Below are 380421 nucleotides of genomic sequence, written 5' to 3'. Positions count from 1 at the left end.
TTGTACTCACCCTCGCGGGCTTTCCTCCGGACGTTTTCGTTCGGTGTTTCTGTTGTTCTTGCGTTTCCGACTCTATCAGACCGTTTCCGTTCCGATTCCCAGTCGAACTTGGGTTGTCTTTCCGGCTGTTCGGCCGTTCCGACGAGTGAGACATTAGCGGATTCCTGCGCCCCGAACCAAATCGGGGTTTCGGCTTCCTCATTCACAAAAAGCGCACGCAAAAAGGAAAGCGACAGAGGCCGCTCGCCGATCTTGTGTCTTGATGCTGAATGGTCGTCCTGGGCCAGTCGTAACCGGTGCTCACATCGGACAACCCGAAGAACTATACACACCCCCACGGCCAAGGTCAACCCCCCTCCGGGCGCTCCCCATGGATGTATTAATTTTGCACGGTCTGCATCTTTGCGTAGTCTGCAAGATGTGAAGAACAGAGAGGGCGTTCCCGGGCTCCGTGAGCGCAAGAAGCAGGCCACCCGGGCCGCACTGGCGGACGCCGCGGTGCGGCTGGCCGCCGAGCACGGGGCGGAGAACGTCACCGTGGAGGCCATCAGCAGTGCGGCGGGCGTCTCGCCTCGTACGTTCTTCAATTACTTCGACAGTCACGACGACGCCTTCCTCATGATCGACGCGGAGGTCGGCAAGCGCGTTCGGCGTGCGGTGCGCGAGGCACCCGCCACGCTCTCCGTGCTCGACGTACTGCGCGAGGCGTTCTCGGCAGAGCTGGTCGACGTGGCGGAGCGCCACGAGATCTGGAGCCTGCGGGCCAAGGTCTTCCAGCGCTCCCCGCATCTCCTCGTCCGCGGCCTGGGGGCCCACATGGCCGAGGAGCTGGAGCTCGCGGAGGCGGTCGCGGAACGGTTGGGGGGTGCTGCGGGCGAGCCTGTCGGGCTCTACCCGCGGCTGGTCGCCGCCGTCGCCACGACCGCCATACGTGTCTCGATCGAGGACTGGTGCGGGCAGGCGCAGGGCGTCGCCTTCACCGACGTGTTCCGGCGCGCCTTCGACCATCTGGCCGCCGGACTGGCCGCCCCCGACACGGCCCCCGGGCCGCCTCGCACCTGAGTTTTCCTGCCCGATCCCCGGATCGACTTCTAAGAAGGACACCTTGACCGCAATCGAGGCGCCCGACCAGGCGCCCACCTCCATGAATCACAAGCAGATACTCCAGGCCATGTCCGGGCTGATGGCCGGTATGTTCGTCGCCATCCTGGCCGGCACGGTCGTGGCCAACGCCCTCCCCCGGATCATCGCCGACCTCGGCGCGAGCCAGTCGTCGTACACCTGGGTCGTCACCTCCGAGCTGCTCGCCATGACGGCGACCGTCCCGCTGTGGGGCAAGCTCTCGGACCTCTACAACAAGAAGCTGCTGCTGCAGCTGTCCCTCGGGATGTTCGTGGTCGGCTCGCTGCTGGCCGGGTTCTCGCACGAAGTCGGGCTGCTGATCTTCAGCCGTGTCGTGCAGGGCATCGGCGCCGGTGGTCTCACCGCGCTCGCGCAGGTCGTGATGGCCGCCATCATCCCGCCGCGTCAGCTCGGCAAGTACGCCGGTATCTTCGGCGCCGTCTTCGCGGTCGGCACGGTGGCCGGGCCGCTCATCGGCGGTGTGCTGGTGGACACCTCGTGGCTGGGCTGGCGCTGGTGCTTCTTCATCGGTGTGCCGTTCGCCCTGCTCGGGATCGTGCTGCTGCAGCGCACGCTGAAGCTGCCGACCGTACGCCGTGATGTGAAGATCGACTTCCTGGGTGCGTTCCTGATCGTGGCGGGCGTCTGCTCCCTGCTGATCTGGACGTCGCTGGCGGGCCACCAGTTCGACTGGGCCTCGTGGCAGACGGCCGCGCTGACCGGTGGCGGTGTGCTGCTGCTCGTCGCTGCGGTGTTCGTCGAGGCGCGGGTGCCGGAGCCGATCATTCCGCTGACCATCTTCCGCAACCGCACGGTCACCCTGACCACGGTCGCGAGCCTGTTCGTCGGTGTGGCCATGTTCGGCGGCACCGTGTTCCTGTCGCAGTACTTCCAGATCGCGCTCGGCAAGTCGCCGACGGTGGCGGGGCTGATGAGCCTCCCGATGATCCTGGGTCTGCTGGTGTCGTCGACCATCGCAGGCCAGATCATCAGCAAGACCGGCAAGTGGAAGGCGTACCTGGTCGCGGGCGGGGTCATCATGACCGCCGGGCTGGGGCTGCTGGCGACGATCAACGCGGACACGCACTTCGGGCTGCTCAGCCTCTACATGGCCATCCTCGGCATCGGCGTCGGAATGCTGATGCAGAACCTGGTGCTGGCCGCGCAGAACGACGTCCCCGCCACCGAGCTGGGCGCCGCCACCTCCGTGCTGTCCTTCTTCCGCAGCATGGGCGGCACGATCGGCACCAGCGCGCTGGGCGCGGTCCTGGCCAGCCGGGTCGCGACCGAGATGACCAACGGCATGAAGGCGGCCGGTATGCCGGTTCCGCCGGGCGACGGCGGCGAGGCTTCCGTGCCCGACATGGCCAAGCTGCCCGCGCCGCTCCGCGACATCGTGGAGAACGCGTACGGTTTGGCGACCGCCGACCTCTTCCTGCTGGCGGCACCGTTCGCGGCGCTGGCGCTGGTGGCAGTGATCTTCATCAAGGAGAAGCCGCTGAAGACCACGAGCGGTATGGAGCGGCTGGCCGAGGAGAGCGCGGCTCAGCAGGACGGCGACGGAGGCGGCAGCGCCAAGGCCGCTGCGCCGACGTCCGTCGGGTGAGTGCGTGAGCCGGTGAGCAGGTAGCCGGGTGAACGGCCCCGGTTGTCCCGCGAGGGGTGGCCAGGGCCGTTCGCATGTCCGCTGCGGGGCTACGGAGTGCCGTGCGGCGGGCGGACCTCGACGAACCAGCGGCGGCGCGGGCCCCGGTAGAGCAGTGCGTCCCAGCCGAGCGCGGTCAGCACTTCGGCGCAGCGGGCGAGCCTGTCGCGTTCCTCGGCCGCGGCTCCGCTGCCGGGCGGACCGAGCCAGTCGACGGCCGCGGTGTGCGGTTCCTCGCCGGGGCGCACCCGGTAGCCGGTGGCCGTGCGGTGGCCTTCGGGGTCGGTCGCCGAAGGGGTGAGGGGCGCGGCCTCCAGAGGGAGGGCGACCGCGTTGACGAGTTGGCGGAGTTCCCAGGGGGCGGGCGCTGTGTCGGAGCCCCGGGTGATGCGGCGGATCTGCAGCAGGCCGTCGAAGGCGGTGCGGACCGCGGCGGCACGATGTTCCGCAGGCTCCCCGGGCAGGAGGCCGTCGCCGGTCGCGGGCGCGAAGGGTTCCTGCGAGGGCGAGGACGAGTGGGCGGCCATGGAGCGAGTCTCCCGTTCTCCTGTCACGGGGTCTTCCCGTTCACGCGAACTCGCCCGGCGAGACGAGCCCCGTCTCGTACGCGAGGACGACGGCCTGGGCCCGGTCGCGCAGGGACAGCTTCGCGAAGATCCGGGCCACGTGTGTCTTCACCGTCGCCTCGCTCAGGGTCAGCTCGCGTGCCAGTTCCGCGTTCGAGAACCCCCGGCCCATCAGGGCGAGGACCTCGCGCTCGCGCGGGGTGAGAGTGGCCAGATCCCGGTGGGGTGCGGGTTTCGGGTCGGTGGTGACGGGCTCGGGCCGGTCGGCGAAGCGTTCCACCAGTCGCCGGGTGATCGACGGTGCGAGCAGTGCGTCGCCGGTGCCGACCAGGCGGACCGCGGCCGCCAGGTGCGCGGCGGTGACGTCCTTGAGGAGGAAGCCGCTGGCACCGGCGGCGAGGGCCGCGTAGACGTAGTGGTCGAGGTCGAAGGTGGTCAGCATGATCACCCGGCAGACCGGGGTCTCCGGGTTCGAGGTTCCGGAGTTGAGCGTTCCGGAGGTCAAGGTCCCGGAGGCCGGGGTTCCGGAGGTAGGGGTTCCGGAGGTGGGGGTTCCGGAGGTGGGGGTTCCGGAGGTGGGGGCTTTGGAGGCTGGGGTGTCGGCGAGGATCTGTCGGGCGGCTTCCAGGCCGTCCGTTCCGGGCATTCGGATGTCCATCAGGACGACGTCCGGGCGCAGTTCACGGGCCTTCGTCACCGCTTCGGCGCCGTCCGCCGCCTCTCCCACCACGTCGATGCCGCGGGCGGTGAGGATCATCCGGAAGCCGGTGCGGACCAGTTCCTGGTCATCGGCGATGAGGACGCGGGGCGCGGGTTCGGCGGCCGGTGCGGGCGCGGCAGGGGGCAGGGGCATCGGGGTCTCCGGTGTCGTCATGACGGGTCTCCCGCGGGCCTGCCCAGCGGGATGCGGGCGCGGACCCGGTAGCCGCCGCCGAGCCGTCGGCGGGCGTCGAGATCGCCGCCGTACACCGCGACGCGTTCCCGCAGTCCGAGCAGTCCTCGTCCGGTGCCGTCCGCCCGGGCGGACGGGCCCTGGGGCCGTTGCGGCTGCTGGGTGCCCGCGAGCACGCTGGGGCCGCTGTTGAGCACCTCCACCCGTACGTACCGGTCGGCGTACCGCACCGTCACCTCGGCCCCGGACCCCGGTCCGTGCTTGAGCGCGTTGGTCAGGGCCTCCTGGATGATCCGGTACGCGGTGACGTCGATCCCGGCGGGCAGCGGGCGCGGCTCGCCGGAGATCCGTACCTCCACGGGCAGTCCGGCGAAGGCGATCCGGTCGATCAGCGGGCTCAGTCTGCTCAGGCTGGGCTGCGGGGCCAGTTCCGGGGCGTCGGCCGCGGGGTCGTCACCGTTCGGGGAAGGTGCCAGCAGACCCAGCAGGTGGCGGAGTTCGGTCATCGCGTGCCGGCCGGCCGTCTCGACGGCTGCCATCGCGACAGCGGCCTCGGCGGGCATCGTGGCGATCACCTCGCGTGCGGCGGTGGCCTGGACGACCATCAGGCTCACGTTGTGGCTGACGATGTCGTGCAACTCGCCCGCGATCCTTGCCCGTTCGGCGTCGACCGCGGCCCCGGCCGCGCTCTCCCGCTCGCGTTCGAGGAGCCAGCCGCGTTCCTCGACATGGCGTCGGTGCGCCCTGCGCGCCCGTACGAGCGCCACCGCCAGCACACCGACGGCGCCGCACGCCACGGCCAGCGCGGCCCCCCACCAACCCACCCCTGAACTCCACACACCGTGATCATCGCAGCTGGTGCGGTGGCCCCGCGTCGCCCCGGGGATGCAGCTCCGTACATCCGTGGGACGACGGGGCGGGGCGGATACGTCCGGGGTGGGATGCCGGGCCCGTGGCCCCGCTTCTAGGTTCGTGCCATGACTCAGGATCACACCGATGGGCGGCAGGTCGTCGTGCACCTCGACGACCTGCACAAGGAGTACGGCGACTCGAAGGCCCTGGACGGGCTGTCGCTTGAGGTACGGGCCGGGGACGCGGTCGCCGTGATGGGACCTTCCGGCTGCGGGAAGTCGACGCTGCTCAACATGATCGCCGGTCTTGACCGCCCGACGTCGGGCGGGGTGCGGGTGCAGGGGCAGGACCTGTCGGCGCTCAGCGAGACGGGGCTCGCGCTGTTCCGGCGGCGGCACATCGGGATGATCTTCCAGTTCTTCAATCTGATCGACGACCTGCCCGCGCTGGACAACGTGGCGCTGGCCGCCCAGTTGACGGGGACGTCGGCGAAGCAGGCGCGGCGGCGGGCGCTGGAGCTCCTCGAAGAGCTCGGCATCGCGGACCGGCGGAACATCTACCCGGCCGCGCTCAGCGGCGGTGAGCGTCAACGGGTCGCGGTGGCAAGGGCGTTGATGAACCGTCCGGCGCTGCTGCTGGCGGACGAGCCGACCGGGGCGCTGGACAGCAGGGCGGGCGAGCAGGTGATGGATCTGCTCATCGATCTCCATCAGATCGGGCAGACGCTGGTGATCGTGACGCACGACCCGGAGCTGGCGACCCGGTGCGCGAGCCGACTGGTGGAGGTCGCGGACGGACGGGTTTCCCGTACGAGCGCGCTGGAGGCGGGCGTATGAGCGCCGTGTGGCGGGCTTCGCGCGCGGCCGTGAAGCGGCGCAGGCTGCAGACGGTCGTGATCGGGCTCGTGGTGTTCTGCTCCACCGTGACGGTGATGCTGGCGCTGGGGCTGCTGCTCGCCGCCGAGGGCCCCTTCGAGAAGTCCTTCGAGGAGCAGCGGGGCGCGCACGCGGTGACCACGCTCGACCGGTCGAAGGTGACGGACGCGCAGGCTTCCGCTTCGGCCCGGCGGTCGGGCGTGGCAGCTGCGGCCGGGCCGTTCGGGCTGGCCGTCCTGGATGTGCCGACGGACCTGGCGGGCAGCCCTCCCGGGCCGCTGGCGGTGGTGGGCCGGGCCGATCCGGCGGGTCCTGTGGACCGGGTCGAGCTGCTCGGCGGGCGCTGGGCGACCGGGCCCGGCGAGATCGTCCTCGGTTCCGTGCACGGCGGCTACGACTCCGGCACGCTCGGGCTCAAGGTCCGGGCGCGCGGGGCGCCGCCGCTCACCGTCGTCGGTTTCGCCACCAGCATGAGCAAGTCGGCCGCCGCCTGGGTGACGCCGGCGCAGCTGGCGGCGCTGCACCCGAAGGCCGTGCAGATGCTGTACCGGTTCGACGCGGCCGACACCCAGGAGGACGTCGCCTCGTCGCTGGCCGGGGCCACGGCGGAGCTGCCCCGGGGCGCCGTGGCGTCGTCCCAGTCGTACCTCACCCTCAAGCGGGCCTTCTCGTCGCTGGCCGACGCCTATCTCCCGTTCATGACGGTCTTCGGGGTGCTGGGGCTGCTGGTGTCGGTGCTGATCGTGGGGAACGTGGTGAGCGGGGCGGTCGTCTCCGGGTACCGCCACATCGGGGTGCTCAAGGCGCTGGGCTTCACACCGAACCAGGTGGTCGCGGTCTATCTGGTGATGGTCTCCGTGCCCGCGGTGGCGGGCTGCGCGCTCGGCACGCTGGCCGGCGGGCTGCTGACGGAGCCGGTGCTGAAGGTCGCTTTCGGCGGGATCCAGACGGGCACCGCCGCCATCGGTCTCAGCCCCTGGGTGGTGGTGGTCTGTCTGCTGGGCATGCCCGCCCTGGTCGCCGTCACCGCACTGGTTCCGGCACTGCGGGCGCATCGGCTGTCGGCCGCACGGGCGATCACCGCGGGCAGCGTCCCGCGGACCGGGCGGGGGCTGCGCGTCCAGCGGGCGCTCGCCGGGACCCGGCTGCCGAGGGCGGTGAGCATGGGGCTCGGACAGCCGTTCGCCAGGCCGGGCAGGGCGGGGCTGACGATGGCGGCGATCGTCCTCGGCGTCGTCACGGTGACCGTCACGGTCGGGTTGAGCAGCACGATGATCGCGTTCGGCAACGCGGGGAAGGGCGACGGGCGGGCCCGGATCGACGTGCAGGTGGGGCGTGCGTCGCAGCAGCAGACCGTGCCGAAGCTGGACGACGCGGCGATCGAGAAGCTGCTGCGCACGCTGCCGGGGGCGGCCGAGGTCACGGCTCGCGGGCTGCTCCAGGTGCGCCTGGTCGGGTACGCGCAGAACCGGTTCGCGAACTTCTACCGGGGGGACCCCGCGCTCCCTGCCGCGTTGCTGGTGGCGGGGCGGCTGCCGAAGGGTCCCGGCGAGGTTCTGGCGTCGCCGGAGTTCCTGGCGCAGCACGGTCTCGTGGTCGGTGACCGGATCACCTTGGAGGCCGAGGGGCGCGAGGTCGCCGGGGTGGTCGTGGGCAGGACCATGGAGGGCAACCCTCTTGCCCTGGACACCACTTGGGAGACCCTGGAGCGGCTCTCGCCCGGCACGAAGGCCATCGAGTACGGGGTCCGGCTGACCCCCGGCGCGGATGCGCAGGGTTACGTCGACGCGGTCCGGGCGGCAGATCCCGGCCTGCACGCGTCGGTGGGCAGCTCGGGCAACAGCGCCACCACGACGGTGGTCGGCTTCTCTTCGGTGTTCACGGTGCTGCTGAGCACGGTTGCGGCGCTGGGCGTCTTCAACACCGTGCTGCTGAACGTCCGGGAGCGGCGCCGGGACCTGGGAATGCTCAAGTCGATCGGAATGACGCCGCGTCAGGTCGTGGTGATGACGGTGACGTCCGTGGCCGGACTCGGCTTCGTCGGGGGTCTGTTGGGCATTCCGCTGGGGGTGGCGGGGCACCGGTGGATCGTCGAGCGGGTGGGGATCGTCGAGTTCCCCGCGTCGATGAAGGAGGTGTGGGACGCACCGCAGCTCTTGGGCCTTGGGCTGGCGGGTGTGGCGATCGCGGCGCTGGGGGCGGCGGTTCCCGCCCGGTCGGCGGGACGGCTGAGGATCGCGAAGGTGCTGCACAACGAGTAGCGAGCAACGCGTGGCGCGTACGGGGCGGGGATGCGGGAGGGACGCGGGAGGGATGCGGGAGGGGCGTGCACCGAGGCGTGCCCCTCCCGTACCCCCGTACCCCTCAGGCTCCGCCGAGCCTGCGCACCGGGGCACCGTCGAGGTAGGCGCGGATGTCCTCCACCGCGTGGCCGTAGTACGTCGCGTAGTTGGCCCGCGACACGTAGCCGAGGTGCGGGGTGGCGAGGAGGCGCGGGGCGGTGCGCATCGGGTGGTCGGCGGGGAGGGGTTCGGTCTCGAAGACGTCGACGGCCGCTCCTGCGATGGTGCCCGCGTGCAGGGCGGCGAGGAGTGCGTCCTGGTCGACGATCGCGGCGCGGGAGGTGTTCACCAGGTGGGCGGTGCGCCGCATGAGGGCGAGTTCGGGGGCGCCGAGCAGGCCGCGCGTACGGTCGGACAGGGCGAGGTGGATCGAGACGAAGTCGCTGGTGCTCAGCAACTCCTCCTTCGAGGAGGCCAGTTGGACGCCCACTTCGGCGACGCGCTCCTTGGTGAGGTTCTGGCTCCAGGCACTCACCTCCATGCCGAAGGCGAGGCCGACCGCCGCGACCCGGCTGCCGATCTTGCCGAGGCCGAGCAGTCCGAGCCGGCGGCCGTGCAGGTCGACGCCGACCGTGGACTGCCAAGGGCCGCCAGCGCGCAGGGAGTTGGCCTCGGTGACCAGGCCGCGGGCGAGGCCGAGGAGCAGCGCCCAGGTGAGTTCGACGGGCGGGGTGGAGGAGCTGGCGGTGCCGCAGACGGTGACTCCGTGCCGTTCGGCGGCGGCGTAGTCGATGACCGAGTTGCGCATTCCGGAGGCGATCAGGAGCCGCAGCCGGGGCAGCCTGGCGAGCAGGGTGCCGGGGAAGGGGACGCGTTCGCGGAGGGTGACGACGAGGTCGAAGTCGGCGAGGGCGGCGGCCAGTTCGTCCTCGGTGGCGAAGTGCTCCGGGAAGGAGACCACTTCGACCTCGTCGGCGACGGGTGTCCAGTCGGCGGCGGCGGTCGCGGCGGACTGGAAGTCGTCGAGCACGGCACAGCGGAGCTTCATCTCGCGGTTCTCTCCCTGGTTCCCGAAGGGTGCGGCAACATCACCCTCACCCTAGAACGGGGCACCTTGAGGGCCGCTTGCCCCTCCCCCTCCGGCCCGCCCCACCGGTCCGGTGTACCCAGCGACACCCTCCTTCCCGGGGCGTACGCCCACTGTGCGGGCGCGACCCCGCCTCTAGCGTCATCAACGTGGCGCAGACGGTGTCCACACGGGAGGGTGATCACAATGTTCGACAAGCATCGGGGCCCCGACAGCGAGCGGCAGCAGCGTCGGGCCCGGTCCGCCGAAGCCCTGCGACTGGTGTCGGTCAGCAAGGTGTACGGCTCCGGGGACAGCGCGGTCACCGCCCTCGACCGGGTGACGTTGAGCCTGCCCGCGGGGACGTTCACCGCGGTGATGGGCCCTTCCGGGTCCGGCAAGTCGACGCTGCTCCAGTGCGCGGCCGGGCTCGACCGGCCCGACTCGGGGCAGGTCCTGATCGACGGATCCGAGCTGACGGGCAGCGGCGAGGCCGCGCTGACCCGGTTCCGCCGGACGCGGATCGGCTTTGTCTTCCAGCAGTACAACCTGTTGCCGACGCTGACCGTCGAGGAGAACACCACGCTCCCGCTGCGGCTGGCCGGCCGGCGCGTCGACCGGGAGCACGCCCGGCAGATCCTGACCAGGGTGGGTCTCGGCGAGCGCCTGCGGCACCGTCCCGACGAGCTGTCCGGCGGTCAGCGGCAGCGGGTCGCCATCGCCCGCGCCCTGGTCACCGAGCCGGGCGTGATCTTCGCCGACGAGCCGACCGGCGCCCTGGACACCCGCAGCGCCCGGGACGTACTGGTACTGCTCCAGCAGTCGGTGCGGACGCACGGCAGCACCGTCGTCCTGGTCACCCACGACCCGATGGCCGCCTCGTACGCCGATTCGGTGCTGTTCCTGGCCGACGGACGGCTGGCCGGGCAGCTGCACGCGCCGACCGCGGAGGCCGTCGCCGAGCGGATGGCACACCTCGGCGACCTGGCCCAACAGCCGCTGCACACCGACCCGTTGCTGGGGGTGTGAGCCATGGCCGCTCCCCTCGTCGCGACCCTGGCGCTGCGGTCGGTGCGGCAGCGCCCCGGCCGGTTCGCCGCCACGCTGCTCTCGGCCTTCCTGGGCGCCACCGTCGTCATGACCTTCGGCTCGCTGTTCGACACCGCTGCCGCGCCGGGGGTCGACGCGGTCAGCTCCGAGACGATGACCATCGCGGCGTCGGTGGTCGGCGGCTACGGCTCGCTGCTCGTGTTCTTCGCCATCGCCTCCACCCTCACCGTCAACGTCCGTCAACGCGCCCCCGAAATCCATCTGTTGCGCTGCACGGGCGCGACCCCCGCTCAGCTCACCCGCATGGTGGTGGGCGAAGCGGCCGTCGTCGGCCTGGCGGGCGTGCTGCTCGCGGTGGGTCCTGCGGTGCTGGGCGGGCGGGCCCTGCTCGGCCTGTTCCGGGACAGCGGGCAGGTCGCCGGGCACGTCGCGTACGCCTTCGGGCCCGTCGCGCTGTCGGTCGGCGCTTCGGTGACGCTGCTGGCCTCGGCGGGTGCCGCCCTCCTCGCGGTACGGCGTGGCACGCGGGCCGCCTCCGGGGCGTCCGGCAAGTCTCGTCACAGAGGCCGCACTTGGGCGGGTGTCGGGGCACTGGCGGCGGGAACGGGGAGTCTCGCCACCACCTTCGTCGTGGACAGTGCCAGCCCTGCGCTGATGGCGTTCCCGGCATACGGGGCGATCCTGGTCTCCGTCGGCCTCGCCGTCCTCGCACCGGCCCTGCTCGGCAGGCTGCTGGGGCTGGTGCAGGGGCCGTTGGACGCCTTCGCGGGGGCGGGCGGTCATCTCACCGTCCGGAATCTGCGCAGGCGCACCTCTGAGCTGGCCGGGGTGCTCATGCCGATGATCGTCTTCACCGGCATGGCGACCGCCACGCTGTCCATCCAGGCGGTCGAGACCGACCGCGTCACGGCGACCGGTCTCGCCAAGTCGGTCGGCGACAAGAACATGGAGACGCTCAACCTGGTCGTGGTCGGCATCATCGTCGTCTTCTCCTGCATCATGCTCGTCAACAGCCTGTACGCGGCGACGTCGTACCGCGGCCGCGAGTTCGGGCAGCAGCGCCTCGCCGGAGCAACTCCCGGGCAGGTCCTGTCGGTTGTGGGAGCCGAGGCCCTGGTCCTCACCCTCACCGGGCTCCTCCTGGGCGGCGTCGCCGCGCTCGCCGGGATCGTGCCCTTCACGGTGGTCCGCACCGAGCAGTGGCTGCCCGAGCAGACGATGGGCATCTGGCTGCCCGTCGCCGCCGTCGCGGCGGTGGCGACCCTGGCCACCACGCTCGGCACCGCGCGCCGCACGCTGCGCACCCCGGCGATCGTGGCGGTGCAGGTGGCCGCCTGAGCCCCCTGCCCGAGCCTCCACCTGCCCCCCGCCCGAGCCCGGCCCTTCCGGTGTGTGCCACCCTCGACTCTTCGCCGACCGAGGGGGCACACACGCATGCTGCTGACACTGACGGGCGGTTCGGGGGCGGGGAAGACCACCCTGGCCGCCGCACTGGCGGACGGAGCACCCGGGTCTCCCGTGCGGGTTCTGCACGGCGACGACTACTACTTCGATTCCCCGGAACACGGAGTGTGGGCGCCCGACGAGTCGGGGACGCCCCGCCTGGACGTGGGCGATCCCCGGTCCGTGGACCTCGGTCGCCTCACCCGGGACGCGGAGGAAGCGCTGGTCTCGTCGGCGGCCGTCGTCGTCGACGGCCTGTTCGCGCGACGGGTCGCACCGGCGGGCTCGTACCCCCGCTTCGACGTCTTCGTCGACCTGCCGGCCGATCTCCGGCTGGCCCGCAAGATCCGGCGCAAGTGCCTGCGCGACGGGTTTCCCCTCGACGTACTGCTGCGCAACTACCTGCTGCACCGGCGCGACGCCCACGAACGGCACGTCGAACCGGTGCGGCACGACTGCGATCTGGTCGTCGACGGGGATACGGACCCGAACGTGCTGGCCGGGCAGGTGTGGGCGGCGGCCGCCGGGCGGGCGGTCACCGCCGGTTCGTGACGGCACCGGGTCGGCGGCGGGGCAGGTCAGCGGCGGGCACGGCTGCGTCGTACCAGGTCGGCAGCCGCGTCCGGCCACTGGGCGTGGTCGAAGGCGAAGCCCGCGTCGAGCAGTCGGCCGGGGACGACGCGACGGCTCTTGAGGAGCAGTTCGGTGTCCGTGCGAAGGGCGAGGGCACCGAGCTCGGCCATCCACTTGGTGGCGGGCAGCCCGACCGGGACTCCCGCCGCGGTGCGCAGTTCCCGCATGAAGTCGCGGTGCGGGAGCGGCCCGGGGGCGGCCAGGTTGACCGGGCCCTCGATGTCGTCGCGGGCGATCAGGAACTCCACCGCGCGGACGAAGTCCTCGTCGTGGATCCAGGACAGGTACTGGGCACCGCCCGCGACCGGTCCGCCGAGGCCGAGCCTGACCATCCGCAGCAGGACGTCGAAGACACCGCCCCGGTCGGGGCTCATCACCATGGCGGCTCGCAGGGCGACCTTGCGGGTGTGCGGGGTGGCCGCGTCGTGCTGGGCGCGCTCCCAGTTCCTGGCGATCCGAACGCTGTACTCCCAGTAGTCCGGAACATCGGGTTCCGTACCGCCGACCACACCGGTTGCCTCGTTGTGGGGCGCGTCGAAGCGGTGTGCGTAGATCGTTGCGGTGCTCATCTGGAGCCAGAGGGCGGGGGGCTTCGCGGCGGCGGCGACCGCTTCACCGACGGCCTCGGCGGAGTGGACCCGGGAGTCCATCATGGCGCGCAGGTTGGCGTCGGTGTAGCGGCAGCTCACGCTGCGCCCGGCAAGGTTGACCACGACGTCGCTGCCGTCGATCTCGGCAGCCCAGGGGCCCTGCGTCCGTGCGTCCCAGGCGACCTGGCGTTCGCGCACCGCGTTGCGCGTCAGGACGACGACGTCGTGCCCGGCGGCGGTCATCGCACGGTCCAGGACGACGCCGACCTGCCCGGTGCCTCCTGCCAACACAATCTTCATCGGGGCTCTCCCTGCTCGATGGGGGTGAGCCTAGACCTGTCCCCACCTGGGGAACCGCCCGGGGACCCGCCCGGGGACCCGCGGGTGCGCCACCCGACAGGGACGATCGCCACCGCCGTGCGGCCGGGCCGTGCGGGTCGGGGCCGTGCGGGTTCCGGGGTGGCGCGGAATCTAGGGTGGCGCCCCATGGGAATCGACATCGACGGAGCGATAGAGACGTGCGAAGCGGACGGAGTGTGGGACGTCGAGTTCGACCTGCTCGACTTCGCGCTGGGGCGCTACCGGGAGCCTTGGGACGTCCTCTTCGGCTACTGGGGCAACCCTGATGTGAAGCGCCCGCTCTTCGCCGAGCGCGGACTCCCCGACAACGCGTCGGAGTCGGTGCGGGAAACCGGCAACGAGGACTACCAGCGCAACCACACGTACGTCACCTGGGCCGAGATCGCCGCCGTCGACTGGGACGCGCCGATCTCCGACGGGCTCGCCTGGAACTGGGTGGGTGAGTGGCGGCCGGACGCGACCGGCCGGCTCGTCCTGCACGACGTGTGCGGGGCGTCCCCCGTCGCCTACCAGGGGGAAGGGGAGTTCGAGGGGCACGGGATGCTCGCGCCCAGAGAATGGCCGCCGGGTGCGGAGGTGCGTCACGGCGGTTCGGTGTACCGGCCGGTGGTGCTCACCCCGCGGATGGTGATGCCGGACGACGGCCGGTGGGACCGGGTCTGGGACGCGATGCGTGAACTCGCCGTCCGGTACGGGGCGGAGAACGTGCGTCTGGTCTGCTGGTTCGGCTGAGCCGACGCTGTCTCAGATGCCGTGTGGCCAGGGGTCCGAGTGGACGTTCCTGCGGTAATTGTCGTAATGGTTCTGGGCCGGTGCTCACACGTCTCGTTCCGTGGCTAGCATGACCACGGTCGGGGTGAGCGGAAGGGGACACTCAACTTCCGCACCTTGGCCAACCTTTCGTCCGGCGCGGGACGGGTTCCAGCCCTTTCCCGACACCGCACACACGCCTGAGGATCCGCGCTATGACATCGTCTGCCACCGCCCGTCCGCGCCCCGGACCGAGGAGGCGCCCGCCCTGGGTGGTACCTGTGGTCGGCCTGGTCGTCGTCGCGGCGGCCGGGGGCGGCGCGGTCGCCGCGGCCCCCGCGGCCGCCCGCACGTGGGTGCTGGCGACGGTCGCCGTCGCGGCGGCGGCCGTACTGGTGACCGTCGTCGTGGCCGGAGTACTGACCCGCAGGCACGCGCACGCCGCCGAACGGGTGCGCAGCGAGAACGAACTGCTCCGGCAGGAGGCCGCCCGGCGCGCGGGCGACACCGCGCACCTGCTCAACGTGTCACTGCCCGAGGTCGCCAAGCGGCTGCACGACGGCATGGGTGCGGACGGTGCGCTGCGCAGCGTGCAGCGGCCCGCGGAGCCGCAGTTGGCGCAGCTGCTGCACGCCGTGACCACCCGTCTGGAGGACCTCCGGGCGCGGACGGCCGAAGCGGAAGCGGGGCGGGTGCGGGCCGAACGCACGGTCGGTGACGTGGAGCGGCTCGCCGCCGGTGTGCTGCCGGACGCGGTCGGCCGACTGCGCGACGGCTCGTCGGCCGACACCGTACTGGCCGGACTGGAGCTGCCCGCCGACCCCCGGCTGCGGGCTCTGCTGGAGCGGACGGTACGGGACTTCGCGGAGAGCGAGCGGCGTGCGGTCGCCGCCCGCGCGGCCAGCGCCACGGGCCTGGGCCGGGTGCAGGCCAAGACCCTGCGGATACTCGCCGACCTGCGCGGCATGCAGGACAAGTACGGCGGCGACGTCTTCGGTGATCTGCTCCAACTCGACCACACCACCTCGCAGTTGGGTCTTCTGACGGACCGTCTGGCGCTGCTGATGGGCGGCCGGTCCAGCCGGGCGTGGAACAAGCCGATCGTGATGGAGTCCATCCTGCGCGGCGCCGTGGGCCGGATCAGCGACTACCGGCGGGTGCGGCTGCACTCCACGTCCACCGCCGCGATCGCCGGTTTCGCCGCCGAGGGCGTGATGCACCTGCTGGCCGAGCTGATGGACAACGCGACGAACTTCTCGCCGCCCGTCAACGAGGTCCATGTGTACGTGGAGGAGGGCACCTCGGGGCTCGTGGTGACGGTCGAGGACAGCGGGCTCTGCATGGCCCCGGCCGCGATGCGCCGTGCGGTGGCCTCGGTGTCCGGGCAGTCGACGGACCTGGCGTCCCTGCAGGGGACGCGGCTCGGGCTGGCCGTGGTGGGTGTGCTGGCGGCCAAGTACGGGATCTCGGTGAACTACCGGCCGTCCTCGCGCGGCGGCACCGGCGTCGTCGTACTGCTGCCGCCGCAGCTGCTGGCCCAGCAGCGGAACGCGACCACGGTGGCGCCCGAGGCGTGGGTCGCACCGGGGGACCACGCACCGGCCGCGCCCGTCGCTTCGGCCGCGCCCGTCGCACCTGCCGCACCTGCCGTGTCCGCCGTGCCTGCCGCCCCCGGCGACGGGCCGCGGGTCCCGGAGGCGCGGGCCTCGGAGGCGTGGGCCGCCGGTCCTCCCGCGCCCGCCGGCCACACCTCCGTCGGCGACGCCTCCGGTGTCTCGACCCCCAACGGCCTACCGGTACGCCCCCGGGGCCGCACCATGGAGGCCGCCGACCAGAAACGGTTCGCCACCGAGGACGCCCCGGCGCCGGAACCGGCAGGACCCGCACCGGCCCCCCGGAGTCCGGACCTTCCCGACCGTCCGGACCGTCCCGACCGCCCCGACGCCGGAGCCCGCTTCGGCGCCTTCCACCGGTCCCAGCAGCGACGCCAGGACCGCATCGGCCGGGACGACACCGACACCCCTTCTGCCTGAAGCCCGTCCGATGTCCGTCTGATGCCCGTCTGATGTTCGCCCCGATTCCCCCCGTTATCCCCTGATCTCGTCCGCCCCCCCCTCGCGCACTCCCCCGTGCGCACCCCTCCCCCGCAACTCTTTGATCCCCGGATTGGAGGCACGGGCCCCCTCCGGCGCGGCAGCGCCGCGCCGGACGGCCCCTGACCACCGTGCAGACCACTGACAACAGCCTCACCTGGCTCCTGGACAACCTCCTGGAGCGCACCCCCGGTTCCCGGCACGCCCTCGTGCTCTCCCGCGACGGCCTGAAGCTCTGCCGCAGCAGCCACCTCACCCTCGACCAGGCGGACCAGCTCTCGGCCATCGCGTCCGGCATGCAGTCCCTCGCGCACGGCGCCTCGGTCGAGTTCGGCGACGGCAGCGGCGGCGTGATGCACCTGATGACGGAGTTCCCCGGCGGACTGCTGCTGATCGTCGAGGCGGGGCAGGGCGCCCATCTCGCGGTGGTGGCGGCGGCCGGTGCGGACCCCGGCATGATCGGGCACCACATGAGCGAACTGGTCGAGCAGATCGGCGACCATCTGCGGGCCGACCCGCGCTCCTCGTCCCCTGACGGCAGCCTGTCATGACCCGCCGGCCCGTCGACACGGGCTCCCCGGACCGCCTCTACACCGTGACGGGCGGCCGTTCGGAGGCCGACAGCCTGGTCTTCGACCTGGTCACCCTCGTGGTCAGTGAGCGCGAGCCGGCGCCCGGCATGCCGTCGGAGCACGTCCGCATCCTCGAACTCTGCCGTCACCCCGCCGCCGTCGTCGAGATCGCCGCCCATTTAGGGCTGCCGATCACCGTCGTACGCATCCTGCTGGAGGATCTCCTGTCCGCCGGGTCGATCACCGCCCGCCGCCCTCGCGCGGCCGCCGCTGTTGCCGAACTGCCCGAGTCCGAGCTGCTGTTGGGGGTGCTCCATGGACTCCGTAACCTCTGAGGACGCGGAAGCCTCCGAAGACGCGGAACCCTCCGCGGACGCGGAGGCCCCGTCCGGGCGCACCCCGCTCGGTGACGCCGCCGACACCGGACTGAAGATCGTCGTCGTCGGCGGGTTCGGCGTCGGCAAGACCACCCTGGTCAAGGCGGTCAGCGAGATCCGGCCGCTGAACACCGAGGAGCACATGACGCAGGCGGGGGTCGGCGTCGACGACCTCTCGCGCAACGCGGACAAGACGACCACCACGGTCGCCTTCGACTTCGGCCGGATCACCCTCAACGAGCAGATGGTGCTGTACCTGTTCGGGGCGCCGGGACAGGAGCGGTTCTGGTTCCTGTGGGACCGGCTGTTCTCCGGCACGCTGGGTGCGGTCGTGCTGGTGGACACCCGGCGGATGGCGGACTCCTGGTACGCCATCGACCGCCTCGAACACCATCGGACGCCGTTCATCGTGGCGGTGAACCGGTTCGACGACGGCGTGCACTTCTCCCTCGACGAAATAAGGCAGGCGCTCGCCCTGAACGAGAACGTGCCGATGATCTCCTGCGACGCACGGGTGCGGTCCTCGGGCAAGGCCGTGCTGACCACCCTCGTCGACCATCTCTACCGCCTCGCCCTGGCACGGGAGCTGACCTGATGAGCATCGACCACCCCTCCGCTGCGGACCTGGCCTCGGCGCACACGGACGTTGCGGGCACGACCGCCGCGGGCACCGACGCGCCGCCGCCCGGCTGTCCGGCGCACGCCAGGGGCGTACGGCTGAGCGGTCTTGAGTACCAGCAGACCCCGGCCGAGATGTACCGGGGGCTGCGCAGGGAGCACGGGGCGGTGGCTCCGGTACTCCTGGACGGGGACGTACCCGCGTGGCTGGTCCTCGGCTATCCGGAGGTCGGTTACGTCACCAGCCACGACGAGCTGTTCGCCCGGGACTCCCGGCGGTGGAACCAGTGGGCGAACATCCCCGCGGACTGGCCGCTGCTGCCGTACGTGGGCTATCAGCCTTCGGTGCTGTTCACCGAGGGCGCCGAGCACCAGCGGCGGGCCGGAGTGATCAGCGAGGCGCTGGAGGCGGTGGACCAGTTCGAGCTGGGGCACGAGTGCCGGCGGCTCGCGGACGAGCTGATCGACGGCTTCGAGGGCAGCGGGCAGGCCGAGCTGATGTCGGCGTACGCGCACGCGCTGCCGATGCGGGCGGCGGTCCAGATGTGCGGCATGCCGGCCGGCGGGGCCGACACGGAGGATCTCGTACACGATCTGCGGGTGTCCCTGGACGCGGCGGAGGGCGACGACCCGGTGGCCGCGTACGTACGGGTGCAGGAGCGCATCCAGCAACTGGTGAAGGACAAACGGGCGGTCCCGGGGCCCGACGTGACGTCGCGGATGCTGCACCATCCGGCGGGGCTCGCGGACGAGGAGATCGTGCAGGACCTGATCTCGATCATCGCGGCGGCGCAGCAGCCGACGGCGAACTGGATCTGCAACACGCTGCGGCTGCTGCTCACCGACGACCGGTTCGCGCTGAACGTGTCGGGCGGCCGGCTGAGCGTCGGCGAGGCGCTGACGGAGATCCTGTGGCGGGACACCCCGACGCAGAACTTCATCGGCCGGTGGGCGGTGCGCGACACCCAGCTCGGCGGGCGGCACATCCGGGCGGGCGACTGTCTGGTGCTCGGGCTCGCCGCCGCCAACTCCGACCCGCAGATCTGGCCGCAGGGGCATGTGGGTGCCGAGGGCAACTCGGCGCACCTGTCCTTCAGCAACGGCGAGCACCGGTGTCCCTATCCGGCGCCGCAGTTGGCGGACGTGATGGCGCGCACCGCGATCGAGACGCTGCTGGAGCGGCTGCCGGACGTGATGCTGTCGGTGCCGGTCGCCTCGCTGACCTGGCGTCCGTCGATCTGGATGCGGGGGCTGACGGCGCTGCCGGTGTCGTTCACACCGGTGGCGAGGTAGGTCGTACGCGGCCGGGGACGTGCGCTGCCCCGGCCGCCGCCGCACCGCCGGCTCCTACCGTACGGGCGTGAAGACCACCGGTACCGAGTCCGGGCCGCGGGTGAACACGCCCTGCTCGCCGACGGTCACGCCGTCCTTGAGGCGGACGTCGGGCATCGCGTCCAGGAGCTGGTTGACACCGATCTGGACCTCGGCGCGGGCCAGCAGCGCGCCCACGCAGAAGTGCCGGCCGAGCGCGAAGGCCAGGTGGTCGGCTGCGGCGGAGAACGCGTTGGTGGTGGTGAGGTCCTCGCGGAAGATGTTGAAGGTGTCGGGGTCGGCGTAGCGCTGCTCGTCGCGGTTGGCGGAGCCGATCAGGCAGGTGACGGTGGCACCGGCCGGGATGGTGCCACCGCTGACCGTCACGTCGACCGCCGTCTGACGCATGATCATGTGCACCGGCGGGGTGTACCGGAGGGTCTCGGCGAACGCCCGGTCGATGAGGGTGCGGTCCTTCTGCACGGCCGCCAGCTGCTCGGGGTGGGCGAGGAGGTTGGCGAACAGGGCGGCTATGGCCTTGTCGGTGGTCTCGCCGCCCGCCGCGAGGAGCAGGCTGCAGAACGCCTTGATGTCCTCGTCGCTCATCCGCACGCCGTCGACCTCTGCCGCGCACAGCGAGGACAGCAGGTCGTCGCCGGGGGCCCGGCGGCGCTCCTGGATGACCGGGATCATGTACTCGGCGAATTCGACCCGGGTGCGCTCACCGGCCGCGGCCACCTCGGGGTCGCCCGCCAGGTTGCCGAGGAAGGCGATGACGGTGGTGTACCAGGCGTGGAACTTGGCGTGGTCGCCCCTGTCGAGGCCCAGCATGTCGGCGATGACGTTGACGGGGAAGCGGGTCGCGAAGGCGTCCACCAGGTCGACCTCCCCCGTTCCCCGGAAGGTGTCGATCAGTTCACGCGCATTGCGTTCGATGACCGGGACAAAAGTCTCCTGGAGCTCCTTGCCGCGGAAGGCAGGGGCGACCAGGGCGCGGCGCACCGAGTGCTCACGACCGCTGAGCTGGAGGATCGTCTTTCCGTGAACGGGCTCGATCTGCCAGTCGTAGTTGTCGGTGGTGAACTGCGACTCCTTGTCCTTGAAGACGCGCTCGACGTCCTCGTACCGGGAGATGATCCAGCTCTGCGTGGCCTCGTGCCGGATCAGTGGCGCGGACTCGCGCATCACCCGGTAGGCGGGGTAGGGGTCGGCGGCGAACTCGGGCGAGAGGATGTCGGGGACCTCGTCGACAGCGGGCATGGTGACGCTCCTTCGGCAACTGGGGCAGCGGGGCCGTTCGGCTTTCCACAACGGGCGACCGGGCCAAGGTTATTGATGATCCAACAAACCCGGAACCCCTCATTCATCAGCCCCTTGACCCGCTCTTCACCCTTTCCCCTTCCCTTTTCCTGATCACTCTTGCAACATTCCGTTTGATTCTGTTCCCCCACCAGCAGAGGTCGTCCACCCATGCCTGAAGAGCCCTCCTCCCCCGCGGTCAACCGCCGCCGCTTCCTTCAGATAGCCGGTGCCACCGCCGGATTCGCCGCACTGTCGGGATCCATCGAACGGGCCGCCGCGATCCCCGCCGACCGGCGGACCGGCAGCATGAAGGACATCGAGCACATCGTCGTGCTGATGCAGGAGAACCGGTCGTTCGACCACTACTTCGGCGCGATGAAGGGGGTACGGGGCTTCGGCGACCCGCGGCCCGTGGTGCCGCACGGGCTGAAGTCCGTGTTCCACCAGCCGGACGGCGGCAAGGAGGTGCTGCCGTACCACCCGGACGCGGACGACCTCGGCATGCAGTTCATCGCGGGCCTCAACCACGACTGGGCGGGCGGCCACCGGGCCTTCAACAACGGGTCGTACGACCAGTGGATCCCCGCGAAGTCGGCCGGCACGATGGCCCATCTCACGCGGAACGACATCCCGTTCCACTACGCGCTCGCCGACGCGTTCACCGTGTGCGACGCGTACCACTGCTCGTTCATCGGGGCCACCGACCCCAACCGCTACTACATGTTCTCGGGGCACACGGGCAACGACGGCAAGGGCGGCGGCCCGGTCCTCGGCAACGAGGAGGCGGGCTACGACTGGACGACGTACCCCGAGCGCCTGGAGAAGGCCGGGGTGTCCTGGAAGGTCTACCAGGACGTCGGCGACGGCCTGGACGCCAACGGTCACTGGGGCTGGATCGACGACGCCTACCGGGGCAACTACGGCGACAATTCGCTGCTGTACTTCAACGCCTACCGCAATGCCAAGCCCGGCGACCCGCTCTACGAGAAGGCGCGCACCGGCACCGACGCCAAGAACGGCGACGGCTTCTTCGACCTCCTCACCGCCGACGTGAAGTCAGGGAAACTCCCGCAGATTTCCTGGATAGCGGCTCCGGAGGCATTCTCCGAGCACCCCAACTGGCCCGCGAATTACGGCGCTTGGTACATATCGAAGGTGCTCGACGCGCTCACCTCCAACCCCGAGGTGTGGGCGAAGACCGCACTGTTCATCACGTACGACGAGAACGACGGCTACTTCGACCACGTCGTACCGCCCTACCCGCCGGCCTCCGCCGCACAGGGCAGGTCCACCGTGGACGTCGCCCTGGACAACTTCGGCGGCAACCTGAAGTACGGGGCGGGTGCATACGGGCTCGGGCAGCGGGTGCCGATGCTCGTGGTGTCGCCGTGGAGCACCGGCGGCTACGTCTGCTCCGAGACCTTCGACCACACCTCGATCATCCGGTTCATGGAGCGCCGCTTCGGGGTGTCCGAGCCGAACATCTCGCCCTGGCGCCGGACCGTGTGCGGCGACCTGACCTCGGCGTTCGACTTCCGGCTGCACGACACCGACCCGGCGTCGCTGCCGGACACCGACGGGTACGAGCCGCCGGACAAGGAGCGGCACGACAGCTACGTGCCGAAGCCGCCGGCCGCGGGCGCGCTGCCCAAGCAGGAGCGCGGCTCCCGCCCCTCACGGCCGCTGCGCTACGCACCGTACGCGGACGGGACGCTCGTGCCGTCCACGGGGAAGCTCACGCTCGCGATGAGCGGGGGCCCGACGGCCGGGGCGGGCTTCCAGGTGACGTCGGCGAACCGTACGGACGGGCCGTGGACGTACACCGCCGAGGCGGCCAAGGAGGTCTCGGACACCTGGAACTCCTCGTACTCGAAGGGGAGTTACGACCTGACGGTGTACGGGCCCAACGGCTTCCTGCGCACCTTCAAGGGCACCGCGGCCACCGCGGGCCCCGAGGTGAAGGTGCGCCACTCCACCGGCAACGGCGGACAGCTCGTCCTCACCGCGACCAACGCGGGCACGGCCGCCTGCCGCCTCACCGTCGTCAACGGCTACGGGAACACCCGGAGTTCGTTCACGGTGCCCGCCGGCGGGAAGGTCGAACGGACCGTGGACGTACGGGGCGGGAAGCACTGGTACGACCTGACGGTGACGTCGGGGACGGACAGCGCCTTCCTGCGGCAGTTCGCCGGTCACGTGGAGACGGGCGGGGCGGGCGTGAGCGACCCGGCGATCGCCACCGCTTAACCGCTAACTGCCCTTCGGGACACTGTAGTTGTACGGAGTCGTGATGCTGAGCTGGGCGAAGCCGAGGCGCTGGAGGATCGGCCGGCTGGTGTCCAGCACGGCGTCCGTCTGGAGATAGCGGTAGCCGCGTGCGGCGGCGGTGCGGGCCCGGTGGGCGATCAGGGCGCGGTAGATGCCCCTGCCCCGCCATTCGGGCGCCGTGCCGCCGCCCCACAGACTGGCGAACCGGGTGCCGGGCGGGAACTCGGCGCGGGCCGCGCTCACCGGCTGGTCACCGGCCAGGGCGACGACCACCGAGAGCGTCTCCGGGGCCTGGGCGAGCTGGGCGAGCACCCTCTGGCCGATCACCTTCGAATCCTCGTCGAAGGCCAGTTCGTGGGCCCGGACCATCAGGTCGACGCCGGCCTCGTCGGTGACCTCCACGAGCCGGACGCCGTCGGGCAGTTCGGGTTCCGCCGCGAACTCCGCCGTCTCCCCGACCATCACCGCTTCCGGCCCTTCGGGCACGAAGCCCGCAGCGAGCAGCCGCTGCGCCAGGTCCTCGGGGCGGTCGTGGGAGTAGTGCTTCCACTCGAAGGACAGGCCGAGGGCGCCGTAGTGGCGGACCTGCTCGGCGATCGCCGCGTCGGCGTCCGCCGCGGTGAGGCCGGACCACAGGACGCCGTTCCAGTCGCCCTCGCCACCCGTCTGCCGGAGGACGTCCCCGACGCGCGCCAGCTCCATGCCGGGGCGTTCCGGCGGGGCCTCCCGGCGCATCTCGGTGTCGAAGAGTTCCCGTACCGCTGCAAGATCCATGCGGTCACTGGACCACGCGCCCGGCCGCCGCGCCAGTGATTTCCCGTACGGCTCGTACGGCCGGGTATTCATGCACACGCCACGTATACGTTGCCCGCCGCGCCCCGGCGACTTGATCCTCAGCCCTACTGTCGCCGCTGTTGCACACGGACGACAGTCAAGGGACCCGCCATGAGATACGCCCCGCTCGTGATCGCCACGGCCTCGGCCGCACTCCTCGCACCGGCCGCACCCGCGCCCGCGCCCGTGCCTGCGCCCGCGCCTGCGCCCGCGCCTGCGCCCGCGCCCACGGCAGCCGCCGGGACGCTCGCGCCGCCGACCGTCAGCAGGCCCGGTGGCCGGTACGAGCGGAGCGTCGCGCTCACCTTCCGGGCGGAGCGCGGCGCGGTCGTGCGGTACACGCTGGACGGGACGACGCCGACCCGCAGCAGCCGCGCCCACCTCCCCGGGCGGCCGGTGCGGATCACCAAGGACACCAACGTCACCGCCGTCGCCTTCCGGGGCGCGCGGGCCAGCATCCCGGTGTCCTTCGGCTATCTGGTCAAGAGCGGCGAGAAGCCCGTCGCCCGCCTCGTCGTCATGTCGGACGTGCACATCGGCAGCCACGAGAAGAGCGACAGGAAGTACGAGAGCTTCTTCGACACCATCGGCTCCATCTTCCCGAAGCCGGACGCGATCCTCTCCAACGGCGACATGATCAACGACAACGGGGACGGCAAGGGCCCCGACCACGCAATCGTCGCCGACGTCTTCCAGGCGAACCTGAAGCGCAAGGGCATGACCGGCACCCAACTGCTGCTCTCCACCGGCAACCACGACGACTCCCTCGCCCAGATCCGCGCACACTACCCGCGCGCCTGGTTCCCCGACTCCGGCGGCGGCTTCTACGAGTCCGAGATCAATGGCCTGCACCTGCTCACCCTCAACACCGAGACCTACAACTCCAGTGCACAGCAGCAGAGTTGGCTGAAGAAGCGGCTCGCCGAACTCACCGCGAAGAGCCCGAACACGCCCGTCCTGGTGCAGGGCCACCGACCCGCCCCCGACACCGTGATGGACGGCCAGCAGACCTCCAACCCCAAGCTGACCGAGGACCTGAGGCCCTTCCCGCAGGCCGTCCTCTTCTCCGGCCACTCCCACCTCAACCTCAACGACGACCGGTCCGTCCACCAGAAGGACTTCACCGCGGTCAACGACGGCTCGATGTCGTACGTGGAGGTGGATCACGGGTACCAGGCGGTCACCGCGACGGGGCTCGCGGACCGGTTCGAGTCGCCGACCGCGCAGGCGCTGTTCGTCGAGGTCTACCGGGACCGCACCGAGATCGCCCGGGTCAACATGGCCGCCGACAAGCACGACATCTACACCGGCGGCCAGTGGTCGGCCGACTGGCAGCCGCCCTACGCGAGCGCCGGCACGCTGAGCGGCCGGACCTGGACGGTGCGGCTGAAGGGGCGGACGCCGCAGGAGATCAAGGACGGCTTCACGTACACGAGCGCCCACCGCAACAAGGTCGCCCCGGTCTTCACCGGCCGCCGCCCCCTGTCGGCCGTACGGGACGCGAAGGGCAACACCGTACTGCGCGTCGCGCAGGCGCACGACGACCAGATGGTGCACCACTACCGGGTCGAGGTCACGGACCGGGCGACCGGCGCGAAGGCCGTCTCGTCGAAGGTGCTCGCGGAGTACTACTACGCGCCGCGTCCGAACGCCCTGGACATTCCCGTCCCGGCGGCCCCGGCCGGCACCTCGTACCTCGCGAAGGTCGTCGCGGTCGACGCGTACGGCAACGCGTCGCAGGAGGTCTCGCTGAAGTTCCGCCGACAGTAGGCGGGTTGGGGCGGGACGGGCGGGTCCGTGGAACAGCCCCCGACTGCCAAGGCCGCTGTGCCACAAGGTAGTTATGGGGGTTGATCGACTCCGCTCCACTTCCGAAGGACCTCTGTGAAGACCTCTGCACGGCTGCCCCGTTCCCCCTCCGGCTGGACCATGGCGGTCTTCGGCCTGCTCGCCGCGGCGCTCGGCGTGGTGGGGCTGGTCGCCCCGGACGCCCAGCTCGCGCTGATGGGGTTCGATCCGGTGCCGAGCGGTGCGCGGGCGGACGGCGACCACACCCTGATGTTCCTGACGGCCTCCTCGATGGCGGCGGTCAACATGGGCGTGTACTACGTGCTGGCCGCGCTCGCCGACTGGAAGGCGTTCTTCCGCTGGACCGTTCCGTTCCGGGTGCTCACCTGCACGGTCTTCACCCTCGCCGTGATCACCGGCCGCGCTCCGGCCGGATTCCTCGGTGTGGGAATCTGGGAGGGTGCCGGCGCGCTGGCCACCGCGATCGCGCTGCGCGCGGAGTCGCGGCGCGGGGCGTCGGGGCCCGGGGAGTCGGGGCACGGGGCGTCGACGGCCGGTTCCGGGGCATCCGATGAGGACATGGAGGCTGCGCCCCGGATGCGCTGAGGTTGGCGGACCAAGGCGTGGGAGCCACTGCGGCGTGGGGGCCACCAAGGCGTCGGGGCCACCGCGCCGAAACGTTTCCCTCATGTGATGCACGTACCGCACCACATGGGGAGGAACCACCACACCAAGGTGAGAAGGTAGGCGCAGCCGACACCCGCCCCCGCCACGGAAGAACGCACCATGCCGAGTGAGCCCACCGCACCGCCGGCCGACCGGAGCGGTCCGCCGCCCGCTCCCGGCAGGGCGGCCCGCTACCGCACCGCCCTGCGGCGCACCCCCGTCTCGGTGTGGAACGACGACGTGTCCGACTGGGCGGCGGCGCTCACCTACTACGCGATCCTGGCCCTGGTGCCGGCGCTGCTCGTGACGGTCACCCTGATCGGGCTCGCGAACCCGGACGCGACCCAGTCGCTGATCCGGGACATCGCGTCGGTGGCTCCCGCCGAGTCGGGCACCGCGCTGCGGGAAGCGCTGGAGAAGGCGGTGCAGGGCACGTCCGCGGTGTGGCTCCTGCTGGCCACGGGGACGGTGAGCTCGCTGTGGTCGGCGTCGAGTTATCTGGCGGTGTTCCGGCGGGCGATGCACGCCATGCACGGGGTGCGGGACTCCCGGCCCGCGCTGCGCAAGGCGCACGTCATCGTGGTGACCGCCGCCTGTCTGCTGCTCCTGCTGCTGACGAGCGCGACGGCGCTGGTGATCACCGGACCGATGGCGCGCGGTCTCGCCGACCGGCTGTCGATGGGAGAGGTGGGCGAGGCGGTGTGGTCGGGGCTGAAGTGGCCGGTGCTGGGCTGTCTGGTCGCGCTGCTGATCATGATCCTGTTCCACACCGGTCCTGCCGTCGCCAAGGGGGTGCGGCGCGCGCTGCCCGGCGGGGTGCTCGCGGCGTTCCTGTGGCTTGCGGCGTCGGCCGGATTCGCCTTCTACGCGACGAACATCGCCAGCTACAGCAGGCTGTACGGGTCGCTCGCCGGGATCATCGTGTTCCTCGTCTGGGTGTGGTTCGCGAACCTGTCGCTGCTGGCGGGGGCGCAGTTCAACGTGGAGCTGCGGAGGCTGGAGGGGCGGGGCCCCGGCCAGCGGCACCCGCGCGCGGCGCGCGGGCCCCTGCCGGGCTGAGCTGCCGGGAGGCGTGGGGCCCGGCGGGCGGGCCCGCGTCCGGATCAGCGGAGGTGGTCGGCGCCGATGACGCCGTCCGCGGGGTCGGCGTCCGGAGGCATCCGAAGTGCCGCCTCCACCGCCGGCGGCAGCGGTGCGAATCCCAGCAGTCCCGCGGTGACCGTCGCGGTGAGCGCGTGCCAGGTCCTGGCCCGGCGCAGCATCGCGTGGTCGCCGCCTTCGACGTTCACCACGCAGGTACGGGCGCCGGCCGGGCGGGCGCGGGCGGCCAGGTCACGGGTGGCTCGCGGGCTGGTCGTACGGTCGCGGTCGCCGTGCAGCAGGACGACGTCGCGGTCCGCGAGCTGTGCGACCGGCTCGTCGGGCGGGCACCACGGGGCAAGTCCGACGACGGCCAGGACCTGCGGGTGTCCTGCGATCCGCAGCGCTGCGCGGCCGCCCATCGAGTGCCCGAGCAGGACCACCGGGACGGGGCCGAGTTCGGCGGTCAGTCCGTCCAGGGCGCGCAGGGCGTCGGGCACCGGGTCGGCGCGGGCGCCGTTCCAGCCCCGGTGGCGGTAGACGGCGGTGCGCACGGCGAGACGGCTGCCGCCGGCCGTGCGGGAGAGGGCGCGGGCGAAGGGGATCAGGCGGCGGCCGGGAAGGTTCAGCGGGGGCGGGGGTTCCAGGGCTTCGGCCCGGCCGCCGTGGAGGAGGAGGACGGCGGCTTCTGGTCGGGTGGGGGTGAGTGGGGTCGGGGCTCTCTCGACGCGGGGTCGCATCTTTGCCTCCAGGTTCTGGATGTACCGCCGCCCTGTGGGCAGCTGGGCCGCCCAGGGGGCGCGGGGGTCCCCCTGCTCCTCAAGAGCTTGGGGAGGGTGGGCACAGGGCGGGCCCCCGCGGGAGCCGCACCCCTCCGGCCCCGCACACGCTAGCGCCCCGGAGCACCGGGAGTTCCCAGCAGCGGAGGACCGGACGGCCCCGTTCCCTGCGCCGCCCCCGCATGGCATCGTGCAATGGTCCGGACCACTGCCGTACGCAGGACAGAGGAGAGCGGACCCGATGGAAACCGTGGAGAGCGCCGTCCCGCTGCACCGGCTCCAGGTGCCCGCACCCCAGCAACTCCCCTTCGCCATCGGCTCGTTCGATGCCGTGGGTCCGATGTCCAGGGCCTCGTTCCCGCACCGGCACACGTTCTACGAGATCGTCTTCGTGACGGGCGGCCGGGGCGCGCACATCATCGACCTCTCCCGGTGGGAGCTGCATCCGCCGCACCTGTGCTTCGTGGTCCCCGGCCAGGTGCACTACTGGGAGAACGCCACCGATCTGCACGGTCGCGTCATCCTGTTCACCGAGGACTTCCTGCTGGACCATCCCGGCGACCGCGCCCTGCTGCGTGCGCTCGGCGAGCGGCCGTGGTTCAGCCCCGGCCCTCAGGACGCCCCCGCCTTCGCGCACCTGATCGCCGACATGGAGCGCGAGTACCGGGCCGGGCTGGCCGATTTCGCCTCGGTGCTGCGGGCCTGTCTGCACGTGCTGATCGTGCGTGCCTCCCGGCTCACCGGTCCGCTGCCCGCCAGACCCGGACCGGTGGGCAGGCCGGGTGCGGTGACGCAGGAGTTCGTCACCCTGCTGTCGCGCACGGCGGGGGGCGAGATCTCGGTGGGTGCCTGCGCCCGGCAGCTCGGTGTGACCGTCGGCTATCTCAACGAAGCGGTCAAGCAGAGCACCGGCCGCACCCCGGGCCAGCTGGTGCGCCAGGTCCGCACCCACGAGGCCAAACGGCTCCTCGCCCGCACCGATTTGACGGTACGTCAAGTGGCGTCGGCGGTCGGGTTCGCGGACCCCGCCTACTTCTGCCGCTTCTTCCGCAGGGAGACCGGCATCAGCCCCGGCGAGTTCCGGCGCGGCAGCGGTGCAATGCACCACGACCACCGCATCCCGTCCCTCGCGCACCCCTCGGACCCCGGCCTAGTTTCGGAGGGGAGCCCGGCCGCCCACCCGGACACCTCAACTCCCCCTCGTACAGCCTGACTTGGAGGCGTCCCCACGATGGACCAGCCCGACCGTACGGAGCAGACCCCCACTCCTTTCCCTCCCGCCGCCCCCCGCTCGCCGTCCCGCAAGACCGTACTGAAGGCCGCTCTCGCGGTCGGTGTGGCACTGCCGTCCGCCCTCGTGGGCGTACCGGCGCTGGCCAGGACCACGCGGGGCGGCGGGGCCCCGCCGGAGCTCACGCCGACGTGCGACGACGGGGACGACCCGACCCCGCAGCAGACCGAGGGGCCGTACTTCAAGCCGAACTCTCCGCTGCGCACCTCGCTGCTCGACGGGAACCCGCCCGGCACCCGGCTGACCGTCACCGGGTACGTCTTCGGGCTCGCCTGCCGGCCGATCGCCAACGCCCTGCTCGACTTCTGGCAGGCGGACGTCAACGGGGCGTACGACAACACCGGCTTCCGCTTCCGGGGTCATCAATTCACCAACGCCCAGGGCGCGTTCACCCTGTCGACGATCGTCCCTGGCCTCTACCCGGGCCGCACCCGGCACATCCATGTGAAGGTGCAGGCGCCCGGCCGCCCGGTGCTGACCACCCAGCTGTACTTCCCGAACGAGCCGCGCAACAACACCGACAGCATCTTCGACGCCCGGCTGCTGATGACGATGCGCGACAACGGACCGGTGCGGGAGGGGAGTTACGACTTCGTCCTGAACGTGCCGCAGACTCCGGGGCCCACCGACCCGCCGACCACCCCGCCGCCGTCGGGCAGCTGGCGGACGGGCGCGTCCTACCGGGCGGGCGACCGGGTGACGTACGGCGGCCGCTCCTACACCTGCCTCCAGGCTCACACGGCGGGGCCCGGCTGGGAGCCGCCGAACGTACCGGCGCTCTGGCGCGCCGCGTAGCGCGCGGCCCCCTCCGCCCAGCTGCTCCGCGCTCGGTTGCGTCACTCGCCGCCGGGGCGCGGAGGCGGCTGCGGGGCCCCGGCGGGCGGGGCGATCCGGGCGTACGTTCCGGTGGGCGCCGCGCCGTCGTCCGGGGCGGTGTCCGTGGCCCTGGCGTGTACGCCGAGCGCGGCGTCGCGCTTGGCGCCCGGGTCCCAGCCCGTCTCCACGACCCGCTTCTGCATCACGATCGCACCGGCCAGCAGGACCGCCCCGACCAGCAGCATCAGCACGATCGCACCCCCGCCGCCGACCTTGGCGACGTTGCCGACGATCGAGCCGAACCAGCCGAAGTCCGCGTCGCCGAAGGTGGTGTTCTCCTTGCCGAAGGCGCCCAGCACCTTGAGCAGCAGCGCGGGCAGGAAGGTGATCAGGACGCCGTTGAGGAACGCGCCGACGACCGCACCGCGCCGCCCGCCCGTCGCGTTGCCGTAGACCCCGGCCGCGCCGCCGGTGAAGAAGTGCGGGACCAGACCCGGCAGGACGAGGGCGAGGCCGAAGGCCGGGTTGAAGACCCAGGTGAGCAGTCCGAGGCTGATCAGCCCGCCGATGAAGCTGGAGATGAAGCCGATCAGCACGGCGTTCTGGGCGTACGGGAAGACGATCGGCGCGTCCAGCGAGGGGACGGCGCCGGGGACCAGCTTGTTGGCGATGCCCTGGAAGGCGGGGACGAGCTCGCCCAGGATCGTACGGACGCCGAAGAGGATGACGGCGACGGCGATGCCGAACTGGAGGCCCTGCATCACGGACTTCATCAGGTAGTTGCCGAGGTCGGCGGCCGCGGCGCCGTCGCCGAAGGCCTTGAAGGCGACGTCCTCGCCGACCTTCACCAGGAAGACGATGGCCATGATCATGTAGATGAGGACCATGGACAGCGCGGTGGCGACCATCGAGTCGCGCAGGAAGCGCAGGCCCTCGGGGAGGTTCATCTCCTCGGTGCTGCGGCTGCGCCTGCCGACGAGCTGTCCCGCCGCGCCCGCCGTGATGTATCCGGCGGTGCCGAAGTGGCCGATGGCAACGCTGTTGTTGCCGGTGACGCGTTTGGTCCAGGGGTGCGCGAAGGCAGGCATCGCAACCAGCAGGATGCCGAGCAGCACACCTCCGACGATCACCACGGCGACCGAGCCCTGTCCCGCGGTGGCGAGGACCATGGTCAACAGGGTTGCCATGAACAGCATGTGATGCCCGGTCAGGAACACGTACCGCAGCGGGGTGAAGCGCGCGAGCAGCAGACTGACCGCGAAGCCCACGATCATCAGCCAGGCGACCCTGGCCCCGAACTGGGCCTGCGCGATGCCGACGATGGCCTCGTTGGTCGGGATGACGCCGTGCGCGCCGGTCGATCCCTGGATCATCTCGCCCAGCGGGGCGAGGGAGTTGACGACGAGACCGGCTCCGGCCCCGATCAGCAGGAAGCCCAGCGTCGCCTTGATGGCGCCGCCCACGACTTGCCCCGCGGACTTGCGCAGGGCGATCAGGCCGACGGCGGTGATGATGCCGATGAGGTAGGCGGGTTGGCTGAGGATCTCGTTGACGAGGAACTTCGCGAAGGAAACGAGCCAGTCCATGTGCGGGGCCTCCGGGCGGGGGACGAGCGGGCGGTACGTGATCCGACGACGGGGCGGATCGGGCGTCGTGGCGGATCAGACGTCGTGGCGGATCACACGTCGTGGCGGATCAGACGTCGTAGGTGTCGCGGAGCACGGCGTCGACCTCGGTGGTGGAGGTGAAGTCCTCCACCACCCGCACCGGCACGCCCACGTCGCCGAGCGTCCGGGCGATCTCGCGCGAGGTGAGGATGGCGACCGCCTCGGACGCTTTGCCCTTCGCTGAGATGGTGTCGGTCGCCTCGACGGTGACGTACTTCGACCACTTCCAGCGGTCCAGGACCTGTTCCAGGGTGTTCTTGAGGAAGAGACTGGTGCCGACGCCGTTGCCGCAGACCGTGAGGATCTTGTGCACGGCGGGCCCCGCGGGGGCCTGCTTCGCCGGGGTGCGTACGTCCTGCGGTCCGGCGAGCACGGCGTGCAGTGCCCGGGGCGTCGGCGCTTCCCGCAGGGCCCGTGCGGTCCCGGGGTCGGACAGCAGCCGGGCCAGGGAGGCCATCGCGGCGGTGTGTGCGGCGGCGTCCTCGGCTGCCAGTGCGACCACCAGGTTCACCGGGTCGTTGCTCTCGTGCCCGAACTCCACCGGCTCGGCGAGCCGCAGCCAGGACATTCCGGTGCGCAGCACGGCGGGCGAAGGGCGGGCGTGCGCGAGGGCGAACCCGGGCGCGATCACGATGTACGGACCGTTCTCCTCCACGTTCCGGACCATCTCCGCGGTGTAGTCCGCGGTGGTGACTCCGGTGGCGACGAGGAGTTCGCCCGCGTCCCGGACGGCTTCCTTCCAGTCCGCCGCGAGAACGTCGAGTCGTACCGCTTCCGACGGAAGTAGATCACTCAGTGCCGACATGGGTCCGATATTTGCACAGTCGTGAACGTGCGGCGCGGCCAGAGCACGTGGGTAGAGAAAGAAGGCACTCGCTCCGCCACCACGAAGATCACCGAGCCCGAGGAGGGCCACCCGTGCGAAGTGTGGGAGTGGAAGAAGAACTTCTGCTGGTCGACAGCGAAGGGACCCCGAGGGCGGTGTCCGGGGTCGTCCTGGCCGCCCTGCCGGACGGATCCACGCTGGAGAAGGAGCTGCACCGGGAACAGCTGGAGATCGCCACCCGGCCGAGGACCACCATCGAGGGGCTGGCCGCCGAGGTGCGCCGCTGGCGCGGGGAGGCCGCTGCCGGGGCGCGGCGGGCGGGCGCCGAACTCGCGGCCCTGGCCACGTCCCCGCTGCCGGTCGACCCGTCCATCAACTCGGGCGACCGCTACCGCAGGCTGGAGGAGGAATTCGGGCTGACCGCGCTGGAGCAGCTGACCTGCGGCTGCCACGTGCACGTCTCGGTGGACTCCGACGACGAGGGCGTGGCCGTGCTCGACCGGATACAGCCGTGGCTCCCCGCGCTGCTCGCCCTGAGCGCCAACTCGCCGTTCTGGCAGGGCAGGGACACCCGGTACGGCTCGTACCGCAGCCGGGTGTGGGGGCGGTGGCCGTCCACCGGGGCCACCGAACAGTTCGGGTCCGCCGAGAACTACCACCGGCAGGTGCAGGGCATGCTCGCGACCGGGACCCTGCTCGACGAGGGGATGATCTACTTCGACGCCCGGCTGTCGCGCCACTACCCCACCGTCGAGGTCCGGGTGCCGGACGTGTGCCTGGAGGCGGACGACACGGTACTGATCGCGGCGCTGGTCCGTGCCCTGGTAGAGACGGCCGCCCGGGACTGGGCCACGGGCGGCACGCCCGACCGCACGGGAGTGGGCTTGTTACGGCTGGCCTCCTGGCGCGCCGCCCGCTCCGGCCTGTGCGGCGAGCTGGTCGACCCGCGCACCCTGACGCCGGCCCCGGCCGAGACCGTCGTACGGGCGCTGCTCGCGCACGTGGCGGAGGCGCTGCGGGACAGCGGGGACATGGACCTCGCCAAGGAACACCTGGAGGTGCTGCTGGCCCGGGGCAACGGGGCGCACGTGCAGCGGGAACTGCTGAGGAGGACGGGGGACCTGCGGGCGGTGGTGGAGGAGTGCGCGCGCAGGACGGTGGGATGAGGGACGCTCACCGCGGGGACGGGCCGAGGACCGGCCGGTGGGACGGGCCGAGGACCGGCCGGTGGGGCGGGTGCGACCGAGGCGCGGAGGGTGGCCGGGACATGGGGAGTGGCCGAGGCGCGGGAAGTGGCTGAAGCGTGGGAAGTGGCCGGTGCGTGGAAAGTGGCCGGTGCCGCGGGCGCAGCCACCGGCCCGCGGCGGGTGACCGGCCCATCGCGGGTGGACGGCCCGTCGCGCGTGGGTGGCCCGTCGCCCCCCGTGTGCCACCGCCTGACCTGGTGCTCTTCGGCACGCCCGGGGCTCGTAGAGTGCGGGGATGCCCAGCAGCACCAGCAACACCCGCACCAGCGCCCCCGCCGCCACCCTCACCCGCACCGGCGTCCGCGCCCGCCTCGTCCACGCTCCCTGGACCGTGGTCGTCGTCTGGGTGCTGACCCGGCTGTGGCTGGTGCCCGCCGCGCTCAAGCTCCCGCCGCTCGACGGCGACGGCTCGCTCGATCCCTCGGTGGACAAGGTGTACCGGGGCTGGTTCGACGTCCTCTCCTCGGGCACGTTCCCCGCGCACGACGTGAGCTGGCAGTATCCGCCGGGCGCCGCCCTGCCGATCCTGGCGCCCGGGGCGCTGCCCTCGCTGGACTACGGGGCCGCGTTCATCGTGACGGCCGCGCTGGCCGACGCCCTGGTGATGGCGGGGCTGCTGTGGCTGGCCGTGCGGCGCGGGCGTTCCCTCGCCGGGGCGTGGCTGTGGACCGTGGCGCTGGCGGTGCTGTCGACGATGCCGTGGAACCGGTTCGACCTCCAGGTGACGGCGGTGGCGATGGCCGCGCTGGCCGTCGCCGCGTCGCAGCGGGCCTGGGCGGACCGGGTGTTCGGCGCCCTGGTGGCGCTCGGCGCCCTGATCAAGGTGTGGCCCGTGCTGCTCCTCGTGGGCACCGAGCGGGGCCGCCGCACCCGTACGGCCTGGCTGTCGGCGGCCGTCGCCGCGGTCGTGCTCCTCGGGGTCTTCGCGCTGGCGATGCCGCACGCGCTCTCCTTCCTCACCGCGCAGAAGTCGCGCGGCATCCAGATCGAGTCGGTGGGTGCGCTGCCGTTCCACGTGGCCCGGCACCTCGGCTGGAGCGGGACGTGGAAGGCGAAGGACGGGTCGCACGAGTTCGTCGGCCCCGGAGTGGAGACCGTGTCGCTGGTGATGCAGTGCCTGACCGTGCTGGCGCTCGGCTGGCTGCTGTACTGGCGGCTGAGGTCGCGGCGCAGCGCGCCGTGGCTGCTTCCGGACGCAGCACTGACCGCCGTACTGCTGTTCGTGGTGACCAGCAGGGTGATCAGCCCGCAGTACCTGGTGTGGCTGGTGGGGCTGGCAGCCGTCTGTCTGCTGCGGCGGGAGACCTCGCAGCGGCCGGTGGCGGTACTGATCCTCGCGGCCTGCCTCTTCACCACTCTCGGATTCCCTTTGCTGTACCGGGAGTTGAGGGACGACTCCGACCCGCTGGCGATCGCCAACCTCTTCGTGCGGGATCTGCTGCTCATCGCGGCGGCAGCCCTGTCCGCCGTACGGCTGTGGCGTGCGGGACGGGTGGAGCAGGTGGGGCAGTAGCCTCCGCACCGTCCCGCGCCGGTCCCGCACCGTCCCACGAGGGCCTTCGGCATATGCCAGGGTCACCACCGGATCGAGTGTTGCCAAACGCCTTACGGGCCCCCTCTCCCTGTGCCAGAGTCTTAACGGTCGACTTCCACCGTCCGTGCAATTGCACCGCACCCAGCAGTACGCACCACGGACCACCGGACCCGCCGCACCGAAGACCGACAGACCGTCCCGGCCGCGCCTGTAAACGGAGTACGCCATGCCGTCCCCCCTGTTCGCGGACCGCTCCGCGCCGCAGCCTCCCGAGCGGGGCATGGTCGACGCACTGATCACGCAGACCCGCCGGCTGCGCGGCGACGTGGACGCCGTCCGGCGGGACGCGCCGCTCGACGAGACCGACGACGCCCAAGTGCGCTGGGAGCGCGCCCTGTGCGATCTGGCGGTCCATCAACTCGACGATCTGGGCGCCCACTTGGGGCAGCTCAAGGACGGACTGCCGTCCACCCCCGTCGAGCCGGCAGCCGCCCTGCCCGCCCCCGCCGCTTTCCCCGGCAGCGGACGGGGCTCGCTACTCACCCGGGTCGGCAGCGCGGAGTGGAACCTGCTCACCGACGAGGTCAGCTGGTCCGACGAGCTGTACGAGATCTTCGGACGGGCCCCCGGCAGCGGCCCGCTCTCGCTGGACGAGCTGCCGTCCATGCTGCTCGCCGAGGACCAGTACCTGCTCACCGCGATGGTGACCGACTGCCTGGTCGACGGGAAGCCCATCGACGGCGAGTTCCGGATCGCGCGGGCCGGTGACGGCGCGGTGCGCACCCTGCACATGATGGGCGAGCCCGTCCTCGACCCCGACGGCTGCACCGCCTCGATGTGGGCCGTGCTGCGCGACGTCAGCGCACTGCGCCGCACCCAGCGCGCCGTCCGGGAGAACCGGGACACGCTGGAGCTGCACCGCCACCTCGTCCGCGCCGAGCGCAAGGTGGCGGTGCAGCTCCAGGAGGCCGTCCTGCCGTCGTGGCGCGGCGCGGCCCCCCTTCCGGCCGGCGGCGCGCTCGACCTCGCCGCGTACTACCTGCCCTCCGCCAGCGGCGAACTGGTCGGCGGGGACTGGTACGACGCGATGGAACTGGCCGACGGCCAGTCACTGCTGACCGTCGGCGGACTGACCGGTCACGGTGTGAGCGCCACCTCCTCCATGGCGATGCTGCTCGGCGCGCTGCGCGGCATGGCCCTCGCCGGGGTGCGCCCCGGCGCGCTGATGGGCCATCTCAACCAGCTGCTCGGCACGTCCTCCGCGCAGCCCTCGCTGGGCAGCGCGGTCTGCTGCCAGTACGACCCGGAAACCCGCCTCCTCACCTGGGCACAGGCCGGACACCCGGCCCCGCTGCTGTTCCGCGACGGCAGGGGCCGCCCGCTGACCCCGCCGCGGGGCGTACTGCTCGGCGCGACCACGGGCACGGCGTACGAGCAGGCAGAAGTGACCCTGCGCGAGGGCGACCTGCTGCTCCTGCACACCGAAGGGCTGTCGCGGCGCAGTGCCACGGACGAGGAGAGCCGGAGCAGGCTGCTGTCCCTCGCCCCCCGGTTCGCCGACGCCCTCAGCGCGCGCGAATGCGTACGGCTGGTGCTGGAGGAGTTCGGCGAGACGGAGCGCGAGGACGACGCCTGCGTACTGATCGCCGGAATCGGCGAGCGCCCCGCCCGCTAGACCGCCGCCCCCCTGGCTCCGCCCGCCTTCTTCGGCATCACCCGCTCCAGGTCCCGGCGCAGGTCCTCGATCATCGGGTAGTTCGCGTACTGCGCCGTGAGCCGGTACATGCTGCGCAGCCGGTCCCAGGTGCGGTGCGAGGAGGTCTCCCCCATGGAGCTGAGGGCCAGCCGGGCGTACCTGGCGGCCTGGTCGGGGTCGTTACCGATGAAGCAGGCCGAGGCCATCGAGATGTGGTCGAAGAGCTTGGAACGCTGACGCCCCTCGGGCCGCAGCTGCAGGGCGAGCCTGGCGTGCCGCTGGGCGGTCACCGCCGCGGCCGGCTCGTGCTCGGCGAGCGTACGGAACGCGAGGGCCTGCATGCCGTGCAGATCCGCCTCGTCGAACATCTGCATCCAACTCGGCGGCGGTACGTCGCCGTTGTCGGAGACGAACAGCTCCTCGGCCTCGCCGAGGGTGCGCCGCATCGCCTGTCCCTGGCCCATGGAGGCCTGCGCCCAGGCCTCGATGGTGTGGAGCATGGCACGGGTGCGCGGCAGGGTCTGTTCGCCGGATCCCGACTTGGCGAGCTTCATCAGGTCGAGTGCGTCGTCGGGCTTGCCGAGGTGCACCATCTGCCGGGCCGCCCGGGAGAGCGCTTCGCCGGCGCGCGGCCGGTCGCCGCCCTCACGGGCCGCGTGGGCGGCGATGACGAAGTACTTCTGGGCGGTGGGTTCCAGGCCGACGTCGTGCGACATCCAGCCGGCCAGCACCGCCAGGTTGGCGGCGACCCCCCACAACCGCCGTTGCAGATGGGCGGGTTGACGGTAGGAGAGCATGCCGCCCACCTCGTTGAGCTGGCCGACGACCGCCTTGCGCTGGAGGCCGCCGCCGCGTGAGGCGTCCCAGGCGCGGAAGACGTCGACCGAGCGCTCAAGTGCGTCGATCTCCTGCGACCCGACGGGGGCCGCTTCGTAGAGGTCGTACCCGGCGCGTTCCACGTGCAGGGGTTCGTTGACGCGCGGCCCGTCGGCCGCGAGAGTCGGATCGGAGTGCAGCCAGTCGTGCATGGCGCTGGTCAGTGCGGAGCCGGCGGCGAGCGCGGCGCCCGCGCCCACCAGGCCGCGTCGGTTGAGCATGAGGTCCATTCCCGTGAATTCGGAGAGGATCTCGGCCAGTTGCTCGGACGTCCACGGCACGCCGTCGGGGTGGTCGGTCTTTCCCGTGGCCCGGCGTCGTCCCGTGCGGCCAGTGCGAGTGAACCCGAGGTCCTCGATGGTCACGACACGGCCGAGCCGCTCGGTGAACAGAGCCTCCAGCACCTTGGGCACCGGATCGCGGGGGGACTCCCCCATGTCGATCCAGCGTCGTACCCGCGAAGTGTCGGTGGCCAGTTGCGGATGGCCCATGGCCGCCGCCTTCCGGTTCACCATTCTCGCGAGTTCGCCCTTGGACCACCCGGTCAGGCCGAACAGGTCGTTCAGGCGGGTGTTGGGTTCTCCGGTCACGTCAAGCCCCCAGGTTCTCGGCTGACTTGACACTAACCCCGCCGCGATATGCGTCGCGACTATTCGCCAGGGTTCGCCAGGGTGCGCCAGATGGTGTGCCACCCGCAGCCGGGTCTTAGGTAAGAGAGCGCCACCCCGGCCCGGCAGCCGGCACGTACTCCCCAGGGTGCGGACCGTCCGCCGGGGCGGGCGGCGCACGCAACTCGTCGGCGCACGAAGGGACCTGTACCGCCCATGTACACAGCATCTTCCTCCGTGTCCGCCCCGCCCCGGCCGCACCGCCCGCTGGTGACGGGCAGCGGACCCTATCTCGACCCGCACCACGCCGCAGCGGCGGGCACCGGTCGGGCACGGCGTGCGGCAGGGCCCGGAACCCAACCGCTCAGCGGGAGACTCGACTTGTCCGGCCCCCAGGGCGCGCAGCTGCGGTCCGCTCTCGCATCGGTGCACCGGATCTGCCCGGAGTTCAACCCGGTGCAGGTGCTGCGCCGCAGCGGACGCTCCGTGCTACTCGTCGGCACAGTCGGCCGTACGACCGCGGTCGCGAAGTGTTTACTCGACCACTCCGACCAGTGGACCGAGCGGTTCAGGCACGAGATAGCTGCCTATCGCGCCTTCGTCCGGCACCGCCCACCGGTGCGGGTCCCGCGGCTGATCGCCGCGGATCCCGACAACTGCACACTGGTGATCGAGCGGATGCCGGGCCGGGTGGCGGCCCTGACGCGGCACCCGGCAGAGGCTCCCCCCCGTGCCGACGTCAGGGCCGCCCTCGGCGCGATCGACAAGCTGAACCACTGGCGGCCGCCGGCCGAGATGTTCGGCCAGCCCCTCAACTACGGCAAGCGGCTCACCGACTTCCACGCACTGGGCCTGTTCACCGACCGTGACCTGGGCGACCTGCAGAAGCTGCTGCACGGCATCTCCCGGTCCTCGCTCCCCTGGCAGTTCTGTCACGGCGACGCCCTGCTCTCCAACGTTCTCCTGTCGCCGGCCGGTCCAGTGCTGGTCGACTGGGAACACGCGGGCTGGTATCTGCCGGGGTACGACCTGGCAACCCTGTGGATGATCCTCGGCGACGCCTCTCCGGTGGCCCGCCGGCAGATCAGCCAGCTCGCCCAGGCGGCGGGCACCGCGGCCCGCGATGCCTTCCTGGTCAACCTGATGCTCGTCACGACGCGCGAAGTGAGGTCGTACGAGTCGAAGGTGCAGCGCACCATGCGGGAGTCCCCGCCTGGCGGCACCCTGGGCAGCTCCGGGATCTCTCCCGGCGAGGAGCAGCGGCTGCTGCTGCGGCGGCTGCACGACGACTGCGCGCTGGCCCGCCGGGCGGTGCGTGCGGCGGTGGGCACCCGCTGAGGCGGCGTGCGGGCCGCGGGCACGGTGGTGGAGGGGAAGGGCGAAGGGCAGTGCCTGGGCGCGGGCACTGCCCTTCGCCCTGTCGCCCGAACAGGTGGCGCACTACCGGCAGCTGCCGTCTCCCCCGGGTGACCCCAACTCACCTGCGGGAGACGGCAGTTCTGTGGTTCAGGGGGCCTCTTTCGTACTACGCCACGCGACGCGTCCGGTCCGGACCTGCGCCGTCCGAGCGGTCCGGGTGGGCATCATGAGCGGTTCTGCCGACCCGGCCCCGTTCGCTCCCGGAGGACGCCTTGCACCTTCCCGCGTGCCTTTCCGCCACCAGGACGGGGGGCGTCGCGGCGTCCGCCACGCTCCTGCTGTCGTCGCTCGTTCCGCTCGCCACGTCGGCCCATGCCGCCCGCACTCCGGCCGCCGGCCTCCAGGAGCCGCCGCCCGGTGCGCTGCAGCAGGACTTCGCCGCGGCGGCCGCCCGGTACCGGGTGCCGCCGAGCGTGCTGCTGGGGGTCTCCTACCTCCAGTCCCGGTGGGACGCGCACGGCGGCGCGCCCAGCGTGACCGGTGGGTACGGCCCGATGCACCTCACCGACGGGGCCGCGGACGCCTCCGAACTCCCTTACGGAACAGGGACATTGACGCGGGCCGCCACCCTCACCGGGCTGCCCGCCGAGCAGCTGCGCAACGATCCGGCGGCCAACGTACGGGGCGGCGCCGCCCTGCTCGCCGCCGCCCAGCAGGAGCTGGGCCGGGCTCCGGGCGCGGACCCGGCCGACTGGTACGGGGCGGTGCAGCGGTACTCCGGCGCGGACGACCCGGCAGCCGCGCGGGCGTACGCCGACGAGGTGTACGCGGTGATCAGGGCGGGCCAGCAGCGCACGACGGACAGCGGCCAGTGGGTCACCCTGCCCGCCGTGCCCGACGCGACCCCTGTACCCGCTGCACCCGCTGTACCCGCCGTACCCGCGTCCGAGCCCGCCGCCGCACCCACCAGCACTCCCGCGCCCACCGCCACTCCGGCGCCCGCCGCCTCTGCCCCGGCCGCCGTTCCCGCCCCGGCCCGTACCACTGCGCACCCCGACTCCGTCGAGTGTCCCGTCACCGTGTCCTGCGAGTGGATTCCCGCCCCGTACAAGAAACTTGAGGGCGCCGATGACGACGACTACGGCAACCACGACCTGGCCGACCGCGGCAGCGACAGCAGCATCGACTACATCGTCGTCCACGACACCGAGGGCTCCTGGAAGACCAGCGTCGGCCTCGTCCAGAAGCCGGACTACGTGTCCTGGCAGTACACGCTGCGCTCGTCGGACGGGCACATCGCGCAGCACGTACCGCTGAAGGACGTGGCCTGGCACGCGGGCAACTGGTACACCAACGCCAAGTCGATCGGCCTGGAGCACGAGGGCTTCCTCACCGCGCCGGACGCCTGGTACACGGAGGCGATGTACCGGGCGTCGGCCCGTCTCGTACGTCATCTCGCCGCGAAGTACGGCATCCCGCTGGACCGGCTGCACGTCATCGGCCACGACAACGTGCCCGGCGCGGTCCCGGACGCGGTGCGCGGCATGCACACCGACCCCGGTCCTTACTGGGACTGGGCGCACTACTTCGAGCTGCTGGGCAGCCCGATCGTGCCGACGGCCGGACCCCGCAGCGCGGCGGTCACCGTACGCCCGGACTACGAGGCGCACCGGCCGCCGTACACCGGCTGCGGGAAGAAGCCCGCCGAGCCGTGCCCCGCGCACGCGTCGGGCGCGGTCCGCCTGCACACCGCTCCCGACCCGGCCGCTCCGCTGGTCAAGGACATCGGCCGGCGCCCCGGCGGCGAGGACTCGACGACCGGCGTCAACGACACGGGGGCGCGGGCTTCGACCGGCCAGAGCTATGCGGTGGCGGAGCGGCGCGGGGACTGGACGGCGATCTGGTACCTCGGTCAGAAGGCCTGGTTCCAGAATCCGGCCGGGGAACCGACGGCCGTGAACGTACGGGCCCGGCTGCTCACCCCGCGCGCGGGCCTGCGCGAGGTCCCGGTCTACGGCAGGGCCTACCCGGAGGCGTCCGCGTACCCGGCGGGGGTGCCCGTCCAGCCGGTCGTCCCGCTGGCGTACCGGATTCCGGCGGGCCAGCGGTACGTCGTCGGACAGCGGACGGCGGGCGAGTACTTCTACGCGAAGGAGTACGGGAAGCCGGGACGCGTGGTCCGGGGCAAGGAGATCTACTACGAGATCCAGTACGGCCACCGGATCGGATACGTGAAGGCGTCCGACGTGACCCTGGTGGGGACGTGACCCTGGTGGAACGGGCCGCCGACAGCAGGGTCAGCCCTGGAACATCTCCGCGGGGAGCGGCTTCAGCAGCGCGTACAGGTCGTCGGTGATAGGCCGGTCCCAACTGGCGATCGTGACGAGGACGTTGTCGCTGCGGTCGAACTGCACACAGGAGATCCGGCTCTCGGAGAGCTTGAGGCGGCGCACGATCAGCAGGTTGTCGCCCTGCATGACGGGGACGTCCTCGGTGCTGACGACCTCGACCTCTTCGTCGTTCTCCAGCCCGAGGAGCAACTGGGCCACCTCGAAGGGAACCTGGCCCTCGACGAGCTCACGGGCCGGGGACCCTTCGGGCAGGTTGCCGATGATCATCGCGGGGCCGCGCCCGCCGAACAGGTCGTACCGGAGGAAGACGCCCTGGCAGCTGCCGTCGGGGGCGGGCAGCAGCCCGGCCCCGAGATTGCCCGGCCAGTCGCCCGGGTCCATGGCGAGGACGTCGAATTCCGGGCCCGCGGGCGTGGCGGAGGGGCGGCGGCGGAGAAAGGACATGCGGACATGGTACGTGGCCGGAACCAGCGGTGGAAAAGCGGCCGGACCCTTGCCCTCGCCTTTGCCGACCCCTTGCCCGGCCCTTGCCCGCGCCCTACCGCCGTGGCGGTCCCGGCTGGATCCGGTGCCCCTCACCGGCCACCGCGCGGACGAGCAGGTCGGCCAGCTCGGCCGGGCACGAGAGCATCGGATAGTGGCCGGTGTCGAGGTCGAAGAAGGTGACGTCGGGACCGGCCAGCTCCTGGAAGCGGGGTTCGCCGGTGGCGACGAGCGCTTCGACGGCGGCGATCGACACCTGGCCCGTCCGGGTGCAGAGGATGCCGGTGACGGGAGGGCGCGGACCGTCGGCCGACAGCCGGATCGGCTTGGTGAGGGTGGCGTACGGCTGGGGTGCGGCGAGCTGTTCCAGGCGCTTGCGGGCGTCTTCGGGGACTCCGTCGAGCGAGCCCCACAGGAGGGTTTCCGACAGGGGCGGCGGCGGGAGCCGCCAGCCGTCGTGGTCCGCCGCCCGGCGGGCCACGGCCTCGCGCCAGGCGGGGTCGGGGACCCCGTCGAGGACGGATTCGCCCTCGACGGGGAGCGGGGCGTCGACGCAGACGACCCGCGCGACCTGCCCGGACCGCCGGACGGCGGCGCCGACGGTGGGGTGGACGCCGTAGCTGTGGCCGACGAGGACGAGGGGACCGCCGGTGTCGTCGAGGTGGTCGAGGTGGTCGATGGCCTGGACGACGTCCTCGATGTGGGTGTCCAAGTCCGTTGCGGGGGTGGCGAGATGGCGGCGGTCGCCGAGTCCGGTGAGGGTGAGCGGGTGGGCCTCGTGCCCCAGGCGGCGGAGGACGGCGACGGTTTCATGCCAGAGCCAGCCGCCGGTGTAACCGCCGTGGACGAGGAGGAAACGGGCCATGGTGGGCTCCTTCGCGAGGTGACCGCGGATGTGCACCGGGATCGGCCCGGTCATGGCCTCCATTCTCGCGCGCACGCCGCCAACTGACGGGGTGCGTGCGGGTTCCTGGGGCCGCAAGGTCTTAGGCGACCGTGAGCACGATCTTGCCCTGGATGTGGCCTCGGGCGGCGCGTTCGTGCGCGGCTCGGGCATCCGCGAGCGCGAACGTGCTGTCGATCGCGACGCGGACGGTGCCGGCGTCGAGCAGGCGTCCCAGCTCGGCGAGCTGCGCACCGTTCGAGCGGACCTGTGCGGTCGAGACCGTGATGCCCAGCTTCTCGGTCTCCCCTTCGATGAATTGGCCGGGGAACACCGGGAAGAGGGCGCCGCCGCGCTTGAGCGTACGCAGCAGGCGGCTGCTGCCGGGGCCGCCGACGGTGTCGAGAACGAGGTCGACGTCGCGCACGAGTTCCTCGGGACGGCTCTTGGTGTAGTCGATGAACCGGTCGGCGCCGAGCTCGCGCAGGAACGATGCGTGCGCGCCCGATGCCACCGCGACGACGCGCGCCCCCTGCCATTTCGCCAGCTGCAGCGCGAAGTGCCCCACGCCGCCCGCGGCGCCGTTGACGAGCACCGTCGTGTCGGCGTCGAGTGCCGTCGGGCGATGCCGGGTCTCCTGGAAGGGCGAGGGGCGATCGTGTCCGAGCTCGATCAGGAACTGCCAGGCGGTGAGAGCGGCCATGGGCGCCCCTGCGGCGTGCACATGGTCGATGCCGGCCGGCTTGCGTGCGAGGTCCGAAGCGGGCGCGGCCACGTACTCGGCGTAGGCGCTGCCGTCGAAGCTGGGAAAACGCAGCAGCCCGAAGACCTCGTCGCCCACGGCGAAGCCGTCCACGTCCGCACCGACGGCCTCGACGACGCCCGACACGTCCGTCCCTGGAATCACCGGCAGGCTCACCGTCGACTCCGGCTCCCCAGGCACCCTGGTCAGTCCGCCGCGCAGGTACCAGTCCGGAGGATTGACACCGGCCGCGTGCACGCGGACGAGCACCTCGCCCGGCCCCGGCTCGGGAATCGGCACCTTGTCCTCACGCAGCACTTCGGGGCCGCCGTACTCGTGGAGCCGGACTGCCCTCATCGTGTGTGTCGGCATCGATTTCCCCTGTCCTCACTGCGGGATAGACTTATCCGGATCGGCGATCCAGATAAACGGACCACTGATCCGAATATATGGACCACTGATCCGGACAGTCAAGAGGGACAGATGCGGGCCGACGCCAGGAAGAACCGCGACCACCTGCTCGCCGTAGCGGGCACCGCCATCACCGAGCAGGGCGTCGACGTGTCCCTGCGCGACATCGCGCGCAGGGCCGAGGTCGGGCTCGCGACGCTGCTGCGGCACTTCCCGACGCGCGAGGCACTGCTCGAAGCCCTGCTCCGCACGAGTTTCGACGAACTGACGGCGAGGGCGGGCGAGTTCGAGGCATCGAGCTCACCCGCGGACGCTCTCGTCTCATGGCTGCGCGACTGCGTCGCGTGGACCACCGAGTACCGAGGCGTGACCGCACTGATGGCCGCCGCCATCGAGGACACCGAATCCGCACTCCACGCTTCGTGCGTCACCCTGCGCGCAGCCGGTGCGCGACTCCTCGCCCGCGCCCAGGCATCAGGCGCGGCACGGAGCGACATCGACGGCGCCGACCTGTTCGCGCTGGTGGCCATGCTCGCCTGGCTCGGCGATCAGCCCTCGCTCGCACCACGCGCCGATCGTCTCTTCGAGGTCGTCGCGAGCGCGGTTCTGACGAGCGCGGGGAGCGGCCGCGCCGAGGGGGAACACGCCCCGGGGGCCCGCAGCTGAATCGGCCGGACGCCGCACGCACGGGTCGACAGCCTTCACTTTTTCCTCACATGATCGCTGCCGTCGCACCGCGCGAACCACATCTGTCCAGCCATCTCCACGACGGGGGACGAACCTCCTTTTCCGCCCCGCCCCGGTCCGCCCCAGGAGGGGCATCGACGGCCACCGGGCGACCGGGCGGGAGGCTGCCACGGGTGAGGAACATTCGGGGCGATCCCACCTCTCCAGGACCACCGCCGGATCCCGCAGGTCCGCTTAACTTTCACCGACTGTCCGGATTGCCCGCCTTCTCGGTCCGGCGCCCCACCCCGATCCACGCCTTCCCCGCGCACAGTTCCGGCCATTAGCGCGGAGCCCTCCCGGGGCGACCCGGCGGCACGGCATGACCCGAAGCGATCACGCGCCCACGCTCCGTACAGCAGCATGGCCTGCACGCCACCCCGGACGGCGGCGTTCCGGGGGACGGAAGGATCCAGCCGCACGGGCCGGGCCCCGGAAGGACGGGGGAAGACGGCGGGCCCGACCCCCTTCTAGTCTCCGGCCCCATGCGCATCACAGAACTGAGACGTCTCGGTCTCGCGACAGTCCTCGCACTCGCACTCGCCCTGCTCGGCCTGGGGCAGCCCGCCAGTGCCGACACCCCCGATCTGACGTTCAGCTCCGACCAGGCCTCAGTGGCCCCTGGCTCCACCGTCAACCTGACGATGACCCTCACCAACAACCAGGCCACCGACATCTGGTTCGTCTACCAGACGGTCCAGCCGACCTGGCCCACCACCCAGCGCACCGACCTCAAGTACGCCTTCACCTCGTGCACTTCGGAGGGCGTCAGCTGCACCGGAACCGGCACCGGCAACCTCGGCGTGAACTACGCGATCCCGCTCGCCCCCGGCGCCTCCCGCACCGTGACGCTCGCCGTCCAGATAGCCGCCGACTCCGGCTGCAACGGCAAGATCGGCTTCTACTCGTACCTCTACTACGAGTACAACAACGGCCAGACCGTGAAGGACGGCATCTTCAACACCCCCGAGACCACGATCGCCTGCGCCACCCCCGCACAGAGCTGACCCGCCCTGCCGCTCCACCCGATCCACCCGCTCCGCCCGTTCCACCCCGTCCGCCCGTCCGGCCCGCCCGTCGGCCGGAGGGCATTCCCCTGACGACCGGTCGACCTCCCTCCCCCGAGGTCGGCCGGTCTTGCGCGTGGCCGGAAGAAGCGCATTGGATCAACCGAACATTGGACTACTCCAATGGATGTTTACGAAGCGTGCGTAGTGGATCACTGAAAGCGTCTGCCGCCCTTTCCCGCCTGCCCGGATGACCCCTTCGAGCCTCCCGAAGGGGTCATCGGCCGTGGCCCCCCACGGTCCTCCCGGACCCCTTTCCCTCCGCCTCGACGCTTCGGATGGCACCTGCATTTTTTCGTCATCTTTCACATCAGCCACACAAGTTGAGCACTCAGGCAGGAACATGTGTCGCATCAGAGCACGGCGGTGCCACCCTCGTCCCAGGGGCGTCACCGCCGCGTGAGGGGTGGGGGGCCGCCCGGCGACAGTGCCGCGCGGTCCCGTTCGGGAGGGAAGCACACCGCATGAAGCGGATCAGACGTCATCGCGCACTCGGCGCCGGCGTGCTCGTACTGGCGCTCGGCTTACCCGCGGCGCCCGCGTTCGGACTACCGGCGGCGGCCGGTCCACCCACGCCCGCGGCGGCCGAGCAGGCGCCGCGCATCGATCTGCGCGTCCTGGTGGTCAGCGACGGCGGTCCCGCGACCGCCGCCATCGCAGCCGAACTCCGCGCCGCGGGAACGCCGTTCACCCTCGTCGACCTCACCCGGGCGGGGCGTCCGGTGATCGACGCCGCCTTCCTCGCCGACACCGTGGACGGACGGCCCCGGGCCAAGTACCAGGCGGTCGTACTGCCGAACGACAACCCGTTCCCGGCGGGTTCGGGCGAGCTCGCCGCGCTCGTCAGGTACGAGAAGCTCTACGCGGTGCCCCAGGTCAACGCGTACACCTACGCCCGCCCCCAGGTGGGTCTCCGGACACCCGCCTACAGCGGTTCCCTGGACGGCGTACGGGCCCAGGTGACGGCCGCCGGGCGCGGCGGGCCCTTCGGCTACCTCGAAGGGGCGGTCCCGTTCGAGGACAACTCCCCCACGGTGGGCGAGAGTTACGCGTTCCTCGCCGAGCCGGCCCCCGGGGCCGACTTCACCCCCTACGTCGAGGCGCCGGTCCCCGGCTCCACCGGCACGGGCAGCCTCGTCGGCGAGTACCGGCACGACGGCCGCCGCGAGCTGGTCGTCACCTTCGCGTACAACCAGTACCAGCAGCAGTTCCGGCTGCTGGCCCGCGGCATCGTCGACTGGATGACGCAGAACGTCCGCCTCGGTGCGGCCCGCAACTACTTCGCCGTGCACATCGACGACGTCTTCGCCGCCGACGACCGCTGGGACTCGAAGCTCAACTGCACCCCGGGCGACGTGGACTGCCCGCCGGGGCAGGGGGAGTCCAACCCGATCCGGATGACCCCGGACGACGTCCAGCACGCCGCCGACTGGTCAAAGTCCCGCGGCTTCACCCTGGACCTCGCCTACAACGGCGGCGGCAGCGTCGAGCACCGTGAGAACAACAGCGGTGCGGACCCCCTCGCCGACTCCTTCGGCGCGAAGCGCGACGAGTTCCGCTGGATCAACCACACCTACGACCACCCCTACCTCGGGTGCGAGCAGGACGTCTCCAGCGTCCCGTGGAAGTGCGCGAAGAACCCGGACGGCTCGATCCGGTACGTCGGCCAGGCCGAGATATCCCGCCAGATAGCCGACAACCGGCAGTGGGCGGCGACCCAGCAACTCCCCGTATCCAACGACGAGTTGGTGACCGGCGAGCACTCCGGTCTGAAGCTCTCGCCGCAGCAGCCCGAGGACAACCCGAACCTCGTCCCGGCCCTCGCCGCGAACGGCATCGGCTGGCTCGGCTCGGACAGTTCCCGCGAACCGCAGCAGCGCACGGTGGGCCCGGCCCGTACGGTCTCCCGCCACCCGATCAACATCTTCTACAACGCGGGCCGGGTCGCCGAGCAGGTCGACGAGTACAACTGGATCTACACCAGCCGCGCCCAGGGCGGCAGCGGCCTCTGCGAGGACCTCCCCTCGACCACTTGCCTGCCAGGGCCGCTCGACGCGGCCACCGGGTACGCGCAGCACATCGTGCCGCAGGAGATCAGCACCGCGATGAGCCACGTGCTGGGCAACGATCCGCGCCCGCACTTCATCCACCAGTCCAACCTCGCCGAGGACCGCATCGCCTACCCCGTCCTGGACGGCACGATCCAGGGGTACGACGCCCTGCACACGGCGTCCGCGCCCCTGGTGAACCTGCGGATGCGCGACATCGGCGCGGAGCTGCGCGACCGGGCCGCCTGGGCAGCCGCCCTGGACGCCGGACAGGTCACCGCGTACCGCATCGGCAGCGCCGTGACGGTGCGGTCCCCGGCCGGTGTGCGGGCCACCGCCACCATGCCCGCCGGCACCCGCCGGGTCCTCGCCTCCGGCACCGACGCCTTCGGGCAGCCGTACGCCGGGACGGTCTCCGGATGGGTGGCTCCGGACGGCGGGCAGAGCGACGTGACGTTGTCGCTGGCCGCGCCGGAGGTCCCCGCAGCCGTCGCCCCGAAGGGGAGCACCGCCCCCGCACCGCAGCAGACCGCACCGCAGGAGAGCACACCGCAGCAGACCGCACCGCGCACCCCGGTTCCGCCGGGCGTCGCACGGCCGGTGCCGTACCGCAGTCAGCGCTGATCCCGGCCACGCACCACCGAGGGGCACGAGGGGCCGGCCGCGACGCGGCGGCCGGCACGCTCCCCCCTTCTCTTCCGCACCCTTCTTGCCGTGGAGCGCATCAATGCTCGATCCACACCGCGCACCGCACCCCGGTGCTGTGCGGGTCACCCTCCTCACCGAAGGCACCTATCCGCACAGTCACGGCGGAGTGAGTGTCTGGTGCGACCAGCTGGTCACCGGAATGCCGGACCTCGCGTTCGACGTCATCGCGGTCACCGGCACCGGCCGCGAACCCCTCGCCTGGGAGCTTCCCGCGCACGTCCGGGAGCCCGTCTCGGTACCCATGTGGGGCCCCGCGCCCGGCGGTTCGGCGCCGCGCGGCCGTCGGCTGCGACGGCTCCTGGCGGCGTACGAACAGTTCCTCACCGCACTGCTCGACCCGGGTTCCGAGGACGGTTTCGGGCCCGCCCTGTACGAACTGGCGCACGCGGCCCGGGACGGGGCGCTCAGCCCCGCACTGCGCGGCGACGCCGCGATCCGGGTGCTCACCGACGTGTGGAACCGGCCGGGGCTGCCGGTCCGGGAGGCCGGGCCCACCGTGCACGACGCGGTGACCGCCACCGGGCTCCTGGAGCACGCGCTCAGACCCCTGGCCGCCCGGCCGCCCGAGTCGGGCGTCTCGCACGCGGTGAGCGGCGGGGTCGCGGTGCTGCCGGGGCTCGCCGGGCTCCAACTGCACGGCGTACCCCTGCTGTTGACCGAGCACGGGGTGTATCTGCGCGAGCGCTACCTCGGCTACCGGACGGCGCCGTACCGGTGGCCGGTGAAGGCGGTGCTGCTCGGCTTCTTCCGGCTGCTCGCGGAGGAGACGTACCGGCGGGCCGCCCTGATCACCCCGGGCAACAGGTACAACCGGCTCTGGGAGGAACAGGGCGGCGCCGCACCGGAGTTGATCCGCACCGTCTACAACGGCGTCGACCCGGCGGCCTTCCCGCACGCAGGCCCCGAACCCGCCGGGCCGACGCTCAGCTGGGCGGGCCGGGTCGACCCGATCAAGGACCTGGAGACGCTGATCCGGGCGTTCGCCGAGGTGCGCGCCCAGCTCCCGGCGGCGAAACTCCGGCTGTTCGGCGGTACGCCGCGCGGCGGCGAGGCGTACCGGGAGCGCTGCGAGGAGCTGGCGGCGTCCCTCGGACAGGGCGACGCGGTCACCTTCGAGGGCCGTGTGGAGGACATCAAGGACGCCTACGCGGCGGGCAACGTGGTGATGCTGTCCAGCATCAGCGAGGGTTTTCCGTTCACCCTGATCGAGGCCATGTCGTGCGGGCGGGCCACGGTCTCCACCGATGTGGGCGGGGTGCGCGAGGCGGTCGGCGACGCCGGGCTCGTGGTGCCGCCGCGCGACCCGTCCGCGATGGCCGCCGCGGCGCTGGAGCTGCTGCGCGATCCGCAGCGGCGGGCGGGCATGGGCGAGGCGGCGCGGCTGCGGGTGATCGAGCAGTTCACGCTGCGGCAGACCGTGGAGACCTTCCGGGCGATCTACGTCGATCTGGCGTCGTCCGGCGCGACCACCGCCCCACGTACGACCGGACAGTTCGCAGCAGTGGTCAACGACCCTGCGCAGACTGTGCAGTTGAGGCAGGTGGCCGGATGAGCGGCCCGATCTCCCTGGAGCCAGGACGGGGCAAGGAGGACACCCTCACGCTGCGGCTGGCCTCCTCGGTGACGATGGCGCTGCGGCTGCCGCGCATCGGTGCCGGGCGGCGGGTGCGCGGCGACGACGCGGTGGACTCTCTCGCGGCGCAGCTCGCCGACCGGATCGGGCCCGCCGTGCACGCGTACGAGGTGGCCGCCCTGCTGGAGTCCGAGGGCCTCACAGCGGACGCGATCAAGGAGAAGTACGGGCACCGGAACCTGTTCTCGCTGGCCGAGGACCTGTACACCCGGGTGCCGCGCAGCTTCCCCGAGCCGCCGTCCGCCGCCGACCCGTGGGCGCCCGACCATGTGCGGTGCGCGCTGCGCGGGGCGCTGTTCGGGCTGCCCGGACTCGCCTACCCGCTGACCTCCGGGCTCTGGTACGCGGACGGGGCGGTGCTCGCGCTGGTCGTGGCGGGCCTGCTGTCCTGGGCGTGGAGCCAGGGGCTCGCCCACCGGGCGTACCTGCGGCTCGCTTCGGGACGGTACGAGGCCGGGCGGACCCTGCTGTACGGGGCTCCGGCGGGCGCGCTGCTGGCGGCGGGGGCGGGCACGGCACTCGTGGGTCCCGGGCCCGCCGCCCTGTTCACGGTGTGGCAGTCGGTCTATCTCGCGGCGGCGAGCGTGCTCCTCGTGTTCGCCCGTGAGCGGCTGCTGCTCGGCACGCTGGTGCCGCTGGTCGTGGGGGCCGCGCTGTTGCCGTGGACGGATCCCGGACCGTGGCTGCGGGCCGGACTGCCGTTGCTGACAGGGCTGTTGGTGGTGGCCGCCGCCTGGTACGCGATCCGTACGGCGCTCAAGGAGGCTCCTGTGGCGGGCGCGGTCCGGCCCGGTGTGCGGGCCTCGCTTCCGTACGGGCTGTTCGGCCTGAGTGCGGGGGTGCTGGTGATGTTCGCCGGGCTGCGGCATCCGTACGCCGTCGTGGCGCTCACCCTCAGCATGGGCCCCGCCGAGTGGCTGCTCTACCGCTACCGGGGGCGCTGCGTGGCGGCGCTGCGGGGGACGGCGACGCCTGCCGGGTTCCGGCTGCGGTCATCGGCGGTGCTGGGCGGGTGTCTGCTCGGCTATCTGCTGCCGCTGGTTCCGGCGGCGCTGCTGACCGGGGCGGAGGTCGCGCCGCTGCTCGCTCTGGGGGCGGTGCTGTGGACGGCGCTGCTGCTGCAGGCGTTCGGCATCGCCTGGCTGCCCGCGGCGATCTGCGCCACGGCTGCGGCCGGGGTCGCGGGGGCGGGCGTGGTCACGCACCTCCTGGCGGGCACGGCCGGAATCGCGGGCAGGGCCGCGGTCACGAGCGCGACGCTGCCGGTCCCGCCACCGGGTCCGCTCGTACCCCTGCTGTGCTGCGGCGCCGCCGCCGTGGCCCTGCTGGTCTGTTGCGTCACTCTGCTCGGCCGGCCGACGGCGCACGCCTGAGGCGGCGCGTTCCCCGGTCCCTCCGCCGACTCCCGTTCCCGCGCCCCCGGCCCCCGGGCGCTCCCACCGGGCGGCGTACGTCCGCCCGCCTCACCGACAACTTCCGCAAAGGACACCCACGTTGACCACCTCACCGCTCGCCGCAGTCACAGGTGCCGAGGGCTTCATCGGCTCCCATCTGACCGAGGCCCTGGTCGCCGCCGGTTTCCGGGTGCGCGCCATGGCGCAGTACAACTCCTTCTCCTCGTACGGCTGGCTGGAGACGCTGTCCGCCGACGTCCTCGACCAGGTGGAGATCGTCCTCGGAGACGTCCGCGACCCGGGTTCGGTCCGGGCGCTGGCCGAGGGCGCGGACGCCGTGTACCACCTGGCGGCGCTCATCGCGATCCCGTACTCCTACCAGGCGCCGCACAGTTACGTGGACACCAACGTCACCGGCACCCTCAACGTGCTGGAGGCGGTGCGTGCGCTCGGCACCCCGCGCCTGGTGCACACCTCGACCAGCGAGACGTACGGCACCGCTCAGACCGTGCCGATCACCGAGGACCACCCGATCAACACCCAGTCCCCGTACGCCGCTTCGAAGGCGGGCGGCGACCGGCTGGCCGACAGCTACTACGCGAGCTTCGCCACCCCGGTGGTCACCCTGCGCCCGTTCAACACCTTCGGCCCCCGGCAGTCGATGCGGGCGGTCATCCCGACCGTGATCGGACAGGTAGCGGCGGGCTCGCGCACGATCACGCTCGGCGATCTGCGTCCGACCCGCGACTTCACCTTCGTACGGGACACCGCGCAGGCGTTCCTCGCGGTCGGCACCGCGCCCGCCGACGACGTCGTGGGCCGCACCTTCAACGCCGGTACGGGCGGGGAGATCTCGGTCGGCGACCTGGTGCGGCTCATCGGCAAGGTGATGGCGGCCGACCTGGAGGTCCGCGAGGACGAGCAGCGCATCCGGCCGGCCAACTCCGAGGTGATGCGGCTGGTCGCGGACGCGTCCCGGCTGACCGCCGCCACCGGCTGGACCCCGGCCCACGACCTGGAACAGGGGCTGGCCGCGACCGTCGACTTCTTCCGCGACCCGGCCAACCTGGCCCGCTACAAGACCGACATCTACAACATCTGACTCCCCGTCCGGCATCTCGTCCGGCATCTCGTCCGACGCTCCGTCGGACCTGACCGGAATCCCCCACGCACCGCCCTCAACTCCCCCACGCACAGCACGACTCACCTCACCCGTCGCACCAAGGGAGGCCCCCATGCACGCTGTGATACTCGCCGGAGGCAAGGGCGTCCGGCTCCGGCCGTACACCACCGCACTTCCCAAGCCGCTCGTACCGATCGGCGACCAGCACGCCATTCTGGAGATCGTGCTCCGGCAGCTGTCGGCGGCCGGATTCACCAGCTGCACGCTGGCGATCGGTCATCTCGGCCAGATCATCCGGGCCTACGTCGGCGACGGCGAACGCTGGGGCCTGAAGGTCGACTACGCCATCGAGGAGAGCCCGCTGGGCACCATCGGGCCGCTGCTCACCCTGCGCGACCGGCTGCCGGAGACGTTCCTCGTGATGAACGGCGACGTCCTCACCGACCTCGACTACGCCGACGTACTGAAGCAGCACCGCGCCTCCAACGCCCCGCTGACCATTGCCACTTACGCCCGTCAGGTGCGCATCGACTTCGGGGTGCTGACCACCGACGCCAGCAAGGTCGTCGCGTTCACCGAGAAGCCGAGCATGGACTACCGGGTGTCGATGGGGGTGTACGGGCTGTCCCGCGCCACCCTGGACGGCTACACGGCGGGCCTCCCGCTGGGCTTCGACGAGCTGGTGCTTGACCTGCTGGGGACCCACAACCCGCCGCACGCGTACGCGTTCGACGGCTACTGGCTCGACATCGGGCGGCCCGACGACTACGACCGGGCGAACGCGGAGTTCACCACGCACCGCTCGCTGCTGCTCAAGGGAGCCTGAGCGACGATGCGCATTCTCGTCCTGGGTTCCACCGGCTACCTGGGTGCTCACGCCGCCGGGCAGTTGGGCGCCCTCGCGGGCGTCCGGCTGCTCGGCGGCGGCCGGGGCCCCGGCGCCGGACTGCACGTGGATCTCGCCACCACCACGCCTCGTGAACTCGCCGACGCGCTGCGGGAGTTCGACCCCGAGGTGGTGGTCAACTGTGCCGGGGCGGTCGGCGGCGACCCGGTCGCCCTCGCCGAGGTCAACGCCCGCGGCCCGGCCGTCCTGGCCGCCGCCCTGCACCGGTCCGCGCCCCGGGCCAGGCTGGTGCACCTGGGTTCGGCGGCCGAGTACGGGACGACCCCGCACGGCGTGCGGGTCACCGAGTCCGCCGCGACCCGCCCCGCAGGACCGTACGGCGCCACCAAACTCGCCGGGACCCTGACCGTCACCGCGTCCGGCCTCGACGCGGTGGTCCTGCGGGTCGGCAATCCGGTGGGTCCTGGCGCCCCGGCGGCCGGACTGCCGGGGCGCCTCGCCCGGGAGCTGTACGAGGCGGGCGACGACCCGGAGGCGGTGGTCCGCCTCGGCGACCTGTCCGCCTTCCGGGACTTCGTGGACGCCCGGGACGTGGCGCGCGCCGTCGTCCTGGCGACGACGGCGACGGGCCCGCTGCCACCGGTGCTGAACGTGTCCGGCGGCCGAGCAGTCCCGGTCCGTGACCTGGTGGAGGCCCTGATCCGGGTGTCGGGCTTCCGGGGCCGCGTCGAGGAGAGCACGAAGGAGGGGTCGACGCGGTCGGCCGCCGTCTCCTGGCAGTGCTCCGACATCGAGGCGGCGGGCAGCGCACTGGGCTGGCGCCCGGAGTACGCGCTGGAGGACTCGGTACGTGCCCTGTGGGAGGCGGCCCGGGAGGCGGGGCGCGCGCACGGCCCCGTGCCGCGACAGCGGACACCCGGTCCCGCTCCCTCTCCCGTACGGCGGAAACGGTCGTCCGGTCCCCCGCCGGCACCTCCGCAGCGCGCGACGGACGTCGCGCGGTGAGCGTACTGCTGCCGCTCTATGCGCACCCCGATGTGGACCCGGACTCCTGGCGGCTGGCCGCCGAGGCCGCGGGCCGGGTCCACGGCGTCGTGCTGAACGCCGCCGACGGCCCGGGCGAACAGCCGGACCCCGGCTTCGCCCGCGCCTCAAGTGCTCTTCGTTCGGCGGGAGTTCCGGTGCTCGGCTATGTCGATCTGGACTACGGGGAGCGGCCGGACGCGGAGGTGGCGGTCGATCTGGAGCGGCACCGTGCCTGGTTCGCCGTGGACGGGTGGTTCTTCGACCGGGCCCCGGCCGAGCGGTCCGCGCTGCCGCACTGCCGCAGGACCGTCCGGTCCGCGCGCCGGACCGGCGCGCGGACCGTGGTCCTCAACCCGGGCGTCCACCCGGCGCCCGGCTACGCCCGCGTCGCCGACCTGATCGTCACGTTCGAGGGCCACTGGACGAGTTACGTCACCGCCTTCGACCGGCCCCGCTGGACCGCCCGGCATCCCCCGGAACGCTTCTGCCACCTAGTGTACGGCGTCCCGCGCGCGATGTCGGGCGTCGCCGTGCGGACCGCCCGCAGCCGGGGCGCGGCGGTGTGCTGCGCGGTCGGCGGCGAACTCCCCAACCCCTGGTCGGCCCTGCCGCCCGAACTCCTGGAGCCCGCCCCGTGACCGCCGCCCCACGCCCGCTGCTGCCGACGGCTGCCCCGGCAGCGCTGCTCCTGTTCCTCCTGCTGCTCCTGCTCGCGGGCTGTTCGTCGCCGGATCCCGCACCGCGCGCAGGGTCCACCCCGGGGCAGGGATCCGGCCCGGCCACGGCCGCACCCCGGCCCGCCCCGACGGCCGACCCGTCCCCAACGCCCGGTTCCACCCCACCGTCCGCCCCACCGTCCACTCCAGCCACCACGGTTCCGCCCCGAGCACCGGCCGCCACCCGTACGCCGTCACCGGTGCGGCGCATCTGGCAGCCGCGCCCCGGCACCGCCTGGCAGTGGCAGCTCAACGGCCGGGTGGATCCCCGTACCGATGTGCCGGTGTACGACATCGACGGCTTCGAGAACACCGCGGCCGACGTGACCCGCCTCCACGCGGCCGGCCGCAAGGTGATCTGCTACGTCAACGCGGGCGCCTGGGAGAACTTCCGCCCGGACCGCGGCGACTTCCCCGCAGCACTCCTGGGCGGACCGAACGGCTGGGACGGCGAACGCTGGCTGGACATCCGCAAGCTCGACGTCCTGCGCCCGTTGATGGAACGGCGCTTCGAGATGTGCAGGAGCAAGGGCTTCGACGCGGTCGAACCCGACCTGATGGACGCCTACCTCAACGAAACCGGCTTCCCGCTCACGGCCGCCCACCAGCTCGCGTACAACAAGATGCTGTCCTCGCTCGCCCACTCGAAGGGTCTGGCCGTGGGCCTCAAGAACGACCTTCCCCAAATCCCGGAACTGGTCCGGCACTTCGACTTCGCGGTCAACGAGCAGTGCGCGGAGTTCGACGAGTGCACGGCGCTGCGGCCGTTCGTCGCCGCGGGCAAGGCGGTCTTCCACGTGGAGTACGACCTGCCCAACGGCGAGTTCTGCAGCCAGACCCGGCGCCTCGGCCTCTCCTCCATGCGCAAGAACCTGAAGCTCGACCCGTGGCGCAAACCGTGCTGAGGCAGGGCCGGGCTCAGCCCGCCCCCTCGCTCCCTCGCAGCGATCCCCGTACGAAAGCGGCCTGGCCCGCGTGCTGGAGGTCGTCGGCGAGGACGCTGATCAGCCGTACGCCCAAGGTCACCGGCGGGTCCCACCCCTTGTCGACCACCCGGTCGAGGTCGTCCTCGCCGATCGTCGCCAGGTAGCCCAGGCTCCGCCCGTGCACGGCGTCGTAATAACCGAGGAGATCACCGGCGGACGCCACCCGCACGGAAGCCATCTGCTCCGCCGTGTGGCCGTACCCGGTGTCCGCGATGTCCAGGGACAGGCCGAACCGCTCGGCCCAGCCATCCTCGACCCAGGCCTGCTCCCGCCCTGCGAGCTCACTGACGTGGTCGTCCTGCACCCGGGTGAGGTGCCAGACCAGCCAGCCGACGGTATTGGCCCCTTCCGGCACCTGCCGGGACAGCTCCTGGGCCGACAGCCCGTCGACGGCCTCGTGGACCACTTCCTTGATCCGTCCGAATCCCTCGACGAGTACGTCACTGATGCGCATGGTTCGCCTCCGGCGGTACGAGCGGCTTCCCTCCCCCTCCATCCCCCATCATCGGCCGAACCCGGCCCCAGGACACCTCAGGTCAGATCGAAGGCCCCGGCCCTGGCATTGATCACGAAGGCACGCCACTCCGCCGGATTGAAGATCAGCGACGGACTGCCGGGCGCGGCCCCATTGCGCATCGCGATGAACCCCTCCACGAAGGCGATCTGTACGTCGCCCGCCCCCTTGCTGCCGGACTGCCAGTCGGCCCCGCTCAGATCGAGCTCCGGCCTGGCCGAGCCCACCGGCCCCTGCTGCGTGCTTGTCGCCACGTCGCGCTCCTCCCGGTTCGTCGTCGTCCGTGAGCCACAGTAGCGATCGCACCGGGTGACCGACAGGCCACGGAAGGGGTCATCCGGTCGGCGCTTGCGCCCCCACCACCCACATCGCGAAGAACTGTGCTCCGCCGCCGTAGGCGTGGCCGAGGGCGGTGCGGGCTCCTTCGATCTGGTGCTCGCCGGCCTGGCCCCGTACCTGGAGGGCGGCTTCGGCGAAGCGGATCATGCCGGAGGCGCCGATGGGGTTGGTGGAGAGGACGCCGCCGGAGGGGTTGACGGGGAGGTCGCCGTCGAGTTCGGTGACGCCGGACTCGGTGAGTTTCCAGCCCTCGCCCTCGGCGGCGAAGCCCAGGTTTTCGAGCCACATGGGTTCGTACCAGGAGAAGGGGACGTACATCTCGGCCACGTCGATCTCGCGGCGCGGGTCGGTGATGCCGGCCTGGTGGTAGACGTCGGCGGCGCAGTCCTTGCCGGCCTGCGGGGAGACGAAGTCCTTGCCCGCGAAGAGGGTGGGTTCGCTGCGCATGGCTCCGCCGTGCACCCAGGCGGGCGGCCGGGGTGCGCGGGACGCGCCCGTACGGTCGGTGAGGATCATCGCGCAGGCGCCGTCGGAGGACGGGCAGGTCTCGGAGTAGCGGACGGGGTCCCACAGCATGGGGGCCGACTGGACCTTTTCGAGGGTGAGGGCGGGGTCCTTGAGGTGGGCGTAGGGGTTCTTGAGGGCGTTGCGGCGGTCCTTGTACGCGACGAGGGAGCCGATGGTGTCGGGGGCGCCGGTGCGGCGCATGTACGCGCGGATGTGCGGGGCGAAGAAGCCGCCCGCCCCGGCGAGGAGGGGCTGCTGGAAGGGGACGGGGAGCGAGAGGCCCCACATGGCGTTGGACTCGGACTGCTTCTCGAAGGCGAGGGTGAGGACGGTGCTGTGGACGCGGGCGGCGATCAGGTTGGTGGCGACGAGGGCGGTGGAGCCGCCGACGGAGCCCGCGGTGTGGACGCGGAGCATCGGTTTGCCGACGGCTCCGAGCGCGTCAGCGAGGTAGAGCTCCGGCATCATGACGCCCTCGAAGAAGTCGGGGGCCTTGCCGATGACGACGGCGTCGATGTCCTGCCAGGTCAACTGTGCGTCGGCAAGGGCACGTTGGGCTGCTTCGCGGACCAGTCCTGCGATCGAGACGTCGTGGCGGGCGGAGACGTGGTGCGTCTGGCCGATGCCGACGACGGCCACGGGCTCCTTGCCGGTTGCGTTGCTACTCACTCTGCTCCCCCTCCAGGACCGCTACGAGGTTCTGCTGCAGGCACGGGCCGGAAGTGGCGTGCGCCAGTGCCCGGTCCGACTCGCCCCGGTGGATGCGGGCGGCCGCCTCACCGATCCTGATCAGCCCGGCGGCCATCACCGGGTTGGCGGCGAGCGCGCCGCCCGACGGGTTGACCGTGACCTCGTCGCCGAGTCGTAGCGCCTTGCGCAGCACGACCTCCTGGGAGGTGAAGGGGGCGTGCAACTCCGCCGTGTCGAGGGGGAGTTCGTACGCTCCGGCCCGTTCGGCCGCCAGTCGGGCGGACGGGGAGTCGGTGAGGTCGCGCACGCCCAGCGAGTGCGCCTCGATGCGGTGGTCCATGCCCCGGATCCAGGCGGGCCGCGCGCACAGTTCGCGGGCCCGGTCCCCGGCGGCGAGGATCACCGCGGCGGCGCCGTCACCGATCGGCGGGCAGTCGCCGGTACGCAGGGGCCGCACCAGGTAATCGCCCGAGGGGACGTCACCGTGCAGTTGGGCGTGGGGATTTGAGCTGGCGGCGGTGCGGCTGCGGGCCGCGACTCCGGCGAGTGCGGGCTCGTCCGTGTCGCCCGCGTCGATGAGCGCCTGCGCCTGGAGCGCGGCCAGGGAGACCGAGTCGGGCCAGAGCGGGGCGACGTAGTACGGGTCGAGCTGGCGGGTCATGACGTCGCGGATCTCGCCGGGCGAGGACTTTCCGTACGCGTAGACGAGCGCGGTGTCCGCCTCCCCGGTGAGGATCTTCACCCAAGCCTCGTACAGCGCCCAGGCCCCGTCCATCTCGACGTGCGACTCGGAGATCGGCGGCCAGGCGCCGACGCCGTCCAGGGCCATGGTGAAGGAGAAGGCGCGGCCCGCGAGGTAGTCGCTTGAGCCGGAACAGGTGAAGCCGATGTCGCTGGTCCGCAGCCCGGTCTCGGCCAGCACCCGGTGCAGGACCGGCATCAGCATCTCGACCTCGGACACCTCGTCGGTGCGGCGCCGGTGGTCGGTCTGCGCGAAGGCGACGACGGCGACGTCGCGGATGGGCCGCGGCGCGGGTGTGGACGCGGAAGTGGGCGCGGGTGCGGGCGCGGGTGTGGACGCCGGTGTGGACGCCGGTGTGGACGCCGGTGTGGGCGCCATGTCAGATCAGCTCCTTGTACACGTCGTAGTCGGCGTCCGGCTCGCCGGTGGGCCGGTAGTGGTCGGGGTAGCGGGCGCCTTCGGTCCACACGGGTTCGACCCGCAGTCCCATCCGGACCTGGTCGTACGGGATGCCGGCGATGCGGCCGTGCAGGGCGAGGTCGGCGCCGTCGAGGGCGATGTGCGCGTAGACGTACGGCACTTCGATGTCCAGGTTCTTCGCCTTGATGTTGACGATGCAGAAGGTGGTCACGGTGCCGCGCGGCCCGACCTCGACCTGTTCGGCGGTGGCGACGCCGCAGGTGGGGCAGGCGCCGCGGGGCGGCACGTACACCTTGCGGCAGGACGGGCAGCGCTCGCCGACGATGCGGTGACCGGCGAGCGCGGTGAGGTAGTCGGTGGGGGCGCGGCCGGGGGTGTAGGTGTAGTCGAGGCGCGCGGGGGCGGTGAGGGTGGTGACCATGTCGGTGAACCGGCCGGTGTGGGCGGCGGGTTGATGCCCGTCGTTGCTTTCGTGCGGCTCGAAGCAGGCGATGTCGGTGATGGCGCCGGTACGTTCCTCGGCCCAGCGGACCCGGACGCGCATACCCGTGCGGACGTGGTCGGGGCCGGGGGCGTCGAGGGCGTGCAGGAGGGCGGTGTCGGCGCCGCCGAGCCGGACGAGGACCCAGGCGAAGGGGGTGTCCAGGGGCTGGAAGGGGCGGGGAGAAGGGTTCCAGGCCCAGGTGGTCACCGTGCCGGTGGGGGCGACTTCGACGAGGTCGCGGATCTCTTCGGCGGTGAGGGGGTCGTACTCCGTGGGCGGCACGAGGACCTTGCGGTCGGAGGTACGGACACCGAGGAGCGTGCGGTGCCGGAGTCCGGTCAGGAAGGCGGACTGGACGGGGCCGAGGGAACGGGTGAAGGGGAACTCTACGGTGAGGGGGGCGCGGAGGGTTTCGGGGGAGGGGGGTGAGGTACGCATGGGCGGGGCTCCCTTTCTGGGGTGGGGGTGAGGTGCGCGGTGGCGAGGGCGTGCGGTCGTGGAGGGGCGTGCCGCGGTGGGGGCCGCCCCCTTGCCCACCCGTCCCGCCCCCGGGGGGCGGCCCCGCTGCCCAAGGAGGCTAGGGGGCGGCGGCGTCAGCCGCCCAAGGGGCTAGGGGGCAGGCGTTTAGGGGCGCGGGGAACTGCGCGACCAGCCACGACGCACCCGCAGGTGACCACCCGCCGCCCCGCGCCCAAGCGGCCCGCGTCGGCACACGGCGGTGGCCGCCCGATGGCCTACTCCCGCCGATAGACCGGCGGCCTCTTCTCCGCGAAGGCCCTCGCCCCCTCCCTCGCGTCCTCCGTGTCGAAGATCGGCCAGCCGCGCTTCAGTTCCGCCGCCAACCCGTCCTCCTCCGGCATCCCCAACGTCTCGTAGACGGACGCCTTCACCGCCTCCACCGCCAACGGCCCGCACGCATTGACCTGTTCGGCGATGGACAGGGCCTTCTCCAGCGCCGTCCCGTCCGGCACGACATGCCCGATCAGCCCGATCCGCGCCGCCTCCTCCGCCCCGTACGCCCGCCCCGTCAGCAGCATTTCCAGCGCATGCGTGCGCGCGATCTGCCGCGGCAGCCGTACCGTCGAGCCGCCGATCGGGAAGAGGCCCCGCCGCACCTCGAAGAGACCGAAGGTCGCCGAAGCGCCGGCCACCCGGATGTCGGTCCCCTGCAGGATCTCCGTGCCGCCCGCCACGCAGGGTCCCTCGACCGCCGCGATCACCGGCTTGCGCGGCCTGTGGTGGCGCAGCATCGCCTTCCAGTGCAGATCGGGGTCGGCCTTCATGCGGTCCCGGTAGTTGTCCCCCGCACCGCCCATCTCCCGTGTACCGGCGAGGGCCTTGAGGTCCATCCCTGCACAGAAGGAGCCGCCCGCCCCGGTCAGTACGACCGAGCGGACGGAATCGTCCGCGTCGGCCGCCAGCCAGCCGTCGTACAGCCCGACCAGCATCGAAAGCGACAGGGCGTTCTTCGCCTCGGGCCTGTTCAGGGTGAGCACCAGCGTGGCGCCCTCGCGCCGCACGGCGAGGTGCTCCGTGCCCGGTTCCGTGCCCGGTTCCGTCCCCAATTCCGTGCCCGGTTCCGTACCACCGTCCATCTCCGTACCACCGTCCATGACCGTCCTCCCGCCGTCGGACCCTCGTCAGACCTGGAACAGGTTGCAGGAGAGCCCTCACCACTTCAAGAGTTTTCTGACAGTCAGTCAGATTTCTTCGGCGCACTCCCTTCCCACTTGACGCCACCTTTGCTGTGATGACCGACACATCAACTGGGGCCCCCGCACCCGAGGTTCAGGAGGAACGGTGGAGTACAACCTTGCCGACCTGTTCGAGTCGGTAGTCGACGCGGTCCCGGACCGCGAGGCGCTCGTGTACATCGACCATCCCGGCACGGGCGCCGAGCGCCGCCTCACCTACTCCGCACTCGACGCTGCCGCCAACCGCATCGCCCACCACCTGATCGACGCGGGGCTGAAGCCCGGCGAGCACCTGGGTCTGCACCTCTACAACGGCATCGAGTACCTCCAGACCGTGCTGGCCTGCCTGAAGGCACGCCTCGTCCCGGTCAATGTGAACTACCGCTACGTGGAAGAGGAGTTGGTCTACCTCTACCGTGACGCGGACCTCGCGGGGCTCGTCTTCGACGCCGAGTTCACCGAGCGGGTGTCCGCCGCGCTGCCGCGCACCGACAAGCTGCGGCACCTGGTGCGGGTGGGCACGCCCCCCGACTCGGCACCCGCCCTCGACTGCGTGGAGTTCGCCGACGCCGAGGCCGCCGCCCCGGCCGTGCGGGGCTTCGCCGCCCGGTCCGCCGACGACCTGTTCATCATCTACACCGGCGGCACGACCGGCATGCCCAAGGGTGTGATGTGGCGTCAGGAAGACTTGTTCTTCGCGGGGTTGTTCGGCGGCGACCCGGCCGGTGAGCCGATCCGGCGGCCCGAGGAGCTGGCCGTGCGCGTCGCGGCGGGCGGCGAAGGGCTCACCTTCTTCCCCACTCCCCCACTGATGCACGGCACTTCGACGCTGACCTCGTTCATCGCGTTCAACTACGGCCAGCGGGTGGTGATCCACCGCAAGTACGCGCCGGAGGAGGTGCTGCGGACGATCGAGAAGGAGAAGGTGTCCAGTGTGTCCCTGGTCGGCGACGCGATGCTCCGGCCGCTGGTCGACGCGCTGCACGGGCCGCTGAAGGGTACCGACCTCTCCTCCCTGTTCAGCGTCTCCTCGTCGGGCGCGATCATGTCGGAAACGGTGCGCGCCCAGTTCCAGGAGCTGGTGCCGAACGTGCTGCTGCTGAACAACTTCGGCTCCTCCGAGTCCGGTTCGAACGGCAAGGCCACCGACGACTCGGGCCCCGAGAAGGGGTTCCGTCTTGAGGTCAACGAGCGCACCCGGGTGGTCGACCCGGCGACGTACGCCCCGGTGGCGGTCGGCGAGATCGGCCGGCTCGCCCAGTGCGGTCACGTACCGCTCGGCTACTACAACGACCCGAAGAAGTCCGCCGAGACCTTCTTCCAGCGCGACGGCCAGCGCTGGGTGCTGCTCGGCGACATGGCAACGGTCGACGAGACGGGCATCGTCACCGTCCTCGGCCGCGGTTCGCAGTGCATCAACACCGGGGGCGAGAAGGTCTATCCGGAGGAGGTCGAGCAGGCGCTGAAGTCCCACCCCGAGGTGTACGACGCACTGGTCGCCGGGGTGCCCGACGCCAAGTGGGGCAACCGGGTCGCGGCGGTGGTCCAGGTTCGCGAGGGCGGCACCGCACCCGACCTGGCCGCCGTTCAGGAGCACTGCCGGACCCGCCTCGCGGGCTACAAGATCCCCCGGAAACTGGTCATCACCGACCGGATCCGGCGCTCGCCCAGCGGCAAGGCGGACTACCGGTGGGCGAAGGCGACAGCCGCTCAGGAGGAGTGAGACGGGCACCGCCCGTCGGAGCAGGGGCCGCCCGTCAGGGCGGGGCCTGCCCGTCAAGGCGGGGCCTGCCCGTCAAGGCGGGGCCTGCCCGTCAGCCGCAGACCGCCAGCCGCGGAACGTCAGTCGCAGACCGTCCGCAGCGACCGCGCCAGCGCCCTCGTGTGCAGCGCGTCGAGGTGCCGCGCGTGCGCGACCCGGGCCGCCGACAGCAGGGTTACGGGCGTGCAGTACGCCGCGCCGCGCGCCTGCGCCGAGTCCCTGATGCCCTGCACGAGCCCGGTGTTGATGCGGTTGATCTCCTTGCGCACCTCACCCAGGTCGGGGCGCCCGGCCGGTGCCTCGGCGGGGTGCGCGTCCCAGCGCCGGTGCAGGGCGCGCTGCACCACCTTGTTGGCCTCGATCTGGTCGCGGAAGATCCGTACCGTCGCCACGGGGTCGGCACCGGACTCCTTCGCCTGCTGCTCCACCGTCTCCAGGACGACCTTCTCGCGGGCCGGATCGTCGATGGGACTGTCGGTGCCGTACTTGGCCGCGGCGACCAGGTCCGCGGTGGCCAGACGCTGCGCGGACCAGTCGGCGAGCGGCCCGAGCCGACCGAGCGGGCCCGACGCGTGGGCCGCCGAGACCGACGCGTGGGCCTCTGAGACCGGCGCGGCGACCGCCGTCCCGGCCCCGACGCTCAGTACGGCTGCTGCGGCCGCCACAGCCGCGAACAGCCGGCGGCGGGTGGGAGAACTCTGCTGCACAGTGACTCCTTCGATGGGTGGTCGTCCGATCACAAGCTTCAACCCCTCTTCGGTTCCCTCAGCAACGCGCGCATCGCCCGTCCGAAGACCAGCCGTCCCGCAGCGGCCAGCACCGGGTCGCACACCCGGGGCAGCCCGCGCAGCCGCAGGTCCTCCGTCCACACCACGCGCGCCCCACCCCCGTCGCCGGGCTCTTCCCGTACTTCGATCTCCGCCCAGCCCGTCACCACCCGGCCGTGCTTCTCCAGCCTGCAGCGGTACGGCGGCTGCCACGCGGTCACCTCCATCGGGTCGTCGAAACCGAGCCGTCCGAGCCCGGTGCGGGCCACGAACCGGGTGCCCTCCCGGGTCGGCGGCGCGGTGGTGACGGTGATGCGGGTGAAGGGGACCTGAGCGGCGTGCCGCTCCCAGGCGGTGAGCCTGCGCCAGGCCTCGGCGGGCGCGAGCGGCGTACGGTCTGCGATACGGAAGAGGGCCACGGGGCGACTGTACGAAACCCCGGCCCACCTGCCACACCTGCTGAGGCCCGCGCCACATGAAGTCCTGCACCCGCTGAAGCCCGCACCACATGAAGTGCCGTACCGCCCCATGCGTTGCAGGATGGAACGCATGCTCCTTGACGCCCTCGCCCGCGTGTCCCGGGACGTCGCCGCGACCTCCGCGCGCTCGAAGAAGACGGCCCTGCTGGCGGAGCTGTTCCGGGCCGCCGCCCCGGAGGACGTGCCGATCGTCGTCCCGTACCTCTCCGGACGCCTCCCGCAGGGCCGGATCGGCATCGGCTGGAACCTGCTGCGCGACCCCATGCCGCCCGCCGCCGAGCCGACGCTCACCGTGGCGGGGGTCGACGCCGCGCTCACCGCGTTCGCCGCGGTCGCCGGGCCCGGTGCGCAGACCGAGCGGGCCGGGCTCGTACGGGAACTGATGGCCGCCGCCACCGAGGACGAGCAGCGCTTCCTCAGGGGCCTGCTCACCGGCGAGGTCCGCCAGGGGGCGCTGGACGCCCTGGCCGCCGAAGGGCTCGCCGTGGCGGCGGGCGCCGCGCCCGCGGACGTACGGCGGGCGGTGATGCTCGGGGGTTCGCTAACCGCGGTGGGCCGGGCGCTGCTGGCCGAGGGGCCCGGGGCGCTCGGGCGGTTCGCACTGCGGGTGGGGCGGGCGGTGCCGCCGATGCTCGCGAGCCCGGGCAAGTCGCTCGACGAGGCCCTGGCCAAGCTGGGGCCGTGTGCGGTGGAGGAGAAGCTGGACGGCATCCGGGTGCAGGTGCACCGGGACGGGGACGAGGTGCGGGTGTTCACCAGGACGCTGGAGGACATCACCGACCGGATTCCCGAACTCGTCGAGATGGCAGGTGGGTTGAAGGGTGACCGGTTCGTTCTGGACGGTGAGGTGATCGCCTTGGGGGCGGACGGCCGGCCGCTGCCGTTCCAGGACGTGGCGGGCCGGGTGGGCTCCCGGCTGGACGTCGCGGCGGCCAGGGAGGCGCTGCCGCTGTCCCCGGTGTTCTTCGACGTGCTGGCCGCCGACGGCGAGTCCGTTCTCGATCTTCCGTATCGGGAGCGGCGGCTGCGGCTGGAGCGGCTCGTTCCGGGGCCCCAGTGCGTACGCCGGGCGGAGGAGGGCACGGAGCCAGCGGCGGACTTCCTGGCGCGGACCCTGGAGCGGGGCCACGAGGGAGTCGTGCTGAAGGCGCTGGACTCCCCCTACCAGACGGGCCGGCGCGGTGCCTCCTGGCTGAAGGTGAAGCCGGTGCACACCCTGGACCTGGTGGTGCTCGCCGCCGAGTGGGGGCACGGGCGGCGCACCGGAAAGCTGTCGAACCTGCATCTGGGGGCGCTCAGGCCCGACGGCTCGTTCGCGATGCTCGGCAAGACCTTCAAGGGGCTCACCGACGCGATGCTGGAGTGGCAGACGGAGCGGCTGGGGGCACTCAAGGTGTCCGAGGAGGGGTACGTGGTGCGTGTGCGGCCGGAGCTGGTCGTGGAGGTCGCCTTCGACGGGCTCCAGCGGTCCACCCGTTACCCGGAGGGTGTGACGCTGCGGTTCGCGCGGGTGGTGCGCCACCGAACGGACAAGCGCGCGTCGGACGCCAACACGGTCGCCGACGTACTCGCGTCCGGGCCGCTGCGGGCGGACGATTGACCGTATGCACACGCACCAGCGCCTCTCCGCCGCGGCCGGCGTCGCCGCCGCGCTCCTGCTCGCCGCCTCGACCACCGCCGCCGCCTGTGTCCAGCCCGTGCCCGGCGGCAGCCCGCTGCCGCGCTGCGCGGAACGGAACCTGTCCGTCGAGGTGACCGCCGCACCGACCCCGGACGTCCTCAAGCTCCGCTTCACCAACAACGCCCGGCACGCCTGCGCCGTGGACCGCGTCCCCACGGTCACCTTCGGCGACCTGGACGGCGCGGCCCGCCCGGAGCCCCCGGTGGGGAGCGCTCCCTACCGGGTGGCGGCGGGCGCCACCGCGTACGCCACGGTCCGTACGGTCCTCGCACCGCCCACCCCCGGCGACGTACGGACCGTGCGGGACATCGTGGTGGCGGCGCACCCCGCGCACCACGGGCTGCGGATCACGGCCGCCGAGCTGGGGCTGCCGAGGGGGGTCAGGGTGTACGACCCGGTCACCTCCCTCTGGAAGCCCAAGGCTCCCTGAGCCCACCGGCCGGTCTGCTCGACGACGGCCAACTTGCCGACGTCCTATTCGCCGCCCGTCAACTTCCGCTCCTGCACACGGAGTTGAAGGGCGGCGACGTCGAGCAGCGGAGTGCCGACCCCCAGCGTGCGGGCCCGGTCGGTCAGGTCGCCGAAGAGGTGCTCGGCCTCCGAGGGGAGTCCCGCCACCACGTCCCGGTAGAGGGAGGTGGTGAGCGGCGACCCCGCCCCGGTGGCGGTCTCCGTGGCGAAGGCGCGCAGGTCGTCCGGCAGCGGGTGACCGGCCGCCTTCGCCACGGCGGCTGCCTCGGCCAGTACGGCGGGGCCCAGTACGGCGCCGCCGGGTGCGGCGACGACCTCGCCGACGGTGCCGCGCCCGAGGAGGTTCACGGCGCTCACCGTCACGATGAACGCCCACTTGGCCCACATCGCGCCGAGGATGTCCGGCGTCACGTCCGCGTCGATGCCCGGCACCCCGTCGAGGAGCGCGCCGATCGCGGCGGCGCGGGGCGAGGTGCCGCCGCCGGTCTCGCCGAGGGTCAGGGCGGCGGGCGGGGCCAGCCGGACGATGTCGCCCTCGTCGTCCAGGGCCGTGACGACCTTGGCGACGCCGCCCCACACCCGGTCCTTGCCGAAGTGCCCGGCGAGGGTGTCCAGGTGGGCGAGGCCGTTCAGGACGGGAACGATCACGGTGTCCGGGCCGACTGCGGGGGCGAAGTCGTGGACGGCCGGCGCGAGCGCGGTGGCCTTCACGGTGAGCAGGATCAGGTCGTACGGGGCCGGGGCGGGAGCCGCGGCGGAGGCCAGTTCGGCGGCGGTGACCAGGTGCGGGGTCAGCTCCAGTTCCTCGCCGAGGCCGGTGAGGCGCAGCCCCCTGCGGCGCAGGGTGTCGGCCCGCTGCGGCCGGACCAGGAAGGTGACGTCCTGTCCCGCCAGGGCGAGGCGGGCACCGAAGTAGCCGCCGGTCGCTCCGGCGCCGACTACCAGGATTCTCATGACGGATGGGCCTTTCGACGGACGGTCCTGAAGGATTGACGCACGGTCAGCGGCCCGCGTCGCGCGCCACCTTCGCCGCCCACAGCACCAGCGGGACCTGGAGCGGGATGCGTGCGTACGCCCCGGCGCGCAGGGCGGTCGGCTTGTCCCGCCAGTCGCGCGCCATCTTGAGGTGCGCCGGGAGGATGCCGGCGAAGAACCCGGCCGCCGCCAGCCCGCCCGCCTTCCTGGTCTGCGGTACGGCGATGGCGGCGGCCAGCAGCAGTTCGGCGACGCCGCTCGCGTGCGTCCAGGTGCGCTGCTTGCCCGGCAGGAATTCCGGCACCAGGCCGTCGAAGAGCTTCGGCGCCACGACGTGGGCGGCACCGGCTCCTGCGAGCAGGCCGACGAGAAGGCGGGCGGGGCGGTCGTTCGCGGTCAACTCGGGCCTCCGGTGGAAGGAGTTACTAGAAACAGAGACTTGCTGGAAACAGTGTCAACAGCCGTGCCGTCAGTACATCCCGAAGCCCTTGAGTTCCGCCAGGAAACCGTCCGGGTCGCTCCGGTGGATCAGGTGTCCCACGGGAATCGTCACCGCACGGCCGCCGGGGATCAGCTCCGCGAGCCGCCGCAGGTTCGCCTCGGGCAGGAAGCTCGCGGGACCGCCCGAGAGCACCAGCGTCGGCGCGGTGATCGCTCCGAGCCGCGCGGTCCACGCCGGGTCGGGGCGGTTGGCGCCCTCGTCGGTCGCCGGGATCACCTCCCAGTCGTAGTCGAGCGCACGCACCTCCTCCGGTGCGGGGCGCGGCGCCGGCGGGCGCGGCGGATCCACGGGGAACGGCGGCAGCGGGTCCTCCAGGAGCAGTCTGGCCACCCGGCCCGGTTCCGCCGCCGCGACCTGGAGCGCGACCGACCCGCCCATCGAGTGGCCCACCAGGTCGACCCGGTCGAGCCCGAGCGCGTCGAGGAACTCCCGTACCTCCTCGATCAGTTGACCGTACGCGTAGCCGCCGGGCCAGTCGCTCAGCCCGTGCCCCCTGAAGTCCGGGGCGTACACCCGGCGGGTGGCGGACAGGGCCTCGGCGACGTCCGTCCAGTCGGCGCTGTCCTCGGTACGTCCGTGCAGCAGGACGACGGGCGGGGCGGCCGGGTCACCCCAGGTGCGGTAGGCGATCCGGTTGCCGCCCGGCAGGCGCACGCCGTGCACCGAGGGGGCGAGGAAGGCCGCGACCGTACGGACGAAGCCGCCGGGGTCGTCGAGCCAGGGGAAGTGTCCGCCGCCGCGCTGGACGGCGACCTCGCCGTGCGGGAAGAGGGCGGCGATCTCGGCGGCCTTCGCCGGGGCGGGCACGCCGTCGAGTTCCCCGGCGAGCACCAGCACGGGGGCGTCGAGTGCGGCCAGGGCGGTGCGGACGGCGGGTGCGTCCACCCGGGCGGGGTCGATGTAGCGGGCGGCCGCGACCGCGTTGGCCTGTTCGGCGTCCAACGCGGCGTGCGCGCGGGCCGTGTCGTCCCAGCGGCCGTAGAAGAAGGGCGCGATGGAGGCCTCGGGCTCCCGGCCTGCGAGCAGCGCCTCGTAGGCGGCGTACGCCTCGTCGAACCAGGGCTCGCCCTTGCGCAGCCCGGCCGCGGCGAGCCGGTCGGCCGGCTCGATCGGGACGCCCGCCTCCCAGGCGGTCGGGGTGATCAGCGCGAGGCTGCGGATCCGCTCCGGGTGGGCGGCGGCGTACAGGATGCCCAGGTTGCCGCCCGCCGAGTGCGCGAGTACGTCGATCCGGTCCAGGCCGAGGTGGGCGCGGAGCGCCTCGACGTCGGCGACCTGGCGGGCGCAGTGGTAGGAGTCCTCGTCGTCCGGGACGGCGGACCCGCCGGTGCCGCGCAGGTCGAGCAGGACGAGCTGCCGGTGGGCGGTCAGCCCGCCGAGGTCCCCGAGGTACGCACTGGCGCGCATCGCGCCGCCGGGAAGGCAGATCAGCGGTTCGCCCTCCCCGACCCGGCGGTAGGCGAGTCGGGTTCCGTCGGGCGCGGTGAAGATCGGCATGAGGGTCATCCAAACAGGTGAACGACCCTCATGCACCCCTGATTCCGCGGCCTTCTGCGCGCCGGGGGTCGGCCAGGGTCCCTCCGGCGGATCAGACCGCACGGGAGTGACCTCCTCTTCCTGCTGCTGAGCGGGGTCTGGTGCGTGCAGCTGCAAGGCGGAGGATGGAGGCGACGCGGAGCGGGTGGGGCCTCCCCTGCTCGAACGAAGTGGAGAGCTCGGGGAAGATTGACGACAACGCCGAGGCGGTCCCCTGGTCCTCAAGACCTTGGGGGCGTGCGTGCCAGGGCACGCGACCGCGGCAGGATCCGCCGGACAGGCCCTAGAGCTCCGGGCCGCCGTTGTTGGCCGCCTCCACCGCCGCCTCACCGGCCGGGGTCCAGCCGCCGCCCGGTGCGATGTACCCCTTGCCCAGCCATCTGTCGAACTGCTGGAGGGCTGTCACCGGATCGTCCGCGTACTCGATCTTGTTGGGGTTCCACCAGCCCGTCTTCTGCAGCCGCTGCAGTTCCTTGCCCGCCGCGTCCGGGTCCCCGGTCAGTACGACGTCGGGCTTGCCCGCCGCCTGCTCCGTCGGGGTCGGGGGCGGGGCAGGGGTCGCTGCCAGGGTCGGGGTCGCCGTCACGGTGACGGTCGGGGCGGGCGCGGTCACTGTGGTGGTGACGGCGGGCGCGGGTTTGTCGCCGTTGCACGCGACCAGCACCGCCGAGCCGGTCACCGTCAGCAACACGGCCAGTGCTCTCCTGCGGATTCCATGCTGCATGCTGAGGTACTCGCCCTTCGATCCAGTACTTCCTCGATCAACCGATACCCAGTATTTTGGGGTGTTTTGCAGCGTCAGGGCTGCCGGGACACCCGGGAGTACACCATTGCGCACCGTCCACCCCCTTGTCAGAAGCCCGTCCGTGCTGAATTACTGGCCCGGGGGCACCACGACCGAATGATCGGTCGTCCGCTTTGGGGTGCGTGAACACCGTCTGTGAACACCGTGCACGCGTGCTGTGCGCGAGGAACGGGAGAGTGATCCATGAAGGCTCTGCTCGACGCGGCGGAGCGGCTCGGCCGCGCGGAGCTCCAGGTCCTGCAACTGGAGCGATTGCGGAGCAGCCTGCGGCACGCCTACACGAACGTGCCGCACTACCGGGCCGCCTTCGACGCGGCCGGCCTGACCCCCGAGGACTGCCGTTCGCTCGACGACCTCGCCCGCTTTCCCTTCACCACCAAGGCCGACCTGCGCGACAACTACCCCTTCGGGATGTTCGCCGTCCCCCGGGACGACGTCCGCCGCATCCACGCCTCCAGCGGCACGACGGGCCGTCCGACGGTCGTCGGCTACACCGAGAACGACCTCTCGATGTGGGCCGACATGGTGGCCCGCTCGATCCGGGCCGCCGGGGGGCGGCCCGGACACAGGGTCCATGTGGCCTACGGCTACGGCCTGTTCACCGGCGGGCTCGGCGCGCACTACGGCGCCGAGCGGCTCGGCTGCACGGTCATCCCGGCGTCCGGCGGGATGACCGTGCGCCAGGTCCAGCTGATCCAGGACTTCGAGCCCGAGATCATCATGGTGACCCCGTCCTACATGCTCACCCTGCTCGACGAGTTCGAGCGGCAGGGCGTCGATCCGCGCTCCACCTCCCTCAAGGTCGGCATCTTCGGCGCGGAGCCGTGGACGCAGGAGATGCGCCGCGAGATCGAGGAGCGGTTCGCGATCGACGCCGTCGACATATACGGGTTGTCGGAGGTGATCGGCCCCGGCGTTGCGCAGGAGTGCGTGGAGACCAAGGACGGGCTGCACATCTGGGAGGACCACTTCTTCCCCGAGGTCGTCGACCCGCTGACCGGCGAGGTGCTGCCGGACGGCGAGAAGGGCGAGCTGGTCTTCACCTCCCTCACCAAGGAGGCGATGCCCGTGATCCGTTACCGGACCCGGGACCTGACCCGCCTGCTGCCCGGTACGGCGCGGAACTTCCGCCGCATGGAGAAGGTCACCGGCCGCAGCGACGACCTCGTCATCGTGCGCGGCGTGAACCTCTTCCCCACGCAGGTGGAGGAGATCGTCCTGCGCACCCCCGCCCTGGCCCCGCACTTCCAGCTGCTGCTGACCCGCGAAGGCCGGATGGACTGTCTGACGGTACGGGCCGAGGCGCGCGCGGACGCGACGCCGCAGGCGCGCACGGCCGCCGCGCAGGCGGTGGCGGCGGCAGTGAAGGACGGCATCGGGGTGTCGGTCCGCGTGGACGTGGTGGACCCGGAGACGCTGGAGCGGTCGATGGGCAAGTTGAAGCGGATCGTGGACCGGCGGCCCGGGTGACCCGTGGGCGCCCTACACCGAGAACCGGTCCCGCAGCTCCCGCTTGAGGATCTTCCCGCTCGCGTTGCGCGGCAGCTCGGCCACGAACAGGACCCGCTTGGGCGCCTTGAAGTGGGCGAGCTTCTCCCGTGCGTACGCCAGGAGTTGATCCTCCGTCAGCTCCTTGTCGCGCGGTACGACGACGGCCGTGACCGCCTCGATCCACCGTTCGTCCGGCAGTCCGACCACGGCGGCCTCGGCGACGCCGGGGTGGCTGTAGAGGGCGTCCTCGACCTGCCGGGAGGCGACCAGCACTCCCCCGGAGTTGATGACGTCCTTCACCCGGTCGACGATGGTGAAGTACCCCTCTCCGTCGCGCACCGCCAGGTCGCCGGAGCGGAACCAGCCGTCCTGGAAGACACCCTCCCCGGGCATCCCCCAGTAGCCGAGGCACAGTTGCGGCGACCGGTAGGCGATCTCACCCGCCGTGCCGTCCGGGACCTCGCGGCCCTCCTCGTCGACGACCCGCGCCTCGACGTGCCGCACCGGCCGCCCGCACGAATCCATCCGCCCCTCGTGCTCCTCGGGGCGCAGCACGGTGGCGAGCGGGCCGATCTCGCTCTGCCCGAAACAGTTGTAGAAGGCCAGGTCCGGGAGGCGGGCGCGGAGCCGCTCCAGCACCGGTACGGGCATGACCGACGCACCGTAGAACGCCTTGCGCAGAGCGCCCAGGTCGCGGGTCTCGAACCCGGGGTGGTTGGCGAGCGAGATCCACACGGTCGGCGGCGCGAAGAAGCTGTCCGCGCGGCCCGCCTCCACCAGGTCGAAGAGCGCGTCCGCGGCCGGCCCGTCGAGGAGGGTGCTCTCCGCGCCGACCGCCAGGTAGGGCAGCAGGAAGACGTGCATCTGCGCGGAGTGGTAGAGCGGCAGCGCGTGCACGGGCCGGTCGGTCCCGGCGAGGTCCAGTGCTTCGACGGCGCTGGCGTACTCGTGCACCAGGGCGCGGTGCGTCATGATCGCGCCCTTCGGGTCGGCGGTGGTGCCCGAGGTGTAGAGGAGCTGCACGGGCTCGTCCGGGTCGCGCTGCGCCTCGTACGGGACCGGCGTGTCCAGGACCTCCAGGAGCGAGCCGGGCGCGTCGCGCAGCGGGAGCACGTCGAAGCCCTTCGGCACGCGGTCCGCGAGGTCCGGGTCCGCCAGCACCAGGGACGTACCGGACTGTTCGAGGATGTACGCCAGGTCGTCGCCTGTGAGGTTCTGGTTGACCGGAACGTGGATCAGGCCGGCGCGGGCACAGGCCAGATAGGCGATGAGGTACGTGTCGGAGTTGTGGCCGTACGTGGCGACCCGGTCGCCGTCCTCCAGGCCCCGGAAGTGGCGCAGGTGCCCGGCGGCCGTGCTGACCGCCTCGTCCAGCCGTGCGTACGTCCAGCTGCGGTCGCGGTAGTGCAGGGCGGTGCGGCCGGGAACGCGCAGCGCGGTGCGGCGCAGGACGCCGTCGACGGTGGAGCCCACGAGGGCGTCGAGGAGGGCGGAAGTCCCTGGTGTCGTCATGGCGCGATCCTGCGGCCCGGTGCGCGGCAAATCAAGACAGGCGCATACCGCGCGGGATGTTGACAGATACCGGGCGGTAATGACTGAGTGGCACGTGGCATCACGTTGCACGCCACAACTACCTTGTGATTACGCACAGTTGGGAGGCACGTTGTCCCTCCGGACCCGTACGAGAGCCCTCGCCGTCACCGGAATCGCCCTGCTCACCGCCGCCGGAACCCTCGCACCGACCGCTGCCGCCGACCGCCGGGGAGCGGAGCAGCACCCCTCGGGCGGCGGCCTGTCGGCCGTCATCAGGTACACCGAGTACGGCATCCCGCACATCCTGGCCAAGGACTACGCCGACCTCGGCTTCGGCAACGGCTGGGCACAGGCCAACGACCAGGCGTGCGTCCTGGCCGACGGCTTCGCGACCGTGCGCGCCGAGCGCTCGCGGTACTTCGGCGCGGACGGGAAGCCGGACGGCTCCCTGTCGTCCGCCTCCACCAACCTGGCCAGCGACCTCTACTTCCAGGGGGTGCGCGACAGCGGGACCGTCGCGAAGCTGGTGGCAAGGCCCGCCCCGGCGGGACCGAGCAGGCAGGTCAAGGACCTGATGCGCGGCTGGGCCGCCGGGTACAACGCGTGGCTGAGGAAGAACAGGGTCACCGACCCGACCTGCAAGGGCGCGGACTGGGTGCGCCCGGTGTCCGTCGAGGACGTGCACACCCTGAACTACGCGTTCTCGGTGCTCGGCGGGCAGGGGCGCGGCGTGGACGGCATCACGGCCGCGCAGCCGCCGGCCGCGACGGCGGCCCCGCGTGCCGCCGCGAAGTCCGTCGATCCGGGCGAGGCCGCGCGGGAGTTCTTCGACACCTCGGACGCGGCGATGGGCTCCAACGCCGTCGCGTTCAGCGGGCGTTCGACGGCGGACAGGCGCGGGCTGCTGCTCGGCAATCCGCACTACCCGTGGTCGGGCGGGCGGCGCTTCTGGCAGTCCCAGCAGACCGTCCCGGGCGAGCTGAACGTGATGGGCGGCTCCCTGCTCGGCTCGGCGACGATGTCGATCGGGCACACGTCGCGGATCGCCTGGAGCCACACCGTCGCCACCGGCACCACCATGAACCTGCACCAGCTCACCCTCGCCCCTGACGACCCGACGGCGTACGTCGTGGACGGCAGGCGGGAGCGGATGACGAAGCGGACCGTCACCGTGCCCGTCAAGGGCGGCGGGCCGGTGACCCGTACCCAGTGGTGGACCCGGTACGGACCGGTCGTCACGGGCCTCGGGGCGCAGCTCCCGCTGCCCTGGACCGCCACGACGGCGTACGCGCTCAACGACCCCAACGCGACGAACCTGCGCGCCGCCGACACCGCGCTCGGCTTCAGCAGGGCGCGCGACGTCGCCGGCATCCAGGACTCGCTGCGCCGCACCCAGGGCCTGCCGTGGGTGAACACGGTCGCCGCGGACTCCTCGGGCGGGTCCCTGTTCACCCAGTCGCAGGTGCTGCCGCGCATCACCGACGACCTGGCACGGCGCTGCTCGACCGCGCTCGGCAAGGTCACGTACCCGTCGGCGGGCCTGGCCGTCCTGGACGGCTCGCGCGGCGACTGCGCGCTGGGCCGGGACAAGGACGCGGTGGAGCCGGGGATCTTCGGTCCTTCGAGGATGCCGACGCTGCGGGACGCCCCGTACGCGGAGAACTCCAACGACAGCGCCTGGCTGGCCAACGCGGACCGGCCGATCACCGGGTACGAGCGGGTCTTCGGCACCGTCGGCACACAGCGTTCGATGCGCACCCGGGGTGCGGTGGAGGACGTGGCGGCGATGGCGGAGAAGGGGCGGCTCACCGTTGCCGACCTCCAGAAGCAGCAGTTCGCGAACCGGGTTCCGGCGGCCGACCGGGCGCTGCCGGAGCTCCTGAAGGCGTGCACCGGTGCCGAACTCGCTGACGCCTGCGCCGTGTTGAAGAAGTGGGACCGGAAGATGGACACCGGGAGCCGGGGCGCGCTGCTCTTCGACCGGTTCTGGCGCAAGCTCGTGGTGGCCGTCCCTGCGGCGCAGCTGTGGAAGGTTCCGTTCGACCCGGCCGATCCGGTGCGCACGCCGCACACCCTCAACACCGCCGCCCCCGGCCTCACTTCGGCACTGACCGGTGCGGTCGCGGAGCTGAAGGCGGCCGGGATCGCGCTCGACGCGCCCCTGGGCGAGAACCAGTTCGTCGTGCGCGGCGGGAAGCGCATCCCGGTCCACGGCGGCACCGAGTCCCTCGGCGTGTGGAACAAGGTCGAGCCGGTGTGGAACGCGGCGGCCGGGGGCTACTCGGAGGTGACGACGGGCTCCAGCTACATCCAGGCGGTGGGCTGGGACGGCGGGCGCTGCCCGGTGGCGAAGACCCTGCTGACGTACAGTCAGTCGTCGAATCCCTCCTCCCCTTACTACAGCGACCAGACCGAGCTGTACTCGGGCGAGAAGTGGGTGAACTCCCGGTTCTGCGAGCGGGACATCCTCACTTCGCCGAAGCTGAAGGTGGTGTGGGCGCGGGAGCGCTGAGCCGCCCGCTCACACTCGGCAGGTCTCTGAACCACGTACAAGATCGTTAACCGGCCCCGGGCGAAGATTCACCACTTCGGTGGTGATCGTCCGGGGCCGCGGCAGGTTCCGCGGCCGTGTGCCTAGCGTGAAGCGGTTGCACACTGTCGATCAGGGAAGGCGATCTCCTCCACCATGCCCCAACCTTTCAGGCTGCCCGAGTTCTACATGCCGCATCCTGCCCGGCTCAATCCCCATCTGGAGCACGCGCGGGAGCACTCCAAGGCGTGGGCCCGCGAGATGGTCATGATCGAGGGCTCGAACATCTGGGACGAGCACGACTTCGACAGCCACGACTACGCGCTGCTGTGCGCGTACACCCATCCCGACTGCACGGCCGAGCAGTTGGCGCTGATCACCGACTGGTACGTGTGGGTGTTCTTCTTCGACGACCACTTCGTGGAGCTGTACAAGCGCAGCCCCGACATGGTGGGCGCGAAGGCGTATCTCGACCGGCTGCCCGCGTACATGCCGGTGGCGGCCGGCGCGCCGATGCCCGCGCCGACGAACGCGGTCGAGGCGGGTCTCGCCGACCTGTGGAGCCGCACCTGCCCCGCCATGTCCGAGGACTGGCGGCGGCGGTTCGCGGTCTCCACCGAGCATCTCCTCGAAGAGTCGATGTGGGAGCTGATGAACATCAGCGAGGGCCGCGTCTCCAACCCCATCGAGTACATCGAGATGCGCCGCAAGGTGGGTGGCGCCCCGTGGTCGGCCGGGCTCGTCGAGTACGCGGCCGGGGCCGAGGTCCCGGCGCGGATCGCGGCTTCCCGGCCGATGTGCGTACTGCGGGACTCCTTCTCTGACGGTGTGCACCTGCGCAACGACCTCTTCAGCTACGAGCGCGAGATCCTCGACGAGGGCGAACTCTCCAACGGCGTCCTGGTGATGGAGACCTTCCTGGACTGCCCGACGCAGGAGGCGGCCGAGACCGTCAACGACCTGCTGACGTCGCGGCTCCAGCAGTTCGAGACGACGTTCTTCACCGAACTGGAGCCGCTCTTCGCTGAGTTCGGCGTGGGGCCGCAGGAGCGGCTCGACGTCCTCGCGTACGCGAAGGGATTACAGGACTGGCAGGCGGGCGGCCACGAGTGGCACATGCGCTCCAGCCGCTACATGAACGGCGCGGGTGCCGACGCCCACGACCCGGCGTCGTACGCGCTGGCCGGGCCGAACGGCCTCGGCACCGCAGCCTCCCAGCTGCTCTCCTCCCTGGCCATCGGCGTCCCGACCCGGCTGAAGAACGTGGCGGTGCACCGCTTCGAGAAGGTCGGCCACCTTCAACTCCCCGACCTGGGCATGCCGTTCAGGACCCGGCTGAGCCCGCACCTGGACGCCTCCAGGGAGAACGTGGTGACGTGGTCGCGGGAGATGGGCCTCCTGGACGAGGCACCAGGACTGCCGGGCTCGGGCATCTGGAACGAGGAGAAGATCCGGGCCTACGACCTGCCGCTGTGCGCCGCCGGAATCCACCCGGACGCCTCGCTCGCCGAGCTGGACATCAGCTCGGGCTGGCTGGCCTGGGGAACGTACGGCGACGATCTCTTCCCGGTGCTGTACGGGCGCACGCTGGACCTGGCCGGGGCGAAAGCCGCCAACGACCGGCTGTCGCTCTTCATGCCGGTCGAGGGCGAGCCGGCCCCGGCGCCGCTCACCCCGCTGGAGCGGGGCCTGGACGACCTGTGGCGGCGGACCGCGGGCCCGATGGCGGTGCCCGCCCGGCAGCAGTTCCGCAAGGCCGTCGAGGACATGACGGCGAGCTGGCTGTGGGAGCTCGCCAACCAGGCGCAGGACCGGGTGCCGGACCCGGTCGACTACTTCGAGATGCGCCGCTTCACCTTCGGCTCCGACCTGACGATGAGCCTCTCCCGGCTCTCCCGGGGGAACACGCTGCCGCCGGAGATCTACCGGTCGCGGCCGTTCCTCTCCATGGAACGCTCCGCGATGGACTACGCGGCCCTGATGAACGACCTCTTCTCGTACCAGAAGGAGGTCGAGTTCGAGGGCGAGATGCACAACGGAGTGGTGGTGGTACAGCACTTCCTCCAGTGCGGCGTGGAGCAGGCACGGGACGTCGTGGTCGATCTGATGGCCTCCCGGATGGCCGAGTTCCAGCATGTGCTCAGCAGTGAACTTCCTGATCTGTGCGAGGAGTTCAAGCTGGGCTCCGAGGCAAGGGAGGCGCTGATGGACTACGCGGAGGAGCTGAAGAACTGGCTGTCCGGCATCTACACCTGGCACGAGGAGTGCGACCGCTACAAGGAGTCGGACCTGTTGCGGCACAACGCGCCGCCGGCCCCGGACGTCCCGGCGGCGCCCGACTGGCTGGGCCCGACCGGTATCGGTACGTCGGCGGCGCGCATCGTCGAGCTGTGGTCGCAGCGGGCCGGTGCGACGGCGACCGTGGGGTAGTGCGGTGAAATAGCGGTGCGGGGTGGCGGGACGGGAAATGGCAGACTGCGGTCATGGAATCCGAGTCCCGCTCCCCCGCCCTGGACCAGCGCATCGAGCGGCTCCGCGAAGCCGCCGGGGCCGAACCACGCCTGGAGGGCGTGCTGTTGTACGGATCGTGGACGCTCGGCGAGGCCGACGCGTACTCCGACATCGAGGCATATCTGTACGTGGACGACGCCCACGCCGAAGCCTTCGACGGGCGGGAGTTCGTCGAGCGGATCGCCCCGCTGAAGCTGGCCTACACGAACATGTACGGCATCCTCGCCGTCGTCTTCGACGATCTGATGCGCGGTGAATTCCATGTGACACCGGCGAGTTCGGGGATCGCGGAAGTCCCGTCATGGACGGGCATGGTGCACCTGCCGAAGCCGGAGGAGGCCGTACTGCTCGACCGCACGGGCCGCCTCACCGAGGCCGCAGGCCGCCTCGCCGCCTTCGTACCACCGCAATCCACGGACACCGCACGGCAGTTGAGCAGCGAGCTGACCAACTGGACGCTGATGCTGGCCCATGTACTGGCGCGCGGCGAGACCGGGCGGGCGCACGCCCTGCTGCATTCGGTCGTCGCACCGCAGCAGCTTCAGCTGTGCCGGCTGCTGCGCGGTTCCACCACGCACTGGCTCACGCCGAGCCGGGCCATGGAGCAGGACCTCCCCGAGGCCGATGTCGTACGGTACGCGACCACCACCGCACCGCTGGACGGTGCCGCGGTGCGGGAGGCGGCACGGCGCAGCTGGGAGTGGAGCCGGGAGCTGGCGGACGAGGCGGCGGGGCGCTGGGGCTTCGCGGTGCCGGGTGAACTGCACGCGGAGATCGCCGAGTTCCTGGCACGGGAGAGTTAGCCGGGAGAGTTGGTCAGAGCGCGCGGTCGCGCCCTTCCCAGTACGGCTCGCGCAGGCGGCGTTTGTAGAGCTTGCCATTGGGGTCGCGGGGCATGGCCGCGGTGAAGTCGAGGGACTTCGGCCGCTTGAATCCGGCGAGTTGGCGCGCGCAGTGGTCAAGTACCTCCGCTGCGAGCACTTCCGACGGTGCGAAACCCTCGGCGGGTTCGACGACGGCCTTGACCTCCTCGCCCCACTCGGAGTGCGGGATGCCGAAGGCCGCCGCGTCGGCGACGGCGGGGTGCGCGAGGAGGACGGCCTCGATCTCGGCGGGGTAGATGTTGACGCCGCCCGAGATAATCATGTCGATCTTGCGGTCGCGGAGGAAGAGGTAGCCGTCCTCGTCGAGGATGCCGAGGTCGCCGACGGTGAAGAAGTCGCCGATGCGGTTCTTGCGGGTCTTGGCCTCGTCCTTGTGGTAGCTGAAACCGCCGGTGCTCATCTTCAGGTAGACCGTGCCCAGTTGGCCGGGCGGGAGCCGGTTTCCCTCGTCGTCGAAGATCGCGAGTTCGCTGATGGGCCAGGCCTTGCCAACGGTGCCGGGCTTCTTGAGCCAGTCCTCGGCGGTGGCGAACGCGCCGCCGCCCTCGCTGGCCGCGTAGTACTCCTCGACGCAGTTCCCCCACCAGTCGATCATCGCCCGCTTGACGTGCTCCGGGCAGGGCGCGGCGCCGTGGATGGCGTGCCGCATGGAGGTCACGTCGTACAGCCGCTTGGTCCCGTCGGGGAGGGCGAGGAGCCGGTGGAACTGGGTGGGGACCATGTGGGTGTGGGTGCAGCGGTGGGTGTCGATGAGCCGGAGCATGCCCTCCGGCGTCCACTTGTCCATCAGGACCAGGGGGTGCCCGATGTGCAGGGCGGCGCCCGCGAACTGGAGCACGGCCGTGTGGTAGAGCGGCGAGCACACGAGGTGGACGTTGTCGGCGAAGGGCCTGATGCCGAAGATGCCGAGGAACCCGCCCAGGTAGGACTCCTCGGGGAGCTTGCCGGAGAGCGGCCGGCGGATGCCGCGGGGGCGCCCCGTCGTGCCGGAGGTGTAGTTCATGACCCAGCCGAGGGTGCGGCCGGTGGGCGCCGACTCGCTCTGCCCTTCGAGGAGTTGGCGGTACGGGCGGAAGCCGGGCACCTCTCCGACGGCGTACCGGTGGGAGGCGGGGAGACCGGCCTCGTCGGCGGCGGCCGTGGCCTGGGCGGCGAACCGTTCGTGGGCGAGCAGGACCTTGGCGGCGGAGTCGGAGACGATCCAGGCGATCTCGGGCCCTGTGAGGTGGTGGTTGACCGGGACCAGGTAGAAGCCGGCCTGGGAGGCGGCGAGGTAGGCGGTGAGGAACTCGACGCCGTTGGGGAGGACGACGGCGAAAGCGTCGCCCCGCTCCAGACCGGCCGCGCGCAGCCCGTGCACCAACTGGTTGGTGGCGGCGTGGAGTTGACCTGCGGTCCACTTCTCGCCCTCGGGGGCGATCAGGACGGTGCGGTCGGGGTCGGCAGTGGCCTGGGCCCAGAACCCGTTGGGCGGTTGCTGCTCGGTCATGCTCCCTCGCCCCTTCCGGCGATGCGGTTGATGCGGGTCACGGCGCGCTCGAAGCCCCGGGTGAGGTCGTCGAAGACGGCCTGGACGCTGCGTTCGGAGTTCATCCGGCCGACGATCTGGCCGACCGGGGTGCCGAGCAGCGGCCCCACTTCGTACTTCTGGATCCGGGAGTTGGCCTCGGCGACCAGCAGACCCTGGAGCGGCATGGGGAGGGTGCCGGGGCCACTGGGGTCGTCCCAGGCGTCGGTCCATTCGGTACGGAGCTGGCGGGCGGGCTTCCCGGTGAGGGCGCGGGAGCGGACGGTGTCGCCGGAACCGGCGGCGAGGAGCTTCGCGGTGAGGGCACGGGAGTGGAGTTCGGCCTCCTGGGTGGTGAGCCAGAGGGAGCCGAGCCAGGCGCCCTGTGCGCCGAGGGCGAGGGCGGCGGCGATCTGCTCGCCACTGCCGATGCCCCCGGCGGCGAGTACAGGCAACTCCCCCACCGCGTCGACGACTTCGGGCACCAGGACCATGGTGGCGATCTCGCCGGTGTGGCCGCCCGCCTCGTACCCCTGGGCGACGACGATGTCGATGCCCGCCTCGGCGTGCCGCCGCGCGTGCTTGGCGCTTCCGGCGAGGGCCGCGACGAGGACGCCGTGGTCGTGGGCGCGGGCGACAACGTCGGCGGGCGGGGAGCCCAGCGCGTTGGCGAGGAGTTTGATCGGGTGGTCGAAGGCGACGTCGAGCTGGTTGCGGGCCACCTGCTCCATCCACCCCGTGATCCGCCAGCCGGACGCCTCGCCGTCGGCGAGTTCGGGCACGCCGTGCTTGGCGAGGATCTCCCGCACGTAATCGCGGTGACCGGCCGGGATCATGGCCTCCACCTCGGCCTCGGTGACGCCCTCGACCTTCTTGGCGGGCATCACCACGTCGAGGCCGTACGGCTTGCCCTCGGTGTGCTCCGTCATCCAGTCGAGGTCGCGGGCGAGGTCGTCGGGGGCGGTGTAGCGGACCGCCCCCAGGACGCCGAATCCGCCCGCCCGGGTGAGCGCCGCCGCCACCGCCGGAAACGGCGTGAAGCCGAAGATGGCGTGCTCGACTCCCAGTTTCTGGCTCAGCTCCGTCTTCATGGGCGGCAGGATGCCGCAGGGCGGCTGCGAGGGGAAGAGCTTTTCTGATGCCGCGTCAGATTCTTCGGCGCCGGTGGGGTGGTTGAGGTGGTTGACACCGGCGGTGCGCTTTGGCCTGCTGGTGCCCATGACTGAGGATGCCGAGCACAGAGGTACTGGGCACAGGGGTACCGGGCACAGAGGTATCGGCCGAAGGCACTTCGCGGGCGGGGTCGTGGCACTGGGAGGTGCGTTGGTACTGGGTCCGATTCCCGCGGCAAGGGCGGCGGAGGCGGCCGGATCGGCCGGGGAAGAGGGATCCGGCGGCGGTCGCCGTCGTCCGACCCTCCGGCACGGCTCCGCCGCGCGGGCCGGGCTGCTCCCCGAGCACCTGGACCGCATCGTGACGGAGGCGAAGAGGTTCCTCGGCCCCTCCCCCAAACACCCCTGGTACGCGGGCGCGGTGCTGCTCGCCGGGCGCGGCGGTACGGTCGCGCTGCACGAGCCGATCGGGATGGCCGTGCGCTACGCCGCGTACGACGAGAAGACCGACACGGCGGTGGAGTTCCCGCCGGAGCAGCAGATCGCGACGGCCAGGGACACGGTCTTCGACCTGGCCTCGGTGTCGAAGCTGTTCACGTCGCTGCTCGCGGTGCAGCAGATCGAGCGGGGTGCGCTGGAGCTGGAGGCGAAGGTCGCCTCCTACCTGCCGGAGTTCGGCGCCGCGGGCAAGGCGGACATCACGGTGCGTCAGCTGCTGACGCACACCTCCGGCTTCCGGGCCTGGATTCCGCTGTACTCGCAGCCGACCCGGGAGGGGAAGCTGAAGATGCTGTGGAACGAGTCACCGGCCAGCCCGCCCGGCACGGCGTACCTCTACTCGGACCTGAACCTGATCTCCCTGCAGCTCGTCCTGGAGAAGATCACCGCTCGCACTCTGGACGCCCTGCTCCACGACGAGATCACTGCTCCGCTCGGGATGCACCGCACTCGTTTCAACCCGCCCGCCTCCTGGAAGCCGAAGGTCGCCGCCACCGAGGACGCCCGCAAGCCGTGGTCGGGCATCGACCGCGGCCTGGTCTGGGGCGAGGTGCACGACGAGAACGCGTTCAGCTTCGACGGCGTCGCAGGGCACGCCGGGGTCTTCTCCACCGCATGGGACCTCGCGGTCCTGGCCCGCACGCTGCTCAACGGCGGTGTGTACGGGCGCGCCCGCATCCTGGCACCGGAGTCGGTGGAGCTGCTGTTCACGGACTTCAACACCGGCTTCCCCGGCGACGAGCACGGCCTCGGCTTCGAGCTCTACCAGCACTGGTACATGGGCGCGATGGCCACGCCGAGCAGTGCGGGCCACACCGGCTTCACCGGCACCAGCCTGGTGATCGACCCGTCGACCGACTCGTTCCTGATCGTGCTCGGCAACTCCGTCCACCCGGTGCGCAGTTGGCGTTCGGGCTCGGCGCCGCGCGTGGCGACGGCGGACGCCATGGCGCGGGCGGTCGCGGTGCGCCCTTCCCGGGGCCGTACCGCGTGGTTCTCCGGCATGGTCTCGGCGACGACGGCGACGCTCGCCCTGCCCGCGCTGCCGCTCTCGTCCGACCGGGGGCTGTTCCGCTGCGACCTGTGGTGGGACGTCGAACCGGCGGCGGACACGCTGACGCTGGAGGTGTCGGCGGACGCGGGGGCGACCTGGCAGCCGGTGCCGTTCACGACCGTGCGCAAGGGTGCGGAGCCCGAGCCCCACCCGGGCGGGACGGTCACCGGGTGGTCAGGGCGGGTCTGGCACCGCGCGGGCGCCGACCTCGCACCGTACAGGGGCAGGAGCGTCGTCCTGCGGTGGCGGTACGCGACCGACGTGCGCTACGTCGGCCGCGGGGTGTACGTCGACGGGCTCCGGGTCACGGAAGGACACCGGACGGTCTTCGACGAGGACCGGCCGGGGGACGCGGCCCGCGTCGAGGCGCGGGGCTGGGCACCCTCCGCGGACTGAGAGTAGGGCTGAGGGGGGCGGAGGGGGGCTGAGGGGGGCTGAGGCGCCGGTCCGGCCGGGAACCGGTCAGCGGCGGCGGTGCAGGAGCAGGGCGGCGGCCCCGACCACCGCCGCCGCACCGACCGCCCCGCCGCCCACCGTCCAGTGCCCGCCCCGAGACTGGACGGCGAGCACTGCTCGGTGCGACTGCACGGACAGCAGCGAGCCGGTGCTCTGGTACGAGCCGACGGACAGGCAGGACAGGGCCGAGCCGATCGACCCGAACGACAGCGCGCTGCCGACCGAGCCGATGGACAGTACGGACCCGACGGACCCGATCGACAGCAGCGAGCCCTCGGATCCGATCGACAGCAGCGAGTCCTTGGACCACAGGGAGAGCGTCGAGGACCGCGACGCCTTGCACCACTTCGACGGTTTCGGCATGGGGTCATCCTGCCCCGGAAGCCCGGCTACCGCCCCAGGACGGCCATCGCCGCACTGTGCCCGCCGATCCCGCTGACCCCGCCGCCGCGCACCGATCCCGCCCCGCAGAGCAGGACGTTGGGGTGTGCGGTCGCGACTCCCCAACGCCCGCGCGGGCCCTCCTCGTCCTGGTACGGAAAGGTCTCGTCCTGGTACGGAAAGGTGAGGTCGCCGTGGAAGATGTGGCCGCCGGGCAGTCGCAGTTCGCGTTCCAGGTCGAGCGGGGTCTTGGCCTCGATGCAGGGCCGGCCGTCCGCGTCGAGGGCGAGGCATTCGGTGATCGGCTCGGCGAGGTCGGCGTCCAGGCGGGCGAGGGTGGTGCGCAGGAGTTCGGCACGCGCGGCGTCGTTGTCGGCGGTGAAGAGCCTGGCCGGGGTGTGCAGGCCGAAGAGGGTGAGGGTGTGGTGGCCGCGTGCGGTGAGGTCGGCGCCGAGGATCGAGGGGTCGGTCAGCGAGTGGCAGTAGATCTCCGAGGGCGGCACGCCCGGCAGCCGCCCGGCCGCGGCATCACGGTGGGCGGTCGCCAGCTCCTCGTACCCCTCGGCCACGTGGAAGGTTCCGGCGAACGCCTGTTGCGGGGTGACGGCGCTGTCGCGCAGTCGCGGCAGGCGGCGCAGCAGCATGTTGACCTTGAACTGGGCGCCCTCGGGGGCGGGCGCGGGCGGCTCGTCGCCGAGGAGGGCGGCGAGTGCGTGCGGGGAGGCGTTGACGAGGACGTGGCGGGCCGATACGGCCCGCTCGCCGCCCGTCTCCGTACGGTACGAGACGTCGGCGCGGGCTCCGTCGGTGTCGACGCGGGTGACCTCGTGGCCGGTGGCGAGGTGTGCGCCCGCCGTGCGGGCGGCGTGCGCGAGGGCGTCGGTGAGGGCGCCCATGCCGCCGACGGGGACGTCCCAGTCGCCGGTGCCACCGCCGATGACGTGGTAGAGGAAACAGCGGTTCTGGAGCAGTGACGGGTCGTGGGCGTCCGCGAACGTGCCGATCAGGGCGTCCGTGAGGACCACGCCCCGGACGAGGTCGTGGGTGAAGGTGTCCTCTATCGCGACGCCGATCGGCTCCTCGAAGAGCATCCGCCAGGCCACCTCGTCGTCGATGCGGCGGCGGAGGGCGTCCCGGGTGGGGAGGGGCTCGGTGAGCGTGGGAAAGACGCGTTCCGCGACCTGCCGCAGCGTTCCGTAGAAGCGTTCCCAGGCCCGGAACTCCTTCTCGCCGCCGGTCAGTTCGGCGAACGAGGCCGCGGTGCCCGGACCTCCGACGAGCAGACCGCCGGTCCCGTTGGGGGTGTACGAGGAGATTGTCCGCTTCCGTACGGCGAAGGACAGGCCGAGGTCACGGACAATGGTTCCGGGGAGGAGCGACACGAGATACGAGTAGCGCGAAAGCCTGGCGTCGACACCGGCGAAGGGGCGGGTGGAGACCGCGGCCCCGCCGGTGACGGGGAGCCGTTCGAGCAGGAGCACCGAGCGGCCGGCGCGGGCGAGGTAGGCGGCGGCGACCAGCCCGTTGTGACCGCCGCCGACGATGACGACGTCGTACGAGGAACGTATCGGCATGACGGGACCCTATGCGGTGGGTCACATGTCCGACAGGGGGGAGCGCACATGATCGTGGACCGGACGGAGCCGAGACGGGAGTGGGAGCCGGACCGGGAGCCCGGTCGGGGCCCGGGTCCCGAGCCGGGTCGGGACCAGCAGGAGGGGGGCCGCTTTGTGCCACCTCGTCCGGATAGGGAAAATCAGGAGGTGACCTACCCGGAGCCTTCCACCCCGACCCGCGCCGACGGAGACATCGACGGGCATCCCGATGCTCATGTCGACGTCCCCGGCGCGGCGCCGGTCGATGTGCCCGTTGCCTGGCGGCAGCGTGCAAAAACGTTCGCCCTGCCCGCGGCGGCCGTTGCGGTGCTCGTCGTCGTGGCCCTGCTCGGCATGGGCATCGTGTCCCGCGACACGGGTGAGCTGCACATACCCGGGGCCGGGACCACGACGCTGCTGCGTTCGGTGTTCCTGGCCGCACTGTTCCTCCACCTCGGCGAGATCGCCGGCCACCGGCTGGCGCGTTCGGTGCCGGGTGCTCCGGAGGTCAGGCCACCCGTGTGGGGGATCTCGCTGTCGCTGGCCGGGGCGGCGGCCTCGTTCGGCCAGATCGTCCAGATGGCCGATCTGGGCGGCATGACCTTCACCGAGACGTACGCGACGGATCCCGGCGGAATGCTCCTGCTCCAGGCCAACGCGTTTCTCGCCGCAGCCGCGTGCGTGTGGCTGAAGCGGCCGGCGTGGGCGGTGGTGCCGCTGGCGGTCGTGATCATCTCGGAGGCGGTACGGGCGCACCCCGAACTGGACACCCCGGAGATCGGGATCGCGCTGACGACGGTCCATCTGACGGCGTCGGCGCTGTGGACGGGTGGGCTGGTGTACGCGCTGCGGGCGATGCACTTGTGGCGGAAGGGGGCGGGTTCCGGCCCGGGGCCCGGACGCACGCTGCTGGGGAGGTACGCGCGCGTGGCCGCCTTCCTCTATGTGGCACTGGCCGTCACCGGCACGTTCAGCACGCTGCGGCGGCTGCCGCTCGACGACATCTTCACCACGGCGTACGGGCGGACGCTGCTGGTGAAGCTCGCCCTCTTCGTGGTGGTGAGCGTGCTGGCGCTGGTGGCACGGGCACGGCTGCGCCGGAAGCAGTCGGGGCACCGCAAGGTGGACCAGGACGCGGCGGCACGGGCTGCTCGGGCGGAGGTCGTGATGCTGGTGGGGGTGGTGGCGGTGTCGGCGCTGCTGACGGTCGTGCCGACTCCTACTTGGTAGGAGTGGGGCCGGTGGTCGTCGTGCGGGTGCGTCGTGGCTGGTCGCGCCCACGCGGCGGAGCCGCAGATCCGATACGGCCTCGCACCCCTGAATGCCTACCCCCGCCCCCTCCTGAGTGCCGCCACCCTCCGGTAGATTTCCGCCGCCTCCGCGCCCCGGCCCAGCTGCTCCAGGCACTGCGCCTCGTCGTTGCGGCTGGCGAGGGCGTCCGGGTGGTCGGCGCCCAGGACCTGTTCGCGGGCCAGGGCCACCTGCCGGTAGACCGCGAGGGCGTCCGCCCAGCGGCCCAGCCAGCCGAGGCCGACCGCCACCTCGCGCCGCGAGACCAGCGTGTCGGGGTGGCCGGGGCCCAGTACCCGCTCGCGGATCGCGCACACGTCGCGGGCCTCCGCCAGGGCCTCCTCCCAGCGGGCGAGCCGGCCGAGGTTGACGCCGAGGCCGTGCCGGGCGCGCAGCGTTTCGGCGTCGGCCGGGCCGCCGGTGCGGGTGCGGTCGTCGACCAGGTCCCGGTAGAGCTCCAGGGCCTCCGCGCTGCGGCCGAGGCGGCCCAGGCAGATGCCCACCTCGTACCGGGCGGAGAGGGTGTCGGGGTGGTCGGCGCCGAGTGCCTGCGCGCGGGCCGCCGCGACTTCCCGGTACGTCTGCAGGGCCTCCGTCCAGCGGCCCAGCTGGCCGAGCGCGTACGCCACTTCGTAGCGGGTGACGAGCGTGTCCGGGTGGGTGGTGCCGAGCACCCGGCCCCGGGCCGCCGCCACGTCGCGGGCCATCCGGTAGGAGTCCTCCAGGCGACCCAGTCTGCTCAGGTTGAAGGCGAGGTTGTGGCGGCAGCGGAGGGTGTCGACGTGTTCGGGGCCCATGGTGCGTTCACGGGCCGCGAGGACCGCCGAGTACACCTGGTGGGCGTCGAAGTGCCGGCCGAGCTGGCCCAGTACGTAGGCGGTCTCCTGGCGGGCCGCGAGGGTTTCGGGGTGCTCCGCGCCCATGGTGCGGGAGCGCCCGTCGGCGACCCTGGTGAACTCGCGCAGGGCGTCCGCCGCGCGTCCCGTACGGCTGAGGGTGAAGCCGACCTCGTAGTGGCTGGCGAGGGTGTCGGGGTGGTCGGGGCCCAGCGCGTGCTCCCGTTCGGCGGCGACCGCGCGGTGCACCTCGCCCGCCTCCTCCCAGCGGCCGAGCCTGCCGAGGCTGAGGCCCGCGTTGTGCCGGTTGTCGAGTACGTCGAGGACCTCGGGCGGCGGCGTGGGCCGCTCCGCGTGCACGGGAGCGACACCGGGCGCGGGCGCGCGCAGACCGGCGCCGCTGGTCCACTCGCCGGTGAGCCCGGCGGCCGGGTCGCCGTGCGCCGGGGTGAGCGTGCCGGTGCCGCCCGCCTTGTGCCCCGTGGTCATGCCGCGGGTCCAGGACGGCAGCCGGGGCGCCCGGGACGGCGGCTGCTCGGGCCGCTTGGCGGGCGGCCGGAGCCCGGGTGCGGCGGCCAGCACCGTGGCCGGGTGCCCGGGTACCCCGAGGGAGGTGCCCGCCGGGGTGAGGCGGCCGTCGGTGAGGCGGCGGCCGAGGTCCTTGGCGTCGGTGGGCCGCCCGTCGGGGGTCTTGGCGAGCAGGTCGAGCACTATCCGGTCGAAGAACTCGGGGAGTTCGGCCCGGTGGGTGCGCGGGGGTTCGGGGGTCGTGTCCCGGTGCCCGACGAGGACCGCCCACGCGTCGTCCAGGTCGAAGGGCGGCACCCCGGTGGCGATCTCGTACAGCACGCAGCCCAGTGAGTAGAGGTCGCTGCGGTGGTCGACGTTGACGCCGCTGATCTGCTCGGGCGACATGTAGTGCGGGGTGCCCATGGCGATGCCGGTGCCGGTGAGGCGGGAGGTGAAGCCGATGTCGTGGCCCAGGCGCGCTATGCCGAAGTCGCAGATCTTCACCGTGCCGTCGCTGAGCCGCATGATGTTGGCGGGCTTCAGGTCGCGGTGGACGATGCCCTGTTCGTGGGTGTAGGCGAGCGCCCAGGCGACCTGTTCGGCGATGTCGACGACGTCGTGGACGGGCAGCGGGTGCTGTTTGTTGTCTTCGAGGAGCTGGCTGAGGTTGCGGCCCTCCAGCAGTTCCATGACCAGGTAGAGCACGCCTTCGTACTCGCCGAAGTCGTGCACCACGGTGACGCCCCGGTGCTGGAGGGCGGCCGCCACCCGCGCCTCGCGCCGGAAACGCTCGCGCAGCACTCCGGAGATCGCCTGGTCGTGCTGGGTGCCCATCGGCTTGAGGCACTTCACGGCGACCTGCCGGCCCAGCGACTCGTCGCGGGCACGCCACACCTCGCCCATTCCCCCGCGCCCGATCAGATCGAGCAGCCGGTACCGGCCCTGGATCAGCCTGGTGTCCGCCATCTCGTACTGTCGCCCCCGTCGCTCCGCTGCGCCCTCCCCGGCCCGTCCAGTATGGCCGCCATGCGGTTGAGTTTGTACGGGGCCGGGCGGCTGCCGGGCCCGAGCCGCGCAACTGCTTTCAGAATGTGACCTGGTGGCAACTGCCAGCGGAGCCGCGAGGGAATGCCGCGCAGGATGTTTCCGGTGGCGCGGAGTTGACGGTCCACCGCCTTCGGCGCGGGCGCGGCTCTGCCGTACAGGTCGTGGGCCCAGGTCGGCAGCGAGGCGTACGCGAGGGCGGCCGCACGCCGCCAGAGCAGTTCACGGGCCGGTACGAGGGCGGGGTGCACGGGCGGCCTGCGCAGGAAGGCGTATACGGCGCGGGCGTCGTCCGCCGCCTCCAGGGCGGGCCGCATCCGGGTGAAGTAGTCCGCCAACTCCCCCGTGTCGCACGGCACTTCGGCCGGATCGAGGCCCACCAGGCGGGCGCTCGTGCGGTGTTCGTCGACGTACCGGTCCGCCTGCGCGTCCGTCATGCGCAGACCGGAGCGGCGGGCGACGCTCAGGTACGAGTCGATCTCCGCGCAGTGCACCCAGAGCAGCAGTTCGGGGTCGTCGACACCGAGCAGCCGGTGGATCCTGCGGACCCGGGCACCTGCCTGCTCGGCGGCCTCGGTGGTGCCGTAGGTGGTGGTACCGACGAAACCCGCGGTGCGCATGAGGCGGCCCCAGGCGTCGTCCAGGAACGTGCTGTTGATCATGACGCCGCGGACGGCCCGCGGGTGCAGGGCCTGGAGGTAGAGGGCACGGACCCCGGCGATCCACATCATCGGGTCCCCGTGCACCTGCCAGGTGACGGAGGCGGGCCCGAAGAGGCCGGGGTCGGCGGCGGCTTTCGAGGTCATGGGGAGCATTGTGGCCAGGGCCGCTCCCGGGCGCCAGACGGCCCGGCGCCCCTTCGTGCTTCGGTGGGCCTGCTGGACGACGCAGGCCCGGTCACTCGGCCGTGGGGCCGACCGCGGGCCGATGGACCGTCACGGGGACGGTGGACCGGTGGTGCGTGCGGGGGTGTCGCCCTGCCAGGGGCGCAGCCTCGGCCACCAGCCCGGTACCGCCCGGCGGTACGTTTCGTACTCCGCGCCGAACGTCCGCAGCAGCTTCGGCTCCTCGTACCACTTGGCGAATGCCCACATCACCGTTCCGGCGAGCAGTCCGTAGGTGAGCAGGACGGGTCGGCCGAGGAGCAGTGCCTGGCCGCCGACCGACGCCGTGACCGCGACGTACATGGGGTTGCGCACATGGCGGTACAGCCCGCCCACCACCAGGTGCTCGGTGGGGGCGACCGGCGCCGGAGTCCCCAGCCCCTCCCCCACGAACCGCGCGAAGGCGTGCACCAGAACCACCGCACCCGCCAGCAGGACGCCCGCGCCCAGCAGCCGGACGGGCAGCCACCACTGACCGGTCTGCCACCCCGTCACCCACCAGGGCACGACGCCGGCCACCGTGCCCGGCGCGAGCGCCATGAACACCGAACTCCCCACGGCAGCCGTCGATCTGCGCATGCGGTCAGCATGGCCGCCGCACTCGGTCTCCGGCAACAGTTCCGACCGGCGATCATGCGCCGCGTTAGCGGGCGCAAGAAAAGCGTTAGCGGCCCGGACTACGGTGTGTCCACCGCGACGACTTGGGCTTTCCACAAGCCTCCACGCGGTCCAACTCACGGACGGAAAAGCGCTTTACCCGCGCGGCCGGAGGCGAATCGCGATGAGTACGCACGTCACCTCGTCCCTTGATTCCCATGACTCCCACGACTCCCACGCCCTCCAGTCGCGGAGCGCAGTGCGCTCCCTGGTACTGCCCGTTGTTCGGCAGCGGGTTTCCGCGCTGGAGCCGAACCTGGCCCGGGTCTGCTGCTACCACCTCGGCTTCATGGACGAACACGGCGACCCCAGCGGCGGCGGGGACGGCGGACTGACCCGCGCCGGACTCATGATGGCGGCGGCCGACGGAGTCGGTCTGCGGCCCGAGGACGTGCGGTCCCAGGCGGCGGCGGTGGAGTTGCTGCACCACGCGACCCTGCTCCACGACGACATCGTCGACGCGGCCGAGGTGCGTCGCGGCCGCCCGGCCGCGTGGAAGGTGTTCGGCGCGGGTCTGGCCATACCCGCCGGGAACGCCTTGCAGGCTCTCGGGCTGCAGCTGGTCGTGGACGACCCCGGCCCCGGCAGCAGGGAGATCGCCGGCTCGTTCACCGGGGCCATCGGTCTCGTTCACGCGGGCCGGGCCCGCGGGCTCACCCTCCGGCCGGGTCCCGGCGCCGGCGTCGCGGCGTACGAGCACATCGTGACGGAGAAGGTTTCGGCACTGCTGGAGTGCTCGCTGGGGACGCCCGCGGTGCGGGCGGGCGCACCGGAGCGCGTCCTGTCCGCCCTGCACGCCGCGGGTCGGCACTTGGGCATCGCGTGGCAGATCTCCCATGACGTGGCGGACATCTGGGGCGGTCCCGCGGGGACCGGCAAGCCGGTCCGGGAGGACATCGGGCGGCGCAATCTGACTCTGCCCGTGCTGATCGCCCTGTCCGCCGGCAGCCCGGCCGGCGAGCGACTGAGCCGGTTGTGGCATGCGGACAGCGGCACGGCGGCGCATCTGCAGGTGCTGGCCGACCTCATCGACGAGGCCGGCGGCCGTCATTCGGCCGAGCAGCTGTCCCGCCGCCATCTGGACTCGGCGGTGGAGCACCTCGGACGAGCCCGGCTGTCCCGGTCCGGGACCACCGAACTGACCGCCCTGTTCCACCGCATCGTCCGTTCCGCGGGACGACCGCGACCGGCTAGCGCCGTACGCGCGGCATCCCCAGTCCGATCCACGAGATGATCTCGCGCTGGATCTCGTTGTTGCCGCCGCCGAAGGTGAAGATGACGGCGGAGCGGTAGCCGCGTTCCAGTTCGCCGTGCAGGACGGCGCCCGCCGAGCCCTCTTTGAGGTGGCCGGCCGCGCCGACGACCTCCATGAGCCAGCCGTACGCGTCCCGGCGGGCCTCGGAGCCGTACACCTTGACGGCGGAGGCGTCCTGCGGGGTGAGGGTGCCGTGCTGGACGGCGTTCACCATCTGCCAGTTGAGGAGCTTCATCGCGTCGAGCTTGGTGTGGGTACGGGCGAGCCGGCCGCGCACCCAGCCGAGATCGATGACGCGGCGGCCGTCGGCGAGCTTGGTCTCCATGGCCCAGCGCTGCACGTCGTGCAGGGCGCGTACGGCCATGGTGCCGTGGGCGGCGAGGGTGACGCGTTCGTGGTTGAGCTGGTTGGTGATGAGCCGCCAGCCCTTGTTCTCCTCGCCGACGCGGCGGGAGGCGGGGACGCGGATGTTCTCGTAGTAGCTGGCGGTGGTGTCGTGCGAGGCGAGGGTGTTGATGAGGGTGCAGGAGTAGCCGGGGTCGCTGGTGGGGACCAGGAGCATGGTGATGCCCTTGTGTGGCGGGGCGTCGGGGTCGGTGCGCACGGCGAGCCAGACCCAGTCGGCGGTGTCGCCGTTGGTGGTCCAGATCTTCTGGCCGTTGACCGTGTAGTGGCCGGTGTCCTGGTCGCCGTCGCGTACGGCACGGGTCTTGAGGGCGGCGAGGTCGGTGCCCGCGTCGGGTTCGCTGTAACCGATGGCGAAGTCGAGTTCGCCGGAGAGGATCTTCGGCAGGAAGTACGACTTCTGCTCGTCGGTGCCGTACTGCATGAGCGTCGGCCCGACGGTGTTGAGCGCCATCAGCGGCAGCGGTACGCCCGCCTGGGCAGCCTCGTCGAAGAAGACGTACTGCTCCATGGGGGTCAGCCCGCGCCCGCCATACTCCTCGGGCCAGCCGACACCGAGCCAGCCGTCGGCGCCGAGGCGGCGGACGCATCCGCGGTAGAAGCGCTTCTGGGCGGCCGGGTCCGCGTACCTGGCGTAGGCGTTGTCGGGGACGAGCGTGGCGAAGTAGGCGCGCAGCTCGGTGCGCAACTGCTGCTGCTCGGGCGTGTATTCGAGGTGCACGGGCCCTCCAGGCGTCGGGCGGAGCGTCTTGCGTACGGCAGGTCGCTGCGGCGGCGCACAGAGTAGAACGTGTTGCAGGAATGTGGAAGGGGTGGGTGTGGTCGGCCCCGTGCGAGGGGGAGTTCTTGCGGGACTGGGGCCCGGCGCGGGCGAAGGCCCGGCGCGGGCGAAGGCCCGGCGCGGGCGAAGGCCCGGCGCGGGCGAAAGCCCGGCGCGGGCGAAAGCCCGGCGCGGGCGAAAGCCCGGCGCGGGCGAAAGCCCGGCGCGGGCGAAAGCCCGGCGCGGGCGAAAGCTTTTTCTGGTCGGCCTCGTCGCCGCACTGGCGCGGATGGTCGACCGCGCGGCGCGGGGCGGTCGGCCATGGAGTGGCTCCGTTCCGGTCACCCGTACGACACCATGCGGTCGCCGAGTCGGCGGGGCGCGGACAGCATGACGGTGGCTGCATCCGTCGATTCCGGAGGACCCCATGACCACCGTCCGTGACCTGATGACCCCCGACGTCCGCTCCATCCCGGCGACCGAGACCCTCGACCGGGCCGCCCAGCTGATGCGCGAGCACCACATCGGTGCCCTCCCGGTGACGGGCAGCGACGGCGCCCTGGCCGGCATCGTCACCGACCGCGACATCGTCGTGAAGTGCATCGCCGCCGGTCACGACCCGTCGAGGGCCACCGCCGGCGACCTGGCCGAGGGTGCGCCGGTGTCGGTCGACGTGACCGCCGACTCCGACGAGGCCGTTCGCGTGATGAGCGACGCGCGGATCCGCCGCCTGCTGGTGCTGGACAACGGCGCACCGGTCGGCATGGTCACCGAGGCGGATCTGGCCCGGGCGCTGCCCGCGGACCAGCTGGTGACGTTCGTGAGCGCCGTGTACGCGGGCCGCTGAGCCTGCCGCACGCAGACGGCAGCACATGGGTGTGCCCCGCGCCGGACGCGCGGGGCACACCCATGTGCTGCGTACGGCGCGCGGGGGTCAGGGCAGCGTCGACTCGATCGCCGCGCGCCCTTCCTTCTCCAGCCGCTTGCGCGCCCATTCCAGATTCTCCGGCGTGAGGTCGCGGCCCGAGGCGAGCACCAGGTCCTCGGGGGTCGCGTCGTCGCTGCCGCCGCTGTGCAGCCGACTGTCGGGGGTCACTTCGGACGGATCCGGTCCCTGCACGCTCATGCCGCCTCCTGGGAATCCCGCGGACACATCCAGCGCATGTCCGGCTTGTCACGCATTCTTCTGCCCTCCCGCGCCGTCCGCACCTCCGGGATGCGTACGCCGTCCGAGTGGGGCAGCGTGTGTTCATGAGCGACATGACCGACGACACCGGCGAGCTGCCCGAGGACGACGGCGTTCTGGACGCCCAGGACACGCTGATCAGCGACAACCTCGACTACGACCCCCTCGACGCCGGCATCGACCCACCGGACCACTGGTCGCCCGCCGAGTCCTTCGGGACGACGGCGGAGGAGGCGCGGCGCGGCGAGTCCCTGGACCAGCTGCTCGCCGAGGAGGAACCGGACGCCCCGCAGCCGGCCGGGGACGAGATCGGCGACGAGTACGCGGACGACCTGGATCTGGATCCGTCGGACGGTCTGTGACACCTGTGACGCCCGTGGGCCGCCCCCGGCGGGGAGGGGTGGCCCACGGGCCTGTCAGAGGGCCTGTCAGAGGGCCTGCCAGGGGGCCCGTGAGTGGTCCTGTCAGCGGGCCTGACGGTGAGGTCCCCGACCCGGGGCGCATGGGTGGCGTACGAGCGGCGGTAGGCCTCCGCCGCCAACCGGCCTACCCCCTTGGGGGGAATTCCGGCTCCGTGGGCTCGGCCCGGCCCGCCCCGGGGCACCTGTGCCCCATGGCTGACGCGCCCCGCTCCCACCGGCCGCCGTACCGGCGCCGCGCGCTCGCGGTGCTGCCTGCGTGCGCAGCGGCGACCGCCGCGGTGTTCGTCGTGTGCGCCGTGCTCGCCGCATTGGTCATGTCGGGGCTGCCCGGGGCCGATGCCGCGCCGGACGCGCGTCCGCTGTCCGCCGCCGAGTCCGAGGGCATGTCGGACGGCACGGACACCGAACTGCGGGTGCTCGCCGGGGCCGCCCGCCGGAGCGAGGGCCGCAGTCCGGTGCGGCGGCCCGGCCGTACCGTACGAACCGCCCTCTCCGGACGCCCTGTTGGACGCGTGGAAGCGGTGGAGCGGACCTGGGTGCCCGTCCGGGTTCCGGTGCCGTATCCGGTGCGCTGCGTGGTGCTGCGCTGCTGAGGAGGACCCCGTCCGCCCCGCCCGCCCCGTGCGGGCGGCTCGCAGGTCCCCCCGCGCGAACCACCGGCGCACCCACCGACGCACCCACCGTACGAAAGAAGGCTTTGCTATGCCCATCGACCCGTTCCTCGCCCTCAACGCCATGATCCGCGCCGAAGTGACCCGGGCCGCCGAGCCCACGGCCGAGCACCCGGCCGACCCCGCGGTCAAGCCCGCGGCCCGCTCCGAGGCCGGCCCCCGTACCGGCAGGAAGGACTCCCGCGCCAGCAGGGCCGACTCCCGTACCGACGACGTGAGTTGATCCGCCCGGCCGGGGGCGGCCCGCCCGTCCCCGGCCCCGCTGCGGACCGTGTCACTCCGCGTGCAGCGCGTCCACGACCGCCATCCGCCGCACCCGCCTGGCGGGCAGGACCGCGGCGGCCAGGCCGATCAGGACGGTGACCGCCAGGAGTCCGGCGATCATGAGGCCCGGGGTGTGCTGGAATCCGTACTGCTGGGTCACCGAGCGGCCCGCGAGCCAGCCGTACACCAGACCCAGCACGCTCCCGGCGATCGCGCCGGTGAGCGACAGCAGGACGGCCTCCAGGGTGAGCATGGCGCGCAGCTGGCCGCCGCTGAGGCCGATCGCGCGCAGCATCCCGATCTCGCGGGTGCGTTCGTCGACGCCGAGCATGAGGGTCGCGGCGACGCCCAGTGCGGCGATCGCCATCGTGAAGGCGAGCAGCACCGCGGCGATCATGACCATGCGGTCGAGCATCGTACGGAAGAACTCGGCCTCGGCGCCCGCGTCGTGGACCCGTACCGTCGGCTGGTCGAGCAGCGCCTTGTCGAGGAGATTGCGGGCCTCCTCGTGCGAGAGGCCTTCGGCGGGGCTGATCCAGGCAGTGGTGACCGGAGCTCGGGGTGCGATGCGGTCCATGGTGCGGGGGCTGACGAAGTACGACGCCTCGGGGAGCACCGCGAACGGGTAGCCCGAGGCGCCGGGGACGACGTCCAGACCCGCCGGGTGGGCGGTGCGTGCGCTGCCGAAGGAGGCCAGGGCCTGGCCGTCGCCCAGTTCGCGGGCCTGGTCGGCGCCCTCCATGCCCATGTTGAGGAGGGTGGGGTCGGCGCTCGCGACCGTCGCCTTCCGGTCGCCGCCGCCCTCGGTGCCGCCGGTGCCCGCGTCGATCGTGGCGGTACGGACCGGGACGGTCCGCAGGCCCTTCTCCTTGCCGAGCGCGGCGAGCGCCGCCCCGGGGACCTGGTTCTTCTCGGTGAGCAGCGAGAACGATCCGGGCTGCCGGGAGGTGAGCATGTCGCCGAGCGAGCCGCCGGTGGTGGAGACGACGGTCGAGGCGGCGACCATCACGGTCGCGCCGACCAGCAGTGCGGAGGCGGCGGCTCCGGTACGGCCCGGGTTGCCCCGCAGCTGCTGGGCGGCGAGCTTCCCCGTCGTACCGGAGAAGCGTCGGGTCGGCAGCGCGAGCAGCGAGACGACGGGCGGCAGCAGCCAGCGGGCGAGGCGCAGCACGCCGAAGAAGCTGAGGATCGCACCGGCGGTGACCGCGAGGACGCTGAGCGGGGCCGGGGCGTACGCACCGCCGACCAGCAGCAGCGCGCCCAGGCCGAGCAGCAGTACGGAGAAGACGGTGCGGACCGCCCTGCTGCCGGTGCTGTCGGGGGTCGCGGTGTGCGCACCGCCGAGGGCCGCGACGGGCGGCACCGCGGAAGCGCTCTTGGCCGGTGCGCGCACCGCGAGGACCGTGAGCAGCACACCGAACAGCAGCGCCAGGAGGAAGACGACCCAGCCCGGCATCAGGTCGACCGACACCGGGCCGAGGTCGAGCGTGCCGAGCAGCAGGGTTCCCAGGGCGCTCGCTCCCGCGCCGAGGAGCAGCCCGGTGAGCGAGGCGCCGATGCCGAGCAGGAGGCCCTGGCGGCGGACGTGGGTGCGGATCTCGGAGCGGGTCGCGCCGATGCAGCGCAGCAGGGCGAGCTGGCGGACCTGCTGGGCGAGGACGACGGAGAAGGTGTTGCTGACGACCATGCGGGCCACGGCCATGGCGATCAGGACGAAGGACAGGGCGGCGACGAGCACCAGCACGTACATGTTTCCGCTGTCGCTCTTCGCCGCGTCGACGGACTCCTCGTGGGTACGGACCCGGGCCTGGTCGCCGAGTGCGGTGCGCACCGCGTCGGCGACGGCGCGCTCGTCGCCCGCCCGGACGGCGAGGTCGAGCTGGGTGGTGTGCGGCTCCGCGGCGTACCGGGCGACCTGCCCGTCGGGGGCGCCGAGCACGGGCTGTCCGGCGAAGCTGGGCGCGCCCCGGGTGTCGAGGGTGCCGGTGAGGAGGGCCGTGGTGCGGCCGCCGCCCGTGGTGAGGAGGGCGATCCGGCCGCCGGGGCGTACGCCGATGCGGTCGGCGGTGCCGCTGTCGAGCATGACCTCGTCGGGGGCGACGGCCCACTTCCCGCCGTCGGCGAGCTGCCAGCGCAGGGCGGGGGACCCGGTGAGGGAGGTGACGACGGCGGGCTCGTCGAGGGGGCGTCCGGCCGGGGTGAGGACGGTGCCGCGCCCGGTCTGCCGTGCCACGACGGCGTCGACGCCGGGGACTTCGGCGGCCTTCGCGGCGGCGTCCCCGGCCAGTCCTGGATCCTTCGACGGGCCCGAGTCGCGTGCGCCGGGCGTGACCTGGAGGGCGGCCGGGCCGACCTCGGCGGCGGCCAGCTGGCCGAAGGAGCTGACGAGGGCGCCGCTGCCGCCGACCGCGAGGACGAGGAAGGCGACGCCGACGGCCACTGCCGCCCCGGTGAGCAGCAACTGCCGTGCCTGGCCCCGGAATTCCTTCAGCGTGTACTTCAGCGTGGCCATGTCCCCAACTCACCCTCGGCGGTGCCCGGGTCGTCGCCCGGATCCTCTCCGTATGACGCTAGGGGCGGGACGGGGCCCGGCAGTCAGCTCACCGGAGGGAGTGGTCATCCTCCGTCGGGGCTACGGCGGGGGCGGCCGTACGTCCCAGGTCTGATGCCGGACCCCGAGGGCGGACGGTGCGCTCGGAGCGGGCGGCGGGTGCTCTCGGAGCGGGCGGTGCTCTCGGAGCGGTGAGTGGCCTCAGAGCGGGCGGTGCATGATGTGCAGCCCCACGTACCCCTGCTCCGGGTGGCGGAAGCCCTCCGGGACGGTGCCCACAATGCGGAAACCGAGCCGCTCGTAGAGGCTTACGGCGTGGGTGTTGCTGGCTGCGACCGCGTTGAACTGCATGGACCGGAAGCCCCGGCCGCGTGCCCAGTCGAGGGTGTGCTCGACGAGGGCGCGGCCCACGCCCCGGCCGCCGTGGGCGGGGTCGACCATGTAGCTGGCGCTGGCGACGTGGTCGCCGTTGCCGCGCTGGTTGGCGTTCATCTTGGCGGTGCCGAGGATCTCCCCGGTCTCGTCGACGGCGACGACCGTACGGTTCGGGGCGTCCAGCATCCACCAGCCGCGGCCGGTCTCCCTGTCGAGGTCGACGGGGAAGGTGAAGGTGTCACCGGCAGCGGTGATCTTGTGGAAGAACGGCCAGATCGCGGCCCAGTCGTCGGCGGTGGCTTCTCTGATCAACATCCGGACAGCGTGCGGCTTCCGGCCGTTCACCACCAGCCCTTTTCCGCCGCTCAGCCTTCCTCCGCCCGCCGCCGCACCAGGGCCACGCCCCTCCCCCTCCCCTCTCGACTGGGACATTGATCACCCGTGTGAGACACTGATGTCTCAGTTGAGTCTTACTAGTCTCGGAACGGATGTCTCATGTCCTCCCCCGCCGCCTCCCGGCCCGACGCCGGGCCCGCCGCCCCGCACCTGGACCCCCGGCGCTGGGCCGTCCTCGCGATCCTGTCGGGCAGCCTCCTGCTGATCGCGATGGACACCACGATCCTCAACGTGGCGTTCCCCTCCCTGGTCTCCGACCTCCAGCCGGGCTCGGTCGAGCAGCTGTGGATCATCGACGTCTACGCGCTCATCCTGTCCGGCCTGCTGGTCACGGCGGGTGCGCTGGGCGACAGGCTCGGCCGCAAGAGAATGCTGCTGGCCGGCTTCGTGATCTTCGCGCTCGCCTCGCTGCTCGCGGTCTTCGCCACCGAGGCGTGGCATGTGATCGCGGCCCGTGCGCTGCTCGGCGTCGGCGGTGCGGCGATCATGCCGTCCACGCTGTCGATCCTGCGCAACGTCTTCCTCGACGCCCGTGAGCGGGCCTTCGCGTACGCCGTGTGGGCGGCCGTCTTCGGTGCCGGCATGGCGCTGGGCCCGGTCGTCGGCGGACTCCTCGTCGAGGACTTCGGCTGGCAGTCCGCGTTCCTGCTGAACCTGCCCGTCGCCGCCCTGGTGATCGCGCTGGGCGCCTGGATCCTGCCCGAGTCGCACTCGCCGCGCAGCGGCCGCTGGGACTGGTGGGGCGTGGGTCAGTCGATCGTCGGCATGCTCGCCCTCGCGGGCGGCATCAAGCAGCTCGGCAAGAGCGGCTTCGCGGACCCGCTGCCCTGGGCGCTGCTGGCCCTGGCCGCGGTCGCGCTGACGGTGTTCGTACGCCGCCAGCTCCGGCTGGAGAGCCCGCTGCTCCAGGTGCGTCTGTTCACCAACCGGTCGTTCTCCATCGCCGCCGTGTCGATCTTCCTCGGCATGGTCGGCATGGGCGCGGTCCTCTTCCTGGTGACGCAGTGGTTCCAGTACGGGCAGGGGTACACGCCTCTTGAGGCGGGCGTCCGTCTGCTGCCCGCCTCGCTCGGCCTGGTCCTCACCTCGATGGTGACGCCGTCGCTGATGCAGCGCTTCCAGATCCGGCACGTCCTCGGCTCGGGGCTGGTCGTCATGACGGTGGGTCTCGCCCTGCCGTGGACGGTGCAGCGGTTCGCCGACATCGGCTACCCGGCGGTCGCCGTCGCGCTCGCCGTCCTCGGCATGGGCGTCGGCATCGCCACCACGGTCGCCTCGGTGACGCTGATGGCGGCCACCCCGGCCCACGAGGTCGGCGGCGCCGCGGCCGTCGAGGAGACCTGTTACGAGCTGGGCGCGGCGCTCGGCGTCGCCATCCTCGGCAGCCTGGCCACCGCCCTGTACCGCACGAACCTGCCGGCCCTGGACCTGGACGGTCCGACGGCGCAGTCGGTACGGGACTCGGTGGGCGAGGCCGCGCACGTCGCGCAGAACATCGGCGGCGACGCGGGCCGCACCCTCCTGGACGCGGTCTCGGCGGCGTACACGACGGCCATCACCCCGGCCTTCCTGGTCGGCGCGGTCCTGACACTGGGCGCTGCCGCGGTGGCCTGGGCGTGGGTCCCGCGCGACCTGCGGCCGACGGAGAACGAGCACTGAGCGAGCACTGAAGGACCGGAGGGCCGATCGGCGCCCCGATCCGAAGGAACGGCGGGCCGATCGGCGTCCCGGTTCTCAGGACCGGTGGGCCGATCGGCCCTCCCGGCGCGTCGATTAGCCTGTCGATCATGCGGATCGACGAGGTCACCGACATCCTGCGCGAGGCGGCCGCCGAGGCGATCCTGCCCCGCCACCGGGCCCTCACCGAGGGCGAGATCACGGAGAAGACCCCCGGCGAGGTGGTCACCGTGGCCGACCGGGAGGCGGAGGCGCTGATCACCCGGCGGCTGCGGTGCGTACGGGACGTCCCCGTGGTCGGCGAGGAGGCCACGGCGGCGACTCCCGCCCTGCTGCGGGTGGTCCGGGACGAGCCGGAGGTCTGGCTCGTCGACCCGCTCGACGGCACCCCCAACTTCGTCGCGGGCCGCGCCGACTACGCGGTGATGGCCGCGCTCGTACGGGGCGGGGAGACGGTCGCGGCCTGGATCGTCCAGCCCGCGACGGGCCGCGCGTACACGGCGGAGAAGGGCTCGGGCGCCTGGGGCGACGACGGCGTCCGGCTGCGCCGCGAGCCCGCCCCTGCCGACCCGGCGGCCCTGCGCGGGGCCGCTCTGACCGGGTTCCTCTCCCCCGGGGCGCGCGCCCGCGTCGAGGCGTCGGCGCCTCGTTTCGCACGGCTGTCCTCCGGCACCAAGTGCGCGGGCATCGACTACCCCCGGCTGGCCACCGGAGCCCTGGACTTCCTGCTCTACCACCGCACGCTCCCCTGGGACCACGCCCCGGGCGCCCTCCTCGCCACCGAGGCGGGCTGCACCGTACAGCGGCCGGACGACGCGTCCTGCTACCGGCCGGACGACGACCGCAGCGGCCTGCTGGCCGCGGCCGGCCCCCGGTGCTGGCGGACCGCCCGCCGACTCCTGCTCCCCTCGTCCGACCCGTCCCCGAAGGGCTGATCCATGCACACCGCACACCCGCAGCACGCGGACGACCCCGTCCTCGTACATGTCGAGGGCCGCACGGGTCACCTCGTGCTCAACCGCCCCCGCGCCCTCAACTCCCTCACCCACCCCATGGTCCGCACCCTCGACGCGGCCCTCGCCGCCTGGGAGTCCGATCCGGCCGTCGAGACCGTCGTCATCTCCGGAGCGGGCGCGCGCGGGCTGTGCGCGGGCGGTGACATCCGGGCCATTCACGACGACGCGCGCGACGGTGACGGCCTGGCGACCGAGGCGTTCTGGTGGGACGAGTACCGGCTCAACGCGCGCATCGCCCGCTTCCCCAAGCCGTACGTCGCCGTGATGGACGGCATCGTGATGGGCGGCGGCGTCGGAGTCAGCGCCCACGGCAGCGTCCGCATCGTCACCGAACGCTCCCGCATCGCCATGCCCGAGACCGGCATCGGCTTCGTCCCCGACGTCGGCGGCACCTACCTCCTCGCCCTCGCCCCCGGCGAACTCGGCACCCACCTCGCGCTGACCGGCGCGGCGGTGGGCGCTGCCGACGCCCTGTTGTGCGGACTCGCCGACCACTTCGTACCGTCGGAGCACCTGGACGCGCTGACCGCGGACCTGGCGGCCGTACCGGCGCAGGAGGCGGTACGGCGCCGCGCGACGGAGCCGCCCGGCGGTGAACTCGCGGACGCCCGCGAGTGGATCGACCACTGTTACGCGGCGGCGACCGTCGAGGAGATCCTGGACCGGCTGTCCCACAGCGGGGTGCAGGCGGCGAAGGAGGCCGCAGAGACGATCCTCGCCAAGTCGCCCACCTCGGTGAAGGTGACCCTGGAGGCGGTGCGCCGGGCGCGTGAACTCGGTTCCCTGGAGCGGGTGCTGGTGCAGGAGTACCGGGTGTCGTGCACGGCGCTGCGCCGGAGCGACCTGGTGGAGGGGGTGCGCGCGCAGATCGTCGACAAGGACCGGAACCCGCGGTGGTCCCCCGCGACGCCGGGCGAGGTGTCCGCCGGGACCGTGGCCCGGTTCTTCGCGCCGCGCGGGGACGGCCGCGAGCTGTCGTTCGCACCCGGCTCCGATGCCGCGCCCTCCCCCGACGCCGTGCCCGGCCCCGTGCCCCCGCACGGGCGGGATCACTTGGGCGACTGAGCCGCCAGCCACTCCGGCAGCGCGCGGGCGAGGTGTCGCAGGAAGGCGCGGGCCGCCGATCCCGTCGGACCGTCCGCGCGCCGGGCGAGGGCGATACGGGCGCGCGGGCAGGGTTCTTCGAGGGCCAGTACGCGCAGGTGGGGGCCGGACCGTGGCACCGTCCCGGCAGGCAGCACCGCGACGCCGAGGCCGCGCGAGGCCAGCTGGAGGAGGACCTGCGGGGCCGAGGCCTCGAAGGCCACGGCGGGGCGGAAGCCCGCTTCCGCGCAGCTGCGTTCGAGCACGCCGCGCACTCCGGTGCCTGCCGGAAGGCTGATCAGCGGGCGGTCGCGCAGGGCCGCCAGAGGGATGCCGGTACGTTCCGGCGGCAGGGCCAGGGGGTCGTCGGGGGTCGTGACGGCCCTCAGCGGTTCGTCCAGCAGGATCTGGAAGGCGACGCCCGGCGGGGGCTGCGCGTCGGCGACCGAGGCCAGCACCATGTCGAGTTCGCCCCGGTGCAGGGCGGCGAGCAGCCGCTCGGAGGTGTCCTCGGTGAGGGAGAACTCGACTCCCGGGTGTGCGTCGTGGAAGTCGGCGAGCACTCCCGCCAGGTCGAACACGCCGGCCGGGACGCCCAGCAGCGAACCGACCCTGACCCTGCCGCGCAGGAGCCCGGTGAGTTCGTCGGCGGTGCCGTGCACCGCGTCGGCGGCGGCGAGCACCGCGCGGGCGTGCGGCAGGATCGCCTCCCCCGCTTCGGTGAGGGTGACGGTGCGGCCGGTGCGGTCCAGGAGCGCCTGTCCGAGTTCCCGCTCCAGCCTGCGGATCTGCGCGCTGACGCCGGGCTGGGCGACGTGCAGGCGGGCGGCGGCACGGGTGAAGTTCGCCTCCTCCACCACCGTGACGAGGTACCGGAGCTGTCGGAGTTCCATAACTGATCATGCTAGTGGTGAGACAGAACCCTTCTTGGACTTCTGGTGACCGCCCCAACACCCTTGTGACCATGGGGAATACGAAGCAGGGGACCGCTGTCGGAGAGATCAGGAAAGCGATCGCGGCCGAGCGCCGGGAGCTGGCGGATCTGCTGGACGGGCTGCCCGCCGAGCGGTGGGAGGAACCCACGCTGTGCGCCGGGTGGCGGGTGCGTGAGGTGGCGGCCCACATGTCGTCCGGGTTCCGCCACCCGCTGCCCAAGGTGCTGGCCGAGCTGGTCAGGGCGCGGGGCAGCATGGACCGGATGACCGACCGGGTCGCGCACCGGGACGCGGCGCGGATGTCGGAGCGGGAGATGGCGGCGGCGCTGCGGGAGAACGCGCACCATCCGTGGAAGCCCCCGGTGGGCGGTTTCGCGTCGGCGCTCGGCCACGACCTGGTGCACGGCCTGGACATCACGATCCCTCTCGGCCTGGACCGCCGGGTCCCCGAGGACAGGCTGCGGATCGTCCTGGGGACGGCGAGCCCCATGGGCACCAGGTTCTTCGGGGCGAAGCTGGACGGCGTGCGGCTGCGGGCCGACGATCTGGACTGGTCGTACGGCAGCGGGAGCGTGGTCACGGGGGCCGCGCAGGACCTGGTGGTGGTGCTGTTCGGGCGGAAGGTGCCGGCGGGGCGGCTGAGCGGCGAGGAGAGCGGGCGCTTCACTACCGTGTGAGAGGCGTGGGACCGGCAAGGCGACCGGCCGTGAACCCCGGCCGCCGCGACGGCGTTTCCCCGCCCGCCCGGGGTACGCGCAGAACGTACGGGCAGGGCAGCACCCACGGCCGATCGGCGGAGGCGGGACGGGAACATGACGGTGGAGAAGCGGACGGTGCTGGTACTGGACTGCGCGGAGGCGGACGAGCTGGCGGCGTTCTACGCCAGGCTCTTCGACGCGGAGACCCGCCGGGGCGAGGACATGGACTTCGTGGAGATCGTCGGCCACGACGGCGTCCATCTGGCGATCCGGCGCGACCACGGCTACGCGCCGCCGAGCTGGCCGCGCCCCGACGACTCCCAGCAGGCACATCTGCGGATCCTGGTGGCGGAGGAGGACATGGACGAGGCGGAGCGCGAGGTCATCGGCCTGGGCGCACGCCCCCTGGAGACCCCGAACAACACCGGTCTCAGCCGGGACGTGCGCCGCTACTCGGACCCGGCCGGTCACCCCTTCTCCCTGGTGTCCTCCCCGACGGGCCCCGGCAAGGAACAGCCGGAGGGCGAACTGCGGCTGGCCTGAGGACAGTTCCCCCTCCCCGGAGGCCCGGCCTCCGCGGGCCGGTCCTCAGTGGTGGAAGCCGACCACCCCGGCCCCTTCCTTCGCGCGGGCCTGCCGGAGCCACTCCACGATCGACTCGATCGCCTCCAGCACCTCGGAGTCCAGCGCGGCACGCTGCTCGGGGGTGCTCGCCTCCCACTGGGCGAGCGCGTCGCGGCACTCCTCGGCGCTCCACTCCCCGTACCCGGGCAGGTCGTCCGGCCTGGGCAGCCCCGCGGGCAGCGAACCGTACGAGAACTCCGTGATCTCGACGGCCTCGATGCCCAGTTCCTTCAGGCCCTTGTCGACCTCCTCCAGCCAGTCCCCGCGGTACGGCGAGAAGTTGTTGTTGAAGAGGCTGCGGCCGTAGAACTCGCAGACCAGCTTGTACGCGTAGCCGTACTGGAAGGCGAACTCCTCGTCGAAAGGGCCGCCTTCGACGACCGCGCGCACCGCGTCGGAGCGGGTGGGCGCGCCCCGCTCGATCTCGCTCGCGAACCAGTCGTCGTCGTGCCGGATCTGGGCCTTGAAGCGGCCGCCGATCATGCGGCGCAGTTTGTCGTCCCCGGAGCCGACGGCGCCCCGGACCGTGGTGGGATCGACCAGGTACAGACTCAGTGAGTAGCTCATGATCCAAGACTAGGGGGCGGCACTGACAGTGCTCCGCGCCCCTCAAGCACTGCCGCACGACCCCCGAGCACTGCCGTGCGACCCTCGGGCGATGTCTCCCGCGACCCTCAAGCTACTTTCCGGTAGGGCATTCGGCCGAACGGATCAAGGCAGGTCAGGAGAGGTCAAGGTCACAGCGGTTACCCCTGCTGCACCTTTGGCGGACTGCCCTAGCATCTGAGCATGACGGTCCTGCCTGACGACGGGCTCCCCCTGGCCGCCGAGTTCCCTGATGCGACCCATGAGCAGTGGCAGCGCCTGGTGGAAGGCGTGCTGCGCAAATCGGGTAAAGACGTCACGGGGGCTGCGGCCGAAGAAGCCCTCTCCACTTCCCTCGACGACGGGCTCACGACGCGCCCGCTGTACACCGCCGACGACACCCGCGAAGACGACTCGCCCGGACTGCCCGGCTTCGCCCCGTTCACCCGGGGCTCTTCCGCTGCGGGGACGACGGCGGCCGGCGGGTGGGACGTACGGCAGCGGCACGAGCGGCCCGATCCCGCGCTCGCCAACGAGGCCGTCCTGGCCGACCTGGAGAACGGGGTCTCGTCACTGTGGCTCGCGGTCGGCGACGCCGGGCTGCCGGTGTCCGGGCTCGATCAGGCGCTGGACGGCGTGTATCTCGACCTCGCGCCGGTGGCTCTCGACGCGGGGGCCGAATTCGACGCCGCCGCGCGCGAGTTGCTCCGTATCGTCGAGGCGCGCGGGGTGGCCGCCGATGAGCTGCGCGGCAACCTGGGCGCGGACCCGCTGGGGCTCGCCGCCCGCACCGGAACGTACGAGAGCGCGCTCGCCGGACAGACCGTCGCACTCGCGGAATTGACGTCCCGTCAGTACCCGGGGCTGCGCGCCCTGGTGGTGGACGCCCTGCCGTACCACGAGGCGGGGGCCTCCGCCGCGCAGGAGCTCGGCTGCTCCCTCGCGACCGGCGTCGGCTACCTCCGTACCCTCACCGAGGCCGGCCTCGACGTCGAAGCGGCCTGCGGGCAGCTCGACTTCCGGTACGCGGCCACCGCCGACCAGTTCCTCACCATCGCCAAGTTCCGTGCGGCGCGCCGTCTGTGGGCCCGGGTCGCCGAGGTGTGCGGTGCGGCGGGGGCCGGGGCGCAGCGGCAGCACGCGGTGACGTCGTCGGTGATGATGACGCGCCGCGACCCGTGGGTGAACATGCTGCGCACCACGATCGCCTGCATGGCGGCCGGGGTGGGCGGCGCGGACTCGGTGACGGTGCTCCCGTTCGACCAGGCGATCGGCCTGCCGGACGCGTTCGCGCGCCGTATCGCCCGCAACACCTCCACCATCCTCGTCGAGGAGTCGCACCTGTCGCGGGTCGTCGACCCGGCGGGCGGCTCCTGGTACGTGGAGCAGCTGACGGACGAGCTGGCGGCGGCCGCCTGGGAGTGGTTCCAGGAGATCGAGAAGGCGGGCGGCCAGGAACAGGCGCTGGCCTCGGGCCTGGTGGGCGAGCGGATCGCCGCGACCTGGGAGCGCCGTACGAAGGCGCTTGCCAAGCGGCGCGAACCGATCACCGGCGTCAGCGAGTTCCCGCTGCTCGCCGAGCGCGCGGTCGACCGCGACCCGGCTCCCGCGAAGCCGTCCGGGGGACTTCCCCGGGTCCGCCGCGACGAGGCGTACGAGGCGCTGCGCGCCCGCTCCGACGCCCACCTGGCGGAGACCGGGTCGCGTCCCCGCGTCTTCATCGCCGCGCTGGGACCGGCTGCCGCGCACACCGGCCGGGTCACCTTCGCCGCGAACCTCTTCCAGGCGGGCGGCGTCGAGCCGGTGCACGACCCGGTGACGGTGGACCCGGGCACGGTCGCCGAGGCGTTCGCCGCGAGCGGTGCGGCTGTCGCCTGCATCTGCTCCAGTGACGCCCTGTACGCGGAGCAGGCGGCGGACGTCGCCGCCGCCCTCAGAGAGGCGGGGGCGCGGACGGTGTTCCTCGCGGGCCGTCCCGGGGAAGCCGAAGACACGTACCGGAGTGCCGGCGTCGACGCTTTCGTCTTCGCGGGCTCGGACGCGGTGGCCGTGCTCACCTCCGTCCTCGACCGTATGGAAGTGAAGTAATGGGCAGCATTCCCGACTTCTCGCAGATCTCCCTCGCGTCGGCCGCCGCACCGGCCGCTTCCGAGGAGCAGTGGCGCTCGGCCGTCAAGGAGTCGACCGGGCGCGGTGTCGAGGACCTCGTCTGGAACACGCCCGAGGGCGTCCCGGTGAAGCCGCTGTACACGGCGAAGGACACCGAGGGCCTGGACTTCCTCCAGACGTATCCGGGCGTGGCGCCGTACCTGCGCGGCCCCTACCCGACGATGTACGTCAACCAGCCGTGGACGATCCGCCAGTACGCGGGCTTCTCCACCGCCGAGGAGTCCAACGCCTTCTACCGGCGCAACCTCGCGGCCGGCCAGAAGGGCCTGTCGGTCGCCTTCGACCTGCCGACGCACCGGGGGTACGACAGCGACCACCCGCGCGTGACCGGCGACGTCGGCATGGCGGGCGTGGCGATCGACTCGATCTACGACATGCGCCAGCTCTTCGACGGCATCCCGCTGGACAGGATGTCGGTGTCGATGACGATGAACGGCGCGGTGCTGCCCGTGCTGGCGCTGTACATCGTGGCGGCCGAGGAGCAGGGGGTGGGGCCGGAGAAGCTGGCCGGGACCATCCAGAACGACATCCTCAAAGAGTTCATGGTCCGCAACACCTACATCTATCCGCCGAAGCCCTCGATGCGGATCATCTCCGACATCTTCGCGTTCACCTCGCAGAAGATGCCGCGCTACAACTCCATCTCGATCTCCGGGTACCACATCCAGGAGGCGGGGGCGACGGCCGACCTGGAGCTGGCGTACACCCTCGCGGACGGTGTGGAGTACCTGCGCGCCGGGCTCGAAGTCGGCCTGGATGTGGACGCGTTCGCGCCCCGGCTGTCCTTCTTCTGGGCGATCGGCATGAACTTCTTCATGGAGATCGCGAAGATGCGGGCGGCCCGCCTGCTGTGGGCGAAGCTGGTCAAGCAGTTCGACCCGAAGAACGCCAAGTCCCTTTCGCTGCGCACCCATTCGCAGACCTCGGGCTGGTCGCTGACCGCGCAGGACGTCTTCAACAACGTGCCGCGCACCTGCATCGAGGCGATGGCCGCGACCCAGGGCCACACCCAGTCGCTGCACACCAACGCCCTCGACGAGGCCCTCGCGCTGCCCACCGACTTCTCGGCGCGCATCGCCCGCAACACGCAGCTGCTGCTCCAGCAGGAGTCCGGCACCGGCCGCGTCATCGACCCTTGGGGCGGCAGTGCCTACGTCGAGAAGCTGACGTACGACCTGGCGCGGCGCGCCTGGCAGCACATCGAGGAGGTGGAGGCGGCCGGCGGCATGGCGAAGGCCATCGACGCGGGCATCCCCAAGCTCCGCATCGAGGAGGCGGCGGCGCGCACCCAGGCCCGGATCGACTCGGGCCGCCAGCCGGTGATCGGCGTCAACAAGTACCGGGTGGCGACCGACGAGGAGATCGACGTCCTCAAGGTCGACAACTCGTCGGTCCGGACGCAGCAGATCGCCAAGCTGAAGCGGCTGCGCGAGGAGCGCGACGAGGCGGCCTGCCAGGACGCGCTGCGGGCGCTGACGGCGTCCGCCGAGCGGGGTTCGTCCCAGGGCCTCGACGACAACCTCCTCGCCCTCGCGGTGAACGCCGCCCGTGCGAAGGCGACCGTCGGCGAGATCTCGGACGCGCTGGAGAAGGTCTACGGGCGGCACGCGGGCCAGATCCGTACGATCGCCGGTGTGTACCGCAACGAGGCAGGAGAGTCCCCTTCGGTGGAGCGCACCCGTGCCCTGGTCGACGCCTTCGAGGAGGCGGAGGGCCGCCGTCCGCGCATCCTGGTCGCCAAGATGGGCCAGGACGGGCACGACCGCGGCCAGAAGGTGATCGCCACGGCCTTCGCCGACCTGGGCTTCGACGTGGACGTCGGCCCGCTGTTCCAGACGCCGGCGGAGGTGGCGCGGCAGGCCGTCGAGGCGGACGTGCACATCGTCGGCGTGTCCTCCCTCGCCGCCGGGCACCTCACGCTCGTACCGGCGCTGCGGGAGGAGCTGGCGGCGGAGGGCCGCGAGGACGTGATGATCGTCGTGGGCGGTGTCATTCCGCCGCAGGACATCCCGACGCTGCACGAGGCGGGCGCGGCTGCGGTCTTCCCGCCGGGGACGGTGATCCCGGACGCGGCGTACGACCTGGTGCGGCGGCTGGCCGCGGACCTGGGGCACGAGCTCGCCGCACCGGCGGGCGCCGCTCCGTCCGACGCCACGGAGGGCTGACGGCAGATGCCCCCGAAGATCGACATCGAGGCGTACGCCAAGGGCGTGCTCGACGGGAAGCGGGCCTTCGTGGCCCGGGCGATCACTCTCGTCGAGTCGTCCCGGGCGGATCACCGGGTGCTCGCCCAGCAGCTGCTGACCGAGCTGCTGCCGCATTCGGGTGCGGCGCGCCGGATCGGCATCAGCGGTGTTCCCGGTGTCGGCAAGTCGACCTTCATCGACGCGTTCGGCACGATGCTGACGGGGCTCGGGCACCGGGTCGCGGTGCTGGCCGTCGACCCGTCGTCGAGCCGTACCGGCGGCTCCATCCTGGGTGACAAGACCCGGATGGAGCGGCTGGCCGTCGACCCGGCCGCCTATGTCCGCCCATCCCCCTCGGCGGGGACGCTGGGCGGGGTGGCGCGGGCGACGCGCGAGGCGATGGTGGTGGTGGAGGCCGCCGGGTACGACGTGGTGCTGGTGGAGACGGTGGGCGTCGGCCAGTCCGAGACGGCCGTGGCGAACATGGTCGACTCGTTCCTCCTGCTCACCCTGGCCCGTACGGGCGACCAGCTGCAGGGCATCAAGAAGGGCGTCCTGGAGCTGGCGGACATCGTCGCGGTCAACAAGGCGGACGGCCCGCACGAGCGCGACGCGCGGTCCGCCGCACGGGAGTTGGCGGGCGCCCTGCGTCTGATGCACCCGGCCGACGCCAACTGGACGCCTCCGGTGCTGAGTTGCAGCGCCCGCGAGAACGCAGGGCTCGACGAGGTGTGGGACCGCCTGGAGCAGCACCGTACGCTCCTGGACTCCTCCGGGCGGCTGGCCGCCAAGCGGGCGGGGCAGCAGGTCGACTGGGCGTGGGCGATGGTCCGCGACGAGCTGCTCGGCCGGCTGCACTCGCATCCGGCGGTACGCGGTGCGGCGCCGGGCATCGAACAGGACCTGCGCAAGGGCGAGTTGACACCGACACTGGCGGCGGAGCGGATCCTGCGGGCGTTCGAAGAGTAAGCGTGTTCGAGGGACAGCGGTACGGGGAAGGCCCTCCGGGACGACCGGGGACATCCACTGGACGCGGACACGAGGGGCCCATGCGTACGAGGATCGACACCACCCGACCGCACACCGCCCGCATCTGGAACTACTGGCTCGACGGCACCGACAACTACCCCGTCGACCGCGAGGCCGGCGAGCAGATCCGCAAGCTGCACCCGGGCATCGGCGCGTACGCGCGCGCCGACCGGAAGTTCCTGGGCCGTTCGGTCCGGCACCTGGCGGCCGAGGCGGGCATCCGCCAGTTCCTCGACGTGGGTACCGGCCTGCCCAGTGCGGACAACACGCACGAGGTGGCGCAGCGGGTCGCCCCCGACTCGCGGGTCGTGTACGTCGACAACGACCCCATCGTGCTGACCCACGCCCAGGCCCTCCTCACGAGCACCCCCGAGGGCCGGACGGCGTACGCGGACGCGGACCTGCGGGACGTGGACGGCGTCCTCGAACACGCCGCGCAGACCCTCGACCTGTCCCGGCCGGTGGCCCTGATGCTGCTCGGCGTGGTCATCTTCATCGAGGACGACGCCGAATCGCAGCGCATCGTGCGCCGTCTCATGGACGCGCTCCCGGCCGGCAGCCATCTCGTCCTGTCCCACACCATCACCGGCCCCGCCCTACCGGACGTCGACGCGGCGGTGGCCTTCTGGAACGAGAACGGCACCCCGAAGCTGACCCAGCGCACCCCGGAGCAGGTGGAGCGGTACTTCGACGGCCTGGAGCTGCTGGACCCAGGGGTCGTGTCGTGCTCCCGGTGGCGGCCGGAGGCCGACGGCCCGGGGAGGCTGCCCGCCGAGGTGGCGATGTTCGCGGGCGTGGGCCGCAAGGCGTGAGCGCCGCCCCGCTGGACGTGAACCGCACCGCAAGGCCCGAGCCGCGCGGCGTGAGCGCCGCCCCGCTCTGTCCCCGCAGCGGCGCCCCCACCCGGCGGTCATTCCTTCCCCGGTGTCCTGAGCGTGGTGACGATCCCGGAGAAGTCGCGGTCCTTCCCGGCCTCCTCGGCATACGCGGCGTACAACTCCGCCGCCTTCAGGCCGAGTTGCGCGGGCACTCCGCCGGCCCTCGCCGCGTTCGCCGCCAGAGCGAGGTCCTTGGCCATCAGCGGGGCGGCGAACCCCGGGCGGTAGTCGCGGTTGGCGGGGCTGGCCGGGACGGGGCCCGGCACCGGGCAGTTGACGGAGAGCGCCCAGCACTGGCCGGACGCGGTGGAGGCCACGTCGTACAGGGCCTGGGGGGACAGGCCGAGGCTCTCGCCGAGGACGAACGCCTCGCTCACCGCGATCATCGAGATGCCGAGGATCATGTTGTTGCAGATCTTCGCCGCCTGCCCGGCACCCGGGCCGCCGCAGTGCACGGCCTTCTTGCCCATGGCTTCCAGGAGCGGCCGGGCCTCGGCGAACTCCGCCTCGCCGCCGCCCGCCATGAAGGTGAGCGTGCCGGCCTCGGCGCCGACGACCCCGCCGGACACCGGGGCGTCGAGGGCCCGCATCCCGGCGGCGACGGCGGCGCTGTGGGCATGGCGCGCGTCGGCCACGTCGATGGTCGAGCAGTCGACGAAGAGGGTGCCCGGCCGGGCCGCGGCGAGCAGGCCCTCGTCCCGGTAGAGGCCCAGGACGTGCTTGCCCGCGGGCAGCATGGTGACGACCACGTCGGCCGCCGCCGCGGCCTCGGCCACGGAACCGGCCGGTTCCACGCCCTCTTCGGCGGCCGTGTCCAGCAGTGCGGGCACCAGGTCGTGGCCGAGGACCCGGTGGCCCGCCCCGACGAGGTTGGCTGCCATCGGGCCGCCCATGTGGCCGAGGCCGACGAAGGCGATCGTGCGGGTGCCTCGGCCGGACCCGTTCGTGCTGTTCACCACGGCATCTCCTGTGGGGTGGCGGCCAGGCGGAGGTCGCCGCCCGGCGGAGGTGCGAAGTAGCGCTCGACGTCGGCGCCGGTGACCTCGACCAGAGCGGCCGGTGCCCAGTGCGGGCGGCGGTCCTTGTCGACGACCTGGGCACGGATGCCCTCGGTCAGGTCGTGAGAGGCGAGCGCGGCGCAGGAGATCCGGTACTCCTGCTCCAGGACGCGTTCCAGCGGGCCGAGCCCGCGGGCCCGGCGCAGTGCGGCGAGCGTGACCTTCAGGGCGGTGGGCGACTTGGTGGCCAGGGTGTCGGCCGCCTCGGCCGCGGCACGCGCCCCGTGCGCGCGCAGCCGGGCGAGGATCTCCTCGACGGTGTCCGCGCGGTAGCAGGCGTCGATCCACGGGCGGTGCCCGGCCAGTTCACCGGGCGGGGCCTCGCGCACGTACGGCACGAGAGCCTCGTGGACCGGCCGCACGGCGAGGTCCGCCAGCAGCCGGGGCAGGTTCTCGTACGGTACGAAGTGGTCGGCGAGTCCGCACAGCAGGGCGTCGGCAGCGCCCACCGCCGCGCCGGTCAGCGCGAGGTGGGTGCCGAGTTCGCCGGGGGCGAGTGCGAGGAGGTAGGTGCCGCCGACGTCGGGGACGAAGCCGATGCCGGTCTCGGGCATGGCGATGCGGGAGCGTTCGGTGACGATGCGGACGCTGCCGTGGGCGCTGACTCCGACGCCGCCGCCCATCACGATGCCGTCCATCACGGCGACGTACGGCTTGGGGAAGCGGGCGATGCGCGCGTTGAGCCGGTACTCGTCCCGCCAGAAGGCGGCGGATGCGCTGCCCCCGGTGCGGGCGTCCTCGTGGATGGAGCGGATGTCGCCGCCCGCGCACAGGCCACGCTCGCCGGCCCCCGTGAGGATCACCGTCTTGACGGCCGGGTCACGCTCCCACTCCGTCAGCGCCTCGTCGATGCTCCGCACCATGGCGTGGTTCAGGGCATTGAGGGCACGGGGGCGGTTCAGCCGGAGCGAGGCCGCCCGTCCGGTCCTCCCGCGCAGGACGAGGTCCGCTTCCGCGCTCACCGGAACGCCTCCGTCAGTCCGCGGGCCACGATGACGCGCATGATCTCGTTGGTTCCTTCCAGGATCTGGTGGACCCGCAGGTCGCGGACGATCTTCTCGATGCCGTACTCGGTCAAGTAGCCGTATCCGCCGTGGAGTTGGAGGGCCCGGTCGGCGACGGAGTAGCCGGTGTCGGTGGCGAAGCGCTTGGCCATCGCGCACAGCTGCGGGGCGGCCGGGTCGCGGCGATCCAGGGCCTGGGCTGCCTGGTGGAGCAGGGCGCGGGCGGCGGTGAGTTCGGTCGCCATGTCGGCGAGGCGGAACTGCAGGGCCGCCGAGTCGAGCAGCCGCGCCCCGAACGCCTCGCGGTCGGCGAGGTGGGCCAGGCTCTGGTTGAGGGCGGTGCGGGCGCCGCCGAGCGAGCAGGCGGCGATGCCGAGGCGGCCGCCGTTCAGGCCGCTCATGGCGATCCGGAAGCCGTCGCCCTCGTGGCCGAGGAGTCGGTCGGCGGGGATCCGGACGCCGTCGAGGATCACCTGGCGGGTGGGCTGGGCGTTCCAGCCCATCTTCTTCTCGTTCGCCCCGAAGGAGAGACCGGGGTCGTCCCGGTCGACGAGGAAGGCGGAGATCCCGTCGGTTCCGTCCCCGCCGGTGCGTGCCATGACGACGTACACCTGGGCGGCGCCCGCACCGGAGACGAACTGCTTGACGCCGGTGAGGACGTAGTCGTCGCCGTCCCGGACCGCGCGGGTGCTCAGTGCCCCGGCGTCGGATCCGGCGCCCGGTTCGGTGAGGCAGTAGCTGCCGAGGTCGTCCATGGTGCACAGCCGGGGCAGCAGACGGGTGCGCTGCTCCTCGGTTCCGTACGAATCGACCATCCAGGCGACCATGTTGTGGATGGAGAGGTAGCCGGCGACGGACGGGCAGCCGGAGGCGAGGGCTTCGAAGACCAGGACTCCGTCGGCGCGGCTGAGTCCGCTGCCGCCCGCGTCCTCCCGTACGTACACACCGCCGAGTCCGAGCCCGGCGGCCTTGCGCAGCACGTCGACGGGGAAGTGCTTCTCCTGGTCCCAGCGGACGGCGTGCGGGGCGAGGTGGTCCTGTGCGAAGTCGAGGGTGGTCTCGACGAGGGCCTGCTGGTCCTCGGTGAGCGAAGTGGGCGCGGTGCTGGACATGGTGGTGGGCACGGCGCTCATCCCATCGTCGGGATCGTGAAGCTCGCGCCTTCCCTGGCGCCCGACGGCCAGCGCGAGGTGACGGTCTTCGTGCGGGTGTAGAAGCGGATGGCGTCCGGGCCGTGCTGGTTCAGGTCGCCGAAGCCGGACCGCTTCCAGCCGCCGAAGGTGTGGTAGGCGACGGGGACCGGGATGGGGACGTTGACGCCGACCATGCCGGTGTTGACCCGGCGGGTGAAGTCGCGGGCGGTGTCGCCGTCCCGGGTGAAGATCGCGACGCCGTTTCCGTACGGGTGCTCGCTGGGCAGGCGCAGTGCCTCCTCGTAGTCGGCGGCGCGTACGACGCACAGGACGGGGCCGAAGATCTCCTCGCGGTAGATCCGCATCTGCGGGGAGACCCGGTCGAAGAGGGAGGCTCCGGCGAAGAACCCGTTCTCGTGGCCCGGGAGGGTGAAGTCCCGCCCGTCGACGACGAGTTCGGCTCCTTCGACGACGCCGATGCCCACATAGCGCTGGACCCGGTCGAGTGCGTCCCTGCTGACCAGGGGGCCGAAGTCGGCGTCCGGGTCGTCGGAGCGACCGATGCGCAGCGCCGCGATGCGCTCCTTGAGTGCGGCGACGAGCCGGTCCGCGGTCTCCTCGCCGACGGGCACGGCCACCGAGATCGCCATGCAGCGCTCCCCCGCCGACCCGTATCCGGCACCGATCAGGGCGTCCACCGCCTGGTCGAGGTCGGCGTCCGGCATCACGATCATGTGGTTCTTGGCGCCGCCGAAGCACTGGGCGCGCTTGCCGTGCGCGGCGGCCGTGGCGTAGATGTGCGCGGCGATCGGGGTGGAGCCGACGAAGCCGAGCGCTTCGACGCGGGGGTCCTCCAGGAGGGTGTCGACGGCTTCCTTGCCGCCGTTGACGACGTTGAGCACGCCGGGCGGCAGGCCGGCCTCCAGGAAGAGTTCGGCGAGCCGCAGCGGTACGGACGGGTCGCGCTCGGACGGCTTGAGGATGAATGCGTTTCCGCAGGCGAGAGCGGGTGCGGCCTTCCACAGGGGGATCATCGCGGGGAAGTTGAACGGGGTGATCCCGGCGACGACGCCGATCGGGGAGCGCAGCGAGTGCACATCGATGCCGGTGCCCGCGTTGTCGGTGAACTCGCCCTTGAGGAGGTGCGGGATCCCGGCGGCGAACTCCACCACTTCCAGGCCGCGTTGGAGGTCTCCGTGCGCGTCGGCGACCGTCTTGCCGTGCTCGGCGGACAACATCCGGGCCAGCGGGTCGCGCTCCTCCTCGACGAGCTGGAGGAAGCGAAGCAGGACGCGGGCGCGCCGCTGCGGGTTCCAATCTGCCCATTCCTGCTGGGCGTTGGCAGCGTCGGCAATGGCCGCCTCGGTGTCGGCGCGGCTCGCGAGGGGGACGCGGGCCTGGACGGTGCCGGTGTTGGGGTCGTACACGTCGCCGAAGAGGCCGGAGGTGCCGACGGTGTGCTTGCCGCCGATGAAGTGGCTGAGTTCACGGACCATGGTGTGCCTGCTCTCGTCAGGTGAGATCCGGGGACGGCACGGCGGGCCCCCGGCGGGTGCGCACGGGTGGGTGCGCCGCCGGGTGCGGGCCGTGGGACAGCGGGCCGCGAGACGGTGAAGGGGAGTCTCGAAGTCCTATGAGCGCGGGGTGAGTTGACCGCGCTCCGCCGGATCACCAGGGTCGTGTGTAGAGACCGGTGCCATGCGTGTCTGCTCCATCCTCGTGGAAAACACGGAACGTTCCGCGGCCGGTATCCTGACTCCCGGATCTTCGCGTGCCGCCCGCCTTCCCGGCAGACTTCGCCAGTGGCGTGGGGACGACGGCACACTCCCCGGTCACAGTGGCGGGACCGTGCCGGATTCACACCGGCTTCCCTGCACCGCGGACCTTGTGTCACGAACATATAGTTGGACGTCCTAGTAAGTCCACCCCCTCTCTTGCGCCCGGCCGCTACGGCACTGCTGGCTTTGCCTGCTCAGTCGGCTCCGTCGGCTCAGTCGGCGATGCCGCCGAAGGCCACCACCCGGTCGACCCTGGCGCGCACCAGGTACTCGCCGGGGACGGAGTTCCGCTCCCCGTAGGCGGCCCCGTTCTCCGGGCCCATGTACCGGCTGCCGATGCGGGTGGCCCAGGTGCGGAGTTCGACCGGATCCTCGGTGAACTCCGCCGTGCATTCCAGCATCACGTAGCTGAAGGGCGGTGTCTGGTCGTCGACGCACAGAGAGAAGCGCGGCTCGCGGAGCAGCGACTTGCACTTCAGCGACTCGTGCCAGGTGGTGAAGACGATGCGGGGTGCGTCAGCACGGCCCTCGGCTCCCCCGGCCTCGCAGCCGTCGCCGTCTTCACCGCCCTCGTCGATCAGGAACCACACCGGGGTGACGTGCGGGCGGCCGTCCTTGCGATTGGTCGCCAGCTTGCCCGTGCGGGTGCCGGTGAGGACGAAGGCACGCCACTCTTCCTCGGTCATGGTGTGCATCAGGCGCTCCGATCAGTGGTGGGTACATCGACTCCTTCGAGAGTACGGGTACTGATCAACTGCCGAAGCGCAGCGCGACGGTGTCCCCCACGTGGATCACCGTGTTGCGGGCAGCGCCCGCGAAGGCCGCGCCGTCCAGGCTGACCTTCCAGGTGGCGGCGCCGGAATTGGCTGTTCCGTTGAGGGCGGTGATCGCTCCGGTGCCGGATGCGGGCGTCACCCCGGTGACACAGCCCGCCGGGGTCGCCGCACTCGCCGCGGCGTTCAGGACGTCGCCCAGTGTGGCGGTCGTACCGGTCGGCGTGAGGGCGACCGAGCAGGCCTGGAGGGTGCCGGTCCCGTTGTCGACGGTCAGTGCCAGCTTGGCCGGGGTGCCGGGGGTGAAGGCGGACTCGGCCACCCACTGGGGAGCTCCGGCCGTCACCGGGGTCGGCGGCGCGGTGGTGAAGCCGCCGCCCGAGACCGCGCGCAGCCCGTCGATGGAGGCGTACGGCTGCGGGGAGGTGTCGCCCGGCTGGTACCTGAAGCCGCCGCCCGGGTTGAACTGCTGGGAGATCAGGAAGTCGACCGGGGTCTTGCCGAGGGAGGTGCGGAAGTCACCGGTCTGGGCGTCGATGCCGCAGGCGTTCAGGCCGGAGACCGCCCAGCCGTTGGAGTCGGTGTTGACGCCGAACATGGCGTTGAACGCACCGCTGCTGAGCACCAGCTTGCCCTTCAGGAAGGCCTTGGCCCGGAGGATGTCCGGGTCGGTCTTCGCCACGCCGGACACGCAGAGGGCGGCCATCGAGGCGCCCGTCATGTCGATGTCGCTCGCGGAGTTGAGGGCGTCCGGGTCGCCCTCGGCCTTGCTGAAGTTCCAGCCGCCGTCGTGGTGCTGGTTGGCGCGGATCCGCGTGATCATCGAGTCGAGCAGGGCCTTCGGCACGCGCTGGCCGCCGGCCTGGGTTCTGGCCCCGCCGAGGGCGAGGGCGGCGAAGGCGGTGCCGTTGTAGAGGCCGGACTGGCCGAAGTAGCCCGGCTCGGCGCTCTGCCAGTGGCCGTAGATGTCCGCGACGAGGTTGCGGGATGCGGAGACGCGGGCCGGGTCGATCCCGGCCGCGTACGCGTTGAGGGCGCCGCGCTCGTAGTCGGTGACGACCGGCGCGGCCGACGGCCAGCCGGCGGTGGCGAGGAGGTTGCGGTAGACGGTGCGGGCGTTCTTCGTGGTGTCACCGCCCGGCGCGACGTCGACGGCCGCGGTGCCCGCCGCCGCGAGGGCACTGAACGCCCACTCGTTGGACAGACCGGAGCCCGCGTACGAACCGTCCGCGCCCTGAAGGGACTTGAGGTATCCGACGCCGTTGGTCCTGGACGTGGCGATCTGCGCGGGCGTCGACGTGGCCGCGGCGGGCAGCACGGTGAGCGCGAAGGCCCCGAACGCGGCGACGGGTACGACGAAGGCGGCGCGGCGGGTGGCGGTACGGCGGGGTGCGGTACGGGATCCGGGCGTACGAGGACGGGGCACGGTCTGCTCCTGGAGTGGGGGACGCCGATCGGTCCCGTCCCCACGGCCGGGCGGCGTACGACGCCCCGGGGAACCGCCGACCGCCGTCCGATCGCGTAGTACGGCTGACGAAATGTGCTGTGCCACCTGGGCATTCGGGCTCGGAAACGGCACTCTGCCGTCCCACACCGCTGCGCGTCAGCCCCGGAATCTCACCGGGTTCCCCCTGGGGCGGAGCAGGACGTTACACGAACTCCGCAAGTTCCAGAGAACCTTGACGTTCCCACGCGCCCCGTGCTTCACTCCGGCTGCTATTGCTCAGCTCGCAGGGGAAGCCGGTCGAATTCCGGCGCTGACCCGCAACCGTGGACCCGCCCCCGTGGCGGGTGAGCCGGAATGCCTGCCCGTTGAGTCATGAACGAGAGACGCCGTCGCGGACTACGGCGTGGTTCGACAGGCCTTCACCTCGGCGTTCGACGGCCCCGGCGAAGCCCTTTGGCCACGCATGCGCCCGCTCGGCCGACACGAGGGGCCGCAGTGGGGACCGCAGAGCAGCACCAGCGCCGACTCGCGCGCAGACGTGGCCGGTTGGGCCGAATACCCGGCGCGGGAAGACCGCTGGGAGCGCCGTTCCTGCCGGCCGCCCTGCCCGCAGCCGTGTCGGCCTTCCTGGCGGCGCTGCTGCTCGTCGTCGGCGGCGCGGCCTTCGCCACAGGGACCTCCTCACCCGCGTCCGCCGACCCCGTCGACAAGTGCACGGCGACGACCGGCGCGGTCGTCGCGGTCGACTTCGGCCCGTGGGGCGGCAAGGTCGTACGCGGCTGCGACGCCACCCCGACCACGGGGTACGAGCTGCTGCACGAGGCCGGTTTCCGCACCGAGGGAACCCAGCACGACGGCCCCGCCTTCATCTGCCGCCTCGGCCACGCCTCGTACAACTCCGGCAAGCAGTACCCGACTTCGGAGCAGGAGGACTGCGTCCTCACGCCGCAGGCCACCGCCTACTGGTCGTACTGGCACGCGTCGCAGGGCCAGAACACGTGGACGTACAGCCAGTACGGCGCCATGGACCGCAGGCCGAAGGCGGGCGACGTCGACGTCTGGGTCTTCGGCGGCACCGACATCGGCGGCACCACAGGGAAGCCCACCTTCACCCCGGACCAGGTCCGCGCGGGCGGCGGTGCGGCACCGGACCCCGACCCCACCGGTACGCCGCCGACCGTCCCCCCGGGCAAGGTCGATGTCACGGCCGCCGCGAAGTGGCTGAAGGGCCGACTCACGGACGGCGAACGCGTCGTCGAGGAGGGCGCGGAGGCCCCGAACCACTGGTTCACGGCCGAGATCGCCCTCGCCGTGGCCGCGGCGGACGGGAAGAGCGCGGGTCTCGACAAGGTGGTCGCCTTCCTGGCCGCGCACACCGACGCGTACGCCTATCCGGCGGGCAAGGACGCGGCGGGCAAGTACCGGGCGCCCGACGCGAACGCGGCCGCACGCCTCGCACTGCTGGCCGCGAGCACCGAGGGAGACCCGCGTGACTTCGGCGGCCACGACCTGGCCGGCGACCTGGCCGGGAACATCTGCAGGGGCGGCCCCAACACCGGTGATTCCACACCCGGTTGCACCGCCAAGGGCGACTTCCGGTACGCGGGGTACGCCGACGGCCAGGCGCTCGCCCTGCTCGCGGTGAAGCGCGCGGGGCTGGCTCCGCCCGCCGAAGCGGTCGCCCGGCTCACTCAACTCCAGTGCGAGAACGGCGGGTTCACCAGCATCCTGATCCGACCGGGCGAGAACTGCGACCCCGAGGCGTGGAGCACCGGTCAGGTGGTGCTGGCCCTGCAGGCGGTCGGCGGGCAGGACGCCGCCGTCGCCAAGGCGCGTACGTACCTGAAGAAGTCCCAGCTGGCGGACGGCGGTTTCCCGGCCGCCACGGGCATGACCGAGGGCAGCCCCTTCACCACCGTGTTCGCGGCGCAGGCCCTGCGCGCCCTCGGCGACACCGGCCACGCGGACGCGGCCCTCGCCTGGCTGTCCCGGCAGCAGCTGGCCGACGGCGGCATCGGCTTCGACGGCGCCACCACCTCGGAGATCTACCCGACGGCGCACGCGGTCCTCGCCGGGCGGGGCACCAGCCTGGCGTCACTGACCACGAAGAAGACCGAACCGACGCACCCGCCGACCGACCCCCCGACGGATCCGCCCACGAACCCGCCGACCGACCCGCCCACCGATCCTCCGACCGACCCGCCCACGAACCCCCCGACGAATCCACCGACCGACCCGCCGACCACTCCGCCGACCGGTCCGCCGACCACTCCGCCCGGTGCGGGCCCGGACCTCAAGAAGGGCGTCGCGTACCTCACCAGTGCCGCCACCCTCACGAAGGGCGCGTACTACGACGCGGGCGGCGGCGTCGGCCGGGCCGACTTCGGCCTCACCATCGACGGCGCGTACGCACTCGCAGCGACCGGCCTCGACAACACGCGGCTGCGCGGCATCGTCGACTTCCTCGACAAGGGCGGCAAGGACGGCGCGGGCCGTACCGTCCACAACTGGACCAACGTCGGCACCAAGTACGCCGCGGGCGGTTCGATCGGCAAGACCGCGCTGCTGGCCCAGTCCGTGGGCCGCGACCCGCGGGCCTTCGGCGGCCAGGACCTGATCGCCGCGCTCGGCAGGGCGGTGTGCGGGGCACCGAGCCGGGCGCCGGACCGCAGTTGCGCCGCCAAGGGCAACTACACGTACGCCCCGTCGGTCTTCTCGCAGTCGCTTGCCCTCATGGCGCAGGTACGGGCCGGTGAGAAGGCCGCCGCCCAGGCGCCGGCCACCTACCTGGCGAGCCTTCAGAAGCCGTCGGGCGCCTGGCCGAGCCTGATCCCGGCGACCGGCGACTCGGACGTCGACTCCACGGCGATGGCCGCGATGACGATGGACCTGGTCGGAGGCGCCGGGCCGAAGGCGGCCGTCGCCAAGGCGCTCGCCTGGATCGCGACCAAGCAGCTCCCCGACGGCGGATTCCCGGGCGCCGCGGGCAACTCGGTGAACTCGGCCGCGCTGGCGGTCCAGGGCCTGTCCCTGGACGTGGGCAAGTACGGCGCGCAGATCGCCAAGGCGCGCAAGTTCCTGGCCGGGCAGCAGAACGGCGACGGCGGCTTCAACGTGGCGAAGGAGGGCCAGCGCGGTTCGGACGTACGGGCCTCCACCCAGGCCGTCGGCGGTGCGACCGGCATCTCCTTCGGCAGGATCGACCGCGACCTGAACGGTACGACTCCCCCGCCGGACCCGACGGTCGGCGGCACCTCCAGCGGCACCTCGGCCGGTACCTCTGCCGGCACCACGACGGGCGGCCCCGGCACTGTCACCGGCGGTACGACGGCGGGCTCCGCCTCCGGAAGCAGCGGCGCGGGCAGCACCACCACCGGCGGCACGAACATCGTCACCCCGGGCGAAGCCTCCGGCTCCGGCGACGCATCCGGCACGGGCGGCATCGTCGACACCACCGGCAGCGCGGGCACCGGCACAGCCGGGACAAGCACCGGCGCCACGGGCGGCATCGTCGACACCGGCAGCACCGCCGGAGCTGCCACCGGCGGCGCCACCGCGAACGGCCCCCTCGCCTCCACCGGCGTGCAGGCCGGTGCTCTCGCGGCCGCAGCGGCCCTCCTCGTCCTGGGCGGCTGGCGCATCACCGTGACCGCCCGCAGGCGACGCACCGCAGCGGCAGCGGAGGAGCAGCGATGAACGTCGGCGTCCTCACGCGCGCCTTCGCCCGCGCGGCCACCGCACTGGGTCTGACGGTGGCGGCGTTCGCGGCCACCGCGGGCCCGGCGCACGCCGCCCCGCAGCCGATGAGCCAGTGCACCACCTCCTCCGGAGCCGTCCTCGCGGTGGACTTCAGCCGCTGGGGCGGTCCCGTCTACCGCTCCTGCGGCACGACGCCCACCACCGGCTACGAACTCCTCAACCAGGGCGGCTGGGCCACCACCGGTACCGGCCACGACGGTCCGGCGTTCATCTGCCGCATCGGCTACAGCGGTCACCTGGGCGGCAAGCAGTTCCCGCCGCCGGAACAGGACGACTGCGTACTGACCCCGCCGGCCTCCGCCTACTGGTCGTACTGGCACGCCGATCCGGGTCAGAACACGTGGGAGTACAGCCAGTTGGGCGCCATGCTCTACCAGCCGCGGCCCGGCAGCGTCGATCTGTGGATCTTCGGCGGTACGGACATCGGGGGCACCGAGGGCCGACCCAGGATCACCCCCGACCAGCTGCGCGCCAAGAACGCCCGGCCGACGAACGGCAACAGGCCGGTCCCGAAGGACACCAGGACCGCACCGCCGCTGCCGCCCGGCGTCAACACGGGACCGGCTCCGGCGAACCCTCCGGCGGACTACACGCCGCCGCCCGCCGCGCCGCCGCAAGGGCAGGGGATCCCGCGGCAACCTCCCCCACAGACCCCCAACACCCCTCCCCCGCCTACCAGTTCCCCTCCGACTACGACCCCTCCGGCAACCCCTTCGCCCACGACTCCCACCCCGTCGGCCACCGCCACCGCCGTCCCGAAGCCATCGGCGGCAGCGGCCTCCGGGCCCAAGGTCGTGGACGCCGCCCCGGCCGCCGACGCCGCGCACGACGTGGGCTCGTACCTGCCCGCCGTCGGCACCGGTGCGCTGGTGCTGCTGATCGCGGGCGCCGCCGTGTTCGCGGCCAGGCGCCGCCGTCGGGCGGCGGAGTAAGCACGTGCGAAGTCCTGCTGCTTCCAAGGCAGTTGATGCCGCGAAGGAGCCGCCCGCGCCGGGTCCCGCACCCGACGCGGGCGGCCGTCGGCTGCCCCGTACGCTCCATCCGGTCGCGTGGTGGATATGGGCGCTCGCCCTGGCCACCGCCGTCAGCCGCACCAACAATCCGCTGCTGCTGTTCCTCGTCCTCGCCGTCCTCGGGTACGTGGTCACGGTGCGCCGCACCGAGGCCCCGTGGGCGCGCGGCTTCAAGTACTACCTGTATCTCGCGCTCACGGTCGTGGCGATCCGGGTCGTCTTCCGGGCGGTCTTCGCCACCGGCATCACCCCGCGCGACCACTTCCTCTTCTCCCTGCCTCGCATCCCCACCCCGGACTGGTACGCGGGCATCCAGCTCGGCGGCCCTGTCTCGCTGGAGGCGCTGCTCTCTGCCGCCACGGACGGGCTTCGGCTGGCGTGCATGCTGTGCTGCATCGGTGCGGCGAACACCCTCGCCAACCCGAAGCGGGCACTGCGCGTACTGCCGGGCGCCCTGCACGAGTTGGGCGTCGCCGTCACCGTGTCGCTCAGCGTCGCGCCCCAACTGGTGCACAGCGTCCAGCGGGTGCACCGGGCGCGGCGGCTGCGGGCCGGGCGCACGAAGGGCATGCGCGCGCTGCGGGGCATCGTCGTCCCCGTACTCGAAGACGCACTGGACCGGTCGCTGCGGCTGGCGTCCGCCATGGACTCCCGGGGATACGGGCGGGCCGGGACGGCGACCCGTGGCTCCCGCCGGCTGACCGGCGCGCTCATGCTACTCGGCATGTGCGGGCTGTGCGCGGGGGCGTACGGGCTGCTCGACGCGACCGCGCCGAGACTGCTGGGACTGCCCGCCATGGGGGCGGGTGCGGTGCTGTGCTTCGCGGGGCTGCGGCTCGGCGGGCGCCGGGTGACCCGGACGACGTACCGGCCGGACCCGTGGCGGTTCGCCGAGTGGGCGGTGGCGGGGTGCGGAGTACTGTCCGCTGCGCTGCTGTTCAGCAACGCCGGGTTCAACGCCGCCGAGCTCAACCCGTCCATCTATCCGCTGAGTTGGCCGACGCTGCCGCTCGTCCCCGCGGGGGCGGTCCTGCTCGCGGGGGCCGCCGGATTCCTGGCACCGCCGCCGACGCCGCCCTCCTTCCCCGGCCCCCTCCCCGTACGAGCCCCCGCACAAGCCCCCGTACAGCTCCCCGTACAAGCCCCCGCACAGCGCACCGAGGAATCCACGTGATCACTTTCGACCAGGTCACCGTCCAGTACGAGGACTCGGCGCAGCCGGTGCTCCGGGACGTGAACCTGACCGTGGACGAGGGGGAACTCTGCGTCGTGGTCGGGCACACGGGAGTCGGCAAGTCCACGCTCCTGGGGGCCGTGAACGGACTCGTCCCGCACTTCACCGGCGGCACCCTCTTCGGGCGCGTGACGGTCGACGGCCGCGACACGGCCGACCATCCGCCGCGCGAACTCGCCGACGTGGTCGGAGTGGTGGGCCAGGATCCGATCGACGGCTTCGTCACCGACACCGTCGAGGAGGAACTCGCCTACGCGATGGAGCAGTTGGCCGTGCCACCGGCCACCATGCGCAAGCGCGTCGAGGAGACCCTCGACCTCCTCGGACTCGCCGACCTCCGCCACCGGGCGCTGCACGAGCTCTCCGGCGGGCAGCAACAGCGCGTCGCCATCGGCTCGGTGCTCACCGCACACCCACGCGTGCTCGTGCTCGACGAGCCCACTTCGGCCCTGGACCCGACGGCCGCCGAGGAGGTCCTGGCCGCCGTGACCCGTCTCGTGCACGACCTCGGCGTCACCGTCCTCCTCGCCGAGCACCGCCTGGAGCGCGTCGTGCAGTACGCCGACCGCGTGATCCATCTGCCGGGTGACGGCCGGGTCGTCGCGGGCGCGCCCGCCGAGGTGTTCCGCGACGCGTCGGTCGCACCGCCGATCGTCGAACTCGGGCGCGCCGCCCGGTGGTTGCCGCTGCCGCTGTCCGTACGCGACGCACGCAGGGCCGCCGTACCGTTGCGCGACCGGCTGGCCCGGGCCGCTCCCCCGCCGGCCCGCCCCGCCCCCTCGGCCGACCGGCCCGAACTCCTCACCGCGCACGGGATCACGGTGACGTACCAAGGCGTTCCCGCGGTCCGCGAGGTCGATCTCCGGCTGCGCGGAGGCGACGTCACCGCGCTGATGGGGCGCAACGGCTCCGGCAAGTCCTCCCTGCTGTGGGCGCTTCAGGGGTCGGGGCCGCGCAGGGCCGGTTCGGTGAAGGTGCGTTCGGCCGACGACGGCAGCGGAAAGGGGCGGGATCCGCAGAAGCTCCCCGCGGCCGAGGCACGGCAGCTGGTCGGCCTGGTGCCGCAGACGCCGACGGACCTGCTGTACCTGGAGAGCGTCAAGCAGGAGCTGGACCAGGCCGACGCCGAATCCGCACCGTCGGGGGCGTTCGCACCGCCGCGACCGTTCGCCTCGTCGGGACCGCCCGCGCGCACCTCCGCCCGCGCCCTCCTGGACCGGATCGCCCCCGGCATCCCCGACACCACTCACCCCCGCGACCTCTCCGAGGGGCAGAAGCTGGCCCTGGTGCTGGCGATCCAGCTCGCGGCGGCCCCGCGGGTCCTGCTCCTGGACGAGCCGACCCGGGGCCTCGACTACCGCGCCAAGAGTCAACTGGCCGTCATCGTCGACGGATTGGCGGCCGAGGGACACGCGGTCGTGATCTCCACCCATGACGTGGAGTTCGTGGCACGCGCCGCGGACCGGGTGGTGGTGATGGCCGAGGGCGACATCGTCGCCGACGGGGTGACCGGAGAAGTCGTCCTGGCCTCCCCCGTATTCGCCCCGCAGACCGCCAAGATCCTGGCGCCGCTGCCGTATCTGACGGTCGGCCAGGTCGAGGCCGTACTGTCCGGAGCGCACGCATGACCCTGCCCCCGGCCCTGCCCCCGCCCCTGCCCGGGACTCCGAGCGCCATCCGGCTCTCCCGCCGTGCAGGACTGGTCATCGCCATGGCCGCGTTCCTCGGGATCGTCGCCTTCTTCTGGCCCTTCCTCGTCGCACCGGGGAAGTTCGGCGCGAGCTACACCCCTCCGCTGATCTTCGGCGCGCTGCTCGTGGTCGTGCTGTGCGTGGTGATCTCCGAGATCGCCGAGGGCGGCATCAGCTCCAAGGCCCTCGCCATGCTGGGGGTGCTGTCCGCAGTCAACGCCGCCCTGCGCCCGCTCGGCGCCGGTACCGCGGGCATCGAGACGGTCTTCTTCCTCCTCGTGCTGGCCGGACGCGTCTACGGCCCCGGGTTCGGCTTCACCCTGGGCTGTACGTCGCTGTTCGCGTCCGCGCTGATCACGGGCGGGGTGGGGCCCTGGATGCCGTACCAGATGTTCGGCTGTGCCTTCGTGGGCATGCTCGCGGGGCTCCTCCCGAAGGCCACCGGCCGCCGCGAGGTCCTCATGCTCGCGGTCTACGGCTCCCTGTCGGGCTACCTCTTCGGCTTCCTCCTCAACCTGTCCTTCTGGCCCTTCTCCCTCGATCCGAACAGCTCGATCGCCTATCTGCCGGGGCTGCCCTTCACCGAGCAGTTCCACCGCTATCTCGCCTTCGACCTGGCGACCTCGCTCGGCTGGGACACCGGCCGCGCCGTCACCAACCTCGTCTGTGTCCTGCTCGCGGGCCCGGCCGTACTGACCACGCTCCGGCGCGCCGCCCGCAAGGCCCGCTTCCAGGCCCCGGTCCGCTTCTTCAAGTCCTGAAGCTCTGAAGCGCCCTTGACCGCATCAGCCGCCGGCCTGCGCGAGGAGGCGCCGGAGCCAGCGGGTGCGCGCGTCACGTGCGTCACGGCTGAGGGCGGCCTTCGGTGCCATGCCGTCGAAGCCGTGGTAGGCACCGGGCCACACATGCAGTTCGGCCCGGCCGCCGGCCTGCCAGATCGCCTGCGCGTACGCCGTGTCCTCGTCCCGGAACATCTCGGCCGACCCGACCTCGATGTACGCCGGGGGAAGTCCGGAGAGGTCAGCGGCACGGGAGGGGGCCGCGTAGGGCGGCAGGTCCTCGGCACCGTAACGGTCACCGAGCAGTGCCTTCCAGACGGTCTCGTGGGAGGTGAGGTCCCACACGCCGAGGCCCGACATCTGGCGGCTGGAGAAGGTGCTGCCGCGGTCGTCGAGCATCGGGCACAGCAGCAGCTGCCCCATCACCCCGGGACCGCCGCGGTCGCGGGCCAGCAGGGCGAGGGCGGCGGCGAGCCCGCCACCGGCGCTCTTCCCTCCGATGACGATGCGGTCCGCGTCGATGCCCAGTTCGGCCGCGTGCCCGGCCGCCCAGACGAGTCCTGCGTAGCAGTCCTCCAGCGGCTCCGGGTACCGCACCCGCGGCGCCAGCCGGTACTCGACCGAGAGGACGGCCATTCCCAGCGGGAGGACCCACTCGCGGAGGATCCGCGGCAGCACGGACCACGCGTTGCCCATGACCATCGCGCCGCCATGCATGTAGTACAGCAGCGGCAGCGGACCGTCGAGCCCGGCCGGCCGCGCGCTCACCAGCGTGACGTCCGGTCCGCCCGGCGGCCCCGGCACACAGAGTTCCGCCACCTCGAAGCGGCCGTCGCCACGGAGTTCCCCGGCCGTCGGCCTGGGCCGGGCCGACGCGTCCCGCCGCTGCCTGGCCCCGAGGTTCTCCGGAGTGATCGGCTCCCTCGACTCCTTGTTCAACGCCCTTAGTACGACGTCGAGTTCGGGGTCGAAAGGGGGCGCTGTCCGCGGCGCGGGGAAGTCTCGTCCATGACCCATACGGCGTAGCCAATCACACCGCCGGACACGAGAAGGCGGACACGAGAAGGGTGCCCCGTGCAGGTGCGCGCGCACGAGCTCGGGACACCCTGTCGACCGGGGGGAGGGAGAGTCAGCCGCCCTCGGCCTCGAAGACGCGCAGCAGATCGGCAGCGACGCTCACCGCAATCGTCGCCGGTTCCTTGCCGGTGATGTCCGCCAGTCCGATCGGGGTCTTGATGCGGCTGATGGTGGCCTCGTCGTGACCGCCCTCGGTGGCGAGGCGCTTGCGGAACCGCACCCACTTGGCCGCCGACCCGATCAGTCCGATGGAGCCGAGATGGCTGGTGCGCAGGGCGGCGTCGCACAGGGCGGCGTCCTCGGCGTGGTCATGGGTCATGATCAGGACGTGGGTGCCGCGCGGCAGTTCCTCCAGCACCTCCTCGGGCAGCAGCGGCGTGTGGTGCACATGCACCTGTGCCGCCGCGTCGGCCAGCACGTCGAGCCGTTCCTCGGCGAGGATCTCGGCCCGGGTGTCGATCAGATGGAGGTCGAGGTCCTGACGTGCCAGGATGCGCGCCAGCTCTAGACCGACGTGCCCGACACCGAAGATCGCCACCGCCCTTACCACCGGCAGCGGTTCGAGCAGCACCTGCACCGTGCCGCCGCAGCACTGCACGCCGTGCTGATGGGTCACCTTGTCGTTCAGGGCGAAATCGATCAGCTCCGGATCCGGCTTGTGCGCGGCGATCATCTCCCGGGCCCGGTCGATCGCGACGGCCTCGACATTGCCGCCGCCGATCGAGCCCCACGCCCGGGTCTGCCCCACCACCAGTTTCGCTCCGGCGTCGCGCGGGGCGTGGCCGCGCACGGTCGCGACGGTCACCAGCACCCCGGACTCCCGGCGTGCTCGCAACCGTGCGACCGCGGCGACCCACGTCATGTCAGGCACCGTTCAACGCTTTTGCGTCGGCCAGGACCCTGCCGTCGGCGGTGTCCGCGCCGGCGGCGACCCCGTTTCCGGCGTGGCCGTTGACAGCGGCCCCGTGGTGGACCTGACCGTTCCGGGAGGCACCACCCTGGCGGGCCTCCTCGATCGCCCAGTACACCGCCTCCGGCGTCGCGGGCGAGGCCAGTTCCACGCTGACTCCGCTCGGCCCGAACGCGGCGGCGGCCTGCCGCAGCGCCTCGCGCACCGAGAACGCCAGCATGAGGGGAGGCTCGCCGACCGCCTTGGACCCGAACACCGCGCCTTCCTCGGTGGCGTTCTCCATCAGCGTGACGTGGAACTCCTCGGGCATCTCGGAGAAGCTCGGCAGCTTGTACGTGCTCGCCGCCTGGGTCTGGAGCCGGCCGCGGTGGGGTCCTTCACTGGTGTCCCAGCGCAGGTCCTCCAGCGTCAGCCAGCCCGCGCCCTGCACGAAGCCGCCCTCGACCTGGCCGATGTCGATCAGCGGGGAGAGGCTGTCGCCGACGTCGTGCACGATGTCCACGCGCCGGATCCGGTACGCGCCGGTGAAGCCGTCCACCTCGACCTCGGTCGCGGCGGCGCCGTTGGCGAAGTACTTGAACGGCGTGCCGCGGAAACTCTTCGCGTCCCAGTGCAGTCCCTCGGTCCGGTAGAAACCGGCCGCCGAGAGCTGGACCCGCTGGAAGTAGGCGGTGCGCACCAGGTCGTCCCAGGCCAGCTCCCTGTCGCTGCCCAGGACCCGGGCGACGCCCTCGACGATGCGTACGTCCGAGGCGTTCCCGCCCAGCTGGGAACCGGCCACCTGCTGCAGCCGCTCGCGCAGCTGCTCGCAGGCGTTCTTGATCGCTCCGCCGTTCAGGTCCGCACCCGAACTGGCGGCGGTGGCGGAGGTGTTGGGCACCTTGTCGGTACGCGTGGGAGCGAGGCGCACCTTGTGCAGCGGGATGCCCAGGGTCGTCGCGGCCACCTGCATCATCTTGGTGTGCAGGCCCTGGCCCATCTCGGTGCCGCCGTGGTTGATCAGGACGGAGCCGTCCTTGTAGATCAGCACCAGCGCGCCGCCCTGGTTGAAGGCGGTGAGGTTGAACGAGATGCCGAACTTGATGCCGGTGAGCGCCACTGCCCGCTTGGTGTGCGGGTGTGCGGCGTTGAACGCGGCGATCTCGCGCTTGCGGTCGGCGATGCCGCCGTCCTTCTTCACCTGCTCCCAGACGCCGGAGATCCGGTCGGCCTGCGTGACCAGCTGGCCGTACGGCGTCGTCTGGCCCTGGCCCGGCCGGTAGAAGTTGCGCTCCCGCAGCTCCATCGGGTCCAGGCCGAGCAGCGGCGCGACGCGGCCCAGGATGTCCTCGATCACCAGCATGCCCTGGGGGCCGCCGAAGCCGCGGAACGCCGTGTTGGAGACCGTGTTGGTCTTGGCGATGCGGCCGGCGACCCGCGCGTTCGGGATCCAGTACGTGTTGTCGATGTGGCACAGCGCGCGGGCGAGCACCGGCTCGGACAGGTCCAGGCTCCAGCCGCCGTCGGCGGTCAGCGTGGCGTCCAGGGCCTGGATGCGGCCCTCGGCGTCGAAGCCGATCTTCCACGAGGAGTGGAACCCGTGCCGCTTGCCGGACATGGTGAGGTCCTGGGTCCGGTTGAGCCGGAACCGGACCGGTCGGCCGGTGAGCTTGGCGCCGAGCGCGGCGACGGCCGCGAACCCGTGCGGCTGCATCTCTTTGCCGCCGAAGCCGCCGCCCATCCGCAGGCACTGCACGGTCACCTCGTGCGACGGGACGCCGAGCACGTGCGAGACGATCTCCTGGGTCTCCGACGGGTGCTGGGTGCTGCTCTGGATGAACAGCTGCCCGTTCTCGTCGACCAGGGCCAGCGCCGCGTGCGTCTCCAGGTAGAAGTGCTCCTGCCCGGCGAAGGTGAACTCGCCGGTGAACACGTGCGCGGAGTCGGCGAATCCGGCGTCGGTGTCACCGGTCTCCATCAGCGGACGGGCGCCGTGGAAGCTCTCGGTGTCGATCGCCTCCTGCACGGTGACGATCGCGGGCAGCTCGTCGAGCTCCACCTCGACGGCCGCGGCGCCCAGGCGGGCCGCTTCCAGGGTCTCGCCCAGTACCCAGGCGACCGCGTGGCCGTGGAACATGACCTCGTCGGGGAAGAGCGGCTCGTCGTGCTTCATGCCGGCGTCGTTCACGCCGGGCACGTCGACGCCGGTCAGCACGCGGACCACACCGGGCACGGCGAGCGCGGGCTCGGTGCGCAGCGCGGTGATCCTGCCGTGGGCCTTCATGACCTGGACCGGGTAGGCGTGCAGGACGTCCTTGGTCCGGTGGATCAGGTCGTCCGTGTAGAGCGCGGCACCGGTGACGTGCAGGGTGGCGCTCTCGTGCGGCATCGGGATGCCGACCACGGGCTTCTCGGGGATGTCGGAAAGATGGCTCATGACGACGGCACCGCCTCAGAGGTCTGTGCGTACAGCTTGTGCAGGCTCTGGCCGAGCATCGCGGAACGGTAGAGGGAGCTGGCGCGGTGGTCGCTCATCGGCGTTCCCTCGCCGCGCAGCACGCGGGCCGCGGCCTCGACGGTCTCCTTGGACCAGGGCTTGCCCTCCAGGGCCGCCTCGGTCGCCAGCGAGCGGATCGGGGTGGCGGCGACGCCGCCCAGACCGATGCGCGCCCTGCGGACGATGCCGTCCTCGATGTCGAGCGCGAAGGCGACGGCGACGCTGGAGATGTCGTCGAAGCGCCGCTTGGCGATCTTGTGGAAGGCGGTGACCCGCGACAGCGGCGTCGGGACGCGCACCGCGCGGATCAGCTCGCCGGGGCGGCGCACGCTCTGCCGGTACCCGGTGAAGTAGTCGGCCAGCGGGACGACGCGCTCGCCGTCGGCGTCGGTGAGGACCAGGGACGCCTCCAGCGCGAGCAGCACCGGCGGGCTGTCCCCGATGGGGGAGCCGGTGCCGAGGTTGCCGCCGAGGGTGGCGCCGTTGCGGATCAGCCGGGAGGCGAACTGCGGGAACAGCTCCGCCAGCAGCGGTACGGCGCCGTCGAGCCGGCGCTCGATCTCGGTGAGCGTGAGCGCCGCGCCGATTTCGAGGTACTCGGACTCGACGCGGATCTCCCGCAGCTCCGGGAGGCGGTCGATCGCGACGACGCAGTTGTCGCGGCGCGAGCGGATGTTGACCTCGACGCCGTAGTCGGTGCTCCCGGCGACCAGGACCGCTTCGGGGCGGTCGCGCAGCAGCTGGACGGCCTCGTCGAGGGTGGCGGGGCGCAGGAAGGTGCTGTCGCCCTGGGTGTACGAGGTGGCCACCGGCTCCGGCGGGGCCTGCTCGCGGCGCTGGGCGAGCGGGTCGTCCTCGGCGGGCTCGCCGACGGCGTACGCGGCGTCGCGGATGGGGCGGTAGCCCGTACATCGGCACAGGTTTCCGCTCAGCGCGTGCAGGTCGAAGCCGTTGGGGCCGTGCTCGGCGTCGGCATGCCCGGCGTCGGCATGCTCGGCGTCGGCGTGCCCGGCGTCGGACGCGTCCGTCCCGCCGTGCGCGCAGCGGTCGGGCCGGTAGTACTCCGAGGCCATGCTGCAGATGAATCCCGGCGTGCAGTAGCCGCACTGGGAGCCGCCGCGGACCGCCATCTCCTCCTGCACGGGGTGCAGGGTCGCCGGTGTGCCGGGTTCGCCGACGGTGGCGAGGCCCTCGGAGGTGATGACCTCCTGACCGTCGAGCGCAGCGGCCGGGACCAGGCAGGCGTTGACCGCGACCCAGTCGGTGGGCTTGTTCACCCCGGGGCGGGCCACCAGCACCGAACAGGCGCCGCACTCGCCCTCGGCGCAGCCCTCCTTGGTCCCGGTGAGACCCCGCTCGCGCAGGAGATCCAGCACAGTGGTGTGGGGTGCAACGGGTGAAATCGGTGTTTCTTTCCCGTTGACCGTGATCCGCGCCGCTACCATGACAGGCCTTCGTTTCGGTGCGCGATGTATGGATTCATCATATTCGCCAATTTCAGGCAGCTCTCTGTGCTCGGACGCGCCACGTGAGAAGAACGGGCGCCAAGCGGCACGCGACAGCGGCGTGCCGGGAGATGTGGTGAGGGAAATCCTGGAATGTGCCACAGAGGGGCACATCAGCTACGGCGTACTCAGCAGCCGTGCGCGATCCGGCCCGGAACCCAGGCTGTGCACTGGGCGAGGCGACCGAGGTCAGAGCTGGTGTACATCTGCTGGTCGCCTCCTTCCGGTAAGTGTGGGCCGACGTTTACCGCAAATTAGTGGCTCGGACCACAGGGGTCAAGAGTTTGACCTCGCCCTTTCGGTATCCGGACGGATTCCCGTCCCAGGGGTACGGACGGATTCCCGTCCCGGGGCACGGGCCGGCGGCGGCCCGTCCGCACCACGACAGAGGGTCTCCCCGCGCCGGTCGGCGCGGGGAGACCCTCTGTCCTGTGACGGGTGTGCCTCAGCCGCGCAGGGCCACCAGGACGATGCCGGCCGAGACGGCGCCGAGCGCCACGGCTGCGAGGCCGTAGGAGAGCCGGTGTGCGCGCAGTACGGGCAGGAGCCGGTCGGCCGCGAGCCTGCCGGGCCCGGTCAGTGCCAGGCTCGCGGCCGCGACGAGGAGCAGCAGGTCGTACTCGATGCCGGTGGGGTTGAAGAAGCCGCTGCCCCACTTCACCGCGATGGCGTTGAGCATGATGCCCACGACGCCCGCCCCGGCGAGCGGGGTGAGCAGGCCGATGACCAGGCCAAGGCCGGCCAGGGTCTCGGTGAGTCCGGCGACCAGCGCCATGGTCTGCGGGGCCGCGTAGCCGCTGCCCTCGAAGAATCCGGCGGTGCCGTCGAGGCCGCCGCCGCCGAACCAGCCGAAGAGCTTCTGGGTTCCGTGGGCGGCGATGGTCAGGCCGACCGCCCAGCGCAGCAGCAGGAGCCCGAGGTCCCTGCCGGACTGCGAGGGCGCGGAGAGGGAGGCGGTATCGGTGTGCACGGTGGTGCGTGTGCTGGTGGAAGCGGACATGGTGTCTCTCCTGTACGTGAGGGGTGTGGTGAGCTGCCGGTGGAAGCGCAGCCTGGTGCTGCCGACGGCCCGGTACGGCGCTGTCGGCAGATCGCGGGTGGAGAGACCCGTCTACGTTCTGATGATCTGGATTCTGTACAGGTCGACCGACGTGATGTCCGGGGGCGACGCACCGGGCAGGCCCAGGGAGTCGTCCTGGGGCCCCGGCGGTGCGTGTGTCGCCCTGGGGATGTGCGACGTCGGCTGTTCGGGGCAGGGCGCCACGGCGCCGTGCGAGTCCCCCGGCTGCCCCTCGTGGCAGCCCCGGCCCTCGTCGCGGGAGTCCGCCTGAGTGCTGGGGACGAAGGCGGTCGCGCTGCGCTCGCTCACGGGCCTGGCGGAGACGGAGTCCGCGGGCCCTTCGACGCCGAACAGCGGAACGAGGAAGAGGAAGACGAGGGTGAGCAGGACCGTGCGGACGGTGCCGCCCCGGGGTCGCATCAGCCGCGTCGTCATGTTCCGACCGATGTTAGGGCGGCGCCCGTGCCGGGCGCAGGAGCCGTTTGAGCCACGTCGGCGCACGCTGACGCGGCCGCTGCCCGCAGGGCGGGGAGCGGCGGGGCGACAACCGGCCGGAACGGGCCACTCTGACTCATGCCGGACAGCCTACTTGAATTGAAGTTTCAAGTACATCTGCTCCGGTTCCTGCGGTCGGACCTGTGGTCGCACCGTCGAGACCTGTGGGTGCCCGGCCGCCATACTCGGCCGTTCGATCATCTCGATCACCAAGACCGACGGCACCGATCCAAAGGCTGGCGATGCGACCGAAACTGAAGTCCGACGTGCTGTATGTGCCCACCGAGGACGGCGTCCACGTGTTCGGCGCGGGGGCCGACATCGCCCTCCGGGGCCGCAGCGCCTACCAGTGGCTGGACCGGCTCGCTCCGCACCTCGACGGCACGACCGAACTCGACCGGCTCGTCGGCGCCCTCCCCGAGGACAAGCGGGCCGCGGTGTCCGCCCTGGTGGAACGGCTGCACGGGGCCGGCTGCCTGGTGGACGCCTCCGAGGATCTCCCGCACCGCCTGACGGGCCACGAACTCGCCATGTACGCGCGGGAGATCGCCTTCGTCGAGTACCACCGGAGTTCCCCGGCGCGGCACTTCGAGACCTACCGCGACAGCGCCGTGGTCGTGGTGGGCGCGGGCCCCGTGTTCGTCTCGCTGGTCGCCTCGGCACTGCGTTCGGGGGTGCGTGCGCTGCGCGCCGTAGAGACATCCGAACTCCCCACGGACCGCGCCAGGCTGGCCGAGCTCGCCGCCGAGGCAGCGGTACGGGACCCGGAGCAGACCCTGGACCACGTCGCCCTGCCGTCGCCGGACCCGTCCGGCCGGGACACCGCCCTGCCCGCCCGCGAGGAGGCGCGGATCGCCGCTGCGGACGCGGTACTGCACGTGGCGGAGGGACCGGCCGTGCAGCGCGCGGTACGGCTGGACCGGCTGTGCCGGGACTCGGGGACCCTGCTGGTGCAGGGCCTGGTGCTGGACGACGTCGCCTGGCTGGGGCCGGCCGGGCCGCCCTGGGAATCGGCGTGGTTACGGCTGGGCCTGCGCGGCCCGTTCCGGAAGAACCGGTTCCGCACCGGCCCCGCGGCGGCCGTGGTGGCCGGCCAACTGGGCCTGGCGGCCTTCCGGGTGCTCACCGGTGTCGCGCCTCCCCCGGCCGCCGCGCCCGACGCCCCGCTCGTCCGGATCGACCTGGAGACCCTGCGCACCTCCGCCCACGCGTTCCTGCCGCACCCGTCCGCCCTGCCCGCCGGGCCGGAGCGGGCGGCGGACTTCACCGCGCGCGTCGAGCGGCTCCGCACGGCGGACGCGCCGGACGCCGGTGAGTTCTCCGCGCGGGCGGCCCGCTGCTTCGATCCGTACGTCGGTGTCCTGCGCCGCCTGGACGAACGGGGCTTCACCCAGCTCCCGTTGAACGTCACCGAGGCCGTACCGCACGACGAGGGCGCGCCCCGGGTGTTCGCCGCGGGCCTGGGCTCGGACGCGGCGTCCGGGTTCGCGGTGGCCAGGCGCCGGGCCGCGTTGCGCGGGTTGGCGGTGTACGCGGCGGGCGCCGTCGACCCGCGCAGGCTCGGCCCGGCCGCGACCGTGTGGGGCCGGGACCTGACGGACGGCCGGACGGTCGCGGTCCCGGCGGATCGGGCGTTCGGCACGGGCCCGGGGCTTGCGGCACGCCTCGGCTGGGCGGAAGCGGAGGCGGAGGGGCTGGGGCAGTGGTGCGCCGACCTGGCCCTGACCGACGTACGCACCGGGCGCGCACGGCCGCAGGGTCTCCGGCTCCCGTTCGCCGTCGACGGCTCGGACGCCGGTCGGCTGTACGGGCTGCTGCGCGCGGCCGGGGGCGATGTCCGGGTCGCGGACATCGGGGGTGCGCTCGGTGTTCCGGTGCTCGTCTGGTGGCAGGACGGCCGGCCGATCGCGGCGACCTGCGGCCCGGACGCGCTGACCGAGGGCCTGGAACGGGCCGTGCTCGACCGGCAGGCCGCACTGTCCGGGGACCGGGACTACGCCCCGGAGCCGCTCACCGGAGTGGCCGGTCCGCCGGCGGGCGTGTCCGACGGGCGCATGACGGCCCACGGGGCCGGTACGGCGGAGATGCTGTCCGCGCTCCGCTCCCGGGGGCTGCGGCCGGTTGCGGTACCGCTGGACCACGATCCTGTGGTGCACGAGGTCTTGCCTTCGGTACTGAGGGTCGTGCTGGTCGATGGCTGAGCGCACGGCGGAGGGCACGTCGGAGGCGTCGGACGGCGCGTCGGAGGGCGCGTCGCTCGGTCTCCGGTTCTGGTGGCGCACCTTCGAGGGAGTGCGGGAGCTGTTCGCGGAGGGGCACGGCGAGGAGGGCGGGACGGGCGATCCGCTCCCGGTGAAGACGTACCGGGGCCTGCCGCGCCATGTGCTCCCCGCACCCGCCCGCCGGATCGGGGACGCCCGCTGGTCCTTCCCCGGGTTCCGCCGGGCCCGCCCCGGCGGCGGGCCCCGCTGCGACGTGCTGGACGAGGCCTCGCTGTCGGCGCTGCTGGGGCACGGGTACGGGCTGTCGCGCGTCGAGCTGGGACCGCACGCGGTCTGGCCGTACCACCGGACGGTGGCCTCGGCGCGCTGCTTCCACCCGGTGGAGCTGTACGTCTGGACGGCGGCCCCGGCGGGACCGGTCCCCGCCGGTTGCTACCACTACGACCCCGCGCACCACTCGCTGACCAGACTGCGGGACGGCGGCATTCCCGCCGCGCTGCGGGAGGCCGTCGGCGGTGGTCCGGTGCGGCCGCACGCGCTCGTGGTGGCGGCCGTCGACTTCCGCAAGTCCGCCTTCCGCTACCGCGACTACGCCTACCGGCTGGCCTCCCAGGAGGCCGGGATGACGGTGGGGAACGTGCTGCTGGCGGCGGGGGCGCTGGGGCTGCGCGGGCGGGTGCACCACCGGTTCGACGACGCGGTGGTCAACCGGGCGCTGGGGCTGGACGGAGCGGAGGAAGAGAGCGGGGAGGGCGTCGAGGAGACCGCGTTCGCGGTGCTGGAGCTGTTGCCCGCAGGGGGCCCCGGGGCGCCGCCCGTCCCCGCAGGGCCCGAGGCCCGGGGTGCGCTCGATCGCGTACGGCCGCAGCGTCTCCGGACGCACACCGGTGACGCGTCCTCGTGGGCGGGGCTGACGGCGGTGGACCGGGCGGCGCGGCAGGCGGTGGACCGGGGGCCGGTGGAACCCATGGACTTCCATGCCCCCGAGGACTCGGGAGACGAACTGACATGGGATCACATTCCCTCCGGCGAAACCGAGTTGGCGAGCGCGCTGCGGGTGCGTGACTCCGGGGGCCGGATGTTCCTGCCCGCCGACGCACCGCTGCCGTGCGCGGATCTCGCCGCGCTGCTGCGGCACGCCCTGGAGCCGGTGGAGTCGGACCACACCGGCGGTGCGGGGGCCCCGCTGGTGGACTGTCATGTGCTGGCACTCCGGGTGACCGGGGTCCCCGCGGGGCTGTACCGGCTGAACAATGACGGCGGAGCGTTGACCGCACTGCCGGGGCGGGACTGGCGGCCCGTGGTGGACATGCTCTGCGACCGCACCCCAGCGGTGAATTCCGCGAAGGCGCCCGCGCTGGTGTTCCTCGGCGTGGACCGGTTCGCGGGCGACCGCTGGTTCGGTGACCGGGGGTACCGGATCCTGCACCAGGAGGCGGGGATCGTCGCCCAGCGGATCAGCGTGCTCGCGGCCGCGGCCGGGGTGTCCGCCCGGGTCACCAACGGCTACCACGCGGACCTGGTGCGGGAGTTGACCGGCGGCGGGCCCGGCCGGGTCCCGGTGTTCACGCTCGTACTGGGGCGCCGACGGCCGTCCGCCCAGTACGAACCTCCGCTGACCTGGTGAGGAGCGGCCCTACGGCCCGTGCCTGCGCATCCTGCGGGCCGGCCTGGGGTCACACCGTAAAGACCACGGGGGCCACCGGGGCACAGGATGCGGACCGGGCTCCTCCAAGCCCGTGCCGGTTCCGGCTTCCCGCCGGGGCACCGGCAGCACCACCACCGGCAGCGCCGGTGGTGGACCACCCAGTGATGATCAACAGAGAGGGGAATCCGATGGCATCGGACCTCGCGCTCGACCTCGCCGACCTGAGCGTCGACGAGCTGGACATCCTGCCCACGTCGCCCGGCGCCGGCCTGGAGTCGGTCAACGTCGGCCACGCCATGGTCGAGATCGGCGCGTCCAACTGCACCTCGACCGGCACCCCGGCGAGCTGCTGCTCCTGCTGTTGCTGCTGACGCAGCCGCACTGCCGTGCCCGGCGGACCTCGGTCCGCCGGGCACGGCCTCGCCCACCTCGGCACACCAACTCTCCTGAAGGGCAGTGACGTTGACGGACGTCGCAGTGGCAGCCAACGGCCACCGGGTCACGGTGCGGGTGCACGGCACGGGCGCGCTCGCCGCCGCAGTCGAGGAAGCGGTCGCCCGGACCCCTCTCCCGCTCGCCGCTCCGGACGCCCCCGCCACCTGGGTGGTCAGTGCGGACGACGGCTGGAACACGGCCACCGGACCGCCGGGCAGCGCGCCGCCCGGAGCCGGCTGGCTGCCGGTGCGCGTCGAGCTGGGCCGGGCCGTCGTCGGCCCGTCCGTCGTACCCGGCCGCCCCGGCTGCGCGCGCTGCGCCCGCACCCGCAGGGAACGCGCCCTGGGCCGAGGCAGCACCAGGGCCGAACTGGTGCGCCGGTACGCGAAGGAGCTGGCGGAGCGGCGGACCCCCGTACTGTCCACCTGGGCGTGCGAGACGGTCGGCGCCCTGGTGACAGGTGAACTCGCCCTCGTACCAAGGACGTTGGCAGCACCCTCCCTGCTGATGGTCGACCTGAACACCCTCGCCGTCGACGCCCGCCCCTTCCTCCCCGATCCGCTCTGCCCGCAGTGCGCCACCCTGCCCGACGACCGGCCGCCCTCCCTGATGGGCACCCCCCGGCCCAAGCTCGCCCCCGACACGTACCGGGTCCGCGACCTGCGGGCGGACTGGGACGGACTCGTACGGACGTACGTGGACGGGCACACCGGCCTGGTCCGCCAGCTCGACGTGCGTACCGACTACCGCTATCCGATGGTCTCCGCCCCCGTGCACCTGCCGGGCAGCGAGCAGGAGGCCGGGTTCGGGCGGGTGCTGGACTACGCGGGCTGCGAACGCACCGCGCTGGCCGAGGCGTTGGAGCGGCTGGGCGGGGCGCGGCCCGGTGGGCGGCGGACCGTGGTGCGCGCCGCCCACCGGGAGGTGGCGGACCGGGCGGTGCACCCGGAGACGCTGGGCCTCTACCCTCCCGAGCGGTACGCGCGGCCCGGCTTTCCCTATCCGCCCTTCGACCCGGACCGGGAGCTGAACTGGGTGTGGGGCCACTCCTTCCTGCGGGACGCGCCCGTCCTCGTACCGGAGGACTACGCCTACTACCGCACCCGGCACACCGGCCCGCACGCGCTTCCCCTGGCGTACGAGGTGTCCAACGGGTGTGCGGTGGGCGGCTGCCTTGAGGAGGCGGCGCTGCACGGGCTGCTGGAGCTGGCGGAGCGCGACGACTTCCTGCTGACCTGGTACGCACGGCTGCCCGCGCCCCGGATCGATCTGCGCACGGTGGCCGACCCCCGGGTGGGGATACTGGCCGAGCGCATCCGGCAGGACTCGGGGCACCGGGTGGAGGCGTTCGCCACGACCACCGACCACGGCATCGCGTCGGCCTGGGTGATGGCCGTGCACCCGGCTCCCGGGCACGCCGGCTCACCGGCTGCCGAACCCGCCGCGATCTGCGCCGCTGGAGCCCACTTCGACCCCGAACAGGCCCTGCTGAACGGCCTGTTGGAACTGGCCGCCAACCTCGGCTGGAACCGGGCCGCCTACCGGGAGGAGCCGGACCGGATCACGGCGATGGTCGACGACCCGGAGCTGGTGCGCGAGATGCGCGACCACGCACTGCTGTACTGCCATCCCGGCGCGCTCGACCGGTTCGACTTCCTGCGCGGGGCGGGCGGTGCGGGGCTGTCCGTGCGGGAGGCGTTCGTACGGGCGGACTGCCGTCCGCGCGGGGCGGACCTGCGGGAGGACCTGGCGGCCGTGGTCGCCCGGTTCACCGGGCTCGGCCAGGACGTGATCGTGGTCGACCAGACGGCGGACGAGCACCGGGCGGGTGGGCTGGCCTGCGCGAAGGTGATCGCTCCCGGTCTGCTGCCGATGACGTTCGGGCATCGGATGAGGCGCACGCACGGGCTGCCCAGGCTGTATGGCGTTCCCGCCCGGCTCGGCCACCGGGCGGGCCCGCTGACCGTCGACGACCTCAACCCGCATCCGCATCCGTTCCCGTGACTGGAGTCGGTCTTGACCGAGGAATTCTCAACCCCGGACGTGTTCGGCGTGCGGATCGGCGGGCTGCCGGTGCACATGCTGGACGATCTGCGCGCACCGGAGCTGTGGCAGCAGACCACGGTGGTGCAGGACGCCGAGCGGCGGCTCGACGCGGCGGAGGCGGTGTTGTCCGACACCCTGTTCGCAGTGATCGGGCGCACGGCGGACGGGAAGTCGTCGCTGGTCGCGCTGCGGCGGGCGATCCACAACCGCAAGACGCTTCCGGTGCGCTGCTGGAACGACGGGGTGCGGGCACTGCTGCCGGACGAGGTCGCCGATCAAGTGCGCGCCTGGCAGGGGTTGTTGGGGGATCTGCGACGGAGCCTGGAGCGACTGGCGGAGCTGATCGCCCATCACACCGACACCCGGCACACCCTGTTGCGCAAGGCGGTGACCGATCCGGCGTTCCGGCACGGTCTTGTACTGAGCAGCCCCGCGTTGCACGAGCGGCTGGAGAAGTGGCTGGAGCACCCGCAGGGCACCGCCCCCGACCGGCAGCTCGCGCTGCGGCTGGCGAAGTATCTGGCCCGGATCACGACGAAGACCAGTCCCTTCAGCACGTTCACGATGAGCGGGCTGGGGAGCTGGCGGGACGGGGACGCGGCCGACTCCGCCCCCGGTGACCCGGCCGAGGACGTCGACCCGGCCGGGTGGTTCGCGGTGCGGTCCGTCGCGGAGATCAACGTATGGGTGGTGCAGCAGGTCGTCCGGCAACTGAGCGGGCACCCGGCACTCGCCGCGGGACTGCGGCTGCGCCTCAATCCGAGCGCCCACCTGGCGGACGGCCGCTGGGAGTTCCTCGGCCCGGGAGCCGACGAGCCGCTGCGCGGGCTGCCCGCGTCGGCGGCGGTGGCGGCGTGCGTGGAGGCGGTGGGCGGCTCCGGGGCGGACCCGGCGATCACCGACTCCGTACCGGACCCGGTGGCGGACGGCTCCGGGGCGGCGGTCGGGGGCGGGACGGCCGGGGGCCGGTGGCCCACGCGGGGGGAAGCGGTCGGGCGGGTGGCCGCACGCACCGGGAGCACGCCGGCGGTGGCCGACGCCTTCCTCGGCAAGCTGGTGGAGGTCGGGCTGCTGGAGACCCAACGCCCCTTCGCCGACCAGGCGTTGGACCCGCTGGGCGAGCTGCGCACCTGGGTGGCGGGGGCGAGCCCCGCGCTGGACTCGCTCGGCGACGTACTGACGGAACTCGCGGCACTCCTGGAGGGGTATCCCGCACTCGCCGACCCCGGTGAGCGGCTGCGGTGCGCCCGGGGTGTCGAGGCGGCCCTGCGCAGGGTGCGGGAGCTGTCCGGGCCCGGGGCCCTCGAACTGCCCGCGAAGAACAGCATCATTGAGAACGCGCTGCTCAGCACTCCTCTCCCGGGGCCCGACCGGACCGCCTGGGCCGGAGTCCTGGGCGATCTGAACGTCGTACGACGGCTCTACGGGGTCCTCGATCCCGCGTTGCCCGGTCGGATCGCACTCGCCGAGGCGTTCGCGGAGCGGATCGGCGCGGGGGCGCAAGTGCCGTTCCTGGCCTTCCACCGGGCGGTTCAGGGGTGGCTGCGCGAGGATCAGGAGCTGCCGGGGCTGCTGTCGATCGCCACCCACGGATACGCGGCCCTGGCCGGCCACCGGCTGGACCGGGTGCGGGAGTTGGCGCGGACTCGGGCCGAACTGTGCGCGGAGGTGCTGGCGGGACTGCCCGACCCGGACGGGGTGCTGCGGCTCGACCCGGCACGGCTCTCCGCGCGTGCCGCGGACTGGCCCGGGTGGATGCGGGCGCCGGACTCGGTGGCCTTCTACGGGCAGCCGTACGGCGCCGCGGAGGATCCCCGGTTCGTGGTGAACGCCGTCAACTCCGGTCACGGCAGGGGGCGTGACCGGATCCGACGACTGCTCGTACAGGCCGGGACGGACGTCCCCCTGACGACCGCTCCCCCGCCACCGGGGACGATCCTCGCCGACACCTGCCGGCACTTCGGCAGCAATGTCGGACTGCGGCTGTCCGCGGTGGGCGCCGAGATCGACTACCCGGAGGGCCTGAGCCTGCGCGAGGGCGGAAGCCGTGCCCGTGTCCCGCTCGGAGACCTGGTGGTCCGGCACGATCCGGAACTGGGGCTGCTGACCCTGCGTTCGGCGCGCCTGGACGTCGAAGTACGCCCGGTGCACCCCAACTTGATCGCCGAGCTGTGGCTGCCGCCCGCGATCCGGCTGCTGATGCAGGCCTTCGGCGCGACCTCCAACCTGCTCATTCCGGGCCGGCGCATGTTCGGCGACCCCTCACTGGCGGCGGTGGACGGCATGCTGGCCGAGCCGCGGGTGGTGATCGGGCGCACCACCGTCAGCCGCCGCCAGTGGGTGTTCCCGGTGAGCTCCGTGCCCGTCCGCCGCAGGGGCGAGGGCGACCGGGAGCTGCTGCTGCGGCTGGCGGGGTGGCTGCGCGGGCACGGGATGCCGCAGCGCTGTTTCGTACGGGGCCTGGATCCGGCGTCCGTGGTCGGCGGCAGCGTGTGGCGGATCAAGTCGCGCAAGCCGCTGTACGTGGACTTCGCGAATCTGCTGCTGGTCGGGGTGTTCGAGCGGATGCTCACCGACGACTCGCATGTCCTCTTCCTCCAGGAGGCACTGCCCGGCACGGACGAGCTGCCGCACTACGCGGCCGCCGGAGCCCGGGTGACCGAGTTCCTGCTGGAGATCAACGCCACGTACGCACAAGGGAGTTGACCGCTGTGACGACGAAGGGAAGAGAGCACCATGGTGACCGGTAGCGACCTGCTGGAGCCCACCGCGTCGAAGGGTGCGGACTGGGTGTGCGCGCACGTCTTCTACGACGCCGACCAGGACCGGCTGCTGACCGAGTGCCTGGGCCCGCTGGCCGACGCGCTGCGCGCCGATGGCCTGGTGCAGCGGTTCTTCTTCCTCCGCTACTGGGAGGGCGGCCCCCACGTGCGGTTGCGGCTGCTGCCCGCGCACCGGAGCGACCGGGCGGCGGTCGAGCGGCGTGCGGAGGCGGAGATCCGCGCGTTCCTGCGGCGCGTGCCCGCCCCCGACGTGGTGGACAGGTCGCGGTTCGCGCAGGTGGCCGAGGGGCTGGCGGGGTTGGAGGGGCGCGCGGGGCACGACCAGGAGGTGCACCCCAACAACTCCGTGGCCTTCCCTCCGTACGCGCGCGAGCACGCCGACTACGGGTACGGCAGGGCGGTCGCCGCCGTCGAGCGGCACTTCTTCGAGTCCAGCCGACTCGCACTGACCGTGGTGGACGCGCGGACGAGCGTCGAACAGCGGGCGCTGCTGGCGTTCGACCTGGTGGTGGGCGTGTTCGCGCTGTGCGACGAGATCCGGGGCCAGTGGGTGCGGCACGGCGGGCCGCCGCTTCCGTTCGGCAGCGGGCCCGAGGCGGAGGACGTCGAGCCGCGCTACCGGGCGCAGCGCCCGCAGCTGGAGGCGCGGGCACGGCGCATCTGGGCGCTGGCGGCCGGGCCCACGGGGGACGGGCCGCACGCGTACTGGCTGAAATCGGTGCGCGAGCTGCGCGACGAACTGCACCGGCTGGAGGACGCGGACTCCTTCGCCTCGGAGTGGGCCGCCTCTCCGCTGGCGGAACCGCTCGGACTTGCCGCGACGGCGCACCCGGCGACGAGCCTGGTGCTGCTGCGCTGCGCACACCTGGTCAACAACCGGCTGGGGCTGACGCTGTGGCAGGAGAACCAGCTGAGGTTCCTGGTCGGGCGGGTGCTGGCGGAGCTGCCCGAGGCGTTGGCCGCCTCGTGAGCGCCCGGTCCGGTGACCGCGTGCGGGAGGACGCCCGGGCCGGTGTGCGCTGGCACAGTCTGCACGTGCACCACCACGACGCGGCGGCCGAGCCCGCGCTGATCCTGGACGCGGTGCGTCCCGCCTTCGACGCCGTACGACCGTGGACCAAGGCCGCCTGGTTCGGCAGGCACTGGCTGCGCGGCCCCCATCTGCGCCTCAACTTCCTTGCGGAGACGGGTGATTGGGAGAACCGGGTGCGACCTGGGGTGACCGCGGTGGTGGCGGACCACCTGCGTGCGCACCCGTCGACGGCCCTGCTGGACGAGACGGCGCTCGCACCGGCGCACGCACGGCTGGCGGAGCTGGAGATGGAGACCGGGACCCGGCACCCCTGGGTGGCGGACAACTGCGTACGGGAGCAGCCGTACGACCACCGGCTGCCGGTACTGGGGTCGCTGACGGCGAGCGAGCTGCTCGCCGGTTTCCTGAGCGACACGAACGGGCTGGCGTTCGCGGCGTACGCGCACATGCGCACGGGCGAGGACGCGCTGCCGGTGCTGGCGCTCGACCTGATGTGGGCGACGGTGGCGGCGGCGTCGATCCCCTTCGACGCGGACGGGGACCCGATCGAGCGGGGGTTCCTGTCGCTGCGGTCGCACGCGGACGCGTTCCTGTCCCGGACGTCGGACCCGGGCGGGTACCGGCGTGCCTTCGACACCAGGTTCCTGCGGCAGCGGGAAGCGTTGTCGGAGCGGCTGCGGGCGGTGGAGAGGACGCTGTCCGAGGGCGGCGCCGGGACGGACGGCGACGTACCGTTCGTGGCGGAGTGGGCCCGGACGGTGCGCCGCCACCAGCGGCTGGCGCATCCGCTGATGGCGGCGGGAGAGGTGTCCATGGACGCGGCCAAGGCGGCGCCGAGGATGCCGACGCGGCAGGTCAGCGAGTTCCACGAGCTCTTGCGGAGCGACCACGGGCACACGGGTTTCCTGCGCGAGGACCACTGGTTCGCCTCGTTCCGACTGGTGATGAACTACCTGTACGTCCACCTGGGCCGGCTCGGCCTCACCCCCGTCGACCGGGGTCTGCTGTGCCATCTGGCCTCGCACACCGTCGAGGCGGTGCACGGGGTGGGCGCGGTGGACAGCTTCCGGCGGTATGTGGTGGCCGGGCCCGGTTCCGGTGGCGCGGACGGTGGCGGCGAGGGCGGCGAGGGCGGCGGCGAGGATCGCGACGGCCGACCGGAGTGGGCGCGGCTGGGGACGGAGTGGGCGGACGGGCAGGCGTGAGGTGCGAGCGGACGGACGGGCGTGAAGTGCGACCGGGAGGAAGGGTGTGAGGCGCTGGGGCGTCAGCGCTCGTCGCGGCGGTCCGGGACGGATTCCGGTAACAGGCCGCCGAGTTGGCCCCGGCCGGTGATGCCGAGCTTGCGGTAGGCACCGGAGAGGTGGAACTCGACGGTCCGTACGGTGACGAAGAGCTGTCCGGCGATCGCCCTGTTGGTGTGGCCGTCCCTGGCCAGGCGGAGGATCTTCCGCTCCTGCGGGGTGAGGGCGGTGAGCGTGGGGTGGACGGGATCGTGGGCCTCTGCCGGTCCGGTGGCCCGTGCGGCGCCGGTGACACCGTTGCCCTGCGAGGCGGCCCGGATGCGGCGGACGAGGGGCTGGGCGTCGCAGGAGCGGGCGAGGGAGAGCGCTCCTGCGTAGTGGGTGTGCGCCTCGTCCGCCCGGCCGGCCGCGTACAGGGCGTCCGCCAGGTCGGCGCGGGCGAGGGCCAGCTCGTAGCGGGCCGGGGAGCGGGAGAGGGTGCGGACCGCGGCGCCGAGCGCGTGGATGCGCCGCTCGCCCGTCTCCGCCTTGGCCAGGGCGTGTTCGGCGGCGCCGAGGGTGCGCGGGGTGCCCCAGCGGCGGGCGTCGTCGCGCTCGGCGGCAGCCAGGCGTGCGGCTTCGGTCAGGCGGGCGGCTTCGGCGGCTCCTGCGGTCGGGGCGGGGCTGCCGGTGCCGCCCGCGGGCCGGTTCTGTCCGCCCTGGGCCAGAAGCAGCTGTGCGGCGCGGGAACGCCAGGCCAGTACCGCCGGATTGTGCACCTGGCTGTCGGTGAGGAGACGGCCCGCGGCCCGGCAGTCCTCGATCGCGCGGGGCAGATCGCCGGAGCGCTCCCGCAGTACGGACCTGGCGGCCAGCACCGCGAAGTTCCCCCGGCGGGGCGGCAGTTCACCGTCGAGTCCGGCTGCGGAGAGCAACCCGCAGGCGCCGTGCGCGTCGCCGCGCAGGGCGCGTACCTCGACGAGGGCGGCGATGCCGAGGACGGCGGCGGGAGAGGCGCCGGCGCCGGCCGTCAGCAGCTCGGCGAGCGGGGCCAGCAGTTCTTCCGCACCGGCGAGGTCTCCCCGTACGCGATGGACCGTGGCCCGCAGCAGGTCGGCGACGACGTGGTCCCAGCAGCCGGGGCGGGTGCCGCGGGGCGGGTGGATACGGGTGAGGTGCGCCCACGCCTCGTCGAGCTCGTCGGCCAGGATCAGCGGGCCGCAGCCGTGCCACAGGGAGCGCGTGGAGCCGTCCGGGTCGCCCGCCAGGGACTCCAGCGTCCGGCGGGCGTGCTGGACCGCGTCGGTGCTGTGGTGGCCCGCGCGGACGGCGTGGGCGGCGCGCAGCCCGGCCAGTTCGCGGGCGGCGGCGCGGTGCGGCGGCCGGGCGGCGGCCAGTTGGTCCAGCGGTTCGGCGGCGTCGGCGAGTGTGGGCGGGCCGGCCAGGCAGACGTACGCCTTGTGCAGGCGCAGCCGCCAGACCTCGGCGGCCGCGGGGGCGATCCGGTGCGCGGTGTCGTCCAGGACGGCGACGGCGTCGACGGGCCGTCCGCAGTCGGCGAGCAGACGGGCCAGGGTGACGGCGTAGTCGGCCGCCGCGACGGGGTCCTGTGCTTCCTGCCGGTCGGCGTCCAGGCCGCACACGGTACGGCCGGGGTCCACGAAGGAGTCCAGGGCGGCGAGTTCGCACCGCACGGCGGCGCGGGTGCGGGGCGGCAGCGGTTCGCGCAGGGCGGCACGCAGATGCCGGGCGGCGTCCTCGGCACGCCCCTCGCGGGCGTGCCGGCGGGCGGCCAGGAGCAGCGGGCACACGGTCCAGTTCAGGCCGAGCGGCCCGGCCTCGACCAGGTGACGGGCGACCCTGGTCACGCCGAAGTGGCCGTCGCGCAGGATCTCGGCGGCCCGCAGGTGCAGGGCGGCCAGACTGCCGGCGGGGATGCCGCCGCGGACCAGGGCGGCGAGCACCGGAGGGTGGAAGGCGAGCGGGGTGCGGTTGGCCAGCAGGCGCCGGGCGACCAGCTCGTCGACGGCGGTGAAGGCCTCGGGCAGGGGCAGCCGGGCCAGTTCGGCTGCCTGGGCGACTTCGGCGTCCGGGCCGAGGACGGCGACGGCGCGGGCCAGACCGAGCGCCTGCGCGCCGAGCCCGCCGAGCCAGCGCTCGGTACAGGAGAGGAGGGCGGGGCCAGCGGAAGTGGGGGTGGGAGCGGTCGAGGGGGCCGTGGCAGCTGTGGCGGCGGTGGGCGTGGGACGGTCGGCCAGCAGGGCGAGGAGCAGTGCGGGATTGCCGCCGGTCGACTCCCGGAACGCGGCGGCACTTTCCGGGTCGAGGGCGGTACCGGTACGGGACTCGGCCAGGGAGGCGAGCGCGTCGGCCGACAGGCCGGCGAGGTCGATGTGCTCGGCACGGGCGACGAGCTCGGCCTCGGGAGTGGTGCTCTTGGGACGGGCGCCGGGGCCGTGTCCGGTGCCGGGGCTGTGCCCGGTGCTGGGGCTGTGCCCGGTGCTGGGGCCGTGCCCGCTGACAACGATGAGCAGTGCGGCGGGCAGCGCGGATTCCGACAGCTCCAGCAGCCAGCGCAGCGACCAGGGGTCGGCGTGCGCCGCGCCGTCCAGACAGAGGAGGACGGGAGCGCGGCGGGTGTGGACTCGCAGGGTCTCGGTGAGTTCGTGGAGACGGGCCGTCGAGGGGGCCGGGGTGGGGCCGGGGACAAGGGTGGCCGTGGCGGCGGCTGTGGCGGCGGAGGGAAGGAGCGTCCCGTCGGTGCGCCGGATGGGGAACGGGGTCACGGGCGAAGTCGTACCGACCGAGGCGAGTGGCCTGTCAGGGGCAGGAACATCGGCCCAGGACCCGCGGAAGTCCAGAGCGCCCGTGACGGGAACGTCCGAACAGGAACCGTGGAAAGCCGGAGAGCCGGTGGCGTACTCGTGTGGGTCGGGTGCGCCGAGACCGCTGGGCCGGGGGCGCACGGCTTCGGGGACCCGGTCGTTGGACCGGCCACCGATCGGGCCGGGGGCGCCGAAGGGGTCGGCGTCGGTCCGGTGGGGCCCGGGGGCGCCGGAGCGGGCGCCCTGAGGGGCAGAGCCGGGGGACCGACCGCCATCGGCGCCCGCCGTGCCGGAACCTGAGCGCCCGGGGTGCACGGGGTGCCCGGGGTGCACGGAGGACTCCAAGTGCCCCGAGTGCCCCGAGTGCACGGAGCCGTGCCCCTGCGGGACAGGACCGCGGCCGTCCCCGCCGAGCCGGAGCGCGCGGGAACCCTGGCCCCCGGAACGGCCGTCGCCCTGCCCGGGAGCACCGGCAAAAGACTCCCCACCGTACGGACCGTACGGAGCCGCCCCCTCGGAACCGCCCACTGCGGCCACGGTTCCCGGGTCCGAACCCTCGGGCCCCCCACCGACCCGACCGGACAGATCGGGCTCCTCGGCGCACACATCGGGTGCGACAGGCGCTTCGCCCTCGCTCGTCGCCACCTGGTCGAGCAGCCGGCCGGCGGCGGCGAACGGTTGCTGCGGCAGCCTCCTCGCATCCGCGGCCAGCACCTGGAAGCCCCTCTCGCGGGCGAGGGCGGCCAGCGCGTCCAACAACGCGGACTTGCCCATCCCCGGCTCGCCCCTGACCAGCAGGGTGACCGGATGACCCCCGGACGCCGTTTCGAGGGCGCCCCGCAGCCTTGCGAGTTCACTGTCCCGACCGATCAACCCGCTCAAGGCCATCCGCCCTTCTCGCCGAACTCCGTGCCGCCCCCGCACGGCCCTGCTCCCCGTGACACACCTCAACCAAGCCGGATCAACGGTCTGTTGACGGCTGATCACCGTACGTCGCGACCCGGTCGGCGCTCAACATCCCCCCACCGGATCCGGCGGCGATTGGCCGGTATGCACCACCGGGTATCACCCCGTGCGCCGCCCCGGGCGGCACGGCCGAGCAGCGGGTGCGGCCCGCTCCGCCGTTCCGGACCGGTAGGACCTTGTCAGGTGGTGTCGTGGGGCCGCCGGGACGCTCCCGCGCGCAGACCGTCCATGACGAGATCGAAGAGCCGGGCGGCGCGGGGCTGCCAGTCGCCCCGGGGGTCGATCTGCCAGAGGCCGGCGACCGCGAGGAGGAAGTCGTCCCCGGAGACACCCGTGCGGATCGTGCCGGCTTCCTCGTTGGCACGGAGCAGGAGTTCCGCGGCGTCCGTGACGGGGGCGTGCCCCGGTTTGGCCGGGGCGCCCGGCGCGCTGGTGGCCTGCCGTATCGCCTCGGCGAGGCCTGCCTTGGTCATCGCGAACTGCGCCAGCCGGTCCATCCACTCCCGCAGCGCCTCCTCGGGCGGGCGTTCCGCGAGCAACTCCGCCGCGCAGTCGGCGACCTGACGCATCTCGTGGCGGTAGACCTCCAGGACGAGCGCCTCCCGGTGCGGGAAGTTCCGGTAGAAGGTGCCCTGGCCCACGCACGCCTTCCGCGCGATGGCGCTCAGCGGAGTGTCCGGGGCGCGGGTCAGCTCGGCCAGCGCCACCTCCAGGATGCGCTCGCGATTGCGTTGCGCGTCCGACCGCACGGGCGCGGTCCTCTTCTTCCGCACTCGCCCTCCTCCCGGGCTCACCGAAGCATTCGATTCTGCCATGTGGCTTGTTCCGTTGCTTGTTAAGCGGACAGCTGTCCGGTACGTTTTCCCGAAATGGACAACTGTCCGGTTGAGTTCACTCTAGCCGCGGACACACGTGCTGGACACTCGCGTCCGCACGGCGCCGAATCCTTTCCGGATACGCGAAACCGGATACGCGAAAGAGGACTGCCCATGGCCTTATCCACCTCCGTCTCCGCGGACGCGTCCACCTCCAGCGTCATCGTCCTGAACATCAACGGCGAGAAGCACTCCCTCACCGTCGACCACCGCACCACCCTGCTCGACGCCCTGCGCGAGCGACTGGACCTCACCGGCACCAAGAAGGGCTGCGACCAGGGGCAGTGCGGCTCCTGCACCGTCCTGCTCGACGGCAGGCGGGCCGTTTCCTGCCTCCAACTGGCGGTGGCCGCCGAGGGGCGCGAGATCCGTACCGTCGAAGGGCTCGCGGAGGGCGGGCAGTTGCATCCGGTGCAGCAGGCCTTCCTCGATCTGGACGGGCTCCAGTGCGGCTACTGCACCCCGGGGCAGATCTGCTCCGCCGTCGCCGTCATCGAGGAGCACGCGGCCGGCTGGCCCAGCGCGGCCACTCAGGACGTACGCCCGCAGGACGTACCGCCACCGCTCACCGGTGACGAGATCCGCGAGCGGATGAGCGGCAACCTGTGCCGCTGCGGTGCGTACACGACGATCGTCCAGGCGGTCGCCCGCGCGGCCGGCGTCCCCGAGGGCGCGCCCGCCACCGCCGGGGCCGGGACCAAGGAGGCCGCAGCATGAAGGAGTTCGGCTATCAGCGCGCGCACGACGTACCGGGCGCGCTCGCGCTCCTGGACGCCGACCCGGACGCCCGGTTCCTCGGCGGCGGCACCAACCTCGTCGACCTGATGAAGACCGGTGTGGAGCGGCCTTCCCGGCTGGTGGACCTGCGCGAACTCCCCCTGGACCGGATCGAGTCGGCCCCGGACGGCAGCCTGCGCATCGGCGCCACCGTGACCAACAGCGACCTCGCCGCCCACCCGGACGTCCGCCTGCGCTTCCCGGCGCTGACCCAGGCGGTGCTGGCCGGGGCTTCGGGGCAGCTGCGCAACATGGCCACGGTCGGCGGGAACCTGCTCCAGCGCACCCGCTGCGGCTACTTCACCGATGTCGCCCGGCCCTGCAACAAGCGCTCCCCCGGCACCGGCTGCCCCGCCCTGACCGGCGAACACCACAACGCCGCCATCCTCGGTGCCTCCGAGCACTGTGTGGCAGTGCACCCCTCCGACCTGGGCGTAGCACTGACCGCCTTCGACGCGGTCGTGACGTACGAAACGGCCGACGGTGCGGGTGAGTTGACGCTCGCCGACTTCTACCTGCCGGTGGGAGACACCCCGCACCGGGAGACCGCTCTGCCGCCCGGGGCCCTGATCACCGGTGTCGTCCTGCCGCCCGCCCCGGTGGCCGCCGTGTCCCGCTACCGCAAGGTGCGCGAGCGCGCCTCGTACGCCTTCGCGATCGGCTCGGTCGCCGCCGCCCTCGACGTCGAGGCGGGTGTCGTACGGGACGTGCGCCTCGCACTCGGGGCGGTCGCGTCGCGGCCGTGGCGGGCCCACGCGGCCGAGCGGGTGCTGAGGGGCGCTCCGGCGGACGCCCGCACGTTCCTCGCCGCCGCGGACGCCGAACTCTCCGCAGCGGCACCTCTGCCGCACAACGGCTACAAGGTGGACCTCATCCGCAATCTCGTGGTCGCCGTGCTCACCGAACTCGCCGAAGTCGCCGAAGTCGCCGAACTCACCGAGGAGGCCGCCCGATGACCGGTGTCACCACCCCCCTGAAGGGATCCGTCGGCACCGCGCACTCCCGGGTGGAGGGATACGACAAGGTCACCGGGGCCGCCCGGTACTCGGGCGACATCCCCTTCGGCCAACTCGCCCACGGCTGGCTGGCGTTGTCCACCACGGCACACGGCCGCATCCTCTCGGTGGAGACCGACGCCGTCCTCGCCATGCCCGGCGTCCTCACGGTGCTGCACCACGGGAACGCCCCGCGGGTGGACACCGGCCACGCCCCCTCCATGGGGCTGGCGCCCGACCCCTCGGTCGCGCTGTTCCAGGACGACCGGGTGCCGTACGCGGGCTGGCCCGTGGCGCTGGTCGTCGCCGAGACGCCGGAGCAGGCACGGGAGGCGGCCGAGTCTCTCGTGGTGCGCTGCACCGAGGAACCGCACGACGTGGCGTTCTACGCCGGGAGGCCGGGGGCGGTCACCGCGGCGGACGTACCGCACGCCGCGGCGGTGACCGAGAAGGGCGACCTCGCGGCCGAACTCGCCCGCTCCGCGGTGGTCGTGGACGCCGAGTACAGCACGCCCGAGGAGCACCACAGCTCGATGGAGCCGCACGCGGCGACGGCCCGCTGGGAGGACGGGCGGCTCGAACTGGTCGACTCCAACCAGGGTGCCGGGTGGGTGCGGGGTGACCTCGCCAACCTGTTCTCGCTCGACCCTGCCTCGGTGCACGTCACTTCCGAGCACATCGGCGGCGGCTTCGGGTCCAAGGGCCTGCGTGTGAACCAGGTGGCCGCCGTGATGGCCGCGACGCTTCTCCAGCGGCCGGTCCGGGTGGTACTGACCCGCCGTCAGATGTTCACGCTCACCGGATACCGCAGCCCCACCGCCCAGCGCGTCAGGCTCGGCGCGGACCCCGACGGGCGGCTGCGCGCGCTGGAACACACCGCGCTGAACCTCACCTCCACGCTGTCCGAGTTCCTGGAGCCGAGCGCCACCCCCGGCCGGGTGCTCTACGACGCCCCGGCGCACCGCACCGCCCACCAGGTGGTGCCGCTCCACGTGCCGACCCCGACGTTCATGCGCGCCCCCGGCGAGGCTCCGGGTTCCTTCGCGCTGGAGTGCGCGTTCGACGAGCTGGCCGAGAAGTGCGGGGTCGACCCGATCGCCCTGCGCGCCCGCAACGAACCCGACCGGGGACCCGTGTCCGGGCTGCCCTTCGCCGGGCGGCGGCTGCTCGACTGCTTCCGGGAGGGCGCGGCCAGGTTCGGCTGGGCGGACCGCGATCCGCGTCCCGGGCTGCGCCGCGACGGGCGGTGGCTGCTGGGCACCGGCACGGCGGCGGCCTCCTTCGCCGCGGGCGCCATGCCGTCCACGGCGGCGGTGACGGCCGAACCGGACGGCGGTTTCACCGTACGGATCACGGCGTCGGACATCGGGACGGGCGCCAGGACCGCGCTCACCCTGATCGCCGCCGACGCCCTGGAGACCTCGCCGGACCGGGTCCGCGTCCTGATCGGGGACAGCGACTTCGGTCCTGCGATGGTCGCGGGCGGCTCGGCGGGCACCCGCTCCTGGGCCTGGGCCGTCACCGCCGCGGCCGGGGAACTGCGCGGGCTGCTCACTCCCGGCGGCGACATCCCGCCGGAGGGCCTCACCGTACGGTCGGACACGACGGCGGCGATCGCGGCACTGGCGCAGCGCGAACGGCACTCCTTCGGCGCGCAGTTCGCGGAGGTGGCCGTCGACGTCACCACCGGCGAGGTGCGCGTGCGCCGGATGCTCGGCATCTTCGCGGCGGGCCGGATCGTCAATCCGCTGACCGCCCGCAATCAGCTGGTGGGCGGGATGACCTGGGGCATCTCCATGGCCCTGCACGAGGAGGCGGTACGGGACCTGGCCTCGGGCGCCCTGGTCGGCGCCGACCTTGCCGGGTACCACGTCGCGTCCCACGCCGACGTCCCGCACGTCGAGGCGGACTGGCTGACCGACGACCTGGACGAGGACGACCCCGTCGGGATCAAGGGCATCGGCGAGGTCGGCATCGTGGGCGCGGCCGCGGCGATCGCCAACGCGGTCCGGCACGCGACCGGCGTGCGCCACCGCCACCTGCCGATCCGGCCCGACCGCGTACTGGCGGCGGGCGCGGGGGCCGCGCGTGCGTGACATCGCAGGGGAGTTGGGCCCATGGCTCGCGGAGGGCCGCGAGGTGGCCGTCGCCACCGTGGTCGGCGTGAGCGGCAGCGCACCGCGCGGCCCCGGCGCCGCCCTCGCCGTCGACGGTGCGGGCTCCGCGCTCGGCTCGGTCTCCGGCGGGTGCGTGGAGGGCGTGGTGTACGACCTGTGCAGGCAGGCACTCGCCGACGGCAGACCTGTCGTCGAACGGTTCGGCTACAGCGACGACGACGCCTTCGCCGTCGGCCTGACCTGCGGCGGCACCGTGGAGGTCCTGGTCACGCCGGTGGGGGCGGGCGCACCGGCCCGGCCCGTACTGGCGTCCGCCCTGGCGGCGTTCGCCGAGGGCCGGGCGGCGGCACTGGTACGGATCGTGCACGGCCCTGAGGAACTCCTGGGCGGGGCACTGCTGGTGCACGCCGACGGTTCGCACGAGGGCACTCTCGGCGGGTCGCGGCAGCTGGACCGCCTCGCGCGGGACGAGGCCCTGGCCCGGGTCGCGCTCGGCCGCACCGGCACGGTCGACATCGCGGAGGACGGCTCGCACTGTCCGGGCGGGGTCACCCTGTTCGTGGAATGCCGGGTGCCGCCGCCCCGCATGATCGTCTTCGGTGCGATCGACTTCGCGGCGGCGCTAGTGCGGGCGGGCGCCTTCCTCGGATTCCGCGTGACGGTGTGCGACGCCCGCCCCGTCTTCGCCACCCGGGCCCGGTTCCCCGAGGCGGACGAGGTCGTCGTCGACTGGCCGCACCGCTATCTGCGGCGCACGGAGACCGACGGGCGCACGGTGCTGTGCGTGCTCACGCACGACGCCAAGTTCGACGTACCCCTGCTGACGGAGGCCCTGCGGATGCCCGTCGCGTACGTGGGCGCGATGGGCTCGCGCCGCACGCACACGGACCGTCTGCGGAGACTGCGCGAAGTGGGCCTCGGAGAACGGGAGTTGTCCCGGCTGAGGTCGCCGATCGGCCTCGATCTCGGTGCTCGTACGCCGGAGGAGACGGCGCTGTCGATCGCGGCGGAGATCGTCGCGGCCCGGTACGGCGGCACGGGACTGCCGCTGACGGGCTCGTCGGCGCCGCTGCACCGTACGGAGCACGGGCTTCCGGAGGGGGCTGCGGACCGGCGCGGGCTGGAACCGCTGCGGAGCTCCGGATAGCACACGAATCAGGTCGGCCCCTGCGTGCGGGCCGGTGCCCGGACCTGCGGCCCGTCCGCACCTGCGGCCCGTCCGCGATGTGCGGGCCGCAGGCCCTCCGGAACCGCCTTCTGCCCGTCGCCCGGAAACCCCGGCGCCCACCGCCGCGACCACGCTCCGTGATAGGTTCTCACTAAATTTTGAGAGCGTAAGCCCCATGGGCGTCCGAGGAGGGTTCCGGGCATGACGGAAGCCGGCACGCAGACAACTCCGCGCGAGCGCTACCGCGCCCAAGTGCGCTCAGAGGTCAAGGAACGCGCGTGGAAGCAGATCGCCACGGCGGGAGCGACCGCGCTCTCCCTCAACGCGATCGCCAAGCAGATGGGCATGAGCGGGCCCGCGCTCTACCGCTACTTCGCCAGCCGTGACGACCTGCTCACCGAGCTGATCAGGGACGCGTACCGAAGCCTGGCCGACACCTTCCACGCGACCGCCGAGACCGGCACGACCGCCGAGACCACCGCGAGCGGCGCTACCGGCGCCGCCCCTGCTGCACTGGCACACGCCCTGCGCGGCTGGGCCCTGGCGGACCCGCACCGGTACCTCCTCGTCTACGGCACCCCCGTTCCCGGCTATCACGCACCCGACGACATCACCGCGATCTCCGCCGAGATCCTGGCGACCCTGCTCGACGCCTGCGCCACACTGCCTCCGCGCGGCCCCGCCACGCCCTTCGCCACGCACCTCGCGGACCACCGGCAGTGGGCGGACGGCCACCCCGCCCCGCCCGCCGTCCTGCACCGGGCCCTGACCTTCTGGACCCGGCTGCACGGCGTCCTGTCCCTGGAACTCGCGGGCCACTTCGCGGGGATGGACCTCGACCCCGCCCTGCTGTTCGCAGCCGAACTGGACGACCTGCTGGCACCCTGACGACACCCCGGCCCCGTACCGCATCAGCGATGCAGACGAACGGCATCACCGTGCGGGGCGCCATGGGCATCCCGGCACTCAGCACCCTCGCACTCGCGATACTGACGCGCGGCGCAGCCCGGCGTCCGCTCGTCCGGCACCGGACGCACGCCTCGTGCCCACGGGCCGCTCGCCCTGGATACTTGAGCCGCGACAAGGCCCACCTGCTCGCCCCTGCTGGAGGTACGCATGAGGATGCTGATCAACGTCCCCGAGACCGTCGTGTCGGACGCGCTGCGCGGGATGGCCGCCGCGCATCCCGAACTCGCCGTCGACGTGGAGAACCGGGTCGTGGTGCGGCGGGACGCTCCCGTCGAGGGAAAGGTCGGGCTCGTCTCGGGCGGCGGGAGCGGGCACGAGCCGTTGCACGCGGGGTTCGTGGGGCCGGGGATGCTGTCGGCCGCGTGCCCCGGGGAGGTGTTCACGTCGCCGGTGCCCGATCAGATGGTGCGGGCGGCCGCCGCTGTCGATGCGGGACAGGGGGTTCTGTTCGTCGTCAAGAACTACACGGGGGACGTACTGAACTTCGACATGGCCGCGGAACTGGCGGAGGAGGAGGGCATCCGGGTCGACAAGGTGCTCGTCAACGACGACGTGGCGGTGACCGACAGTCTGTTCACGGCGGGGCGGCGCGGCACCGGGGCGACCCTGTTCGTGGAGAAGATCGCCGGGGCCGCCGCGGAGGAGGGCGCTCCGCTGGAGCGGGTGGCGGAGGTGGCACGGCGGGTGAACGGGTCGGCCCGGAGTTTCGGGGTGGCGCTCAGTGCCTGCTCCACGCCCGCCAAGGGGAGTCCGACCTTCGAACTGCCGTCGGGTCGGCTTGAGTTGGGCATCGGGATCCACGGAGAGCCGGGGCGCGAGCGGCGGGCGATGATGACCTCGCGGGAGATCGCGGACTACGCCGTGGAGGCGGTGCTCGACGATCTGCGGCCGACCGGTCCCGTCCTGGCCCTGGTGAACGGGACGGGCGCCACTCCCCTGCTGGAGCTGTACGGGTTCAACGCCGAGGTGCAGCGGGTCCTTCACGAGCGCGGTATTCCCGTGGCCCGTACCCTCGTCGGGAACTACGTCACGTCCCTCGACATGGCGGGCTGCTCGGTGACGCTGTGTCAGGTCGACGAGGAGCTGCTGCGGTGGTGGGACGCGCCCGTGCAGACCGCCGCTCTGCGCTGGGGCCGCTGAGACGGCCCCGGTCGCGGACGACGAGGCGGACGAACAAGCGGACAGGGAAGGGGAATTGGTGCTGGATTCTTCGTTCTTCCACCGGTGGATGAGCGGCATGGCCGCTGCCGTGGAGAAGGCCGCCGACCGGCTGACGGAGCTGGACTCCGCGATCGGCGACGCGGACCACGGAAGCAATCTGCGGCGCGGTTTCAGGGCCGTCGCCGCCACTCTGGACAAGGAGCCGCCGGACACGCCCGGTGGTGTACTGGCCCTGGCCGGGCGGCAGTTGATCTCGACGGTGGGCGGCGCGTCGGGGCCGCTGTACGGGACGCTGCTGCGGCGTACGGGCAAGGCGCTCGGGGACGCCGGCGAGGTGTCCGTGGCGGATCTCGCGCAGGCGCTGCGGGCCGGTGTCGACGCCGTGGCGCAGCTGGGCGGGGCCGCCGCCGGGGACAAGACGATGCTGGACGCGCTGCTTCCGGGGGTGGCGGCGCTGGAGCGGTGCCGGGCCACGGAACAGACCCGGGGCGTGGAGCGGTCCCCGGCCACGGACCGGTCCCGGGCCGCCGAGGCCTTCGCCGCTGCCCGTGACGCCGCCGAGAGCGGTGCTCTGGCCACCGTGCCGCTCCAGGCGCGCAAGGGGCGGGCCAGCTACCTCGGTGAGCGCAGCATCGGGCACCAGGATCCCGGGGCCGCTTCGGCCGCGCTGCTGCTCCGTACCCTCGCGGAGGTGACCGTATGAGCGCCTCGGAGGACAGCGGCAAGCTGGTCGGGGTGGTGCTCGTGTCGCACAGTGCGGCGGTGGCCGTCGCCGTCGCCGAGCTCGCGCGGGGACTGGCTGGCGGCGGACCGACCGCTCCGGTCGCCGCCGCGGGCGGTGACACGGACGGCGGTCTCGGTACCAGCGCCGAGCTGATCGCCGAGGCCGCCAGGGCGGTGGACCGCGGGGCCGGTGTGGCCGTGCTCGTCGACCTGGGCAGTGCCGTACTGACCGTGAAGGCGATGCTCGCCGACGACGGCGAGGGCGACGACGGGGACGGCGGCGGGGCGGCTGAACTGCCTTCCGGCACCCGCCTGCTGGACGCGCCCTTCGTCGAGGGCGCGGTCGCCGCTGTCGTCACCGCGTCGGCGGGGGCACCGCTGGACGCCGTCGAGTCGGCGGCTTCCGAGGCGTACACCTACCGGAAGGTCTGACGGGCCCCGGTCGGTGCGGGCACGGGCACGGGCCCGCACCGTCGGTGGTCCCGGGTGCCGCCCCGGGAGAAGACCTTCAGAGGCGACCTCCGGAAGCCATCTCCGCAAGCGACCTCCGGAAGTGGTCTCCCGAGGTCGTCAGTGACCCTCGGGCGTGACGCCCACACCCGCGACGCCCGGCATCGAGTCCTCGGCCGACGCGAACCAGGTCGGCTCGTTCGCAAGGGCCTGCTTGATCCGGAAGGTGGCGAACTCCCGCATCTCGGGGAGCGCGTCCACCGGGAACCAGCCGACCTCCACGGACTCCTCGTCATTGACCCGGGCCCGGCCGCCGGTCGCCCGGCAGGCCACCGTGACGTCCATGAACTGGCAGATGTCGCCGTTGTCGTACTGCACAGGCCTGAGGGTCTGGACGAGGACGACGCGCTCCACCTCGCACTCGACCGCGGTCTCCTCGAACACTTCGCGCACCGCCGTCTGCGCCGGCTGCTCGCCCGGGTCGGAGATGCCTCCGATGACCGACCACTCGCCGTTGTCGGAGCGCCGCCCGAGCAGCACCCGGCCCTCGTCGTCGAAGACGACGGCCGTCACGCCGGGGAGGTAGAGCAGCTGGTGACCTGCGGTGGTGCGGATGTTCTTGATGAAGTCGGGAGTAGCCATGACAAGACCCTAATCGAGCTGTCCGGTGCGTCGTGCACGTACGAAACGGGTGACGGACCACGCGAGACCGGCCGCGCCGAGCAGCGCGATGACGATCTCCGGGGCGATGCCGACGCGGGTGGCGGGGGTCAGCGAGGAGCGCAGCGGGACCTCGGCGACGAGTGCGGCCGGGGTGAACAGCTTGGTCTGCTGGACGACCTTGCCGTCGGGCTGGATGACCGCGCTGACGCCGCTGGTGACGGGCACCACGACGGCCCGGCCGTGCTCGGCGGCCCGCACCCGGCTCATGGCGAGTTGCTGGTAGGTCATCTCGCTGCGGCCGAAGGTGGCGTTGTTGCTGGGTACGGCGATGATCTGGCCGCCGTGCACGACGGTGTCCCGTACCGCGTCGTCGAAGGCCGCCTCGTAACAGGTGACCAGGCCGACCTTGGTGCCCGCCATGTCGAAGACGCCGACCTTGGTGCCTGAGCCGAAGTCGCGGCGCACCCGGTCCACGTCGGAGCTGAACATGCGGGCGAAGTCGCGCATCGGCATGTACTCGCCGAAGGGCTGGATGTGCCGCTTGTCGTACGTGTCGACGGGGCCGCGCTTCGGGTCCCACTGGACGATCGTGTTGCGCAGCTTGCCGGTGTCCGGGGCGAGGACGGCGCCGATCGCGACCGGGACGCCGATCTTCTTGACGGCCTGGTCGATGATGCCGCGGGCGTCGTAGTTGCGGAACGGGTCGAGGTCGGAGGAGTTCTCCGGCCAGACGACGAAGTCGGGCTGGGGAACCTTGTGGGCCTTCACGTCCGCGGCGAGCTGCTCGGTGCGGCGGGCGTGGTTGTCGAGGACGGCGCGCCGCTGGTCGTTGAAGTCCAGGCCCAGGCGCGGCACGTTGCCCTGGATGAGGGCGACGGTGGCGGTGCCGTCCTCGGCGGAGTCGTCGAGGAGGGGGCGGGCGGCGAGCGACGCCACGAGGGGGACCAGCACGGCGAGTGCCGCCGCCACGATGCCCGCACGCGGAACGGTCCTCGTCCGGTGGGGGGCGAGGCTGCGGTACGTGACGAACTGGCGCACCCCCTCATAGAGGCCGAAGCCGCACAGGGCGACGGCGAAGCCCACCAGAGGTGTGCCGCCGAGCGCGGCCAGCGGCAGGAACACCCCGTCCGCCTGCCCGAAGGCGATCTTCCCCCAGGAGAAGCCCTCGAAGGGCAGCCGGGCGCGCAGCCCCTCCCCCACGACCCACATTCCGGCCGCCCACACCGGCCAGGCCGGCAGTTTCGACGTCGCGGCGACGCCCATCCCGACGAAGGCGAGGAACAGCGCCTCCAGGACGGCGAGCGCGAGCCACGGCAGGGGGCCGACCTCTTCGCCCGTCCAGGACAGCAGGGGTACGAGGAACGCGAGCCCGGACAGCAGCCCGAGGCCGAACCCGGCGCGCAGCCGCCGCCCGTGCAGGGCCCAGCCGAGCAGGGCGAAGGCGGGCAGTGCCAGCCACCACAGGGGCCTGGGCGGGAAGCTCGCGTAGAGCAGCAGTCCGGACAGGGCGGCTGCGGCGGACCGCACCAGCCAGAGCCCTCGGCGGGGTGCGGCCGGGGCAGGTTCCGGCGGGGCTTCTGCGGGGGTGATAGTGGCGCTCACCCGGCGGAGTCTACGGTGACCCTCCGGGCCTTGAGCAGGGCGGTCCCGTCATGCGGACGGCAACTGCCCCGGCAGTGGACGGTGGTTGCCGCGGCAGCGGGCGGGGTGCCCCGCGACGGTTGCGGTGGGTGTGTGTGACAGGTGCGGTGAGTGCGCGGCGGCGCCTGCCGCGGGCGCGTGGTGACGGCTGTTGTGCCGTAGGCGATGCATCGTTTCTGCACGATGTTGTGAGATACGTCCACAAACCCCCGCCACTCCCGTTACCGTGTGCGCCAGTCCCTGCCGCACGGCCTGTTCCGGCCGGTGCGGGCGGGGCCCGTCACAGGTCGGGGGGCGACGGGGATGAACGTGCTGAGCGGCAGGCCCGCACCGGAGGGCGTGCGGGAGCCCCGGGACCGGAGCGGACTGACCGAGGTGGCCGGCGCCGTCGTGCTGGGCGTGTGCGCCGTCTGGTCGCTGATCTGCGCGGCCGGGCGCGACGCGCGGCCGGAAGGGGTGCTGCTCGCGGTGCTCGCGGTCGCCGCCGGGTACGCCTGCGGCCGGATCTTCGGCACCCTGCTGCCGGTGCTCGCCGCGACCGGCCTCTCGCTCGGCGCCCTCGGTCTTGCGCTGGCGTCGAAGGGGGGCATGCCGGGCGCGATCGCCTCCCCGGCACCGGGGCACACGGGTGCGGCGGCGGCACTGCTGGTGCTGGCGGCGGGTGCGGCGTGCATCGCGGCCGGGGCGGCGCGGGCGCTGTGGGTCTGTGTGCTGCTGCGGCTGACGGCTCTCGCGGTGGCCGCGGTGGCGCTCGCGCTGGGGTCGGTGGCCGGGTTCGTGGCGGCGCTGGGTGTGCTGCTGTGCTCGCTCGCGGCGCTACGGATGCGGCGCAGGCTGCTCGGCCTGGCGGGGCTCGTGGTGGCGACGGTGCTGGTCGTCGGGGCGTCGTGGGCGGTCGCGGAGGACGTACTTCCGGAGGGGCTGACGGTGTCCCTGCAGGGGCAGCTCACCCCGAACCGGGTGGGGCTGTGGCAGGACGCGCTCGGCATGGCCAAGGAGAACCCGCTGCTCGGGGTGGGGCCCGACCGGTTCGGCGCGCTGAGCCAGGTCGCCCGCCAGACCGTCAATGCGGACGGCAAACCGCACTCGGCGCCGCTGCAGCAGGCGGCCGAGCAGGGGGTGGTGGGCGTGGTGCTGCTGGGCGCGGCCTACTGCTGGCTGATGTTCGGCCTGTGGCGCTCGCCCCGGGCCACCCCCGTCGCGCTGACGGCGGGCGCCGCGCTGACGGCCCTGGCCGCCCTGGCGAGCATCGGCAACGCGCTGAGCTTCACGCCGGTGACGGCGGGCGCGGCGCTGCTGGCGGGGCTGGCCACGGCACGGCTCCAGCCGGGCGGCCTGCCGGACACGGCCGCGTGGGAGCGGGCGCGCGGAGAGCCGCTGTAGGCCGGACCGCGCTCGGCGAGCTCGCAGCGCACCGGGTCAGGGTCGGCGCCGCGCGAGGGAGAACAGCCGCAGGCAGGACCGCGTACGTCAGACGCCGGTCGTGTGTACCTCAGACGCCGGTGGCGTCGAGGCGCAGTCGGTCCCGGACGGCTCGGACCGCGCCGGCCGCGTCGTCGACGGTGACGGTGAACGTGCGTCCGTCGCCCAGCCTCAGCACCACGGCCTCGCCGCGGCGGACCACCACCGCCATGCCCTGCTCGGGCCGCCAGCGGTAGCCCCAGCCGCCCCACTGACGAGGGGTGACACGCGGGGCGAACTCGGCGCCGATCACGTGCGAGAGCAGGATGCGGCGGCGCGGCAGCCCGATGTGGCCGCAGCGCACCTCCAGGGCGTGGTCGTCGACCTTCACCGCGACGTGCACGAAGGCGAGCGTCCCGAAGATGATCAGTACGCCGGCGGTGACGCAGCCGACCACCGCCATCAGGAGCGGAATGAAGCCGGAGACCCACGAGGAGTCGACGGCGAGTTCGATGCCGAGCGCCAGGAACGCCGCACCCGCGGCCGAGAGCAGCCACTGCACGCGGTTCGTCGCGCGGCCGGTCCAGGTCTTCGCGGTGGGGGCGGGCTCGCTCGGGAGGCCGTCAGCCCGGGGGATTTCCCTCATGCACAGCAGCGTACTCACGATCGGCGGTCATGGCAGCCAGCAGACGTCCCTCGGCATAGGCGAGGGCCGGGGCCGTGAGGGTGCTCGACAGCCGCCCGCTGAGGAGAACGGTGAGGTGGGAGGAGGGATCCGCGGCCGGGGCCGGCTCGGCACCGGCCCGCCGAAGTGCCTGGGCCGCGACCGCTTCCGCCGACCCCAGAAGTACCAACGGAGTCGCAGCGTCCGGTTGCTCCAGAGCGGCGCGGATACGGTCCTCGACCAGTTCGTAATGGGTGCACCCCAGGACGACGGTCCTTACATCGGACGGCGTGAGGGCGGCTGCGGCGGCCACCGCCCGGTCGATCCCCTCCTCGTCGGCGATCTCCAGGGCGTCCGCGAGGCCCGGGCAGGGCACCTCGGTGACCTCGACGCCGGCCGCGAAGTCGCGGATCAGGCCGCGCTGGTACGGGCTGCCGGTGGTGGCCGGGGTCGCCCAGATCGCGAAGGGACCGCCGCCCGCGGCCGCGGGCTTGATCGCGGGGACGGTGCCGATGACCGGGATCTGCGGCTCCAGCTCGGCGCGGATCGCGTCCAGCGCGTGCACGGTGGCGGTGTTGCAGCCGATGATCAGCGCGTCCGGCTTGTGCGCGACGGCGGCCCTGGCGACGGCGAGGGCGTGCTCCGTGATGTCTGCGGGGGTACGTGGCCCCCAGGGCATCCCGTCCGGGTCGGAGGCGACGACCAGGTCTGCGTCCGGCCGCAGCCGGTGCACCGCCGCCGCCGCCGCGAGCAGTCCGATTCCGGAGTCCATGAGCGCGATCTTCACCCGGTCACTTTAGCCCGACCGCTCGAACACCCCGGCGTCCTCCCACCGGGCCCCCTCCTGCGGCAGACTGCGACAGTGAGCGTCGTCGCGTGGATCGCTGTGGGATCGCTGACCGTCTGGCTCTGGCTGCTTGTCGGCCAGGGCTTCTTCTGGCGCACCGACCAGCGCCTGCCGCGCCGGGCCGAACCGCCCGCGGGGCACTGGCCGTACGTCGCCGTGGTCGTGCCCGCGCGCGACGAGGCCGCGGTCCTGCCGGCGAGCCTGCCGTCGCTGCTGACCCAGGACTATCCGGGCGGCGCCGAGGTGATCCTGGTGGACGACGGGAGCAGCGACGGCACCGGGAAGCTGGCGCGCGCCCTGTCGGGGCGGTACGGCGGGCTGCCGCTGACGGTGGTCTCCCCCGGTGAGCCGGGACCCGGCTGGACGGGAAAGCTGTGGGCGGTGCGGTACGGGATCGAGCTGGCCCGGTCGAGCAGCCCGGAGTACCTGCTGCTGACGGACGCCGACATCGCCCACGAACCGGACAGCCTGCGGGAGTTGGTGGCCGCGGCCCGCGGCGGCGGCTTCGACATGGTGTCGCAGATGGCCCGGCTGCGCGTCGAGAGCTTCTGGGAGCGCCTCGTCGTCCCGGCCTTCGTGTACTTCTTCGCGCAGCTCTATCCGTTCCGGTGGATCAACCGGGAGGGGGCGCGGACGGCCGCCGCGGCGGGCGGGTGCGTACTGCTGCGCACGGAGGCGGCGGAGCGTGCGCGCGTGCCGGAGTCGATCCGGGGCGCGGTGATCGACGACGTGGCGCTGGCCCGGGTCGTACGGCGCGGCGGCGGGCGGATCTGGCTGGGGCTCGCCGAGCGGGTGGACAGCGTGCGCCCCTACCCGGGGCTCGGCGATCTGTGGCGGATGGTGTCGCGCAGCGCGTACGCCCAGCTGCGGCACAATCCGCTGCTGCTGGCCGGGACGGTGGCCGGGCTCGCGCTGGTGTACGTGGCGCCGCCGTACGCACTGGGCACCGGGCTGCTGACCGGGGACGCACCGGCCGGGTGGGCGGGGCTCGCGGCGTGGGCGGTGATGACGGGGACGTACGTCCCGATGCTGCGCTACTACCGGCTCTCCCTCGCGACGGCGCCGCTGCTGCCGTTCACGGCGCTGCTGTACGCGCTGATGACGGTGGACTCGGCGGTGCAGCACCACCGGGGCCGGGGCGCGGCCTGGAAGGGGCGTACCTACGCCCGTCCCGAGGCCGCGCCGGACCGCTGAGGGACCGTCACTTCCGGCCCGGGGTCCAGTTCATGCCCCACCCGTAGGCCTGGTCGACGGTGCGCTGCGGGCTCACCCCGCGCTGCGGCACCAGGTACTGGGCCTCCCTGCGGACCGTGAGGTCGCCGTTCTCGTAGCTGATCAGGGCGAGGGCCGCGACGGTCGAGGGCACGGTGCACTCGTCGAGCGAGAAGTCGATCGGGGCACCGTTGTGCGGGGTGAGGGTCACCGTCGCGTGCAGGTCGGCGAAGGAGCGCGCACCCTCATAGATGGTCACGAAGATGAGCACCCGGCGCAGTTGGGCCTTGTGGTCGAGGTTGACGGTGAGGTTCTCGCCGGAGGAGACCGCCCCGGTGCGGTCGTCGCCGTCGAGCAGGATGAACGGCGGCTGGTTCAGGGAGCCGAACGCGTTGCCCAGCGCCTGCACCACGCCCTTGCGGCCGTCGGAGAGTTCGTACAGGGCGCACAGGTCGAGGTCGAGGTCGGAGTGCTGGGCCATCGCCCGGCCGAGCTTGCTGCCCCAGCCCTTGAACTGCTTGCGGGACTCCCAGTTGAGGTTGACGCGCATCGCGCCGCTGGTGCCGCCCTGCTTGGCGAGGGAGACGGTCGGCGAGGCCTTGGTGAGCGTGACCTTGGTCAGCCGTACGGGAGCGGGGGCCGCCGCCGGGGCGGGCGCGGGAGCCGCGGGAGGCGGCGGCGCGGCGTGGGACGGCGTCGGTGCGGACGGCCAGGAGGTCTGCGGGGCGGCCGGAGCCGACGGCGCCGCGGGCCACACGGGCGCCGCGGGAGCGGGAGCCGGTGCGGGTGCGGGGGCGGGAGCCGGGGCAGGGGCGGGGGCGGGAGCCGGGGCAGCGTACTGCGGCTCGTCGACCGTGATGCCGTAGTCCGTCGCGAGCCCTTCGAGGCCGCTGCTGTAGCCCTGCCCCACCGCCCGGAACTTCCAGGCGCCCTGGCGCCGGTAGAGCTCCCCGAGCACGAACGCCGTCTCGACGGTGGCGTCCTGGCTGTCGAAGCGGGCGATCTCCGCACCGCTCGCCGCGTCCAGCACGCGTACGTACAGGCCGGGCACCTGCCCGAAGCTGCCCTTGTCCGCGGACGCGGCCAGCACCACGGTCTCGACGACGCTCTCCATGCGCGTGAGGTCGACGGAGAGGGTGTCGGTCACCACTCCGTCACCGCCCGGCTGCTTGCCGTCGTACCGGACCGCCCCGGAGGCGTGCGCGGGCTGGTTGTAGAAGACGAAGTCGGCGTCCGAGCGCACCCGGCCGCCGGTGAGCAGCAGCGCCGACGCGTCGACGTCGGGCACTCCGGGCCCCGACCGGCGGCCGACCTCGACCCTCACGGACTGCGCCGGCACCGGCACATTGGTTCCCTTAAGCATGGACATGCTCGCCCCCATCACGAGTCGAAACGGACCGTTCCTTGCACGATCCGAACGCTACAAGACGACCGATTTTCCCAAGTTCGCTCTGATCAGTTCCCCAGGGCCACTCACCACACGTGAAACAACCCTCCTGTCGGGCTCCCCAATGGGAGCACGCGGGGCGTCTGCAGGGAAAGCGGAAGCCGGGGATCAAAGGACGGCGCGCCCGTGGCCTCTGCCACGGGCGCGCCGTCCTGTCGCGCTTCTCCCGGCGCCGGCCCTCGGGCCGGAGCAACCACCGCCGGGCCCGGGAGGAGGCGCGGGCCACGGGCCTGCTCAGGCCCCGACCGCCTGCGGGCTGCGCTCCTGGTCCGAGCCGGGCACCGGCTCGGCCGGGTCCGCGCCCAGGGCGACGATCCGGTTGTCGCCGTCCACGTGGACGACCTTCGGCTTCAGCCTCCGCGCCTCGTCGTCGGCGACCTGGGCGTAGCTGATGATGATCACCAGGTCCCCGGGGTGGACCAGATGGGCGGCGGCCCCGTTGATCCCGATCACTCCGGACCCGCGCTCGCCCTCGATGACGTACGTCTCCAGGCGTGCGCCGTTGGTGATGTCGACGATGTGGACCAGCTCGCCCGGCAGCAGGTCGGCCGCTTCGAGCAGGGCGGCGTCGATGGTCACCGATCCCACGTAGTGCAGGTCGGCCTGGGTCACGGTGGCACGATGGATCTTGGACTTGAACATGGTGCGCATCATCGGACACTCCTGGGTTTCTTGAGTTCCCCTGCCTGAACCGGGGCAGGTCGAAGGCGGTTTGCTTGTCTTGCGGAGATCGTGTTTCCGGACGGCGCTCCCCCGTCTCGGAGGAACGAAGAGACCCACAGACCCAGGGGTGCCGCGCTGGTGGCGGACGGGCTCCGTGACGCTATGCGGTACGTGTGGGCCAGGGGACCGTGGTCTGGCTGGGGACGTCGTAGTCGGTGTCGGAGACGTTCCAGCCGTAGAGCCGGCCGACTTGCCTGCGGAACCAGTCGCTGTCGGCGTGGTCGGTGACGTTGTCGGTGGTGATCCGGTCCCACAGGGCGCGGACCCGGCTCTGGACGGTGGTGTCGAGTTCCCAGCCGTCGAGGCGGATGCGGCCGGTTTCGTCGAGGACGAGGGGCTGTTCGCCGTCGAGCTGGAGCCAGAGGGCGTGCATCTGCCGGGCCGTGGTGTGGAAGCCGGCGTCGCCGAGGACGTGGTGCAGGAGGCTGGTGTAGAGGGCCATGCTGGGGATGGCGGTGGAGGCCTGGGTGACCGCGGCTCCGGCGACGGCGGTGAAGGCACGCCCGCCGCGGTCGGCGAGACGGGTGCCGAGCTGGTGGGCCGTGGCTTCGAGGTGTTCCTTGGCGGCACCGATGGTGCCGTTGCGATAGATGTCGGCAGTCAGGTCGGAGCCGACGTAGGTGAGCGCGGTGGTGGTGAAGCCGTCGGCGAGGAGGCCGGCCTCAGCGAGGGCGTCGATCCAGCGGTGCCAGTCCTCACCGCCCATGACCTTGACCGTGGCCTCGCGTTCGGCGTCGGTGGCGGGCTGCAGAGTGGAGCTGCCGATCGTGGGAACGCCGTCGGTGAACTCCAGGGTCTTGGCGGTGGATTCCTGGCCGACGGGCTGGATGACGGAGTGGTGGACCTGGCCGGTGACGGGGTCGGTGCGGCGCGGGGCGGCGACGCTGTAGATCAGGTGGTCGACCTTTCCGAGGCGCTGCGTCAGTTCCTTGATGACGTCGGCCTTGGCGGTGTCGGCGAAGGCGTCGGTGTTGAGGAAGGTCCAGCCGTCGGTGAGTTCGGCGGTTCGGGCGGCACGGTACCAGCCGGCGGAGGCGGTGCGGCGCGGCGTTTCGGCCGCCTCGTAGGCGACGCCGACGCCGACCGCGCCGCGGCGGGCAGCAGCGAGTGTCGCGGCCAGGCCGTAGCCGGCGCTGAAGCCGACGACCACCACGACCGGGCGCCTGCCCTCGGTGCTTTCCTGCTGCGGGAGTTGTTGCCAGAGCCGGTCAACGGTGGCGGCCGCGCCTCGGGGGTGGGCGTTGACCATGAGGAAGCCACGGCCTCCGGGCGTGAGGTGTCGCTCAGTCATGGGGGTGGAGACACTTCCCTTCGGGGTACGAGTGTGCTGGGCCAGGGCGAAGCGGAGACGTTCGCCCTGGGCACCGTATCTGCGGGAGCGGCGTTCCGACGCATGCCCCAACGCCCCGGTCGGCGCTGCCGGTTCACCACGCCGCTCGGCAGTCGGCCCGGCCGTCCCGCCCCGTGTGCTGCCCGGTCGACGACCGCTCCCGGGCAGCATCACCAGGACCTCCGACGGCAGTGCCCGTGACCTTCAGCTCTTGCTGTAGAGAGTTCCGTCGGCCCACACGTGGTCGGTGCGACCCCACTTCATCGCCGAAGCGGCATCCGGGAAGAAGCTCCTGCCGTTCAGGTTCGCGCTGGTGTTGCAGAGCACCGGGACACCGCTGAGCGCGTGGTAGGCGCGCAGCAGATCGGTGAGCACCGGGTCCTCGTCCGCACTGACGGTCTGCAGACGGGCGGTGCCGTCGAGGTGGATCACGGCGGGCACCCGCTCCACCCAGTCCGGGCGGACGTCGTGGTCGAAGAGCATGTACGGGTCCGGCGTCCCGGGGTCGAAGATCTCCTCGGCATGCTCGACGAGGCAGATCGGTGCCACCGGACGGTAGTACTCCCGGTCCTTGATCTCGTTCAGCACGTCCTTCGACGCCGGGTCGGTGGCCGGAGCGATGATGCTGCGCGCGCCGAGCGCGCGGGGGCCGAGCTCCGCGTTCCCGCGCAGGAAGACCAGCGGCTTGCCGGTCTCGTGCAGGATCTCGGCGACTTCCTCGACGGTGCAGTCGCGCGAGGTCCACCCCGCCGGAACGTCGGGGGTGGCGACCAGAGCCGGCCCGGTACGGGCGTGCCACTGAACGGCGGACACCCCCTTGAGGTGCGCGTACGCGGCGCAGGCGGTGCCGATGGCGGAGCCCGAGTCGTCGGGGAACGGCGGCACCCAGACGTCCTTGAAGAGCGGGTGGGCACGCAACGCGCTGTTCCACTTGATGTTCAGCGCGCAGCCACCGGCGAACGCGAGGTTCCAGGGGCCGTCGCCCTTCCAGCGGCGGATCTTCTCGACGATCCGCTCGACCAGGAGGTCCTCCATGAACTGGTGCATGCTGGCGAGGACGTCCTCGTCGGAGACACCGAGCCTGCCGATGCGCTCGGCGGCGTCGCTGAGGTACTCGTGCACGTACCGGTGCGAGGGCTCGCCGTTGCTGCCGCAGCCGGTAACGGCGCGGCGGTACTCCTCGACGGCCCCGGTGGGCGCCTCGAAGTTCTGGTGGAAGGCGTCGCGGAGGGCTTCCTGGATCGCGTCCTTGGGCTCCCCGAGCGCGATGTACGCCATCAGCTTCCCGGCGACGGACAGGTCGTCCACCACCTTGGAGCGGTCGCCGGACCTGCGCGCCCACGGACCGTAGTACTGGGCGGCCATGGCGTAGGAGTGGCCGATCAGCGGGAAGACCTCCGCGCCGTTCTCGACGGTGCCGCGGGCGGCGTCGACGAAGTACAGGCGGGGGAAGGTGCCACCGTCCCAGACCAGGACGAAGGAGTCCTCACCGCGAGCGGCGAAGGGGCTGGAGCAGTAGGCGGCAGCGAAGTGGCTCGACACGTGGACGAAGCTGTTGTACGACACCGACTTGCCGCCGATGGGTATTTCGCCCGTACAGCCCGGACGGACCAGGCTGGTCACGGTGTCGTTCTCGCGGTAGGGCGCGACGGTCAGGTCGAGCGGACTGCCGTTGTCCAGCACGGAGATCCGGCCGGCCTCGCGCCCGTCCCAGCCGTCGAGCGCCCAGTAGTCGACGTCGGAGACCTTGAAGCCCTGCCCGGCGAGCAGCTCGGGGATCAGGCTGAGGTCGGCGACCGGGCTGTAGCGAGGGTTGTTGGCGAGCTTCTGCACCTCGATGTTGAACAGGAGCTTGTCGTCCTCAAGGAGTGCGAGTCCGCCGCTGTGCGTCAGTTTGAGGCCTGCAGTGATCATGGGGGTTCTCCTACCAGGTGTGAAGACGGGATGGGCCGGCTCGGCGTTGCGGCGGATCCGCTCGGGGTACCGCGCCGGTCCCGCGCCGTTGGGCGTGGCCGGACAGGCGCGCGGGCGGTCACGTCCAGCTGACGACGGTCTGCTCGTCGGCGAATCCCATCAGGAAGGACACGTTCGTCCGGTTTCCCTCGCATGCGTCAACGGCGTGGACGTGGCGCCCGTTGAACACGTAGACGTCCCCGCTGCGGACGTTGAGGTGTACGACGTCGATCCCTTCGAGGGCGTCCGCCGGGTAGGAGAACCCCGTGTGCTCGATTCCCAGGGCTCGTCGGCTGTCGTCGTCGGGGCGAATGTTCCAGACGACCAGGCGGCCCCCTTCCCCCTGCTCGACGCACATGTTGACGGCGCAGATCTCGTGGTCGGCCACTCGCTGGATCTCGAAGCCGGCCTGCCGCGGGTCCTTGCACTGCGCCTCGTCCTCATGGGGTTCGAGGGCGAAGCTCCCTTCCTTGTCCCATGCGCGGATCAGCGCTGCACTGGCCTGCTCGCCCTCGTGCTCGGCAATGCGGATCTCCGCACCGGACCCGGCGAGCTCCTCCGCCATCGCCGACCTGAACGAGTGCCAGGGAGAGCCCGGCACGTCGAGCACGTCGAGCACCGCATCGGCCGTCTTCGCGGCGTCCTCAAGGTATTCGTCGGTCGACTTGTTCCAGTGGTAGGAGCCGATGCAGTACGAGGGCTCCCCGTCGCGGCGCAGCAGTCCGGGGCTGTTCCAGAACCGGGCCACCGACTCCTTCCTCGCGTCCTCGGGTATCACGTCGCGGAAGATCACGCCCAGGCGCCGCCCACGAAGGACGTCCATCACCAGCTCGGGGTCGAATTCACTCCGCTCCTCGAAGCGGAAGAAGTCCGGGTCCATCCGAATGCCGGTGAGTTCAAAGTCTTGCTGCATGATGAAATCGCCTTCTCTGCAGTTTCCGTATCAGACCCGCTGGTTGCGCCGCACAGCGAACGTGTCGCCCACGACGTAACCGTCCAGGCCGTGCTCCTCGCCGTATTCGATCAAGTCGCTGGTCCGGTTGATGAAGCCTCGTCCGGAGTAGTTGAGCGAGGTGTTGCACAGGACGCTGTAGCCGGTGATGCCGCGGAAGGTCTCCAGCAGACGGGCCATCCGGGGATTCTGTTCCGGCGTCACCGTCTGTGCTCGCGCGGTGCCGTCGACATGGGTCACGGCCTTCAGGGAGTCCGACGTCACCTGGCTGAAATAGAGCATGTAGGGATCCGGAATCGAACCGTCGAACCAGTTCGCTGCCTCGTCCTCCAGGCAGATCGGGGCGATCGGCCGGTAGCCCTCGCGCTGCTTGATCCCGTTGAGCCGGGTCATCGTCTCCTCGCTGAACGGCGCAGCCAGGATCGACCGGTTGCCGAGAGCCCGCGGGCCCATCTCCCACCGTCCCTGGGCCCAGCCGATCACGTTGCCGTCCGCCAGGAACTTGGCCACCTCGGCGAAGTCCAGCGGCTTGACGTCGTATGCGTCCGAGTCGAAGGGGGCGTCCTCGACGAACTCCTCACCGGCGTAGACGTCCCAGGACACCGTGGCCGAGCCCGTGTAGTACAGCTGGGCGTCGATCGCCGTACCCAGCGCGGAGCCGCTGTCGTTCGGGCAGGGCGGCACGAACACCTCGGGGAAGAGCCCGCACTCCCGCCAGCGACGGTTCCACTCGCAGTTGAGTGCGCAACCGCCCGAGATCAGCAGCGGGTACCCCTCCGTGAGCTCCGCCTTCGCGTACTGGAAGAAGCGGTCGAAGATCGCGTCCGACATCTTCGCTGCCAGGTTCCGGTACTCCTGCGAATCCACACCGATGTTGTGGAACGGGCTCCAGGTGAGCTCGTCCTTGCCCAGGTTGGTGATGATGTTTTCCTGGTCGAGGAGGAAGTCGATGAGCTTCTTCTCGTCCTTGGTCAGGGGGAGGTCCTGCGCGAAGCCGGTCAGCGCCATCTGCTTCCCGGCGTCCTGGAGCCTGAGCACGCCCTTGTTCGCCTTGAAGTTCGGATCGGCCAGCGCGAAGAGATAGGCGTACTTGTTGCCGGGGTCGGCCAGGACATGGCGGAGGTGGGTCACCTGGCCGTTCTCGTCGATCAGGTAGAACGATCCGATGTTGCCTTCCCAGACCAGGCAGTAGAAGGGCTGTCCGGCCGGGAAGTGCGACATGCCCAGCGCGGTCATGATGTGCGACCGCTCGTGCGTGGAGGAGAAGATCCTCACGTCCTGGCCGAAGAACTTGCCCGCCTCGTCGGAGATCGACCCCGGGCCCACTCCGAAGTAGCCCGTGCGGGTCTGCGGCTCGCTGGAGAACGTGCCCTTCACCCAGCCGCCCACCGCCAGCGCGTCGGGGATCCGCCCCAACTTCTCCGTGGCCCGGAGAAGGACGTCGGCCGTCAGCCGGTCGTAGCGCGGGAACGAATCCTTCTCGGCCTCCAGCGAGAAGAGGAGCCGGCCGTCCTCGATCGCGGCAATGGCGCCGTCATGACCTTCTTTGAAACCCAGAATCAGCATGAGCTACTTCCACCTCCGAGTGGGACCACTGCCTCAGACTTGAGCAGGGCCATGCGATCAACTTTCCCGTTGTGCGTCACGGGGAACGAGTCCAGAATGGAAATCCGGTGCGGCACCATGAAATCGGGCATCTTTTCCGTCGCATAGTCGCGAAGGTCGGACTGTGTGAGTCCACCGCGGTGCTCCGCACGGAAAGTCAGATATGCAATCAGCCGCCGGTTCTCCGGCCTTTCGTCCGTGGCGACGACCACGGCCTTCTTGACTGCGGGATGCTTCTCCAGAACGGATTCGACCTCGGCGAGATCGACGCGAATTCCGCGGATCTTCACCTGTCCGTCCACCCGGCCGATGAATTCCAGAGAACCATCGGCGTGCCGGCGTACGAAGTCGCCGGTACGGTACATACGCCCGCCGGGCACCCCGAACGGATCGGCCACGAACCGCTCGGCGGTCGTCCCGGGTCTGCCGAGGTAACCGTGGGCCACTCCGGTCCCCGAGGCGTACAGCTCGCCCACTTCCCCGTCGGCCACCGGACGCAGTTGTTCATCGAGTACGTGGATGTCCTTGCCGACCAGGTTGCGGCCGATCGGTACCGTCTGCCGCGCCGCGCTCTGGGCGGTGACGCGGTGCGTGGTCACGAAGACCATGCATTCGACGGGTCCGTATCCGTTGACGAAGCGCAGCTCCGGAAAGTCACGAACCACCCGGGCGGCGTGCTCGGGCGAGAGCGCCTCACCGCCGACCAGCAGGTCCGTCAGCCCTTCCAGCGCCTCCGGGTACTCGTCCATGATCACGTGGAAGAGGACGGTCGGGAGGTTCATCGTGGTGATGCCGTGGTCGGCCACGAGGCGTTCCATCAGGAGGGGATTGGGTTTCCCCGGGTGGAACACGCAGGTGCCGCCGGTCAGCAGGGGACCCCAGAGTTCCAGGGCGAAGGCGTCCCAGGAGACGGGCGCGCACTGGAGCCAGACCGTGTCGGGGCCGAACCTCGTGTAGCTCTGCCCCAGGACGGTGCCGACCACCGCCGTGTGCGGGGCGGCGACGCCCTTGGGCCGGCCGGTGGAGCCGGAGGTGAAGATGACACAGGCGATGTCCTCGGGCCTGGTGCCCGCAGCTCCCCTGGGCAGTGGCCGATCGGTGTCCCCGGCCATGCGGACGAAACCCGCCGGGGTGCCCAGCCGCTTCACCTCCGCCTCGCTGTCGGCGATCACGACGGCGGGTGCCACGTCCTCGACCATGTCCCGCAGGCGGTGCACGGGAAACTCGGGGTCCAGCATCGCGTAGCCCGCGCCGGCCTTCAGCGTGGCGAGGATGGCAACGACCATCTGCGTCCCACGCGCCAGGTGGATCCCCACCAGGGATCCCCGCCGCACCCCCGCGTCCACGAGGAGCTGCGCCATCCGGTCCGCACGCGCGTCCAGTTCGCCGTAGGTCAGTTCTTCACCCCCGGAAACCACCGCCAGGGCCTCGGGGGCGGCGGCGGCCCGCTCCTCGAAGGTCTCGTGCAGGCACCGTTTCGTCATGCCTGCCTCCGTTCCACGGGGAAATCAAAACGCTCTTTGTTGTGCAATTTCGCCTTCTCAGGTCTACCGGCTACCGGTAATCATTGGGGAGTTGCAGCTGACTACAGGAATCGTCCGGGTTCATCCGGCGCACAATTCACTCAAGGAGGTGGGGAACCGCGGAATCCGGTCAGCGCGGCACAGCGACTGCGAGATCGGCGGTTCTGTTGGATCGCTCTTCCACCGCGCGCCCCAGCAGCGTATATCCAATTGCCGCGACGGTACCTATCACTCCGCAGATAATCCAGATGACATTGACCCCGAACCGATCGATCACGAATCCGCCAGAAATCGGAGCCACGAGTGCGGCACCGGAGAAGGCGAGCTGATACATCCCCTGGTATCGCCCCCGTGTCGCAGACGACGACAGCTGGGAAACAAGGTTCATGATCACTGGCGCGAAAATTATCTCGCCCAGGGTCCAGATGGCCACTGCCAAGAAGTAGAAGTGCAGCGAATCGGCACCCGCTATGACAGCGAGCCCGTATCCGCAGAGCAGCGCCGAGGCCGCGAGGACCCGCCTCGGCGTCACGGACTTCACCACCCTGGAGAGCAGTACCTGCAGAAGAACGATCATGAACCCGTTCAGACTGATGACCATTCCGTAGTCCGCAGACGAAAAGCCCTTCATGGACATGGTGATCGGCAGTGCGGTCGCAGCCTGTTGGAACAGCAGGGCCATGAGGAAAGTCATTCCCACGATCCCCATGAAGGTCCAGTCCTTGCACACGGCAGCGTATCCGGAAAAGAACCGGGAATCCTGTTCCTGCCCACGGCTTCTCTTCCCGCTTGTTTCCGGGACCCGCAGATGCACGAGGATCGCGCAGACAAACGTGGCCGTGGCCTCGACCATGAAGAGGGGAAGGTATCCGTGCTCGGCCACCATTCCCACGATGGCCGCGGAGGCACCGAATCCCAGATTCGCCGCCCAAAAATTCAGGGAGAAGGCCTTCTGCCGTTCAGGGCCTTCCACCAGGTCCGCGATCGTTGCCCCGATCGCCGGCCGTGCTGCCGCACCCGACACTCCCACCACGAATGCCAGGACTGCGATCACCGCGGCACTGTCGGCAAACCCCAGCAGCAGGGTGGAAATGCTGGTTGTCAGCTGAGCGACCAGGATGGTACGCGTACGCCCGATTCGGTCGGCCAGGAATCCGCCGAGAATCGAGGCGACGACGGCCCCGCCGCCATAGAGTGACCCCACAAAGCCCGTGAAGCTCGCTGAATAACCTAGGCCGTTCGTCAGGTAGAGCGCAAGAAAGATTCCAACGAATCCGCCGAGGCTATTGATGAGCGTGGCAGTCCACAGCCACCAGAACTCTCGCGGGAGACCAGAAAAGGAATCCTTGACGAAGCGCTTCATGGGAAGGCATCACATTTCTCTGAACCATCGCAACATGTACCGGTATGAGGCCCGAGGCAGGCAGGTGCTCTCCGGCGTCCGTGCCTGCCCCGGAGGAGAATTCAGTGTGTCGAACCCACCTACTCGGCCATTGCGCGCACCAGGCTGGCCGGCCGCATGTCGGTCCACGTCTCGCCGATGAAATCGAGGCACTCCGCGCGAGGTGCCGGACCCCGGGCGATCGACCAGCCTTCCGGGACCGGAGCGAACGAAGGCCAGAGCGAGTACTGCCCCTCGTCGTTGACCAGCGCGTAGTACTGGCCGTCCGGGTTTTCAAATGGATTCGTCATGGGTTCTCCTGCGCGTTTGAGGAATGTGGGGAGGAAGGTGGAACGGCCACACGGGAACTGCTCCGTGGCTCGGGTCTGCTAGACGATTCCGAGTTCGGCGAGCACGCGGGAGAGCTCGTCGGCGATGGCTGCCGCAGGGCCGGGTGTCAGTGTTTCCCTGTGCAGGCAGTCGAGTTCGCGAAGGACGGTGTCGGGCGCGGAGCGCTGCCACATCTCCTTCTTCTCGGCCGCGGAGAGGGTGGTCGGGTCGGCGGTGGCCGCGAAGTAGTGGAGCCGGCCCCGGTACTCCGTCGGCTCGTAGGAGACGGACAGGTCGATGCTGTTGACACAGACGTCGACCAGTCGGTTGAGCATCCGCTCGCTCAACCCGTGCAAGGGACCGTCGGCGTCGTACACGGTGGCGACCGTCTCCGCGCGGTCCCGCACCTGAGTGGCCGGGTAAGGCGCATCGGGCAGGCCCTCGCGCAACAGGATGCGCAACGACTCCTGCTCGATGGCCTCGGCCTGCCCGGGGTCCGGTGCGCCGTCGGGTGCGAGCTGCAGCGCGTCGAGCAGGCCGAGGAACGCCACCGATTCGCCCTGCCGCTCCAGCTGCGCCGCCATCTCGTAGGCGACGAGCCCACCGAAGGAGCGGCCCATCAGCAGATAGGGGCCGTGCGGCTGGACCTCTCGGATGCGCCGCACGTGATGCGCCGCAATTGCGGCGACGTTCGGCGCCAGCTCGTCCGCGTCGGTGATCGCGGGGTCCTGCAGGGCGTAGATCGGTCGTCCCGCCAGGTGTGGCAGCAGCGCGGTGAACCCCCAGCTGAGTCCCATCGCCGGTGCGGCGCAGAAGACCGGGGTCAGGTCGCCCTGGGCGCGCAGGCAGAACAGCGAGCCCAGGTAATCGTCGTGCTGCCCCGCCGAAGCCGGCGGGTCCTGCTGCTCTCCTGATCCGATCAGCGCCGCCAGCCCGCTCGCCGTCGGGTACTGGAACAGTTCGCGAATGCCCCACTCGACACCGAGCTCCGAACGGGCCCGGGACATCAGCCGGATGGCCAGCAGCGAGTGGCCACCGAGATCGAAGAAGTCGTCGTCGATTCCGACCGATTCCAGTCCGAGGACTTCTGCGAACAGTCCGCACAGGACCTCCTCCTGCGCGTTCCGCGGCGTGCGACCTGCCGGGTTGGTTTCCTGCGCGGGAAGAGGAAGATCCTCGCGGTCCACCTTCCCGTTCGGCGTGAGCGGGAACCCTTCGAGCACGACGACCGCGGCCGGCACCATGTACTCCGGCACCGCTTGGCCGCAGTACTTGCGCAGCACACGACCGTCCACCGCGTTCGCCCCGGCCGTGGGGGTCACGTAGGCGACGATGCGCTTGTCCCCCGGCTGGTCCTCACGCACGATCACCACCGCGCGTGCGACGGAGTCGTGGCCGGTCAGCACCGCCTCGATCTCACCGAGCTCGATCCGGAAACCACGCACCTTGACCTGGTGGTCGACCCGGCCGGCGTACTCCAGCTCCCCGTCGTGACTCCAGCGCGCCAAGTCTCCGGAGCGGTACATCCGCGAGCCGGCCGGCCCGAAGGGATCCGCGACGAATCGCTGGGCCGTGGCCTGCGAACCGTTCACGTAGCCACGGGCGACCCCGGAACCCGCGATGTACAGCTCGCCCACCGCACCCACCGGCGTCGGCTGCAGGAAACCGTCGAGAACGTAGACCCGCGCGTTCGGAATCGGCCGACCGATCGGTGGCACCCGCGACCCGGCGGACACCTGGCCGACCGTTGTCCAGATGGTCGTCTCGGTCGGCCCGTAGACGTTCAGGACCGACTCGCACCGTTCGCACAGCTGACGACCGAGAAGGTCGGAGAGCGCCTCTCCGCCCACCAGCGCCCGCACGTCCTGCTTCCAGCGGACTCCGCTGTCCACGAGCGACTGCCACCACGGCGGGGTCCCCTGGACGAAGCTGACGTGAGCCCTGTCGATGAGCGACGCCACGGCCTCCGGGTCCTTCGCGTCCTCCCTGGTCGCCATCACCATCGCAGCGCCCTTGAGCAACGGCAGGTACATCTCCAGAGCCGACGTGTCGAACGAGACACTGGAGATCGCGAGGAATCGGTCAGTGGGCCGCAGCCCGAGCCTCTGCTGCATGGAGCGCAGAGAGCTGATGAGGGACCCGTTCGGGGTCAGGACGCCCTTGGGCCTCCCGGTCGAGCCGGAGGTGTATATCGCGTAGACCGGGTTCAGTTGGCAGGCGACGTGCGCATCGTGATCCCGTGGCGGATTTCCTGACGGGAGTTCGTCGAGCAGCGCAGCGAAAGCAGGGGTGTCGATGTCGATCCTGGCGACCCCTGTCGTCGCTTCGGGAACGAAGAAGTCACCGATGCTGTCGCAGCCTATGACCAGTTTCGGCTGTGCGTCACGGAGGATGAAGTCGATGCGATCCGCCGGATAGTCCGTGTCGATCGGAAGATACGCTCCTCCCGCCTTCAGGATGCCCAGGATGGCGACCACCATCTCGACGGACCGGGGAACCGCCATCCCCACCAGCTGCTCGGGCCCGACGCCCTGCTTGACCAAGTAGTGGGCCAACCGGTTCGCGCGCCTGTTCAACTCCGCGTAGCTGACCTCCAGGCCCTCGAACACCACCGCCACGGACTCCGGGGTCCGGGCGGCCTGTTCCTCGAACAGCTCGGCCAGAGACCGTTGCGGAACCTCGCATGCGGAGTCGTTCGGCTCCACCAGGAGCCGCCGCCTCTCCTCGGCCGACAGGATGTCCACCTGCCCCATGGGCAGGTCCGGATCCGCGGCCACCGCTTCGAGGAAGCGCTCAAGTCGCGCCGCGATCGCTTCGGCCGACTGACGGTCGAACAGATCCGTGGCGTAGCTGAGCAGTCCGCTCAGGTCGCCCTCGGCGGTGCTGAAGGAGAAGCTGAGATCGAACTTCTCGGCCCCGAGCCGCACCGGCATCTCAGCCACCTGCACTCCGGGGAGTTTCCAGGCGGCCTGGGAGTTGTTGTCGAATGCCAGCATGACCTGGAACAGCGGGTGTCGCGCCATGGAACGCTTCGGGTTGAGCGCTTCGACGAGCTTCTCGAAGGGGAGCTCCTGGTGCGAGTACGCCGCCAGGTCGACGTCCTTCACCCGCCGCAGGAGCTCACGGAAGCTCGGATTCCGCGAGGTGTCGGTGCGCAGCACCAGCGTGTTGACGAAGAATCCGACCAGGTCGTCGAGGGCTTCATCCGTACGGCCTGCGATGGCCGAGCCGATGGGGATGTCCGTACCCGCCCCGAGTCGTGTCAGCAGACCGGAGAGCGCCGCCTGCACCACCATGAACAGGGTGGACTGGGTTTCACGGGCCAGGTCCACCAGCCTGCCGTGCAGTTCCGGGCCGTACCGGAAGGCCACGGCATCGCCCCGGTGGCTCGCCACGGCCGGACGCGGACGAGCCGTGGGAAGCTCCAGCGTGTCCGGCAGACCGTCGAGTGCCCGGGTCCAGTACGCGAGTTCCCGGAAGCAGACGCTCTCCGGGTCCTCGGCATCCCCCAGGACGTCCTGCTGCCACAGCGTGTAGTCCACGTACTGCGTCGGCAGCGCAGCCCACGAAGGTGCGAGACCGTCGCGCCGTGCCTCGTACGCCGCCAGGAGATCCTCCGCGAGCGGCCCCATGGACCAGCCGTCACACGCTATGTGATGCATCACCAGGACGAGCACGCACTCGTCCGGGCGCACGACGAAGAGGGAGGCGCGGAGCGGAATCTCCGTCCCCAGATCGAAGGTTTCCCGTACTGCCTCTCCTACCCGCTCCTCCAGCTCCGCCTCTGTGACGTGGTGGACGTCGAACCCGACCTCGACGGAGCCGGCATCCAGGATCTGTTGGTACGGCTCCCCCGCCACCTCGGGAAACATGGTCCGCAGTGACTCGTGGCGGGAGACGACATCGCCGAGGGCTTCCCGCAGGGCGACCCTGTCCAATGCGCCCGACAACCGAAATGCTGCCGGAAGGTTGTACGCGGAGTTCGGACCGTTCAGTCGGTCAAGAAGCCACAGGCGGCGCTGCGCGAACGACAAGGGGTGCATATGCTCTCTCACTTCCGGGGCATGCGGCGCAGTGCCGGTCGAGCCTTTTCCGCGACGTTCACCATTGCCGCGATCTCGGACACCCGAGGAGCGTCGAAGACGGCAGCAAGCGGTATCTCCACTCCGAGGGCTGCACGGATGCTGCTGACCAGGCGGGTCGCGAGGAGCGAGTGACCGCCCATCTCGAAGAACCCGTCATCGATCCCCACCTGGTCCAGCCCGAGGACCTCTGCGAACAGGCCGCACAGAGTCTCCTCCAGGGGAGTTCGGGCGGACCGGTGGGAAATCGGCCGACGCGCTTCCGGTGCCGGAAGCGCCGCACGGTCCAGCTTCCCGTTCGACGTCAACGGGAACTCGTCCAGTACCACGACGGCCGACGGGACCATGTACTCGGGCAGGGCATCCTGCACGCGGCGGACCAGGGCCTCGGTGTTCAGGGCGCCCTGCCGAGAAGCGTTCGGCACGTTGAAGAAGCTGTCGGAACCGGATCCGGCAGCCCGCTCGGCACCGGTGCGCGCGACGCCACCGAAGTCGTCGAAGCCTTCAGGGACAAGGGTCGCGTCGAAGGCGTACGGGGATTCCCGCGACCAGTCGAGGGAAGCGCGATATCCATGGCTCCTCGCGATGTCGCAGATCCGCCCCGGATCGACCGCCTCGGTGGCCCACACGTCCCGCACGCTCTCGTTCTTCAGCGCGAGCAGCACGCGGAGATCAGCATCGAGCCTGGCGTTCGGCAGGCCCGTCAAGCGGAAGGCGTCCGGCCGGCCACGCTCAAGGAGGTCGGTCGCCTCCACGAGACTGTGCACGTCCTCTCCCCAGGCGAGCACCCGGACCTCGCGCCGCGCCGGCTCGTGGCCGTCGGCCTTGCGGAGCTCGACGTCGTACCGGTAGAGGGAGAGTTCGTTCTTCGCGTCCAGTTCCTTGAGCAGGACGCGATGCGACGAGATCGCTCCGACTCCTTCGGTGAGCGTGGAGAAGAACTCGGGGTCCACGAGAAGCTCCTGCTCCATTTCCTTGCTGCGCTTCGCTGCCGCGGCGTGCTCGGCGCTTCCCGGGCCCGACTCGATCCCCTTCATGGAAACCGCCGCGTGGAAGCATTCGAGCAGCTGCAGATTCCGCACGTCACCGACGAGCACGGTCCCGCCCGGCGCCAGGTGCTCCACAGCCTTGAGCAGTACCTGCTGCAGGTAGTCGCCGCTCGGGAAGTACTGGATCACCGAGTTGAGGACAATGACGTCGAAGTGCCCTTGGGGAATGTCGTCGAAATCGTCCGCGGGCCGGTTGAGCAAGCGAACTATGCCGTCGAGGCCGGCGTCTTCGGCCACGCGTCGGCCCAGGCTGCCGATGACCTCGGCCGAAAGGTCCGCGCCCCAGTAGGACTCACAGTGCGGAGCCACCTTCGACAGGATGAGGCCGCTGCCGACGCCGATCTCAAGCACCCGCTTCGGGTTGAGCTTCAGGATCCGGCCGACGGTCTCGCCGCGCCACTGCTCCATCTGGTCGATCGGGATTCTCCGGCCGTCGTAGCTGCTCGCCCATCCGGCGAAGTCGTCCTCGGCCGCCTCGTCGCTCCCGTAGTGCTGGTCCTGGATCGCCTTCCAGTCCGCGACCCGCTGGGCGTCGGAGAGCTCGTCCGTGTTTCCGTCGGTGGTCGCGGGGGTCACGTAGGCGACGATGCGCTTGTCCCCCGGCTGGTCCTCGCGCACGGTCACCACCGCACGTGCCACGGAGTCGTGACCGGTCAGCACCGACTCGATCTCACCGAGCTCGATCCGGAAACCACGCACCTTCACCTGCTGATCCGCCCGGCCGACGTACTCCAGCTCCCCGTCGCCCCTCCAGCGCACCAGGTCACCCGACCGGTACATCCGCGAACCGGCCGGCCCGAACGGATCCGCCACGAACCGCTCGGCCGTCGTACCCGGCCGTCCCAGATAGCCGCGCGCCAGCCCCGCACCCGCGATGTACAACTCACCCGCCACACCCGGCGGAACCGGCTGCAACCCCCCGTCCAGCACATAGACCCGCGCATTGGCATTCGGCCGGCCGATGGACGGAACACCACCACCGGCCGTCAACGGCCCGGTCATCGTCACGCAGACCGTGCACTCCGTCGGCCCGTACGCATTGATCATGGTCCGGCCCGGAGACCAGATCCGGATCAGCTCCTCGGAGAGCGCCTCGCCCGCGACCATCAGCGTGCCCACGCCTGACAGGGCGCCGGGCGACAGAACGCTCAGCACCGCGGGCGGAACCTCCAGGTGGGTGATGCGGTGTGCGTCGACGAGCCGCTCCAGTTCGGGGCCCGGCAGAAGCTGATCGGCGGGTGCCATGACGAGTGCCGCGCCCGCTCCCAACGCCATGAGGACGTCCGGGACATGCATGTCGAAGCTGGGTGAGGAGAACTGCAGCACCCGGCTGCCGGCCTCCTCCGTCCCCGCCGCCCGGATGTACTGAACGGCGAGGCTGGCCACTCCGGCATGCGTCACGACCACACCCTTCGGGCGGCCGGTCGAACCGGACGTATAGATCACATACGCCGGATCAGCCAATGACACCGGCCCCAGCTGCTCAGCGTCCGCGACCGCCGAAGCCGAACCCGCAGCAAGCTCCGCCACGATCTGCGGAGCATCCAGCTCCAGACGCTCGACACTCCCGCCGAACGCACCCGCCTCCACACCGCCCACCGTCAACAACAACGCAGGCCGGGCATCCTGAAGCATGAAAGCGATCCGGTCCGCCGGGTACTTCGTATCGATCGGCAGATACGCACCACCCGCCTTCATCACCGCCAGCAGAGCCACCACCCACTCCACCGAACGCGGCAACGCCAGAGCCACCACCCGACCCGGCCCCACACCCCGCCCCACAAGCACACGAGCCAACCGGTCCGCCCGCCCGTCCAACTCCGCATAGCTGACGTCCAGATCCCCGAACACCACCGCCACCGCATCCGGAGTCCGCGCCACCTGCGCCTCGAACAACCCCGGAAACGTCAGACCCAGCACCTCAACCGCTGTGTCATTCCACTCCGACAGCACCCGCCGACGCTCGACCGGCGACAGAACATCAACCATCCCCAGCGGCAGGTCGGGATCCGCGACGACGGCTTCCAAGAGCCGCACCAGACGTGCCGCCATCGATTCCGCCGTCGATCTGTCGAACAGATCGGCCGAATATTCAAGAGTTCCGCTGAAGCCGTTGGAATGTCCGCTGCCGTCAGTTGCGTCACGTATCGAGAACGCCAGGTCGAACTTTGCGATGCCGGACCGAACGGGCTCGTCCCCGATGCTGACGCCTGCGATGTCCCAGGCGGCTTCGACGTTGTTCTGGAACGCCAGCATGACCTGGAACAGCGGATTGCGATCGAGGGAACGGTCCGGGTTCAGGGCCTCCACCAGTCGGTCGAAGGGAAGGTCCTGGTGGTTGTACGCTGCCAGGTCGGTCTTCCGAGCCCTCCTCAGCAGTTCACGGAAGGTCGGGTCTCCTGACGTGTCGGTGCGCAGCACCAGCGTATTGACGAAGAATCCGACGAGGTCATTGAGGGCCTCGTCCGTCCGCCCCGCGATGGGTGACCCGATCGGGATGTCAGTCCCCGCACCGAGGCGTGTCAGCAACGCCGCGACACCTGCCTGCACGGCCATGAAGAGCGTGCACCCGTGTTCCTGTGCCAACTGCTCCAGTCCACGGTGCAGATCAGGACCGCACCGGAACGCCACGACCCCGCCCCGGTGGCTCTGGACCGCCGGTCGAGGCCGGTCCATCGGGAGTTCCAGGACGTCCGGCAGCCCTTCGAGCGCCTGAGCCCAATAGGTGAGCTGACGTGTGTACTCGCTGTCCGGATCGTCGGGTTCACCCTGGAGATCGCGCTGCCAGAGCGTGTAGTCCGCGTACTGCGCCGGCAACGGTGCCCACGTCGGGCTGTCGCCCTTCCGGCGAGCCTGGTACGCCAGCGACAGGTCCTTGGCCAGTGGTGCCATCGACCAGCCGTCGCACGCGATGTGGTGCATCACCAGCAGGAGAACGTGCTCCTGCGGACCCAGCACGAACAGCGAGGCACGGACGGGCAGATCCGCCTGCAGATCGAAGGTCCGGCGTACGGCCTCACTGAGCGCACCGCTCAGCGCGGACTCGGCCGTCTCCCGCACGTCGAGTTCGAGCCGCACCTCGTCCGGCCCCAGAACACGCTGGTACGGCTCGCCGTCCGCCTCCGGGAAGACCGTCCGCAACGCCTCATGACGACCCACCACATCGACGAGAGCCGCTCGCAGGGCGCGGGCGTCCAGGGCGCCCGACAGGCGGAACGCCGAGTACTCGTTGTACGTGGAGTTGGGCCCCTCAAGATGGTCCAGGAACCACAGCCGACGCTGAGCGAAGGACAAGGGAAGCAGACTGGGACGCTGTTGGGCCCAGAGCGGCTTGCGGGACTCGGGCGCATCCCCGAGGGCGTTGCTCAGCTCGGCGGGGGTGGAGGCGTCAAAGAGAGCGCCGATCGTCAGCTCGACGCCCAGCGTCGTGCGAATACGGCTCACGAGCCGCGTCGCCAGGAGTGAGTGACCGCCGAGGTCGAAGAACCCGTCGTCGATGCCGACCCGCTCCAGCCCGAGGACCTCCGCGAACAGACCGCACAGGATCTCCTCCTGCGGTGTCCGGGGCGTCCGCCCGGCCTCATCGAGTGCGTAGCGGGGAGCCGGCAGCAGATTGCGGTCCAGCTTCCCGTTCGGCGTGAGCGGGAACTCGTCCACCTGCACCACCCCGGACGGCACCATGAACTCCGGCAGCGACTGGCCGCAGAAGGTCCGCAGTGTCTGCTCGTCCACTTTCCCTTCGGTGGTTGCGGGGGTCACGTAGGCGACGATCCGTCTGTCTCCCGGCTGGTCCTCGCGCACGGTCACCACCGCACGTGCGACGGAGTCGTGGCCGGTCAGCACCGACTCGATCTCGCCGAGCTCGATCCGGAAACCACGCACCTTCACCTGCTGATCCGCCCGGCCGACGTACTCCAGCTCCCCGTCGCCCCTCCAGCGCACCAGGTCGCCCGACCGGTACATCCGCGAACCGGCCGGCCCGAACGGATCCGCCACGAACCGCTCGGCCGTCGTACCCGGCCGTCCCAGATAGCCGCGCGCCAGCCCCGCACCCGCGATGTACAACTCACCCGCCACACCCGGCGGAACCGGCTGCAACCCCTCGTCGAGCACGTAAACCCGCGCGTTGAAGTTCGGGCGGCCGATCGGTGGAACGCCCACGCCCTCCAACGGCCCGGTCATGGTGACGCAGACCGTGCACTCCGTCGGCCCATACGCATTGATCATGGTCCGGCCCGGAGACCAGATCCGGATCAGCTCCTCGGAGAGCGCCTCACCCCCGGCGATCAGCGTGCCCACACCTGACAGGGCGCCGGGCGACAGGACGCTCAACACCGAAGGCGGCGCCGCCAGGTGGGTAACGCGGTGTGCGCCGACGAGCCGCTCCAGCTCCGGGCCTGGCAGGAGCTCCTCGGCCGGCACCACGACGAGGGCCGCGCCCGCGCCCAGCGCCATGAGCACCTCGGGGACGTGGGCGTCGAAGCTCGGTGAGGAGAACTGCAGCACCCTGCTGCGAGCCCCCGTCCGCGCCGCCCGGATGTACTGGGCGGCGAGGCTGGCCACCCCCGCGTGCGACACGACCACGCCCTTCGGGCGGCCGGTGGAACCGGACGTATAGATCACGTACGCCGGATGCGCCAACGAGACCGGAGCCGGCCGCTGCGCATCCGTCACCGCCGAAGCCGCACACGAGGCAAGCTCTTCCACGGTCTGTTCGTCGTCCAGCATCAGGTGCTCGACACCCGCACCGAGCACGCTCTCCCCGACGCTTCCCACGGTGAGCAGCAGTGCGGGCCGGGCGTCCTGAAGCATGTAGGCGATCCGGTCCGCCGGATACTTCGTATCGATCGGCAGATACGCACCACCGGCCTTCAGCACCGCAAGGAGAGCCACCACCAGCTCCACCGAACGCGGCAACGCCAGAGCCACGATCCGCTCCGGCCCCACACCCCGGGCGACCAGAAGACGGGCCAGCCGGTTCGCCCGCCCGTCCAACTCCGCATAGCTGACTTCCAGATCCCCGAACACCACCGCCACCGCATCCGGAGTCCGCGCCACCTGCGCCTCGAACAACCCCGGAAACGTCAGACCCGGCACCTCAACCGCTGTGTCGTTCCACTCCGACAGCACCCGCCGACGCTCATCCGACGACAGAACATCAACCATCCCCAGCGGATTCTTCAGGTACTGCCAGGATTCGTGTGTAGACACAGTTGCACCTCATATCAATTGAGGAAATGTCGCATGCCCCGTGCCCGAGGCACTTCGTAAAGAACAGGTCAGACTTCAATCAGTGCCCCGGCAACCTCATCCACGCACGATGGACTAACGCGACCGCTTACTGTTCCCAAGGCTCGGCCGAGCCTTCGGCGCCTCATCAAGAAATCCGTAAAGTTCAATCACCGACGGCGCCTCGAAGATCTTGGCGACATCCAATTCGACGCCCAACAGCTTGCGCACGCGGCTGACCAAGCGAATCGCCATCAGTGAATGGCCGCCCAGCTCGAAGAAGCTCTCGTGAAGTCCCACTTCCTCGACCCCGAGAACCTGCGAGAATATGTCGCGCAGGATCTCCAGCCGCGCATCCGCCGGCGTTGCCGATGCCTCGCGTGTGGGACTCCCCTCCCGCACCGACTGCTCGCCGCCCGTCAGGTGCGCCGGAATTTCCGGGATGTCAATTTCATCCAGAGTCAACTGTGGGCTTTCGCACACCTGGTCAATCAGAGCGACGAAGCACTCCGTGATGAAGTTCGCCGCTTCGGAAGTGAACAGATCCTCCGAATAGAGAACGGTTCCTCGCACACCGGCAGGAGCCCCGAGCCCGTCATGCTCTTCTTTGAGTTGAAACGACACATCGAACTGGGCCGCGCGCTCCTGGATCTCTTCAACTCCGACTTCGAGCCCATGAAGCCGGAAGTCGGCTTCAGCATTGTTCTGCATCGTCAGCATGACTTGGAACAGCGGATGCCGGCCCGGCAGTCGCGGCGGGTTCAGAACTTCCACCAGGCGCTCGAACGGCAGATCCTGATGTGCATAGGCTTCGAGGTTCACCGCTCGGACCCGCTTCAGGATCTCAACGAATGCGGGATTTCCCGAAGTGTCGGCACGAAGGACCAGGGTGTTGACGAAGAAGCCGACCAGGTCGTTGAGGGCCTGGTCGGTCCTGCCGGCCATCGCTGTGCCGACGGGTATGTCGTGGCCGGCCCCCAGCTTTGACATCAGCGCGCTCACGGCCGCCTGCATCACCATGAATACGGTGCTGCCGTTCTCGCTCGCCACATCGGACACACGCACATGGGTGGCCTTGGCCAACTCAAAATCAACGGGGATTCCCAGGCGGCTCGCCGTCGCGGGACGCACACCTGCCGTCGGAAGCCTCAGCTCCTCGGGAACGCCCTCCAGCTTGGCCTTCCAGTACTCCAGCTGCCTGGACCCGAGGCTGCCGGGGTCCGACTCGTCGCCCAGCACTTCACGTTGCCAGAGCGTGTAGTCCGCGTACTGAACAGGGAGGTCTTCCCAGCCCACGTTCGCGCCGTTCAAGCGCGCAGCGTAGGCCGAGCTCAGGTCTCGCCACAAGGGGACCAGAGACCATCCGTCACCGGCAATGTGATGGAGGGTCAGCAGCAGAATCCACTCATTGACCCCCTGCTCGAAAAGCTGCACCCGCAGGGGAATGTCATTGGCCAGATCAAATGGCGCCCGGTACGCCCGGAGGAGCATGTCCGATACCACCGCGCCCCTGGCATCTTCCACTTCCAGGGTCGGCTCGACCTCGGCCGGCTCAAGTATGTGCTGGTAGGGCTCGCCGTCATGCTCCCGGAATACAGTGCGCAGGGACTCATGGCGAGCAACCAGGTCCGACAGCGCACCCTGGAGTGCGTCCTTGTCGAGTGCGCCAGTCAGTCGCAGCGCCAATGGAGTGTTGTATACCGCTTTCACTCCCTCTAGTTCATTCAGAAACCAGAGGCGCCGCTGGGCGAACGAAAGGGGTATCACGAACGAGCTCCTGATGTGGGTGTGGATCGCACCGGAGTAAACCGGTCTCACGTAACGCGCCGCATTTTTCGGCAGGAAGCTGCAAGGGTGCGAGGGGCTTCGCAAATATCACTGAATGTCCAAATTGACACCGAACCTGCCGCCCCTCGTGCAGTTTCGAATCAATGCCCGAGGACTGCGCTCGGAACCAATTCATCCGAGACGGAATGATCATCAACCAGGGAATCGATGTCAAGGATGTTGATCTGCACTTGAGCTTGATTTGAGGCTGGTTGTCCACATCTGGACTGGTCGAGTCGGTGACTCTCCTCTCTCGGCGGGACACCCCTTGTCGATCACCCTCGCCGTGGTGCAGACTGACGAACGCCACAGGCCAGCCACTGTGGGACGGCGGCACCGGCCCCGCACCGCACTCGTGGTGGCCCACCCGTTCACCCCAAGCCCGGTCATCCGACTGGTTCTTCGTCATCGGTGGCTGAGCAAACATCGGCGGCTGAGCACACCACGAAGTGGTAACTCGCGACCGCCCATTGGCTCCAGCCAATCGCCGCACAGAAAGTGTCGTCGGCCCTTCCCGGTAATTCGACGAAGGGAATCGGCGCCGTCTGCACACCCCGCGCTTCGCAGCCTTGAGGGCCGCTGTCACCGCCCTGCCCCGGACCGCCGGCCCGGTCCGCGTCGGGACGGCATCCGCATCGACGCAGTGAGCACCGGGCGGGCGGACACGGAACTGTCATGGCGCCCCGCCGAGACGGCCGGAGGCCGGGAGACCGGCGCGCCGAGCACCGCAGGGGCGGTGGTAGGCGACGCCGAAAGACCCGAGTCACCAAACCCAAGACGGCGCCGGCTGCCCGCCCTTCGGGCAACCGGACGGATCAGAAGAGGAGAAGCACGATGGGTGCAGAGAAGGTCACCGTCATCGAGACCTGGAAGCTCAAGGACGAGTTCACCGGGCGGGCACTGGAACTGATGCAGGTGATGGACGACATCGTCGGCCCGAACGCGCACGACAACCCGGGCTGGTGCGAGCACGGCCGTTTCTACCAGCTCCAGGAGCGCGAGGCGGAGATCTGGATGATGTACACCTGGCGCAGCCGCGCCGAGCACGAGGTGTTCATCAAGGAGGAGGAGAAGCTGCTCGGCGAGTTCTACGAGCAGTACTGCGACGGGCCGCGCGGCATCGTCTACTTCACGGAGCTCCCGGTCGACGTCGAAGCCACCGACCCGCACGCCCACGCGGAAAGCTCGCATGTCTGAGCCCACGGGGGACTGGGCGCCGGCCGACTTCGAACGCCACGGCCGTGAGCTGCTCGCGACGCTCCGTCAGCACTTCGAGCACGTCAGGGACGTGCCGGTGGCGCGTCCCTACGACGCCGCTGAACTGATGGGACGGCTCGACACGGATCTGCCGGAGCAGGGCGAGGAGTTCCCGCGCATCCTCACGGACACCTGGGAGAAGGTCGTTCCGGATCTCGTCCACTGGAACCACCCCTCCTTCCACGGCTACTTCACCACCTGCGCGAGTTTCCCCGGAATGCTCGCCGAGACGATGACGTCCGCGCTCAACGTCAACTCGATGCTGTGGAAGACCAGTCCTTCGGCCTCGGCCCTGGAGCACGTGGTACTGCGCTGGATCGCCGAACTGGCGGGCTATCCGGCCGAGTCGGACGGTCTGCTGGTCGGTGGTGCCTCGCTGGCCACGCTCTACGCACTCGGAGCGGCCCGGGACGCGGCGCTCGACCACGACGTCCGGGAGGAGGGGATGGGCGGGCCGCACGCCAAGGTGGCCCGGATCTACACCTCCGACCAGGCCCACAGCTCGGTGGAGAAGGCCGCGATCACCCTCGGAATCGGTCTGCGGAACGTGGTGAAGATCCCGTCCGACGACCAGTACCGGATGCGTACCGACCTGCTGGAGAGCGCCATCGCCCGCGATGTGGCGGCCGGCCTCGCGCCGGTCGCCGTCGTCGCCACGGTCGGTACCACCTCCGTGGCGGCGGCGGACCCGCTGGAGCCGATCAGTGAGATCTGCCGACGGTTCGGGGTCTGGCTGCACGTCGACGCCGCCTTCGGCGGTCTCTTCGCCTCCGCCTCCCGCATGGGCGGCGCGGCGGAGGACGTGTCGGTCGGCGACTCGCTGGTCGTGAACCCGCAGAAGACTCTGTTCGTCCCGTTGGACTCGACCGCGCTCTACTGCAGGCGCCGCGGCGCGCTGGCCAACACGTACCGACTCGTCCCGGAGTACCTGACGTCGGTCCACACGGACGGCACCTTCGACTTCATGGACCTGTCGCCCCAGCTGGGCCGGGGCTTCCGGGCCCTGAAACTCTGGTGGGTGCTGCGGTCGTTCGGCCGCGCGGGGCTGCGGTCCAGGCTGGACCACGCCATGGAGCTGGCGGACCGCCTGCGAGGGCTGGCCGCCGCCGACCCGGACTGGCAGTGCCCGGCCCCGTCGCCCTATCCGCTGGTGTGCCTGCGGTACGCGCCGCAGGACGGAGTGGATCCGGACACCGGGCTGGACGACCTGAACGCCCGCATCGTCAAGGAGCTCAACGACTCCGGCGAGGCCTTCGTGTCGCACTCGGTGATCCGCGACGGCTACGTCATCCGAGTCGCCCTCGCCAACATCCACACCACGGGGGACGACATCGAGCGCTTGTGGACCGTCCTGAACCGCACCGCGGAGAAGTGCCGGTGATCCGGCACATCGTGCTCTTCCGGCTGAAGCCCGGCTTCAGCTGGGAGAGCCCCGAGGTCCGCGAGGCCGAGGCGCTCCAGCAACGGATGGGCGAGGAGATCGAAGAGCTGCGCGAGTGGACCTGCGGTCGCAACGTCTCCGACCGTCCCGTCGCCTACGACTACGCGGTCATCGGCCTGCTGGACGACGAGGCGGCCGTGGCCCGATACCTCGCCCACCCCTTCCACCACGAGACAGCGAGCAGTTGGACGCCGATCAGCGATCGGGTGATCGCCGACATCGAGGAAGACCCTCCCCGGCAGGCAGCCTCCCCGTCCCCGCGACACCCCGAAGGAGAATGACGTGTCCGCACCCACCGAGGTCTTCGCGCTGACCGACGAGGAGCGCGAACTCCTGCCGTCCGACGACGACGTCGCGTTCTACGCCGAGCACGGCTGGTACCTGTCGAAGAAGCTGTTCACCGACGAGGAGACGGCTCTGCTGCGGTCGGCCAGCGAGGAGTTCTACGGGGGACGGCGCGACCGCGCGCTGCCGAAGCGCCCGGCGCGGCTGGCCTACTGGACCCCGGAGAAGGGCGAGGTCCAGCGCCACAACGACTACATCCACTACGAGAGCGACGCGATAGCCAGGGTGTTGCGCAAGCCCTTGCTGGGAGCGGTGGCGGCGCGGCTGGCACAGGCGGAGCAGATCCGGGTGTTCCAGTCGACCCTCATCCGCAAGCCGCCACGGCCCGAGGAGCCCAGCAACGTCGTGCCCTGGCACTTCGACCGGGACTACTGGGCGACGTCGAGCTCGGAGCGGATGCTGACGGCCTTCATCCCGTTCCACCCCTGCGACGAGCAGATGGGCACCATCACCATGGTCGACGGCAGCCACCGCTGGCAGGAGCTGAGCCAGGACGCCGTCACGGCCCGGCACTTCGTACAACTGGGGAGCGACGCCGAGTCGGTCCTCGACCGTACCGCGGAGGCGAACGGCGCGAAGGTCGTCAAGGTGCCGGTGGAGATCCCGGAAGGACACGTGAGCTTCCACCACTGCCGCACCTACCACGGCAGCGGAGCCAACCGGTCGGCCGAGCCGCGCCGCGCCATCTCGCTGCACCTGCAGGACGGCGCCAACGCGTACCGGGAGTTCTCGCTCGCGGACGGCAGCCTGGCCGCCTACAACCACGACGAGCTCGTGCGCAGGACGCCGGACGGGGCCCCGGACTACAGCGACCCCGAGTTCTGCCCGGTCGTCTGGGACGGGCCCGTGCCCCCGGCCGCGTAGCACCACCCGGTCCCGAGCGGGACAGCCGGCCGGCCACCGGGGCCCGCCCGCGCACACCAGCGCCTCCGGGCCGGCCCGGCATCGCGACAACAGACCACTAGCACAGGAAGAACCGGACTGAGCCGTATGACCATCGCAGCAGACTCCGCACGCCACGCACAGCCGCATCCCGCCGCCGGACTCCCCGTCGGCGACCTCCGGCTCGACCACGTGGAGATCTACGTCGAGGACCTCGACCGCGAGGCCGCGGAGTGGACCACGCGATTCGGCTTCACCGCCGCGGGCACCGCCGGCGGTGCCGAGGAGGGCTTCCGCAGCCTCGCCCTGCGCCAGGGCCGGATCCTCCTCGTCCTCACCGAAGGCACGGCCGACGAGCACGAGGCCTCCCTCTACACCGGTCTGCACGGCTCCGGCGTGGCCCGTATCGCCCTGCGCACCGCCGATGTCGCGGCCGCCTTCGCGCACGCGGTGGGCCGCGGTGCCCGGCCGCTGGGCGAGCCGGTCCGGCTGCCCGGCCCCGGCGCGGTGACCACCGCCACCGTCTCCGGCTTCGGGGACGTGGTGCACACCCTGATCGAGGGGGAAGGCCCCGACGGTCTGCCGCCGGGCTTCCGGCCGGTCCCGTCCGACCCCGGCACCCGGACGCCCGCCGCCGCGGACTCCGGCCTGGAGGAGATCGACCACTTCGCCGTGTGCGTGAACGTCGGGGAGCTGGACGAGGTCGTCGAGTACTACCGTGAGGCGCTGGGATTCAAGGAGATATTCGAGGAGCGCATCGCCGTCGGCTCGCAGGCCATGCTGTCGAAGGTGGTCCAGAGCGGGGAGGGCGACATCACCTTCACGATCATCCAGCCGGATCCGGCGGCCGACCCCGGCCAGATCGACGACTTCCTGAAGAGCCACGGCGGCGCGGGGGTACAGCACATCGCCTTCTCCAGCTCCGACGCCGTCGGCTCGGTCCGCGCCCTGACCCGCGACGGCGTGGAGTTCCTCAAGTCTCCCGACACGTACTACCAACTGCTCTCCCAGCGCGTGGAGTTGCTCAGGCACGGCCTGGAGGCGCTGCGCGAGTGGAACCTGCTCGTCGACGAGGACCACGGCGGGCAGCTGTTCCAGATCTTCACCCGGTCGACGCACTCGCGGCGCACCCTCTTCTTCGAGGTGATCGAGCGGCTCGGCGCCGAGACGTTCGGGTCCTCCAACATCAAGGCCCTCTACGAGGCCGTCGAGCTGGAACGGCTGCAGCAGAACGCCTCCGCCCGATGACGGCCGCCGGCGACGCGTTCGCGCCCGACGACTTCTTCGCCCTGGACGACTTCGAACAGGCCGCGGCCGCCGTACTGCCCGCCGCCGTACGGGACTTCGTGGCGGGCGGCAGCGGGGCCGAGCTCACTCTCGCGGACAACCGGGCCGCGTTCGACCGGCTGCGGATCACGCCCAGGGCCCTGCGCGACGTATCGGACTGCAGTTCCGCGACCACCCTGCTGGGCACCCCGGCCGCCATGCCGGTGGCCACCGCACCGGTCGGCTACCAGAAGTTGGTGCACCCCGAGGGGGAACTCGCCGCGGCACGCGCGGCGGCGGAGGTCGGAATCCCCTTCACCGTCGGCACGTTGAGCAGCTGCACGGTGGAGGAGATCGCGGCCGTCGGGGCGACGACCTGGTTCCAGCTCTACTGGCTGCGTGACCGCGAGAAGTCCTTCGACCTGGTACGCCGCGCCGAGGACGCCGGGTGCAGCGCCGTGATGCTCACGGTCGACGTGCCGTGGATGGGCCGGCGCCTGCGTGACCAGCGCAACGGGTTCGCCCTGCCGGACGACGTCGTGGCCGCGCATTTCCCGGTGGGCGCGGAATCGGCGGCGCACCGGGCGGCCTCGGGCGAATCCGCGGTGGCCCGGCACACCGCCTCGGCCTTCGCCCCGTCACTCAGCTGGGCAGACCTGGCGGAGCTTCGGCGGCGCACCGGGCTGCCGCTCCTCGTCAAGGGCATTCTCGATCCGGCGGACGCGGACCGGGCGGCCGAGGAGGGGGCGGACGGCATCGTCGTCTCCAACCACGGCGGAAGACAGCTCGACGGGGCCGTGGCGAGCATCGACGCGTTGGCGGAGGTGTGCGCGGCGGTGCACGGACGCTGCGAGGTGCTGCTCGACAGCGGGGTCCGCAGCGGGGTCGACGTGCTCAAGGCCCTCGCGCTCGGGGCGAGCGGCGTCCTGCTCGGCCGTCCGCTGCTCTGGGGGCTCGCGACGGGCGGCGCCGAAGGAGCGCGCAGGGTCCTCGACCTGCTCTCGGCCGAGTTGCGGGACGCGCTCGGGCTCGCGGGGTGCTCCGGCCCGGGGGCCGCGCGCACCCTGCGAGTGCGACAGGCGCCGATGGCCCCGGACCGTACCGGCACAGCCCGTACCGGCACGGCCCGTGCCCGCACGGCGTACCCGGACAGGACCAGTCACGAAGGGATGATCAACCGGTGACCCAGCGGTATCCAACGGCTCTGTTGCACACGGCGGAGCTGCACGCGTCCCTTGAGGACAAGACGCTCGGCTCGATGAACTTCCTCAACGAGATCGCCCAGCGGTTCCCCGATGCGATCTCCTTCGCTCCCGGGCGGCCCTACGAGGGCTTCTTCGACACCGAACTCGTACACGACTACCTCCGCCGCTTCGAGCGGTACCTGAGGGAGGAGAAGGGCTACGACGAGGCCCAGGTGCGCCGGACCCTGTTCCAGTACGGGCGGACCAAGGGCATCATCCACGAGCTGATCGCCCGCCACCTGGAAGTGGACGAGGGCATCGCCGTGGATCCGGAGTCCGTGGTGGTCACCGTGGGCTGCCAGGAAGCGATGTTCCTGGTGCTTCGCGCCCTGCGCGCCGACGAGCGGGACGTGCTCCTCGCGGTGTCGCCGAGCTACGTGGGACTCAGCGGGGCCGCCCGGCTGGTGGACATGCCGGTGCTCGAAGTGGCCGGCGGGCCGAACGGCGTGGACCTCGACAGCCTCGAACACGTGGTGCGCGAGGCACGCGCGCGCGGTCTGCGCCCCCGCGCCTGCTACCTGGTCGCGGACTTCGCCAACCCCTCGGGCATCAGCCTCGACACGGAAACCCGGCACGCGCTGCTCGACCTCGCGGAGCGGCTCGACCTGCTGCTGCTGGAGGACAACCCGTACGGCTACTTCAACGCGGACGGCGTCCGGCTGCCCACGCTGAAGTCGCTCGACACCCGGGGCAGGGTCGTCTACCTGGGATCGTTCGCGAAGACCGGTCTGCCAGGAGCCCGGATCGGGTACGCGGTGGCCGACCAGCAGGTCCTCGGCGCCGATGGCCGGGAGGGGCTGTTGGCCGACGAACTCTCGAAGATCAAGAGCATGCTCACGGTGAACACCTCGCCGATCGCCCAGGCCGTCGTCGCGGGCAAACTCCTGACCCACGGTCTGGATCTGTACAGCGCCAACGAGCGTGAGATCGCCTTGTACCGTGACAACCTGCGGCGCCTGTTGGCGGGTCTGGAACGGCACTTCCCGTCCGCCGGTGGATCAGGGGTGACCTGGAACGTTCCTCGCGGCGGGTTCTTCCTCGTGCTGACGGTGCCCTTCCCCGCGGACGACGCGCTGCTGGAGATCTCCGCGTGCGAGTACGGCGTGCTGTGGACCCCGATGAGCTACTTCGGTTCCGATCCGCAGAGCGCTCGCCAACTCCGCCTCTCCTACAGTCAGGTCGACGGGGCACAGATCGACGAAGGGCTTGAGCGCCTCGCCGCTCTCCTCTCCGGGCGGCAGGGCTGACCGGGCTGACCGGGCTGACCGGGCTGACCGGGCTGACCGGGCTGACCGGCGAGTTGTCGCCTGCCCGGTACGGCTCACCGACCCGATCACGGCCGCGGCGGCCCACACGTCACCACGTGTGGGCCGCCGCGGCCTTTGTCCTTCCGGCGCGCGAGCGCCGCACGGACTCCACCGGACGGACTGCGCTGTCCCGTCCCGGTGAAGCCCTCGTGCACGGCTCGCCCGCGGCCGTCAGTCGATCGCGTCCAGCAGGGTGCTCGCCCGGGGAAGCTGCGCGAGACCTCCGCTGCCGAGCCGAATCCGGTCCTCGCTGATCATGACCCGCGCCGAGAGCACATCACGTATCTGACGGCTCAGGCTCCACTTGCTCGCGGACGGCTCCCGGTAGGCGTCCACTCCGATGACCTGGAAGGAGTCCAGTACGCTCTCGTTCGCCCTGGCGGCAGCCGTCAGCCGCAGCGCGTTCGAGCGGCGCACCATGGCGTCACTCGCCAGACCCTGCAGTGCCTCGTACTCGGCGGCGATCGAACGCACCTGTTCCGTCAGCTCGTCCATGGTGTCCGAGGCCCGGCCCAGCCGCATCGTCTTGGCCGTGAGGAGATCGGGAGCGGTCCTGCTCTGCTGCCGCCGGAAGGCGTTCTGGGCGGTGACGAAGGCGGATTCGGCGATGCCGAGCCAGCACGCGGCCCAGCCCAGGTTCGACAGCGGCATGATGACCCGGGCCGAGGCCTCGCCGAACGACTCTTCGAGGATCCGGTCGCGGTGCGTACGGGCCCTGACCCGGCCGCCGCCGCTGCCGGTCCCCCGCATGCCCATGGCCTGCCACTCGCGCCACTGCGAGATGGTCAGCTCGTCGCGGTGCACCAGGACCAGGGCCCCCTCGGTGACGGCGTCGTCGGCGGAGCGGCGAGCCACCAGCAGGCCGGCGTCGGCCTGTTGGAGGTAGGACGAGACCGAGACGTTCTTGTCGATGACGAGGGTGCCGCTGCCGTCTCCCTCCTCGCGGCAGTACGCGCGGCTCTCCCTGGGGCTCGCGGCCCCGACCTCCGACATCAGACTCGCCACCAGCGGCTGCGCCTCCCACGCGGTGTCGAGGAACTCCCGCACCGCGTGGTTGATCTTCTGCTGGCGGGCGATCGCCTGCATCTGGCCGTGGTGCATCGCCCAGATCATGCCGGTGGAGGCACAGGCCCGGCCCAGCGTGTGCGCCACCGCCACGAGCTGCGGCGCGGTCCACAGGCCCTGGCCCGGAACGGGTTCCGGGGCCAGCAGCCGGTACCGCTTCAGCGCGGCGACCGCCTCGGCGGGGAAGCGGCCCTCGGCGTCCACCTGCTCGGCGTGCGCCCGCGTCACCTCCGCGGCCGCGGCGACCCGTTCACGCAGCGACAGGTCGTCCCGGGTGTCCTTCAGATCGTCAGTCATGGTGCCTTCCGTACGTACGTCGATGCTGTCGCGGCGGGCGTGGACAGCAGCCCGCCGGAGGGGAGGAAGCCGGGGCCGACCGGCGCGGCCCCGTCGCTGTCAGCCGCCGAACTCCAGGAGCCGGTTCCGCAGCTGCGGTCCGGACTCCGCCAGCCTGTCCGGGTCGAGCATGTGCAGATGCGGGGCGGCGGTCCCCACCGTCTCCACCTCGCCCTTGAACAGGCTCTCCCAGTACCGGCCTTCGACGACCGATGCCCGGTCCGATGCGAGGTAGTGGGTGAGCCCACAGCTCAGCCGAGGGTGCGTGTCCGAGGCCGTGTCCCCGATGCCCGGGAGCTCGCCGAGGTCCAGGTCCGCCGCGTCGAACATCACCACGTGCGCGATCTCGTGGCCGCGGTCCTGGAGCTCAGCGGCGACGCTCGGGGCCAGCGCCGCGCCGACGGACCAGCCGACCAGCACGATCGGCCCCAGTACGTCGACGCTCTCCACGGCAGCGACGAACTCGTCCAGCACGGCGGCCGGATCGGCGGACCGCCCGTCCGTCTCCAGCAGCGGCGACAGGACGCCGTGCACCGGCATGTGCTTGGGGAGGTACGGCAGCAGCTGGACGAAGCTCCACGCCGTGCCGCTGACCGGAGGGAGGCAGACCACCGTGGGTTCGCCGTTGGCCGCACGCAGCGGGACGGTGGGCTCCTGGACGAAGGCCGGGCGGCCGAGCCGCTCGGCGAACGTCCGTGGGGTCGGGGCGCGGAAGACCTCCGCCGTCTCCAGGGTGACCCCGAACATGTCCTGGAACCGCAGCACCATCTGCACGGCGAGCAGGGAATGACCGCCCAGCTCGAAGAAGTTCGAGTCGCGGCCGATGTCGTCGCGGCCCAGCAGGTCGCGGAACACCCCGCGGACCAGATGTTCGTGGGGCGAGCCGCCGTCGAGGTCGGCCGCCGGGGCCGGTCCGGTGGTGCCGCCGAGGTTCCGGCGGTCGAGCTTTCCGCTCGCCGACATGGGCAGACCTGCCAGCTTGGTGTAGAGGCTCGGGATCATGTACTCGGGCAGTGACTCCGCGAGCTTCCCGCGCAGTTCGGCCGCGTCCGGCAGGTCGTCCCCCTCGGGGATGATGCCGGCGATCAACCGGTCGCCGGTCTCCGGGTCGACGCCGACGACCGCGTCGGCGACGCCGGGGCACTCCGCCAGCCGCTTCTCGATCTCCTCCAGCTCGACCCGGAAGCCGCGGACCTTGACCTGGGTGTCGAGGCGCCCCATGAAGCGCAGCCGTCCCTGGGCGTCCCACCGTCCGGCGTCGCCGGTGCGGTAGACGCGGTACCCGTCCGCCGCGATCCGGTCGAGCGGGAAGCGGCTGGCGCTGAGCTCCCACTGGCCGACGTACCCCTGGGCCACCTGGGGACCGGCGAGGAAGATCTCACCGGGGACGTTGACCGGGCAGGGTCGGTAGGAGGCGTCCAGGACGTAGGCGCGGTTGAGGCCGAACGGAGCACCGACGCAGGCGGTCGCGTCGAGTGCGGCAGCGCGGTCCTTCCCCGCTCCGCCGGACTTCTGCACCGTGCAGTAGACAGTGGCCTCGGTCGGTCCGTAGAAGTTCCAGTACTCAAGTCCGCGGGCGTTCAGATGGTCGGCGAACTCCTCGGGCAGCGGCTCACCACCCAGCATCAGCCTGGTGCCGTCGGCGACCTCGACCCCCGCGTCGCGCAGGGACTTCCACACCGTGGGCGTGCCTCCGACGTACGTCACCGGAGGAGCCGCCGCCAACGCCCGGCCGACCGCCGCGGGACTGGTCGCGCCCTCCTCCACCAGCTGGACCGAGGCACCGGCCAGCAACGGGACCAGATACTCCAGCAGGGATATGTCGAACGAGGTGGTGGTCAGGCTGAGCGAGACGTCCTCGGGGGTGATGCCGAGCAGCTCGACGGCGGCCTCGCAGAACGTGGAGAGCGCGCTGCGGGCGACGGACACGCCCTTCGGGTCCCCCGTGGAACCCGAGGTGTACATGATGTACGCGGTCAGGTCGGCCGCAGCCTCGGGACGTCCGGAGGCCTCGGCCGTACTCCCGCGGAGGTCCGCGACCTCCACCGTACGGACGCCCGCCGGGGACTCCGTGTCCGTCACCATGAGGACGGCTTCCGCGTTCTCCAGCATGAACCTGACCCGCTGGTCCGGGTGCGCCGCGTCGATCGGCAGGAAGACCGCGCCCAGCTTCCACACTCCGAGGACGGTCGCGAGGAAGCCGGTGTTGCGCGGCAGCCGGACCGCGACCACGGACCCGCTGCCGACGCCCTCGGCGGCCAGGGCGTCGGCGAACAGGTCCGACTCCCGGTCCAGTTCGCGGAAGGTCAGGGAGGTGTCGCCGCACCGTGCGGCGATCCGGTCGGGCCACGTCCGTACGGCCTGACGGAACCGGGTGAGCACGTCGGGGAGGGGCTGCGCGGCCGCTTCCACGGTGTGCAGTCCCGCGAACTCCCGTACCAGGGCCTTCTCCTGCGGAGAGGCGAGATCCAGGTCAGCCACCCGCACCGACGGCGTCCGTGCCGCCTGGAGGAGGACCTGGCCGATGTGGGACACCAGGGTGCGCATGGTGCCCTCGTCGAACCGGGCCGTGTCGTACTGGAGTCGCAGGCGCAGCCCGCCCCCCTCGGGCACGAACGTGGTCGTCAGGTCGTACCGCGCACCGTCCAGCTCGACCCAGAGGTGCTCGCCCGGCTCCAGACCGTGCAGGTCGAACGGGAGGTCGGGCAGGTTGGAGACGGACAGCGAGGCCTGGAAGATCGGTGAGATGTTGCCGTGCCGCTGCACCGACAGGCCTTGTAGGACCTGGTCGAACGGGAGCTCCTGGTGCTGCATCGCCTTCAGGCTGGAGCTCCGGGCGGACTTGAGGAGATCCAGGAACGACGCGTCGTCGTCGACCGAGACCCGCACCGAGATCAGGTTCAGGAACAGTCCGACGGTGGACTCGAACTGCGGCCTGGTCCGGCCGGCGACCGGAGTGCCCAGCACGACGTCCCGCTGGTCGGAGTATCTGGTGAGCACCACGGAGAGCGTGGCCGCGAGCACCATGTAGAGCGTGCTGCGGGACGTGGAGGCGAGCTTGCGGGCCGCGTCGTACACCTCGTGGGGCAGCATGAGGTTGAGCATCGCGCCGGTCATGTCCCGGTCCTCCGGACGCGGCCGGTCCGCGGGCAGCGCGATCTCCGCGGGAGCGCCGTCCAGGTAGTCCCGCCAGAACTCGACCTCCTCCCGGATCCGGTCCTGGTCGAAGTACTCCCGCTGCCACGCCGCGAACTCGGGGTACTGGACCGTCACTTCGCGGGGTTCCTGGTCCGTCGCACCGACCTCGCGGTTGTAGAAGAGAGCGATCTCCTCGATGACGTTGGTCAGGGACCAGCCGTCCAGGGTGATGTGGTGTCCGATCACCACCAGTGTGTGGACCGTCGGGCTCCAGCGCAGCAGGTGGACGCGCATCGGAAGCTCGGCACCCAGGTCGAACGGACGCCCGGCGGCTTCCCTCACGAAGCTCTCGACGGCGGGTCGGATGGACTCCGTGGAGAGGTCGTCCGCCGACATCTCGATCACTTCGAGCGGGAAGTCGACCTGTGGCGCGACCCACTGCATCGGGTCCCGGCCGCCGGTCGCGGGGACGATCCGGGTGCGGAGGGCGTCATGCCGGTCGACGACGGTCTGGACGGCGGCGGCGAGCGCCTCGACCACGAGCGTCCCGCGCAGGATTTTGACATCGGTGTTGAGGTAGGCGACGTTTCCCGGCGCGACCTGTTCGACGAACCAGATGCGTTGCTGGCCGAAGGAGAGCGGCGTCTCGATGGGGGACATGCGGAAGCTCCAGGGTCAGGGGCGAAGGGTGGTGGGGGTCCGGCCGGGGGCACGGGCGTCGGCCAGATCGAGCCGGACCGCGTCGAGCACGTCGTCCGTCAGGTCGTGCGGGAAGAAGTGGCCGCTGTCGAAGACCCGGGTCGTCACCGATTCGGCGGACCCGGTCCACTGGCTCAGCGTCTCCGGCGCGACGGTCCGGTCGGTGCGGCCCGCGTACACGGCGGTGGGGGTGGCGATGCGCCTGCCGCCCCACGCGAAGTCGCGCAGCGAGGCGAGGTCGGTGAGCAGCATCGCGACGGCCAGTTCCCGCATGCGCGGGTCGTCGAGCACCTCCTGCGGTGTGCCGCCCGCGGTGCGGAGGAAGTCCACCGCCTCGGCCTCGGTCCCGTTCGGCGCGGGAACCGGTCGGCGCAGGTGCGGCGGGCTCGTGGCACAGACCACCAGCAGCGAAGGAACCGCCTGCGGGATGTGCTGTTCCAGGTGGCGGACCGCCTCCGCGGAAATGATCCCGCCCAGGCTGTGGCCCAGCAGTACGTAGGGGTCGCGGAGTTCGGCCAGGGCCTCGGCCAGCTTCCTGGCCCGCGCCCTGACCGTCCAGTCCTGTGCGTCCGCGGCCGGCATCGCCGTGCGGACGCCGAACATCCTCAGCTCCCGGGCCCCGGCGGGCGCCGTCCAGCTGCGGAAGCCGTGCGCGGTTCCGCCGGCGTGCGGTACGGCCACGAGTGCGTGCGTGGCCGGCGGACCGGCCGGCCGGCGGCCGGTGTCGAGCGGGAAGAGTACGGAGCTCATGCCGGAAGCACCTCCTGCCGGAACTCGGGCGCACCCGTTTCCGGTGGGACCGGTGGCGGACCGAGCCGCCTGCGCAGACGGCTGACCGTCTCAGGACCGAGCCGGCGCGATCCGTCGGCCGTCGTGTGCCAGTCGTGGGGCGAGACGGAGACCGGCCGCAGGACGTGGGGGGCGCCCAGGGCCTGCAGTACCGGAACCAGGGAGTAGGCGAGGGCGAGGCCGTGCAGCTCGGTTCCGACCGTGCCCACCGGCAGGACGGTCGCGTCGAGGGTCCCCGCGGGGATGGCGTCGAGGAACAGTTTGGTCGCCCCGGAGTACCCCGCGTTGTAGACGGGGGTGACGACGCACATCAGCTTCGCCCGCTGGCACCGGTGCACCGCGTCCGCGATGCGTCGGGCGGCCTCGCCCTCCCGCCCGGCGCCCCGTGGCTGCTGCCCGCCGAGCGCCAGCAGGTTCAGGTCGAGGTCGCTGAGGATGACGCGCTCCACCTCCGAGCCGGTCGCCCCGCACTCGGCGGTGAGGACGTCGACCACATGGCTGTGCAGGGAATCCGGGCGGTAGTAGGAACCTACGACGACGACGCTCATCGCAGCACCTCCGGGGCCGGGGACGCCGTGGCCGTCGCGGAGCGGTCGCGGCCGAGGAGCTCGCGCAGCTTCGACCGGTCGGTCTTGCCGCTGCCGGTCATCGGGAACCGTTCGACGACGGCGAACTGGGCGGGGACCATGGCGGCCGGCAGGTGGGTCAGGGCGTGGCGGCGCAGTTCCGCCCGGCCGGGCGGGCCGTCAGGACCGACCACGAGACAGCCGACCAGGCGGTCCCCGTCGGGCGTCCCGATCTTCACCACGGCGCTGGCGGTCACCCCGGGGTGCTGATCGAGTACGTGCTCCACCTCCCCCGCCTCGATCCGGATCCCGTGGATCTTGATCTGCTGGTCCATCCGCCCGCGGTAGTCGAGGGCGGGCCTGCCCTCGGCGGTCCGTGCCGTGGAGGACCACCGGACGAGGTCGCCCGTGCGGTACATGCGGTCTCCCGTTCCGTTCGTGAAGGGGTCGGGGACGAACCGCTCGCGGGTGAGGTCCGGAGCGCCCGCGTAGCCCGAAGCGAGACAGACCCCGGCCAGATGGAGCTCACCGACCGCTCCGAAGGGCACGGGTTCCCCGGCGGGCGAGAGGACATGGGCGCCGACGTTGTCGATCGGCGGTCCGATCGGCACCGCGGGCCCCGGTTCGGGGGTGCGGCACTCCCAGGCGGTCACGTCGACCGCCGCCTCCGTCGGCCCGTACAGGTTGTGCACGGTGACCCCCAGCACGGAGGCCGCCCGGTTCGCCAGCGCGGGCGGGAGCACTTCGCCGCTGCAGATCACCCGTTGCAGCCGGGCGCACTCCCCGGCCCTCGGTTCCCGCAGGAACTGTTCCAGCACGCACGGCACGAAGTGGGCGACGGTGACTTCCTCCCGGACGACCGTCTCGGCCATTTCCTCGGGGTCGAGATGGGCCAGGGGCGGGGCGATCGCGAGCCGGGCCCCGGCCAGCAGCGGCCAGAAGAACTCCCACACCGAGACGTCGAAGTCGAACGGCGTCTTCTGCAGCACGACGTCCGAGACGTCGAGACGGAAGTGCTCCTGCATCCACAGCAGACGGTTGACGATGGCCTCGTGCGGCACCACGACGCCCTTGGGGCGCCCCGTCGAGCCCGAGGTGAACAGGACGTAGGCAGGGTCGTCCGGCCGGAACCCGGGCTGATCCTCGGGCCGGTCCTCGGCCGGGCGGCGGACCGGCTCGGCGGCGGATCCCGGGAGCCGTTCGCCGGAGAGCCCGAGCAGCCGCGCGCCGGGCGCGGCCTGCCGCACCTTCCCTTCGGTGCCCTCGGCGCACACCACGATCCGCGCCCGCGCGGTGCCGATCATGTGCGCGAGCCGGGCGGCCGGGACCTCGGGGCCGAGCGGCAGGTACGCCCCGCCTGCCAGCAGGATGCCCAGCAGCACCCCGGGCAGTTCCAGGCTGCGCCAGGCGCTCACCCCGACCACATCGCCCCGGGCGACTCCTTCGGCCCGGAGGCCGTCCGCGAGCGCACGCCCCTGCGCGAGGAGTTCGGCGTAGGTCAGTGACTCGCCCTGGGCCACGACCGCCACCTCCGAGAGGTGGCGCTCGGCGGTCCGCACGATCAGCTCGTGCAGTGGCGCGGCCGGGCGGGTCACCCGCGGCCCGCCGAGGGCCAGGAGCATCCGGCGTTCCGTGTCGCCCGCGACCACCAGGTCCTCAAGGCCCGCTTCGGGGGACGCGGCGAGCCTCTCCCGAACGGTGCCCGTCCGTTCGGGACCCCACCGGTTGAAGGTGTCCCCGCAGTCGTGCGCCACCGTCTGCCGCCCGCCCTCCTGTGCGGGCGACAGCTCCAGGCGGCAGGGCCGGTGGTCGACCGCGCCGTCCCGGCAGCTGTCGCAGTGCACGTCGAGGCGGATCACGCCGTGCGGGCTCCGCCGGTCGATCGCCCCTGCCAGCCGGGCGACGGCCGCCCGGCCGCCCTCCGTCAGGGTCAGGCTCTCCTCGGGGGACAGGCCGTCCCCGATCCGGACGGTGGCCTCCGCGGTGTGGCAGACCCGCGCCGCCACGGCGGCGACGGCCAGCGCGGCCGAGGCCCGGCCCGGTGCCGCCACGTCGAACCGCTGCCCGCTGAACTGTTCCTGCTGCGGCACCGTCAACCCGCCTTTCCGTGCGCTTCTGCGGACAGTTCGTCGATCCGGTCCGCCATGGCGCCGGGCGTCAGGTCGACGCCCAGCAGATCCATCGCCGTGATCTCCAGGCCGTGGCTCCGGGAGAGCCGGGCGGCCAGCCGGACCAGGGTGAAGGAGTCCCCTCCGAGCACGTACAGATCGGCGTCGGGCCCGATGCCGGTGAGACCGAGCGTCTCCTGCCACGCCCGGAGCACGGTGGACAGCGTCCCGGCGGCTTCCGCCTCCGTCGTCGGGGCGGCTGTCTCCTCGCTCCTGACCGCAGACTGCGTCGGGCTGCCGTTCCCCTCGGGCCCCGGAGCTCTCGCCGTGCCGGGGGCCTCGATCCAGTGGCGCTTCCGGTCGAACGGGTAGGTGGGGAGGGGCACTCGGCGGAAGCCGTCGGCCCCGTTGGCCAGTCCCAGGTCCACGCCGACGCCCGCCGACCACAGGCGGCCCAGCTGCGAGAGGAACGCCACCGCACCCGTGTCCGGCGTCGTCGCCACCACGTCCGACAGGCCCGCGTCCCCCACGTACGGACGGAGCAGGGCACTCAGTGACTCCCCTGGTCCGATCTCCACGACCAGTGCACCCGGAACCTTCTCGGAGAGCGTCCGCACGGCCTCCGCGAGCCGTGCGGGCCGTCCCGTCCGCGCGGCCCAGGAGGAGATGTCCCCGCCCGTCGGCGGGTCCACCGCCCGGCCCGTGGACGAGGAGACGAGCAGCCGGGACGGGCGCCGGCACGCGACGCCGTGCGCACCGTCCGCGACGGCCTTCGTCGCCGTGTCCGGCGTACCGTCGCCGGGGCGACCGCCGTCCTCCGGCCGACGTGCCGTCAGTCCTTCGGCGAGGAAACGGGCGCCGTCGACCGCGGTGAACCCGTTCGCGCAGCAGGCCGCCGCGTACTCGCCGCCGCCGTGTCCGAGCACGGCGACGGGCACGACGCCCAGGGACTCCAGGAGCTCCGCGGTGGCCACCTGCGCGAGGTACAGACAGAGTGGCGCGAGGTCGGCCGTCGGCTCTTGGCCCGCCGTCCCGTCCAGCAGGACGGTACGGACCGCTGCGGCGTCCGCCTCCGCGAGGAGCGAGAGGATCCCCTCCACCCGGTCCCGTACCACCGCATGGCGCTGGTAGAGGCCCGCCAGCATGCCCTGCACGGCTGTCTCCTCCCCGTTGAAGGCCAGCACGACGGGCCGGGGCTTCCTCGGTACCTGGAGGGGGGTGTGCCGGAGGGATTCACCGACCGGGCCGTCCGGGGTGAGCACCACGCTCGTCCGGAAGGCGAAGCTGCGCCGTCCCGAGGTCCAGGTGCGGGCGATCTCGCCCACCCGCAGGCCGGGCCGGGCCGTCAGGTGCTCTGTCAGAGCGGTCCGGTAGCGCACCACGCCCTCCGGGGAGGCCGCCGACAGAGGGATCACCGCCGCCGTCAGATCGGTCTCGGGCGTCGGGGGCGAGGACCGGTGCTCCTCGACCACGACGTGGCAGTTGGTTCCGCCCATGCCGTACGAGCTGACCCCGGCCCGCCTCGGGGTACCCGGTGCGGAGGCCCACGGCCTGGCCACGGGATTCAGCAGGAAGCCGTCCGGCAGGTCGTCCGTGGCGAATCCGCCTCCGTCGCCCGGCAGCGGTGGGAGGACCCCGTTCCGGACGGCCAGCACCGTCTTGATCAGTCCGATGATCCCGGCGGCTGCCCCCAGGTTCCCGAAGGTCGCCTTGGCCGACCCGATCGGCAACGGCTGTCCCGACTCGTCCCGGGCGAACACCTCGCTCAGCGCGGCGAGTTCGATGTCGTCGCCGACCTCGGTGCCGCTGCCGTGGCCCTCCAGGTAGCCGATCGTGGAGGGGTCGACACCGGCGTTCCGGTAGGCCGACCTCAGTACGTCGACCTGGCCCCCGTATCCCGGAGAGGTGTAACCGGGCTTGTCGCTCCCGTCGTTGTTCACCGCGGAGCCCCGGATCACGGCCAGGACGGTGTCGTTGTCGGCGATCGCGTCGTCGAGCCGCCGCAGGGCGACGAGGCCGAGACCGTTGCCCGGAACGGAACCGTCCCTGTCGTCCTGGAACGGGCGGCTGCGGCCGCTGGGCGACAGCACGCTGCCCGGAGTGGCCGAGTAGCCCTTCCCCTGCGGCAGTTCGACGTTGACCCCTCCGGCCAGGACGAGGTCGGCGTCCCCGCTCTGGAGCGCCCGGACGCCTTGGTGCACGGCGACCAGCGAGGTCGAGCAGGCGGTCTGGACCGTCATGGCCGGGCCGGTCAGGCCGAGCCGGTAGGCGATCTTGGCCGCGAGGTGGTCCCTGTCGTTCGCCAGGACCAGCGGAAGCAGCCCCTCCGTGTCCTCGATCGAGGGATCGGCCAGGAGGTGGCGCAGCAGGTAGTAGTTCAGTCCCGCTCCGGCGAAGACACCCGTCCGGCCGCTGTCGCCCCTGTGCCCGGACCGCTCCAGCAGCACCCAGGCGGCCTCCAGCATCAACCGGTGCTGGGGGTCCGTCAGTTCGGCCTCGCGCGGCAGCATCCCGAAGGCCTCCGCGTCGAACTGCCCGATGTCCGCGAGGACACCGCTCCGGTGGACGGAGCGGGGCAGTCGCCGGGTGGCCGCGTCGACCCCCGCGTCCGCCAGTTGGGCGTCGGTCAGCGTGGTCACCGCCTCCGTGCCCTCGGCCAGCGTGTGCCAGAAGGCCTCCAGGTCGTCTCCGGAACCGGGGGTCCGAACGTAGGCGCCGATGACGGCGATCGGCTCGTTCTCCACTTCACCCACTGCGCAGGCCCTTCCTGATGTGCGCCGCCAACTTGTTGACCGTCGGGGCACGGTAGATGTCCACAGAAGTGATCTTGATTCCCGGGAAGCGCTCGCGCAGTGCGTTGCGCATCGCGGTCAGCTGGAGGGAGTCGCCGCCCGCGTCGAAGAACGCCTCGTCGTGGTGGAACCCGTCGTCGTCGAGCAGGAGCCTCCAGACATCGGCGACCGCCTCGGCCACGTCCGGCTCGGCGAGGTCGCGCGCGACGGGTGCAGGCTCCGCGGGCGCCCGCTCGGACGGACTCGGGGCCTCAACCACGGCCGCCTCGGGGGCAGTCGCCTCAACAACGGCCGCCCCAAGGACAGTCGGCCCGGCGACGGCCGCCTCCGGGTCGGTCGGCTCGACAACCGCCGTCCCGGGCGCGCCTCGCTCCGGGGCGGCGGCCAGGAACCGCGCGGTCGCCGTCGCCCGTGCCGCCAGCGCGCCGGTGTCCACCTTTCCGTTGCGGCTCAGGGGCAGGGCGGGCACCAGGCACCACAGGTCGGGCTGTGCGTACGACGGGAAGGCGCTCGCCAGCGTCGGTACGAGCTCCTGGAGCGCGGACCGCTCCGGCCCCACGACCGACGCGAGGATGGCCCGGTCGGTGTGGTCCGCGCCCACCGCGCTCACGTCCACGTCGACGACACCGGGCCAGGACCTGATGTGCGCCTCGATCGCGGCCGGCTCGACCCGGTGGCCACGGACCTTGATCTGACGGTCGCGGCGGCCGCGGAACAGCAGCTGTCCCGCATCGTCCCAGCACACGATGTCCCCGGTGGCGTAGGCGCGTTCGCCGGACAGCGCGGGCACGGGGACGAAGGCCGACGCGGTCCGCCCGGGATCACCGGCGTAGCCGTGGGCGAGGCCGAGGCCGGTGGCGTACAGCTCTCCTTCGACCCCCGGCGGGACCGGCCTGCCCGCCCCGTCGACCACGAGAACGCCCGTGCCCGCGACCGGCCGCCCGATCGGAACGGTGTCACCGACGGCTTCCGCCGAGGTCACATGGTGGACGGTGGTGAACGTGGTGTTCTCGGTGGGGCCGTACCCGTTGGTGACCCACAGCCCGGGACAGGCCTCCAGAACGGTCCGGACGTGGTCGGCGGAGACCACGTCCCCGCCGGTCAGGAGCTGACGGAGCACGCCCAGCGAGTCAGGTTCGAACTGGGACACCAGTCGGAAGACGCCCGCGGTGAGCCAGGCGTGGGTGATCCCTTCCGCGCGGAGGAAGCTACGGATGGCCCGGGGTGAAGCGGGCCCCGGAGGAAGGATCGCGACCCGGTCCCCGTTGAGGAGCGGGTGGAAGAGTTCCAGGGTCGAGGCGTCGAAGGCCAGGGGCGCCAGGCGCAGCATCACGCGTCGGCGGCCGGGGTCCTCGTCGTCCGCCGGACGCAGCAGGCCGGGATCGTCCGCCAGTCGGATCACCGCGCGGTCGGGGACCTCGACGCCCTTGGGCGTGCCGGTGGTTCCTGAGGTGAACGAGACGTAGGTGGTGCTGTCCGCGGCCCGGGGGCACGGCTCCGGCTCCGCCTCGGATGTCCGTACCGGTTCCCCCGGCTCCCACGCGGCCACCGGTCGCACCTGCTCGGGCCAGTCGCCGCGGCGGTCGGCCGACGTGACGACGACGGACGCTCCGGTGGCCCTGATGACCTCGTCGCGCCAGGTGCCGGCGATCTCCTGCGGTACGGGGACGAAACCGGCCCCCAGCCGGAGTACCGCCAGCACCGCGACGATCTCCGCGGCCGAACGCTCGACCTGGACCAGCACCCGGCCGCCGGCTCCGGCACCGGCGCGCCGCAGGACGGACGCGTAGTGGACCGCGGCCTGTTCGAGTTGACGGTACGTGAGCGAGTGACCGCCGGCCGGATCGGTGACGGCCACGGCTCCGGGGCGTCGCTCGACCGCTGACACGAAGCGGTCCCAGAGGCCTTCGGATCCCCTTGCCGTGTCTTCGGATCCGCTTGCCGTGTCTTCGGACCCTCCCGCCGTGTCTTCGGATCCGCCTGCCGTGTCAAGGGCGCCAGGTGCGTTCGGCGTCAGCCGGGTCCGCTCGGCGGCCGACAGCCCGGTCAGCCCGTCGACCGGTGCACCGGGCATGCGTGCGAAGTCGAGCAGCGTCGCCAGGAGGGCCCCGGCCAGTGCCGCGGCGGTCTGCGGCCCGACCAGACCGTCCGAGTACTCCAGGGCGAGGGTCGGCTCGCTCCCCCAGCGCCGGAGGTAGAGAATCGCGTCGAACACCGCGCCGCGGCAGTGCCCTTCGGCGACGTCGGCCCGCGTGCCCGCCAGGTCGAGGGTGGCCGGGACCAACTCGTCGTGCGCGGCGAAGGCGAACTGGCTCAGCGCGTTCGAGCCGCGCTGCGGGTGCGCGTCCAGATGGAGCACCACGTCCTGGAACGGAACCTCCGAGTCCCGTACCGCCGCCGCGTAGTCGGCGGCGGTCTCGTGGAGGTATCCCTCCACCGTCGTACCGGGCGCCGGCCGGACCCTGACCGGTGCCACCCTGGTGAGGAGGCCGACGGCGTCGAACTGGTTCGCGCGGAAGCGGCCGCTCGCGGGCATCCCCAGAACGAGGTCGTCGACGCCTGTACGGCGCCCCAGTACGAGTGCCCAGGCAGCCATCAGGACCACCGGGCGCCGTACCCCGGCCCGCTGCGCGACGGTCTCGACCGCGTCCCGGACCTCGGGGGTCAGAACGACGGGCAGCCGGGTGCCCTTCGGGTCGAAGAGCTCTCCGTCCCGCCCGGTCGCCGCGGGCAGCCGGAGGCTGGTCGGCGCACCGGTCAGCCGCTCCGCCACCCGGCGGAGGTCCTCGGCCCACAGACCCGAGTCGACCCTGGTGCGGTATCGGGTCAGCGCGTGGTCGGGCGGCACGACGAGCGGTTCCCCGAACCGGCCCGTGCCGTAGTGCTCCGCGAACTCGCGCAGGAGGACGCCGATGCTCCAGCCGTCCGCGATCGTGTGGTGGAACACCAGACCGAGCACGTCGCCGCCGTCGGGAGACCGACCGACGAAGGCGCACCAGGGCGGCTGCTCGAACGGCCGAAGAAACCTTTCTGCAACCGGAGCCACCAGCGACTCCATCCGCTCGGCGGGACTTCCGCCGCCCGGAGCGAGCTCCAGCTCCCGCAGCGGGACCCGCCACTGCGGCAGCACCCGCCGGCCGAACTCGTCGCCCTCGGCCGTGAACCGCGTCCTCAGCGACTCGTGCCGGGCCGCGAGGGCCTGCAGCGTCGCGTCCACCCGTGGGACGTCGAGGGCCGGAGCCGTCACGGAGAACATCAGCCGGTACGCGGCGTCTCGGCCCGCCAGATGGGCCGAGAGCATCTGCGCCTGCCCGTGGAGCAACGGCCGGTCACCGGTCGGCGCCGCCGGCACGGTCCGGTCGTCCGCCGGCACGGTGCGGGCCAGGACCTCGCCCAGCGGGGCGGCGCTCAGCAGACGCGTCAGGTCCAGCGCCCGGCCGAGCCGCCGCTCGCCGAGCGCCACCAGGTGGTACGCCTGGAGCGAGGATCCGCCGAGTTCGCCGAAGGCGGCACCTGTCCAGCCGTCCGGCAGGCGCGCCGGGGAACCGAGCGACTCGCCGAGCAGCGGCTCCCATGCCCCGAGCGCCGGCTCGGGGTGCGGTGCGTGGGTGTTCACTGAACGTTCTCCCCCTCGATCGCGGCGGACGGCTCGTCCTTGGCGGTGGTCCCCGAAGGCCGGATCGCGGCCTCGATCGCCCGGTCGGACAGGTAGGCACGGATGGGGACGATGGTGAGCAGTGCCAGCGCGGTGGACACGCCGAAGAGCACCCCGGGTTCCACCGCGAGCGCGACGCTGCCGCCGATCGCCGCGCCGACCGGCGTCATCCCGTAGGTCAGCATCCGCGAGGCACCGCTGACACGGCCCAGGTCGGTGCGGCTGACGGTGAGTTGACGTACCGACATCGACTCGACCGACCACATCCCTCCGAGCGCGCTGCCGATCACCGTGACGGTCACCAGCAGGACGCCCTCGGCGAACAGCGGGGCCGCGAACACGAGGGCCCAGCCCACCCGGGTGAGGGTCAGGGTCGTGCATCGGCCCAGCCACCGCTCCACGTGGTGCGTGCTCAGGGCACCGACGGCAGCTCCCACTCCGGTCGCCCCGATGAGGAAGCCGTACTGCGAAGCGGACAGGCCGAGCGGCCCCGGCGCGATCGCGTACACCACGAGCACCGTGTAGAAGATGCTGTTGGCGATCGTCGTCAGTCCGCCCACGCCGACCAGGGTCGCGAGCATCGGCCGCGAGAAGACGATCCGGGTCCCCTCCCAGAAGCCGGTGGAGGCCTCCTTGGGCCGCTGATCGGCCTCCGCGGTCGCCCGGCCGTCCGCGGTGCGCGGCATCTGGGCGACGACCAGCGCGGCGGCCAGACAGGCCGCGCCCGACACCACGCCGGGCAGCACCGGGTCGACGTCGACGAGGACACCCGCCACTGCGGGGCCGAGGAACTGGTAGAACAACCGGGTCGAGACGGCCAGCAGACCGTTCGCCCGCGTACGGCGCGAGTCGTCGACCGAGTTCGCCGTCACCACCTCCGCCGCGGTGTCGACCACGGTCTGGAAGCAGGAGACCAGGAAGACCAGGGCGGGGACGGCGACCGCGAGCGGCACGTCGGCCCAGATCAGCGCCGCCAGAGCGAGCATCGCGACGCAGCGGCCCAGGTTGGCGAGGGTGACGGCCCTGACCGGGTCGATCCGGTCCACCAGGACGCCCGCCGGCACCGCCACGACGAGCCACGGAAGTGTCGCCGCGACCGTGACCGCGGCCACCGCCAGCGCCGAGTGCGCGGTGGCGGCGACCGTCATCGTCGCTGCCACGGCGAAGACACCGTTGGCGGTGTCCGACACCGCGGTGGCGGTCAGGAACCTCCGGAACACGCTCATCGGGCGACTGCGCCGGCGGTTGCCCCCGCCATCTCGTCCCGGACCCGCGCGAGCCGTCCCAGGCTGCCGAGCACCTGGCGCGGGGAGAGCCCGAAGTCGACGAGCGCCCCGATCTCGTTCACCCCGGCCTCCTTCAGGACCTCGCACCGCTGCCGCACCGAGACGGGATCGCCCAGCAGGGCGCGCTCGTTGCGGAACTTCCGGTAGGCACGCCGCAGGACGGCGTCGATGTCCTTGGGGCTGGCCCCCGCGAGGTCGATCTGCTCCTCCGGCAGGGCCGCGGTGAGCGTTCCGACCAGCTGGGTGTGACTGCGCAGGTAGCGGATGAAGGGGTCGTGGCAGATCTCCTCCACCATGTCCTCCGACTCTCCGACGTAGCAGTGCACCATCAGCGTGACGCGACCCGTCTCGGGGTCGTGGCCCGCCTCGTCCCGCGCCTTGCGGTAGATCCGGATCTTGTCGGCGAGTTCGTCGACCTTCAGCTCCAGCAGCGCGGTGAGGAGGTTGGCGCCCAGGGATCCGGCCCTCCGGAAGCTCTCGTCGTTCGAGGTGGCGGTCAGCCAGGTCGGCAGTTCGGGCTGGACGGGCCGCGGGTACAACGGCACCCGGATCCGGCCGCCCGTGCCGTCCACGACCTCCGGCGAGACGCCTTCGGACCACAGGGAACGGAGCCGCGTGACATCGGCCTCGAAGGTGGAACGCCGCTCGGCGAACCGGTCGGGAGCGAGCACGAAGTCGCTCGGGTGGAAGCCGGGGGCGAACGACACTCCGACGCGGCCGTTCGAGAGCTGGTCCACGACGCGCCAGTCCTCGATCAGGCGGAGGGGGTTGTGCAGGGCCGGGATGACGCTGCCCGCCCGGATGTGGATCCGCTCCGTGCTGGCCGCCAGTGCGGCACCCAGCACAGCCGGGTTGGGGTACTGGGCCCCGAACTCGTGGAAGTGGCGTTCCGGCGTCCAGATCGCCTCGTAGCCGAGCGCGTCCGCCTCGCGGGCGGAGGCCAGGATCAGCTCGTAGTCGGGTTCGCGGTCGCCGTTGGCGGAGGAGAAGAAGTAGACGCTGGTGGTCAGTTCACCGGTCGCGGCCGCGACCCGCTCCTCGCGGACCCGCGTCGCCGGTGCCTCCGGGCGGTCCACCGCGGTGCCGATCGCCCCGGGTGCCTGCGTCCTCGGACGTACGGCCGGGTCCGGCAGCCCGAGACGGTCCCGCACGACCTTGGCGAGCCCGCCGAAGGTCGACTCGTCGAAGAACGAGTCCAGGCTGATCTCCAGCTCCAGCGACTCCCGTATCCGGGCGCTGAGACGGAGCGCGGCGAGCGAGTGCCCGCCCTGGTCGAAGAAGTCGTCCTCGGCCCCCACCTCGTCGACACCGAGTACCTCGCACCACAGGGCACTGAGCACCGCATCGGTATCCGTCGGCGTCGCGCTCATGACTGCCACCTCTTCCTTTGTGTCGGACCGTTCGTCCGCATCGGTTCGTACAGGGGTTTCCACCCGCGCAGGGGCATGCCTCCGCTGCGGACCGGCCGCCCCGCGCGGCGCGGGCGCTGGGGCTTCCGGCTTGATCCAGCACCTCTCCCGGGTGAAGGAGTACGTCGGGAGCGACACCCGGCGGGCGCTCTCGTCCGTTGCCCTCCAGTGCTCGCCGAGCCCCCAGCCCCACCACACCCCGACGGCCTCCAGACCCGAGGAGAGGGACCTGCCGCGCCGCGGACGGTCGAACCCCCCGAGCACGGGCCGCTGGTCCCGCAGGATGTCGCTCACCAGCCCCTGGAGCGTGGAACCGGAGCCCGTCTCGAACCAGACGGCGGGCGAGAGCTCGTCCGACGCACTGCGGACCGCCTCGGCGAAGCGCACGGGCAACTGGATCTGCGAGGCCCAGAACCCCGGGTCCATGGCCTCGGCGTCGGTGAGCCTGCGCCCGGTCGCACCCGAGAACAGCGGAGTCCGCGGCGCACGCAGCCCGACTCCCGCCAGCGCCTCGGCGAACTCGGCCGCGGCCGGCGCCATGCTCGGCGTGTGGAACGCGTGTGAGGTACGGAGTCGTACGAGGGACGTCCCCGCCGCCTTGCAGCGGTCGTCGAACGCGGCCATCTGCTCGGCCGTACCGGACACGACGGTCGAGTTCGGCCCGTTGTACGCCGCGACGACCAGACCGTCGGTGAGCAGCTCCACCGCCCGCTCGCCCGGCCCGATGAACGCCGCCATCACCCCCGCGGGTGCGGCGTGCATCAGCCGCGCCCGCTCGACGACCGCGGTGATGCCGTCGTGGAGGGTCAGCACCCCGGCCGCGCACGCCGCGGTCAGCTCGCCCAGGCTGTGTCCGACGAGCGCCCGGGGTTCCAGCCCCCTGGCGGTGAGGCTCCGTGCCGCAGCGATCTGGTCCAGGAACAGACAGGGCTGGGCGAGCAGGGTGCTGACGGAGTCGGCAGTCGTGCTGTCCCCCGGTGCGGCCGCCGGGGTGAGCAACGCGTCGGCCACCGCCCGGCGCAGTGCGGGCTCGATGGCCTCCAGCCCCTCGTCCACGGCGGAACGGTAGACCGGGTCGGCGTCGTAACGTACCCGGCCCATCCCCGGTCGCTGCGCCCCCTGCCCGGGAAACATGAGCACGGCTCCCGAACCGGACGGGGCGCGGACCTGCCCGAGTTCGGCCGTGCGCAGCAGAGCCGGTGCCCGAGCGGTGTCCGGCGCGACGACCGCCGCCCGCCAGGGAAGCCGCGCCCGGCCGACCCTGAGGGTGTGCGCCACGTCCGCAAGCGCCACGTCCGGGTTCGCCTCCAGGTGGTCGGCCAGCCGGTGCACGGCCCGCCCGAGTGCGGCCTCGTCGGCGGCCGAGACCGTCAGGAGCTGGGGTTCCGCGGCGGTGGGCGGCGCAGCGGGCGCAGCGGGCGGTTCCTCCACCACGACATGGGCGTTGGTGCCGCCGATGCCGAAGGAGCTGACCCCCGCGCGCCGGGGCGTGTCCCCCTGCGGCCACGGCAGGGCCGAGGCGGGGAAGCGCAGTGCGGTTCCTGCCTGCGCGAGCCTCTCGGCGGCGCGGGTGAAGTGCGCGATCGGCGGGATCGTCCTGTGCCGCAGCGCGAGCACGGTCTTGATCAGGCCCACCACACCTGCCGCGGCGTCGAGGTGACCGATGTTCGACTTCACCGCGGTCACGTACAGCGGAGCCCCTTCCCCGTCACGGGTACCGGTGCGGAAGGCGTCGCTCAGGGCGGAGACCTCCACCGGATCGCCGAGCCTGGTGGCGGTGCCGTGCGCCTCCACCAGGCCGACCGACTCCGCCTCCACCCCGGCGGCGTCGAGTGCGGCGCTGATGACTCCCGACTGGGCGGCCGGGCCGGGTGCGGTGTAACCGACCTTCCGGGAACCGTCGTTGTTGACCGCCGATCCGAGGATCACGCCGAGCACGGTGTCCCCGTCGGCCAGCGCGTCCTCCAGCCGCTTCAGGACGACCACACCGGCCCCGTCTCCGGGGACGGTGCCCTCCGCGTGCTGGTCGAACGGCCGGCAGAGGCCGTCCGGGGAGAAGATGCCGCCGGGCTCGTGGACATAGCCGTGCTGGGAGGGCGGCGCGACCGACGAGCCGCCCGCGAGTGCCAGGTCGCTCTCGTACGAGAGCAGGCTCTGGACCGCCATGTGGGTGGCGACCAGGGAGGTCGAGCACGCGGTCTGGACCGTGATGCTGGGGCCCTGCAGGTTGAGCTTGTAGGAGATCCGGGTGGCCGCGAAGTCCTTCTCGGCCCCGATGGTCACCTGCAGCGGGCCCGCGCTCTGCAGGAGGCCCGGCTTGGCCAGCACCACTTCCTGGAGGTAGGCGTTGGCCCCCACGCCGGCGAACACGCCGATGCGGTTCTCGCCGGTCCCCGCGGGTGCGTGGCCGGCGTCCTCCAGCGCGCGCCACGCGCACTCCAGCAGGATCCGCTGCTGCGGATCGAGCAGTGACGCTTCCAGCGGCGAGTAGCCGAACAGCTTCCGGTCGAATCCCGGGACGTCGTCGAGGGCGGCGCGCACCGGGACGTATCCGGCGGCGTCGCGGGTGCTCGACGGCACGCCGGCGGCCCGCAGTTCCTCGTCGCCGAAGCGGGCCGCGGCGTGTCCTCCGGAGACCACCATCCGCCAGAACGCGTCCAGGTCCTCCCCGGTCCCGGGCAGCCGTGCCGCCATGCCGACCACGGCGATCCGCCCGTCGGCGGGGCGACGGCGGCCCCTGCGTGCCGGGGGTTCCGCCACCGTCTCGGCCGCGCCGGCCTCGGCAGCGCCGGCCTCGACAGCGCCGTACTTCTCGTGCAGGTGGCGCGCGCAGGTCCCGACGGTCGTGTGCCGGAAGAGTTCCGTGACGCTCAGCTCAAGACCGGCACCGTTCAGTGCCTCGTGGACCCGCAACAGCGCGAAGCTGTGCCCGCCCACGTCGAAGAAGTTGTCGTCCACCCCGATGCCGGACCTGTCGAGCACCGTCTGCCAGACGTCCAGCACGGTCCTGGTGAGGTCCGCCAGGTCCCGTCCGCGGGAGGCCGTGGGAGCGGGTCGGGACGCCGGCCCGCCCGCGACGGCGGCCGCACCGTCGGCGAGCGGTTCCCCGGCCAGCAGTGCCAGCAGCCGGGCGCGGTCCGCCTTCCCGTTCGGTGTCAGCGGGACGGCTTCGACCTGGACGAAGCGGCTCGGTCGCAGGTAGGGCGGCAGCACCGTACGCAGATGGTCGCGCAGCGCACCCTCCGCGAGCGGTCCCTCGGCGGCGACGAAGGCCACCAGGGTGTCGCCGTGGGCCTGGACGGAGCACCCCGACACGCGGTGGCCGGGACTCCGCAGAACGGCCCGTTCGACCTCGGCGGGCTCCACGCGGTGGCCCCGCACCTTCAGCTGATCGTCGCTGCGTCCCAGGTATTCGAGCTCGCCGCCGGTGCGCCAGCGGGCGAGGTCGCCCGTGCGGTACATGACCCCGTCGGTCAGGAAGGGGTCGGGAACGAAGCGTTCCGCGGTCTGGTCGGGGTCGTTCAGGTACCCGCGCGCAACGTGCCCGCCCGCGATGTACAGCTCGCCCGGCACGTCGAGCCCCGCGGGCTCGCCGTGCTCGTCGAGTACGTAGCACCGGGCCTGCGGCAGCGGGACGCCGATCGAGTGCGCCGGCACGGAGCCGAGTTCGCGGACCCGGACCGGGCGCGCGGTGACGTGGACGGTCCCCTCGGTGATCCCGTACATGTTCACCACGGTGGCGTCGAGGCCGCTGTCACCGAGCAGTTGGGCCAGCCGGTCCCAGTGGAGTGCCTCGCCGCCGAGCACGACGTACCGCAGCCGGAGACCGGCGGGTGGGGCGGCGGCCAGTTCCGGGGCGAGCCGGTAGAGCGACCCCGGGGTCTGGCTGAGAATCGTCACCCCGTGGCGGCTCACCAGACCGGCGAGCGCCGACGGGTCGCGCACCTGGTCGCTGCCCGCGACGACACACGTTCCGCCGGTGGTCAGCGCACCCCAGATCTCCCAGACCGAGAAGTCGAAGGCGAACGAGTGCGCGCAGAGCCAGGTGTCCGTACCGTCCGTGTCCAGCCCTGCGGGCCGTTCGGCGAAGAGCTGGGCCAGGCAGGAGTGCGTCACCTCCACGCCCTTGGGCTCCCCGGTCGAGCCCGAGGTGAAGATGACGTACGCGGTCAGCTCGGGGTCGTTCTCCACGAGCGAGGGGGGAACGACGGCCCGCGCGGGGAACTCCGCGCCGGTTGCCGCGGGTTCCGGTGCGCCCACCACGAACGTGGCCGTTCCTGGCAGCCACTCCCCGACCGTCCGCCGGGTCTCCCCGTCGACCATGACCAGGTCGATCCCCGCCCTGCGCACGATCGTCCGGAGTCGCTCGCTCGGGCCTGCCGGGTCGAGCGGGACGAACGTCGCACCTGCCTTCCACGCGGCCAGCATCGCCACCACGGTCCAGGGCGTCCGCTGTCCGCAGACGCCCACCCGGGTGCCGGGCGCCACCCCTGCGCCGCGCAGCTCCGCGCTGACCCGGTCCGCGTGCGCGTCGAGTTCGGCGTAGGTGAGCGTGGTCGTCCCGTCGGTGACCGCCGGGTGTTCCGGGTCGGCGGCGCGGGCACGTCGGAACCGGGAGAGCACGGTCTCGGTCTCGGCCGTCGCCGGGGCCGGGTTCACCTCCAGCGTGAGGTGCCCGGCCTCGGCGGTGTCCACCATCCGCACCGGTTCGTCGGGCGCCGCCACGGCCCGCCGCATCGCCGACTCCAGGTGCCGGACGAAGGTCTCGGCCGTGCGCGGGAGCAGGATGTCGGCGTCGTACTCAAGCCTCAGGGAGGGGTGTTCGCCCGAGAGGTCGATGGTCAGGGCCAGGTCCCACTTCGCCCTGTCGCTGTCCACCTCGACGTTGGTGGCCGTCACGCCGTCGAGCTCCGGCAGCCCGGCGTCGAAGTTCTGCAGGGCCAGTGAACACTGCATCAGCGGGGAGCGTCCCAGGGCACCGCGCAGGGCGAGTTCCCCGACCAGCACGTCGACGGGCACATTCTGCCGGGCCATGGCCGGGACGACGGAGGCGCGCGTCCTGCGCAGCAGGTCCGTGAAGCTCGGGGAGCCCGAGACGTCCAGGCGCAGCGGAACCATGTTCACCTGGCAGCCGACGAGCCCCTGCTCCTCCTCGGAGTTGCGATTGGCCACCGGGCTGCTGACCACCACGTCGTCCTGGCGGGCGTACCGCCCCAGAACGGTCGCGTAGATCGCGGCGAAAGCCATGAAGACGGTGGCTCCCGCTCGCCGCGCGGTGTCGCGCAGGCGAGCCACCAGCTCCTCGTCGAGAGGGATCAGTACGGATCCGCCGTCTCCGCTGGGAAGTGCCGGACGCGGCAGGTCGGTGGGCAGGGACAGGGGGGTCGTCTCCGCGAGGTATCCGCGCCAGAAGTCCAGGTCGGCCGCCGTGGCGTCACTCTCGCTCCACCGCGCGCGCTCCCGCGCCGCCGCGGCGAGCACGCTGGGCGCCTCCCCGTCGAAGACCGCACGGACGTTCGCCCGGCCCGCGCGGTAGGCGGCCTCCAGGTCGCGGAAGATCACGCCGAGGGACCAGCCGTCGCACACGATGTGGTGCGCCACGACGACCAGCCCGTGCTCGGCGGGCCCCCGCCTGATCAGGCCCCACCGGACCAGCGGTCCGGCGGCCAGGTCGAAGGGGGTCCGCCTCAGCCGGTCCACCACATCCCGTACCGCTTGCGGCCGTTCCGCGGTCGGCCCGGAATCGGTGACCGTCCACGCGGGCTCGGCGGAGCGGTCGTGGATCCGCTGCACCAGGGCGCCGTTCTCGAAGACGAAGGTCGCCCTCAGCGACTCGTGGCGGGCCGTCACCTCCCGCACCGCCGAGTGCAGGGCCTCGACATCGAGTTCACCTTCGAGGCGCATCGCCATGATCACCAAGTAGGTGTCGTCGCGCCCTTCCGCCTCGCGCGCCAGGTAAAGGCGTTCCTGCGCAAAGGTCGTCGGCCCCATTTCAGTAAACTCGGCCATGATGTCCCCTTGATGTCTCGTCAGGAGGTCAACAAATCCGAGTAGAAGCGCCACTGCCAATACGTCACGGGCCGTACCGGAAATTCATTGGCACCCCGGGGAGAGGAATTCCTCGGCCCACGCGGGGAACGACTTCAAGATCAGTGACCGTGACGCAACTTGATCATGGTGTTGCATTGCACGTCAATGGTGGACGCCCGAAGAATCCCCAACCAGCCGCTAAACCCGAATACGGCGCACCCGCCCCATTCGCGGGGCATCAACCCGCAAGTCCCCCGGGCGGCACGGCCGAAGGGCCGCAGGTCCCCGACCCTCCGCGACCCTTCCGCCCGCCTGCGGCCACACCGAACCCAAGGTGCACAACTGCACCCTTTGGCAAGGAAACTTGGCGAAACTTCCGACACCGAGTCAATCTGCAATGCAATGCCCCATGTTGTACGCAAGGATTTGCCCCGCCGAAGGACGACTCCTTTCCTCCCCCGAGGCGGGAAGCGCCTCCTGCGGGCGCCTCCCGCGACCCTGACACCGGGCCGCACAGAAGGTCGCGCGGATAAGCGGGGGTGAAACAGAAGTGAAAGGGGACGACATCAGATCCGACGGAGCGGAAATCGACCGGAATTGACGGGACACAAGGGCCGGGTGTGACACTTGACCGGCGGGCGGGCGTGCTGGCGGAGTCGGGCGGGCCTGTTGGCGGAGTGACGAGGACGCCCTCCTGGAAGATCCGATCCCACCGGTCGGCGAGCACAGGCGGCCGGTGGGCGCGGGACGGGCCGTCCGGTGTGGTCGCTGCGCCGGTTCACGGCGGCCGGGGCGAGAATCCGCTGCGCGCCGCGGGCCATGACACCACGGGGCGCGCGCCCCCGGTGCGCGCCCGGCCGCCGACGGGCCGCTGATGTCCGGAGGAGGGGCCGCGCAGGTCACGAGCGCGACGCATTCGTCGCCCTTTGTGAACTCCCCATCACTTCACGTGAAACGGAAGGCCTCGGGAAGCCCTTCACTGCCACCGAGCCTTCATTGACGGCCCATTAGCAGGTCATGCAGGCGAAATTAGCTTAAAACGGATGACCCCAAGATTAGGACTCCCCAACCAGAACATCTTGGGCTTAACTTATGTGCCATGACCTCCCCCCGCGCCACCTATGGCGGCGGCTACTATTCCGCCCCGTCCTTCACGGACACCCCGATCTACGACTCCCTGGTCGCCGAGCGGGGTACGCCCCAGATCGCCCCGATCCGGGTGCCCGCCATGTACGACACCGGCAACAGCTATCTGCCGGCGCTGCCGTCCGCTCTCCCCGCGCTGCCGGCCGCACCCTCGCATCCCCAGCCCGCGTACGGCTACCCCCAGCCCGCGCAGCAGCAGATGCCGCAGTACCAGCAGGCCCCGCACCTCCCGCAGGCTCCCGTTCCGCAGCTCCAGAACGCGCCGGCGCCGTACATTCCGCAGCAGGCGGGCCCGCCCCGCGGGTACCCGGGCGCCCAGCCCCCGCAGATGCAGCGCCCGCAGCCGCAGCGCCCGGTCGCGCCGCAGATGCAGCAGCCGCAGCGTCCCGTCGCGCCCGCCGGGTACGAGGCGATGCGCCCGGTCGCCCCGCGCCCCGCGCCCGCCGCCGCTCCGTACGAGGACCCGTACAACCGCCAGTACCAGCAGGGCGGGGGCTACTAGAAACCGGCCGGGGGCTGCTGGAGGCACAGGCACACCGGAGGCATACCGGAGGCACACAGCAGGCTCGGACAGGTGTCCGAGCCTGCTGGCAGGATGGACCGCATGGCAAATTCTGTTAAGGCGTCGGTGCACTCCCTGCACGTCTACCCGGTGAAGGCGACGCGGGGCTGCGCACCCCGCGAGATGGCGGTCGAGCCCTGGGGGCCGGCGGGGGACCGCAGATGGCTGCTGATTGACGCGTCGGGGAAGGGGATCACGCAGCGCGAGCACCCGCGGCTGGCACTGGCCGCGTCCGAGCCGCTGCCGGGCGGGGCGGTCCGGCTGTCCGCTCCGGGCCTCGACCCGCTGGAGGTGCCCGTCCCGGATCCCGTGCGGACGGTCCCGGTGCTGCTGTTCGGCGAGAAGTACGAGGCGGTGCCCGCCGGTTCGGCGGCCGACGCGTGGTGGAGCGCGTACCTCGGCACCGAGGCGCGGCTGGTCCACATGGACGACCCGGCGCTCCGCCGCCCCGTCGACCCCGACTTCGCGCGCGAGGGCGAGACCGTGAGTTTCGCCGACGGCTATCCGGTGCTCGTCACCACGCTGTCCTCGCTGGACGCCCTCAACTCGCTGATCGCCCAGGGCGACATGCCGGACGAGGGCCCCCTTCCGATGAACCGGTTCCGGCCGAATGTGGTGCTGGACGGGACCGCCCCCTGGGCCGAGGACGGCTGGCGGCGGATCACCGTCGGCGAGGTCTCCTTCCGGGTGGCGAAACCGTCCGGACGCTGCGTCGTCACCACCACGGACCAGTTCACCTCCGAGCGCGGCAAGGAGCCGCTGCGCACGCTCGCGAAGCACCGCAGGTTCGGCAGCCAGTTGGTCTTCGGCCAGAACGTGGTGCCGGAGGGCACCGGTGTGCTGCGGATCGGTGACCCGGTGGTCGTCGAAGGCGCCTAGAGTTCTGTCCCGATTCGGCCGAATGAGCACGCCCCCTTCCGGGAACTCGCTGCTGCGGCGGGTGCGTTGAACGGACGCGGAAGGGGCGTGGGACTGTGCGGGCAGCGGAGGGGCCGCCGTGGGCGGCGCGACGGACGCGGTCCGGCCGGACGCGGCGGACGGCTTCGGGGGTGTGGCGCTGGCGGGGCAGCCCGCTGTGCCGCCCCACCGATCTCGTGGAGGCCTGGGTGGCCCTGGTCGCGCTCCTGCTGATCGCGTTCGCCGCCCCGGCGGCCGGTCTGGCCGTCGGGCTGCGCGCGAACGCCTCCCTCCAGCACGCGGTGCGCGTCCAGCAGCAGGAGCGGCACGCGACGACGGGCGTGGTGGTGCGTCCGCTGCGCGCACCGCGCGCCGACGGCGGGGACGGGACGGGCGCCGGATACGCGGGCCCGGTCGGCGTGCTGGCCCGCTGGACCGCGTACGACGGCAGCAGGCACACCGGGGAGGCGACGACGCTCCGCAGGGCGGCACAGCCCGGGGACACGTTCCCGCTGTGGACCGACGACCGCGGCCGGATCGTCAACCGCCCCGTGGACCCCGCCACGGCCGCCGCCCAGGCCGCGCTCACGGGCTGCGGCACGGCGGCGCTGGTCGGGGGCCTCGCGCACGGTGCCGGGCTGCTGGTCGTACGGCGTCTCGTGCAACGGCGGTACGAGCGGCTCGACCGGGAGTGGGCCGAGGTCGGTCCCGAATGGGGCCGTACGGGCGCGGGCGGCTGACGCCGCCCGGACCGGTCAACTGCCGCTTCCCCCGCGCGCTACGGTGGTGCAGCGAGATCGAAGCGAACAGCGGGACGTACGAGGTGGGGGCACGGCAACGCCATGGCACAGGGCACGGTCCAGGTGACGCACTCCGGCACTTCGAGGTGGCGGCGCCGCACGGGTGAGTACGACTCCCTCGCCGCAGCCCTGGAGGCCGCGGGGGACGGCGACGTCCTCACCATCTCCCCGGGTACGTACCGGGAGAACCTCGTCGTACGGCGTGCGGTGACGCTGCGCGCCCCCGAGGGAGCCACCGGGTCGGTGCGGATCGCCCCGGTGGACGGCGTCGCGCTGACGGTGCGCGCCTCCGCCGTCGTACAGGAACTGTGTCTGGAGGGCCAGGACTCGGCCGCGCCGACCCTGCTGGTCGAGGACGGCACCCCGGAGCTGGAGGGCCTGCGCATCGTGACGCGCTCGGCCGTCGGCATCGAGGTGCGCGGCGGCGCCAGGCCGACGGTGCGGCGCTGCACGATCGACAACCCCGGCGGCGTCGGCATCGGCGTGCTGGAGAACGCGGGCGGCCTCTTCGAGGACTGCGAGGTCGTCGCGGCGGGCCAGGCCGGCGTCTCGGTGAGCGGGGGCGCGCACCCCCGGCTCGAACGGTGCAGGATCCATCACACCTCGGGCTCGGGGCTCGCGGTGACCGGCGAGGGCTCCGCCGTCGAAGCGGTCGGCTGCGAGGTGTACGAGGTGAAGGGCACCGGCGTGCAGGTCACCTCGCGCGGCGCCGGGCACCTCAAGGAGTGCGCGGTGCACCGGACTTCGGCGGACGGCGTCACGCTCGACACGGACGCGGTGCTGACGCTGTCCGACTGCGACATCCACGACATCCCGGAGAACGCGATCGATCTGCGCGGGCGCGCGGTGCTGACGCTGTCGCGCTCGACGGTGCGGCGCTTCGGCCGCAACGGTCTCTCGGTGTGGGACCCGGGGACGCGCGTGGACGCCAACGGCTGCGAGATCCACGACAGCACGGGCGACTACCCGGCGGTGTGGGTCAGTGACGGCGCCACGGTCGTCCTGGACTCCTGCCGCGTCCACGACGTGCCGGACGCCCTCTTCGTCCTGGACCGGGGCTCGCGCGCCGACGTCGTCGACAGCGACCTCTCCCAGGTGCGCAACACCGCCGTGTCGGTGAGCGACGGGGCGATCGCGCAGCTCGACGACTGCCGCATCAAAGAGGCGTCGACGGGCGCCTGGTTCCGCGACCACGGCAGTGGCGGCACTCTCGCGGGCTGCACGATCGACGCCGTGCAGACGGGCGTCATCGTCACCAAGGGCGCCGACCCGCGGATAGAACGGTGTACCGTCACCTCCCCCGCCGAGTCGGGCTTCTACGTCTCCGCCGAGGGGCGCGGCACCTTCCACAACTGCCGGGTGACCGGCAGCAGCGGCTACGGCTTCCACGTGATGGACGGCTGCCGCACGACGCTGACGCGCTGCCGCACCGAGCGGTGTGCGCGCGGCGGTTACGAGTTCGCCGAGGACGGTCCGGTCGTCGAGGACTGCACCAGCGACGAGAGCGGTGCGAAGGCGTCCGCGGCGGCCGCGGCGCCGCCGGTGGTCCTGACCGCCCCCCAGTCCCCCGGGCTGCTGTCGAGCATTCCCTCGCAGCCCGCGACGGCCGCCGCACCCGCGGTCCCTGCGGCGGACCCGGCCCGTGCCTCGCAGGACGTGCTCGGTGAACTCGACGCGCTGGTGGGGCTGGAGAGCGTCAAGCGGGAGGTGCGCGCCCTCACGGACATGATCGAGATCGGGCGCAGGCGGCAGGAGGCCGGCCTCAAGGCGGCTTCGGTGCGCCGGCACCTGGTGTTCACCGGATCCCCCGGCACCGGCAAGACGACGGTGGCCCGGCTGTACGGCGAGATCCTGGCCTCCCTCGGGGTGCTGGAGCGCGGCCATCTCGTCGAGGTGTCCCGGGTCGACCTGGTGGGCGAGCACATCGGGTCGACGGCGATCCGCACCCAGGAGGCGTTCGACCGGGCGCGCGGCGGGGTGCTGTTCATCGACGAGGCGTACGCGCTCTCTCCCGAGGACTCCGGCCGGGACTTCGGCAAGGAGGCCATCGACACCCTGGTGAAGCTGATGGAGGACCACCGGGAGGCGGTGGTGGTGATCGTGGCGGGCTACACGGCGGAGATGGAACGCTTCCTCACCGTCAACCCCGGTGTGGCGTCCCGTTTCTCACGGACCATCACCTTCTCCGACTACGAGCCGGACGAGCTGCTGCGGATCGTCGAGCAGCAGGCCGACGACCACGAGTACCGGCTCGCCGCGGGCACCCCGGAGGCGCTGCTGAAGTACTTCACGGCGCTCCCCAAGGGCCCCGCCTTCGGCAACGGCCGTACCGCCAGGCAGACCTTCGAGTCGATGGTGGAGCGGCACGCGGGCCGGGTCGCCCAGTTCGCCGAGGTGTCGACGGACGACCTGACGCACCTCTACCCGGACGACCTGCCCGAACTGCCCTGATCGACGCCGGAGTTGTCGCCCCGGCCGGCGCCGTCGCCGGTCTGCTGCCGGGGCAGCACCGGTTCCGGCAGCCGCTCCAGGAGCTTGTCGCGCTCGGCCGCGAACACCGGGTCGGCCTGGTAGTCGGAGTGGCCCAGGATCGGTGCGGGCAGCGGGTGTTCACGGGTACGGCCGTACACGAGCGGATCGAGCAGCGCGTCGCGGTCCACCGGGTGGCGGCCCTCGTCGGGCACGACGCGGACCGGACCTCCTATCGGGTCGGTGTGCCGCCAGAGGTTGCGCCAGCAGTCCACCTCGTCGTGCAGCCCGCGCAGGGAGGCGGGCCCGAAGTAGGCCGGGAACCAGCGTCCGTACAGCCGCTCCAGCGGGGCGCCGTGGGTGAGCAGGGCGACCCGGCGGCGGATGTGCCGCGGGAGCTGCCAGACGGCGGCCGCGGCCAGGACGCTGCCCTGTGAGTGGCCGGAGATGACGAGGCGGCCTCGGGTGCGTTCGGTCCAGGTGGCCATCCGCCAGGTGAGGTCGGGGACGGCGCGTTCCGCGTAGCAGGGCGGCGCGAAGGGGTGGGCGGCGCGCGGCCAGAAGGTGCCGACGTCCCACAGGATGCCGATGGTGCGGCGGGCCTTGGGATCGCGGTAGGCGCGCCGCCCCCAGGTGACGAGGAGCAGGAACCCGAGGCCGACCAGCCAGGAGCCGAGGGCCTGCGAGGTGTGCGTGACGGCTTCGACGGGGGTGGGCGTGCCCTTGGCGGCGCGTCCGGGCACCTCGTCGTACAGGTAGGCGCCGAGGAGCGCGACGGCGCCGAGCACCAGCGCCGTGCCGGACACGGCGGCGACCATGCGGGGGGCGTGGTCGGTGAGGGCGGCCGCGGCGCGGGTGAGGGCGATGCGGCCGGTGCGGACCGGGTCGGGGTTCTCGCCTGGGTAGTCGGCCTCGACGCGGGGCCGCAGGGCGCTGCGGGTGCGCCAGGTGCGGGCGCCGTAGTGGACGGCCAGCAGGAGCAGCACGAGCAGCAGCGGCGGTATGACGGAGGCCTGCCAGGTCAGCAGGACGGGCGGGCCGCTCACGGCGTCGGCGGGGCCGGTGGTCATGCCGGGGGTGCCGGGGCCGTCGAGCCAGTCGGCGACCCGCTGGGCGACGCCGCCGGACATGACGCCGCCGAGTGCGCAGGCCAGCATGGCGACGGCGGGTCCGCCGAGTCCGCGCATGACGGTACGCACGACGGGCGCGCGGTGGTGCAGGAGGAGCGCGACGGCGGCGAGCGCCAGGATCAGCACCAGCTGGGCGAGCGCCAGGATGCCGAACGCACGTGGCCCGCCGGTGAGTTGGCCGTACGACTTCCAGTCGGGCCGGGACCAGGTGGCGTACAGCACGGCCAGGACGAGTACGGCGAGTGCGGCGGCGGGCAGCAGGGTGACCAGGGCGCGGTCGAGTACCCGGTCGAAGCGGGACTCGCTGCGGCCGCGCCGGCAGACCACCAGGACCACCAGGACGAAGCCGGCCGCGAGCACGCACTGGAGTGCCCAACCGCACGCGTCGAGGACGGAGTTGTCGGCCGACCGGTCGTAGCGCGCGGTGGCCACGGTGAGGGCGGCGGACACGACGACGAATCCGGCGGCGGTGTGCGCGGCCCGCAGCCGGGCGACGAGCCTGCGCCCGTACCAGAAGCCGGGGCGGCCGAATGCCGGGACGATGCCGCCCTCGGGGTCGACGGGGGCCGCGTCGTCGGATGCGGGCAGCGGCTGCTGGGACTCGTACGCGCTCCAGGTGCGGTGCGAGAGGTACCAGAGCAGTCCGGTGAGGGCGGCGGGCACCAGGGCTGCCAGCGCGATGCGGCGTCCCGGCTGGCTCCACCAGCCGCCGTTCGCGGTGGACAGGAACCCGAGCCAGGACTTCTTCCCCGAGCAGGCGGCCGAGCCCGCGCACTGCCAGGCGGTGAGGTCCATGGCGACTTCGCAGGCGGCGGCGACCAGGAGGAAGGTGAGGGTGAGTGCGACGAGGCGCACCAGGACGCCGTAGATCCTTATGGTGCGGGCGTGGCCGTCGGTGGTGGGGCGCATCCAGTGGGCGAGGTTGACGACCATGAAGGGGAGCAGGAGGAGCCAGAGCGCCCGGGTGCCGTTGCCCGAGGTGAGGTTGGACCAGACGTACGCCTCGGGGATCGGCCTGTCGCCGTACTCGGCGGGACGCTCCTCGGCGTCGACGTCCTCGGTGCGGCGGAAGACCGCGGCGGTGTCGTCGCCTGTGACGCGGACGGTGCGGGGGTCGCCGAGCATGTCCTGCGGGGTGGCACCGCCGACGCCGTGGACGAGGAGTTCGAGCGCGGGCACGGGGCCGTCGGCGGAGGGGCCCTCCGGGGTGCGCGGATCCGGGACGGGGCCGTCCGGGGCAGGATCGTCCGGAGCGTGGGCGTCCGGGGCGAGGGTTTCCGGGGCGGGGCCGTCCGGAGCGGTGGGGACAGGTGGCACTGCGGACTCGCTCTCGTGCGTGTGCGGGTGCGGGCGCGAGGAGGGTGGGGCGGGGTGGAAGTGAGGGGGGGTGGGGAGAGGACGCGGTGGAGGCGGCGCACGGTGGGTCGCCGTGGACCTCCCCGGAGGGCCGGCGGAGCTGCCTGACGGTGGACGTTCAGCATCCCGGACCCGGCCCCCGCTGCCCACCCCCGGCGCACATTCTTCGCGAGTCGCCCGCACGAAATGTGCACGGCACCGCACGGCCCACCGGCAGTGGAGGCGAATTGCCGCCCGTGCGAGGATGAGCAGCCCTTATGGCGACGTGGAAAGGACCGGGGCCCTCAGTGACCGAGAATCAGAACCTGCTCGCCGAACAGCGCCGCGCCCTCATCCTCGACGAGGTGCGGCGACGCGGCGGTGTGCGGGTCAACGAGCTGACCCGGCGCCTGAACGTCTCCGACATGACGGTGCGCCGCGACCTCGACGCGCTCGCCCGGCAGGGCGTCGTGGAGAAGGTGCACGGCGGTGCGGTGCCGGTGGTCGAGGCGAGCACCCACGAGCCCGGGTTCGAGGCGAAGTCGGCGCTGGAGCTGTCCGCGAAGGAGGACATCGCGCGGGCGGCCGCCGCGATGGCGGTGCCGGGCAGTGCCATCGCGCTGTCGGGCGGCACCACGACGTACGCCCTGGCCCGGCATCTGCTGGACGTGCCGGACCTGACGGTGGTGACCAACTCGGTGCGGGTGGCGGACGTGTTCCACACGGCGCGCCAGGCGGGCGGCGACAGTGCGGGGGCCGCGACGGTGGTGCTCACCGGCGGCGTGCGCACCCCTTCGGACTCGCTCGTCGGCCCGGTCGCGGACCAGGCGATCGGCTCGCTCCACTTCGACGTGCTGTTCCTCGGGGTGCACGGGATATCCGTGGAGGCGGGGCTCTCCACGCCGAACCTCGCGGAGGCGGAGACGAACCGGCGGCTGGTGGGCTCGGCGCGTCGCGTGGTGGTGGTCGCGGACCACACCAAGTGGGGGACGGTGGGCCTGAGTTCGTTCGCGACGCTGGACCAGGTGGACGCGTTCGTCACGGACCAGGGGCTGTCGGAGGCGGCGCGCGAGGAGATGGCGGAGCACCTGCCGGGACTGGTCGTGGCCGGCGAGGACACGGCAGCAGCCGACCCCGGCGACAGTTGACGCACCGGTCCGACGACAACCGGCGGACACCCGGCGACAATTGACGATCCGTCAACTACCTTTGCGCGTACACCACTTCCCACTCGCCGGAGGTTCACCCCGCATGGTCCGCCAACTCCGGGACGTCGGCCTCGATTTCGCCGATTCCGCGCCGCTGCGCCTGGTCTTCGCCGCCGAGGTCACCGCACCGCCCGAGGACGTGTACCGGGCGCTGGCGCAGGAGACGTCCCAGTGGCCCCACTGGTTCTCGGCGGTGACGTTCGCCCGGCCGACGGAGGCGGGCCGCGAGGTGCACCTCAGGGGCGGCGCCAAGTTCATGGAGACGGTCCTGGCCGCGGAGCCGTCGAAGCGCTACGCGTACCGGATCGACCGCTCCACCGCCCCCGGTGTGCGGGCCATGCTGGAGGAGTGGCGGATCTGGCCGACGGGCGCGGCGACCAGGGTGCAGTGGACGATGGCGGTGGACGGCCCGGCGCCGCTGCGGTTCGTACTGCGGGCGGCGCGCCCCGGGGTGGGGCGCGCGTTCCGCGACGCGGTCCGCAAGCTGGACGTACGGCTGACCGCGGACAGGGCGAAGTAGCCGTCGGCGTACGGGACTTGGTACCTGCCCTACGGCCAGACGCCGGTCTTCAGGAACTGCTCCAGGGCCGCCGCGTACGGGGCGATGTCGAGCCCCTGCTCGGCCAGCCAGTCGTCCGAGTAGTACTTGTCGAGGTAGCGGTCGCCCGGGTCGCAGATCAGGGTGACCACGCTGCCGGTGCGCCCCTGCGCCAGCATCTCGGCGACGATCTTCAGCGCGCTCCACAGCCCGGTGCCGGTGGAACCGCCCGCCTTGCGGCCGAGCGCCGCGTCCAGGGCACGTACGGCCGCGACGCTCGCCGCGTCGGGGACCTTCATCATCCGGTCGACGGCGCCGGTCACGAACGAAGGCTCCATGCGGGGGCGTCCGATGCCCTCGATGCGCGAGCCGCAGTCGCTCGTGGCGAGCGGGTCGCTCCGCGTCCAGCCGTCGAAGAAGCAGGAGTTCTCCGGGTCGGGGACGCAGATGAAGGTGTCGTACTGCATGTAGTGCACGTAGCGGGCGATGGTCGCCGAAGTGCCGCCGGTGCCGGCGGTGGCGACGATCCAGCTGGGCTCGGGGTAGCGCTCCAGCTTCAGCTGCTGGTAGATCGACTCGGCGATGTTGTTGTTGCCGCGCCAGTCGGTGGCCCGCTCGGCGTAGGTGAACTGGTCCATGTAGTGGCCGCCGGTCTCCGCCGCGAGGCGGGCGGACTCCTCGTACATCTTCCGCGAGTCGTCCACGAAGTGGCACTGGCCGCCGTGGAACTCGATGAGACGGATCTTCTCGGCGCTCGTCGTGCGGGGCATCACCGCGATGAACGGCACGCCGATCAGCTTCGCGAAGTACGCCTCGGAGACGGCGGTGGAACCGCTGGACGCCTCGATGACGGGGCGGCCCGGCCGGATCCAGCCGTTGCACAGGGCGTACAGGAACAGCGAGCGGGCGAGCCGGTGCTTGAGACTGCCGGTCGGATGCGTCGACTCGTCCTTGAGGTACAGGTCGATGCCCCAGTGCTCGGGCAGCGGGAAGCGCAGCAGGTGGGTGTCGGCGGACCGGTTGGCGTCGGCCTGGACCTTGCGCACGGCCTCTTTGAGCCAGGCCCGGTACTCCGGGTCGCTGCGGTCCACGTCGACGGTCGGTACGGCGACGGGTGTGCCGGCCGCCCGGGGGCCGTCGTGCTCTGCCGGGTCGATGGTGCTCATCCGCGCCACTCCTCGTGCTCTTCCGTGCTCTTCCGTGCAGTGCCGTGCGGTTCCGTACGGTTGCGTCGGGATGCTGTGCCTGCGGCATGAGCGCGCGGCACGGCGAGTTCCCACTTGCCACTTTAAGCCGCCTACCTGCACAAACGTTCACTTTGGGCACCCATAGGGCTCCCTTGTGTTACGGATCCGCCGCGCGTGGGCAGACCGGAGCGGGGTGCGGATCCGGGCACGCTGCCGCCGGTGCCCGCTCGCCTCTGGTGCACGCGCTCACCCGCGTGCAGACTGCGCAGCAGTACGGATCGACAGGACACGGGGGCTCACGGGAAGGGGGCGAACACACCGTGGCGGAGCCCGATTTCAGTGCGCAGGGCGTACGGATAGAACGGTGGCCGCGCTCGCTCACCAGGGCGGGGCAGGTCCTCGTCAGGGACGGCACTCTGGCGCTGCTGAGAAGTGACGGCGGCACCATCGACAGCGCACCGCTGGAGTCGGTCACGGCGGGCCGGCCGTGGTTCGCCCCGGAGGGCCGGATGGTGGCCCGGCTGAACGGAATCCGCTACCGCCTGACGATGGCAGAGCCGGACGGGCGCCTCCTCGAAACACTGCGCGGTGCACATCGCTGACGACCCCGCCCGCTGTCGCGGGCGAGGTGGCAGGGCGGCGCGAGTTGCGCGGGGATACGCGCTGGGTCACCCTGGCGGTACCTCACACAGGGTGCCTCGGCGGTGACGCTGTGATCCAGTCCGCCGCTCCGGCCGGACCCCGGCACCCGGATCGTCTTCGACCGTCTTCCGACCTGAATCGGGGAGTCGCAGCCGTGATCAGCAAGCCCAGCAGGCACTGCACGGTGGAGCTCCAAGCCCTGCCGTCGCGGATCGGCCAAGTCCGCAGGATCGTTTCTGCGCAACTGCGCTATTGGCATCTGGACCCGTTGATAGACCAGGCGGCGCTCGGAGTCACCGAGCTGCTGACCAACGTCCACCGGCACGCCCAGCCGGACAAGATCTGCACCGTGGAGATCGAGCTGCTGCTCGGCCGTCTCACGGTGTCCGTCCACGACCACGACCCGACTCTTCCGACGGTCCGCGACGCCGGTCAGTTCGACAGCGGCGGGCGCGGTCTGGCGCTGATCGAGGCGGTCAGCGAGAGCTGGGGCGTACGTCCGCAGGGCGCTTCGGGCAAGACCGTCTGGTTCGCCCTGCCCGCGCCCGTGGCCGCGGTGGCACTGCCGCCGCACCCGGGGCGCGAGCGCAAGAAACGCAGCGCGCAGGCCCGGTCCGCCGCGGTGGGCTGACCGGGCCTGCGACGGTGGGGCCGACCCGGCCTGCTCCGGCCGGCCCCGCCGCCGTCACGTCCTCGTCCCGCCATGACGTGACGAGGGTCCGCTCCGGCGTGACATGGGCCCGCAATGACGTGGCGAGGGCCCGCGGTACGTCACACCGTCGTCCCGCTACGAGGCCGCGATGGCCCGCAGTACGTCCAGCCGGGCCGCCCTGCGGGCCGGTCGCCATCCGGCGAGCGCGCCCGCCGCGACGCCGACCAGCACCACCACCGCGATCTGCACCGGCGGCACGGCGAACACGAAGGCGGTGTCACGCGTGCTCGCGGACGCCTGGACCAGTACCCAGCCCAGGAGCACGCCGAGCGCGAGCCCGCCGGCCGTCCCGAAGGCGGCGACCAGCACGGACTCCCAGCGGACCATGGCGCGCAGCTGTGCGCGGGTCTGGCCGACCGCCCTCAGGAGGCCGAGTTCCCGGGTGCGTTCGTGCAGCGCGAGGGTGAGGGTGTTGGCGATGCCCAGCAGTGCGATCAGCACGGCGAGCGCGAGCAGGGCGTAGACGAGGGTCAGCATCATGTCGATGGCACCCGCCGCCGACTGCGCGTACTCGTCGCGGGTCTGCACCTCCGGGTTTCCGTACGGGGCCGCCGCACGCTCCACGGCCGCCGTGCCCTCCGCGTCGCCGACGCCTTCCTTGAAGGTGACGGAGACGAGCCGGTCGGCATCGCGGGTACGGTGCGGGGCCCAGGCCTCCCGGGTGAGTACGTAGTCGCCCGCGAGGTCCGGCTGCGTGTACAGCGCCCGTACGGTGAAGGTCCGCTGCTGCCCGTCGGTGAAGGCGAGCCGGACGGTGGAGCCGGTGTGCCAGCCCCGCTTGTCGGCCTCGGGGCGCGAGACGGCGATGCCGTCCGTTCCCAGGTCGTTGAACGATCCTTCGACGCTCCCGAGGTCGAAGGCGCGGCTGAGTGCGACCGGGTCGGTGATGGTCAGCTCGCGCCCCGCCCCGTCCGCCTTCGCCACTCCCCCGCCGAGGCCGACGGCTGTCTCCACCTCGGGGAGTGCCGCGAGCGCGGGGGCGAGCCGGGGGCTGACGCCGCTGCCGCCCGCGCCGAAGGACCGGTTGCTGACGGCGACGTCGCCCGCGAAGGAGCGGGACACCGTCTGGTCCATGGTCGCCTTCAGGGACGACCCGAACACGGTGAAGAGCGAGACGACGGCGACGCCGATCATCAGGGCGCTCGCGGTCGCCGCGGTGCGCGCCGGGCTGCGCAGCGCGTTGCGCCGGGCGAGGCCGCCGGTGACCCCGCGCAGCCGGTCGAGGGGCGCGCCCAGGATCCGTACGGCCGACGAGGACGCGACGGGGCCGAGCACGACGAACGCGGCCAGCGCCAGGACGGCGCCCGTGGCGGCGAGCATCAGGGAGGGCATGGCGACCACGCCGAGCAGGGTGGTGCCGATTCCGGCGAGCGCCAGGACCGTACCGACGACGGCGCGGGGGCGGGAGGCGCCGGAGGTGTCCACGGCGGTCTCCCGCAGGGCGGCGAGGGGTGCGGTGCGTCCGGCCCGCACGGCGGGCAGCACCGCGGACCCGAGACAGACGACGACGCCCACCAGCAGCGGCAGCGTCATCGACAGCCCGCTCACCACCAACTCGCCCTCGGGGAAGGGGAATCCGATGACCGGGAAGAGTTCCCGCAGGCCGAGCGCGATGCCGATGCCGGCGAACAGTCCCGCCGCGGAGGCGACCACGGCGACGGCCGCGGCCTCTGTGAGGGTGGCGGCGACCACCTGTCGCCGCTCCGCGCCCAGCGCCCTCAGGAGGGCGTTCTCGCGGGTGCGCTGGGCGACGACGATCGCGAAGGTGTTGTGGATGGAGAACGTCGCGACGAGCAGCACGATGCCGGAGAAGACCAGCAGGAGCGTGGTGAACAGGTCCAGGAAGAGGCCCGAGATCATGTCCTGGCTCTCGGTGACGGACGCCTGTCCCGTGATGGCCTCGACCCCCTTGGGCAGTACGGGTGCCAGTGCGTCCACGAGCTGCTGCTGGCCGGTCCCGGGTCCTGCCCTGACCTGGATGGTGGCGGCCGTGCCCGGCTTCGGCGCGAGGTACTTCTCGGCGTCGGCGCGGGTCATGCCGGTGTAGGTGACCTGGGCCATGCCGTCCGCGCCGCCGAAGGTGGCCAGGCCGACCAGGGTGACGCGGACCGGGTCCGGGGTGCGCAGTGTCGTCGTGTCGCCGATGCGGAGCTTTCCGGCCTCGGCCGCGGCCCTGTTGACGACGACCTCGCCGGTGGCGGCCGGGACCCGGCCCTCGGCGAGCCGGTACGGGTTGAGCTGCGGGTCGTCGATCCAGTTGCCCGCGAGGGTGGGCGGGCCCTGGCCTCCGACGGGTTTGCCGTCGGAGCCGATGAGCTGTCCTGTGCCCTGGATGCCGGGGGCGACGGCGGCGACCTGGGGAACCTTGGCGAGCGTGTCGACGAGGGCGGTGGGCACGGGCTGCCGGGTGCCCTGGCCGCCGTCGGCGCTGATCACCTCGGAGCTCCGGACGACGGCGTCCGTGCCGCTGCCCGCCGTGCCGAACATCGAGTCGAAACCGGCCCGCAGGGTGTCGCCCATGACGAGCGTGCCCGCCAGGAAGGCGACTCCGAGGACGACGGCGGTGAACATTCCGGCGAAGCGCCGCTTGTGGCCGCGCAGGGAGGCGAGGCTGATCCTCAGGGAGGCGTTCATGTCGTACGCCCTCCTCCGGTGTCGAAGGCCTTCAGGCGTTCCAGGACCCGCTCGGCGGTCGGGTCCTGCAGGTGGTCGACGAGGCGGCCGTCCGCGAGGAAGATCACCTCGTCGGCGTGTGCGGCTGCCACCGGGTCGTGGGTGACCATCACGACCGTACGGTCCGTGCGGTGGGCGGCGTCGCCCAGCAACTGCAGGACCTCCTCGCCGGAGCGGGAGTCGAGGTTGCCGGTGGGTTCGTCGGCGAACACGATGTCGGGGCGGCCCGCGAACGCCCTTGCCACGGCGACGCGTTGCTGCTGTCCGCCGGAGAGCTCGCTGGGCCGGTGGTGCAGCCGGTCGTACAGGCCGACCGTGTCGACGAGGGCGGAGATCCAGTCGCGGTCGCCGGGGACGCCCGCGAGGTCGAGGGGCAGGGTGATGTTCTCCGCGACGGTCAGGGTGGGCAGCAGGTTGAACGCCTGGAAGACGAAGCCGACCCGCTCGCGGCGGAGCAGGGTCAGGCTGCGGTCGTCCAGGGCGCTCAGCTCCGTGCCGCCGATGGAGGCCGAGCCGGAGGTGAGGGTGTCGAGTCCGGCGGCGCAGTGCATCAGCGTCGACTTGCCGGACCCCGAGGGGCCCATGACGGCGGTGAACCGCCCGGCCGGGAAGTCGACGCTGATGCCGTCCAGGGCCCGGACCTCCGTGTCGCCCGCGCCGTACACCTTGACGGCGTCGACGACGCGGGCGGCGGATGCCCTGCGGACCGCTGAGGGCGTGGCGGTGGCGGACATCAGACCATGCCGCCCTTGCCCTTGAGCGGGCCCTCGGTGCGGCCGAACTGCTCGTCCAGGACGGACAGCCTGCGCCAGTACTCGTCCTCGTCGATCTCACCGGTGGCGAAGCGCCGGCCGAGGACGGTGATCGGCGACTGCTCGCCGTGGCCGCGCGGACGGCCGCCGCTCCAGGGTCCTCGGCCCCGGCCCCTGTGGCGCCACACGGTACGGCGCAGCAGGGTGACGACGCCGATGACGACGGCCGCCCAGACGAGCGGGAAGAGCAGCATCCAGGGGTGGGGTCCGTCTGCGAACGCAAGGGTGTTCATGGGGTTCAGCTCCTCGGTGGCGGTGCGGCGTTCTTCCTGTCGCTACCGAGAGTGGCCCGAGGAGGGGGTGCGGGTCGTCGTACGTCCAGCGGCCGTGCGCGTACCTCCCGGGGAGTACGGAGGTGCCGCGCGGCTGCTTCCCTTGTACGGCCGCGGTATTCAGCGGGGTTCTCCGTACCAGCGCCACTTGCCGGGGCGGGTGCGGCCCGGGAGGTCGCCCCGGCCGGTGGCCCAGAGGAGGGTGGGCCAGGGCGGGGTGTCGGCGGGTGCGTCGGGGAACAGGCGGTGGAGGGTGCGGGCGCAGAGGTCGGCGGGCGGCTCCCAGCCGTCGATGCCGAGCCCGGTCGCCAGGTCGTGGGTGTGGACGAGGGTTTCGACGATTCCCATCGCGGCGAAGCCCTCGGGGTCGGAGACGCCGAAGACGTGGTGGGCCCTGGCCCCGGGGGGCTTGGTGGCGGTGACGGCGTGGAGCAGTCCCGCCGCGGAGTCGAGCGCGACCAGCAGCCCGTCCACGCCCGCCGCCCGGTCGGCGCGGACGGCGTTGTACGGAGAGCTCGGGGTCTCCTGCGTGTAGCGGAACGGCACGTCGATGTCGGTGCGCTCGGAAGCGAGTTGGACGGCGTACGAGAAGAGGTCGTCGATCAGGTGCTCGGCGGTCTCCCAGCAGTCCCACTCCAGCGCGTCGGCCCGGACGCTCCAGTCGGCGTCGCGGGCACGGCGGAGGGTGCTGGCGGAGAGCGCGGCGGCCAGCCGTATGTCGGCGGGGGTGACAGTCATGGGCGGACGGTAGCAAGACCGGCGGCAGAGTCCGGCACGCCGGACGGAACGGCCGACCCGGTCAGACGGCCGCCCCGGCGCGCAACGCCGCCGAAGGGTCGTCCAGTACCGGCTGCCAGGCCAACTCCGCCGCACCCACCAGGGAGTTGTGGTTCAGCGTGCACGGCAGGATCGGCACGCCGCCGCTGCGGCCCCACAGGCTGCGGTCGGCCACGACGGCGCGCAGCCGGTCGGGTTCGGCCGCGAGGAGTGCCTGGTGCAGGCCGCCCAGGACGATCCGGTCCGGATTGAGGATGTTGACAAGCCCGGCGAGCCCGAGCCCGAGCCGGTCGACGAGGGCCTGGGCCGCGCCCCGTACCGCCGCGTCCCCGTACTCCTCGCGGAGCAGGTCGCGCGACTGCTGGAGCAGGGAGACCTCGGGGCCCGGCGTGCGTCCGGCCGCCGAGAGGAAGGCGAGGGGGTCCGTCTCGACGTCGAGGCAGCCGCGGCTGCCGCAGTAGCAGGGCCGGCCTGCCGGGTTCACCGTGAGGTGGCCGACCTCCAGGGCGAGACCCGAACTCCCGCTGTGCAGACGGCCGTCGACGACGAGTGCGCCGCCGACGCCGCGGTGGCCCGTGGCGACGCACAGGAGGTGCTGGGCGCCCTGCCCGGCGCCGTGCCGGTGCTCGGCCAGAGCGGCGAGGTTGACGTCGTTGCCGGTGAAGGCGGGACCTTCGATGCCTGCCGCGGCGACGCGCTCGGCGAAGATCTCGCGGACGGGAGCCCCCACCGGCCAGGCCAGGTGCAGCGGATTGAGGGCGGTGCCCTCGGGCTCGGCGACCGCCGAGGGGACGGCGAGCCCGGCTCCGGCGCACTTGCGTCCGCTCTCCCGCAGCAGCTGCGCTCCCACGTCCACGACCGAGCCGATGACCTGCGCCGGGTCGGCGTCGATCACCTCGCAGCCGGGCGCCGTCGCGACGATCCGGCCGCCGAGGCCGACCAGCGCGGCACGGTAGCCGTCGGCGTGCACCTGGGCGGCCAGCACGACGGGCCCCGTGTCGTCGACGGTCAGCCGGTGCGAGGGGCGGCCCTGCGATCCGGCCGCGGCGCCGGGCCTGGAGTCGACGCGGATCAGCCCGAGCGCTTCGAGTTCGGCGGCGACCGCTCCGGCGGTGGCCCGGGTGACGCCGAGCTCCGCGGTGAGCACGGCGCGGGTGGGCGCGCGTCCGGTGTGCACGAGTTCCAGCGCGGGGCCGAGCGCTCCGCGACCCCTCTCCAACTTCGTTCTGGTGCTGGTCACCCTGGTCCCCTTGCCGTTCATGGAGTGGAGTCTGCCACGACCCGGGCGCGCCTTGCCCCGTACGGGGGCTCCCCCTATGCTGACTTTGTGCCGAACCTAAACAAAGTCCGGACGGCCGCATCGGAGGAACCCGGCCCCCTCGCCGCCGCACCCTCCCTGTCCCGTCTCCGCACCGCACTGACCTTGTTCTTCGCCCTCGACGGCTTCATCTTCGCCGGTTGGGTGGTGAGGATCCCGGCCATCAAGGAGCAGACCTCCGCCTCGGCCAGTGCGCTCGGACTCGCGCTTCTCGGGGTGTCGGCGGGTGCCGTGATCACGATGACCCTGACGGGGCGGCTGTGCAGCCGTTTCGGGAGCGCACGGGTCACGGTCTTCTGCGGGGGACTGCTCTCGCTCAGCATCGCGCTGCCTCCACTGACGCACTCGCCGCTCGCGCTCGGCCTCGTACTGCTGGTGTTCGGTGCGCTGTACGGCGGCATCAGCGTCGCCATGAACAGCGCGGCCGTCGATCTGGTGACCGCGCTCCGCCGCCCGGTGATGCCGAGTTTCCACGCGGCGTTCAGCCTGGGCGGCATGGTCGGCGCCGGGCTCGGCGGACTGGTCGCGGGCAGCCTCTCCCCCACCGTGCACCTGACGACACTGACCGCGCTGGGCCTGCTGGTCACGGCGGCGGCCGGCCCCACCCTGCTGCGGGAGTCCCGGCAGCTGACGGACCGCACGCCCGCCCCCGTACCGGAACACGCGCCCGCCCCTGCGGCAGGACACACGGCCGCCCCAGGACCGGGACACACACCCGCCCCCGGACCAGGACATTCGCCCACTCCCGGACCAGAACATTCGGACAACCTGCCCCGCCGCACCTCCGGACGCGCCCATCGGCGCACCGTCGTCCTGTTCGGCGTCATCGCCCTGTGCACCGCGTACGGCGAGGGCGCCATCGCCGACTGGGGCCCGCTGCACCTGCAGGAGGACCTGGACGCCCACCCGGGCGTGGCCGCCGCCGGGTACTCGCTCTTCGCGCTGGCCATGACCCTCGGCCGACTGACCGGCACGACCCTCCTGGAACGCCTCGGCCAGACCAGGACCCTGGTGGCGGGCGGTGCGACCGCGTCCGTCGGCATGCTCCTGGGCTCCCTCGCGCCCACACTGGGGCTCGCCCTGCTCGGCCTCGCCGTGACCGGGCTCGGGCTGGCGAACATCTTCCCCGTCGCCGTGTCCCGGGCGGGCGAGCTGGCCGGTCCGAGCGGCGTCGCCACGGCCTCGACACTCGGCTACGGCGGGATGCTCCTCGGCCCGCCCGCCATCGGATTCCTGGCCGACTGGCTCTCGCTGCCGATCGCGCTGACCACGGTGGCGGTGCTGGCCGCGGCCGCTTCCTGCCTCGGCGTGGCCGCCCGCGAGTCCACGTCGAAGGTGGCCGAATAGGTAGCCCCTGGGTAGAAATACTCAGGCGGAACCGCCGGCTCGGGGGCACGATGAAGGCCGGCGATCCATCTGGGGGGACGAGATGAAGGCACACCGCACGCACGGTCTCGCACGGCTCACCTTCCGCAACCCGGCGTCCCTGGCCTATCTGGCCCTGGTCACCGTGGCCGCGCTGTTCGTCACCGTCGACATGCTCTTCGTGACGCACGACGACGCCTCGCTGGCCGGCGTCTGGCTGTTCCTGCTCTCCGCGCCGACCGTCTTCGTGTTCCTCATCGGCGGCAAGCTGCTGGCGAGCGGAGTGGCCGACTCCGCCGCCTTCCTCTACCCGGCGCTCGTCCTGTCCGTACTGATCCAGGCGTACGCGCTCGGGCTCCTGGCGCAGCTGCTGCGCGGGGAACGCCGTACGCCGGCGCGGGGCGTGACAGGATCGGCCGTATGAGAATCGATGCGTACGTCAACTCCCTTGTCGAGGAAGGGGTGTTGCTGGCATCGGCCGCCGAGGCCGCCGGTACCGGCAGCGACGTCCCCACCTGCCCCGGCTGGCAGGTGCGCGGCCTGCTGCGGCACACCGGGACGGTGCACCGCTGGGCCACGCTGCACGTCGCCCACGGCCACCGGGACCCGCAGCCCGACGGCGGCGAGCCCGACCTCGACGGGGCGGAGCTGCTGGCCTGGTTCAGGGAGGGGCACGCCGCGCTGGTGGCGGCCCTGCGCGCCGCCCCGGCGGACCTGGAGTGCTGGACCTTCCTGCCCGCACCGTCCCCGCTCGCGTTCTGGGCGCGGCGCCAGGCGCACGAGACGGCGGTGCACCGGATGGACGCGGAGGCCGCAACGGGCGCCCAACTCAGCGGAGTGAGCCCAGAGTTCGCACTGGACGGGATCGACGAACTGCTGACCGCCTTCCACGGGCGCGCACGCAGCCGGGTCAGGACGGACCGCCCGAGCACCCTGCGGATCCGGGCGACGGACACCGGCACGGCTCCCCCCGGCAGCATCGGGGACAGCACCGGAACCGCCCCGGCCGCCGTCTGGACCCTGTACCTGTCGAAGGACGCCCCGCCCCGGACCGTGCGCGACGACGAAGGACCGGCCGACACCGAGCTGAGCGGGCCGCCCGAACTGCTCTACGCGACCCTGTGGAACCGGCTGCCGACGGAGGCGGTCACGCTCACCGGCGACCCCGAACCGGCCGCCGTGTGGCGGGAGTTGTCCGGCATCACCTGGTAGCACCCGGCCGCACCGCTTCTTCCCTGCGCCCGCCCTTCCCTGCACCCGCTCTTCCCAGTGAACCCTTCCCTGCGCACACCCTTCCCAGCGCCCGCGCGGCTTGCGACACTTCGACGCATGGGGAACAGGACGCAGGCCCAGCGCGACGCCGTCACCATCGAGATCGGGTACGCCCTGTTCAGCGCCTTCGTCCTGGCCCTCGCCACCTTCTCCGCGCTGACCGTCCCGCCCGCCGTCTTCTTCGACCCCTCGGCCACCCTCACGAAGGCTCTGCTCATCGCGGGCGCCGTGCTCGGCGGCCTGGTCTTCGTCGCACGCGTCGTACACGTGCTGTGGGGCTACCGGGGCGCGCCGGGGACTCAGCCCAGCCAGCCGGGCCGCACCAGCCCCGACTCGTAGGCCAGTACCACCAGTTGGGCCCGGTCGCGGGCGCCGAGCTTGACCATGGTGCGGCTGACGTGGGTCTTGGCGGTGAGCGGGCTGACGACGAGGCGGCGGGCGATCTCCTCGTTGGAGAGGCCGATGCCGACCAGGGCCATCACCTCCCGCTCCCGCTCGGTGAGTTCGCGCAGGGCGCCCGCTTCGGCGGGTTCCTTCGAGCGGGCGGCGAACTCGGCGATCAGCCTGCGGGTCACCCCGGGCGAGAGCAGCGCGTCACCGTCCACCACCGCCCGCACCGCGCGCAGGAGTTCTTCGGGTTCGGTGTCCTTGACGAGGAACCCGGAGGCCCCTGATCTGATCGCCTCGAAGACGTACTCGTCGAGCTCGAAGGTAGTGAGCATGACGACCTTGGTGCCGTCGAGGGTGGTGTCCTCGGTGAGGAGCCGGGTGGCGGCCAGTCCGTCGAGCCGCGGCATCCGGATGTCCATCAGGACGACGTCCGGGCGCAGTTCGCGCACCAGCCGCAGGGCCTCCTCCCCGTCGGCGGCCTCGCCCACCACCTCGATGTCGGGCTGGGCGCCCAGCAGAGCCCGGAAGCCGGCCCGCACCAGCGCCTGGTCGTCGGCGAGCAGCACTCTGATCACAGCGTTCCCTCTTCCCCGGTGGTCCTGCCGGTGGACGGGCCGGTGGTCCCGCCGGCGGATTCGCCGCCGGCTCTCCCGGCAGCGGCCAGCGGAATGTCGGCCTCGACCCGGAAACCGCCGTCGGGGCGCGGGCCCGCCTCGATCGTGCCACCCAGGGCCGCCGCCCGCTCCCGCATTCCGGCGAGTCCGTTGCCGCTGCCGCCCACTTCGTCGCCGGTGGCCGGTCCCGCGTCGTCGATACGGAGCCGGAGTCCGCCGGACGTGTGCGTGACGAGGACGTCGGCGGTGCGCGAACCGGAATGCCGGACGATGTTGGTCAGCGCCTCCTGGACGATGCGGAAGGCCGCCAGGTCGGTGCCCGGCGGGATGCGCCCGTGCGCTTCGCCCGCTGATCGCGTACGGACCGCGAGGCCTGCCGCGGCGGCCTGCTCGACCAGTTCGGGGAGCCGGTCGAGGCCGGGGGCGGGGGCCCGGGGCGCGTCGCCGGGGGTGCGCAGGGTGTCGAGGACCTGACGGACCTCGCCGAGCGCCTCCTTGCTGGCGGCCTTGATGGTGGTGAGTGCCGTACGGGCCTGCTCGGGGTCGGTGTCGAGCAGGGCGAGGCCCATGCTCGCCTGGACGTTGATGACGGAAATGCTGTGCGCGAGGACGTCGTGGAGTTCGCGGGCCATCCGCAGGCGTTCCTCGTCGGCGCGGCGCGTCTCGGCGGCGGCCCGTTCGGCACGGGCGTGCGCCCGCTGCTGGCGCTTGACCCGGAGCAGTTCGGAGGCGGCGAGGATCGCGGTCATCCAGGCGGCCATGGCCGCCTCCTCGCCCCACGAGGTGGGCCCGTCGCCCGTCGGCGGCAGCCAGCGGTAGAGCCAGTGGCCGATGAGCAGATGCCCGCCCCACAGCGCCCCGAGCGCACTCCATGCGGCGACGCGGTGACCGTGCACCACCGCGGTGAAGGACGCGAGGGCGACGGTGAGGAAGACCGGACCGTACGGATACCCGGCGGCCAGATAGACCAGCACGGTCGCAGCGGTCACGAACACCACCGGAACCGGAATGCGGTGCCGCCACAGCAGGACGGCGGGACCGAGCAGGAGCAGCAGGCGCCCGAGCGCGTCGAGCGGCTCGCGGGCCGGCTGGCCGCCCGCGGCCAGCCGGGAGCCCACGAGGACGAACGCGGCGAGGACGAGGGTCGAGACCCAGGGCAGCCCCGCGATCCCCGGACGGCGCTCGGCGGGGACGGCGTCCCAGTGCCGGGCCCAGCGGGGCGGGGCGAACGGAGGACCGCAGGTCCGGCCACCCGTCGAGTGCGGATGCGGACGGCCTCGGCGTGTGTGGTCTCGCGGCATGCCTGCCACGCTAGACCGGGACGGCCGGGCGGGCGTCGACCCGACGGGGTGATCACTCGTACTCCCGCTGGAGTACGGGGCGAGTACGGGCGGGGTACGGGACCGGGGCGGCGCGGGCGAGGACGGGCGGGCCACGGAGCCGAGGTGCCGGGCAGGTACCGGGCGGACGCCGGGCGGACGCCGATCGCGCGCGCTCAGGCCCGCGGGAGCACTCCGGCCGTCCGGGCCAGCTCCCCCGCCGCATGGGCGAAGAACGCGTCCCGGTCCTCGACCACCCGGTGGTAGTGCCCGAACACCTCGAAGGAGATCAGCCCGAACAGCTGCGCCCACACCGCGGCGAACGCCACCGCCGCCTCCGGGGGCAGGTCCGGGGCGATGTCCGCGGCGAGCCGCTCCGCCTCGGGGCGCAGTTCCCCGGGGATCCGCCCCAGGGCCAGGCCCCGGGACCGGTGCGCGTCGCGTGCCACCGACATGAGCACCAGGGCCACCCGGGCGGCCGGCTCCACGGTGGTCTGCGGTGCGCTGTAGCCCGGGACGGGCGAACCGTAGAGCAGTGCGTACTCGTGCGGATGGTCGAGCGCCCAGCGCCGCACCGCCGTGCACACCGCGAGCCACCTGGCCGGGTGGTCCGCGTCGTCGGGCGCCGCCGCGAGGGCGGCCTCCGCCGCCGCGCCCGCCCCGTCGTACGCGTCGGTGATGAGGGCGGTCAGGAGGTCGTCGCGGCTGGGGAAGTAGCGGTACAGGGCGGAGGAGACCATGCCCAGTTCACGTGCGACGGCACGCAGAGAGAGCTTCGCGGCGCCTTCGGCGGCGAGCTGTCTGCGCGCCTCTTCCTTGATGGCCGCAGTGACTTCGGTCCTGGCCCGCTCCCTGGCCCCGCGCATGGTGCTCATGGGGAGGAGTGTGCCACCGATGGAGAGCGGTGCACGACGACGAGAGCGCCGAACCGAAATGAGAGCACTGAGCCAACACAAGATCACTGAACCGAAACAAGAGCACTGCAGAGAAACGAGAGCACTGCTCTTGCTTTGGAGCACCGATCCATTGCAGACTGGTGCTCACAATCGAGAGCAGTGCTCTCGCAAGGGCAGATCCAAAGACGATCCAGCGACAGGGGACCCCTCATGAGCACCACCCACTACGTCAGGCCCGGCCGCTTCGACAACATCCTCAACGGCGCCGTCGGCTGGCTCGCCCGGCACGGCATCAGCCTCCTCGGCACCGCCGAGCTGTCCGTCCTCGGCCGCAAGAGCGGCGAGTGGCGCCGCATCCCGGTCAACCCGCTCCCGTACGAGGGCGGCCCCTACCTGGTCTCGGCCCGCGGCCACTCCGAGTGGGTCCGCAACATGCGTGCCGCGGGCGGCGGGAGGCTCCAGACCGGCCGCAGGACACAGCAGTTCACCGCGGTGGAGGTGCCCGACGCCGAGAAGCCCGTGATCCTGCGCACGTACCTCAAGAAGTGGGGCTGGGAGGTGGGCCGCTTCTTCGGCGACATCACCGCGGACTCCACGGACGCGGAGCTGCTCGCCGCAGCCCCCAAGCACCCGGTATTCCGCATCACCGTCACGAAGTGACCCGCGGACGCGGAAAGACCCGCCGGACCGCAGGGGTCCGACGGGTCGGGTACAGCGGCAAAGCCACGGCCGCAGCGCGACAGCGAGGGTTCAGTTCACATCCGTCTTGCCCGCATCCTCCTTGCCCTCGCCCGCTGCCTTGCCCTCGTCCGCCGCCTGGCCCCCGCCGGGCTTGTGCACCGCGTTCAGGACCCGCTGTGCCATCGGGTGCATCCGGACCAGCTCGGCCAGCGTCGTCGATCCGCGCGTGATCCGCGCGAACGCCTTCCAGGCCGGCCGCAGTCCGGTGAGCGCGGTGTGCAGCAGCGCCGGGTGGCGTTCGAACTGCGTGAGCATGCGCTTGCCCACGCCCATCTCCACACCCAGGCCCGCCTTGACGGCGAAGGCGTAGTTCAGCGCCTGCCGCCGGGCGTCGACCGCGTCCTGCGCCTCCGCGATCCGCACCGCCCACTCCCCCGCGAGCCGCCCGGACCGCAGCGCGAAGGAGATTCCCTCCCTGGTCCACGGCTCCAGCAGTCCCGCCGCGTCCCCGCACACCAGCACCCGGCCCCGCGACAGCGGAGAGCCCGCCGCCCGGCAGCGCGTCAAGTGCCCGGAGGAGACGGAGGGTTCGAACCCGGCGAGACCGAGGCGGGCGATGAAGTCCGTCAAGTACTGCTTGGTGGCGGCCCCTTCGCCCTTGGCGGCGATGACACCGACCGTCAGCGTGTCCCCCTTGGGGAACACCCACCCGTAACTGCCCGGGATGGGGCCCCAGTCGATGAGCACCCGGCCCGCCCAGTCCTCGGCGACCGTCTTCGGCACCGGGATCTCCGCCTCCAGGCCGAGGTCGACCTGGTCCATCTCCACTCCGACGTGCGCCCCTATCCGGCTGGCGCTGCCGTCGGCGCCGACGACCGCCCGTGCCAGTACCGTCTCGCCGTCCGCGAGCACGACCGCTGCCGTGCGCCGGTCGGGCACCGCCGCGCCGTGCTGCTCGACGCGGGCGACCGTCGCACCCGTACGGAGGACAGCGCCCGCCTTCGTCGCCGTCTCGACCAGCGCCTGGTCGAACTCGGACCGGTTGACGAGGCCGAAGAGCATCGTCCTCGACTTCCTGGTACGCGTCAGCTTCCCGTCGAGGGAGAAGGTGACCGCGTGGATCCGGTCCCGCAGCGGCAGCACGAAGCCGGGCGGCAGGCTGTCGCGGGAGGGGCCGATGATGCCGCCCCCGCAGGTCTTGTACCGGGGCAGTTCCGCCTTCTCCAGCAGGAGTACGCGTCGCCCGGCGCTGGCCGCCGCGTACGCCGCGGAGGCTCCGGCCGGTCCTGCCCCGACCACCACGACGTCCCAGACGGGCCCGCCGTCCTCGCCCCGCTCGTGTCCGGCGTCTGCTGCGGCGTCTGCGTTCTCGCTGCTCACGATGTGCTTCTGCTCCTGATCCGACCCGTGCCCCATGCTTTCCTGCGGCATCCTACGGCGCGGCACGAGCGCGGTCCGCTGTGGGAGGATCGGTCTTGTCTTCGCCGTACACACAACTGTTCGCGGAGCACCCGCCGCAACCACGCGTCGCGGGCCGGCCGGCCCGTGTCGCGGACGCATCCCGATCCACCGTCGCACCCACAAGGAGCGTGCTCATGACCGCCACCCACCCGATCGCCGCGACCGTCGCCGAGCTGATGCCCCGCGCCAAGTCGGAGCTCGCCGAGCTGGTCGCCTTCCAGTCGGTGGCGGACCCCGCGCAGTTCCCCAAGAGCGAGTGCGAGGCCGCCGCGAACTGGTGCGCCGAAGCCCTGCGCGCCGAGGGCTTCCAGGACGTCGCACTGCTCGACACCCCCGACGGCACGCAGTCGGTGTACGGCTTCCTGCCCGGTCCCGAGGGCGCGCCGACCGTACTGCTGTATGCGCACTACGACGTACAGCCGCCGCTCGGCGTGGACAAGTGGGTGTCCCCGCCGTTCGAACTGACCGAGCGCGACGGCCGCTGGTACGGGCGCGGTGCGGCCGACTGCAAGGGCGGGTTCCTCATGCACCTGCTCGCGCTGCGCGCCCTCAAGGCGAACGGCGGCGTCCCCGTCTCCGTCAAGGTCATCGCCGAGGGTTCCGAGGAGCAGGGCACCGGCGGCCTGGAGCGGTACGCGGAGGCGCACCCCGACCTGCTGGCCGCGGACACGATCGTGATCGGTGACACCGGCAACTTCCGCGTCGGTCTGCCCACCGTGACCGCCACCCTGCGCGGCATGACGATGCTGCGAGTCACCGTCGACACTCTCGAAGGCAACCTGCACTCGGGCCAGTTCGGCGGCGCCGCCCCGGACGCGCTCGCCGCGATGATCCACCTCCTCGCCTCGCTGCGCGACGCGGACGGCTCGACGACCGTCGACGGCCTCGTGGCGGACGGGACCTGGACCGGTCTCCAGTACCCCGAGGGCGAGTTCCGCGGCGACGCGAAGGTCCGGGACGGCGTCGAGCTGATCGGCACCGGCACGATCGCGGACCGCATCTGGGCGCGTCCCGCCGTCACCGTCATCGGCATCGACTGCCCGCCGGTCGTCGGCGCCACCCCGTCCCTCCAGGCCGGCGCACGCGCGCAGATCAGCCTGCGGGTGCCGCCGGGCCAGGACGCCGCCGAGGCGACGAAGCTGCTCACCGCACACCTGCACGCGCACGCCCCGTGGGGCGCGCGCGTCGAGGTCGAACAGATCGGCCAGGGCCAGCCGTTCCAGGCGGACACCTCCAGCCCCGCGTACACCTCGATGGCGGACGCGATGCGCGTCGCGTACCCGGGCGAGGAGATGCAGATCTCCGGCATGGGCGGCTCCATCCCGCTGTGCAACACCCTCGCCGCGCTCTACCCGGAGGCGGAGATCCTCCTCATCGGCCTGAGCGAGCCGGAGGCACAGATCCACGCGGTGAACGAGAGCGTCTCCCCCGAGGAGCTGGAGCGACTGTCGTTCGCCGAGGCCCTCTTCCTCACCCGCTACGCCGAGTCCAAGAAGGCCTGACCGGCCCCGCCGCACCAGCACCAGCACCGGTGCCAGCACCGGCGAAACCACTCATGATCAGCGCTGGGCGAACTATGCGCTGAGCGAAGATCCCTGCGGCGGGCGTACGTCTTCTCGTACGTTCGCCGCATGGACCTCGTAGCAGTACTCCCGCAGCTGCACATGCTCCGCTTCCCCATCGGCCAGGCCTACCTCTGGCGCGACGGCGCCGACCTGACCCTGATCGACGCCGGTCACCGGGACTCCGCGGCCGACATCGAAGAGGCGATACGGAGCGTGGGGGCCGACCCCGGCCGCCTCCGCCGCATCGTCCTCACCCACTGCCACCGCGACCACGTGGGCGCCGCCGAGGAACTGGCGGAGCGGTACGGGGCCGAGGTGCTGGCGCACCGGCTCGACGCCCCGGTGATTCGCGGTACCGCCCCCACCCCGGAGCCTCGACTCCTCGACTGGGAGATCCCGTTGTACCACCACGGGGTGCCCCTGCCCGAGGCGCCGCCCACCCGGGTCGACCGGGAGCTGGAGGACGGCGACCTGCTCGGCTTCGGCGGCGGCGCCCGCGTGGTGCACGCTCCCGGCCACACCGACGGCTCCCTCGCCGTCCATCTCCCGCACCACGGCGTGCTGTTCACCGGTGACAGCATCGCTGCCGTCGACGAGGTGATCCTGGGCGTGTTCAACGTGGACCGCGAGCAGGCCCTCGCCACCATGCGCAGGCTGGCGTCCCTCGCCCCGTCCGTCGCCTGCTTCGGGCACGGCGACCCGCTGACGCAGGACGCCGGGACGACACTCCTCGCCGCGGCGGAGCGGGCGTCGGCGGCCGGGTGAGCCCCGCCGCGCACCCTCCACCACTCGGCCACCACTCCACCACTCGGCCATCAGGCCATCAGGCCATCAGGCCATCAGGCCATCAGCCGACCGGAACCCCGTCCTCCAGGTTGAGCACCGTCCCCCGCTCCCGGGCCCGCAGCGCCCAGCGCAGCCGCGCGTACCGGTCTGGCGGCAGCAGCGCGGCCGCCTCCTCCTCCGTGACGAACCGCCACCCGCGCAACTCGGGCCCCGGCAGCAGCACCCGCTCCGCCTCGCCGTCCTCCAGCCGGCCGCCGTCGAACAGCATCCGGATCCCGCCGAAGCCCGGCGGCCGGGGCGGTTCCCAGTCGACCACCAGCAGCCCCGGCACCTGTCCGAGGCGTATCCCGGTCTCCTCGGCGACCTCCCGCATCCCCGCCCGCGCGGGCGCTTCGCCGCTCTCCACCACTCCGCCGGGGAACTCCCAGCCCGGTTTGTACGTCGGGTCGACGAGCAGCACCCGGCCGTCGGCGTCGAAGAGCAGCACCCCTGCCGCGAGGGTCTCGGCGGTCGGCGGGGGCGTCTGCACGATGTCGCAGGCCGCGGCCGCCCCGGACCGTACCGCCTCCGCGATCCTCTTCGCCGCCTCGTACGGAGTGCTCCGGCCGCCGTCGACGACGTGCGCGTCCCGGGTGATCCAGCCGAGCGCGGCGCGGTAGGGCTCGATGTGGTCGTACGCCCACTGCCGCACCCGTACCTCCGTGTCGGCGGCGGACATGCCCGGCTCCTCGCGGGCCGCGATCCGTGCCCGCAGGATCGTTTCGTCGACCTGGAGCAGCACATGCCGTACGGGGATGCGGCGCGACGCCAGCCCGCCGAAGATCTCGTCCCGGTACTCCTGCCTCAGCAATGTCATCGGCACCACCAGCACCCCGGGCACCTCGGCGAGCAGCGCCGCCGCCGTGTCCACGACCATCCGCCGCCAGATCGGCAGGTCCTGGTAGTCGCTCACCTCGGCGAGCCGCTTGGGCGGCAGCAGGTGGCCGAGTCCGGCGCCGATCACCTCCGGGTCGTAGAAGGTGCTGTTCGGGATCAGATCGATCAGTTCGCGCGCGGTACTGGTCTTGCCCGCTCCGAACGCACCGTTGATCCAGACAATCACGGGTCCCCCTCTGCCGTAGCCCCCAGTGGACTGCCCGCAACACCCTGCCACGGACACCGGGCCCGACGGCATGGTGCCTGGAGCCGTTCCCGCACACAACCGTGGCCGTCCTGTGGCCTGACCCGGGCAACGCTTCGGGCCGTGCAGCGCGTCGATGCAGATACGGGGGCGCACACGGGACGACTGCGTCCGTGACCCGTCGTCACGGAGTCTCGTTGGGCGCACAGAGGTACAGCAGGAGCACGGACGAGAGGGGTGCGGAATGCACCGCACTGTTTTGCGGCGTTTCCCGGCCGGCGGCCCGCGCGGCAGCTGGCCCGCGGAGGAGTTCGCGCACGCCCGCCGCGCCGAGGGGTGTCCGGCGGAGGTCGTGATGGACCTGGACGCGGACGCCTTCCTGGTGGTGGTGGCCCAGGGGGCGCCCGCCGAGGCGGCGGCGCTCTGAACCACCGGCGGGCCGGGGCCACGGCGCCCTGAGCCGCCCGACGGCCGGGCCGGCGCGCCCTGAGCCGCCGGGCGGGCCGGGACCACCGCGTCCCGGCCCGCCCGGCACCGGTCACCAGGTGGGGCGTGCGCTGACCCCGCCGTCCACCACCAGGTTCGTACCGGTGATCCAGCTTGCGGCGCCGGAGGCGAGGAAGACGCAGGCGTTGCCGATGTCCTCGGGCCTGCCCAGCCGGGTCAGGGGGGCCGCATCCGACCAGCGGCGGACGCCGTCGGGCCAGTCGTCGGCCAGGCCGGGGCGCTCGATCAGCCCCGGCGAGACGGTGTTGACGCGGACGGCGTGGCGGCCGTACTCCAGGGCTGCCGAGCGGGCGAACATGATCAGGGCGGCCTTGGACGCGCAGTAGTGCGCGTGCCCCGGGGTCGCCTGACTCCCCTCGATCGAGGCGATGTGGGTGATGCTGCCGCCACCGCGGGCGGCGAGGAGAGGTACGGAGGCACGGGTGCAGGAGAAGGCGCTGGTGGTGTTGGTCTCGTACATCTGCCGCCAGTCGTCGGCGGTCATGTCCGCGAGGTCCTGGACGGGCTGGACGCCGGCGTTGTGGACGAGCGCGTCCAGGCCGCCCCGCCAGTCGGCCGCCACTTCGACGAGCCGCTCGCACTCGGACTCGCGGGTCAGGTCCGCCTGTACGGGGAGTGCCTGCCCTCCGGCGTCGACGATCCGGGCGACGAGCGCCTGGGCCGACTTCTCGTCGCGCCGGAAGTGGGCGACGACCCCGGCGCCCGCGGCCGCGAACCGCTCGGCGATCCCCCCGCCGACGAGTCCACTGGCCCCGGTGACCAGGGCGACGCGTCCGGTGAGGTCGGGCAGGGCCGTATCGCGCGCCGTCGCCACGCGCCCGGACGCCTCACTCATCGCCGTCGCCCCCGGCCATGCTCAGCGGGGCATCGGGGCGGCACAACTCCCGGATGCGTACGGCCTGTCGGGGATGGCGGGCGGCGAGCAGTTCCGGGTCGCCGCCCTCGTAGTCGGCGCTCTGGAACCCGGGGGCCATCGTGGTCCCGAACAGCGACCAGCTGCCGCCGTCCGCGACCCGCGCACCCATCCACGTCCCGGCCGGGACGACGTACTGCACGGGTCCGCCCCGCGCGAAGTCGCCGAGCGGTACGAGGCGGTCGGTGCCGTCCGGGGCGAGGAGCAGCAGGTCCAGCGGGTCGCCCCGGTAGAAGTGCCACACCTCGTCGGCCGGCAGCCGGTGCAGGGCCGAGAAGTCGCCGGGGGCGGAGGTCAGCAGCACCATGATCGCCGAACCGGCCGGGCGGCCGGCCGCGTCGGGCGGCCCCGCCCACGTTCTGCGGAACAGTCCGCCCTCCACGGGCAGGGGCTGGAGCTCGTAGCGCTCCGCGAGGCGGCGGGCCTCGGCGAGCGGGTCCTCGTACGTGGTCATCGGCTGCACCTACCCGCCGCCGCGGACGGTGATGCACGACCCCTGCGTCACACCCTTCTCCTCCAGCACAACCCAACACAACCGCACCAGTACGGCCCTCTTTCCCACAGTGTCGAACACGCTCTACCGTAAGCGCGCATCGATGCATCAGTGACACGCACATGTCATCCCACCCCTCGTCCGTGACCGCCACGAGTACGGAGGAATTCCTCATGCGTCGCACGCCCACCCGCCCCACCGTCCGTCCGGCACCGCCAACCCGCCTGCGCGGCCGAAGAGTCGCGGGCGCCTTCACCGCCGCACTGCTCTGTGCCGCGGGCCTCGCCGCACCGGCCGCCGTCGCCGCGCCCGCGCCCGCACCTGCCCTCGCCCCCGCCCCTTCTCCCACCGCCCCCCGGCTGCCCGACGGCCTCGCTCTCACCCCGCCGATGGGCTTCAACAACTGGAACTCCACCTACTGCCGGGCCGAGTTCAACGAGGCCATGGTCAAGGGGATCGCCGACATCTTCGTCGAGAAGGGGCTCAAGGACGCCGGGTACGAGTACGTCAACCTGGACGACTGCTGGGCAAAGCCGGAGCGCGACGCGGCGGGCAAGCTGGTGCCGGACCCGGTCCGCTTCCCCCACGGCATCAAGGCCGTCGCGGACTACGTCCACTCCAAGGGCCTGAAGTTCGGGCTCTACAGCAGCGCGGGCACGAGGACCTGCGACAGCGTCGGCATGCCGGGCGGGCTGAACCACGAGTCCAGCGACGCGAAGCAGTTCGCCGAGTGGGGTGTCGACTACCTCAAGTACGACAACTGCAACAACGAGGGCGTGGACTTCATGCTCCGGTACACCGCCATGCGCGACGCGCTGAAGGCCGCCTCCGCCGAGACCGGCCGCCCCATCCTCTACAGCCTCTGCGAGTGGGGCTCGTACAAGCCGTGGGAGTGGGGCAAGGACGTCGGCCACATGTGGCGGACCACCGGTGACATCAGGGACACCTGGTCCTCGATGCTGTCGATCATGAAGCAGAACCTGCCGCTCGCCAAGTACGCGGGTCCCGGGCACTGGAACGACCCGGACATGCTGGAGGTCGGCAACGGCGGCATGACCGGCACCGAGTACCGCTCCCACTTCTCCATGTGGTCGATCATGGCGGCCCCGCTGCTCATCGGCTCCGACCTGCGCAAGGCCACCCCGGAGACCTTCGACACCCTGTCCAACAGGGAAGTCATCGCCGTCGACCAGGACAAGCTCGGCAAGCAGGGCACCGTGGTCACCTCCGAGGGCGGCCGGTGGGTCGTCGCCAAGGAGCTGTCGGACGGCAGCCGCGCCGTCGCGCTCTTCAACGAGACCGGCAGCCCGCAGCGGATCGCGACCACCGCGAAGGCCGTCGGCCTGCCCGCCGCCAAGGGCTACCGGGTGCGCGACCTGTGGCGGAAGACGGACGGTCACACCGCGGGCAACCTCGCCGCTACGGTGCCCGCGCACGGCACCGTCCTGCTGCGGGTGTCGGCCGACAAGAAGTGGGCACAGCTGCCGCCGGTGCTCGAACTCGCCACCGAAGGATCCCCGCTGACCGAGGCGGGGCAGCCCACGAAGCTCACCTCCACGGTCACCGACCTGGGCCGGACCCCCGCGCACGATCTCTCCGTGCAGCTGACGGGGCCCGCCGGGTGGAAGATCCGCGCGACCTCGGGCAGCACCGCTCCGACCCTCCCGGCCGGCAAGCAGTTGCGGACCGGCTGGACGGCCGTCGCACCGGCCGGCACCGGGCCGGGGAGTTACGACCTCACGCTCACGGCCTCGTACCGTGCGGTCACCGGGCAGCGGCTGAACACGGCCGCCGCGGCAGGGCTGCGGGTCGTGGTGGCGCCGCCCGGCGGGACCTCGTACGCCAGTGACCTCGGCGCGCTGAGCTCCACCAACGGGTGGGGCCCGATCGAGAAGGACCTCAGCAACGGCGAGACCCGGGCGGGCGACGGCAAGCCGCTCACCGTCGGCGGCCAGGTCTTCGCCAAGGGGCTCGGCGTCCACGCGGCGAGCGAGGCCGAGTACTACACGGGCGGGAAGTGCGACGGCTTCACCGCGCAGGTGGGCCTCGACGACGAGTCGGGCAGCAGGGGCACGGTCGCGTTCGAGGTGTGGGCCGACGGGAAGAAGGCAGCCTCGACCGGCGTACTCGACAACTCCCTTGCTCCGCAGCCGGTCTCGGCCGATGTGAGCGGTGCGCGGACGGTGCGGCTGGTGGTCACCGACGGCGGGGACGGGACCACGTACGACCACGCCGACTGGGCGGACGCCAAGCTGAGCTGCTGAGCTCCCGGTTCAGTACGTACTGAGCCGCTTGGCTCCCGGTTCAGTACGTACGGAGCCGCTTGGTTCCCGGTTCAGCGCGTGCTGAGCTGCTGAGACCTCGCATCAGTGCGTCCGGCGGCCGCCGTCCTCGCTCCGCCCCGTGCCGAGCAGGGCGGCGGCCGCCGCGCCGACCAGGCCCGCGTCGGTGCCCATCTGGGCCGGAACCACCCGCAGTTCCCGTACGAAGGACAGCGCCGCGTAGTCCTTGAGCGCGCGCCGCAGCGGGTCGAAGAGCACGCCGCCCGCTCCCGCCACTCCCCCGCCGATCACCGCGATGTCCACCTCCACCAGAGTCGCGGTGGCCGCGATCCCCGCCGCCAGGGCCTGGCCGGCCCGCTCGAACGAGGCGAGCGCGATCCGGTCCCCGGCCCCGGCCGCCGCCGCCACCGCGGCTGCCGTGGCGTCGCCGTCGGGGCCGGGGCGCCAGCCCTGTTCGGCGGCGCGGCGGGCGATGTTGGGGCCGCTGGCGATGCGCTCGACACAGCCGCGCGAACCGCACGGACAGGGGTCGCCGTCCAACTCGACGCTGATGTGGCCGATGTGGCCCGCGTTGCCGGTGGGGCCGGGGTGGAGCGTGCCGTTCAGGACGAGGCCGCCGCCGACGCCGGTGGAGACGACCAGGCAGAGTGCGTTGTCGTGGCCGCGGGCCGCGCCCTGCCAGTGTTCGGCGGCGGTCATCGCGACGCCGTCCCCGACGAGCTCGACCGGCAGGCCGCCGACTGTCCTGCGCACCCGCTCGACCAGCGGAAAGCCGCGCCAGCCGGGGACGTTGACCGGGCTGACCGTACCGGCCGACGCGTCGACGGGTCCCGCACTGCCGATGCCCACCGCACGCACCTCCGGCCAGAGCGGCGACGGCCTCAGCTCGGCGAGCACCGCGTCCACCGCGCCCATGACCGTCTCCCCGTCCTCGTGCGCGGGCGTCGGCCGCTGGGCCCTGAGCCTGATCCGGCCGGTGTCGTCCACCAGCGCACCCGCGATCTTGGTGCCGCCGATGTCGAGCGCGGCGACGAGGTCGGTGAACTCGGTGTGCATCGGGGTGCATCTCCAGGAGGAATGAGGAAGAGACAAGGATCAAAGGACTGGGCCAGTCTCCATTTAGCTGACAACGTTGTCCAGATATCGGGGCCCTATGCTCGGTGCCGCACCGCCGCATCCCCCACGCCGACGACCGACAGGACAGCGCACCGTGGCCGACACCGCACTTCCTCCTTCCGCCGCAGCGAGGTCCCAGCGCCCCGTGCCGCCCCAGCGCCGCTACGGCAACCGGCCGACCATGAAGGACGTGGCCGCCCGCGCCGGCGTCGGTCTCAAGACGGTCTCGCGGGTGGTCAACGCCGAGGCGGGCGTCACGCCCGACACCGAACGACGTGTCAGGGAAGCCATCGACAGCCTGGGTTTCCGCCGCAACGACAGCGCCCGCGTCCTGCGCAAGGGCCGCACCGCCAGCATCGGCCTGGTGCTCGAAGACCTCGCCGACCCGTTCTACGGCCCGCTGAACCGCGCCGTGGAGGAGGTCGCCCGCTCCCACGGCGCCCTGCTCATCAACGGCTCCAGTGCCGAGGACCCGGACCGCGAGCAGGAGTTGGTGCTCGCGCTGTGCGCGCGCCGGGTGGACGGGCTGATCGTGATTCCGGCCGGGGACGACCACCGCTATCTGGAGCCGGAGATGGCGGCGGGCGTCGCCACGGTGTTCGTGGACCGTCCGCCGGGGCGGATCGACGCCGATGTCGTACGGTCGGACAGCTTCGGCGGCGCCCGCGACGGGGTGGCGCACCTGATCGCGCACGGCCACCGCAGGATCGGGTTCATCGGCGACCAGCCGCGCATCCACACCGCGACCGAGCGGCTGCGCGGCTACCACGCGGCGATGGCGGACGCGGGGCTGCCCGTGGCCGAGGGGTGGGTGGCGCTCGGCTCCACGGATCCCGAGCGCGTGCGGGCCGCTGCCGGGGCGATGCTGGACGCGGCGGACGAGCCGGTGACGGCGGTCTTCACGGGCAACAACCGGGTGACGGTCACGGTCGTGAGGGTCCTGGCGGGGCGCGAACGCCCCGTGGCCCTGGTCGGGTTCGACGACTTCGAGCTGGCCGATCTGCTCGACCCGGGCGTCACGGTCGTCGCCCAGGACGCGGCGACGCTCGGCCGCACCGCCGCCGACCTGCTGTTCAGCCGCCTCGACGGGGCGGCCGGGGCACCGTCCCACGTGGTGCTGGAGACCCGGCTCGTCGCGCGCGGTTCGGGCGAGATCCCGCCGTGGGACGCCCCTGTCCGTGCCTGAGGACGGTCAGCAGACGGGCAGGCCCGGCAGCGCCTTGTCGTTGTCACCGCCCTTGAGGTAGACGACGCTGACGTACACATTGGTGTTGCCGCTGTCGTCGTCGGTCTTGGCCCACCAGACGTTCGTCCAGTTGCCGTAGGTGACGCGGCGGCCCAGATTGGCCTGGCAGTAGAAGTAGTTGGTGCCCGCGTTGAGCCTGCCCGCGCGGTCGCCGTTGGCCCGGATCGAGTCCGAGGAGCGCCAGACCTCGCAGTTGTACTTTCCGGCGCCGATGCCGTGGCAGACCGGAGCCGGAGCCGGGGGCGGGGGCGGGTTGCCACCGCCCCCGTGGGAACCGCCGGAGCCGCCGCCGGTCGGCGACGTACCACCGGAACCGGCCGACCCTCCGCCGGAGTCGGCCCCCGCGGAGCCGCCGCCCGCGGTGCTGCCGCCCTTGCCGCCCGCCGTCTTCCCTCCGGTGGCCGGCGCCCCGGAGTTCCTGCCGGTCGGGGTGGGTGTGGGCTTCTTCTTGCCGTCGCCCTTGTCCTTGCCCTTCCCGTCGGGCGTGGGGGCCTTGGTCTTCATGTCGGCATCGGTGGGCAGCGCACCGGGCGGCAGGGGCTTGTCGGCAGTCGGCGATCCGGCGACGTCGGAGCTGTCGGCGGCAGGACTGCCGGTCACCTGCTCGTCGCCGCCCCGGTTGCCCAGGACGTACGTCACACCGGCGCCGACCAGCAGCACCGCGGCGACGCCCGCCGCGACCACGGCCCTGCGGCGGCCGCCCGACGCCCCGGGGGCATCGGGAACGGCGACGGGCGAGGTCACGGGGGCGGACGGGTGGGACGAGGGGGTCGGGTGGGACGGACCGACGGACGGCGTGGGGCCGGTGCCGTACGCCCCGGGGGTCGGGCCCGTGCCGTAGGGCGTCGGCGTGGGCCCGGTCCCGTGGCCGGGCTGCTGCTGCTGCACGGCAGGCGTCGGAACCGGCCCGTACCCGGTCTGCTGGGCCGGGGGTGTGTGCGGGCCGAAGCCGGGCGAGGGCGGTACGTACGGGGCGGGTGCGGGTGCAGGTGCGGGTGCGGGGCTCGCGGGGCCGAACCCCTGTTGCTGGGGCGGCAGTTGGTCCCGCTCCGTCACCGCACGCGGGGCCCCGGTGGCCTGCGCCGCCGATCCGTCGGCCACTTCCGTCAGCAGTCGCGCCGCTTCGGCCGCGTCGGGCCGCCGCGCGGGATCCTTGTCCATGAGGCGCTGGAGCACCGGCCCCAGCGGCCCGGAGCGCACCGGCTCCGGCAGCGGTTCCACGACGATCGCGGTGAGCGTCGACCAGGTCGACGTACGGCGGAAGGGCGAGCCGCCCTCGACGGCCGCGTACAGCGTGGCGCCGAGCGCCCAGATGTCGGACGCGGGTCCCGGCTCCTGGCCCTGGGCGCGCTCGGGCGCCAGGTAGTCGAGGGAGCCGACCAGTTCGCCGCTGCGGGTGAGGTGGGTGGTGGAGCCGTCGCCCGGGTCCTCCATGGCGGCGATGCCGAAGTCGGTGAGGACGACGCGGCCGCCGCGGTCCAGCAGGATGTTGCCCGGCTTGACGTCCCGGTGCAGTACACCGACCCGGTGCGCGGCGTCGAGCGCCTCCAGCACGCGGGCACCGATCGAGGCGGCCTCGCGCGGGTCGAGGAGCCCGCGCTCGGCCAGCACGTCGTCCAGCGACGGCCCGTCGACGAGTTCCATCACGATGACCGGGCGGCCGTCGTGCTCGGTGACGTCGTGGATGGCGACGACTCCGGAGTGCCGGATCCGGGCGGCGGCGCGGGCCTCGCGCTGCATCCGGACCCGCAGATCGGCCAGTTCGGATCCCGACGAGTCGTTGTACGCGCGCAGTTCCTTGACGGCGACCTCGCGGCCGAGGACCTCGTCGACCGCCCGCCAGACGACGCCCATGCCGCCGCGGCCGAGCTGTTCGATCACCCGGTAGCGGCCGGCCAGCCGCTCGTTCTCCCCCGTAGCCACCACTGCCCCGTTCCGTTACGCCAAATGTGGTTGCGAACAGAGTACGGGGCAGCGGTGACAGCCGTGCCCGGGGTGAGCGGGCGGGGGCGAGCGGGCGGCGGGGGCGGGCGGGAGCGGTGAGCGGGGGCTACGAGGCCTGGGCCGTGAGGTTCCCGCGGCGCGGCGAAGCGAAGCCTTCGAGGTCCGCGCGGGTCAGTCCGCTGAGCCGGGCGACCTCGGCGGTGTCCAGGGCGCCGCACTGGATGCCGCGCAGCAGGTAGGAGGCGAGTGCCTTGGCGGACGCGGGCTCGTCGGCGACGTCGCCGCCGGTGACCTGGTTGGCGTACGCGGCGAGGCGGGCGGCGGCCTGCTCGAAGCCCTCGCGGTAGTAGGTGAAGACGGCCGCGTAGCGGGTCGGCAGGTGGCCCGGGTGCATGTCCCAGCCCTGGTAGTAGGCGCGGGCCAGGGCACGGCGGGTGAGGCCGTAGTGCAGCCGCCAGGCGTCGTGCACCTTCTCGGTGGGGCCGACGGGCAGGACGTTCGTGGAGCCGTCGGAGACGCGGACGCCGGTGCCCGCGGCGGCGACCTGCATGACCGCCTTGGCGTGGTCGGCGGCCGGGTGGTCGCTGGCCTGGTAGGCGGCGCTGACGCCGACGCAGGCGCTGTAGTCGAAGGTGCCGTAGTGCAGTCCGGTGGCGCGGCCCTCGGCGGCGTCGATCATGCGGGCGACGGTGGCGGTGCCGTCGGCGCCGAGGATGGACTGGCTGGTCTCGATCTGGATCTCGAAGCCGATCCGGCCCGTCGGCAGGCCGTGCGCCTTCTCGAAGGCCTCGACGAGGCGCACCATGGCGGTGACCTGCTCGGGGTAGGTCACCTTGGGCAGTGTCAGCACGAGGCCCTCGGGGAGGCCGCCGTGCTCCATGAGGCCGGTGAGGAAGACGTCCAGGGTGCGGATCGCGCGGTCGCGGACGGCGGCCTCGAAGCACTTCATGCGGATGCCGGTGTACGGGGCGGCGGTGCCGTTCTCGTACGACTCGGCCACCAGGCGGGCGGCGCGGGCGACGTACGTGTCCTCGTCGGCGGCCGAGCCGCCGTAGCCGTCCTCGAAGTCGACGCGCAGGTCCTCCACCGGCTCGCGCTCCAGCTTGGCGCGCACCCGGTCGTACACGGCGTCGGCGAGGGACGCGTCGAGGCCGAGCACCTCGGCGAACGCGGCGGCGTTCGGGGCGTGTTCGTCGAGCATCCGCAGGGCCTGGTCCCCCCAGGAGCGGATGGTGCCCGCCTCATAGAGGTTGCCGGGAACGTAGACGGTGTGGACGGGCTGCCGGGTTCCTGGGTCTCCGGGGTAGCGGCGTTCGAGCTCCGCGTCGATCGGTACGAGGGAGGCGCTGATCCCCTCGCTGACCGCGCCGGCGAGGCTCGTTGCCACCTTCTCCTGCTGACCCATTCCAACCCTCCATGTTTCCGCTTCACGGAATCAACAATCCGCATAGTGAAGTTAATGGCTGGCATGATCCGCGTCAATGGTCCCCGGACACGGGCCGGGAAACGGCTCGGGGCCGCGCGGTGAGAACACCGCACGGCCCCGAGTTCGTACCAGAAGTTGCAGGTCAGCCCTTGCGCGACTCGACCTCTTCGGTCAGCTGCGGGACGACGGCGAACAGGTCGCCGACGACGCCGTAGTCGACCAGGTCGAAGATCGGAGCCTCGGCGTCCTTGTTGATGGCGACGATGGTCTTCGAGGTCTGCATGCCGGCGCGGTGCTGGATCGCACCGGAGATGCCGGAGGCGATGTACAGCTGCGGCGAGACGGACTTGCCGGTCTGGCCCACCTGGTTGGTGTGCGGGTACCAGCCGGCGTCGACGGCGGCGCGGGAGGCGCCGACCGCGGCACCGAGGCTGTCGGCGAGCTTCTCGATGATCGAGAAGTTCTCGGCGCCGTTGACGCCGCGGCCGCCGGAGACCACGATCGCGGCCTCGGTCAGCTCGGGGCGGCCGGTGGACTCGCGCGGGGTGCGCGAGACGACCTTGGTGCCGGTGGCGGCCGCGGAGAAGGACACGTTGAGCGCCTCGACGGCGCCGGCGGCCGGGGCGGCCTCGACCGGGGCCGAGTTCGGCTTGACGGTGATGACCGGGGTGCCCTTGGAGACGCGGGACTTGGTGGTGTACGAGGCGGCGAACGCCGCCTGCGTGGCCACCGGGCCCTCGTCGCCGGCCTCCAGGTCGACGGCGTCGGTGATGATGCCGGAGCCGATGCGGACCGCGAGGCGGGCCGCGATCTCCTTGCCCTCGGCGGAGGACGGGACCAGTACGGCGGCCGGGGAGACGGCGTCGTACGCGGCCTGCAGGGCGTCCACCTTCGGGACGACGAGGTAGTCGCCGAACTCCGGGGCGTCCGCGGTCAGTACGCGGGTCGCGCCGTGCTCACCGAGCACGGCTGCGGCGGCGTCGCCACCGGCGCCGAGGAAGACCGCGACGGGCTCGCCGATGCGGCGGGCGAGCGTCAGCAGCTCCAGGGTGGGCTTGCGGACGGCACCGTCCACGTGGTCGACGTAGACGAGAACTTCAGCCATGGGAATGCTCTCCTGCGAGTGCGAAGAAACGGGGGCGTTGATGAGGGGCGCGGGGCCTAGTTGCCGTGCTGGTCCGGGGGATGACCTCCGGACCCCCAGCCGCTAGATGAACTTCTGGCCCGCGAGGAACTCGGCCAGCTGCTTGCCGCCCTCGCCCTCGTCCTTGACGATCGTGCCCGCGGTGCGCTCCGGGCGCTTGTCCGCGGAGTCGACCTTGGTCCAGGAGCCCTCAAGACCGACCTCTTCGGCGTCGAGGTCCAGGTCGTCCAGGTCCAGGGACTCCACCGGCTTCTTCTTGGCGGCCATGATGCCCTTGAAGGACGGGTAGCGGGCCTCGCCCGACTGGTCCGTCACCGACACGAGCGCCGGGAGGGAAGCCTCCAGCTGCTCGGTGGCGGAGTCGCCGTCGCGGCGGCCCTTGACGACGCCGTCCTCGACCTTGACCTCGGAGAGCAGCGTGACCTGCGGGACGCCCAGGCGCTCGGCCAGGATCGCCGGCAGGACACCCATAGTGCCGTCCGTCGACGCCATGCCGGTGATGACCAGGTCGTAACCGGTCTTCTCGACGGCCTTGGCGAGCACCAGCGACGTCGCCATGACGTCACTGCCGTGCAGGTCGTCGTCCTCGACGTGGACGGCCTTGTCGGCGCCCATGGAGAGCGCCTTGCGGAGCGCGTCCTTGGCGTCCTCGGGGCCCACCGTCAGGACGGTGATCTCCGCGTCGTCGGCCTCGTCGGCGATCTGCAGCGCCTGCTCGACGGCGTACTCGTCGAGCTCCGACAGCAGACCGTCGACATCGTCACGGTCGACCGTCAGGTCATCGGCGAAGTGCCGGTCGCCGGTGGCGTCGGGCACGTACTTCACACAGACAACGATCCTCAAGCTCACGCCGGCTCTCCTACTGCATCGTCTATTTTTCGACTGCCTCGTTGCAGGCAGCATAGGCGCCTGAAGGGGCGGTTCCCGGTCGGGGCCGGTTGGGCCCCGACCGGAATATTACTCGTCAGTACACCCAGAGGGTTCCCCGTAAGCAAGCGCTTTGAACTGTGACCTTGCCAACGCTGTGTAATCGCCGACAGAAGGCCTTTCCCGGGAACTCTCAGTCGCGCAGGGCGTTGAAGCGCCCCTGGTGGTAGAGCAGCGGTCGCCCCTCCCCCGACGGGTCCCCCGCGACGGCCTGGGCGAGCACGATGCGGTGGTCCCCGGCGGGCACCCGCGCCACCACACGGCACACCAGCCAGGCCAGTACGCCGTCGAGCACGGGGACTCCCTCGGGCCCGGTGCGCCACCGGGTGGGCGCGCCGAACCGGTCGGCGCCACTGCGTGCGAACGTCGCGGCGAGCGCCTCTTGATGCTCGCCCAGTATGTGTACGCCGATGTGCTCGGCGTCCGCGATGGCGGGCCAGCTGGAGGACCCCGTGCCCACACCGAAGGAGATCAACGGGGGCTCGGCGGCGACGGAGTTGAGGGACGTGGCCGTGAAGCCGACGGGCTGGGACCCGTGGCCGGCCGCGGTGATCACGGCGACCCCGGCGGCATGCTGCCGGAAGACCGAGCGGAACAGTTCGGGGGTGGCCTGCTGGGGCACGGCGAGGGCGGGCTGGAGCGTCATGGAGTTGTCCTTCGGCGGGAACGGGAGGCGCGGTCCTGGGTTCTGTGGTCGCTCAGACACCCGGACAGCGCGCACTCGCGTGACGGACCAGGTCCACATGGACCCGCCCGTAGAGAAGGAGTTCCGACGGCATGACGTCACCCTGACGATTCGGGGTCAACGCCGTCAAGTACGCACGGGGACCCGGGCAGTGGGAGATTGATCACGTTGCGTCACCCGCTGCGCCCTCAAAGAGGCCGTTCGCGGAAGAGAGACGGATCACGGAAGAACGGAAGAGAGGCGGATCACGCCGGCGGTCACGGGAGGGTTCACGCGACCGCGTGTCCCAGCGCGGCGATGACGTCAGCCCGGCGCGGCTGCCCCGTCGCGCGCCGCACGATCCGGCCGTCCGCGTCCAGGACGAGTACGGTCGGCGTCTGCCGGACGTCCAGCTCCCGTACGAGAGCGAGCCGGTCCTCGGCGTCGATCTCGACGTGGGTGACCCCGTCGACCATCGCGGCCACTTCGGCGAGGATCCTGCGGGTGGCCCGGCAGGGCTGGCAGAACGCGCTGGAGAACTGCACGAGGGTGGCCCGCTCCCCCGGTTCGACGCCGAGTTCGGCGGCGCCCAGCCGTTTCCCACCGTCGTGTTCCGGCATATTTCACCCTCCCCTTACGCGCTGCTTGACACAGTGTGCAGCGTGCGGCCCGGTGCTGCGATTCCCGGCCCGTTCTCCGCTTCCGAAGAGCCCGCAGCAGGTCAGGGCATGAGTGGACATCGTCGGACGTGACGAGAATCTCGCGTTCTGAGCATCCGGGGACTGGCTACTCGGCCGTACATGGGGCACGATCTGCCCAACGCCGAAAACCTACGGCAGCGTAACTTTCGTACCGGGAGAGCCCTCCCCGGTCAGAGAAGGGTCCCCCGTCATGGCAGAACTCGTCTATCGGCCGGTCATCGGCGCCGCTCGTACCCTTTTCAAGGCGCTCGACCTCAAGATCGACACTCAGGGTTCTGAGAACATCCCCCGCTCCGGCGGGGCAGTGCTGGTCAGCAACCACATCAGCTACCTCGACTTCATCTTCAACGGCCTCGCCGCCCTGCCGCAGAAGCGCCTGGTGCGCTTCATGGCGAAGGAGTCGGTGTTCCGGCACAAGGTGTCGGGGCCGCTGATGCGCGGCATGAAGCACATCCCGGTGGACCGCAAGCAGGGCGAGAACGCGTACCGGCACGCACTGGACTCGCTGCGCTCCGGCGAGATCATCGGGGTGTTCCCGGAGGCGACGATCTCCGAGTCGTTCACGCTGAAGAGCTTCAAGTCGGGTGCGGCCCGGCTCGCCCAGGAGGCCGGCGTGCCGCTGATCCCGATGGCGGTCTGGGGCACCCAGCGCATCTGGACCAAGGGCAGGCCGCGCAACTTCGGCCGCAACCACATCCCGGTCACCATCCGCGTGGGCAAGCCCGTGGAGGCCCCTGCGGACGAGTACGCGGGCGCCATCACCCGGCGGCTGCGCGAGCGCGTCCAGGAGCTGCTGGAGGCCGCCCAGCGCGCCTACCCGGTGCGCCCGAAGGACGACAAGGACACCTGGTGGGTCCCGGCCCACCTCGGCGGCACCGCCCCGACCCCCGCGCAGCTGCGCGAGGCGGGCTGACACCCACCGGGCCCGCCTCGGCTCACAGGGCGTTCGGCAGGGTGTCCCACAGGCGGAGCCGGTCCGGCGCCTCTTTGAGGACGCGGAGCACGGCCGGGTGGGGTGCGGTGTACAGGACCGGATAGTCCGCTTCGCCGCGCTCCTCCACCGGCACCCAGGCCAGCTGCTCGCCGTCGAGCGAGAACTGCGCGTCGACGCCCTCCTTGTTGCCCCGGCAGTCCTGCCGGTGCCACGCGCCGTGGAACCGCACGGCCACCAGCCCGTGCACACAGTGACCGCTCGCGCCGTCGTGCTCCAGCCGCTGGTAGCAGAGGGCCGTCGGGATGTCCTCCGCCCGCAGCAGCGCCGCCAGGGCATGGGCCTTGGCGTGGCAGATTCCGGTGCCCTGGGCCAGGACGTCCGAGGCGCGCCAGGTGACGCGCGGGTCCCCCGAGTCGGCCGAGTGCGGGAAGGCGTCCCGTACGTACTCGAAGGCCGCGTGGGCGTACGCATAGGAGTCCGCGACCTGCCCGGCGAGGCGTGCGGCCGTCTGCCGTACGAGCGGGTGGTGGTGGTCGACGGCCTCGTCGGCCGCCAGATACGCGGACAGGTTCGGGGTCTCCTGGATCAGCTCCATGGCCCGTGAGCATAGGAATGCGACCGACCGGGAGTCAATACATTTCCGGTTGGCCGCATATCCATGCAGTCCGGTGGGGAGTACTCGGGGTACTCAGCGCGCCATTTCCTCCTTGAGCGCCTGGACGAAGGCGTCCACGTCGTCCTCGGTGGTGTCGAACGCGCACATCCAGCGCACGTCGCCGGCCGCCTCGTCCCAGAAGTAGAAGCGGAAGCGCTTCTGCAGCCGTTCGCTCACCTCGTGCGGCAGCCGGGCGAACACCGCGTTCGCCTGCACCTCATAGAGGATCTCCACACCGTCGACACCACGGACGCCCGCGGCGAGCCGCTGTGCCATCTCGTTGGAGTGCCGGGCGTTGCGCAGCCACAGGTCGCGGGAGAGCAGCGCCTCCAGCTGCACCGAGACGAAGCGCATCTTCGAGGCGAGCTGCATCGACGACTTGCGCAGCCGCTTCATCGCCATCGGCCGGACCGCGTCCGGGTTGAGGACGATCACGGCCTCACCGAAGAGCATGCCGTTCTTGGTGCCGCCGTACGACAGGATGTCGACGCCGACGGCGTTGGTGAAGGCGCGCATCGGGACGTCGAGGGAGGCCGCCGCGTTGGCGATCCGCGCCCCGTCGAGGTGGACCTTCATGCCGTGCTGGTGGGCGTGGTCGCAGATCGCGCGTATCTCGTCCGGCGTGTAGAGCGTGCCGAGCTCGGTGTTCTGGGTGATCGAGACGACCTGCGGCATCGCCCGGTGCTCGTCGTCGAAGCCCCACGCCTGCCGGTCGATCAGCTCGGGGGTGAGCTTGCCGTCCGGGGTCGGCACGGTGAGCAGTTTCAGCCCGCCCATCCGCTCGGGGGCGCCGCCCTCGTCGACGTTGATGTGCGCGGTCTCGGCGGCGATCACCGCACCCCAGCGGTCGGTGAGCGCCTGCAGGGAGACGACGTTGGCGCCGGTGCCGTTGAAGACCGGGAACGCCTCGGCGGACGGGCCGAAGTGGCCGCGGACCACCTGCTGGAGGTGCGCGGTGTAGTCGTCCTCGCCGTACGCGACCTGGTGGCCGCCGTTGGCGAGCGCCAGGGCGGCCAGGATCTCGGGGTGGGCGCCCGCGTAGTTGTCGCTGGCGAAGCCCCGTACGGACGGGTCGTGGTGACGGCGGGCGTCGGTCTTGGGCGGGTTCGCCCCACCGGTCACGGAGGTGGTGGTCGTGGTCGTCGTCACGGTCGTCGTGGTGGTCGATTCCGTCACGGCTTGGGCGTCAGCCACAGGCGCTGTCCATTCACTTCGGCGGCGGGCCGCTCCCAGACCCCGGCGATGGCCTCGGCCAGCTCCGTGACGTCGGTGAAGCCCGCGAACTTCGCATTCGGGCGCTCGGCGCGCATCGCGTCGTGCACCAGAGCCTTGATCACCAGGATGGCAGCAGCGGTACGCGGCCCCTCCTCGCCCCCCGCCTTGCGGAAGGCGTCGCCGAGGGCGAGCGTCCACGCCTCCGCGGCCGCCTTGGACGCGGCGTAGGCGGCGTTCCCCGCGGTCGGCTTGGACGCGCCGGCCGCGCTGATCAGCAGGTAGCGGCCCCGGTCACTGCGCTGGAGGCCCTCCTGGAAGGCGAGCGAGGTGTGCTGCACGGTGCGGATCAGCAGCTTTTCGAGCAGGTCCCAGTCCGCCAGGTCGGTCTCCGCGAAGGTCGCCGAGCCGCGCCAGCCGCCGACGAGGTGGACCATGCCGTCGATCCGGCCGAACTCCTTCTCGGTCTTCTCCGCCCACGCACGGGTGGCGTCGAGGTCGAGCAGGTCGACGGTGTCGCCGGTGACGGTGGCGCCGCCGTGTGCGTACCTGGCGGCGTCCACGGCCTCCGCGAGCCTGGCCGCGTCGGCGTCCGCGCCGACGACCGTGGCACCGGCCTCCGCGAGCCGCAGCAGGGTGGCGCGCCCGGCGGGCCCCGCCGCCCCCGCGACCGCGATGACGGCTCCGTCCAGAGGACCCTCGGGTGCATTGACAGCGTTCATGTCGGTCGCCTCCTGGGCGCGGGGGCTCATGCGGCCACCCGCTCGGCGCCCGCCGCGGTGATCCCCTTGGTGGAGGCGATCACGGACTTCAGTTTCTTGGAAAGCGCCTCATAGAACATGCTCAACGGAAACTCGTCGGGAAGCACGTCGTCGACCAGTTTCCGCGGCGGCAGCGACAGGTCCAGGGCGTCCGGACCCTTCGCCCAGCGCGATCCCGGGTGCGGGGCGAGATAGCCCGCCACCAGGTCGTACGCGGCGAACCAGTGCACCAGCTTCGGGCGGTCGATGCCCGCCCGGTACAGGTCCTCGATCTCGGCGCAGAGCTGGTTGGTGACCTGCGGCGCCCGCTCCCAGTCGATCTTGAGGGTGTTGTCGGTCCAGCGCACCACGTCGTGCTTGTGCAGGTACGCGAAGAGGAGCTGGCCGCCGAGTCCGTCGTAGTTGCGCACCCGCTCGCCGGAGACCGGGAAGCGGAACATCCGGTCGAAGAGCATCGCGTACTGCACGTCGCGGCCCTGCGGGACGCCGTCGGCCTCCAGCTTCACGGCCTCCTTGAAGGCGGTGAGGTCGCAGCGCAGCTCCTCCAGGCCGTACATCCAGAACGGCTGCCGCTGCTTGATCATGAAGGGGTCGAAGGGAAGATCGCCGTGGCTGTGCGTGCGGTCGTGGACCATGTCCCACAGCACGAAGGCCTCCTGGCAGCGGTCCTGGTCGGCGATCATCGCGCGGATGTCGTCGGGCAGGTCGAGGCCGAGGATGTCCACCGCGGCCTCGGTGACGGTGCGGAACCGGGCCGCCTCGCGGTCGCAGAAGATGCCGCCCCAGCTGAATCGTTCCGGTGCCTGGCGCACGGCGATGGTCTCGGGGAAGAGCACGGCGGAGTTGGTGTCGTACCCCGCGGTGAAGTCCTCGAAGGTGATGCCGCAGAACAGCGGGTTGTCGTAGCGGGTGCGCTCCAGCTCCGCGAGCCACTGGGGCCACACCATGCGCAGCACGACCGCTTCGAGGTTGCGGTCCGGGTTGCCGTTCTGGGTGTACATCGGGAAGACGACGAGGTGCTGGAGGCCGTCGGCGCGCGACTGGGCGGGCTGGAAGGCGAGCAGCGAGTCCAGGAAGTCCGGGACGGCGAAGGCGGAGTCCGCCCAGGCCCGGAGGTCGGCGACGAGCGCCCGGTGGTAATCGGCGTCGTGCGGCAGCAGCGGGGAGAGCTCGTCGACCGCGGTGATCACCCGGCCGAGCACCGCCTCCACGCCCGCACGGGACGGGGCGCCTTCGGCGTCGAAGTCGATGGAGCCGTCGGCGGACTGCCAGGGCCGGATCTCCTCGACCGCGCCCTTGAGCACGCCCCAGGCGGGGTGGTCGATCACCCGCGAGGCCTCGGCTATGCCTCCACCAGCAATGTCCTGCACCAGAATTTGCGTCATGTCACTTCCTCCACGGGAGAACCTCGCGTAAAGAAACCGTATCCACGCGTGGTTCTCCCGCACAAGAGGAGCCGGAAGAAATTATCCTGCCGCACCCCCCAGATCACCGGAATTCTTCCTGCCGGAATCGCCGACGGCGGCGATGGCTCCGGTCATGGCGGCCATCGCCGTACGGGAGTCGGCGGGGATTCCGGTGAATCCGAGGAACCCGTGGAACATCGCCGGGAAGTGCTGCTCCCGGACCTCCACCCCTGCTGCCCGCAAAGCGGCGGCGTACTCCCTGCCCTCGTCGCACAGGGGATCGCAGCCCGCCGTCAGGACGTGCGCGGGCGGCAGCCCGGAGAGGTCGGCGGCACGCAGCGGGGAGACGTCCGGGTGGCGCGCCGAGGGGCTCCGGGGGCCCTCTGGGCCGAGGTACTGCTGCCAGAACCAGCGCATGTGAGCCGCCGTCAGGAAGTAGCCGGAGGCGTTGCGGCGGTACGAATCGGTGTCCTGGGCGGCGTCGAGCACCGGGTAGAGCAGCACCTGGAGCGCGATGTCCGGGCCGCCCGTGTCGCGGGCGAGCCGTGCGGTGACCGCGGCGAGCGCACCGCCCGAGCTGTCACCGGCGACGATCAGGGCGCCTGGGTCGCCGCCCACCTCTTTGATGTGCTCGGCGACCCATCGCACGGCGGCGTACGCGTCCTCGACGGCGGCCGGGTACGGCGCCTCGGGGGCGAGCCGGTAGTCCACCGAGACGACCGCCGCGCCCGCGCCCCGGCAGATCCGGCGCACCGTGCCGTCGTGGGAGTCGAGACCGCAGACGCTGAACCCGCCGCCGTGGAAGAAGACGACCGTGGGGTACGGGGCGGGGCGGTCCGGCAGATAGACGCGTACGGGGATCCCTGGCGCCCCCGCGGGTCCCGGGACCGTACGGTCCTCGACGGAGCCCACTCCCGGGGGCTCCGCCTTCGACGCGGGCCGGGCCGCGAGGAGGCGGCGGGCCTCCGCCGCGTCGGTGACGGCGCCGCCGAGGTCGGGGAATCCTGCGCTCAGGAGGTCGACGAGGGGGCGGGCCGCAGGGTCGAGCCGGTCCGGCACGGGCGCGAGGGGGCGGGCCGCGCGATCGAACCGGTCGCGTTCCGGTGCCATGGCCGCTCCTCACGCCTCGCGGAAGTGCGGGATGACCTTCTCGCCCCACTGCCGCAGGGTCTCCAGGCATGCCTCTTGAGGCACCGTGCCCATCTGGATCAGGCACATGATCTCGTCGGCGCCCGCGTCGCGCAGCCGCTCCACGTAGGCGATGGCGTCGTCGGCGGTGCCGTAGGCGTGGTCGGTGTGGAAGGTGGCGGTCGCGGTGGGGGGTACCGGAATGCGCTGCTCGTGCAGCCGGGCGACCACCTGCTCGGCGGCCCTGCGCATCTCGGCGCCCTCGTCGGCGCCCGCCACGACCGCTTCGTCGGGGAGGCCGGCGCCGCCGTACCAGTGGCCGATGGACTGCGCGAAGAAGCGCTGGCCGCGCACCCCGATGCTCCGGGCCCGCTCGCCGTCGTCGAGGACGATCGTCGGGCAGAGCACCGAGAAGTGGTCGTTGACGACGGTGGACACGAAGCGGTCGGCGCCGCGGGCGGTCCGGGCCGCGTCGTACGCCGCCCGCATCTCCGTGATCGAATCGGGCCCCGCGAAGCCCATCACCAGGGCCCCGACGCCGAGTTCGGCGGCCTGGGCGAGCGTCTCGGTGCGGCTGCACGCGAGGAACAGCGGGGGGTGCGGCGTCTGCTGGGGGCGCGGCAGGATCGGGTGCGGATCGATGTCGATGAGCTCGCCGTGGTACTCCAGCTCGTCCTCCTGCCACGCCCTGCCGATGATCCGCAGCGCCTCCTCGACCTCCCGGGTCGTACGGTCCGGGTCCACGCCGCACAGCGAGGTCTCCTGCTTCGTACCGCCGCGGCCGGCTCCGAGGTCGAGCCGTCCGCCGGACAACAGGTCGAGCATGGCGGCGCGTTCGGCCACCCGCGCGGGGTGGTTGAACGCGAACGGCATGCAGACGACGCCGTGCCCGATCCGGATGGTCGAGGTCTTCGCGGCGACGTACGCGAGGAAGACCTCCGGGGCGCTCATGTGCGCGTACCACTTGAGGGAGTGGTGCTCGACGGCCCAGATCCGGTCGAACCCCATCCGCTCGGCCAGGACGGCCTGTTCGACGCTGTCGCGGATCACCCGGTGCTCGCGCTCGGGGGTGGGGTCGGCCAGCTGGGCCTCGAAGATGACTGAGAATTTCACGGCCCCTCCAGGGGGTTGATTTCCGTGCTCCGCCCTTACTTCAATTCGTCATATGACTAGTCGTCAGGTCTCGAAGAAGCAAGACGCACGACGAGGCGGCCCTCCACAACTCCCGCCCACCGCCTGGGCGGTGCTCGGCCTGCTGTCCTTCCCCGGCGAGCGCACCGGGTACGAGCTGAAGAAGTGGGCGGACTCCTCGCTGCGCTTCTTCTACTGGGCGCCGGCGATCAGCCAGATCTACGCGGAGCTGCGCCGGCTGGAGGTGCTGGGTTACGTCACGTCGAGCCGCTCGGGCCCCGAGGAGCCGCGCACCAAACGGCGTTACGCGATCACCGCCGCGGGCCGCGACGCGCTCACCGGGTGGGCGGACGGCACCGAGGAGACAGGGCCCGCCGTGCTCAAGCACCCGCTCGTGCTGCGCGTCTGGCTGGGCCACCTCGCCGACCCGGCCCGGCTCCACGCCCGCGTACGGGAGCATGTCGCTCGCACGGAGCGGGAGTTGGCGGACGTACGGGAAGCGCTGGGCCGGGCCGACGGGGTGGCGGACTGGGCACACCCGCAGGTGGCGCTGCGCTGGGCCGAGCGGCAGCACCTGGCCGAACTGGAGCTGGCGCGGGCGATGCTGGCCGATCTCGCGGAACTCGGACCTCCGGGTGCGGCCGGTCGGCACCTGCCGCACGCGGCCGGTCAACTCCCGCCGCACATCACCGGTCAACTCCCGTCGGGCACGCCCACGGACGGGTGATGTAGCGCCGACCGGGTCACGGGAGGCGGTAGGACGGTCGCACCCTGTCCTTGTCGCGACCGTGCGTCACTCCCCCTGTGCCTGGAGCCGTCCCCATGAGCATGCGTGCCATCCTTCTCGCCGCCCTCGCCACCGGACTCATCCTCGGAATCGCGGGTACCCAGTTCGAAGATTCCACTTCCTCGCGCCAGGCGGGTTCCGTTGCCGAGGCGGGCCGTTAATCTCGCTGTGAGCCGCAGTCGACGGAAGCGAGATCACCTTGTCTTTCCTCACCATCGGTCATCGCGGAGTCATGGGTGTCGAGCCCGAGAACACCCTGAGCTCCTTCCGCCACGCCCAGCAGGCGGGCATGGACGTCATCGAACTCGATCTGCATCTGAGCAAGGACGGCGGGCTCGTCGTCATGCACGACGCCGACGTCGACCGCACCACGGACGGCCACGGCCCCGTCTCCGCCATGTCGCTCGCCGAGCTGCGTGCCCTGGACGCGGGCGGCGGACAGCAGGTCCCCCTCTTCGAGGAGGTGCTGGACGCCGTCTCCGCACCGCTCCAGGCGGAGATCAAGGACGTGGCCGCCGCACGGGCACTCGCCGAGGTGATGCACCGGCGCAGCCTGGCGGAGCGCGTCGAGGTGCTCTCGTTCCACGACGAGGCCCTCGCCCTGATCTCGACCCTGCTGCCCGGGGTGCGGACGGCGCTGGTCGCGCAGTTCTACGGGCCGGAGGTGGTGGACCGCGCGCTGGCCGTGGGCGCAGGCGCCGTCGTGGTCGAACTGCAGCGCCTCACCCTGGAGACGGTGCGGCGCGCGCACGCGGAGAAACTGCGGGTGATCGGCTGGGTGGTGAACACCCCGGAGGAGCTGCGGCTGGCCCACGCGCTGGAACTGGACGGGGTGACCACCGACTTCCCCGAGATCCGCAGGACCGGCCGTTTCATGGCCTGACCCTCGCGGGACCCGCTCAGAGCTCCTTGAGCAGGAGCTCGAACCGGAGGTCGTCGCGCTGCGGGATACCGAAGCGCTCGTCGCCGTACGGGAAGGGCGTCATCCTTCCCGTACGGCGGTAGCCCCGGCGCTCGTACCAGGCGATGAGGTCGTCGCGCACGGAGATCACGGTCATGTGCATCTCGCGCACCTGCCACGTCTCCCGCGCCAGCCGCTCCGCCTCCGCGATGATCACCTTGCCGAGGCCGCCGCCCTGGGCCCGGGGACGTACCGCGAACATCCCGAAGTAGGCGGCGTCCCCCCGGTGTTCGAGCTGGCAGCAGGCGATCAGTTCCCCGTCGCGCTCGACGGCGATCAGGCGGCTGCCGGGGTCGGTGACGACGGCGAGGACGCCCTCGGGGTCGGTGCGCCGGCCTTCGAGCAGGTCGGCCTCGGTGGTCCACCCCGCACGGCTGCTGTCACCGCGGTAGGCCGACTCGATGAGCGCGACGAGTGCCTCTGCGTCGCTCTCGACGGCGTCACGGAAGACGAGTTCCCCTGGGGCCTGGTGCGCAGTGGTGTCCATGGTGGGTCTTTCTCTCGTGCTCGTTCGGTTCGACGGCGGATCCGTTCGGCCTCGCGGCCTGTGCGACCCGGCCGCCGGACAGACCCTAACTCGGCCAGTGCTCCCCCCGTGTGCCGTTGCGCATGCGTGCGCCCCGCTCATTGCGGGCATCGACTCCTCGACCTGTCGACAAGTCGTGGTGGACCCGAACGGGAGGTACGCCGTGCACGGAGCGGCGATGTCCGGCTGGCTGCTGGTGGCGCTGTGCGGGGTGACGAGCGCGTACTGCCTGCTGCGGATGCGCAGCGGGCCGCGGGCGGAGCGCGGGGTCGCCAGGGGCGAGGCGCTGATGGGTCTCGGGATGGCGGTGATGGCGGTGCCCGCCGCCGTGTTCGCCCCGCCGGACTGGAGTTGGACGCTGTACGCGGCGGTGTTCGGAGCGGCGGCGCTGCGGGCCCTGTGGTGGGTCCGCGGCGGGGTCCGCGGCTCCCACCACCTGCACCATCTGATCGGTTCCGCGGCGATGGTGTACATGGCGGTGGCCATGGCTCTCGGCACCGGCGGCGGCCATGCGGGGCACGGGTCCGTGGTGGCGGGCGGGGTGCCGCTGCTGACCGGGGCACTGTTGGCGTACTACGTGGTGTACGTGCTGCGGGCGGGAACGCGGCTGATCCCGCTGCCGGCCGCCGCGACGCCTTCGGGCGGAACCCTCGGCTGGGGCGCCCGCCCCGAACTGGCGCTCGCCTGCCGCCTGTCCATGGCCCTGGGAATGCTCACCATGCTGCTGGCCCTGTGAGGCCCCGCCGGACCCGTCCCGGGGGCCGGTGAGTCGTACGTCACTTCCCCGACCGCTCCCGTACCCGGGGGCGGTGCCGCCCTCATAGGCTGGGCCCATGATGGTCTCCCTGGCGCTGCTGCTGCTCGGCCTGCTGACCGCCGCGACGGCTCCGCGTCTGCTCGCGGCCACCGACTGGCGGGAGCGGGAACCCGTGGTCGCGCTGTGGATGTGGCAGTGCGTGGTGGGTGCGGTGCTGCTGTGCTTCGCGCTCGCCATGACGTTCAGTGCGGCCGCCGCCTGGCACTTGGTAAGGGGACACGTCTTCGCGTCCGCGCCGCGCGGTGTCGTCGAGGCGTACGCCCTCGGTGCGTACGGCCCGTGGTCGGCGGTCCTCGCGGTGGTCCTGGCCGGCTGCGGGCTGTGGACGGGCGCGATGCTGACCCGGGAGGTCCACCGGGCGCGCACCGGGCGCAAGCAGCGCCGCACGGAGCTGCTCGTACGGGCGCCGGTGCTGCCGGGCGAGGAGCAGCGGAGTACGGCGCAGCCGGGCGGGGACCGTCTTGTCGTGCTGGAGGAGGAGCGGCCGGACGCCTGGTGGCTGCCCGGCGCGGAGCCCCGGCTGGTCATCACCACGGCGGCCCTGCGCCGTCTCAAGGGGCGTCAGCTGGACGCGGTGCTGGCCCACGAGCAGGGGCACGCACGCGCCAGGCACGACTGGCTGCTGCACTGCTCGGGCGCGCTGGCGAACGGCTTCCCGCAGATCCCGGTGTTCGCCGCGTTCCGGGACGAGATGCACCGGCTGGTCGAACTGGCCGCCGACGACATGGCGTCCCGGCGGTTCGGCCGGCTGACGACGGCGCTCGCACTGGTCGAACTCAACGAGCACCGTGGGGTGTTCGGCCCCTGCCCGACCCCGGACGGGGGCCTTCCGCAGCGGGTGAACCGGCTGCTGGCCCCGGTCCCCAGGCTCAGTCCGGCCCGTCGGCTGCGGCTGACGGCGGCGTCGGCGCTGGTGCCCGTCGTCCCGCTCGTGGTGGCGTTCGTGCCGGGACTCAGTGCGCTCGGATAGCCCGATCTGGCTCGATCCACCGCAGGTCGGCGAGGATCGCCCCCATGCGCTCCCCCGGTTCCACCCCGTATCCCCGCCCGCCGGTGCTCCTCGCGGGTGCCCTGCTCACCGCCGCGTTCGCGGTGCTGCTGGTCCTCGTGGCCTCCGGATGGGGGCCGCTGCTCACCCTCGACGGCGATCTCGCGAGCGGGCTGCACCGCTGGGCGGTGGACGATCCGGGGACCACCCGGGCCAACCGGATCCTGTCCGACTGGGTGTGGGACCCGTGGACGATGCGGGCGGTGGTGGCGGTGGTCTTCTGCTGGCTGCTGCTGCGCGGCGACCGGGTGCTCGCCCTGTGGATCGCGGTCACGACGGCGGTCAGCGCGCTCGTACAACAGGTGCTCAAGGCCGCTGTCGGGCGCGAACGTCCACAGTGGCCCGACCCGGTCGATTCCGCTCAGTACGCTGCCTTCCCTTCCGGTCATGCGATGACAGCAACGGTCACTTTCGGCCTTCTGCTGTGGCTGCTGTGGTGGTACGGGGCACCGCGCGCGGCGCGGGTGGCGCTGCTGGTGGTGGGGGTGGTGTCGGTCGTCGGCGTCGGGCTCACGCGTCTGTACCTCGGCGTGCACTGGTTCTCCGACGTGCTCGGGGGCTGGCTGCTCGGGGTGGCGGTGGTGCTGTTCTCGGCCACCCTTCACGCGTACCGGACCGCGCCGCGGGGATGATCTCCGCATGACGATCAAAGCCGTGCTCTTCGACTTCTCCGGCACGCTGCTGCGCATCGAGCCGGCCCGCTCCTGGGTGGAGGCCGTGCTCGGCGGCCCCGGCCCGGCCGTGCCGGACGAGGAACTGCGGCGGTACGCGGAGCTGCTGGAGGAGGCCGGAGCGCTGCCCGGCGGGGCGTCGCCGCGTCAAGTGCCGCCCGCGCTGGCCGGATTGTGGGCCACCAGGGACGAGAGCGCGGAGCGGCACCGCGCGGCCTACACCGGCCTCTCCCGGCAGGTGCGGCTCCCCCGCGACGAGCTGCACGACGCGCTGTACGAACGCCATATGCTCCCGGCCGCCTGGCAGCCGTACCCGGACGCCCCCGAGGTCCTGCGGGAGCTGCACGCGCGCGGTGTCGCCGTGGGGGTGGTGAGCAACATCGGCTGGGACCTGCGTCCGGTGTTCCGGGCACACGGCCTGGACCCGTTCGTCGACGCCTACGTCCTGTCGTACGAGCACGGGGTGCAGAAACCCGACCCCCGGCTGTTCCGTACGGCGCTCCGGGCGCTGGGCCGGGATCCGGACCAGGTGCTGATGGTGGGCGACGACCGGACGGCCGACGGCGGGGCCGCCGCGCTGGGCTGCGCGGTCCACTTCGTGGACCACCTGCCCGTGGCGGACCGCCCGGACGGACTGCGGCCGGTGCTGGACCTGCTCGACTGAGCCCGCTCGACACCGCACGATCCGCACGAAGGGCGGGCCCCGGGAGTGTCTCCCGGGGCCCGCCCTGCCGTCTGCCTTGGACGATCCCCCGCGTCGCCCAAAGCAGACAGCGCTCCCGCAGGCCGTCTCGAAGAGGCGGGTGCGAAACGCCCGCTGAGTATACTGGCTCGCAGCCAGTCAACGCAGGAGTTAACAGCATGTCCCCGCGCAGCGCATCGGTCAACGAGGAATTGCGGCGGCGTTCCCGCGAGCGGATCCTGCAGGCGACGGTGGACCTCGTCGGCGAGCGCGGGTACGAGGCGACGACGCTCGGGGACATCGCCGACCGGGCCGGTTCCGCGCGGGGTCTGATCTCGTACTACTTCCCCGGCAAGCGGCAGCTGCTGCAGTCCGCGGTGCACCGGCTGATGCACCGCACGATCCGGGCCGCCGTCGAGCGGGAGCCGGCCACGACGGACGGGCGGGAGGTCCTGGCGCGCGCGGTGGACGCCGTGCTGGGGCTGGCCCTCGCCCACCCGGTGCTGATGCGCACGCACATGGCGGGCATCCTCCAGGCCGAGGGCTTCGTGCAGTGCCCCGAGCAGCAGCAGCTGGCCGAGGTGCTGCGGGGCGCGATGGTCCGGTACGGGACGACGGAGCCCGAGACGGAGTACCGGTTGCTGCGGGCGCTGCTGATGGGCACGGTGTTCGCCCTGCTGCTGCCCGGGGCGCCGATGCCGCTGGCGCGGCTGCGGGCGGAGCTGTTCCAGCGGTACGGCCTCGACTGGGAGCTCGGAGTGCCGCCGGACGGGGATCCGCCCGGCGGCACGGCGACCGGTGCTACCGCTGAACCACCCGGTGGTCAGAGGTAGTCGGGCTGGGTCTGCACGTTGAGCTCGCGCATCCGGACCCGCTTCGCGGGGTCGGTGCGCCGGTCGTTGATCCTCAGGACGTCGAAGCCCTTGACCATGTCGTTCGAGAAGACGTGGCCGTTGTAGTAGTACGCGGACCAGGCTCCGCCTCCGACCAGGGTGTCGGCGCTGATCGGGCCGCGCTCGAAGTAGCCGATCTCCTTGGGCTTCGAGGAGTCGGTGAAGTCCCAGAAGGAGACACCGCCCTGGTACCAGGCCTGGACCATGATGTCGCGGCCGGGGACCGGGACGAGCGAGCCGTTGTGGGCGACACAGTTCTCCGTGTCGGCCTGGTGGCGCGGGATCTTGAAGTAGCTCTTGAAGGCGAGACTGCGCCTGTCGCCGTGGCCCTTGATCTCGTAGATGCCGTTGGCACCGCGCTTGGGACCTGTCTCCGCGTTGCAGGTCGCACCGCCGCCACCGCCCAGCTCGTCGGTGAAGACGACCTTGTCGGCGCGCTCGTTGAAGGTCGCCGAGTGCCAGAACGCGAAGTTGACGTTGTCCTGGACGCGGTCGATGACCTTGGGCTTCTCCGGGTCCTTGATCGAGAAGAGGATGCCGTCGCCCATGCAGGCGCCGGCCGCCAGGTCCTTCGACGGCAGCACGGTGAGGTCGTGGCAGCCGGTGGTCTCGGCCAGGTCCGGGTTCTCCGTGCCGCCGCCGGGGTTGCCGCCGTCGGGGAAGAGCACCGGGAAGTCGATGACCGCGGCCTTCTGCGGGGCCTGCCGCGGCACCTTGATGATCGAGATGCCGTCGTGCGGGGGCTTGCAGTCCGGGTAGGCGGCGCTCGGCGCGTACGAGGAGACGTACACGTACACGTTGCGGCGCTCGGGCACCAGGGTGTGGGTGTGCGAACCGCAGGCGGTCTCGACAGCGGCGACGTACCGGGGCTTCCGGATGTCGCTGATGTCGAAGATCTTCATGCCCTCCCAGGAGGACTTCTCGGTCGCGGGCTGCGTGGTACTGGCGCAGGAGTTGTCGCTGCGCGAGGAGTCGGTCGAGAGGAAGAGCAGGTTCCCGGAGACGGAGATGTCGTTCTGCGATCCGGGACACAGGACCTGGGTGACGGTCCTCGGCTTCCTCGGGTTGCTGATGTCGAAGATCCGGAAGCCGTCGTAGTTGCCCGCGAAGGCGTACTTGCCCTGGAACGCCAGGTCCGAGTTGGTGCCCTTGAGCGCGTCCTTCGGGATGTTGGCCAGGTGCTCGACGTTCTCGCTGTGGACGATCTCGTCCACGCCGGGTATCTCGCCTCCCCGGATGGCCCTGCGGGCCTCCTCCTGCTGCGCCGTGGTGACGGGCTGCCGCGGGGCGGGAGTGTCGCCCGGCTCGGGACTCGCGGCGGCGGGGACCGCCGTGAGGAGCGTCGCGAGCAGGCCGGCCGCGGCCGCCGCCACACCCAGCCGTCTGCGTCTGCGGACGCGGGTTTCGGTCATCGAGGTCACTGCGTTCTCCCTTGATCTGATTCGCAGTTGAACGACTACGGGACCTCGCGAGTATCTTCCTTCGCATGTACATCTCAAAAGACGGCAACGGAGATGTAATGAAGTTTTTCGATCATCTGCGCGCGGAATCGTGCTAGGACGGTCACCAATTTCCCCTTGCATCCCAGGAGTTCACTGTGCACTCCCGTCAACCGAGCGGCCGCTCCCGCACGTTCGCGAGATCGTCCTCGCTCGCCGTCGCCGCGCTGCTCGCCCTGTCCGCCTGCGACGGAGCACCGGAGGAGGACGGGAGGGCCCGGGCCGGCGGCGACGCCGTGGTGGTGGCGCCGGGGAAGCCGGGCGAACCGGGCAGGACCCTGTCCGCCGACGAGGCACGGAGGGCCGCCCCGGTGGACAGGCCCAACTCCGCGGACTTCGACTACGCGGAGATGATGATCGCGCACCACACCCAGGCCCTGGTGATGACCGGTCTCGTACCGTCGCGCGCCGCGTCACAGGGCGTGCGGCAGATCGCGGACCGGATCGCGGCGGCCCAGCGCCCGGAGATCGGCACCATGAGGGGCTGGCAGAAGCGCAACGGTGCGGACGGGCGGCCGAGGACCCCGCACGACCACGGGGCGATGGCGGGCATGGCCACCGAGAAGCAGCTGGCGGACCTCGGGGCGGCCAGGGGCACGGCGTTCGACAGGCTGTTCCTGCAGCTGATGATCACGCACCACAAGGGGGCGCTGACCATGGCGGGCGACGCTCTGTCCGACGGCAACGACCTGACGGTCGAGGAGTGGGCGACGGAGCTGGTCGCCCAGCAGACGACCGAGATCAACCGGATGGCGAGGATGCTGAAGGAGCTGTAGCCCGCCGATGCCGCTCCGGGGGCGGTCGGGGACGGCCGGTGACGACCGCGACGACGTGCGGGGACGACAGCCGCGACGTGCGGAGGGCCGCGGCGACGTGCGGGGACGACCGCCGCGACGTGCGGGGACGACCGCCGTGACGTGCGGGGCTGTTTCAGCGGCGGTTGTGGCGGGGCGCCAGGTAACCCTCGTCCCGGGCGCCCGCGATGACCTTGAGCGACTTGCGGCGGCTGCGCCCGGTCGCGTACATCACCGCCAGCACCGGGTCCCTGCCCTCGTCCTGGGCGGCCCGGTACGCGTCGGCGGCGATCCTGCGTCCGGCGCTGCCGCGCGGCCAGGACGGACGGGCCCGGCGCTTGCCGGGGGGCTCCTCGTCGAACATGGGCCCGCCCTCGCAGAAGCCGCGCGGCCCTGCCGCACCGAGCCGGTGCTGCTCGACGGCCACCCGGCAGACGTCCTCCAGCGGCCCCGCGATCCAGTCGGCGAGCGCGGCGAAGCCGTCCGGCGACAGGGGCGGGTCGGCCCGCATGTCCTCGATGGCGATCCGCCCTCCGGAGACCGCGGTGAGCACGTCGATCCGGGCGCCGTCGGCAAAGGTCAGCCGGATGCCGAACCACGGCGGAAGGATGTCGTTCGGAACGTATCCCCACCCCCTCCAGCCACCGTCACGGCGCGCACGCCCGTCAGCCACAAGGCACTCCGGTGGCGCAGCCCCCTGCCGCTGCCGCGCCACCGGTGCGATCCTGGAAGGACCCTGCGGGAGGGAGCTCCGCCGTGCTTCGCGTCGCAGTCGTCGGGTCGGGCCCCAGCGGGGTCTACACGGCCCAGGCCCTCGTCCAGCAGACCGTCGTGCCCGACGTACGGGTGCACGTCCTGGACCGCCTGCCGTGTCCGTACGGGCTGGTGCGGTACGGGGTCGCACCCGACCACGAGAAGATCAAGTCCCTGCAGGGCACCCTGCGGACCGTCCTGGAACACGAACGGGTCGCCTTCGTCGGCAACATCGAGGCGGGGACGCCCGAACTGCCGCCGCAGCGGCTGCTGGAGCTGTACCACGCGGTGGTCTACTGCGTCGGCGCGGCCACCGACCGCCGGCTCGGCATCCCCGGCGAGGACCTGCCCGGCAGCTTCTCCGCCACCGAGTTCGTCTCCTGGTACAGCGCGCACCCGGACGCCGACCCCGGCGGATTCGCGCTGGGAGTGCGCTCCGCCGTGGTCGTCGGGGTGGGCAACGTGGCGGTGGACGTGGCGCGCGTACTGGCGCGCGGGGCGCGGGAGTTGCTGCCCACGGACGTGCCGCAGAGCGCGCTCGACCTGCTGTCGGGTTCCACCGTGCGCGAGGTGCACATGGTGGGCCGGCGCGGTCCTTCGCAGGCGAAGTTCACCACCAAGGAGCTGCGGGAGCTGGGCTCGCTGCCGGACGCCTCGGTCTCGGTGGACCCCGCCGAGCTGGCCCTGGACCCGGCGTACGGCGATCCGTCGGGGCTGCCCGCGGCGCTGCGCCGCAACGTGGAGGTGCTGCGGGGCTGGGCGGACGCGCCACCTCCCGTACGGGGGCGGGCACTTCGGCTGCGCTTCCATCTCCGCCCGGTGGAACTGCTCGCCGATGCGGGCCGGGTGGCCGCCGTACGGTTCGAGCGCACCGTGCCGGACGGGGCGGGCGGGGTGCGCGGCACGGGTGCGTACGAGGACATCGAGGCACAGTTGGTGCTGCGCTCGGTCGGCTACCGGGGGACGCCGCTGCCCGGCCTGCCGTTCGACCCTTCGCACGCGACGGTGCCGCACACGGCCGGGCGGGTGCTGCGGGACGGGCTCCCGTCCACCGGGGAGTACGTCGCCGGGTGGATCAAGCGGGGACCGACCGGAGTGATCGGGACCAACCGGCCCTGCGCCAAGGAGACGGCGGGCTCGCTGCTCGCCGACGCGGAGGCACTGGCGCGGCGCGAGGTGGCTGACGACCCCCTGGGCGCCCTGCGCGGTTCGGGGCTGCGTCCGGTGGAGTGGCCGGGCTGGCTGGCGATCGAGGCGGCGGAGGCCTCGCTCGGGGAGTCGCTGGGACGGCGGTCGGTGAAGATCGCCGACTGGGCGGGACTGCTGGCTGCGGCCCGGGACGTACGCAGCTGAGCCCCGGCGGCCGGTTTCAGCCGCGACCGCCCGCGAGCCGGCGACCGGGCTCGGCCGCGACCGGCCCGCAGGCCGACAGCCGGTTTCAGCCGCGACCGGCCTGCAGGTCGGCGGCTCCCAGGATCGCTTCGAGCAGCCCGGGGAACAGCGCCTCCAGGTCGTCGCGGCGCAGCCCGCTCATCTTCGCCGTGCCCCGGTAGACCTGCTGGATGACGCCGCTCTCGCGCAGGACGCGGAAGTGGTGGGTGCTCGTGGACTTCGAGACGGGCAGCTCGAAGAAGGAGCAGGCGAGCTCGCGCTCCTCCATGGCCAGGGCGCAGACGATATTCAGCCGCATGGGGTCGGACAGTGCGTGCAGCACGCCTTCGAGGCGGATCTCCGTGCGGTCGGGGTGCGCGAGTTCGCGGCTGTTCGCTGCGGCGGTGGACACGGGGGACTGCTCCTTCTTCCTCGGCGTACGTGATCGGTGGGCGGCGGCCGTGCCGACGGAATGACCCGTACGAAGGACCGTGACCGCCATTGTACGAGACTCCTCGTAGTTTGACAGATGCCGTACTACGATGGTTAACGTACAACCAGCAACCGACGCCTTCCCGAACGGAGTTCGCTGTGACCAGCCTCTTCCAGCCCTTCACCCTGCGTGAGCTGACGGTGCCCAACCGCATCTGGATGGCCCCGATGTGCCAGTACAGCGCGGAGCCGTGCGGGCCGGAGGCCGGCGTTCCGCAGGACTGGCACTTCGCCCACTACGCGGCGCGTGCCACCGGCGGGACGGGCCTGATCCTGGTCGAGGCGACCGCGGTGAGCCCCGAGGGACGCATCAGCCCTGCGGACCTGGGGATCTGGAACGACACCCAGGTGGACGCCTTCCGGCGGATCACCGCCTTCCTGAAGTCGCAGGGCACCGTGGCCGGCATCCAGCTCGCCCACGCGGGTCGCAAGGCCTCCACCGACCGGCCCTGGCGGGGCGGCGAGCCGGTGGGTCCCGAGACGGAAGGCTGGCAGCCGGTGGGGCCGAGCCCGGTGCCGTTCAAGGACGGGCACCCCGTGCCCGACGAACTCTCGGTGGAGCAGATCCGGGAGATCGTCGGACAGTTCGCGGACGCCGCGCGGCGCGCCCTGGCGGCGGGCTTCCAGGTCGCCGAGGTGCACGGCGCACACGGCTATCTGATCGGTGAATTCCTCTCCCCGCACTCCAACCGCCGCACGGACGAGTACGGCGGGTCCTTCGACAACCGCGTCCGCTTCGCGCTCGAAGTCGTCGACGCCATAAGGGCGGTGTGGCCCGAGGAGCTGCCGCTCTTCTTCCGCATCTCGGCGACGGACTGGCTGGAGGAGAACGGCTGGGACGGCGACGACACGGTGCGCTTCGCGACGCTGCTCCAGGAGCACGGGGTGGACCTGCTGGACGTCTCGACCGGCGGCAACGCCTCCGGCGTGCGCATCCCCGTCGGCCCCGGCTACCAGGTGCCCTTCGCGGCGCGGGTGAAGGCGGAGACCTCGCTGCCGGTCGCGGCGGTGGGTCTGATCACCGAGGCCGCGCAGGCGGAGAAGATCCTCGCCAACGGGGAGGCCGACGCGGTGCTGCTGGGGCGGGAGCTGCTGCGCGACCCTTCCTGGGCACGGCGCGCGGCCCGGGAACTCGACGCCGAGGTGGCGACGCCCAACCAGTACTCCTGGGCGATCTGACCCCCTGCCGGGGCTCGGAGCCGGGGGCTCACGACGCCTCGGCACGCCTCACCGCACCGCACTTCACCGCACCTCACCGCACGTCGAAGACCTCCGTCGTGCCGGTGAAGGCCCCCCGGTCCGTGCTGTTGCCGAAGTAGCGGAGACGGTACGGGCCCGGGGCCGTGCCGTCGGGGACGGTCCAGGTCACGGTGGCGGTGGAGGTGGTGCGGCCGGTGCGGGCCCAGCGGAAGGTGGTGGACCAGTCGCCGTCGTCCGCGACGCGGGTCCAGGCACCGCCGTCCCCGCGCTCCACCGCGAGGTAGGTGTCGCCCCTGCGGAGGTCGTTGTTGGGGTGCGCCGCCACGAAGGAAGCCGTGACGTGCCCGCCGATGTGCGCGAAGGAGAGCACGTCGCCGTAGGCGCGGCCCGGGTGCGGTTCGTCGGGCGCCGGGGTGCGGCGGTTCGGCCGGGCCCTGGGCAGCGGTTCGGGGGTGCCGCGGGGGACGGGCCTGCCGTCGCGCAGGGCGGTGGCCAAGGCGGCCGCGGTCTGGCACAGCGCCGGGAGCTGCCAGCGGCCGAAGAGGGTGCTGCCGCCTTCGTACTCCTGGGCGTCGTACTCCTCGGGGGTCGTGACGTAGTGGAAGTAGCCGTTGCTGTAGCCCGCGACGAGCACCTCTTTGAGGTCCGCGCCGACGATCCCCGCGACGGTGCGACGCAGCCGCAGGCCCGCGACGATGGTGACCTCGCCGGGAATGCCGATGAGGTACAGGCGGCCGATGCGCAGGAGTTGGACGGGGACGCGCTCCTGGACCATGGGGCGCAGCCGGTTGAGCGGGCCCGCGGGCAGGACGAGCGCCTTGGGCGAGTGGGCGTCGCGCAGGGCGGGCGAGAGGGCGTAGATCACCCGCTGCGAGAGGGCGTCCCAGACGGGGTTGCGGCCCTCGCGGAAGCCCGCGAACCCCTTGCCGTCGGCCCAGGCGCCCGCGAGGGCCGCCGCGCCGCCCACGGGTGCGCCCGTACGGTGTGCGCGGCCGTCGCCGGTGAACTCGGGGCCCACTTCGGTGCCGGAGAGGTCGAGGTGGGTGATCCGGTGGTCGAGCGGGCCGGTGAGCGGGGTGGCGGCGGCGAGGAGTCCGGTGGCGGACTCCTGCTGGCGGGTGCCCGCGATCCTGGTGTTCTCGTACTCGTCCTCGGTGGGGCCGCTGCCGGGACGGAGGTTGAGGTTCGGGGACATGTCGCCGGCGTTGGTCTGGGCGAACGCGGTGACCGGGGCGGGCCGTCCGGGCGTCAGGTAGTCCGCGCCGTGGTCGAGGCGCTCCCACTTGTAGGCGGCGTAGCCCTTGTTGTCGCTGCTGATGAGGGTGTTCGTGTTGGTCATGCTGGTGTTGTGGACGGGGAACCAGTGGACCGCGCCCGCGAGTTCGCCGTCGCGGGCGATGCGCAGCAGAGTGGTGTGCGGGTCGACGGCCTCGGGGAAGTACGCGCGGTCGTGCTCGGGGTTGCGGTCGAAGGCGCGGCGGGAGCGGTTGGCGCTGGTGCCGTGGAGTTCGCCGTGGGCGAGGGAGAGTTCGGCGGGCGCGAGGTCGGCGAGGGCCGCGAGGGCGGCTTCCGTGATGCCGTCGACGATCGCCGCGTACGTCTTGGGGCGGAAGCCGCCCGTGTTGCTGTTGTAGAGCGAGTGGTGGAAGTAGCCGCCCGGGCCGCAGTGGGTGTGCGTCGCGGTGATCATCACGTTGGACTCGGTCCAGCCGGCGGGCAGCCGCCGTACGGCTTCCTGGACCAGGCCGCCGGAGACCAGCGGGAGGTCGCAGACCACCACCATCAGCCGCCGGTCGGCGTCCGCTGTGCCCTCGGCGAAGGCGAAGGCACGCGCGCGCAGGCGCGTGTGGATGCCCGTGGTCCGCTGTCCGGCCTTGCCGTAGCCGAGCATTCCGCACTCGGCGGCCTCCCCGGTGATGTCGGCGATGCCTCGGCCGGCCAGGTGACTCATGGATGCTCGCTCTCGGATGCGGCAGGTGCGGAAGGTGCGGTGCGGGTGGCGCGGCGCAGGAACAGTCCGGCGACCGCGGCGGCGAAGAACATCAGGGCCCCGTACGTCGCGCCGGGGACGGCCATTTCGGTGTTGTGCAGGATGCCCATGGCGATGGTGATCGCGAGAGTGGTGTTGTGCAGGCCGATCTCCATGCACGAGGCGATGGCCTGGCCGCGTTCGACCTTGGCCAGGCGGGGCACCCAGTATCCGACGCTCAGGCTCAGGACGAGCAGAGCGAGCGCGACGGGGCCGGTGGAGCGGAGGTAGTCAAGCATGTTCCCGCGCTCCTGGAGGGCCGCCCCGGCGATGATCAGCACCAGGATGACCACCGAGGCGATCTTCACCGGGCGGTCCGCGCGCCGCGCGAAGTGCGGGGCGCGCGCCCGGACGTACATCCCGACCGCGACCGGGATCAGGACGATCGCGAACACCTGGAGGGTCTTGGTGAACTGGAGTCCCAGCTCGGTGCCCTCGCCGAGGAAGTACTGCGCCGAGAGGTTGAGGACGATCGGCAGTGTGACGACGGAGAGCACCGAATTGACGGCGGTGAGCGTCACGTTGAGGGCGACGTCACCGCCGTAGAGGTGGCTGAAGAGGTTGGCCGCCGTACCGCCGGGGGACGCGACGACGAGCATCATGCCGACGGCGAGGACCGGCGTCAGACCGAAGGCGAGAACCAGCCCGAAGCAGAGGGCGGGGAGCAGCAGCATCTGGCAGCAGAGGGCGACGACCGTGGCCTTCGGACGGGCGAGCACGCGGCGGAAGTCGGCCGGGGTGAGGCCGAGTCCGAGGCCGAACATGATGACGGCGAGGGCGAGGGGCAGGGTGACGGCGGCGAGATCCACGGCAGCGGCCCGCGCTGCCCGGTCAGCCGAACAGGTCGGGGTCGGAGACGGTGATCTGGTCCAGCAGCGGCTGTGCCTGGAACCAGCCCGCGAAGGACCCGCCGATCTGGGCGCGGGTGTGCAGCGCGGTCTCTCGGTCGATGAGCTTGGGGGTGCCGGCCGCCATGGCGAGGAGCTGGGCCTGGCAGGAACGTTCCATGGTGATGAACCACCAGACGGCCTCGGCGACGCTGCCCCCGACGGTGAGCAGACCGTGGTTCTGCAGGATCACCGCCTTGTACGAGGCGAGGGCCCGGCCTATCCGCTTGCCCTCCTCGGCGTCGCTGACCACTCCCGAGAAGTCGGCGTGGATGCCGTGGTCCTCGAAGAACGCGCAGGCGTCCTGGGTGATCGGGTCGAGCGGGACGCCGAGGCTGGAGAACGCCTTGCCGTGCAGGGAGTGCGAGTGCGCGGCGGCGATCGCGTCGGGGCGGGCCTCGTGGACGGCGGCGTGGATGACGAACGCGGCGCGGTTCACCGGCCGGTTTCCGTGCAGCAGGTTGCCCTCGTGGTCGACCAGGATCAGATCGGAGGCCTTGATCAGGGAGAAGGCCATGCCGAAGGGGTTCACCCAGAAGTGCTCGGGGTGCTCGGGGTCGCGGACGGTGATGTGGCCCGCCACCCCCTCGGAGAAGCCGAACCGGCCGAACAGGCGGAATCCCGCCGCGAGTTGCTCCTTGCGGTACTGCCGCTCCTCCTCGACGGTGTCGAAGGCGGGGGGCGTCGGCATGGACACGCCGGGCGGCATGGGACCCGCTGATGCGGCGATGACCTGCTGCGTGGTGGGGGACGTCATGGCTGGCTCTCCTCGTCGGTCGGGCCGTGCAGGCGTACCGACTGGATGGTTTCCAAGCGGAGGGGGCCTGTCAAGGAATCTGTCCGGAAACGGGCCCGGCGGCCCCCGACGGCCCTGCGGACATTCCCGGCTTACCGCGCTGACCTGGGCGAACGTCTGATCCCGGGGCCATTGTCAGTGGTCGGGTGCAGACTGGCCGATACCTGGAGACAACGACGTCTGGGAGGTGTCGGCCATGTCCGACGTACTGCTCGCTGTAGGCACACGCAAGGGACTCTTCCTCGGCCGCCGTCGCGGTGGCGGGGAGTGGGAGTTCGACGGCCCGCACTTCAACGCGCAGGCCGTGTATTCGGTGGGGATCGACCGGAGCGGGGACTCGCCCCGGCTGCTGGTCGGCGGGGACAGCGCGCACTGGGGTCCTTCGGTGTTCCACTCCGACGACCTGGGGGCGACCTGGACCGAGCCGCAGGCGCCCGCGGTCAAGTTCCCCAAGGACACCGGGACTTCACTGGAGCGGGTGTGGCAGCTCCATCCGGCGGGGCCCGCCGCGCCGGGGGTGGTGTACGCGGGGACGGAGCCCGCGGCGCTGTTCCGCTCGACGGACCGGGGCGAGACCTTCGCGCTCGTACGGCCGCTGTGGGAGCATCCGACCCGCTCGCAGTGGGTGCCGGGCGGCGGCGGTGAGGCCGTGCACACGGTGGTGACGGATCCGCGCGACCCGGATCTGGTCACGGTGGCGGTGTCGACGGCCGGGGTGTTCCGGTCGCGGGACGCCGGGGCGAGCTGGGCGCCGTCCAACAAGGGCGTGTCGGCGGTCTTCCTGCCGGACCCGAACCCGGAGTTCGGCCAGTGCGTGCACAAGATCGCGCAGGACTCGGCCGACGCGGACCGGCTCTATCTGCAGAACCACTGGGGCGTGTTCCGCAGCGACGACGCCGGGGCCAACTGGACGGACATCGGCGAGGGGCTGCCGTCCACCTTCGGCTTCGCGGTGGCCGCCCATCCGCACCTCGGGGACACGGCGTACGTCTTCCCGATCACCGCGGACTCGGACCGGGTGCCGGCGGACCGCAGGTGCCGGGTCTACCGGACCCGGGACGCGGGCAAGAGCTGGGAGCCGCTGACGGCCGGGCTGCCGCAGGAGGAGCACTACGGGACGGTGCTGCGCGACGCGATGTGCACGGACGACAACGCCCCCGCGGCCGGGGTGTACTTCGGCAATCGCAACGGCGAGGTGTTCGCGAGCGCGGACGACGGCGACAGCTGGCAGCAGCTCGCCTCTCACCTGCCGGACGTGCTGTGCGTGCGGGCGGCGGTGATCGGCTGAGCGCATCGGGAGGAACCGACCGGGACGAGCCGACAGGGACGAGCCGACAGGGAGCGGACCCCGCGGGCTGGGCCAGTAGAGTGACGCTGTGGCAGCAAGACCTTTGAAAGAGAGCGTCGAGCCCGGCTGGGCGGACGCGCTGGAACCCGTGGCCGGACAGATCGCCGCGATGGGCGACTTCCTCCGTGCGGAAATCGCCGCGGGACGTACCTACGTACCCGCGGGGGCGAATGTACTGCGCGCGTTCCAGCAGCCGTTCGACGAGGTTCGGGTCCTGATCGTGGGTCAGGACCCGTATCCGACACCGGGACACGCGGTGGGACTGAGCTTCTCGGTCGCGCCCGACGTGCAGCCGGTGCCGCCCAGTCTGGACAACATCTTCTGGGAGATGCACACCGATCTCGGTCATCCCCGGCCCTCCAACGGCGACCTCACCCCGTGGGCGCAGCAGGGGGTGCTGCTGCTCAACAGGGCGCTCACCACCGCACCGCGCAGGACCAACGCCCACCAGGGCAAGGGGTGGGAGCAGGTCACCGAGCAGGCCATCCAGGCGCTGGTGGCACGCGGCAAGCCGCTGGTGGCGGTGTTGTGGGGCAGCAACGCACGCAGCCTGCGACGGCTGCTCGGCGATGTGCCCTGCGTCGAGTCGGTGCATCCTTCGCCGAGGTCGGCGGACCGCGGGTTCTTCGGCTCGCGCCCGTTCAGCCGGACCAATGAACTGCTGGTCCAGCAGGGCGCGGCACCGGTGGACTGGCAGCTTCCGTAGACCATGGCCGAGCACGGTGGGACCGGATGCGCGCCCGGGGCCGGTCACGTCCTCGGGGTCGACTCCGGCGGCTCGGGCGTGCGGTTCGCGCTCGCCCGGGTCGGCAGCCGTACGCCGGCCGGGCCGCCGGTCGTGTCCCGCGAGCCGGTGCGCACCGGGCCCGGCGGGATCGACACCGCACATCTGGCCGCCCAACTGGTCCCGGCCGTCCGGGAGTTGCTGGCCGGGGTCGGCGGAGGCGAGCCACTGGCGGTGTGTGTCGGCGCCGCGGGGATGGCCACGCTCGGCGACGGGCTGCGGGCCGAGCTGCCCGGGTTGCTGGCCAGGGAGTTCGGCGTACGGAGGGTGGCGCTCGCCGCCGACGCGGTCACCGCGTACGCCGGGGCCCTCGGGCAGCGGCCGGGGGCCGTGGTCGCCGCGGGCACCGGCCTGGTCGCACTGGGCACGGACCTGCGCGGGTGGCGGCGGGCCGACGGTTGGGGCCACCTCCTCGGCGACTGCGGCGGCGGGGCGTGGATCGGCCGGGCCGGTCTTGAGGCGGCGATGCGCGCCCACGACGGGCGGCGCGGCGGATCGGCGGCCCTGCTCGGACGTCTGGAGGCCGTGTTCGGACCTGCGGCGGGGCTGCCGGGGCGACTGTATCCGCGTACCGACCGGCCCGCCGTTCTCGCCTCGTTCGCACCGGAGGTGGCCGCGTGCGCGCCGGGAGACCCGGTGGCGGCGGGCATCCTGCGGGAGGCCGCCCGGCACGTCGCGGACACGGCGGCCGCGGTCTGCCCGCGGCCGGGCGATTCGGGAGAGGCTCCCCCGGCCTGCGAGGTGGCGCTCACCGGCGGGCTGCTGAAGCTGGGCGGGCCGCTCCTCGTACCGCTGCACGAAGAGCTCGCGGAGGAACTGCCGCACGCCCGGCTCGTACCCGCGGCCGGGGACCCGCTCGAAGGGGCGCTGGAGATCGCCTCGGCGCTCGCGACCCACACCCTGGCATTTCCGTACGATCCGTACATGTTTCATGTATCGGGACATCAAACCCGTTGATTTGCCGCGCATTCACCGTCATTCACCGTCATGCACCGGATAAAACGGGACAGATACCGCTCGAATGCACCCTCCCCGAACAGCCGCACCCGCAAAGCCAGTAGCATGCGGCGCCATGAGCTCCCCCACTGGGCCCGCTTCCGGCCTGCCTGTACGAATGCCGCGCCCCCGCCAGCCCGGACGCCATCGCCGTCCGGAGCCCGTGGCGGCTCCCGAGGGCGCGCCCGCACTTGTTCTCGCCGTTCCCGGCGAGCCGTCCACCGCCACGCGCAGCCTGGCGGAAGAACTCCTGAGCATCGCCCGTTCCGAGCTGCCGGGCCTCGACGCCCGCATCGGATACCTCGACGGTGACGACCAGGGCGAGTACCCGACGCTGGACGCCGTGCTCGCGCACGCCGCCGCCGAGCGCACCGCCCGCTACGAGCTGGCCGTGGCCGTCGGCCGCGAGGCGTCGGCGCCCGAGGGCCCCGTCGCCGTCGTCGTGCCGCTGCTGGCCGGGCCCGAGGCCGCCACGATGCGCCGCATACGGCAGGCGCTCGTGGACAGCCACGCCGCCGCCGAGCTGACCGACGTCCTCGGCCCGCACCCGCTGCTCGCGGAAGCCCTGCACGTGCGACTGTCGGAGGCCGGTCTGTCGCGTGCGGACCGCGCCCGGCTGTTCACGGTCGCCACGGCGGCCGACGGCATCGTGCTGGCCACGGTCGGCGGCGAGGAGGCCGTTCAGGCGGCCGGGATCACCGGCATGCTGCTGGCCGCGCGCCTCGCCGTGCCGGTGATGGCGGCCGCGCTCGACGAGGAGGGCGCGATCGCATCGACCGCCGAGCAGCTCCGCGCCTCGGGCTCCGCGAACCTGGCGCTGGCGCCGTACCTGATCGGTCCCGAGGTCGCCCCCGACCTGCTGGAGACGGCCGCGAAGGAAGCGGGCTGCGCGTTCGCCGGGCCGCTCGGCGCGTACCCGGCGATCGGCAAGCTGGTGCTCTCGCAGTACGCCTCGGCGCTGGGCATCACGCCGCAGCAGGCGGCGCAGGTCCACTGACGGACCGCGCACCCGCGCACACGAGAAGGGCCCGCACCCGGTCGCAGGGGGTACGGGCCCTTCTCGTACGTGCGCAACCGTGTCTTACGTGCGCAACCGTGTCTACGGAACGTTGTTGCGGCACGACGTGCGTCAGCCGAAGACCACGCAGGACGCCGCCGGTGCCTCGACCGAGCCCGCGCGCCGCGGAACCCCGGTCTCCGTGTCGATGTCGAACCAGGTGACGTCCCCGGAGCGCTCGTTGGCCGCGTACAGGCGCCGGCCGGCCGGGTCCAGGGCCAGGTCGCGCGGCCAGTGGCCGCCGCACGGCACCGTGGTGCGGAGTTCGGCGTGCGCGCCGTCGGCGGAGAGGGCGAACACGGAGATGCTGTCGTGCCCGCGGTTGGCGACCCACAGGAAGCGCCCGTCGGGGGCGACGACGACCTCGGACGCGTAGCTGGGGACCTCGGGCGGGTCCGGCAGCAGGGAGACCTCCGAGAGCGGTGTGAGGGCTCCTGCGGCTGCCTTCCAGCGGCAGACGGTGAGGGTGGGCGTCAGCTCGCCCACGACGTACACGTGCGTGCCCGCGGGGTGGAAGGCCAGGTGGCGGGGGCCGGTGCCGGGCCGCAGGGCGACCTCGGCCCGCACGCTCAGGGTGCCGGTGTCCGCGGCCAGCGCGCAGACCCGCACCGAGTCGGTGCCGAGGTCGACGCTCAGCACCCAGCGGCCGGTCGGGTCCGGCAGCACCTGGTGGGCGTGCGGGCTCTCCTGACGGCCCTCGTCGGGGCCGCTGCCGTGGTGGTGCAGGATGCAGGACGGCCGGTCGGGGGCGCCGTCGGCGCGCAGCGGGAGGACGGTGACGCTACCGGAACCGTAGTTCGCGACGGCCAGGTGGCCGTCGGCGAGAGCGAGGTGGGTCGGTGAGCCGCCGCCGACCTGCACCGGCTCCCCCAGCGGGCGGGGCAGCGCGTCGGCGGTGTCGAACGCGGCGACCGCACCCTGGCCGGTCTCGCTCACCGCGTACAGCAGGTGCCCGCCGGGTGCGAGGGCCAGGTACGAGGGGTCGGCGACGGCCTCGGTCGCGCCGAGCACGGTGAGCGCGCCCGTCTCCGGGTCCACCGCGGCGGTGACGAGACCGCGTCCGCCCGCGGAGGTGAAGGAGCCGATGAAGGCGCGTGCCCGCTCGGGGCCCGCCTGCCCGGAGCGTGCCTGCTCGGGGCCCGCCTGCCCGGAGCGTGCCTGCTCCGGGCCTGCCTTCTGCGGGTGTGCTCCCGATGCTGTGCTGCTGCTCACCGTGCAGCCCCTTTCCGTGAGTTGGTGCGGGTAGGGGCCGACGGTAGCAGGGCGGTCTAGACCACCCCCTGGCGAGACGGCCCCGGTGGGCCGTCGATTCAGACCGCTCCCGCGCCCCGGGCCCGTACGAGCGCGTCCTCATGATGCGTGAACAGCGGCGAGAGTTCGGTGTTGTCGTACGTCCGGTGGAAGACCGGAGTCGCCGCGCTCGACATCGGCGGCACGATCCACGACCAGTCGGCACCCACCTCCCGCCCCTTGGCGTCCTCGCGGTCGAGGTGGGTGAGGAAACGTTCCGACTCGGTGTGGTGGTCGGTGATGGTGATGCCCGCGCGGTCGAAGGAGTGCAGGACGGCCCGGTTGAGTTCGACCAGCGCCCGGTCCTTCCAGAGCGACCGGTCGGTGGTGACGTCGAGCCCGAGGCGCGCCGCGAGCGGCGGCAGCAGGTTGTAGCGGTCGGTGTCGGCGAGGTCGCGGGCGCCTATCTCGGTGCCCATGTACCAGCCGTTGAAGGGCGCGCAGGGGTAGCAGATGCCGCCGATCTCCAGGCACATGTGGGAGATCGCGGGAACCGCGTGCCAGCGCAGCCCCCACTCCTCGGCCCAGGTGTCCTCGGGGTGCTGGAGCGGCACTTCGAGGACGGCGTCGTCGGGCAGCTCGTACAGCTGCGGCTTGTCGTCGCTGCCCTGCACGATCAGCGGCAGTACGTCGAAGGGACTGCCGGGGCCGCCGCGCCACCCGAGCCGCATGGCGAGTTCGGTGAGGCCGGTGTTGCGCGGGTCGCCCACGACGGCGCCACCGGCGGCGGTGTAACCGGCATACCGGACCAGCTGTTCGTTCCAGACGCGGGGGCCGGGACGGGCCGGGGTGTCGGGGGCGAAGACCGTGATCAGGGGGCGGATCCGGCCGCCGTTGCCCGCCTCGCGCAGGTGGTCGGCGCACTCGCGGGCGACGGTGTCGGCGTCGCTGACGTGGCGGCGGTCGCGGACCCGCAGCGAGTTCCAGTAGAGGCGGCCGATGCAGCGGTTGCTGTTGCGCCAGGCGACGCGGGCGCCGAAGGCGAGTTCGCCGGGCGTGTGGCGGTACGTGCCGGTGGCGTCGATCTCCGCGTGCACGGCGGCGAGCCGGGGCCCGGGGTCGCCGTGGGCGGGCATCTCCCGGTGGTGGAGGCGTACGAAGTCCTCGGCGAGGCGGTGCAGGGCGGGGAGTTCGGTGGCGTACGCGCGGTTGTCGGGCTGGCCGGGCGGCGGACCGGGCAGGAGGTCCGGCAGCACCCCGCCGCCGTGGGCGACGGGGCACCGGGCGGCGGATTCGGCGACGGCGGCGGCCCGGTCGTGCTGTTCCGGGGCGGGGGCGGGGGCGGCGCCTGCGGGGGGAATGCCACCTGCGCGGTCGTGCCGGTCGCACGGGTCGGGACGGCCGGGGGCCGAGGCGCCCGGCGCGGCGACGTCCGAGGGGGCGGCCGGGCAGGGGGCGGGCCCGAACCACGCGCTGGGGCCGGCCGAGTCGGACCGGCCCGCTGCGGGGCCGTCACCGGTACCAGGAGCGGGAGGAGGAACAGGGGCGGGAGAATGTGCCCCCCAATTCGGCCTGCCGTCCGTTCCCCGGTCCTGGCCGGGGATCAGCCCGGGTACCGGGCCCGGTGCCGGCCCGGGTATCGGACCCGGTGTCGGTCCTGCGGCTCGCTCAAGGTCATCGCGCATCCTGCTCGCATCCCCAGGCATCGAAGATTCACGCCCCGGAATTCCGTCCCGCCGGGGCGTTCCTCCGCATGATGCCGCCGGGTTTACCCCCGATGTACGCCGATCAGCCGGTTGGGCACCGGCCGACGGGGAGCGCGGAGAAGTGCGCAGGGGCGCGATGATGACAGCGAGCGCCCCTCTTCTCTCCGCCTCTTCTCTTCGCCCGAAGCGCTCGGCCTCTCTTCGCCCGAAGCGCTCGGCGGTTCTCCGCCCGAAGCGCTCGGCGGTTCTCCGCGGAGGACGCTCGGCGGTTCTCCGCGGAGGACGCTCGGCGGTTCTCCGCGGAGGATCAGCAGTTGCCCGCGGAGGAAGGGCGCGCCTGCCCGCTGAGGGGCGCCGCCAGCTGGGCCAGTGCGTGCTCGATGGCGTGCAGGTGTCCGAGCGCCGTCGCACCGGCGGCATGCTCCGCACCGGGAGCGGCCTCCGTCCCCGTGTGCACGTGCTCGGGGTTGACGAGCGATTCGACCGCCCTCTCCACCCGCCAGCAGGCCGCGGTGAGGCGTGCGTCGTGGGACGCCTCCTGGTCGGCGGCGATTTTGGCCAGCGCGCGCACCTCGCGGACGCAGTCGTCGAGCAGTGCGAGCACCTGTCGCGCACGGGCCTTGCGCCCCCGCAACGGGCTCAGCGGGTGTACGAGCGGGGCGAGCGAGAGCCGGACGCGTCCCAGCAGGAGTTCCAGTTCCGCCACGCTCCGGGCGGGGTCCGCGTCCGTCCTTCCCGCGAGCCGGGCCGCGGCTTCGGCCGTGCAGGTGTGCACGCACTGCGCGGCGCGGTGGATCCACGCGTTGGTGGTCGAGTGGGTGGTGACGGGCAGTACGAGCAGCACCGCGAGCACCACCCCGGCCGCCCCCGCGGTCGTCTCGGCGAGGCGCAGGACGAGGAGGCCGTGGTCCAGGACGCCCAGGAGTCCGTAGAGCAGGCCGGCCATCAGGGTCACCGCCAGCATCATCCACGTGTACGAGACGGCGGCGGTGTAGAAGATCCCGAAGACGCAGACCGCCACCAGGATCGCGGTGGGGACGGGAGCGCCGTCCAGTTCCACCGCCACGATCAGGCCGATGGCGATGCCGGTGAGGGTGCCCGCCACCCGGCGGAAGCCGCGCACGAGGGTTTCACCGCGCGAGGCCGTGTTCACGAAGATCCACCAGACGGTGCCGACGGCCCAGTACCAGCGGTCCTCGGACAGGAACTGGCCCATCGCCAGGGCGAACGCGGAAGCCGCCGTCGCCTGGACCGCCTGCCGGGTGGTCACCCTGGACAGGCCCCGCCCGGGTGCCGCGACGGGAAGGACGGGCGGCGGCAGGCGCCGCTCGTAGCACCAGAAGCCGAAACGTACGGTCGAGGAAGCGAGCAGCGCGAGGGCGACGGCGGCGTACAGCTCGGGCAGCTGCGCCGGTACGGCGTGCAGGAACTGCGTCATGAAGAAGGCCATGAACGCGAAGATCCCCAGGGCGTGCCCCCGGGGCCCCCACTTCCTGGCGTACACCCCCGCACCCACCACGGCGAGGAACGCCCCGTCCCGCAGCAGGGAGTGATCGTGCAGCGACGTCGCCAGCGCCAGGACCGGGAACCCGACGACGGGCAGCAGAGCGGTGGTGACCGCCTGCTTGCGGACGGTGGAGTCGGCGACCGTGAAGAGCGCGAGCAGCGCGGCGAGGCCGGCGGTGATCGCCGCGACCAGCGAATGCCCGACCAGTCCGGAGAGGGTGACGGCCAGCCCGATGCCCAGCACGGCCCGGAGCCCGCTGCGCAGCCGCATCCTGCCGGGATCCGGTGCCACGAACACCCTCTTCAACACCGTTGCCACTCCCCGGCCTCCCGCATGCTCTCCCGCACAAAAATGGCGCCGCGAGATCCGCAGCGCCATCGACTCGATCATTTCAACATCCGGACACCCTTTGGCTCAACCTGTCTCGTTCCAGCTGTGCCATTGGTACTGTCGCACGCAAGTGACGACTACCGATTGGGTACCAGCGACCCAGTCCGACGGAATCCGGCGGTGCAACGTGTCAGTGGACGAGCTCGACACCCGCATTCTGCGACTGCTGATCGAGCAGCCGCGCACGAGCGTGCGCGAGTACGCGCGGATCCTGGGCATCGCGCGCGGCACCCTCCAGGCGCGGCTCGACCGGCTGGAGCGGGTGGGGGTGATCACCGGCACGGGTCCGACCCTCTCCCCCGCCGCGCTGGGGCACCCGGTGCTGGCGTTCGTGCACGTCGAGGTCATGCAGGGGCATCTGGACGAGGTCGGGGACGCGCTCGCCGGTGTGCCGGAGATCGTCGAGGCGTTCTCGATCACGGGCGGCGGGGACCTGATGACCCGGGTGGTGGCCCGGGACGCCGGGCACCTGGAGGACGTCATCCAGCGGCTGATCCAGGTGCCGGGGGTGGTGAGGACGCGTACGGAGGTGGCCTTGCGGGAGCGGGTGCCGCACCGGCTGCTGCCGCTGGTGGAGGCGATCGGGAAAGCGGCCGGAGCCCGTTGACGAAGGCGGTCGGCGCACGCTGATCCCGATGCCTCATGCTGGGCCCATGAGCACTCCGCGCCCCCTCTCGGTCATCTTCGATCTCGACGGCACGCTGGTGGACAGCGAACCGAACTACTACGAGGCGGGGCGCAGGCTCCTGGCAGCGCACGGGGTGCCGGAGTTCACCTGGGAGGAGAACGCCCGCTTCGTCGGGATCGGGACGCGCGAGACGCTGGAGATCCTGCGGGAGACGTACGGGATCGAGGCGGACACCGACGGGCTGCTGGCCGAGTACGACCGGCTGTACCTGGAGCTGGCCCGCGCCTCGACCGAGGTCTACCCGGAGATGCGGAAGCTGGTGGAACGGCTGCACGCGGAGGGGGTGCCGATGGCGGTGGCGTCCGGTTCGTCCCGGGCGGCCATCGAGGCGGTGCTGACCGGGACGGGCCTCGACGGGTACCTGGGCGAGGCGGCGGGCGCGGTGGTCGTCTCCGCCGAGGAGGTGGCGCACGGCAAGCCCGCCCCGGACGTCTTCCTGCGGGCCGCCGCCCTGCTGGCGGCCGAGCCCGGCCACTGCGCGGTGTTCGAGGACGCGGCGCCGGGAGTGACGGCGGCGTTCGCGGCGGGGATGCGGTGCGCGGCGATTCCGTACGTACGGGGCAGTGAGAGCGATCCGGCGTTCGGCACGGCCGATCTGCTCTTCCGGGGCGGCCACGACGACTTCACCGCGCAGGCGGCGTACGTCTGGCTGGGGCTCTGAGCCCGCCCTCGCATCTGGGCCGGACGCCCTCGCATCTGGGCCGGACCTCGAAGCGGCTCGTCGCACCCCGGCGGTGGAACGTGGCGAGGAGGTACGAGCGGTTGCGCACCCCGCTGTCCCGGGTGCGGACCTTGGTGCGGGCGGGTGGTGTGCAACTGTCAGGAAACGGAACCCGATTCGACCGACTCGCCCCAGGGAGGTAGTCCCCGGGATGCAGCGGCCCCTCCTCCTACACCCCCGGGCCGATGGCCCTGGCACCTCGGCTTCGTAGTCTTGCCCCATGAGACGACGCACCTTCCTGACCAGCGCCGCAGCGACCGCGACAGCCTTCGCCGGACTCGGCGCCACGCCCGCATCGGCGGACCGCGCACCCGCCCGACCCCCGCTCCCGCGGCTGGAGTTGCCGCGCCCCACCGGCACCGGACCGGTCGGACTGACCACACTCCATCTGACGGACGCGCGCCGCGCCGACCCGTGGGTGCCCACCGGGAAGCGGGAGTTGATGGTTTCGCTCTGGTATCCCGCGCGGCGCCCGTCGGGCACCGCCGCCGCCTACCTGACCGCCGCCGAGTCGACGTCGTACATCAAGGCCAGTGGCTACGACCTGGATCCGGAGCTGCTGAGCACCGTCGTCACGCACGCCACCACCGGCGCCGAGGCGCTGCGCACCCGCACCGGGCATCCCCTGGTGGTGCTGTCGCCGGGCTTCGGCATGCCCCGCGCCACCCTGTCCGGGGTGGCCGAGGAGCTGGCGAGCCGTGGTTACGCCGTCGCGGGCATCGGTCACAACTACGAGGCCAACGGCACCACCTTCCCCGACGGGCACACCACCGACTGCGTGGCGCCGGGCAGCGAGTTCCCGAAGCTCGGTGCCGTGCGCGCGGCGGACGTGTCCTTCGTGCTCGACGAAATCACCGGCAGGAAGGGGACGTTGCGCACCGGTGTCCCCCTCGACGCTTCCCGCATCGCGATGGCCGGGCACTCGGCGGGCGGCTTCAGCACGGTCCCCGCCATGCTGCGGGATCCGCGCATCCGGGCCGGGCTGAACATGGACGGGAACTTCCACTTTCGCAACGACACCCCGCTGAACCGGCCGTACCTGGTGCTCGGCGACGAGGGCCACGTCCCCGGCTCGGAGCCCACCTGGGACGAGACGTGGCCCGAACTCACCGGATGGAAGCGCTGGTTGAGCATGGACGGCATGCAGCACCTCTCGTTCACCGACGTGGCGCCGCTGGCCAAGCAGCTCGGCATCTCCCTCCAGGACCTCGACGGCGACCGTGCGGCCGTGCTGACCCGTGCGTACGTCGCCGCTTTCGCCGACACGCACCTGCGCGGACGGCCCTCACCGCTGCTGGACGGGCCGTCGGCGGACCACCCGGAGGTGCGCTTCCACACACCCGGTGCCCGCTAGGAGCCGTCCGGCTCACGGCTCCACGACGATCTTGCGCCCCTTCCCCGCCCGGAAGCGGTCCATGGCCTGCGCGTACTCCTCCAGCGGCAGCCGGTCGCTGATGAAGACCGCCGGGTCGAGGACGCCTGCCGCGAAGAGCGCGGCGGCCCGCTCGTAGCTGTGCAGGACGGCCATCGAGCCGGTGATGGTGATCTCCTGGTGGTAGATCCGGTACGGCTCGACGGTCGCCCTCGTCGCGTAGTCGGAGACCCCGAACTGGAGGAACGTGCCGCCCTTGGCGACGCGGCCGAGCCCGTCCTGGATCGCGGCGGCGTTCCCGGTGGCGTCGACGACGACGTCCCAGCCCTGCGGCCGGTCCAGCTCGTCGGCGTACGCGGCCGCTCCCCCGACCCCCAACCGCCGGGCGGTGGCCAGCCGTTCGGGGTTGGTGTCGAGGATGTCGACGGATGCGGCACCGGTCCGCTTGGCCAGTTCCAGCATCATCAGGCCCATCGTTCCCGAGCCGTAGATCAGCACCTCCGAGCCCAGGTTCCCCTTCAGCACGTCGTAGCCGCGCACCGCGCACGACAGCGGTTCGACGAGCGCCGCGTCCCGTACGTCGACATGGGCGGGCAGCCGTACGCAGTTGGCGACCGGGGCGCGGGCGAACTCGGCGGCCCCGCCGGGGACGGTCACACCGATGGCCGCCCAGCGGTCGCAGAGGTTGCCGCGCCCCGACCGGCAGTACTTGCACTCGTGGCAGTACAGCGAAGGGTCCACGGCCACCAGGTCGCCGACCGCCAACTCGGTGACCCCGGAGCCGACTTCGACGACCTCGCCCGCGAACTCGTGGCCCGGCACGATCGGCAGCGAGGGCGCGAACTCGCCCTGGAGGATGTGCAGATCGGTTCCGCACAGCCCGCAGGAAGCGACCTTGACGATCACATCGCGGGAGCCCGGCTCCGGATCGGGTACGGAAGTGACCGACACCTTGCCCGGTGCCTCGATGATCGCTGCCCTCATTTGACGGCTCCAAGGGAGAGGCCCTGGACGAGTCTGTCCTGGGCGGCGAATCCGGCGGCGAGCACCGGCAGGGACACCACGACGGACGCGGCGCACAGCTGGGCCAGGAACAGTCCCTGGCTGGTGACGAATCCGGTGAGGAAGACGGGGGCCGTCTGGGCGACCACCCCGGTGAGCACCCGGGCGAAGAGCATCTCGTTCCAGCTGAAGATGAAGCAGATGAGGGAGGTCGCGGCGATCCCGGGACCGGCCAGCGGGGCCACGATCCGGGCCAGGATCGTCGGCAGCCGCGCCCCGTCCACCTGCGCGGCCTCGATGATGGAGACCGGGATGTCGGCGAGGAAGGACTGGAGCATCCACACCGCGATCGGCAGGTTCATCGAGGTGTAGAGGACGACGAGCAGCCAGACGTTGTCGAGCATCCCGACGCTCTTCGCGAAGAGGTACACCGGGAGCAGCCCGGCCACCACGGGGAGCATCTTGGTGGACAGGAAGAAGAACATCACGTCCGTCCACTTGCGGACCGGCCGGATCGACAGTGCGTACGCCGCCGGAAGCGCGAGCAGCAGCACGAGCGCCGTCGAAACGAGGCTCGCCGTCGCCGAGTTGATGAGCGAGGGCCACGGGGTGGCGCCTCCCCCCGCGCCGAAGAACTCCCGGTAGCCGTCGAGGGTCAGCGCCGCGCCGAGCGACGGCGGGTTGGTGGCGGCAGCCGGCTCGGAGTGCAGCGAGGTGAGCAGCATCCACAGCGCGGGCAGGCAGAAGAGGATGCCCGCCGCCCAGGCGAGCAGCCCGAGCCAGGCGGACCGGCGCCTGGCCCTGCGGGCGGCCGGAGGGAGTGCGGCGCGCGCGGGACGTCGTACGACAGCGGTGGTCATGACCGGCCGGCCTCCTCGTGGAAGAGCGACGAGACGACGCGCAGCGCGAAGGTGGCGATGACGAGGGTGCCGATGACCACCAACACCCCTGCCGCGGAAGCGAGTCCGTACTCGTGGGCCTGGTAGAAGGTCTGGTAGATGGTGTACGGGAGGTTGGCCGTGCCGAGTCCGCCCGAGGTGATCGTGAAGACGGCGTCGAAGTTCTGCACGATGTAGATCGAGCCGAGCAGGATGCCGAGTTCGAGGTAGCGGCGCAGATGAGGCAGCGTCAGATAGCGGAACGTCTGCCAGGCGCCCGCCCCGTCGAGACGGGCCGCCTCCATCATGTCGGGGGGCCTGCTCTGCAGTCCGGCGAGCAGGATCAGCATCATGAACGGCGTCCACTGCCAGATCAGCGACGCCTCCACCGCGAGCAGCGGCATGCCGGAGATCCAGTCGGGCTGGGCGGGGCTGTCGTCGCCGAAAAGTCCGGCGACCCAGTTCCACGCCCCGTTGAGGAGTCCGTACTCCGGGTTGTACAGGGCGTGTTTCCACAGCAGCGCGGCGGAGACCGGGACGATCAGGAACGGGGTGATGAGCAGGGTCCGCACCAGTCCCCGCCCGAGGAACACCCGGTCCAGGAGCAGCGCCAGCAGCAGTCCGAGGACGACGCTGGCGATCACCACGGTGGCGGTCAGCAGGGCCGTGGTGAGGACGGAGCCCCGCAGGTCGGCGTCGGTGGCGACGGTCGCGTAGTTCCCGAACCAGGTGAAGGAGCGGGCGTGGGGTGCGAGGGAGTTCCAGTCGAAGAGGGAGATCACCAGGGTTGCCACGAAGGGCAGTTGGGTGACCGCGATCAGGAAGACGAGGGCGGGCAGCAGGGGTGCCCGGGTCGCCCACGCCCGCGCGCCGCCCTTCTTCATCGGCCGTACGGCAGGGACGGGCCCGGCTGCCCTGGGCGGCGCCGCGTGCACAGATCCGGAGGCCGTCATGGGCGGTACTCCTTCCCGACCTTCTCCGCCAGTTCCTGGGACTTGGCGAGGGCCTCGTCGACGCTCTGGCGTCCGGCGACGGCGGCGCTGATCTCCTGCGAGACCTTGGTGCCGAGGTCGGTGAACTCGGGGATGCCGACGAACTGGATGCCGGGGGCGGGGCGCCGCTGGACCCCCGGGTCGTCCGGCTGGGCGCCCGTGATGGCGTCGCGGGTCACGGCGGCGAAGGCGGCCGCCTCCTTGAGGTAGTCGGGGTTGCTGTAGGTCGAAGTGCGCTTGCCCGCCGGGACGTTGGCCCAGCCGATGGACTTCCCGACCAGCGCCTCGTACTCCTTGCCGGACGCCCAGGAGATGAATGTCCAAGCCTTCTCGGTGTTCCTGGACGCCTTCTGCATGCCCCAGGCCCAGGTGTAGAGCCACCCGGAGCTCCTCGTCCGCTCGACGGGTGCCTGTACGTAGCCGATCTTCCCCTTCACCGGGGAGTCCTCGGCCTCCAGGGAGCCCGCGGCGGCCGTGGCGTCGTACCACATGGCGGTCTTGGACTGGGTGAGGTTGTTGAGGCACTCGGCGTAGCCGGACTGGGGTGCGCCCGACTCGCCGTGCTTGCGGACGAGGTCGACGTAGAAGTTCGTCGCCCGTTTGAACTCGGGCGAGCTGAGCCGTGCCCGCCAGTCCTCGGTGAACCAGGTGCCGCCCATGGTGTTGACGACGGTGGTGAGCGGGGCGATGATCTCGCCCCAGCCGGGCAGCCCGCGCAGGCAGATGCCCTTCATGCCGGGCTTCGCCCCGTCGGCCCTGGCGGCGAGGTCGGCGACCTGCCGCCAGGTGGGGCGGGCGGGCATCGTCAGCTTCTTCTCGGCGAAGACGTCCTTGCGGTACATGAGGAAGGACGACTCGCCGTAGAAGGGCTGGGCGTAGAGCTTGCCGTCCTCGGCGGTGAGGGACTTGCGGAGCGGTTCGAGGATGTCCTGCTGGTCGAACGCGGTGTCCTTGGCGACGTACTCGTCGAGGGGGTACAGCCACTCGTTCTTCGCGTAGAAGGGGACCTCGTAGTTGCTGATGGTGGCGATGTCGTACTGGCCGGCCTGGTTGGAGAAGTCCTGGCTGATCTTGTCGCGGACGTCGTTCTCGGGGAGCACCGTGAAGTCGACCTTGATGCCGGTCTCCCTGCTGAAGTGCGCGGCGGTCAGCTTCTGGAGTTCGACCATCTGCGGGTTGTTCACCATCAGGACGCGCAGGGTGTCCCCTCCGGTCGAGCTGCCTCCGGCGCCCGCGCATCCGGCGAGCAGGGCGGCGGCCGCGACGGCGGCTCCCGCGCGGGCACCGGCCCGCGCACCGCGGTCGCGGGGCCTGTCCTGGTCGGGCGTGACGGGCATGACGCCTCCTGCTGCCTGGATGGTTCAACCAGCTGTGTTCCACGGGCCGTTGGCTTCAGTTCTACGGGCGCGGGCCGGGCCTGGGCCAGGCCGCGTGCCGGGTGGATACTGCCCGTTGGTGCCCGTTTCGACATGGCGGTTTCCGCAGGCCGGACGGCGGATCGTGACGCTGGGTAGGGGTCCCCGTGCCCCATGCGGGGGCAACCCGTGCCCGTTCGGGGCCCGTTCGGCCGGGCATGATGGTCCACGGAGGCACGAGGAGAGGGGGCTGGACGGGGTGAGCGGGACAGCTGCCGACGGCCGTCGGCGCACGATCGTCGGGCGCGCCCGGCACGAGGGCGCGGTCGAAGTCACCGCGCTCGCCGCCGAGTTGGCCGTGTCGCCCGAGACGGTACGACGCGATCTGCGCGTCCTGGAGGAGCTGGGCCTGGTCCGGCGGACGTACGGCGGCGCGTACCCGGTGGAGAGCGCGGGCTACGAGACGACGCTCGCGTCCCGCACCGTGCGGCACGTACCGCAGAAGGCCCGGATCGCCGCGGCCTGCGCCGAGCTGATCGGGGAGGCCGAGACGGTCTTCGTCGACGAGGGCTACACCCCGCAGCTCATCGCGGAGGCGCTCCCCCGGGACCGTCCGCTGACCGTCCTCACGGCCTCGCTCGCGGCCGCGTCCGCGCTGGCGGGCCGGGACGGCACGCAGGTGCTGCTGCTCGGCGGCCGGGTGCGCGGCTCCACGCTGGCCACGGTCGACCACTGGGCGACGGACATGCTCGCCGGGTTCGTGATCGACCTGGCGTACGTGGGGGCGAACGGGATCTCCCGCGAGTACGGACTGACGACGCCGGACCCGGCGGTCGGACAGGTGAAGGCGCGGGCCGTGCGCTCGGCGCGGCGGCGGATCTTCGCGGGCATCCACACCAAGTTCGGCGCGGTGAGCTTCTGCCGGTTCGCCGAGGTGACGGACTTCGAGGCGATCGTCACGGACACCGCGCTTCCGGTCGGCGAGGCGCAGCGGTACGCGCTGTTGGGGCCGCAGGTCGTACGGGTCTGAGTTCGGGCCGTACGCGTCCGAGGTCCTGAGCCCCCGGTCACCGCCGGGCCCATAACCCGCGTCGTATGCCCTTCCGGGATGGCCCCATTCGTCATGTCCACGCTCATACTCGCGACGTACGTGTGAAGCCCGTGTGACGCGCGGGTGAGACGACGCGCACAACTACGCGTGTGCCGCCTCCCTGCCCGGCCGCACCTCTGCGCACGTACGGCAACGAACAGCTCTCCCACCCCCACCCACGAACGGAGTGGACGTTGCAACCCATCAGATGGACAGCGGCAGTGGCGGCGCTCGCGCTGACCACGGGGCTCGTGAGCACGCTCGCGAGCCCCGCGGCGGCCGAGGCGAAGCCCCCGCCCGCACCGCAGGCCACGTCCGCGGCGCGTGCGATCGCCGCAGCAGACGCGGCCGTGAAGAGCGGCTTCGACGCCGCGGTCAACGCGGCCTCGGAGACGTACGAAAGACGCCAGGTCACGCCCTGGGTGAAGGACCTGTACTCGGTGGCGTACGAGCGAAGATACCGGGGCCTGCCGGTGGTCGGCGGCGACGCGGTCGTGCTCGCCGACGGCGAGGGGAACGTACGCTCCCTCCAGTCGGCCTCGCAGACCCGCATCGACGTGTCGATCCAGCCCTCGGTCACCGCGAAGCGCGCCGAGACGGTGTCCCGCGGCAAGCAGGCGAAGACCGACAAGGTGACCAGCAGCCGCCTTGTCGTCAAGGTCAAGGACGGCAAGCAAGCACTCGCCTGGGAAACGGTTCTGACGGGCCGTCAGGCAAAGGCGCCGAGCAAGCTGCACGTCTTCGTGGACGCGCGCACCGGCAAGGTCGTCGACAGCTACGACGAGGTCGTCGCGGGCACCGCCAACAGCAAGTGGAACGGCCCGGCCCCGGTCGGCATCGACACCACCAACGCGAACGGCACCTACTCCCTGCGCGACCCCAACCGCCCCGGCCTGAGCTGCGCCGACTACGCCACCGGCCAGGTCTTCACCAAGTCCACCGACTCCTGGGGCAACGGCAACCCCACCTCCAAGGAGACCGGCTGCGCCGACCTGATGTTCGCGGCGCAGAAGCAGTCGGACATGCTCACCCAGTGGCTGGGCCGCAACGGCGTCAACGGGCAGGGCCGCACCTTCCCCGCCAAGGTCGGGCTGAACCAGCTCAACGCGTACTGGGACGGCAGCTCCGTCACCATCGGCCACAACAGCGCCAACGAGTGGATATCCGGCGCCGATGTCGTCGCCCACGAGTACGGGCACGCCATCGACTCCAACACCCCCGGCGGCACCAGCGGCCAGGAGTCCGGGCTCGGCGAGGCCACCGGTGACATCTTCGGTGCGCTCACCGAGGCGTACATGAGCCAGCCGTCTCCGTTCGACGTGCCCGACTACACCGTCGGCGAGATGATCAACCTCCAGGGCCGCGGCCCGATCCGCAACATGTACAACCCGCGCGCGGTCAACAACGACCCGGACTGCTACAGCTCCGCGATCCCCGGCACCGAGACGCACGCCGCCGCGGGCCCGATGAACCACTGGTTCTACCTGCTCGCCGAGGGCACCAACCCGGGCGGCGGCAAGCCGAACTCCAGCACCTGCAACCAGACCACGCTGACCGGCGTCGGCATCCAGAACGCGGGCAAGATCTTCTACGGCGGAATGCTGCTCAAGACCAGCAGCATGTCGTACCGGAAGTACCGTACGGCGACGCTGAATTCGGCCAAGAACCTGGACCTGGCGACCTGCAACCTGTTCAACAAGACGAAGGCCGCCTGGGACGCGATCAGCGTGCCCGCCCAGACCGCCGACCCGACCTGCACGCCGAGCGGTCAGAACAACGACTTCTCGATGGCGCTGAACCCTGCGTCGGGCACCGTCCAGCAGGGCGCATCGGTCACCACGTCGGTGGTCACCAACACCACGACCGGCACCGCCCAGTCGGTGGCGCTGACCGCGAGCGGCCTGCCCGCCGGGGTCTCCGCCTCCTTCAACCCGGCGACCGTGCAGTCGGGCCAGTCCTCGGTGCTGACGCTGAGCGCCACCACGAACGCGGCGCCCGGCGCGTCCACGATCACCGTCAAGGGCCAGGGCACCACGCTCTCCCACACGGTCGACTACGCGCTCAACGTTGGCGGCACCCAGCCGCCCAACGACCCGCCGGACATCAGCGTCGACAACGTCCGCGCGCACCTCGCCCAGTTCGGCACGATCGCCTCGCAGAACGGCGGCAACCGCCGGGCGGGCAGCGCCGGTTACACCCAGTCGCTGGCCTATGTGAAGGGCAAGCTGCAGGCCGCCGGGTACACGGTGACCGAGCAGACCTGCACCACCTGCACATATCCGTCGAACAACCTGATCGCCGACTGGCCCGGCGGTCCCGAGGACCAGACGATCATGTTCGGCGCGCATCTGGACGGCGTCTCGGCGGGCCCCGGCATCAACGACAACGCCTCCGGCTCGGCGACGCTCCTGGAGAACGCGCTCGTCCTCGCGCAGAAGAACCCGACGATGACCAAGCACGTCCGCTTCGCCTGGTGGACCGACGAGGAGCAGGGCCTCAACGGCTCCGAGTTCTACGTGAACCGGCTGACCGCCGCGCAGCGTGCGGCCGTCAAGGGCTACTACAACTTCGACATGGTCGGCTCGACCAACGCCGGCTACTTCATCAACAACGTCAACTCGACCACCGCCGCACCCCTGAAGGCCTACTGGGCCTCGCTGAACCTCGCCCCCGAGGAGAACGTCGAGGGCCAGGGCCGCAGTGACGACGCCTCCTTCCAGGCGGTCGGCATCCCGACGTCCGGATACGCGGCCGGGGCGAACGCCCGCAAGACCGCCGCGCAGGCCCAGAAGTGGGGCGGCACGGCCAACGCCGCGTACGACTCCTGCTACCACAGCGCCTGCGACACCCCGAGCAACATCAACGCCACGGCCTTGGACCGCAGCGCCGACGGTGTCGCCTACGGCGTCTGGAAGACGTCCGTGGGTACCGGCACTCCCACCCAGGACTTCTCCGTCGCAGTCAACCCGGCGGCGGGCAGCGCCAACCCGGGCGGCTCCACCACCGCGACGGTCAACACCCAGACGGTGAGCGGCAGTCCGCAGCAGCTCGCCCTGACGGTCTCCGGCGCACCGGCGGGCACGACCGCCACGCTGAGCCCGACCTCGGTCCAGTCCGGCAGCTCCTCGACGCTGTCCGTGCAGGTCGGCACCGGCACGGCGCCGGGTACGTACTCCCTGACCGTCACCGGCACCGGTACGACCTCCCACAGCACCACGTACACCCTGACCGTCGGCGGCGGCACCGGCTGCACGCCGCGCCAGCTCGTCACCAACAGCGGTTTCGAGAGCGGGAGTTCGGGCTGGACGGCGACCGAGGGCGTCATCACCACCCAGGCGGGCCAGCCGCCGCACGGCGGCACCTACAAGGCATGGCTGAACGGCTGGGGCTCCACGCACACCGACAGCGCCGCCCAGACGCTGACGATCCCGGCGGGCTGCGCCTCGTACAAGCTCTCCTTCTTCCTCCACATCGACACGGACGAGAACGAGAACGTCGTGTACGACCGCTTCACCGTCCAGGTCGGCAACCAGACGCTGGGGAGCTTCTCCAACCTGGACGCCAACTCCGGATACGCGGAGAAGACCTATGACCTCGCTCAGTTCGCGGGCCAGACCGTCTCGCTGAAGTTCAACGGCACGGAGGACCAGTCCCTCCAGACGTCGTACGTGGTGGACGACGTGACGGTGCAGGTCAACTGAGACCGACCGACACCCACCCGAGCGGTTCCTCTCCCGACTGCGAAGTCGGGAGAGGAACCGCTTTTCATACGTCGAAAACCAGCCAACGACCCACTCCCACCTGCGACTTACGGGACGATGTGAGCGGGGCCACACCCCCCACCCGTCTCCACTTAGGCAAGCCTAAGCTAAGTTTACTCCTGTCCGCCTCCCACCCGGAGGCACTTCCGTTCAGGAGATTGACTCGGCATGACCACCATCACCCGCCGCTTCCGTCGTACCGCCGCCACCGCCGTCGCCCTCGCCGCGGGCTCCTCCCTCGCGCTGACCGGCACGGCGACCGCACAGGCCAAGCCCGCCGCCGGTTCGACCGTCACCTCCGCCCAACTCACCGCAGGCCTCTACCAGTCCTCCTACTCCGAGCGGAACCACGTCCTGTGGGCGACCGCCGCCGTGGGCCGCCCGCCGGTCACCAAGTCCTCGCTGCTGAAGGTCGACCCGACCTCGCTGAAGGTGCGGGCCACATACACCCCGCCGGTCACCGACCCGGCCACCGGCGCCGTCGAGGCCGTCTACGGTGTCGCCGTCGACGACGAGCACAACACCGTCTGGACGACCAACACCCGCAACAACTCGGTCTCCGTCTACAGCCAGCGCGACGGCAAGCACCTGGCGAGCCTGCCGGGCGTGAACCACGCCCGCGAGATCGTCGTCGACGAGCGGCGCAACACGGTGTGGGCGAGCGGCTTCGGCGACGGCACGCTGGTCGCTTTCGACAGCCGTACGTATCTGGAGAAGAAGCGCGTCACGGTCGCGGGCACCCAGCCCACCGGTCTCGCCGTGAACGAGCGCACCGGCACCGTCTACGCCGCGGACCTGGGCGGCGACCGGATCGTCGAGGTCTCCCCGTACGCCAAGGAAGCCCGCTTCATCCCGGCCGGCGACGGCCCCATCTCGGTGGCGCTCTCCGCGGACGGCCGCACCGCCTACACGGCCGACCAGGCCGCGGGCACGCTCTCCGTCATCGACGTCCGCAAGGGCGCCGTCACCAAGAGCATCCCGACCGGGGCCGGTGCGCTGTCCGTCGCCACCGACTCGCGCACGGGCCGCGTGCTGGTTGCCAACCGTACGGCCGGCAACATCACGGTCGTCGACCCGCGCCAGGGCGCGGTCGTCGAGACCCTGGCCACCGGCGCCAACCCGAACCACGTCACGACGGCGCGCGGCACCGCGTACGTGGTGGACAAGTCCGCCGTCGGCGCCGAGCGCCAGGACCAGGCGCACCGGATCCGCATCGGCCGCTGAACCTGCTGTACGGGGGCCGGGGCCGCAGCCCCGGCCTCCCCGCTCCGGCTCACGCCCCGGCCCCCGTACGGCACACATGCCACTGGGCCCGACACGCACTCGCGTGTCGGGCCCAGTGGCATTCGCTGCGATTCGGCAGCCCCCATAGGGGCGCGGGCCGTACTTGATCTGCGGCTCCGCCGCGCGGGCGCGACCAGCCACGACGGCGCCGCAGATGAACACCGGCACCCCGCGGCACACCCAGCGGAGCGCCTAGGCTCCGCTGGCTCCCAGCATGTCCTCGCGCTCGACGAGCTTCACGCGGGCACGGCCCTGCGGCTCGCCGAGCGCCTTCTCCGCGGCGTCCAGCTTGTACCAGCCCTCCCAGGTGGTGAAGCGGACGTTCCGCTCGCCGAGGAACGCTTCCACGTCCTCCGGGGCGGGCGAAGCGGGCTCGTGCAGGCGGCCGTTGGCGTAGTCGTCCAGGAGGTTGGCGACCGTCTCGTTGGCATCGCCCTTGGTGTGGCCGATCAGGCCGACCGGGCCGCGCCTGATCCACCCGGTCACGTACGTCGACTGCAGGTGCTCGCCGGACTCCTCGACGACCCGGCCGCCCTCGTCGGGAACGGTGCCCGACTCGACGTCCCAGGGCAGCTTGGGCAGCTCGTCGGAGAGGTAGCCGACGGCGCGGTAGACGGCGCCGAGGTCCCAGTCCTTGAACTCTCCGGTGCCCTTGACGTTGCCGGTTCCGTCGAGGGCGGTGCGCTCGGTGCGCAGGCCGACGACCTCGCCGTTCTCGCCGAGGATCTCCACCGGGGACTCGAAGAAGTGCAGGAACAGCTTGTGCGGGCGGTCGCCGATGTCGCGGATCGCCCAGTTCTCCAGGGTCTTGGCGACCATGTCGGCCTGCTTGTTGCCGCGCCGGGTGGCGATCGAGCCGTCGTCGTAGTCGATGTCCTCGGGGTCGACGATGACCTCGATGTTCGGCGAGTGGTCGAGCTCGCGGAGCTCCATCGGGCTGAACTTCGCCTGCGCGGGGCCGCGACGGCCGAAGACGTGGACCTCCAGGGCCTTGTTGGCCTTGAGTCCCTCGTGGACGTTCGGCGGGATCTCGGTCGGCAGCAGCTCCTCGGCGGTCTTGGCGAGGATGCGCGCGACGTCGAGGGCCACGTTGCCGACGCCGAGGACGGCGACCTTCTCGGCCTCCAGCGGCCAGGTGCGCGGGACGTCCGGGTGACCGTCGTACCAGGAGACGAAGTCCGCCGCGCCGTACGAACCGTCCAGGTCGACACCGGGGATGTCGAGCGCCCGGTCGGCCGTCGCGCCGGTGGAGAAGACGACCGCGTCGTAGAAGGAGCGCAGGTCGTCCAGGCTGATGTCGCCCGGGTAGTCGACGTTGCCGAAGAGGCGGATCTGCGGCTTGTCGAGCACCTGGTGGAGGGCGGTGATGATGCCCTTGATCCGGGGGTGGTCGGGGGCCACGCCGTAACGGATCAGACCGAACGGGGCCGGCATCCGCTCGAAGAGGTCGATGGAGACTCCGGGCTCGGCCGCCACGGCGGATTTCAGCAGTGCGTCGGCTGCGTAGATCCCGGCGGGGCCGGCTCCGACAATTGCTACCCGCAGGGGGCGAGGCATGTTCAGGTTCCCTTCGAGGGGCGGCAAGCGAATCACCGCGAAGCCTAAACTAAGGCAAACCTAAGTCAGTAGCCGGGTCCGATCTATGACCCCATAAGGCTGGCTTATGGGGCCCCAAAGGAAATCGAAACCCTCCCTCCCCTTCTCTCCCCCGACGGCCGAACCCTCTTGACTAGATACCCCCCAGGGGTATGGTGAAGTCCATGGTGCAGCCGCCGCTCCGCAAGCGGCTCATGTCTTCAGGGGAGCGTCCGTCATGAACACAGGGCTCAAGATCACAGCTTTCGCCGGAGCCGTCGCCGCGACGTTCGGCGCGGCCTACGGAGTGGGCACGGCGGTCGGCCCCACCGGGGCGGACCAGCGGCCCGCGGCACAGGCCCCGCACGAACAGGACCCGGCCGGAGGCGGCGGGCACGAGGCCGCGGACGACAGGGCTGCGGGCGAGGGGGCGGCGGGCAAGGGGGCGGCCAGCGAGGGGGCGGCCCCCGCCGCCGGAGGCCTGCAGATCTCCGAGGGCGGCTACACCCTCGCCCTCGACACCCCGCGGGTCGCCGCGGGCGAACGCACCCGGCTCAGCTTCTCCGTCCTCGACGGGAACGGCCGCAAGGTCACCGCGTACCAGCGCGAGCACGAGAAGGAGCTGCACTTCATCGTCGCCTCGCGCGATCTGACCGTCTATCGCCACCTCCACCCGACCCGCGCCGCCGACGGCACCTGGAACACGACCGCCGACCTTCCGGCGGCGGGCGGCTACCGGGCGTTCGCCGACTTCAAGCCCGCGAAGAAGGGCGCCGAGGCACTCACCCTCGGCGCGGACCTGGCCGTCTCCGGCACGTACAACCCCACTGCCCTGCCCGCCCCGGCCCGCACCGCCCAGGTCGACGGTTACGAAGTGACCCTGGCCGGCGGCCTGAAACCGGGCAAGAGCGGCGAGCTGCGGCTGAGCGTCGCCAAGAACGGCAGGCCCGTCACCAACCTCCAGCCCTACCTCGGCGCGTACGGCCACCTCGTCGCCCTGCGCTCCGGCGACCTCGCCTACCTGCACGTCCACCCCCACGGCGAACCCGGCGACGGCGCCACGAAGCCGGGCCCGGAGGTCTCCTTCTCGGCCACCGCCCCAAGCCCCGGCACGTACCGCCTCTTCCTGGACTTCCAGCACGACGGCAAGGTCCGCACGGCCGCCTTCACCGTCCGGGCCGGTCAGGGCGACGCGGCCGGGAGCACGGCCGCGCCCGCCGACCGGCGGGAAGAGGAGAAGGCGCCGGGTCACGGCCACTGACCCGATGCCGCGCGAACGATGAGTTCCCGGCTTGCGGCAGGTCCTACCTCGCAGAGACTGTGATCAAGCGAAGGAGTGGCCGTGAACGACGATGTCTGGTCGATGGTGCACAGGGAGCGTGCCGCGCTGATCGAGGACCTCGCGCACCTCGACGACGAGCGGTGGGACACCCCGTCGCTCTGTGCCGGGTGGACCGTGCACGACGTGGTCGCCCACCTGGTCGACACCGCCCGTACGACGCGCCTCGGTTTCGTGTCCGGCATGGTCAGGGCCCGGTTCGACTTCGACCGTCAGAACGCGCGCGGTGTGGCCCGCGAGCGTGCCGCCTCGCCGCAGGAGACCTTGGAGCGGCTCCGCCGGGTGGCATCGCGCACGTCGACGCCACCGGCCCCGCTCGACAGCCGCCTCGTCGAGGAGGTGGTGCACGGTGAGGACATCCGCCGGCCACTGGGTCTCACCCGCGGCTATCCGCAGGAGGCCGTCGTCCGGGCGCTCCGCCTGCAGACCCGTACCCCGGAGTCCTTCGGCGGAGCCAAGGAACTGATGTCCCGGGTCCGGCTCTCGGCGACGGACACCGACCTGTCGATCGGACAGGGCCCGGAGATCGGCGGAACCGCGCTCGCACTCCTCCTGACCGTCTCCGGGCGGCGGGTCGCACCGGACGAGCTCACCGGACCGGGGGTGGCTGCCTTCGGCCGGTGACCCGCGTCCGGCATCACGCGTCCGGCCTCACGCCTCGTGCTGGTAGGCCGAGTACGTCAGATAGCCCGCGTCGCCGCCCTGGTAGTACGTGGCCTCGTCGACGGGGGCGATCGGGAGTCCGGTGCGCAGCCGCTCGACCAGGTCGGGGTTGGCGATGAAGGCGCGGCCGAAGGCGATGAGGTCGGCGCCCTTCCCGAGCCAGTGGTCGGCAGCGGCCCGATCGGTCTGCTTGGGCCCCATCGGGAGCACCGGATTCATGATGAGGGTGCCCGGCCAGGCGCGGCGGAGGTCGACCAGCACCTCTTCGTCGGTGGTGGCTTCGAGATGGACGTAGGCCAGGCCGAGGCCGGCCAGTTCGGTCAACAGCTCGGTGTAGAGCGCGCGCACCTCGGTCTCCTCGACCCCCCAGAAGGAAGTGCCCGGGGAGAGCCGGATGCCGGTCCTGGAGCCGCCGACGGCCTGCGCGGTCGCGGACACCGCCTCGACGGCGAACCGGATGCGGTTGGTCACCGAGCCTCCGTAGCGATCGGTGCGCAGGTTGGCGTTGGACGACAGGAACTGTGAGATCAAGTAGCCGTTGGCGCCGTGGAGTTCGACGCCGTCGAAACCGGCGTCGACGGCCCGGCGGGCGGCCCGGGCGTACGCATCGGCGTGCTCGGGCACTTCGGCGGTGTCCAGGGCCCGTGGCGTCGGCGTCGGCTGGGGCCCGGTGGGGGTGAAGACCTCACCGACGGCGGGAACGGCGGAGGGACCGACCGGCTGCAGCCCGGTGGTGTCCGGATGGGACACCCGTCCCCCGTGCATGAGCTGGGCGAAGATCCGTCCGCCGTTGGCGTGCACGGCATCGGTCACCGGCCGCCATGCGGCGACCTGTTCGTCGGTGTGAAGTCCCGGCGTACCCGGATTGGACTGGCCGATCAGGCTCGGCTGAACCCCTTCGGACACGATCAGCCCCGCGGTCGCCCGCTGGGCGTAGTGGGTGGCCATCGACGGCGTCGCCAGACCGCCCTCGGCAGCCCTGACCCTGGTCATCGGGGCCATCACCACCCTGTTGGGCAAGGTCAGTTCGCCGAGCCGGTAAGGCTGAAAGAGGTCTGACATCTGCGGGCTCCCCTGCATCAGTGCTCAACAACACCCGTTCTTCGGGCTCGCCAGCTACGCTAAAACCTCACATCAGTGTCAGAGGCAAGCGACTTGGGCCACCGATTCACCACAGGAGAACGACGTGCGCATCGGAGAACTGGCAGCACGCACCGGGGCCAGCATCCGCTCGCTGCGGTACTACGAGGAGCAGGAACTGCTCTCCAGCGAACGCAGCAGCAGCGGACAGCGCCACTACACGGACACCCACATCGAGCGGGTGGCGCTCATCCAAAGCCTGCTCACCGCGGGCCTGTCCAGCCGCACCATCCTCGAACTGCTCCCTTGCGTCGACGCCCCCAGCAGGTCGAACTCCGACGCCGCACTGGCCCGGATGGCCCAGGAACGCGAACGGCTCTCCGACCACATCGCCGACCTCCTGCACACCCGCGACGCACTCGACAAACTGATGGCGGAGAACAGGCGCGTCACGCGGACCGGGGAGCACCGGTAGCGCCCCACGGGCCCGTGCACGACTCGCCCCGGGTACTCAGCCGAGGAAGCTCAGCCTGACCTTGCGGTCCGGGTTGTCGACGTTGGTGTCGACCAGGCAGACCGACTGCCAGGTGCCCAGTTCCAGGTGGCCCGCGATCACCGGCAGCGTGGCGTGCGGCGGGACCAGGGCGGGGAGGACGTGGTCGCGGCCGTGGCCGGGGGTGCCGTGGCGGTGTCGCCAGCGGTCGTCGGCGGGGAGGAGCGTGTGCAGGGCGGCGAGGAGGTCGTCGTCGCTGCCCGAGCCGGTTTCCAGGACGGCGATGCCGGCGGTGGCGTGCGGGACGAAGACATTGAGGAGCCCGTCGCGGCCGGCGGCCGCTTCGGCGAGGAAGTGGGCGCAGTCCGAGGTGAGGTCGGTGACGGTCTCGGTCGGGCCCGTGGTGAGGTGCAGGACGCGGGTGGTAAATGTGTCGGCCATATTTCCATGTTCGCGCACCGGGGCCGAAAGTGGCCGTCAGGTGGGATTCGGCATCCGGATGGTGGGACGACGGTTGACCGTGTCCGGGGGTGGTGGCTACGTTCTGCGCCATGTTGCGTTCGGCTCACCTCACCACGCGCGGTCACATCGACCTGCTGCGGGTGGCTTCCGCTGCCTGTCGCCGCGGCTGCTGACGCTCGTTCTCTCCGGTTCTCCCGCTGATCTGGTCGCGGGGTCTTCCGTTCCGTTCGTTCTCCCTGGCGTGTGCTCCGCCCTGTCGTGATGTCGTCGGTCAACTTCCTTCGGCTGTGCGGGTGTTGAGGCGCGTCCCGGGTTCCGCTCTTCGTGGAGTTGATTCATGACTGTCAGCCATGCGCCGCCGGACATTTCGCCTTTGTCGGGACCGGAGGAGCAGGAGGTGAAGGAGGGGCGGGCACCGTCGAGCGCGGGGCCCGAGCTGGAGCCCGTGCGGCCTCGGGGTTCCAGGAAGGGGTGGCTGCGGGGCGTGCCCCGGTGGGTGCGGCGGGCCGTCGGGCCGTTGCTGCTGCTCGCGCTCTGGCAGGTGTTCAGCGCGACCGGGGTGCTGCATCCCGATGTGCTCGCCTCGCCCGGCACGATCGCCCGGGCGGGTGGTGAGCTGATCGCGGACGGTACGTTGCCCGACGCGATGGTCACCTCGCTCCAACGCGTGGCGGCGGGGCTGGTGCTGGGCGTGGTGGTGGGGGTCGTTCTCGCCCTAGTGTCGGGGCTTTCGCGGCTGGGCGAGGATCTCGTCGACGCGAGCGTGCAGATGCTGCGGACCGTGCCGTGGGTCGGGCTGATCCCGCTGTTCATCATCTGGCTGGGCATCGGCGAGGCGCCGAAGGTGGCCCTCATCGCGCTCGGGGTCGCCTTCCATCTCTATCTGAATGTCTATGCCGGGATCCGGGGCGTTGATGCCCAACTTGTGGAGGCCGGAGAGGCGTTGGGGCTCGGCAGGTGGGGGCTGGTACGGCATGTGGTGCTGCCGGGGGCGCTTCCCGGGGCGATGACCGGGTTGCGGTACTCGCTCGCCACGGCATGGCTGGCGCTGGTCTTCGGCGAGTCGATCAACGCCGACGCCGGTATCGGGTTCCTGATGAACCAGGCGCGGGAGTTCTTCCGTACCGACGTGATCGTGGTCTGCCTGGTCGTGTACGCATTCCTCGGCCTGATCGCCGATGCCGTCGTCCGTCTCCTCGAAAGGCTGCTGCTGCAATGGCGACCGACCTTCACCGGACAGTGAGTCCGGGAACAGTGAGTCCGGGAACAGTGAGTACAGGATCAGTGAGTCCCGGTTCGAGTGCGGCTTCGGCCGATGCCCCTGCGGCCGTACGGGTGGCGGGGCTGACCCGTTCGTTCGACGGGCGGCCGGTGATCGACGATCTCGAACTGACGCTGCGGCCGGGGGAGTTCACCGCACTCCTCGGGCGGAGCGGGTGCGGGAAGTCCACCCTGTTGCGGGTGCTTGCCGGGCTCGACCGGGAGATCGAAGGAACCGTGCTCGTACCCAAGCGGCGGGCCGTTGCGTTTCAGGCGCCACGCCTGATGCCGTGGAAACGGGTGTGGCGCAATGTACTGCTGGGGCTGCCCGGGGATCCCGGGCGCGAGGTGGCCGAGGCCGCACTCAAGGAGGTCGGGCTGGAGCACCGGTCCGCCGCCTGGCCCAAGACACTGTCCGGCGGAGAGGCCCAACGGGCCTCGCTGGCGCGGGCGTTGGTGCGTGAGCCCGATCTGTTGCTGCTCGACGAGCCGTTCGGCGCACTGGACGCGCTGACGCGGATCAAGGCTCAGCGGCTGGTCGCGGAGCTCTGGCAGCGGCGCGGCTGCGCGGTGCTGCTGGTCACCCACGACGTGGACGAGGCGCTGCTGCTCGCGGACCGTGCGCTGGTCATGCGGGACGGCGTCATCGCGTACGAGACCGAGGTCGGACTCGACCGGCCCAGGACCGTCGGAACCCCGGAGTTCGCGGCACTGCGGTCGCAACTGCTGTCGGAGCTCGGCGTGGACGAGACCGGCGGGATCGAGGGAGCCGGTGAAGCTGAGGGAGTCGATGGGACCGGTCGAGCCGGTGGAACCGGGCGGGCTGGTGGGACCGGCACGGCCGGTGGAGCCGGCCGGGTCGGCGAATCCGTACCGCATGCCGTCTGAGCCGCACCCCGCACCCCCGTACCCCCGCACCCCCGCACCCGGACACCGTCCGCCCCATCCGCCCTGTCCGCCCCATCCACCCCGTGTCCCGAGAGAGATCCGATCCGCCATGAAACGGCCACTCTTTTCCGTCGCCCTGCTGCTCCCCCTGACCGCTTCCCTCCTGCTCACCGGCTGCGGCGGTTCCCCGGCCGCCAGCGCCTCCGGCGACACGGACGGATCCGGTTCCCTCACCCTCAACGTCGGTGACCAGAAGGGCGGTTCGGAGGCGATCCTGCGGGCCGCCGGTGAGCTCGACAACCTCACGTACCGGATCAAGTGGTCGACCTTCACGTCCGGTCCACCGCTCCTCGAAGCGATCAACGCCAAAGCCGTGGACGTGGGAGCGGTCGGCAACACTCCGCCCGTCTTCGCAGCGGGCTCCGGCTCGAAGATCTCGGTGGTGGGTGCCTCGCACGGCTCCTCCGCCGGCGAGGCGATCGTCGTGCCGAAGGATTCACCGCTGAAGAAGCCTGCGGATCTGAAGGGCAGGGCGGTCGCCGTCGCCCAGGGCAGTTCGGCGCACTACCAGTTGGTCGCCTCACTGAAGAAGGCCGGGCTCGGCATCGGCGACGTGAAGCTGAAGTACCTCCAGCCGGCGGACGCCCTGGCCGCGTTCAGCCGGGGGAAGGTGGACGCGTGGGCGGTGTGGGATCCGTACACCTCGCAGGTTCTGCACACCTCGGACGCACGGGTCCTGACGACCGGTCAGGGTGTGACCAACGGCCTCTCGTTCCAGGTGGCTTCGCCCGGCGCGCTCAAGGATTCCGCGAAATCGCGGGCCATCGGTGACTACATCGACCGGCTGGAGCGGGCCCAGGCCTGGGTGTTCAAGCACCCGGAGGCATGGGCGAAGGTCTGGTCGAAGGAGACCGGGCTGCCGTACGAGGTGGCGCTCGCCGCGGTGAAGCGGTCCCACGGGACGCGGGTGCCGGTCGCCGTCGACGACGCGGCGATCGCATCGGAGCAGGCCATCGCGGACACCTTCGCCGAACTCAAGCTGATTCCACGGAAGTTCCCCTTCAAGGACTTCGTCGACACGCGGTTCAACAAGTCGCGGCCCGCATCCAGCACCGCTCCCCTCTCGTACGGAAAGGCGTCCTCCTGATGAGCGTTCATCTGCACTGGTTCCTGCCGACCGGCGGCGACGGGCGTACGCTCGTCGATCGGCACGCCTACACCGACGGCGGCATCAGCCGCTCGCGGATCGCTTCGGTGAGCGGGGTGCGGCAGCCCGACATCGAGTACCTCGCCCAAATAGCCAAGGCCGCCGAGCAGTTGGGCTTCGAGGCGGTGCTGACGCCGACCGGGACGTGGTGCGAGGACGCCTGGCTGACGACGGTGGCACTCGCTCAGCACACCGAGCGGCTGAAGTTCCTGGTGGCGTTCCGGCCGGGGGTGATCTCGCCGACGCTGGCCGCGCACATGGCGGCGACGTACCAGCGGATCACCCGGGGGCGGCTGCTGCTGAACGTGGTGACGGGCGGGGACTCCGTCGAGCAGCGGCGGTTCGGCGACCACCTCGACCACGACCGGCGGTACGCCCGTACCTCGGAGTTCCTGAAGGTGGTGCGCGGGGTGTGGGGCGGCAAGCCGTACGACTTCGACGGCGAGCACTATGCGATCGAGGGCGGGCTGACCGCGCTGCCGCCGGACCCGCTGCCGGAGATCTTCTTCGGCGGGTCGTCACCGGCCGCGGGGCCGGTGGCCGCCGATCACGCCGATGTGTATCTGACCTGGGGCGAGCCGCCCGCCCAGGTCAAGCAGAAGATCGACTGGATTCGGGGGCTCGCGGAGGAGCGGGGCCGGAAGGTCCGGTTCGGGATCCGGCTGCACACCCTTTCGCGCGATTCGGCGCGGGAGGCGTGGGCGACGGCGGACCGGCTGCTCGACGATCTGAGCCCGGAGGCGATCGCCACCGCGCAGGAGGCGCTCGGCAAGAGCGAGTCCGTGGGACAGCAGCGGATGCTGGCGCTGCACGGCGGTTCGCGGGAGGGCCTGGAGATCTCGCCGAACCTGTGGGCGGGCGTCGGTCTCGTACGGGGCGGGGCCGGGACCGCGCTGGTGGGCAGCCACGCGGACGTCGCGGACCGGATCGAGGAGTACCACTCGCTCGGCGTCGAGCACTTCGTACTGTCCGGGTATCCGCATCTGGAGGAGGCGTACTGGTTCGGGGAGGGGGTGCGGCCTGAGCTGGTACGGCGGGGGCTGGTGGTGCCGCAGGGGTAGGCGGAGGCCCGGGCAGAGGGGCTCAGGCGGCGGAAGTGCATCCGCCGCGTGTGACGGGAAGATCCACGGCCCCCACCCTGTTAGTAGAAGCATGAACAACATCGGGGTGCGGGACGTGGCCGTCGTCGTCATCGGTGCGGGGCAGGCCGGACTGTCGGCCGCCTACCATCTGCGCAGGTCGGGGCTGGTGCCCGAGCGGGACTTCGTGGTGCTCGACCATGCTCCGGAGGCGGGCGGCGCATGGCAGTTCCGCTGGCCCTCGCTGACGTACGGGAAGGTGCACGGGATGCACTCGCTTCCCGGCCTTGAGCTGACGGGCGCCGACCCCCGGCGCCCGTCGTCCGAGGTCATCCAGGAGTACTTCGCGGAGTACGAGGAGACCTTCGGGCTGCGTGTGCACCGGCCGGTGGACGTGCGCGCCGTCCGGGAGGGGGATGACGGACGGCTGCGGGTCGAGACCTCGGAGGGGGTGTGGTCCGCGCGGGCGCTGATCAGCGCGACGGGGACCTGGGGCCGGCCGTTCTGGCCGCGCTACCCGGGCCAGGACCTCTTCCGTGGACGGCAGCTGCACACCGCGAACTACCCGGGTCCCGAGGAGTTCGCGGGGCAGCGGGTCGTGGTGGTGGGCGGAGGCGCATCCGGTACGCAGCACCTGATGGAACTCGCGCCGCTCGCCGCGGAGACGACCTGGGTGACCCGGCGGCCTCCGGTGTTCCGGGAGGGCGAGTTCACCGAGGAGTGGGGGCGGGCGGCCGTCGCACGGGTCGAGGAGCGGGTACGGCGCGGGCTGCCGCCGGAGAGCGTCGTGTCGGTGACGGCCCTGCCGGTGACCGAGGCGATCCGGGCGGCGCGGGACAGCGGGGTGCTGGAGCGGCTGCCGATGTTCGACCGGATCACGGCGGACGGAGTGGCGTGGGACGACGGCCGTTCCGTGGCGGCCGACGTCATCCTCTGGGCGACGGGATTCCGCGCGGCCGTCGACCACTTGGCACCGCTGCGGCTGCGGGAGACGGGCGGCGGGATACGGATGGAGGGGACGCGGGTCGCCCGGGACGAGCGGATTCACCTGGTGGGGTACGGGCCGTCGGCGAGCACGATCGGGGCCAACAGGGCGGGCCGGCAGGCCGTGCGGGAGGTCCTGCGGGTGGTGGGCGGTGAGGTGGGGCCGGGTGCGGGGGCGGTGGCCGTGGCGGCCGGGTGAGGGGTCGTCCCGCCGGGGGAGGCGGGTGCACGGGGGCGAGACGGGTGCACGGGGCGGGACGGGTGCACGGGGGCGGGACGGGTGCACAGGTGCGGGGCGGTGGGTGGCGCGGGTTGTCTGCGGCGCCGGCCCCTCCCCGCCCCTTCATCGCTGTGACACTCTGCGGCTCCGCCGCGTGGCGCCGGCCGCGGGGCAAAGCCGGTTCACGGACTGCGTCCGCGCGTCCTCAAACTCCCCCAAGGTCTTAAGGACCAGGGGGTACCCCCTCGACGGGCTGGGACACCTAGGGGCGCGGGGAACTGTGCGACCAGCCACGACGCACCCGCGCAGGAGAACCCCGCCCAGCCGGGGGGGGCAGGCCCTGGCCGGGTGCGAGCCTCCCCTCACCCCGTCCCCTTCGCCCCGCGCCGGATCTCGTTGAACTCCTCCACGTTCCGCTTCTGGACCTCGTAGTCGTCCGTGAAGCGGGTGTCGCCCGGCTTCACCGTGACGAAGTACAGCCAGTTCCCCGGTGGCGGCGTCCGGGCGGCGCGCAGTGCCTCAAGACCCGGGTTGCCGATCGGGGTCGGGGGCAGGCCCTTGCGTTCGTACGTGTTGTACGGGCTGTCGATCCGGGTGTCCTCGTGCGTGGTGTCCAGCGTGCTGCGGTTCATCGCGTAGTTGAGGGTGGAGTCCATCTGGAGCGGCATGTCGCGGTCCAGCCGGTTCTGGATGACCCGGGCCACCTTGCCCATGTCGGCGGACGTGTCCGCCTCCGCCTGGACGATGCTGGCGACGACGAGGTCCCGGCGGACCGCGGGGCCGGTGCCGAAGCGTTCGTTCGCCGTCTTGACCATGTAGGTGAGCAGGCTGGACGCCGTCGTCGTGTCCTTGACCGGGTACGTCGCCGGGAACAGATAGCCCTCCGGGTTTCCGTCGGCCGCGGCGGGCAGGGCCAGGTCCGTCGACGCGGCCGCCTTCTTCGCGGTGCCGGGCGCGGCCCCGACGGCCTTGTCCACCGCCGCGTACACCTGCGAGGAGCGCCAGCCCTCCGGAACGGTGAGGGACTTGGCCTGCTCGCCGCCCTCCTCCTTCCACAGCAGGAGGAGCACCGCCCCCGCACCGAGGACGGCGATGACGCACACCAGCAGGGCCAGCCGACCGCGCCGGGACCTGCGGCGCTTCGGCGGGGGCAGGACTTCCGGGGACCCGTGGGACTCGTACTCCATGGCGGAACGCTAACCGCCCGCGGACCCGGTTGCCCGAACCCCCCGCCCACTTTCCGAACCGGAGGGAACACGCGAACAAGGGATCGGGTGTTCGCTGGAACGCGTGATCGTACCGGATCTCCTTGCTCAACTCCCTTGTGGCGCACGATGCTTACGGTGCGCAAGCGACGGGCTGCAGACCGCGATTGCGCAGTCCCACACATGCACAAGTACGCGAGTACGCAGCACAAGGAGAACCCAAGATCATGAACCTCATCACCGACCTTCTCGCCGGCTTCTTCCACTTCCTGGGCTGGCTGGTCTGACCGAGGTCTCGCCGCGGCGCCGTCCTTCCCCCGTCCCAGGGGAGGGGCGGCGCCTCCGCGTGTGCCGGGGAGTCGCAGTCGCGGGGCGGAGCGTCGTAGCTCTGGTGGTCGACGACGGTGTCCGGGGCGCGGTCGTCGACGGGCCGGAATCCGGGGAGAGCGACGTCCGTCGGTGCCCGCACGGCCGGTGATCATGCCGTACGGTCCCGGGCCGCCCGCGCTCAGGGTGCGGCCGGGACAGCCTCGGTGGATTCGGACGGAGTCAGCCGGGCGTCCCTGCGCACCAGGGCGGCATAGCGGCCGTCCCGCCTCAGCAGTTCCTCGTGCGTGCCCCGTTCCGATATCCGGCCCGCGTCCAGGACCACGATCTGGTCGGCGTCGCGGACGGTGGACAGACGGTGGGCGATGGTGATGGTGGTGCGGCCTGCCGAGAGGGAGTCGATGGCCTGCTGCACGGCGTGCTCGGTGCGGGTGTCGAGGGCGCTGGTGGCCTCGTCCAGGATGAGGACGGGCGGGTCGCGCAGGATGGTGCGGGCGATGGCCAGGCGCTGCTTCTCGCCGCCGGAGAAGCGGTATCCGCGCTCACCGACGAGGGTGTCGTACCCGTCGGGCAGGGAGGCGATGTGGTCGTGGATCTGGGCGGCCTCGGCGGCAGCGCGCAGTTCGTCGTCGGTGGCGTCGGGCTTGGCGAAGCGCAGGTTCTCGGCGACGGAGGCGTGGAAGAGGTACGTCTCCTGGGAGACGACGCCGACCGCGCGGGCCAGCGAGTCGAAGTCCAGGTCGCGGACGTCGGTGCCGTCGAGGGTGACCCGGCCGCCGGTGACGTCGTACAGCCGCGGCACGAGGTAGCTCAGGGTGCTCTTGCCGGAGCCGGTCGGGCCGACGACGGCGAGGCTGCCGCCGGCGGGGACCGTGACGTCGATGCCGGTGAGGGTGGGGCCCGACTTCTCGTCGTAAGCGAAGTCGACGCCCTCGAAGCGGACTTCGCCCTTGGGGGCGGGGATGCGGACCGGCTCGTCGGGCTCGGTGATGTCGACCGGGAGGTCGAGGTACTCGAAGATCCGTTGGAAGAGGGCGAGCGAGGTCTGCATCTGGACGCCGGTCGACAGGAGGCTGACGGCGGGGCGGAGCAGGCCCTGCTGGAGGGAGACGAAGGCGACCAGCGTGCCGAGGGAGACGACCGGGGCCCCGGCGTTCATCGTCAGGCCGGCCGCCCAGTAGATGACGGCGGGCATGGCTGCCATCACGATGCCGATGGTCGACATCCGCCAGCGGCCGGCCATGCTGGACCGGATTTCGAGGTCGACGAGGCGCTCGGACTCCTCGGTGAAGTTCTTGGTGAGGGAGTCGGAGCGGCCCATGGTGCGGCCGAGCAGGATGCCGCTGACCGACAGGGACTCGGTGATCGTGGCGGACATGGAGGCCATCTGCTTCTGCCGCTGAGTGGTGATCTTCTTTCGTTCGTGGCCGACCTTGCGGCTGATCCACACGAAGAGCGGGAGCAGCAGCAGCGAGACGACGGTGAGCCGCCAGTCGAGGGCGAGCATCGCGACGACGGTGGCGACCACGGAGGTCAGGTTGGAGACCAGGGACGTCGCGGTGGAGGTGACGGTCGCCTGCATGCCGCCGATGTCGTTGGCGATCCGCGACTGGACCTCGCCCGTGCGGGTCCTGGTGAAGAAGGCCAGCGGCATCCGCTGGAGCTGGGTGTAGACGGCGGTGCGCAGGTCGTGCATGACGCGCTGGCCGACCGTGGTCGAGATCAGGGTCTGCAGGACGCCGAAGACGCTGGTGACGACGGCCGTGACGATCATGCCGACGGCGAGCAGCGTCAGCAGGCCCGTGCGGCCCTGCGGGATGGCGACGTCGAGGATCTCGCGCAGCAGGAACGGCGAGGCGACGCCGACCAGCGACGAGGCGCCGACGAGCAGGCCGACCAGGGCGAGCCGGGCGCGGTAGGGACGGAACAGGCGCAGGATGCGGCGGACCTCGGCCGGCGGCTGCTGCTTGCCCGGCTCGGGATCGGGAGGCGTCCAGGGGTTCGCGTGGCGTTCGGGGTTCATGGGCTCCTTCGGAGGGTGCGTGGAACGGAGATGTCAGAGCGTAGTTCATTGTTACCTATACTCACAATGCACGGGGTCCTGTTATTGTTCCCGGTATGAGCAACACTGCGGAAACCCGTTCGGACAAGCCGGAGAGGCCGGAAGAACCGGAGAGGCCGGGGAAGTCGGAGAGGCCGGAGAAGTCGGAGCGGCCGGACACCCGCGCCGACGACGGCATGCTGGCCGAGCAGCTGCTGCGGCTGACCCGGCGCCTGCACCGCGCGCAGAAGCGCCAGCTGGAGCCGATCGGCATCACGCCCGGCCAGGCCCGGCTGCTGCGCGTCGTGGCACGCTTCTCGCTGCCCGACGGCACCTCCCCGCGGATGACCGACCTCGCCCGCAGCCTGGAGGTCGTGCCGCGCGCCGTGACCACCCTGGTGGACGCCCTGGAGGAGCAGGGCCGGGTGCGCCGGGTACCGGATCCGGCCAATCGCCGGGTGATCCGGATCGAGCTCACGGACACCGGCCGCACCACCCTCGGCGACCTGCGCAGCGCGCGCCGCGACGCGGTGGAGGACATCCTGGCTCCATTGACCACCGTGCAGCGCAAGCAGCTCGGCGGCCTGGTGTCCACCCTGATCGACGGGGGTACGTACCCCTGCTGAGCAGGACCAAGCCCGTGAGAGGACGTCCCTCATGCCGCTCCTGGAGCCGAAGCCGGAGGCCCTGCGCCCGATCGTGCCGCAGGACCCCGCCCCCGACCGGGTGCCCGCCGCGCTGGCCGTGGGCACGCCGGGGCCGCTGCGCAGGGAGCTGACGGCGGTCCTCGGGGCGGAGAAGGTCCTGTGGAAGGTGTCCGACCTGGTGCGGTACGCGGCGGACGCCAGCCCGTACCGCTTCGTGCCGCAGGTCGTGGTGGTGGCCGAGGACATCGACGACATCTCCGCCGTCCTCTCGTACGCGCACGGAAAGGGCCGCGAGGTGGTGTTCCGGGCCGCCGGCACCTCGCTCAACGGCCAGGCCCAGGGCGAGGACATCCTGGTCGACGTGCGCCGCCACTGGTCGGGCGTCGAGGTGCTCGACGGCGGCGCCAGGGCCCGGATCCAGCCGGGTACCACGGTGGTCCGCGCCAATGCCGCACTCGCCCCGTACGGGCGGGTGCTGGGGCCCGATCCGGCGAGCGCCATCGCGTGCACGGTCGGCGGGGTCGTCGCCAACAACGCCTCGGGGATGGCCGCGGGCACCACCCGCAACAGCTACCGCACGCTCGCCTCTCTCACCTTCGTCCTCCCGACCGGAACCGTCGTCGACACCGGCGACCCGCGCGCCGACGACGAGCTCGCCCATGCCGAACCCGCCCTCTGCGCGGGTCTGTTGGCGATCAAGCGGGAGATCGAGGCGGACCCGCTGCTCACCGCTCGGATCCGCGCCAAGCACGAGATCAAGAACACCAACGGCTACCGCCTCGACGCGTTCCTCGACGGTGCGACGCCCGTGCAGATCCTGCGCGGGCTGATGGTCGGCTCCGAGGGCACCTTCGGGTTCATCTCGGAGGTCGTCTTCGACACCCTCCCCCTCGACCGCCGGCTCTCCAGTGCCCTGCTGTTCTTCCCCGCGCTGTCCGCCGCCGCGGCGGCCGTGCCCCTGTTCAACGAGGCGGGCGCGCTCGCCGTCGAGCTGATGGACGGCAACACCCTGCGCGCGTCGGTGAGCGTGGCCGGCGTACCGCAGGACTGGGCGGAGCTGCCGAAGGGGACGACCGCCCTGCTGGTGGAGTTCCGGGCGCCGGACGAGGCCGGGCAGGAGGCGTTCGAGCGGGCGGCGGCCGCGGCCCTGGCGAAGCTGGACCTCGTCGCACCCGTGCCGTCCGTGACCAACGAGTTCACCCGGGACCCGCAGAGGATCGGCGGGTACTGGAAGGCCCGCAAGGCGTTCGTCAGCGCCGTCGGCGGTGCCCGCCCGTCCGGTACGACGCTGATCACCGAGGACTTCGCGGTGCCGCCGTCCCGGCTGGCAGAGGCCTGCGAAGGGCTGCTCGCCCTCCAGGAGGAGCACGGCTTCGACGCCGCCGTCGCCGGGCACGCCGCGCACGGCAATCTGCACTTCCTGCTCGCCTTCGACGCGGGCGACCCCGCCGACGTGCGCCGGTACGCGGCCTTCATGGAGGACTTCTGCCGGATGACGGTCGAGCGGTTCGACGGCTCGCTGAAGGCGGAGCACGCCACGGGCCGCAACATCACCCCGTTCCTGCAGCTGGAGTGGGGGCCGCGGGCCACCGAGCTGATGTGGCGCACCAAGCAGCTCATCGACCCCGACGGGGTGCTCGCCCCGCGCATCGTCCTCAACCGGGACCCCGAGGGGCATCTGCACGGCCTCAAGACGATCCCGCGCGTCGAGGCGGAGGCCGACCCGTGCATCGAGTGCGGCTTCTGCGAACCCACCTGCCCCAGCGGCGACCTGACGACCACTCCGCGCCAACGGATCGCGCTGCGGCGGGAGATGATGCGCCAGCCCGCCGGTTCCCCGGTCGGCGAGAACCTCCTCGACGCGTACGGGTACGACGCCGTGGACACCTGCGCCGGCGACTCCACGTGCAGGATCGCCTGCCCGGTCGGCATCGACACGGGCGCCCTGATGAAGGATTTCCGGCACCGCCGCCACAGCCCGCGCGAGGAGCGCGTCGCGGCCCTGACCGCGAAGAACTTCAAGGCGGTCGAGATCTCGGCGCGGCTCGCCGTGGCCGCCGCCGACAGGATCTCCGACCGGCTGCTCTCCTCCGTGACGGGCCTCGCCCGCAAGGCGGTGCGCCCCGACCTCGTGCCGCGGTGGCTGCCGGAGATCCCGGGCGCGGCGGCCCGTGGACTCCCCCGCACCTCCGTCGTCGGCGCCGTCGCCGTGTACTACCCGGCGTGCGTCAACCGGATCTTCGGCGAGCCCGAGGGGCACCGCGGCCCGTCGTTGCCCGAGGCCGTCGTCGCGCTCTGCGCACGAGCCGGAAAGCCGGTGTGGATCCCGGGCGACGTCACCGGCACCTGCTGCGCCACCATCTGGCACTCCAAGGGCTACGACCTCGGCAACACGGTGATGGCGAACCGCATCGTCGAGGCCGCCTGGCGCTGGACCGCGGGCGGGCGGCTCCCCCTCGTCGTCGACGCGTCGTCCTGCACGCTGGGCATCGCGCACGAGGTGGTGCCCTACCTCACCGACGACAACCAGGAGCTGCACGCCGAGCTGACCGTCGTCGACTCGATCGTCTGGGCGGCCGACGAGCTGCTGCCCGCGCTGACCGTGCACCGGCGGGAGGGCTCGGCCGTCCTGCACCCCACCTGCTCGATGCAGCACCTGGGCGACCGTGCGCAGCTGCGCACGGTCGCCGAGGCGTGCGCGGACGAGGTGGTCGTACCGGACGACCTGCGGTGCTGCGCGTTCGCCGGGGACCGGGGCATGCTGCACCAGGAGCTGACGGAGTCGGCCACCGCCCGCGAGGCCGCCGAGGTCGGACGGCGCGCGTACGACACGTACCTCTCGGCGAACCGGATGTGCGAGGTCGGCATGGAGCATGCGACGGGCCGCCCGTACCACTCCGTACTGCTGGATCTGGAGCGGGCGACCCGGCCCTGACCACGGCCGAGGCGGGCGACCCGATCCTGACCCGCGCATTCGGCGGAGTCCATGATCCCGCACGGGTAAGTCCAACTCCCCGTGCGCACGGGCCTCTTGCGCCGCACTCGAACCTCCGTGACCCTGATCGATCGGTACCCGATCACCTTTCACGGAGGTCCGATGTACGACGACAAGGCGACACCGACCCCTGACGAGAACACTCCCGACGGCTCTCCCGACAGTTCCCCCGACGGTGTCTCCCGCCGTTCCGCACTGCGCGCCGCGGGTGCGGCGGGCGCCGGGATCGGCCTCGGCGCGGTCGGCGCGCTAGGCGCCGCCGGCAGCGCGGGCGCCGCGGAGAGAACCGTGGCCGAGGACGCCGTACCGAAGCGCCAGGGCAAGACCATGGCGGGGGTGCCCTTCGAGCGGCGTTCCACCGTCCGGGTCGGCATGATCGGCCTCGGCAACCGCGGCGACGGCATGATCGACCTCTTCCTCGCCCTCCCGAACGTCAAGGTCGTCGCCGTCTGCGACCCGGTACGGGCGAAGGCCGAGAAGGCGGCCGCGAAGGTCGTCAAGGCCGGGCAGCCCGCCCCCGCGCTCTACACCAAGGACGAGGACGACTACCGCAACCTCTGCAAGCGCAACGACGTCGACCTCGTGTACGTCGCCACTCCGTGGGACTTCCACTACGACATGTGCAAGACCGCCATGCTGAACGGCAAGCACGTCGGCGTGGAGTGTCCGCTCGCCATGCGCATGGACGAGATCTGGGACCTGGTCAACACCTCCGAGCGCACCAGGCGCCACTGCATGCAGCTGGAGAACTGCTGCTACGGCAAGAACGAGATGCGTGTCCTGCGGATGGCGCACGCGGGCCTGTTCGGCGATCTGCTGCACGGTGCGGGCGCGTACAACCACGACCTGCGCGGCCTGATGTTCGACCCCGACTACTACGAGGGCCCGTGGCGCCGTCTGTGGCACACCCGGCTGCGCGGCGACCTCTACCCCAACCACGGTTTCGGCCCGGTCGGCAACTACATGGACGTCAACCGCGGCGACCGCGCGGTGAGCGTCGTCAGCGTCGGCTCCCCGGCACTCGGCCTGGCCGCGTACCGCAAGCTGCACATGCCGCCGGGCGACCCGAGCTGGAAGGAGTCGTACATCGAGAGCGACCGTACGATCAGCCTCGTGCAGACCGCCAAGGGCCGGGTCATCCGCCTGGAGCACGATGTCTCCACCCCGCACCCGTACAGCAGGATCAACAGCCTCGGCGGCACCCTGGGCGTCTTCGAGGACTACCCGGAGCGCATCTACCTGGAGCCCACCAACACCAACGACCAGTGGGACGACTTCAAGAAGTACGCCGAGTGGGACCACTGGCTGTGGAAGGAGCACGCCAACCCGCCGGGCGGCCACGGCGGCATGGACTACCTGATGCTCTTCCGGCTGATGCAGTGCATGCAGCTGGGTCTGGTCCCGGACTTCGACGTGTACGACGCGGCGACGTGGACGGCGCCGGTGCCGCTGAGCCATCTGTCGATCCGGGCGAAGGGCGCGCCGCAGGCGATCCCGGACTTCACCCGCGGCGAGTGGAAGAAGGCCAGGCCGGGCGTCGACTCGCAGAAGCCGACGGCGTGAGCGGGTAGAGGACTCGGGCGGGGTGCGGCTCGGCGGAGCCGCACCCCGCTCACCCGTTGCGGCTCACCCCTTGAGGTACTGCTTGTCGCCCATCACCACGACCGGTCCGCGTGCCGGATCGACGCTCCGCAGCAGGATCTCCATGGCCGCCTTCGGGACGCTCACGCATGCGGAGGTGCCGCTGCCGTGGTCCATGTGCAGCCAGATCCCGCCGCCTGCCCGCTGACCCCGCGGGCGCGTCGGGTCGTTCGGCGGGGTGCCCTTGACGCGGTTGTAGTCGATGGCGATCACGTAGTCGAAGTCGTGCCAGTGGGTCTTCGCCCAGGAGCGCGGGGCTGCGAAGGACGAGGACCGGGTGTACGGCAGTGCGGCGCCCGGGTCGGGGAGCACGCCGCCCGCGTCGGACAGCGTGAACACTCCGGCCGGGCTGCGCTTGTCGTCCTCGCGGTGGTCGGGGGTCCACCCCTTGGCGCCGTTGTGCGCGGGCCAGCTGCCCGCCCGGTCCCAGGTCGTACCCTGCCCGTTGCCCTGCTTGTCATAGAGAACGACCGTGGCGTCCGCCGAGTTCCTGGATTCGCCGTAGACCACGACGACCTGCCGCGAGCCCGCCGGGATCTTCGCGCGGACGCGGTCGCCCACACCGGGGATGCGCTTCAGGCCGTGGTCGGCCGCGGGTGCCTCCCGGGTGGGAGCGGCCGCGGCGGCGGTCGGATCCTCGTCCGTACCGCCGCCGCTTCCACAGCCCGTCAGGAGCAGCAGACCGGCCGCCGCTCCCGCGAGGGTCGAACCACCACGCATGTTCGATATCGGCATGCGCCCCATGCTGCCACCGGTGCCCCGTCGACGAGCGGCACCGGTGCCACCCGTGTCACCTCAGCAGTGCCTCCGGTCCTCCACCAGCGTGCCCTGCACCGAGGTCACGCTCCGGTCGTAGCAGGTGCCGTCGGAGCCGTAGAGCCGGTAGCGCTCGCCCGTGGTGCCGACCGCGTGCCGCTGCTCGCGCGGAGCGTTCGAGTGGTATGCCGCGTCGCCCTTGTAGACGTCGTCGAGCTGGGAGAACGCGGTGCGCCTGCCGCCCACCAGAGTCTCCGAGTCCGACTTGTCGCCGAGCGTGAGCACGGTGCGCAGTCGCGCGTCGGCGTCCGCGCCGATCGTGGTCGTGCCGTCCATCGTGTACGTACGCCGCACCTGCGTGGCGCGCTCGGGTCCGTACCGCCCCTTGACCGTGACCGTCTCCTCGTCCGTCCACTCGCCCTTGAGCGCGTCCAGCTTCTCGCCCTCCGTCCAGCGGTGCACGGAGGTGTTGGTGAGGCTGCGGGCGATGCGGGTGTCGACGCGCCCGCGGGAGGTGGTGACGTATCCGGCCACGGTCAGCCGGTGGCCGCCGCGGGTGTCGAGCCGGTGCTCCGAACCCGGCGCGTACTTGGTGGAGTTGACCGGTGCGCCCTCGGCGTGCCGGGTCAGGCCGCCGGTGACGACGCGGCTGCCGTGGTCCTGCCAGACGAGCACGTTCACCGGGGTGTTCCAGCCGCTCTGCCCGGCCGGGACGCCGACGACGCCGACCTCGACCTTGTGCGGGCGGCCGTCGTTGAGGAGCCCGGCGAAGGGGGTGAGGTCGTACTGGATGGGCTTGATGTCCAGCGCGCGCGGGCCCGGGACGACGTACCAGAGGAAGGGGTTGGACCAGCCGCCGGTCCACACGGTCGGGAACGGCGCGGCGATTCCGGCGAGCTTCCCGTCGACCTTGATCTGCACCTCGCGGTAGGGGCCCTCCTTCGCCTTGCAGGAGTACGGGGTGTTCTCCGGCACCGAGAGGTACCAGTACTCCTCGCAGCCGCCGCCGGATCCGGTGGCGTATACCTCGGCGAGGATGCGCTGCGAATTGCGGGGCGTGGTGAGGGAGTCGGCGTCCGGTCCGCCGAGCGTGAGGACGCGGTCGGGCGTCGCGGCGGGCTTGGCGGCGCCCTCCGCCGCGTAGAAGGTCAGTGTCGCCCTGACGTCGATGACGCCGGTGTACGTCTCGTTGACGACGTTGCCGATGAGCATTTCGACCGGCTGATCGCGGCGGAAGGTGTCGCTGTAGCGGGTGACGTCCTTCTCGACGGACCAGGTGATGCCGTCGACCGAGGGCTCGGGCGTGGAGGTCTTCAACACCTCGACGCCGCCGACGTGCAGGTAGCCGAGACGGTCGTACTGGCGGCCCTTGACCTTCCCGTCGAGGCGCAGCACGACCTTGCTCCAGCGGTCGCCGCACTTCTTCGGCGGGGTGTAACTCCCCTTGTACGGGGTGAAGTCGCGGAACTGGGCCTCGCCCAGGGTGACTTGGCAGGACCGGGTGTGCGGTTTGGCCACGGGCGGCGCGGCGGACAGCGGGTCGTGCCAGTCGTTGCCGAACTCGGCGGGCGGAACAGGGCCGTTGGCGGTCGCCGCACCGGCCGGGGTCGCGCCGAACAGCGCCCCGGCGGCGAGCACCAGTCCGCTCACCAAGCTCATGGTTCGTCGTTGTCTCATGCAACAGAAGTGAAGCGTGGGACGGGCCGGAGTACCAGGGCCTGCCCGGCGGACATTGGCGCGTTCCTGGCGGTCACGGGCATAAATCGATTGCCCCGACGGCTCTTGGAGAGCGAACCTTGCACGGTTTGCGCCACCCGTCCCCGACTCCAGAGCCGTCACACCGAGCCGTAGGGCCTCATGCACATTCGCGATCTTCCGTATTCAGACCCCGGCGAACCCGATGTCCGCTCCGGGGGCCGCTTCCTGCTGTGGCTGGGCCTCGGCCAGCTGGGCGGGCAGCTCAAGGCCATGGGCTGGGGGCTGCTCCACCAAATAGGTGTGGCCGGGCTGCCGCTGGGCGTCGGCCTCGCCGTCCAGGCCGTGGTGGACCGCTCCGGCGGGCGCCTCGCGCTGGCCGCCGGGCTGCTCGCGCTGATGGGCGTGGCCGTCGCGGTCGGCGACACCATGCTGCACCGGACGGCCATCACCAACTGGATCACCGCTGCAGCCCGCGTCCAGCAGCTGCTGGCCCGCCGGACGGCCGAGCTGGGTGCGGCGCTCACCCGCCGGGTCGCGGCGGGCGAGGTGGTGGCCGTGTCGACGGGGGACGTCGAGAAGATCGGCTGGTTCGTCGAGGCGCTGTCGCGGTTCGCGGCGGCCCTGCTCGCGCTGGTGGTCGTCTGTGTCGGTCTGGTGGTCTACCAGCCCGCGCTCGGCGTGGTGGTCGCGATCGGCGTCCCGGCGCTGGCCCTGGCCGTGCTGCCGCTGCTGCCGAAGGCGACCCGGCGTGCCGATGTGCAGCGCGAGAAGGCGGGCCGGGCCACCGAGCTGGCGTCCGACACCGTCGCGGGCCTGCGCGTACTGCGCGGCATCGGCGGCGAGGAGCTGTTCCTGGGCCGCTACCGCGAGGCCTCGCAGGAGGTCAGGAAGGCCGCCGTGCGCAGTGCCCGCATGTGGGCACTGATCGCGGCGGTGCAGGTGCTGCTGCCGGGACTGCTCCTGGTGAGTGTGGTCTGGTACGGGGCGACGCTCGCACGCCAGGGCACGGTGACGGTCGGCGAACTGGTCACGGTCTACAGCGCGGTGACGCTCCTGATGTACCCGCTGCGGCACTTCGAGGAGATCGCGATGGCGTACTCCTTCTCCAAGCCGTCCGCGAAGCGCGCGGCCCGGGTTCTCGCCCTGCGCCGCACCGCGCCGGGCGACGGTCTCGACGCCGCGCAGTCCCCCACCGGCGACCTGTACGACCCGGTGACCGGGCTGCTCGCCCCTTCGGGCATCTTCACGGCCGTCGTGTGCGGCGACCCGGACGTGGCGGGCCGGCTGGCCGACCGCCTCGGCGGGCATCCGGCGGACGAGCCGTCGGCGCCCGACGACGGGACGCGGAAGGTGCGTTCCGTGCAGCTCGGCGGGGTCGACCTGGACGGGCTGCCGCTGGCCGCCGCGCGCGCCTCGGTCCTCGTACAGGACAAGGATCCGGTGCTGCTCTCGGGGACGCTGCGCGAACTGCTCGACGTACCCGCGTCGGGGAACGTGTCCGCCGAGGACGCGCTGGCGGCGGCGCAGTGCACGGACGTGCTCGCGGCGCTCGCCCAGGCCTCGGCCGAGGCCGACGGCGATCCGATGGACACCCGGATCACCGAGCGCGGCCGCTCGCTCTCCGGCGGTCAGCGTCAACGCCTGGCGCTGGCACGGTCGTTGGTGACCGACCCGGAGGTACTGGTACTGGACGAGCCGACGTCGGCCGTCGACTCGCACACCGAAGCCCGGGTGGCAGCGGGTGTCCAACGGCTCAGGTCCGGTCGTACGACCGTGGTCCTGGCCTCTTCCCCGCTGCTGCTCGACCATGCGGAACGCGTCGTGTTCGTCCATGAGGGCGAGGTCGCCGCGGTCGGCGAGCACCGCGCGCTGCTGCACACCGAACCCCGCTACCGCGCGGTCGTCACGCGCGAGACGGACGAAGAGGCGGAGGCGACCGCCGAGGTCCACCGCTTGAAGGCAAGAGAAGAGCGAGAAGAGATCGAGGAACCGGCATGAGCACCACCCGCACCAAGGGCGCACCCGCACCCCGGATCGGGGTGGCGCCTCCGCCGTTCGACCCGGCGGCGCCCGAGTCGGCGACCACGCTGCCCGTCGGCAGTCCGGCGACCGTGCGCTCCTACGTCGGCACGCTGCTGCGCCGGCACCGCACGGCGTTCGTCGCCCTGATCGCCTTCAACACCCTCGCGGTGGTCGCGTCGATGGTGGGCCCCTACCTGCTCGGCGATGTGATCGAGGACCTGACGGCGGGCACGGCGGAGATCCGGCTGGGGCTCACGGCGGGCCTGTTCGCCGCCGCGCTCCTCGTCCAGGCGCTCTTCGTACGGCAGACCAGGCTGCGCGGCGCGATGCTCGGCGAGGAGATGCTCGCCGACCTGCGCGAGGACTTCCTGGTCCGCGCGGTGGGCCTGCCGCCGGGCGTGCTGGAGCGGGCGGGCACCGGCGACCTCCTGTCCCGCATCACCACCGACGTCGACCGCCTCGCCAACGCGATGCGGGAGGCGGTGCCGCAGCTCGCGATCGGCGTGGTGTGGGCGCTGCTGCTGATCGGCGGACTGACGGTGACGGCGCCGCCGCTGGCACTGTCCGTACTGGTGGCGCTGCCGGTGCTGATCGTGGGCTGCCGCTGGTACTTCAAGCGGGCGCCTTCGGCCTACCGGTCGGAGGCGGCGGGGTACGCGGCGGTCGCGGCGATGCTCGCCGAGACGGTCGACGCGGGCCGCACCATCGAGGCACACCGCCTCGGCGCACGTCGGGTGGCGCTCTCCGAGCAGCGGATCAAGGAGTGGACCGCGTGGGAGAACTACACGCTGTGGCTGCGCACCGTGCTCTTCCCCGTCATCAACATCACCCACATCACCATCCTCTGCTCGTCGGTCGTCATCGGCGGCGTCTTCGTGCTGCAGGGCTGGCTCACCGTCGGACAGCTGACGACGGGGGCGCTGCTCGCGCAGATGCTGGTCGACCCGGTGAACCTGATCCTGCGCTGGTACGACGAACTCCAGGTCGCTCAGGTGTCGTTGGCACGGCTGGTGGGCGTACGGGACATCGAGCCGGACGCGGGCGACGAGTCGGTGACGCCGGACGGCCGCCGACTGCGCTCCGACGACGTGCACTTCGGCTACCGCGAGGGGATCGACGTCCTGCACCAGGTGTCGCTCGACGTGGCGCCCGGCACCCGGGTCGCGCTGGTCGGCCCCTCGGGCGCGGGCAAGTCGACGCTGGGCCGTCTGATGGCGGGCATCTACGCCCCGCGCACGGGTGAACTCACCCTGGGCGGCGCCGAGTTGGCACGTATGCAGGCGGAGCGGGTCCGCTCGCACGTGGCGCTGGTCAACCAGGAGCACCATGTCTTCGTGGGCTCGCTCCGGGACAACCTGCGACTCGCCCGCCCCGCCGCCGAGGACGCCGAACTGTGGGCGGCGCTGGGTGCGGTGGACGCGGACGGCTGGGCGCGGGGCCTGTCCGACGGGCTGGACACGGAGGTCGGCTCGGGATCGCTCGCCCTGACCCCGGCACAGGCCCAGCAGATCGCGCTGGCCCGGCTGGTCCTGGCGGACCCGCACACGCTGGTCCTGGACGAGGCGACCTCGCTCCTCGACCCGCGCGCGGCGCGCCATCTGGAACGGTCCCTGGCGCGGGTGCTGGACGGCCGCACCGTGATCGCGATCGCGCACCGGCTGCACACGGCGCACGACGCGGACGTGATCGCGGTCGTCGAGGACGGGCGGATCGCGGAGCTGGGCAGCCACGAGGAGCTGGTGGCTGCCGACGGGGCGTACGCGGCGCTGTGGAGGTCGTGGCACGGATAGCGCGTGCGCGGTGGGCAAGCGGTGCACGACGGCATGGATGGCGCGCGGCGGGCAAGCCATGCACGACGGCACGGATAGCGTGCGCGGCCGGAAGGCAGTGCACGACGGTGGGCCGGGCCGGGACATCCCGGTCCGGCCCACCGCTACCACCACCACCGCCGCCACCGCCATGGCCGCACCGGGCCGTGGCCGACCCCGGTCGCCACTCGTCCCGTCCGCGGCTAGGTCAGGACCCACATCCTCCAGCCAAGACCCACGTATTCGCATCGGAAGTCCTTCCAGGCGCCGCCGAGATAGCCGGTCTGCCCGGCGACCACGCAGTCGTACTCGGTCTGGAAGACACCGGCGGGGTTGAGATGCCAGTCGTCGGCGGAACGGATCTGGGCACTCGCCGGCGCGGCCAGAAGTGTGATGCCGACCGCCAGGGTCGCGAATACGGCGGACAGTCTGCGCTTCATCCTTGTCTCCTTCGTGTGGAACACGTGGTCACCCCGTCGAGCCGAACCGCACACTGCGGGCGGGCAGCGGCGGCGGGTTGGTCTGGTCCCAGGTCGCTCCGACCCCGACGATCGCCAGGCCCTGCTCGGGGGTGCACGCCCCGTCCGCGTAGACGAAGGCCGTGGCGTCCGTGTCGTTCCCGGCGTGCGCCGCGCCGCCGTCCAGCGGAAGGCACACGTCGTTCGGCGGATTGAAGAGTACGGCCGGGGCTCCGTTGTCGCCCCGGATGTACGTGAACTGCCCGCTCGCCGCATGGGCGTTGGCGGGCAGGACGGTCACCAGGGCGAGCGCCCCGGCGAGGACGGGGCCGGTCCAGCGCAGCACCGCACCCCGCCCCGAAGTGTGCGCCCGCGCTGAATTCCCCATCGTCCCCATCGTTTTCCGTGCTGTCGCACGCCTGCACATAGGAACTCCCTCGAAATTGCCCCTGTCCTTTTCCTTTGGACTTTTCGATGGTTCCACGGGCGAATTCCCCCTACAACGGCTCGAAGGGGCGCGCAACGGGCGGCCGGGGGCCGCCGGTGTGCGGCGCCCCGACAGCGCGCTGCGCCATCCGGGCGGATATCGGGGCGGCGGGGATTGAAGGCCGCGGCTACTGCGCGAACCGCTCCAGCGCCTCCGCCAGCGCCTCCCGCATTCCCGCGCCTCCCAGGTGGCCCGAGTCCCCGAAGATGGTCAGTTCCGCGCCCGGCCACGCCCGCGCCAGCTCCCACGCGGTGTGCGGCGGCCCCGCCAGGTCGTGGCGGCCCTGGAGCAGCACCGCCGGGATCCCCGCCAACCGGTGCGCACCGCGCAGCAGTTCGTCCTCCTCCAGCCACGCGCCGTGCGAGAAGTAGTGGGAGGCGATCCGAACCAGCGAGATCCGCCCGTCGGACGGCCGGTCGCCGTACGGATTCGTACCCGGGGCGTCCGCTTCAAGACCCAGCACCGCGTCCTCCCACGCACACCAGTCGGCCACCGCCCGGTCCCGTACCGCCAGGTCGTGACTGGACGCCCGCCGCGCGTAGGCGGCGACCAGGTCGTCCCGCTCCTCCTCCGGCACCCCGGCCCTGAACCTCTCGTACGCCTCCGGGAAGAAGCGCCCGGCTCCCCCGTAGAGCCACGCGGTCTCCGAGCGGCGCGTCATGGTCACCCCCGCCAGGACGATCTCGCTGACCCGCTCCGGGTGCGCCTGCGCGTACGCCAGGATCAGCGTCGAGCCCCACGACCCGCCGAACAGCAACCACCGCTCGATGCCCAGGTGTTGGCGCAGCTTCTCCAGGTCGGCTACCAGGTGGGGCGTGGTGTTGTGCGCAAGGCTCGTCGCCGGGTCCGCGACGTGCGGGGTGCTGCGGCCGCAGCCGCGCTGGTCGAAGAGGACGAGGCGGTAGCGGTCGGGGTCGAAGAGCTTCCGGTTGTGCGCGGAGCTCCCCGTACCGGGGCCGCCGTGCACGACGACCGCGGGCTTGCCCTCGGGGTTGCCGGAGACCTCCCAGTGGATCCGGTTGCCGTCGCCGACGTCGAACAGGCCGTGGTCGTACGGTGCGGTGAGCGGGTACGGGGCGGGCATCGGGCGGCCTCCTGGGGTGCGTCGCGGTGGGCCCGGATGCGGGCCCGGCCCACCGTAACGGCGCACTCACCGGCCGCCGGGGCCGCCTCCGCCCGTCGCGCGCGGTGTCAGCTCCCGCACACGGGACCGCTCTCCCGCCCCGGCAGGAACTGCGCCTTCTCCGCGGCGGTGAAGTCACGGTGCAGGGCGTCGCAGATCCTCCGTACGAGCGCCTCGGGGCGAGGCAGGTCGACCGGGCGGAGCAGCACCGGGCGTTCGGAGCCACCGGTGGCCAGGGTGCGGCCGTCCGGACTGAACGCGACGCCGATCACATCCTCCCCCGGCCCGGTGAGAGTGGTCCGTACCCGTGCGGTGTCCACGTCCCACAGCCGCAGGGTGGGTTCGAGGGAGGCGGTGGCCAGGGTGTGGCCGTCCGGGCTGAAGGCGGCCGAGAAGACGGCTCCGGTGAAGCCGGTGAGACGGTCGCGGGTGGTGCCCGTCGAGACGTCCCACAGGCGCCCGGTCAGATCGAGGGAGAAGCTGGCGAACAACCGTCCGTCGGGGCTGTAGAGCACGCTTTCCACATCGTGGGTGTGCCCGCCGAGCACCTGGCGCACCTTGCCGCTGGAGAGGTCCCACCAGCGGACGCTCCCTCTGTTGTCGCTTCCTCTGACGTGGCCGGTGGCGAGGGTGCGCCCGTCCGGACTGAACGCCACGGAGGCGACCTCGTCGTCGGCGACCGTGCCGTCGGGGGGCGTGGTGGCGGGGGGCGTGGTGACGGGGGGCGTGGTGACGGGCGGTGTGGTGACGGGGAGCGTCAGCGCCCGGCGGAGCGTGCCGGTCGTCACGTCCCACAGCCGGACGGCACGTCCCGAGTAGCCGGTGGCGAGCGTGCGGCCGTCGGGGCTGAACGCCAGCGCCATCGCGGTGTACGTGAACCCGGTGAGCACGTGGGTGCTCCGGCCCGTGGCCACGTCCCACAGCCGCACCGTACGGTCCGCGCCCCCCGAGGCAAGCACCCGGCCGTCCGGGCTGAACGCCACGGCGAACACCTGGCTGCGATGTCCGGTGAACGTCATGAGGAGCCGCCTGGTGACCGGGTCCCAGAGCCGCACTCTCCCGTCCCCTCCCGCGCTGGCCACGCTGCGGCCGTCGGCGCTGTACGCGACCCTGCTCACGCCGTCGGTGTTCCCGAGGAGCTCGCGCGGGGGCCCGTCGCCCATCCGCCACAGCCGCACGGTCCGGGCGTCGTCGCTGCTGGCCAGGGTGCGGCCGTCGGGAGAGAACGTCACGGAGTACACACCGGCCCCGTGGCCGACGAGGGGGGAGCGGGCCGTGCCGTCGGCCGCGTTCCACAGCTGTACAGGTCGGTCCGCGCTGCCGGTGGCGAGAGTCCGGCCGTCGGGGCTGAACGCCACGGACGTGACCTCGAACGGGAGGTGGCTGAGCGTCGCGCGGCTCGCACCGGTGGCGACGTTCCACAGCCGTGCGGTCTGGTCGCCGCTGCCGGTGGCCAGGGTCCGGCCGTCGGGACTGAACGCGAGGCCGACGACCGCGTTCGTGTGCCCGGTGAGGCCCCTGCTGCTGCCGGTGGCCATGTCCCACAGCCGGACGGTTCCGTCCAGACCGCTCGCCGCGAGCGTCCCGCCGTCCGGGCTGAACGCGACCGCGCGGACGCCCGCCGGGTATCCGGTGCCCCGCCTCGTCGCCTTGCCCGTCGCCGCGTCCCACACCTGGTGCGTCCGGTCCGCGCTGCCGGTGACCAGTGAGCGGCCGTCCGGCGAGAACGCGACCGCGTAGACGACGTCCGTGTGCCCGGCGAGTGTGTGCCTGAGCCGTCCGGTGGCGGTGTCCCAGATCCGGGCCGTTCGGTTGTCGCCCGCCGCGGCGAGCTGGGTCCCGTCCGGGCTGAAGGCGACCGAGAACGTCCGGCCGCCGGGGCGCTGGAAGGTGCGCCGGAGCACGCCCGACGTCGTGTCCCACAGGTGTACGGCGCCGTCCGCGCCCGCGGTGGCGAAGGTGCGCCCGTCGGGGGCGAACCGCACCGCGTAGGCGCTGCCCGCGAGGTCGACGCTCCGGCGCAGCGGGAGCGCGTCCGCCGCGTAGAGGCTGGTCGCCGCGTCGTGCGTCGGGGCGGTCCGGTGGGCCTGCACCGCCAGCAGGGCGGCGAGGTCGGGCTGTCCGCTCCGCAACTCGGCGGACTTGGCGGCCAGTTGGCGGGAGAGGATGTCCACCTGCGCCACCAGTGCCCGGTCCCGCGCGACGGTGGCGTCGTGCCGCTGCCACAGCCCCACTCCCGCGGCGATCAGCGCCAGTACGGCGAGGAGGGCGAGCCCGGCCGAGAGACGCCGGGAACGGCGGGCCACCGTCCGCCTCCGGGCGTCGCCGGCGGCCACGAAGGCGGCCAGGTCCGGGGGCAGTCCGCGCTGCCGCGCCCACCCGATGCCCTCGTCGAGGTCGCTTCCGGTGAGCAGGTCGCCCGGTGCGCCGCTGGCGGTGTGCCGGGCCTGGCGTTCGTCCGCCCGGTGCAGCCAGGACTGGAAGTCGTGGTCGGCGCGCACCCACTCCCGCAGGTCCGGCCAGTCCCGCAGGAGCGCGTCGTGGATCAGTTCGGCTGCGGCGGGTCCCGGTGTGCCGTCGGTGCGGTCGGCGGCGTGGACGGTGACGATCCGGTGCCCGGTGAGGACCGCCAGGGCCGCGTCGAAGTCCTCTTCCGTCCTGATTCCGCCGGCCGCCGGATCCACGACCAGGGCGCGCAGATCGGCGAGGGGCAGCCGACGGCGGGTGGCGGGCACGTGGCGGGTCTCGTCCGCCGGGCGCACCAGGCTGACCAGCAGCCGTTCGGCGGCGGGCCGCCCGGCGGGCCCCAGGCGGTCGAGCGCGGTGTCGCACAGGTGGGCGAGGCTGCCGCCCGCGCCGCCGGTCCTGTCGTAGGCGCGGTGGGTGAGGAAGCCGTCGCTGCGGCGCTCCCACAGCTGGCTGAGGGCGAGTTCCAGGGGCGGCAGCAGGGTGACCGGTGCCCGCGCCGACGTGCCCCGGGGTGCGAGTGCCAGCACGTCGGACACGATGCGCTCGGGCAGCCCGTCCTCCAGGCGCAGCCCCACCCGGTGGGCGGGTGCGGTGACGATGGCGTGCAGGTCGGCCTCGGAGAGCGTGTCCGGGACGTTCAGGAGTCCCCCCGACGCGGCGTCCAGCAGACGCGGCGCCCCGGCGGCCAGCCTCGGGTAGAAGTCGTCGCGCATGACGAGCACCACGGTGACCGCGTGCTGTCCGCGGATCAGGTCGACGAGGTCGCTCTCGACGGCGGTGGGGTCCGGCCCGTCGGGGCCGTCCCCGGACTGCAGCGGGGTGAGGAACTCCTCGAACTGGTCGGCCACCAGCACCAGGCGCCCGTCGGCGGGTTCGGCGTCCAGCCTCCGCAGCACCGCCTCCCGCACCCCGTCGGTCGCCGCGCCGGGGAGCCCCGCCCCGGCCCAGGCGGCGGGCAGGTCCCGGCCGGGCCTGGCGAGCACCACGGACCACCGGTCGCTGCCCGGGAGCGCGCCGTCCGCGAGGGCGGGCAGCAGACCGGCCTGGACGAGGGACGACTTGCCCGCCCCCGACGGGCCCAGCAGCAGGAGGACCCTCGGGTGTGCGCGCAGCGCGGCCAGCGTCTGCGCGACGGCCTCGTCCCGCCCGTGGAACAGCTTGGCGTGCGCGGCGGTGAACGGCTCCAGTCCCCGGTACGGGGGCACCGCGTGCTCCGTGAGTCCGGGCAGCACCTCGCGCAGGACCCGGCTCGGGGTGGCGTACGCGATGCCGGTGCCGCGCAGATGCCGGTCGGGCGTGGTGATCTCGGTGATCATCCCGATGACCAGGCCCGTGACCTCGTCGACGACAGGACCGCCGCTGAAGCCCTGCGTGAGGTCGTTGGCCGCCGTCAGCTGGAGCAGCCGGCCGCCGCCGTCCCTGACGGGCAGCAGATCGCCCGCGGTGCCGTAGCCGAAGTGCCCGCCGGGCGGGGCCTGGGCGGGGAAGCCGTACGAAGAGACGCGGTGCCCCCGGCAGCCCTCCGCCGCCCCCAGCCGGACCGGCCGGGCGCCCCGCGGGGTCCGCGTCAGCCGCAGCACCGCGACGTCCTCGGCCTCCGAGTCGCGCCGTGCGCCGGGCAGAGGAGTGCCTTCGGCGGAGGGCACGCCCGGCAGGTGCGGGAAGTCGAGGTGCACGGGAGTTCCGGCAGGATCGGGCCCCTCGGCCTGCTCCAGTACGTGCGCGCACGTCACGACCAGGTCGTCGGCCACGAGGAAGCCGGTCCCGACGGCGTGTCCCTGGGGGCCCAGGATGCGGGCGACGGCCGCTGTGGCCGCGGCCCGGCCGCTTCCTCCGGGGTCCGGTTCCGGCTCGCCCTCACCCCTGCCGCGCACCGCTCCGCGTCCTCACCCCGTGCTCCGGCCCGGCTCGTCCTCGACTTCCTTCCACAGCACGCGGACCTTGAGGTGCACCTTCGACTCGCCCTTGGTGATGACGGCGCCGGCCTGGGCCGACAGGTCGACGCCGAACTCGATCTCGATCTCGTCGGGGCGGGCCCGGCGCATTTGGTCGAGGACGGCGCGCGCCGCGTCGCCGACGGGTTCGAGGGCCTGCTGCAGGGTCTGCGGGAACTCGCGCACCGCGTCACCGAAGCGGCCGGCCTTCACCGGCCCTGCGAGTTCCGGGGCCGCCTCGAAGAGGACCGCTCCGCCACCGTCGAGCGGCACCCTCACCACATGGTGCACAAGCACCCTCCCGTCGGTCCAGACCGCCCGCGCGGCACCGGGGTGCCTCGCGGTGGTGGAAGGCCACGACCGTACCGGCCACCGTCCGCCGGAGCACCGGGTACGACGCGAAACCAGCCCGTCCCCCGACGATGAACCCGTCGCCGGGACCGCACCCGACGCAGCGTTCCTACGCCGGAGCCGGTCCGGAGCTCACCCCCGCACGCCGTCCCACGCCCGCCGCCGCTCCCCCGTCGGGTCGAGCGCCAGTTCCGGCCGGGCCTTGATCAGCATCTGCGCACGTGACTTCTCGTCGTACTCCGGCCACTCGGGCCCCTCCGGGAGGCTCGGCCTGCCCTCGCGCACCAGCGAGAGCACCGCCTCCTGGAGCGCCGCCGAGGCCGCCTTGTCCGCCTCGTCCATGTCCATGAAGCCGTCCGCCTGCCGCCCGCTCAGCGAGGCCAGGTCGAAGGACGGCTCGCGGCTCCACAGGCACGGGATGTCCGCGGCGTGGGTGGGGCCGAGGATGTCGTACGGCGCCATGGGCGGCCGGTGGTCGAACCGGTGCATCCACGCGTGGCCACCGGCGCGCACCTGCGCCTCGGCGACCCGTACCGACGGCATCGCGAACATCGCGTCGCCGAGGAGCGTCCTGCGTGCGGTGCCGCCGGCGGTGGCCCCCTCGGGCTCCAACTCCGCGTAACGGCGCATGAGTTCGGCCCATGCCTGCTCGCCGGTGGCCGCCTCCAGAGACCGGGTGATCGGGTTGTCGTCGCCCATCAGCGTGAAGATCGCCATCTCGTCGCGGCAGTACGCGACGAGCAGCGGTACGTCGGCGACCGCACCGTCCGCGACGGCGGTCAGCGGGACGTCCGGGACGAGGTCGCCGTCGACGACCGGCAGGAACGCGAGGCCCTGCTCGCCGTCGTGACCGCCCGTCGCCGCGAACTCCCCGGCCACGGTGCGCAGTTCGTCCACCGGTACGTCGCGCAGTCGGCCCGCCTCCGTCTCCGGGATGCCGAGGCGCGCCAGGAACGCCCGCGCGGCGGCCGTGCCGGTGGCGGCGTCCTGCTGCTCGGCGGCGCTGCCGCTGAGCAGCGCCGCGCCGTGGAAGAGGCCGCGTACGGCGGGCACGCCGAGCAGGGTGCCGACGCTCATGCCGCCCGCCGACTCGCCGACGAGCGTGACGCGGGAGGGGTCGCCGCCGAAGGCCGCGATGTTGTCGCGCACCCACTCCAGGGCCGCGACCTGGTCGCGTACGCCCACGTTGGTGTCGGCCACCGCCGGGTCGACGCCCGCGAGGTGCAGGAAGCCCCAGGGGCCGAGCCGGTAGTTGAGGGTCACCACGACCACGTCGCCGCGCTCGGCGAGGACCGAGCCGTCGTAGTCCTTGCCGGTGCCGAAGACGTACCCACCGCCGTGGATCCAGACCAGGACCGGGCGGCGGGCGTCGTCGGCTGCCGGGGAGAAGACGTTCAGATAGAGGCAGTCCTCGCTGTCTCCTTCGTACGGCGGCTCCGTCGGGTCGAAGCGGGGCAGCTGTACGGCGGCGGGGCCGTACTCCGTCGCCCCGCGCACGCCCTCCCACGGCAGGGCCGGCCGCGGTGCCCGCCACTTCAGTCCGCCGACCGGCGGCTGTGCGAACGGGACGCCGAGCCAGGCGTGGCTCTCGTGGCGGACGGTGCCGCGCACCGCCCCGGCGGTGGTCCGTACGACGAGTCCTTCAGTGGTGGTCACATCGAATGTTGACACGTGTCACTGCCTCTCCGGAAAGGTGCACTGGCCCGAACGTACACCCGCCCCCGGCATACGGAAGGGGCGGGCCGCACACCTGCGTCCCGCCCCTGCGCCCCGGTCGTCGGCACGGGGTCAGATGAAGTTCAGCGCCGCCGCCCCGCCCACTCCCCCGAGCAGCATGAACACCGGCATCAGCACCTTCATCTCCACCCAGCTCCCGGCCCTGAACCGCATCGCCTTCGGCGGCCCGATCGGGTACCAGCGCTTGCGGCCGATCGGGATGGGCCACAGGATCGGGCAGCCGGAGACGGTCAGCGCGTCCCCGATGTCGTGCACGAGCGCCCCGAGCACGACCGGCAGGCCGAGCCACAGGTACTCCTGCCCGGGGCCGGTGAACAGCCAGTCCGCACCGTTGCCCGGCTTGTCGAGCACCCCGGCCAGGATCCACGCGCTGGTCGCGCCGAGCAGCCACACCAGGACGTCGCTGGAGACCCTGGCGGCCCGCCACAGCAGCCCCTCCACCGCGAGCACGAGATGCACGAAGAGGACGCCGAGCACCGCCCAGCGCCCGCCCCAGACCGCCGCCGCCGAGCAGCCGGCGCCGATCGCCACCGCCCACACCCAGGTGTGGGTGAGGGTGCGGTGGCCGCCGTTCCTGCGCGGGTCGCCCTTGCCCCTGGTCGCCTTGTAGACGGCCGTCGACAGCTTGTCGACGATCTCGCAGAGCAGCCGCGAGACCGGGCCGAAGGCGCGCGAGATGGTCGCGGCCTTGTGGTCGAGGTCGGGGGCGAGTGCCGCGCCCGCGCAGATCAGTGCGCCGACGACGAGCACCGGCCACGGCATCGGGTGCCCCCAGGCGGCGGTCGCCGCGCCGACCCCCAGCCACGCCGCTGCTCCCGACAGAGAGTGCGCCGGTCCCATCATGGTCGTACCCGCCCCATTTGCTTCGGTGCCCCCATCTCTTCCCTGGCGCGGCCGAGTTGAGCTGCGGCCGCCGATGGGCTGACCCGCCACCCTATCCGGGATGATCTTGTACGTACCCTCCGGTTCCCCGATCTGTACCGGCGCCAGGCAAGATGGGGGCGTGACCCTTATCGATCAGCTCCCGCCGAACGCCGACCCCGACACCCTCTTCGAGGCCTTCTCGACCTGGGCCGAGGGGCAGGGCATCGCCCTGTACCCGGCGCAGGAAGAGGCGCTGATGGAGGTGGTCACCGGTGCGAACGTGATTCTTTCCACGCCGACCGGATCCGGGAAGAGCCTGGTCGCGGCCGGTGCGCACTTCACCGCACTGGCCCAGGACAAGGTCACCTTCTACACCGCGCCGATCAAGGCCCTGGTCTCGGAGAAGTTCTTCGACCTGTGCAAGCTGTTCGGCACGGAGAACGTCGGCATGCTGACCGGCGACGCCTCGGTGAACGCGGACGCCCCGGTCATCGCCTGCACCGCAGAGATCCTCGCCTCGATCGCGCTGCGCGACGGCAAGGACGCCGACATCGGCCAGGTCGTGATGGACGAGTTCCACTTCTACGCGGAGGCGGACCGCGGCTGGGCCTGGCAGATCCCGATCCTGGAGCTGCCGCAGGCGCAGTTCATCCTGATGTCGGCGACGCTCGGCGACGTCTCGATGTTCGAGAAGGACCTTAACCGCAGGACCGGGCGCCCCACGGCGGTCGTACGGTCCGCGACGCGGCCGGTCCCGCTGTCGTACGAGTACCGGATGACGCCGATCACCGAGACGCTGACCGAGCTGCTCGACACCCGGCAGTCGCCGGTCTACATCGTGCACTTCACACAGGCGGCGGCCGTCGAGCGGGCGCAGTCGCTGATGAGCATCAACATGTGCACCAAGGAGGAGAAGGAGAAGATCGCCGATCTGATCGGCAGCTTCCGCTTCACCACCAAGTTCGGCCAGAACCTCTCCCGGTACGTGCGGCACGGCATCGGCGTGCACCATGCGGGCATGCTGCCGAAGTACCGCCGCCTGGTCGAGAAGCTTGCCCAGGCCGGTCTGCTGAAGGTCATCTGCGGTACCGACACGCTCGGCGTCGGCGTCAACGTACCGATCAGGACGGTGCTGTTCACCGCGCTCACGAAGTACGACGGGACGCGGGTGCGGACGCTGCGCGCCCGTGAGTTCCACCAGATCGCGGGCCGGGCGGGCCGGGCCGGGTTCGACACGGCCGGTTTCGTCGTCGCGCAGGCGCCCGAGCACGTCGTGGAGAACGAGAAGGCGCTCGCCAAGGCGGGCGACGACCCGAAGAAGCGCCGCAAGGTGGTCCGCAAGAAGGCCCCCGAGGGCTTCATCGCCTGGTCGGAGTCCACCTTCGACAAGCTGATCGGCTCCGACCCCGAACCGCTGACCAGCCGGTTCCGGGTCACGCACACCATGCTGCTGTCGATCATCGCCCGCCCTGGCAATGCCTTCGAGGCGATGCGGCACCTCCTGGAGGACAACCACGAGCCGCGCAAGGCGCAGCTGCGGCACATCCGCCGGGCGATCGCCATCTACCGCTCGCTGCTCGACGGCGGTGTGGTGGAGCAGCTGGAGACGCCGGACGCCGAGGGCCGGATCGTCCGGCTGACGGTCGACCTCCAGCAGGACTTCGCGCTGAACCAGCCGCTGTCGACGTTCGCGCTGGCCGCGTTCGACCTGCTGGACCCCGAGTCGCCTTCGTACGCGCTCGACATGGTGTCCGTCGTGGAGTCCACCCTCGACGATCCCCGGCAGATCCTGGGCGCGCAGCAGAACAAGGCGCGCGGCGAGGCGGTCGGCCAGATGAAGGCGGACGGCATCGAGTACGAGGAGCGGATGGAGCTCCTCCAGGACGTCTCGTACCCCAAGCCGCTGGACGAACTGCTGTGGCACGCGTACGACGTGTACCGCAAGAGCCACCCGTGGGTCGGCGACCACCCGGTGTCGCCGAAGTCGGTCGTCCGTGACATGTACGAACGGGCCATGACCTTCGCCGAGTTCACCTCGCACTACGAGCTGGCGCGCACCGAGGGCATCGTGCTGCGCTATCTCGCGGGCGCGTACAAGGCCCTGGAGCACACCATCCCCGACGACCTCAAGTCGGAGGACCTCCAGGACCTGATCGCCTGGCTCGGCGAGCTGGTGCGCCAGGTCGACTCCTCGCTGCTCGACGAGTGGGAGCAGCTGGCGAACCCGGAGATCGAGACGGCGGAGCAGGCGCAGGAGAAGGCCGACCAGGTCAAGCCGGTCACGTCGAACGCGCGGGCCTTCCGGGTCCTCGTGCGCAACGCCATGTTCCGCCGCGTCGAGCTGGCCGCCCTGGACAACGTCCGCGCGCTCGGCGAGCTGGACGCCGAGTCCGGCTGGGACGAGGACAGGTGGGGCGAGGCGATGGACGACTACTGGGACGAGCACGAGGAGCTCGGCACGGGACCCGACGCGCGCGGCCCCAAGCTGCTGCTCATCGAGGAGGACAAGCCGCACGGGCTGTGGCGGGTCCGGCAGATCTTCGACGACCCGAGCGACGACCACGACTGGGGCATCAGCGCCGAGGTCGACCTGGCGGCCTCGGACGAGGAGGCGCGGGCGGTCGTCCGGGTCACCTCGGTCGGCCAGCTCGGCCAGGTCTAGAGGCACGGAACCAGGCCGCCGAGAGGCACGGAAGAGGAGCAACCGCCATGACGAACCCCGCCGAGAGACTCGTCGATCTGCTCGACCTGGAGCAGATCGAGGTCAACATCTTCCGTGGCCGCAGCCCGCAGGAGCACCTCCAGCGGGTCTTCGGCGGGCAGGTCGCGGGCCAGGCGCTGGTCGCCGCGGGCCGCACCACGGACGGCGATCGCCCGGTGCACTCGCTGCACGCGTACTTCCTGCGTCCCGGCCGCCCGGGGGTGCCGATCGTCTACCAGGTGGAGCGGGTGCGCGACGGGCGTTCCTTCACCACCCGGCGGGTCACGGCCGTCCAGCAGGGCCGCACGATCTTCAACCTGACGGCGTCCTTCCACAAGCCGGAGGAGGGCGGCATCGAGCACCAGTTGCCGCCGCGCCGCGAGGTCCCCGACCCGGAGTCGCTGCCGAGCGTCGCCGACGAGATCCGCGAGCACCTGGGCGCCCTCCCGGACGCCCTGGAGCGCATCGCGCGCCGCCAGCCCTTCGACATCCGTTACGTGGACGGGCTGCGCTGGACGCGCGAGGAGATCGAGGGCGCGGAGCCGCGCAGCGCGGTGTGGATGCGCGCGGTCGGGCCGCTCGGCGACGACCAGCTGGTGCACACCTGCGCGCTGGCGTACGCGAGCGACACGACGCTCCTCGACGCGGTGCGGCTGCCGGTGGAGCCGCTGTGGGGTTCGCGGAACTTCGACATCGCCTCGCTTGACCACGCCATGTGGTTCCACCGGCCGTTCCGGGCGGACGAGTGGTTCCTGTACGACCAGGAGTCGCCGATCGCGACCGGCGGGCGGGGCCTGGCGCGCGGCCGGATCTACGACCGGGACGGGCAGCTGCTCGTGTCGGTGGTGCAGGAGGGGCTTTTTCGTCCGTATGTTGCGGGTCACAATTCTGACGGCATGAGCCCTCACTGACCCTACGGAACAACCCATCCCGGGGTGACCCCACGGTACCCCCGCTTCATCGGCCACACATCCGTTTACTCCCGGCGTGATGAAGTGTGCGCACCTCAGACGGAATTCACCCCGGAGTCGCTATCCCGTATCGATCACCTCGCAGCAAGGACAGACAGGGGTAGTTCCAAGCCACTCGGATTCCACCGGCTGATTCCGAAGCCGCAGAGCGAATGACCAGTTCAGCAAGCACTGGGCCTGGGACTTCCGCGATCTGCCGGCTGATGGCCGGAAGTCTCAGCGCAAAGTCCCAGGCGGCCCAGTCGAACCTGAAGCTCCCGGGCCAATCGACCATGTCGAGAGCGAAGGAAACCCTCGCGAACGGGCTCATCCGGGAAAGTGCCCCATCGGCACGACATCGCATCAAATGCCCCGGACACCCGCATGAGTTGCCTTCGCGTTCAGATGGGGTGAGGAACGAAATCCCATCGCAGTGATGCCTCTCGCCCACGGTCAGTTGCACGGGCCTGTCCGGCGAGAGCAACAACTCCAGCCGCTTCGCGTGCAAATTGATCTGCCACTTCCATTTCTCCGACTTATGAGGCGGAGGCTGGGACAGAGCACAGTTCTGCACGACCTGCTCCATGACGGACGATTCATCCGTCATGAGGGTCCACCCAACCACCTCTGGCCTCCCCGGTATCAAGAGCCTCGGCCTCAGGACTCCGCCGACCGGCGCGGGAAGCCGCTCGCGGCTACCGGGGAGGTCGCCTCCTCTGCCACGCCTACCACTGCGGGTTCGGGGCTGGCACGACCGGCTTGCCCTGTGGGCTTGGGACGGTCTCCTTCTGGGAAAGGTGGAAGCCTCCGGCGTCTTCCCCTCGTTCGAGCCGCTCTCCCCCGACGTCGAAAGGTCACTCATGCTCTGTCCCCCTTGACTCCGCGCTCTGAAAACCTGGGCAGTCCCGTAGCGGAGTGCGTTCACGCAGCAAGGTGCGCACAGCATGGGCAGCCTGCTGAGGGACGACACTGTTGCCGAGGAGATGGAGTTGGGTAGCGCGGGAGAGTCCTTCCTCAGCGGTGGCCCAGCCTTCGGGGAGGCCCATCATCCACTCGACCAGAGACGGAGCGAGACGTCGCGTGCCGGGGATGGTGGGCGGGGGCGCGGGGTGTCCGGTCACGTGTTCCCAGCCTCTGATGGCGGGGAGGTAGGGGCCCCACCAGTGGGCAGGTGAGTAACGGCGGTGCGGAGGTTCATGCCGCCTTTGCGCTTCGGGGTGGTGCCGGCACCACCGTTGCCGTCCGAGGAGGTCGGGGTGGGCAGAAGCATCTTGGGGCCCTGGGGCAACGTGGCCGACGGGGCGAGAGCCCCGGCGGTGGAGGCCAGGGTGGGGCTGCCGTTGCGGTAGCACTGATTCGGTGACCCCTTCGAGCCGTCGCTCGCTCTCGGAGTGGGTAGCAGGTGCACCACCTCGTGGGCGAGGGACGGGCCATGGCCGCCCGCTTTGCGCTTGTCCGGGTGCTGGGAGCCACCGATCCCGCCCAGGTTCGCCGTCGGGGTCGGGGTCGGCTTGGTGCCAGTTGATGTTTCGTACGTCGCCAAGGTTAGGGACGTGAGGCCAGTGTCGCGACAGGACGTGTACTGCATGCTCGTTGTTCTCGGCGTGCCAGGCGAGGCCGCCCCCGAGCGCCGCCATCACGCCGAGATCGAGACCACCCACGCCGGAGAACAGACTGCCGATCGGCCGGTCAGCACCGTCCATCGCGGGCTCCTTCGGCACAGTTGCGGGTACGTGCCATGGTCGCCGGTGCCGGACGTCAAGGCTTGGGCCGAACCTCACGCCCGACACACGGAATTGACGAGGCTGAGCCCCTCGGTTCCCCCCAACCGCCCTTGGGCTCGCCGGAACTCACCGCCCTTCCGGGCTTGGTGAGGACGAGGACGTCTTCGTGCTGGACGACGTGGAGGGGGATGCCGCGGTTGCGGGCGTCGCGGGTGTTGGTCATCTGAAAGAAGGAGGGGCGGGCGATGAGGCGGCTGTCGCGGATTCCGGCGAGGAGGGCGACGTTGCGCTCGGCGGGGATGAGGCCGGCGGCTTCTCCGGCGGCGAGAGCGGCGGTGGGGAGGTCGACGAGTTCGCCGCGTTCGCGCCAGGGGCGGGTGGTGATGACGGCGGTGCCGCCGGGGCGCAGGAGGTGGCGGCATTCGGTGAGGATCTCGGTGAAGGCTTCGAGGAGGCGGTCGAGGCCGACGTGGGCAAGGTTGTGGGGGTCACGGCTGTAGCGGTAGTCCTTCTTCGTCACGCCGCGCTCCCCGGATTCGCGGGTGGAGCGGACCTGGCCGTGGACGGTGTTGCCGTACGGCGGTGAGGTCAGCACCAGGGAGATCCGGCCGTGGTGCTCGGCGGGGACAGTCGGCCTGGACCCGAGAACCCTGCGTAGAGAAACGCTCCCTCCGTCCCCTGACGTTGCCCGCTTGACGTACCACGAAACCGATGGATTCGCGATCTAGCCATCTGGGAATCTACAGCGAGGGGGATGCATGAAAATCCGCACTGTCCGAGAGTACTTACCTCTACTCATAGTCCCAGCAGTCGCAGTAGTGATCAATTTAGGATTGGCGAAATTTGACCAAGAGTGGTCCCTTTCAGACTGGGCCACGAATGTGGTTCTGGGACTCGCAATAACCATTGTCGGTGGCATGCTGGCCAGCCGCCAACAAAAAATACAGGAAGCTTTGGCGGATCTCGAAATGACGGAAAAGATTGCCGTCTTTTCCGGAGAGGCAAGTGCCATAAAAAGGAAAGGGAGGTCGGGTTCCGAGCTGTTCTGTCAAGCTTTCCTGGACGCCCGGGCCGGGCTCAGTCTCCTAGGACTGGCACGTCCCGCAATGCAGCGTGAGTATTTGGTTAGCCTAAAGCGAACCATGGAAACCATGGAGCAGTTTGCAGCGAAAACTCTTAGCGCCTACCAGGCATGGTCGCCAGAGGATTGGCTGGTATTTAAACAGGTAGCCGAAACACTCAAAGAGGATCTCCGACTAAGGAAGCGGCGATGCGCATCAGAGCATCGCCACATAATGGAGGGCCTGGAGTGCATGGTGGAGGAATTCTTGAGCCTGAGCAACCCCCCTAACGTCTCGCCGCAAGCATTTTGCAACAATTACACGTCGGGCGAGAATATAATTCGGGTAAACTTCAACTGGGAATTGTTTCTGAGTCAAGCGAATGAAGGGTCTGCAAGCGTTGAGATATCCACTTTTCGAGTAACGCGAGCAGACGAAATCGAACATTATTTCACACCCTGGTACGTCAGTTCCGAAGAGCATGAAGTTCCATGGGATGATCCGAGTGGGGCGCCACTCTCTGTAGTTCGCGCTGCTGAATTTTCTGGCGGGGTAGGAGAGAATCGGCAGCGTCGAATAGCACAGACTCAGGACTGGCTCGCTTCGCATGGCCAGACTGATGGCACTCATACCACGATTTGCGTCTCTAGCATCGCGCTGCCATCGCATCAGCGACTTCTACTCGATGGAAATCATCGCATGGTAGCTGCAGTGCGACTTCTGGAGAGCGGAACGGAGATCAAGGTGCAGGAGTGCCTTGTCAAGGCCCCGCTTCAGGAGCTCCTTCTGCCGGATCTACGACACTGGGTAACACCCGGGTGAGCAGTTCGCGACTTTGAGGGCCGGTGGCCTCCGTCCCGCGCGTGGGCCGAGGGGCAGGGTCGACAGATCAGATTCCACAGAATGCGGGGCAGCGCCACGAAACCTCTGGCATTGTCACTGCGCTTGATGACGGTGACGGCCAAGTGGAGCACGGCCAGGGCCCAGGGAGCACGCTCCCGTACGACGACCAGGGCTCGAGTACCTTCGGTGAGCGCGAGACGTTCGAGCATCGGGTGATCCAACGGGGCGACCTCGCTCCGGCCGTCGGCGGTGCGGTAGAGGGCGGTGGCGGGGCCCGGGTCCATATGGTGTTCGCGTACGGGGTCAGACGCAGCTTGATCATGTGTGCCTTCCGAAGAGGGCCCGGTGGGTGCGTCGTGGGCGCACCCACCGGGCGAACGGGGCGGATCAGGTGGCGGTGGTGTCGTACGTCTTCGCGCCGTCGGACGACCCGGAGGTCTTCTTGTACTCGTGGCACTCACCGGGGGTCTGAACCCGTCGGTGTGCCTTCGTGGTGAACAGGCGGTCTGCTCGGGTGGTGCGCTTCGCAGGCGGCATGAGGTCGTCCATGGGGTGCCCTTTCTGTTCGTCGTGCTTGCGGTCTCGGCGAGGCTTCGCCCCGGTTCATGGGGTGGGGAGGTGGCGCCGAGCACCTGGCCGGCGCAGGTGCTTCGGGTCACCTGCCGCGGTTCAGTGGTCGGTCAGCTGGGCGAGGAAGTCGGTGTTGGTCTGCACGTCGTGGCCCAGGCTGATGCTGTGGTGTGGCAGTTCGGCCAGGAAGGCGAGCGTGGTGGAGGCGTTGGAGGCCGCCTTGCCGGGGGCGGGCGCGAGGCCGAAGACGTCCGGGTAGCGGTCCTCCGTGGACGCGGTGAACAAGTCGCCCTCGCCGAGGGCCCGGCTGTTGTTGACCAGGGCCGGGGTGGCGGCCTTGTTGACCGTGGGGAACAGGACGCGGGCGGCTCGGCCGTGGGTGGAGAGGGTGAGGCCGAGCCAGGAGGCGAGCTGGTCGGGGAAGAACTGGGGCTTCAGTTCCTTGCCGTCGTCACGGCGGATCGCAGCCCGGCGGCCGTCGTGCAGGGCGGCGGTGACCTTCGGGTCCTGCGTCGGGTGCAGGGACTCCCCGGCCAGGACCCGGTTCCGGACGCCGTCGTAGAGTCCGGCGGCGTCGAGGAAACCGAGGCCGACTGCGGCGGCCAACGGCCACGGGAGAACCTGCACCCCGCCATGGCCGTCAGGCTTCACGAATACCCGGTCGTTCGCCAGCAGCCCCCATCCAGAACGGGCCAGCAGGAGGGCCGTGGTCGTCTTCCCCGCCCCCTTCCCGCCAAGGGTCAGGACGGTTTCACCCTCGCGTGTGACGGCGGAGGCATGGAGGATTGACCAGCCGTCGGCCAGAAGGCTCCCACGCAGGATCTCCCGGGCGAGGCGGGCAGCGGCCAACGCCACCGGGGTCTCCTGTGCCCCGGCGACGCGGAGGTGGCCGGGCTCGTACCGGTAGGCGAGCTGGTCGCGGGGCTGGGTGGCGATGACCACGTCGCCGTCCCGCACGTACCGCAGCAGCGAGTTCGCGTAGACGACCTCCTCCACGGCCGGGCGCGCGGCGATCTGCTCGGTGAGAATCACCATCTGGTCCTCGTCCACGTCGGCGGCCACTACCGGCCCGCCCTCCGGCTCGTCCGCGTCGGTGACGTCGACGGCATTCCACCAGGGGCCGAAGTACCGCAGGGCCCAGTCCGTGACCTCCTTGCTGGTGCTGGTCACGGTGACGTCGTGTGCGGCGGCGGTGATGCGGGTGGCGTGGGTGGTCGTCACTGCTGGGGCTCTCCTTGGCTGAGGGTCGGGACGGTCTTGTACGCGGTGTGGAGTTTGGTCTCGGCGGCAGCGAGGAGCCGCCGTTCGGCATGGTCGAGTTCGGGCACGATGACGGTCGGCTGACCGGCGGTGAACTGCAACGGCATTGCCGACCAGTTCTCGTCGTGACCGACGCACAGTTCCAGCACCCCGTCGGTGAGTCCGAGGGCCGCCCGCAGGGCGGCCATCACGGCCCCTGCAGGGCCGGACCGGGCCCGCCCGAGGCCTGTGTTGATCCGGCGGGGCCGGGCTGACAGCTCGTCGTGCACGGCCCGCAGAGGGACGGCGACAGGCAGCCCGCCGACGCGGGTCGCGGAGGCGCAGACCACGGCGGCGTCGCCGTGCTCGCCGATCACGTGCCCCTCCACGGCCTCCACGGGCACGCACAAGAGGCGGGCGAGGGTGAGCCGGTAGCGGGCGGTGTCGGTGTTGGAGCCGACCCCGAACACCCGCCCGGCTTGAGAGGCTTCGGCGAACAGGCGGGTCATCACGTCAACGGGGTTCGTCACCACGATCACCGTGCCGGTATATCCGCCGAGCTGACGGCCCAGAGCGGTGATGACGGGGGCGTGCGCGGCAAGTCCGGCCATCCGCACGTCGCGGCGGGCGGTGTTGGTGAACTTCGCCCTTGGACACACCACCACGGCGTCGCAGTCGGCCATGTCGGGGACGTCGGCGATCTGTGCCCGTACGGGGGACCCGGTGACCTGCTGCATGTCCTCCAGGTCAGCCACGAGGGCGGCGGCGGAGCGGTCACTGCCGGAGGCGATCCGTACGAGGCCGCACCAGTCGGACGCGGTCAGCAGGGTTGCGACGGTGTGGCCGACCGCCCCGGCTCCGATCACCCCCACCGACATCCGGCCGGTCATCGCCGGGCCGCCGCCGCGTCGGACAGGGCGAGCCGCCAGACGGCACGCGGGTCCGTGCCCGCCGCCAGGGCGGCCGAGGCCCGGTCCAGGAGTGTGCACAGCGGCCCGGCCCGCCGGACGGCGGCCGTGTGGCCCGTTCGGGCAGCGGCAGTCCGGGCGGGGCGGTGAGGTAGGTGGTGAGGATGTTCGTGGTGTCCATCAGCCACAGCACGACCAGGTGCCGCAGCCAGGCCGCCCGTGCCTCCGGGCTCAGGCCGCCGGTCGCGGTGTCGACGAACGCTCCGATCCCAGACAGCGTCGCCGCCGCCTGGGCCACCGTGGGCGGCCGGGGAATGAGCCCGAGGATCATGCGAGAGACGAGCTTCGCGGTGTCCGCACAGGGGTGGGTGAGGGACAGGCCGGGGTCGAGGAACACCGGTCGCCCGCCCGGCCCGTCAGGGAACACGGCGTGCTCAGGTTTCAGGTCGCCGAAGGAGACCTGCCGCCGCTCGGCCGGGGTGAGCCGCAGCCGTCGCAGCCGGGCGACCACCTCCGTGAGCACGGGGGCGTGCTCGGGAGACTGAGCGAGGTAGGTGGTGCCGCTGATGCCGTTGAACTTCCGGCCGAACGTCGCGTCAATCGACCTCTCCCGGATCGCCATTCCCTCGACCCGACCGACGATGTCGGGCCGCTGCAGCAGGGCCAGTTCCCGGCGGACGCCGGTCATCAGCTCGGCAGTCCGGTGCGGCTCGGCGGCCACCAGGTCCCCGAGGGTCGGCCCCTCGACCGGCTCAGTGAACAACACCCCGCCGCCGTACCCGACGACGTGGGCGGCTCGCAGGCCCGCCGACGCCAGCAGGCCGAGTTGGGCGGCCTCCCGTTCCAGGAGAGCCCCAGGAGTGGCCGTGTAAACGGCCTGGGCGGCCCGTACTGCGTCCCAGGTCCCGCAGGCGCCCCGCAGTGCGGAGACCAGGGAGACACCGAGGAACGAGAGCTTCGCGAAGAGGGGCCGTCCGCCGACCTCGACCCGGCGAACGTAGCCGGTGACGCTCGGGACGTGAACGCCGAGCGCCACCGGGGCCCCAGGCAACAGACCGGCCGCCGCCTTCTCCACCAGTTCGTCTGCATGCGCGAGCAGCACACCGGTCTCGGGCGTCGTCGCGGTGATCGTCATGCCGTGTCCCCTGCTGTCTCGTCCGGGGCGGTGTCCGGCGCGGTCAGCGCCGGGCCCGCCAGATCTGTGCCGGTGCGGGAGAGCTCGTCGCCGACGAGAACCCCCAGCCCGACGACGCCGGAAACGGAACCGACCGCCCACATCCACGTCAGAACCGTGCCGACCGGGTCCGCTAACCGGCCCCTCACGGCCGCCCCTGGGCCTTCTCGCGGGCGTCCAGGGCCCGGCCGAGCTGCATGTGCCACCGCTCCATCTCGGCGGGGTCCAGGACCACCAGCGCGGGGACGGTAGTGCCGTTCCGGTAGTGGACCTCGACCGGAAGGGCGGCCTGGGCGGCCCGGTGGTCGTAGCTGATGTCGCGAAGCATCGGAACGACGTGGCTGACGAAGGGAGCCGCAGGCGCCGAGGAGGTCTGGCCAACTTGGCCGGCGACTCTGGCCGGACTCTCCTCCGGCGCGGGGTTCGGCCGGTGGCGGGGATGCGCGGTCATGGGCACTGTCGCCTCGTTTCGTTCGAAGGAAGACGCCAACGGGCATGTCAATCAAGACCGTTGCGTCACGAATACCGCCGGTGAAGATCGGGCAAGCAAGTCCAGTGAACGGCCGTCGACTAACGGCGGTAACCCCAGGAAGGGGCCCCACGATGGGTACATTCCGTGGGGGTACGGCCAACCGAGGGGGCAGGCATGGACTATCCGATGTCACCAGCGGCACTACCGGCATCGCTGCTGGCAGACCGCCGCATGGCGGCGGCTCTCACCCGCCGGGACATCGGTGCCGTCTTCCAACTGGCCCATGACGAGGCGGGCATCAGCTTCAACCGGCTGAGCGAAGCGACCGCGATCAAAGCCGAACGCGTCGGGAAGCTCGCACGCGGCGACGGCACGGTCACCACCCTGCAATCGCTGGAGAAAGTCTGCGACGGACTACGGATTCCGGGCAGCGACTTAGGCTTGGCAGCAAGGCCGTGGGAGTCATCAACTCCCGCGTACCAACGATCAGATGGAGACGGAGACGACCCCATGAAGCGCCGCGACGTACTTCGCGGCGCGCTCGCTGCCGGTCTGGCAGGTTCCGGGCTCGCCGCTTTAACGACCACCCGCCACGACATCGACGCCGCCCTCGCCGCCGACGCCACCACCGCCGATCTCGGCTACTGGGAGAGCACCGCCGAACGGTACGGGTACGGCTACCACGGGCAGGCCCCTGCCGATGTGCTCTCCGACTTGCTCGCAGACGTGGACGGCATGAAGCCTCTCCTCGCCTTGCCGCAGTCGGTCAAGAGCCGTACGCAGATGTGCCACGTCACCGGGCAGATGGCCGGGATGGTCGCTATCGTCCTCCACGACCTCGGGCAGCACCGCGAGGCCCACGGCTGGTTCCACACTGCCGCCCGCGCCGCCGAGGAGTCCGGAGACCGCCTTCTTCACTCGTGGGTCCTCGGACGCGAGGCGATGGTGCCGCTGAACTACGGAGCCCCGCAGGCCGCCGCCAAACTCGCGGAGAAGGCGAGGCACTTGGCGGGCAAGCAGCCGTCCGCCGCCGCCGCGCTGGCCTCCGCCGTCGCGTCCCGGGCCTACGCGATCGGCGGGCACACGGACAAGGCCCTGACCTTCGTTGCTGACGTCGAGACGATGTCCGAGCGGCTGACGCCGCAACAACAGGCCGACACCTGGTTCGGCTACCCGGAGCAGAAACACCACGTCCACCTGAGCCAGGCCCTCACCCTCCTCGGAGAGACCGGCCGGGCGTACGAGACACAGGCCCGAGCACTGGAGCTGTCGCGGGCACCCTCGCTCATGACGCGGGCCCTCATCGCGATCGACGAGGCCACCTGCCGGGCCCACGACGGAGACCGCGAACAAGCCGCCCGCCTCGCCGCCCAGGCATACGGCGAGCTCCCCGACTCCTACCGCACGGGCCTCACCCGCACCCGGGCCCTCGCCCTGTTCCGCACCCTGCCCCGGCAGACCCACGGGATCGACCAACTGGCGGACGCTCTCGCTATGACCGGATAGGTTTGCCCGCACTTGCCCACCTTGCGGGGATACACCGGACCGTCCGGTGCGGGTACACGGGGGCATGTCGGTCAGGCTCCGTACCTCTGGCGGAGCGCTGTGGCGGTTTGACATCGTCGCCTCACCTACAAGGTGACGCTTCAGCGCGATGTAATCTGTTTCGCTGTCATGAACCTTTGCGGCACAGGGTTGTGATCTGCACTCCGAGTGCTCGGTCGATTCGGTTCATTTGGGTGGCCAGGCCCAACTGGACGGCGAGGGTGGGTGCGTACAGGTCGACGGCTGCTTCAGTGAGCAGGGTGAGTGAGGCCACCGACCGGCGGCCTCGTCGATGAGCCGCGATCAGGGTGACCGCCCCTGCCACAGCTGACGGCCACCAAAGAATTCCCACGGCGGTGTAGCAAATGGCCCAGGCTGCGAGGGTCAGGGCGGAATCGAAGGCCATCCGCGACTGGGCAAGTTCTGTGCGCACTCCGTCGGGCAGCACGAGCCACATGCGAGGCCAGACGAACGGCAGATCCAGTCCGTGGTCCACACGTACGCGCGTTTCCACCGCGGCGAGACGGTCGGCCATCCACGTTCCCTTGCAGGGTTCCGCGAGGCCGATGCGTGCGCGCACGGCAGCCTGATGATGCAGTTCCTCCTCGTCCTGCTCGGTGGCGGGCTTGAGCGCTTCGAGGTTGAAATGTCGTGACGCGCTCTGCCACCGGTGCCGTCGCTTGGACAGAGTGAGACTCGCGTCCGACAGAACGCTCGGCCACTGCCCCACCCAGACGCTCTCCACGACCGCGGCCAGGGCCCTTGCCAGTAGGCCGGCGGCTGCGGCCAGCAGCAACAGGCCCACCGCTGCAAGGCCGACTTCGACCGCCGGGCGAGGTGCGGTGCCGACCGCACGCTCAAGGCCTGACCTCAGCTTCCCGATGTCGTGCCAGTGTGTGTGGCCCACAAGTAGCGCCGCCGCCAGTGTGCCGAGGAACATCAGGCCTGGCAGTACGAGCAGGGTGAGCCATTTGTCCGCGAGTTTCTTGCCCAGTTCGGACAGGAACACCGTCACGGGGTCGCTCCTCGTTCGAGCAGCGGGCGATCGTCAAGGTGGCACTCCGGCGTCTGTCGGCCTGGCTCACGCACCCACACGCGTGTGCAGCGGCGGGCAGGACATTGGAAGATCTCCGGCACGGCTTGGCCCCCACCGTCGCCCAGTGTGTCCGAACGGCCGTAGCGGTCAGCTTCACGGTAGGCGATACCGATGCGACGCAGCAGTTCCGTCAACGGTGCGACGTCGGGATCGTCCTCCTCGGCCGCAGGCTCGGGCGCCGGGACGGTGACGAGGACGCCACGGATCGCCGCGCCCAGGTCGTCGCCGCGTCGCGCGGCTTCGCGCGCTGCATCCAGAGCGTTCTGCTGTTCGGGGGTGTCGAGCACCTGGGACAGCAGTGAGTAGTAGCGGCAGAACACTTCAACGCTGTACGGGACCGTTCCATTCATCGAAGACTCCGTCCTGTCCGCAAATTCGCCGAACGCCGAGCCCGTAGGCGCCGCGGAGGGCCATCCTGGAGGTGTGGCGCCGCGACCAGTGAAGCAGGGGGCCTCGATGGATGTAACCGAAGCGTACGAGCGGCTGATGCCACGCGTGACGGGTTTTGGCGAAGACCCTTCTCGCACGGACCTGATGACGCAGGAAGCCACCGATGAACTGGAGACGTTGTGCTACCACATTCAGCTGACTTGGTTTAGGGCGAGCCAAGCCCCCCTTCAATTGTTGCGCGCTGCGGGGTACGCCCACTGGTGCCGGTATCTGCAGCAACTGGCGGCGTCCCGCGCGGCGTTGGAGGACCTGCAGGACGCGCTGCATCTGTTCGAACCCCTCTACACCATCGACCCGAGCGATGTCCCGGAAGAAACCTGGGGTCTCCTGGAACGGCGCACGAGGATGAGCACCTTGCGTGCTTCCCTTGCCGACAGGCCCAACAGGACACCCGATGAAGAAGTGCACATCGTCACCTCGCTGATCGAGCTCCTCCGCGAAGAGTCAGCACGATTCGCCATGGACGGGACGCTTGCCGAACTCGCCCTGCGGTACCAGCATCTGGCGTCGATCACGGGTGAGGGAAGAGCATTTCTGGGACGGGGGCAGACGCTGGTGGCCCGGTTCGAGATGGCCAGCGGAGACATAGAGGTCCTCGATCAGGCGGTGGAATGCCTTCGAGAAGCTGTGGCACGCGTCCCGACAGGGCCGGAGCAGGAGCTGGCCGATGTCGCTCTGCGGCACGCCCTGGGCGTGCGACAGTCCCTCACCCGTGAGATCAGCCTTCCCTCCGTCTTTCACCCACTCTCGGCGGACGGATCCCCTGCGAACGGCAGCATGGATGCCTCGAAGTCCCGCCCGGAAAAACCGTCGGACGCAGGCGGGGCCACAGTGGCACACCACGGGTCCCGCGACGATCCGGCGGAACACGGCCGTCAGCTTCGCTGGGCCTACGAGTACCACGGCGACCCCGCTCTGCTAGATCGGGCCGTCGTCCTGTTGCGTCGAGCTGTCCAGGCACATCCCCACGATGCGCACGCCTTGACCGAACTCGGCATCGCGGTACGTCTCCTGGCCCGGCTCGCCGACACGGACGCACGCCTCGCTGAGGCGGAAGCGCATGGCCGACTGGCCGTGGAACAGTCGAAGACAGTGCCCACCCGTCAATTCTCCCTGGGCGCCCTCGGCACCACGCTCCTGGCGCGGTACGAGTTCCAGAGAGACCCGGCCGTACTGGACGAGGCGATCGCCACGCTGCGCGCCGCCATGGACCTGCTCGACGAGACGTCCGTCAACTGGTCAACCGAGCACACCAATCTGGGGCTCGCCCTCCTGGCCAAGGCGTCGCTGAGCGACGGTGACGTCGTACTGGACGAGGCCATCGGGCAGCTGCGGGCGGCACGCTCCTACACGCCGCCGAACGACCCCTACCTCCCCATCGTCCTGGGAAGCCTGGGCAAAGCACTCTGCGACCGCGCTTCGCGCTCCGGCCTCGACGTGGACTACCTGCGGGAGGCACTGGTGCTTCAAGGACAGGCCGTGGCCCATCCTGCAAACCAGGCCGCCTGGCCCGAACAGGCCCTGAGCTTGGCTGACACCTTGGTCATCTGGTTCCACGTCCGGGGTGGCGTACCAGCCCTGAACAAGGCGGTAGACCTGCTCCGCCGAGTGCGCGCCAAGGACGGTTCGGCCGCCCTCCGGCGCCGAACGGACCTGCGCCTGACCAATACCCTGCTCACCCGCTGGTCGGCGGTCCGCGACCCCTCCGATCTGACCGAGGTCTTCGAGATACTGCAGCCGGAGCAAGTCCCGGGAAAGTTCCAGGTGATGGCGCCCCGGGAACATTTCCAGATCGGCAGCGCATTCCTGCATCGCAGTCAGCTGCACGACGATCCAGCGGATCTGGAACAGGCGATCGCGCATCTCGAAGCAGCGGTAGCCCCGTATCAGGACCAGACTATCCCGTCCGCGTACGCCATATCCCTCGGTCAGGCGCTGAGCTCCCGTCACATACACAAGATCATCAGTGTCGGCGGCCCTGAAAAGTTCTCGGTCAACCGTGTAGAGACTCCCGACGCGCGGCGTGCCATCGAGCTGTTGTCAGCCGCAGCACGCGACACGTCGTGCCTACCTTTCACGCGGATTATGGCAGCCAACCGATGGGTGATCACGGCATTGAATATGAAACGGCCGAAGGAGGCCTTCCCCGCCTACGAGTTGCTGTTCGAACTGCTGGAAACGGTGGGACCAGGCCAACTCCACAGAAGCGACCAGGAACATCAACTGAGCCGTCTGGAGGGCTTGGCTCACGATGCCGCCGAGTGCGCCATCGCAGGCGACGACTTGCCACGAGCTGTGAGCTTCCTGGAAGCCGGACGCGGCGTGCTGATCGCGGAAATGCTGAACCGACGAGCCGGCCCGGATCTCGTACGACGACACGATCACGAGTTGGCCGACGCCCTTGCCCGCATTGACCGGGATCTCAACAGCTACGCGAGGAGCACACACGCGATCGTCGACCAACCCGGTGAAGCGGTTTCCCGTTGGTCGGCCGACCACCAACACCGTCTCGCAGCCGAGCATCGGAAACTGATTCTCCGCATCCGTGAGACGACTCCGCTGAAGCGCTTCCACCTGCCACCGGACGTCGACGAGCTGACCGGACTGTCCGACGCCGGACCGATCGCACTCATCAACCTCGGCGCCGGCAGAAGCGACGCCGTGCTCCTGGTGAACGGCGGCATCGAAGTGCTGCGCCTCGACGATCTCGTGCTGGCGGAGGTCAAAAACCGGGCGATCGCATTTCACTCCGCCGTCACACAGCCCACGGACAGTTCGGTCGAACCAGAAGCACAGTTGGAAGCGGAAGCAACAGTGACTGCGACGCTCGACTGGCTTTGGTCGGCACTGGTGCACCCGGTTCTCCATCACCTGGGGCTCGGCCCGCGCGAGCCGGATGCCTCTTCCGCGTGGCCGCGCCTGTGGTGGTCCCCCACCGGGCCGCTCAACTTCCTGCCTCTCCACGCGGCAGGCACCAGCCGTCGCGGCGAGAACGCGTTGGACTGCGTCGTATCCTCGTACGCCCCCACCCTCAGAATGCTCAGTGAATCCCGACAACCCTCCGCGGCCCCCACCAGCACCACGGTGGAACCGAGAATGCTGCTCGTTGCCCAGTCAAGGTCACGCGCCTTGAAGGAGCTTCTCGGCGCGGAGCGGGAAGCCGCAACACTCGCGCAGTGGTTTCCCGATGCCACCCCCTTGGTTGACGGAGCCGCGACGCGGAAGAGCATCCTGGACCACCTGCCCCAGCACCGTTGGGTTCATATCGCCTGCCACGCACTGACCGACATCGGCCGCCCCTCCGACAGTCACCTCATCGCCTACGACGGCCAGGTGAGCATCCGAGATCTCGCTCGGCTGCACACGGACGACGGTGACCTCGCCTTCCTCGCGGCGTGTGAAACTGCACGAGGCGCTCCAGACCTTGCAGACGAGGCCGTGCACCTGGGCGCAGCGTTCCAGCTCATCGGGTTCCGCCATGTCATCGGCACTCTGTGGAGGGCTGCGGACGACGTGGCCGCACAAGTCGTCGACGGTGTCTACGGAGTGATTCGGGCGAACTTCCCGGACCCGGGCGGCACTCCCTACGCGCTCCACACCACGGTCCGTGTCCTCCGCCGACGCTACCCTCGGGTGCCGTCACTGTGGGCAGGCTATGCGCACTTCGGCCCCTGAGCTATTGGATGAGCCCGGAAGCGCCGTTATCGTCCCGCATCCCGTATCGGGCACCCACCCAGGGTCGGTCTCGCCCCAACGGGGCCGAAATGTGCAAACTCGATGACGCTATCCGGTCTGCCGAGGGCTTGGAACCTTCTGAAGGTGTCGCGGCCGCCCGGCGGCAGGTCCGAGAAAGATACGACGATCTCGGCATGGTCTCCGCTGGTTCGTGTCGGGAGAATTCGTGTAGCTGGATATACCCCTGCCTTGCTGCACGAGGCGGGGCGGCGAGGGGGCGTGGTGGGTAACGCAAGCGGTTCGGATCAGAAGTGGATGGACCTGGCAGACGCGATCGCACTGCTGCGGGACCAAGTCGCCGAGGCGCAGGACCGGATCTCCGCTCCTGAGGGCAACGGCCACCGAGGGGTGCTGTTCACGCTGGGGGAGATCACGCTGGAACTCGGCCTGGAGCTGACCGGTACCAAGGGCGTCGACGGCGGACTGCGGTGGAGCGTGGTCAGCCTGGGCGGGAAGAAGGAAAGCAGCAGCAAGGCCACCCACACGGTGACCGTGACGCTGACCCCACACCGACCCGACGGCGGCGGCCTCGACGTCAGCGACGTGGACCGCCGGAGGCGTGCCGCAAGCAGCGGCGAGTGAGCGGGGGCGGCTGGTGGAGTTCGACCGGCGGGTGCAGATCTGGGTGGACCAGTTGGGGGAGAAGACAGGGTTCGGCTCGGGCTACCTGGTCGCGCCGCGGCTGGTACTGACCGCAGCCCACATCCTGGACCGTAGGGACCCGGATGCCACCAACCCCGTGACGGTGAGCCTGCCGGACACCAGTGAGGGGGAGTTTCCCGCGATCGTACGCTGGCAGCGCTGGGACGACGTCGTGGACGCCGCTCTGATCGAAATCATGGAAGCCCCGGGCTGGCGAGTTCCGCAGTCCCTCGGTGACCTGCTCACCCGACCGCCCCAGCGCTACGGCCTCATCATCGGAAGCCGTCCCCACCCGGTCACCGCGTCCGGCTTCCCTCGCATGCAGAAGGACAACACTGACGGCCGGCGGCTGGACGAGCAGTTCACCGGCCGTATCGCCCCGGGAACCGGCTCCCTGGCAGGCCGCTACGAACTCACCAGCACCGACCCCATCCCCGCCGCCACCTACATCACCGACGGGGGGAGCCGCTGGTCGGGTATGTCGGGCGCTGCCGTCCTCACCAGCGACGGCTACGGCGCAGACCTCTTGTGCGGCGTCCTGCGCCGCGATCGCCGGGCCGACGGCGGCGCCCGTCTGACCGCCACCCCGGCAGCCCGCTTCCTGGCCGACGAGTCCTTCCGCACGCTCATCACCGAGCACACCGGCTGGGAACCCGTTCTGGAACCGGTCGAACCCGCGGCCCTGCTCACCCCCGCCGCCATCGACCGCAACCTGCACTCCCCTGCCGCCCTCCTGCGTGCCGACACCGAAGCCGTTGCCTTCCACGGCCGCGCCAGCGAACTCGCCGACTGGCAGGGGTGGTGTGAGAACGGCCCCCCAGCCATCCAGCTGCGTGTGTTGACCGGGCCCGGAGGGCAGGGCAAGACCCGTCTCGCCCGCCGTCTCACCGACACCCTCGGCTGGCGCGGCTGGGTCACCGGACACCTGAGCTCCGACCTCACCGACAACCCCACCCTGGACGCCGCCCCGCCCGACTTCACCACACTGACCACATCGCTGCCCCTGCTTTTGGTCGTCGACTACGCCGAGACCCGCCCCCGCCTGCTGCGCCGCCTCATCACCTACCTGGACCGCTCCCGCCACCGCGTGCGCGTACTGCTGCTCGCCCGCTCCGACGGCCAATGGCGCACCGGCTCCCACGAAGCCATTGCCGCCGTGGAGAACCTCCTCGAAGCAGCCCCTGTCATCCCGCTCGCCCCACTCATCCCCACCAGCCAGCCCGCAAAAGACCGGCATGACGCCTTCCACCGGGCCGCCCACGACCTCGCCCGCCTGCTCCCGCTGCTACCCACCCTGCCCGCACACGACTGGACATCCCTGGCCGCCACGCTCAGGTCCCCCGCGGACCTGCAGGAGTACCGCTACGACAACGTCCTCACCCTGCAGATGACCGCCCTCATCGCCCTCCTGCAACACGGCCCCCAGCCTGTCGACGCGGCCCCCGGCACCCCGCCGGAGCGCACCCTGCTCAAACACGAGGAGCGCTTCTGGGAAGCCAGTGCGAAAGGATCTGCCTACAAGCTCAAGCTGCCGACCCCCACTCTGGGCGCCGCCGTGGCAGTAGCCGCCCTGTGTGGAGCCAGCAGGGAGAAAGAAGAAGAGGCCGTAGGCGTGCTCGCGACCCTGCCTGGCCTGACCGCCAGTCAGGCAAAGTTCGCCGCCAGGTGGCTGGCCTCCCTGTACCCGGCCGATGGCGACCGCTACTGGGGCTCCCTCCAGCCCGACCGCATCGCCGAGTACCACGCCTCCCGTACTCTCGCCGAAGGCGACATCGAGCTGCCCGCACTACTCGGCGCTGCAGCACCGGGCCAACAGGCGCAGCTCCTCATTGTCCTGGCCCGCGCGGCCATCGCCCATTACAACGCCGGCCGCCCCACCGACAGCGAATATGTCCTGCGCACCATGGACGCGGCCCTGGACGCCGCTCCCCTCGTCTACCAAGCCGTCCAGGTCGTGTCAGACGCGCTTCCTTACCAGTCCCGCATCACCGGCCCTCTCGCCCTTCGCCTCTCTATCGTCCGTGCTCACGCCGACCAGCAATTGGTAGCGGACGATCCAGTCGCCTTCGAGCCCGACCTCGCGCGCTCGCTGGCCAACCTCGGCATCCGGCTGTTGGAAGCGGGGCGGCGGGGTGAGGCGTTGACCGCCGAGCAGCAGGCGGTGGAGATCTGGCAGCGGCTTGCAGCGGACGATCCGGTCGCCTTCGAGCCCGACCTCGCGCGCTCGCTGACCAACCTCGGCAATCAGCTGTCAGAGGTGGGGCAGCGGGGTGAAGCGTTGACCACCGCCGAGGAGGCAGTGGAGATCTACCGGCGGCTGGCGGAGGACGAGCCGGCCGCTTTCGAGTACGACCTCGCCGACTCGATGTCCAACCTCGGCATCCGGTTGTCGCAGGCGGGGCGGCGGGGTGAGGCGTTGACCACCGCCGAGGAGGCAGTGGAGATCTTCCGCCGGTTGGCGGTGAACGAGCCGGTTGCCTTCGAGTCCGACCTCGCGCGCTCATTGTCCAACCTCGGCAATCAGCTGTCAGAGGTGGGGCGGCGGGGTGAGGCGTTGACCGCCACCGAGGAGGCGGCGGAGATCTGCCGCCGGCTAGTAGTAAGCAACCCGGCCACCTTCGAGCCCTACCTCGCCGCCTTGCTGTCCAACCTCGGCAATCGACTGTCGGAGATGGGGCGGCAGAGTGAGGCGTTGACCGTCGAGCAGCAGGCGGTGGAGATCCGACAGCGACTGGCGGCGGACGATCCGGTCGCCTTCGAGCCCGGCCTCGCCAACTCACTGTCCAACCTCGGCATCCGGCTGTCGCAGGCGGGGCGGCAGAGTGAGGCGTTGACCGCCGCCGAGGAGGCAGTGGAGATCTACCGGCGGCTGGCGGAGGACGAGCCGGTTGCCTTCGAACCCGACCTCGCGCGCTCGCTGACCAACCTCGGCATCCAGCTGTCGGAGGTGGGGCAGCGGGGTGAGGCGTTGACCGCCACCGAGGAGGCGGCGGAAATCTATCGCCGGCTAGCAGTGAGTAACCCGGCCACCTTCGAGCCCAACCTCGCCACCCTGCTGTCCAACCTCGGCGTGCTGCTGGCGCAGGTGGGGCGGCGGGGTGAGGCGTTGACCGCCGAGCAGCAGGCGGTGGAGATCCGACAGCGGCTTGCAGCGGACAACCCGGCCGCTTTCGAGTACGACCTCGCCAACTCACTGTCCAACCTCGGCATCCGGCTGTCGCAGGCGGGGCGGCAGAGTGAGACATTGACCGCCACCGAGGAGGCAGTAGAGATCTACCGGCGGCTAGCGGAGGACGAGCCAGCCGCCTTCGAGCCCGACCTCGCCAACTCACTTTCCAACCTCGGCAATCGACTGTCGGAGATGGAGCAATGGGGCGAGGCGTTAATCGCCACCGAGGAGGCAGTAGAGATCTACCGCCGGCTGGCGGAGGACGAGCCAGCCGCCTTCGAACCCGACCTCGCCGACTCAATGGCTGCCTTTGCGGCGCTTCTAGAGGTAAAAGGTGATCTTCCCGGTGCGCTGCGCGCAACGCTAGAGGCTGTGCAACTTTATCGTACGTACGCTGCCACGATGCCCTACGCACGTCGGGAACTTCATACTGTGCTGGGCCTACAGGTGGAGCTGCTTGAACGCCTTGGGCGCAAGGAGGAAATGAAGGCAGTCCGTCGCTGGCTCAGGCAGAATCCGCTTCCACTCGATTCTCATGATTGATCAGTTGTGAGAATTCCGCGAGAGCCCCGGAGGCGACCAGGTTCCGCAGGTCGATATTCGTAGAAATCCTCTTACTGATTCCTCATGTTGTTTGTCAAGCAGTGAGAGCGGCGGGACGCGCACCGCGGCCTGGCCGGGGTCAGGCGCACGTCGTGCAGGCAAAGTCGGGGATCGGCTTACCGGCCGGGGTCTTGTGCCACTCCTCCGAGATGCGCTCGAACTCGTCGCCGAGCTGGTCGGCCTCGGCCTTGAGAGCAGCCTTGATCACGGCTTCGACGGCCACCCGCGCCTCGGCGCGAGTGGCCGCGCACGCCTCGTACCGCTTCCCCTCCATTGCCTCGCCAGCGCCCACCACCAGAGCTCGGGCGTCGCGAACGTGCTGGGCCTCGTGCCTGATCACCCGCTGCCGCCATGCGCAGACCGCCCTCTTGCACACCGCGGAGAGCGCGCGGGTCGGCTCCCACTCCAGGGCGTACACGGTGGTGACCGCTTTGAAGGTGACCTTCTGGAGCGTGGCTTCGATGCAGACCTGGTCGCCTGCGGGCTCGCAGATCCCGGTGAAACAGCCCAGCGAGGTCCGGCAGTCGGCCAGGCACGCGCTGGCGCTGTCGTACTCCTTGCCGTTGCAACGGCAGCGCACCTTGGTGACGTTGCGGACCTCCTCGAGGGGCGGAGCGGTGTCGAAGGAGTACCTGGCGATGGTCCATCCCGCGTACTGGGGATGTCCGTTGCCCTCCTCATCCTGGACCCCGACCGTTTCCCGGTAGTTCCCGACGGCCTTGCAGTCGTTCTCTTCGATGCCGTTCGCGGGCAGGCGGGCGACGTCGACGGCCAGTGGGCAGTCGGGGGTTGCCGTTGCCGGGGGCTTCGCGGACGGCGCGCGGGGCGCGGACGATGAGGCCGCCAGCGGTGTGCTACCCCGCCCTGTGCAGGCCGCCAGCAGGGAGGAGACGGCTGCCACCAGGAGCATCCGCCTGCCGGGGCCTGTACTCACGCGGACAGCGCGGGGCCGGGGAACGGAGGGCCATGACACCCGCCAGATGAGCAGGACGGCCACCGCAGGGGGAACCACAACCGCCGTCCATGTCATGCCGCCGGGCGGCGCACCCATTGCCAGCGCGGCGACCAGGACGAGGGCGCCGTTCCGGGCCACCGTGCGGCGGGACATCGGCGCCCCCGCACGGCCGAAGCAGCCGCACGGCACAAAGCGGCCCGTTGCCACGGCCCACCCCGCGAAGATGGTGAAGGCCGTCAGCAGCCCCAGGGCACCACAGGCGCCGATATAAGCCGTGCCCGGCAGCACCAGCAGGGCTGCGAGCAGTGCCTCTGCGCCGATCAGCAGCACAGTACCTGCCCTCGGGGAGAGGCCCGCCGCAGCCAGCGCGGTGCGCGTGGTACCGGGTCGCAGGGACTTGCCGGCTGCCGCACTGACCAGAATCACCAAGAGCAGGTATCGGGCAGGCATCTCCATACACGCACTGTGAACTTCCGGCTGCCCCCGGTCCACCCCGCCACATACCAATAAACATCAGCGAGTTGCCCGATTGACGCTCCGCTCGGACGACGAGGATCCTGCATCCCATGGAGCAGGAGACCCCGAACACGATCCGGCTGATCGCATCCGACGACGAGAACCCGAAGGTGCTGACGGCGCCGGGCGGGCGCTACGAAGTCGTCGTCGCCGCTGTGGTCGACTCCGATCTGCAGTCGATCGCGGACGAGACAGGCGGCACATCAGCGCTGCCGCAACGGCCGCCCCGGCTGTGCGGCAGCCGCACGACCTGTCTGGCGATCGTCGAGATCGAATAGCGCGGCAAGGCCCATGGAACGGCTGCTCGCAACCTCCCGCTACACCTTCGCCGTCCCGCTCTCCGATGGATACGGCCTCTTCCACGCCTCTACGGGCAGTGTGTTCCGCCTGCACGGTCGCGATGCGAAGAAGCTGGCCGCCCTGCTGAGCGGGAACCATTCGCTGGTGCACGAGTCCGTGCTCGGTGCGGAGTTGACGACCCAGCTGCAGCGTGCCGGGTTCCTCGTCGCGCCGGACGCCGACGAACTGACCGCGGTGCGGGAGCGGTACTGGCAGGCACGCGGCAACGCACCCGTGGTGCTTCTCGTGACGACCACCATGGACTGCAACCTTGGCTGTTACTACTGCTACGAGTCGCGCTCCGATGAGGCGCTGAGCGTAGACGATGCCGACACTCTCGTGGACATCGCCAAGGAGAGGCTGGGGCGCCGCGGCAAGCGGAGCCTGCACATCGACTGGTACGGCGGGGAACCGCTGATGAACCTGGAGTTCATGGAGCGGGCGTCGCAGAAGCTGCAGGACTTCTGTGCGGCGGCGGGGATCGCCTACCACGCCTCCGTGGTCTCGAACGGGACGCGCTGGCCGCAGGATGTGGGCGGCCTCGTCACGCGGCACCGTATCCGTGAAGTGCAGATCTCCTTCGACGGGCTGAAGGAGAACCACGACCGCCGTCGCCGCTACCGTCCCCTCCACCGCGGCGAGCAGGACCTCTCCTCCTTCGACCAGGCGGTGGCTCTGGTAGATCAACTGGTCCGGCACACCCGGGTCGATCTGCGCTTCAACGCGGACCACGGCAACGCCGGTGACCTCGCCGGCTTCATCGAACTGGCCAGAGCACGCGGCTGGTTCGATGCGCCGTACCGCTGCGTGCTGATGGTCGCGAAGCTCTCGGCCTACTCTGATCGATCGGCGTTCCTGCGGCCTCACGAGCTGAGCGCGGAGGAGTTCGAGGAGCTGCAGGAGGTCGCCGAGCGTCTCCTGCCGAAGGAGGCACAGGACGACCAGGACATCGTGGGCGGCTTCCCGCATCCAAAGACGTCGGTGTGCGGGGCGCTGGCGCCGGACTCGGCGGTCGTGGGCGCTGATGGGCTGGAATATCGCTGCGGGCTCCAGGTGGGTGAGACACATCGGGCCGTCGGCTCCTTCCGCCGCGATCTGCCGCTCGTCGCGGCAGCTAGCCCCGGCACCGACGGGGCATGGTGGGATTCCTTCGACCCGACACGTCTGCCGACCTGTTCGCGCTGCTCCTTCCTCCCTGTCTGCTGGGGCGGCTGCCCCAAGCGGCATCTGGACGGCGACGGCACCGGAGTGGCAGGAGAGGGCCAGTATTGGCGCACCCAACTACCACGCCAAGTAGCCGCCGGTTTCGGCGAGTCCGTCCCGCAGGGCTTCGCCTTCACCGAGGCGGACCAGTTCCGCGACGACTCCCGCGAAGCGGACGACGAGAACGAGGCCTGGCACGCATAGGATCTTGCGGAGTCAGCACCTTTCAAGGCGTATGCGCCCGCAGAGGGTTCAAAGGTGTACGGGCTTGGGGATCCGTATCGGGTGCGGGAGCAGGAGGCGGAAGAGAGGGGGTGTATCGGCCGGACTCGTCCACAGTGCCCGGCAGGGCGAGCTGGGCCAGCGCACGGTCGTACTCCTCGGGATCAACCCGTCCTCTGCGCGGAGAAGTCGCCTTCAGCACGCGCCCCTCGCAGAGATGTTCCCGTACCACCCGCCGCACCGATCCCCAGCTTCGCGGCGACTGCCTTCGTTGCGGCCCACTCGGTTGGGTAGTGGGGACGGATCTCCGCGACCATGCACACCGCACGCTCACGAAGCTCAGCAGGGTAGGGGGACGGGCGTGCCATGACTCGATCCTCCCAGGGAATCGAGCCTCCATCAGGCCCGGAGCGGTTCAACCTGCCATCAGGCGTGTCACGAGCAGCTCAGAACGCCACACCACGTCAATTCACCGGCTGCTACCCAACCCACTTGACACCACCCGCACAATCACCGGCGGGGCCGAGCAGCTCCTTCGTCATGGTGTCAGCCCTCGAACAGCCGCCAGGGCCGTGAGGGCTCCACGATGTCGAGTCGCTTCGCTGCTCCCTCCTGAAGCTCTCCGACCACCACTCGCCGTCGACGACGCTGACCGAGGCAACGTAGCTGCCGGACGGGACTGCCTTGGTGCTGGTGCAACCGGGCACCGCAGTACGGCGGTTCCAGCGGAAGTCGACCGTGCCAGAGGTGGTCTGAGTGAGCTGCAGCCACCGCGGCGCTGCTTGCCCGGAGGTGCACCAGGAGGACTTCCATACAGCAGGTTCGTCGGAAGGGGTGTGCACCTGGAGGACCAGCTCGGAGCGGCTGGCGTCGAGGCAGCAGGTTCCGGGCATGCCCTCCGCGGGCTGCACTCGCACCGTCAGCGTCCAGCGCGGCTCGTGGGCAGTGGTGAAGCGGGCGCCCGGCGGGGTCAGTCGCCCGATGAGGTAGTGGTTGTCGCAGACCGGCAGTTTCATGATCGGTGCCGTGTTCACAGGCTGGTCGCCGATGTCGGCGACGGGATCTTTCACCGGCTGGGCAGGTGACACGGACGCACTGGGGCTGTGACTGGTGCTGGGTGTGTTCTTCGCGGGTGCACGGGAGTTGAGGATGTCGTTGATGCGCTGGCCCAGCGGTGCCAGGTCTGCGGTCATCGACAGCACCACGGCTATCAGCGCGCCGTAGACGAGCATGACCGCCTTCGGGTCGAGCCTGCCCGAACCGGGGTAGGCCAGCCGGCTGAGGCGGAAGACGAGGCGTGGGGTCAGTCCTGCTTCGGGACTTGCGGTCCAGATGAAGCCGAACATGAACCAGTAAGCCTTCTCGTACAGCAGGTGCCAGAAGCCGAAGTACTCGATCAGTGCCAGGAGCAGCACCCCGCCGTGCCACACCGTGGTCCAGTCCCACTGCCAGAAGGACAGTGCGACACCGACCTCGCGCCAGGAGCCGGAGCGGGGCGCCTCGTGGGTGCTCATGAAGGCCCCGGCAAAGAAGCCGGCGGCCGTCAGCGCTGTCAGCGACAGCCCGGCGGCGAGGGCCGCGAGGCAGTACAGGTGCCCCTGCTCTCGCAAGGAGCGGGATGTCAGCACCTTGATCGGCGGGACGTCGGAGTCCGCGGGCGGCGGGGCGGGGGTGCTCGTGTGCTGCTCCGCCGGCTCTTCGGCCGCCAGCGGGTAGGGGTGGGCCAGGTACGGCTCACCAGGGGTGCCCGGGTGGTGTGCCATGTACCGTGCGATCGCCTCCTCGTAGCTGGTGCCCCTTGCCACCCTGGTAATCGGCTGGTGACCGGCCTTTTCTTCCTGGAGGAGGCGGACCTGGTGCTGGAGTACGGACACTTCCTGGCCCAGTGCACGGGCCTTCTCCTCGGCTGCCTGCCGCTCGTCTTCCTGCTCCCTGGCGTACGCGGCGGCACGGTCCAGCTGGGTCTCCTGGTCCGCTGTGCGGGCGCGCAGTACGTCGTTCTCCTCCTCAAGCACGTGAAAGGTGCGCTTCGTCTCGGCGCTGAGCCGGTCGACTTGCTCCTGCAGTTCGCTCAGCGCGTCCTGCGCCTCGCTGCGGCCCTGGAGCGCTTCCTCCACACGCCACGAGAGCTGATCTACCGTCAGGCGCAATCGGCTTGTCTGGTCCTGCCAGTAGCTCACCCCGTTGGGGTTGCGGGCGGCCTCGTAGAGGGGTTCCAGGTACCGGGCCTGCTCGCTGTCCCTGTCCAGGCCGAGGAAGTCCAGCACGGACGCGTGGAAGGGGTCCGTCGGCGAGTACGTGGAGAACTTGTTGTCCAGGGCCCTGCTGACCTTTGTCTGGGTCAGGCCCTGGGCGGCGGCAAACTCCGTCTGAGTACGCCCCGCAGCGGCCAGCAGGCGCTTGACGGCGGTCCCGTACGTCTCGCCCTGCGGCGGATCGCTGGGTGTCCTCGCATCGCTGGTCATGGCCTCCCCCGGCCTGTGCCCGGCTGCCCTGCCGTTCAGGGGGAAAGGCACTGGTGACCGCCCGCTCCGGCACGGCCCTGCTCCCGGTATACCCCTTTACCCGCACCCCCCGTTGCTCTCCCCGCAATATCTTTCGCACGGGGCAATCTGCGGTTGCCTCTCACGCAACACCGCCACCCTCCCCTTCGCTTGTCCTATCCACTCCCCGCGAGCGAAGGGCCCCTCCGATGGCCACCACGCAGAACCTGATACCGGGCCTGCTCGGCGCGGGCGGCCTCGCCCAGGCGCTGGCCGGTGCACCCCCCTGGTGCGCCATCAGCTTCCTGGCCGTGAGCCTGGTCCTCGGCATCACCCAGGCGCTCTTCCCGCAGAACTCCCGCGACCGCCTCACCTGGTGGCAGAACCGCCGCACCTACCTCCACAACCGCCGCGACCAGCGCCACGCCCACCGGCTACCGCCGGGGTCATAACAGGCCCGCCCGGGCGAGAGCCCGGTACAGTTGGTCTGCGCGCCTTTTATGATCTGTAAAACAGTGTGCAAGGTGACGTTCGGCCTCGCCCAAGCCGCAGATCCGACGCCCTCGTGGACGGCCCCTTGAAGGGGCAGGCCACTGGTGGCGGGCGGTCTGAAGTCATCGCAACGGCGGTACCTGCCAAGCCCTGGTAAGCCGGACAGGAACCGCCGCGGGTTAGAAAAGCGCACCTCTCGCGCCTCTTGGTGGTTGCACACCAGGGGGCGCGTCGCGTTTTACAGGAAGCTGGCGAGCATGTCGCACAGCCACACCACGTACTGAACGATCCAGTGCGCGGCCTCCTCGGCGAGCCCAGCCATCAGGGCCTGGACCGTACCGACGAGCAGTGCATCGCGAACGGTGCGGCGACTCTCACCCCGGACCCGCGGTGGGCCTCCGTCCTCTGGCACTTCGGACTTCGGCCTATCGCTGTCGCCGGCCATGTGAGTTCCCCTTCGGCTCGATGTACGGGATGTGGGTGGTCGGGGCCTGACTGTTCGTCACACCCGGTCACCCAGAAACCGCACAGCGGTCGAACGGATGTGCTAAGAGTACCGGGATCTGGCGGCCGCGGGAGAAGGCACCCATGCCTGCGCCGCGTTGACCTCCCCCAAGCGGGGGAACTGCCCACACGCCGCAATCGCCCCACCAGCGGGTACGTCTCATCGCGTCTCGCTGAAACTCGTCCCCGTGGTCCGGCCTGGAGGGCCTGCGGAATCTGACCTGCGCCCGTTATGTCCCTCTACAAGCCTCCCTACCTCCAGAGAGGACCGCCTTGGCGTCGCCGCCCCGGCGCAGCTGCAAGTCCCCGAATGCGGTAGAAACAGAGCAGAACCCGGTGGTTGACGAGCCCCGGGCCCCGCTCGTGGTCGTGCGACCGGTCAGCCGGTGGTGTTGCAGTGGTCCTCGACGGCTTTGGCCAGGGCCTGCATGCGGGCGGTGACCGATCCAGCACTCTCCTCCATCACCTCTACGCACGCGTACGTCATGCGCATGTCGTCCCCGGCCGCGATGGCGTCGATCATCTCCTGGGCCTTGTCGTGCACGAAGTCGCTCATGAGGTGGCCTCCGTCCAGTGAGGTTGGCCGTATCCGGCCAGGATCAGGTCGTACGCGGCCTGCCGCCGCTCGCCCGCCGCCGTGCTGCGGACACCGAGGACCTCCCCGACTGAACCGCTCCGGGTCCACCACTCAGGCCGGTGAACTACGCGATCAGGCAGAGCGTCAAAACCGCCACCACTGTTCCCACCGACACCCAGGGAACCGACGCCGGCAAGAAGTTTGTGGGCCGCAAGCGCAGCGTTGTCGTCGATACGCTCGGTCTGTTACTGCTGGTCAGCGTGACCGCCGCCAGTGTCTCGGACAACGAGGCAGGCATACCACTCCTCACCCGCTTCGCTGCCGATCACCCCACCATCAGCAAGGCCTGGGTCAACACCGGTTACAAGAAGAAGGCGATCGAACACGGTGCCCAACTCGGCATCGACGTCGACGTCGTTCCGCGAAACGAGCAGGCCAAAGGCTTCGCCGTGATCCCGAGGCGCTGGGTCGTGGAGCGAAGTTTCGGATGGGTCATGATGCACCGCCGCCCGCCCGCGACTACGAGACCAAACCCGCGCGCTCCGAGAGCATGATCCGCCTCGCGATGATCTCGAACCTCGCGAAACGAGCAACCGGTGAAACACCCATAGCCTGGCACAATCCATGAACTATCCGGTTTTCAACCGGAACGTCCTCTCAGAGTGCAGTACGCGAGGTAATGCCCGTTTCAGGCTGGGAGTTGGGTGAGGGTCCCGCGTCAGCCTAGAAGTACCCCCAACCGCCTGGATCAACGACCCCGCCAAGCGCCGCGAGCCCGCACCACAAACCTCATAGCCTCACGAACGTCTCACTGGACTTGAAATCTTCCGACAGCGGCGCCCAATCCCGTACGAGCCCTGGCCAGAATGACATATGCACTGTGTCATGCCTTTATGAGAACCCGTGTTGGTAGGAGGGGAGTACTGAGGTACGCGGTCGTGGCCGTCGGCACCGTCGGCGTCTGCACATTCCTGCTGGGCCCAGGCGCCTGGCTGCTCGCGGGTGGCTCGGTGCGAGGGAAGGACCTGGAGGAGACTCGTAGGACCTTGATAGCCACCGTGGTGACCGGTTCCACCCTGGCGGGGCTTGCCTACACCATCCGGCACTACCTTTTGGCCCGCCGCGGTCAAGTGGCCGAGCGCTACAGTAGGGCGGTCGCCCAGTTGGCCGGAGCGCCCGTGGAGCGATTGGGCGGCATCTACGCACTGGAACATGTGATGCGTGAGTCGGAAGACGATCACGAGACCATCGTCGAGGTGCTGGCTTCGTACGTACGCACTGAGTCGCCCGCCCAGCCGGGTGTGACGGGGTCTTCAGTGGTGAGAGCAGACATCGCCGCCGCCATGACCGTGCTGGCCCGGAGACCCTCGCGTCCCGAGACGAACCGCATCGACCTCCGGCGCACCGATCTGGCCGGACTGGAGTTGGTCACGGGCGCCGATCAGCGCGTGCCCAGGCTGGCGCGCGCTGATCTGTGCGGAGCTCGGTTGGTCGGGGTGCGGATGCCGGGAGCCGATCTGAGGGATGTACTGCTCGGGGGCGCCGATCTGACGAGGGCATACCTCAAGGACGCCGTTCTGTCCGGTGCCTGGCTTAGCGGTGCAGTGTTGCGGGAGAGCCACCTGGACAGGGCGAAGCTGGTGGAGGCGAAGCTCGACGCGGCAGTACTGGTTCGCACCTGTTTCCAAGAAGCCGACCTGACCGACTGCTGGTTGGACGGAGCCGAGCAGGACCATGCCATGTTCCAGGGCGCTGCACTGACCCGGGCGTCTCTGCTCGACGTGCATCTGGAGCACAGCCAAGGGCTGACGTGGGAGCAGATCGTATCGGCGTGCCCATTTCCTGACGGCCGTACAGGGCTCTCCGACGGCTTCAGAACCGACCCCGCTGTGCAGGCCCGGATCATTGCATGCCTTGAAGCTCCACCACGCCACCTTCCCCCGTGGCCCTTTCCCTGGCCCCTCAGCTGAGCAGATCACGTCGGAGTTGCGCGGCATCCGAGAAGAGCACGGACCGGATGCCCAGCGCCTGCGCGCCAACGACATTAACCTCGCGGTCATCGATGAAGATGACCTCGTCGACGGTGGTTTCCAGGAGATCCACGGCCTTCAGGTAGCAGTCGGGATCCGGCTTCGCGGTACGTATCTCGCTGCTGCAGATCACCTGCTCGAACGCTCCGAGCCATGGCAGTGTATGCAAGGCTGCGGCAAGCGACAGCGGCGCGTTGGAGAGCACCGCCAGGCGTGTACCCGCTGTCATGAGCTCCTCGGTCATCCGGAGCGTCTCCTCGTCCGGGCGCAGCCAACTCTCTACGTCTAGCCGGTCGAGCGTGGTGACCAGCGAAGGAGAGTATGTGGCGTCGGTGCGGGCCCCGACTCGCTGCCAGTACTCCTCACGGGACGCCTCCCCTACGTCGTACGCTTGGCGCTCGGCCCAGTAGGCCTCCCAGAACACGTCGAAGTCGGCGTTGGCGGCCGCGGCCATCTGCTGCTGATTCTGCTGTGCCTGATGGCGGCCCAGGACGCCCGCGAAGTCACTGAGCAGCCACACGGGTTGCTGGCCATTGCCCACCACGTCTGTCATGAATCTCCTCAAGTCTGGACTGGGATCTCCAGAAAGTCCCGGTGCTGCCAGGCAAGCAGCAGACAAGCTCGCGCCGCGGGCAGGGTGGTGGGGTCGTTCGCGTATTCCTCAACCGTCTGCTGGTCGAAGGGGAGCCCTTGGTAGGGGCGCTGCTTTTTGCGGTCCAGCAAGTAGTGGATCATTTTCGGGAAGCGGTCGGACTCTTCCAGTCGGCGACCGCCGGGTCCTTCGAGGTGACCTTCGTACGTCTCCCTCTGCATGTCCGCGAAGACGTCGTCGAAGAGGCGGTCGGGGAAGACGCAGACCATGAGTACCTCGGGCTTCCAGGTGAGCGGATAGAGGCCGACTCCGAGGTAGTGGCTTTTGGCGCCTCCGCACAATGCCTCTGCCACCGCTGCGTATCGGCGTTCGTCCTGGAAGTTGATGGGGGCTCCACGGTTCGTCGGATTCGTGGAGTCGGGAAAGCCGAGGAACTCCTCCGCGTACTCGCGGATCATGGTGGAGCGAAGGCTGAAGTCTGCTCCCCCATGAGTGTGCCCGTCCGGGGGGCCGCCCGAGGGCTGGAACTCTCCTGCGGGTACCACATGGACAGTGCCGCGGGCTGTGGCCACTCCGGTCCGTCGCTGGAGGTAGAACATGGAGCTGTGCCGCGAAGCACGGATGGTGAGAGTGTTCACACCGG

At 71.6% G+C, this 380421-nt stretch carries 300 protein-coding genes, 2 pseudogenes and 3 riboswitches (1 of these 305 only partly in view); of the genes and pseudogenes, 152 read left to right on the top strand and 150 right to left on the bottom strand.

The annotated features are described in order from the left end of the window. The first annotated feature begins 420 nt into the window (after positions 1–420). Together ACH4SP_RS27320 and ACH4SP_RS27315 are read left to right on the top strand one after the other, a co-directional pair. Positions 421–1062, top strand: coding sequence for a TetR/AcrR family transcriptional regulator (locus tag ACH4SP_RS27320; RefSeq protein ID WP_398418353.1), 642 nt, complete (start codon positions 421–423; stop codon positions 1060–1062). An 82-nt stretch (positions 1063–1144) separates the two neighbouring features. Further along, a complete protein-coding gene (locus ACH4SP_RS27315; RefSeq protein ID WP_398418401.1) occupies positions 1145–2728 on the top strand; it encodes an MDR family MFS transporter in 1584 nt (527 codons plus the stop codon). A gap of 89 nt (positions 2729–2817) precedes the next feature. Here ACH4SP_RS27315 and ACH4SP_RS27310 read toward each other — a convergent pair whose 3' ends face one another. From ACH4SP_RS27310 to ACH4SP_RS27300, 3 genes are read right to left on the bottom strand one after another with little or no spacing between them, the layout of a single operon-like run. Then, on the bottom strand, positions 2818–3294 hold the full coding sequence (locus tag ACH4SP_RS27310; RefSeq protein ID WP_398418351.1) for a hypothetical protein: 477 nt from the start codon (positions 3292–3294) through the stop codon (positions 2818–2820). 40 nt (positions 3295–3334) lie between these two features. Next, on the bottom strand, positions 3335–4186 hold the full coding sequence (locus ACH4SP_RS27305) for a response regulator (RefSeq protein WP_398418399.1): 852 nt from the start codon (positions 4184–4186) through the stop codon (positions 3335–3337). A gap of 17 nt (positions 4187–4203) precedes the next feature. Beyond that, positions 4204–5049, bottom strand: coding sequence for a sensor histidine kinase (locus ACH4SP_RS27300; RefSeq protein WP_398418350.1), 846 nt, complete (start codon positions 5047–5049; stop codon positions 4204–4206). Positions 5050–5202: 153 nt separating this feature from the next. Here ACH4SP_RS27300 and ACH4SP_RS27295 point away from each other — a divergent pair, with 153 nt between their 5' ends. Next, positions 5203–5913 (top strand): ABC transporter ATP-binding protein, encoded by a 711-nt coding sequence (locus ACH4SP_RS27295; RefSeq protein WP_398418348.1) that lies wholly within the window; start codon positions 5203–5205, stop codon positions 5911–5913. Further along, positions 5910–8213, top strand: coding sequence for an ABC transporter permease (locus tag ACH4SP_RS27290; RefSeq protein ID WP_398418346.1), 2304 nt, complete (start codon positions 5910–5912; stop codon positions 8211–8213). The genes ACH4SP_RS27295 and ACH4SP_RS27290 overlap by 4 nt, the downstream gene beginning before the upstream one ends. Positions 8214–8316: 103 nt before the next feature. On the opposite strand, the gene ACH4SP_RS27285 is transcribed toward ACH4SP_RS27290, so the two are convergent. Then, complete coding sequence (locus ACH4SP_RS27285) at positions 8317–9282, bottom strand: D-2-hydroxyacid dehydrogenase family protein (protein ID WP_398418344.1); 966 nt, start codon at positions 9280–9282, stop codon at positions 8317–8319. Positions 9283–9507: 225 nt separating this feature from the next. Between ACH4SP_RS27285 and ACH4SP_RS27280 the strand changes: the two genes are divergently transcribed. The 3 genes from ACH4SP_RS27280 (at position 9508) to ACH4SP_RS27270 (ending at position 12345) form a co-directional block, all read left to right on the top strand. Continuing rightward, the gene (locus tag ACH4SP_RS27280) at positions 9508–10329 is read left to right on the top strand and encodes an ABC transporter ATP-binding protein (RefSeq protein ID WP_398418343.1); all 822 of its coding nucleotides are present in this window, start codon (positions 9508–9510) and stop codon (positions 10327–10329) included. A 3-nt stretch (positions 10330–10332) separates the two neighbouring features. Then, positions 10333–11688, top strand: a complete 1356-nt coding sequence (locus ACH4SP_RS27275) for an FtsX-like permease family protein (RefSeq protein WP_398418341.1) — start codon at positions 10333–10335, stop codon at positions 11686–11688. A 96-nt stretch (positions 11689–11784) separates the two neighbouring features. Further along, entirely contained in the window at positions 11785–12345 is a 561-nt protein-coding gene (locus ACH4SP_RS27270; RefSeq protein WP_398418339.1) for a uridine kinase, read from the top strand. A gap of 26 nt (positions 12346–12371) precedes the next feature. Here the strand turns inward: ACH4SP_RS27270 and ACH4SP_RS27265 are convergent, their stop codons facing one another. Then, positions 12372–13316 (bottom strand): TIGR01777 family oxidoreductase, encoded by a 945-nt coding sequence (locus ACH4SP_RS27265; RefSeq protein WP_398418337.1) that lies wholly within the window; start codon positions 13314–13316, stop codon positions 12372–12374. Positions 13317–13502: 186 nt separating this feature from the next. On the opposite strand from ACH4SP_RS27265, the gene ACH4SP_RS27260 reads away from it, so the two are divergent. The 6 genes from ACH4SP_RS27260 to ACH4SP_RS27235 all read left to right on the top strand — a co-directional run bounded on the left by ACH4SP_RS27260 (position 13503) and on the right by ACH4SP_RS27235 (position 19079). After that, a complete protein-coding gene (locus tag ACH4SP_RS27260) occupies positions 13503–14108 on the top strand; it encodes a hypothetical protein (protein ID WP_398418335.1) in 606 nt (201 codons plus the stop codon). Between the two features lie 290 nt (positions 14109–14398). Then, positions 14399–16159: an ATP-binding protein gene (locus ACH4SP_RS27255; protein WP_398418333.1), complete on the top strand. Its 1761-nt coding sequence runs from the start codon at positions 14399–14401 to the stop codon at positions 16157–16159. Between the two features lie 191 nt (positions 16160–16350). Next, complete coding sequence (locus tag ACH4SP_RS27250) at positions 16351–16770, top strand: roadblock/LC7 domain-containing protein (protein ID WP_398418332.1); 420 nt, start codon at positions 16351–16353, stop codon at positions 16768–16770. Then, the gene (locus tag ACH4SP_RS27245; protein ID WP_398418330.1) at positions 16767–17126 is read left to right on the top strand and encodes a DUF742 domain-containing protein; all 360 of its coding nucleotides are present in this window, start codon (positions 16767–16769) and stop codon (positions 17124–17126) included. The genes ACH4SP_RS27250 and ACH4SP_RS27245 overlap by 4 nt, the downstream gene beginning before the upstream one ends. Further along, positions 17107–17763, top strand: a complete 657-nt coding sequence (locus tag ACH4SP_RS27240) for a GTP-binding protein (RefSeq protein ID WP_398418328.1) — start codon at positions 17107–17109, stop codon at positions 17761–17763. The genes ACH4SP_RS27245 and ACH4SP_RS27240 overlap by 20 nt, the downstream gene beginning before the upstream one ends. Then, the gene (locus ACH4SP_RS27235) at positions 17763–19079 is read left to right on the top strand and encodes a cytochrome P450 (protein WP_398418326.1); all 1317 of its coding nucleotides are present in this window, start codon (positions 17763–17765) and stop codon (positions 19077–19079) included. The genes ACH4SP_RS27240 and ACH4SP_RS27235 overlap by 1 nt, the downstream gene beginning before the upstream one ends. 54 nt (positions 19080–19133) lie before the next feature. Here ACH4SP_RS27235 and ACH4SP_RS27230 read toward each other — a convergent pair whose 3' ends face one another. After that, the gene (locus tag ACH4SP_RS27230) at positions 19134–20357 is read right to left on the bottom strand and encodes a cytochrome P450 (RefSeq protein WP_398418324.1); all 1224 of its coding nucleotides are present in this window, start codon (positions 20355–20357) and stop codon (positions 19134–19136) included. A 210-nt stretch (positions 20358–20567) separates the two neighbouring features. Here ACH4SP_RS27230 and ACH4SP_RS27225 point away from each other — a divergent pair, with 210 nt between their 5' ends. After that, positions 20568–22646, top strand: a complete 2079-nt coding sequence (locus tag ACH4SP_RS27225) for a phosphocholine-specific phospholipase C (protein ID WP_398418322.1) — start codon at positions 20568–20570, stop codon at positions 22644–22646. A 3-nt stretch (positions 22647–22649) separates the two neighbouring features. Here the strand turns inward: ACH4SP_RS27225 and ACH4SP_RS27220 are convergent, their stop codons facing one another. Then, positions 22650–23441, bottom strand: a complete 792-nt coding sequence (locus tag ACH4SP_RS27220; protein WP_398418320.1) for a GNAT family N-acetyltransferase — start codon at positions 23439–23441, stop codon at positions 22650–22652. Between the two features lie 171 nt (positions 23442–23612). Here ACH4SP_RS27220 and ACH4SP_RS27215 point away from each other — a divergent pair, with 171 nt between their 5' ends. From ACH4SP_RS27215 to ACH4SP_RS27205, 3 genes are all read left to right on the top strand, one after another. After that, positions 23613–25271 carry a metallophosphoesterase gene (locus ACH4SP_RS27215; RefSeq protein WP_398418318.1) on the top strand — a complete coding sequence of 553 codons (1659 nt, stop codon included), beginning with the start codon at positions 23613–23615 and terminating at the stop codon, positions 25269–25271. A 159-nt stretch (positions 25272–25430) separates the two neighbouring features. After that, on the top strand, positions 25431–25895 hold the full coding sequence (locus ACH4SP_RS27210; RefSeq protein ID WP_398418397.1) for a hypothetical protein: 465 nt from the start codon (positions 25431–25433) through the stop codon (positions 25893–25895). Positions 25896–26075: 180 nt separating this feature from the next. Continuing rightward, positions 26076–27014: a YihY/virulence factor BrkB family protein gene (locus tag ACH4SP_RS27205; RefSeq protein WP_398418316.1), complete on the top strand. Its 939-nt coding sequence runs from the start codon at positions 26076–26078 to the stop codon at positions 27012–27014. Positions 27015–27058: 44 nt separating this feature from the next. On the opposite strand, the gene ACH4SP_RS27200 is transcribed toward ACH4SP_RS27205, so the two are convergent. Then, the gene (locus ACH4SP_RS27200; RefSeq protein ID WP_398418314.1) at positions 27059–27775 is read right to left on the bottom strand and encodes an alpha/beta hydrolase; all 717 of its coding nucleotides are present in this window, start codon (positions 27773–27775) and stop codon (positions 27059–27061) included. A 280-nt stretch (positions 27776–28055) separates the two neighbouring features. Here ACH4SP_RS27200 and ACH4SP_RS27195 point away from each other — a divergent pair, with 280 nt between their 5' ends. Together ACH4SP_RS27195 and ACH4SP_RS27190 are read left to right on the top strand one after the other, a co-directional pair. After that, positions 28056–29027: an AraC family transcriptional regulator gene (locus ACH4SP_RS27195; protein WP_398418312.1), complete on the top strand. Its 972-nt coding sequence runs from the start codon at positions 28056–28058 to the stop codon at positions 29025–29027. Between the two features lie 18 nt (positions 29028–29045). Continuing rightward, complete coding sequence (locus ACH4SP_RS27190) at positions 29046–29900, top strand: carbohydrate-binding protein (protein ID WP_398418310.1); 855 nt, start codon at positions 29046–29048, stop codon at positions 29898–29900. Positions 29901–29941: 41 nt separating this feature from the next. Here ACH4SP_RS27190 and ACH4SP_RS27185 read toward each other — a convergent pair whose 3' ends face one another. Together ACH4SP_RS27185 and ACH4SP_RS27180 are read right to left on the bottom strand one after the other, a co-directional pair. Then, on the bottom strand, positions 29942–31507 hold the full coding sequence (locus ACH4SP_RS27185; RefSeq protein ID WP_398418308.1) for a PTS ascorbate transporter subunit IIC: 1566 nt from the start codon (positions 31505–31507) through the stop codon (positions 29942–29944). Between the two features lie 109 nt (positions 31508–31616). Then, entirely contained in the window at positions 31617–32393 is a 777-nt protein-coding gene (locus ACH4SP_RS27180; RefSeq protein ID WP_398418307.1) for a PTS sugar transporter subunit IIA, read from the bottom strand. Between the two features lie 113 nt (positions 32394–32506). On the opposite strand from ACH4SP_RS27180, the gene ACH4SP_RS27175 reads away from it, so the two are divergent. The 3 genes from ACH4SP_RS27175 (at position 32507) to ACH4SP_RS27165 (ending at position 36870) form a co-directional block, all read left to right on the top strand. Continuing rightward, positions 32507–33580, top strand: a complete 1074-nt coding sequence (locus tag ACH4SP_RS27175; RefSeq protein WP_398418305.1) for a glutamate--cysteine ligase — start codon at positions 32507–32509, stop codon at positions 33578–33580. A gap of 316 nt (positions 33581–33896) precedes the next feature. Beyond that, positions 33897–35174 (top strand): glycosyltransferase 87 family protein, encoded by a 1278-nt coding sequence (locus tag ACH4SP_RS27170; RefSeq protein WP_398418303.1) that lies wholly within the window; start codon positions 33897–33899, stop codon positions 35172–35174. Positions 35175–35421: 247 nt separating this feature from the next. Continuing rightward, a complete protein-coding gene (locus ACH4SP_RS27165; protein WP_398418301.1) occupies positions 35422–36870 on the top strand; it encodes a PP2C family protein-serine/threonine phosphatase in 1449 nt (482 codons plus the stop codon). Here the strand turns inward: ACH4SP_RS27165 and ACH4SP_RS27160 are convergent. Beyond that, on the bottom strand, positions 36867–38357 hold the full coding sequence (locus ACH4SP_RS27160) for a hypothetical protein (protein ID WP_398418300.1): 1491 nt from the start codon (positions 38355–38357) through the stop codon (positions 36867–36869). The two genes, ACH4SP_RS27165 and ACH4SP_RS27160, sit on opposite strands and share 4 nt — an antisense overlap. Before the next feature lie 234 nt (positions 38358–38591). On the opposite strand from ACH4SP_RS27160, the gene ACH4SP_RS27155 reads away from it, so the two are divergent. Beyond that, complete coding sequence (locus tag ACH4SP_RS27155; RefSeq protein ID WP_398418298.1) at positions 38592–39713, top strand: aminoglycoside phosphotransferase family protein; 1122 nt, start codon at positions 38592–38594, stop codon at positions 39711–39713. 293 nt (positions 39714–40006) lie between these two features. Then, complete coding sequence (locus ACH4SP_RS27150; protein WP_398418296.1) at positions 40007–42001, top strand: N-acetylmuramoyl-L-alanine amidase; 1995 nt, start codon at positions 40007–40009, stop codon at positions 41999–42001. Between the two features lie 30 nt (positions 42002–42031). On the opposite strand, the gene ACH4SP_RS27145 is transcribed toward ACH4SP_RS27150, so the two are convergent. The 3 genes from ACH4SP_RS27145 to ACH4SP_RS27135 all read right to left on the bottom strand — a co-directional run bounded on the left by ACH4SP_RS27145 (position 42032) and on the right by ACH4SP_RS27135 (position 44565). Beyond that, positions 42032–42529, bottom strand: coding sequence for a hypothetical protein (locus ACH4SP_RS27145; RefSeq protein ID WP_398418294.1), 498 nt, complete (start codon positions 42527–42529; stop codon positions 42032–42034). A 94-nt stretch (positions 42530–42623) separates the two neighbouring features. Further along, the gene (locus ACH4SP_RS27140; protein WP_398418292.1) at positions 42624–43487 is read right to left on the bottom strand and encodes an alpha/beta fold hydrolase; all 864 of its coding nucleotides are present in this window, start codon (positions 43485–43487) and stop codon (positions 42624–42626) included. A 67-nt stretch (positions 43488–43554) separates the two neighbouring features. After that, positions 43555–44565 carry an NADP-dependent oxidoreductase gene (locus ACH4SP_RS27135; protein WP_398418290.1) on the bottom strand — a complete coding sequence of 337 codons (1011 nt, stop codon included), beginning with the start codon at positions 44563–44565 and terminating at the stop codon, positions 43555–43557. A 111-nt stretch (positions 44566–44676) separates the two neighbouring features. Here ACH4SP_RS27135 and ACH4SP_RS27130 point away from each other — a divergent pair, with 111 nt between their 5' ends. The 10 genes from ACH4SP_RS27130 to ACH4SP_RS27085 all read left to right on the top strand — a co-directional run bounded on the left by ACH4SP_RS27130 (position 44677) and on the right by ACH4SP_RS27085 (position 56797). Beyond that, positions 44677–45270: a TetR/AcrR family transcriptional regulator gene (locus ACH4SP_RS27130; protein WP_398418289.1), complete on the top strand. Its 594-nt coding sequence runs from the start codon at positions 44677–44679 to the stop codon at positions 45268–45270. Positions 45271–45815: 545 nt separating this feature from the next. Then, entirely contained in the window at positions 45816–46337 is a 522-nt protein-coding gene (locus ACH4SP_RS27125) for a hypothetical protein (protein ID WP_398418288.1), read from the top strand. 524 nt (positions 46338–46861) lie between these two features. Then, positions 46862–49069 (top strand): hypothetical protein, encoded by a 2208-nt coding sequence (locus tag ACH4SP_RS27120; RefSeq protein WP_398418286.1) that lies wholly within the window; start codon positions 46862–46864, stop codon positions 49067–49069. 103 nt (positions 49070–49172) lie between these two features. Then, the gene (gene pelF / locus ACH4SP_RS27115) at positions 49173–50705 is read left to right on the top strand and encodes a GT4 family glycosyltransferase PelF (protein WP_398418284.1); all 1533 of its coding nucleotides are present in this window, start codon (positions 49173–49175) and stop codon (positions 50703–50705) included. After that, on the top strand, positions 50702–52159 hold the full coding sequence (locus ACH4SP_RS27110) for a hypothetical protein (RefSeq protein WP_398418282.1): 1458 nt from the start codon (positions 50702–50704) through the stop codon (positions 52157–52159). Before pelF ends, ACH4SP_RS27110 begins: the two co-directional genes overlap by 4 nt. A gap of 121 nt (positions 52160–52280) precedes the next feature. Beyond that, positions 52281–53282, top strand: a complete 1002-nt coding sequence (locus tag ACH4SP_RS27105; RefSeq protein ID WP_398418280.1) for an SDR family NAD(P)-dependent oxidoreductase — start codon at positions 52281–52283, stop codon at positions 53280–53282. Between the two features lie 133 nt (positions 53283–53415). Further along, a complete protein-coding gene (locus ACH4SP_RS27100; RefSeq protein WP_398418278.1) occupies positions 53416–54129 on the top strand; it encodes an NDP-sugar synthase in 714 nt (237 codons plus the stop codon). Between the two features lie 6 nt (positions 54130–54135). Next, positions 54136–55155 carry an NAD-dependent epimerase/dehydratase family protein gene (locus ACH4SP_RS27095; RefSeq protein WP_398418276.1) on the top strand — a complete coding sequence of 340 codons (1020 nt, stop codon included), beginning with the start codon at positions 54136–54138 and terminating at the stop codon, positions 55153–55155. Then, positions 55152–55814, top strand: a complete 663-nt coding sequence (locus ACH4SP_RS27090; RefSeq protein WP_398418275.1) for a spherulation-specific family 4 protein — start codon at positions 55152–55154, stop codon at positions 55812–55814. The genes ACH4SP_RS27095 and ACH4SP_RS27090 overlap by 4 nt, the downstream gene beginning before the upstream one ends. Beyond that, the gene (locus ACH4SP_RS27085; protein ID WP_398418273.1) at positions 55811–56797 is read left to right on the top strand and encodes an endo alpha-1,4 polygalactosaminidase; all 987 of its coding nucleotides are present in this window, start codon (positions 55811–55813) and stop codon (positions 56795–56797) included. Before ACH4SP_RS27090 ends, ACH4SP_RS27085 begins: the two co-directional genes overlap by 4 nt. A 13-nt stretch (positions 56798–56810) precedes the next feature. Here ACH4SP_RS27085 and ACH4SP_RS27080 read toward each other — a convergent pair whose 3' ends face one another. The 6 genes from ACH4SP_RS27080 to ACH4SP_RS27055 all read right to left on the bottom strand — a co-directional run bounded on the left by ACH4SP_RS27080 (position 56811) and on the right by ACH4SP_RS27055 (position 62169). Continuing rightward, positions 56811–57332: a DUF664 domain-containing protein gene (locus tag ACH4SP_RS27080; RefSeq protein ID WP_398418271.1), complete on the bottom strand. Its 522-nt coding sequence runs from the start codon at positions 57330–57332 to the stop codon at positions 56811–56813. A gap of 77 nt (positions 57333–57409) precedes the next feature. Continuing rightward, positions 57410–57646, bottom strand: a complete 237-nt coding sequence (locus tag ACH4SP_RS27075; RefSeq protein WP_398418269.1) for a DUF397 domain-containing protein — start codon at positions 57644–57646, stop codon at positions 57410–57412. A 79-nt stretch (positions 57647–57725) separates the two neighbouring features. After that, a complete protein-coding gene (locus ACH4SP_RS27070; RefSeq protein WP_398418267.1) occupies positions 57726–58907 on the bottom strand; it encodes a thiolase domain-containing protein in 1182 nt (393 codons plus the stop codon). Next, the gene (locus ACH4SP_RS27065; RefSeq protein ID WP_398418395.1) at positions 58900–59949 is read right to left on the bottom strand and encodes a thiolase domain-containing protein; all 1050 of its coding nucleotides are present in this window, start codon (positions 59947–59949) and stop codon (positions 58900–58902) included. Before ACH4SP_RS27065 ends, ACH4SP_RS27070 begins: the two co-directional genes overlap by 8 nt. Before the next feature lie 100 nt (positions 59950–60049). After that, positions 60050–61012, bottom strand: coding sequence for a Zn-ribbon domain-containing OB-fold protein (locus ACH4SP_RS27060; protein ID WP_398418265.1), 963 nt, complete (start codon positions 61010–61012; stop codon positions 60050–60052). A 296-nt stretch (positions 61013–61308) separates the two neighbouring features. After that, positions 61309–62169, bottom strand: a complete 861-nt coding sequence (locus tag ACH4SP_RS27055; protein ID WP_398418393.1) for a crotonase/enoyl-CoA hydratase family protein — start codon at positions 62167–62169, stop codon at positions 61309–61311. Positions 62170–62374: 205 nt separating this feature from the next. Here ACH4SP_RS27055 and ACH4SP_RS27050 point away from each other — a divergent pair, with 205 nt between their 5' ends. Then, positions 62375–63991 (top strand): acyl-CoA synthetase, encoded by a 1617-nt coding sequence (locus ACH4SP_RS27050; RefSeq protein ID WP_398418264.1) that lies wholly within the window; start codon positions 62375–62377, stop codon positions 63989–63991. A gap of 119 nt (positions 63992–64110) precedes the next feature. Here the strand turns inward: ACH4SP_RS27050 and aroQ are convergent, their stop codons facing one another. Next, entirely contained in the window at positions 64111–64737 is a 627-nt protein-coding gene (gene aroQ / locus ACH4SP_RS27045) for a gamma subclass chorismate mutase AroQ (RefSeq protein ID WP_398418262.1), read from the bottom strand. Between the two features lie 38 nt (positions 64738–64775). Continuing rightward, on the bottom strand, positions 64776–65216 hold the full coding sequence (locus ACH4SP_RS27040) for an SRPBCC family protein (protein WP_398418259.1): 441 nt from the start codon (positions 65214–65216) through the stop codon (positions 64776–64778). A gap of 130 nt (positions 65217–65346) precedes the next feature. Here ACH4SP_RS27040 and ACH4SP_RS27035 point away from each other — a divergent pair, with 130 nt between their 5' ends. Beyond that, positions 65347–66876, top strand: a complete 1530-nt coding sequence (locus tag ACH4SP_RS27035) for an ATP-dependent DNA ligase (RefSeq protein ID WP_398418257.1) — start codon at positions 65347–65349, stop codon at positions 66874–66876. A gap of 4 nt (positions 66877–66880) precedes the next feature. Continuing rightward, complete coding sequence (locus ACH4SP_RS27030) at positions 66881–67387, top strand: DUF4232 domain-containing protein (RefSeq protein WP_398418255.1); 507 nt, start codon at positions 66881–66883, stop codon at positions 67385–67387. 44 nt (positions 67388–67431) lie between these two features. Here the strand turns inward: ACH4SP_RS27030 and ACH4SP_RS27025 are convergent, their stop codons facing one another. The 4 genes from ACH4SP_RS27025 to ACH4SP_RS27010 form a co-directional block, all read right to left on the bottom strand. Next, positions 67432–68382, bottom strand: a complete 951-nt coding sequence (locus tag ACH4SP_RS27025) for a 2-dehydropantoate 2-reductase (protein WP_398418253.1) — start codon at positions 68380–68382, stop codon at positions 67432–67434. Between the two features lie 46 nt (positions 68383–68428). Further along, a complete protein-coding gene (locus tag ACH4SP_RS27020) occupies positions 68429–68803 on the bottom strand; it encodes a hypothetical protein (RefSeq protein WP_398418251.1) in 375 nt (124 codons plus the stop codon). 69 nt (positions 68804–68872) lie between these two features. Beyond that, positions 68873–70402 (bottom strand): alpha/beta fold hydrolase, encoded by a 1530-nt coding sequence (locus ACH4SP_RS27015; RefSeq protein WP_398418391.1) that lies wholly within the window; start codon positions 70400–70402, stop codon positions 68873–68875. A 322-nt stretch (positions 70403–70724) separates the two neighbouring features. Further along, a complete protein-coding gene (locus tag ACH4SP_RS27010) occupies positions 70725–71165 on the bottom strand; it encodes a hypothetical protein (RefSeq protein WP_398418249.1) in 441 nt (146 codons plus the stop codon). A gap of 264 nt (positions 71166–71429) precedes the next feature. On the opposite strand from ACH4SP_RS27010, the gene paaK reads away from it, so the two are divergent. Continuing rightward, the gene (gene paaK, locus ACH4SP_RS27005) at positions 71430–72716 is read left to right on the top strand and encodes a phenylacetate--CoA ligase PaaK (protein ID WP_398418247.1); all 1287 of its coding nucleotides are present in this window, start codon (positions 71430–71432) and stop codon (positions 72714–72716) included. 12 nt (positions 72717–72728) lie between these two features. Here the strand turns inward: paaK and ACH4SP_RS27000 are convergent, their stop codons facing one another. After that, complete coding sequence (locus ACH4SP_RS27000; RefSeq protein ID WP_398418245.1) at positions 72729–74249, bottom strand: fatty acyl-CoA synthetase; 1521 nt, start codon at positions 74247–74249, stop codon at positions 72729–72731. Positions 74250–74400: 151 nt separating this feature from the next. Here ACH4SP_RS27000 and ACH4SP_RS26995 point away from each other — a divergent pair, with 151 nt between their 5' ends. The 3 genes from ACH4SP_RS26995 (at position 74401) to ACH4SP_RS26985 (ending at position 80114) form a co-directional block, all read left to right on the top strand. Next, on the top strand, positions 74401–76782 hold the full coding sequence (locus ACH4SP_RS26995) for a penicillin acylase family protein (protein ID WP_398418243.1): 2382 nt from the start codon (positions 74401–74403) through the stop codon (positions 76780–76782). A 174-nt stretch (positions 76783–76956) separates the two neighbouring features. Next, complete coding sequence (locus ACH4SP_RS26990; RefSeq protein WP_398418241.1) at positions 76957–79230, top strand: germacradienol/geosmin synthase; 2274 nt, start codon at positions 76957–76959, stop codon at positions 79228–79230. Positions 79231–79283: 53 nt separating this feature from the next. Further along, the gene (locus ACH4SP_RS26985; protein WP_398418239.1) at positions 79284–80114 is read left to right on the top strand and encodes a nucleotidyltransferase domain-containing protein; all 831 of its coding nucleotides are present in this window, start codon (positions 79284–79286) and stop codon (positions 80112–80114) included. Between the two features lie 13 nt (positions 80115–80127). On the opposite strand, the gene ACH4SP_RS26980 is transcribed toward ACH4SP_RS26985, so the two are convergent. Both ACH4SP_RS26980 and ACH4SP_RS26975 read right to left on the bottom strand, forming a co-directional pair. Further along, on the bottom strand, positions 80128–81684 hold the full coding sequence (locus ACH4SP_RS26980; protein ID WP_398418237.1) for an acyl-CoA synthetase: 1557 nt from the start codon (positions 81682–81684) through the stop codon (positions 80128–80130). Beyond that, the gene (locus ACH4SP_RS26975; protein WP_398418389.1) at positions 81681–82793 is read right to left on the bottom strand and encodes a nitronate monooxygenase; all 1113 of its coding nucleotides are present in this window, start codon (positions 82791–82793) and stop codon (positions 81681–81683) included. The genes ACH4SP_RS26980 and ACH4SP_RS26975 overlap by 4 nt, the downstream gene beginning before the upstream one ends. A gap of 127 nt (positions 82794–82920) precedes the next feature. On the opposite strand from ACH4SP_RS26975, the gene ACH4SP_RS26970 reads away from it, so the two are divergent. Continuing rightward, positions 82921–84762, top strand: a complete 1842-nt coding sequence (locus tag ACH4SP_RS26970) for a serine hydrolase (RefSeq protein ID WP_398418236.1) — start codon at positions 82921–82923, stop codon at positions 84760–84762. Between the two features lie 66 nt (positions 84763–84828). On the opposite strand, the gene ACH4SP_RS26965 is transcribed toward ACH4SP_RS26970, so the two are convergent. Together ACH4SP_RS26965 and ACH4SP_RS26960 are read right to left on the bottom strand one after the other, a co-directional pair. Beyond that, complete coding sequence (locus tag ACH4SP_RS26965) at positions 84829–85185, bottom strand: hypothetical protein (protein ID WP_398418235.1); 357 nt, start codon at positions 85183–85185, stop codon at positions 84829–84831. Positions 85186–85211: 26 nt separating this feature from the next. After that, complete coding sequence (locus ACH4SP_RS26960) at positions 85212–86777, bottom strand: phytoene desaturase family protein (protein WP_398418234.1); 1566 nt, start codon at positions 86775–86777, stop codon at positions 85212–85214. A 189-nt stretch (positions 86778–86966) separates the two neighbouring features. Here ACH4SP_RS26960 and ACH4SP_RS26955 point away from each other — a divergent pair, with 189 nt between their 5' ends. Continuing rightward, positions 86967–88028: a CopD family protein gene (locus tag ACH4SP_RS26955; RefSeq protein ID WP_398418232.1), complete on the top strand. Its 1062-nt coding sequence runs from the start codon at positions 86967–86969 to the stop codon at positions 88026–88028. Between the two features lie 95 nt (positions 88029–88123). On the opposite strand, the gene ACH4SP_RS26950 is transcribed toward ACH4SP_RS26955, so the two are convergent. From ACH4SP_RS26950 to ACH4SP_RS26940, 3 genes are all read right to left on the bottom strand, one after another. Continuing rightward, positions 88124–90400, bottom strand: a complete 2277-nt coding sequence (locus tag ACH4SP_RS26950) for a tetratricopeptide repeat protein (RefSeq protein ID WP_398418230.1) — start codon at positions 90398–90400, stop codon at positions 88124–88126. Beyond that, positions 90382–91284, bottom strand: a complete 903-nt coding sequence (locus ACH4SP_RS26945) for an oxygenase MpaB family protein (RefSeq protein ID WP_398418229.1) — start codon at positions 91282–91284, stop codon at positions 90382–90384. The genes ACH4SP_RS26950 and ACH4SP_RS26945 overlap by 19 nt, the downstream gene beginning before the upstream one ends. A gap of 129 nt (positions 91285–91413) precedes the next feature. Continuing rightward, the gene (locus ACH4SP_RS26940) at positions 91414–91941 is read right to left on the bottom strand and encodes a methyltransferase family protein (protein WP_398418227.1); all 528 of its coding nucleotides are present in this window, start codon (positions 91939–91941) and stop codon (positions 91414–91416) included. A gap of 202 nt (positions 91942–92143) precedes the next feature. Between ACH4SP_RS26940 and ACH4SP_RS26935 the strand changes: the two genes are divergently transcribed. Then, positions 92144–93253: a polyprenyl synthetase family protein gene (locus ACH4SP_RS26935; protein WP_398418225.1), complete on the top strand. Its 1110-nt coding sequence runs from the start codon at positions 92144–92146 to the stop codon at positions 93251–93253. Here ACH4SP_RS26935 and ACH4SP_RS26930 read toward each other — a convergent pair. Continuing rightward, a complete protein-coding gene (locus tag ACH4SP_RS26930) occupies positions 93210–94400 on the bottom strand; it encodes an acyl-CoA dehydrogenase family protein (RefSeq protein WP_398418223.1) in 1191 nt (396 codons plus the stop codon). The genes ACH4SP_RS26935 and ACH4SP_RS26930 overlap by 44 nt on opposite strands. A gap of 466 nt (positions 94401–94866) precedes the next feature. On the opposite strand from ACH4SP_RS26930, the gene ACH4SP_RS26925 reads away from it, so the two are divergent. Beyond that, positions 94867–95286 carry a CBS domain-containing protein gene (locus ACH4SP_RS26925; RefSeq protein ID WP_398418221.1) on the top strand — a complete coding sequence of 140 codons (420 nt, stop codon included), beginning with the start codon at positions 94867–94869 and terminating at the stop codon, positions 95284–95286. Positions 95287–95373: 87 nt separating this feature from the next. Here ACH4SP_RS26925 and ACH4SP_RS26920 read toward each other — a convergent pair whose 3' ends face one another. After that, a complete protein-coding gene (locus ACH4SP_RS26920) occupies positions 95374–95565 on the bottom strand; it encodes a hypothetical protein (protein WP_398418219.1) in 192 nt (63 codons plus the stop codon). A 125-nt stretch (positions 95566–95690) separates the two neighbouring features. On the opposite strand from ACH4SP_RS26920, the gene ACH4SP_RS26915 reads away from it, so the two are divergent. The 3 genes from ACH4SP_RS26915 to ACH4SP_RS26905 all read left to right on the top strand — a co-directional run bounded on the left by ACH4SP_RS26915 (position 95691) and on the right by ACH4SP_RS26905 (position 96941). After that, positions 95691–95987 carry a hypothetical protein gene (locus ACH4SP_RS26915; protein WP_398418218.1) on the top strand — a complete coding sequence of 99 codons (297 nt, stop codon included), beginning with the start codon at positions 95691–95693 and terminating at the stop codon, positions 95985–95987. Between the two features lie 251 nt (positions 95988–96238). Continuing rightward, the gene (locus ACH4SP_RS26910) at positions 96239–96640 is read left to right on the top strand and encodes a hypothetical protein (protein ID WP_398418217.1); all 402 of its coding nucleotides are present in this window, start codon (positions 96239–96241) and stop codon (positions 96638–96640) included. A gap of 109 nt (positions 96641–96749) precedes the next feature. Next, positions 96750–96941, top strand: coding sequence for a hypothetical protein (locus ACH4SP_RS26905; protein ID WP_398418216.1), 192 nt, complete (start codon positions 96750–96752; stop codon positions 96939–96941). A 51-nt stretch (positions 96942–96992) separates the two neighbouring features. On the opposite strand, the gene ACH4SP_RS26900 is transcribed toward ACH4SP_RS26905, so the two are convergent. Both ACH4SP_RS26900 and ACH4SP_RS26895 read right to left on the bottom strand, forming a co-directional pair. Continuing rightward, positions 96993–99494 carry an ABC transporter permease gene (locus ACH4SP_RS26900; RefSeq protein WP_398418214.1) on the bottom strand — a complete coding sequence of 834 codons (2502 nt, stop codon included), beginning with the start codon at positions 99492–99494 and terminating at the stop codon, positions 96993–96995. 240 nt (positions 99495–99734) lie between these two features. Continuing rightward, complete coding sequence (locus ACH4SP_RS26895) at positions 99735–100223, bottom strand: GNAT family N-acetyltransferase (RefSeq protein ID WP_398418212.1); 489 nt, start codon at positions 100221–100223, stop codon at positions 99735–99737. 180 nt (positions 100224–100403) lie between these two features. Between ACH4SP_RS26895 and ACH4SP_RS26890 the strand changes: the two genes are divergently transcribed. The 3 genes from ACH4SP_RS26890 (at position 100404) to ACH4SP_RS26880 (ending at position 104062) form a co-directional block, all read left to right on the top strand. Beyond that, complete coding sequence (locus ACH4SP_RS26890; protein ID WP_398418210.1) at positions 100404–101963, top strand: MFS transporter; 1560 nt, start codon at positions 100404–100406, stop codon at positions 101961–101963. 128 nt (positions 101964–102091) lie between these two features. After that, complete coding sequence (locus tag ACH4SP_RS26885; RefSeq protein ID WP_398418208.1) at positions 102092–102916, top strand: inositol monophosphatase family protein; 825 nt, start codon at positions 102092–102094, stop codon at positions 102914–102916. 3 nt (positions 102917–102919) lie between these two features. Further along, entirely contained in the window at positions 102920–104062 is a 1143-nt protein-coding gene (locus ACH4SP_RS26880; RefSeq protein ID WP_398418206.1) for an enoyl-CoA hydratase/isomerase family protein, read from the top strand. Here ACH4SP_RS26880 and ACH4SP_RS26875 read toward each other — a convergent pair. Continuing rightward, complete coding sequence (locus ACH4SP_RS26875) at positions 104047–104973, bottom strand: LysR family transcriptional regulator (protein WP_398418204.1); 927 nt, start codon at positions 104971–104973, stop codon at positions 104047–104049. The two genes, ACH4SP_RS26880 and ACH4SP_RS26875, sit on opposite strands and share 16 nt — an antisense overlap. 71 nt (positions 104974–105044) lie before the next feature. On the opposite strand from ACH4SP_RS26875, the gene ACH4SP_RS26870 reads away from it, so the two are divergent. After that, positions 105045–105692 carry a maleylpyruvate isomerase family mycothiol-dependent enzyme gene (locus ACH4SP_RS26870; RefSeq protein WP_398418202.1) on the top strand — a complete coding sequence of 216 codons (648 nt, stop codon included), beginning with the start codon at positions 105045–105047 and terminating at the stop codon, positions 105690–105692. A 135-nt stretch (positions 105693–105827) separates the two neighbouring features. Next, on the top strand, positions 105828–106256 hold the full coding sequence (locus ACH4SP_RS26865; protein ID WP_398418200.1) for a VOC family protein: 429 nt from the start codon (positions 105828–105830) through the stop codon (positions 106254–106256). 45 nt (positions 106257–106301) lie between these two features. Here the strand turns inward: ACH4SP_RS26865 and ACH4SP_RS26860 are convergent, their stop codons facing one another. Next, on the bottom strand, positions 106302–106904 hold the full coding sequence (locus ACH4SP_RS26860; RefSeq protein WP_398418198.1) for a hypothetical protein: 603 nt from the start codon (positions 106902–106904) through the stop codon (positions 106302–106304). A 222-nt stretch (positions 106905–107126) separates the two neighbouring features. Here ACH4SP_RS26860 and mutA point away from each other — a divergent pair, with 222 nt between their 5' ends. The 4 genes from mutA (at position 107127) to ACH4SP_RS26840 (ending at position 113118) form a co-directional block, all read left to right on the top strand. After that, positions 107127–109010, top strand: coding sequence for a methylmalonyl-CoA mutase small subunit (mutA, locus tag ACH4SP_RS26855; RefSeq protein WP_398418196.1), 1884 nt, complete (start codon positions 107127–107129; stop codon positions 109008–109010). Beyond that, complete coding sequence (scpA, locus tag ACH4SP_RS26850; protein WP_398418194.1) at positions 109010–111256, top strand: methylmalonyl-CoA mutase; 2247 nt, start codon at positions 109010–109012, stop codon at positions 111254–111256. The genes mutA and scpA overlap by 1 nt, the downstream gene beginning before the upstream one ends. A gap of 6 nt (positions 111257–111262) precedes the next feature. Beyond that, positions 111263–112246: a methylmalonyl Co-A mutase-associated GTPase MeaB gene (gene meaB / locus ACH4SP_RS26845; protein WP_398418192.1), complete on the top strand. Its 984-nt coding sequence runs from the start codon at positions 111263–111265 to the stop codon at positions 112244–112246. Between the two features lie 80 nt (positions 112247–112326). After that, positions 112327–113118, top strand: a complete 792-nt coding sequence (locus tag ACH4SP_RS26840; RefSeq protein WP_398418190.1) for an SAM-dependent methyltransferase — start codon at positions 112327–112329, stop codon at positions 113116–113118. A gap of 98 nt (positions 113119–113216) precedes the next feature. Here ACH4SP_RS26840 and mmsB read toward each other — a convergent pair whose 3' ends face one another. From mmsB to ACH4SP_RS26810, 6 genes are all read right to left on the bottom strand, one after another. Further along, on the bottom strand, positions 113217–114140 hold the full coding sequence (gene mmsB, locus ACH4SP_RS26835; RefSeq protein ID WP_398418188.1) for a 3-hydroxyisobutyrate dehydrogenase: 924 nt from the start codon (positions 114138–114140) through the stop codon (positions 113217–113219). Next, positions 114137–115204, bottom strand: coding sequence for an enoyl-CoA hydratase/isomerase family protein (locus ACH4SP_RS26830; protein ID WP_398418186.1), 1068 nt, complete (start codon positions 115202–115204; stop codon positions 114137–114139). Before ACH4SP_RS26830 ends, mmsB begins: the two co-directional genes overlap by 4 nt. Continuing rightward, positions 115201–116379 (bottom strand): acyl-CoA dehydrogenase family protein, encoded by a 1179-nt coding sequence (locus tag ACH4SP_RS26825; protein WP_398418185.1) that lies wholly within the window; start codon positions 116377–116379, stop codon positions 115201–115203. Before ACH4SP_RS26825 ends, ACH4SP_RS26830 begins: the two co-directional genes overlap by 4 nt. Beyond that, the gene (locus ACH4SP_RS26820; protein WP_398418183.1) at positions 116376–117875 is read right to left on the bottom strand and encodes a CoA-acylating methylmalonate-semialdehyde dehydrogenase; all 1500 of its coding nucleotides are present in this window, start codon (positions 117873–117875) and stop codon (positions 116376–116378) included. The genes ACH4SP_RS26825 and ACH4SP_RS26820 overlap by 4 nt, the downstream gene beginning before the upstream one ends. Before the next feature lie 228 nt (positions 117876–118103). Continuing rightward, a riboswitch (cobalamin riboswitch) is annotated at positions 118104–118282 on the bottom strand. 87 nt (positions 118283–118369) lie between these two features. Next, the gene (locus ACH4SP_RS26815) at positions 118370–118843 is read right to left on the bottom strand and encodes a PPOX class F420-dependent oxidoreductase (RefSeq protein WP_398418387.1); all 474 of its coding nucleotides are present in this window, start codon (positions 118841–118843) and stop codon (positions 118370–118372) included. A gap of 64 nt (positions 118844–118907) precedes the next feature. Beyond that, positions 118908–120356: a hypothetical protein gene (locus ACH4SP_RS26810; protein ID WP_398418182.1), complete on the bottom strand. Its 1449-nt coding sequence runs from the start codon at positions 120354–120356 to the stop codon at positions 118908–118910. A gap of 128 nt (positions 120357–120484) precedes the next feature. Continuing rightward, positions 120485–120563, bottom strand: a riboswitch (cobalamin riboswitch). A gap of 60 nt (positions 120564–120623) precedes the next feature. Then, positions 120624–120758: riboswitch (cobalamin riboswitch) on the top strand. 258 nt (positions 120759–121016) lie between these two features. On the opposite strand from ACH4SP_RS26810, the gene ACH4SP_RS26805 reads away from it, so the two are divergent. Genes ACH4SP_RS26805 through ACH4SP_RS26785 form a run of 5 tightly spaced genes read left to right on the top strand, consistent with a single transcriptional unit; the run spans position 121017 to position 128835 of the window. Continuing rightward, complete coding sequence (locus ACH4SP_RS26805; protein ID WP_398418385.1) at positions 121017–124073, top strand: prenyltransferase/squalene oxidase repeat-containing protein; 3057 nt, start codon at positions 121017–121019, stop codon at positions 124071–124073. Continuing rightward, entirely contained in the window at positions 124070–125068 is a 999-nt protein-coding gene (locus ACH4SP_RS26800; protein ID WP_398418180.1) for a hypothetical protein, read from the top strand. Before ACH4SP_RS26805 ends, ACH4SP_RS26800 begins: the two co-directional genes overlap by 4 nt. Before the next feature lie 4 nt (positions 125069–125072). Continuing rightward, a complete protein-coding gene (locus tag ACH4SP_RS26795) occupies positions 125073–126323 on the top strand; it encodes an energy-coupling factor transporter transmembrane component T (RefSeq protein ID WP_398418178.1) in 1251 nt (416 codons plus the stop codon). Continuing rightward, positions 126320–128011, top strand: a complete 1692-nt coding sequence (locus ACH4SP_RS26790; RefSeq protein ID WP_398418176.1) for an ABC transporter ATP-binding protein — start codon at positions 126320–126322, stop codon at positions 128009–128011. Before ACH4SP_RS26795 ends, ACH4SP_RS26790 begins: the two co-directional genes overlap by 4 nt. Then, positions 128008–128835, top strand: coding sequence for an ECF transporter S component (locus ACH4SP_RS26785; RefSeq protein ID WP_398418174.1), 828 nt, complete (start codon positions 128008–128010; stop codon positions 128833–128835). The genes ACH4SP_RS26790 and ACH4SP_RS26785 overlap by 4 nt, the downstream gene beginning before the upstream one ends. A 24-nt stretch (positions 128836–128859) precedes the next feature. Here the strand turns inward: ACH4SP_RS26785 and ACH4SP_RS26780 are convergent, their stop codons facing one another. From ACH4SP_RS26780 to ACH4SP_RS26755, 6 genes are all read right to left on the bottom strand, one after another. Beyond that, positions 128860–129870, bottom strand: coding sequence for an alpha/beta hydrolase (locus ACH4SP_RS26780; RefSeq protein WP_398418172.1), 1011 nt, complete (start codon positions 129868–129870; stop codon positions 128860–128862). 112 nt (positions 129871–129982) lie between these two features. After that, the gene (gene xdhC / locus ACH4SP_RS26775; protein ID WP_398418170.1) at positions 129983–130792 is read right to left on the bottom strand and encodes a xanthine dehydrogenase accessory protein XdhC; all 810 of its coding nucleotides are present in this window, start codon (positions 130790–130792) and stop codon (positions 129983–129985) included. Between the two features lies 1 nt (position 130793). Continuing rightward, positions 130794–133256, bottom strand: a complete 2463-nt coding sequence (gene xdhB / locus ACH4SP_RS26770; RefSeq protein WP_398418169.1) for a xanthine dehydrogenase molybdopterin binding subunit — start codon at positions 133254–133256, stop codon at positions 130794–130796. Continuing rightward, positions 133253–134761, bottom strand: coding sequence for a xanthine dehydrogenase small subunit (locus ACH4SP_RS26765; RefSeq protein WP_398418167.1), 1509 nt, complete (start codon positions 134759–134761; stop codon positions 133253–133255). Before ACH4SP_RS26765 ends, xdhB begins: the two co-directional genes overlap by 4 nt. A gap of 505 nt (positions 134762–135266) precedes the next feature. Continuing rightward, entirely contained in the window at positions 135267–135821 is a 555-nt protein-coding gene (locus ACH4SP_RS26760) for a DoxX family protein (protein WP_398418165.1), read from the bottom strand. 111 nt (positions 135822–135932) lie between these two features. Next, positions 135933–136316 carry a hypothetical protein gene (locus ACH4SP_RS26755; protein WP_398418163.1) on the bottom strand — a complete coding sequence of 128 codons (384 nt, stop codon included), beginning with the start codon at positions 136314–136316 and terminating at the stop codon, positions 135933–135935. A gap of 302 nt (positions 136317–136618) precedes the next feature. Between ACH4SP_RS26755 and ACH4SP_RS26750 the strand changes: the two genes are divergently transcribed. From ACH4SP_RS26750 to ACH4SP_RS26720, 7 genes are all read left to right on the top strand, one after another. Further along, positions 136619–138577 carry a hypothetical protein gene (locus ACH4SP_RS26750; RefSeq protein ID WP_398418161.1) on the top strand — a complete coding sequence of 653 codons (1959 nt, stop codon included), beginning with the start codon at positions 136619–136621 and terminating at the stop codon, positions 138575–138577. After that, complete coding sequence (locus tag ACH4SP_RS26745; protein ID WP_398418159.1) at positions 138570–140225, top strand: SagB family peptide dehydrogenase; 1656 nt, start codon at positions 138570–138572, stop codon at positions 140223–140225. The genes ACH4SP_RS26750 and ACH4SP_RS26745 overlap by 8 nt, the downstream gene beginning before the upstream one ends. Before the next feature lie 209 nt (positions 140226–140434). Beyond that, positions 140435–140617 carry a hypothetical protein gene (locus ACH4SP_RS26740; RefSeq protein WP_398418157.1) on the top strand — a complete coding sequence of 61 codons (183 nt, stop codon included), beginning with the start codon at positions 140435–140437 and terminating at the stop codon, positions 140615–140617. 91 nt (positions 140618–140708) lie between these two features. Then, complete coding sequence (locus tag ACH4SP_RS26735) at positions 140709–142685, top strand: TOMM precursor leader peptide-binding protein (RefSeq protein WP_398418155.1); 1977 nt, start codon at positions 140709–140711, stop codon at positions 142683–142685. Positions 142686–142697: 12 nt separating this feature from the next. Further along, positions 142698–145433 (top strand): lantibiotic dehydratase, encoded by a 2736-nt coding sequence (locus ACH4SP_RS26730; protein WP_398418153.1) that lies wholly within the window; start codon positions 142698–142700, stop codon positions 145431–145433. Between the two features lie 30 nt (positions 145434–145463). Next, entirely contained in the window at positions 145464–146480 is a 1017-nt protein-coding gene (locus tag ACH4SP_RS26725) for a thiopeptide-type bacteriocin biosynthesis protein (RefSeq protein WP_398418151.1), read from the top strand. Continuing rightward, positions 146477–147748, top strand: a complete 1272-nt coding sequence (locus ACH4SP_RS26720) for a thiopeptide maturation pyridine synthase (RefSeq protein WP_398418150.1) — start codon at positions 146477–146479, stop codon at positions 147746–147748. Before ACH4SP_RS26725 ends, ACH4SP_RS26720 begins: the two co-directional genes overlap by 4 nt. A 62-nt stretch (positions 147749–147810) precedes the next feature. On the opposite strand, the gene ACH4SP_RS26715 is transcribed toward ACH4SP_RS26720, so the two are convergent. Continuing rightward, entirely contained in the window at positions 147811–151479 is a 3669-nt protein-coding gene (locus ACH4SP_RS26715) for an AAA family ATPase (RefSeq protein WP_398418148.1), read from the bottom strand. 257 nt (positions 151480–151736) lie between these two features. Next, positions 151737–152372, bottom strand: a complete 636-nt coding sequence (locus ACH4SP_RS26710) for a TetR/AcrR family transcriptional regulator (protein ID WP_398418146.1) — start codon at positions 152370–152372, stop codon at positions 151737–151739. Between the two features lie 174 nt (positions 152373–152546). Between ACH4SP_RS26710 and ACH4SP_RS26705 the strand changes: the two genes are divergently transcribed. From ACH4SP_RS26705 to ACH4SP_RS26670, 8 genes are all read left to right on the top strand, one after another. Further along, the gene (locus ACH4SP_RS26705) at positions 152547–153149 is read left to right on the top strand and encodes a (2Fe-2S)-binding protein (protein WP_398418144.1); all 603 of its coding nucleotides are present in this window, start codon (positions 152547–152549) and stop codon (positions 153147–153149) included. Continuing rightward, positions 153146–154165: an FAD binding domain-containing protein gene (locus ACH4SP_RS26700; RefSeq protein WP_398418142.1), complete on the top strand. Its 1020-nt coding sequence runs from the start codon at positions 153146–153148 to the stop codon at positions 154163–154165. Before ACH4SP_RS26705 ends, ACH4SP_RS26700 begins: the two co-directional genes overlap by 4 nt. Continuing rightward, the gene (locus ACH4SP_RS26695) at positions 154162–156300 is read left to right on the top strand and encodes a xanthine dehydrogenase family protein molybdopterin-binding subunit (RefSeq protein ID WP_398418140.1); all 2139 of its coding nucleotides are present in this window, start codon (positions 154162–154164) and stop codon (positions 156298–156300) included. The genes ACH4SP_RS26700 and ACH4SP_RS26695 overlap by 4 nt, the downstream gene beginning before the upstream one ends. Further along, a complete protein-coding gene (locus tag ACH4SP_RS26690; protein WP_398418138.1) occupies positions 156293–157468 on the top strand; it encodes an XdhC family protein in 1176 nt (391 codons plus the stop codon). The genes ACH4SP_RS26695 and ACH4SP_RS26690 overlap by 8 nt, the downstream gene beginning before the upstream one ends. A 222-nt stretch (positions 157469–157690) precedes the next feature. Then, entirely contained in the window at positions 157691–158377 is a 687-nt protein-coding gene (locus ACH4SP_RS26685; RefSeq protein ID WP_398418136.1) for a TetR/AcrR family transcriptional regulator, read from the top strand. A gap of 228 nt (positions 158378–158605) precedes the next feature. Further along, complete coding sequence (gene dhaK / locus ACH4SP_RS26680) at positions 158606–159598, top strand: dihydroxyacetone kinase subunit DhaK (RefSeq protein WP_398418134.1); 993 nt, start codon at positions 158606–158608, stop codon at positions 159596–159598. 58 nt (positions 159599–159656) lie between these two features. Continuing rightward, positions 159657–160322 carry a dihydroxyacetone kinase subunit DhaL gene (dhaL, locus tag ACH4SP_RS26675; RefSeq protein WP_398418132.1) on the top strand — a complete coding sequence of 222 codons (666 nt, stop codon included), beginning with the start codon at positions 159657–159659 and terminating at the stop codon, positions 160320–160322. Next, a complete protein-coding gene (locus ACH4SP_RS26670; RefSeq protein ID WP_398418130.1) occupies positions 160319–160774 on the top strand; it encodes a PTS fructose transporter subunit IIA in 456 nt (151 codons plus the stop codon). The genes dhaL and ACH4SP_RS26670 overlap by 4 nt, the downstream gene beginning before the upstream one ends. Positions 160775–160912: 138 nt before the next feature. On the opposite strand, the gene ACH4SP_RS26665 is transcribed toward ACH4SP_RS26670, so the two are convergent. Next, entirely contained in the window at positions 160913–161434 is a 522-nt protein-coding gene (locus ACH4SP_RS26665; protein WP_398418129.1) for an NUDIX hydrolase, read from the bottom strand. Positions 161435–161443: 9 nt separating this feature from the next. Then, the gene (lnt, locus tag ACH4SP_RS26660) at positions 161444–163057 is read right to left on the bottom strand and encodes an apolipoprotein N-acyltransferase (RefSeq protein ID WP_398418127.1); all 1614 of its coding nucleotides are present in this window, start codon (positions 163055–163057) and stop codon (positions 161444–161446) included. Between the two features lie 342 nt (positions 163058–163399). Between lnt and ACH4SP_RS26655 the strand changes: the two genes are divergently transcribed. Beyond that, positions 163400–164479, top strand: a complete 1080-nt coding sequence (locus ACH4SP_RS26655; protein ID WP_398418125.1) for an O-antigen ligase family protein — start codon at positions 163400–163402, stop codon at positions 164477–164479. Between the two features lie 109 nt (positions 164480–164588). On the opposite strand, the gene ACH4SP_RS26650 is transcribed toward ACH4SP_RS26655, so the two are convergent. Then, on the bottom strand, positions 164589–165143 hold the full coding sequence (locus ACH4SP_RS26650) for a hypothetical protein (protein ID WP_398418123.1): 555 nt from the start codon (positions 165141–165143) through the stop codon (positions 164589–164591). Beyond that, the gene (locus ACH4SP_RS26645) at positions 165121–165948 is read right to left on the bottom strand and encodes a glutamate racemase (RefSeq protein WP_398418122.1); all 828 of its coding nucleotides are present in this window, start codon (positions 165946–165948) and stop codon (positions 165121–165123) included. Before ACH4SP_RS26645 ends, ACH4SP_RS26650 begins: the two co-directional genes overlap by 23 nt. Before the next feature lie 75 nt (positions 165949–166023). Between ACH4SP_RS26645 and ACH4SP_RS26640 the strand changes: the two genes are divergently transcribed. Continuing rightward, positions 166024–167202, top strand: a complete 1179-nt coding sequence (locus ACH4SP_RS26640; protein WP_398418120.1) for a glycosyltransferase — start codon at positions 166024–166026, stop codon at positions 167200–167202. Positions 167203–167209: 7 nt separating this feature from the next. On the opposite strand, the gene ACH4SP_RS26635 is transcribed toward ACH4SP_RS26640, so the two are convergent. The 12 genes from ACH4SP_RS26635 to ACH4SP_RS26580 form a co-directional block, all read right to left on the bottom strand. After that, positions 167210–168589, bottom strand: coding sequence for a TerD family protein (locus tag ACH4SP_RS26635; RefSeq protein WP_398418118.1), 1380 nt, complete (start codon positions 168587–168589; stop codon positions 167210–167212). 312 nt (positions 168590–168901) lie between these two features. Beyond that, positions 168902–169321 (bottom strand): aspartate 1-decarboxylase, encoded by a 420-nt coding sequence (gene panD / locus ACH4SP_RS26630; RefSeq protein ID WP_398418116.1) that lies wholly within the window; start codon positions 169319–169321, stop codon positions 168902–168904. A 169-nt stretch (positions 169322–169490) separates the two neighbouring features. Beyond that, on the bottom strand, positions 169491–170681 hold the full coding sequence (gene fabV, locus ACH4SP_RS26625; RefSeq protein WP_398418114.1) for an enoyl-[acyl-carrier-protein] reductase FabV: 1191 nt from the start codon (positions 170679–170681) through the stop codon (positions 169491–169493). 243 nt (positions 170682–170924) lie between these two features. Next, on the bottom strand, positions 170925–172634 hold the full coding sequence (locus tag ACH4SP_RS26620) for a carbamoyltransferase N-terminal domain-containing protein (RefSeq protein WP_398418112.1): 1710 nt from the start codon (positions 172632–172634) through the stop codon (positions 170925–170927). A gap of 118 nt (positions 172635–172752) precedes the next feature. Next, positions 172753–173586, bottom strand: a complete 834-nt coding sequence (locus ACH4SP_RS26615) for a hypothetical protein (protein ID WP_398418110.1) — start codon at positions 173584–173586, stop codon at positions 172753–172755. 30 nt (positions 173587–173616) lie between these two features. Continuing rightward, on the bottom strand, positions 173617–175191 hold the full coding sequence (locus ACH4SP_RS26610) for a carbamoyltransferase C-terminal domain-containing protein (protein WP_398418108.1): 1575 nt from the start codon (positions 175189–175191) through the stop codon (positions 173617–173619). After that, the gene (locus ACH4SP_RS26605) at positions 175185–176714 is read right to left on the bottom strand and encodes an amino acid adenylation domain-containing protein (RefSeq protein ID WP_398418106.1); all 1530 of its coding nucleotides are present in this window, start codon (positions 176712–176714) and stop codon (positions 175185–175187) included. Before ACH4SP_RS26605 ends, ACH4SP_RS26610 begins: the two co-directional genes overlap by 7 nt. Before the next feature lie 169 nt (positions 176715–176883). Then, the gene (locus tag ACH4SP_RS26600; protein ID WP_398418104.1) at positions 176884–178116 is read right to left on the bottom strand and encodes an MDR family MFS transporter; all 1233 of its coding nucleotides are present in this window, start codon (positions 178114–178116) and stop codon (positions 176884–176886) included. A 119-nt stretch (positions 178117–178235) separates the two neighbouring features. Then, positions 178236–178445 (bottom strand): MbtH family protein, encoded by a 210-nt coding sequence (locus ACH4SP_RS26595; RefSeq protein ID WP_398418102.1) that lies wholly within the window; start codon positions 178443–178445, stop codon positions 178236–178238. A gap of 78 nt (positions 178446–178523) precedes the next feature. Next, positions 178524–182507, bottom strand: a complete 3984-nt coding sequence (locus tag ACH4SP_RS26590) for an amino acid adenylation domain-containing protein (RefSeq protein WP_398418100.1) — start codon at positions 182505–182507, stop codon at positions 178524–178526. 8 nt (positions 182508–182515) lie between these two features. Then, a complete protein-coding gene (locus ACH4SP_RS26585) occupies positions 182516–188806 on the bottom strand; it encodes an amino acid adenylation domain-containing protein (RefSeq protein WP_398418098.1) in 6291 nt (2096 codons plus the stop codon). A gap of 114 nt (positions 188807–188920) precedes the next feature. Continuing rightward, entirely contained in the window at positions 188921–190591 is a 1671-nt protein-coding gene (locus ACH4SP_RS26580) for a condensation domain-containing protein (protein ID WP_398418096.1), read from the bottom strand. Between the two features lie 894 nt (positions 190592–191485). Between ACH4SP_RS26580 and ACH4SP_RS26575 the strand changes: the two genes are divergently transcribed. From ACH4SP_RS26575 to ACH4SP_RS26545, 7 genes are all read left to right on the top strand, one after another. Continuing rightward, positions 191486–191848 carry a hypothetical protein gene (locus ACH4SP_RS26575; protein WP_398418094.1) on the top strand — a complete coding sequence of 121 codons (363 nt, stop codon included), beginning with the start codon at positions 191486–191488 and terminating at the stop codon, positions 191846–191848. Beyond that, entirely contained in the window at positions 191841–193289 is a 1449-nt protein-coding gene (locus ACH4SP_RS26570; protein WP_398418092.1) for a pyridoxal phosphate-dependent decarboxylase family protein, read from the top strand. The genes ACH4SP_RS26575 and ACH4SP_RS26570 overlap by 8 nt, the downstream gene beginning before the upstream one ends. Continuing rightward, the gene (locus tag ACH4SP_RS26565; protein WP_398418090.1) at positions 193286–193630 is read left to right on the top strand and encodes a Dabb family protein; all 345 of its coding nucleotides are present in this window, start codon (positions 193286–193288) and stop codon (positions 193628–193630) included. Before ACH4SP_RS26570 ends, ACH4SP_RS26565 begins: the two co-directional genes overlap by 4 nt. A gap of 1 nt (position 193631) precedes the next feature. After that, positions 193632–194558, top strand: a complete 927-nt coding sequence (locus ACH4SP_RS26560) for a phytanoyl-CoA dioxygenase family protein (RefSeq protein WP_398418088.1) — start codon at positions 193632–193634, stop codon at positions 194556–194558. Between the two features lie 126 nt (positions 194559–194684). Next, positions 194685–195824, top strand: coding sequence for a 4-hydroxyphenylpyruvate dioxygenase (gene hppD, locus ACH4SP_RS26555; RefSeq protein WP_398418086.1), 1140 nt, complete (start codon positions 194685–194687; stop codon positions 195822–195824). After that, positions 195821–197026, top strand: coding sequence for an alpha-hydroxy acid oxidase (locus tag ACH4SP_RS26550; RefSeq protein ID WP_398418084.1), 1206 nt, complete (start codon positions 195821–195823; stop codon positions 197024–197026). The genes hppD and ACH4SP_RS26550 overlap by 4 nt, the downstream gene beginning before the upstream one ends. Before the next feature lie 74 nt (positions 197027–197100). Beyond that, the gene (locus tag ACH4SP_RS26545; RefSeq protein ID WP_398418383.1) at positions 197101–198333 is read left to right on the top strand and encodes a PLP-dependent aminotransferase family protein; all 1233 of its coding nucleotides are present in this window, start codon (positions 197101–197103) and stop codon (positions 198331–198333) included. Between the two features lie 231 nt (positions 198334–198564). On the opposite strand, the gene ACH4SP_RS26540 is transcribed toward ACH4SP_RS26545, so the two are convergent. From ACH4SP_RS26540 to ACH4SP_RS26500, 9 genes are all read right to left on the bottom strand, one after another. Next, positions 198565–199755, bottom strand: coding sequence for an acyl-CoA dehydrogenase family protein (locus ACH4SP_RS26540; RefSeq protein WP_398418082.1), 1191 nt, complete (start codon positions 199753–199755; stop codon positions 198565–198567). A 99-nt stretch (positions 199756–199854) separates the two neighbouring features. Beyond that, positions 199855–203592, bottom strand: a complete 3738-nt coding sequence (locus ACH4SP_RS26535) for an amino acid adenylation domain-containing protein (protein WP_398418080.1) — start codon at positions 203590–203592, stop codon at positions 199855–199857. 15 nt (positions 203593–203607) lie between these two features. Next, positions 203608–204381 (bottom strand): thioesterase II family protein, encoded by a 774-nt coding sequence (locus ACH4SP_RS26530; protein WP_398418078.1) that lies wholly within the window; start codon positions 204379–204381, stop codon positions 203608–203610. Beyond that, complete coding sequence (locus ACH4SP_RS26525) at positions 204378–204968, bottom strand: NADPH-dependent FMN reductase (RefSeq protein ID WP_398418076.1); 591 nt, start codon at positions 204966–204968, stop codon at positions 204378–204380. The genes ACH4SP_RS26530 and ACH4SP_RS26525 overlap by 4 nt, the downstream gene beginning before the upstream one ends. Continuing rightward, complete coding sequence (locus ACH4SP_RS26520; RefSeq protein WP_398418074.1) at positions 204965–207076, bottom strand: amino acid adenylation domain-containing protein; 2112 nt, start codon at positions 207074–207076, stop codon at positions 204965–204967. The genes ACH4SP_RS26525 and ACH4SP_RS26520 overlap by 4 nt, the downstream gene beginning before the upstream one ends. A gap of 2 nt (positions 207077–207078) precedes the next feature. Next, positions 207079–209847 carry a beta-ketoacyl synthase N-terminal-like domain-containing protein gene (locus tag ACH4SP_RS26515; RefSeq protein WP_398418072.1) on the bottom strand — a complete coding sequence of 923 codons (2769 nt, stop codon included), beginning with the start codon at positions 209845–209847 and terminating at the stop codon, positions 207079–207081. Next, entirely contained in the window at positions 209840–213502 is a 3663-nt protein-coding gene (locus ACH4SP_RS26510; protein ID WP_398418070.1) for an amino acid adenylation domain-containing protein, read from the bottom strand. The genes ACH4SP_RS26515 and ACH4SP_RS26510 overlap by 8 nt, the downstream gene beginning before the upstream one ends. Next, complete coding sequence (locus ACH4SP_RS26505) at positions 213499–214767, bottom strand: MFS transporter (RefSeq protein WP_398418068.1); 1269 nt, start codon at positions 214765–214767, stop codon at positions 213499–213501. Before ACH4SP_RS26505 ends, ACH4SP_RS26510 begins: the two co-directional genes overlap by 4 nt. Then, positions 214764–222245, bottom strand: coding sequence for an amino acid adenylation domain-containing protein (locus ACH4SP_RS26500; protein WP_398418066.1), 7482 nt, complete (start codon positions 222243–222245; stop codon positions 214764–214766). The genes ACH4SP_RS26505 and ACH4SP_RS26500 overlap by 4 nt, the downstream gene beginning before the upstream one ends. A gap of 1120 nt (positions 222246–223365) precedes the next feature. Here ACH4SP_RS26500 and ACH4SP_RS26495 point away from each other — a divergent pair. The 4 genes from ACH4SP_RS26495 to ACH4SP_RS26480 all read left to right on the top strand — a co-directional run bounded on the left by ACH4SP_RS26495 (position 223366) and on the right by ACH4SP_RS26480 (position 228122). After that, the gene (locus ACH4SP_RS26495) at positions 223366–223914 is read left to right on the top strand and encodes a DUF6643 family protein (protein ID WP_398418065.1); all 549 of its coding nucleotides are present in this window, start codon (positions 223366–223368) and stop codon (positions 223912–223914) included. Positions 223915–224016: 102 nt separating this feature from the next. Then, positions 224017–224853 carry an MOSC domain-containing protein gene (locus ACH4SP_RS26490; protein WP_398418063.1) on the top strand — a complete coding sequence of 279 codons (837 nt, stop codon included), beginning with the start codon at positions 224017–224019 and terminating at the stop codon, positions 224851–224853. Between the two features lie 95 nt (positions 224854–224948). Then, positions 224949–225611 carry a hypothetical protein gene (locus ACH4SP_RS26485; RefSeq protein ID WP_398418062.1) on the top strand — a complete coding sequence of 221 codons (663 nt, stop codon included), beginning with the start codon at positions 224949–224951 and terminating at the stop codon, positions 225609–225611. A 102-nt stretch (positions 225612–225713) separates the two neighbouring features. Then, complete coding sequence (locus ACH4SP_RS26480) at positions 225714–228122, top strand: right-handed parallel beta-helix repeat-containing protein (RefSeq protein WP_398418061.1); 2409 nt, start codon at positions 225714–225716, stop codon at positions 228120–228122. Here ACH4SP_RS26480 and ACH4SP_RS26475 read toward each other — a convergent pair. Continuing rightward, the gene (locus ACH4SP_RS26475) at positions 228092–230587 is read right to left on the bottom strand and encodes a hypothetical protein (protein WP_398418059.1); all 2496 of its coding nucleotides are present in this window, start codon (positions 230585–230587) and stop codon (positions 228092–228094) included. The two genes, ACH4SP_RS26480 and ACH4SP_RS26475, sit on opposite strands and share 31 nt — an antisense overlap. A 326-nt stretch (positions 230588–230913) precedes the next feature. On the opposite strand from ACH4SP_RS26475, the gene ACH4SP_RS26470 reads away from it, so the two are divergent. Together ACH4SP_RS26470 and ACH4SP_RS26465 are read left to right on the top strand one after the other, a co-directional pair. Further along, complete coding sequence (locus ACH4SP_RS26470; protein ID WP_398418057.1) at positions 230914–231753, top strand: DeoR/GlpR family DNA-binding transcription regulator; 840 nt, start codon at positions 230914–230916, stop codon at positions 231751–231753. 103 nt (positions 231754–231856) lie between these two features. After that, positions 231857–232333 carry an SRPBCC family protein gene (locus ACH4SP_RS26465; RefSeq protein ID WP_398418056.1) on the top strand — a complete coding sequence of 159 codons (477 nt, stop codon included), beginning with the start codon at positions 231857–231859 and terminating at the stop codon, positions 232331–232333. Positions 232334–232362: 29 nt separating this feature from the next. Here the strand turns inward: ACH4SP_RS26465 and ACH4SP_RS26460 are convergent, their stop codons facing one another. Continuing rightward, positions 232363–233517, bottom strand: coding sequence for a PLP-dependent cysteine synthase family protein (locus ACH4SP_RS26460; protein ID WP_398418054.1), 1155 nt, complete (start codon positions 233515–233517; stop codon positions 232363–232365). Between the two features lie 341 nt (positions 233518–233858). Between ACH4SP_RS26460 and ACH4SP_RS26455 the strand changes: the two genes are divergently transcribed. Both ACH4SP_RS26455 and ACH4SP_RS26450 read left to right on the top strand, forming a co-directional pair. After that, positions 233859–234140 carry a hypothetical protein gene (locus ACH4SP_RS26455; protein ID WP_398418052.1) on the top strand — a complete coding sequence of 94 codons (282 nt, stop codon included), beginning with the start codon at positions 233859–233861 and terminating at the stop codon, positions 234138–234140. A gap of 194 nt (positions 234141–234334) precedes the next feature. Beyond that, positions 234335–234811 (top strand): ATP-binding protein, encoded by a 477-nt coding sequence (locus ACH4SP_RS26450; protein WP_398418051.1) that lies wholly within the window; start codon positions 234335–234337, stop codon positions 234809–234811. Between the two features lie 156 nt (positions 234812–234967). On the opposite strand, the gene ACH4SP_RS26445 is transcribed toward ACH4SP_RS26450, so the two are convergent. The 5 genes from ACH4SP_RS26445 to ACH4SP_RS26425 form a co-directional block, all read right to left on the bottom strand. Further along, complete coding sequence (locus ACH4SP_RS26445) at positions 234968–237526, bottom strand: ABC transporter permease (RefSeq protein WP_398418049.1); 2559 nt, start codon at positions 237524–237526, stop codon at positions 234968–234970. Beyond that, positions 237523–238299: an ABC transporter ATP-binding protein gene (locus tag ACH4SP_RS26440; protein WP_398418048.1), complete on the bottom strand. Its 777-nt coding sequence runs from the start codon at positions 238297–238299 to the stop codon at positions 237523–237525. Before ACH4SP_RS26440 ends, ACH4SP_RS26445 begins: the two co-directional genes overlap by 4 nt. Continuing rightward, positions 238299–238610 carry an SHOCT domain-containing protein gene (locus ACH4SP_RS26435; protein ID WP_398418046.1) on the bottom strand — a complete coding sequence of 104 codons (312 nt, stop codon included), beginning with the start codon at positions 238608–238610 and terminating at the stop codon, positions 238299–238301. Before ACH4SP_RS26435 ends, ACH4SP_RS26440 begins: the two co-directional genes overlap by 1 nt. 159 nt (positions 238611–238769) lie before the next feature. Continuing rightward, a complete protein-coding gene (locus ACH4SP_RS26430; protein ID WP_398418044.1) occupies positions 238770–239387 on the bottom strand; it encodes a maleylpyruvate isomerase N-terminal domain-containing protein in 618 nt (205 codons plus the stop codon). Between the two features lie 61 nt (positions 239388–239448). After that, positions 239449–240687, bottom strand: a complete 1239-nt coding sequence (locus ACH4SP_RS26425) for an ROK family protein (RefSeq protein WP_398418042.1) — start codon at positions 240685–240687, stop codon at positions 239449–239451. 66 nt (positions 240688–240753) lie between these two features. Between ACH4SP_RS26425 and ACH4SP_RS26420 the strand changes: the two genes are divergently transcribed. The 4 genes from ACH4SP_RS26420 (at position 240754) to ACH4SP_RS26405 (ending at position 243720) form a co-directional block, all read left to right on the top strand. Beyond that, positions 240754–242091, top strand: coding sequence for an MFS transporter (locus ACH4SP_RS26420; protein ID WP_398418041.1), 1338 nt, complete (start codon positions 240754–240756; stop codon positions 242089–242091). A gap of 82 nt (positions 242092–242173) precedes the next feature. Then, positions 242174–242533, top strand: a complete 360-nt coding sequence (locus tag ACH4SP_RS26415; protein WP_398418040.1) for an SCO4225 family membrane protein — start codon at positions 242174–242176, stop codon at positions 242531–242533. Beyond that, positions 242530–243321, top strand: coding sequence for a maleylpyruvate isomerase family mycothiol-dependent enzyme (locus tag ACH4SP_RS26410; protein ID WP_398418039.1), 792 nt, complete (start codon positions 242530–242532; stop codon positions 243319–243321). The genes ACH4SP_RS26415 and ACH4SP_RS26410 overlap by 4 nt, the downstream gene beginning before the upstream one ends. Before the next feature lie 117 nt (positions 243322–243438). Then, positions 243439–243720: a DUF6332 family protein gene (locus tag ACH4SP_RS26405; RefSeq protein WP_398418037.1), complete on the top strand. Its 282-nt coding sequence runs from the start codon at positions 243439–243441 to the stop codon at positions 243718–243720. Here ACH4SP_RS26405 and ACH4SP_RS26400 read toward each other — a convergent pair. The 3 genes from ACH4SP_RS26400 to ACH4SP_RS26390 form a co-directional block, all read right to left on the bottom strand. Beyond that, positions 243681–244346 (bottom strand): response regulator, encoded by a 666-nt coding sequence (locus ACH4SP_RS26400; protein WP_398418036.1) that lies wholly within the window; start codon positions 244344–244346, stop codon positions 243681–243683. The genes ACH4SP_RS26405 and ACH4SP_RS26400 overlap by 40 nt on opposite strands. Beyond that, positions 244343–245686, bottom strand: coding sequence for a sensor histidine kinase (locus ACH4SP_RS26395; RefSeq protein ID WP_398418035.1), 1344 nt, complete (start codon positions 245684–245686; stop codon positions 244343–244345). Before ACH4SP_RS26395 ends, ACH4SP_RS26400 begins: the two co-directional genes overlap by 4 nt. A gap of 194 nt (positions 245687–245880) precedes the next feature. Beyond that, positions 245881–246579 (bottom strand): TetR/AcrR family transcriptional regulator, encoded by a 699-nt coding sequence (locus tag ACH4SP_RS26390; protein ID WP_398418034.1) that lies wholly within the window; start codon positions 246577–246579, stop codon positions 245881–245883. A gap of 231 nt (positions 246580–246810) precedes the next feature. Between ACH4SP_RS26390 and ACH4SP_RS26385 the strand changes: the two genes are divergently transcribed. Next, entirely contained in the window at positions 246811–247260 is a 450-nt protein-coding gene (locus ACH4SP_RS26385) for a nitroreductase family deazaflavin-dependent oxidoreductase (RefSeq protein WP_398418033.1), read from the top strand. A gap of 90 nt (positions 247261–247350) precedes the next feature. On the opposite strand, the gene ACH4SP_RS26380 is transcribed toward ACH4SP_RS26385, so the two are convergent. Then, complete coding sequence (locus tag ACH4SP_RS26380) at positions 247351–248697, bottom strand: geranylgeranyl reductase family protein (protein WP_398418032.1); 1347 nt, start codon at positions 248695–248697, stop codon at positions 247351–247353. A gap of 179 nt (positions 248698–248876) precedes the next feature. Between ACH4SP_RS26380 and ACH4SP_RS26375 the strand changes: the two genes are divergently transcribed. Together ACH4SP_RS26375 and ACH4SP_RS26370 are read left to right on the top strand one after the other, a co-directional pair. Then, positions 248877–250244 carry a dipeptidase gene (locus ACH4SP_RS26375; protein ID WP_398418031.1) on the top strand — a complete coding sequence of 456 codons (1368 nt, stop codon included), beginning with the start codon at positions 248877–248879 and terminating at the stop codon, positions 250242–250244. Between the two features lie 129 nt (positions 250245–250373). After that, on the top strand, positions 250374–251072 hold the full coding sequence (locus ACH4SP_RS26370; protein WP_398418030.1) for an MBL fold metallo-hydrolase: 699 nt from the start codon (positions 250374–250376) through the stop codon (positions 251070–251072). Positions 251073–251154: 82 nt separating this feature from the next. Here ACH4SP_RS26370 and ACH4SP_RS26365 read toward each other — a convergent pair whose 3' ends face one another. Next, a complete protein-coding gene (locus ACH4SP_RS26365) occupies positions 251155–252195 on the bottom strand; it encodes an NUDIX domain-containing protein (protein WP_398418029.1) in 1041 nt (346 codons plus the stop codon). Positions 252196–252457: 262 nt separating this feature from the next. Between ACH4SP_RS26365 and ACH4SP_RS26360 the strand changes: the two genes are divergently transcribed. Then, complete coding sequence (locus tag ACH4SP_RS26360; protein ID WP_398418028.1) at positions 252458–252640, top strand: hypothetical protein; 183 nt, start codon at positions 252458–252460, stop codon at positions 252638–252640. 111 nt (positions 252641–252751) lie between these two features. On the opposite strand, the gene ACH4SP_RS26355 is transcribed toward ACH4SP_RS26360, so the two are convergent. Continuing rightward, positions 252752–253555, bottom strand: coding sequence for an SDR family NAD(P)-dependent oxidoreductase (locus ACH4SP_RS26355; protein WP_398418027.1), 804 nt, complete (start codon positions 253553–253555; stop codon positions 252752–252754). Further along, the gene (locus ACH4SP_RS26350) at positions 253548–254087 is read right to left on the bottom strand and encodes a cupin domain-containing protein (RefSeq protein WP_398418026.1); all 540 of its coding nucleotides are present in this window, start codon (positions 254085–254087) and stop codon (positions 253548–253550) included. The genes ACH4SP_RS26355 and ACH4SP_RS26350 overlap by 8 nt, the downstream gene beginning before the upstream one ends. 212 nt (positions 254088–254299) lie before the next feature. Here ACH4SP_RS26350 and ACH4SP_RS26345 point away from each other — a divergent pair, with 212 nt between their 5' ends. Further along, a complete protein-coding gene (locus ACH4SP_RS26345; RefSeq protein ID WP_398418025.1) occupies positions 254300–256390 on the top strand; it encodes an NPCBM/NEW2 domain-containing protein in 2091 nt (696 codons plus the stop codon). Positions 256391–256492: 102 nt separating this feature from the next. Here the strand turns inward: ACH4SP_RS26345 and ACH4SP_RS26340 are convergent, their stop codons facing one another. Continuing rightward, complete coding sequence (locus ACH4SP_RS26340; protein WP_398418024.1) at positions 256493–257464, bottom strand: ROK family protein; 972 nt, start codon at positions 257462–257464, stop codon at positions 256493–256495. A 97-nt stretch (positions 257465–257561) separates the two neighbouring features. On the opposite strand from ACH4SP_RS26340, the gene ACH4SP_RS26335 reads away from it, so the two are divergent. Then, complete coding sequence (locus ACH4SP_RS26335; protein WP_398418023.1) at positions 257562–258710, top strand: LacI family DNA-binding transcriptional regulator; 1149 nt, start codon at positions 257562–257564, stop codon at positions 258708–258710. A gap of 6 nt (positions 258711–258716) precedes the next feature. Here the strand turns inward: ACH4SP_RS26335 and ACH4SP_RS26330 are convergent, their stop codons facing one another. From ACH4SP_RS26330 to ACH4SP_RS26305, 6 genes are all read right to left on the bottom strand, one after another. Next, positions 258717–260693, bottom strand: coding sequence for a protein kinase (locus ACH4SP_RS26330; protein ID WP_398418022.1), 1977 nt, complete (start codon positions 260691–260693; stop codon positions 258717–258719). Positions 260694–260820: 127 nt separating this feature from the next. After that, a complete protein-coding gene (locus tag ACH4SP_RS26325) occupies positions 260821–262119 on the bottom strand; it encodes a DUF6986 family protein (protein ID WP_398418021.1) in 1299 nt (432 codons plus the stop codon). A gap of 163 nt (positions 262120–262282) precedes the next feature. Continuing rightward, positions 262283–263245, bottom strand: a complete 963-nt coding sequence (locus ACH4SP_RS26320; RefSeq protein ID WP_398418020.1) for an electron transfer flavoprotein subunit alpha/FixB family protein — start codon at positions 263243–263245, stop codon at positions 262283–262285. 102 nt (positions 263246–263347) lie between these two features. Further along, a complete protein-coding gene (locus tag ACH4SP_RS26315) occupies positions 263348–264133 on the bottom strand; it encodes an electron transfer flavoprotein subunit beta/FixA family protein (RefSeq protein WP_398418019.1) in 786 nt (261 codons plus the stop codon). 211 nt (positions 264134–264344) lie between these two features. Next, positions 264345–264857 (bottom strand): flavin reductase family protein, encoded by a 513-nt coding sequence (locus ACH4SP_RS26310; protein ID WP_398418018.1) that lies wholly within the window; start codon positions 264855–264857, stop codon positions 264345–264347. Between the two features lie 308 nt (positions 264858–265165). Beyond that, the gene (locus ACH4SP_RS26305) at positions 265166–265495 is read right to left on the bottom strand and encodes a TlpA family protein disulfide reductase (protein WP_398418017.1); all 330 of its coding nucleotides are present in this window, start codon (positions 265493–265495) and stop codon (positions 265166–265168) included. A gap of 271 nt (positions 265496–265766) precedes the next feature. Here ACH4SP_RS26305 and ACH4SP_RS26300 point away from each other — a divergent pair, with 271 nt between their 5' ends. Beyond that, the gene (locus ACH4SP_RS26300; protein ID WP_398418016.1) at positions 265767–266489 is read left to right on the top strand and encodes a lysophospholipid acyltransferase family protein; all 723 of its coding nucleotides are present in this window, start codon (positions 265767–265769) and stop codon (positions 266487–266489) included. Positions 266490–266511: 22 nt separating this feature from the next. On the opposite strand, the gene ACH4SP_RS26295 is transcribed toward ACH4SP_RS26300, so the two are convergent. The 6 genes from ACH4SP_RS26295 to ACH4SP_RS26270 all read right to left on the bottom strand — a co-directional run bounded on the left by ACH4SP_RS26295 (position 266512) and on the right by ACH4SP_RS26270 (position 272785). Further along, a complete protein-coding gene (locus ACH4SP_RS26295; RefSeq protein WP_398418015.1) occupies positions 266512–267105 on the bottom strand; it encodes a transglutaminase domain-containing protein in 594 nt (197 codons plus the stop codon). 93 nt (positions 267106–267198) lie between these two features. Further along, on the bottom strand, positions 267199–268287 hold the full coding sequence (locus tag ACH4SP_RS26290) for a threonine aldolase family protein (protein ID WP_398418381.1): 1089 nt from the start codon (positions 268285–268287) through the stop codon (positions 267199–267201). A 50-nt stretch (positions 268288–268337) separates the two neighbouring features. Then, a complete protein-coding gene (locus ACH4SP_RS26285) occupies positions 268338–269099 on the bottom strand; it encodes an SDR family NAD(P)-dependent oxidoreductase (protein WP_398418014.1) in 762 nt (253 codons plus the stop codon). A 26-nt stretch (positions 269100–269125) separates the two neighbouring features. Beyond that, on the bottom strand, positions 269126–270523 hold the full coding sequence (locus tag ACH4SP_RS26280; RefSeq protein ID WP_398418013.1) for a DUF6421 family protein: 1398 nt from the start codon (positions 270521–270523) through the stop codon (positions 269126–269128). A gap of 81 nt (positions 270524–270604) precedes the next feature. Next, the gene (locus tag ACH4SP_RS26275) at positions 270605–271654 is read right to left on the bottom strand and encodes an alpha/beta hydrolase fold domain-containing protein (protein ID WP_398418012.1); all 1050 of its coding nucleotides are present in this window, start codon (positions 271652–271654) and stop codon (positions 270605–270607) included. A gap of 9 nt (positions 271655–271663) precedes the next feature. Continuing rightward, positions 271664–272785 carry an LLM class flavin-dependent oxidoreductase gene (locus tag ACH4SP_RS26270; RefSeq protein WP_398418011.1) on the bottom strand — a complete coding sequence of 374 codons (1122 nt, stop codon included), beginning with the start codon at positions 272783–272785 and terminating at the stop codon, positions 271664–271666. Positions 272786–272837: 52 nt separating this feature from the next. Here ACH4SP_RS26270 and ACH4SP_RS26265 point away from each other — a divergent pair, with 52 nt between their 5' ends. From ACH4SP_RS26265 to ACH4SP_RS26255, 3 genes are all read left to right on the top strand, one after another. Beyond that, positions 272838–273530 carry a PadR family transcriptional regulator gene (locus ACH4SP_RS26265; RefSeq protein ID WP_398418010.1) on the top strand — a complete coding sequence of 231 codons (693 nt, stop codon included), beginning with the start codon at positions 272838–272840 and terminating at the stop codon, positions 273528–273530. A 95-nt stretch (positions 273531–273625) separates the two neighbouring features. Continuing rightward, positions 273626–273751 (top strand): hypothetical protein, encoded by a 126-nt coding sequence (locus tag ACH4SP_RS26260; RefSeq protein ID WP_398418009.1) that lies wholly within the window; start codon positions 273626–273628, stop codon positions 273749–273751. Positions 273752–273789: 38 nt separating this feature from the next. Further along, positions 273790–274473 carry a glycerophosphodiester phosphodiesterase gene (locus ACH4SP_RS26255; protein WP_398418008.1) on the top strand — a complete coding sequence of 228 codons (684 nt, stop codon included), beginning with the start codon at positions 273790–273792 and terminating at the stop codon, positions 274471–274473. Positions 274474–274489: 16 nt separating this feature from the next. Here the strand turns inward: ACH4SP_RS26255 and ACH4SP_RS26250 are convergent, their stop codons facing one another. Beyond that, positions 274490–275038 carry a GNAT family N-acetyltransferase gene (locus ACH4SP_RS26250; RefSeq protein ID WP_398418007.1) on the bottom strand — a complete coding sequence of 183 codons (549 nt, stop codon included), beginning with the start codon at positions 275036–275038 and terminating at the stop codon, positions 274490–274492. Positions 275039–275255: 217 nt separating this feature from the next. Here ACH4SP_RS26250 and ACH4SP_RS26245 point away from each other — a divergent pair, with 217 nt between their 5' ends. The 5 genes from ACH4SP_RS26245 to ACH4SP_RS26225 all read left to right on the top strand — a co-directional run bounded on the left by ACH4SP_RS26245 (position 275256) and on the right by ACH4SP_RS26225 (position 279128). Continuing rightward, entirely contained in the window at positions 275256–275813 is a 558-nt protein-coding gene (locus ACH4SP_RS26245) for a DUF5134 domain-containing protein (RefSeq protein ID WP_398418006.1), read from the top strand. A gap of 97 nt (positions 275814–275910) precedes the next feature. Then, positions 275911–276864, top strand: coding sequence for a M56 family metallopeptidase (locus ACH4SP_RS26240; protein WP_398418005.1), 954 nt, complete (start codon positions 275911–275913; stop codon positions 276862–276864). Between the two features lie 44 nt (positions 276865–276908). Next, positions 276909–277574 (top strand): phosphatase PAP2 family protein, encoded by a 666-nt coding sequence (locus ACH4SP_RS26235; RefSeq protein WP_398418004.1) that lies wholly within the window; start codon positions 276909–276911, stop codon positions 277572–277574. A 7-nt stretch (positions 277575–277581) separates the two neighbouring features. Continuing rightward, positions 277582–278277, top strand: a complete 696-nt coding sequence (locus ACH4SP_RS26230) for an HAD family hydrolase (RefSeq protein WP_398418003.1) — start codon at positions 277582–277584, stop codon at positions 278275–278277. Positions 278278–278474: 197 nt separating this feature from the next. Further along, the gene (locus tag ACH4SP_RS26225) at positions 278475–279128 is read left to right on the top strand and encodes a TetR/AcrR family transcriptional regulator (RefSeq protein WP_398418002.1); all 654 of its coding nucleotides are present in this window, start codon (positions 278475–278477) and stop codon (positions 279126–279128) included. Here ACH4SP_RS26225 and ACH4SP_RS26220 read toward each other — a convergent pair. Next, positions 279119–280600, bottom strand: a complete 1482-nt coding sequence (locus ACH4SP_RS26220) for an LVIVD repeat-containing protein (protein ID WP_398418380.1) — start codon at positions 280598–280600, stop codon at positions 279119–279121. The two genes, ACH4SP_RS26225 and ACH4SP_RS26220, sit on opposite strands and share 10 nt — an antisense overlap. Positions 280601–280785: 185 nt before the next feature. Between ACH4SP_RS26220 and ACH4SP_RS26215 the strand changes: the two genes are divergently transcribed. Next, complete coding sequence (locus ACH4SP_RS26215) at positions 280786–281463, top strand: DUF305 domain-containing protein (RefSeq protein ID WP_398418001.1); 678 nt, start codon at positions 280786–280788, stop codon at positions 281461–281463. A 154-nt stretch (positions 281464–281617) separates the two neighbouring features. Here the strand turns inward: ACH4SP_RS26215 and ACH4SP_RS26210 are convergent, their stop codons facing one another. Then, the gene (locus tag ACH4SP_RS26210) at positions 281618–282154 is read right to left on the bottom strand and encodes a DUF6214 family protein (RefSeq protein WP_398418000.1); all 537 of its coding nucleotides are present in this window, start codon (positions 282152–282154) and stop codon (positions 281618–281620) included. An 83-nt stretch (positions 282155–282237) separates the two neighbouring features. On the opposite strand from ACH4SP_RS26210, the gene ACH4SP_RS26205 reads away from it, so the two are divergent. Next, positions 282238–283587 (top strand): FAD-dependent oxidoreductase, encoded by a 1350-nt coding sequence (locus ACH4SP_RS26205; protein ID WP_398417999.1) that lies wholly within the window; start codon positions 282238–282240, stop codon positions 283585–283587. Between the two features lie 85 nt (positions 283588–283672). Here the strand turns inward: ACH4SP_RS26205 and ACH4SP_RS26200 are convergent, their stop codons facing one another. Further along, a complete protein-coding gene (locus tag ACH4SP_RS26200) occupies positions 283673–284017 on the bottom strand; it encodes an ArsR/SmtB family transcription factor (RefSeq protein WP_398417998.1) in 345 nt (114 codons plus the stop codon). Between the two features lie 179 nt (positions 284018–284196). Here ACH4SP_RS26200 and ACH4SP_RS26195 point away from each other — a divergent pair, with 179 nt between their 5' ends. Beyond that, positions 284197–285276, top strand: a complete 1080-nt coding sequence (locus tag ACH4SP_RS26195; protein ID WP_398417997.1) for an NADH:flavin oxidoreductase/NADH oxidase — start codon at positions 284197–284199, stop codon at positions 285274–285276. Between the two features lie 73 nt (positions 285277–285349). Here ACH4SP_RS26195 and ACH4SP_RS26190 read toward each other — a convergent pair whose 3' ends face one another. Genes ACH4SP_RS26190 through ACH4SP_RS26180 form a run of 3 tightly spaced genes read right to left on the bottom strand, consistent with a single transcriptional unit; the run spans position 285350 to position 288970 of the window. Beyond that, positions 285350–287248 (bottom strand): neutral/alkaline non-lysosomal ceramidase N-terminal domain-containing protein, encoded by a 1899-nt coding sequence (locus ACH4SP_RS26190; RefSeq protein WP_398417996.1) that lies wholly within the window; start codon positions 287246–287248, stop codon positions 285350–285352. Next, positions 287245–288135 carry a bile acid:sodium symporter family protein gene (locus tag ACH4SP_RS26185; RefSeq protein ID WP_398417995.1) on the bottom strand — a complete coding sequence of 297 codons (891 nt, stop codon included), beginning with the start codon at positions 288133–288135 and terminating at the stop codon, positions 287245–287247. Before ACH4SP_RS26185 ends, ACH4SP_RS26190 begins: the two co-directional genes overlap by 4 nt. 22 nt (positions 288136–288157) lie before the next feature. Beyond that, positions 288158–288970 carry a class II aldolase/adducin family protein gene (locus ACH4SP_RS26180; RefSeq protein ID WP_398417994.1) on the bottom strand — a complete coding sequence of 271 codons (813 nt, stop codon included), beginning with the start codon at positions 288968–288970 and terminating at the stop codon, positions 288158–288160. Between the two features lie 235 nt (positions 288971–289205). Between ACH4SP_RS26180 and ACH4SP_RS26175 the strand changes: the two genes are divergently transcribed. The 4 genes from ACH4SP_RS26175 to ACH4SP_RS26160 all read left to right on the top strand — a co-directional run bounded on the left by ACH4SP_RS26175 (position 289206) and on the right by ACH4SP_RS26160 (position 293134). Then, positions 289206–290297: a WD40/YVTN/BNR-like repeat-containing protein gene (locus ACH4SP_RS26175; RefSeq protein WP_398417993.1), complete on the top strand. Its 1092-nt coding sequence runs from the start codon at positions 289206–289208 to the stop codon at positions 290295–290297. 88 nt (positions 290298–290385) lie between these two features. Beyond that, on the top strand, positions 290386–291063 hold the full coding sequence (locus tag ACH4SP_RS26170; protein ID WP_398417992.1) for a uracil-DNA glycosylase: 678 nt from the start codon (positions 290386–290388) through the stop codon (positions 291061–291063). Positions 291064–291066: 3 nt separating this feature from the next. Continuing rightward, a complete protein-coding gene (locus tag ACH4SP_RS26165; RefSeq protein WP_398417991.1) occupies positions 291067–292098 on the top strand; it encodes an N-acetylglucosamine kinase in 1032 nt (343 codons plus the stop codon). A gap of 115 nt (positions 292099–292213) precedes the next feature. Beyond that, a complete protein-coding gene (locus tag ACH4SP_RS26160) occupies positions 292214–293134 on the top strand; it encodes a sirohydrochlorin chelatase (protein ID WP_398417990.1) in 921 nt (306 codons plus the stop codon). A 132-nt stretch (positions 293135–293266) separates the two neighbouring features. On the opposite strand, the gene ACH4SP_RS26155 is transcribed toward ACH4SP_RS26160, so the two are convergent. From ACH4SP_RS26155 to ACH4SP_RS26145, 3 genes are all read right to left on the bottom strand, one after another. Continuing rightward, positions 293267–294280, bottom strand: a complete 1014-nt coding sequence (locus ACH4SP_RS26155; RefSeq protein WP_398418379.1) for a lactonase family protein — start codon at positions 294278–294280, stop codon at positions 293267–293269. Between the two features lie 224 nt (positions 294281–294504). Next, positions 294505–295680, bottom strand: a complete 1176-nt coding sequence (locus ACH4SP_RS26150) for a nitric oxide synthase oxygenase (RefSeq protein WP_398417989.1) — start codon at positions 295678–295680, stop codon at positions 294505–294507. 757 nt (positions 295681–296437) lie between these two features. Next, a complete protein-coding gene (locus tag ACH4SP_RS26145) occupies positions 296438–297946 on the bottom strand; it encodes an FUSC family protein (RefSeq protein ID WP_398417988.1) in 1509 nt (502 codons plus the stop codon). A 208-nt stretch (positions 297947–298154) separates the two neighbouring features. Between ACH4SP_RS26145 and ACH4SP_RS26140 the strand changes: the two genes are divergently transcribed. From ACH4SP_RS26140 to ACH4SP_RS26130, 3 genes are all read left to right on the top strand, one after another. Then, on the top strand, positions 298155–298634 hold the full coding sequence (locus tag ACH4SP_RS26140) for an Lrp/AsnC family transcriptional regulator (protein ID WP_398417987.1): 480 nt from the start codon (positions 298155–298157) through the stop codon (positions 298632–298634). A 46-nt stretch (positions 298635–298680) separates the two neighbouring features. Beyond that, positions 298681–299376: an HAD family hydrolase gene (locus ACH4SP_RS26135; RefSeq protein WP_398417986.1), complete on the top strand. Its 696-nt coding sequence runs from the start codon at positions 298681–298683 to the stop codon at positions 299374–299376. A 280-nt stretch (positions 299377–299656) separates the two neighbouring features. Beyond that, positions 299657–300790: an alpha/beta hydrolase family protein gene (locus tag ACH4SP_RS26130; protein ID WP_398417985.1), complete on the top strand. Its 1134-nt coding sequence runs from the start codon at positions 299657–299659 to the stop codon at positions 300788–300790. Between the two features lie 12 nt (positions 300791–300802). On the opposite strand, the gene ACH4SP_RS26125 is transcribed toward ACH4SP_RS26130, so the two are convergent. The 4 genes from ACH4SP_RS26125 to ACH4SP_RS26110 form a co-directional block, all read right to left on the bottom strand. Then, on the bottom strand, positions 300803–301792 hold the full coding sequence (locus ACH4SP_RS26125) for a zinc-dependent alcohol dehydrogenase family protein (RefSeq protein ID WP_398417984.1): 990 nt from the start codon (positions 301790–301792) through the stop codon (positions 300803–300805). Beyond that, positions 301789–302670, bottom strand: coding sequence for a carbohydrate ABC transporter permease (locus tag ACH4SP_RS26120; RefSeq protein WP_398417983.1), 882 nt, complete (start codon positions 302668–302670; stop codon positions 301789–301791). The genes ACH4SP_RS26125 and ACH4SP_RS26120 overlap by 4 nt, the downstream gene beginning before the upstream one ends. Next, positions 302667–303572: a carbohydrate ABC transporter permease gene (locus ACH4SP_RS26115; RefSeq protein ID WP_398418377.1), complete on the bottom strand. Its 906-nt coding sequence runs from the start codon at positions 303570–303572 to the stop codon at positions 302667–302669. The genes ACH4SP_RS26120 and ACH4SP_RS26115 overlap by 4 nt, the downstream gene beginning before the upstream one ends. A 65-nt stretch (positions 303573–303637) precedes the next feature. Then, positions 303638–305017: an ABC transporter substrate-binding protein gene (locus ACH4SP_RS26110; RefSeq protein WP_398417982.1), complete on the bottom strand. Its 1380-nt coding sequence runs from the start codon at positions 305015–305017 to the stop codon at positions 303638–303640. 277 nt (positions 305018–305294) lie between these two features. On the opposite strand from ACH4SP_RS26110, the gene ACH4SP_RS26105 reads away from it, so the two are divergent. The 3 genes from ACH4SP_RS26105 (at position 305295) to ACH4SP_RS26095 (ending at position 311110) form a co-directional block, all read left to right on the top strand. Next, positions 305295–306065 carry a DeoR/GlpR family DNA-binding transcription regulator gene (locus ACH4SP_RS26105; protein WP_398417981.1) on the top strand — a complete coding sequence of 257 codons (771 nt, stop codon included), beginning with the start codon at positions 305295–305297 and terminating at the stop codon, positions 306063–306065. Between the two features lie 254 nt (positions 306066–306319). After that, entirely contained in the window at positions 306320–309826 is a 3507-nt protein-coding gene (locus ACH4SP_RS26100) for a M28 family peptidase (protein ID WP_398417980.1), read from the top strand. Between the two features lie 228 nt (positions 309827–310054). Next, positions 310055–311110, top strand: a complete 1056-nt coding sequence (locus tag ACH4SP_RS26095) for a YncE family protein (RefSeq protein ID WP_398417979.1) — start codon at positions 310055–310057, stop codon at positions 311108–311110. Between the two features lie 252 nt (positions 311111–311362). Here the strand turns inward: ACH4SP_RS26095 and ACH4SP_RS26090 are convergent, their stop codons facing one another. Next, on the bottom strand, positions 311363–312727 hold the full coding sequence (locus ACH4SP_RS26090; protein WP_398417978.1) for an FAD-dependent oxidoreductase: 1365 nt from the start codon (positions 312725–312727) through the stop codon (positions 311363–311365). 256 nt (positions 312728–312983) lie between these two features. Here ACH4SP_RS26090 and ACH4SP_RS26085 point away from each other — a divergent pair, with 256 nt between their 5' ends. Together ACH4SP_RS26085 and ACH4SP_RS26080 are read left to right on the top strand one after the other, a co-directional pair. After that, on the top strand, positions 312984–314006 hold the full coding sequence (locus tag ACH4SP_RS26085) for a hypothetical protein (RefSeq protein ID WP_398417977.1): 1023 nt from the start codon (positions 312984–312986) through the stop codon (positions 314004–314006). 102 nt (positions 314007–314108) lie between these two features. Then, positions 314109–314708: a maleylpyruvate isomerase family mycothiol-dependent enzyme gene (locus tag ACH4SP_RS26080; protein WP_398418376.1), complete on the top strand. Its 600-nt coding sequence runs from the start codon at positions 314109–314111 to the stop codon at positions 314706–314708. A gap of 27 nt (positions 314709–314735) precedes the next feature. Here the strand turns inward: ACH4SP_RS26080 and ACH4SP_RS26075 are convergent, their stop codons facing one another. Continuing rightward, the gene (locus ACH4SP_RS26075; RefSeq protein ID WP_398417976.1) at positions 314736–315809 is read right to left on the bottom strand and encodes an alkene reductase; all 1074 of its coding nucleotides are present in this window, start codon (positions 315807–315809) and stop codon (positions 314736–314738) included. Positions 315810–315933: 124 nt separating this feature from the next. Between ACH4SP_RS26075 and ACH4SP_RS26070 the strand changes: the two genes are divergently transcribed. Continuing rightward, positions 315934–316302, top strand: a complete 369-nt coding sequence (locus tag ACH4SP_RS26070) for a MerR family transcriptional regulator (RefSeq protein ID WP_398417975.1) — start codon at positions 315934–315936, stop codon at positions 316300–316302. 36 nt (positions 316303–316338) lie between these two features. Here the strand turns inward: ACH4SP_RS26070 and ACH4SP_RS26065 are convergent, their stop codons facing one another. Beyond that, a complete protein-coding gene (locus tag ACH4SP_RS26065; protein WP_398417974.1) occupies positions 316339–316761 on the bottom strand; it encodes a YjbQ family protein in 423 nt (140 codons plus the stop codon). Between the two features lie 110 nt (positions 316762–316871). On the opposite strand from ACH4SP_RS26065, the gene ACH4SP_RS26060 reads away from it, so the two are divergent. From ACH4SP_RS26060 to ACH4SP_RS26035, 6 genes are all read left to right on the top strand, one after another. After that, the gene (locus tag ACH4SP_RS26060; RefSeq protein ID WP_362415960.1) at positions 316872–316955 is read left to right on the top strand and encodes a putative leader peptide; all 84 of its coding nucleotides are present in this window, start codon (positions 316872–316874) and stop codon (positions 316953–316955) included. Between the two features lie 164 nt (positions 316956–317119). After that, positions 317120–318025 (top strand): ABC transporter permease, encoded by a 906-nt coding sequence (locus ACH4SP_RS26055; RefSeq protein WP_398417973.1) that lies wholly within the window; start codon positions 317120–317122, stop codon positions 318023–318025. Next, positions 317998–318930, top strand: a complete 933-nt coding sequence (locus ACH4SP_RS26050; protein WP_398417972.1) for an ABC transporter ATP-binding protein — start codon at positions 317998–318000, stop codon at positions 318928–318930. The genes ACH4SP_RS26055 and ACH4SP_RS26050 overlap by 28 nt, the downstream gene beginning before the upstream one ends. 109 nt (positions 318931–319039) lie before the next feature. Beyond that, on the top strand, positions 319040–320077 hold the full coding sequence (locus tag ACH4SP_RS26045; RefSeq protein WP_398417971.1) for an ABC transporter substrate-binding protein: 1038 nt from the start codon (positions 319040–319042) through the stop codon (positions 320075–320077). After that, on the top strand, positions 320077–321198 hold the full coding sequence (locus tag ACH4SP_RS26040; protein WP_398417970.1) for an LLM class flavin-dependent oxidoreductase: 1122 nt from the start codon (positions 320077–320079) through the stop codon (positions 321196–321198). The genes ACH4SP_RS26045 and ACH4SP_RS26040 overlap by 1 nt, the downstream gene beginning before the upstream one ends. Positions 321199–321304: 106 nt before the next feature. Beyond that, positions 321305–322399: an NAD(P)-binding domain-containing protein gene (locus ACH4SP_RS26035; RefSeq protein WP_398418374.1), complete on the top strand. Its 1095-nt coding sequence runs from the start codon at positions 321305–321307 to the stop codon at positions 322397–322399. 383 nt (positions 322400–322782) lie between these two features. Here the strand turns inward: ACH4SP_RS26035 and mltG are convergent, their stop codons facing one another. Next, positions 322783–323607, bottom strand: a complete 825-nt coding sequence (gene mltG, locus ACH4SP_RS26030; RefSeq protein WP_398417969.1) for an endolytic transglycosylase MltG — start codon at positions 323605–323607, stop codon at positions 322783–322785. A 526-nt stretch (positions 323608–324133) separates the two neighbouring features. Next, complete coding sequence (locus ACH4SP_RS26025) at positions 324134–325975, bottom strand: ABC transporter ATP-binding protein (protein WP_398417968.1); 1842 nt, start codon at positions 325973–325975, stop codon at positions 324134–324136. 95 nt (positions 325976–326070) lie between these two features. Between ACH4SP_RS26025 and ACH4SP_RS26020 the strand changes: the two genes are divergently transcribed. The 3 genes from ACH4SP_RS26020 (at position 326071) to ACH4SP_RS26010 (ending at position 331198) form a co-directional block, all read left to right on the top strand. After that, a complete protein-coding gene (locus tag ACH4SP_RS26020; RefSeq protein ID WP_398417967.1) occupies positions 326071–326619 on the top strand; it encodes a MarR family winged helix-turn-helix transcriptional regulator in 549 nt (182 codons plus the stop codon). Between the two features lie 31 nt (positions 326620–326650). Further along, complete coding sequence (locus tag ACH4SP_RS26015) at positions 326651–329575, top strand: FAD-binding and (Fe-S)-binding domain-containing protein (protein ID WP_398417966.1); 2925 nt, start codon at positions 326651–326653, stop codon at positions 329573–329575. A gap of 162 nt (positions 329576–329737) precedes the next feature. Next, positions 329738–331198 carry a Gfo/Idh/MocA family protein gene (locus tag ACH4SP_RS26010; RefSeq protein WP_398417965.1) on the top strand — a complete coding sequence of 487 codons (1461 nt, stop codon included), beginning with the start codon at positions 329738–329740 and terminating at the stop codon, positions 331196–331198. 63 nt (positions 331199–331261) lie between these two features. Here the strand turns inward: ACH4SP_RS26010 and ACH4SP_RS26005 are convergent, their stop codons facing one another. Next, positions 331262–332011: a hypothetical protein gene (locus tag ACH4SP_RS26005; protein WP_398417964.1), complete on the bottom strand. Its 750-nt coding sequence runs from the start codon at positions 332009–332011 to the stop codon at positions 331262–331264. A 60-nt stretch (positions 332012–332071) separates the two neighbouring features. Then, a complete protein-coding gene (locus ACH4SP_RS26000) occupies positions 332072–333709 on the bottom strand; it encodes a peptide-N4-asparagine amidase (protein WP_398417963.1) in 1638 nt (545 codons plus the stop codon). Positions 333710–333889: 180 nt separating this feature from the next. Between ACH4SP_RS26000 and ACH4SP_RS25995 the strand changes: the two genes are divergently transcribed. Together ACH4SP_RS25995 and ACH4SP_RS25990 are read left to right on the top strand one after the other, a co-directional pair. Further along, positions 333890–335728 carry an ABC transporter transmembrane domain-containing protein gene (locus tag ACH4SP_RS25995; RefSeq protein ID WP_398417962.1) on the top strand — a complete coding sequence of 613 codons (1839 nt, stop codon included), beginning with the start codon at positions 333890–333892 and terminating at the stop codon, positions 335726–335728. Beyond that, on the top strand, positions 335725–337542 hold the full coding sequence (locus ACH4SP_RS25990) for an ABC transporter ATP-binding protein (protein WP_398417961.1): 1818 nt from the start codon (positions 335725–335727) through the stop codon (positions 337540–337542). The genes ACH4SP_RS25995 and ACH4SP_RS25990 overlap by 4 nt, the downstream gene beginning before the upstream one ends. 221 nt (positions 337543–337763) lie before the next feature. On the opposite strand, the gene ACH4SP_RS25985 is transcribed toward ACH4SP_RS25990, so the two are convergent. From ACH4SP_RS25985 to ACH4SP_RS25955, 7 genes are all read right to left on the bottom strand, one after another. Then, positions 337764–338000, bottom strand: coding sequence for a hypothetical protein (locus ACH4SP_RS25985; RefSeq protein ID WP_398417960.1), 237 nt, complete (start codon positions 337998–338000; stop codon positions 337764–337766). A gap of 28 nt (positions 338001–338028) precedes the next feature. Beyond that, on the bottom strand, positions 338029–338406 hold the full coding sequence (locus tag ACH4SP_RS25980) for a hypothetical protein (RefSeq protein WP_398417959.1): 378 nt from the start codon (positions 338404–338406) through the stop codon (positions 338029–338031). Positions 338407–338632: 226 nt separating this feature from the next. Further along, positions 338633–339589: a prolyl aminopeptidase gene (gene pip / locus ACH4SP_RS25975; protein ID WP_398417958.1), complete on the bottom strand. Its 957-nt coding sequence runs from the start codon at positions 339587–339589 to the stop codon at positions 338633–338635. Positions 339590–339696: 107 nt separating this feature from the next. Beyond that, positions 339697–343971, bottom strand: coding sequence for a trypsin-like peptidase domain-containing protein (locus ACH4SP_RS25970; RefSeq protein WP_398417957.1), 4275 nt, complete (start codon positions 343969–343971; stop codon positions 339697–339699). Positions 343972–343983: 12 nt separating this feature from the next. Further along, positions 343984–344322 carry a CU044_2847 family protein gene (locus ACH4SP_RS25965; RefSeq protein ID WP_398417956.1) on the bottom strand — a complete coding sequence of 113 codons (339 nt, stop codon included), beginning with the start codon at positions 344320–344322 and terminating at the stop codon, positions 343984–343986. Positions 344323–344514: 192 nt separating this feature from the next. Then, complete coding sequence (locus ACH4SP_RS25960; protein ID WP_398417955.1) at positions 344515–346038, bottom strand: carboxylesterase/lipase family protein; 1524 nt, start codon at positions 346036–346038, stop codon at positions 344515–344517. Between the two features lie 132 nt (positions 346039–346170). Then, entirely contained in the window at positions 346171–346962 is a 792-nt protein-coding gene (locus ACH4SP_RS25955; RefSeq protein ID WP_398417954.1) for a metal-dependent hydrolase, read from the bottom strand. A 160-nt stretch (positions 346963–347122) separates the two neighbouring features. Here ACH4SP_RS25955 and ACH4SP_RS25950 point away from each other — a divergent pair, with 160 nt between their 5' ends. Both ACH4SP_RS25950 and ACH4SP_RS25945 read left to right on the top strand, forming a co-directional pair. Further along, entirely contained in the window at positions 347123–349645 is a 2523-nt protein-coding gene (locus ACH4SP_RS25950) for a DEAD/DEAH box helicase (RefSeq protein WP_398417953.1), read from the top strand. Between the two features lie 47 nt (positions 349646–349692). Next, on the top strand, positions 349693–350595 hold the full coding sequence (locus tag ACH4SP_RS25945; RefSeq protein ID WP_398417952.1) for an acyl-CoA thioesterase: 903 nt from the start codon (positions 349693–349695) through the stop codon (positions 350593–350595). Between the two features lie 1797 nt (positions 350596–352392). Here the strand turns inward: ACH4SP_RS25945 and ACH4SP_RS25940 are convergent. Then, complete coding sequence (locus ACH4SP_RS25940) at positions 352393–352953, bottom strand: hypothetical protein (RefSeq protein WP_398417951.1); 561 nt, start codon at positions 352951–352953, stop codon at positions 352393–352395. A 163-nt stretch (positions 352954–353116) separates the two neighbouring features. Between ACH4SP_RS25940 and ACH4SP_RS25935 the strand changes: the two genes are divergently transcribed. After that, entirely contained in the window at positions 353117–354241 is a 1125-nt protein-coding gene (locus ACH4SP_RS25935) for a hypothetical protein (protein WP_398417950.1), read from the top strand. A gap of 408 nt (positions 354242–354649) precedes the next feature. On the opposite strand, the gene ACH4SP_RS25930 is transcribed toward ACH4SP_RS25935, so the two are convergent. From ACH4SP_RS25930 to ACH4SP_RS25905, 6 genes are all read right to left on the bottom strand, one after another. Continuing rightward, positions 354650–354811: a hypothetical protein gene (locus tag ACH4SP_RS25930; RefSeq protein WP_398417949.1), complete on the bottom strand. Its 162-nt coding sequence runs from the start codon at positions 354809–354811 to the stop codon at positions 354650–354652. A gap of 120 nt (positions 354812–354931) precedes the next feature. Continuing rightward, positions 354932–356053 carry a hypothetical protein gene (locus ACH4SP_RS25925; RefSeq protein ID WP_398417948.1) on the bottom strand — a complete coding sequence of 374 codons (1122 nt, stop codon included), beginning with the start codon at positions 356051–356053 and terminating at the stop codon, positions 354932–354934. Continuing rightward, complete coding sequence (locus ACH4SP_RS25920) at positions 356050–356937, bottom strand: lactate dehydrogenase (RefSeq protein WP_398417947.1); 888 nt, start codon at positions 356935–356937, stop codon at positions 356050–356052. The genes ACH4SP_RS25925 and ACH4SP_RS25920 overlap by 4 nt, the downstream gene beginning before the upstream one ends. Next, positions 356846–358114 carry a hypothetical protein gene (locus ACH4SP_RS25915; protein WP_398417946.1) on the bottom strand — a complete coding sequence of 423 codons (1269 nt, stop codon included), beginning with the start codon at positions 358112–358114 and terminating at the stop codon, positions 356846–356848. The genes ACH4SP_RS25920 and ACH4SP_RS25915 overlap by 92 nt, the downstream gene beginning before the upstream one ends. Continuing rightward, complete coding sequence (locus tag ACH4SP_RS25910; RefSeq protein WP_398417945.1) at positions 358111–358302, bottom strand: hypothetical protein; 192 nt, start codon at positions 358300–358302, stop codon at positions 358111–358113. Before ACH4SP_RS25910 ends, ACH4SP_RS25915 begins: the two co-directional genes overlap by 4 nt. Further along, positions 358299–358481 (bottom strand): hypothetical protein, encoded by a 183-nt coding sequence (locus tag ACH4SP_RS25905; protein WP_398417944.1) that lies wholly within the window; start codon positions 358479–358481, stop codon positions 358299–358301. Before ACH4SP_RS25905 ends, ACH4SP_RS25910 begins: the two co-directional genes overlap by 4 nt. Positions 358482–358799: 318 nt before the next feature. On the opposite strand from ACH4SP_RS25905, the gene ACH4SP_RS25900 reads away from it, so the two are divergent. Continuing rightward, positions 358800–360131 (top strand): hypothetical protein, encoded by a 1332-nt coding sequence (locus tag ACH4SP_RS25900; RefSeq protein WP_398417943.1) that lies wholly within the window; start codon positions 358800–358802, stop codon positions 360129–360131. A 166-nt stretch (positions 360132–360297) separates the two neighbouring features. Here the strand turns inward: ACH4SP_RS25900 and ACH4SP_RS25895 are convergent, their stop codons facing one another. Both ACH4SP_RS25895 and ACH4SP_RS25890 read right to left on the bottom strand, forming a co-directional pair. After that, a complete protein-coding gene (locus tag ACH4SP_RS25895) occupies positions 360298–361185 on the bottom strand; it encodes a hypothetical protein (protein WP_398417942.1) in 888 nt (295 codons plus the stop codon). Next, a complete protein-coding gene (locus ACH4SP_RS25890; protein ID WP_398417941.1) occupies positions 361182–361616 on the bottom strand; it encodes a hypothetical protein in 435 nt (144 codons plus the stop codon). Before ACH4SP_RS25890 ends, ACH4SP_RS25895 begins: the two co-directional genes overlap by 4 nt. A gap of 106 nt (positions 361617–361722) precedes the next feature. Between ACH4SP_RS25890 and ACH4SP_RS25885 the strand changes: the two genes are divergently transcribed. From ACH4SP_RS25885 to ACH4SP_RS25875, 3 genes are all read left to right on the top strand, one after another. Beyond that, positions 361723–365391, top strand: a complete 3669-nt coding sequence (locus ACH4SP_RS25885; protein ID WP_398417940.1) for a CHAT domain-containing protein — start codon at positions 361723–361725, stop codon at positions 365389–365391. Between the two features lie 315 nt (positions 365392–365706). Further along, complete coding sequence (locus ACH4SP_RS25880; RefSeq protein ID WP_398417939.1) at positions 365707–366033, top strand: trypco2 family protein; 327 nt, start codon at positions 365707–365709, stop codon at positions 366031–366033. Positions 366034–366046: 13 nt separating this feature from the next. Next, a complete protein-coding gene (locus ACH4SP_RS25875; protein WP_398417938.1) occupies positions 366047–369805 on the top strand; it encodes a tetratricopeptide repeat protein in 3759 nt (1252 codons plus the stop codon). A gap of 139 nt (positions 369806–369944) precedes the next feature. Here ACH4SP_RS25875 and ACH4SP_RS25870 read toward each other — a convergent pair whose 3' ends face one another. Then, positions 369945–371276 (bottom strand): MauE/DoxX family redox-associated membrane protein, encoded by a 1332-nt coding sequence (locus ACH4SP_RS25870; RefSeq protein ID WP_398417937.1) that lies wholly within the window; start codon positions 371274–371276, stop codon positions 369945–369947. A 110-nt stretch (positions 371277–371386) separates the two neighbouring features. Between ACH4SP_RS25870 and ACH4SP_RS25865 the strand changes: the two genes are divergently transcribed. After that, on the top strand, positions 371387–371614 hold the full coding sequence (locus ACH4SP_RS25865) for a hypothetical protein (RefSeq protein ID WP_398417936.1): 228 nt from the start codon (positions 371387–371389) through the stop codon (positions 371612–371614). 13 nt (positions 371615–371627) lie between these two features. Beyond that, positions 371628–373082 (top strand): radical SAM protein, encoded by a 1455-nt coding sequence (locus ACH4SP_RS25860; protein ID WP_398417935.1) that lies wholly within the window; start codon positions 371628–371630, stop codon positions 373080–373082. 185 nt (positions 373083–373267) lie between these two features. On the opposite strand, the pseudogene ACH4SP_RS25855 reads toward ACH4SP_RS25860, so the two are convergent. Both ACH4SP_RS25855 and ACH4SP_RS25850 read right to left on the bottom strand, forming a co-directional pair. Next, positions 373268–373468 (bottom strand): annotated as a pseudogene (locus ACH4SP_RS25855) (IS3 family transposase); the annotation flags it as partial. Positions 373469–373579: 111 nt separating this feature from the next. Beyond that, positions 373580–375565, bottom strand: coding sequence for a hypothetical protein (locus ACH4SP_RS25850; protein WP_398417934.1), 1986 nt, complete (start codon positions 375563–375565; stop codon positions 373580–373582). Between the two features lie 227 nt (positions 375566–375792). Here ACH4SP_RS25850 and ACH4SP_RS25845 point away from each other — a divergent pair, with 227 nt between their 5' ends. Continuing rightward, entirely contained in the window at positions 375793–376035 is a 243-nt protein-coding gene (locus ACH4SP_RS25845) for a hypothetical protein (RefSeq protein WP_398417933.1), read from the top strand. A 278-nt stretch (positions 376036–376313) separates the two neighbouring features. Here ACH4SP_RS25845 and ACH4SP_RS25840 read toward each other — a convergent pair whose 3' ends face one another. Continuing rightward, the gene (locus ACH4SP_RS25840; RefSeq protein WP_398417932.1) at positions 376314–376520 is read right to left on the bottom strand and encodes a hypothetical protein; all 207 of its coding nucleotides are present in this window, start codon (positions 376518–376520) and stop codon (positions 376314–376316) included. 438 nt (positions 376521–376958) lie between these two features. Continuing rightward, positions 376959–377135: a hypothetical protein gene (locus ACH4SP_RS25835; RefSeq protein ID WP_398417931.1), complete on the bottom strand. Its 177-nt coding sequence runs from the start codon at positions 377133–377135 to the stop codon at positions 376959–376961. Between the two features lie 158 nt (positions 377136–377293). Between ACH4SP_RS25835 and ACH4SP_RS25830 the strand changes: the two are divergent. Beyond that, positions 377294–377784 (top strand): annotated as a pseudogene (locus tag ACH4SP_RS25830) (transposase); the annotation flags it as partial. A gap of 310 nt (positions 377785–378094) precedes the next feature. After that, a complete protein-coding gene (locus ACH4SP_RS25825) occupies positions 378095–379126 on the top strand; it encodes a pentapeptide repeat-containing protein (protein ID WP_398417930.1) in 1032 nt (343 codons plus the stop codon). On the opposite strand, the gene ACH4SP_RS25820 is transcribed toward ACH4SP_RS25825, so the two are convergent. Both ACH4SP_RS25820 and ACH4SP_RS25815 read right to left on the bottom strand, forming a co-directional pair. Then, positions 379119–379739: an HAD-IA family hydrolase gene (locus ACH4SP_RS25820; protein ID WP_398417929.1), complete on the bottom strand. Its 621-nt coding sequence runs from the start codon at positions 379737–379739 to the stop codon at positions 379119–379121. The two genes, ACH4SP_RS25825 and ACH4SP_RS25820, sit on opposite strands and share 8 nt — an antisense overlap. Positions 379740–379747: 8 nt before the next feature. After that, positions 379748–380421, bottom strand: the 3' portion of a protein-coding gene (locus tag ACH4SP_RS25815) for a hypothetical protein (RefSeq protein WP_398417928.1). Its footprint extends 394 nt past the window's final position; the window shows 674 of its 1068 coding nt (coding positions 395–1068); its start codon lies off the right edge, out of view; the stop codon is at positions 379748–379750.

The sequence above is a fragment of the Streptomyces sp. NPDC021093 genome, from assembly GCF_044333135.1.
In the GTDB taxonomy this organism is placed as follows: Bacteria; Actinomycetota; Actinomycetes; order Streptomycetales; family Streptomycetaceae; genus Streptomyces.
The sequence above is the reverse complement of the archived record's forward strand: the minus strand, read 5'-3'. Positions and strand labels throughout refer to the sequence as shown.

Bases quoted from the DNA above. Each gene is read 5' to 3' on its own strand.
- ACH4SP_RS27315 (WP_398418401.1), top strand. From the start codon at position 1,145: ATGAATCACAAGCAGATACTCCAGGCCATGTCCGGGCTGATGGCCGGT.
- ACH4SP_RS27310 (WP_398418351.1), bottom strand. From the start codon at position 3,294: ATGGCCGCCCACTCGTCCTCGCCCTCGCAGGAACCCTTCGCGCCCGCG.
- ACH4SP_RS27305 (WP_398418399.1), bottom strand. From the start codon at position 4,186: ATGCCCCTGCCCCCTGCCGCGCCCGCACCGGCCGCCGAACCCGCGCCC.
- ACH4SP_RS27295 (WP_398418348.1), top strand. From the start codon at position 5,203: ATGACTCAGGATCACACCGATGGGCGGCAGGTCGTCGTGCACCTCGAC.
- ACH4SP_RS27290 (WP_398418346.1), top strand. From the start codon at position 5,910: ATGAGCGCCGTGTGGCGGGCTTCGCGCGCGGCCGTGAAGCGGCGCAGG.
- ACH4SP_RS27285 (WP_398418344.1), bottom strand. From the start codon at position 9,282: ATGAAGCTCCGCTGTGCCGTGCTCGACGACTTCCAGTCCGCCGCGACC.
- ACH4SP_RS27280 (WP_398418343.1), top strand. From the start codon at position 9,508: ATGTTCGACAAGCATCGGGGCCCCGACAGCGAGCGGCAGCAGCGTCGG.
- ACH4SP_RS27275 (WP_398418341.1), top strand. From the start codon at position 10,333: ATGGCCGCTCCCCTCGTCGCGACCCTGGCGCTGCGGTCGGTGCGGCAG.
- ACH4SP_RS27270 (WP_398418339.1), top strand. From the start codon at position 11,785: ATGCTGCTGACACTGACGGGCGGTTCGGGGGCGGGGAAGACCACCCTG.
- ACH4SP_RS27265 (WP_398418337.1), bottom strand. From the start codon at position 13,316: ATGAAGATTGTGTTGGCAGGAGGCACCGGGCAGGTCGGCGTCGTCCTG.
- ACH4SP_RS27260 (WP_398418335.1), top strand. From the start codon at position 13,503: ATGGGAATCGACATCGACGGAGCGATAGAGACGTGCGAAGCGGACGGA.
- ACH4SP_RS27245 (WP_398418330.1), top strand. From the start codon at position 16,767: ATGACCCGCCGGCCCGTCGACACGGGCTCCCCGGACCGCCTCTACACC.
- ACH4SP_RS27240 (WP_398418328.1), top strand. From the start codon at position 17,107: ATGGACTCCGTAACCTCTGAGGACGCGGAAGCCTCCGAAGACGCGGAA.
- ACH4SP_RS27235 (WP_398418326.1), top strand. From the start codon at position 17,763: ATGAGCATCGACCACCCCTCCGCTGCGGACCTGGCCTCGGCGCACACG.
- ACH4SP_RS27230 (WP_398418324.1), bottom strand. From the start codon at position 20,357: ATGCCCGCTGTCGACGAGGTCCCCGACATCCTCTCGCCCGAGTTCGCC.
- ACH4SP_RS27225 (WP_398418322.1), top strand. From the start codon at position 20,568: ATGCCTGAAGAGCCCTCCTCCCCCGCGGTCAACCGCCGCCGCTTCCTT.
- ACH4SP_RS27220 (WP_398418320.1), bottom strand. From the start codon at position 23,441: ATGGATCTTGCAGCGGTACGGGAACTCTTCGACACCGAGATGCGCCGG.
- ACH4SP_RS27215 (WP_398418318.1), top strand. From the start codon at position 23,613: ATGAGATACGCCCCGCTCGTGATCGCCACGGCCTCGGCCGCACTCCTC.
- ACH4SP_RS27210 (WP_398418397.1), top strand. From the start codon at position 25,431: ATGGCGGTCTTCGGCCTGCTCGCCGCGGCGCTCGGCGTGGTGGGGCTG.
- ACH4SP_RS27205 (WP_398418316.1), top strand. From the start codon at position 26,076: ATGCCGAGTGAGCCCACCGCACCGCCGGCCGACCGGAGCGGTCCGCCG.
- ACH4SP_RS27200 (WP_398418314.1), bottom strand. From the start codon at position 27,775: ATGCGACCCCGCGTCGAGAGAGCCCCGACCCCACTCACCCCCACCCGA.
- ACH4SP_RS27195 (WP_398418312.1), top strand. From the start codon at position 28,056: ATGGAAACCGTGGAGAGCGCCGTCCCGCTGCACCGGCTCCAGGTGCCC.
- ACH4SP_RS27190 (WP_398418310.1), top strand. From the start codon at position 29,046: ATGGACCAGCCCGACCGTACGGAGCAGACCCCCACTCCTTTCCCTCCC.
- ACH4SP_RS27185 (WP_398418308.1), bottom strand. From the start codon at position 31,507: ATGGACTGGCTCGTTTCCTTCGCGAAGTTCCTCGTCAACGAGATCCTC.
- ACH4SP_RS27180 (WP_398418307.1), bottom strand. From the start codon at position 32,393: ATGTCGGCACTGAGTGATCTACTTCCGTCGGAAGCGGTACGACTCGAC.
- ACH4SP_RS27170 (WP_398418303.1), top strand. From the start codon at position 33,897: ATGCCCAGCAGCACCAGCAACACCCGCACCAGCGCCCCCGCCGCCACC.
- ACH4SP_RS27165 (WP_398418301.1), top strand. From the start codon at position 35,422: ATGCCGTCCCCCCTGTTCGCGGACCGCTCCGCGCCGCAGCCTCCCGAG.
- ACH4SP_RS27155 (WP_398418298.1), top strand. From the start codon at position 38,592: ATGTACACAGCATCTTCCTCCGTGTCCGCCCCGCCCCGGCCGCACCGC.
- ACH4SP_RS27145 (WP_398418294.1), bottom strand. From the start codon at position 42,529: ATGTCCTTTCTCCGCCGCCGCCCCTCCGCCACGCCCGCGGGCCCGGAA.
- ACH4SP_RS27140 (WP_398418292.1), bottom strand. From the start codon at position 43,487: ATGACCGGGCCGATCCCGGTGCACATCCGCGGTCACCTCGCGAAGGAG.
- ACH4SP_RS27135 (WP_398418290.1), bottom strand. From the start codon at position 44,565: ATGCCGACACACACGATGAGGGCAGTCCGGCTCCACGAGTACGGCGGC.
- ACH4SP_RS27130 (WP_398418289.1), top strand. From the start codon at position 44,677: ATGCGGGCCGACGCCAGGAAGAACCGCGACCACCTGCTCGCCGTAGCG.
- ACH4SP_RS27125 (WP_398418288.1), top strand. From the start codon at position 45,816: ATGCGCATCACAGAACTGAGACGTCTCGGTCTCGCGACAGTCCTCGCA.
- ACH4SP_RS27120 (WP_398418286.1), top strand. From the start codon at position 46,862: ATGAAGCGGATCAGACGTCATCGCGCACTCGGCGCCGGCGTGCTCGTA.
- pelF (WP_398418284.1), top strand. From the start codon at position 49,173: ATGCTCGATCCACACCGCGCACCGCACCCCGGTGCTGTGCGGGTCACC.
- ACH4SP_RS27110 (WP_398418282.1), top strand. From the start codon at position 50,702: ATGAGCGGCCCGATCTCCCTGGAGCCAGGACGGGGCAAGGAGGACACC.
- ACH4SP_RS27100 (WP_398418278.1), top strand. From the start codon at position 53,416: ATGCACGCTGTGATACTCGCCGGAGGCAAGGGCGTCCGGCTCCGGCCG.
- ACH4SP_RS27095 (WP_398418276.1), top strand. From the start codon at position 54,136: ATGCGCATTCTCGTCCTGGGTTCCACCGGCTACCTGGGTGCTCACGCC.
- ACH4SP_RS27080 (WP_398418271.1), bottom strand. From the start codon at position 57,332: ATGCGCATCAGTGACGTACTCGTCGAGGGATTCGGACGGATCAAGGAA.
- ACH4SP_RS27060 (WP_398418265.1), bottom strand. From the start codon at position 61,012: ATGCGTACCTCACCCCCCTCCCCCGAAACCCTCCGCGCCCCCCTCACC.
- ACH4SP_RS27055 (WP_398418393.1), bottom strand. From the start codon at position 62,169: ATGGACGGTGGTACGGAACCGGGCACGGAATTGGGGACGGAACCGGGC.
- ACH4SP_RS27035 (WP_398418257.1), top strand. From the start codon at position 65,347: ATGCTCCTTGACGCCCTCGCCCGCGTGTCCCGGGACGTCGCCGCGACC.
- ACH4SP_RS27030 (WP_398418255.1), top strand. From the start codon at position 66,881: ATGCACACGCACCAGCGCCTCTCCGCCGCGGCCGGCGTCGCCGCCGCG.
- ACH4SP_RS27025 (WP_398418253.1), bottom strand. From the start codon at position 68,382: ATGAGAATCCTGGTAGTCGGCGCCGGAGCGACCGGCGGCTACTTCGGT.
- ACH4SP_RS27015 (WP_398418391.1), bottom strand. From the start codon at position 70,402: ATGCCGATCTTCACCGCGCCCGACGGAACCCGACTCGCCTACCGCCGG.
- ACH4SP_RS27010 (WP_398418249.1), bottom strand. From the start codon at position 71,165: ATGCAGCATGGAATCCGCAGGAGAGCACTGGCCGTGTTGCTGACGGTG.
- paaK (WP_398418247.1), top strand. From the start codon at position 71,430: ATGAAGGCTCTGCTCGACGCGGCGGAGCGGCTCGGCCGCGCGGAGCTC.
- ACH4SP_RS27000 (WP_398418245.1), bottom strand. From the start codon at position 74,249: ATGACGACACCAGGGACTTCCGCCCTCCTCGACGCCCTCGTGGGCTCC.
- ACH4SP_RS26990 (WP_398418241.1), top strand. From the start codon at position 76,957: ATGCCCCAACCTTTCAGGCTGCCCGAGTTCTACATGCCGCATCCTGCC.
- ACH4SP_RS26985 (WP_398418239.1), top strand. From the start codon at position 79,284: ATGGAATCCGAGTCCCGCTCCCCCGCCCTGGACCAGCGCATCGAGCGG.
- ACH4SP_RS26980 (WP_398418237.1), bottom strand. From the start codon at position 81,684: ATGACCGAGCAGCAACCGCCCAACGGGTTCTGGGCCCAGGCCACTGCC.
- ACH4SP_RS26975 (WP_398418389.1), bottom strand. From the start codon at position 82,793: ATGAAGACGGAGCTGAGCCAGAAACTGGGAGTCGAGCACGCCATCTTC.
- ACH4SP_RS26970 (WP_398418236.1), top strand. From the start codon at position 82,921: ATGACTGAGGATGCCGAGCACAGAGGTACTGGGCACAGGGGTACCGGG.
- ACH4SP_RS26965 (WP_398418235.1), bottom strand. From the start codon at position 85,185: ATGCCGAAACCGTCGAAGTGGTGCAAGGCGTCGCGGTCCTCGACGCTC.
- ACH4SP_RS26960 (WP_398418234.1), bottom strand. From the start codon at position 86,777: ATGCCGATACGTTCCTCGTACGACGTCGTCATCGTCGGCGGCGGTCAC.
- ACH4SP_RS26950 (WP_398418230.1), bottom strand. From the start codon at position 90,400: ATGGCGGACACCAGGCTGATCCAGGGCCGGTACCGGCTGCTCGATCTG.
- ACH4SP_RS26945 (WP_398418229.1), bottom strand. From the start codon at position 91,284: ATGACCTCGAAAGCCGCCGCCGACCCCGGCCTCTTCGGGCCCGCCTCC.
- ACH4SP_RS26940 (WP_398418227.1), bottom strand. From the start codon at position 91,941: ATGCGCAGATCGACGGCTGCCGTGGGGAGTTCGGTGTTCATGGCGCTC.
- ACH4SP_RS26935 (WP_398418225.1), top strand. From the start codon at position 92,144: ATGAGTACGCACGTCACCTCGTCCCTTGATTCCCATGACTCCCACGAC.
- ACH4SP_RS26925 (WP_398418221.1), top strand. From the start codon at position 94,867: ATGACCACCGTCCGTGACCTGATGACCCCCGACGTCCGCTCCATCCCG.
- ACH4SP_RS26920 (WP_398418219.1), bottom strand. From the start codon at position 95,565: ATGAGCGTGCAGGGACCGGATCCGTCCGAAGTGACCCCCGACAGTCGG.
- ACH4SP_RS26915 (WP_398418218.1), top strand. From the start codon at position 95,691: ATGAGCGACATGACCGACGACACCGGCGAGCTGCCCGAGGACGACGGC.
- ACH4SP_RS26910 (WP_398418217.1), top strand. From the start codon at position 96,239: ATGGCTGACGCGCCCCGCTCCCACCGGCCGCCGTACCGGCGCCGCGCG.
- ACH4SP_RS26905 (WP_398418216.1), top strand. From the start codon at position 96,750: ATGCCCATCGACCCGTTCCTCGCCCTCAACGCCATGATCCGCGCCGAA.
- ACH4SP_RS26900 (WP_398418214.1), bottom strand. From the start codon at position 99,494: ATGGCCACGCTGAAGTACACGCTGAAGGAATTCCGGGGCCAGGCACGG.
- ACH4SP_RS26895 (WP_398418212.1), bottom strand. From the start codon at position 100,223: ATGTTGATCAGAGAAGCCACCGCCGACGACTGGGCCGCGATCTGGCCG.
- ACH4SP_RS26890 (WP_398418210.1), top strand. From the start codon at position 100,404: ATGTCCTCCCCCGCCGCCTCCCGGCCCGACGCCGGGCCCGCCGCCCCG.
- ACH4SP_RS26885 (WP_398418208.1), top strand. From the start codon at position 102,092: ATGCGGATCGACGAGGTCACCGACATCCTGCGCGAGGCGGCCGCCGAG.
- ACH4SP_RS26880 (WP_398418206.1), top strand. From the start codon at position 102,920: ATGCACACCGCACACCCGCAGCACGCGGACGACCCCGTCCTCGTACAT.
- ACH4SP_RS26875 (WP_398418204.1), bottom strand. From the start codon at position 104,973: ATGGAACTCCGACAGCTCCGGTACCTCGTCACGGTGGTGGAGGAGGCG.
- ACH4SP_RS26870 (WP_398418202.1), top strand. From the start codon at position 105,045: ATGGGGAATACGAAGCAGGGGACCGCTGTCGGAGAGATCAGGAAAGCG.
- ACH4SP_RS26865 (WP_398418200.1), top strand. From the start codon at position 105,828: ATGACGGTGGAGAAGCGGACGGTGCTGGTACTGGACTGCGCGGAGGCG.
- ACH4SP_RS26860 (WP_398418198.1), bottom strand. From the start codon at position 106,904: ATGAGCTACTCACTGAGTCTGTACCTGGTCGATCCCACCACGGTCCGG.
- mutA (WP_398418196.1), top strand. From the start codon at position 107,127: ATGACGGTCCTGCCTGACGACGGGCTCCCCCTGGCCGCCGAGTTCCCT.
- scpA (WP_398418194.1), top strand. From the start codon at position 109,010: ATGGGCAGCATTCCCGACTTCTCGCAGATCTCCCTCGCGTCGGCCGCC.
- meaB (WP_398418192.1), top strand. From the start codon at position 111,263: ATGCCCCCGAAGATCGACATCGAGGCGTACGCCAAGGGCGTGCTCGAC.
- ACH4SP_RS26840 (WP_398418190.1), top strand. From the start codon at position 112,327: ATGCGTACGAGGATCGACACCACCCGACCGCACACCGCCCGCATCTGG.
- ACH4SP_RS26825 (WP_398418185.1), bottom strand. From the start codon at position 116,379: ATGAGCGCCGTGCCCACCACCATGTCCAGCACCGCGCCCACTTCGCTC.
- ACH4SP_RS26820 (WP_398418183.1), bottom strand. From the start codon at position 117,875: ATGGTCCGTGAACTCAGCCACTTCATCGGCGGCAAGCACACCGTCGGC.
- ACH4SP_RS26815 (WP_398418387.1), bottom strand. From the start codon at position 118,843: ATGACCGAGGAAGAGTGGCGTGCCTTCGTCCTCACCGGCACCCGCACG.
- ACH4SP_RS26800 (WP_398418180.1), top strand. From the start codon at position 124,070: ATGAACGTCGGCGTCCTCACGCGCGCCTTCGCCCGCGCGGCCACCGCA.
- ACH4SP_RS26785 (WP_398418174.1), top strand. From the start codon at position 128,008: ATGACCCTGCCCCCGGCCCTGCCCCCGCCCCTGCCCGGGACTCCGAGC.
- ACH4SP_RS26780 (WP_398418172.1), bottom strand. From the start codon at position 129,870: ATGGGTCATGGACGAGACTTCCCCGCGCCGCGGACAGCGCCCCCTTTC.
- xdhC (WP_398418170.1), bottom strand. From the start codon at position 130,792: ATGACGTGGGTCGCCGCGGTCGCACGGTTGCGAGCACGCCGGGAGTCC.
- xdhB (WP_398418169.1), bottom strand. From the start codon at position 133,256: ATGAGCCATCTTTCCGACATCCCCGAGAAGCCCGTGGTCGGCATCCCG.
- ACH4SP_RS26765 (WP_398418167.1), bottom strand. From the start codon at position 134,761: ATGGTAGCGGCGCGGATCACGGTCAACGGGAAAGAAACACCGATTTCA.
- ACH4SP_RS26760 (WP_398418165.1), bottom strand. From the start codon at position 135,821: ATGTCCGCTTCCACCAGCACACGCACCACCGTGCACACCGATACCGCC.
- ACH4SP_RS26755 (WP_398418163.1), bottom strand. From the start codon at position 136,316: ATGACGACGCGGCTGATGCGACCCCGGGGCGGCACCGTCCGCACGGTC.
- ACH4SP_RS26750 (WP_398418161.1), top strand. From the start codon at position 136,619: ATGCGACCGAAACTGAAGTCCGACGTGCTGTATGTGCCCACCGAGGAC.
- ACH4SP_RS26745 (WP_398418159.1), top strand. From the start codon at position 138,570: ATGGCTGAGCGCACGGCGGAGGGCACGTCGGAGGCGTCGGACGGCGCG.
- ACH4SP_RS26740 (WP_398418157.1), top strand. From the start codon at position 140,435: ATGGCATCGGACCTCGCGCTCGACCTCGCCGACCTGAGCGTCGACGAG.
- ACH4SP_RS26725 (WP_398418151.1), top strand. From the start codon at position 145,464: ATGGTGACCGGTAGCGACCTGCTGGAGCCCACCGCGTCGAAGGGTGCG.
- ACH4SP_RS26715 (WP_398418148.1), bottom strand. From the start codon at position 151,479: ATGGCCTTGAGCGGGTTGATCGGTCGGGACAGTGAACTCGCAAGGCTG.
- ACH4SP_RS26710 (WP_398418146.1), bottom strand. From the start codon at position 152,372: ATGGCAGAATCGAATGCTTCGGTGAGCCCGGGAGGAGGGCGAGTGCGG.
- ACH4SP_RS26705 (WP_398418144.1), top strand. From the start codon at position 152,547: ATGGCCTTATCCACCTCCGTCTCCGCGGACGCGTCCACCTCCAGCGTC.
- ACH4SP_RS26700 (WP_398418142.1), top strand. From the start codon at position 153,146: ATGAAGGAGTTCGGCTATCAGCGCGCGCACGACGTACCGGGCGCGCTC.
- ACH4SP_RS26695 (WP_398418140.1), top strand. From the start codon at position 154,162: ATGACCGGTGTCACCACCCCCCTGAAGGGATCCGTCGGCACCGCGCAC.
- ACH4SP_RS26685 (WP_398418136.1), top strand. From the start codon at position 157,691: ATGACGGAAGCCGGCACGCAGACAACTCCGCGCGAGCGCTACCGCGCC.
- dhaK (WP_398418134.1), top strand. From the start codon at position 158,606: ATGAGGATGCTGATCAACGTCCCCGAGACCGTCGTGTCGGACGCGCTG.
- ACH4SP_RS26670 (WP_398418130.1), top strand. From the start codon at position 160,319: ATGAGCGCCTCGGAGGACAGCGGCAAGCTGGTCGGGGTGGTGCTCGTG.
- ACH4SP_RS26665 (WP_398418129.1), bottom strand. From the start codon at position 161,434: ATGGCTACTCCCGACTTCATCAAGAACATCCGCACCACCGCAGGTCAC.
- ACH4SP_RS26655 (WP_398418125.1), top strand. From the start codon at position 163,400: ATGAACGTGCTGAGCGGCAGGCCCGCACCGGAGGGCGTGCGGGAGCCC.
- ACH4SP_RS26650 (WP_398418123.1), bottom strand. From the start codon at position 165,143: ATGAGGGAAATCCCCCGGGCTGACGGCCTCCCGAGCGAGCCCGCCCCC.
- ACH4SP_RS26635 (WP_398418118.1), bottom strand. From the start codon at position 168,589: ATGTCCATGCTTAAGGGAACCAATGTGCCGGTGCCGGCGCAGTCCGTG.
- panD (WP_398418116.1), bottom strand. From the start codon at position 169,321: ATGATGCGCACCATGTTCAAGTCCAAGATCCATCGTGCCACCGTGACC.
- fabV (WP_398418114.1), bottom strand. From the start codon at position 170,681: ATGACTGAGCGACACCTCACGCCCGGAGGCCGTGGCTTCCTCATGGTC.
- ACH4SP_RS26620 (WP_398418112.1), bottom strand. From the start codon at position 172,634: ATGATCACTGCAGGCCTCAAACTGACGCACAGCGGCGGACTCGCACTC.
- ACH4SP_RS26615 (WP_398418110.1), bottom strand. From the start codon at position 173,586: ATGCAGCAAGACTTTGAACTCACCGGCATTCGGATGGACCCGGACTTC.
- ACH4SP_RS26610 (WP_398418108.1), bottom strand. From the start codon at position 175,191: ATGCTGATTCTGGGTTTCAAAGAAGGTCATGACGGCGCCATTGCCGCG.
- ACH4SP_RS26605 (WP_398418106.1), bottom strand. From the start codon at position 176,714: ATGACGAAACGGTGCCTGCACGAGACCTTCGAGGAGCGGGCCGCCGCC.
- ACH4SP_RS26600 (WP_398418104.1), bottom strand. From the start codon at position 178,116: ATGAAGCGCTTCGTCAAGGATTCCTTTTCTGGTCTCCCGCGAGAGTTC.
- ACH4SP_RS26595 (WP_398418102.1), bottom strand. From the start codon at position 178,445: ATGACGAATCCATTTGAAAACCCGGACGGCCAGTACTACGCGCTGGTC.
- ACH4SP_RS26590 (WP_398418100.1), bottom strand. From the start codon at position 182,507: ATGCACCCCTTGTCGTTCGCGCAGCGCCGCCTGTGGCTTCTTGACCGA.
- ACH4SP_RS26575 (WP_398418094.1), top strand. From the start codon at position 191,486: ATGGGTGCAGAGAAGGTCACCGTCATCGAGACCTGGAAGCTCAAGGAC.
- ACH4SP_RS26570 (WP_398418092.1), top strand. From the start codon at position 191,841: ATGTCTGAGCCCACGGGGGACTGGGCGCCGGCCGACTTCGAACGCCAC.
- hppD (WP_398418086.1), top strand. From the start codon at position 194,685: ATGACCATCGCAGCAGACTCCGCACGCCACGCACAGCCGCATCCCGCC.
- ACH4SP_RS26550 (WP_398418084.1), top strand. From the start codon at position 195,821: ATGACGGCCGCCGGCGACGCGTTCGCGCCCGACGACTTCTTCGCCCTG.
- ACH4SP_RS26545 (WP_398418383.1), top strand. From the start codon at position 197,101: ATGAACTTCCTCAACGAGATCGCCCAGCGGTTCCCCGATGCGATCTCC.
- ACH4SP_RS26540 (WP_398418082.1), bottom strand. From the start codon at position 199,755: ATGACTGACGATCTGAAGGACACCCGGGACGACCTGTCGCTGCGTGAA.
- ACH4SP_RS26535 (WP_398418080.1), bottom strand. From the start codon at position 203,592: ATGTCCCCCATCGAGACGCCGCTCTCCTTCGGCCAGCAACGCATCTGG.
- ACH4SP_RS26530 (WP_398418078.1), bottom strand. From the start codon at position 204,381: ATGAGCTCCGTACTCTTCCCGCTCGACACCGGCCGCCGGCCGGCCGGT.
- ACH4SP_RS26525 (WP_398418076.1), bottom strand. From the start codon at position 204,968: ATGAGCGTCGTCGTCGTAGGTTCCTACTACCGCCCGGATTCCCTGCAC.
- ACH4SP_RS26505 (WP_398418068.1), bottom strand. From the start codon at position 214,767: ATGAGCGTGTTCCGGAGGTTCCTGACCGCCACCGCGGTGTCGGACACC.
- ACH4SP_RS26500 (WP_398418066.1), bottom strand. From the start codon at position 222,245: ATGGCCGAGTTTACTGAAATGGGGCCGACGACCTTTGCGCAGGAACGC.
- ACH4SP_RS26495 (WP_398418065.1), top strand. From the start codon at position 223,366: ATGACCTCCCCCCGCGCCACCTATGGCGGCGGCTACTATTCCGCCCCG.
- ACH4SP_RS26490 (WP_398418063.1), top strand. From the start codon at position 224,017: ATGGCAAATTCTGTTAAGGCGTCGGTGCACTCCCTGCACGTCTACCCG.
- ACH4SP_RS26480 (WP_398418061.1), top strand. From the start codon at position 225,714: ATGGCACAGGGCACGGTCCAGGTGACGCACTCCGGCACTTCGAGGTGG.
- ACH4SP_RS26465 (WP_398418056.1), top strand. From the start codon at position 231,857: ATGGTCCGCCAACTCCGGGACGTCGGCCTCGATTTCGCCGATTCCGCG.
- ACH4SP_RS26460 (WP_398418054.1), bottom strand. From the start codon at position 233,517: ATGAGCACCATCGACCCGGCAGAGCACGACGGCCCCCGGGCGGCCGGC.
- ACH4SP_RS26445 (WP_398418049.1), bottom strand. From the start codon at position 237,526: ATGAACGCCTCCCTGAGGATCAGCCTCGCCTCCCTGCGCGGCCACAAG.
- ACH4SP_RS26440 (WP_398418048.1), bottom strand. From the start codon at position 238,299: ATGTCCGCCACCGCCACGCCCTCAGCGGTCCGCAGGGCATCCGCCGCC.
- ACH4SP_RS26435 (WP_398418046.1), bottom strand. From the start codon at position 238,610: ATGAACACCCTTGCGTTCGCAGACGGACCCCACCCCTGGATGCTGCTC.
- ACH4SP_RS26430 (WP_398418044.1), bottom strand. From the start codon at position 239,387: ATGACTGTCACCCCCGCCGACATACGGCTGGCCGCCGCGCTCTCCGCC.
- ACH4SP_RS26425 (WP_398418042.1), bottom strand. From the start codon at position 240,687: ATGAACGGCAAGGGGACCAGGGTGACCAGCACCAGAACGAAGTTGGAG.
- ACH4SP_RS26415 (WP_398418040.1), top strand. From the start codon at position 242,174: ATGAAGGCACACCGCACGCACGGTCTCGCACGGCTCACCTTCCGCAAC.
- ACH4SP_RS26410 (WP_398418039.1), top strand. From the start codon at position 242,530: ATGAGAATCGATGCGTACGTCAACTCCCTTGTCGAGGAAGGGGTGTTG.
- ACH4SP_RS26405 (WP_398418037.1), top strand. From the start codon at position 243,439: ATGGGGAACAGGACGCAGGCCCAGCGCGACGCCGTCACCATCGAGATC.
- ACH4SP_RS26395 (WP_398418035.1), bottom strand. From the start codon at position 245,686: ATGCCGCGAGACCACACACGCCGAGGCCGTCCGCATCCGCACTCGACG.
- ACH4SP_RS26390 (WP_398418034.1), bottom strand. From the start codon at position 246,579: ATGAGCACCATGCGCGGGGCCAGGGAGCGGGCCAGGACCGAAGTCACT.
- ACH4SP_RS26385 (WP_398418033.1), top strand. From the start codon at position 246,811: ATGAGCACCACCCACTACGTCAGGCCCGGCCGCTTCGACAACATCCTC.
- ACH4SP_RS26380 (WP_398418032.1), bottom strand. From the start codon at position 248,697: ATGGGGCACGGGTCGGATCAGGAGCAGAAGCACATCGTGAGCAGCGAG.
- ACH4SP_RS26375 (WP_398418031.1), top strand. From the start codon at position 248,877: ATGACCGCCACCCACCCGATCGCCGCGACCGTCGCCGAGCTGATGCCC.
- ACH4SP_RS26370 (WP_398418030.1), top strand. From the start codon at position 250,374: ATGGACCTCGTAGCAGTACTCCCGCAGCTGCACATGCTCCGCTTCCCC.
- ACH4SP_RS26360 (WP_398418028.1), top strand. From the start codon at position 252,458: ATGCACCGCACTGTTTTGCGGCGTTTCCCGGCCGGCGGCCCGCGCGGC.
- ACH4SP_RS26355 (WP_398418027.1), bottom strand. From the start codon at position 253,555: ATGAGTGAGGCGTCCGGGCGCGTGGCGACGGCGCGCGATACGGCCCTG.
- ACH4SP_RS26350 (WP_398418026.1), bottom strand. From the start codon at position 254,087: ATGACCACGTACGAGGACCCGCTCGCCGAGGCCCGCCGCCTCGCGGAG.
- ACH4SP_RS26345 (WP_398418025.1), top strand. From the start codon at position 254,300: ATGCGTCGCACGCCCACCCGCCCCACCGTCCGTCCGGCACCGCCAACC.
- ACH4SP_RS26340 (WP_398418024.1), bottom strand. From the start codon at position 257,464: ATGCACACCGAGTTCACCGACCTCGTCGCCGCGCTCGACATCGGCGGC.
- ACH4SP_RS26335 (WP_398418023.1), top strand. From the start codon at position 257,562: ATGCTCGGTGCCGCACCGCCGCATCCCCCACGCCGACGACCGACAGGA.
- ACH4SP_RS26325 (WP_398418021.1), bottom strand. From the start codon at position 262,119: ATGGGTCAGCAGGAGAAGGTGGCAACGAGCCTCGCCGGCGCGGTCAGC.
- ACH4SP_RS26320 (WP_398418020.1), bottom strand. From the start codon at position 263,245: ATGGCTGAAGTTCTCGTCTACGTCGACCACGTGGACGGTGCCGTCCGC.
- ACH4SP_RS26310 (WP_398418018.1), bottom strand. From the start codon at position 264,857: ATGACGCTCCAGCCCGCCCTCGCCGTGCCCCAGCAGGCCACCCCCGAA.
- ACH4SP_RS26305 (WP_398418017.1), bottom strand. From the start codon at position 265,495: ATGCCGGAACACGACGGTGGGAAACGGCTGGGCGCCGCCGAACTCGGC.
- ACH4SP_RS26300 (WP_398418016.1), top strand. From the start codon at position 265,767: ATGGCAGAACTCGTCTATCGGCCGGTCATCGGCGCCGCTCGTACCCTT.
- ACH4SP_RS26295 (WP_398418015.1), bottom strand. From the start codon at position 267,105: ATGGAGCTGATCCAGGAGACCCCGAACCTGTCCGCGTATCTGGCGGCC.
- ACH4SP_RS26285 (WP_398418014.1), bottom strand. From the start codon at position 269,099: ATGAACGCTGTCAATGCACCCGAGGGTCCTCTGGACGGAGCCGTCATC.
- ACH4SP_RS26280 (WP_398418013.1), bottom strand. From the start codon at position 270,523: ATGACGCAAATTCTGGTGCAGGACATTGCTGGTGGAGGCATAGCCGAG.
- ACH4SP_RS26275 (WP_398418012.1), bottom strand. From the start codon at position 271,654: ATGGCACCGGAACGCGACCGGTTCGATCGCGCGGCCCGCCCCCTCGCG.
- ACH4SP_RS26265 (WP_398418010.1), top strand. From the start codon at position 272,838: ATGACTAGTCGTCAGGTCTCGAAGAAGCAAGACGCACGACGAGGCGGC.
- ACH4SP_RS26260 (WP_398418009.1), top strand. From the start codon at position 273,626: ATGAGCATGCGTGCCATCCTTCTCGCCGCCCTCGCCACCGGACTCATC.
- ACH4SP_RS26250 (WP_398418007.1), bottom strand. From the start codon at position 275,038: ATGGACACCACTGCGCACCAGGCCCCAGGGGAACTCGTCTTCCGTGAC.
- ACH4SP_RS26245 (WP_398418006.1), top strand. From the start codon at position 275,256: ATGTCCGGCTGGCTGCTGGTGGCGCTGTGCGGGGTGACGAGCGCGTAC.
- ACH4SP_RS26240 (WP_398418005.1), top strand. From the start codon at position 275,911: ATGATGGTCTCCCTGGCGCTGCTGCTGCTCGGCCTGCTGACCGCCGCG.
- ACH4SP_RS26235 (WP_398418004.1), top strand. From the start codon at position 276,909: ATGCGCTCCCCCGGTTCCACCCCGTATCCCCGCCCGCCGGTGCTCCTC.
- ACH4SP_RS26230 (WP_398418003.1), top strand. From the start codon at position 277,582: ATGACGATCAAAGCCGTGCTCTTCGACTTCTCCGGCACGCTGCTGCGC.
- ACH4SP_RS26225 (WP_398418002.1), top strand. From the start codon at position 278,475: ATGTCCCCGCGCAGCGCATCGGTCAACGAGGAATTGCGGCGGCGTTCC.
- ACH4SP_RS26220 (WP_398418380.1), bottom strand. From the start codon at position 280,600: ATGACCGAAACCCGCGTCCGCAGACGCAGACGGCTGGGTGTGGCGGCG.
- ACH4SP_RS26190 (WP_398417996.1), bottom strand. From the start codon at position 287,248: ATGAGTCACCTGGCCGGCCGAGGCATCGCCGACATCACCGGGGAGGCC.
- ACH4SP_RS26180 (WP_398417994.1), bottom strand. From the start codon at position 288,970: ATGACGTCCCCCACCACGCAGCAGGTCATCGCCGCATCAGCGGGTCCC.
- ACH4SP_RS26175 (WP_398417993.1), top strand. From the start codon at position 289,206: ATGTCCGACGTACTGCTCGCTGTAGGCACACGCAAGGGACTCTTCCTC.
- ACH4SP_RS26165 (WP_398417991.1), top strand. From the start codon at position 291,067: ATGGCCGAGCACGGTGGGACCGGATGCGCGCCCGGGGCCGGTCACGTC.
- ACH4SP_RS26160 (WP_398417990.1), top strand. From the start codon at position 292,214: ATGAGCTCCCCCACTGGGCCCGCTTCCGGCCTGCCTGTACGAATGCCG.
- ACH4SP_RS26135 (WP_398417986.1), top strand. From the start codon at position 298,681: ATGAGCACTCCGCGCCCCCTCTCGGTCATCTTCGATCTCGACGGCACG.
- ACH4SP_RS26130 (WP_398417985.1), top strand. From the start codon at position 299,657: ATGAGACGACGCACCTTCCTGACCAGCGCCGCAGCGACCGCGACAGCC.
- ACH4SP_RS26125 (WP_398417984.1), bottom strand. From the start codon at position 301,792: ATGAGGGCAGCGATCATCGAGGCACCGGGCAAGGTGTCGGTCACTTCC.
- ACH4SP_RS26120 (WP_398417983.1), bottom strand. From the start codon at position 302,670: ATGACCACCGCTGTCGTACGACGTCCCGCGCGCGCCGCACTCCCTCCG.
- ACH4SP_RS26115 (WP_398418377.1), bottom strand. From the start codon at position 303,572: ATGAAGAAGGGCGGCGCGCGGGCGTGGGCGACCCGGGCACCCCTGCTG.
- ACH4SP_RS26110 (WP_398417982.1), bottom strand. From the start codon at position 305,017: ATGCCCGTCACGCCCGACCAGGACAGGCCCCGCGACCGCGGTGCGCGG.
- ACH4SP_RS26095 (WP_398417979.1), top strand. From the start codon at position 310,055: ATGACCACCATCACCCGCCGCTTCCGTCGTACCGCCGCCACCGCCGTC.
- ACH4SP_RS26090 (WP_398417978.1), bottom strand. From the start codon at position 312,727: ATGCCTCGCCCCCTGCGGGTAGCAATTGTCGGAGCCGGCCCCGCCGGG.
- ACH4SP_RS26085 (WP_398417977.1), top strand. From the start codon at position 312,984: ATGAACACAGGGCTCAAGATCACAGCTTTCGCCGGAGCCGTCGCCGCG.
- ACH4SP_RS26080 (WP_398418376.1), top strand. From the start codon at position 314,109: ATGGTGCACAGGGAGCGTGCCGCGCTGATCGAGGACCTCGCGCACCTC.
- ACH4SP_RS26075 (WP_398417976.1), bottom strand. From the start codon at position 315,809: ATGTCAGACCTCTTTCAGCCTTACCGGCTCGGCGAACTGACCTTGCCC.
- ACH4SP_RS26065 (WP_398417974.1), bottom strand. From the start codon at position 316,761: ATGGCCGACACATTTACCACCCGCGTCCTGCACCTCACCACGGGCCCG.
- ACH4SP_RS26060 (WP_362415960.1), top strand. From the start codon at position 316,872: ATGTTGCGTTCGGCTCACCTCACCACGCGCGGTCACATCGACCTGCTG.
- ACH4SP_RS26055 (WP_398417973.1), top strand. From the start codon at position 317,120: ATGACTGTCAGCCATGCGCCGCCGGACATTTCGCCTTTGTCGGGACCG.
- ACH4SP_RS26050 (WP_398417972.1), top strand. From the start codon at position 317,998: ATGGCGACCGACCTTCACCGGACAGTGAGTCCGGGAACAGTGAGTCCG.
- ACH4SP_RS26045 (WP_398417971.1), top strand. From the start codon at position 319,040: ATGAAACGGCCACTCTTTTCCGTCGCCCTGCTGCTCCCCCTGACCGCT.
- ACH4SP_RS26040 (WP_398417970.1), top strand. From the start codon at position 320,077: ATGAGCGTTCATCTGCACTGGTTCCTGCCGACCGGCGGCGACGGGCGT.
- mltG (WP_398417969.1), bottom strand. From the start codon at position 323,607: ATGGAGTACGAGTCCCACGGGTCCCCGGAAGTCCTGCCCCCGCCGAAG.
- ACH4SP_RS26025 (WP_398417968.1), bottom strand. From the start codon at position 325,975: ATGAACCCCGAACGCCACGCGAACCCCTGGACGCCTCCCGATCCCGAG.
- ACH4SP_RS26020 (WP_398417967.1), top strand. From the start codon at position 326,071: ATGAGCAACACTGCGGAAACCCGTTCGGACAAGCCGGAGAGGCCGGAA.
- ACH4SP_RS26015 (WP_398417966.1), top strand. From the start codon at position 326,651: ATGCCGCTCCTGGAGCCGAAGCCGGAGGCCCTGCGCCCGATCGTGCCG.
- ACH4SP_RS26010 (WP_398417965.1), top strand. From the start codon at position 329,738: ATGTACGACGACAAGGCGACACCGACCCCTGACGAGAACACTCCCGAC.
- ACH4SP_RS26005 (WP_398417964.1), bottom strand. From the start codon at position 332,011: ATGCCGATATCGAACATGCGTGGTGGTTCGACCCTCGCGGGAGCGGCG.
- ACH4SP_RS26000 (WP_398417963.1), bottom strand. From the start codon at position 333,709: ATGAGACAACGACGAACCATGAGCTTGGTGAGCGGACTGGTGCTCGCC.
- ACH4SP_RS25995 (WP_398417962.1), top strand. From the start codon at position 333,890: ATGCACATTCGCGATCTTCCGTATTCAGACCCCGGCGAACCCGATGTC.
- ACH4SP_RS25990 (WP_398417961.1), top strand. From the start codon at position 335,725: ATGAGCACCACCCGCACCAAGGGCGCACCCGCACCCCGGATCGGGGTG.
- ACH4SP_RS25985 (WP_398417960.1), bottom strand. From the start codon at position 338,000: ATGAAGCGCAGACTGTCCGCCGTATTCGCGACCCTGGCGGTCGGCATC.
- ACH4SP_RS25980 (WP_398417959.1), bottom strand. From the start codon at position 338,406: ATGGGGAATTCAGCGCGGGCGCACACTTCGGGGCGGGGTGCGGTGCTG.
- pip (WP_398417958.1), bottom strand. From the start codon at position 339,589: ATGCCCGCCCCGTACCCGCTCACCGCACCGTACGACCACGGCCTGTTC.
- ACH4SP_RS25955 (WP_398417954.1), bottom strand. From the start codon at position 346,962: ATGATGGGACCGGCGCACTCTCTGTCGGGAGCAGCGGCGTGGCTGGGG.
- ACH4SP_RS25945 (WP_398417952.1), top strand. From the start codon at position 349,693: ATGACGAACCCCGCCGAGAGACTCGTCGATCTGCTCGACCTGGAGCAG.
- ACH4SP_RS25935 (WP_398417950.1), top strand. From the start codon at position 353,117: ATGAAAATCCGCACTGTCCGAGAGTACTTACCTCTACTCATAGTCCCA.
- ACH4SP_RS25930 (WP_398417949.1), bottom strand. From the start codon at position 354,811: ATGGACGACCTCATGCCGCCTGCGAAGCGCACCACCCGAGCAGACCGC.
- ACH4SP_RS25915 (WP_398417946.1), bottom strand. From the start codon at position 358,114: ATGACGATCACCGCGACGACGCCCGAGACCGGTGTGCTGCTCGCGCAT.
- ACH4SP_RS25905 (WP_398417944.1), bottom strand. From the start codon at position 358,481: ATGCTTCGCGACATCAGCTACGACCACCGGGCCGCCCAGGCCGCCCTT.
- ACH4SP_RS25900 (WP_398417943.1), top strand. From the start codon at position 358,800: ATGGACTATCCGATGTCACCAGCGGCACTACCGGCATCGCTGCTGGCA.
- ACH4SP_RS25890 (WP_398417941.1), bottom strand. From the start codon at position 361,616: ATGAATGGAACGGTCCCGTACAGCGTTGAAGTGTTCTGCCGCTACTAC.
- ACH4SP_RS25885 (WP_398417940.1), top strand. From the start codon at position 361,723: ATGGATGTAACCGAAGCGTACGAGCGGCTGATGCCACGCGTGACGGGT.
- ACH4SP_RS25880 (WP_398417939.1), top strand. From the start codon at position 365,707: ATGGACCTGGCAGACGCGATCGCACTGCTGCGGGACCAAGTCGCCGAG.
- ACH4SP_RS25870 (WP_398417937.1), bottom strand. From the start codon at position 371,276: ATGGAGATGCCTGCCCGATACCTGCTCTTGGTGATTCTGGTCAGTGCG.
- ACH4SP_RS25865 (WP_398417936.1), top strand. From the start codon at position 371,387: ATGGAGCAGGAGACCCCGAACACGATCCGGCTGATCGCATCCGACGAC.
- ACH4SP_RS25860 (WP_398417935.1), top strand. From the start codon at position 371,628: ATGGAACGGCTGCTCGCAACCTCCCGCTACACCTTCGCCGTCCCGCTC.
- ACH4SP_RS25850 (WP_398417934.1), bottom strand. From the start codon at position 375,565: ATGACCAGCGATGCGAGGACACCCAGCGATCCGCCGCAGGGCGAGACG.
- ACH4SP_RS25845 (WP_398417933.1), top strand. From the start codon at position 375,793: ATGGCCACCACGCAGAACCTGATACCGGGCCTGCTCGGCGCGGGCGGC.
- ACH4SP_RS25840 (WP_398417932.1), bottom strand. From the start codon at position 376,520: ATGGCCGGCGACAGCGATAGGCCGAAGTCCGAAGTGCCAGAGGACGGA.
- ACH4SP_RS25835 (WP_398417931.1), bottom strand. From the start codon at position 377,135: ATGAGCGACTTCGTGCACGACAAGGCCCAGGAGATGATCGACGCCATC.
- ACH4SP_RS25820 (WP_398417929.1), bottom strand. From the start codon at position 379,739: ATGACAGACGTGGTGGGCAATGGCCAGCAACCCGTGTGGCTGCTCAGT.